We start from the raw sequence: 461,373 nt of genomic DNA on the forward strand, positions 1-461,373 counted from the left end.
AAGCTCCATTTCTTCATTGATTTTTTCTTCCGTGGCCTTGTATAAAAACAATTTACCCTTAGGCCTTGCAAGAGAGAGCAGGGTATTTAGAATATGCTTATCCAAGGTGCGGAAGGCCCTGCATGTTACAATATCGAATTTGACTTGCGGAGCTTTTTCGGCTTCGCTTTCGATAATCTCGGTGTTCTTTAATTGGAGAACAGCCTTGACGTTTTCTAAAAAAGTGCAGCGCTTTTGCATCCTTTCTATTAAATTTAAATTTACGCATTGAAGCCGAAATGTTTTAAAAAGAATTGCAAGAGGAATACCGGGGAAACCTGCCCCCGTTCCTGCATCGGCTATGTAAAATTTTTTTTGTAGAATCGGGGCTTGACTGTCGCGCATAATTTCATCATAAAAAAAACGCCAAGCCGATAGGGAATCCAAAATATGGGAGATAATCAATTCCTTGTCATCCTTGACCTTTACCAAATTAAAGGAGGCATTAAACATTTTAAGCTCCCTCATGTAAAGGCTTAAAAGTTCGTGTAATTCGTTAAGAAAGGCTTCGCCTAAGTTCGGCAGGTTTGAGTCTTTTAAGTTTAATTCTTTTAAGCCGTCTAATAAAAGTTTATCTTCCATATCTTAAAACCTCCGGCTCTACATCATCCTGTCGATTATGTTTAATTTTTTTTCGGAATAGGGATGGTAGCGGAGCTTAATGTCGATGAGGTTGGATTTTTTTAAGATGCTTTTTGCATTGCTGAAAACCTTAAAACTTTCATCGCCGTGATATTTTCCCATGCCGCTAAAGCCGACTCCTCCGAAGGGAAGGTAATCGCTTGCCAAGTGGACTATCGTATCGTTGATACAGCCGCCCCCGAAAGAAACTTCATTTAAGAATTTCTTTTCTATATTTGAGTCGGTTGTAAAAAGATAAGAGGCTAGGGGCTTTTCGCGGGATTTAATCAGTTTAATTGCTTCCTCTATTGTCTTAAAACTTATTACGGGAAGGATTGGCCCGAAAATTTCTTCCTGCATTATTTTGGAATCAAAGGTAATGTTATCCAAAACCGTGGGCTCAATAAATTTTCTGCCTTTTTCTCCTTTGCCGCCCGTGATTATTTTTTCTCCTTCAATTAAACCCATAAGGCGGTCAAAATGTTTTTCGTTTACGATGTGGGGAAGGTGCATGTCCAAATAGGTTTCCGTGGGAAAGAATTCTTTTAAGGCCGCTTTTAACTCTTCGATAAATTTTTCTTTTACCTCATCTTGGATTAAAAGATAATCGGGGGCTACGCAGGTTTGCCCGGCGTTAAGGTATTTTCCGAAGGCTATGCGGCGGGCGGCGACTTTTAAGTTTGCCGATTTTTCGACCACGCAGGGAGACTTTCCGCCGAGCTCCAAGGTTATTGGGGTTACATATTTTGAGGCCGCTTCCATGACGAGCTTTCCGACAGTTGTTCCGCCTGTAAAAAAGATGTAGTCAAAACGCTCTTCCAAGAGTTTTGAGTTTTCTTCTCGGCCTCCGGTAATTACCGATATATATTCGGGCGGAAAGTTTTCGGAGATAATCTTTTTTATTACCTCAGAGGTCGCAGGCGAATAGTTTGAAGGCTTTACAACGGCGCAGTTTCCTGCAGCAATGGAGCCTACCAATGGAGCGAGGGTTAAGTTTAAAGGATAATTCCAAGGCGACATAATGAGGACGGTTCCGAAGGGCTCATACATTATCCTGCTTGAGCTTTTAAAATGTGCAATCGATGTCGGAACCCTTTTAGGCTTAATCCATTCTTTTAAGTGCTTGATTGCAAATTTAAGTTCTCCGCGTACGATAGCAACTTCCGAAAAGAAGCCTTCCATTTCGGTTTTGTGTAAGTCGGAATAAAGAGCATTTAAAAGTTCTTTTTTGTTTTGGTTTAAGACTTCCTGTAATTTTAATAATTGAGAAATCCTAAACTCATAGCTTTTTGTTTTATTTGTTTCAAAAAAAATCCTGCAATTTTTTACGATTGTTTCTATTTCGTTATTCATGTATAAGCTCCAAAAAAACCCGTTAATGCTATTAAAAGCACTAACAGGTTTTATCTTAAAGTAGATTTTAATGTTGTAATTTTTTGTTAGAATTTAACCGATACTGCAAAACGTATATTATGAACAACGAGCTTGTTTATTGTGTTCAAAATTGATGTGCCGGAACCTTCAGCAAGGTTGGAACTGAAGGTGTTAAATAAATTGTTAATAATGTTCCAGTTTGCATCCAAAACTACATTTTCGGTTATAAGCCAGGTAAGTCCTGATGTTGCAGAAAATTTTCCGTCAGCAGTGATAAACTCGAAAGTGCTGTTCCTAACTGTCTTCGTAACTTTTCCTGAGGCATCACGGGTTTCAGTCTTTTTTGTTTTCAATGAAATGCTGGGAACCTTAAAGTCCAGTCCGAAGTTAAACTTTAACTTTTTGATGGGAGCATAGACAAAAGCAGCTTTTATGTTAGGGCTTATACTAAAGTTGGTTTTGTGTTCTCTGGGGGTTTTATAAGCCGTTGTTGTACCGGTAAGAGAATTGATAGTTTTGGTGTAATTCATATCTTTCTCAAATGAAAGATTTGTTTCTAGTCCGGCTTCAGCCTTAACTGCGAATTTACCTTCAGGTTCATAAGCTATCTGGTATTTGGGCGTAATTTTAATTTTGTCATGTAATTCACCGTAGGTATATGTTGTGGATGTTACTCCTAAGGCGTCTGTATAGTTGGTTTTTTTTGGGAATATCCTCCACTCGGTGTCTAAATCTGCCATTATAGTATGGGTAACAGCATCTTTTTTTAAAAAATCGTGTGAAAATCCGATTCCGATTAAAAGGTCAAATTTATTTTCATCTGTGAGGCTTGTAAGCTTACCTTCGGTAATTGTTCTGTTTTTCTTGATATCAGATTTAAGTCCAAGCCTAGGAGTTATCTTAAAAACCTTGTTATTGGAATTTAAGTTTATACCGGCTGCCAATTTAACGTCTAATTTAAATAAATTATCTATTTGCTTTACCTTTGTGTCCGAGTTCCATGTAACCTTGTTGTTTGGCTTAGGTTCATAAGAAATATCTGTCATTATACCGATGTTTCCAAAACCGAAAAGGAGTTTGCCGGTAGCTAGATGTTCATTGTCTGTTTGGGTTGTTGTTGTAGATGTGGTTGAATCTTTTACCTTGCTCCAGCCGGGGATCTGACCTTCAAAATAGCTTCCCAGATAAAAGGCCTTAAACTGATGGGCAAGACCTAGGTTTATTGAACCTATACCGTTTTTACCATAGCCTAAAAAGCCGAAGATATTTTTGGGCTTTACGTTTTGCCACTCATTTACATTCATAAAATCGTCAACATCAGTGCCGAAAAGCTCTTGGGTGCTGTGTGATGTCATTGATGTTTGAGCGAAAACCAAGGATGCAGCCATTAAAAGAACTGCAAAAATAAATAATTTCTTTTGTATCTTCATGATATCTCCTTTTTAAAATCTACTAGTACCGATTATCCCGTAAAATTTTGCATTTGTCAATACGGGTATACCCATTTTTAGGAGAATTTACGAGAATTTAGGGAAATTTGCTTCCAATGCCACAATGGTTTTGAAAGTTCCGACGAAAAGGTTTGTACCCGGTGAAAATCGGGAAGCCAGTCATCGGAGGCGACAAGCTCTTGGTAAAAGCCTTCATCTATTTTTAGCTTTAAAAGAAGCTCTTTTAAGTCCTCGTCTTCTTCCGGGCTTAGCATTCGGTTTTCAAAAGGCAAAGCGCTTTTTATTCCTCCGATCCTTTTAACCGGAGTGTATTGGGTCATCACCGAGATGAGGGCTCTGTCCCGTAAGTTTTTTGCAAACCATTTCAAGACTGCCCTTGAGTCCGCCATTCGGGATGGGAGGGCGAGGTGACGGACTATTACGCCCGAATATAGTTTTCCGAAGGGGCCTTTTTCTTCATCCTCCGTTTCAATTTTTAAGGGGGAGATTTCCGCCATTTTTAAGATGGCCCTTGTTGCCGTTTCGGGATAGTCGGGTGCATAAAAAATTTGAGAAGAGACTTGCGGGTTCAACGTTTTTAAATCGGGGAGCCAGCCGTCAACGCAGTCCGAAAGGAGGCTTATAGCTTCTTCGGTTTCATAGGCGGAAGAATTCCAGACTACAGGAATTTTTAAGCCCCGCATTTTTGCTTCTTTTAAGCCGATGGCTATTGCAGGGATTGCGTGGCTTCCCGTAACGATGTTTATGTTTTCGGCTCCCTCTTTTTCAAGTAGAAAACACAAGGAGACAAATTCTTCAAGGCTTACGGCCCTTCCCATGCCTTCTTGGGATATCTGATAGTTTTGGCAAAAGGAACAGCGGAGGTTGCAGCCCGTAACAAAGATTGTGCCTGAGCCTCCGGCTCCCGTGATAGGCGGCTCTTCCCCAAAGTGGAGGCCTGCCCATGCAAGGCGAAGCTCCCTTGTTTCTCGGCAAAAGCCCTTTTCGCCCTTGTTGCGGTTTACCTTACAATTTTTAGGGCAGAGAGTACATGAGTCATATTCTTTAAAATCAAAATCTTCAAACGAAAGCATTCGTTTCCCGCTCAAAGGTTTATATTTTTTTGCGTTCGACAATTACCGTCATTATCGAATTTAAAAGATCCATGTCTAAACTTTCAGCCTCGGAAGAAATAATTAAATTTATTTGCTCCCAATCTTCTTGCGGAAAGTCCATGTCCTTTTCAAAATTGCCTGCAATAAGAGAAAATATTTTATAGAACCATTCAACTGCTTCTTCTTTTTTTTGCCTTCCTTCAGAATATTCCGAAAGCCAATAATCTGCAAAATCGTTTGCCAAGGCTTTAGCCTGCTTATCGTAAAGAGACACTGCCTTACAAAAGATTTCGGTAAGGCGGCTGTCAAACTCGGCTCCGTCCTTATCTTGTTTTTCGGCAAGTCTTATTCCATCCGAATAAAATTTTTCCATTGTATCCATAATCTTTTCATTATAATCCAATTCTGCGATGTTTTTCATAAGTATTGAAATACTTATGACTCACCTAGCGGCGGCCTTTTTTGCTGAAGCCTTCTACTCTGGCAGAGGCTTCGACGGTAAAGGGCGTTCTGTCGCCGCGTTTTAGGTAATGATAGCCTAGGCCTGCAATCATCGCTGCGTTATCCGTGCAAAATTTAAGAGAAGGGAAGATGCATTTTAATTCCTTGTGCTCTGCAAGTTTTTCCCTCAACAAAGAATTGGCTGCAACGCCTCCGCCTGCGACTATAGTTTTTAAGCTCGTATCTATCGAGGCATCCAAGAGCGGCCTGAGCAAAATCTTCACTGCCCTTGTTTGAAAGGCCGCCGCTATATTCTCAGGAGTTTTTTCAAAATCTTTATTCCAAAATTGGTCTATCTGGTTTATGACGGCGGTTTTTAAACCCGAATAGGAAACATCGTACTTGTGTCCTTCTTTGTGAATTATGGGCATGGGAAAGTTTGCCGCCTTGGGATTTCCGGTTTTGGCGAGCTTGTCGATTACGGCTCCTCCCGGGTAGCCCAAATTATAAAACTTGGCAACCTTGTCAAAGGCCTCTCCCGGCGCATCGTCGATTGTGGTGCCCAGAACTTCGATGTCGTCAAAATTATTTACCTTGCAGATAATCGAGTGTCCGCCCGAAACTAAAAGCCCCAGATAAGGATAGGGTATATCGTGTTCCAGATGGCTTGCATAAAGGTGACCCAGCATGTGGTTTACGGCGATAAAGGGCTTACCTGAAGACCATGCAAGGGTCTTTGCAAAGGTGAGCCCGACTAAAAGAGAGCCCATAAGCCCGGGTCTTCCCGTGGCGGCGATTCCGTCTATTTGGTCAAGGCTCAAATCGGCTTCGGCCAGGGCCTGCTTTACAATCGGCAAAATCCACTCGGTATGTTTTCGGCTTGCTATTTCGGGAACAACTCCGTTATACATTTTGTGAAAAGGAATCTGCGTAGCTACGATATTGCTTAAAATTTTATTTCCGTCTTCGACGACTGCCGCCGCAGTTTCGTCGCAAGAACTTTCTATTCCTAATATCTTCATTGTATTATCACTCCCATAATAAAGGGTTATCTAGTTTTTTGATTTTGAAATTGTAGAAAACGTATACCCTTCCCGAGTTAAATCGGAGTACATTTCTTTTAGAAGGATTGCAAGATCTACAGTAACCACATGGCCTATCATAATTGCTTCTCCTTTTTGTGAAGCAATCTCCAAGCCGTCTATAATCCGTTTTTTCATATAGGCCTTGTCCCGCTTATTGTCAAGAAAGACTGCCCTTTCCCAAATGTTCATGTTCAGTTTTTTTGCAGTCTGAGGAACGACGCTTTTTGAACTGGTGCGTGAATCCAAAAAGTAGATGTTTTTTTCTTTGCACAATTCAAGGACTGCCTCCATAGCGTTTTCATCCGATGTGATAAGGGAGCCCTCGTGGTTATTCATTCCGGCTATGGGGCCTATTTCTTCCACATTGGAAGCTACAATAGTTTTTATCTCTTCACGGCTCATCCCGGGCTTGACGGCTCCGGGGCCGGGATCGATGTTCGGGTTTAAGGCCTGCATGGGCTGATGAAGGATGAGCTCCTTTCCGGCCGCTCTTATTCTTCTTGCTGCTTCCTTTGAGTTGGGCAGCTTAGGCAAAACTGCGATGGTGCATGGGAAGGGCAAATTCAAAAAATGCTGTAACTGCTCCAAGTTATGCCCCGCATCGTCAAACACAAAGATGAGTTTTCCCTTTGAAGGAAGCTCAGGTAAGTCCTGAATAGGATAGGCCGCGGCATCTTCTTCTTTTTCCTGCTCTTTAGGTTTTTCCGTGATTGGGGGATTTTCAGGCTTTTTAGGCCGATTTACCGGGACCGGCTTTTCGGCTTCTTTAGGCTGATTTTTTGCAGCTTCTTTCGGTTGATTTTTTGCTGTTTCTTTTTCGGCTTCCTTAGGTTTATCTTTTGCGGCAGCTTTTTCTGCTTCTTTAGGTTTATCAGGTGCGGACAGTTTTTCCGTTTCTTTAGGTTTATCGGATTTTACCCGATTGTCAGGAGTTTTGTTTTCGGGTATCGGCTTTTCGGCAATTTGAGTCTTCCCTGCTTCATCCTTATTTTTTATTGAAGGAATTACAAACAAAAATACGGCAAGCATTATCACGCAGACAGCCAAAAGCCCCGCAGTAACTGCGGTATAGTTAATTTTCGACTTTTTTCTTCTTCTTCCTGATTTTTTTGCTTGTCTAGTTGTTTTTCCGGTCTTTGTACTCTTTTTTGCCATAGGTATAGAAGATAAGCATTAAGCGGGCTTTTGTCAATCGGGCGGAATTTGGCAGAATCTCTACCTTTTATAATACTTTTTTACCATTTCAAAAAGCTGTTTTTTGTTAAAAGGTTTTTTGATTATATCGTTTAAGCCCTTAGATTCGCATAGTTTTCGTTCGTTATCTTGAGAGCCGGCTGTACATGCAATGATTGGGTTTGTGTATCCCTTTCCCCGCAAGATTTGTGTAGCCTCATATCCGTTTATACCGGGCATCTGTATGTCCATAAAAATAATATCGAAGGTTTGTCCTGATGCTGCTTCTATGGCATGTTCACCGTCATTTGCCGTTTCCACAGTGCAGTGGGCTTTTTCCAAGATAATTTTTAGCAGTTTTTGGTTTACGGGATGGTCGTCTACAACCAAAACGTTGCATCCTAAAAAGTTGTCTTCATCATCATAGTGCGAATTTCCGCCGTGCTGATTTTGTTCAGTTGCTTCAACAGGTTCCAGTTCCGAAATATCATCTTTTTCTGAAGATGCGGCAAACTTGGGGTAGAGGCCGTTTATTAAGTTAAAAATGATTCTTGATTTTACGGGTTTATAAAGATAGCCGTCAAACCATTCCAAAAGTTTCATCTTTGCATCCCGGCCGAGACTTCCTTCGGGTATCATTAAAAATAGTTTTGAATCGGAAAGATTTGGATCGTTATGAATTTCGGCTCCAAGTCTCCATCCATCCATCTTAGGCATGACCATGTCTATAAATACTACTTTAAACGGATTTTTATTTTTTGCAGCCGTTTTCATCTCTTCAATTGCATGTTCGCCGGAACTTACCAAGGATATGTCCTGAAAACCGAATTTAAAGAGCATTCTCTTTAAAATAGAACGGGTCTGCATATTATCATCGACGATTAAAAATCTTGTACTCTTGTCAAGCAAGGTGCTTTCGTGGGGGGCTTTTTTCTTTGAAGGAATCAAAGGAATCTTAAACCAAAATACCGAGCCTCCCGGAATATTATCTTTTATTCCTATTTTGCCCTTCATCATGGTTATAATGTTTTTTGAAATCGCAAGCCCAAGGCCTGTTCCTCCGTATTTTCTGTTGATTGCGGCATTTCCCTGATAAAAAGAATTGAATATCTTCGATTTTTGTTCCGCATTTACTCCTATTCCCGTATCTGCAACTTCAAAAAGAATCGAAAAATGTTTTCCCTTATCCGTGTTGTTCGGTTTTGTTTCCAAAACCAGTTTTACCGAAACCGAAACATATCCTTTTTCGGTAAACTTAACCGCATTCTTCACAAAGTTTAAAAGAACCTGCTGCAATCTGGCCGGATCTCCGTAGATGAAGTCGGGAATCTTATCGCTTATGTCTACAACAATTTCCAATCCTTTTTTGTGGGCTTCCATCGAAATTAAATCTACGGTCTGCTCAACGGAATCGGTCAGGTTAAAAGCTGTCCTTTCCATTGTCATGTTTCCGCTTTCCAGTTTTGAAAAATCCAAAACATCGTTTACAAGGGTAAGCAGAACTTCGGCACTAAAGTTTACCTGACGGGTGTATTCGCTTTGTTCTTCATCAAGATTTGTTTCGTTGATAAGCTCCATCATGCCTATTATGGTTTGAATAGGTGTTCTTATTTCATGGCTGACATTGGCCAAAAAAAGGCTTCTCATGCTGTTTGCTTTTTCTGCATCCTGCCTTGCAATTGTCAAAAACTCTTCTTTTAATTTTTGCTTTGTTATGTCATATACGGTTACAAAAAAATTACCGTCATCTTGTTTATTAAAACTGAACTTTAGGGCTGTTTTGTCCGAAAGATTTGAAGAGCTGTCGAATCTTGCTTCAAACCCGCTCGTTTTTGGATTTGTTTTTATAAATTCGGACAGCCTGATGTAGTCTTCTTCCGATAAAATCGTTTTTAAATAATCTTGCAATTTTACCTTGGTGTTTTTGACCAAGTATTCCGGTAAAAGTTTCTCTGCTTCAGGACTCCAAAAAAGAGGTACGTACTCAGGCGAAAAAATTATGTAGCCTATGTTTGATGCAATTAAATATTTTCCCAGCCGAGAATTTGAAATCCTTTTATTAAATACATGCACCCAGAACCTCCTCCATCTTGCGCAAAACCGTTTCCTTTTTTATGGGTTTTAATATGTATCTTTTTGCTCCTTTTTCGAGGGCTTTGATGACCGTATCGCGTTGAGTCACGGAAGATAGAATAACAAAGGGCGTTGTAATGCCTTTCTTCTTTGCTCCGTTTAAAACATCTATGCCGCTCATTCCCGGCATAATCATATCCAAAAAAATAACATCATAAACATCATTTTGTATCTTATTTAAAAAGTCTTCTCCGTTTTCGAAAAGATCGACTTCGGCATTTAGATCCGAAAAAATTGCAGTCATCATTTTTCTTATTACAAGATCATCATCGACGACTGCTATCGAAAGGCTTTCTGCCGTGTCTATTTTAAAACGGGTTCCAAGGTTGCTTGCATTTTCGTTATGCTCATTGTCGGTATTTAACATTGTTTGAGCTACAGCTCTCTTATCTTCCGTTTTTTTCAAAAGAGCCGAAAGAGCCTGTCCCAGACTTTCCACTACTTCAATCATTTTATAGTCGGGATTTTGCGCGAAAAAGTCTTTTACAAATTGATTGAGAGTCAGGAGTTTTAAGTTTTTAGGCGAAACAACTTTTACGGCCAAAATATTATCTATTAAATATTCCAGATTGGCAGTGTCGGCGTAGGTTAAATTTAAATCAGTCAATATGATTAAAATTTTAGCTTCGGCAAGTTTATAGGCTTCGATGAGTTCTATTATTCTAAATTGAAGAAGTTCAAGTTTATCCCTGTTTAAACCTTGTGCCAGTTCAATAAATATAACGTCTTCATTTACCCTTGTTTCCAGAATACAGGGTGTGGGATCCATTGGAAATGTCGTACCTAAAATAAGGCCTATCGAAGATAAAAGTTCATCAACTCTGACCGGTTTTGAAATTACTTTTTTCACTCCGTATGAGGCCAATAGGGCTACGTCGACCTTGGCTATTTTTCTTCCCAATACTATTGAAGGAATGGGTGAAAAAGTAGGTGTTTTTTGCTTTTCGGCAAAAAAATTAAACAATGTATCCCTGCTGAAACTGTAGTCAATTATTATGAGCATCACGGGCTGCTGCTTCATAATATTCATGGCTTCTATGACTGTTTCGGCATAAATGACAAAAATGCCGACTTCTTGTAGTTTTTTTGTAATATAATAACGCAAAGTAGGTGCTATACCTATCAATAAAACTTGTTTCATGTTATAATTATATCATATTAAAATAATCTTATCTAGTTGTTCACAACTTGGTTGTCTTATGAATTGGAGGGGTAAATGAAAAAAGCTTTTTTATTTTTGGCAAACGGATTTGAAGAAGTTGAGGCTCTCACACCGATTGATTATTTAAGAAGGGCCGGTATAGATTTAGTTACTGTCGGAGTTGAAGGAAAAACTATACTTTCAGGACGTAAGGTTCCTGTTACCTGCGATATAGTTTTGGAAGAAGCTTTGGCGATGGAAGAAGACCTTATTGCTGTAGTCCTGCCCGGCGGTCTGCCCAATGGAAGTATTTTGGCAGGAACAGAGGCTGTTAAAGAATTTGCAAAGAAGACCCTCGCAAACGGAGGAATTGTAGCGGCAATCTGTGCTTCTCCTGCTCTTGCTTTAGGTCCTTGGGGGCTTTTAGAAGGAAAAAAATATACATGCTACCCCGGAATGGGTCAAGATTTAAACACTAAACCGCAGGAAGGCGAAAGAGTTATAAGAGACGGAAACATAATAACGGCCTGTGCCGCCGGAGCTGCGGAAGAATTTTCTTTTGCAATTGTAGAAGCTATTTGCGGAAAAACCGCATTAAATAAACTAAAAACCGAGGTGGTAGCACGATAATGGGAAAACTTGCAGATTGGTTTGAAAACGAAACTTTTTGGGCTGAATACGCTCCGATTATGTTTGATACGCAAAGGTGGGCTGAAGCTCCTGCCGTTGCAGAATCCGTTTTAAGGATAATAGGTGTTCCTGTGGATAATGCAGGGATTTCGATTTTGGATGCGGGCTGCGGGCCCGGAAGGATAGCTATCGAGCTTGCGGTAAGAAAGGCTAAGGTCACAGGCATCGATTTAATTCGTCCTTTTTTAAATGCAGCCATGGATTCCGCTCAAGATGAAAATGTCGAAATAGAGCTTATTCAAGGGGATTTGCGTAAATTTGTACGCCCCGAAACCTTTGATGCCGCTGTCAGTATGTATACCAGCTTCGGATATTGCAGCACTATAGAAGAAGATATGCAAATCTTAAAAAATATAGCTCAATCCATAAAACCGAACGGCTGGTTCATCCTCGAAATGACAGGAAGAGAGATAGCTGTGCGCGATTTTACCGAAGGCGAATGGTTTGAGCGGGGCGGTTTTACGGTATTAACCGAATATTCTGTGGAAGGAGCTTGGGAAGGGCTTAGGTCACGCTGGATTCTTTATGACGAGCAGGGCAGAAAGGCCGACCACACCTATGTTCAGCGTCTTTATTCCGCCGTAGAATTAAAAAGGCTCATGTTGGCAAGCGGTTTTTCTTCGGTCGAAATATATGGAGATTTCGATTTTTCGCCCTATAATGAAAAAGCTCGGACTATGGTGCTGATTGCAAGAAAGTAGCTTTGTCAAACACTTGTACATTGCCTCAATTATTGATATACTGTATTTTGTAAATTTTCGTTGACTTAGGAGTTTCGATATGGAAAATAACAACATTGAAGGTATTGTTTTGTACGAAGATGATGATCATAAATTTATTTGGTTAGGTTCGGAAAGTAAACAAAGAAAGGGTGCCGTTCAGACTATGCAGTACCTTATAATAGACAGAGGCCGCGGAGTCCTCCTTGATCCGGGCGGAGTTCATCTTTTTTCGAGGGTTGTTACTGCCGTAAGCCGCTTTATTTCCGTAGACAAAATAGATACTATTTTCTTTTCACATCAAGACCCGGATGTTTCTTCAGGTATAGCCTTGTGGCTCGGTATTACAAAGGCCAAAATCTATATTTCGTCTCTTTGGGTTAGATTTATGCCCCACTTCGGTATAGTGGATATTTCGAGAATAGTAGCCATACCCGATAAAGGAATGAACATATCTCTTCCTTCAGGATCAAATATGAAGTGCATTCCCTCTCACTTTATGCATTCGCCGGGACAGTTCGGCCTTTATGATGAACGCTCCCGTATTCTATTTACCGGCGATATAGGGGCTGCCGTTTTTGATGAAGACAACGAGACGACCTTTGTAGAAGATTTTCAAAAGCATCTGCCTTTAATCGAAGGCTTTCACATCCGCTATATGGCTTCAAATAAAATTGTAAGCAAGTGGGTTGAAACAATCCGTCTTTTAAGGCCGGCTATGATTGCACCCCAACATGGCGCAATATACAAGGATGAGCAAGCCGATAATTTTTTAAATTGGCTTTCCGGCTTACAATGCGGTACCGATTATATCGAAAAATTATTTTAACTGAGGAGGTTCTATGGCTGACCAACAAAACATTGTCGATAATTTTGCTGATCTGGTAGACAAGATTGTTATACAATATAATAAAGGCGTTATTCTTGATTTTGTGACCTCCCATTCATTTAAAATAATAGATGAAGCTATGGATAATTTGCAGGATCGGTTTGATACTATTCTTGCAGTATTTGAAGAAATACAAAAAGAAAGCAGCTCTTCTGCGTCCAATGCCAATTATGTAGATGAAATGCTTTCTCATATCTTGGAAAAGCGAGGCGAAATTCAAGAAGAGATTCACGAACGCGTTGAAGAAATTGAAACTACCGCAGAGAATGCTCAAAATGCAGCTTCTGCCTTTGAGGTTTTAAAAGATAGAACAGCCGAAGTTGAAGATATGCTGTCGGGAATAAAAGATGTTTCCGTAAAAACGGGAATTCTAGCAATCAATGCATCGATTGAAGCAGCCCGCGCAGGAAGTGTAGGAAACGGCTTTAGAATTATTGCCAACGAGGTACGCTCTCTTGCAACTCAAACAGGAGATTTTGCAAAAAGAATCGAATCAAAACTTGAAGAGTTAAATAAATCGGTTGATGAAATAAACAACAGTATGACCGGTTTTATAGAGCTTTTTTCAAAGTTTAGAAAATCTTTTAACGGCGTATTAGCCAATTTTGATGATAATTCCGTGACTCTTAAAGAAGCCGGCTCTTCTCTGGCCGAAATAACCGCTTCAATAAAAGAACAAGATATCACGATAAGAGAGGGCTTTTTATCGTTAAAGAAAATCGATAACTTTTTACGCGATACCGGAACTATTCTTGACGCCGTTCAAACGAGCCATGAACATTTGGGTACCTTGTTGCAGCAAAGCTAAGTAAGAGTTTTTCTGCCTCTTGAAAAATTGACTTTCTTGTGCTATCATTCTTAATATGAAAAAAAGAACTTCATTTTTAATTTGGTTTTTTGTTTTAATTATCTTGGGCGGTTCGGCCTTTTTTTTCGGATGGATGCAGTTTTCCGTGCCGGCCGGCTCTTACGGAGTGATGCTTTCAAAATCGGGAGGCTATCACGATAAGCTCATCGTTCCCGGCGAATTTATGTGGAGATGGGAAAGGCTGGTTCCCACAAATTCAAAAATTCTTACCTTTAATTTAAAGCCCCAAGAAATCGAATATAAAACTGAAGGCGTACTTCCTTCCGCAGATAAATTCGGTTTAATAATGGAACAAAAAAGCGATTTCCGCTGGAAGTTTGCTTTAAAAGTTTCGGCTGCTGCAAAGCCTGAAAGTCTCATAGGTCTCGTCAAAAATGCTTCAATAAAAACTCAAAGCGATTTGGACGATTTTATAAGAACTAGAGTTGAGGAAGCCGCACAAAAATCGGCAAACGGATTTATCGAGTATTTTTTATCGAATACTGAAGAGTATGAAAAGCTGAAATTTCAATATTCTGCCTTTAACGAAAAAATTGCTTCCGATATAAAAACGGCTTTGAATAACGAAATTGAAATTGTTTCGGTTGAGCTTTCTTCCGATTTTCTTATTCCCGATTTAAAATTATATATGACAATAAGGGATGTTTATTCGGAATATGAAAAAGCAAAGAGTAAGGTTTTCACTGAACTTATGGTTGAAGAAGGTAAGACTGCCGCCGCTTCAAAATTCCGCATGAACGATATGAAAGAGTGGGGAGAGCTTTTAAAGCAATATCCCCAGCTTATCGATTTTTTGGCTGTAGCAAGAAGCGATGCGAGCGAAACCCTCAAGGCCTTGCGGGAGCTTAAAGCTAAGATTAACGGTGCTCAAGCCGGCGGCAATCAAGCCGGCGGTACTCAAGGCAGCGGGCAATAGTTTTACCGATGAAAGCCGAAGAAAAAAAAATACTATACACATTTTTCCGCACAGCCTCGGAATGTCTATCGGGTTTTAAAACCGATGAAGAGTATCCCGATTTTAGCGATGACTCTATTTCGGTAAATCCGGAGTCAAGAAATGCCGCTATTGCCGATATGGATATAGCAGACAGTGCAAAAAATCTTTTGCCCAATTTCGAGAACGGATTTGAAAGTCTTGAAAAGGTCTATGCCCGGATTGCTTCCTGCAAGGCTTGCCGTCTGTGCGAGAGGCGGCATAATATTGTCGCAGGCGAGGGGCCGCGGGAGTTTTCCAATACTGAAGGTAGGATAGATGTAATGGTCATAGGCGAGGGACCGGGAGCCGATGAGGATGCTCAAGGCCGCCCCTTTGTCGGCAAGGCCGGGCAGCTATTGGACAAGATGCTTGCCGCCATCGAATTGTTTCGAACTCATAATTGCTATATCACAAACGTGGTAAAATGCAGGCCGCCCAATAACCGAGACCCCTTACCGGATGAAACGGCTGCATGCAGAAATTATTTAAATGCTCAAATTACCTTGATAAGACCTAAGGCTATTCTTGTGGTCGGACGGGTGGCTCTTCAAAACCTCTTGGAAACTCAAGAAGGCATAGGCAAGATGCACGGCAAGTTTTTTGAATATCAAAACATTCCTCTCATGGCGACCTATCACCCAAGCGCCCTCTTGCGGGATGTCAATTTAAAACGGCCTGCATGGGAGGACTTAAAACTCTTCCGTGCCCGCCTCAACGAATTGCTTGAGAAAAACTAGGGGGGTATCTATGGCAAAATGGCTGACCCTAAGTTTTAATCTTCCTCTCTATCAAAACTTTACCTATAAAAATATAGAAGAAACAAGCGAAAGCCTTGTGGGGAAAAGGGCCTCCGTTCAGCTTGGCTCAAGAAATTTGATAGGCTTTATAATAGAAGAATCCGATACCTTTCCTAAAGATAGTCCTGTGGGAGAGGATAAGATAAAGCCGATTAAACGCGTTGTCGATAAGGAAAATATTTTCGGGCAGGCAGAGATAGAACTTGCCTCCTGGATTTCGCACTTTTATATTTGCAGCTTCGGCGAAGCTCTCTCTGCAATTCTTCCCTCAGGCAAAAGGGAAGTCTCTTTCGAAAATTTAAAATGGGGCAGCGAAGTTGAAGATAAGACCTTTACCCTCTCCGATGAGCAAAAAACCGCTGTCGAAAAAATCGTAAACTCAAACAAGAAAGAATTATTTTATTTATACGGCTTAACCGGTTCAGGGAAGACGGAAGTTTTTTTAAGGGCCGCCGAAAAGATAATCGCGGGAGGAAAGGCCGTCATCTACCTTGTTCCCGAAATAGGGCTTACCCATCAGGTTATAAGTGCGGCCGTAAAACGCTTCGGCACTCAGGCGGCTGTTTTGCACTCAGGCCTTACGGGAAGTGAAAGGCTCAACCAATGGATGAGGATAAGACGGGGGGAAGCCCTTATGATTGTCGGGGCGAGAAGCGCCGTCTTTGCTCCTGCCGAAAAAATAGGCCTTATCATAATCGATGAGGAGCATGATGCTTCTTATAAGTCGGGCTCGGTACCGCGCTATCACGCCCGCCAGACTGCCATGTACTTGGCCGGCAAACACAACTGCCCCGTGGTGATGGGCTCTGCGACTCCCTCGCTTGAAGCGTGGAACATGATTCAAAACAAAAAGATTACCCTTCTTTCCCTTTCAAAAAGACTTGCAGGCGGAAGCCTCCCTCAGATCGAAATAGAAAATATTTCCGGGCTTAAAGGGGCTTTGAGCGAAAGGCTTATAAGCGAAATACGCAAAACCAAAAATGAAGGAAAGCAAACCATCCTCTTTTTGAATAGGCGGGGCTTTTCCCATATTTTCAGGTGCCGCTCCTGCGGCTATGAGATGCTTTGCAAAAACTGTTCCGTGCCGATGACCTTTCATAAAGCCGAAAACGTAATGAAGTGCCATTATTGTGGAATGCAGGCAAGGTCTCCGTCCCTGTGCCCGGAGTGTAATTCCCTCGACATAGGCTATGCAGGGGTCGGTACGGAATTTATCGAAGAAGAAGTTTCCCGTGCCTTTCCCGACTGTACTGTTGCGAGGGTGGACACGGATACGGTTTCTAAAAAAAACAGTCTTGAAAACCGCTTAAAAGATTTTAAGGAAGGAAGAATAGACATCCTCCTCGGAACGCAGATGATAGCAAAGGGCTTGAATTTTCCGAAAGTCAGACTTGTCGGAATTATCCTTGCAGACACAGGGCTTCAAATGCCGGACTTTAGATCTGCCGAAAGAAGCTTTGCCCTCATCACTCAGGCAGCAGGAAGGGCGGGGCGTTTCAGCGAGGACGGCCTCGTTATTATTCAAACCCTAAAACCCAATCATCCTTCGATTGTTTGTGCAAAAAACCACGAGTACGAAAAGTTTTACGAGTATGAACTCGGTCAAAGAAGGCTCTTGGATTTTCCGCCCTTTAAACGCCTCATCCGCTTGGTCTTTAGAAGCAAGGACTTAAAAAAAGCCGAGCTCGCCGCAGAGGGCGCTGTAAACATTCTAAAATATATCCTCTCCTCACAAAACAAAGATGAGGCCGAAATAATGGGGCCTTCCGAATGTGTCCTATCGATGATAGCAGGAAACCACCGCCAACAGGTTCTGCTCCGCTCTTCCAATTTCCCCCTAATCCAAAATGCAGCCTCCCGCTTTGTAAAAGAATATAAGCCTATGACCGGTATCTACATCGAAGTCGACACCGATCCTTTGAATCTTATGTAAGGTTGAAGGAATGGAAAAAAAAATAAAACTATGCTATTATATGTGTATAATGGATAAGGTAACGGATAAAAATAAACTTGAATTCGCAATTTTTTGTATAGAGAATATTGCTATTAAACTAAAGAAGGACGGCAGCGAGGTATATTCAGCCCTCGCAGAAAAAAGCAGCCTGTTGTTTGATTATATCTTATCGAATTACGACATGTTTCATACTCAGGACAAGGATTATATCGTAAATGATATTCTTGAAGCTGCAAAAGAAGAAGGCATCAAAATATGATTTTATACCATGGATCAAATCTTGAAATTATTAAGCCCGATATTCTCCATTCAAGAGACCGTGTAGATTTCGGCCAAGGTTTTTATTTAACGCCTCATTACGAACAGGCTAAAAAATGGTGTCAAAAGTTTATAACCCTTAAGAAGGAAGGAGTAGTTTCACGCTATGAATTTGATACTGCTGCATATAAAGAATGTAAGGTTTTAAAATTTGATTATTATGATGAAAAATGGCTTGATTTTATTGTCAGCTGCCGTACAGGTAAAAAAGCAGCCGGTTACGACATAATTGAAGGCGGTGTCGCAAACGATAAAGTTTTTAATACCATTGAACTTTTTTTGTCCGATTTAATCGATAAAAAGGAAGTTATAAAAAGACTTAAATATGAAAAACCTAATTGGCAGATTTGCTTAAAAAAACAGCATGTTATTGATAGTTACTTAAAATTTAGCGGGAGTGAAAAACTATGACGGCAAATCCTATTTTATTACAAAAAAAATATGCACGTATTGTTGCCCTCTATGCCGAAAGGACAGGGTTGAGCCTTTCTTCATCTCTTAAAAAATTTTATCACTCTATTGTATATAAATTAATGTCGCAAGGAATTTCGGATATGCACTGCATGAGCGATGATTATCTTGTAGAAGAATTATTAAGCGAGTAAATTGTCAACTTTGTATTTTTCTGTTATACTATATTTATGAATACACGAAAAATGCCTATCGGCGTTCAAAGTTTTGAAGACTTAAGATCAAAGGATTTTGTCTACATAGATAAAACAGAATCGATTTGGAAATTGGTTCACGGAAGTAAGGTGCATTTTTTAAGCCGGCCGCGACGCTTCGGGAAAAGTCTTTTGCTTTCGACTTTAAAGGCCTACTTTCTCGGTCAAAAAGAACTCTTTAAGGGCTTGGCCATTGAAAAGCTTGAAGAGGGTGAAAAGGAAAAAAGAGAAATCTGGCAGCATTATCCCATGCTCTACATGGATTTTAATCTTTCAAAATACGAAACAAGGGAAGACTTGGAAAGCCTTTTAAATTATCATCTGTGCAACTGGGAAGAAGTTTACGGAAGTAAGGATTCGGAACAAACTTTTAGTGAACGCTTTGCAGGCCTTATCCTCCGGACCTATGAAAAAACAGGTAAGCAGGCTGTTATACTGATAGATGAATACGATAAACCTCTCCTTCAAACAATGTGGAAGGATGAAGACCTAAACGAAACCTACCGCACAATACTGAAAGGCTTCTACGGCGTTATTAAAAGTTCCGATCAATATGTCCGCTTTGCCTTTTTAACGGGAGTTACAAAGTTCAGTAAGGTAAGCATATTCAGCGATTTAAACAATTTGAGGGATTTAAGTCTCCTGTCCGATTATTCTGCAATCTGCGGCATTTCCCAAGAAGAACTTGAAGCAGGCTTCCGCCCTGAAATTGAAGCCCTCGCAGAAAAAAATAACTTGAGTTATGAGGAAACTCTCACAAAATTAAAACAAAGATATGACGGCTATAAATTTTCTGAAGACGGAAAAAATATGTATAATCCTTTTAGCTTGTTAAATGTTTTTGCCGCCGGAAAAATGCGGGACTATTGGTTTGCAACGGGGACTCCTACTTTTTTGGTGGACTACTTAAAAAAAGCTTATTATAATATTCCCGACCTTGACGGAAACGTAAAAATGAACGAGGCCGGCTTAGAAACTTATAGGGCCGAGACCTTAAATCCCTTACCTATTTTATTTCAATCGGGATATTTGACCATTAAGGACTATGATAGTGACTTTGAACTTTACCGGTTGGGCTTTCCCAATGATGAGGTGCGCTACGGCTTTTTGGATAATTTACTGCCTGCCTATACTTCAATTACTTACGATAAGACAGGCTTCTCGGTTATGGAGTTTACCAAGGCTGTAAGGGAAGGAGATGTAGACGGCTTTATGCAAAAGATGAAGGGGATAATTTCAGGTATTCCCTATGATAACTTAACCGAAAAAGATCTAGCCCTCCGTGAGCAAAACTATCAGACTGCCGTTTATCTTATCTTCGCTCTTATGAACCAATTTGTGCATACTGAAGTTCATTGTGCAACAGGCAGAGCCGATTGCATTGTCGAATTAAAGGACAAGGTTTATATCTTCGAGTTTAAGCTTGCATCAAACGGAACAGCTGAAGATGCCCTACAACAAATCAAAGAGAAAAGCTATGCCGGCAAGTATTTAGGAAGCGATAAAAAAATAATAGCTGTTGGTTCAAGTTTTGATGAAGAAAAAAGAACAATCAAGGATTGGGTAATCGATCATTTGTATAACTAGTATACATTTTCCTTAAAAAGTGTTATACTCGCTCTTTAATACAAGGAATTTTTATGAAAGAACGATTGGATAATTTAAGAAAGAGGCTTGTTGAAGTCGAAAAAGAAGTCGAAGACCCTAACCTTATCAAAGATGTTGCAAAATATAAAGAAACCATGAGGGAGCATTCCTATCTTTCAAAGTTGATGGAAGAATACGATAACTATCTTTCCATCGAGAAGCAGATAGATGATTCCAAGCTCCTCATTCAAGAAGAAAGCGATCCCGAACTCAAAGAGATGGCGAGGGAAGAACTTCACTCTCTTGAAGCCGCCTTTGAAAAAAGCGAGGCCGATTTAAAAATGCTCCTAATTCCGCCGGATCCTCTGGAAGAAAAAAATATTATCATGGAAATAAGGGGCGGTACAGGAGGCGAGGAAGCTGCCCTCTTTGCGGCCGATCTTTTTAGAATGTACACCCACTATGCCGAAATGAAAAACTGGAAGTACGAGATTTTGTCCTTAAACGAAACCGAGCTCGGCGGCTACAAGGAAATTACCTTTTCCATTTCGGGAAAGTATGTTTACGGAAGCCTCCGATACGAGTCGGGTGTTCACCGCGTTCAGCGTGTTCCCGAAACTGAAGGTTCCGGCCGCATTCACACAAGTGCCGTAACCGTTGCGGTTTTGCCCGAAGCCGAAGAAACCGAAATCGAAATCAATCAAGAAGATTTGCGTATCGATGTTATGCGTGCAGGAGGCCCGGGCGGTCAGTGTGTTAATACTACAGACTCTGCAGTCCGCATTACCCACATACCCACCGGCCTTGTAGTTATTTGTCAGGATGAAAAAAGCCAGATTAAAAATAAGGCAAAGGCCATGCGCGTTTTGCGAAGCCGTCTTTATGATTTGGAAGAAAGTAAAAAGCAGGCAGAGCGGGCTCAAAACAGAAAAAGTCAGGTCGGCTCAGGCGACCGCTCCGAGCGCATACGTACCTACAACTTTCCGCAAAACCGCGTAACCGACCACCGCATCAACCTAACCCTTTACAAATTGGATGCGGTTATGCAGGGAACCCTCGACGAGATGATTGATGCCCTTTGTATCGCCGCCCGCGAAGAAATGATGAAGGCTGCAGATTATCACTTAGAGCATAAATAAGGTTTAATGCTTTTTTTTACGATAAGGGAAGCCCGTCTTTTTGCAGCCGATTCCTTTCTTTCGTCTCACCTTTTAACAAGGAACGAATACGGAAGGAATGCTGCCCTCTTTGATGCCGATATTTTAATAGCCCATGTCCTAAAAAAAGAACGCTCTTGGATCTTGTCCCATTCCGATTTAGATTTTTCACCCTACAAAAAAGAGTTTGATGCCCTCGTAAAAAGAAGAAGTGCAGGGCTCCCCATCGCCTATCTAATCGGCAAGAAGGATTTTTTTGCAAGGAGCTTTTATGTAAATGAAGATGTGCTAATCCCCAAGCCCGATACCGAAACCTTGGTAGAACAGGCCCTAAATTTTGCTATGGAAAGGTTTAAAAAAAATGAACCGCTCTTTGTTTTGGATATTTGCACGGGCTCAGGCTGCATAGGAATTTCCCTTGCAGCGGAGCTTTATGAGGGTTTAAATAAACCGCAGAGGGTGCAAACTTATTTTGATGAAAACTTTTTTTTGGTTCTTGCGGATATTTCGGAAGGGGCTTTAGAGGTTTGTAAAAAGAATATAGATTCTCTTTTGCCTGCCGCTCTTTATAAAAAGGCTCTTGCAGTAAAAGCCGACCTCCGCCTTGACTTTCCCCGTGTTCCTGATTCAAAACGAAACTATGATTTGATAACGGCCAACCCGCCCTATGTTCCGTCAAAACTTACTGAAAGCCTTTTAGAGGACGGCCGCTCGGAACCCCGCCTTGCTCTTGACGGAGGGGATGACGGACTAGAGCTGATTCCGCCCTTGGCTCAAAACTCTTATTCGTTCTTAAACGCAAGCGGAAAACTCTTCGTTGAAGTAGGGGAGTACCACGCCTCCCAAGCCTCCGAGATTTTTAAGAGTACCGGTTTTTCTCACATTCAAATCCATAAAGATCTTGCAGGAAGCGACCGAGTCATAGAGTGCACAAAGTGAAACTAAAATTTTGTGTTTAAGTATTGGGCTATTATTTCATCGATAAATTCGGGATAGGTTTTATTTACCGATGAAATATCTCCTATATCCATTTTTCTATATTTTTCGAATTCATAAAAAGAGTGCAGAATTTTATCATTATTCTCTTCCTTTAAAGCTACCGGAATTATTTTTTCGTTTCGGCAATGATGCAGGGCATAATCCGATAATATCTTTGACAAGTCTTCGTCGGTTTTGTTTTTTATATCGGTGTAAAAGGAATAATATCTATTCAAATTTTTAGAAACAAAGTGATCCGTAAATATGTGGAAGTCCACTCCTTTTAAAAATGAAGGCGGAGCATAACTATGCTTTTTAATAAAGTTTTCAAATAATTTTGAGCTATATCCGGCTCCTTTTTGTATAAAATGACTTTTATAGTATTCTTCTTTTTTGCTTAAATCGTATAGATCCGGATATATCGCTCCATAATAAAAATAGTCTTTTTCCTCAATGTCATTTGTTTTTTCGAGATATATTTTTGAAATAAGTATGTGCGAAATCTTATCCGGCATCTTTTTGTCCTTTCTTTATGTTAACTGATTTCCGGCATAAAAGCAAGCCGAGTTTCCCCTTATAAAAGTTTAAAAAATATGATATAATGCGATAATGAGTAATTTGTAATTGTCATTACCCATTACAAATTACCGACTACATATTAGTTCCGGGGGAGGGTAGAAAATGAGCGATATTCGAAGATTGCCTATTGGTGTTCAAAGTTTTGCAGATTTGAGATCAAAAAATTTTATTTATGTAGATAAAACCGAATATGTAAGTAAATTGGTTTTAGAAAATAAGGTGTTTTTTTTAAGCCGCCCGCGCCGTTTCGGGAAAAGTCTTTTTCTTTCTACCTTAAAGGCTTACTTTTTAGGTAAAAAAGAGCTTTTTAAAGGGCTTTATATCGAAGAGACGGAACAACGGCAGGCAGAAAAAGAAGACCGCGAAGCTTGGATTAAGTATCCGGTTCTCCATCTCGATTTTACCGGAAAAAACTATGCCGATGTTAAGGCCTTGCGCGATATTCTCAATGCCCATTTACGAGAATGGGAAGAAGAATTTAAAATAGAAAAGACGGAAGACTCTCCAGACGGACGCTTTAAAAACCTGATACAAAGGATTTATGAAACAACAGGCAGACAGGTAACTGTGCTGGTTGACGAGTACGATAAGCCCCTCCTTGAAACTATGATTATAAATGAGCCCTTAAACGAAGAGTATAGGCGTATCTTAAAAGGTTTTTACGGGGTGATTAAGTCTTGTGATGAATATATCCGTTTTGCCTTTTTAACGGGAGTTACCAAATTCAGCAAGGTAAGCATCTTCAGCGATTTAAACAATTTGAGGGACATAAGTATGCTTCCCGATTACGATACTGTCTGCGGTATTACTCAAAAAGAAATGGAAGAAGTTTTTAAACCCGAAATACTTGCGCTCGGAAAAGCTCAAGATTTGACCGAAGGCGAGACTCTCGCAAAGCTAAAACAAAAATATGACGGCTATCATTTTTCCGAAAACTTTGTAAATGTTTATAATCCGTTCAGTCTTTTAAATGTCTTTGCAGGAAAGGTATTCCGCAGCTTTTGGTTTTCGACAGGTACTCCCACCTTTTTGGTTAGAACCTTACAGCACCAAAAAGAAATATGTATCCGCGATATTTTGGAAGATGCGGAAATGAGCGAAAACGCCCTACAAGATTACCGCCCCGATATGAATAATCCTATTCCCATTCTATTCCAGTCCGGCTATTTAACGATAAAAGATTATGACAAGGAATTTCAGCTTTATAAACTGGGCTTTCCCAATGACGAAGTAAAATACGGCTTTTTGGATAATCTTGTGCCTGCTTATACCTCTATTGCAAAGGATGCAAGCGGTTTGTTTATCGCAAATTTTGTAAGAGATATCGAAAAAGGCAAAACAGAATCCTTTATGAAAAGAATGTATGCGGCTTGCGCAGGCCTTCCTTACAGCCTTGCTTCAAAGGAAAATATACAGATGAGGGAAAGGGATTACCAAATAGCCTTTTACATAATTTTCAGCCTCATGGGGCAGTTTGTACAAACAGAGGTAGTAAGTTCAAAAGGAAGGGCCGATTGTGTGCTTCACACAAGGGATACAATCTATGTCTTCGAGTTTAAGCTTATGGGCTCGGGCACTCCCAAAGAAGCCATTCAACAGATAAAAGAAAAGGGCTATGCAGAACCCTACAAGACAAGCGGAAAAAAGATAGTTCTCATCGGCGCGGTCTTTGCCGACGGTATCGATGAAGAAACTGCCGGCACTTGGGAAGCGGAAGAATTATAGCCGGCCGATTGCCGATAAAGAACTCTTAAACTATTTTTACATACCTCATTTCGGGGGCTTTTAGTACCTCTTGGATTTGAGTTTTTCCGTCGGGTCTAAAGCCGTGATGTTCATAAAAATTTCTTGCAATCCGGTTTTCTTGAAATATCCAAATACACAATTCATGAATGCCTAGTCCTTTTGCTTCTTTTTCAAAATGCTTAATTAGTTTCGAGCCTACTCCCGACCTTTCAAAGGCCTTTTCTACATAAATTGCCATGAGTTCAAAACTATCGCTTTTGTCGCTGTCTCGGCACATTCCTGTACGCATCATTCCCTTTATTATTCCGTCCTTGTCATCTTCATAAAGATATTGTTTTGATGTACATGCTTGAGAGTTAAGTTCTTTCTTTAAACGGTTAATGGATTTTTCAACCGATAGTTCGCAAAAAAGAAAATTATCGTCAACGATGCCCCGATAAGTATTTCTCCAGCCGTAAACATTTATTTCTGCAACCCTTGATAAGTCCTTTAATTCTGCAAGTCTGATCATTGTTTTTTCCTTTTTATAGTTCAATCTATGATTTTATATTATCATATTTACGTTCGTTTTTCAATAAATTTTTTACATTGACATTTTGCAGGTTGTAAGGGATATTTATTTTTAAGTATTTCTTGTGTTTGACGTCAAGTTTTTATATTATCGATCTATTGACAGAAAACCTGTTTTTTTTTATAATTACGCGGTTAGCATAACAATAAATATTTTACTAGGAGGCAAATATGGCTGGTGCAAGTAAAAACTCACGAACTGCTGCTGCGACTCAAAAATTTAATTGTCCCTGCGGCGGAGAAATTGTATTAAAAACAATGGTCGATAACGGTAAGATTAAAAATATTGCAGAATGTTCAAAATGTAAAAGAGTTGAACGACGACCTAAAGACTTTCATTAATCGATCAGGTTTAAAAGTTCTTAAAATGCTGAAAAGGGAGACTTTTTATGTAAGATGAGAGGTCTCCCTTTGTTGTTTTTTTGCTGAATTTAAGGAGGATAGTGTAAAATGAACGAGGATAATGTTTTTAAATCCGGTTTAGGGGAAGAATGCGGAATTGCAGCTGTCTGGGATTCAAAATCTTTTAAGACAGAAAACCCTGAAAGACTGGATGATGCTGCCCGCTCGGTTTTTTATGCTCTTTTTTCTCTTCAGCACAGGGGCCAAGAGGCTGCGGGTATGGCTGTTTCAAACGGAAAACACATCCGCGTGTTTAAAAAACCGGGCCTCGTTTCAAATATTTTTACCGAAAACGATATATCGAACCTTCAAGGCTATGCTGCTATAGGTCACACCCGCTATTCGACTACAGGTTCTTCTTCTTTTGGAAACATTCAGCCCTTTTATATCGAAACAATGTACGGCCCGATAGCCCTCGCTCATAACGGAAACCTTGTAAACGCCCCCTATTTGCGGCAAAAACTTTTGGAGAGAGGGGTAGGGCTTTCTTCTACTTCGGATACCGAAGTTATGATTATGATGCTTGCAGCCGCCAAGGGAGATTCTTGGACAGAACGCATCGCCTCATGTATGCGGGAATGGGAAGGTGCTTTTTCTATTGCCGTTTTGACGGTTGAAGGCATTTACATCGCTAGGGACCCTTGGGGTTTTCGTCCTCTTTGTGTAGGCAGCTTTCAAGACGGAGTATCGATTGCCGCAAGTGAGTCTTGCGCTCTTTTAACATTGGGCTGCAAGGATTTTACCGAGGTAAAAGCCGGAGAAATTTTAAAGTTGGTCGATAACGGAGCAGAGCTTTGTATGCAGCTTCCCCCTAAGGAGCCGCTTTCTCCATGTATCTTTGAATACGTCTACTTTGCCCGTCCCGACTCGGTTTGGAACAAGGCTTCGGTTCACATGTCAAGGGTAAATTTCGGCAAGGAGCTTGCAAAAAACTCTCCTGTAGAGGCCGACATAGTTATAGCCATCCCCGACTCGTCGCGGTCGGCAGCCATAGGCTATTCCCAAGAATCGGGCATTCCCTATGATGAGGGCTTTTCAAAAAACCGATACATAGGACGCACCTTTATTCAGCCTACCCAAAAATTGCGCGACCAAGGCGTTGCGATGAAGTTTAATATTCTTTCCGAAGCTGTTGAAGGAAAACGCATCATAGTGGTTGACGACAGCATTGTCCGCGGAAGCACCATTGGCCCACTAATCAAGATGCTGCGGAGTGCCGGTGCCAAAGAAGTACACATCAGAATAGCTTCTCCGCCGGTGCGTTACTCCTGTTTTATGGGAGTAGACATGGGAGATCCCGAAAACCTAATCGCCCACAAAAAATCTGTTGAAGAAATACGCGAGCACATCGGAGCCGATTCCTTAGTCTACCTATCCCAAGAAAGTATGCTTAAAGCTATGAAGGATGCCGGAGCAAATACCCATTTTTGCTGTGCCTGCTTTGACGGTAAGTACCCCGTCGATGTCAGCTGCGCTGCCGACAAAAATAGTTTTGAGTAGGAGACTTTACCAAAAATATGGCGATAAATCCGTTTCTTGGAATTTTAATATTTATATACTTTATATCGGGTGCGATAGTGAGGGCTTATTTGCAAATAAAAGGAGGCCGGTTGATCTCGAAAAAATTGGACTGTTTGAAAACCTTAGGTATCGATAAAATTTTATTATTCATACCCGAATTTGTTCCTTTGTCGGTATTACAGCCTGTATATGACGAGCTTTCAATTTTTGATACCGAAAAATATGAATTGGAAGATTATATAAAACTGTTAAAAATATACCGCAGAATATATGTTATACCATGTTTTATAGGCGGTAGTATTACTTTGTTATATACTTTCATAAGAGCATTTTCATAGGAGGATTATGAATTACGAAAAAATTAATGCGAAAGCTTGTCTTATTGCCTCCGTTTTCCTTGGAATAGTTTATTTGTTGATTTTTTATTTTTTCCCTTCCGCAAAAGCAAGTATGAAATATAAGAATGTTGATTTTTCGGAATTAGTTCGTGCTTTGAAAATCCTTTATTTAGGCTTATTCGGTTTGGGCATTTCTTTTTATAAGTTTGATTTTAAATTTTTAAGAACAAAGATTGCAAATATGTCTTCTAAACTCATAAAATTTTTATTGGCAGCTTTTAAAATATTGCTTTATATAACTTCATTTCTTTTATCAAAAACATATATTTCTGTCCTTGATCCTAAACCTAAATTTATTTTTTTTGTAATTCATGTTTTGTTTTTAATTGCGGGGATTCTGATAAATATCATCACGGAAACTGTTTTTGAATTCCATTCAGCTCATTACAATTATCCGTATTTGCAATTAGTCTTGGGAAAACTCATTTTTATATTATGTGCTTTGCCTATTTATGTGGATTTTCTTGGCTGTGTTTATTTGTTGTTATCTTTAGTTTAGTGAAGTATGAATTTGGTAAAGGTGTTAAAATGAAAAAACTTGTGTTATTTTTTGGTATTATTTTTATTGTCTTTCTTGCATTGGTATTGATACCGGAATTGGTAAATAGTAAAAATAAAAATGATGAAAAATTTGTGTTATACAACACTAATATAAAAGCCATATATTTTGATTCCATAAAACTAGATTTAAAAGGTTCAACAGAAACTGTCAGACTTACTAAAACTGAATATGATAATTCTATTTATGATATCGGTTTTGAAGTTTTAACGGAAAATATTCCTGCAGATTTTAAATATGATGGAATTTTAAAATTAATGATTTTTGATGAAAAAAATAATCTAATTGATTTTAAAGAGATTACCGCATGGGAGCAAATCGTTTTTTCCGGTAAAGACCACTCTAAAATTAAAATTGCTGTTTTTTGTAGAGATGTATTTAAAATTTCAGGTGAGTATATAGATTTGGTTTTATCGGTAGAAAAAGAAGATAAGCAATTATCGGATTATCCCATTAAATGTTTTTTAGGTCCTGCCGTTACTCCATAAGGCACTTTACTCTTTTTTCAATTGCAAAATCTTCCTCTTTTTGGTATAATCTGTAATTAGTAATTATTTAGGGGGAAATATGATTTATACATCAGAAAGCCTGCTTGAAGCTGCAAAAAATGCCGTTCCTAAGGCTGACCTTGTAACTTTACGCATTCACCGCACAAGGGGAACTTCCTTTGCGGCTCAGGATGGAGCTTTTGAGTCTTCCGGCTATTCGGCCGATCAAGGCTTTATGGTTGAAGTCTTATATGATGGGCACATTGCCTATGGGGCAACCCAGAATCTGACTCCTCAGGGAGCCGGCGAAGCTGCCCGTCAAGCCTTTAATGCCGCCCAAACCGCTTCAGCCTTTAAAATTGCCAATTTTGATAAAAATGTCAGGCCCGATACGGAATTAAAATACGAAACCCTTCGTGGTAAAAAGACCCGCCCTTCCAAAACCGAAATTTTCGACTATCTTTTTGAAATATGCGATATTTTAAAAGTCTCGGATGAGGTCATAGATACCCACGCCTATGTGGAGTTGGAAGAAGAGCAGATCGAGCTTTTAAGCTCCGAGGGAGCAAATATCTTACAGGATTTTTATAGGATCGGTTCCGGCTTGGGAGCTGCTGCCCGCCGCGGAGACATAATTCAAAGGCGTTCCTATAACGGATACGGTGCCCGCACCTTTCAGGGAGGCTACGAATTTTTAAACTTTGCCAAGTCTAAGGCGGAGGCCAAAAGGGTAGGGAATGAGGTGATAGAGCTTTTGGGAGCAGAACCCTGTCCTTCAGACAGGCGCACCCTCGTCCTTATGCCCGATCAAATGCTTTTGCAGATTCACGAAAGTGTCGGCCATCCCTTGGAAATTGACCGCATCTTGGGTGATGAAAGAAACTTTGCAGGCGGCAGTTTTATAAGGCCCGAAGACATCGGCAGCTTTCAGTACGGCTCAAAGCTTATGAATATCTGCTACGATCCCACAATTCCATATCAGCTTGCAACATTTGCTGCCGACCAGACGGGGGCTCTGGCAAAGAAGACCTTTATCATCAAGGACGGAATCTTAGTCTGCGCCTTGGGAAGCATCGAAAGCGCAGGCCGCCTCTATGCAGGCAAAACCGTTCAGCCTGATAAGATGGTCGCAAACCAAAGAGCAACCGCGTGGAACCGCCCGCCTATAGACAGGATGGCAAACCTCAACCTTGAGCCGGGAACCAGCAGCTTCGATCAAATAATTTCTTCTATCGAAAAAGGAATTATTATGACCTCGAACCGCTCATGGTCTATAGACGATTACCGCAATAAATTTCAGTTCGGCTGCGAATACGGCCAATTAATCGAAAACGGAAAAATCACCAAAACCGTGCGCGACCCGAACTACCGCGGGGTATCTCAAAACTTTTGGAGAAACCTCTGTGCAGTAGGCGATAAATCCACATTCCATGTATACGGAACGCCCAACTGCGGAAAGGGAGAACCCAATCAGGTTATTCAGGTCGGACACGCAAGTCCCGTTTGCGCATTTTCTGATGTAGAAGTTTTTGGAGGCGGAAAATGAAAATGAGTTTTAAAGAATATTTTGAATCGATTGCCGATTTTATGCTTTCGGAATTGCTTGAGGGAGAAAAAATTTCGATTTCCTTTTCGGGTGAAAAGACCTACTTTATGCGCTTTAGCAAGGCTAAGGTACGCCAAAACGGAACAGTAGATCAGGGTTATTTTTATTGTACCTTTTGGAAAAAGGGCCGCACCCACAATTTCAGTTTCGGTATTCAGATGAATATGGAAAAGGATAAGAGGATGGCGGCCGATGCTCTTCAAGAAGCAAGAGATTCTATAATGCTCCTTCCCGAGGATAAGTATCAATCAATTCCTGAATCTTCCGATACTTCTTCTGCGATATATACAGGGAAGCTCTTGCCCGAAGACAAGATACCGGAGATTATCTTATCCCCTGTTAAAGACCTCGACTTTGCAGGCCTTTATTCTCAAGGGATTATTTGCGAGGGTGTTATTACCTCGGCCGGAGCGACTCACTGGTTTCAAACCGAAACCTTTGTCTTGGATTATTCGGTATGGCTCGAAAACGGGCGCGGTATAAAATCTCTTTATTCGGGAACGGAATGGAGCGATGAGCAGTACCTTTCAAAGATTGAGCAAGCCCGAAAAGGCTTGGAAATCTTGCACACTCCGCAAAAAAAATTAGCCCCAGGAAAATACAAGGCCTTTATAAGTGCCGATGCCCTTATCGACGTAACAGACTTTTTCTCGTGGAACGGTTTTAGCGAAAGGAGTATGCAGCAGGGCTCAAGCGCCTATCTTGCTTTAAAAGAAGGAAGAGAGCATTTTTCGGATAAGTTTAATTTGACTCAGGATTTTTCTCTCGGACTTGAACCTGCCTTTAACTCGAACGGAGAACTGGCTCCCGAAAAATTAAGCATCATCGAAAAAGGTAAGCTTAAAAATACCTTGGTCAGTTTAAGAACCGAAACCCAATACGGTGTAAAATCCAACGGAGCTCCCTTAAGCGAGAGTATGCGATCGATCGTTATCGGAACCGGAGATTTAAACGAAGCGGATGCCGTAAAAGAGCTGGGTACGGGAATTTATATCTCCAACTTTAACTATCTAAACTGGAGCGATACCTCTTCGGCCAGAGTTACGGGAATGACCCGCTTTGCCTGTCTTTGGGTTGAAGACGGAAAAATCGTTGCTCCCATTGCCGACATGAGATGGGATGAATCCTTGTACAATATGTTCGGAGAAAACCTCTTAGCCGTAACAAAGGAAAGCCGAATCTTTGCAAACACAAGTACTTACGGAAGCAGAAGTACCGGAGGAGCCTCCCTTCCCGGCATTCTGGTAAAGGATTTTAACTGTACTCTCTAAGGTAAAAAAAATGTTATTAAAGCAAAGGCAGCAGCAGATTCTATCTCAAAAAATGGTGATGAACCAGCAGATGCTAAATGCTGTTGCCCTGCTTAATTTGTCGAGCGAAGAACTTCAAGAAGAGGTAATAAAGGAAGTAAAACGGAATCCCGCCCTTATTTTTAAAACCTCTTCGCGAGTGAGTGCCGCATCTTCGGAAGAAGGGGATAAGCACCAAAGTTTTTTGGAGAGCATCGAAGATGATTCCCACAAGACCTTGCAGGCTCATCTCATTGAACAGGCCGGAGAATCGATAACGGATGAGTATGTCTTAGATGCGGCAATGCTTATAATTCAAAATTTGGATCATAACGGTTTTTATTGGGTTCCTCTTGAAGAGCTTTTTGCCGATCTTCTTACCGAAAAAAAAATAACGCATACAGAAATAAAAAAAGCTCTTAATATTGTCAGGCGGCTTGAACCTATAGGCTGTGCCTGTTCCGGCTTTAAAGAATCCCTTATTGTACAGGCCGGAATCCTTTGCGAGTCTCCCAAAACTCAGGAAATCCTTGACATTTATAAAAATATACATTCCCTTTGTGTAAAGATAATAAAGGAACATTACGAAGTTCTTTCCTTTATTTCCGATTTAAAACTTTTTATAAAAAAACTTGCTCAAAAAAAAATCATTATAGATTTTGAAACTGCGGAAGAACTTGCAGAATTGATAAAATCTTTAAACCCTAAGCCCGGCCTTGCTTATTCCCGCGGAACGGACGGCGAAAAATTTATTACGCCTATAGCCGAAATAAAACGGGAAGGGAACGAATTTAAGATTATAATCAATGACGAAGAAATTCCCGCCCTTGAAATTTCGCCCGAATATGAAAGGATAAAAAATTCAGGCTCAAAGGAGGAGAAAAAAGAAGCAGCAGACTTTTTAAACAAGGCTTCTCTTTTTATGGGTGTTCTTGCCTACCGCAATCAGACCATACTTAAGGTTTTAACTGCCTTGGTCAATTTTCAAGAAGCCTTTTTTTTAGGCCGCCCGTGTAAGCCTTCTTCCGGAGGAGAGAGCGAAAAGATGCAGCCCGGCTACTTAAAGCCCTTAAAACAAATCGACATTGCGGAAATTGTGGGTTTAAGTCCTTCGACGGTTTCAAGGGTTTCGAATCAAAAATATATCAGATGCGAATGGGGATTTTTTGAAATTAAAGACCTCTTTTCGCCTGAAGTAAGCGGCGGGCTTTCAAAAGACTATGTAGAAAAAGCCATAACGGATATCATCGAATCCGATACCGAAAAAAAAACCGATGCCCGCATTTCTCAAATTTTAAAAGAACGCGGAATTGATATTGCAGTAAGAACGGTCAACAAGTACCGCAAAGAAATAGGCCTTCCTTCCTCCTATTATCGCAATTGACATTTTTCTCGAATTGCCGTATAAAAAAGATATGGAAATTACGGAGATCTATACCGGCCCGCTTTTTGTAAAGACCTGGGCTCTTCCCTTAGACAAAAAAACTGTTCTCCTCGTTGATCCGGGCGGCACGGATGAGGAATTGATGGATTACCTAAAAAGTAAAAATGCCGAAAGACTCGAAATAATGCTAACCCACGGACATTTTGACCATGTGGGCGGCGTACCCGAACTTATGCAAAAATATCCGGGTTCTTCTTTATGGATCCACCCTGCGGATGCGGGTTATCTGGGGCAAAACGGAAAGGAAAAACACATTGCTTGTTTTAGCCAAATCCGCGCCGAAAGATATATAAAGGCTTTAAAATACGACTTTCCCGAGCCGACAGGCTTTTTAAAAGACGGAGACCTTGTAAACGGTTTTAAGGTTTTACACACTCCCGGGCATACCGAAGGTTCGGTTTGTTTTTGGAATGAAGAAGCAAAGGTGCTCTTTTCGGGCGATACCCTTTTTTACCGCTCCCACGGAAGAACAGACCTTTTAGGAGGGGACGATCAAAAAATAAAGGCTTCACTGAAATTCCTTTTAAAGCTCCCGGATGAAACTGCCGTCTATCCCGGGCACGGCTCCAATACCTCGATAGGGGCGGAAAGGGCCCGGATAGAAAAAATTTAGAGCCGGTTTTTAAGTGCTCAAGAATCGATTAAATGTTCCCCGGATAAACATATTTTAAATTTCTTTGAGCTATCTTACACAGGTGCCTGATTGTTTCGGGTCTTGTGGGCCTTTTATCCTTCATCTTGTAGGCAGGGTAGAAGGCCGAAATATGTAAGGGAATATCGGGTCTTATTTTTGAAAGCATTTGAGAGAGAGCTTCCATTTCATCATCGCCGCTGGTAAAGCCTTCGAGAACTAAGCAGGTAACTTCTACATGAACTTTTGAGGCCGCACTTCGGATCGTTTTTATTACGGGCTTTATTTTTCCCTTGCAGATTTCGGTGTAAAATTGAGGGGAAAAAGATTTTAAGTCGATATTCATTGCGTCAACCATAGGGAGGATTCCGTTTAAGGGTTCTTCTTCGATAAAGCCGTTTGTTACGAGGACGGTTTTTAAGTCTTTTTCTTTTGCAATCGGAAGCACATCCTTAACATACTCATACCAAACCGTAGGCTCGTTATAGGTAAAAGCTATGCCTATGGAAGGAGTTTTTAAAACGGCCCTAATCAGTTCTTCGGGGCTGACCGTATCTGTGTTTTTTTCTGTTTTTTCTTCCGGCGGAACGGAATGAACAAGGGAATGGTTTTGGCAAAATCGGCAGTCAAAATTGCAGCCGAAGGTTCCTACCGAGAAGATGTAGGAAGAAGGGTAAAAACGGTATAAAGGCTTTTTTTCGATCGGGTCGAGGGCGGCTCCCAAAACCTTGCCGTAGTTTAAAGCATAGAGTTTTCCGTCTATGTTTTTGCGGCTAAGGCATCGGGAAAGCCGGCCATCTTTTATAAGACATCTATGAGGGCATAAAAGGCAGCGTATTTTATTGTCTTCATTTTTTAAAACCGAAGATTCTTTTTTCCAAAATTCCGCTTCTTTCATAGCCCTCTTAAAAACTTACTTCTTTTTTGCAGTTGTTTTGGCGGCCGGTTTTTTGGCGGATGCCTTAGCCGGTTGTTTAGCGGCTGCTTTAGAAGCCTTTTCTGCAGGTTTGGCCGGTTTTACAGACTTAGCCGGTTTTTTAGCGGCCGGTGTCTTAGCGCTGCTTACCTTTACTGCAGCAGGTTTTGCATTGGGGAGTTCAATGCCGAGTTTTTCGCTCAATTTTTGGAGCATATCCTTTGTCATGCTTTCAAGGTTGTACTTGGGCTTCCATCCCCATTCTTTTTTGGCGCAAGAATCATCGAGTGAGTTCGGCCAAGAATTTGCTATAGCCTGACGTACGGGATCGACATCATAACTCATCTTAAATTTGGGAATATGTTTCTTGATTTCGGCAGCGATTGTCTCGGGAGCAAAGCTCATAGCCGTGATATTAAAGGCGTTTCTGTGCTTTAATTTTTTAGGATCGGCTTCAAGAAGTTTAAAGATGGCGTTTAGGGCATCGGGCATGTACATCATGTCCATGAGTGTTCCTTTTTTGATAAAGGAAGTATAGGCTCCTTTTTTTAGGGCCTCATAGTAGATATGAACTGCATAGTCGGTTGTTCCGCCGCCGGGGAGGGCCTCATAGGAAATAAGACCGGGGAAGCGGACTCCCCTTGTATCTACTCCGAATTTTTGATGGTAATAATCGCACAAGAGTTCTCCGGCAACCTTTGTAACGCCGTACATTGAGGTCGGCCTTTGGATTGTATCCTGCGGAGTTTTATCGGCAGGGGTCGAGGGGCCGAAGGCTGCGATTGAGCTAGGGACAAAAAGAGAGTATTTTTGTTCTCTTGCGAGTTCCAACATATTGTGTAAACCTGTAAGGTTAATCTGATAGGCTAATTGGGGATTTTTTTCTGCTACGGCTGAAAGAAGGGCTGCAAGGTGGATGATCGTGTTGACCTTATATTTTTTGCAAACCTCAAGAGTTTTTTTGCCGTCAAGGACATCGAGCTTTTCGAAGGGACCGCTTCCGATAACCTTGGGTACATCTTTTTTTTCGATGTCGGAAGCTATAACGTTGTCGTTTCCGTACTCATTTCTTAAAAACATAACCAATTCACTTCCGATTTGTCCGAGTGAACCGGTAACCAAAATTTTTCTTTTAGTCATACTGTCTCCTTTTTTTTGCAGTAATTAAGTTGCTGTCAAAAAATTATAAATAATTGTAGCACATTTTTATTTTCTGTGCTAGATGTTAAAATAAATTACATACTCGACGCCCTTGACTTTTATACGGTTAATTGATATAATCCACAATCCGTAATGGAATTTATCTTGAAATTTTTGAGCGGGGATTCCCGTTCTATAATATAAGGAGTCTAGTTTATGAAACGGACATATCAACCAAGTAAAACAAAACGGGTTCGACGCTTCGGATTCCGTGCACTTATGAAAACAAAGGGCGGACGTGCTATCTTAAGCCGCCGCAGAGCAAAGGGCAGACGCAAGCTTTCAGCTTCCGACGAAAAAAAACCGTTCTAATTTTCTCTCTTAAGTGAGTAATTTTACATTTTCCGGAGAAGAACGGTTAAAAGATCGATCACGTATTAAGGCTGTATTTCAAAAAGGCCTTAAACTGAGCTTAAAAGGAGTGAGTTTGTTCATTCTGCCTAATGGATTGGAGTACAATCGATTTTTATGTACTTTTCGACGAGGTTTCGGTTCCGCAGTGATGCGGAACAGGTCTCGGAGAATATCAAAAGAGGCCTACAGGCATATAAAACATAGGTTAAAACCGGGAAACGATTTTATCCTTTTAGTTTTTTCTGAAAAGGACTCTTTCTCTCTTCGTTTAGAGCAGCTTACCACCCTCTTTTTAGAAGCGAAAATGTATAATGATGAGGCTTTATGAGAAAATTTTTAGTAAGTTTTTTGTGTGCTTGTATAATCTTTTATCAAAAGGCTATTTCTCCTCATTTCCCGCCTGCATGCAGGTATCAGCCTACTTGTTCGCAGTATGCTGTTGAAAGCATAAAAAAATACGGCCCGTTTAAAGGTACCGGTATGGCTTTACTTAGGATATTGAGGTGTCATCCTTTTCATAAGGGAGGATACGACCCTGTTCCATAATGATGATTAACCTATAGGGGTTAAAATTTAGGAGTTAGAATTGAAAAAAAATACCGTATTGGCTGTTGTGCTGTCAATGATTGTTTTCGGAGGGTGGCTGTATATTCAGCAAAAATATTTCCCTGTCGAATATAATGTTCCTCAAAAGCCTGTTGCTCAGGCTCAAGAGCAAAATTCAAATTTGTCTGAAAATACCTTTCAGCCGTCTTCAAATCAAATTTCAAATTCAATGATAGAAGGTCTTACAGATTCTGCCTTTCCTTCGAGAGAGCAAACCTATGTTATTGAAACCGACATTATCCGTGCCGTTTTTACAAACAGAGGCGGGGATATTATTTCTTATAAATTAAAAGACCATGCTTCCGCGGGAAGTGATGAACGCGTTGAGATGATAGATAATGTGACCGAAAAGAACAAGGCTCTTTCTCTCTCCTTTGGCGGTCCTGAAGCTCAAGCTGTGGATCTTCTTTTTAACGTAAAAGAAGACAGCCTTTCCGACGGCAGAAAGCAGATAGGTTTTTACCGTGATGTAAAGATAAAAAATGCCGACGGTTCTGAAACCGTGTTTACTCTTGCAAAGCGCTACACCTTTATTCCCGGCGATTATATGTTTACCCTTGAGGTTACCATCGATGGAAAAGAAGGCATGAAGGGCTTGGCTTTTGGAGAAAACGCCTATACTTTACGAAGCGCTCCCCAGATAGGACCTGAGTGGGATAAGGTAAACGACAAATATGAATACAGAGCCCTTTCTTATTTTGCCAATGAAAAGAAGAAAGAAGATAGAGGAATCACCGACGGAAAAACAAAGTCCGTAACCGATTTAGCTTCATGGGTAAGCGTTTCAGGTAAGTATTTTTCTTTTATCGTTATACCCAAAGACCCCATCCAAAAGATGTTTTTTTCGGGGATGAAGGAAGAAGGAGCAAAGCTTCATAATTCGCAATTTTTTATTTCGCGTCAGCCCATCATAGGAAATGCGGCTTATGACCAATACAGGATTTATATAGGTCCGAGTTCCGAGAAGATATTGAACTCTTACAATTCTGCGGCGGCCAATAATTACGGTTATGAAAATTTAAGAATAGACGGACTTGCCGCTTCAAGTGGTTTTTTAGCTCCCTTGGAAAGAATTTTAAAATTTATCATGGAGCTTTTATATAAGCTTATTCCTAACTGGGGTGTAGCCCTTCTTTTGATGACTCTTTTAATGAGGATAGTATTCTTCCCTCTTACCAAGAAAAGTTCTGAAGCTACAAAGAGGATGCAGGAACTTCAACCTCAGATTAATGAGTTGCAGCAAAAGTATAAAAACAATCCTCAAAAGCTTAATGCCGAAATGGTTAAGTTTTATAAGGAAGCCGGTTATAATCCTGCATCGGGTTGTCTGCCTCTGCTTATTCAGCTTCCGTTTTTGTTTGCTATGTTCGGATTATTTAATAACTATTTCGAGTTCCGCGGAGCCAGTTTTATTCCCGGCTGGATTCCCGATCTATCGTTGGGTGACAGTATTTTGAAATTCGGCTTTACTATTCCATTTTTAAATTGGACCGATTTGAGGCTTCTTCCTATTATTTATACGGGATCGCAGTTGCTGCACAGTAAGTTGACTCAAACGCCGGGACAGTCTCAGCAAAATCCATCTATGAAGATTATGCTGTATTTTATGCCGGTTTTCTTTTTCTTCCTTTTTTACAATGCACCTTCGGGACTCTTATTGTTCTGGACATTTTCCAATATTTTGATGCTTTTACAGCAGCTTATAATCAATAAGTCCATGAAGAATAAAGAATAATTATTTTAGTACTAGGAGATATATATGATATATGAATTTGAAGGAAAAACTGAGCGTGAAGCTATAGATATTGCAGTAGCTAAGCTCGGACTTGAGAAAGATCAGTTTGATGTTGAAATTTTGGAAATTCAAAAAAATTCCTTGTTTAAAAAAGGTCATGCAAAGATAAGGGTTCATGTTGATGAATCCTTAAGGGCTAATATGCGCAATAATGCAGAACAATCTTCTGAAACCGTAAAACTTGAAGAAGATCAAGTTGAAAGAACATCTGAAGATATTTCGGAAGGAGCCGAAAAAACAAGAGTCTTTATTCAGACCATGGTCGAAAAAATAGGCTATGACTGCTCCGTATCGTTGATTGCCTGCGATAAAAAGCATTTTTCATATAGGATTAATTCTAAAGATGCTGCAATGCTTATAGGCAAAAGAGGTAAAAACCTTGACTCTATCCAGCTTTTGGCAAATGTGTATGCCGGAGCTATAGGACATGCCTATGCCAGAGTATCTGTCGATTGTGAAAGTTATAGGATGAGAAGAGAAGAACTCCTTATTCGAATGGCCTATGATATCGCTGACAAGGTGCGAATGACAAAGAAGTCGCAGCTTTTGGAACCTCTCAATCCTTATGAGCGCAGAATCATTCACACAACCTTGAACGCCGTGAACGATATTGAAACCAAAAGTGAGGGAAATGGTTTATATAAACAGGTTCGCGTGTTTTATAAAGGTATATAACTTGAGAATAATATGACCGAAAAAGGCGGACTTATTGTCCTTATTATTTAAGGAAAATATAAATTTTAGGAGATTTTTATGAATAAAATTATGATTATGTTTGTATTTTTTACAGTCTGCCTTTTTCCGGCTTTTTCGAATACCAATGAAGATACACGAAGTATAGAACAAAGACTTTCCGATATCCTTGACCCAAAGATTGCTTCTGAACTTCTTCAAAAAAAAGAAATACTTAAGTTAAAATACGGCGCTTCAAATATGAAACTTGAAATGCAGCCTGTTTCCGTTCTTTCTGATAAAATGTCGGAATTTCTTTCTAAGAAAAAGCCTGCTTTTTCCGGAGAATTTTTGTCTTTGTATAAAAAAAATGGGCCGAATACTCCCGATGTTTCCAAGATATTGCGTCACATATCGGGACTTGAGGGTATTGAGTACTTTTCAAACAGTTATCAGGAAATGAGGCCTCTTTATCTGACTTCTTATGCAGTAAAAGAGGTAAGAACCTCGGATGGTGTAGTTTATGAGCGTATAGATGATCCGTTGAATGCTGAGGTTGACGGCTTGCAAATTCTTGCTCGCCAAATTGATGCAACTTTTGGGGATTTTATTTATAAATACCGTTATTGTAAAAGCGGAAATAATGTTGGTATGATATGTGTAAATACTCAAAAAATATCTCATCCTGACATGAGTCTTATAGCTCTCCAGCCTGATGCAATGATTTTGTCCATGTCTGTTTACGATCTTGATGATTATATTTTGGTTCATTGCTCAAGTACCGCAAAATTTCCTACAATACCTTTTATAGGCGGCAGGATAAAAAGATCTTTTTCTTCACGATTAATGGCTGTATATAATTGGTTTATGGATGAGTATAAATGTGCCGAACAAGGCATTGAATATAATGCCAAAAAAAATATTAATTCCAATAATTAAGGAAGAATGAAAATGAAAAAACTATGGATAATGATTATCTCGGCGATGTTTATGATTTTGGTTGCAGGAACTGCTGCAGCTATTATAATAACAAATTCTAACTCAGAAAAAGGAGATAAAAAAATGAGCGAAGATGGTCTCTATGCTGTAATAGATACGGACAGAGGTGCGATTGTTTTAAAACTTTTTTACAATGAAACACCTTTGACGGTATGTAATTTTGTAGGACTTGCTGAAGGAACTCTTGATGCTGCAAAGGGTAAACCTTTTTATGACGGCTTAATCTTTCATAGAGTAATAGCCGATTTTATGATTCAGGGAGGAGATCCTACCGGAACAGGTTCAGGCGGCCCCGGCTATAGATTTCCCGATGAAATTGTAGAAAGTTTAAGACATGACGGTCCCGGTGTGTTGTCAATGGCCAATGCCGGCCCGGGTACTAACGGATCCCAGTTTTTTATTACTCATCTTGAAACTCCATGGCTTGACGGAAAGCATACCGTTTTCGGACGCGTAGTTGAAGGACAAGAAGTTGTAAATGCAATTCAGCAAGGCGATAAGATGAAAAGCGTAAAAATAATAAGGACAGGAAAAGAAGCCAATGCTTTTAAAACCGATCAAGAAGCCTTTTACAAATACCTTTCCGAAACAAAAGAAAGTGAAAAACGCAAAGCTGAAGCCCTTGAAAAAAAAATGGAAGATCTGATTAAAACGAAATATCCTCCTGCAAAAAAAGACGAAGACGGTGTTTATTCCTTTATCGTAAAAGAAGGAAAGGGTGAAAAGCCTAAGACAGGACAAACCTTGACAATGAAATATAAGGGTTCACTTTTGGCAAACGGAAAAGTTTTTGATGATTCCGATATGCATAAGCCGTTGGAATTTCCTGTAGGAACAGGCCGCGTTATTCCGGGTTTTGATTCGCAGTCGGCTAAGATGAGTTTAGGTGAAAAACGCATCATAATTATTCCGCCGTCCCTTGCCTATGGGGAAGCCGGAGCGGGCGGAGTCATTCCCCCAAATGCTTATTTGGTTTTTGAACTTGAGTTATTAAAAATAAAATAACATAAAAAAAATAAGGAGTTGTTTATGAAAGTAAATTTTGTTAGAAAACTTGCTTTATTGTTGTGTGTTGCGTTATTTGCTTTTGCTTCTTGTACAAAGGAAGACGTAACTGCGAACACTGAATCTGAAAAACTTGAGTCTATGGATTCAATGGAGAAAGAGTCTCCGAAAGAAGATATGGCTGATGTAAATGCAGATGGTGTTATCTATGTAAACCGAGCAGGCTTATATACCGAAACCGATGACGGTAAAATGAAATGGGCCGCAGAAGCTTCACTGGGTGATGTAGCTATGTACCTCGGAGAAAAAAAAGAAGCTCAAAGAACTGACGGTCAAAAACGCTCATTTTTTCATATTTCTTTAAAAGATAAAGAATACTGGGTTCAGGATTATTGTTATGAGCCCAATACAGTGCCGGCTTTTATTTCTGCTGCCGATACGGTTTTATACAAATCGGAATCTTTAACTGCTGCAACGGATGAAGTCATACCTCAATATTTTATTGTTGCCGTTTATAAAGACAGCTTAAATGCTTCCAATCAAAAATTTGTAAAAATTGCAGCTTATTGTCCTGAATTGATAACTTCTTGGATAGTAAAGGAAAAGTATGTAAAGCGCGATGCTGTAGAATTTGAAAAAACAAATACCGATGCGATGCTGCTTGCACAAGTTGCTATGGAATCTCAAAACGAAACAATTAGGGCTGAACTCTTTCAAAACGCTATTGAAATGAATTCCAGATACAGTGATGATATAGCAATTTTACAAAATCTTGCTCGAGTCATAGATGCTGAAAATGCTTTTTTGAAAAAAGTTGAAGCCGAGAAGATTGAAAAGAAACTTATTGCAAAACAAGATGTTGAACTTTTAAGTATTCCTTATTTAGAGGGTGATGTAAGGTTATTGGCAACTGTAAAAGCCGATACGGTGCTTCATGCTACAAAGAAACTTGTTTCTACAGGACCCGATGGTTCTCAAACCGAATGGTACTATGTACAAAATAAACAAAAGAAAGGTTGGGCTCAAGCTTCATATCTTGAAGAAAAATAATTTTTTTTGTTAAAATAAAACCGTCTTATCTTTAAAGATTTGACGGTTTTATTTTTGACTTTTCCTATGCGAATGTATTTTAACCTTTTGAACTTATTTGATTTTATTTTTTCTTATTCCGATTTTTTTATTTTATTGTTTGCACTAATTCTTGATTTTATTTTGGGTGATCCTCATTCTTTTCCTCACCCCGTAAAATTTATTGGGAGCTTGATAAAAAAAGAAGAAGCTCTTGCAAGATTTTTTTTTAGGTCATCGAGAGGTTTAAGATTTTCCGGTTTTTTAATTACATTATTCAATATTGTTTTCAGTTTTTGCCTTGTATTTTTCTTCTTAAAATTATTGTACCCCTATAAAATTTTATACTTTATTTTTGCAGTATGGATCAGCTACACGTGCCTTGCCGCCCGCTGTTTGCAGCAAGAATCGATGAAAGTTTTTAAAGCTCTGCAGATAAGTCTTGAAGAAGGAAGAAGGCAAATCGCAAATATTGTAGGGAGGGATACTCATTGTCTTGATAAAAAGGGAATCAGCCGAGCCTGTGTTGAAACCATAGCCGAAAATACAAGCGACGGCGTTATAGCTCCATTGTTTTTTATGATGCTTTTAGGGCCTGCGGGCGGTATTGCCTATAAAGCTGTGAATACTATGGATTCTATGCTTGGTTATAAAAATAAAAAATATTGCGACTTAGGTTTTTTCTCTGCAAAGGTTGATGATATTGTAAATTATATTCCTGCGCGTATTTCAGCCTTACTTATTCTTGCAGGTTCTTTTTTTTGTAAACTACGGAGTGCAGAGAAAGACTGTTTACAAAAGCAGGTATCAAAGCAGCGCATATCAAAACTAGCAGCAATAAAAGCGGGTTTTAATATTTGGAGGCGTGATTGCAGAAAGCATTCCAGTCCTAATTCCGCACATCCTGAAAGTGCTGCGGCCGGTCTTTTGGGGTTAAGATTGGGCGGTCCTAATTATTACGGCGGAGTTCTTGTAGAAAAACCTTTTATAGGGGATGAAATTTTTGAAATTGAAGATGAGGATATAAAAAGATGCATACAGCTGATGTATGCATCCGAAGTTTTAATGTTTGGGCTTTATGCTCTCTTATTTTTCAGGGATGTCTTTTCGGGTCTTGGCTATTTTTGAAATAAGGCCGTATTCTACCGACTCTTCGGCATTTAACCAGCAATCCCGATCCGTATCCTTTGCAACCTTTTTTTCATCCGTGCCTGTTTCTTCTGCAATTAGTTTATTGATCTTTACACGCATTTTTTCAAGTTCTTTAGCGTGTATTTCAATTTCGGTTGCGACACCCTTTATTCCGGAAAGAGGTTGATGAATCAGATAATGGCTGTTGGGCATGCCGAAGCGGCGTTCTTTACTTGCCGCAAGAAGAATAATTGAAGCCGCACTTGCAACTAATCCCATACCGATTGTGTAGACAGGAGCCTTAATAAATCTTATCATATCGAAGATTGCAAAGCCCGCATCTGCATCTCCTCCGGGGGAGTCTATGTAAATATAAATGGGCTTTGTTGCCGAAAGGGATTCCATGAGCAAAAGCTGGCGCACTATTTTTTCGGAAAGCTCTTTGTTTATTTCTCCTGCTAAAATAATTTGACGAGTATTAAGAAATTTTTGCATCAAAGCGTCAGTATCATCTGCTTTATTTTTTTTGTTTTCTGTTGTTTCATTTATAAAGTTCATGTAAACTCCTAAAATTTATCGTTGACGGAATTTAATATACAAAAAATTCTAATTATTGTATAGGGGGTAGGTTCCGAGCTCTGTTGTACAGAATATTCCAAAGTTTTAGCTTTTCTGACATCTCACAGTTTTGGTATGAATCGGTCATTCTCCATTGCCAGTTTTTTCCCATGGTTGATGGCGCGTTCATTCTTGCTTCCGAATTTAAAAATAGGATGTCCTGCATCTGTACGGCAGCAAAATCGGCGACGGAAGAAAAAGCTTTGCGGATTATTTCGGAAGCTAGTTCTTTTTTAAATTCATAAGTATTCAAAACAGAACAAATGCTTTTATCTTCTTTTTTTCCGTAAAGATAGGTGTAAATAAATTTAAGCACTTCTTCCGAAGAATTTTCAAGCCAACCCATTATGGTGTCATTGTCATGTGTTCCCGTATATACGGCACAGTTTTTTTTGTGATTATGGGGCAGGTAAGGATTTACCATATTTTCGGATTTGAATTCGTTTAAGTCAAAGGCGAATTGTAATATCTTCATTGTAGGGAAATTAAAATCATCCCTAAGATTTGCAACTTCAGGTGTTATGACTCCTAAGTCTTCAGCCAAGATAGGAAGGCCTTCCCGATATTTTTCATCCAATAAAATTAAGTCTTTTTTTATTTCTTCAAAAAAATAATGCCCGGGACCCTTAATCCATTTTCCTTCTTGGGCTGTTTTTGCACCTTGCGGTATGGCCCAAAAAGCTTCAAAGCCTCTAAAGTGATCTAATCTGATTATGTCGAAAAGTTTTAGGCTGTGCCGAATGCGGGTTTTCCACCAAAGGTATGAATCTTCTTTCATCTTATCCCAGTCATAGAGAGGATTTCCCCAAAGTTGGCCTGTAGAGCTGAAAAAGTCCGGCGGAACACCGGCTGAAACTTCAGGCTTTGCTTCTTTATCCAACAAAAATAAGTTTTGGTTTTGCCAGACGTCTGCGGAATCCAAGGCGGTAAATATCGGAATATCACCTATAAGGTCTATATTATTTTCTTTTGCATAGTTTTTTAATTTTTTCCATTGCGAGAAAAAGAAAAATTGTATGATTTTTTGGATTTCATATTCTTCACAATGAGCTTTTATAAATTCACTTACCTTTTCTTTTTTATTTATAACAAGGTCTTTTGACCAAACTTCATTCCATATACCTTGAGATAAATTTTCTTTTTTTGCCCGTTCCTCGTAGTTTTCTTTAATTGTCATAAAGGACGCAAAATCATTTAGCCAAAAAGTTTCTTCTCGATAAAAATTTTCAACTTGGGTTTTTAAAAAAGAATCCGTTTTTATTTTATTTAATACAAAGGAAGCCGCTTTTTTTAAAATTCTCATTTTGTGATAATGGATGAAGCCGAAGTCTGTTCTTTCGGGATTTGTATTTTCTTGAACATTTTTTTTGTATTCCTTAAATTCACCTTCTTCTAAAAAACCGTTTTTGTAAAGTTCTTCAAGGTTTACAAGATATGGGTTTCCTGCAAAGGCAGAAAATGAAGCATAAGGTGAATCTCCATAGCCGGTGGGACCTAGAGGAAGCATTTGCCAAGCTCCTACCTTGATGTTTTTTAACCAATCGATAAAATTAAAAGCTTCTTTACCTATTGTTCCAATACCTTCAGCATTTGGTAATGATGCCGGATGTAAAATAATTCCTGAAAGTCTTTTCATATATTTTCCTCCATCGTTTGTTTGTAATTTTCAGCTATGTAAAATATGATTCCTGATATGCCGGGAAATAGAAGTAAGAAAAAACAAGAAATAACAAACTGCAAAATACTTAGATAAAATATTTTATATGTCAAAAAGGGATGTGCTAAAAATAAATCAAAAGATTTTTTTATATTTTTTATTTTGTTTTTATTTTTTGGTTGACATGCGGTTATCGGATAATACCAAAAAAGCGATAATTCAAATATAAAAAATATAAAAATAATTATGATGGAAAAAAAATATCCGAAAAATGTTTTTATTTCTAAAAAATATCTTAGTAAAAAAATTAAAGAGAAAATAACTGACAGTTTTATTGCAGAAATTATAAGTGCATCACTAAAGTTTTTTTTAATGCCGTTTATAAATTTTTGAATCTTTGATTTTTCTTTATCCAAATAAAAGAAATAAACGGCAAAAAACAATATTTGAAAAATTATATAACAAATTATATTAAAACTAAAAGCGATGGATTTATTTTTGGGTAAAAATCTCGGCATTATAATTATCAAAAATATCATGAGGATAAAAACTAAGTTTAAAAAGAATATTTCTTTTTTCTTTTTTGACATATAGCCGTTTTCAATTCCTATATATTTTTAAGACTGCTTTCCGGTTTTAAGTTTTCTGTCTGTTTTAAATCTATCTATTGCAAGTTCTATCAGGTGCATGATAAGTTCTTTATATGGAAGCCCCGAAGCTCCGCACATTTTTGGGAACATGGAAATTGAGGTAAATCCCGGAATAGTATTTACTTCGTTTAAGTATATTTTTCCGTTCTTTTTATCGATAAAAAAATCGACACGTGAAAGACCTGTCAGATCCAAGGCTTCGTAAGCTTTTATGGCGGTTTCTCTTATTGTTTTTCTTTGGCTTTCGGTTAAATCGGCCGGGATTTTTAATTCGGCTCCGTTGGGGTCTGTGTATTTTGCATCATAGTCATAAAATTTGTGTGTAGGAATTATTTCTCCCGGAATGTAGGCTGTCGTTTTTGTGTTTCCCGTAACAGAACATTCTACTTCTCTAGCTTCGATACAGGCTTCTATTAAAATTTTATTATCCCACAAAAAAGATTCTTCTGCCTGCTCCAAAAGTTCTGTTCTGTTTTTTACCATTCCGACCCCAACCGAACTTCCTGCTCTGCATGGTTTTATAAATAGAGGATATTCCAAATCTTTTTCGGCTCTTGCCAAGAGAGTTTTTTTCTTTTCGGGATCATCCCAGTCTTGTTTTTTTATTGCTGCATAGGGAACAATGGGGAGTCCCGAATAATCCCAAATCATCTTGGTTTTTTCTTTATCCATAGATATGCTTGTGGACATTACATCGCCGCCTACATAGGGAAGGTCTGCCATTTCGAAAAGACCTTGGATTGTACCGTCTTCTCCGAATCTTCCATGTAAAACTGCAAAGACCGCATCAGTGGGTAAAAAATTGTCTCCTGCTTTTAAGCCTTTTTTTGTTCCTCCGCCCGGAATAACGGTTACTCTCTTTGTTTCATCTTTTTTTATTTTTAAAACAGCCTTTTCATTTTTTATGATGCGTTCTCTTTCTTTGTCATCATGTAAATACCATGCTCCTGTTTTTGAAATACCTATTAAGTGAAGTTTATGTTTTTTATCTATCGTTCTTATAATTGAAGAAGCCGATTTTAAAGAGACTTCATGCTCGCTGGATTTTCCGCCATAGATGATTGCTATATTCATATTTACTCTCCATAAGAGTTATTCTATCACTATTTTATAAGATTTTCAATGAGGGGAGATTAAAACGCATTAACCGTTTCAATGCCCTTATACGCAATCTCATCTTTACTATCCGATAAAAAAACTTCTAAGATGCTGATTGCCGAATTTTTAGGGGCAAATTTATTTCTTAAAGAAAAATTATCCAAGGCCCAGGCGAGAGCCATAGTTATTGTGCCGTAGTGTGTTACGATTATGATGTTTTCATCTTTTAAGACTGTTTCGTCTAAAAATTCTGCGGTTCTTTTAAAATGGTCAAAGGAGGTTTCGCCCTCAGGAGGGGCTATGGTATCGTTCTTTTCGATCCAGTTTTTTGCTTCAATAGGATATTTTTCCTGAGCTTCTTCAAAGGTTAAGCCTTTAAAAATACCGAAATTATATTCTTGAAGCCGTTTATCGGTTTGAATATTTTTAAGCCCTAAGTATTCGGCTGTTTGCAAGGCTCTTTTAAACGGACTCGAATAAACTTTAAAAGAAGAAAAATCTTTTAGTTTGGGTTTTAACTCGTCAAGCATTGGATAGGCTTCTTCTGCCAAAGGACTGTCATCCAAGCTGAATATCTTTTTTTTATTTGTTACCGTTATTCCGTGTCTTATTAAAACTATTTTCATATTTTATCCTTAGATTGTGATAAAAAAACTTGTACTTAAAATTGCAAGCTCCGTTAATTCTACAATAAAGCCGTTTACGTCTCCTGTTGTGCCGTCGATTTTTTTGTATGAAATTCTTATTACGATAAATGTTAAAATTAGTGCGATTGCAGGAAAGATTAAATATTTTATACGTTCTGTTAAAATAAATGTTCCTTGAATTTTTGAAAAGACTGATATCTCAGGAACAAAAAGAGAAAGGATGCATACAATAATCAGCCAAAAGAAAAAACTGAACTTGGAGGCTGATTTATGAAAGAGTGCTCCGAGACCCGTATCCTTTGCAGGTTTTGAGAAAACGACAACCGTCAAACCTGAAACCCGCGAAATTATTCCGGCTAATATAAGAAGCCCTGCTTCGGGCATTATGGTAGAATAATTTATGTATCTAAGAAGCAAAAAAACATTGAGGCCTATTGTTCCATAAGTTCCGACTCTTGAATCCTGCATAATTTCCAATATTTTTTCTTTTTTTCTTGCAGAAAAAAAGCCGTCTACGGTGTCTCCAACCCCGTCAAGGTGAATGCCACCTGTTAAAAACAAGTATAGGAGTAAGCTGAGAAATCCCGATATTTCAAGATATTTTTGCGGAAGAAAATAGATTGGGATAAGCACAAGGCTTGCAATCAGAGCCCCTATAAGAGGGAAAAAATAAAAAGCCCTTTTAATATTTTTTTCGTTAAAGTCTACATTTATATTTATGGGGATACGGGTAAAAAACTGCAAGGCTAAGATAAATCCTTTCATATCGATACTCTCTTTTTTATTTAAGATTTTATTTTTATAGGTAAACCGCAAACGCAGAGTACTACTTCATCTGCAATTTCTGCAACTTTTGCATTTACTATTCCCTGAATATCCGAAAAAGCTCTTGATACCGGGTGCATGGGGACAATGGATGAGCCTACCTCATTTGTTACAAGAATTAAGGAACCGTTTATTTTTTTTATTTCTAAAATAAGATTTTTGATTTGCGTTAGTGAGGCTTCTATTGTTTTTTGAATATCTTCTTCATTCGGCATTTCTTTTTCTCCGGTTAGTTGAAAAAAAACTCGAGAGATTAAATTTGTTATGCAGTCAAGTAAATAGTACTTTTCTTCTTTGACGGCCTTTTCTAAATTTAAAAAACCTTCGTATGTACGCCACTTTGGGTTGCGTCTTGCAATATGTTTTTTTACTCTTTCCCGCATTTCGTCATCATAGATTTCAGCGGTTGCAATATAGACCACATCGTCTATTCCGTCTAAAAGTTTTTCGGCATAGGCCGATTTTCCGCTTCTTGATCCGCCGGTTATAAGTGTTACCATAAGATAATTATATCAAAAAAAAGAAAAATGTTAAGAGGGCAAAAAAGGCGGCGGCAGGTTTTAAAGAGTTCTATTTTTAAAAAACACCAGCCGCATAAAAAAGCCTTTTACGGCAGGGAGGCTTTCATAGTAAACCGTTCCATCGGTTTCCTTTACTCTTTCTTCGATAGCTTTTAAGCCTATTCCTTTTTTGATTTCGATACATCCGATACCGTTGTCCTTCATGGTTACTATAAGAGATGTCTCTGTATAGGAAAAATGAATTATGATTTTTGAAGCCTTGCTGTATTTTGCAGAGTTGGATAAAAATTCCTGCACTGCCTTATATAGCGCATGGCTTTCTTTTTCGTTTAAACTCCAAATGTCTTTTGAAAAGGTAAATTGCACATTGATATTTGTCATTTTTTTAAATTCGTTTATGAGGTTATGAATTAAAATTATTGTTTCATATTTGTTGTAGTCTATCGGTTTTAATTCTCTTAAAGCAAATCTTACTTCTTCTAAATTCTTTTTGGCAAAGGAATTTAAATCTAAAATTTTTTGGGGTAAATTATCTTTATTATTCTTTGCGGCAGTATAGAGCGCGTTTAGCTGAATAATCATTGTAGAAAGTCCGTGTCCTACACTGTCATGTATTTCCCGTGATATGCGGTTTCTTTCTTTTAAGGTCACAAGATCTTCTATAGATTCATTGTATATTTCCAAATCATGAATGGAATTTAAAAGCTCTTCTTTTTGGATATCAAGCTCTTCTATTTTACTTTGGTAAGAAATAATTTTATTTTGATTGACTTTAAAATATTCTAAAACCCCTCCGCTTAAAATGAAAAAAGCCGTATAGTTTACCATCGTTCCCATATTGAAATTTCTTAATGAGAATATACAGACTGCAAGTCCGATTATGCCGAGGATATAGGTATAAGGTTTTGAATTATAATAAAAACTGTCAATCAACGGAATTAAAAACAGGAGAAACGGAATATCCGCATCGCTAATATGTAATAAAAAACAAAGAATCCAATCGGTTAAACAAAGAGTAAAAAAAAGAGAGCTTTTTTTATTTATATAAAAAATTCTGATATTAAATAAAATAATAAAACAAATATGCAATAAAAATTGAACTCCGTTAAGTTTATTTCCATTCATGCTTATTTGAATAAAGCTTGATGCTATTAAAAAATAATGGATAAAAATAAAAAACTTATTTTTCATAAATCTGATTATATTATAATAATCAAGTTTTTGCAAGATTAACATTGATCAAAAGGAGGCAGAAAATGTCTCCTTTTGATTAGTTTATCTCGCTGTTAAATTCTTTAATTTTCCAACTGCCGGCCGTAAAGATAGCGGTACTCATCGCCCAAACTATCAATATATTCGGAAAAAGTTTTTCTTTATCCAGCATTTCCATCAACCAATACAAGGGTGATAACATGGAAATATTTTTAAATACGGACGGAAGCGAAACAAAAGGCATGACAGCAATTAGTGCAAGGAAAAACATTACTATTGTAATCAGGCTTGTCATATTTGATACCAATGGCAGCTGAGATTCCTTTTTAAAAATTCTCGCGACTAAAATGGATATGGAGAGGGCAAAAAAACTTGTTGAAACCACGGCTAAGAATATCAAAGGAAGCCCTGTAATCTCCAGTTTAAATACTATTGTTGCAAAAACAAAGACTATCATGTTTATTACTACCTGAATAAATACAAAGGCCGATAAAAAACTTCCCACAATTTTAAATTCGGAATTCGGGCTTATGATCGCACGTGCAAGCATCTTTGTTTCCCTGAATTTTATTAGATCCATAGCAATTGCATTTGACCCGAAAAGTATGATGTACAATACGAGCAAGGTCATTATTTTTAAGCCTAGGCTTATGATGTTTCCATTATCCGGCGTCTTAAATACTACATTTATATTATTACTTAAAAGACTGTCTTTTTTTTCGGAAAGATCCGAGTTTTTAATAAAGTTATCTAAAAGATAAGCATTGATGCTTAAATTCAAGGCTTGAATTCTATTATCAAGAACAACGCTTTCTTCGGTTTTTAAAATTTCAAGCTCCGGCTTTTCTCCTTTTGAAATTTTTTCAGAAAAATCTTTAGGTATAATTATAAGGCCGGGTATTTTACCTATTGCAAGTTTTTCTTTAAGTTTTTCCAGCTCCTCTTCTCTGTTGTCAGGACGAACCGTAGATTCGGAACCCGAAAAAAAATTTTCCCAAAGGTCTCCGGCGTCATCTACAAAATATCCTACCTCATGCATTTGAACCGTATATTCGGTATTCTTTTCCGAATTTTCTTTCTTTTTTGGGGTAATAATAAATCCTATTACAAGAATCAGTATGATCATCGCAAAAGGGAAAAAAATCAGCATTCCCATATTTGCCGTATTTTTTAATATTCTTTTTAACTGTGCTAAAAATAAAATCAAGAATTTTTTCATGTTCTTCTCCTTAAATTTTCGTCTTTCTAAAGTTTACCATCAGCAAACCCAAAATATAAAATGCCGAACCCAAAGCCAACATTATAAGTAAACTGCTTACCATTCCTCCGAAAGAATTTTCCGTAACAAGATCTCTAAGAGGATTAGTTATAATTTGGGAAATGTTATACTTTGAAAATATTTTGGCAATTTTGTTTTTATTCGGAACCGTAAATAGAACAGTACTCAGAACTCCGAATATGAAAAATATAGTTATAACTATAGAATATACAATTTCTTTTTTATTAAAAGTTACAAGTGAACATGCAATGATTCCTGTTACTAGGGAAAAACTTATGACGTATATAAAAAGAAGAACAGGACTGCCCATAAAAGAAATCTTTAATAATCTGAAGGTTAAAATATAAATTGTGATGGCAATAAAAGCTTTTAATGCAATACTGATTATTTGAGCATTGAAGATATAGGCAGAGCTCTTAGGTATCGAACTAATACGTAAGGCGAGTCCCACAGCTTTTTTCTTATAAGCGAGAGTAATGGGCTCCATGATGAACATAAAGAATAAAAAAATGCTTATAGAGATTGCATAAGCTTCATAGCTTGACATACTGTGCAGGGAAGGGTGTATAGTAATTTTTCCCAGAGGCTTTGCACTTTCTTTTTGAATATTAAGATATTTTTCCATAAGCTCTTGAGATTGCGAAGATGCCGAAATAGCCTTAGTCATCTTATGATTTCCGTTAATGGAACTGCTTATGCTTTTAATTATATTCGATAAAGCCGTAATTGCTGCAGAAGATTTTTCTTTTCCGATAATTAAAATATCAAAGGCTTTGTTCTCTTCTACCGAATTCTGGTAGCCTTTAGGAATTTTAATTGTGTATTTTGCACTTTGTTCATCTTCAATCTTTATAAAGTTTTTTAAGATATCCGAATTTAAAATGCCGGTCAACTGTTCCGATAATCGGCTTTTATCTTCATCATCTAAAAAAACTGAAATAGCCTGTTCTTTAGTCTCGGCCTTAAAATTATCTTTTTGCAAAAAACCGTTGTAGCCGACAAAAATTATCGGCAAACAAAGGTAAACCAAAAAAAATGTAATGAAGTTATCTTTTATCGCTATAAGCGTAATCTTTAAAAATGCTTTCATCTTTTCTCCTATAAAAACTTTTAATAAATTTATTCACGCAATTTTTTTCCGGTAAGCTGTAAAAAAACTTCACCTAAATTGAGCTCGTTTATTTGTAAGGCCTTGATTACGGCTCCTGATGTTTGTAAAATCTTGATAGCCTCATCAAGATTTACCTTCTCTCTTTCATAAAGGATATTTAGCTTGTCTCCTGTCTGCTCTACATTTAAGGCTCCGTCAAGGAGGCGGATTTTTTCCATCAGCTCTTCATTTATATTGTCCGCTCTTATTTCGAGGGTTACGGTTCCGTTGGCCTTTTCCTTTACGGAATTAAGGGAGCCGTAGGCGATCTCTCGGCCCTCATCTATTACAAAGATATTTTTGCAAAGCTCTTCAACCTCTTCCATGTAATGCGAAGTGTAAAGAATTGTAGTCTTGTCTTGTGAATTTATTTTGCGCAAATACTCAAAGATATTGTTTCTGGATTGAGGGTCAATACCTACCGTGGGTTCATCCAAGATTAAAAGACGGGGTTTATGCATTATGGCTGCCGCAAGGTTTAGCCTTCTTTTCATACCGCCCGAAAATTTCTTCACCTTTTCTTTTTTCTTTTCGGTTAGGCCGACAACTTCCAAGGCTTCGTTTACAGCCTCTTTTAGTTTTTTGCCTGAAAGGCCGTAAAGGCTTGCAAAAAAATTGAGGTTGTCGATTGCCGATATATCTTCCGATAAGGCAAGCTCTTGGGGAACAAGGCCCATGAGCTTCTTTGCTTCTATCGGCTTTTTTTTGATACTGTGTCCGCCTATAAGCACCTCGCCGCTTAAAGGATCCAAGATCCCCGTTATTATATTTATCAGGGTAGATTTTCCGGCACCGTTAGGACCTATAAGCCCGAACATATCGCCTTCTTCAATATCAAAAGAAATGTTTGAAAGCACCTGCTTTTTTCCGTATTTTTTTGATACATCCTTAACTTCCAATATTTTCATAAAACACCTCCATAAGAAGTTCATTGATTGATATGCCCCAATTTTAATCGATTTTGCTTAAAATAAAAGTGCCGAAAGTCATTTTTTATAGGGAAAATAGTAATGATGCCTATCAAAAACTTTATCTTAGGCCCTTGTATAAAGGGCTTTTTTTTGCGAAAATGAGGAACAATGAATTTTTATGATGAAATAAGAAGCCGGTACGGAAACATAAAACGGGCCCGCAGATTTTACCTTTATACCGAAAAAAATATAAGACTCTTGGATATGTACTTGGATGGAGGAATGTCGATATTGGGCCGAAGAGAAAATCAAGCTCCATTGGTTTTTAAACAAAGCATAGATAAGGGCCTCAATGCTTTCTTGCCATCTTCGGGTGATTACCGCCTTAAAAAAGCTTTGAACTCCCTTTTTCCCGATCATCCTTATTCTTACCTCCTTTCGGAATGGAACTCGGCTCTTTCGCTTTTGAAAACGGAAGAAAATAAAATCGATTCCGAAGCTTTTATTATTGAAAATACTTGGAAGCCTTTTTTGCCCTCATCCGAAAACCTAAAGAGAAAAACAGCCTTTTTTGTAAATCCTCCGTTTTGCTCTTCAATAAAAATTCTTGTTTCTAAAAATCCTCTTCCTATTATGTTTTGTGAAGTTTCTGCAGCCGAAAAGGAAGTTTTAGCAAAGGCTTTTTTCGATTTGATAAGAATTATTAAATTGAGAGAGCAGGAAAAAGAACTTTCGGATGAAGAGCTGATAAATTCGGCCCGCGGAAAAAAGAAAAAAGAGCAGCTTGCAAAAAACATAAAATCTTATAGGAGGGTAGAAGCGCTTTGTTCCAATTTTTGGAATATGGAAGGCCCCTATCTTTTCTCAAAGTTGAATAAAGAAAAATATGAGGATTTTTTTAAATCTGCCTTAGATTCTCATATTCTTTTGTCTCCTTATTTTACTATTCCGTCGATATTGCCGAAAATAAGGGTATACACCGAGCTTGAAAATTTTCTAAAAGCTCAACTAAATATGCAAGGATTAAATAATGAATGATTTAGCTAAATTTTTATCGGAAGGTTATCCTATTCTATTGTTTACGAAATTATTTTTAGGAGCGGCCGCCGTTTTTTTCGGAATTATAGTATGGAGCAAAACTAAGAAGGTCTCTATGATTCTTTTTGTGCTTGGTGTGTTTTTGATGTATATTTCGATTTTAACCGACACGCTCATATATTTCGGCTTTATAAACGCCAAATTTTTTACCATCGGGCGTCTTCCCATTCTTTCTCTGATTTTTGAAAGTGCTCCGATAGCTTTTTTTATAGCAAGTTTTTGTACTTTTTTAAAGGAAAGGCTTTTTTAAAGCTAATCAACAGCATTCTTTTGCGCCGGTATCCGGGTTTTTGCAAGCCCTTACAATATAAATCGGGTTTTCACTTTTGAATAAACCTGCTTTTCCCATTGAGGCGGTTTGAATAAGATGGGCTTCAATTTCGGTATATCCATATTTCGGGAGGAGCTCTAAAAATTCGTTTAAATTTTTTATAAGAATAAAATTTGCACAGATTATTCCGCCATTTTTTAAATGGTCTTTAAGATAGTCAAAAATATTTTTTAACTCGCCTCCACTTCCGCCTATAAAGCATTTATTGAAGTGTAATTCCTTATATTCGTCCGATAAAAGAGCTTCGGGCGCTTTGCCCGTAATCAAATTTATTTTGACTCCGAATTTTTTTGCATTTTCTGTTATAAGGCAACAAGCTTCTTTGTTAAATTCAACTGTGGAAACTTCCGCTCCCTGCAAAGCCGCCTCAATCGATACAGACCCCGTGCCTCCTCCGATATCCAAGAATTTATCTCCCTTTTCTATTTGAAGATGTGCAAGAGAAAGGTTTCTGATATTGAATTTGGTCATCGGCACCTCGCCTCTGATAAATTCGGAATCTTTAATATTTTTCATTTTGAACCAATACCGTATTTAAAAAAGATTTTACTATAATCTTATCACCTATTTCATATTCTTCTATAGATTCATCAGGATATGAGAGGTTATAGCCTACAAAAAGTTTTCCGTTAAAACCTTCTTCTTTTAAGCGCGCCGAAATTGTGTCGGGATTGTTTGTTTTATCGGTAAGAATAAAAAAACTATCCTTGCTGTGCATTTCCCTAAAATCTGCATCTCTCCCATGAAAGGAGTAAAAGAGCAGGGTTTGCCACTGTCTTTGAAGTTTGCTCATAAGATACTGCATCGAAGAGATGCCTGTTATGACTTTTTCTATTTTTATGTTTTTCTTTTTGATGAATTCGGTAATGCCGAAAAAACAAGGGTCGCCTGAAGCAAGGACTAAAACTTTTTTAGTTTCTATCGGAAGGTCAAGAATCTCAGAAATGCTCTTGAGTCTTATTACATCGCTTCTTAAGCATTTTATGTCTAAGGCTATACGTTCAAAACCGGCAACTATGTCAGCTTCTTTTATTTCACGCACAGCCTCTTGGGTTAAAAGTTCTATATTTCCGGGCCCTGCCCCGGCGATAATTAGGGACATTACTTAGTTTGAAGCTACGGCTTTTAGTGCTGTGTCGAAAAGTGTTTCAAAACCGGCCTTGTTCAATCTTCCTGTATGAATAGTTCCGGGAATGAGTTTTCCGTTTTTGTCTACCAAAAAACTTGTGGGTACGCCTGTAATTTGCTCATAAATCGGAAGGAAATTATCAACGGTTACAAGTGCTTTAAAAGTGCAGCCTGCGTCTTTCCATAATTCTTTGGCAAGGGTTAAAGTTTCGGCATCGCCTTCTTGAAGGTCTGCTGTAAGAGCTATAACGTTTACCTTTTTATCGGCATAGGCTTTGTAAGCTGCTTCCAAATCCGGTAACTCTACTTTGCAGGGGCCGCAAAATGTTCCCCAAATATTTACCAATGTAACATCGTATTTTTCGAAAATATCATTGGTAACCGGGTTCCCATCCAAATCCTTTGTTGAGAAAATAAGACGATTTTGATCATCGTCTGCGGTTTTTGCTTCTGCTGAAGTTGCAGCTTCAGATGTTTTTGCTTCTTCGTTTCCCTTTGCATCGGCCTTTGTACAAGACATGAAAAATAGGCTTGCAAAGATTGCTATAAGCAAATAAAAATTCAACTTCTTCATTTGTAAACTCCTATATATAAAGTAGTTTTAAATTTGTCATTCAAAAATATACTTAGACTTTATCGAATAATCAAGGCATTTGTGAAAATTTATTATTTTATTTTGCGTTTAAGGCTGTATTTGCTGTCTTTTCCGTGAAAAGAAAACTGTGTTCTATGGCTTTTACGGGACAGGCCTTTATACATTCTCCGCATCTTATACATTCAGGGCTGTTTGGGGTTGTATATGTCGGAATGTCAAGCTTACAGGTTTTTTCGCATTTTTTGCATTTTATGCATTTATCGTTTATTTTTAGGCGGTATAGACTTATAGGATTGAAGATACCTAAAAAGGCTCCTAGAGGGCATAAATAACGGCAAAAGGGGCGGTAAAATATCATTGAAAGCATTGTAATGATTGCTAAAATCGTGAATTTCAAGCCGAATAGAGCTCCCAAGGAGGAGGTAAGGGCTTGATTTACCGATATAAGCGGAATCGCTCCAAATAGAATACCTGAGGGACAAATATACTTACAAAAATACGGATCGCTTAAGCCGAATTTGTCTTGCATGGCAAAAGGGAGTACAAAAACAAAAAAGGCAAGTATAAAATATTTTAGATACTTTAAAATTTTATTTATTTTTTGAGGTACTTTAATTTTTTTTAATGGGATTTTATCCAAGAGGTCTTGGAAAAATCCGAAAGGGCAAATATAGCCGCAAAAAAATCTTCCTGCGGCTATTGCGAATAGCGACAATAGACCTACTACATAAAAAGCAAAGCTAAATTTATTGCTTCCAATGGTCGCCTGTATTGAGCCTATAGGACATCCAAACAAAGCTCCCGGGCATGAATAACAATTTAAAACCGGCATACATACCTTTTTCATGGGGCCTTTATAAATTTGACCCTTTAAAAATCCTATGAGATTTCCGTTTACTGCCAACATGCCTAAAGCTTGAATTGCATGACGCTTTTTGTTCAGTGTTTTTTGTTTTTTTTGGTTAGCCAATTCCTATACACTCCGTACAAATGTTTATAGCCTTTTTTAAAACTACCGCTACTTCGCCGCGGTATATTCCCATGATAGTAAGGCTTAATGCCAAAATCATAATAAGTATTGCCGCTATTTTCTTTTTCATTTATTTTCCTACAGCTTTTAAAGCTTTTTCCATGGCTTCGGTAAATTCTGCAAGATCCCGGCTTCCGACTATAATATCATTAACGGATGAGGCTATGATATTACCTTTTTTGTCTACAAATATGGTTGTAGGCCAAGCAGCAAGATTATTTCGTAAAGTTTTGAATGTGTCATTGTATTGAACTACAGTGTACTTACATCCGGCTTTAGAAGTTAATTCTTTAGCTTTAGCAAGAGCGTCTTGTTCTTGAGGGCTTACATCTCCCGTAAGACCGATTATATTGCATCCTTTATCCTTAAATGCTTCATAAAGTTTAGCGATTTCGGGTAATTCTGCCCTACAAGGCGGACACCAAGTTGCCCAAATGTTTATCATCGTAACATCGTATTTTGAAAGGATGCTGCTTGTTACTTTTTTACCTTCAAGGTCAATGGTATTAAAGGTTAAGCCTTTTACGCTTTTTATCATACCGGATTCAGCAGAAATAGGATCCGTACAATGAATTGTGGGAATTATGGGTTTAACCTGCGAAATCATTTCTTTATAAATTTTAGCTGACTTTTCGCTTAAACCGTCGGCATTAAAATCGGCAATAGCTAGAATTTGAGTAAAATCTTTTGTCTCTCTGATTACTTCATTATTGGGAAGTCCCGTAAGCTCGGCGAGAGTTTTTTTGCCTATTAAGGGTGTACGCAAAACAACGAGCTTATAAATAGGTTTAAGGTTTGGGTCTACTTCCTTGGTTATTCTTTCGATTTTTTGCTCTCTGCTTAATTTTTTGTCGTTTACGATTGCATCATATTTTTCATTCAGCTCATCAGAAGTAAATTCATACAAATAAACCTTGTATATAACCTCATCCGTCTTTTTGTCTTCTTCGCCGACACTGCTGTCTGCATTAACATTGTCTCCGTAGGTGTCAAAGAATGCAGGACGGTGCAGTTTAAATCCGATATGTTTAAAATAGCGCCAACCCGCCTCTTTTTCTTTTTCTGTAGGTTCTTTAATTCCAATTTCTTTAGAACCTCCTGCATAAGCTGCCGATGCAACAAGCAAGAATACAACAGCTGCCGTAAAAATTTTGTAAAATTTCTTCATGCAAATCCTCCTCTAATTGAAATGCTTCTTTAAGTATATATGTTTAGCTGTAAATTTGCAAGTGGAATATTGGGTTTTGTAGTGGTAAATATATCATAATTTTATCTTTTAAATCCGCCTATATCTAAGCTCAAGTATTTTAGAGCTTTTGCCTTATCGTTATCTTTTATGGCATAAATTATGTTCTCATGGTGAGAGCTAAAAGTCTTTTTTGTTATTTCTTCCCATTTTCCCCTATAGTTTTGAATAAAAAATCGGGTCATTTTTTTCATTGTATGCTCCAAACTGAATAAAGCATGAGAATTATTATGTAGTTTGAATAAGCCTATATGAAATACGGAGTTATTTTGCCACTCACTTACAGCATTTGTGTTGCTCAATTTTCTAGTATGGTCCAGTAAATGGTTTAATATGGCATGATCACAGGCAGCTACATCTTTCCAGTTTTTTTCCAAAAAACCGCATTCCAGCACTAATCGATAATTTAACATTTCTATTAAATCTTCTTTTTTGAGAGTTATCAGCTCATATCCATATCTTGGGATACTCTTAAAGACATTTTCACTGCAAAGTTCTATCAAAGCATCTCTTATTGGGGCTCTGCTTATTTTTAGATATTTCTCTAGGTCAGATAGATTAATAATATCTCCCGGAGTGATTGTATTTTCCATGACTAAATCATAAATTTTTACATAAGCATTTTGCTTTAATGATGTTTTCATTGTTTTTAACTTATCGTTTATCATATTTTACCTTAAGTGAACTAATTTAGAGGTTTTAATTATTACCGCCGATTAGTATATCATATTTTGCCCAATAAAGGCAATTATCACAATAATCATTTGTAAATATATTTTTGAATATTCATAGTCAGTAGAAATAAAATTTTAACTTATTATTTTTTAAAATTTAAAAAAAATAAAAAAAATAAAATATTTTGCTTGACAGTTTTTAAATTCGTATGATATATTGGTAATATATTAGTGGTATTTTATAAACATAATTAGAGGAGGCTGTTTTATGGAAACTATGAATTTAGGGTTTATTTCATTAATCCCCACAATTGTGATGTTTGTATTTGTTTTTTGGACTAAGAGGATGATTCTGTCGTTTACGGCAGCAACTCTTGTGGGTGCGGTTCTGATTGGAGGTTTGAATTTTCCATCAGTGTGGTTGGATCAACTTCAGGCTGCATGGGCCGCCGGAACATGCGGATACCTAATTATAATGCTTTCACTATTCGGTATATTAATCAAGCTTTTGGATGTATCCGGTTATGCTCTTGAATTTGCAAATTGGTTAGGAAAATATGCAAACACCCGCAAGAAAGCTATGATTATCACTTTTATTCTTGGATGGTTGATATTTGTCGATGATTATTTAAATAATATGGCTGTATCGACCGCAATGAAAAAAATTTGTGATAAACATCGAATCCCGCGTACTTTATTCGGTTTTTTGGTAAACTGTACGGCGGCTCCGGTTTGTGTTTTGATTCCTGTTTCGACTTGGGCTGTTTTTTATGCCGGTTTATTTGAGGAGAACGGTGTGACGGTAAATGGTACCGGATTAGGTGCTTATATTTCCGGCATGCCGTTTTTATTTTATCCTGTCCTACTGTTATTAATTTGTTTTTTAATAATAATCGGTGTTTTCCCTTTAATCGGTATTACAAAGAAAGATAATGAATTAGCCATGAAAACAGGCATAGTTTGTTCAAAAGAAGAAAATCTTGAAGGTAAAGAATTATATGCAGATGATTCCACCGGTTCTGATACTATGATCAAAAATAATCCTTTAAAATTTTTCTTTACTATGGTCGTTATCGTTACCGTAACATTGATAACTCAAAATGTTATGGTTGCCTGTATGGGAGCTATTGCAACTGTTGTTGTGATAATACTTATTGAAAAAAAATTACAACTTACAGAAATTTTTACCAACGCTTTTGAAGGTATAGCGAGTATGCTGATGGTTGATGTTACGATTGCGCTTGCTTTAACTCTTGTTGAAATAAATAAAGTTACAGGTATGACCGGTTATGTTATAGATGTTCTTACACCTCTTTTAAACGGATCAATATTTGCTGCAATCGTCTTTGCATTTTGCGGGGCCTATGTATTTTTTGCCGGAGGTTTCTGGGATGGTTCCATGATTTTTGCTCCTATTGTAGTTCCTATTGCTGTAGCATTGGGTGTTAATCCTATTCTGTCTTGTATGGCATTGGTTTGTGCTGCCACCCTTGGAAGTACGACCTTTGTCGCGGGCGATGCTATTATGATTACTTCCGGTGCTATTGAAATAAAACCGTATTATCAAATGCTGGGAACTTTTCCATATGCTTTGATAAGTTATATTTTGACGACTATCTGTTTTGTGATTGCCGGATTTATTATTGGGTAGCAGGGAATATGAGTATCGCAGATAAAATTTTTTTAAGTAATGCCGTATTTACCGGAGACGGTAAGTTACCGTTTCCGGGCGGAGTTGCCATAAAAGAAAATAAAATTCTTGCTGTAGGAAATAGGACTGATATTCTTTCTTATTGCGGAGCTGACACAAAAAAATATGAGTTTGGTGATTGTCTCATAATGCCCGGTATCTGCGATGCTCATGGTCATTATTCCATGGGCGCTTTATATGACAGTAAGTATTTTATCAATGATATATTGTATTCTCATTCAGAACAAGAATGTGTGGCCATGATAAAATCTTTTGCAGATGCTCATCCTGAATATGACAGCATCATCGGCCAAGGTTGGTTTCCTGCAAATTGGAATGATGCCGAATTGCCTACAAAAATGTCATTGGACGAAATTGTTCCTGAGCGTCCTGTATATCTTGCATCCGCCGATGCTCATACAGGCTGGTTGAATAGTAAGGCTTTGGATGAATTGGGTATAGACAGAAATGATTTGGAATATGGCAAAAATATTGTACTTTTACCTAATGGAGAACCCAGCGGAATTTTGAGAGAGAGTGCATGGTTTCGTTTGGCTTCAAGTAAAACTTTTGTACCTGCGGATTCAATCAGTGAAGAAGTTAATAGAGATTTGATGCATAGACTTGCAAGAGTAGGTATCACAACTTTCTGTGATGTATCAGGAATTTTACCTGGTGTAAAATATGATACTTTGGAAGATATGGATAAAGCTGATGAATTAATTGTAAGGATAAATTTGAACCCATCCATTGGGCTTGATATGGGGCAGCAGGAAATCAATGCACTTAGAAAAAAGTATAACTCGGATAAACTTAGAGTTACCGGCTTGAAAGGAGTTATAGACGGTGTAACTTCTACATATACAGGATATTTGCTTGAGCCTTATTCTGATAGACCTGGTACTAGAGGATTTATAAACGATACGGAAACCTATTATGAACAATGTATTATTAATGCAAATAAATACGGTTTGGGTGTGAGACTTCATTGTATTGCCGACGGGTCTGTAAGATTTGCTTTGGATTGTTTTGAAAAATCCAATAGAATAAATAATAACAGTCGTATTCGTAATTCGATAGAACATATCGAGAATATACATCCTGACGATATTGCAAGGTTTCAGCAGTTAGGTGTTACGGCTTCAATGCAGCCTCGCCATCTTGCTCTTGATGCAAATGAAAAGATTGTACGTCTGGGTAAAGAAAGATGCAAATGGGAATGGCCGTGCCGATCTATTTTGGAATCCGGAGGTATAATTGCCTTGGGCACTGATTATCCTGTTGTTGATTTTAATCCTTTTGAAACTATATATTACGCAGTTACACGGCATGGATATGATAGAAAACCCACTGGTATTAATCCTTCGGAAAAATTAACAATGTCACAGACCTTAAGGGCTTATACTTTTGGAGGTGCTTATGTTTCAAATCGTGAAAATGAATTAGGTACGTTAGAAGCGGGAAAATTGGCTGACATCATAATACTTGATCAGAATCTTTTCTGTATTGATGAAGAGAAGATACCTGATACAAAGGTACTTATGAATGTATTTGACGGAAATATTATTTATGAAGAAAAAAAATTTAGTAGGAGGAGAATATGATTGCAGAATTCAGTAAACATTTGGATTTAAACTATACACTTGGTTTAATGGAAAAACTTATATCGTTTAAGAGTAATCCTGATTTAGGATATCGCACATCAGGTTCTACAGCAGAAATAGCAGCCGGGGATTTTCTTCATGAAGAAATGAAACGAATAGGTTTGAAAAATGTGCACAAAGAAGCTGTTGTTGTAGATAATTTTGAATTTAAACGTGCTGATATTTCATATAAAATGGCAAATGGAATTACACGAAAATTTTTGATGTCAAGTTTTCAAGCCAGGTGCTTAGCTGAGAACGAAAAGATTAAAATTGTTTATGTTAATAAGGGCAGGGATATCGATTATGAAAATATCGATGTTGAAGGTAAATACGTTCTAATCGATATCAATATGGTGGATGATTGGTGGGTTAACTGGCCGATCACTCAAGCTAAAGTAAATAAAGCAAAAGGCGTTATTGTAGTTCAAATAGGAGGTTATTGTTCGTGGTCGAAAGATACATTGGGTGTACAAGATATTTCTACGACCTGTGACCTTCCTGCATTTTCAATGACTGTCCGTGAAGCTGAACTTCTTAAAGAACAGTTAAAACTTCAAGGAGGAGAAATAGAGGCAATCTTGAATGCAGATGTGAATGTAGTAAACAATGGAATTACAAACTGCATAATAGGTGAAATTCCGGGAAAAATTGATGAAGTAATATATCTTATTGGCCATTATGATGCTTATTTTACCGCTTTTGCAGATAATTCCTCCGGTATCGGCTGTATAATGGGTATATGCAAAGCTCTAGTTGAAGATGGATATACACCGGATAGAACTTTACGCATTTGTCTACACGGGGCGGAAGAATGGGGAATTGAAGGAACTCGTTATGACTGGGCTCGAGGTGCAACAATGCTTGTACATAAACATCCCGAGTGGGGTGACAACGGATTTTTGCTGGTAAATTTAGATGGAAATTTAATCAATGGAACGGCCTCTGCTGTTAAGGTAAGAACATCATATGAAATGGTCGAAGGCATTGAAAAGCTGGGTAAAAACATTGAAGGTAATGTATATCCTTTCGGTACTTATAGTCCGATGTGGACATGGACTGAAAGTTATATGTATGCATGTCTTGGAATCCCGACTATAGAAAGTTTTTATGAAGGAGTTAATTTTTGGCCATCATATCATTCCAGTTCGGATCAAAAAGATGTAAATGATTATAGTGATGAAGTTTTTCTTTCTTCTCATATTTTGTATGGAACTATTTTACAGAAATTCGATAAACTGCCTGTGAGACCTTTGGATTTTACGGCTTTATTTGACAAAATGCTTGATGAAGTCGATGGAAAAATTATTGCTGATTCGAAATTATTATGTGAAAAAATTCTAAAAGCAAAAGAAACTGCCGTAGTTTTAAAGAAAAAAAATGATTCTTTCTCAAAAATAGATAGTGTAGCAAAAAAGTATAATAAAAAAGTAGGTAGAATTTTTTCTAAAATAGTTAACGAATTATTCGGAATTGATTGGTTCGAGCAATATAATTTTATTCATATACGTAATCAAAATAATATTCACTATTTGACTTCTGCCATCGAAAGCCTTAAAGTCGGTAACATAGAAAAAGCTATGGATGAAGATTTGAGAGGTGTCGATCTTTGTTGGTATGGTTATCATTTTGATAAACGTGTTTACGATATATTGGTTGACCAAGTTCTCGGAGAAGCTGCACCTTTTACATGGGCAAAAGGTAAAGTAACAACTATAGCCGATATGTGGAATATCGGAAGGGAACTTCAAAAATTACGAAATGAAGGCGCAACAAATTATACGGATGTTATTGCTAAGCTTGAAAAAGAGATTGAAACTCAAAAAAATGAATTGAAAGAAAAGTTTGCGGCTGAGATTAGTATTTTAGAAGAGCTTATCTGCATGATGAAAGATTGTATTGAAGATTAATTATTGTAAGGAGGAATTAGTCATGATAAAAAATAAAGCCGAATTTAAGAATCAGCATATTGAAGATATGCGAAATGCTTTTGAACATAGGGCAACATGGTTTTACTTGTTATATAAAGAAGCAAGAAAACGAGGGTTAACGGATGAATTTGCTAGATGCGCCATAAGAAAATGCGGTAATTTTCATGGAATGAATAAATTTACGCATTCTGATGATTTCGAGATATTTCACAAAGAATTTGTGAATGACAATGTCAAGCAAATTTTTCAAATGGAAGATAAGTGTGACGGAGAAAATTTGAGTGTAGACTTTCACTATTGTCCTTTGGTATCGGCATGGAAAAAGATAGGAGCATTTGATGAAGAGTTACCTATGTTATGCGATATTGCAATGGATGGCGATAGAGGAATATGTGAAACCTTAGGTTTTGATTTTAAACTCGGAAAAACAATTGCAAAAGGCGATTCAATATGTGAGATTAGAATAAAACAGAAAAAAGATTAAGGAGCTCCTATGAAAAAAATATTAAATAAACCTGAAGATTTTGTAGATGAGATGATTGAAGGAATTTTGCATGCTTATCCTAATAAGATAACTGCACTAAATGGGGACAAGAGGGTCATCGTAAACAAAACAAAAAAAGAAAACAAGGTCGGTATAGTTACTGCAGGCGGAAGCGGTCACTTACCTGTCTTTCTCGGTTATGTAGGAGATGGCATGCTGGATGGATGTGCTGTAGGAAATGTTTTTGCTTCTCCCTCCGCAAATAAAATGTATGAGATGATTAAAGCCTGTAACTTTGGTAAGGGAGTTTTATGCTTATACGGAAATTATGGAGGAGACAAGCTTAATTTTGAAATGGCTATGTCTATGGCCGAAATGGATGGTATAGAAGTAAAAGAAATAAGAGTAATGGATGATATTGCTTCTTCACCGCTTACGGCAAAGGATAAAAGGCGGGGTGTCGCCGGAATGGTGTTTGCTTATAAAATTGCCGGAGCCGCAGCACAAAACGGCTATGACCTTGAAAAACTTATTTCGGTTACCGAAAGAGCTCTTGATAACATGCGTACAATGGGAATAGCTTTATCTCCATGTATAGTACCTGAAGTAGGTAAGCCTACATTTTCGATCAATGAAGATGAGATGGAAATAGGAATGGGCATTCATGGGGAAGTAGGTATAGAAGTTTCAAAGATAAAAACTTCAGCCGAGGTTGCAAAAATGATTTTTGACAAAATTGCAACAGAGCTTTCTTTTTCGGGCGGTGATGAGCTTGCCGTAATGATTAACGGTCTCGGTGCTACCCCGCTTGAAGAGTTGTTTATTATCTATCGGGATTTATTTAATATTTTAGACGGATTGGGGGTAAAAGTAGTGAGCCCTCACATAGGAGAATTTGCAACTTCCATGGAGATGGCAGGGCTTTCAATTACGATTATGAAATTGGATAATGAGTTAAAGACCTTACTTTTCCATGATGCAAATACTCCCTTTTATACTAATGCCAATAAAAAGTAGGAAGCCGACATGATTACAAAAAATATAATTCTGAATGTATTATCTGAAATAGCAAAAACTATGGAAGATGAAAAAGATTACCTCATTGAGCTTGACCAGCAAAACGGTGATGGTGATTTGGGGATATCCATGAGTGCCGGATTCAACGCTGCACTTAATGCTTTTAAAGACGATTCCGGAGAAGATATCGGTCTTGGTATTCTCAAAGCTGCGATGACTTTTAACGAAAAAGCTCCTTCAAGCTTAGGTACCATATTATCATTCGGATTAATGGCTATGGGAAAAACTTTTAAAGGAAAAAAGGTGCTGACTTCGGAAGAGTTTGTCTCGGGTTTTTCTAAATTTAACGAAGAGATTATGAACAAGGGAGGGGCTAAGCCCGGAGAAAAAACTATTGTCGATACTCTTGTTCCTACCGAAAAATATATTCGTGAAAATGTAGGAAAAATTTCAAATACGGATCTTATAAAGAGCGCGGAGCAGATTGCAAAAGAAAGTTCAGATGCAACTCGTAATATGAAGTCGGTACATGGACGAGCCGCTTATTATGCAGAAAAAAGCATCGGTGTTCTTGACGGCGGTTCTTATGCCGGATATTTGATATTCAAAGCATTAAATAATTTTATGATAGATGGAGGAAAAAATGAAAGAAAAAAGAAAATTGATTTTGGATGCTTTTAGCAACAAAGAGGTTCACAGGGTTCCTGTTGGTTTTTGGTGGCATTTTGCTGATGAGTACAGGCAGTTTCGCGGTTTGTTGGATGACGGGATTATTCAAGCAACAATTGACGGTACAAAAAAAATGTATGACGATTTAAAACCTGATATGGTAAAAATAATGTCTGATGGTTTTTTCGGTCATCCGTCAATTATGGAAAATGATATTAACAATATTGCTGATGTTAAAAAGATCAAATCTATAGGAAATGCCTCTCCTTGGTATGATAAACAAATTGATATGGTTAATGAAATTTTAGATCACTTTGATGGAGAAGTTGCCGCATTTTATAATATTTTTGCTCCGTTAAACTATATCAGATTGTATACAGAGTGCTATAAAAAGCAACCTGATTTGTTTGTTAAACTTTTTTTTGAAGATGCTGATGCTGTGCTGAATGCTTCTTTAGCAATTGCAGATGATTTGATTGTTCTTGCCGATAAGCTTAAAAGCAAAACAAAACTTGACGGAATTTATTACAGTGTTCAAAGTGTTCAGTCGCAAGATGCAGATCTAAAATTCCATCAGAAATATGTTTTGCCTTCCGATAAAAAAGTTCTTGATAAAATAAACGCTCTTTGGGACAATAACATTCTTCATATCTGCGGTTATGCCGATTATACAAATAATTTATCTTTCTATAAAGATTATAAAGCTAAGGTTTATAACTGGGCTGTAAATACGGAAAAACTTTCTTTGGCAGAAGGAAAAAAATTCTTTGGAAATGCCTGTGTTTTGGGCGGCTTTGATAATAACAGAGGTACCCTTATTGATGTAGGCCCGGATATCGAGATTGAAAACTGCGTTGAGAAATTGATAAAAGAAGCCGGTACTACAGGCGTTATTATCGGCGCGGATTGCACTATTGCTCCAGAAATAGGACTAAAACGGCTCGGTGAGATCAGAAACTATGCAGAAAAGTATAGCAAAAAATAAAGTGTAGGAGTTATTTATATAAATCCTAAAGGAGGGTATAAAATGAAAAAAATGTTTTTTGGCGGCACCATTTTGACCATGGAAAAACAAGAAGCTCAAGAAGCTGTTGTCTTTGAAAATGAGAAAATTTTATTTGTAGGTACTGAAAGTGAAGCAAAAAAAAACTACAGCGATGCTGAACTAATAGATCTTAAAGGAAAAACTCTTTTACCCGGTTTTATTGATTCTCATTGCCATATGAGTTTTTCGGGAGAAATGATGACTCTCCCAACGGTTTTTGAAGCTGGCTCTGTTGAATGTGTTTTAAAAAAACTTAAAGATGAGGCCTCTAAATTACCGAAAGGCGATGTTCTATTTGTTAATGGATATGGGGGTACACCTATTAAAGAAGATCGTCTTTTAACATTGAAAGAAATGGATGGAGCTGTTCCCGAAAATCCTTTATTTCTCCGTACTGCAGGAACTCACGGTACATTGGTAAATTCCAAAGGCTTGGAACTGGTTACTAAAGAAGCCGAAAAAAATAATCTTATTATTAGTGACCAGGATAAAAAAGAAGGATTTTTGCGCAATGAGGCAAATTTGTTTGCTTTTTCAATTGCGCCTAAATGGATGTCGGCTGAACAAAAGAAAAAAGCCAGAGCTAAGATGATTCATGAATGTGTCAGTAACGGAATAACTGCTGTTCATACACTTGAAGGATGGAGCGCTGTAGATGATCCTGCTGTAGATTCTCTTTTGAAGGATAAGGATGAAATACCGTTTCATCTTAGAATTTATTACCAAACGACTAATGTTAATGAAGTAGTAAAACGGGGATTAAAGCAAATTGGAGGCTGTTTTAATTGTATTCTGGATGGTGATGTAGAACCCGGAACTGCTGCTTTTAGGGAACCTTACACCAATAATCCAAAAAATTACGGAAATCTTTATTTTACACAAGAGCGTTTGGAAAACTTTTTTAGAGAGGCTCATAAAGCCGGTCTTCAAATTTGTATGCATGCTATCGGTGATGCAGCTATTGAGCAAGCATTAAAAGCATACAAAAAAGTCTTAAATGAATTCCCCAAAGAAAATCATCGTCACAGGGTTGAGCATTTTGAAGTGTCTTCGTATGATTTGATGGATTTAGCGAAAGATCTGAATGTTGTATTGAGTATGCAGCCCGTATTTGATTATTATTGGCCGTATGAAAATTATCTGCCGCATATTGGACCTGAGAGGGCTGCAATGAAATGTGCCTTGCGTCCGATTTTAGATCGCGGCATAAAGGTAGGAGGAGGTTCGGATTCTCCTGTAACTTCAATGAACCCTATGTTAGGTATTCATGCAGCTGTTAATCACAGTGTTCCTGCATCAAGAATCACTGTAGAAGAAGCTCTACGAATGGTAACGATTGATGCTGCATATATTGGTTTTGAGGAAAATGAACGCGGCAGCATAAAGGTAGGCAAAGAAGCAAGTTTTGTAATCGTATCGGATAACCCCATGAATTATCCGACTGAAAAACTCGATAAAATAGAAATATTGGAAACTATTTATAGCGGAAAAACCGTATGGAAAAAAGCATAATAAGCTGTTATCCTAACTTTTTTTGAGGTGTGCAATATTTTTTTACAAAACCGCAAGGCCGATAGGTCATTTTTGCTTGGCGCAGCCCCTCGTTACCTAGATCTTGTTCTCGGTTTATAAATTCTACTGTTTCAGGTAGCGCTCGTGCTGTTGCTCTATTTATAAACTGGTACACACCGCGGTATGTATCTATGGCTTTTTCAAAATGGACTAAAAACATTTTACCATTTGCAATATATTCGCCTAGAGACCATGCTGCGGGTTTACCATCAACATAAACAATCCATCCTTCCAGGTTTGTAAATGTAAGCATTTCCAGCGCACCAATACATTGATCATAATCCGAACCTTGGTTTTCGCCTCTGTTTGCATGCCATTCATCTAAAACAGCACAGGCATCGACTTTATTTTGTTCATTTAAAGGACGTACTTCCCAAGCATAAGCATTTTCAAACCCATTTGCAAAATTTCTTTTTTTATGTAATGCTTTTCCTGCAAGTAAGGCAAGGCTTTCTCTTGTGTATAAATAATCTTCATTGTCTCTATCTTCGTATGGTTCATAACCTAGTTTTGTTATATAATCTGAAAACTTATCATACAAAGTCTGACTTATATTTTTCCACCTGCCATAATTTTCAAGTAAAAAGCATAGTTCTTTCTCTTGAGGGATACCTCCCATAACAAGAAAAAATTTTCCTTTTGCATCGCAGCCTGTGACCACAAAGGTTGCGGATGGTAATCGGCTTATCTCATAACCGTATTTCAGACGGTGTAAATATAGACTAATAAATGTGAATTCGGAAATGCCATCCGATAAATTATTCAAAAGAGGATATAATTCTTTGTGCATAGAATCCGAAATAGGTAAGAAATTTGGAAAATTCAATATAATACTCATTTTTTAAATGTAATGCATTTTATTGAAAAAGTCAAAGCAATATATAAATTTTTTGTTTCCGGCTGGTATTCCTACTTCCTCCTTAAAAGATAGACAAAAAAAGGACCGCCGACCAGGGCCATCAGGGTTCCGACGGGTAGTTCGACGGGAGCCGCTATTGTGCGGGCGAAGGTGTCGGTGATGAGCAAAAATATCCCTCCGTTTAATATTGAAAGAGGTAAAAGATATTTGTAGTTGGGGCCTGTGATAAGCCGCACGATGTGGGGAATTACAAGGCCTACAAAGCTTATGACCCCGACAAGGGAGGTGGAAATAGCCGCCAAAAAAGAGGCCGTGAGCGAAATTAAAATTCGGCTCCTTGTGATGTTCAAACCTAAACTGCCTGCCTTTTCGTCTCCGAATAAGAGGAGGTTGGCGGGGCGTATGGCTGCAAGGGCGGCGGCAAGGCCTATGAGGGAGTAGGGCAAGATGAGCTTCACGTCATACATACTGCGCCCGGAAAGGTTTCCGCTAAGCCAGAGCATTATGCTTTGAATCTTGTCGCTGTTTAAGATTGTGATAAGGTAGCTTACTCCCGCAAAAAAAGCGTTGACTGCAACACCTGCCAAAATAAGTCGGACGGTTTTTACTCCGCCCTTCCATGCCAAGAGGTAAACCAAGACTGCCGCACCCATTGCTCCTATAAATGCAAAGAGGGGGGCTGCCGTAACAAATTGCGGAAAAATCAAGAGGGCCAGTAAGAGGCCTAACTTTGCTCCGCTCGAAATGCCTATTATCCCGGGGTCTGCCAAAGGATTTTGAATAACCGCTTGGAGAAGAGCTCCCGAAGCTGCAAGGTTGGCTCCGACTATGAGGGCTAAAATAATTCTTGGAATTCTTATGTCCCAAATAATTATTGCAAAATCGGAAGCTTCGTTAAAGAATATGATTTTTATAATCTCATGAACGGGAATCTTTGTGCTGCCGAAATAGATTGCGGCCAAAACGGATATTGCCAGAAGAACACAAGAAATAAAGAGAAAGATGAGCATTTTTCTTCGGCGTTCTTCCAGCATTTTTTTTACCTTTTAGAATTTAGTTTTCGGTTTCTCCGTAGATTATTTCTTTTAAATTCTCGACAGCATACATTATTTTGATGTTCCGTGAGACGGTATATAAATTACTGTCCAGGTCATAGATTTTATCTTCTTTTACGGCCTTTACCTTCTGCCAAATTTCGTTTTTGGCAAATTCGGCTCTGAGGCTTTCGGCTGTGTCTTCGGCCTTTGTGTGGGTTAATCTTATGATTACGTCGGGCTGATGTTTTACGATTTCTTCTATGTTTACGGGAACATAGGTTTTGTCGAAGTTTCCGATACCGTTTGCGATGTTGTGAATCTTCAAAACTTCCATTAGACTTCCGGTGTAGCAGTTTCTTGTTCCCATCATCAGTTTTTTGGGAGAACCTAAAAGCATCAATACCTTGGGGCTTTTTTTGCCGTTAACTGAGCGGCGTACTTCAAGGGTTTTAGCTTCGATGGTTTGAATTACATGCTCGGCTTCCTTTTGTTTTGAAGTCAGCTCTCCCAACTGTCTGATTGTGTTTAAACATGCCTCATAAGAATTTAAATCGATATATTCCGTTTTTATGTTTTGGTTTTGAAAGAGCTTATCCAATGTCGGTTTTGAACCCAGGGAGGCGAGATAAATTTCGGCATTCAGCCTTTTAACTACTTCAAGATCCGGCTGCATGGGTTTTCCGATTTTTTCGGTCTTTGCATAAAGCTCGGGCATAGGATGGCGGCTTGAAGGAACGCCTACAACGTTTTTATAACCGAGGTCGTCTAAAATTTCGACTATGGACATGGTGCCTGCAATAACACGAGGTCCTGCTTCAGCTGCGGTGCGGTCAGGTAAATCCTTTTTATCTTGTTCAAAAAAATCATTGATTTTTGAACAGCTTGCGATAAATAATGTTAAAGCAAAAATTAGTGTAAATAGTTTATTTGTCTTCATAGCCGGGTATTTTAATGGTATAGCCGAAAAAAATCAAGCCCGGCAGAAAAATGGTAATACCCTTACAAAACTTGCTGATCTATGATATAATACAACAGGTGAGGAAACGGCTATGAGTACGGCAAATAGAAAATACAAAGATTCGGTCTTTGTCGATTTGTTCAGCGAAGACGAAAAAGCCAAAGAAAACTTTTTGTCGCTATATAATGCCTTGCATGGTACAAAACTACAGCTTTCTTGTCCTGTAGAAAATATAAGGCTCGATAATGTCATGTACATGAGCATCATAAACGACGTTTCATGCCTTGTAGACGGTAAAATCATAGTGTTGGCTGAGCATAAATCCACAATCAACGAAAACATGCCTTTACGTTTTTTAGAGTACATAGCAAGGCTGTATGAAAAGCTTCAAAAACCAACAGACAAATATCTAAGAAAATTGTCAAAAATACCGACACCCGAATTTTATGTCTTTTACAATGGTGTTGAAAATTATCCTGAAACTACAACATTAAAGTTGTCGGATGCCTTTATTACAAGGCCCGTCCCCCTACCCTTGGAGCTGACGGTTCAGGTTTTAAACATCAATACGGATAAAGCAAATAAAGTTCTGGCTGCATGTAAACCGCTTGAAGAATACAGCCTCTTTGTAGAAGAGGTAAGAAAGCAAACACAACTCGATTCTGAAAACGGCTTTACCAATGCGGTAAAGACATGCATAGAAAAAGGAATCTTAAAAGAATACTTAATGAGAAAATCACGGGAGGTAATCAATATGTTAATAGCAGAATACGATTATGATACGGATATCGCAGTACAGCGTGCAGAAGAACGAGAAATAGCTTTCGCCGAGGGTGAAGAAAGCGGCTCTTATCAAACCAAACTTGAAACGGCAAGATTGATGAGATATGAAAATCTTGGCATTGAGCTGATTTCTAAGATTACGGGACTATCTAAAGAGGAAATAGACTCATTATAGAAATCAACATGCCGTTAATCAAATATGATTATGAAAATGGGGGAACGCAAAGGCGACCTTCTTACTAAAGATACCTTCAAAACCTTTGCGTCCTTGGCGAGCTTAGCGGTTAAGTTAAAATTTTCTATTTCTTTTTGAGATGAAGTTCAGGCAGATTCGGCTTGGCATCTTTAACCAAGGCTGCCTTGTTTTCGTTTTGAATTTCTTGGTAGATTTCTTCACGGAAAACCTTGACTGAAGCCGGAGCATCCACTCCGATTTTTACCTGATCGCCCCGAATGTCGATTATGGTGATTTCTATATCGTCGCCGATAAGTATTTTTTGATTTGTTTTACGGGAAAGTATGAGCATCAGTTCCTCCCCGCCGCGTTCAATTCGGCAAGAATATCGTGTTTGGTATTCCATTTTCCGTCATTTAAGACAGCCTGAAAAGCCTTTTTATTCTTTTTGTTTATGATGAGAGGGCCCTGCAAGTTTGCTGTGATGGGGCCTCCCGCAGGCGGAATTGTAACAAGGGCAAAAACCAAGAGGTCTTTGGGCGATTCTGCCTTTATCGGTTTTAATAATTCGTCGTCTATGTCCAGCTCATAATCGGGTCTGAATAAGAACGGATCAATAACGATAAAGGCTAAATTTTCATCATCAAGAGACTGCACCCAAAAGAAAGGCTCTTTTCCTGAATCCAACAGGGCATATTTATGAAATTCTTCAAATCCGTAAAATCCGTCAACCAATTCAATTATCTGTTCATCTTGAATTTCAACAAGCCCCATAGCTTTTGTCTTAATTTCCATCTTAAATTCCATCCTATCGTAAGTAGTTTAAAAGAGAATCTCTGTAAAGCCTTCCCAATACGCTTAAAGAAGCTTGATGAGTGTGTTCAAACATCTTTAAGTCGGTGATAGCCTTTGTAATGTCAAGGTCAGCTTCTCTGGATTCTGCTGCAGTTACATTTAAAGTCTGCGTGTCGATTCGGGCTAATATGACCTCAGCCCTTGCATACTTGGAACCTGTTTCGGCCATTCTTGTAGTAAGATTATGTATACCCTCATCGAGACTTCCCAAAATCTTTCCACCCAAGGCTTCTTGATCGCCCGAAAGAAAGGCATCGCGCACGGCAATTGCTGCATCAAAAATAGAGCCTCCTGAAACGCGTACCGAATTTGCCAAATTATAGGGAGGTCTTTGCTCGGCCTTTATCAAGCCCAGTTCCGATAAAACCGTGCTTCCTTCGGCATCTCTTAGCCAAAGCTGGCGTGCATCGGTGGTTGTTAAGTTTAAACCGCTTGTAATTGGGTCTAGACTTGCCTTTACGGCTGCTCCCGAATCGTTTATCTTTGAGATAATTGCATGAACATTGTCTCCTGCAATTAAAGGAATTTCAACCCCGTCAACCTCGATGCTTGTGTCTTCCTTTATGACAAAGTTGCTTGCATCAGTTTCCGAAATAAGAATTTGCTGTTCGGCCCAAAATACCCTGTTTCCGGCCTGATCTGCCCTCATAAAAGAAAGTTCATCGGTTTCAACTTCTTTTGAATCGACTGTGCCGTTATATCTAACCTGAGTTATAAGGGCTGAACCTGCTCCGTCCACATCCCCCATTACGGTTTCAAAGGGCTCGGTAAAGCTCTTGGTTCCCGAAAAAACTCTGACTCCGTCGGAATTGACGGCGTTTCCGTTTTGCACGAGTTCTTTTAAAAGTTCGTCGGCTTCGGCTGCCATGTCCTTCAAGTCGTCCGGAGTATAGGTTCCGTTTGCTCCCTGTACGGAAAGCTCCCTCAAACGGTGAATAACTTGTAGGGAGTTATTCATATAGGTTTCGGCCGACATATATTGATCGCGCAAGGTTTTTGTGTTTTTTTCGAACCTTTCGAGGCGGGCGAGGAAGGACTTGTACCTTACCGAGTGGCCTGCAGAAACAGGGTCGTCTCTAAGCTGGTTTATCCTTCGTTGAGACTGAATCTGATTGTTCAGATTGTGAAGCCTCGATTCCTGATTCCTCATCGAAAAATTGCTGTCCGTATGCTGAATATTTGTACTAATTCTTTTCATCATATTTTACTCCAAAAAGGCTAAACGCCCAACCTGTTTATAACGGTATCGATCATCTCGTTGATGACCGAAACAAACCTTGCAGATGCATTATATCCGTGCTGGAATTTGATAATATCCGATAGTTCTTCGTCTATGTTTACGCCCGACACGGAATCCCTCATATCGTGTAATTCCTTTACAATAGCTATCTGTGTATTTAAGGTCATTTCTGCCTGCTCGCCTTTTAGACCGATTTCGGTTACGGTGTCGGCAAAAAAGTCGTCAAAGGTGGCTGAGCGGCCTACCATAACAGGCGTATTTCTGATTGCGGCTATTGCAAGGGCTGCCCTATTGTCTCCCGGATAGGCGACACCTTCAGGGCCCTTATAACCTGCGGCTATATTTTGTATATCGCTTTTGATTACGGGGTTCATTTCCATCCAGCCTGAAGGATGGGCTATGGGAGAAACCGCATATTGGGCTCCGGCTAATACGTCAACAGCGTTTGTTCTTCCCCAGTCGTAGGCGCCTTCCGGCCCTGCCTGAGAAAGCACGCCCGAATAGCCTGCCAAAAATCTTCCCGAATCCTCGATATGTCTGATAACAAAGTCGGGGTTTTCCTTGTCGAGGCTGGTCATTCCCTTTAAAACCAGTTTATTGTTTTGATCGAGGTAGGCCGCTACCTCGGAACCGGATCTATTGATTCTTTCTACAAGGTCCGAAACCATGTCCGTCGAATAATAGGGAACCTGCACAAGGCCGTCTCCCGAAGAAAGGGTCAAAGTTCCTTCCAATCCTATTTGTTCTCGAGGATCAAGGATGTTTGTGCCCGTAATTCTAAAAATATAGGAAGAATCCTCTTCTCCGTCTCCGTTTCTGTCAAAGTTACCGAGGGTATTGTTTATAAAGTATTGCTCTTTAAAAAAGTCGATGCCTGTTTTTCCGTTGGGGCTCATGGCATTTCTGTGGACATCGTTTACCAGATCGACAAAGTTCATTGTCATGGTATCGAGTTTTCTGATTTCGTCCCGAATATCCACATCTCTCAGCTCAATCAAGGCTGCCAGTTTTCCCGATTCAAAATGAGCCAAGTTGCCTGAATCGGACCAAACCACATCAGCATATTTATCGTTTTCAAGCGAAGCCTTAAAGTCAAAGGTTCTGTGAGTTCTTCCCTGCACTATTTCCAAACCTGCGGTATGAATTACATAGGTTTCATCTTCATCCCTCTTATCTACGGAAATGTCTATGAGTGAGGCAAGTTTTTCGGTTAAAAGGTCTCTTTTATCCATTAAATCGTTGGGATTGTCTCCCATAGCCTTAACCTTAACTATCTCTTCGTTTAGTTTGGCTATACGGCCCGTTACGTCGTTTACCTGCTTTACGGTCGCTTCTATATCGCCGTGAACCATGTTCCTTATGCCCTGCAAGCCTCGGAACTGGTGATGAATGGCATCGGTTAAGGTTTCCGTTCGGGTACGCACAACCTGACGGGCAGCATCCGACTCAGGGTAGAGCGACAACTCCTGCCATGCTTCCCAAAATTGATCCATACGGCTTCTGACCGAAATATCTTCGGGTTCGTTATGAACTTGTTCTAAAAGTGCTATGTAGGAATTTCTTGTTTCCCAATAACCTAGGTCATCGGTAGTTCCGACTATTCTTTGGTCTAAAAGCTCATCCCGTAATCTGGTAATTGAACCTATGGTAACGCCCTGTCCTATTTGTCCCGGAGTTTCGGCTCTGGTTAAATCGGGTCTGTAAATGGGCTCAAAGGCTTCAAGATTTACTCTCTGCCTCGTATATCCCTTTGTTGAAGAATTCGAAATGTTATGGCCTGCCGTTTGAATCGACTGCCGGTGAGCAAACAAACTCCTTTTTCCTAATTCTATCGCATCAAATGTCGCCATCTATACCTCCATAAAAACTTTTTGCAGCAAATATCAGACCTTTGCAGTTCTGTTCTGCAAGGAAATTTTTCATCGTATCCGCTAAAGCGGATAGCGAATCAATTTGCGAAAAAAGTTTTTTCAAGCGGTTTGTTTACAAACCGCATATAATACTTACGATGTTTTGTGTTTTGCACAAAACTCGGTAGATAAACAGTGAGGCTGAATTTCTGCCGAACTGTTTATCGTACCTCCTTTTCTATAAGACCTCATTTAAAACGAGGCTTTTAATATCCGTATTAATGCGTTTTCCGGTACATGTATAACATTTCCCATTTCTGTCCTCCGAAATAATGTCGACTACTCCTTTGACCAGAGCTTGAGCATGTGAAACATAGTTGGAAAATACATCGTTTTCTATTTTAGAATAGAAAACTTTTTCTTTTAGTTTCTCATATAGAGAATCTATCTTCTTTTTATCTGATGAAGCAAACTGCTTTGTCTGCAAATGAAAGTCAAATTCTTGAAAATTTGACTCATCTGCATTTAAAAGACCGTATAATTTTTTATCCAAATTTAAAAATTTTACCGAAGCGTCATTTAGACAGTTTAAGTTCTTTTCGCTTTCCTGCCAGTTTCTGTCCAAAACGCCTTGATACATAGCCTTTTGCAATTTATAGATATTGTCTATCAAATCGATTTGTTCATGTAAAATGCTCTTTATGTCTGCTGCAATCGAATTTTTCTCCATAACAATCTACTCCTCAATCCCAGTATCGGCATATAAAAAAAAAGCATTAGAAATCTTTTTAATTGATTTTACAAAAGAAACAAAATTTGAGTTGACGTAAGATGAAAATAAATGTATTATTTATACCATGAAAAAGATTTTATATTTTTTAACTTTATGCTTTATTCCGGTCTTGTTGGGTTCATGTACTTCTATGCCCGAAAAAACGGCAGAACCGATGACCGTAACGGAAATACAAGAAGAAAAACCCATGACCGCTCAAAAACCTAAGATGACTGAAAATGAAATGCCTGCCGAAACGGAAAAACCCAAAATGGAACAGCCCAAGTCGGCAGATGAAGAGGTTGTTGCCCAATTTGAAGGCGTGTCAATTACCAAAAAAGATAAGGAAATAGCAAAATCCGAAATCGAAGAGGTTGTAAAAAAGCTAAACGATATAACGGCAAAAAAAGATTACGGCCGCTGGAGATACTGGCTTTCAAAAGAGTATATAAAAGAGTTTTCAAAGACTGAGGTTTTGAAAAAAACCAGCGAAGGGCTTCCGGCACATCTAAAAGGAAAACAATTAAAAAGCATAGAAGATTATTTTTACTATGTGTTTGTTCCTTCAAGGCAAAACGGAAGGGTTGACGATATCGTTTATATGACTCCGACAAAGGTTAGAGTTTTAAAAATTACGGCTAAACAAAATTTGATATTTTATAATCTTGAAAAAATAGGCGACAGGTGGCTTTTAGTGCCGTAAAGACTTAAAAATATCGCTAAAAACAAAAAAAGCGGCTTTTACTACTTGACTTTACAATGAAAATGGTTGAAAATAAAGGTAATGTACCAAACTAAGGGGGTAATTTGAAATGCGACGAAAGTCTTTAGTTTTTGTAATGATGATATTATTATTGGGAACAGCCTTTGTCTTTGCAGAAGATAAAGATTCCGATTCCTTGATGACAGTTGAAGAGGCCTATCTTAATTCTATGGAAGGCTTAATTCTTAGAGAGATGGTTACCAGTGAAGGACGTGATGCTAAGTTTGTAGCCTTGCAGGTAGTTGAAGAAGCTATTGACGGCGGAAGGGTAACTCCCGAGCTTCAGGAAGCTCTTGATTCTCTTGCAACTATAGGTCTTACCACGGTTGTGCGTGAAAACGGAAGGGTTGCAAATAACTATCCCGATGTAAGAAGAGAAGCATGCCGCCTTTTGGGTAAGATTAAAAATGAGCAGGCTAAGAAATCTCTTATGACGGTTATGTATACCGATAATGAACCGGTTGTAATTATGGAAGCCGTTAAATCTTTAGGTGAATTAGGATATAACAATAATGACGAAGTTGTAGATATGATTAACTTTATCAATCGAAAATTCGATATTATTAACCCTACAAGCTCATTGGCTCTTGAAGTTCTTAATGCTTATGAAAAATTGGCTCCTACAGTAAAGAATAAAAAAGGAATGACTGAAAGTATTTTGAGAATTGCCAATAATTTTAACTACATAACTCCTGTCAGAAACAGAGCTATGGAAGTTCTAAAATCCATATTAGGCGGAAAAAAATAAAAATTACTTTTTTTTAATAAAATGAAAGAGCTTATTTTAGCTTCTGCATCACCCAGACGAAAAGAGATACTCGATTCGCTGGGTGTTTTGTTTTGTGTAAATGCCTCAAATTTTGATGAATCCTCAATAACAGAAAAAGATCCTATAAAAAAATGCATTTTAACTGCAAGAGGAAAGGCCGAAAGTCTTTTTAAAGTCTTGAAGCAAGGTAATGACTATAATCCGCAAAAGCTCATATTGGCGGCAGATACCCTTGTTTTTGCCGAAAATACAACAATCCCAAACGAAAAAATAATCTTCGGTAAACCAAAAAACAAAAAAGAAGCCGAAATGATGCTCAAAAGCCACTCCGGTTCGGTTCATTTTGTTGTGAGTGCAATCTGCCTCCTTGACTGTGAAACCGGCAGGATAAGCGAAAAACAGAATATCTCTAAGGTTTTCTTTAAACCCCTCTCCGATGAGGAAATTTCAGCCTATCTTAAAACAGAAGAATGGAATGATGCCGCCGGAGGTTATAAAATTCAAGGGAAAGCTTCCTTTTTTATCGAAAAAATTGAAGGCTCTTATACCGGGATAGTTGGTTTGCCTGTCAGGGAGCTCTATGAGCTGTTGTCCGAAAAAGTTTTTATAAACCTCTTTTAAGCTGTCTAAGCACTATACAAAATCTTAAAAAAACTATATAATAAGCTCATGCCGTTTTTACGGTAAATATCCGGAAGGATGTCCGGCGTGGACGGCCTTTGAGGCCGCTAACGGCCGGTAGTCTGTTCCGAGAAATAGAGAAGGCAGGAGCTTTTTAGCTCCAAAGGAGAAACACATGGCAGTAGTAACCATGAAGAACTTACTTGAATCAGGCGTACATTTCGGCCATCAAGTAAAACGCTGGGATCCGAGAATGAAAAAATACATTTTTTCGGAAAGAAACGGAATTCACATTATCGATTTGCAAAAAACAATCGTTGCAATCCGTGAGGCCTATGAGGCTGTCCGCAAGGCAACATCCGAAGGAAAATCGGTTTTGTTTGTAGGAACAAAAAAACAGGCCCAGCAGACAATTCAAAAAGAAGCCGAAAGATGCGGAATGTTTTATGTTAACAACCGCTGGCTCGGCGGAATGCTCACAAACTTTTCCACAATCAAAAAGAGTTTGGCTCGTCTTAAGAAAATCGAAAAAATGGAAGTTGACGGAACTTTCGATAACTTGACAAAAAAAGAAATTGCTTCTTTACAGAAAGAAAAGTCAAAACTCGAAAAAAACTTGGGCGGTATTAAAGAAATGAAGGACCTCCCCGGAATCCTCTTTATTATCGATACTCGAAAAGAAGAAATTGCTATCAGAGAAGCCCGCTCATTGGGCATTCCCATCATCGCTGTTGTAGATACCAACTGCAATCCTGAAGGCATCGATTATCCGATTCCCGGAAACGATGATGCAATCAGAGCTATTTCGCTTTTTACGGGCGTAATTGCTAATGCAGTTATCGAAGCCGACAACGAACACGGTCTTAAAATCATCGAAAACCTTCAAGAAGATGAAGAATCCGGTGATTCAGGTGTTGATCCCTATCAGGACAGAGAAGAAGAAATTACAGATTATTCCAATTACACTCCCAAAGATGAAGCTTCAGGCAGTGATGAGGATGAAGATGAAAATTCTCTCGTAAACGATGAGGATTTGTACGACGACAAATAAACAGGAGATTCGATAAACAGTTCGGCAGAAATCCTGCCTCACTGTTTATCTTCAAGTTTTGTGCTTCGCACAAAACTTTGTTATATTTTATGCAGTTTGTAAACAAACTGCTTGAAAAAACTTTTTTCGGAAATTGACATTTCCTGCAAAAAGTTTTTATAGGAGAAATTTATGGACATTAAAGCATCTGATGTAAAAGCATTACGCGATAAGACCGGTGCAGGTATGATGGAATGTAAAAAAGCCTTACAGCACTGCAACGGCGACGCAAAAGAAGCTGAAAAATATTTAAAAGAAAAAGGCTTGGCCGCTGTCGAAAAAAGAGCCGACAGGGTAACAAGTGAAGGTATTATCGTTATCAAAAACGACAATAAAAAAGCCGTTATGCTCGAAATGACCTGCGAAACCGACTTTGTTGCAAAAAATGCAGACTTTATCGCTGTCGGAGACGACATTGCAAATACTGCCTTTGATAAGGACATTGCTGAGGTTACACCCGAACTTAACGATAAGCTCTTGGATTTGGCTACCCGCGTACGCGAAAACATGAACCTTACACGCTTAATCAGCGTAAAGGCCGGAGCAGACGAATACCTTTCACGCTACATCCATTCCGATAAAAAAACAGGCGTTATTGTAGTTTTAAAATCGGATAAGCCTGAAATCTTTGAAAAGACTGCGGTACAAGATTTTGCTTATGACTGCTGTTTGCATGCAGCCGCCTTTATGCCCCTCTATGTTAAAAAAGAAGATGTAGATGCAGCTTATATCAAAGAGCAGGAAGAAATCTTTAAAGGTCAAGTTGCCGAATTGGATAAGCCCGATAACGTAAAAGAAGGCATCGTTAAGGGAAAAATTTCAAAACACTTATCCGAAATCTGCTTCCTTGAGCAGGCCTTTGTAAAGGATGATAAGCTTTCCGTTTCAAAGAAAATGGCAGAGGTCGGCAAAGAAGCCGGCGGCTCCTTGAGCTTGTCAAAGCTTATAATTTTTCAGTTAGGACTGGGTATGTAAATTAAGACCTTTTTTTAGTGCTGCGAGGAATTTTCCTTGCGGCATTAATTATTGCACAAATAAATCGGAGGCAAAATCATGATAGAAGAAGTTCAGAAAAATTGTGAAGAAAAAATGAAAAAGACGGTTTCGGCATTAAAAGAAGAATTCAATATGCTAAGAACCGGAAGAGCATCTTCTGCTCTTTTTGATAAAATAAGAGTTAACTGCTACGGAGAATCTACCCCTCTTAATCAACTTGCCAATATTTCTATCCCCGAAGCAAGGCTTGTAGTAATTCAGCCTTGGGATAAATCTTTATTGGTCGAAATTGAAAAGGCCGTTTTACAGGCAGATTTGTCGGTTAATCCTACAAATGACGGAAAGGTCATTCGCATTGCAATTCCGCCGCTGACCGAGGAAAGAAGAAAGGATCTTGCAAAAAAGGCAAAAACCATTGCCGAAAATTCGCGCGTTTCAGTCCGTAATATCAGACGTGACGGAATCGACGAGGCAAAAAAATTACAAAAGGACGGAAAAATAAGCGAAGATCAGTTAAAGACTGCTGAGGATGCTTTCCAAAAATCCACGGATGCTTACATTGCCGAAATAAACAAGGTACTTGAAGCAAAAGAAAAGGAAATAATGGAAAACTAAATGTCCGATGACTTAAAACATATCGCCATTGTCATGGACGGCAATGGCAGATGGGCAAAAAAAAGAGGTCTTCCCAGATCTATGGGGCATAAGGAAGGGCTTAATACGGTTAAAAGGATAACAAAGGCCATATCCGATTTGGGGATTTCTTATATAACGCTTTATATATTTTCTACCGAAAACTGGAAAAGAACCGAAACGGAGGTAGGCTTTTTGATGGGGCTTATTAAGCAGCATCTAAAAGCCGAGCTTAATTTTTATGCCGACAATAATTTGCGTATCGAACACATAGGCGATTTAAGCGGACTGCCCAAAGATATTCAAGATGAAATTAATTCGGTAAGAGAGAGAACTGCCGCTTATACAGGTACTGCGATTGTGCTTGGTATAAATTATGGAGCTCATGACGAAATCTTAAGGGCAATAAAGAAACTGAATTCCGATGAGCTTGCTTCTATAAATGAGGAGACCTTTTCCTCAAAACTGGATACAGGCTCCATTCCTCCTGTAGACCTGCTTATCAGAACCGGAGGAGAAAAACGTTTGAGTAATTTTTTGCTTTGGCAAAGTGCTTATGCAGAACTTTATTTTACGGATATCTTATGGCCCGATTGGACCGTAGAAGATTTATACGCAGCAATAGAAGACTATAAAAAAAGAAACAGGCGTTACGGAAATGCCTAATGTAATAAAGGGAGAAATAAAATGAAAATTCGAAAAATTATTGAGAGGCTGATAATATTTTTTGTAGGTGCACCTTTAGTTTTAGCTTCAATTTATTTTTTACCTCATTATAATTTTTTAGTTTATCATATCGAATTATTTATTGCAGCTCTGATTGCAAATTATGAGATATATAATATTTTATCCCAAAGGTCGCCTGCATATCCTAAAAATATACTTGCCTTTTTCGGCTTAATTTTATTGGGATGCTCATACTTGAGCGGATTACATATTATTCCTTTCCGCTATATTTTCTTTGTATTAGGTTGTGTTATAGTTATAACAATGTTTATGGAAATTATTTTTTCCTTTTCCGGAAATTTTACCAATAGTATGTCCCGTTTTACGACAGGAATGTTTATGCTTATTTATCCTTGGGGCTTATCGGTTTATTTATCTTCAATAACAAGACTACCGAATGCAGGGGCTTTAATTATAATGTTTTATCTTATGACCTTTGGATGCGATTCTTTGGCATGGTTTTTTGGTATGCTTTTCGGGAAAAGCAACCGCGGGTTTATTAAGGCCAGCCCCAAAAAAAGTATTGCAGGTTTTATAGGCGGCTTTATCGGTTCTACGGCTGCGGCAGCTGCTTCGTTTTATTTCTTTAACAAACAATTTAACGGAAAATTAAAAGAACTTATAATAATAGCTCTTTGTACGGCTCTTTTTGCAATCATCGGAGATATAATAGAATCGATTTTAAAGCGCTCTGCAGATTTAAAAGATTCGGGTAAAGTTATTTTAGGCAGAGGCGGTATCCTTGACAGCATCGATTCCTTACTCGTTGCTTCTCCCGTTTTCTATAGCCTTTGCGCTCTGTTGTTAGGCGGGGTTTGATGAAAAAGAAACGGGTTCTGGTACTTGGGGCCGGAGGCTCAATCGGAAAAAACAGTTTAGAAGTAATAAGAAGATTTCCTGATAGGTTTGAACTTGCCGGTTTTTCCGTTCATTCTAATTTAGACTTTGCCCAAAAAATGCAGGCCGAGTTTACGAATGCACAATTTGTTTCTACAAAAAAAACGGATTCAAAATTAAAACACGAAATAGATGTAGAAGCTGTAAGACAGCTGATCGAAAAATCAAGGGCCGATATAGTCATTAACGGTATAGCAGGTTCGGCCGGTTTAAAGGCTTCTGCAGAGGTTATAAAAAGCGGCTTGGATTTAGGCCTTGCCAATAAAGAAACCATAGTTGAGGCGGGCGAGCTCATTTTTAAAGATGCCGAAAAGTCGGGCAGTACAATAATTCCCGTCGACTCGGAACATGCTGCGATTTTTCAGCTTATAAATGCCCACAAAAAGGAGAACATCGAAAAGATTATAATCACAGCCTCAGGCGGCCCCTTTTTAAACACGCCTAAGGAAAAGCTCGGCGCAATGAAGCTTGAAGATGCCTTAAAGCATCCTACATGGAAGATGGGCGGAAAAATTACGATAGATTCAGCCTCCCTTGCAAACAAGGCCTTGGAAGTAATCGAGGCCGTAAAGCTTTTTTCTTTTCCGCCTGAAAAAATCGAAGTTACGGTTCATCCTCAAAGTATAATCCATTCGATGGTGCAGTGTAAAAACGGAGAGATTTTTGCCCAAGCCTCTCCTCCCGATATGAAAAATCCTATTTTAAATGCTTTAAGTTTTCCGAAGATGCCTGAAAGCTTTTTAAGGCCCTTGGATTTTTCTCAAATTATAAACTTGGAATTTATGCCTCCCAGAACCGATGATTTTCCTATGCTGGTTTTGGGTTTTGAAGCGGCTGGAAAAGGAGGCGCCTATCCTATAGCCTTTAATGTTGCAAATGAAGAAGCCGTTGATGCTTTTATCAAAGGAAAAATAGGCTTTACGGATTTAGCCGATATTACGCAAGAAGTTTTAAATTCGGATTGGACTATGAAACCTTCTTCTTATGAAGAAGTTTATGACTATGAAAACAGAGCAAGAGCGATAGCTTTGGCAAGGATACTTGACAGAGCAAACGGCTTGCAATAAAAGTAAAACGGAATAATTTATGGTTAAGATTTTAATAGGTTTGATTATATTGAGTATCATGGTCTTTATCCATGAGCTTGGACATTTTATTGCCGCAAAGCTGTGCGGCGTTGTGGTCGAAACTTTTTCGATAGGCTGGGGACCTGTTCTTTTTAAAAAAAAGAGGGGAGATACCGAGTATAGAATTTCTGCAATTCCCATGGGCGGCTATTGCGGCATGAAGGGCGAAAAAGCCTTTCAGCAAGCTATCGAAGAAAATCTCTCTGCAATTCCTAAAAAGAAGGGCGAGCTTTACGGGGTGCATCCTTTTAAGCGGATTATAATTGCCTTTGCCGGCCCATTTGCAAACTATATAAGTGCAGTTCTTGCTCTTGCGATTGTAAGTGCCATAGGTTCAAGCTATTATACGAGCTCTAACAAGATAGCTCCCGTTTATTATTACAACGAAGCTGATGACTCTCCCGCCCGCGAGGCCGATTTAAAAATGGGGGATGTGATTTTAAGCATTAACGGCGAGAAAACCGAAACCTTTGCCGACATTGTGCGGCTCATAGTGCCTGAAGCAAAGGAAGAGGTTACCTTAAAAATAGAAAGAGATGGCCGAATCCTTACAAAAAAACTCAAGCCCAAGCTCGACCCAAAAACCGGTGCAGGCATAATAGGCTTTTATTCTTTTATTCCTCTTGAAATAGAAGGAGTAAAACCTTCTTCTGCGGCCGAACTTGCAGGGCTTAAAAAAGGCGATCTTATTGTATCTGTAAACGGAATTGAAGTTGCCAATACTGTAGACTTAAACCGTGCCCTGGAAAGAATATCTGAAAAAACTGCCGAATTAGCTGTGTTAAGAGACGGAAATAAAATCACAAAAATCGTAAACCTTATCCGAACCGAAAGAGGTGTAGATTTGGGGCTCAATATGAAAACTATCAAGGTTGAAATCCCCGGAACAGGCTTTTTTAAAAGCATAGTGAACGGTTTTGTTTTAACCCATAAGAGTTTTATATTAACGTTTAAAAGCTTAAGTCTCTTGTTTAAAGGCGTTGACTTGAGGCAGGCGGTCTCAGGGCCGGTACGCATTACCCACATGCTTGGCGATGTCGCCGCCCAAGGTTTTAAGGCCGGTTTTTTAATCGGGCTTTCAGATATCTTAAACTTTGTAAGCATAATTTCAATTTCTCTTTTTATAATGAATTTATTGCCGATTCCTATTTTGGACGGGGGCTTAATTCTTTTTGCCTTTATCGAATTTATTTTTAGAAGGCAAATTCATCCGAAAGTCCTGTACTATGTTCAATTTATAGGAATGGCATTTATAGGTATAGTTTTTATTTTTGCCCTTTGGGGAGACATAGGATATTTTTTAGGACGATAGCCTTTAGTGCTTTACAAGATTAGGCTTTCTATATTATAATCACAGCGGTTATGAATAAAAAGATTTGTTTTACGCTTACAATTTTTGCTTTGAGTTTTCTTTTGTTTTCTTGTTATGTAAAAAATAATGAGAATCTTGTTTCGGGTATTTTTGAGGGCGAAGCACAAGGTTTGATAGGGACTATGAGCGTAAGAGTTACGATAGAAAAAAATAGAATTAAAAATATAGATGTGCTTGAGTATGCCGATACTCCCGGCTACAGCGACACAGTTTTTGAGTACCTGCCTAAGAGGGTTATTCAAAAAGATTCTACGGATGTGGATCTTGTGGCCGGGGCTACCTTCACAAGTAAGGCTTTTTTAGAGGCGGTAAATGACGCCTTAAAAAAAGCCGGTATACATGCCGAAAAAGAATAGCCCCTATTAAATAATTTCCCTACTGCACTACAATGTTTACAAGCTTATCCGGCACGGTAATTATCTTTTTAATCTCCTTGCCTTCAATGTTGCGGATTGCACCCTCATTTGCGAGCGCAAGTTTTTCTAACTCCTCTTTCGAAGTTCCGGCTTCTGCTTCAAACTTACCGCGGAGCTTGCCGTTTACCTGTACTACAACCGTACATGTTTGGTCAACGCAGAATTTTTCGACAAACATCGGCCAGTGAGAATAGGCTATCGATTCGTCATTCCCCATCTTTTGCCAAAGTTCTTCAGCTAAGTGGGGAGCGTAAGGGTTTAAAAGTTTTACAAAATTATACCAAACATAGTGGGGTATCTTTTTGTGCTTTGAAACCTCGTTTATAAAAATCATCATCTGGCTTATGGCCGTATTAAAGTTAAGAGAGGCCGTATCCTCGGTTACCTTTCTAATCGTTTTATTTAAGAGAACTGTCAAGGCCTTAGTTTCAGGAGTCGAGGTATCGTTGACGGGAGTTTTGTAGATTTCCCTGTCAGACAGGTTCCAGATTTTTTCCAAAAATCTAAACACGCCCATTATACCGCTTGTGTTCCATGGTTTTGAAACCTCCAATGGGCCTAAGAACATTTCGTAGAGGCGCAAGGTGTCTGCTCCGTATTCCTTTATGATATCGTCGGGGTTGATAACGTTCTTTAAGCTCTTGGACATCTTGGCTATTACCTGCTCAAGTTTTTCGCCTGTTTCGATATCTTCAAATTCGGTTTCGGATATTTTTTTAACCTTATCGGCCGGAACAAGGCTTTTGTTTTTTCGCATGTAGGCAAAGGAGGTTATCATTCCCTGATTTACAAGCCGTGTAAAGGGTTCCTTTGTAGACACAAGGCCTAAGTCATATAAGACCTTGTGCCAAAACCTCGCATATAATAGGTGAAGAACTGCATGCTCCGTTCCTCCTACATAGAGATCAACCGGCATCCAATAATCGCACCTTGCCTTGTCGGCAAAAGCTTCGCTGTTATTGGGATCTGTGTATCGGAGGTAGTACCAGCAAGAGCCTGCCCACTGGGGCATTGTATTGGTTTCGCGTTTTGCTGCTTTCCCGCATTTGGGGCATTTTGTGTTTACCCAAGAATCGATTGCTGCCAAGGGGCTTTCTCCCGTTCCTGTGGGAGTGTAGCTCTCTACTTGCGGCAGAGTTAGGGGAAGATCATGCCCGTCTATTGGAACTATGCCGCAGCATGGGCAGTGTACCAAGGGTATGGGCTCTCCCCAATAGCGCTGTCGGCTGAAGATCCAGTCACGGAGCTTATAGTTTACGGCCCTTTTTGCAATACCGAGAGTTTCAAGATGCTCGGTTATCTTTGTCTTGGCTTCTTCGGTTTTTAATCCGTCAAATTTTTTTGAGTTGACGGAATAGCCGTCCTCGGTTGTACAAGTCTTGGGTTCTTCAGAGAAGTCTCTTTTTCCGCCTTCCCATTCTTCTACTCCGGCTACCACCTTGATTTTAGGCAAATTGAATTGAGTTGCAAATTCAAAGTCTCTTTCATCGTGGGCAGGAACAGCCATAATTGCTCCCGTTCCGTAAGAGATTAAAATATAGTCGGAAATCCAAACCGGGATTTTTTGCTCTGTTAATGGATTGATTGCATAGGCCCCCGTAAAAACGCCGGTCTTGTTTTTTGCAAGGTCGGTTCTTTCAAGGTCGCTTTTTTTTGCAGCCTCTTCTATATAATCGGCAACGGCTTTTGATTGCTCCTTTGTTGTTATGCTTTTTACAAGCTCGTGTTCCGGGGCCAATACCATGTAGGTGGCTCCGAAGATTGTGTCGGGGCGAGTTGTATAAACCTTTATCTTTTGCCCTGTTTCTTTTCCTTCCTTATCGATTAGAGCAAAATCTACCTCGGCTCCCGTACTCTTGCCTATCCAGTTCTTTTGCATGATTTTTATGGATTCAGGCCAGTCGAGTTCATCCAAGTCCTCTAAGAGGCGTTCGGCATATTCGGTTATCTTTAAAATCCACTGCCGCAAATTTTTGCGTTGGATTTGAGTCCCGCATCTTTCGCATTTACCGTCTTTTACTTCCTCATTGGCAAGGCCTGTTAAACATGAAGGGCACCAGTTGATGGGGGCTTCTTTTTCGTAGGCTAAGCCCTTTTTAAATAATTGGAGAAAGATCCACTGGGTCCATTTATAATAGGATTCTTCGCTTGTAGAAATTTCCCTGTCCCAATCATAGCTCAAACCTATGGACTTTATCTGGTTTCTAAAGGTTTCCATATTTTTTCGGGTGGTGATAAGGGGATGGACTCCGGTCTTGATTGCATAGTTTTCTGCAGGAAGACCGAAGGAGTCAAAGCCCATCGGATGGAGTACATTGTACCCGTTCATGCGTAAAAAACGGCTGTAAATGTCCGTTGCAGTGTATCCTTCAGGGTGTCCTACATGAAGGCCGTCTCCCGAAGGATAGGGGAACATATCTAAAATATAAAGCCTCTTATCCTTAGGATAATTTTTGTCCTCAATTGTTTTAAAAGTTTTGTTTTCTTCCCAATATTTTTGCCACTTAGATTCTATTGTGCTAAAAGGATAAGCCATATTTTACTCCAACTAACCTGATAAATTTACCAAAATTGACGAAAAATATTTTATAGAAAAGAAAGGAAAAATTCAAGTGCCGTCCAAAAATGTACATCCTTGTACATTTTTGGACTTTGAGTGTTTTTGCTAAACTTTAAACTTTCCGACTTCTGTTGACAGATTTTCTATGCTGTGTTTATTTTTTTTGCTAATCTCGTTTACATCTTGGACGGCGTTGCTGATTTGCACGGCTCCCGAAGCCATCTCGTTCATACTGTCGGTGATGATTCGGGTAAGTTCGTCAAGTTTGCGCATTTCTTGTGCCACATTCTCGCCGCCTTTGAGCATTTCAGCAGAACCGTCGTTTACTTGGCTTGTTACCATATTTATGTCGCGGATTGCGCTTAAAACTTCCTTGCTTCCGTTTTCCTGTTCCCGCATAGCGTCCATCAGGTTTTGGCTCATAGTTTTTACTTGTTCCGAAAGGGCGAAGATGGCGTTGAACTTTTCTTCTGCCGTTTTTGCGGACGCTGACAAGGCTTCAATCTCACCCGACAGTACTTTTAGTGTTGAGGTGATAGTTTTGCCTTGAGTACTGGATTCTTCTGCGAGTTTCCTGATTTCATCGGCGACAACGGCAAAACCCTTGCCCGCTTCGCCTGCGTGTGCGGCTTCAATTGCGGCGTTCATTGCTAAAAGGTTTGTTTGGCTTGCAATGTGCTGAATAACATTTGAGGCTTCCAAAAGTCCGCCTGATTCTTCTGCTATGCGTTGAGTAACATTATTTGCTTCGCCAATCGTTTCTTTTCCGTCAGCAGTGGCTGAAGCAAGTTTTTTTACTACATCATTTGTTTTATCCAAAGTTTGAGTAATTGAAGCTATATTGCTTACCATTTGTTCGATAGCTGAAGAAGATTCTGCAACTGATGCGGCTTGGTTTTCGATACTTCCGTTAAGCTGCTTTATGGTGCGGATAATTTCTTCAACTGTGGATGCCGTTTCAGTTACACTTGCAGACTGGGTAAGAGCTTGTTGCTTTACACCGTCAATGTTGGCGCTTATTTGATGAACAGCACTGGCAGTTTCGGTCATATTGCTTGCAAGCTCTGTACCGATGTTGGTCATTTCGTTGCTGTTTTCTCCTATTGTTTTAATGGAAGATCCGATTTTGCTAATTGTCTGATTAAAATATTCAGACAAGTCGGTTATCTCATCATTACCGACTAAGGGAAGACGGACGGTTAAATCTCCTTCGCCTTGAGCTATGTTTTTGAGTGCGCGTACTACAAGGCTTATAGGCTTTATCATGCGGTGTGCAACAATAAAAATAATAATCAAACTTAAAGCCAAAATGCCTAAGCCTATTATAATCATTTCAAGCCTTAGTTCAGCAATTGTTCCCATGAATTCTTCTATGGGGGCATCAACGATTACTGTCCAGTCAGTATTTTTCATCTTTGCATACGAAGCTATTTTTTTTACACTCTTGTATTCAAAATATCCTACTGAAGGCTTTTTCATTTCAACCGCCATTTTTTCAAATAAACCGCAAGATTCAAGAGCCGGATCGGTTTTAGATTCTTCATAGGCATTTGATCGTGTTTCGACTAAACTGAAATCTTTATCGGCAACAGTACTTCCAGACTTATCTAAGATATAACATTCTCCTGTTTGTCCTACTACAATGTCGTCAATCTGATCGGAGAGTTGCTTTGCTAGAATATCTGCTCCCAATACTCCTATTATATTATTGCTATCATCATACACAGGTAAAGAAAATGTGATAAAAATTTTTTCATTATATGTTCCTTTGTAAGGTTCGGTAATAATTTTTTTCTTTTTTAACGCTTCTTGAAACCAATAAGTTTTTGAATAGTCTTCTTGTTTACCATTAGAGTAAAATTGAATACCCGTAATATCAACAATATATAAATCTTCTAACGCCGGGTTAAATTTTGCTTCTTTGATGAGTATATCTGTTTTGGTTTGATAAGAAACCGATTGATCCAGAATTTGAGGCATACGTGATACTCCTTCCAAGAATTGAAACATTGCCATTATTCTTCCATCAATAATTTCTGCGGTGTCTGTTGCCTTATCCTTTAGGTGTATTTCTATTTTTTCCATTACAGCTCTGCGTGCGACACGTATTGCGAAAAGCGATAGTGTAATTCCGGCTATAAAGATCAGCAGACCGAATACTATTAACAGTTTATTCTTCATCGAAAAACGTTTTTTTTGTTTTTTCATTTTTTAAACTCCTTTTATTTAATTTTTAATTGGTAAGAAAGAAACTTGGAAACTTGTGTAATTAGTAATTACCCATTATTCGGCCGGTCAATTATGGGGAAGCGGCAAGTAGATACCGTCTTCCCCGTAATGCTCCTTGTGTAATGTTGTGATAATCTTTTTTGCAAATAGGCGAGGCAGATACAAACCGCAAGAGCAAATTAACCGCAGACGTATCTTTAATATTTTGAGGATTAATTTTTTTGCACTAAGGAAGTAGGTGTCCGCATATTTCCAAAAAAATTCGGGGGGGGGGGGGTACTATACAGTATTTACTACTATCTTGTCTAGTAGTTTTTGAGAAAAAGTTTAATTTTTTTTCGGTGCAATAAATTTTTGTACCATGCGAATATTATAGGGGAAAGGGGCGGAGCTGTCAAGAGAAAAATGTTAAAGTTTGAAGTGCGAATGGGGAAGTACTAAGTCCAAGTGACGAGGTGCACTTCGACATTCGTCCTTTATTACAGTTTTTCGATCTCTTCTTTGGACAGTCCTGTCATTTGCAGAATAAAGGCTATTTCTCGTTCTTCCGCACGGTGTACTCATACATCGTTTTGCAGTTTTCCAATAAAGGATGGCGATGGTTCCATACAAAAGCGATGTTTGCGGTACGCAAAGTCGCAGTCAAGGAATGTACACGGAAGTACATTCCTTGACGGGGCATATTGGGGGCTTATTGTCGACTGATGTTCAGCCGGAACTATTATTTTGTTATCTACACGATACGATACATCGTTATAGAATGTCATATACAGAACTTGGGCAAGCCTGATGTTTTTTAACTGCTCTGTATCTTTAAGCTCCGTACCGTGTAAGGCATTATAGAGCGATAAAAAGTTTTCCTTGGCTTTTTCATCTTCACTGAACAAATCAACGAAAACCGAGTCCTTGTATTTGCGGTTTGGACTACTCATGACTACATCTCCCATAAGTCGATTATATCATAGACAGCGTATTTTTCAATTGTCAAAAGATTTTAATGGGCACTCCTACTACTTATGCGTAAGTCCTGTTCCGTTTCCTCTTCATCTTCCCAAAACCCGTTTTTTTGTGTATAATATTTTCTTATGAAAAATCAAAACCAAGGCGGACACCTAAATAAGCTCATCGTAAAGGGTGCCCGTGAACATAACTTAAAAAACATTGATGTGGAGCTTCCCCGCGATAAGCTCATCGTTATATCGGGTCTTTCAGGTTCGGGAAAAAGCTCCCTCGCCTTTGATACCATCTTTGCCGAGGGGCAGCGCCGCTATGTCGAGTCTCTTTCTGCCTATGCCAGGCAGTTTTTGGGCAGGATGGATAAGCCCGATGTGGACTACATTGAAGGTCTTTCTCCCGCTATTTCTATCGAACAAAAGACTACTCACCGTAACCCCCGCTCCACGGTCGGCACGGTAACGGAAATTTACGACTACTACCGCCTCCTTTTTGCCCGTACGGGGCACGCCCACTGTCCTTCTTGCGGAAAAGAGATTAAAGAGCAGACGGTTGACCAGATTATAGACACCATTATGGCCTGGCCTGAAGGAACCCGCGTTCAGATTCTGGCTCCCATCATAAAGGGAAAAAAGGGAGAGCACCAAAAGATTGTAAGCGATGCGATTGCCGCAGGCTTTGTGCGTGCCCGCATCGACGGACTTCTCGTAAACCTTGAAGACGGAATAAAGCTCGACAAACAAAAAAAGCACACAATCGAAATAATCGTAGACCGAATTCAACTGTCGGGCGATGTAAGGAAGAGGCTTTCCGAATCCGTGGAAACTGCCTTGGAAAGTTCGGGCGGAACCCTTCTTGCTACAAGGCAGGACACCAAGGATTCTCCTGTAACCGAGGTTTTCTTTTCGCAAAAAAATGCCTGCTCGGACTGCGGGATTTCGATGCCCGAATTACAGCCCCGCCTTTTTTCTTTTAATAACCCTATAGGGGCCTGCCCGGAATGTACCGGCCTCGGAATGACGCAGCACTTTGACCAGGACCTCATAGCCCCCGATAAGAGCCTTTCTTTTAACGAGGGCGTCTTTGTTCCGTATAACCCCGAATCGGACTGGAACAGGGTGCGCTTTGAAGCTCTCGCGGCCCAATACGGCTTTTCCCTTGATACGCCCCTAAATAAGCTCCCCAAAAAGATTCAAGCCATCCTTTGGGAGGGTTCGGGCGACACGAAGATTCAGTTTTCGTACACGGCTAAAAGCGGAACAGGCAAGTACTCTTATAACCGCCCATGGCCCGGCATAATGGCCGACATGAACCGCAAATATAACGAATCTTACTCGGCCTCTGTCAGGGAGTACTACGAAAAATTTATGTCGATAAAACCCTGCAAAACCTGCGGAGGGATGAGGCTTAAGCCCGAAGTGCTGGCCGTAAAGGTGGGGAATAAAAACATTCATGAGCTCACCTGCCTTTCGGTCGGGGATTCTATCGATTTTTTTGAAAAACTAAAACTTTCCGAAACGGAAGAACACATAGCCGCTCAAATCTTAAAAGAAATTAAGGCCCGCTTGGAGTTTATGAAAAACGTCGGACTCGATTACCTGACCCTCGAAAGAAAGGCTGCAACCCTTTCGGGAGGGGAAGCTCAGCGCATAAGGCTTGCGACCCAGATAGGTTCAAGCTTGATAGGCGTTCTTTATATTTTGGATGAGCCTTCGATAGGACTTCATCAAAGGGATAACCAGCGCCTTATCGATACCCTTTTATATTTGCGCAATTTGGGGAACACCCTCATCGTTGTAGAACATGACGAGCAGACTCTCCGCACGGCCGACTACATTGTAGACCTAGGCCCCGGGGCAGGCGTTCACGGTGGAAACATTACGGCGCAAGGCTCGCCTGAGGAAGTGGCAAGGGTAAAAGACAGTTTAACCGGCCAATATCTTGCAGGTACCCTTAAAATGGATATCCCCGAAAAAAGGCGTGAGGGGAACGGAAAGGCCTTGGAGCTTTCAGGCGTGAGCGAGCATAACCTAAAAGATGTTTCGATAAAGATTCCCCTGGGAGTCTTCACCTGCATTACCGGAGTTTCGGGTTCGGGAAAGTCCACCCTTTTGACTGATGTTTTGTATCCTGCAGTTTCAAACAAGATTATGCGTTCCTCCATTCCTGAAGGAACCTATAAAAAGATAAACGGCCTTGAACACATAGACAAGGTTATCAATATCGATCAAAGCCCCATAGGAAGAACGCCCCGCTCAAACCCGGCAACCTATGTAGGCGTTTTTACGGGGATAAGGGATCTTTTTGCAAGCCTTCCCGAATCGAAGGCGAGAGGTTATAAGCCCGGCCGTTTTTCTTTCAATGTGCGGGGCGGAAGGTGCGAGCATTGTCAGGGAGACGGAACCCTCACAATCGAGATGAACTTTTTGCCCGATGTTTATATAGCCTGCGATGTTTGCCGAGGAAAGAGGTTTAACAAGGAAACCCTCGATGTCCGCTATAAGGGCAAAAACATTGCCGACGTTTTGGATATGACCATCGAGGAAGCCTCGGAATTTTTTGCTCCCATTCCTCACATTGCCCGAAAACTTCAAACCCTCTTATCTGTAGGTTTGGGCTATATAAAGCTGGGGCAATCGGCCCTTACCCTTTCAGGCGGAGAAGCTCAGCGTGTAAAACTTGCAAACGAACTTGCCAAGCGCTCTACGGGCAAGACCCTCTATATCTTGGACGAGCCGACAACGGGCTTACACTTTGCAGATGTCAAGCAGCTCATGCAGGTTATCCACCGCCTGATCGATCAGGGAAACACCGTCGTTATGATCGAACACAATCTTGACGTTATCCTGCAAGCCGATAAGATTATCGACCTCGGCCCCGAAGGCGGAACCAACGGAGGGCAGATCATAGCCGAGGGCACCCCTGAAGAAGTTGCAAAGATAAAAAAATCCTATACGGGATATTACATAAAGGAAATGCTTGACCGAGTCAGGTAAGACGGAATAATGAAAAAAGTTTTGCAGGGGTTAATCTTTTTTGTATTTCTCTTTTCGGCAAATGTTTTAAAGGCCGAAGAAAAATCGGAAAATACAATAAAAATTACGATTAACTCTGCAGAGCTTACCGAGTATGTGAAGGTGCCGGCTGCCCCAATAACCGAGCCGATTGATAAGGGAACTGAAGCTGCCGGCGCTGAGACCAAAAAGGATAGCGATGAGGCTAAACCCGAAAAAGAAAAAAAAGATGAGCTGGTTATTTTTACCGGGCTCGTTTCAATTTCGGTCGCTGATGAGACTTCCGTTTCTACTATTACGGCAGATAAGATAATTCACAATAAAACACGGGAAACTTTGACTGCAATTGGAAATGTTGTGTATACACGAAAGATAGGATCCGATGAAGGTGAAAGTTTTAACGGCGAAGCTTTGATTTTTAATATTAAAAAACTTGAAGGCGTATTCGTTGACGGAATTATAGAACAGGCTCCTGCAAAAAAAGGGCAAGACCCTTTTAGAATTCACACAGGGCTTGCAGGAAGAAATGAAAGCGGAGCCATAGCTTTTAAGGATGCCCTGCTTACGACCAGTAAAGAAAAATATCCTCTGTGGTCTATTAGAGCAAGCCGTCTTTGGATTTTACCCGGAAACGAAATGGCTTTTTTTAACGGCTTTTTATCGGTGGGTGTTGTTCCCGTAATGTATTTTCCGTTTTTTTATTATCCTTCGGATGAGATGCTTTTTCATCCTGTCTTCGGATTTAAAAATAGGGAAGGAGCTTTTGTACAAACGACTACTTATCTTCTTGGACGTAAACCTATTCCTAAAAGCGATGAAGCCACTTCGTTTTCAAATTTTATGCAAAGCGATACGGTAAAAAAGCAAAAACTTGAAGGCTTGTTTTTTAAAAAACTGGATGAACCGGCTTCAGATACAGGCGATTCGTATTTAAAGCTTATAGCCGATGCTTATTCCGGTCTCGGATATATGACAGGTATCGACGGAAAATTTATTCCGAAAAAAGGATATGTGAAACAAATTGATTTTCACGGCCTTTTAGGATTTTCTTATACCTTATACCCGGGGAACGGCCTTTTATTTAGTCAATACGGCGATCTCGGCAAAGAAAAAGCCGTCAATAAGGCAAACTTTTTCGGCAAAATAGTTCCTTTTAGATACAGTTTTAATTTTAGCATGAGCATGACAAAAAGCCCTTTTAATGTTTCAATTTCTTTTCCTTTTATTTCGGATCCTTTTTTTAAAAAAGATTTTATGGGAAGAAGTGAGGACATGAATTGGTTTAAATACTTTTTAAATAAAGATAAAATAGCTGCCGAAGAAAGTCCTGCCGGTGAACCCTTCTATTCATGGAAAATTGACAGCTCGATAAATCCGAGTTTTCCCGTATTGCGTCCTTGGATAACTTATATGTCGCTTGAGTCTTTTTCGGGAAAAGTGAATTTTGAATCTAAAGAAAATAAAAGCCTTACGGGAAATGATTCTTTGTATGCTCCCGACAGATTATTTTATTATCCTAAAAATATTCTCCCGGAACTAAGGGCCGGACTCGGGGGAACAATTTTTTCTACATCAATGCTGACACAAAAAAAAGATAAAAAACAAAAACAAGATATTGCAGGTATTAAAAATCCTTTCGAAGAAAAACCTGACAGTACAAATACGGAAAATGATAAAAACGATAAAGCAAATAATGATGAAAAGAAAAAAGATGAAGTTCCGGTTTTTTCTAGCGAGTTATTTCCCGGCTATAAAATTGACGGAGTAAAAACCGAGCGGGCTTTAAATTTTATAGATTATGATTTGACCTATAAATTAAGCGGTTCATTTTTTCAAGATTTAATCTTTGATCATAAAGAATGGAAAAAGCCTTTTGATATCAACTGGAATAATTTCTCCTCAAATTATTATAAGTTAACAGGACAAGCAAAGATCGACAGCCGGTTTTCGTACAATAAAGGTTTTTTGAATTTATCCAATTCATTCGAATTGAATGGTAATCATCAAAAACATACATGGCATAAGGACAAAACAGAACAAGATAAATTACAGTTAAACAATTATAAATTGAATGTTTATACGCTGAATAATACGAACAGTTTAAAATTAAATCCTTTTATTTCGAACGAATTGTTTAAACCGACTTTTTTGGAATGGTCTATTTCGGAAGTTCTTCTTCAAAGTAAATTCAAAGGCACTGTTGCAAAACCTGAATGGAAAAATATAGGAGCAAAATGGGATAAAGAGTATATCAAGACTCATGCTTTTTCTGCAGGTTTGGGTATCAATATAAAAGGCTATACACAATTACTTAGTTCATCCATAAATTTAAGTCCGCTTTTACAAGCTTATTCTTTTACGGGAGGCTTCTCTTTTCCTTACGGAAAACTTAATTTGTTCACAAAATTATTTGAAAAAGAAAATGCTTTAAAAAAATGGTATTGGGATCCCTTTGATGTCAATCTAAGTTTTTCGTTTCCTTATAATATTTCATTGGGGCAATCATATGTTTATAACATCGAAGAAAAGCGGAGTGAAAAATATGCTGCATCTTTTTCATGGACTTATATGTCGGCAGTTTATGCAATGAGTTACGATACTCCATATAAATTGGAACCCTCTTCGGGATGGAAAGCCTTACCCTATAAAAAATTTATTCCCCGTTCATTCGATCTAAATTTTTCAAATTCATCCAAACCTATTGAAGTTTATGCATGGAAAAACAGAATTAAATTACAGTTTTCGTTTAACTCTTCTCTTAATTTTAATTTAATACGTGTTACGGATTCTTCTTTTTCGTTTTCTCCTAAATTGACTTTTAAAATACATGAATTTTTAGATATAAGCTTTAGTGCCTTATCCCGCAATGATGTTATTGCAAGATATTTTCAAGATGTTATCAATCTGCCTGTTGTCATGCCCGGAGAAAAAAACATATTAAAAGATTTGGCTTATTCTTTTTATTTTTGGGATGAGAGGTCAAGACTGCAGTCTGGATTTAAATTAAAATCTCTTAACTTTGATTTAACTCACTATTTAAAAGATTGGCTTATGAAGTTTTCATATTCAATAAAACCCGTTTTAAGAAAGACCGGAGGAAGAAACCGCTATGAACTTGTACCCACAGTAACATTTTTGGTTCAATGGAATCCGATAGGCGATATAAAGGTTCAAACAAAAAAAGAAGACAATGTATTTTCTGTTACAAGCGGAGAGTTAAAATAGGACTCTCAAATTGCAGCCCCGTTTTAAGCCCTTGATTTTCTTTTTTTTATGGTATATACTCGTTTTATTATGGAATTTACAAATGAGTTTATTGAAGGCCTCAGTGTAAACGAGGTAGATATTATGAAACGTATTGCAGAAGAGCTGAACATAAAGACAGCTCAAGTTTCTGCAGTTATAAGTTTGGTCAATGAGGGATGCACCATCCCCTTTATTTCCCGTTACCGAAAAGAAATGCACGGTTCTCTTGATGAAGTTCAAGTAAGGGATTCCGACCGTCTGTTTAAATCTTATACAAATCTGGAAACTCGCCGTCTTGAAATTGTCCGCGGAATTTTTGCAGCAGGAAAGTTGACCGACTCTCTTTATGAAAATATAATGAAGGCCGCCACTCTTACCGAGCTTGAAGATATTTGGCTTCCCTTCAAAAAGAAAAAGAAAACCCGCGGTATGCTTGCCGTTGAAAGAGGTTTACAAGCCTTAGCCGATTTAATGAAAGAGCTTGAAGTCGCCCCTCTTGAAGAGAAGGCTAAAGACTTTGTCGTTACAAATGCCGAAACGGAAGAACTCAATGTTCCGACTGTTGAAGATGCTCTCCAAGGTGCTGCCGATATAATTGCCGAAGAAATTTCTCAGGATACCGAAAACCGCAAAACTATTCACGATTATTTTATAAAGACAGGAAAGTTTGAAGTTAAGGGATTAGGAGATGAAGAGGCTGCAAAAACTTCAGTTTATCAGATGTACTGGGATTATTCAGAAAACTTAAACGAAATTAAACCTCACCGTGTGCTTGCGATTAACCGCGGAGAGAGGGAAGGCGTTTTGGAAGTAAAAATAGATGTAAGTATCGAAGATGCAATTTCTCTTTTACTAAACTCTTATACCATTCATAACGATTACCATAAGGAAGCCGTCGCTGACGGTCTTGTGCGGTTGCTTTCTCCTGCCGTTTTGCGCGAAATCAGAAGCGATCTTGCCGATACGGCTGACGAACACGGTATAAATATTTTCAGTGAAAACTTAAAGCATCTTTTGATGACTCAGCCCATCAAAGGTACCAGAGTTCTCGGAGTTGACCCCGGTATAAGGACAGGTACTAAGTGTGCCGCTCTCGATGAGACGGGAAAATACCTCGGCTCCTTTGTTATGCATCAGCACAAGACTGAAGAAGCAAAGTTCTTGGTTCTGGAAGCCGTAAAAAAATACAATGTTCAGCTCATCGCTGTCGGGAACGGTACGGGCTCCCACGAGGTACAGGAAATAGTTTCCGCAGTTATAAAAGAATCTTGTCCCGATGTTTTGTTTACTGTAGTTGATGAAGACGGAGCTTCCGTTTATTCTGCAGGCGATGTTGCCCGCGAAGAATTCCCCGATTTGGATTTAACGATAAGGGGCGCAATTTCTATCGGAAGAAGATTGCAGGATCCGCTTGCTGAGCTTGTAAAGATAGATCCGAAATCCATAGGAGTCGGATTGTACCAGCACGACCTAAACCAAAAAAAATTAAGCGAAGAGCTTGATGCCGTTGTGGGTTCGGTTGTAAACAATGTAGGTGTAAACATAAATACTGCAAGTGCTTCTTTGTTAAAATACGTTTCGGGCGTAAGTTCCTCTCTTGCAAAAAAGATTGTTGCCCGCCGTGAGACCGAAGGGATCTTCACCGACAGGGAACAATTAAAAAAGGTAAGCGGAATGGGGCCTAAGTCTTTTGAACAGTGCGCAGGCTTTTTAAAAATCCCGGAAAGCTCCAACCCCTTAGATAATTCTTGGGTTCACCCCGAAAACTATGAAACCGGAAAAATCATCTATGATATAATTCATAAAAATGAAGAAGTATCGGGAGAGCTCCGAAGCGAGATAAAAACTAAGTACAATATCGGAGATCAAACCATAAACGATATCATCGAAGAGTTAAAAAAGCCTAACCGCGACCCGCGTGAAGATTGCCCCAAGCCTATAATGCAGCAGGGCGTTCTTCAATTTGAAGACTTAAAAGTCGGAATGACCGTAAAGGGAAAAATCAAAAACGTAGTCGACTTCGGCGCCTTTGTAGATTTGGGGATAAAGGAAACTGCCCTCTTACATATCTCCGAGATGAGCGATTCCTATATTTCCGATCCGCTTGAGGCTGTAAAAGTAGGCGATATTGTAGAGTGTAAAATTATTTCGCTTGATGAAGACCGCCGCCGAATTTCTTTGAGCCGAAAAAGCGGAGAAGGCAGCTCCGGAGGTACCGCCCGTCTTACAGCAAAGCAAAAGAGTGAGGTTAAAAAGCTTGTGGTAAAAACAAAGGACGGCAAAACCCTTACCGTTAAAACCGCCGCCGGAAAACCGGCAGTGCAGGGAGGCAAGGAACTTTCCGAAAGAGGAGAAAGAAGTCCCGCAGCAAGGGGTGAAAGGTCTCCTGCCCATCGAGGCGACAGAAAAGTCGGCGAACCCCGCTCCCGCAAGGATGATGACGGAACCAAATACAATCCCTTTGCAATTTTATTGCAGGGTAAGAAGTAAATCATAAAAAACCGCCAAAAGCAATTTGCTTAGGCGGTTTTATTTATTTTTTATGTGCAAAATAGAAACGGGACATTTCTTTATCCGTGATTAGGATGTGGTTAAAAAGCCAATCACGTAAAAACCGCACAAAGGCATTTGGAACAAATTGTTTTCCGTTGCGATAGTCATTTACGGATTGTAAAATTTCTTTTACAAAATCTTCATGATTTTGTTTATGTTCTTTGATGTTCGGATAATTGATTTCTTCCATCATTCTTTCTTCATCTTTAAAATGAATCATTACATATTCTACAAGTTCTTTCATTACCTGTTTAAACTTTTCTTCCAAGGCTCCTTTTTCGCCCAGACAGGCATGATACAATTCGTTTATCAGCTCTACCAATCTTCTATGCTGCTTATCTACTTGTTCTATTCCCAAATCATAGCTGGCATCCCAGACAACAAAATCATCCATAAAAATCCACCTCAAAAATAATTATCGGCACATAATGCTCATAAATTAAGAATTTATTTTATCGTAAGGCTTGACCTAAGATTAAGCCACTTTTCAAAGGCCTTAACGGTTTTTATTCTGTCTTGTCTTCCCAAATCACGCTCTGCACCCAGTAAAAGACTTGCAAGAATATCGTTTCCTCTTAAATCGCCGAAACCGGGTAAATTTTCTTTTGATTGAATAAAGATACATATAGGGAAAAGAGCCGTGTCTTCGGAAAACTTTAAATCTTTTTCATTTAATATAATGTATGATCCGTCTTTTAAACCTTTAGGCAGAGGTTCATTTTCGGAGACAATAAAAAAAGCTCTCGAAAAAGCATTCTGATTTTTATTGTAATAATCGCAAAGAGGTTGAACTTGCGGGCCTTCTGCAATTAAAAATAGTTCGGTTTTTTTTAAAAAATCGGTAAGTTTAGATAAAGTTTTTATTAATTCCTCTTCTTGCAGTTTTTCGGAATAGTCTTCTTTATTTTTTAAAACGGAATTTAATACCGTAAAAAAAAGTTCTGAGTGTTTGAGATTGTATTTATACCCCTTACTTTTAGGAAGAGATAAACTTGCAATCTTATAGCCTTCGTTTAGAAGATAGCGGTCAAAGGTTCCGATATATTCTTCAGCCGGGAAGGGCGGAACTATTATAATTGCTTCATTTTCTTTATTGCAAGGTTCAGGCTTGTAGTAAGTCCCTGCTGTTTTTTTACTATCATCGGTAAAATAAATTTTTTCTGCCTCAGCAACGGAAGTAAAAACTGCATATTCTCTTTCAGGGGAAAAATAAAAAGCTGCATAAAAAGCTCCGCCCAGCAAGATAAGGAGAAAAATTCTCAACAAAATTGAGGGAATTGCATAAAAATTGTTGGGAACTTGCCTTAAAAACATTACAAATCTTGCAAATTCTGTTATAATACAGATTATGACTATCAGTACTGCGGGTATTAGAGAAAAGATTAAACCTTGGCCCATGATTGTAAAGATTAAAATTATAAAAGAGACCAAAGGCAAAAGCGGGATTGCACCGGCTGTTTTAAGAGCTTTTGAAAAAGGACGAATCAAAGGCAGAATCAGTAAAATTAAAACAAGTATTTCGCTGACAAAAAAATCAGACATAATATCCTCACAAGTACAATTTAAGGAGCTTACATGATGAACGGTTCTGCAGAAAAATTAAACCTTGACGAACTGGAATTTTCCTTTCCCGAATCCAAGATAAGGGAATTAAAAAATAACGGGCTTGACTCGGCGATAGTCGGGCAAGACCGTGCTCTAAAGGCAATCGAACTGGGACTCGGCATAGAGGGTGAAGGCTATAACATTTTTGTTATGGGTGCACCCGGAACAGGCCGAAGAACCGTCCTAGCATCTCTCTTGCGGAATTATAAACCAAATTCCGCAAAACTTCAAGATATAGCCTATGCTTATAACTTCAGCCGGCCGATTGAACCTATAGCCCTTTTTTTTCCTGCCGGAGAGGGAAGGCTGTTCCGCAATAAAATAAAAAAAGCTATAGGTAAGATTCATACACAGACTCTCGCTCTTTTAAAATCCGAAGGATTTTTGGCCGAGCAAAAAAAAATCGTTACCAAAACCGACAATGAAGAAAATCTGCTTATAACGGAGTTCGAGACCAAGATGCTGCATACGGGTTTTAAGGTATTGCAGATAAAAGATGAAAACAATCAGTCATTGGATTTAATTCCCATCATAAAGGGAAAGGAAGTTTCTTTTAGCGAACTTCAATCAAGGGCTGCCCGAAAAAAATTCAGCGAACAAGAGCTGGCTGCCTTGCGTGAAAAATACTATGCTTCTCTCGATGAAATGTCCGAGCTCTTTTCTCTTTTACGGGATAAGAGGATTGCAATGGACGAAAGCCTTCTAAAACATCAAAAAGATTCCGTTATGCCGATAATTAATGAAGCCCTCGAACCTTTAAGAAAGCTGGTCGATTCCTATACGGCAAAATCCGATAACCCCAAACAGATCGAAGACAATAAAAAGATTCTTTTATTTTTAAAAAAGGCCGAAGAAGATTTAATCAGCAGAATGAATATCTACAGTGCGGAATTTAAATCTTCCAGGATAAAGAAAAACTTTTTCGGGCGCTACCTTATCAATCTTATTTGTGAAAATAATAAAGATAAAAATTACGTAATAAATGAAAATCTTCCCAGCTTTACGAATTTATTCGGCACTATCGAGTCTCATTCCGATTCGGATGCTCCCGAAATTAACGGGCATTTGCGCATAAGGGAAGGTGCCGTCCACAGGGCCTTCGGCGGCTATCTTATAGTAAGGCTTCACGACTTGCTTGAAGAAGACGACTCTTGGTCCTATTTAAAAAGAGTTTTGCAGTCGGGCAAAATCGAAATACAGATGCCCCCGTCGGGGAACCATACTCCGAGTGTTTTTAAACCCGAAGCTCTCCCTGCAAATTTTAAGATAATCATAATAGGCGGAGAATACACCTACGATATTCTTTATCAGGAAGACCCCGACTTTTACAAGCTCTTTAAGGTCTGTGCCGAATTTGATTCGGTAATGCAAAAAAACGATAAAAACATTGCTGCCCTGATTCATTTGACCGAGTTCCTTTGTAAAGAAAAAAAAGCTCTCAGCTTCGATGATTCGGGATACAGCCGCCTGATTTCCTATGCGTCTGAACTTGCAGGTTCCCGCCATCTTCTTACGGCTCAATTCACTAAAATTTCGGACCTTATTATCGAAGCAGATTTTAATGCAAAGCAGCAACACAAGAATGCCATTTGCGCCGCCGTCTTAAACGACACAATCGAAAAGCGGCACTACCTTCATGCTCTTCCTGAAGAAAAATTTGCAGAGATGGTTCAGCTGGGCGAAATTTTAATAGATGTTTCGGGCTCCAAGCTTGCAAAAATAAACGGCCTCGCCGTAGAGGAAAGGGGATATCATTCTTTCGGTGTGCCCGTTTCGGTTACGGCCCAAGCTTCCCCGGGGACGGGAGGCATAATCAATATAGAAAGGGAAGCCGGCCTTTCGGGCGAAATCTACGATAAGGCCCACCTTATCATAACTTCTCTTTTGCGGGAAAAATTCTCAAAGGATATTCCTCTTTCAATTTCTGCAAGTATTTGTTTTGAACAGTCCTACAGCTACATCGACGGAGACTCCGCTTCTTGCGCCGAGTTTTTAGCCCTTATTTCTGCCATCGGCGGTTTTGAGATGAGGCAGGATATAGCCGTTACGGGAAGCTTAAACCAGCACGGCATGGTTCAGCCGGTAGGCGGTATCACCGAAAAGATTGAAGGCTTTTTTAATACCTGTAAAATTTTAGGCTTTACCGGCACTCAAGGTGTTATGATTCCTTTCAGCAATAAAAACAATTTGTTTTTATCCAAGGAAGTTCAAGAAGCCGTAAAGGATGGTAAGTTTAATATTTGGACAATAAAGACGATCGATGAAGGAATAAAACTTTTATCGGGCCTTCAAGAAGAGATGTACACTTGGATGATTTCTCAAAGGCTTGAAGAGTTTTACAAAAAGGTCAACGAAATTTCTTTGAGGAAAAATTAAGATGGTACAAACTTATTCCGTATATGAAATCACTTTGCAAATAAAAGAACTTTTGGAAAGAGGCTTCGGCTATGTTTCGATTGAGGGCGAAATTTCAAACTTCCGCCCCTCAGCTGCCGGCCACCTCTATTTTACTTTAAAGGATGACAAGGCTTCAATTCAGGCCGTGATGTTTAAGGGAAAGTCCCGCACTTTGAGCTTTGTTCCCAAGGACGGCATGACCGTAAAAGCGGAAGGAGCAATTTCGGTATATGAGCAGCGCGGTTCTTATCAGATTATTATCGAAGAGATGAGTCTTGCAGGCGAGGGCAATATTTTAAAAATGCTTGAAGAGCGCAAACAAAAACTTGCCGCCGAGGGGCTTTTCGATTCCGAAAGGAAAAAAGCCTTGCCGCCTTTTCCGAACCGCATTGCAGTAATTACAAGCCCCACCGGAGCTGCCGTCAGGGATATCATAAATGTGGTAAAAAGACGGAACGAAAAAATAGATATAGTTGTTCTTCCTGCAATAGTGCAGGGGGAAGAGGCCGCTCCCGCCTTAATCAGACAGCTAAAAATTGCAGATGAAAAAAAATTGGGCGATGTCATTATAATAGGGCGGGGGGGAGGCTCTTTGGAAGACCTTCTTCCCTTTTCGGATGAAGAACTTGTCAGGGCAATAGCCGCCTGCAAAACTCTCGTCATCTCTGCTGTAGGTCACGAAATCGACTGGGCTTTATCGGACTTTGCCGCCGACATGAGGGCTCCTACTCCCTCTGCTGCCGCAGAGCTGGCTGCTCCCATCTTAAACGATATAATGTATTCCATCGCCGTAAGCCGCGAGGACCTCACACAAAACATCGAAAACCGAATTGAAAGGATAAGGCTCATGCTGAATAATTTTAAGCCCGATTCCTTGGAACTGCGCTTTAGAAACATTCAGCAGCCCCTTCTTGCAAGATTCGACACCGCAAAAGAAGAAATCCTTGCAGGCATGCAGGATAGGTGCCGAGATTTTAAGCAAAGGCTTTTAATTTTAAACAAGATTTTGGAAGGAGCAAACCCTCAAGCTATTTTGGACAGGGGTTATTCCATTGTGCGCAATGCCGAAACAGGCAAAACCATCCGCTCCTTTTTGCAAGTTAAAGAAGGAGAGCGGGTTTTAATTCAGCCTTCAAAGGGAACAATTGAGGCTGAGATAAAAGGAACTACGGGTTAAAATCTAATTTATCTCTACAGCAAAGCATTTCTTATTCCGATACAATAAAAAGGGCTGTCTTACGGCTCCGATTTTAATTTATGGAGGTTCTTATGAAAAGAACTGTAGGTCTTGTAGTATTACAGATTGCACTGGCTTTCTTTTTGATTGTTGCAGGTGTTTTGGGTTTAATCCGCTCAAGTGCAGGAGAATTGGGGCAGGCAATTTCTCTTTTAGATGCAGTTTTTAAAAGCCAAACAGTAACCACGGTCATTATAATAACATTGGCAGTGGCAGAGCTTATTGCCGGGGTGTTTTTAATTGTGGAATTTTTTTCAGCCGAAATACGTCTAACCGGAATAATTCTTATAATTTTTATGATTTTATGGATTATCAATATCGTTTTAATCGATATTATCGGTCCGATAAACGGTAATATTTTTAGAAGCACCATGTCGGTGTTAAATTATCTTTCTCAGTTGTCAAGACACTTAATGATTTTGGGTGCTATCATCGCAGTAAAAGATAAGAGCCGCGTTTAAAAGAATTCCGATTGACGAATGACAAATGCCTATTGACTCCTGTCATTCGTCAGTTATCGCTTGTTATTTTACAAAGATCATGCTGAACCATGGGATGTATGTAATCAAAAGTAAAATAATAAACTGTACTGCAAGGTAGGGTAATATATTTTTTACTATTTTTATTACCGGTTTTTTAAATGTATAGCTTGCTATAAATAGATTCATTCCTATAGGCGGAGTTAAAAAACCTAGAGCCAGGTTAGTTAAAAAAATTACTCCTGTATGGACAGGATGTATACCGAAACTTTCGGCAACGGGTATAATCAGCGGAGATACTACCAAAATTGCCGAATACAAATCCATAATGCATCCCACTATCAAAAGAACAATATTTAAGAGAAGTAAAAATAAAATTTTTGAACCCACAAATGTTATAGCCAAATCGGAAAGGGTTTCAGGAATTCCTGCATATACTAAAAATAAAGCGAGTCCCTTTGCCGCTCCGATTATTACAAGAACTCCTCCTGCAATCGGTATACTTTGAAGAATAACGGCAAGAGATTTTTTTATGGTGAAATCCTTTCTGATAAATACTTCCAAGATAAATGAATATAGAACTGTAAAAGCTGCAGTTTCAAAAAGCGTAAAATAGCCCCCGAAATAAAAAACGGCTATTAAGATTGGCAAAAGCAGTTCCAAAAATCCCGATTTAAAGCTTTCAAAAAGAGCTTCTCGTGAAAATCTGATTCGTTTTGAGCTTTTGTCCTTTATAATTCCCACAGTAATCATTGATAAGGCTAAAAGGATACCCGGAAGAATTGAGCCCTTGAATAAGTCAAATATGTTTACCGTCATAAAATTAGTGGCACCGTAAACTATAACTGCCAAACTAGGAGGCAGCAATAGTCCGATAGAGCCTGATGCGGTTATAAGAGCTTCGGAGTCATCTTCGGAATATCCTGATCCTGTCAAAATTACGCTTAAGATACCTCCGAGCGCCAAGATAGTTACTCCTGAGGCTCCTGTAAAAGTTGTAAAAAATGTAGCAACCAGAACGGAAGCAATTACGACACCGCCTCTTATACATCCGACAGAGCTTTTTACAAAGTTCAAAAGCCGGTTTCCTGCACTTCCTCCGGCTAAAAGATATCCTGCCACGGTAAACATAGGAATGGCCGCTATTGAGGTATCCGTTAAAATATTATAAGTTTCCATCGGAATACTTTCTACATATCCGCCTGTAGTCATAAATGCAAAATATGCCAGACCTGAAAGTACAATGTAAAGAGGCATACCGAAAAGGCTGAAAGCCGTCAATATCAACACGATTCCCCAAATAGCTTTTTCCGAAAAAATTTGCATAAAGTTAAATATATTGGTTAAAAGCTCGGCAAAGCCGGAGTCGTTTATTTCAGGATACCATGAACTGAATATCAAATTTAAAAGGCCTAAAATGGAACCGGTACTTATTAGCATCCCAAGCAGTAAGCCTACGATACTTATAATTATGCACCTGCTTCTTTTTACTTCGAGTACGAGCATGATTAGGTACATAGGCGGAAGAGCTGAAAAGAAAATCATTATGGGAATGTGAAGGATGTGATCCTCTGAAGAAATCATATTATAATTTGGGAATACCGATAGAAATATAGCCGTAAGTATTGCAATATTTAAACAGGCCACAACCTTTTGTATGATGTCTTGAATTTTTTTATCGAATTTGGAAGTAAAAACTTCTATATTGAGCTGTTTTTTTTCCGCGGTAGTTATTATACCGGCAAGACATGCAAAGACAAAAACAAGCTGAACAATCAAGCGACCCGATTCCAGACTGCTTTTTCCTAAATTGCCGGCAACATGAAGAATAAAAGGCAGTACAATAAGTACTGCCGTCAAAGCTAAAATAAAACCATTAACTATCTTTCTCATTTTACCATAATATACTTATTTTCTATATGCTTCAAGCTGTTTTACAATTTTTTCGTATATTTCGGCATTTATGACACTTGGAATTGCTTTTTGAACTTTCTTCATATCCATATGAAATTCTTGTGCCCATTCCTTTTTTTGTTGCGAGGTAAGGCTTATTACTTTAAGTCCTTCTTGTTTCATTTTTTTTGCATAATCTTTTTCCATATCTTCAAGGGCTGCATTGAGGTTTTTTGTTGTTCTATCCATTGCTGCGAGCATTGCAGGTTTGTATTGTTCAGGTATAAGAGCCCATGATTCATCTGCAATAACAAAACCTGCCATTATGGGACAGAGTCTTGCATCAAGCATATAAGAAACATCTTTGTTGAGTCTTAGAGTATAGGTTAAAATGGAAACTGATGCAAAGCTCCTTGCTCCGCCTGTCGCTTTCATTTCTTGAGTGAATTTTGCAGGGTTTACAGGAAGGACATTAAAGCCTGAAATATTTAGAACATCAATAAAGTCCTTTGTGTCATTTGAACAGATCATTTTGATTTTCTTTAGTTCATTTAGACTTGAGTATGAATCCTTTGTATAAAAAGAAAGCCAGCCTACATTTGACCATGTTATGAGTTTACATCCATTCTTTTGAATTTCGTTTTCAAAAACATAACCGTATTTATTTAAAATTAAATCAAGCTCGTCTTGGCTTTGTATTAAGAAGGGGAGAGAAAGAGTAAAAATTTTTGCATTCGGTGCAAGTTCGTTTAGACCTACAGGAGTCAAAATAGCTCCATCGATCTGAGGCCTTTGTCCGGGCCGGGACGGCTTCATCTTTACAACTCCGGCCTTTTCTCCGCCGAGAACAGTCATATCCATAAACCGTACACTTACAAGTCCGTTTGTTATTTTATTCCACTCCTGAGCTAATTTTTTTAATTCTATATCCCATGGAGTTCTTGCAGGTGCACTGCTTGCAATTTTCAAAACGACTTTCTTTTGAGCAAAAATACCCGAAACTGCTATAAATGCAAAAAAGATAAACAATAATTTTTTCTTCATTTTTATTCTCCCAATATAAAAAGTTCTTTATTTTCTTTAAGCCAGGCTGCATATCTTTGCGAAATACCGATGACCAGCTTATTATCAGGATTTAATTCCGGATCGACGGCCAGAGCTTTTTTTATTGCCTCGTCAAAACCTTTACTATCCTGTTTAGGTACACAAAAAGAAAGAGCATAAGTTACATAAACCGAAGGATTTTTCCCGCCGGAGAGCTCGAAAGCTTTTTGATAGGCCTTATGAGCCTTTTCGATGTCTCCGCCCAAATTATCCGGAGCCGAAGCATAAAATTTGGTCAAAATTTCCCATGTGCTACCTTCGGAATACTTGGGATCAAGACTACAAACCTTTTCAAGCATTGCTCTTGCTCCTTGAACGGCCTGTAGGCTTTGAATATCCAGCGGATCAAGGGAAAATGCTGCCAAAATGCCTGATCCTGCCCAGTGCAGGGCTTCCGCATCATAAATTTGGCAGTTTTTTAAAGCCGAATTTATCTTTTCAGGGTTATCCGATTTTACGGCTTCAGTAAATCCGGGATAGGCTGTTTCCAGGGCGTAAAGAATTTTGGTATATCCTCTTTTATAAAATTTTTTTGCCCTATTAAAAGCCTTATCTTTTTTATCGTATTCATCATCCGAAAGATAATTCGCAGGTCCTTCAATAAAAGCATTTGCATACATTATATAAAGTTCCCCGGTCATAATAGCAAGCCCCCGATGGGATGGGTTAGCTATGTGCATTCCCTCATAAAGCTTTAAAATTATAGGAAAAACTTCTCCCACAAGCTCAATATCGTCTTCTTCGGTCAAAGCCGTAATAGGATTAGGAGAATCGGGATCCGGTTTTATATTTATCTTTTTTTCCGGTAGAGGAGCCATGGCATTCGCGACAGAATTATATGCCATCTTTTTTATTGAGCAAGAAGAAAAAATAAGGCCTAACAGAACTACCAAAACAAGCATGGTATTTTTAAATAAGAAAAAATTGCTATTTCTATTTTTCATTTTTCCAATCCTCTATAAATTTTTCATAGGCCGCGATAGATGCCGAAAGAGCGATTTCGTGAACCTTGCTTCTTCCGTCAATATTGTTTCCTTCCAATATATAAAGAGCATCCAAAGTGCCTTGCAGATCTTCGATGGAGCAGTCTTTAGAATTTTCCCTTCGCCGGGATAAAACTCTTATTTCATCATCGAATAATTCGTTAAATTTTATTGTTTCCCAGTCTGTAATTTCCGACATAGTTAACACTATAATAAATTTTTATAATTTTTACAAGGTGTTCAAATTTTTCGTGCTCTTGACATAGCTCTCTTTTAGTAATAAACTGTGCCCAACACGATAAATTTGAGGAGGCGGAATATGGCAAGAAAGATTAAACTTGTATTGGGCGTAATAGGCTCTGATTGTCATGCTGTCGGAAATAAAATTTTGGATTACTCATTGACCGAGGCAGGTTTTGATGTAACAAACATAGGCGTTTTAAGCCCTCAGGAAGACTTTATAAATGCAGCTCTTGAAACGAGCGCGGATGCTATTTTGGTGTCCTCGCTTTACGGTCAAGGGGAATTGGACTGCAAGGGATTGAGAGAAAAATGCGACGAAGCCGGGTTAAAAGGCATCAAGCTCTTTGTCGGAGGAAACATAGTTGTAGGTAAACAGGATTTTACCGAGGTAAAAAAGAGGTTTGAAGATATGGGCTTCGATCATGTATATCCGCCGGGAACATCGGTTGAAACCACTATCAATGATCTGCATGCAGACTTCCCCGATCATGCATAGAGCTTAAACAGAAATTGAAACTTAACTTAAAAAAATGAACTGCTATTTATTTGTTGATTTTGGAAGTACAAATACAAAAATAACTCTTGTGGATATCGAAAAAGAAGATATCGTAGGCACGGCAAAGGCTTATACCACAGTTGAAACCGACGTTATGACAGGATACAACAATGCTCTTGAGATCCTAAATCAAAAAGTCGGGAAAAATTATACCGTAGTAAAAAGCCTTGCCTGCTCATCTGCAGCAGGAGGCTTGAAGATTATAGCCATCGGCCTTGTTCCTGAGCTTACAAGCGAGGCAGCAAAGCGGGCCGCCCTCGGTGCCGGGGCTAAGGTAATTCATACTTACAGCCATAATCTCAATAAGGGTGAGGCTGAAGAAATAGTAAATTCCAACGCCGATATCATCCTTTTGGCAGGAGGCACAAACGGCGGAGATTCCAGATGTATAATCCACAATGCACAAATGCTTGCGGATTACGGCGTAAAGGTTCCGGTTGTTGTTGCAGGCAACAAGAGCGCCGAAGACGAAATCATCGAAATTTTTAAAGATAAAGTGGATTTTCATCTGGCCGAAAACGTAATGCCCAAGATAAACAAGCTGAACGTTGAAAGTGCAAGGGAAACAATCCGCAATATTTTTATGAGCAATATTGTGCACGCAAAGGGTATGACCCATGTCGAAAGCAATATCGACAATATTCTTATGCCTACTCCGGCTGCTGTTCTAAAAGCCGCTCAGACACTTTCGGAAGGAACAGATAATGAAGACGGGTTCGGAGATATAATCGTTTTGGATATTGGAGGGGCTACAACCGATGTTCACTCGGCTGCTGATGGAGATCCGACCCAAAGTTCGATTTTTCTCTATGGACTTCCTGAAGCCTTTTTAAAGCGTACGGTTGAAGGAGATTTGGGGATGAGATACTCTCTTCCTACAGTGGCTGAGGTACAAGGCCCCCATGGGCTTAGACACTATCTTCCCAAAGAGTATAAATTCAACATTGAAGACGAAGTAAAAAAAAGAAACGAGCATACCGACTTTATTTCTGAAAACGAAAAAGATTTAGCCTTTGATTGTGCCGTCGCTAAGGTTTGTGCAGATGTTTCTATGGGACGCCATGTGGGAGTCCTAACCCCTGTCTACACGGGCTGCGGTGCCAGCTTTCAACAAGAAGGAAAGGATTTAACCGATCTTAGATATATAATAGGTACAGGTGGAATATTGGTTTATAACCCTAACTATAAGGAAATTATGGAAGCCTGTAAGTTCCGCGAGGATGATCCTTTTAGCCTAAAGCCTAAAAATCCCCAGTTTCTTCTTGACAAGGAGTATATTTTGTCGGCTATGGGGCTTTTGGCTACCGAAAACCCCGATATGGCGATAAGAATAATGAAAAAACATCTGCTGTAAATTTATCTTTATTTAAGAATATTTTGCGGTTTATACTATTTTATCATCTTTTGGATTTTGTATTGACTTTTTGTGAGTTTTAGTGTATCATAAGCCCTTAAATATATGGTAGAGCCGCAGACTTGTGCGGCAGTTGCGGTGGATCCGCTTTTTAATTTTAGATATTTTGTAGTGGAGGATTGAGTATGGCTGTACCAAGAGCGAATACATCAAAGGCTAGAACAAGACGCCGACGCGGTATTAATATGCGTTTACAAGCGCCAAATCTTGTTGAGTGTTCCGGATGCGGTAATTTGATTATGCCTCATCATGTATGCCCCAAATGCGGGTTTTATAAAGGCAAGCAAGTTATTAACCCCGATAAATTAGACTAAAGGAGATAGTTTATGGATGATTTATTCAAAAAAATTCAGCAGTTAATCGCAGCAAAGTTGGAAATTGACGAAGATAAGGTTACATTAGATTCTTCATTCCGACAGGATTTAGGTGCCGACAGTCTTGACACCTATGAACTTGTTTATGCCCTTGAAGAGGATATGGGTATTAAGATCCCGGACGAAAAGGCAAATGAGTTTGAAACTGTCCGCGACGCCTATGAATTTATCAAAGCTCAGCAAAAATAAGTTTTGTTTTTAAGGAGGGGCTCTTTGTTTCCGATCAGAAGCGGTCTTGAACCTAAAAGGAAGCAGGAGCTCCTTGAGTTTCAAAAGCAGGCGGGATTGAAATTTAAAGATTTACGCTTGCTTGATCTTGCTTTCCATCACAGGTCTTTTTCTAACGAACATAATAATTTTCACGCAAATAATGAACGTCTGGAATTCTTGGGAGATTCAGTGCTTGGGCTGGTTGTTGCCTCTTATCTTTATAAGTCTTTTGAAGATAAGCCTGAAGGGGAACTTGCAAAGATAAAGGCATCTTCAGTTTCAGAGGAATCTTTGTCCAGAGTTGCCGTTAATTTACACATAAGCAGGTATCTCGTTTTGGGGAAGGGCGAAGAAATGTCCGGCGGGCGAGAAAAAAAAGCCATCCTTGCTGATGCCCTCGAGGCTGTGATAGGGGCTTTTTACATTGATTCAGGGTTTAAATCCGTACAAAAATTCGTATTGAAAGTTCTGGAATCGACAATAAATTCAGTTTTAAACAAAAAATTTATAAGCGATTATAAATCCCTCCTTCAAGAATTTGTTCAAAAGAAGTTTAAAACCGTTCCAAAGTATGAGCTGAAAAAGACAAGCGGCCCCGACCATGACCGTACCTTTTGGTTCTCGGTTTCAATAAACGGCAAGGTTTACGGCCCTCTTTCAGGTAAAACAAAAAAAGAAGCCGAACAGTCTGTAGCAAAAGTGGCATATGAAAACCTTTGTGCAGATGTTACTGTGTCAAAATAACTCTATTTAATATGAAATTTTGGCACAATAGTATTTTTTGTCATATTTTAATTTAAAGCTTTGCCTTAAAAACTTAAAAATCGCCTTATTTCTATTTTTTTAATTCTATATCCAATATGAACTTACAAAATTTTATCAAAATATGCGTCTAGCTTAGCATTAAAATTGCTTGTATATAAGTGAGCGTTTAAAAAGCAGGCTTTTTAAACGGCTTAAAAACAAATTATAAGCAGGAGGTGCTTTATGAATAGTTTAAGTCTTTTTAGTCCGTCTTTTACGGACAGCGTATTTGATGTCCTTGATAGGAGTTTGGCTCCGAATTTTGGAGTTTTTGCTCCGATTAAGAGTGCAAATTGCAGAATGCCCAGTGTCGATATCCGCGAAACCGAAAAATCCTACATTATGGAAGTAGATCTTCCGGGCTATACGGATAAAGATGTTGAGATTAGCTTAAAAGATCGGCTCATGACAATTTCGTCTTCTAAGAATGAAGAACGCGAAGATAAGGAAGCCGATTATATTCTAAAAGAGCGAAGCTCAAGACATTTTATTAGGCGTTTTACCTTGCCTGAGGATATAAACTCCGATGAGGTTTCTGCAAAATTTGAAAACGGCGTTTTGGTTGTGGATATTCCGAGAAAACCGGACACCCAGCCTAAACAAATCGAAATTAAAACGGCATAAGGAAACTTACAGCCGCTAAATGGAAAACTGCGTCTTATCGTATGGCATGCCTATGGCGTACCTGCGGCAGGACGCAGTTTTTTTGTATTCAACTCCGCAATTAAGTTTGTAATGCTTTTTATAAAAATCACCGATAATTGTATCGATGGTTTCCGTATATAGACAATATGAAAATTCAAATTTCTCGGTTTTAACCAACTCACTTTTGCGCAGAGAATTCCTTTACGGTTTAAAATTTTTTGCCGTTCAAGAAAATTTTATGAGCGAGCAGGGAGCCGTATTGCGCATGAGAATTTCTTTGGCCTGCGTAGAAGCTAGAGCGGTAGTAATTGATGCTTATATTCAAACTGATGGAAGCCTGTCGTACCTGTTTGTTTTATGCTCATCGATTCTTGCTCCTCAAATTTTTTCTGAAGCCGTAAAAAGTATCCTCCCGAATGCAGTCATAGAAGAATTTTATAAGGCTCAGGCTGAAGGTTATTTGGAGTCGGCTGTCAAGGAAGCTTTGGCAAAAAAGCCTATTCCGTTTTCTTTTTCACCTGAACTATCCTCAGAGTCTAAGAATCTTTTAATTTCTCTTTTAATTGAAAACAAGGCTGTGCTTTTAGAAAATAAAAAAGGCGGTCTTTTAGAGCGCTGTTTAAAGCAAAAGTCAAAGGGCCTTTTAAATGAAGCCTCCGAAATACGTAAGTATTCTTCAGCCGATTTGGATTTAAACGTATTGTTGTTTCAAAAAGAAGATATGATATTATCCGTTCCTGTTTTTCAGGTAAAAAAAGTAGATAAAGACGTTTTTCAAAAAAGATTTATTCAAATTCTGCCCGAATACGGCGGAAAAAAAATATATGTCGATGATGTTTTTTGCATAAAAAACGTAAACCTTTCAAAGGTGAATTTTACTAAAAGATTAAAGCATGGGGTGTATGAAATTACAAGTCCCGGTTCTCAAGAAGTTATGGAGTTTAATCTTTTAGTTCCTGCGATGTATGAGTGAATCCTATGCGCTATCCTGTTTCAAAAAAAATGAGTGAAATTGCCGATATCTTCTTTAGTGCCGGTTTTTCGGCCTACCTTGTGGGCGGAGCCGTGAGGGATTGGGTTTTAGGAAAGCCGTGCAAGGATTACGATATAGCGACCGATGCCGAACCCAAGGAGGTGCAGGCCCTTTTCCGCAAGACAATTCCGACGGGGATAGAGCACGGCACAATCACGATTCTGTATAAGGGCGAAAAAATAGAATGTACCACCTTCCGCTGCGAAGCCGATTATTCGGACGGCCGGAGGCCGGACAGTATCAGCTATGTGCGCTCCATCGAAGAGGATTTAAGTCGCAGAGATTTTACGATGAATGCGATAGCCGTTTCTTTAAAGGACGGCTCCATAGTTGATCCATTTGAGGGAGTCAAAGCGATAAAAGCAAAGACTATTAAAACCGTAGGAGCTCCCCTTGACCGCTTTGGCGAAGACGGTCTAAGGCCTATCAGGGCAATCCGTTTTGCCTCTCAGCTGGGATTTAAAATAGAAGAAGAAACCTTAAAGGCGATTCCTCTAAGTATTGAGGTTTGCAAAAAAGTTTCGATAGAAAGGTTTCGGGACGAATTCGTAAAAATGCTTTTAAGCGGGCATCCTATAATTTCTTTGAAACTCTTGGAAGATACCGGGCTTTTAAAGGCCTTTTTGCCTGAGCTTGCAGCCTGCCGCGGGGTAGAGCAAAAGGGGTTGCACGCCTTCGATGTGCTTGACCACAGTTTTTTAAGCTGCGATGCCGCTCCGCAAGATAATCTTATTGTGCGTTTGGCTGCCCTCTTCCACGATATAGGGAAGGTGAGCACGAGGGAAAAAAATGAGTACGGCGACTACATCTTTTATAAGCACGAGATAGAATCGGAAAGACTCGTCAAAAAAATCATGCAGCGTCTAAAATTTTCTAATAAGGAAATTGAAGAGGTTTGTCACCTCGTGGGGCTTCACATGTTCCATTATACCGAAGATTGGAGCGATGCTGCCGTCCGCCGATTTATCGTAAGAGCCGGGGTAGAAAATATTCCGAACCTCTTCGATTTGAGGCATGCCGACGGTTTCGGAATGACGGGAAGGGCTCCCGATTTGAGCAATTTGGTTTCTTTTAAAAAACGGCTTGAAAAGGTTATAGCCGAAGACTCTGCCCTCAGCCTAAAAGACTTGGCTGTAGGCGGCCTGGATTTAATGGAAATTGGAATTAAGGCAGGGCCTAAACTCGGCATAATTTTGCAAAAGCTCTTTGAAGCTGTACTCGAAGATCCTTCACAAAATACCAAGGATCGGCTTTTAAAAATTGCGGAGGCAATAAACGCAAATTTGAGCTAAATTATTGATACAATATAAAAAATATGATAGGCTAAGCTATGTTTGTAAAATTAGATGCGGAATTAACCCCGATTGATCCTCGGACAGAAAAAATAACGGGCCCTGTTGCAGGCTACATAAAATTTAAGGAACTTATCGAGCTGCAAAGCCTTTTAGACCTCGACCCTCTCTTTATCGAACAGTGCAGCGATTTTTCCCAGCAAAACACCCTCGGCGTTTGGGAAGACTACAGTTTCGGCGTTATAAACATAGTCGAAATGGAAAACATTTTTAAAGACCGCGACACTATAGGCCTTTATATATCAAAGAATCTTTTTTTGGCTATAGAAATTATAGACAAGGACTATTCCACTCAAAAAGCCTTTGAAACAGCCTTACAGCAAACTATAGCCCGTGAAAGAAACATTCCGCGTATTCTTAACCGCTTTTTTAAAGAGCTCATCAAGTCCCATGCAGGTGTCTATCACCGTTTTAGAAAAAAAATAGCGGAACTTGAAATGCGTGTTTGGGAAAAGATTGAAGAAGACAGCCACTTTGAATCTGAGCTTTCTAATATAAACAACGAGCTTTTGACCTTATTTAGTTATTACGATCAGCTGGAAGATTTTTGCCAAGAGTTGGCCGAAAACGAAAACGATATTTTTACCGAAGAAGAGCTGACAATTATAAATCTTCTTTCAAAAAGGGTAGAGCGTTACGGAGCAAATATCCGTATTTTGAGGGAGTATTCAAATCAGCTGCGGGAGTCCTATCAAGCCCAGCTGGACTTGCACCTAAATAAGATTATGAAAATTTTTACGGTTGTAACTACAATCTTTCTTCCCCTTACTCTTGTAGTAGGCTGGTACGGTATGAACTTTACCCACATGCCCGAACTGTCGTGGAAGTACGGCTATCTTTCCGTAATAATATTGAGTGTTGTAATTGTTGTTTTAGGATTAGCTTGGTTTAAAAAGAAAAAACTGATATAAAAATCCTTAATTGAGGGCTTAGTTTACTCTTCAATTTAAAATATCCCTAAAGCAGTCCTTATCATAAAAGTTGGCTTCATCGGGGCTGTGGTCATCATACCAAATTTGAGCGTAAAAGGGCGATTTTTTTGCCTGCTCGTCAAAATTCCATGGAGGACATGCACATTCGGGGCACCAGTGGCCGGTTTTTAAAACAAGAAAGGGGCTTGCCTTAAACTTGTGTCCGCAGGCACACTGCCACTCAAGTGGAGTGTAAAGGTCTCCTTCTTTCATCTCGGTGCTTAAACATTCGCCTCCTCTAAAGCGGGCAGCCTCCCTGACATCGATTATTCCGAGTTCGCTTTCTTTTTTTGATTCATCATAGCCGTGACTAAGCAAAAAAGATGAAGCCTTGCTTTCTTCTTTTAATTCGTCATAGTTTAGTTTTTTGCCTGTTTCGGGATTTTTGTTTTCACATAAGAGCTTGTAGTCTTCCCAGTTTTGAGGGATTTTCTCAAAGCTCTCTTTTGAGCCGAAAAAAGCCCTTATTCTTCCTTCAAAATTATGTTTAACCCAATAAAGAGGGGCGTTGCTCGTCTTTAAAAGAGGTTCTATGGCAAATTTTCTAATAAGGCGGGGAAAGTGTTTTCCCAGCTTAAAATACCAAAACTTTTTATCGAGCTTTTTAAAAAAGTCTTCAAAGCCTTCATATTGAAAGTCAAGATAATCGTTTAAAACGCGTGAATCATAGAACCAGCCGCAGTGAAAGTTTCGGGCTGCGTTCCAATGCGGCTTAAAAACATCCTTTGCAGATCGGCCCATGAGCTTAAAGCCCCTGTCGAGAGTTTCGTAACCTGTTACGCGGGCTTCTTTTCCGTTTCCTATATTGTAAACCCTTCTCCAAAAATCTTCAGGCAGGCTGCCGTCCATGTCTTTTTCGATGAGGTTTTTAAGCATGAGGCCTGAGGTGCGGGCTGTTGCCCATTCTATGGGAGTGTTCCAGCCTGTATGGAACATGAGGCCGTCATCCATGTTTTTAAGCATGATGTCGTCGTATAAAACTCCCGACTGCCTTAAAGAAACCCAATAGCTTAGGCCCGATTCTATTACCTCCCGCTCGGCCATAATCTTTGTAGCCCCGTAAAAGTCGAAGGCTGAAATCAAAAGCGGGTCTCCTGTTCTTATCCATGGGTGTTTAAAGGTGCGGTTTCCGTATTGGGCGACCGTTCCTATATGGATGAATTTTACCCTGCCGTTTTGGGGCAGTTTTTTTACGGCATTTATCAAATTTAAAGTGCCTAAAAAGTTGGATTTATAGCCTGCATCCGGATTGTGATCGATTACGGGTGGAATTATTGCAGCGCAATGGATTATATAATCGGCATTTTGAACGGCTTTTTCGCAGTCGGCAAAAATCGACAGGTCTCCGAAGATAGTTTTTAAGTTTTCACGGTATTTTTTTTGCAAGGATGCTGCCAAGCGGCGGTTTGCTTTTTTTTCGCGTAAAAGGATAGTTATATTATACTTACCCGTCTCGGCAATTTGTTTTAAAACTTCAGAGCCCATGGAGCCCGAAGCGCCGGTAATTAAAATCGTTTTTTTCATTTGTATATAGTATAAGACTTTTTATAGTTTTGCAAGCACAGGAGAAGTGAAAATAAACAAATATATAAAAATTATTTTTAGGTTGACATTATTGGAGAATGTAGATAGAATAAATACTTATTAACTAAAAGTAATTATGGAGGAGAGTATGACGATACGCTTTAAACTAACATTTTTTACATTGATGGCTGTAATTTTGGCTGTAGGTCTTTGCAGTGTTTTTAGTGTTATATCGGTGCAGGCAAAATTTGAACAAACGTTTTATCAAAATACGCAGGGCATTTTGGACTCTGCCAGTATCGACATTGAATCGAATTTTATCAAGGGTTTTTTGTATGCACAAAATTGGTCAGAAGATTCGGAACTGATTGATTGGCTTAAAAAAGGTGAAGAAGCCGGAGATCTTAAAACTAATGTTATGCGCAAATTTAAAAATCTTTCAGAAAGAAGTAATATCATATCGGTTTTTATTGCCAGCCTTGGCAGTAAGACCAATTATATGTCCGATGCAAATAGAGTTATACAGGTAGGGCGGTTGGATAAAAAGAATCCTTCAGATGAATGGTTTTTTACGACAATAAAATTGCAGGAAAAAACAACTTTTTTTATCAATGAAAACAAAGAAACAGGTTTAACGGGCTTGTGGATAAATTCGCAAGTTTTTGATCAAAATAGGCAAATTATGGGAATTGCAGGAATCGGTTTAGACTTAAATGCCTCAGTAAATCAATTAAAAAAGGTTCTGCCAAGTGTAAATTCCGTTTTGTGTCTCGTCGATGAAAATAAAAACATCGTTATTTCTTCTCAAGATGATGTTTTCGGTAAAAACCTATCGGATTATTTATCATCCGAAATGGGCGACGTAAAAGGATTTTCTCATATAAAAACATGGAGCGATAAAGAAAAAGGAAAAATGATTTATGCCGAAAAAAAGGCAGCAGGTAACTTCCCATATAAAATGGTTTTTATAGCTCCCATCAAAGATTTTTTACCTTCGACATTTGATATTGCAAAGGATTCTATTTTTGTAACTATCTTTGTTTTAATTTTGGTTGTAATCGGAGTCGTATTAGGAATAAGAAGAATATCCAAGCGTATAGTTAAAATGGGTAAAATATTTAAACACATTGCCCAAGGGGACTTTACCGTTAGAATGAATTATAAAAAAGACGAGCTGGGAAAGATAGGCGAATATTTAAATTCGACTGCGGAAGCCATGCAAAATTCTTTCGGCCAAATTAAGACCGAATCCGATAAGATGAATTCCGTAGGAGACGGCCTTTTTACCGAAATGCAAAAAACTGAAGATTCCGTAAACAAAATAGCCGACTCCATAGATGATCTTCATTCTAAAACCCAAGAACAAGTTGACAGCGTAACGGGAACTTCGGCTGCAATTGAACAAATTATTGAATCAATAACAAAACTGAATTCCGAAATTGAAGTTCAATCTAAAAGTGTAAGCGAATCTTCTGCCGCTATTGAACAGATGGTAGCCAATATTCACTCTGTTACCGAAAGCGTTAAAAAAGCCGATGATTCCATTACAAGCCTCTCGGAAGCTACGATAGATGGAAAAAATTCCTTGATTGAAGCCAATACGATTTCTCAACAGATAGCGGAACAGTCAGGAGACCTGATTGAAGCTTCAAACGTTATCGAAAACATAGCTTCCCAAACAAATCTTCTTGCAATGAATGCCGCCATTGAAGCGGCCCATGCAGGTGAGTCAGGAAAAGGCTTTGCCGTTGTTGCCGATGAAATAAGAAAATTAGCCGAAGAGTCCAGTACTCAAGGAAAGACCATCAGCGCAACTTTAAAAACAATCACCACCGAAATCGAGCTTCTTGCTAAGGCTGCAAATTTAGCTGTCGAAAAATTCACCGCTATTTCTTTTCATGCTGATGAAGTGAAAGAATCTGCATCATTGGTAAGCTCTGCTATGGTAGAACAATCTAACGCCGGCACGGATGTTTTGACATCGATGCAAAAAATAAATGAAGTTACGGTTGCCGTAAAACGCGGTTCTGATGAAATGCTTGAGGGTAGTAAAAAAGTAACATCTGAAACCGAAAATCTTGATAAGATAACTCAAAATGTTCAAAGTCAAATGGACGAAATAGCTTCAGGCTTTGTGCAGATAAGTTCTGCTGTTTACGAGGTAAGATCGTTTACCGAAAAGAACAAGGAGAGTATCGACAATCTTTTAAAAGAAGTTGATAAGTATAAGGTATAATTCGCCCCACTTGAAACAAAAGAGAAAAAAGGCTATAATCCTATCTGTAGTAATGGATGAGTTTAAGATAATTTCGTGGGAGGAGCTTGTTGAATCGGGCTCGCATGTTTTCCCCGAAGGAAAAGAAACAGCGATTAGTGTGGGCGGTTTTGACGGTCCCCACAAAGGCCATGATAAACTTTTAAGACGGGTTTTGGGCTATGCAGCCGAAAATGCTCTTATTCCGGGGCTTGTTACTTTTTTCCGTTCTCCGGCAGCAGTTAAAAATAAACCTTACTCCGGGGATGTTTCATCATTAAGGCTTAGATTAAAAAAGTTTCAAGAATTAGGTTTTCATTTCATTGTACTTATTGACTTTTCCGCAGGATTTGCTAAAATAGAGGGAACTGTGTTCTTTGATATTATTATAAAGACTATCCGTATGAAGTATTTGGCTGTAGGCAGCGACTTTTTATGCGGATATCGCCGGGGATTGGGGGCGGAAGATTTAAAAAAAATAGCCCCTCAGAAAGGCTTTTGCTTTGATTCCATTGATCCCGTAAATGTAAACGGCTCCGTTAAGGTCAGCTCAAGCGCTATCAGGACGGCTGTAGGTTTAGGGGATTTTTCCCTTGCAAAAGATCTTTTAGGTTATCCTTTTTTATTTGATTTCATAAGTTTGCCGTGGGAGGTAAAGGACAAGAATAATATTTTTGCTCCTAAAGCATACATAACGCAGATTCTTCCGCAAAGCGGAAAGTATAGGGTCTTGATAAAAAAAGTCGACGGACAAAAACAAGAAGCTCATTGTTTCATAAGTGAAGAGGGATTGCTCTTGTGTTTTACCGAAAAGACTTCAAAAGCTTTTGACTTAAAAGACCTTGATAATTTTGACACCATAGAGTTTATTTGTAAGGAGTAGGTAATGGCAGTTACTAAAGAACAAAAGGCATCGATTGTAAAGAAATTCGGTGCAAGCGAAAAAGACACAGGTGATGTAAAGGTGCAGATTGCCCTATTGACCGAAAAAATCAACCAGTTGACAAACCACTGCAAAGAGCATCCGAAAGATGCCGGCAGCCGACGCGGTTTGATCAGCATGGTAGGTCACAGGCGCAGCTTGCTTAAATACTATCGCCGAACAGACATTGAAGGTTATAGAACAATTCTTAAAGAACTTAACCTTAGAAAGTAGTTTGATAAGGTACAAGGGCAGTTTGTCTGATGACTTTTCCTTGTACATGGTAAGCTCTAAAAACTTTGTTAGATTTTTAGAGCTTACCGACGAGTTTTTCATGAGCTCATAATCTGTTGACTTATGAAAAACATCGCAAAATATCTAAGGAAACCCTCTAAAAACTTCAGTTTTTAGAGGCCGTACTTGTAATTTTAACAAAAGAGAAGAACATGAAAAAAAGAGTAACTTATAAGATCGGCGAACATGATTTAATTTTAGAAACCGGTTATTTGGCAAAACAAGCCAACGGTTCTATTTATGCGGAATATGCCGGTTCCGCAATTTTAGCTACAATCTGTGCCTCGGGACAGGCTCAGGAAGGTTTAGACTATGTCCCCCTAACGGTTGACTATAACGAAAAATATTATGCAGCCGGAAAAATCCCCGGCGGCTTTATAAAGAGGGAGGGTAGACCCAAGGACAAAGAAATCCTTGTATCCCGCCTTATAGACAGGCCCATGCGCCCCTTGTTTAAAAAAGAATTCGGAAGAGAGATTCAGCTGGTTCCGACCTGCATTTCTACCGATATGATAAATCCGCCTGACATCCTTGCAGTTATTGCAAGCTCTGCGGCTGTTCATATTTCGGACATCCCCTTTGACGGCCCTGTTGCAGCTGCACGTGTTGCCTATAAAAACGGCGAATACATTATAAACCCGACCTTTAGCCAAATTGAAACTGCCGATATGGAAATTGTAGTTGCCGGAACAAAGGAAGGCATTACCATGGTCGAAGGCGGCGCCAACGAGGTTTCAGAAGAGGTTATGCTCACAGCCTTGGAAAAGGCCCATGAAATGATCAAGGCCCTTTGCAAGATGCAGGAAGACTTGCGCGAACTTGCAGGGAAAGAAAAACTTCCACTCGTTCCCCTCGAAGCTGAGCTTGAAAACAAACAGGCCATTTATGACGAAGCCTTCCCCCGCTTAAGCAAAACCCTCTATCTTTCCACAAAGATGGAGCGTCGCGAAGAATCGGACAAGGTAAAAAAAGAATTGGCCGAAAAATATGCCGAACAGCTTGAAGACGAAATTCAGCTTAAACTTTTTAACGCCCTCTTCGAAGAGATGGAATATAATATTTTAAGAACAAACATCTTGGACAAGGGCTTGCGCGTTGACGGAAGAGGAACTAAGGACATCCGTCCCATAACCTGCGAAATCGGAGTTCTTCCCCGTCCCCACGGCTCGGCAGTCTTTACTCGAGGCGAAACCCAGTCCTTGGGTGTCGTAACAATCGGAACGGTTTTTGATGAGCAAATATACGACGATATCGAAGGCGACAGAAGAGAAAACTTTATCCTTCACTATAACTTCCCGCCCTTCTCGGTAGGAGAGGTAGGAAGGCTCGGAACAGGAAGAAGAGAAATCGGACACGGCAACCTTGCCCACCGCTCCCTATATCCGATGGTTCCCGAAAGGGAAAAATTCCCCTATACTGTACGTGTAGTTTCTGAGGTTTTGGAATCGAACGGATCTTCTTCGATGGCTACCGTATGTTCGGGAACCCTCTCCATGCTTCATGCTGGCGTTCCCATGAAAAAACCCGTTGCAGGTATTGCCATGGGCCTTATCACCGAGGGAAACGACCGCTACGCCATTCTTTCCGACATTCTCGGAGAAGAAGACCACCTAGGCGACATGGACTTTAAGGTCGCAGGTACGGCTGACGGAATTACGGGCTTCCAGATGGACATAAAGATTGCAGGTGTTTCTCCTGAAATTATGAAAAATGCCCTTGCTCAAGCCAAAGAAGGCCGAATGCACATTCTCGGAATCATGAATCAGTGTATTTCAGCTCCCAATGCAGAGCTTTCCCAATATGCTCCAAGGGTTGAGATGATGACCATCCCCGAAGACAAGATCGGCGCTTTAATCGGCCCCGGCGGAAAGAACGTAAAAGCTATTTCCGATAAGTATAACGTAACAATCAATACCGAAAATGACGGAACAGTAACCATTTACGGCAAGGACGGAACTTCGGATCTTAAGGGTGCAAAGCTCATCGTCAAGGGTATTACAAGCGATCCCGAAGTCGGAATGATCTATGATGGAACCGTAAAAAAGATTATGGACTTCGGAGCCTTCGTCGAAATCCTTCCCGGAAAAGAAGGACTTTGCCATATTTCGAAGCTTTCACGTTCCAGAGTAGAAAAGGTCTCGGATGTGCTTAAAGAAGGACAAGAAATCCCTGTCACGCTTTTGGAAATCGACAAACTCGGAAGGCTCAACCTTTCTTATGTTGATGCTCTTGAGGAGCGTTCCAAATAAGAACAAGCGGTAACTGACCCGTGAACTAAAACTTGCGGGCTTTAAGCTCGCAAGCAAAATATCTTAAAATGGGGAGAAAAGATAGGTGGAAGTTTTTACAAAATTAAAAGATGGGGCAGTTTTACCCGAATACAAAACGAGCGGATCTGCAGGAGCGGATTTGCGAGCCCTTATCGAAGAACCCATTATCTTAAAACCCATGCAAAGATGCTTAATTCCTACAGGTCTTTCGGTTGAACTGCCTAAAGGAATTGAGCTTCAAGTGAGGCCGCGTTCCGGGCTTGCTCTAAAATACGGTGTTACCGTCCTAAACACTCCCGGTACGGTAGACTCGGACTACAGGGGAGAATTAGCCGTGCTTTTAATCAATTTCGGCGCTGAAGATTTTAAGATAGAAAACGGAGACCGCATTGCACAGGCCGTTATTGCTCAAGCCATTCAAGCGGATTTTGTTCAAAAAGATGAATTATCCAATACGGAGCGCGGAGCAGGGGGGTACGGCTCTACGGGAATAGCATGATTAAAAAGAGCTTAAGCTTATGAAATGCCCATCATTTAATCATAAAACAATCTTTGTCTATGTTTTTAAAGAACTCCTTTTGTATTTTATAGTTTCTTTTTTATTTTTCTTTTTTATTTTTTTTGTAAATCAAATTCTTTTAATGGCTGAAGAAATATTATCAAAAAAAGCACCTCTAAAGGATGTTTTGCTTCTCTTGTTTTATTCTCTCCCATTCATTATAGCAACAACAGCTCCTTATGCTGCCTTGATTGGAACCTTGATGTGCTTGGGCCGGTTTTCAGCCGATTACGAATTTATTTCAATGAATGCCTTAGGGGTTTCCACTTCTTTTATTTTGATTCCTATTTTTGCTCTTGGAGTTTTGGTTTCGGTAGGTTCGTTTATAACCAACGATATTTTAATTCCCCGCGGAACCATAAGATTTAATGAGATTTTATACAATATAGCTTCTTCGACTCCGGCTCTTGAACTGGAGTCTTACACGGTAAAACGGAACGATAATTCTATAGTTGTTTCAGGTCTAATAAAAGACAACTCCATCCATGATCTATTGATAATCGATTCAAGTCAACGCGGAGCAAAAAGATTTTTGTCCGCATCCCAAACCAATGTAAAAAAATCCAACGATATATCGATTATTATGCAGCTTGAAATGCTTAATCCCCGCCTTGTAAATTTGGATTTAAATGAACCTTCCAAATTCGATGTTGTATACGGAGAAAGTATAACCTACAATGTGCTTGCAAAGGATGTTGCCCCTAAATTTATTTCAAGTTCAGGTCCGGATAAGATGACCTCGTATGATCTTATAAAGGATATAAGGCAAAAAAAAGAAGCAGGGGATACAAGTCCGCGTCTTTTAAATATATATATTATGGAACTGCATCGTAAATTTTCAGTTCCCTTCGGCGCCTTCTTTTTTGTACTCTTGGCTTTTGCGATAAGCAGATCGGGAAAAACCTATGATCAAAGCACCGGCTTTATAGTGGGCCTTTTAATTTCCGTGGCTTATTGGGCCTTTTTGATAGGCGGACAAATGCTCTGCCTTGAGTCCGGGATAGATATCAACGGAGCTCTTGTAATGTGGTTCCCAAATGTTCTATTGGTGATTTGTACGGCAGTGCTTGCAATAAGAAGGGTTTTTAAATGAAATTGATTCAAAGATATTTACTTAGACTTTTTATACCCACCTTCGTTGTTGCAATGCTTTTTTTTATATTGCTTTTACAGCTGGGAGATTTATTTGCCAACATAGTGGCCTATCTTCAAAACGGAGCAAAGTTTAAGGACATTGTAAAAGTTATGTGGCTTTATATTCCGAAATGTATTGCTTACTCCGTGCCTCTGGCTATTTTGTTTGCCGGCTCATATACTATGGGAAACTTATATGCGCGGAATGAACTAACATCTATTTTTTCTGCAGGAATATCTTTGGGCCGCTTTACTCTTCCTCTTTTGGTTTTGGGATTTTTCTTTTCTGTAGGAATGATTTTTTTTGAAGACTATATCGTTATAAAATATTTTTATGAAAAAACAAAGCTTTCAAAAAAACTTTTACAAGAAGAAGAAAGCTTAGATACTCAGGATTTGGTAATTTTATCCGAACTCGGAAAAATTGTGTACACGGCCGATTATTTTAATGCTGAAGCACAAACCCTTTCAAATGCTTATATAATAATTCGTGATGAAGATGGAAATTTGTCGTTTATCATCAAAAGCTCCTATATGGTTTGGGAGAATGACCGTTGGAGAACGGATGATGTTGAAGTTTACGGTTTCAATGAAAAAAATCTTGTAAGCCGGCTAAATTATATTCCGGATGATATAATCCTTTCGGAGCCGCCTTCAAACTTTCAAAAAAATTTGAGTTCCGTTGATGAAATGAGAATTTCTGAAGCTCAAGCATTTATTGCAAATCTTAAAAAAAACGGTCTTCCGTATTATGAAGCTCTTTCAAAATATCACAGACGTTTTTCGTTTCCGTTTACTATTTTTATAGTACTGTTTTTTTCGATTTCACTCGGCGGCAAATTTAAAAAGAATATTCTGTTGATGAGTATCTTGTTTAGTTTAGGAATAGCAACCTTGTTTTATGTTACCGAAATGGTTACCATGCTGAGTGCAAAATGGGAATACATATCTCCGCTTGCAGGAGCTTGGACACCTATTTTGATTTTTTTCGGTTTGAGCATGTATTTATTAAAAAATTCGAGGACATAAGCTCTCATCTTTATTTCTTTTATTTTGTGTGTTTCGGTTATAACCTCTTCCCCCACTTGAAGCTGAATACTTCTTTGTGATAAAATAGCACCACTATACTTTAGGAGCAAGAGTATGAGATGGAAGAATAAAAAAATCCCTGAGGGAGAGTTTATGGAGATGAGAGAAGAGATTCTCCAAACATGGCCCACGGGAAAGGATGTTGACTTAAAAGAGTCTATCGATTATCTAAAGAAAATCCCGCCTGAAAAGAATTTTGCAATCAAACTTGAACAAGCTGATAAAGAAGGCATTACTACGGCGCAGCCTCGTGCAGGTGTTCCCCTATTGGACGAACACATCAACTTATTAAAGTTTTTACAGGATGAGGGCGGTGCCGACTTTTTACCGAGTACCATTGACGCTTATACGCGCCAAAATAGATATGAAGAGGGTGAGGCCGGTATTGAGGCTTCAAAGAGGGCCGGCCGCTCTTTAATGAACGGTTTCCCTGTCGTAAACTGGGGAGTGGGACCCTGCCGCCAAGTTTTGGAAGCCGTAAACCTTCCCTTGCAGGCAAGACACGGAACCCCCGATGCCCGTCTACTTTCAGAGATTATCCACGCAGGAGGCTACACCTCCAACGAAGGCGGAGGAATAAGCTATAACGTTCCCTACGCAAAGGCCGTTTCAATCGAACACAGTATTATGTGCTGGCAATATGCCGACCGTCTTGTAGGTTTTTATGAAGAAAACGGAGTCCACCTAAACAGAGAACCCTTCGGCCCTCTTACAGGAACCCTCGTTCCTCCCTCTGTTGCCATTGCAGTAGGCGTTATTGAAGCCTTGCTTGCAGCAGAGCAGGGCGTCAAAAGCATCACTGTAGGCTACGGTATGTGCGGAAACATGACGCAGGACGTTGCTGCCGTAATTTCTTTAAGAGAAATTACCAAAGACTATATGAAAAAGTTCGGCTACAAAGACATGTGCATCACCACCGTTTTCCATCAATGGATGGGAGGCTTCCCTGCAGACGAGTCCAGGGCTTACGGTCTTATTTCTTTGGGAAGCACAACAGCTGCTCTTTCAGGAGCAACAAAGGTAATCGTCAAAACACCGCATGAAGCTTTCGGTATTCCTACCAAGGAAGCCAATGCAGGAGGCATCAAGGCAACCAAGATGGTTCTAAACCTCTTAAAGGGCCAGCGCTATCCCGATTCAAAAATTCTCGCTCAAGAAATTGAACTTATCAAGGCTGAAACAAAGTGTATTATGGACAGGGTCTATGAGATAGGAGGCGGTGACTTGGTTGAAGGCACTATCAAGGCCTTTGAAGCCGGAGTAATCGACATTCCATTTGCGCCTTCTCAGTACAATGCCGGAAAGGTAATGCCTGCCCGCGACAATGACGGATGTATCCGCTACCTCATGCCGGGAAATCTTCCCTTCACAAAGGATATTCTCGACTTTAACAGGAGTAAACTTGAAGAGAGGGCTAAGGCCGACAACAGGGCCGTTGACTTCCAGATGTCGGTTGATGATGTTTATGCCGTAAGTTCCGGTGTTCTCGTAGGAAGACCCGCTAAACACTAAAATTATATTAGGAGTTTTGATAAACAGTTCGGCACATCTGCCTCACTGTTTATCTGAAGAGTTTGCCTTTCAGGCAAACATCGCATTGTTTATATGTAGTTTTGCATAAGCAAAACTACTTTGAAAAAAGTCTTTTTCAGGATTTGATTCGCTATCCGCTTTAGCGGATACGATGAAAAATTTCCTTGCAGAACAGAGCCATAAGGCTCTGATAATCCTTCAAAAGACTTTTTATAGGAGTTTTGATAAACACTTCGACTTGAAATACAAGTCTCCATGTTATCGTGTTATAAGGAGTATTAAAGATGAAAATTGTTGATGTTGTTTGCGCAGAAGGAAAAACAGGATTCTATTTTGATGACCAAAAGGCTATCAAGATGGGCGCAGGTCATGACGGATTTTTCTATACCGGAAAACCCGTAACCGAGGGCTTTACCTCAATCAGACAGGCAGGTGAGGCTATTTCCGTTATGTTTGTTCTTGAAGACGGTCAGGTCGCATACGGTGACTGTGCTGCTGTACAGTATTCCGGAGCAGGCGGACGCGATCCCCTCTTTTTGGCAAAGGACTTTATTCCCGTAATCGAAAAGGACATAAAGCCCCTCTTTGTAGGAAAAGAGATTACCAATTTTAGAGAAATGGCAAAAACCTTTGAAGAGCATAAGGTAAACGGAAAGAGAATGCACACGGCTCTCCGCTACGGTATTTCTCAGGCTATTCTCGATGCAGTTGCAAAGGCCCGGCACATAACGATGGCTGAAGTTGTTGTAGACGAATACAAGACCGGCTGTCAAATAAAGAGAATCCCGATCTTCACTCAGTCGGGCGACGACCGCTATTTAAATGCCGATAAGATGATTATCAAGCAGGCTGAAGTTCTCCCCCACGGTCTATTTAACAATGTTGAAGAAAAAACCGGTAAAAACGGCGAAAAACTTTTGGAATATGTTAAGTGGCTCAAAACAAGAGTAGAAACCATGAGGACTTGTAAGGACTACAATCCCATCTTCCATATTGACGTATACGGCACAATCGGAGACTTTACAAATAACGATGTTCCCAAGATGACAGCCTATCTTAAAACCTTGGAAGAAGCTGCTTCTCCTTTCAAATTAAGAATCGAAGGCCCCATGGATATGGGCGACAGAGAAAAACAGATGCAGGTGCTTGCAGCTCTTACAAAGAGCCTTGACGATAACGGCGTAAATGTAGAGCTTGTTGCCGATGAATGGTGCAACACCCTCGAAGACATTCAGTACTTTGCCGATAACCGCGCAGGCCACATGATTCAGATTAAGACCCCTGATCTCGGAGGAATTAACAACACAATCGAAGCCATTCTTTACTGCAAGGAAAAGGGAGTAGGAGCCTATTGCGGAGGTACATGTAACGAAACCAACCGCTCGGCCGAAGTTATCGTAAACTGCTCTGTTGCAGCCGGTGCTGCCCAGCAGCTTGCAAAACCCGGTATGGGTGTTGACGAAGGCTACATGATCATCAATAACGAGATGAACCGAATCGTTGCCTTAGCCAATCGAAAATAAGTTGTTTTGTGTAACCAATAAAAAGTGAGATTTATTTTGCCTCACTTTTTTAAGAGTTTCGATAAACAGAGATACACAAATAGTGCTTCTCTGTTTATCTTTGAGTTTATTTTTAAATTAGGAGGACAATATGAAAAACGTTAAGAAAATCTTCTTTGTGCTGAGCTTGCTTTTGGCTGCCGGTACCATGGTTTTTGCAGGAGGAGCAAAAGAGTCAAATCTTCCCTCGATTGATTTAAATGCGGATAGGGCCGGAATTCCCATTGTAATACCTGAAAAGGTAGAAAGAATTATTTCGATGGCTCCGTCTGCTACCGAAATTCTAATCGACTTGGGCCTTACCGATAAGATTATTGCGGGAGACACCAACACGCAAAAGGACGGGCTTTTAAAACAAGATATTCCCTATTTTGATATGATGAAACCCGATGCCGAAAAACTCATCGCCTTAAAGCCGGATGTAGTTTTTATTTCGGGTATGTCAAATGCAAAGGGAAACACTCCTTTTTCGCCCTTAATTGATGCAGGTATTTGTGTTATAAGCATTCCTTCTTCTTCAAGCATAGAAGCTATCTATCTTGATATTGCATACATTGCTGCTGTTGTAAAACAAGAAGGAATGGGAGCAAAAATTATTTCAAACATGAAAAAAGAAATTGAAGCTATCCGGAAGAAGGGCGCTTCCATTGCCGAAGACAAAAAGAAAAAGGTTTACTTTGAAATCGGAGCCGCACCCTATATGTACAGTCTGGGAACCGGAACCTTCATTCATGAGATGATTGAAATTATAGGAGCAAAAAATATTCTTGCCGATCAAAAAAGCTGGATAGCCGTTTCTGATGAAATGGTCTTATCGAAAGATCCCGATATCATTTTAACCAATGTAAGCTATATACCTAACCCAATCGATGAAATAATGGCTAGGCCGGGCTGGGGGACTCTTAAGGCTGTAAAGGGTAAACAGGTTTTTGCTGTTGATAATAATTCCTCATCAAGGCCTAACCACAACATTATTAAGGCCTTAAAAGAAATGGCTAAAGCCGTCTATCCCGAAATTTACAAATAATGAAAATTCAATTCAAGCTTGCAGGTTTTATAACGGTCTGCATTCTTGTTCTCATCTTGGGGATTGGAATAGGCTCGGTCTTTGTTCCGCCCCAAGATATCATTAAAATCATCCTTTCAAAAATAGCTCAAAAAGAAATTTTAAGTATTCAAGAAACTTTTATTGCAATAGTCTGGAATGTGAGACTGCCCAGGGTTCTGGTAGGATTTTTGGCAGGCGGAGCATTGGCGGTAAGCGGTGCAGTCATGCAAAGCATTTTAAAAAACCCCTTGGCTTCTTCTTACACCATGGGCGTTTCGTCGGGGGCTGCCCTCGGAGCCGCTCTGGTAATTTTGACGGGGTTCCATCTACCTCTGATACCGGCATTTACCCTTCCCCTTGCAGGAACTATTTCGGGTCTTTTTACGGTCTACGCTTCGGTTAAATTTGCAGCCCTGGTTGATAGGAATTTTGAAAACTCGACGATTATCTTAGCCGGTATAGTTTTTTCTCTTTTTATAAACGGAATTATAACCATTATAATCGCCCTTAACAGGGACGGAATGGCCAGGCTCATATTTTGGCAGATGGGGAGCTTTGCAAGCCAAAACATAAAAAACTTTAATGTGCTTCTGCCTATCTGTGCGGGCATAACCCTGATTCTTAGCCTTTTTTCGCACGAGATGGATCTTCTTACCTTCGGAGAGGAACAGGCCGGAACCATGGGCGTCAATACAAAAAAGATTAAATGGAGTCTTTTGTTTTTGGCTTCTTCCCTTACGGGGGCCGTAATTTCCTTTGCGGGCATAATCGGTTTTATCGATTTGATAGCTCCCCACCTTGTGCGCAAATTCTTCGGATCAAGGCATAAGATGGTTATACCCATGTCCTTTTGCGTAGGAGGCACAGGTATGGTGCTCTGCGACATGATTGCAAGAACAATTTTGTCGCCCCAAGAGCTTCCGGTCGGAGCAATTACCGCCCTCGCAGGTGCCCCGTTTTTTTGCTACGTCTACTTTAAAGGCCGGAGGAGGGCTTAACTTCTATGGAGCATCCTCTGATAGAAGCAAAATCGCTTTATGCAGGATATTCAAAGACTCCCGTTTTAAAGGGTATCTCTTTTTCGGTTTTAAGGGGTGAGAGCCTTTGCATTTTAGGACCCAACGGCTGCGGAAAAACGACTCTCTTAAAAAGCCTTGCAGGTCTTATCGATTATTCGGGCGAAATTCTTTTAGACGGTAAAAATTTAAAAAATATGAAACGTATAGATATAGCAAAAAAAATAGCTGTTCTAAGTCAAGTTTCTTCGATATATTTTTCATATTCCATTTACGATACAGTTATGATGGGACGCTATGCCCGCCTTGAAAACTCGTCTTTCCGTTCTTTTTCAAAAAAGGATAGGGCCTATGTCGAAAAATGTTTAAGGGCTGTAGATGTTTGGAATTTGCGCGAAAAGAAAATAGATGAACTTTCAGGCGGTCAACTTCAGCGGGTCTATCTTGCACGAACCCTTGCCCAAGAGCCTGAGATTATTCTTTTGGATGAGCCTACAAATCATCTGGACTTAAAAAATCAAACCGAGCTGATTTATTTTTTAAAAGATATCTATAAAACGGAAAACAAGGCCGTAATCGGAGTCTTTCACGATATAAACCTAGCCCTTCAATTTGCCGATAAGCTCCTTTTTTTAAAGGACGGAAAGATAGCCTCATTCGGAAAAAAAGAAGCGGTTTTAACCGGAGAAATTTTACAAGCCGTTTACGGAATGGATGTAGCCGGCTGGATGAAAAATTCTTTTAAAAACTGGGCTTTACTAAATTTGTAATAGCTGGTATACTCATAGCCTAAAACATAAATAATTTGGAGGCAAAAATGAACCCATTGCAAAACACCGAACCTAAAGAAGTATTTAAATGGTTCTACGAGATATCTCAGGTACCGAGAGGTTCGGGAAATGAAAGAGCTATCAGCGATTTTCTTGTAAAATTTGCAAAAGATAGAAATCTTGAAGTACATCAAGATAAGGCTATGAACGTTATCATAAAGAAGAGCGGAACTGCCGGATATGAAAAATCTCCGACGGTTATTATTCAGGGACACATGGACATGGTCTGCGAAAAAGATACTTCTTCAAACCACGACTTTTTAAAAGACCCGATTAAATTCGTTGTAAAAGACGGAATGCTCTATGCCGATAAGACCACTCTCGGCGGAGACGACGGTATAGCCGTAGCCTACGCTCTTACCGTTCTAGATTCAAAGGATATTCCCCATCCGCCTCTTGAAGTATTAATTACAACTGAAGAAGAAACAGGAATGGGAGGTGCGATGGCCCTTACCGATGAGCATCTTCAAGGAACACGCCTTTTAAATATCGACTCCGAAGAAGAAGGCGTATTTTTGGTAAGCTGTGCAGGAGGAGCCAATATTCATGTCTTTTTCGATATAAAGAAGGAAGCCGCAAATGGTAAATTCTTAAAAATTACCGTTGGAGGTCTTCTCGGAGGGCACTCAGGTATCGAGATAAACAAGCAGAGGGCAAACTCAATCAAGCTCTTGGGCCGTGTTTTGTACAACATCAAACAAAACGAAAAAATCAATATTGTAGAAATTTCAGGCGGCTCAAAGCACAATGCAATTGCAAAGGATGCCTATGCAGTAATAGCAGTTGAAAATACGGATGCCGTTTTGAAGATTGTCGAAAAAACGGCTGCCGATTTTAAGAGCGAGTACAGAGCCGTGGATAAACTTTTAAGTCTTACCGCCGCCGAAGCTCAAAATCCTTCCGGCCAAATGTTTACAAAAGAACTTACCCTAAACATTATAGACTTTATGGCCGGTATCCCCAACGGTGTTCAATACATGAGTATGGAGATCCCCGGGCTTGTTCAAACAAGTTTAAATAACGGCGTTTTGGAAGCGATCGACGGAAGAATCAAATTTACGACCTCTGTACGAAGCAGTGTAAAGAGCGCCCTTGACGAAATTGTGGATGTCCTTAAAATTTTAGCTGAACGCTGCGGGGCGGAATTTAAAAAAGCTTCGGAATATCCCGCTTGGGAGTACAGCCCCGATTCGCCTGTACGCGATGCGGCAGTTAATGTTTATAAAAAACTTAACGGAAAGGAGCCCGTTATTACGGCAATACATGCAGGGCTTGAATGCGGCCTTTTAAAGAAGACCCTCCCCAATGTCGACGCTGTCAGCTTCGGCCCCAACCTTCATGATGTTCACACGCCTAACGAACACATGGAAATCGCTTCTGTGGAGCGTGTATGGAAGTTCTTGACGGCCTATCTCGCTGAATTAAAGAATTAGAAAAAGGGGCATGAAGTCATGCCCCTTATGGGAGTTGTGCTTTGAACCGCCTAAGAGCGGATACTCACATCTCCCTCTTACTTTAATTGTAACACAAGTATTGGAATTGTCAAGTGAAATAACCGTAAAAATCTAAATTTTCTTTTCGTCAAAACTCTTGTATGATATGTAAAGCAAATTAAAAAGCGTTCCCAGTAATAGGATAAAGGCCCAGGTGCGGGCATGGATAAAGGGATTTTTTATGGGTAAAAAAAGGTCTGAAAGGATGGAGTTTAAATTTGTTACCACATCCCAGGAGTTCCGGCGTAAAAAACGGCCGAGATAGATGCCGAAGGCTGAAAGATAGATAACAATTATCGAAAAAATTTGAGGGTATTTTAACTTAAAAAGATTTTTAATCTTTGTTTCGATAAAATCCAGACTTATAAATCCGTAGAAAAGTCCGGTAAAACTATATGAAAAAAGAAGAATCAGGTCATACCAGCGCATTGTTGAGGCTGCGGTCTTTAAATGGATAAAATCGGTTACTATATAAAGAGCGTTCGGAAAAAACAAAAGCCAGAAGGCGGCAAAAAATATAAAAACAGCTTTGTTTATATTTTTTGACAGGTATAAAATAGAAGAAATTAACCAAGGAACAAAGGCTAAAAATAAATTCCAGACTAAAAAAAGTAAAAAATAGTTTTCTGCGATAAAAATTCTGCAAACAGATAAAAATATACAAAAAAAAGATAAGAACATTAGGGCAAAGGTGCTTTTAATTCGGAATATATTTTTAAAGTAACGGCTCATTTATTCTCCAATAGCAGGATGAGGCGGTCTTTTTTTAATTTAAAGACCGCTCGGCTTTTTTTCTTAAAGCTTTTATTTTAAATTTTCATAGATACGCATTAAATTTGTTTTCATGCGTTCAAGATAACTCATATTGTCTTCAGGGCTTTCAATTGTGTAAATTTTTTCGACCTTGGCCTTTACTTCCGTTGCAAGAGTTTTTGAAACGAGAGGACTTGCCGTTTCTTCAGTAAATATGGCTTTTACATTGTGTTTCTTGCAATATTCTACCAATTTTACAAGTTCTTTTGCATTAGGTTCATTATCGTTAAAAATATCGGTTACCGAATTTTGTTCCAAGTTAAAGTCTCGGCAAAGATAGCCGAAGGCTGCATGTCCCGTTACAAAATGCTTATTTTTAACTTTAGAAAATTTTTCGATGTATTCTTTTAAAAGTGTATCAAGCTCGGCAATGTATTTATTTGCATTTTCGTTATAGATTTTTGCATTTTCGGGATCGGCCTTGCTTAAAGCATTTTCTATATTTTTAACCATAATTTTTGCCGAGGACAGGCTGAGCCAAGTATGAGGATCGAATTCCCCGTGATGACAGTGCTCATGACCCTTGCCGTGTTCGTGCTCTCCTGCACAGGCTTCGCAGTCGCAATCTTCTCCGTGTTCATCATGGTGATGGTGTCCGGATTTGATCGGTTCAATACCTGCGCTTGCTTCAACCATAATCAGTTTTTTATTGTTGACTGCTTTTACGGCATCTTCAAGCCAAAACTCCATACCTAAACCATTGTATACTAAGATGTCGGCCTTTGACAAAAAGGCAAGGTCTTTTGCCTTGGGTTCAAAATCGTGGGCTTCCATTCCGGGCGGTATAATTACCGAAATATTAACCTTATCTCCGGCAACAGCCTGGGTAAGTTCCTTCATCGCATCGAAGGTAACGGCAACATTTTTTTTACCGTTATCCGGCATATCTTTTGCTCCCATCGCAAAGACGTTTAAAGAGGAAAATGCGATAAAAAACAAACAAATTTTTAAAATAGACTTCATATTAACCCTCCTTAAGGTAAATTTTTAAAGTCGGAATAGAATATAATACAGTGCTTAAATTAAGTCAATAAAAATATAAATTATTTTATGGTTTTAAGCCGGGAACTAAATATTTTTCGGGTATTTTAACGGGACGGCCGGTGCTGTCGACACAGGCCCATGTTACCTTAGCTTCGGCGCAAACCTGTCCGGCTTCATTTTTTACGACTTGTAAAAAGGAACCGGAAACCTTGCCGAGTTCAACGTGAGTAACTTCGATGGCCAGTTTATCGTAAAGTTTTGCCGAATGTTTGTATTTAATATCTATGTGGGATACATAAAGCATGTATCCTTCTTCGATCATTCCAACATAATCAAACCCTATCTTTTTTAAAAACTGCATTCTGGCATGTTCCAGATAATTTAGGTAAACTGCATTGTTTACATGATTATAAGCATCAAGCTCGTAGCTTCTTACCTCAACATAAAACGTATGTGTCACAATTTTCTCCTAATTCAGTCTGCCGATTTCGTTTGCTTCGTGCATCTTTTCAAGTTCTGCCATTACCCTATCGACTACAGCCTGTTTTTTATCTATACCTGTGAGGCCTTCATGTTCTGCCTTTACTTTTTCTCTAAATTCTTCACAGCTGATTACGGGGCTTGCATCAAAGATTAGCCTATCCTTCCAAACCGTGTCTTCTGTCATGTCTCCGGAATCGGAAATGCGCAGACAGTTTCCGTTGGCAGATACCAAAAGCATTATGTCTGACATTTTTATGTAGGAATCTATCTCTTTTACACCTTTTTTTGTTTCGGGCCTTCCGGGGCGGTATCGGGTTCCTGCCGGGTAAACCATGACAACCCTGCCTTCTTCTTTTGCTTTTTCCAGAGCCCGCATGGAAGCCAAATTTATGGCCTTGCTCCGTTTTAATTCTTCATCCAATACTTTTTGATCCTTAATGGATTGTATCGAACGGCTCGGATAGATATAAATGCGGTCATAGCCTCCTGCAAAGGCTGCAACATAGGGATTGTCTTCACCCAGTTTTAAACCGGCCATTGCTATGCACTTTTCGGCAAGTTCTGTTCCTTTCGGTCCCGTTTTTTTCATTAAATGCATAAAAGCAGGGTAGTCCAAATTGCTGTAATGTTCTGCAAGAATTATTCCTTTTTTACCCTTGTTTACCTCATCCAAAAATTCTTCCAAGTGTTCCGGATGTCTGAACTCCGAATTCTCGAGGGTGAGTTCATCTACAATCCTGTCAAGAATTTTGGATAGGGCAGGATTACCTTTTTGTAATACGTTTTCAGGCGTTACCTCCTGATTATCCATCGTGTGTTTTGCAATTTCAGGTAAATAATCTTTAATATATTCCATTAAAGTTTGCTGCATCTTGAGCCTCCATAAATTTTAAAATAAACCGTCAAAATAATCTTTGTATTTTTCATATGCAAAATTATCGACTGTTAGACTTACCACCGTATATTTTGAATTTTTTCTTTTTATTATCAGCTTAATATCATATTTTAAGCTTTTTGTTTCAATATCGTAGACTTTGTTTATGATATTGAACTTTTGTTTTGCACCTCGGATGTCCGTATGACTTGCAATAATTTTGGATGCTTTTCCTGAGGACGAAAAATATTTTATCAAAAAATCTTCTTCTTTTCCTTTTGCATCGGGGATTGTTTTTAAGTTTATTGTGTTTACATTTAAAAAGGCTTCATTTCCCATTAAAAAGGTATTATCTGCTATCTGCTTCCATTGGCTGTCCAAAAAAAGTTTGACATCATCAACAATCCGTTCTTCTTTTTTTGCCTTTGAATTTAAAACGAATTCGGATTTACCGGGTTGTGCTTCTTTTATCGGTTTAAACTCAAAGAAAATTTTTTCGTCTTTTACTGTTCCCATCTCAGCCAACTGAAAGACCCTATTTTTTTGAGAATCCGAAATGTCTTTTATGTGAAAAAGCGGTATGTAGGAGTTGACTCTTACTTCACACTCTCCGCCGAATTGTTCCTCATTAACGGTTTTTGAACCGGTTTTTATTACAAGGCTTTGAGTTAATTTTTGTGCTTTCCACGAGTAGAGTTTTGGGAGCATTCCCATAAGGTAGTTTACCGCATAGGTGTAGGCCGGGTCAGTGTTGACTCCCGAAATATTGTTTTGGCCTGTGATTACGAATTCTCCATCTGAAATTTCTCCGCTAAAAAGAACCTTTGCAAAGACTTTTCCGTTTGAGGTGTATAGGAAACTGCCTATCGTATTATCGTTGTAATATAAAAAACCTGCCCAAGCGGGTTCCTTCCATGAAAGGTCTTGGTATATAACATAATCCCCTGATTCCGTTCCTTCCCATGCAGATTTTTTTTCGGCGGTGAGGTTAAAAGCTGCTGCCGTCATGAGAAAAAAAACTAAAAACTTTAAACTTAAAATCTTTTTCATATTAAAAAGCCTCTAGCTTAATTTTGCAAGTTCTTCTTTTACGGTTTTTTCCACCAAATCCATCACTTCATCCTTATTGACTAAGCTGTTTTCTGAACTGCTTCTCAGCTTAAATTCGATATTGGGAAGATTTTTTTCGCCGACTACGAGCCTTATCGGGATGCCTATGAGATCCATATCCTTAAATTTAACGCCGGTTCTTTCTTTTCGGTCGTCTAAGAGAACTTCAATTCCTCTTTTTTTGCACTCGTCATAGAGGTGGTCGGCTTCCTTTTGCATTTCGCCCTCGTATTTAATGGGAACTATTGCAACCTGAAAGGGAGCAACGCTCATGGGCCAGATTATTCCGTCCTCATCGTGGTGTTCTTCAACGATGGAGGCTGTAAGGCGGTCAAGCCCTATGCCGTAGCAGCCCATCGAGGGATGCTGCTGTTTTCCGTTTTCATCGAGGTAGGTCATATTCATCGACTTGGTATACTTATAGCCCAGCTTAAAGATATGGCCTAGCTCGTTGCCTTTTTTAGTGTAAAGAGGAGTGCCGCAGACGGAGCACTTATCTCCTTCTCTTACCGTGCGGAGGTCAAAGACATGAGCGGGGGTAAAATCTCTTGAAGGCTCCACATGGATGAGGTGTTTGTCCTTTGTTAAGGCTCCGGTTACCGCATCGTGCATTAGCATAACGCTTTCATCGGCGATTACGGGAATGTTTTTTAAGCCCACGGGGCCTGCAAAGCCTGCAACCGTTCCTGTTGCTTCTTCGACTTCGGCATCGCTTGCAAGGATTGCTTCCGAGGCTTTAAGGGAAGATTTTAATTTTGCTTCATTAACCTCCAAGTCTCCTCTTATGCAGACGGCAATTAAAAGAGCTTCTTGCTCTGCGTTTTTCGCACGTTTTTTACCGTTTTCCGCATTATCGAGAACTTCGGAATTTTCTACGCGGTAAATCAAGGTTTTTATAAAGGAAGAACTTTCCGTTTTTAAAAAGGCTGCAAGTTCTTCTATCGTTTTTACGTTGGGTGTATCGATTTCTTCTATATTATTTGCCGAAGCCGAACCTTGCTCCTTGTCGGGTGCGCAGGCGGCCTTTTCTTCGTTTGCTGCGTACCCGCAAGAAGGGCAGATAAGGAGGGTGTCGTCTCCTACGGAAGATTCTACCATAAACTCCTGCGAGCCGCTTCCTCCCATAGCGCCCGAATCGGCCTTTACGCCTATTACCGTAAGACCGCAGCGCTTAAAAATCTTTACATAGGCCTTTTCAAAGCTGAGATAAGCTTCGTCTAAGCTTTCATCATTTGTATGGAAAGAATAAGCGTCTTTCATCGTAAATTCGCGGGTTCTCATAAGCCCGTAGCGAGGCCTGATCTCATCTCGGTATTTTGTGTTTATCTGATAGGTTAAGACCGGATAGTTTTTGTAAGAGGATAATTCGTTCTTTAAAAGAGTTGTAAAGGCTTCTTCGGCCGTGGGGCTTACTACCAACTCTTGGTCTAACCGGTTTTTGATGCGCAAAAGTTCAGGCCCCATGGAATCCCATCTTCCCGATTCCTGCCAAATTTCACCCGGAACAATTACGGGAGGCTTAAATTCGAGACAGCCTATCGCATCCATTTCTTCGCGGATAATTTTTTCGACCTTTCTAAAGGCCTTTAAGCCGAGGGGAAGATAGGCAAAAAGCCCGTTGGCCAAATTTCTTATCATTCCTGCCCTCAAAAGCAGCTTATGGCTTTCAACAACAGCCTCATTCGGGATTTCTCTCAAGGTAGGCATGTACATCTGCGTCATCTTCATAATTACTTCTCCAAAAAAATTATTGTACCGCTTTTGCTTAAAAAAATCTATAGGCTAAGTTTTCAACCATCCTAAACACTTGATACAGCTGACAATTGAAGAATAATATATTCTGTGTTATAATCCAATTATAAGGAGGCGATAAAAGTGCGTAAAAATTTTGACGATTTAACAATTGCAGATGATTTTATGTTTTGTAAAATAATGCAAAATGAAGATCTGTGTAAAACTTTTCTGGAAATGACTCTTTCAGATAAAATCGGAAAAATTGCATATATGTCATCTCAAAATGCAATAATCACCGGTTTGGAAGCAAAATCCATACGTCTCGATATTCTGGTAAAAGATGAGACAGGAAAGTCTTATGATATTGAAATGCAGGCTGTAAATGAGCATAATATTCCTAAGAGAATGCGCTACTATCAGGCGGCATTAGATATTCTATTTTTGGATAAAGGAGAGCACTATAGCGATCTCAACGACAGCTATATAATCTTTCTGTGTCTTTTTGATTCAATAGGGAAAGATAAATCTGTTTATACATTTGAAAATATATGTATTGAAGACAGACAAATATTTTTGAATGATGGAACAAAAAAGATTATAATAAATGCAAATGCATTTGAAAAAGAAAAAGACAAAAACTTAAGCGGGTTTTTGGAATACGTAAAAACAGGTAAGGTAACAACAGAGTTTACAGGGAGGATAGAAAAGATGATAGAGAAAATAAAAAATACCGAACAAGCTCGAAGCGAATACCGTTTTATTTCAGCCTTGGAAATGGATGCCCTCCATGCGGGTATGGTTCAAGGTTTTGCTGATGGTGCTTATCAAACAAAAATTGAAACAGCAAAGATATTAAGACAATTGGGTGATTCTGTTCAGAAAATAATTCAAGCTACGGGCTTAAGCCGAGAAGAAATAGAGAATCTGTAAATAGGTTTGACAGCAGTACAAAAAAATGATATACTCTGTTGCCTATCGGTCCTTATTTTGTTTATCCGTTAGTTAATATAGGAATTACTAGGAGTTTTCATGTCAGTTCTTTTTTACTCAGAATCGGTTTTAAGTCTATTATTTTCAATTTTATTGATTGTAACAAACGGCTCAGGTCTTGCTGCAGCGGCCTTGCTTTTAGGTTCAGCCTTTTCGCTATGGACTGCCTTTTGTACTTATTCCTTTTTCAAAAAAAAGACTGTAAGGTCAATGCTCATAATGCGGAAGAGTATGGAATATGTGCCTTACGTTTTTATGGCCTGTTTTATTATATCGAGGGCCGTTCAATCCGGGCAAGATAGAACTATCTTTGATGCAATATTAGCTTTTCATTGGATAATACTGGTTATTTACAATAGGGTCATTTTATTTAGATTAAAAGATAAAAGATTATCCAAGTACTTTCCCGAATTGCCCGAAATCCCTAAAAAGAAGCGTTCCGTCATATCGGAAGTCTTTGACTGGGCTGACGCAATTTTACAGGCTGCCTGTATAGTACTACTTTTCAGCGTTTTCGTTTTGCAGCTCTATGTTATCCCGTCAGAATCCATGGTTCAGCAGTTTATGGTAGGAGACAGGGTTGCAGGTTTTAAGGCTGCTTCGGGGCCGACCTTTCCTCTTTCATCGTTCCGTTTTCCTCAAATTTATAATTATAAGAGGGGAGATGTAGTCATAATCAGGAATCCTCATTATGAAGATGATCCGAATAACGAGCTTAAATTTTTTACCTCTCAACTGGTTCAGTACCTGACTCTAACTATGGTAAATATTAACAAGGATGAAAGTGGAAGAATAAAGGCCGATCCCTTAGTTAAAAGAATCGTGGGTGTGGGCGGAGAAAAGTTAATGCTTGTAGACGGAGTTCTTTATATAAAAAAAGCCGGCGAAAAGGATTTTAAGGCCTTTGATGAAAGTGCCTACGCCGTTTGGGATCTATCCAAACTTCCTCAATCCAGTTTAAAATATGTAAAAGACGTAAAAATGAATACCCAAGACCTAAACAGGCTTCAATCGGTGGAAGCTTGGAGGGCAAGGGTAAATTTTGATGAGGCAGAAAAAGAAGCTCTTACCCTTGTTAAAAAGATGAAGGAAATAAAATCTAAGCCCGATAAGGTCTTTTCGGCCAAGGACTTTTTAAACAAGGCCCAATATCTTGTTACCCAAATGGCCCGCGATAACGAGGCAATAGCTTCAAAGATTTTGACGACTGACGGCGGACTTATGTGGTTTGAAAATTTTTTAACCTCATGGAAAAAATCTGCCGAAAAAAATTCCTTTAATCTGTATGAGATGAGAAATGCCCGGCTCAATGTTATTATTAAGCTTAGTTTTGGAAAGCTCCTTGTACGAAACGCAGAGCTTTATAAAGCAAATGTTAGCGAGGCAGCTTTTTCTTCTGATGCGGAGCGTCAAGCTATTATAAACGAGCTTGGCGAGTACCTCTACTATTTGGCCTTGTCATCTCAAAGAAACATGGATGAATTTCCTAAGGGGGAAGAAGAGTACATCCCCGAAAATTGCTACTTTATGATGGGGGATAACCGCTTTAATTCCACTGATATGAGGCACGAGTATCAATACCACTTGGAAGCCCTAAACAAGGATGATCCCATGTCGATGATGTTTGTAACAAATGTGGCCCCCCGCTATATTCATTCTTCGAGGATGTTGGGAACAGTAAATTTGATTCTTTTTCCCAGAGCTCGTTTCGGTTTGGTAAAATAAATTTAGTTTAAGTAAAAAGCCGCATAATTTATGCGGCTTTTTTTCAAATGTTCAGATTGCACAGTTTATTTTAGCCTTTTACTTTTAGTTCACGTGCAAGTTCTTTTTCGTCAGCCCATTCGGAACGGGCTTTGAAAACCTCGCTTCCGTCTTTGGCCCTCACTATGGAGTGAATACAGACGTTTTTAGAAAGGCTTGATCTGCATATAAGCTCTTCACCATACATGGCAGACGAAATGAAGTTGGTATCAAGGGTTTTTAATAGTTTTCCCTTGCAAAAGTCCGCATCCATGTATGAAAGAATCCACCTTATATAGTTCAAATTGTTTACATGGGAATTCATATCTATATCCAAGAGGGTGGGGCAGAAATTTTCTTCGATATCCCATTTTTCGGGTAGGGGAATCTTTGCAAATACCTTACCTTCAAGATGTTCATCATTGAAACTTAAATTTCTCATAGTTTTTTCGTCAGGCTTTACAGGCTGTCCCGTTTCAGCGTTCAATATTACCCAACATGAGCTTGCCCTAAAAATAGGCTTTTTAAGCTCTTTAAATTCTTCTTCGATGGATAAGTTCTTTTCTCTCCCTTCTTCAATACGGAATTTTTCTTCAAAGGCCTCATCAATGGAAGTTTTTTTTCCGTTTTTGGCATAAAAGAAGGCACAGTCCCTAAAGCAAAAAAAGCCCTTAGACGGCTGTGCCCAAGTCTGAACGATTAGATCATCCATCCAAAGGGGATATTCGGCAATTTCAAAATGTTGTTTTGTTATAACCCAGGTCATTCCCATTCTTTGTAAGTGAGGGATAGAAAGCCCCGTTGTACTGTAATGCCCTGCTGCCAATTCCTGAACTAAAAGAGCAAATTCCATGGGCGTAGCCCTGCATTTTCCGTCTATGTTTCCTGTTAGGATCCTATGACGGACGGTGTATTTATTGTCTATTATCATAGGCCGGATTATAGCAGTTTTTTAAAATTGTTTCTAGGGAAGAGCTTTAACCCTATATAGACATATTTTATAAAATATAATATACTCACACTCAATTATATTTTAGGAGATGCGTATTTATGAGATCTTTATCTAAATTTGCACAAGTAGTTTTTTTTGGGCTTCTTATTGTGTCGGCTGTTTTTGTTGTAAGCTGCGGCGGAAGCGGAAATGCAGTTCTTAATAAGGACAAACCATTAGTCTTTTTTAACAGACAACCTTCAGATCCGACAACGGGAAAAATCGATATGACTTCTATGAACTGGAACGACAAGACCTACTATGTAGGTTTTGATGCTGCAGGCGGCGGTGCAGTTCAAGGAAAGCTTATCACAGACTTTCTCGCTTCGGCAGAGATTTCACTTGACAGAAACGGAGACGGCATCATCGGTTATGTTCTTTGTATCGGCGATGTAGGACACAACGATTCAAAGGCCAGAACTGAAGGAATCAGAAAGGCCTTGGGAACTTGGGCAGGTTCTACCGACCCCGGTAAAACAAAGCAGGGTTCAGTAACAATCGCAGGTAAGACCTTCGATGTTATCGAGCTTGAAGGAAAGGCCATGACAGGAACAGACGGTTCTACATGGAATGCCAATGCTGCAACTGAGGCTATGGGCGGATGGGCAACAAAGTTTGCCGATCAGATCGACATGGTTGTTTCAAACAATGACGGTATGGCAATGGGCTGTTTACAGGCTTCAAACTATCCTGTCGGTGTTCCTATCTTCGGATATGATGCAAATGCAGATGCTATCGAAGCTGTAGGTAAGGGGATTCTTACAGGAACAGTTTCTCAAAACGTTGATGCTCAGGCAACTGCAACCTTACAGGTTTTGCGCAACTTGCTCGACGGTTTAAAGGGAACTGATGTATACACCAAGGGTATTACAGATGCAGATTCTTACGGCAACAAAATTTCGGCTCCCGTTCAGTACTGGGCTGATGTAAAGGCTGTTATGGCTGCAAATTCAGGCGTTACCATGGAAAACTATAAGAACTACCTCGGCGGAACACGCGATGCCGGAGTAAAGCAGACAAATGCTCCCAAAAAGAAAGTCCTTTTAACCATTTATAACTCGGGCGATAATTTCCTTTCTTCTTCATACTTGCCTGCATTAAAATACTATGCACCTCTTTTGAACATTGAATTGACAATCGTTCAGGGAGACGGACAAAACGAATCAAGCTGTTTAGATAAATTTACAAACTTGAACAACTTTGATGCTTTTGCCGTAAACATGGTAAAAACGAACTCAGGTTCAAACTACACCGATAAGTTAAAGTATTAGTCTTTAATGGTTTTTAAGGCAGGAGATTTTCCTCTTGCCTTAAAATGGAACAGAGGCTTTTAAAGGAGTGTGACCTTTGGGATGAGTGATGTAGTTCTTGAAATAAAAAACCTTTCAAAATCCTTCGGAAAAAATAAGGTTTTGGACGGTATTAACTTAACCGTAAAACCGGGCTCCGTAATGGGCCTCATGGGAGAAAACGGAGCAGGAAAGTCCACCATGATGAAGTGCCTTTTCGGTATATATACACGGGATGAGGGTACCATTTCTTTATTAAATAAATCAATCGAATTTAAAAATCCTAAAGAAGCTCTTGAAAGCGGAGTAGCTATGGTTCATCAAGAGCTTAATCTTTGTCTTGACAGAACCGTTACCGACAATTTATTTTTAGGCCGTTATCCGACCAACTTAGGTGTTGTTGACGAAATAAAAATGTTTGAATCTGCAAGTTCTCTTTTTTCTTCGCTCAATATGAATGTCAATCCCAAAACAATAATGCGCACCATGTCCGTTTCGCAGCGGCAGATGGTCGAAATAGCGAAGGCTGTTTCCTATGATGCAAAGCTCATCGTATTGGATGAGCCTACCTCTTCTTTAACCGAAAGGGAAGTAAAAAAACTTTTTTCGATAATAAGAGCCTTACAAAAAAAAGGTGTTTCATTTATTTATATTTCTCATAAGATGGATGAGGTTTTTGAGGTTTGCGATGAGATTGCCGTTTTACGGGACGGCAAGATGATTCTTTCAAAGCCCATCGCCGAAACCGATATGAACGAGATAATTTCGGCTATGGTAGGCCGCTCTCTGGATAAGCGTTTCCCCGATGTGGATAATGTCCCCGGAGAAGACTTTTTAAAAATAGAAAACTTAAAAACAAAATATGCACCCGTTTTGGAAGATATTTCCTTTACCGTAAGGAGGGGAGAAATCTTAGGACTCTACGGCCTCGTAGGTGCGGGAAGGAGCGAGCTTTTGGAAGCCCTCTTCGGTATCCGCACCATAGAGTCGGGCAGCATAAGTATTAACGATAAATATCTTAATTTTAAAAGCAGTAAAGAGGCTATGGCTTACGGCTTTGCCCTTTTAACAGAGGAGCGTAAATTAAACGGAATGTTCGGCAAGGACACAATCGAATTTAACACGGTAATTACCAATTTGAATAGCTATAAAACTATGGGTGTCTTGTCAAACCGTAAAATGCGTGAAGCCGCAAACAGGGAAATTGAGACGATGAGGACGAGGTGTCTTTCAGCCGATCAGAGTATTTCTGCCTTGAGCGGAGGTAATCAGCAAAAGGTTATCATCGGAAAATGGCTGGAGCGTTCTCCCGATGTGTTTTTGATGGATGAGCCTACCCGCGGTATAGATGTCGGGGCCAAGTACGAAATATATCAGCTCATTATCAAGATGGCCAAAGAGGGGAAAACCATAATCGTTGTTTCGAGCGAGATGCCCGAAATTTTAGGCATCACAAACCGCATTGCCGTTATGTCCAACCGCCGTCTTGCAGGTATTGTAAACACAAAAGAAACCGATCAAGAAACTCTGCTCAGACTTTCGGCTAAGTATTTGTAAGAATTATTTTTTTTAAGGAGTTAGTTTTATGGAAGATAATGAAAAAGGCAATAAAAAGATAGAAGTCATCGATTTTAGTTTTTTTAATGAAGATGCAAAACTTTCAGAGTACGGCAAAGCTCTTCATGAACTCCGTAAGGACGGGGTCGATAAGATAGCTTCTTTGAAAAATCATATCTATGCCCTTAAAAAGAACCGCTTGATAGATGATTCGGTAAAAGATTCCTATATCGAAGAATACAAAAAAGAAATTGAAGAAGCTAAAAAGATTGCTCTTGAAAACAAAGCTTCAGAGAAAAAACTTGCTGCCGAAGCTGTTGCCTATTCGAATAAGCTTTTTAACGATAATATAAAGGATTTTATAAAATCCGAAAACCAAAAGCAGGAGCAGTACAAGGCTGAATATGAAAACCAAGCCGCTTCAATTATGCAGGAAAATGAACTTGCAAAAAAAGAAGCCTATGACGGGTTTGCCGAAACAAAGGATTCGGGAGAGCTTAACCGCAAATTAAATGTTTTAAAATTTCAGCTTAAGTCTTCATTGGCTGAGGCAAAGAACAAGTATAGGGATGCCCTTGCCGCTTCTAAAGAAGCAAAAAATCAAGCCTACATCGATCATGTTCAAAAAAATATATCTTTAAGAAACGGAAGAACAAATTTTAAAGAAAACATGATTTTAAATTTTAAAGATTATGTTTATAAGTTTAAGCTCTCAAGCTTTTTGTTGAGCAACGGTCTTTATCTTGCAATTTTGGTTTTCTTTATTGTCTGTATAATTGTAGCTCCCATATCGGGAAACGGAAATCTCCTCTCTCTTCCAAACATCTTTACGATTTTGGAGCAGGCTTCAACAAGAATGTTTTACGCCCTCGGTGTTGCAGGTCTTATCCTTTTGGCGGGTACCGACTTAAGTATAGGAAGAATGGTCGCCCTCGGCTCGGTTATTACGGGCTTGATTTTACATCCGGGTCTTAACATAGTAACCTTTTTCGGCCTCGGCCCTTGGGATTTTACGGCCATGCCTATGGTTTGGCGCCTCATTCTTTCGCTCGGTCTTTCAATCTTGTTTTGCGTTTTATTTAGTGCCTTTGCAGGCGTCTTTTCGGCCCGGCTTAAGATTCATCCCTTTATTTCGACCCTTGCAACCCAGCTCATTATCTACGGTCTTTTGTTTTTCGGCACGAGCGGAACCCCTGTCGGTTCAATCGATAACGAGGTAAAGGATTTACTCGGTGGTAGGTGGATTTTGGGAATTGTAAATAACGAGATGATTACCTTGCCTAAGCTTATAATCCCTGCCTTGGTTGCGATTGTAATTGCGTGGTTTATTTGGAATAAGACCGTCTTCGGGAAAAATATGTATGCAGTAGGCGGAAATGCCGAAGCGGCTGCCGTAAGCGGAATAAGCGTTTTTAGGGTTACCATGGGTGTCTTTATTATGGCCGGTGTGTTTTACGGTGTAGGCTCCTTCCTTGAAGCCTTTAGAGCCAATGCAAGTGCCGGAACGGGACAGGGCTATGAACTTGATGCCATTGCTGCCTGCGTTGTAGGAGGTATATCATTTAACGGAGGAATAGGAAAGATAAGCGGTGCCGTAATAGGCGTTATCATCTTTACAAGTTTAACCTACTGTTTAACATTTTTAGGAATAGACACCAACTTGCAGTTTGTGTTTAAGGGCTTTATCATCATTGCAGCTGTTGCCTTAGACAGCGTAAAATACCTAAAGAAAAAATAAGTCTTAGGGGATTTAAATGATCAGCGATAAAAACAATTACGATAAAAGTGCTTACGATAAAAATGCGATTAAGGATGCCGTAAAAGAACATTACGAAAATTTGGCAAAAGAAAATCTTGCGGTAAACGGAGAAGCCGAAAAGATAACTGCCTCAATAGGCTATGCCGCTCACGACCTGGCCGGAATCCCTAAGGAGGCAGACTTAGGGCTCGGCTGCGGGAATCCTCAAGAGGCGGCCAAGCCACGCTTAAACGAAAGCGTTCTTGACCTAGGCTGCGGACGAGGGCTTGACTGCTTTATAGCCTCAAAGGCAGTGGGTAAAAACGGAAAGGTCTTCGGGCTTGACGGCTCCGAAACCATGATAAGCCGGGCCTCGGAAATCGCCGTAAAAAACGGCTTTACCAACTGCGAATTTATTTTGGGCGAGATTGAAAACATTCCTCTTCCCGATAATTCCTTAGACCTTATCATGAGTAATTGCGTAATAAACCTGTCTACGGATAAATACGGAGTTTATTCCGAGATTTACCGCTGCCTCCGCAAAGGCGGAAGAACAGCTGTTTCGGATATAACCTTAAAAAAAGCCCTGCCCCAAGAGTGGGTATCCGATCCCGATATGGTAAAAACCTGAGTGGGAGGAGCCTGGTCTGCGGAGCAGATCAAAACAGCCTTCGAAAAAATCGGCTTTAAAAATATCGACATAAGCTCAAAAGAGGTATCCGACGAGTATGCCAAAAAATGGGGCCACGGCTTGGAAATAAAAGCCTACATCCAAAGCAGCCTCATCTATGCCGAGAAGTAGGAATCTTTAAAATTTACCCGTTTATAGAAAACGCAGGAGTAAAAAATGATTGAATATAAGGGATATATCGGAAAAATAGAATACGATCCGGAAGCAAAAATACTACATGGAGATGTTATAAATACTCGTGATGTTATTACATTTCAAGGTACAAGCGTAGCGGAAATAGAAAAAGCCTTACAACATGAATTAACAATGACTAGAATATAAATTACTATGCTCTCGGCATCCATGTAAGCATTATATATAAAATGAAGGAGGAGAAAACTTTGAACTTAACAGACGATATACAATTACAAGAATTAAAAAATGCCTTTATTTCTTTTTACGGGAATTCGGAAGAAAAAATTATTTTTGCGGCTTCACCTGCTCGCATAAATATAATAGGCGAACACATAGATTATAACGGAGGTCTTGTACTTCCTGCGTCGGTGAATTTATATTTAAGGATTGCCTTGCGTAAACGGCGGGATAAAAAAATAATTTACCGCTCGGTTAAATCGGAAAAAGTTTTTGAATTTGAGCTTGACGGAAATTTAGCCTTTGATGAAGAAAAAGATTATGCAAATTATTTAAACGGAATGTTTTTGTTTTTAAAAGAAAGGGGCTTAAAGGCCGGTACCGGTTTTGAGCTTTTAATTACAAGCGATATTCCTCAAGGCAGCGGCCTATCTTCTTCTGCTGCCTTGGAACTTTGTTTCGGCAAAATTATTTCTCATGCCTTCGATTTTGAAATCGGCGGAATTGAACTTGCTAAAACCGGCAGGCGTGTCGAAAACGAATTCTTAAGTCTAAAGTCGGGGATTATGGATCAGTTTTCGATAGCAATGGGCAAAAAAAATCAGGCTCTGCTTTTAGACACTTCCTCACTGGAGTATGAGTACATCCCTCTCGAAACCGAGCCTTACCGAATTGTAATTATGAATTCAAATAAGCCCCGCAAATTGACGGAATCGAAATATAATGAAAGAAAGGAAGAATGCGAAAAAGCCCTTGCCTTTTTGCAAAAAGAAAGGGATATAGATTTTTTGTGCGATCTAAGCGTTTCCGATTTTGAAAGCTTGGAGCAAGGCTTGACTTCCAATTTGGGAGAAAAAATTGCCCGCAGGGTAAGGCATTGCGTTACCGAGATGAACAGGGTAAGGCGGAGTGCTGAAGCCTTAAAAAATAAGGACTTAAAACTTTTGGGCGAGTATCTAAACCAATCCCATCTTTCCTTAAAAGACGATTACGAGGTTACCGGAAAAGAACTGGATGCTCTTTTCTTTGCAGCCATAAAAGAAAAAAGCTGTATCGGTGCAAGGATGACAGGTGCCGGCTTTTCGGGCTGTGCCATCGCCATTGTTCACAAGGACGGCTTTGAAGACTTTGCCGAAAGGGTCGGGAAGGAGTACACGGAACAAACCGGCTTTACCGCCTCATTTTTTGCCTGCCAAACATCCGACGGAGTATCTGTTATTTCGGTGTAATTTTAACCGCAAAGCTCGGTGTCAAAATAGTAAATCAGTCCTTGGCGGCTGCCGCGGATAAAGTATTTCCACCATAAAACAAGATGAGGGCTTAAGTGTCCGCCTGTTTTTTGAGTCTTGAGCATCCGTTCTTTTAGCTTCGGTTCAAGGTCAAACGATTTTTTTATTGCTTCCCGAATAGAAAGGCCGTGTACATCAAAGGCCGTATTTAAAAAATCTTTAAAAAATGAAGGGTAGAGAATTTCATCTTCTTCTATCAAAATAGAATTTTCCAATAATTCATCGAAGCTTTTGTTTTTAATTTTGTCTGCGTACACATCTTCAGGAAATTTAAAAAAGTTCGGCGGATAATTATTTTGCTCAGCTATCGAAGGGTTTGTCTTTTCAAAAAAAAGATTTGTTTTGCTGTTTGCCTTTTCAAGGCGCAAAAAGATTTTTTGGACTGCTTCCATGCTTGCATTGACTGCTCCCTCATAGCTTTCCGCAGAGCTTAGGACATTGCCGCATTTTTCTACATTGTTTTTGGGGAAGACAGTCTCATCATTTTCAAAGAGGCGGGGTAAAACATCTTTTACGTTTTTTGTGCTTCTTGCTTCTTCAAGCCCATATATTTTTTTTATTATGCCCGGCACCGAAATCCAAGCCCTTTCAGCACTAAAAAGGGCGGCCCTTTCAGCACTAAACTGGGCGGCTCTGTTTAAAGTGAATAAATCGGCCCATCCGGAATTAAAGCCGGAAACCTCACCTATGGGAAGTTCATCTACGGGTTCGCCTAGGGCGATTTTGACGGCGGCCTTAGTTACATTAAAGCCCGAAGAGTAGGGAACCGTCCAGCCTGACATGTAGCCCCCTGAAAGGCGGGCTGCGATTTCGCCTACACAGGCAGTCCGTTTGCCGCCCTTTTTAGGATCGGCTTTTCGTAAAAAAATATCTCCCTTGGCCGCTCCGTTTGTAAGCCCCAAGGCCCTTATGCCTAGGAAAAAAACTCTTATAAGCTCATCGCATTCTTCTTTGCCCTTAATAGACGGAATCGTGTGCCCCATTTCGACAAAGTATGGCGGGAAAAAAATATGCCTGTCTGCGAGGGCGTTTAAAAAAATCTCTCCGTTTACAACGAGGGCTTCAAGCGAAAACTCTTCACCATCGATGAACTCCTCGGCGATGGCCTTTCCGCTCCGCGAAAAGTTTACGGCATCTTCTAAGGCCGGTCTTAGCTCCTCTTGGGAGTAGACCAAGCGGCAGCCGCGGGCTCCCATATTGTCGGCAGGTTTTACCGTAATAGGAAAGGGAATGGTTTTTTGTTTTAAGATTTGAAGAGCCTCATCGATTTCGTTTTTAAAAATATGGGTAAACTTAGGGGAAGGTACTCCATGCTTTTCAAAGCACTCCCTCATCAAGACCTTATCGCTTGCGCGGCGGGCTGCTTCCAAGCTGTGCCCGGGAAGAGACCGACTTTCTGCAACGGCTGCAACCGATACTGAAAAGTCCGTAGCTGCAGTAAAGACCCCGTCCAGGCCGGCTATGCCCTTATCGGCCGGGCCGCCTTCTTCTTTTAACTTTTTTGCAAGGTCTATGAGGGAAGGAATATCTTTTAAATCTATCGGAAAAAATTTGTCGGCCTCTTTTGCACAAACCGCATTCGGGTTTCCGTCGACAGCTATAACCTCACAGCCCAATTCCTTTGCAGCCCTTATTGCAGGCCCCTGCATTAACCCTGCTCCTAAAATCAAAATCCGCTTTTTATTTTCTTTCATATCCGGCTTAAACTCATCCTAATTCTAAAAATTTAAAAGCCTGTCGGAATATCGATAAAACAGGTTTCGAGGTTTGTATCAAGTTCAAGCTTTTTTGCAACCAATTGAACGCCTACGGTTTCCGTTTGGTAATGCCCGCCTGCAATAACATTTATTCTGTTTTCGAGGGCATTGTGATAGGTAATGTGTTCTATTTCGCCCGTGATATATAAGTCGAGTCCTAAGGCTATGGCATCGTCTATTTCCGAAGCGGCTCCTCCCGAAATAACTCCCACGGTTTTAATCTTTTTAGGTCCGAAGGGAAGAATGTTTGCAGGTTTTTCTCCTTGGGGAAAAAGTTTATTTACAATCTCGTCTATCTCCAAGCCTTCTTCCGCTCCCCCCTTTGCAGGAAGGCTGCCGTAAAAACCGATATTTATACCCCTGTACATTCCGAACTCTTTTAAGTTTTCAAGCTCAAGGCGGCGGGCAAGACCGATGTTGTTACCGTAAAGAGGATGAGCATCAAGGGGAAGGTGAACGGCATAAAGCACAATATCATTGTCCAAAAGAGCCTTTACTCTATGGTAATGATTTCCCATAATCCGTAGAGAGCGGCTCCATAAAAGACCGTGGTGTACGAAGAGCATGTCGGCCTTCCTCTCGGCGGCTGTCTTTATGGATTGAAGGCAGGCATCTACCGCAAAGGCCACCTTTTTTATCTCTTTTCCGCTGTTTTGCACCTGTACACCGTTTTGCGACAAATCCTGAGATGCAAAGGCATCTATGTTTAATAGCTCGGTAAAATAAAGATCAAGGTCTTTTAGCTTCATAATAATCCCCCGCAAAAACTTTAAATTTAATTTGCGACGTTTTTCATAAGTCTACCTTATGAAAAACTCGTCAGTCAACCAATAAAAACATCAGTTTTTATTGGTTGACTATTATACTTTAGATTCTTTTTGAATTCAAGGCGGAGAGATGCAAAAAAACTCCAAAATTCATAAAAAAACTTGTTATTTGACATAAACCGTTATATAATGTACATATAAGGAGAAAATATGAAAAATACAAAAAACAAATTTTTTATGAGTTGGACGGCGTTACTTGCTGTGTCGTTATTGTTAAGCGTTTTGTTTATCGGCTGTCCTAATACCGGTAAAGGCGGGGGGGGGGGACATCTCCCGGAGCCGGAAACACGGAAAATACTGTCGTTTATCTTGTAGGTAAAATGGGTACTTCTGCGTGCTACTGGAAAGATTCTACGGGGTTTGCACTGCCTTCGTCTGAAGGAAAAGGGGAGGCGCATTCCATTACCGGTAAAAATGGCGAATTATATATTGCCGGGCATGAAGATAAAGGAGGAAAACTCTGCGCCCTAGTATGGAAGGGCAATGACCCTTATTATAGCCAAGGTGAACTTACTAAGCTGACTGCTGTTTTAAATGAAGGATCTGCGCTTTACACAGCCGGACAAATGGATACAGGGTCGGATAAAGGCGCTGCCATTGCAGATATAACAAATAAAGATGCACCGATCATTGCTCTTTTAAATAAGAAAGATTCAACAAAAAATAATGTTTTAGTCTATGGGCTATGTGCTTCTGGCGACACCATTTATGCGGCAGGAACAATAGACAATCAAAACCATACTCAAACAAGCGTTTTATGGACAATAAACACGGCTCTTAATGAAGTTCCAACCGAAACAGTGTTGGATAATGGAGGAGGAGTGCCCGATGCAAAAGGGGTATGTTTTTTTGGCGGAACCATATACGTTGCAGGAAGTAATTCAGAAAATAAGGCTGTGGTATGGGAGATTAACACAGAGCCAAGTCTAATTGTTAAATCCGCTACGGTACTTGAAACCTCGTTAAGTGCAGCAAACACAATATGTACTGCCGGGGACTCGGTTTTTATAGGCGGCTTTTCTTCCGTCAACGGTAAACCATGTATTTGGAAGGGCAAAGACGGCGCATTTACAAGGATAGAATTAAGCGATAAAGACGGAGCAGTTAATGCATTCCAAGTCTACGGCTCCTCAATCTATGCTGCAGGTGATGTAGGCAATGCCGTTTATTGGAAAATGCCTTTGACTGTGACAGGTCTAACCGACGTTGAAGAGACCATTCTTCCTCATGGGAATAGTGCTGCATATGGAATTTTTGTGACAAAAGAATAGTCAAGGAGAAAGTTGATACCCCCCGCCGATTAAGCGGGGGTGTTTTTTTTAAAGGAACATTGCAGCTATGGTTCCGAATATAATTAACGGAATATTATAGTGCAAGAAGGTAGGAACACAGGTGTCCCAGATGTGGTCGTGCTGTCCGTCTACGTTAAGACCTGCTGTAGGTCCGAGGGTTGAGTCGGATGCGGGAGAACCTGCATCGCCCAAGGCTCCTGCAGTACCGAGTAAGCATACGATGGCGGCAGGGCTGAAGCCTAACTTTACGCCGAGCGGAACATAGATGGTTGCGATAATCGGAATTGTACCGAAAGATGTTCCGATACCCATTGTAATACCGAGACCGATTAAAAGCATTATAACGGCACCAAGGAGCTTGCTTCCTCCGATGAGATTAGCACTTGAAACTACCAAAGCATCAACACCCTTTGTTGCCTTGATAACTTCGGCAAAACCGGCTGCAACGAGCATAACAAAGGCGATAAAGCCCATGAGTTTTATACCTTCTGCCATTGTGCTGTCGACTTCATTAACCTTGATAACGCGGGTAAGCATTAAAATTAAGATACCTGCAAGACCTCCGAGGGGCATTGAACCGGTCAAAATCTGAATTACAAAGGCTGCAAGAATGGCCAAGAGTGTAAACCATTCACGGGATGTGAATTTTACGTCTTGTTCAAGGTTCATCTCAGGATGTAAATCCTTGTATTCGCGTTTTTTTCTGTACGAGAAGAATACTGCAATAAACAATCCTAAAAGCATTCCGAGGCCGGGAATCCACATAGCCTTCCATACATCTGTTGCTTCAAAGGGTACTCCGTTTTGTGTCATAGAATTTGCAATAATTCCATGGAAGATAAGACCGAAACCTACAGGTAAGGTAACATAGGGCCACTTAACGGAGAATGTAAGACCGCAAGCCATGGCTCTTCGGTCGAGCTTCATTGAATTCATAACGACCAATAGGGGCGGAATCAAAATCGGAATGTATGAAATGTGGATGGGAATAAGGTTTTGTGAAAAACATCCTACAAAGGCAATTATTAAAACAAACAGAATGCTTTTTGCTTTAAGGCTCTTTGAAAGTTTTACTGCAAGTAGGGTTACAATATTTGTCTGACTTACAGCCGCAGCCAATGTACCTAAAAGAATGTAAGATAGGGCAGTTTCGGCATTGCCTCCCATACCCGAAATAAGAGTGCTTATAGTCGCGGATAGACCTAAACCTCCAACCAATCCGCCGATAACGCCGGAAACCATAATCGCAATCAAAATATTGATTTTGAGAAGACATAGTACCGTCATAACAACAACAGCTACTATTACAGGATTAATCATATATACCTCCGTTTTTTTTTGCAATTTATAAAAATTGCGAACTTAACTGAAAAATGGTAGCATGAAAATTTTTATCTGTCAAGTTTTTGGTGAAAATCATTGTTTTTTATTAAAATAAATAGTTTTAAATTTTTTTCTTGACAAGGCAGAAAACCTATGCGATAATTTAGTAGTCGTTTGAGTTATAAGTGCGTTTTGTGTTTATTGCTTTAAAGTAAGTTTTATTCTAACTGGAGGACGTTGTATGGAAAAATCTAAATTTAAGCCTAATGGTTTAGCTCTGTTGCCGTTTCTCATCTTTGTTGTCGTTTATTTGGGAATAGGTGTAACACTTGTTGCTAAAGGCGATCCGATGGGATTTTATGGATTTAAGGGGCCTATTGCCGTAATTGTAGGTATTGTAGCAGCCTTTTTAATGCACAAAGGGGCTATGAATGAAAAATTTGATGCCTTGATTAAAGGATGCGGAGACGAAAACATCATTACGATGTGTATCATCTACATTTTGGCCGGGGCTTTTTCTGTTGTTTCAAAACAGATGGGCGGTGTCGACTCTACCGTAAATTTAGGCTTAACCCTAATCCCTGCCAACTTTGTTACGGCAGGTCTATTTATAATCTGCTGCTTTTTGTCTATTGCAACAGGTACAAGTGTCGGTACAATCGCTGCCGTAGGTCCTATTGCCGTAGGTTTTGCAGAGAAGGCCGGTATTTCAATGCCTCTCATGATTGCCTCTATGATAGGCGGTGCCATGTTCGGTGATAACCTATCCATTATTTCCGATACAACTATTGCCGCTACAAGAACTCAAGATGTTGATATGCGAGATAAATTCAGGGTTAATATGACTTTAGCTTTACCTGCTGCAATTTTAACCATAATTTTACTTTTGATTTTCGGCCGACCGGAAGTTCCGCCTCAAATAGAATCATTGGAATTCAATATTGTGAAAGTTTTACCTTACATATTTGTATTGGTTGCAGCCATTGCCGGTCTTAATGTTTTTATTGTTCTTCTGGGAGGAATTGTATTTTCAGGTGTTATAGGAATGGCTTATGGCGCATTTGATCCCTTGCAGTGGACTAACCATATCTACGACGGTTTTAACGGAATGTTTGAAATATTCCTACTCTCCATGTTAACGGGAGGTCTTGCCTATATGGTAACAGAGGCCGGCGGTATGGAATGGCTCTTACAAAAAATAAAGGGTATGGTAAAAGGGCAAAAATCGGCAGAGGTCGGTATCGGTGTTTTAACTCTTCTTACCGATGCTGCAACAGCAAATAATACCGTTGCAATTATTATTGACGGCTCCATAGCTAAGGAAATGTGTGAGGAATTTAAGGTTGATCCGCGTAGGTCTGCCTCTCTTCTTGATGCCTTTTCCTGTGTAATGCAGGGATTGATTCCTTACGGAGCCCAGCTTTTAATAGCCTGTTCCTTTACAAACGGTCTTGTAAATCCTGTAGGTGTTATACCGCTATTGTGGTACCAGCTCTTATTGGCTGTATTTTTAACTCTTTCTATCTTCTTCCCCTTTGCCGACGGATACATTAAAAAACATCCTTGGAATTTTGAAGAGTGGAAGGCTGTTAAAGCAAAATAAGTTTTGCACTAAAAGTCTAAAACACAATCCCAAGATTCAAATAAGTTGAATCTTGGGATTTTTATTTATTCGTGCGGAGGGGTTAATACCCCGACGCTCTGCGTCGTAACAAAGGGTATTAAAGCCGACTGCAACCACCTTATGAGAACAACATACCCCGATGCTCTGCGTCGGGGGTTGTTGATTCAAGTGTTTTCTTTTTTTCACCTTTTAGAGCGAACACTATGATGCTTACTATGATTATTGTTCCGCCTATTACCGTTCCTGCATTTAAAGTTTCACCTAAGATAAAATAGCTTAAGATACTTGCAATCAACGGGTTAACAAAAATAAAATTTGTAACATCGCTTGTTTTTTCGGCGATTTCTATTCCCTTATTAAAGAAAAAATAACCTAATGCACTGGTAAAAATTCCTAGGTATAAGAGACTCCCTATGTATCTAAAGTCGGCGGAAACAAGTTCTTTATAACCTTCGACAGAAAAAGGCGATAAGATAATAGCCGCACAAATCATGCTGTAAGTTACTATTTCTATTGAAGTATATCCCATTTTTGCAAGTTTGCGGCTTAAAACATTATATCCGCAAAAAGAAACCGCTGCCGCTACAGTCCACAAAATGCCTATGTTGATCGATAAAATTCCTTTCCATAAAATAATAATTAAAACTCCGCAAAAGGCCGCTAAAATAGAAATATAGCCTAGTTTGCTTATTTTTTCCCCGTAAAGAATTGAAGCCGTTGCAGCAGTCAGTATAGGTGTTGTTGCAATGATAATGCTTGAGGTTGCGGCCGTGATGGTTCTAAGTCCGATATTAAAAACTATAAGATACAGGGCAAAGCCGAGCGCTCCCGATAAAAAGAATAGTCCTATGTGTTTAAGCTTAAAAGGTGCTCTAAGCTTATTAAACTTTCCCATAATTAAAAGAACAAGACTTGCCAAAAAGCATCTTAAAAAACCTAATGCTTCTGGGCCGAAATGCATTAAAGCAAATCTTGAAAACGGAAAAGAAGAAGCAAAAAAAACGATGGCAGTCAAGGCAGCCAAATATGATTTTAGTTTATTGGTCATAATTTCTCCATAAGTTTTTAGTATGGACTTTTGATTTTAAGTATGATACAATTACAAGGTAATGAAGTCAAGTATGAGTGTTATAATTAAATTTTATTTATTAAACAGTTTATTTTATCTGATTTTTCTCGCAGTCATATTTATTGTTTTAAACCGCTTAATTACAGGGCCTGTCAGTTTTGGAGCTCCCTTAATTTTTATTCTTTTAATTCCTGTCATAATTGTAGTTGCTGCATTTTTTTCGGCACATAAATTTACCGGCTCTGCCTTTCATGCTATTCCGCCCATTATAATTACTGTCTTTATTCTTTTAATTCCGAGAGGCATAAGATTCATAAAAAAAAACTACATTCCGGTAGATTTTGAAGAACTTGTCTGTGTGTATGATGAATATTATAACGCAAAAGGGAAGACCATTGCCGGTATAAAAAAAGGTTTATTTAAATATTACAACCCGGACACAGGTATTCTTCATCATGAAGCGGTTTGGTCGAACGGTGTGATAGAAGGCTATTCCGTTTTTTATTATCCTGACGGAAAAAAAGAAATGGAGGGTAATTTAAAACCCTTAAAAGATATGCCTGTTTTTTTTGAACACAGGGTCTATCGCTGCGGAAAATGGCTTTTTTATAATAAGGACGGCTCATTAAGAGATACCCGAATCTACGATGAGAACGGTGTTCTTGTTTCGAGCGATGCTTGCCGTTTGTATCAAAAAAAAGAAGGTGAAAATATATATAGAATCTACGAACTAAAAAACATGCTCCCCTTTACGGGAAAAATTACGCGGGAAGCGGTTATTGATGATAAGGATGACTATCCTTATCACACAACAGCCGAAATAAAGAATGGGTATATAGAAGGTCCTTGGGAAGAGTTTTCTTCTTTTGACGGACTTGTTCTTGTAAGCCGCGGAAGTGCAAAATCAGGCTATCCTGATGGGGAATACACTTCTTATTATGAAGACGGCCGGATTGAAGAAAAGGCTTTTTTTGTTATGGGAAAATTTAACGGAGAATATAAGACGTTTTATCAAAACGGTAATCTTAAATCTTCCGGCTTTTTTAAAGATCATCGTCGTCAAGGTCTTGCTCAATGGTTTTATGAAAACGGAAACCTTGAAAAAGAGACAGAATATGATTTATCGGGAAATGTAATAAATGAAAGACATTTTGATAAAGATGGAAATCTAATATCAAATAAGGATTGATTTTTAGCTTTTTACACTTGCGTTAATATAATAAATGGCTTATAATTATTGAGATATGTATCTCAATTGGAGGAAGATATGGATAGAAAAGAATTGGAAAAATTAGGATTTGCTTCAAAGCAGATTCACGCAGGAAGCATTAAGAACAAATACGGTGCTCTCGCTACACCTATTTATCAAACTTCAACATTTTCATTTGATTCCGCAGAGCAGGGCGGAAGAAGATTTGCTCTGGAAGAAGAAGGTTATATCTACACCCGCTTGGGAAACCCTACAACTACAGTTGTTGAAGAAAAACTTGCCTGCCTCGAAAACGGAGAAGCATGTATGTCTGCAAGTTCGGGTATCGGCGCCGTTACCTCATGTATTTGGTCAATCGTAAATGCAGGAGACCACATCGTTGCAGGAAAAACTCTTTACGGCTGTACCTTTGCTTTTTTAAATCACGGTCTTTCGCGCTTCGGTGTTGAGGTAAGCTTTGTCGATACACGGGACCCCGAAAACGTTAAAAAGGCTTTAAAACCGAATACAAAAATAGTTTATTTGGAAACACCTGCTAACCCTAACATGTATCTTTGCGATATTGCAGAAATAAGTAAAATTGCTCATGCTCATAATCCCGAATGTAAGGTAATCGTAGACAATACCTATATGACACCTTATCTACAAAGACCTCTTGATTTAGGTGCAGACGTTGTTCTTCACTCTGCAACAAAATACCTAAACGGACATGGAGATGTTATTGCAGGTTTTGTTGTAGGAAAAAAAGAATTCATCGATCAGGTACGCTTTGTAGGCGTCAAGGACATGACTGGTTCTACCTTGGGACCCTTTGAAGCTTACTTAATCGGCAGAGGTATGAAGACCCTCGATATCCGAATGGAAAAGCACTGTGCCAATGCTCAAAAGGTCGCAGAGTTTTTGGAAAAACATCCTGCAGTTGAGTCAATTGCCTTCCCCGGGCTTAAGTCTTTCCCGCAATATGAGCTTGCAAAAAAACAGATGAAGCTTTGCGGAGCCATGATTGCCTTTACCGTTAAGGGCGGATTGGAAGCCGGTAAAACTCTTATAAACTCGGTTAAGTTTGCAACTATTGCAGTAAGCTTAGGTGATGCCGAAACTCTCATCCAGCATCCTGCAAGTATGACCCACTCTCCTTATACGCCTGAAGAAAGAGCTGCCTCGGATATTGCTGAAGGTTTGGTTCGCCTTTCCGTAGGTCTTGAAGATGCGGAAGATATAATTGCCGACTTAAAGCAAGCATTAGATAAGCTTGTTAAATAAGTCTTAATTAAAAAACGGACAGGTGTTTTCACCTGTCCGTATTGAAATGGAAGGGGCTTGTTTTTGAAAGCGGCCGTATTTGCCGGAACCACGGTTGATACCCGAATGGGAATAGAACTTCTAAATAGAAAAAGTATAGAGGCTATTGCCGTTCCCATGTCAAACACCTGTGAAGAACAGTCACATTTACAGTATTTTTCGCAAGAAGCTCTTGAAGATCTTTTTATTGAAAAGTCGAATGAGGTTATAAAAAAGGGAGTGGATATTATCGTTATATATTGTAATTCTTTAAGTGCTGCCGTAGACTACGAAAAAATACAAAAACTTTTAAATATTGAAATTTTCAGTCCTCTTGATACATATAAAAATTTACCTGCAGATTGTATGAACATAGCTATTTTAGCGGCAAACGGATTAGCTGCATACACAATCGATAAAATTATTCAAAAATATAACCAAGAAAAAAATACCATTCCCATAGGAAACATGAGCATAGTACAGCTCATCGAAAAAGGTCTTGCTCCCTCCGAAATAGTGAGGCTTTTAAACCTTAAAGGCTTTTTGTCTTATCTTGAAAATATCGAGATGAACGATTATAAAATAGACAGCCTGATATTGGGATGCACCCATTTTCCATACATAAAAAACGAACTTCAAAAACACACTTCAATTAAAATTATAGATCCGGCAGATAAAATGCTGGAAAACATATTACATACTACGTTAAATATCAAGGAGAAAAAAGAGTATGCAAAAGAAAACACAAACAATGACCGGTAACAATGCGGCTTCTTATGTAGCCTACGCCTTTACCGATGTAGCTGCCATTTATCCGATTACGCCCTCATCAGATATGGCCGAGCTCGTTGACTCATGGGCTGCCAACGGAAGAAAAAATATTTTCGGTCAAACCGTTCTTGTTTCGGAATTGGAATCCGAAGCAGGAGCTGCAGGATCAATGCACGGAGCCCTTTCTGCCGGAGCCTTAGCTTCAAGCTTTACAGCCAGTCAGGGGCTTTTACTTATGATACCCAATATGTACAAGATGTCCGGTGAACTTTTGCCGGGTGTTTTACATGTTTCGGCGAGAGCTCTTTCGGCTCACGCCCTTTCTATTTTCGGCGACCATCAAGACGTTATGGCTTGCCGCCAAACAGGTTTCGGTATGCTTGCCTCAGGCTCGGTTCAGGAAATCATCGACCTCGGCGGTATTGCTCACCTTGCAGCAATAAAGGGCCGAGTTCCCTTCCTCCACTTTTTTGACGGCTTTAGAACCAGCCATGAGCTTCAAAATGTCGAACTCATCGATTACGAAGAATTTGCAAAAATGCTTGACTGGAAGGCCTTAAACGATTGGCGTACCACAGCCATGAATCCCGAGCACCCCTTTACAAAGGGAACGGCTCAAAACCCCGATGTTTATTTTCAAGCCTCGGAAGCCTCCAACAAATTCTACACAGACGTTGTAGAAATAGTTGCAGACTATATGAAGCAGATTTCTGCCTTGACAGGAAGAACTTACCGCCCCTTCGACTATCACGGAGCACCCGATGCCGAACGAGTAATTATCGCCATGGGTTCTATCACCGAGACGGCCGAAGAAACGGTTGACTACCTTGTTTCTAAGGGAGAAAAGGTAGGTCTTATTAAGGTAAGACTTTACCGCCCCTTCTCGCCTAAATATCTTTTTGATGTAATGCCGAAGACGGTTAAAAAGATTGCCGTTCTTGACCGAACAAAGGAAAAAGGCGCTCTTTATGAACCCCTTCATTTGGATATACTCGGTGCTTACATTGATGTACCCAATAAGCCCTTAATCGTGGGCGGAAGGTACGGCTTGGCTTCTAAGGATACGACCCCCTCAATGGTAAAGGCCGTATTCGATAATCTTAAAGCCGATGCACCTAAAAATAACTTTACCGTAGGAATCGAAGACGATCTTACCAATTTAAGCCTTCCTGTTTTAGAGGAAATTAAAACCGAACCTGCCGGAACAATCAGATGTAAATTCTGGGGCTTCGGTTCTGACGGAACTGTCGGTGCAAATAAGAGCGCCATCAAGATTATCGGCGACAGCACGGGTATGTATGCCCAGGCCTATTTTGCCTATGACAGTAAAAAATCGGGAGGCGTAACAATTTCTCACCTCCGCTTTGGAAAGCAGCCGATAAAGTCAACATACCTTATAAGCGATGCCGACTTTATTTCTTGTTCAAAACAGTCCTATGTTCATCAATACGATTTATTGAAGGGCTTAAAAAAAGGCGGAACCTTCTTGCTTAACTGTCTCTGGTCGGATGAGGAGCTTGAAGCCAACCTCCCCGGTGAGATGAAACGCTTTATCGCAAAAAATGAAATTAAGTTTTATACCATAAACGCTACAGGTATTGCTCAGGATATCGGTCTCGGCGGAAGAATCAATATGATAATGCAGTCTGCATTCTTTAAACTTGCAGAAATTATTCCTATTGAAGAAGCCGTTGACAGTTTAAAAAAATCCATAGTAAGAGATTACGGTAAAAAGGGTGAAGACATCGTAAACATGAACTATGCGGCAGTAGAAAAGGGTGTCGCCTCTCTTCACGAGGTTGCCGTTCCTGCTGCTTGGGCAAGTGCAGAGGATTCTGCTATTTCAAATTCTCATCTTCCGCCCTATGTACGCAATGTCCTTATTCCTATCAACAGGCAGGAAGGCGATGCTCTAAGAGTGAGTACCTTTAAGGGTGTTGAAGACGGAAGAATGCCTAACTGTACAAGCCGATATGAAAAGCGAGGCGTTGCAGTTGAAGTTCCGCATTGGATAAAGGAAAACTGTATTCAGTGTAACCAGTGTTCATTCGTATGTCCTCACGCCGTAATCCGCCCCTTCCTTCTTGACGAAAAAGAAAGAGAGGCAAAACCTGAGGGCTTTGAGACAATAAAGGCCAACGGAAAGGGGCTTGAAGGTCTTGAGTACAGGATGCAGGTTTCGGTTATGGACTGCACCGGATGTTCGAACTGTGCAAATGTCTGTCCTGCAAAGAACAAGGCCCTCGTTATGAAGCCTCTGGCAGAGGAAGAAGCTCAGGCCAAAAACTGGGACTATGCAGTTGACAATGTTTCTACAAAGCACGGCCTCATGGATCAGTTCTCGGTTAAGGGAAGCCAATTCAAGCAGCCCCTCTTGGAATTCCACGGAGCTTGTGCAGGCTGCGGCGAAACAGCCTATGCAACCCTTGTTACCCGTCTTTTCGGAGACCGCATGATGATAGCAAATGCTTCAGGCTGTTCTTCAATATGGGGAGGTTCTTATCCCACTGCAGGCTTTACCTATAACGAAAAAGGTAAGGGGCCCACTTGGGCAAGCTCCCTTTTTGAAGACAATGCAAACTACGGCTACGGAATGGCCCTCGGTGCCCGCAAGCTGAGAGAACAAGCCGAAGACTATATGAAAAAATTTATCGAGCTCAATGTCGGAACCGATTTTACTCCGCTCTTTAAAGAATGGATCGAAAACAAAAAAGATGTTGAAGCCAATATTCTAACCTGCGATAAGATTAAGGCCCTCTTTGATGCTCATCAGCCGCCTAGGAATACGGCCGTAAAGAATACGGATTCAGCCGATTATCTTCCCGTTCCCGAAAGCCACACCTTCAAATATAATACGGGAAATATCGAGGCTGACAGGCTCTTGGAGTATATCTATAAGCTCAAAGACTTTATCGTCAAAAAGAGTGTATGGTCCTTCGGAGGAGACGGATGGGCCTACGATATCGGTTACGGCGGTCTTGATCACACCATGGCTTCGGGCGAAGACTTTAATATTCTCGTATTCGATACTGAAGTTTATTCCAATACGGGAGGTCAGTCCTCAAAGTCGACACCCACAGCGGCTGTTGCAAAATTTGCGGCAGGCGGAAAACGAATCCGCAAAAAGGATTTGGGTGCAATGCTTATGACCTACGGCTATGTCTATGTAGCTCAGGTTGCAATAGGTTCCAATATGAGCCAGTTTGTAAAGGCTATAAAAGAAGCCGAAAGCTATGACGGACCTTCTATCGTTATCTGTTACGCTCCCTGTATTAACCACGGACTCCGCTCCGGAATGGGAAGAAGCGTCGAACAGGAGAAAAAGGCTGTTGAGGCCGGCTATTGGCACCTATACCGCTTTGATCCCCGCTTAAAAGCCGAGGGCAAAAATCCCTTCCAGCTTGACAGCAAGGAACCGACAGGCTCATTCCAAGACTTCATCAACTCCGAAGTCCGCTACACCTCGCTTAAAAAGACCTTCCCCGATGTTGCGGAAGTCTTGTTCAAGCACGCAGAGGAAGACGCAAAGGAAAGGTATTTACGGTATAAGCGTATGGCCGAGTAATTTTTAAATATCCTGGCGATTACGTTGTCGCTCAAATAAAAATTAATCCTCAACGTGCAAAAAGCACGCCTCCGGTTAATTTTTATTGGCTCCTAGTACTCGCCTCAGCTATTTAAAAATTGAATTTTTAAATAGCTGGGCGGTTACGGCCGCTCAAATAAAAATTAGCTGATAAGCGGACATCTTTCCTACGGGAAAAATATCCGCTTTTTTTATGTTCAGAAATCGAAAAGCTGTAATCTATTCATCAAGCTCTTTTGCCCTCAAACATGCTTCAATGCAGGCCGACCACAACTTATCGGGAGAGGGCGGAAGGGCTGAAATTTCTATTTGCTTTTGGGTTTGAGGATGGCAGAATTTTAGGGAGTAGGCATGGAGTCTTATTCCGCCCGATTTTTCGGTGCGCTCAAAGCCGTATTTGATGTCACCCTTTATGGGCATTCCCAAATGGGCGAGCTGAATGCGGATTTGATGGGTGCGGCCTGTTTCGGGAAACACGCGTAAAAAATTATAGTTATCGCCTATGCCTGCAAGCTCCCAATAAAGCGAGGCTTTTTTTCCTCTTTGTTTTGATTCGGTTACAAAGCCCTTTTGTATTTTGGTGTTAAACTCAAGATAGGTTTCGCAAAATTCTTTTTTGTACAAAGACTTAGAGCTTATTTCAGAATCGGCTGCGGGGGATTTAGTTTTGGCTTCTTCTCTTTTTTTGCAAACTGCCCAGTATTCTTTTTTTACACTTTTTTCTTTAAAAAGATTATTCAATTTTGTATGCATTTGAGGAGAAAAAGAAATTAGAACCAAGCCGCTTACAGGCTTATCCAATCGGTTTACGGCCTCGGCATATTTTTTTTCGCCAAAGACTCTTTTAAAAAAAGTCTGGGAATTGTCTCCGCAGTTTTTTAAAACCACGGCAAAAAAATTATCCTCAAATAAAATTCTCACTTCATTTTGCATAAAAACCTCAAAAGCCGTATCGGCAAATGATTGTACCGTAAAGCATTCAAGCTGTGTCGGCGGATTATACAATAATTCTCGGCTCTTGACAATATCGCCAAAAAGATAAATAATATCTTCATATTAAAGGCTATTTACCTTTAAGAATTTTAAATATTTTATTAGGGGGAACCTATGTCGAATATCCATGATATGGAATTTTTACAAAAAAAAGTTCAAGAATTAAAAGAGCAGGGTTTATACAAGGAGCTTGTTACTCTTGAAGGACCGAGCGATGCGGAATGTGTTATTAACGGAAAAAAAGTTATTAACCTTTCATCCAACAACTACCTGGGCTTTGCCAATCATCCTCGCCTTAAAAAGGCCGCTATCGAAGCAATCGAAAAATACGGAGCCGGAGCCGGAGCCGTACGCCCCATCATCGGTAACATGAAGATTCATGACGACTTGGAAAAACTCTTAGCCGAATTTAAAAGAGAAGAAGCCGTTTTAGCCTTCCAATCAGGTTTTAACTGTAATGCGGGCGTTATTCAGGCCCTTACAGATAAGGGAGACTTAATTATCTCCGATCAGCTTAACCACGCTTCAATCATCGACGGTACCCGCCTTTCAAAGGCCGATAAGGCTGTTTTCCAGCACTCGGATATGGCTGACCTTGAAAGAGTTTTAAAAGAAAAAAGAAACAGCTACAACAATGTTTTGATTATAACCGACGGTGTTTTCTCTATGGACGGAGATATCGCCAAGCTCCCCGAAATTGTTGCTCTTGCAGAAAAATATAATTGTCTAACCTATGTTGACGATGCTCACTCAAGCGGTGTTTTGGGAGAAAGCGGACGCGGAACCGTAGACCACTTTAAGCTTCACGGAAGGGTTGATGTTGCAATGGGAACTCTTTCAAAGGCTATCGGTGTTGTAGGCGGTTATGTTGCCGGAAAAAAGGTAACCATCGACTGGCTTAAAAACAGAGGCCGCCCCTTCTTATTCTCGACAGGCCTTCCTCCCGCAGCAGTAGGAGCCGCCATTGAAGCCGTTAAGATGCTCATGGAATCGACCGAACATACGGACAAACTTTGGGCAAATGCCAAGCACTTTAAAGAGGGCTTAGGAAAGCTCGGCTACAATATCGGCCGCAGCGAAACCCCCATCACCCCGATTATCATCGGAGATGAGGCCAAGACCTTGGAATTCTCCAAAAAGCTTTTTGAAAACGGTATGTTCTCAGGCCCCATCGTATTCCCCACAGTTCCCAAGGGAACAGGCCGAGTCCGATGTATGGTTACTGCAGGCCACACCACAGAGCAGCTTGACAGAGCCGTAAAAATTTGTGAAAAAGTCGGCAAAGAAATGGGAATTCTTTAATCCTATTTTTTGAATGCGGAAAAGCACCGATTTGGAAACTTCAAACCGGTGCTTTATTTGAATTTTGTAAAGAAGTTTTTATGGGAGAAGTTTATGGTATCAACAAATAACAATGAAGAAAAATATAAGCGCCCTTCATGGGATGAATACTTTATGGATGTTTGCCGAGCGATTGCAAAAAGAGCTACCTGCGACCGCGGCAGGTCCGGCTGTGTTATTGCACGCGATCACCAAATTCTTGTTACCGGCTATGTAGGAGCTCCCACCGGCCTTCCTCATTGCGATGATGTGGGGCACCAATTTAAAAAACTTCAGCACGAGGACGGAAGCGTTACCCAACACTGCGTGAGAACCGTCCATGCAGAACAAAACGCCATCTGTCAGGCAGCAAAACGAGGCATCAGCATAGACGGAGCAACCCTTTACTGCAAGATGACCCCCTGCCGCACTTGCGCCATGCTCATCATTAACTGCGGAATTGTGCGTGTTGTAGCCGAAAAACGCTACCACGATTCAGCCGACACAATCGAAATGTTTAAAAAGGCCGGCATAATCCTAGAACATATTTCCGATTCCCTCGAAGAATACAAGGGGCAGTAGGGGATTACTCTTTTTACTTTTAAGCCTTTAAAGAGATAAGGCCCATTCTTTAAATTTTGAATAGCCGGGCGGGATATTAACCGCTTTTAAAGGCCTGTATTGAAGGCTTTCAAGTTTGTCGGGCAAGGACGGCGGTCTTCCTATGGCCGGTTTCATAATTTCTGGAAACTTTGCAGGGTGGGAGGTTTGAAGAATCATCCCTATCATGTTGTTTCTCCGGATCGAAGATGCCCATGTTTCTACATCTGCATATTTTGAAGGTATTCCGGGTTCTTCATCGTTTTCCGAAGTTTTTCTTCTTAATGAATTTAATGCCCCGTGGTAGATATCCTGCCAGGCTGTCCAAGCCATAGCTCCATAAGGATCTATTATATAGCCTGTCCTTTCATTACAAGACCTGACAGCCGTTACCGTTCCTGCACCGTCAAGCCAATAAGGAATTATAAGCTTTTTTAGCTCTTCAAAATCGTAGATTTGAAGCATTCGCTTAAAGTTTGTCATATTGGGAATATCCAAAGCGGGGGTATTGGTTTTAACGGCTGTCCTTTTTTCAAAATTTCCAAGGGTCAGCCAATCGGAAAGAGCATGGTTTTCGTTTTCGGCCGAAATGAAGCCCTTGATAGGTGTTCCCATTTTTTTTGCAATCAAGCCTGCCGTCAGCCCGGAAAAACTTCCTGAAGGCACTGAAGCTACAATTGAAGGATTTTCAATTTTATTATCGTAATCGCTCCGGTATAAAACGGTTAAAGCCGCATAAACAAAAAAAGCAATTTGAGGTAAAAGAGGAGCTATGTTTAAAACTCCGCCTGAGACGAGTTTTAATTTTTTAAGTAAATCTTCATCCCTTATCGCTTTATCCACAAGATTTTCACAATCTTCAAACGTTCCATCCACACAAATGGGGTAGACATTTTTCGGCATTGAAGAAAGGACGTTTTCCTGTATTTCCGTTAGTGAGCCTTGCGGATATAAAAGAATTGCATTGACTCCCTTGACTTGCGAAACTGCGGAGGCAATGGCACAAGCTCTTTCGCCTGATGCAGCTGCAATGAGGTTAATCTCTCCGTCTTCGTCCTTGTTAAAATACTCTAAAAGATAGGCTAAAAAACCGGCTCCGATGTCCTTGTAGTTGCATGTGGGGCCGTGGAAGAGCTCCAAAACATAGGTTGTAGGTGCTATAGGATTTATCGGAAGCCTGTGGGGATAAAATTGGGCTATGATTGACATTAAATCGCCTTCAGGAATCTCTTCTCCGCAAAAGTTTTTTATAATTTCAAAGCCGGTATCTCTAAAAGAAGAAGGAGGATTTCGGTAAATCATGGCAGAACTTATCTTTCCAAGCTCTGCGGGCATAAAAACTCCGCCCGTTTCGGAGTTAAAACCTCTTAGTACGGCTTCTTTAAAGGAAACCTGAATATTCTTATCGGTTATATCGTAAAATTTCATTCTTAGTTATCCACAAGTTTTACATAGATTTTGCACATTTGTTATTCTACAATATAAATCATTAGTTGTCAATTATCAACCTAATTATAGAAGAAAATTCGGCTGACTTGACATTTATTCCCTTTCATACTAATATCAAAAATGAGAGGTATGATAAACAGTTCGGCAGGAATCCGGCCTCACTGTTTATCCGGCGAGTTTTGTACCCAAGGGTACAAAACTTCGGATTATTGTATGTGTGTGCTTTCCGCACACACTTGAAAAAACTTTTTTCAGGATTTAATAATCCTTACAAAAAGTTTTTATTGGAGTAACACATGAGAGCAACAGATATTATTATGAAAAAACGCGGAATAAAGGGGCAAAATCTTGAGCCCTTAAACCGCAAAGAGATAGAATTTATTGTAAATTCTTATGTACGAGGAGAAATCCCCGAATACCAGATTTCGGCATGGCTTATGGCCGTGTATTTTAACGGAATGACATTTGAAGAAACTGCAATTCTTACCGATGTTATGCTTCATTCGGGGAAGGTAATGGAGCTTTCAGGCCTTGAAGGACCCTTTGTCGATAAACATTCTACCGGAGGGGTAGGGGATAAGCTTTCTCTTCCACTTGCACCCATTGTTGCGGCAAACGGCATTAAGGTTCCCATGATGAGCGGCCGGGCACTTGGGCATACGGGCGGAACCCTCGATAAGCTTGAAGCCGTTACAGGTTACCGTACTAATCTTACGGAAACCGAATTTAGATCCTTTATAGAGAAAACCGGCTTTGCGATGACGGGGCAGACGAAGGAAATTGTTCCTGCCGACCGCCTACTTTATGCGATGCGGGATGTTACGGCCACGGTCGAATCGGTTCCGCTTATTACTTCGAGCATCCTTTCAAAAAAAGTTGCTGAAGGCTCCGAAGCTCTCATTTTCGACGTAAAATGCGGAAAAGGCGCCTTTATGAAGACCTTGGACGATGCGGAAGCTCTTGCAGTGAGTCTTGTAGGCACGGCTAAGGCGATGGGAAAAAAGGCAAGGGCTCTTATAACCAATATGAATGAACCCCTAGGCACCATGGCCGGAAACTTTTTAGAAATAGAAGAAACCATAGATATTCTAAAAGGGCAAGGTCCCGCCGACAGCACCGAGCTCACATTACAGTTGGCAGCCCACATGCTCATCCTTGGCGGCAAGGCAAAGGCTGAAGAAGAAGGCCTTGCTCTTGCAAAAGAAGCCGTAAGTTCAGGCAAGGCCTTGGAGCTTTTTATGCAAAACATAGAACTTCAGGGCGGTAATCCTAAGACCCTCATGGCCGAATATAAAACCCGCCGAAGCAAATTCTTTGAAGAATTGAGGGCCGAGGAGGACGGCTTTATCGAAAGCATAAACGCCTTTGAGGTCGGAATGGCCGGCGTAAACCTCGGAGTCGGGAGAAACAAAACCACCGATCCCGTATGTTCCGATGCCGGAGTCGAAATTTTAAAGCACAAGGGAGACTCGGTAAAAAAAGACGATCTTATAATGAGGGTCTACGGAAAGGATTCGGCTTCCGTTTCCGCTTCGATGCCCATATTGAAAAATGCCGTGGCATATTCCGATAAAGCTCCGCAAAAGGATAATCTTATTTTTAAAATTATCAAACAAGAAGATCTTTAAATTTGAAAGCCCGCTGCGGAGAAAAAAATGAACTGGCAAAAAAAGGAAATCGGTCCCGAACTGGTAAACGAAATAAGAAGAAAATACGGCTGTGATCCCCTGACTTCGGCAATTTTGGTGCGCCGAGGAATTATAGAAGGGAAGGATATTCTATTCTATCTGGAAGAGGACATGCGCTATCTTTACAGTCCCTTCCTCTTTAAGAACATGGAAGATGCTGTAGACCGTATTTTGGATGCAAAGGAAGAAGGAGAGAAGATCTTGATTTTCGGCGACAGGGATGTTGACGGTATTACAAGCACAACCCTTCTTTATGAAGCCCTAAAAGATCTGGGTCTTGATGTGTCATGGCGCATCCCTACCGGGGATGAAAGCTACGGTCTTTCTATTGAAGCTGTAGAAAAACATGCTGCAAATGACGGAACTCTTATCATCACTGTGGACTGCGGCATTTCCAATTTTAAGGAAATAGAAAAAGCCAATAGTTTAGGCATTGATGTAATCGTGGTCGATCATCACACTCCGCAGGAGACCTTACCGGATGCAGCCGTAATAATAAACTGTAAGGTTCCCGATTCGGGCTACCCCCACGAAAACCTGTCGGGCTGTGCAACGGCGTGGAAGCTCATCACCGCCCTCCGCTTCGGAATGCAGCCCTTTTATAAACAGCAGGTTTCTCTTTTAAATGTAAGACCCGTAAATGACGCCTATTCGATTGAAGCCGTAAAACTTGTAAACATGGTTCAAATCGGAAAAATTACCGAAACCATCGTTCCCGGAATGCTTTCTTTTTCTGAAACAAGGCTCGGCTCTTTTTTAAACGGTCAGCAGATCTTTGTGTGGGATGCCCCCTTGCAAAAAAAGCAGCTTAAAAACATCTTCGGAAACGGAATCGAATTTAATTTTTTTGATTTTCAGAGCGAGGTTGCAAAACAGTTTCCGCAGATGGGAGACATGAGCCTCTTACGCTTAAAGGAATTTTCTACTATAGGAAAATACTACGAAGAAGCCCAATCGGAACTTGAAACCTTTAAAAATATCTTTATAACCTTTGTTCAGCAAAAAAACAATTTTTACGGAAAACGCGAGGCTTCCGAAATTCAGCTGGTTGCTCTTTCGACCCTTGCCGACCTCATGGAATTAACCGGGGAAAACCGCATCATAGTCAAGCAAGGCTTAAAAGAGATAAACAAAAAGCCCCGACTCGGTCTTGTAGACCTAATGGCCATGCAAAAACTATTGGGAGCACCCATAGGCACCGAAGACATAGCTTGGAACATCTCGCCCTTGGTAAATGCCTCAGGCAGGATGGGCCGGCCCGAAACGGCTATCGAGCTTTTTCTTGCTCAAGATTCGGGGGAAAGAACTGCTAAGGCCCAAGAAATATTTCAAATGAATGAAAATCGAAAAGCTCTCGGCTCTAAGGCTTGGGAAATTGCCCTGCCTCTGGCCGAAAAAAGCTTAAAGGAATATAACGAAAAATTGGTAGTTGCCGTCAGTGCGGAATTTCACCGCGGGATTACCGGAATCCTTGCGGGAAGATTGGCCGAATACTTTAAACTTCCGGCCCTTGCTATCTGTCTGATGCCTGACGGCAGTGCCGTAGCCTCCATAAGGTCAGCCAGAGGTTTCCGGCTCTTGGATTTTCTTGAGCCATACAGCGATCTTTTTTTGGATTACGGCGGACACAATTTTGCGGCAGGCTTCGGCATCGAGCAGGAAAAACTTGGACAATTTTTGGAAAGGTTAAAGGAATTTTCCGGGGCAATGGAATTTGAAAATGATTCAAATTCCGAAACGCTTACAATTGATGCAGAGCTTCCGCATGATTATTTAAAACCCGAGATCCTAAACTTGGTCGATAAATTTGAACCCTACGGCTGCAATTCTCCGGCCTTGACCTTTATGACAAAGAGGGTAAAGATTTTGAATGCAAACATTATAGGCAAGGCCGAGCCCCTTCATCTGCGCTTTAACTTGGAATGCGGAAAATATAAGTGGAATGCTTTTTATTGGAAGTCTGCCGCGAAACTTGGAACGGAATTTAAAGTCGGAGACTACGCCGATATAGTATTCAATGTATCCAAAAATTATTTTAACGGAGCCGTAACTCCTAAAATGGTAATACGGGATTTAAAAAAAATAGATTAACATAATTTTTAAGGATGATAAAATGTTAAAAAAAAAGCTGTGTGTGTTTACCTTTTTTTGTTTTCTGTTTGGTCTTTATGCATCGGGAAAAACAGAGGTTTTAGAAAACGAGCAAGGTGCAAAATCCGAAAAACCTCTCTATATTGTTTCAATGCCGGTAAGCGGAGAGCAGGGTTCTTTTTTTAACGTTAAATTTAAAGCCGCACGAAAAATAGAAAAAGCATGGATTACTATTTATAATTCCGAAGAAAAAAAAGTACAAACCATCAATGCCTTTCCTGTCGATAAATCGGAAAAAGAATGGGCTGCTATTGCCGTTGTTGCCGTTTGGTGGAAAAGCGGTAAATGGAAGATTCGCACTCATCTTATAATCGAAGGAGCTCTTTTTGAGGAAGATAGGGATTTTGAAGTTTTGGAAAAAGAATTTAAGGAATTTGTAATGAAGTTAAGCGCCAAAAATACCAAAATTTTAAAAGATAAAAGCCCGAAAAAAAGAGAGCAAAGAAACAGATTTGTAGAAGTTTTAAAGGTGCAAAACTTTGAAAGCCTTTATTTTAAAGGCCCGTTTAAGATGCCGTTTAAAATCAAAAGAATAAGCTCAACCTTTGCCGAAAAGCGTACCTCAAAATACACTGACGGAAAAACCTCTGTAAGCCGGCATTGGGGAGTCGATTATCCTGCTCCTATCGGAACGCCGATTTTTGCTCCCGGCACTGGAAAGGTTGTGCTTGCAGAAAACAGGATTGTCACCGGATGGACGCTTGTGATGGAACACGCTCCTGCCGTTTACACAATCTATTATCATCTCAACAAGATTCACGTAAAAGAAGGCGATTTTATAAGCCAAGGCGAAAAAATTGCCGACATCGGAACTACGGGCTTTTCTACAGGCCCTCATCTTCACTGGGAACTGCGGATAAACGAAATTCCTGCCGATCCCGAACTTCTCCTGACAAAAGAATTATTTTAGGGTTTTATGGTTATATAGCTACATAGTATTGACAAAAAGTTTTTAATCTCTTATACTATTTTTTGTGAGGTACTATATGAAAAATCTAAAATCTTTTATTTTATTTACCCTTTTGGGTACCGTTGCGCCCGTCCTTATAATGTCTTGCGTAAATAGAGACGAAAAGGATATTATAGCATTAAAAAAATTGTCCACAGAAAGAGCCGAAAAATCCATTAAGCAATTTGAAGACGAATATTTTATGACCGGAGATATAGAAAAAAATGGTTCGGTTATATTTGATGCCCAAATTAAAAACTTTAAAAATACGTTTAAAGAAAATTCGGATAGCAAAAAGCCTTTCAACGCTGCTTCTATTGAGAATCTTATCAAAAACAAAGTCGGCTTAAATTTTACCTTTATCAATGATCAAAAGGAGAAAGCCCTTTTTTATTCTTATGGTGTTAAAGTAGGTCCGGGCATGTCTGAATTGCCTATTTTTGTTATGAAATTCGGTAACAAAAATATTGAAGCAGCGAGTCCCTTTTTTAAGGACAGTACATTTTATATACCGTCAAACGGCATAGGTAAATTTTTAGCTCTTGTTTCTCCGAAAAATTTCCTTTCATTTTTTAATATGGATTTTTCCTATAATGAAATGAAAAACATGATGACAATGCAGCTTGACAGACATTCTAAAAAAAGATACTTAAATGCCGAAAAAGCTCTTTATAAAAAAGCCGATATAAAAAAGACCGATTCGGGATATGAAATTACTTTTAACAATGAACAGCTAAAACAAATTCCTTCTCTTATTTGGTATGCCTTAAAAAACGATAACCGCTTAAAATTAATGTTGAGCATGTATGAAGATATTCTTACAAAAGAAATAATGGATAGTTTTTCAGAAAATATTTCGCCTGAAAAAATGACTCTTCCTGAAGGCTTCCGTATTACTGAAGAAATAATTGTAAAAGACGGATTGATTTCGAAGGATATGTTTACAATTTTTGTAGAAAATAGGCCTGTAGCTAAATTAAGCTACGAAATTGAAGACTATGATTATGTTTTAAATAATTTAATTGCAAGTATAGAACTTTTTAGTGATGTAGATTCTTCTTCCCATACTATCACATTTACAAGCAGGGGGGAATCAAACGAAAATAAAGCCGATTTTATGATAAATATGTGGCTTTCTGCTAATGATTCGATGAGTGAAGATTTGATACTAGGAGCTCTAAATTATTCCATACTGATAGATAAAACAAAGCAGTCGGATAATTTTAAAGCTTCAATGAATTTTGCTTTCCCAAAAATGGTTCCCGTATATTCGGAGGAAGGTTATGATGATGATAAGATGGAAATAATGCAAATGTTTGTTTCAGGCAGCTTTAATAAGAAGAGTGCCGATACTGTGGAATTTGGTATTGATAAAATAAGCTTAAATTCTTCTAAAGAAATGGGCGGGGGAAGTCTTGACGTTGAGCTTGACTCAAAAATGCTTATCACTAATAAGATTATAAAGAAGATAGACATGCCTAAAGACAGGGTGAATGTGCTCGAAATGAGTGCTGAGGAGTGGACAAAAATCAAAGATGAGTTTATGATGAAAATTGAAGAGATGTCCAAGGGGTATGCAAAATAAAATCCCTTGAGACAAGGAGGATTTATGCAAATTCCTATAGATGAGATAAAACTAAGGCAAAGAGCTCGAAAAGAATTTATAGAAATTGAAGAACTGGCAGAGAGCTTAAACCGTGTCGGGCTTTTAAATCCGATTATTGTGGATCAAAATAAGGTTCTTATCGCCGGTCAAAGACGATTGGAAGCTGCAAAAAAACTGGGCTGGAAAACCATAGAAGCCAGAGTGCTTTCTGTAGAAGATGAAAGCCTTGCTCTCGATATCGAAATCGAAGAGAATGTTCAAAGACAGCAGTTTTCAAATGAAGAACTTTTAAATGCCTTTACTCGTCTTAACCGTTTAAAAAATCCCGGATTTTTTGTAAGGCTATGGCGTGCCATAAAAGCTTTTTTTAGAAAAATATTCGGGAAAAAAACGGAACTTCAGTGAAAGTATAGAATTTTAAAATAATGATTTATTTTTGAAAACGATAAAAAACCTCCCCGAAAAGGGAGGCTTTTTTTATTCTTCTTTTTTTGTTTCTTCATTTTGAGATTTCCCGTGACGGAGGGCATAAAGATAGCGCTTTATTTTTTGGCTTGCAGTTTTTTCGAATTCATCTACAAGTTCGATTTTATCTATCTTTGAAAACTTGTTTACCTTTGAGTTGACAAAAAATCTTATCTCGTTTAAAACCTCTTCTCGTTTATGCATTATCGCATTGGAAATTTCGGAAACTGCATCTCCTATCGCATCCTGCAAACGGACATAGGCGACAAGAGAGGTGTTTTCGCCTTCAACAACAAGGGCTTCCGACACAAGGGGGTGCTGGTTTAAGACAAATTCTATATCTTCAGGATAAATATTTTCTCCCGAAGCTCCTAAAATCATATTCTTGGATCTTCCTCTTAAACTTATCCGGCCCTTATCGTCCATAACACAGAGGTCGCCTGTTTTAAACCAGCCGTCTTCCGTAAAGGCTTCTTTTGTTAAATCCAGGGCATTGTAATAGCCTTGCATAACGTTAGGTCCTTTTACCCGGAGTTCCCCGACTCCTGTTTGCGGATTCTTATCTCCTATCATTATTTCGACTCCGGGAAGATTAACTCCTATTACCCCGGGAATAGTTTTGTAAACTGCGGAGTAGGCTACCAAGGGTGAAGTTTCGGTAAGGCCGTAACCTATTGCGTAAGGAAATTTTGCATCAACCATAAACTGCTCAACTACAGGATCGGTTTTTGAGCCTCCTATGCCGAAAAATTTAAGACGTCCGCCGAAGGTTTTCTTAAGCTTTTTTCCTGCTTTACGGCACAAAAATTTTCTTCCAATTTTTGTGCCGTAAATCTTTTTTATAAGAGGACTTGCATTGAAAGCCGGTAAAATCTTTTGCTTGTATATTTTTTCGATTACAATCGGAACGGTCAGCATAAAATGCGGCCTTACCTTTTGAAGAGCGGGCAGTAGGTTCCGAGGAACAGGCGGGCCTTCAAGATAGTAGATGCAGGCTCCGTTTAATATAAACATTAAAAAGCCTATTGTAAACTCATAAACATGAGACATCGGTAAGATTGATAAGGCTGCCTCATATTGGTTTATGCGTTGACAGTGTTGGCCTGCAATAGCCGTAAAAATAAGGTTCTTATGTGTAAGGACAACGCCCTTGGAACGGCCTGTAGTGCCCGATGTATAAATAATGGAAGCTATATCCTCCTCATTTGACTCATATTCGGGAACAGGACTATCCGTTTTTATTTCTCCCTTTTTTACGGAAAAATCTTCTATGTTGATTATAATATCGAGTTCTTCGGTGTTGCTTAATTTTGCCAAAAGTTTTTCTCCTGCAAAAATAGCTTTTGCTTCCGAATGCTTGATACAGGAAGAGGCTTCATTTTCGTTAAAATCCGGCAAGAGAGGAACGGCAACAGCACCGAGTGTAACTATGGCAAAATATGAAACAGCCCATTGAGGAGAGCTTGTGCTGAAAATTGCTACCTTATCGCGAGGCTTTATACCCAACGAATGCAATAGTGCTTTTATTGAGTTTACTTTTTCGTTTAGTTCTTTATAAGTTATGGGCGTACCGGATACATATGAAAGAGCGGGTCTGTTATGAAATTTCAAGACCGAATTTTTTAATAAGGCTGAAAATGTGTATTTCCCGATATCGTCAATTGTCTGCATAGATCCTCCGTGAGAAATTTACAAGGGCATTAGGTTTTTAAGTATGCCCCGTTTCCACTTAATAAGACAACCCAGCTTCAATAAGGTTGCATTTTTATTGATTTTTATACCATTCCGCTATTTTTTTGTTAAGTGACGGAATAGAGGCAGGATAAAGAGATGTATTACAAGCATCCTTTAAATAGGGGATTAGGATTTCTTTTTTTAACATCGGCCAGTTGCTCGGTAAAATATGAGGAGCATAAAAGCTCTGGGTTTGAGGCAGGTGTGCCAGCAAAAGAGGGTAGTATCGGGGAAAAAGTTTTTCGGTTACTTGGCGCAGGGCCGAGAAACCTCCTGCAAGGCCGAAAGCACTTATCATTAAGTCCATCTCGTTGGCTCGGTTTAAAAGCTGCTCTTGGGTTTTGACTTGGAAAAACCAAATGAAAAAGGCTTCAGCTGCTTTTGCATTTTTTGCCTTACTGCAAATTCCTCCGTATAAAATATCGTCCTTTAGAGGAGTCTTTCCGTTAAAAGCAAGCCACCTAAAATCTATGTTTTCCAACCGTTTTTGAGGTGTAGAAAAAAGCTCTTCACTGGAAGCATAATAAAAAAGACATTTGCCGTTTTTGACAAGAACATAGGGAGAATCGTACAGATATTTAAATTTAAAGTCATCTTCGGCTGCAGCTGATGTATTTACCTCAGAGCTCCAATCCCGTATATAATTTATTGCATTTTGAAGGGATTTGTCGTTCCACGAAAAAAAATCTTTTTCTTCTTCAAATGAAGCATTGAAGCCCTTTGTATTCATGTATAAAAAATCGTCTGACCAGCGGGGCGAAAAACCCATTGCGGTATAATTTCCTCTATTAGCCTTGTTGAATTTAATCGAAAAATCTCTTATCTCGTCAGGCGAAATTGAAAAATCGCTCTTTGTTTTAAATTTATTTGCAGAAGAAAAAATAATCATCGGTAAGTTAAAGCTTATCGGCAATAGATATTGATTGCCGGAAATATTTCCCAAGTTTAAGAGCTCGGGATAAAAATCATTTTTGTTTATCTTTTTTTCTCCGAACAGATTATTTATTTTTCTGAACTTTACCCTGGCGGATTTACCTTTAAGCCATGCTCCGATAACTATGTCGGGCTGAACATCAGTATTTATAAGGGCATCAACGGGATCCTTTTTATATTCTACGATAATTTTATGTTCGTTCTGCGAATTATTAAATAATTCACAATACGAAACAAACTCGGCTCTGTCCGTCCAGATAACCGCTATCTTATCTTCTTCATTTTTTACACAGGATGTAAAAATTATTGCTGCAAGTGTCAAAAATAAAATATATTTTTTCATAAATTTTCTCTTACTCTATGTTTATCGTTTTTAAAATAGCTCCCGTTTTGCGTTCATACCATGAAACGGTATCTCCGAAATTGAGGCTTATAAAATATTTTTTTAAAATTATCGCTTCTTTGGGAAAGCCGTATGAACGCGATAGCCTTCTGGCCTGTTTTGATGATGTGCTGTAGTGAACAAGAGAGCTGTTGCCCAAATTGGTTAAAATGTCGTTTCCTGTAATTTCCAAAAAGGCATCTACATCTTCTTCCTTGTATGAGAGGATGGGTTTAAAAGTACTGTCTATCAAATTCTTACGGTTTAAACCGATATGCAATAATTCGGTTTTGGGCGAAGTATTTGTTTCTATCAAAAAGCATGCAAGATTATTCGGCCGTGAAGAATTTTGCTCAAGGGCAAAGGCTAAATTTCCTTCCATCGAAATGGGGCTTGTTTCTTCGGTTACGGTGTTTATTATAAACACTGGACTTTGAGAATTGCCTATAGCACTTTTAGCGACTATCATTGTACTGTCGTCTATTTGAACTGCATTTTGAATGCCGGGCGCATTGTAAACGAATTCTTTTTTTCCGTTTTCAAAATTTACTAATGTAACTCCGTTAAATGACTCAACATATAAAAATAAATTTTTATAAACCGAAACCGATATAACCGTTTCTTTAGGTGTGATAATTTTTTTTAGTGTCTTTGTATCAAGGGAGTAGTGGGATATGGGCGTGCCTTTTTTTAGATCCGACCATAACAAAAATCCATTATTATAGAATGTAAATTTATTTGTTTTAAGTCCTTCTGCTATCGAAACGAGTTTGTCTTCAGGTCCCTTTTGTGCATAAATATTTCCGTTCTTTAATATATACAAAATAGAACCGTCGCTTGTAATATCGTCAATTTTTGCGGCGGAGTAGGTAAGAGGCTTTTCAAGATTAACGGATGAATCTTCATTTAGATCTATCTTGTAAATTGAACCGTCTTGAGTTCCGATTATCATGTGATCTTTAATATGCCGGGCTGCCGTTATTTTAGAGTTTCCCGGTACGTAAAATCCCTTTGAGGCTGCATCTCCCTGTCTTATGCACCATTCATTTTTTCTTTTTGTTCTTTCAATCCAAATAGGAATCGAATCTTGAATTTTGGAAGCAAATAGGGCATAACGTGAAGAATGTTTAGAAACTGTTTTTCCTGTGACGGCGTCTACTACATATACGTTATTGTCTTTATACCCGATAATGCGGGTAAAGTTTTTTATAAGATTGGTGTTTTCAAGTTTATTTTCTGTCCTGAATTCTTTTAGCTTCTTTTTCTTTGCGATGTCTGTATAGACAAGCCGTCCCGATTCGCCGTAGGTTACTATGCTCCTTTCGGTTGATGCTGTAGCCGCCAAAAAAACTATTCCGGGGGCTTCTTGATAAATCTTTTGTACGATTCCTTTTGAATCCAATACGGTAATGCCGTCGGTCGATCTATTGCCTACAAAAAGGTAGGTGCCGTTGGCTGACCACGAAAGGGATACTACGGAATCGGATAAGCGTTTTGAAAATAGGGTTTTCTTTTTAGCCCAATCCCAAAGAGAAACTTGATGAACACTAAAGCCGTTTGTTTCATAGACGGCAATCAGTTTTCCCTGCGGATGCACTGCTATTTTTTGAATGGGCATACTTGAAAGCTGCCAGGTGTCAGGCTCGAATTTGGGATAAGAATATCTTGTAACAAAACCGTCCTTTCCTGCCGCAAAAAATATGGGTAAGGTTCCGGAATTCATTATTTCGGTAACGCCTCCCGAAAACTTATGTACGACCTTGGCCGAGCGGAGTTTATCTTCTTCGGGGCGGTTTACTTTTGAATTTGAGTTACGGGAATAAAGAGTTTTATCGTTTGTAACAGCTTGAGCCATGGCTTGAGCAAATACAAGGGCGCTCACTTTAGTTTCTTCGGGTTTTGCTTGTCCGCTTTCCGGCTGCTTATTTGCATTATCGGGTTGAGGTTCTGTGTTTTGGGCTTCCGTTGTTTCTCCTGTTTGACCTTGGTTACCGCCTTGAGAGGGCTCCGTATTATTTTCAGGCGTTTTTCCTTGAGCCGGGGCGTTTCCGTTATCTTGCGAAGGTGCCGGAGGAGCCGGAGTTTCTGCGACTTCACTCCAAGGTAGATCCGTATTTTGAGAATTTAATGCGGCGAAAATAAAAACAAAGAATAAACAAAGATATTTTTTGTGCATAAATTATGAATCCCTGCCCTCTGTAAAAATATTTTGATAGGAAAGATAGTTTCCCAAATAGACAGCCGTAAAAACTTCAGACTTTTTTTTGTTTTTTATATCGTTGCAAATAGAATCATATAGCTTGACCGGAATTTTCATAACCGCTACTTGGTCTTCTTTTAACCCGTAAACATAAAACTCAAAATTTCCGTCCGCGGTTACCGAATGAAAAAAGATCTTTATCTTTTTGCCCTTTATTTCTTTTCCACTGTCCAGCACAAAGAATTTTAAAACTTCCATGGCATGAGGGTCAAGACCGGCTTCAACAACTGCAAGGCGTTCAGCTAGTTCGGAATAACCTATAACGGGTGTCTCATCAGCTTTTTCATATTCTATCTTTTCAGCCTTTTTTGTTTTTTCGTTTATTTCTTTTAAACCCGAACAGCTTGAAAGACAGGCAATTCTATCGGCTTCCGGTACAAAGAGTAAAATAAGCTTTTTTGAAGGCCATTCGATTCTTGTTTTTATCTCGGACCGGACTTTTCTTCCGCACTGCGGGCATTTAAAAGTCAGGAAAGAGCCGTCAGATATCTTTTTTAATGTTTCCGGTTCTTTATCCAGATTTACTTTTGCACTATGTTCAATTTCAAAACTTGCATCGCATGGACAATGTATTTTCATAATAAAACTCCAATATTCTATAAGTATATCACATTTTACCGAAAAATGTAAGACCTGATGAGATTTTGTAGTCAAGGAGGCGGAAAAATACCGCTTGCATATATCTTCGATTTATGGCATTATGTGAGATATGAAAATGTTTTATTGGGGTAAAAAAGCTTTAAGGCTTTGCTTTGTACTGTTGATTATTATGATTCCTGTTTATGCCCAAGATGTTTTTATGGCGGGAAGTTATGAGGGATTGTTTAGAATAGATAATTTTAGAGCTAAAAAAATATGGAACGATGCTGCTGTTTTTAAGATATGCAGGGCCGGAAACCAATGGCTTTTTTTGACGGACAAGGGACTTGCCGCAAGTAAAAACTTAAAAGACTTTTACTATTTGAACGATAAACTTCCAAAAAAAATAATTAAAAATATAGATGCTGATGGAAATAAAACCTTTATCGAAAAAATTCCTCAGCTTAAAGATTTGGAAGTTCATCCTTTTAATCCCAATATTTTTGTTACTGCGACTTCAGGAAGTGTTTTTCTCACACGCGATTCGGGAAAAACATGGACCGATATTGGAGCAAATCATTCAGTGAACGGTATAAAAGCCGTCAGCGTTTTGGATATGCCCAATGTAAGGGGCGAAAAAGTTTTAACGGTTTTTGTTTCTCACTCCATAGCCGGAGTAGCGTGGAAACAGCCAGATGTAAATTCTAAAATTTGGAACGACATAAGTGACGGATTAAGAAAAGGGCCTGAAGGAGTTGAAGAGGTAGCCGACATTGTTTTTGATCAAAACTCAAAAAACTCTCAAATCTACTGTGTTCAGACCTTTTCAAAAATAATGTATAAACTCGATTGGAATAAAAAAATATTTATATCCTTAAACGAAAAAGAAGTAAATGAAAAGAAACTTGTTTGTGCAGATAGTTTGAATATAATCGACAATACGATTTTTGGAGTTATTGAGGGAGGCTTGTTTGAAACCAATTTATTTATGCCTAAAACTCAAGTCTATACTTCTAAAAAAGTGTTTAAAAATTATAATAAGGTTAAACAATATCTTAAAAATTCGAGCTATCTAAGCGCCTTTGTTCCGAATAATTTGACATTGTTCAACGGTAACTTGTCCTTATCGGAACTTTGGTTATTGCAAGGTAAAAAGACGCACAAGAATCCGTATTTAAAAAAAGCTGACGGAAAAAAAGGTATTTATACCCCTACTCATCAGGTACGCGATGAAAAAAGCTTTGAAAAACATCTCAAGACAATCAAGGACAATAAGCTCAATGCTCTTGTAATAGACATGAAAGATGAGGCAGGTTTTGTCCGTTATGAAAGCAAAAATGAAGATATAAAAAAATATAAGGGAATAAAATATGCGCTCGATATTGAAAAATTTATAAAAAGAGCAAAGGCTGAAAATATTTATCTTATTGCCCGAATCGTTGCATTTAAAGATAAAAATTTATACGTATATAATAACGGACAATATGCCGTCAAGGACAAACAAAACGGAAAGCCCTGGCAAGGTTATAATTTTTATAACGGAGAAAAAGAAGTTATACAGGAGCATTGGGTGGATCCTTATAACGAAGATGTTTGGAAATACAATGTGGATATCGCCGAAGAGCTTTGCGCTCTGGGTTTTGATGAAATTCAATTTGACTATATCCGTTTTCCTACCGACGGTTTAAATTTGTCGGATACTCACTATCCTGCTCGCGAAAAAGGTATGGACAAGGTCAGTGCTCTTATGTCCTTTTTAGCCTACTCGCGCGAAAGAATCAAGGCCCCTATTTCGATAGATATTTACGGAGCAAACGGCTGGTATCGCACGGGAGCCCGCACAGGGCAGGAGGTAGAACTCCTTGCAGAATATGTAGATGTTATATGCCCGATGTTTTATCCCAGTCATTTTGCTCAAAGCTTTTTGGCTTATAAACCTGCCGAAGAAAGACCCTACAGAATTTATCATCAAGGTTCATATAGAAACAAATTGATGGCACGCAATAAGGTGGTTGTGCGCCCCTGGGCTCAAGCCTTTTTTATTCCTGTTTCATACGATAAAAAGTACTATGACGAAGATTATGTAAAGCGCCAAATTTTAGGGATTAAGGATTCCATAGATGAGGGCTATGTTTATTGGAATAATTCGGGCCGCTACTTGGATCTGCGCCCTGACGGGGAGGGCTTATAATGGCTGAAATTGCTGCTGCTTCAAAAGAGCTTCATGCCGTACACCAATGGGGAATAGAAGTAATCAGGGCCGTACAAAATTTTTCAAATCCGGTTCTTACCGAAATCCTAAAATTTTTTACGGATGCTTCAACCTACGGCTTTGTAGTTTTTATTATAGGTCTTTATCTTTGGTGCATCGATTACAAAAAAGGGCTTCACCTTGCTTACGCCGCCGCCTTTACCTCAGGACTTAACGGAGGAATTAAACGAATATTAAAAGTCCCCAGGCCATTTACCCATGCACCGGAAATCATGCTTAAAAGCATAGGCGGTTTTTCAACGCCTTCGGGACATTCTTCGATAAGCGCTTTTATATACCCCGCAGCCTTGTTTTATAAGTCTTTTCAAAAACTGCCATCGAAAGATTCCCAATCAGGCAGTACCGAAACAAAGGGCACTTCTTCATCTAGGCTAAAAATAGCAGCGGCAATTATCCTCCCTCTCTTGGTAGGTTTTTCACGGGTTTATCTCGGAGTACACTATCCGACCGATGTCCTATTGGGCTGGGCTCTTGGAGCATTTATCTTTTTGAGTTTGATGTTTTTTCTTCCCGTAGTTGAAGCAAGGCTTTCTTCCTCAAACAAGACTGATGAAGAAGATCCGCAAAATATTAAATTCAAAAAAGATGCTTCAATAAGGTTTACGCTTACGGCTATTTTTTCATTTATACTCATTTTAATTTCGAAGGAAAAGGTAAATGAGGCAGGCGTTATCCTTGGGCTTGCTTTTGGAAATATCCGAATCCTAGAAAATTCAAAATATAATTTTGATGCTTCTTCAGGCTCTGCACTTCAAAAGCTTCTAAGATTTATTATTGGGGGCGCTCTTTCATGTATTCCGATTTTAATTTTCTATCTTTTAAAAATAGATTCAAGCTATGCTCAATATAGGCTCTACCACTTTTTGGAATTCTTTGCGGTTGGAGCTGTTGCTTCGGGTTTAGCCCCGATAATCTTTTGCCGTTTAAAACTTTCGGGAGGAGAGAATGCAGACAGGTAAATATTCCCTAGACGATCCGATAGCCGCAATAGCTACGGCCTTAAGTCCTGCCGCCCTCGGAATTGTACGCACCTCAGGGAAGGGGTCGATAGACCTTGCTTCCGCAATTTTTTCCCGCCCCGAAAAACTAAAAGAGGCTAAAGGCAACACTATCCTGCACGGCTGGATCTTGGATCCCGAATCAAAAAAGGAAGTTGATGAGGTTACGGTCTGCGTTTATAGGGAGCCTAAGAGCTTTACGGGAGAAGATGCTGTCGAGTTTATCTGTCACGGCGGCACTGCCGTCGTTTTAAAAATATACCGCCTACTAATCGAGAACGGTTTTAGGGCTGCCGAGGGCGGGGAGTTTACCTTCCGTGCCTTTGCTAACGGAAAGGCCGACCTGACGAGGTCAGAGGCCGTAAACGAAATTATCAATTCAAAAACCGATATAAATATAGAACTTGCAGCAGGCCGCCTGTCGGGAAATCTTTTTTCGGGGATAGAGGAAATAAAGCAAAATCTCACAAGGGTTATCGCAGCCGCCGATGTCGAAATAGAATACCCTGAAGACGAGGAGACTACAGAAGGAGCCTTTTCGCCTGATTTGATTTTAAAGGTGATAGAGCCTCTTCAAAATTTAGCCGGCTCATGGGCAGCAGAAAAAATTTTTATTCAAGGGGCTAAGGTCGTCCTTGCAGGTAAAACCAATGCCGGAAAGTCCTCCCTATTTAATGCCCTCTTAAAAGAAGACAGGGCCATAGTTTCGGACATTCACGGCACGACAAGGGACTGGCTTGAAGCCTCCTTAAATTTTAACGGAATCCCTGTAAGCCTTTACGACACGGCAGGCATTCGCTATACAAAAGATTCCATAGAGGTTATCGGGGTAGAACGGAGCTTGGAGATGAGCCGCAACGCAGACCTCATCCTCTACCTTTGCGATCCGAAAGATATCTTATCCTCGGGTAGTTTGAACAAAGAAGATTTGGACTTTGTAAAGAATGCAAAGCCTCCCGTAATTACCCTCATCACAAAAGAAGATCTCCTCGATGCCGAGTCAAAAGAAAAGCTAAAAGAAATTTTAAGTAAAGAAAAAATTGAAGATGCTCTTATAATTTCATCAAAGGCTTCAAGCGGAATCAAAGCCCTGTCCGAAAAGGCATACTCGGTTTTGGCAAAAAACACCGACAGGTCAGGTTTTTCAAAAACAGCCTCCCTCGGAAGCGAGAGACAGAGGGATGCCGTTCAAAAGGCCTTGGATGTGCTTGAAACAGCTCATCAAAACGCTGTCTCAGGCTTCCCCCTAGACCTCATCGTAGAAGACCTTGAAGAGGCCTTAAGCTTTTTAGGAGAAATCACCGGCGAAGTCCGCTCCGATGATATCCTCGACAAAGTCTTTTCGGGCTTTTGTGTTGGAAAGTAAATTGATGTAAAGGAATGATTTTCATTTTGTTGTCAACTTTGTGTTTTTCTGTTATACTATGTTTATGAGTACCATACGACAGATGCCTATAGGCATTCAAAGTTTTGAAAAACTTATAACGAACGATTGTGTCTATGTTGATAAGACAGAGTATATATGGAATCTGGTTAAAAATCCTGCCCCATACTTTTTAAGCCGTCCGCGCCGCTTTGGGAAAAGTCTCCTTCTTTCCACATTAAAGGCTTACTTTCTCGGCCAAAAGGAACTCTTTAAGGGGTTGGCGATCGAAAAACTTGAGGAGGGTGAAAAGGACAAAAGAGAAATATGGCAGAAACATCCGGTTTTTTACTTGGATTTTAACATAGGAATTTATGATACAAAGGAAGGTTTAGAAAGTCTTTTAAATAATCATCTTTGCGGCTGGGAAGATATTTACGGAAGTAAAGATTCCGAAAAAGCTCTTAGTGAACGCTTTTTTGGAGTGATAAACCGTGCCTTCGAAAAAACCGGCAAGAAGCCCGTGATTCTAATCGACGAGTATGATAAACCTCTCCTTCAAACCATGTGGAAGGATGAAGTCTTAAACGAAACCTACCGCACAATCCTCAAAGCTTTTTTCGGTATTATCAAAAGTGCCGATCAGGTAATACGTTTTGCTTTTTTAACGGGAGTTACAAAATTCAGTAAGATAAGCATATTCAGCGATTTAAATAATTTACGGGATTTAAGCCTTCTGTCAACCTATTCCGGTATTTGCGGTATTTCACAAGAAGAGCTTGAAGCAGGCTTTAAACCTGAAATTACAGCCTTGGCAGAAAATAATGACTTGAGCTATGAGGAAACTCTTGCAAAATTAAAACAAAGATATGACGGCTACCTTTTTGCAAAAAAAGGGAAAGCAATGTATAATCCGTTCAGTCTATTAAATGTTTTTGCTTCCCTCGAGTTTTCAAGCTATTGGTTTGCTACAGGCACGCCGACCTTTTTGGTAGAGTACCTTAAAAAAGCCTATTACAATATTCCGGACATTGATGGAAATATTCAGCTTGACGAACATGGTCTCAATGACTACAGAGCTGATCCCATTTTGCCTATTCCGATCCTCTTTCAATCTGGTTATCTTACGATTAAAGATTACAATGATTTTGCCGGTCTATACCGCTTGGGTTTTCCCAATGATGAGGTGCGCTTCGGTTTTTTACATAACCTTATGCCTGCTTACACTTCAATAAGTTCCGACAAAACAGGACTTTCTATTTGGGAGTTCTATGAGCAAATAGAAGCCGGAGATGTGGACGGTTTTATGCAAAAGATGAAAGGTATAATTTCCGGTATTCCCTACGACAGCTTAACCGAAAAAGACCTTGCCCTGCGTGAACAAAACTACCAGACGGCTGTTTATCTTATATTCGCTCTTATGAATCAATTTGTGCATACTGAAGTTCATTGTGCAACAGGAAGAGCCGATTGCATTGTGGAATTCAAAGACAAGGTTTATATCTTTGAGTTTAAGCTTACATCAAACGGAACGGCAGAAAATGCAGTAAGCCAAATCAACGATAAAAACTATGCCGATAAGTATTACGGCACCGGAAAAAAAGTTACAGCCGTAGGTGCAAGTTTTGATGAAGAAAAGCGAACGATTAAAGACTGGATAATTCAACCTTCGACTTGAGCCATCTCTGCGATTTGTTCCAAATGGGATTCTACATGGCGGCCGTGTGTTAAGACTACGAGCCTGTCGCCTGCCGAAATAGAAGTGCTTCCGTCGGGGATGATTTCTTCTTCGCCGCGGGCAATGCTTACTATTAAACACTCATCGGGCCATGTAACATCCTTTATCGGCTTTCCGTCCAAAAAGGATTCGGGAGAAACGCAGACTTCAAAAACCTGCTTGCCGTGATCTTCTTTCTTCTCTTTTTTATTTGAAAAGTCTTCGCCGGTTAAAATCTGCTTTAAAAGCACCTCGTCATTTGGCGGAGACTTTATTATGTTTGCCGTAATGTAGGCCGCGGCCGAGGTCAGCACCAAGCCGCCTAGGTGGAAAAGGTCTCCGCTTGTTTCTGCAAGAAGCACTATTGCTGTAACCGGGGCCTTTATTACTGTCGTAAAAAAGGCAGCCATCGCAAAGACCATTAGGTTTACTGCATATTGGGCTTCGATTAAATTAAAATAAACCAAAATATTCGAAAAGATAATTCCTGTTAAGGCTCCGCATGAAAGGAGGGGAACAAAGATGCCGCCTATAGCTCCCGAACCTGCCGAAAGGCCTGTAAAGATTATCTTTGCCGCAAGAATCACCACGAGCATAAAAAAAGGAAGGCTGTGTTCCGCAAGGGCTTCGATAAGATGATCTCCTCCGCTTGCCGCAAGGGGCAAAAAAAGACAGACAGGTACCGAAATAAGATAGGGAATCAGGGGCGCAAATTGGGGAGAAATATTTAGCTTTTTGTAAAGTTTTTGAGAAGTATAAATCGATTTTTTAAAGAGGTGTCCTATTATCGCCGCCGCAGCCCCCATCAAAAGGAGCCAGCCGAAATATTTTATAGGGAAGAGCTGAAGGCCGTGAAAATTAAAAATGGCTCCCTGCTTAAAAAATACCGAGGCTACAAGGTCTCCTGCAAAGGCTCCAAGCATTACGCAGGTTAAAAGGAGGGGGCTTAGATATTGATGAAGATCCTCTATTGCAAAGACAATACCTGCAAAGGGAGCCCCGAAGGTAGCTGCAAGTCCTGCTGCCGCTCCGCTTGTTACCAGGCAGATCCTTTCTATATGGGAGGTCTTGCCGATTTTTTCAAAGGCGCTTCCTACATAGGCACCGATTTGAACTGATGGACCTTCCCGTCCGACTGAAAGACCTGCACTTATGTTTAAAACGCCGCCTAAAAATTTCAAAGGTAATTCGGGCCAGGGCGTCATGTCAAGCTTTTTCATAAACTTACCCTTGATTTGCGACACTCCGCTTCCCTTAATCATCGGATATTTTTTTATTATAAAGCCCATAAAAATCCCAAGAAGCGTTACCGCTAAAATCAAAACGGCAAGGTTCAATAGATTTCCGCCTGCAGCCTTGTCATAAAAATCAATCCGTAAACCTGAAAGAAAATCGATTGACTTTCTAAATGCCGTAATTGCAAGCCCTGTAAGAATACCAACAATAAAACTTTCTCCTGCAATTATAAGATGGTTTCCGTACCAATTTTCAAGAATTTTCTTCGTGCTTAAACCTTTGTCTTTCATATGCGACATTATATAAATAAGCCTTTTGTATGTCAATTAAAATTATTGGATATAAATTCTTTTACCCCGCAAAGATAACCACAGCCAAAATAACCGTCACTATGAGGTTGATAAATATGACAAATGGAAGAATTTCATTTAGTTTCTTTTTGTTTTCTTTTATGAAGAGACTTGATACGGCAATCATGGTAAGAATTATATATAAAACTATTACAAGCTTTTCGGTTTGCTTGGAACTTGGAAAAAATTGAAAAAAAAGGCCGGCAGCCAAGGAAAGGGCTGAAAGAAGATAGAGGGTAAGGCCTACATGCTTACCAATCAACGAAGCATCATATTCTTTTTTTTCTTCCTTACTCATCATATTGTAGCCTGCAATCAAAAAATTGAGTTTAAACTTATGAATTAAAATACCTAAAAGAGCAAGCACCGCTGCAATTATATAAAAGCCAATCATACCTTCCTCCCAAAGAGTTTTTACTTTTAAAGTATAACATGGTGATTAGTATTTAGCAAGTACGAGGGCGATAAGCGGATGTCCGGCAAACTATAAAATTCCCCGATTTCGTGTTATACTGTGAATAAAGGGGGTACAACAGTCTTGAAGCGATTTGAAGATTTAACACTTGCCGATGACTTTATGTTCTGCAAAGTTATTCAAAATGAAGATATATGCAAAGAACTTATCGAAATGATATTATCGGACACTATCGGTAACATTGCATATATTTCAACCCAACAGCACATACAAACCTACGAACAGGCAAAGTCGGTACGATTCGATATCCTTGTTCAAACCGAAGACGGTAAGTTTTACGACATTGAAATGCCGTTTTCCGATATCCGTCCATGTCTATCGGAAAACATCGCTTTTATTGGAAACACCGGCATCCATGCCGGAGCGCAATATTCCCAAAAGAATGCGGTTTTATCAAGCTGCTATTGATATTTCTTTTTTGGATAAGGGCTTTTCCGAAGGTGCGTATCAAACCAAGCTTGAAAACGCAACAGCATTTAAACGGCTTGGCATTGATATTGAAAAAATAGCTGAAGGAACCGGCCTTTCCGTCGAAGAAATCGAAAAGCTTTAGCCCCCTCATTCGCAGTCCCGGCACGGATGCCGGAACAGCCGTAGATACCGCGAGTTTGCCTTGAGCAAACCGTTTGCCCAAGGCAAACTCGTTGCATACAATCGGACACGATGTCCGATTGTATGCCATGTGCGGAAAAGCTTTATATCGGCATAAAAACGGGACAGGATGTCCCGTTTTTAAACCCTAAAACGTGCTGAACTTTGCTTTTTTAGCCGCCTCGTCATCGCCGGGAACCTTCATTTTATCAAGAGCTGCCGGGTCGGTGTAAGCGTCATAGTGCTCATTTTTTACCTTTATGCCGCCTGCTTCCAAAGCGGTGCAGCCTTCAAAGACATCCATAAACCTGTACTCCGAACCGTCATAATTACACAGAAGCTTTACCCCTTTTAAAGCGGAACAGCCTTTAAAACAGTAGTGCATATTCGTAACGTTTGCAGGAATGTCGGGAGCTTTAGTTAAACTTGTGCAGTCGGCAAAACAGTAGTGCATATCCGTAACGTTTGCAGGAATGTCGGGAGCTTTAGTTAAACTTGTGCTGCCGTAAAAACAGCCTCCCATATACCTAACGCTTGCAGGAATGGAGGGACTTTCAGTTAAACTTTTACAGCCTGAAAAACAGAAGTACATATTCGTAACGCTTTCAGGAATAACGGGAGCTTTAGTTAAACGTGTGCAGCCGCCAAAACACCAGCCCATATCCGTAACGCTTGCGGGGATAACGGGGCTTTCGGTTAAACTTGTGCAGTTGGCAAAACAGCCTTCCATATTCGTAACGCCCTCGGGTATGTTTGCAACGGACACAAGGTTGGTACAGCCGAAAAAGCACGCGAGCATACTGTCAAGACCTGCAACTTTGCCGGGCAGTTTAAGGGCAACTTTTTTAGCAGGGTGAGCCTGTATCTTTTTGCCCAGTTCTCCCGCTTCAGCATTGCTGCCTTCGACTTTGCCCGCAAGGCCGTCTTTAGATATGCCGGTTATTTCGATGTAGTTTACCTTATCGACAGAGGCGGTGTTTGCAAGGTAGGTTTCAAGCTCGGTATAGGCTACCTGTACATAGGCGGAGCCGCCTCCTCCTGCGGCGTTGGGGCAGGCGGTGAACAATCCTACCAGCAATAACGATGCGGCAAGTGTAAGGACTGCCGCCCGATTTCTTAAAAATGCAGTTCTTTGTTTTGTGTTTTTCATTGTTTTTCTCCTTAATAAATAATTCATAATTCTTATCTGCACACGGACGTGCGGTTTTTAAACCGATTACGGGGGTTTGTGTCTAAAAAAAGACAACAGAAGCGTTTTTCTATTGCCGTTGATATGAGAATGCTTGTTTGTGTGATTTTTCGAAAGTGTAAATTTACAGCCGGCTATCCGCGAGTTTCGCCGGCTGCGCCGTCGAAACTCGCTGCATAAAAGCGAGCTGCCCTGCAGAGAGCTTTTATGCCGGTGCTGAGTGCTGAGTGCTGAGTGCTGAGTGCTGAGTGCTGAGTGCTGAGTGCTGAGTGCTGAGTGCTGAGTGCCGAGTGCCGAGTGCCGAGTGCCGAGTGCCGAGTGCCGAGTGCCGAGTGCCGAGTGCCGAGTGCCGAGTGCCGAGAAATTGTGCGGGCGGGTGCGGCTTTGTCAAGTACCTTGACGGTTTTTTGAGAACTTTTTGTTATACTGTTTAAGCGGTTTATTTTCCCCTTCATACTATTACATTATAGTTCAAGTTTTTGAGAATAACAAGTTTGAGGGGAAAAGTTTTTGTAATTTGTTTTTTTGGGAAAGTACAAAGTGCGAGTGTCGAGTGGCGAACTTTGTACTTTGGCGTTTGCACTTTGAACTTCGGCATTCACACTTCGCACTTCGACATTTGAACTTCGAACTTTGTTACAGTTTCTCAATTTCTTCTTTGCTTAAGCCCGATATTGTGCAAATATCGCTAATCGGGTAATTCATACCCTTCATTAACTTTGCCGTTTCGATAGCTTTTTGGTATGAGCCTTGTTCGATTCCTTGCTCAATTCCTTGCTCGATACCCTGTTCAAGACCCTGTTCAAGACCTTGTTGTATGCCAATCATTAGACTTTCTTGTCTTTGTACCGCTATGTCGGTATCATAATCGTATTCTGCTATTAACATGTTGATTACCTCCTCTTTTCGAAACGATGGGCATCGCCTGCGTCGTACGGCAAAAAAGTGTCCTCGACGTATACCTGATACGCCTGCGGCCGCCACGGACAGAAGGTGGATGGCTTTACAGTTTTTCTATTTCTTCTTTAGATAAACCTGTCATAAGACAAATTTCCGAAATAGGGTACTGATGAGAAATCATTAACTTTGCCGTTTCAATAGCTTTTTGATATAAGCCTTGTTCGATTCCTTGTTCGATTCCTTGCTCAATTCCTTGCTCGATACCCTGTTCAAGACCCTGTTCAAGACCTTGTTGTATGCCAATCATTAGACTTTCTTGTCTTTGTACCGCTATGTCGGTATCATAATCGTATTCTGCTATTAACATGTTGATTACCTCCCGTGATTTTCTCATTAAGTATTCTTTTAGGATTCCTTTTTCTATGCATATCTTTACCGCATTGGTAAAGCCGTTTTCGCTGTCGAGCCGGGTTTGGGTTCGCACTTCCTCAACGAAGAGGCTGTACTCTTCCAGAGTTTTACAACGGCTTAATACTTCTGCTCCTTTGTTCTTGTTGATGTTCAGCACTTGTACAGTCAGCTCCAGCGGTATTCGTTCAGGTTTTGTAATAAAGGCATCGGATAGCTTTAAAATTGTAGTTTCAGGATAATCGTCTGTACCGTTGTAAAAGACATAGAATTCGGGAGTCGGTATTTTTGATAACTTTCTTAAATACCTGTCCGTTGGAGCTTGCAGTTTTTCATAGAGCCTTGCTATGTATTCTAAAAAGCGCAAGGGCATATTTTCGTTTATTGTGGATTGGTGCTCTGCAAGCACGATTATTTTGTTGTCCACAAGACAGGAAACATCGTTAATAATGTTCATGTACATAACGTTATCGAGCCTTATATTTTCTACAGGGCAAGACAACTGTAAATTTGTACCGTGCAGTGCATTATATAGAGATAAAAAGTTTTCCTTAGCCTTTTCATCTTCTGCGAAAAGGTCAACGAATACCGAATCTTTGTATTTTCTGTTTGCCGTACTCATACCGCTCCCTCTACTTTTATATTCCGCCGCGGATGGCGAAAGGATGTACATTTCATAATCGGACACGGATGTCCGTGGTTCCACGCTTGGAGAGTTTTGCTGCAAGCAAAACTCTAAGATAAGAAATGTACAAGGATGTACATTTCTTATCGGTATTATACCATAGATTAAATAATTTTAAAAGGTATAGATACCGCTCCCTATTTAAATACTATATTTATCTCTTTTCATAGTGATTTTTGCATTTACTTTTTTCCGGCTTTATGATAAAATTCAAGATATGTGCCTGCGGTGCATCCGCAAAAGTTTTTTAAGGAGTATGCTTTATGAGTAAAAAAGACAAGCCTAAAAAGATCCTGTATGCAGTCGATTATAAGCCGAAAAGAAAGAGTCCCTTTCTTTTGGACTTTGCCAACCATTTAAACCGGACAAAACCGGGTTCCAAAAGGTCTATTACCTACGATGATCCCGAATACTATGTCATGGAAAACATCGTTTCGGACGAAATGGCAAAGGTCGGTATGTTTTTAAAAATCAGAACGCCCCTGAGTGCCCGGGATATAGCTCCTCTATGCGGAAAAACCGTAGAGGAAACCGAAAAAATCCTTTGGGAGCTGGCCTATGTGGGCTGCTGTATTACCAACACAATCGACGGAGTAAATAAGTACTGGACCGAAATCTGGGTTCCCGGCATTATGGAAATGATCAACAACAATAAGGAACTCACCGAAAACCATCCCGAAATAACCATTGCCTTCGATGCCTACGGCAAAAAGAAGGGAGAAATAGCTCCCGGCATTCTGCCCATGGGTGTTTCCCCGATGAGGGTAATCCCTATTGAAAGTGCAATAGAATGCGACACCCATCATGCAAGCTATGAAGAAATCTCTCATTACCTTAATCAGCATACTATTTTCAGTGTTTCCGATTGCTCTTGCAGAACGGTGCGCGAAAAGATGGGAGAAGGCTGCGGCCATCTAAAAGAAGATATGTGTATTCAGATGGGACATGGAGCCGAGTATTATATTAAAACCGGAAGAGCCAGGCAGATTACTCGTGAAGAAGCCTTTGAAATTATAAAAAAGGCTGAAGAAAACGGACTCATGCACGATATTCCGAACCTGGACGGGGAGGGAAAAACTCATGCTATCTGTAATTGCTGCGGCTGCGGCTGCCTTGCAATCCGAAATGCGATTATGTACAGGAATCCCGATTTTTCTCGCTCAAATTATATTTCGGTAATTGATGAAGAAAAATGTGTAGCCTGCGGTGAATGTGTAGAGCACTGTCCGTCTAATGCCCTAAGACTAGGGCAAAAAATCTGCTCGTCAAAGCCCATCCCCGAAGAAAAGACCGTAAAAACTCCTCGAGACCACCGATGGGGGCCTGAAGACTGGAATCCTGATTACCGCACAAACAGGCAGGTTGTCGTAAAGACCGGAACAAGCCCCTGTAAGGCTAACTGTCCCGCCCATATAGGTGTTCAAGGTTATATAAAACTTGCAGCTCAAGGAAAATACAGGGAAGCCTTGGAGCTTATAAAACTCGAAAATCCCTTCCCGGCAGTATGCGGTCATGTCTGTCCCCGTTATTGCGAACAAGGCTGTTCACGGCTCGGTCTCGATGAGGCCGTTGCCGTTGACGATATCAAAAAATTTATAGCGGAGCAGGATCTTAATTCGGAGCACCGCTATGTTCCGAAAAAGAAAAGAGACTATCACGATAAAAAAATTGCCATTATAGGAGGCGGTCCTGCAGGTCTTTCATGCGCCTACTATCTTGCAATAGACAATTACGATGTAACCGTCTTTGAAAAAGAAAAATCCTTGGGCGGAATGTTAAAATTCGGCATCCCCTCATTTAGGCTCGAAAAAAAAGTTCTTGATGCCGAAATAGATGTTTTAAGAGAACTGGGCGTAAACTTTAAAACCGGAATCGAGGTAGGAAAGGATATAAGCCTTGATGAACTTAGAGCTCAAGGCTTTAAGGCCTTTTACCTTGCAATCGGAGCCCAAAAAGGAAGGATCTTGGGCATTGAAGGCGAAGATGCTGCCGGCGTAATTACCGGTGTGGACTTTTTAAGGGAAGAAAACTTAAACGAAACCAAAAGCCTTTCAGGCAAGGTAATCGTTATCGGAGGCGGAAACGTAGCCGTTGACGTTGCCCGAATGGCTGTCCGCGCAGGCGGAGAAGAAGTTTCTATGTTCTGCCTCGAAAAGAGGGAAGAAATGCCGGCCCTCCCCGAAGAAATCCATGAGGCCGAAGAAGAGGGTATAAAGATTACAAACTCATGGGGCCCCAAACGAATCCTCGTTAAGGACGGAAAGGTAAGCGGAGTGGAATTTAAAAAATGCGTTTCCGTTTTTGATAAGGACGGAAGGTTCAGCCCTGCCTATGATGAAAACGATACCATGACTGTCGAGTGCAGCTTTGTTATAACCTCGGTAGGACAGGCAATCGATTTGGGCTCTATCTTGGAAGGTTCCGCCTGCGAGATAAACAAAAACCAAACCGTAAAGGCCGACCCGGTTACCTATCAGAGCGCTCAAAAAGACATCTTTGTGGGCGGCGATGTGTTGACAGGCCCCAAATTCGCCATAGATGCCATAGCCCAGGGAAAGGAAGGTGCTGTTTCGATTCACCGCTTTGTACACCCGGGGCAAAGTTTGGTTATGGGAAGAACAAAGAGGGATTATAAACCCTTAGACCGTGAAAACTTGGAGCTTGCAGGCTTTGACCGGCTGCCCCGACAAAGAGCGGAAGAACCTTCCGGCGAAGAAGGCAAAAAGACCTTTAGGGATTTACGCAAGACCTTAACCGAAGAGCAGGTCAAGGCTGAAACTGAACGCTGTTTAAAATGCGGAGCCGTCAAGGTTGACGAGTATATGTGCATAGGCTGCGGAATGTGTACTACGCGCTGCCGCTTCGGAGCCATCAGCTTAAAGCGTGTTTATGATGCTCGCCCGAGTACCCTCGAAAAGATTAAGGGTGTCGTTATAAGAAACATGGTAAAAAGGGAAGGTAGAATTTTATTTAACAAGATTTTTAAACCTTCTCCAAAGCGCAAATAAAAACCGGATTTAAGTTTATGCACGAATTAAGTTTGGTCATGGAAGTTGTCCGCCGTGTTGATGCAATCGCTAAATCGAACAATGTCAGCGAGGTCGATACAATAGTTTTACAAATCGGCGAAATTGCAACCGTTGTTCCTCACTTTGTTCAAGCCTGCTATCCTGCCGCCGTAGACGGGACATGGATGGCAGACACAAAGCTGAAAATCGAAATGGTAAAGGCTTCTGTACGCTGCAACAGTTGCACTCAAGTTTTTGACCCGATAGAATATCACGGCGTATGCCCTTCCTGTTCTTGTAATGAGCATGAGATTCTTACAGGCCGGGAATTTATGATAAAAGAAATTGTATGTTATTAAGTTTTTATGGGAATTATGATAAACAGCTCGGAAGGAATTCTTCCTCGCTGTTTATCTTCGAGTTTTGTGCTTTGCACAAAACATCGTGTTATTGTATGTAGTTTTGCAAAATGCAAAACTACGTGAAAAAACTTTTTTCGGAAGCTGAGGCTTCCTGCAAAAAGTTTTTATGGGAGTTATGATGAACGAGTTTAAGATTATCGAAATTAAAGAAGGTGTTTACGAAACAAACAATGCCCATGCGGCAAAACTTCGCAGTAAACTAAAGGAAGAGAAAAAGTTTTTATTGAATTTGATGTCGTCTCCGGGGTCGGGAAAAACTACCTTGCTTAAAGCAAGCATCGAAGCTTTAAAAAAAGATTTTAGAATCGGTGTTATGGAAGCCGACCTTGATTCTGCCGTAGATGCCGAGACCATTTCGCAAACAGGTGCAAAGGTTATTCAGCTTCACACAGGCGGAATGTGCCACTTGGATGCCGATATGACCGAACAAGGCTTGGAAGCCCTCGGTATTTCAGACCTGGATCTTATCTTTCTTGAAAATGTCGGCAACCTGATTTGCCCCGCAGAATTCGATACGGGCGCCTTAAAAAATGTTATGATTTTAAGCGTTCCCGAGGGAGACGATAAACCCTTAAAATATCCTCCGATGTTTCAGGTTTGCGATGTTCTTTTAATCACAAAGATGGATACCGTAAGCGTCTTTAATTTTGATTTGAAAAAATGTACCGAGTACGTAAAGAAGCTCAATCCCGATATAAAAATCTTCCCCGTATCTGCCTTAAAAGGAGACGGAATGGAAGCATGGATTGACTGGCTGCGTTCTGCCGCAAAAGAATTTTAAGTATCTTTTTTGATAAGCATTTTTAATTGAAACTTTTTGAGCTTATTATACTTTATATTTATATCCGTTATAAAAGTAAAAAGTTTTTATAGGAGAAATGAAAGTGAAATGTATTAGAACCATTATGTTTATGCTGATTGCAGGTCTTGTTTTGACCTCTTGTGCGCCTAAGGCCGATGTCTTTGTTCAGCCGTCGGGAGATGTTGTGGTAACCTTGGATATCCAAACAGGAAAAACAATAGATGCCCTTCTCGAAAATGCGGCTCAGTTTACCGCAGAAGAAAAGGCTAAAAGTCCTTCAATCTTTAATACGGAAGAAATAAAAAAAGAGCTTGAAGCCAAGGGGATAAAAGTTTTAAAAATGACTACCAATTCGATAGCCGGCATAAATGCAAAAATCAAAATCATGAGCAAGGACATGGATGGTGAAACCTCCTTTGTCAAAACCGATATGAAGGCCGGTCTTTTGTCGTTGAGTATAGGCCCCGACAATATAAAAGAATTTGTAAGCCTGCTTTCAGAAGACGACAGGGAATATATCGAACTTTTAATGGCTCCGGCTATAACGGGAGAGCCTATAGAAACAGCTGAATATGAAGAACTTATTAAGGCCGCTTACGGAGATAAGCTAGCTTCCGATTTAAAAAGATCAAAGTTTCATGTTTCAATTACCTGTCCTAAAAAAATTAAAAGTATAAAGATTACTCCTTTCGGATATTCTTCTAAAGACGGTAACAAGGGGTCAGTCGATATCCCCCTTTCAGAATTACTTTGTGTAAGAGACCCCATTTTCGTTGAGGTTAAATTCTAACTTTTGGAGGAGTTTATGTATTTCGATTACTATTATTTGGTTTTGGTTGTTCCGACTTTGCTTTTATCCTTGTATGCTCAATTTAAGGTAAAGGCTGCATTTTCAAAATACTCTCAGGTTCAGACCATGAGAAAAATTTCAGGCAAAGAAGCTGCAGCCCTCTTGCTTAGATCAAATGCAATATCCGATGTGAATATCGAAAGGGTAGGCGGAAGTTTAAGCGATCACTATGACCCGGCTCACAAGGTTTTACGCTTGTCGGATCCTGTCTACGATAAGACCTCGATAGCAGCCGTAGGTGTTGCCGCCCACGAAACAGGACATGCCATTCAGGATAAAGAAAAATACGGCCCGCTGGTTTTGCGCAGCACCTTGGTACCGGTTGCAAACATAGGTTCGGCTGCCGGCCCCTATTTGGCCCTCGCCGGTATAATCTTCGGAATGAATTTGCTTCTCAACATAGGTATAATTCTTTTTGCCTGCGCCGTTTTGTTCTATCTTATAACCCTGCCGGTTGAAATCGATGCTTCAAGGCGTGCCTTAAAAGTCTTGGAACACAATGCCGTTTTAAGCCAAGAAGAACTAAAAGGTGCCAAAAAAGTTTTGTCGGCTGCTGCCTTAACCTATGTGGCCTCAGCCCTTACTGCAATGGCAAACCTCTTACGCTTAATTTTAATTTCGCGGGATAGAAGGTAAATTTAAAATATTTATACCCATAATCTCAATTTTCTCTTGTATTATCCGATAAAATAATGTATAATCGGCTTGTCGATCCGATAGGCCGGATGGATGTTATTTATAATAGTGTAGGAGAATTTATGAGTGTTACATTTTCAATTAGGAAAAAGCTTGTCTTAGTTTTCACATTCGTGATTTTAACGTTGATTTTGCTTGTCATAGGAATAGTCGGTTTACAGGTACGAGACTCTAATATGGATCAATTCTATAAGAATACTTTAAGCAATGCAAAACTTGTCGAAAACGGAATAAATTTATTTTTCGAAAGTAAGAAGAACATGCTTAAAATGCTCGCTGAGCATCCGGACGTAATAAATGCCGATGAGTCTCTGCACAGCCATATAAATTATACAAAAAAAGTTGAACTAGTTGATATAGAAAAAAGTGAGACCGAACAAAACATTGTTGATCTTTTTAAAAGAATTTATTCCGCTTTTCCGGAATATGTGGAAATTTTTATGGGTACAAAGTGGGGCGGTTTTACAACGAGCTTTGAAGGTGAGATGGATGCGGGCTTTGATCCTCGTAAAAGGGAATGGTATATTTCCGCATCAAAAGCCGGCGGTAACACTATTATAACCAATGCCTACCATTCTACTGTCGGAGATCATGTGGTGTGTCTTTCACGAGGAATATACTCGAAAAAAAACGAGCACATAGGAAACATCAGTATAGAAATTACTCTTAAAAGCCTTACCGAAATGATTTCAAAATCAACTCACGGCCGATCAGGATATTTTATGCTTGTCCAAAAAGACGGTACCATACTTGCCGATCCCCGGCATTCTGAATTTAACTTTAAAAAAATGGAAGAAACCGGAGTGGATGCTTATAAAGATTTAAACAAAATAGATTCGGGAACTCTTAACATAAAAATGGATGGCCGTGACTGGATTACAGAAACGTTCAGTATTCAAGAACCTGACTGGAAGTTAATTGCTTTTATGCAAAAGGATGAAGTTTTTGAAGAGTTTAATGAAATTTTAAAATCAATGATAATTATCGGTCTTATTTTGTGGGTGATATTTTTAATTGTCTCATCTATTTTTGGCCTGCGAATTGTAAAGCCGATAAAACAAATAATAATAACTTTAAAGAAAGTAGCCGAGGATGATTTTACGGCAAGGCTGCCTATTATCGGCAGAGACGAATTTACCCAGCTTTCTGTTCATTTTAATAATACTCTGGATAAAATCGGTTCTTCGATACGTTTGATAAATGAAAATACCGAAATAATGAACAACATCGGTATCGAGTTAGCTAATGATATGTCGGAAACTTCAAGTGCCGTTCAACAAATAAGTACCAATATAGAGTCGATCAATCAGCAAACCATAACACAAAGTGCCGGCGTAACTCAAAGTGCCGCAACTATCGAAGAAGTTCTGCATAATCTTAGTCAACTTGATTCCGGTATAGAAATGCAAGCTTCCGGTGTTGCAGAATCATCCGGGGCAGTTGAACAGATGACTGCAAATATAACTTCGGTAACAAAAATGCTCGAAAAAAATAATGAATTTATAAAAACGGTTTATGACCAAACAAGAATCGGTAAGAAGGGTGCACGTACGGCAAATGAAGTTGTAACCGAAATAGCTGCAAAATCTGCTGCTCTTCTTGAAGCAAGCGAAATAATTCAAAATATTGCAAGCCAAACAAATCTTCTTGCAATGAATGCCGCCATTGAAGCGGCCCATGCCGGTGAAAGCGGAAAAGGCTTTGCTGTCGTTGCGGATGAAATCAGAAAACTTGCCGAAGAATCAAACATGCAGGGTAAACAGATTGCAGATGTAATAAAAGAATCGATAGAAATTATAGATAATCTGACTGTTGCCGGAGCAGGAGCCGAAAAAACATTTATTGAAGTATATGAACTTGTCAATAAAATTTCTCAGCAAGAAGAATTAATACTTGAAGCTATGAAAGAGCAAGAAAAGGGTAGTCTTGAAGTATTGCGTGCAGTCAGAAACATAAGCGATGGAGCTGAAGAAATAAAGAAAGGATCTACAGAAATGCTTCAAGGAGGAAAGCTGGCTGCAGATGAAATGATCAAACTTGATGAACATACACGCTCCATAAGTAACAGCATAAATGAAATGACTTCGGGTTCATTACAAATAAATCAATCGATTCAAGAAATAAATCAACTAACATTTAAAAATAAGCAGAGTATTGAAAATCTTGCAAATGAAGTAAAAAAGTTTAAGGTTTGAAAAATTATGGGAATGAAAGGCCCTATTCTTTTTTTTGAATGAGTGAAAAATAGATGGGCCCTGCTCCTTCCGCCTTATCGGGAAGAAAACGAAATCCGTATTTTGTTTTTTCGGGGAGGACGGGCCCAAGGCTGTCAGGCTTTTCTTCAAGCCTTACTCTTTCCTTATACTTTTTTATAAGCTTTTCGATTAAAAAATCGTTTTCTTCATCGGCAAGAGCACAGGTCGAATAGATCAAATAGCCCCTAGGTTTAAGGAGCAAAAAGGCCGCAGATAAAAGAGCCCATTGTCTTTGGCTTAAATTTTTTATGCGGGCATCTGTCCATTGTTTAAGATATTTTTCGTTTTGAAGCACATGCCTTTCGGAAGAGCAGGGGGCATCGAGTAAAATTCTCTCGTAAAGCTCTTGACCGTAGCGGGGCATTCGGGAAGCATCATAGCCGGAAACCCTTATCCGTTTTCGGTCGTTTTCGCTTAAGTGCTCATCGAGAACCCTTATAAGTCTGTTCCGTCTATCGGCCGAAAGCTCGTTTGCCTGTATTTCGGCGTCTCCCCTAATCCTGCTTAAAAGAACCAGGGTCTTCCCTCCGGGGGCAGCACACATATCGAGGCAGCTTCCTTCTTCAAGAAGAGGCATTGCCTTGGCGGCTTGAATGCTTGCATAATCCAGATAGTAATTTTGTATGAGGTTTTCGCTGTAGGCTTCCGCCTTGTTTTCTTCTAACAGGGCGGCTTTGAGGGCAGGCCACCTTTCTCCAAAAACGGAAAGATAATAAGTTTCAAAACTTTCTGCCCCGCTTAGTTTTTGTTTTTTCATAACCGCTTATTTTTGTAAAGTTTTCGGATAAATAAAGCTATAAATAGCCTATAGTTCAAACTCGGAATGCTTTGCATAAAAATCTTCAGGGATAATATCCATTAAGATTATGTCGTGCATTTTTCGGTTGCGGATTAGAGCCTCTCTCCTTGCTCCTATTTTTTTAAAGCCGACTTTTTCGTAAGCCTTAATAGCTCTTTCATTATAAGAATATACATTTAAGATTATGTTATGCAGGTTGAGTTTTTGATAGGCATAGTTTATGAGTAAGCACATAGCCTCGGTACCGTAGCCCTTTGACCAGTAGGCCTTGTTACCGATAAAGATGCCGAGCTCTGCCGTTCTATCCAAATGATTGATCTTCATAAGTCCCATGTTTCCTATAAGCTCATCGCTTACTGCATCCACGATTGCGTAATTATGCTCCTTTGAAATCCTATCGATTATGAGGCGTTCTGTTTCAAGTCCTATAATTGAAGAAGCAAAGTTAAGATATTCGGCGACTTCCTGATCGTTTGCCCAAACAGCATATTTTTCCGCATCTTCAATTCGCATCGGGGCGAGATAACATTTTTTTCCGATAAGTTTTTTTATGTACATGAGACCTCCCATAAAAATTCAATAAAAGCTTTTTGAAAGGATTATAATTAAAAGATGGGGCAGGGTCAAGAACTTGTTTTAGGCCGCCTATTATGTTATACTATATTTATGAGTACTAAAAGAAAAATGCCTATCGGAGTTCAAAGTTTTGAAGTTCTACGAAAAGATTCTTTTGTTTATATAGATAAAACGGAATTTATTTGGAAATTGGTGAACGAAAGCCGTGTTCACTTTTTAAGCCGGCCGCGCCGTTTTGGGAAAAGCCTCTTGCTTTCTACCTTGAAAGCCTACTTCCTCGGGCAAAAAGAGCTGTTTAAAGGTTTGGCTATCGAAAAACTTGAGGAGTGCGAAAAAGACAAAAGAGAAATCTGGCAAAAGTATCCCGTTCTCTATTTGGATTTTAATCCCAAAAACTACGCCGACACTAGGGCCTTGAATGATATTCTTAATGCCCACTTATCTGAATGGGAGGATGAATTTAAGATAGAAAAAACGGAGGAATCTCCTGACGGACGCTTTAGAAATCTTTTAAAACAGATTTATGAAAAAACAGGCAAGCAGGCAGTTATCCTCATAGACGAATACGATAAGCCTCTTCTTCAAACTATGTGGAAAGATGAAGCCTTAAACGAAACCTACCGCACAATTCTTAAAGGTTTTTTCGGAGTAATAAAAAGTGCAGACCAATATCTCCGCTTTGCTTTTTTGACAGGAGTTACAAAATTCAGTAAGGTCAGCATATTCAGCGATTTAAATAATTTAAGGGACTTAAGCCTCTTGTCGGATTACTCTGCCATCTGCGGTATTTCCCAAGAAGAACTTGAAAAGGATTTTCAACCCGAAATTGAGGCCCTTGCCGAAAATAATGATTTGACCTATGAGGAAACCCTCGCAAAATTAAAACAAAGATATGACGGTTATAAATTTTCAGAAGACGGAAAAAATATGTACAATCCTTTTAGCTTGTTAAATGTTTTTGCCGACGGGAAAATGCGGGACTATTGGTTTTCAACAGGCACCCCGACCTTTTTGGTTGAGTATCTTAAAAAAGCCTATTATAATATTCCCGACCTCGATGGAAATGTAAAAATGAACGAGGCAGGTTTAGAAACCTATAGGGCAGATGCAATCAACCCCCTGCCTATTTTGTTCCAATCGGGCTACTTAACAATCAAAGACTATAACGACTTTTCAAGACTTTTCCGCTTAGGTTTTCCTAATGATGAGGTGCGTTACGGTTTTTTGGATAATTTACTTCCGGCCTACACCCCGATACGAACCGATAAAACAGGGCTTTCTATTTGGGAATTTTACGAGCAAATAGAGGCCGGAGATGTAGACGGCTTTATGGAAAAATTAAAGGGAATAATATCCGGTATCCCTTACGACAGCTTAACAGAAAAAGACCTGGCCTTGCGTGAGCAAAACTATCAGACCGCCGTCTATCTTGTCTTCGCCCTTATGAACCAGTTTGTGCATACTGAAGTCCGCTGTGCAACAGGGAGAGCTGACTGTGTTGTGGAATTCAGCGATAAGGTTTATATCTTTGAATTTAAACTCACCTCAAACGGAACGGCCGAAGATGCTATAAACCAAATAAAAGAAAAGGGCTACGCAGACAAGTACTCGGGGACAGGCAAGAAGGTAATAGCAATAGGTTCAAGCTTTGATGAAGATAAACGCACAATTAAAGACTGGCATGTTGAAAGGTAAAATAAACCGCAAAACCTTGAGCTTACACTCAACTTAATAAAGATAATTTGATGGGGTTTAGAATAATATTCTTAACTCATTTTCGGACATGGATGTCCGTGGTGGTATTCTCACGATGTTTTAGACCTAAGTCTAAAACTCGAAACTCAAAACGGTACAAGGATGTACCGTTTTGAGTATTTTATTTTATTCCGGAATTCTTAAAATGCTTTCCCAATATTTTTGAGCCTATAAGAACTCCTACAAAGCCCAAGGCAAAGGTTGCAATTAAGATGATGACTCCGAGGTATCCTGCACTTGCAGCAACGCTTTGTTCAACCTGAGCCTCATTCATCTGCATTCTTTCAAAGCAGAATTTTTTATAATGCTCTACAAAGAAAAGGATTGGGATAACGCCTCCTGAAGCACTTCCCAAACACATAAAGCCGCTTGCAACGGCTATCGTGTACTTGTTCTTATACTTCGAGGTATTGGCTGCAATGTCGCCCATCAAGGCTCCGATAAACATACCTATCAGCCAAGGAAGGTATCCCATTCCCAAAATCAAAACAACCATGATGAGCAAAAGCTGGCTGAGAGTAAAAACTCCGAATTTGGGAACCTTGATAGCCAAGAATAAATAAATTGTTCCGACTACAAGTCCCGAAATGGCCGGGGCAAAAGCATGTAAAAAAGGGTTTATTGCCGCAGTAACAAAACCTATGACCATAAAGACCGCAATATAAACCACTGTCATTATTCCGATAAAAACAAAATCCTTTGTTTTAAATTTGTTTGACTTTTCCATAAAGTCCTCCATCATTAATGAGGAAGCCTATAAAAACATCAGTTTTTGTAGGCTTTCCTTAGATTTTTGCAATGTTTTTCATAAGTCTTTACAAGACTTATGAAAAACTTGTCGGGCACTTCTGAAAATCCGACAAGATTTTTAGAAGTGCCCTATAAATATGTAGAAAAAATACTTTCCAATTTTTTGTCGTGTTTCTCGAGCCTTGAATCTAAGGCTATTTTTTTATCTTTTAAAAGAATCAACCTGTTGCATATCTTCGAGATAAATTCAAAATCATGGGTTATTATAAGCACTGCAGAAGTCTCTGCTATCTCTTCGATAAGTTCTCCTACCCTGATCATGTTTCCGTAGTCCAAGCCGCTTGTCGGTTCATCAAGAATTGTAAGCGGACAGCCTCTTACATAGGTGGCGGCAATTATAAGCCTTTGCTTTTGTCCCATCGAAAGAGAAAAGGGGTGCTCATCCTTGTAATCGTAAAGGTTGAGCTTCTTTAAGGCCTTCTCTATTTTTTCGTTTATGTTTTCAAGCTGCTTGTTTCCTATCAAAAGTTCCGAAAAAACATCGGCACCGAAAAGCTGATATTCAACATCTTGAAGAACAAAATTTGTACGGCTCACTCTTTCTTTTTCGTTTAGAATTTTTTCTCCGAATTTAATGCAGCCCGAACTTTGGCGGTAAATACCCGATATGATTTTTGCGAGGGTTGTTTTTCCTGCTCCGTTTTTCCCGGTAAGGGCGGCAATGTCATTTTTGTAAAGGTTTAAGTTGATCGAGTTTAAAATCTCGGTTCCGTCCTTAAACGAAAACGAAATATCCGAAAGGCTGCATATTTTTTCGCCTTTCTTATCCGAGCTGAATTTATTCGGTATAAGGTCAACGGCATCCGCTTCATTTTCATTTGTAAAAAGATGCACACTTCTTAAACCTTTTAAATTTAAGTCTTCATTTTTAAGGGCTAAAAATTCTTCACGAGTGTATTCGTCTTGTATGTTTCCTTCATTTATATAGATAACTCTGTCAAAAAGATCTTTTAGATAATGAAGACGGTGCTCCGCTATGATTATAGTAAAGCCTCTTTGTTTTAAAATTTTTAAAATATCTGCCAAAATTAGAATAGAGTTAAAATCCAGATTGGATGAGGGCTCATCAAGAACTATAATCTTAGGTCTCAAGGTTAAAATTGAGGCAATAGCTATTTTTTGTTTTTGCCCGTTTGAAAGGTTTTCAAGTTTTTCGGTTAAGAGGTTTTCGATGTGTAAAATAGAACAAACCTCGGCAATCCTTTCTATTATTTCATCGCGGGAAAGCCCGTAGTTTTCGCAAGGAAAGCTGAGCTCCGAAATTACGTCATCGGTAAAAAACTGACTCTTGGGTGATTGAAAAACCGAGCCTATATCTTTTGAAATTTCATCTATGCTGAAATTCGAAACATCTTCTTCGTTTATAAAAACGGAACCTGAAAATTCTCCCTCGTAAAACCGCGGGATAAGGCCGTTAATACATTTTGTCAGCGTAGACTTTCCGCAGCCGCTTATGCCTGTAACAAGTAAGAATTCTCCCTTTTTGATATTAAGAGAAGTCTTTTTTAAATTTGCTCTTCCGTCTTTTGAGGATTCATATATAAAGGAAACATCTTTTAATTCTACTGCCTTATTCATTTTATATTCCTTTAAAAAAGCTTTATAAATACGGAATCGAAGTCGAAGATTATTGCAGCACCGACAACAAAAAGGGAGATCAGGGTGAAGGCGTAATCTATTATTTCGAATTTTATTTTGAAAAGTTCGGCTGAAGTTTTTGGTGATTCGGCTCCCTTGACAAGGGCTGCAGCCGTCATGTCATCCGCAAGAGATACGGCCCGAAAAAGAACAGGAACGAGAGCATACTCCAGACTTCTGATAGGATGAAAAAAAATACTTTTTGCTCCTAGCTCGATACCTCTCATTTTCATGCTGTTTGTGATTATGTTCATTTCTTTTTTTATTGTAGGTAAAAAACGCACAGCAACCGTAAAACCGAGCATTATGCCCTTAGGAAGCTTCATTTTATTTAAAGAACTTACGAGGCTCTTTGTATCTACCTTGTTAAAGATTACCGTTGCCGCCATAAGGAAGGGTAAAAATTTTTGCACACCCATTGCGATGAGGGAAACGGAGTTAATCAAAAACTGTATAGGCAGATCGGGCAGGGCTCTTATCCCGAAAGGAAGAGCGAGCGCTAAAAAGAATATTAAGGTATATTTTATTGCCTTTTTGTACATTTTAAAAAGGCAGACAATGCTCAAGGATACAAAAAAAATAAAAATATTTGCAGAAAGGGAAGAAGAAACCGTAGTTATAAGTGAAAGCACAATGTTTAAAAATACTATTGTTCGGGGATCCAAGATAGTTCTTTTTTTTGAAGTGTAGGTTCTTATCTGCTCTGCAAGAACCGAAATATCGTTTGAATTTTCCGTATAAAAAGCGTAGCCTTTTAGCTCCGAGTTTAAGTATACTATATTGTTAGACATAGGCGACATGCTACCCGAAAAGAAAAATTTTGTCAATGGATGAGGTAAGATATTTTTGTATTTTGATTTACGCCAAAGCTCTGGTAGTTTTTACGGATTTGTGTTAAATTTTACCTAACTGATTGTTTTCACTTTCCATAAAAGGAGATTAAAAGAATGAAAAAAAATATTGTAAGTTTTTTGTTTATCATCATTACTGTTTTCGTTATTCATTGTGAAGAATTATCATATATAAACTATGCAAATAATTACAATATTTCAGAGTATGATATTAAAAATATTCTAGGGACTTATATGGAAAAAAATTAATATGGAGATTGTGTGATATGGCTGCTTCAATTTTAATATTATGCGCTTTTTTGAGTATTTTTTTTATTTATATCATGTTTTATATTATCTATATTTATAGGTTTTTATCAAAAAAGAATACCCGGATTAGATTATAATTCTCTTGTAGAAACTGCTTTTTTAGAAGGACATTATTACGGTAAATATTGGAATCATAAAAATAATGAGGGGAATTGGACATGGGTAATGCCTGATTCATATATTAAGAAAAAGGCATTGGAATTTAGGGATGATGATACAGAGAAAATAATAAAATACAGAAAAAAACTTGTCAAGACTATAAAAATTAGAACTGTATTATTTGTAATTATAGGTTTTATATATGCCATTGTTTTTTTTATTTCGTTATTTGTTGACTCAAAATAAAAGATTTTTATATGTTATTGGTACAAATATAAAAAAGATTAACATTATGAACTCAAAACCTTGTCTTGAGTACCGATACTTGTTTACTGTTATGTTTTGTGTAATAATAAAAGCTAGGATTATATTAAATGAAATTTAATACGAAAATTGAATATTGTTTAGTAGAATTTAAGATGTCTAATCAAACATGTTATTGTTTATGGTTTTCTGATAATCGTGATGCGTTTTTGATTGATGAAAATGACAAACTAATTATGTTTTATTGTGAAGATGACATGAGAGCGTTTTGTAAAATTCATAGTTTATATATTCAGATGGAGGCTGCTGTATTGTATGATATTGATGCATTTATGGAAAAATATGTCTGAATGACATAGATTGCAATCTTATTTTGCGTTTTTGGAATATTGCATCTGACATGGCGTATACATTGAAAGAATTGTTTATAGGTGATGATGATGGTGTGGATTGTGTAATATTGGATGTATATAATAAACTGTTTTACGGAACAAATCCGCCGGCTCTGAAAAAAGACTCTCAGGAAGTATATATTCCTAAATGGACAAAAGAAGAAAGTCTTATTATAAATAATGTAATGGATGATGCGGTTAGAATATTTTATAAATATTTAAAATAAATATTTAAAATAAATATTGGAGGTGTATGATGACACATGTATTTTTATTATCATATGAGATACCTAATGATATAAAAATATGGAGGGAAAATAAATGTCAAGCCACATAGATAATTTTTTTACAATTTTGTCGTTCTTGCCCGGACTTTATTGGGTGATATTGTATATTCTTTTATTGTTATATGTAATTGCCTCATGGTTAGGAAGATTGAACAAAAAAATAAAAAATATTGTATTTGATAGTCCGGCAGTTGATACATGGTTCCATATTTTTAGGTATACAATACTGCCTTCAATAATATTAATTATTTTTACGATAATTTTAGTTAAAAGGATATATTATGGTAATATGGACTATCATTATGGTTCTATAAAAATTTTAATAATATTTATTGTAGGAATAATTTGGTTTTTAGGAGCGTGGATCATATCAAGTATACAAAAGAAACGTGCAGAAAATGGTGATTTGGGATTTGCTTATAAAATAACAGCAATATTATCATGTATTTTATTTCCTCTAGTTGCATTAATTATTGTATTTCTTTTAGTGAGAAAATAATAACGAAATTGAGGATGTATGATATGAAAGAATTAGATTTATCTTATAAGCAATTTTGCATATTTAATAGATGAAGAAATAACAAAATTAACAGATTTTGTGTTAGATGGAAAATCTGCAACTTAAATAAAATAGCAGCTACGACACTTGTTTGCTTTTATATTTTGTGTAATAATAATTAGGGGGTTAATTATGAAAAAATTATGTATTTTATTAATTATTTTTGTTTTGATTTTTTCATGCAAAAAAAGTGATGAATTTTATGAAAGAAGCTTTTTACTTGATTGGAATTTTTTTAGACCTAAAGGGCGCAACAGTAATTTTCTCCCTTCATCATATAGTTATGTTAAGAGCGGTGTCAGCCATATTATGACTGAAACTAAATTTACTTGTATTTTTGCAGCTATTTTTATGTGAGTTGACAAAAATTAAAGATAGTATTATAAAGAGATACCTAGCAGGGGAGGTAAAAAATTTGAGATTAGATCGTAAATTTGGCATAATATTTATAATTTTATTGCTTTTTTATTGCGATGCTTTTTCAATGGGAATCCTTTGGAAGCAGAGAGTTTCTCGAAAGAAAGAGAAAGAAGTGGAACAATACATGCAAGGTGTTATTGATAATATCAAAACATTAACTGAAGAAAAATTTATTTCATTATTTTATGAAGACAAGGTTAGTGTTTATATGCAAAAGCCGTACAGTGCCTATGAGAATCCCAATATAGGATCTTATTCTTGTATTCCTGATGATATAGAAGAAGTAATTTTTAAGAGCGACCTATTTAATACGGAACCCCCGGCTACTTGTTTTAAATCATTGACTACAGTATTCTCTCTTGGAGATATTATTTACAAAAAGAAGCCTGAGATGCATAGACCTTATGGGTTTGATCACGAGGCTATAAATGCATCGCTGCCATATAACCAGCTTATTGATTATTTTCAGAGTATTTTTATAGAATGTAACGAAAAAATACTTCGTATTTCTTTTGTTGCTTCATTGTATGATGACGGAAAAGGTAATTTTTATATATAATATTATTTGCGATTTTAGTGAATTCTCCTCTATTGAAGAATATGAACGAATGAAAAAAGAAGAAAAATATTATTGATTTTTAAACCCCGCCGATAAAATCGATATATTCTTCCTCTTTACCTTTTTTCATCTTCAGAGCTTGACTATTTTTTTTATTTTCGATATAATTAACCCTAAATTTTATTATATCGCACGCTTAAGGAAGGTGCAGAAGGAGAATCGTTGGCTGAAGTAAAAGGTTTGCGGATAAATGATCAAATCCGCGTGAGAGAGGTTAGGTTAATTGGGGCTAATGGCGAACAAGCAGGTATTGTTCCCACTATTGAGGCTGTAAAAATGGCCGCAGAAGCCGGACTTGACCTTGTTGAAGTTGCGCCTACCGCGAAGCCTCCGGTTTGTAAAATAATAGATTACGGTAAATATCGATTTCAAATGGAGAAAAAGCTCCGTGACTCCAAGAAAAATCAAAAGCAGCAAATGATGAGAGAAATCAGAATGCAGCCTAAGATACACGACCATGATCTTGAGTTTAAATCCGCACATATCAAAAAATTCCTTGACGGCGGCGATAAAGTAAAGGTAACCGTGCGTTTTTGGGGACGCGAACTTGCTCATACAGAGCTCGGTTATGAAGTTTTAAACAAGGTTTTGGAAAAACTGGGGGGTGAAGAAGCCTGTACCCTCGAGAAAAAACCTGCTATGGAAGGACGTACAATGTCTATGACATTGAGTCCCAAACAAAAGAAATAAGCTTATGATAATTTTTGGAGGTACTTATGCCTAAGATGAAGAGCAAAAGAGCTGCTAAAAAGAGATTTTCTCTTACTGCAAACGGTAAGGTAAAATACAAGCAGATGAACAAGGGTCATATTATGACTAAAAAATCTCAAAAACGGGTACGCCGTCTTAAAAAATCGGCTATTCTTTCAGAGGCTGACAGCGTAAAAATGCGAAAGCTGTTATTGCCCTACGGTTAATTTATTTGAAATAGAAGTCAGGAGTTTATAATGTCAAGATCAACAAGCAGTGATAGAAGAATTACAAGAAGAAAAGCTATATTGAAGCAAGCCAAGGGCTTTAGAGGCCGCCGTGGTACCAACTTTAAGGCAGCCCGCGATGCAGTTCGAAAGGCCTTGCTTCACAGCTATGTAGGACGAAAAGATAAAAAGAGCGATATGAGGCAGATATGGATTACCCGTATCAATGCAGCCGTTAGAGCTGAGGGTATTTCCTATTCGCGCTTTATTGCCGGAATGAACAAAGCCGGTATCCAATTAAACAGAAAAGCACTTTCCAACATGGCTATCGAAGATCCCGCAGCTTTTAAGGCTGTAGTAGAAGCTTCAAAAAAAGCTTTAGGAGCCTAATATGCTCAATCTCGATCAGGTAAGGCTTCTTGAAAGCAAGGTAGAAAGGGCTGTACAAATAATAAAAAGCCTTCATACCGAAAAAGATTCTCTAAAAAAAGAAATTGAAGAGCGCGACAGGCGGATTTCCGAATTGGAGAAGCTTATAATAACTTTTAAAGATGACCAATCCAAGATCGAGGAAGGAATAATCAACGCACTTAATCAATTAAGTGCGTTTGAGGATGCCTCTTATACAAAAAAACACGAGGTGAGGCCGCAAACTGCAGAAAGCGAAGCCTCTGCACCTGTGCCCTCACAAAAAACTGCTGAACCTCTTCCTAAAAAAGAGCAGGCAGAACAAGAACCGTCCCTTACGGAAGAAATGCCTTCCGATAATCTTCAAAAAGACCTTGATGATGTGTTGGGACCATCCTCTGCTGTAAATAAGCAGATGGATATATTTTAGGTAAAAATGAGCAAAGGGCAATTAAATATAGATCTATTGGGAACTTCCTTTGCCATTCAAGCCGACGAAACCGATGAATATCTAAACCGAATTTACAATCACTATTTAAATGTTTTAGACCAAGTGAAGCAAAGCTCCAAGGTTACAGACCCTTTAAAGCTTTCCATCCTTGCAGGTATTTTGATTGCCGATGAGCTGTACAAAGAAGAATTTTCGGAACAAAATTCCGATGATCTAATCAAAAAAGCCTTCGATATGGAAAAATCGGCTATGAGGATGATTGAAAAAATAAACGAGGTGATATGAAAATTTGGGTAGATGCCGATTCATGCCCGGTAAGAATACGTCAAATTACGGTTAAGGCTGCAGATCGGCTGAGTCTCCGGGTAATTTTTGCGGCAAACAGGGAAATACCTCTCCCCAAATCGGAAAATGTAGAAATGGCCGTTACGGAAAATACCGAACAAGCAGCTGACGTGTACATTACCGAAAATGCACAAAAGGGAGATTTGGCAATAACGCGGGATATCCCCTTGGCCAAAACATTGGTCGATAAGGGACTTTATGTGATAAATGACAGAGGTACGATTTTTACCAAAGACAACATAAATACCTATTTATCTGCAAGGAATTTTATGTATGAGCTTCAGGCCAACGGCCTCGCTCCCGAAAAAACGAATTCTTTCGGTAAAAAGGAAATTCAAAAATTTTCCAATCTTTTAGACAGTATTTTGAGCAAAGCCTTAAAGGCAAGGTCCTTAGGCATGGAAATTTGAGTCCTTATTGTACTTTTAAGGAGAAAATGATATTATAGAACGATGAAAAATAAATTTATTTTGGTTTTCGCTCTTTGTTTAATTTTTATAGGATGCAAAAAAGATCCTGACCTTTACTTATACGATGATATGGACAACTTAAAAGACGAGCAGAAAACCCTGATTGAAGTTTTAAAAAAAACGGAAAGCAAAGAAATGAGCTTTGCCGTTAAAGATAGAATAGCAAAAAATCTCAAAGTCAAAAAGAAGAACAAGCTGCTCATTGTCTTTTTGAGTTCCCTTGTAGAAAAAGACCCTGACGATATTTACAACGGCTATTGGCTTTTAATGTTGGCAAACGAATACATGGAACAAAAAATGAATGAGCCGGCAGCTTATTTTTTTGAAAGAGTTATAAAACTCGATAAGGATATGGAAATTTCGGGAAAATCCATTCAATATTTAAGTTTAAAGAATTTGATAAATATAACGAGTGATCCCAAGCGCCTTGTAGAGTATTACTCTCTTTTACTTTCAAACTTTTATGACAGCATTGACCCTGCTTATTCCTATTTTATGCTTGCACAAAATTACGAAAAACTGGGTGAATGGCATTTGGCAATTCAAAGCTATTCCAAATTTATAGGCCTCGGCCGTTTCGATTTGGTAATTCCCGGCATTCCCGACAATTACGGTTATGCCCGAAAAATCGTAGACTACAACTCGTCCACAAAAAGCTGGACAATGGAAAGTCTCGATGAACTTTTAACTACTATAAAATCGGCAATTCAGAGGAAGGATTTTGATACCTTGGAACGTTACCGCTCAAAAGTAAACTTTTTTTCGATGGCATGGAAGCAGGAACTTTCCGATATTTACGGGTCTCCCGATTTTTCTTTAAGAAATTTTATGCGCGGGAGCTATATAAAAATAGAACCCGAAATTGATCCGTCCTCTACACCTTATGAAGCTTATCTTAAAACCTCCGGGTGGAATCAATACTCAAGGATATGGTATCTGTATTTTAGAAAGGTAAACTTTCCTGCAGATCCCGAAATTCACGGAAGGTGGGAATGGGCCGGTATTTACTATGGAGAAAAAATTTAGTGAAGATACGTCTAATTTTGATTGTCTTTGTCTTTTTTATGTTTGACGGTGTTCATTCTGCATCATTAGATTTTACAAAGGATGACCCTTTTAAAGCATGGCAGTTTAATAAGGCATCATTGTCTTATAATCGTCAAAAATCGCTTCATGGTACGGTTATTGTACCTAATAAATATCCTCTTATCGAAAAGTTTAGAAACAGATATCTTAACCAAGACGGTTTAAGGTACTTGGAAGCGATTATGAAAAGATCTATTCCTTACAGGAATTTTATTATTGAAGAATTACGCAGAGAAAATATGCCCCCGGAACTTTTGTTCTTACCGGTAATCGAATCGGGATTTTCTCCTAAGGCTGTTTCAAGATCTGGAGCTGTCGGTATTTGGCAGTTTATGCGGAACAGCATCGGAGGCTATGATATTCACATTGATGAGTGGGTTGATGAAAGGCGGGATCCTTGGAAGACCAGCGTAGCGGCGGTAAAAAAACTAAAATGGAATTACAGCTACTATAATGATTGGTATCTTGCTCTTGCCGCTTATAACTGCGGAGTAGGGGCCTTGGACAAAGCTATAAAAAAAGCCGGAAGCCGCAATTACTGGTATTTGGCGGAGAAAAAATTCTTAAAGCCTGAAACTTCTCTCTATGTTGCCAAATTTTTGGCTATTGCAGAAATTTTGATGCAAAGCGAAAAATATGGTATCGATTGGGGCGATGCTCTCGATTATGAAGCTACAGATATTATTCCTATAAGGCGTTCCATAGATGTAGTTTTACTTGCAGAAAAAGTTAAGGCTGATACGGATCTTTTTTCTGCCCTTAATCCGTCCTTAAAATTTAATATTACGCCTCCCAATATAAAATACAACTTGCGTATTCCCATGGAGCATAAGGCTGCCGTTCAAGATTTGCTCGAAAAAAATACACTGCTCATAAAATATTACAGCTACAAGGTTAAATCGGGAGATACCCTTTATGCTCTGTCAAAACATTATGGCGTAAGCATCAAGTCGATTATGAACTACAATTATAATGTTAAACCTACAGCTCTTAAAATAGGTCAGGTTCTTAAAATACCTGCTTTAAAAACCGTAACTTCCTACCGCCGCAGAAGGGATGAGCAAAATGTTGACTTTAATGATCTTTATACGGTAAAAAAAGGAGACACCTTGTGGTCGATAGCCTTAAGATATAATGTTCAAGTTGAAACGCTTGCCGAAAAAAATGGAATTGAAGTAAATTCGGTACTTTCCTTAGGCCAAAAACTAAAGGTGCCGATAATAAACTGATAAGGAAAGGAGATTAAAGCCGATGGACAAACTTTTAAATAAAAATAAAGCTCGTAAACGGAATAGAGGTTTAATCTTAAACTGCTTTTTTTTGTTTTTTTTCCTTTTTTGTTTTGCCCTAAATGCCTATGAGCCGGTACTTAAGTCTTCTTCTGTTCAAAATTGGGAGAATGGCACTATAGAATCCTTAATAAAACTGGACATGAATAAGAGCGGGTTTTATCTTCCAAGCGACAGGGATGCGGCCTTTAACACAATAGAAAAATACAGACCTTCGCTTTTAAAGGATATCTATCTTTCGGTTATAGTCGATTCTTCTCACCGTTTGGGAAACTATCTTGCAGAAGAAAAAGTAAATTTAAATACCATAAACAAGATAATTGAAAAAGGTAATTATAAAAATCCGCATTTTTCAAATGATCTTTCCAATGCGCTGATAAAAACAAGTACCGAGATGCATGAAATAGCAAAACTATTTATAAAGCATAAATCGCCTTATGTTCCTTCGATCCCTCCGAATACTACAGTCAGCAAGGCTTATACCGGTATTTTGATAGATGCAAGAGGTTTGCTGCCCGTACACGGCGAATATACAAAAGAAAAACTTCAACCCTGTATTTTTCCGAAAATTTGGGATAAGGATATGTCCATGATATATGAAAAAAATATGGTAGATCCTGCAATAGCAAAAAAACTGGGTATAGTTTTATATTCTTCGACTCTTAACGAACAGATGTACCGTGAACAGATAGGAACCGAACCCTTACGCATTATCGCCAGAGGCGTTTTCGGACAAAATAGAACGGATCCGGTTATTTCGATAGAGGATAGCAGCCGCATCTTATCGAGACCTGAAAACTTAAAACTTTTACAGGAAGGCAGAGTTGTCATAGTTTGTGATGAAGACATGCTCCATGTTACAGAGCCTTTTACACCGCCTGATGAAAACTATTACTTTGCCTATCATGATATTGAGCTCTTGCTTGAAAAACAAAAAGAAAAGGGTATTGAGCTTTCCAATCCTAAAAATATCATAAAAATAACCATGTACGATATTCGGTTTGTCGCAGATATGCCCGATGTTCTCCCTGAGGAGATGGGAAAGATAGACATAATTGCCGAAGCTCTTTTAAAACTGGGGCCTTATACGAAATTTTTAATTGAGGGTCATACGGCAGATCTTAATAAGCCTGAGGACGAAAAAATTCTTTCGGTTCAAAGGGCGGAAAGAATCGCAGATGAAATTTCTAAGAGGGGTATTGACCGCTCAAGGATTATGACAGCCGGTTATGGAAGTACAAGGCCGTTGGCTCCCAGCAATAATGAAAAGAATATGGCAAAAAACCGCCGTGTAGAGATTACTGTAATAAGGGAATAATTTTTCACTTTTTAACACGTCCTAAACTTTGATACTTTTTCCAATATCCGTTGTTTAGGATGTGTTAACATACGCTTTAAATAAAATTGGAGAATAAAAATGATAAAAAAAATTGGGGCAAAGACCTGCATTTTTAATTTTGTTGGTTTTATAGTTTTTACGGCTGTATCTTTCTTGCTTGTTTCTTGTGCCGGTCTTCCTACTGATGAAACCGTTCCTGCCAATCTTACACCGATTGAGTTAAATCAAAGAGCTCAGGAAGAAATTGATAAGGGCTATTTAAAAAATGCTCTTGAGTATTATAAAATAGTGATAAAACGCTATGGAAACGATGCCTCGATCAGAACCGCTGCGGAATATGAAATTGCCCACATCTATGTAAGCCAAAAAAATTGGCTTGACGCTGACGATATGCTCAAAGCCATTATAGACAGATACGAGATGGCCGGCGGGGCAGGGCTTGCTCCCAAATATTTGGTTCTTGCAAAGAAAGATTATCAAAAAACTCAAGATTACATTAAAAAACACAATTTGCGGAATAAGACAAAATTATAGTCTTTTTTCTATCCATGCGAATATATCGGCCTTAACTTCTTCTTTATTGGTTTCGTTTAATATTTCATGACGGGCGTCTTTATAAAGTTTTAGTTCAAGGTCGTTTATTCCGTTTGTTTTATATATATCATATAGTTTTTTTACGCTCTTACCAAGGTTTGAAACAGGGTCTTTATCGCCTGAGGTAATAAGTATCGGCAGTTCATTGGGGATTTTTGCCATTTCTGAGGGCTTATGTGTTTGCTTTAGGCCTTTGATCAGGTCTTGGTAAAAACCTACCGTACAAATAAATCCGCAATACTCGTCAGCAATGTATTTTTGAACTTCTTCTTCATCCCGTGAAAGCCAGTCGAAATTTGTTTTAGGCTTATCTACGGTTTTATTGTAAGAGCCAAAGCTGAGTTTATCCATAAACTTTGAAGGCTTTTTTCGCCCGGAAAATAATTTGTTTAAACCTGCGGCGGCTCCCGCAATGTTCATCATCGAATTCGGACCTGCACTTCCTACCAGTATGGCGGCTTTTACGGTTTGACCGTAGTTTTCTATATAATTTTGTGTTATAAAAGAGCCGAATGAGTGTCCGAGTATTATAATGGGAATATCCTGATAGATTTTATTAACTTCATCGTTTATCTCTTTTTGATCTTCGACAACCCGCTTAAAGCCGTCCTTATCGGCGAGATAACCTTTAAGCATTATGTTTCCGCAAGTCTTGCCGTGACCTCGATGATCTGCTGCAAATACCGTAAATCCGCGCGTACATGCATCTTCGGCAAAGTCTTCATATCTAAGAGCGTGTTCTGCCATACCATGGACTATATGAATTACGGCCTTGGGCTTTTTTTTGGGCAACCACTGATGTACTGCAATAGCTGCTCCGTCACTCATTGTTTGATAAATTGTCTGCATAATTAATCCTCTTTTAGAACATTATAATGCATAAAAATAAAATTTTCAACCAAAATATTTTTTTGCTGTTGATTTTTTTTATTCTATATGTTATCCTTTTTTTGTTATTTGGAGGGGTTTTCTATGAAATCGTTAAAGAATATTATGCAAAAACTTAAAAATCCTGATACGTATACAAAAAGCAATTTTTTTTATTTTTTGGCTTCATTTTTGATTATAGGCGGAATTTTATTTGCTACAAGGCAGAAGATAATAAATTATCCTCATTATTCTGCTGAAGATTTTCAGACGATGATAACCGTTATAGAAAAACCTGTAATTATTGAAGGCGAAGGATCGGAAGGCTTTTTTACTTCCGGGAGAAAAGTTACTTTGAGCCCTTATAAAATCGGAAAATATGAAGTTTCTTATTCTTTTTGGCGGGAAGTCTATGACTGGATTATAAATGAAAGTGAGAATAAATATTATTTTCAATCGCTTGGACAACCGGGAATTTATATGAGTCATTTGGCTGATCCCGAAAAAATGTATGAAATTGAAGAACTAAAGAAAAAGGCCGAAGAACTGGGTAAACCGTACAATACGGTAAAAGCCGGTCTTTACCCTGTAACAAAAATGTCGTGGAGTGATGCAATAATTTGGTGCAATGCTTTAAGCGAAAAAGAAGGGCTTGACCCTGTTTATTATTATGACGGAAAAGTTTTGCGTAATGCTTTGGATATTACAAAGAGCGAAAACCCCGATGTCAGGATAAAAAATAACGGCTATCGTCTTCCGACTGAAGCCGAATGGGAATTTGCTGCTAGAGGCGGCGATACGAAGGCTTCCGACTGGAACTTTGGATTTGCAGGAACGGATGACACCGAAAAGGCCGGAGAATATACCTGGTACAAATATAACAGCTCTTTTTTTAATGTAGGCTCATCAGGAGAAATCATCGATCTCCATCCCATCGGTCAAAAAAAGCCGAACAGACTGGGGCTTTATGATATGTCGGGAAATGCTTGGGAATGGTGTTTTGACAGATACAATAGAAGAAGTCCCGGAGATTTTATCGATCCCATAAATAACCAGGGAGCCAGACCCCGAATTATAAAAAGCGGCTCCGTAAAACAAAGTCTTGACTTTGCCCGCGTAAAATCTTGGGGCTATGCGGTTCCTGTAAATCCCGGATATATTTTGGGCTTTAGACTTGCTCAAACAATTGCTGAAGAAGGCAAATAATATCCTTATCAATGATGGTTGACATGACTTTAATATATGAATAAAATATTTAAGTTATAATTATAACTTGGAGAAAGAGTATGAGCTTAGACAAATCAAAATGTGAAAAGTATGTTCAAATTTTAAAAGAGGAATTGGTTCCGGCCCTTGGATGTACCGAGCCCATAGCCATTGCCTATGCGGCTGCAAATTTGCGAAAAATAATGGGAGGAATCCCTGATGAAATTCTGATTGAAAGCAGCGGAAATATTATTAAAAATGCAAAGTCGGTTATTGTGCCTAATACCGGCGGAATGAAGGGAATGGAAGCCTCTACCTTGATAGGTCTTATAGGCGGTAATGTAGATAAGGGCTTGGAAGTTTTAGCCGACGTTACCGAAGAACATGTAAAACTTGCACATGAGTATTTGGCTAAGTCCTGCACTAAACTTAAGCTCATGGATACTCCTGCAAGTCTTCACATAAGAATTACGGGTAAACTTAACGGCGATACGGGAGTTGCAGAGCTCATCCATCAGCATACAAATATTGTACTTCTTAAAAAGAATGATGAAATTATTTTTGAAAAACCTTTTAGTCTTAATTCGGCCTCGGGTGCTTTGACCGATAGAAGCTGCTTAAACGTAAAAGATATTTTGGAATTTGCAGATACGGTTCCCATTGACGAGGTTTCTCCCATCATAACCAGACAGATAGAATATAATATGCGTGTTTCCGAAGACGGCTTAAAAAATTCTTACGGTGTTGAAACCGGAAAAAATATTTTAAAATACAACCAAAAGAAAGGTGAATATTTTTCGGTTAAGGTTCAGGCGGAAGGTGAAGTTGCTGCTGCCTCCGATGCCCGAATGTGCGGATGTTCTTATCCGGTTATTACCAATTCGGGAAGCGGAAATCAGGGGCTTGCCGTTTCTGTTCCGGTAATCGTGTACGCCCGCGAAGAAAAAATAAGCGAAGAAAAACTTCTCCGCTGTTTGATTGTAAGCAACCTTTTAGCCATTCATCAAAAAACAGGCATCGGAAGGCTTTCTGCTTATTGCGGAGCCGTAACTGCCGGTGCTGCCTGCGCCGCCGCAATTACCTATATGAAGGGCGGCTCTTATGAACAGGTATGCGGAACAATTGCCAACACCTTGGGAACTGTTTCAGGAATTCTTTGCGACGGAGCCAAGCAGTCGTGTGCATCCAAAATTGCTTCTGCCTTGGACTCAGCCCTCTTTTCTCATGAGCTTGCAATGGAAGGAAATTTCTTTGCAGGAGGCGACGGCGTAGTTAAGAATGACATCGAAAAAACCATAGCAGGTATCGGTGTTGTTGCTGCCGAGGGTATGCGCAAAACTGACGAAGTTGTTTTACAGGTCATGCTGAAAGACTAATTTTCGTTTAAAACATGAAAAACTCTTTTGTGGGTGTTTCCTCGGTTGTCTGTAGCAGTCAGTATGTGGCTTCCTCTTGTTGTCTGTATTTTCATCTGATGGTAAGTTTTTGTAAGTCCTAAAAACTCTCCGTCCAAGTCCCAGTAAATTACGGCTTCGGGATTTTTATGAACTGCCTCTGCCGTTAAAGCGCCCATGGAGCCGTCGAGTTCCGTGGGAATATAGACAGAGGTTCCGTTCTCGGGAAATAGAATTTCAAATTCACTTAGTAAAGAGGCCGTACTTCCCGGAATCCAGCGGGGGAGAGGCTTATATTCAGGATGCCCTTGTTTATAAAAATATTCTGCGGCAGCCGGAAGAATGAATCGTTTTTCTATTTTGGGTAATTCGTTTATGTCGTTAGCTTTTACCTGAAATTTACCGTCGGGAGTTAAAGAAACCTTTTTGCAATAGGGGCATACTTTTTGGCTGTGGCTTCCGATTGGTTTTAAAATATTTTTTGTGTTATTACAAAATTCTCCTGCGGGATATCCCGAATCAGCGCAAGTTTTTATAAATTCAAAATCCTTTAATTCTTGTTCAGGCCAATCGGTTTTTGGAAGTATTTTAAAAATCTCAAATAGAATGGGGGCAGCCAGTTTTGTGCTTGTAATTTCGGGTCTTCCTTCGCCCGATGCATTCCCGCACCAAACTCCCACGGAGTATTTAGGAGTAATGCCTATAGTCCATGCGTCTTTGTTTCCGTAACTTGTTCCGGTTTTCCATGCAATTTTTTGGTCTTTGGCGTATAACTGCCAGATGGCTTCTTCTTCGGGGCGGTTCCCTTCGGTAAGTACATCCATCGTTATCCTGCAAGCGCCTGAAGAAAAAGGAAATTTTCCTCCGAGTTTGTTTTGCGCTTTCAGCATCAGTTTTCTGTAATTATAGGTAATTTCGTAGAGGTTTATTTCGCCGCCGCCCAAAATGAGGGGGAGACCGTACTCGCCTGCAGAGCGGTTAAAGGTGGTAAAGCCCGAGCGTTTTAAAATATCCAAAAAGGCCGGTACGGTAAATTCGCGTAAAGAGCGTATGAACGGAATATTTAAAGAGTAGGAAAGGGCTTTACGCGCAGGGATTGCTCCCGAATATGTGTAGCTGCTGTTTTGAGGCGTGTAGCCTGCAATCTTTGTCGGAATATCGATGAGAAGCTGGTCAGGTAAAATCATGCCTGCATCCAACATGGCTGTAAACAAAAAGGGTTTTAGTAAACTCCCCGAACTCCGCCTCGCCTGAATCATATCGACATGTTCGTGTTTTGCATTCGGGCTGTTAAGTCCCGTGTTTCCGATATAGGCCAATGGATTTCCGGTCTCGGTATCCAAGATTAAAACCGCTATATTGTGGACACTGCTTTGCGAGTTGATTTTAAAATGATGCTCGGCAATTTCAAAAACTATTTCCTGTAAGGCGTGATCCAGAGTGCTTATGTTTTTTGGTTTGGAAGTTTTTGTTTTTAAAAACTCAAGGTAGTGATGAGCTTTTTGCGGAAGAGCTTTTGGTTTATCCGGAACGGGTTCTTCAAGAGAAAGTTCATATGTTTCCTTATCGATTTTTTTTTGCAAAAAAAGATTGTATAAAAGATTATCTCTTTTTTGTTTTAAGATTTTACTTTCTTTTCCCGGGCGTACGAGGGATGGCTGATTCGGAAGAACCGCAAGGCAGGCCGCTTCTGCCCATGTTAAATCTTCAGGTGCTCTTCCGAAGTACCGCCACGAGGCGGCTTCAAGCCCTACAACGTTTCCGCCGTAGGGCGCATGGGAAGAGTAAAGATTAAGAATGTCTTCTTTTGAATAGGCGAGTTCCAAAAAAAGAGAAAAAAAACTTTCTTTTAGTTTTTGCCCAAAACTTCGTATCTGATTTTTTTCTGAAAGGCGCGAAGTCTGCATCGTAATTGTAGAAGCGCCCGAAACTATTTTTTCTTTTAAAAGGTTTTCGGCGGCTGCCCTAAAAACTGAAAGAGGGTCTATCCCGAAATGAAAGTAAAAGTTTTTGTCCTCATAGGTGAGCAGGGCTTCTTTGTATTTTAAAGGCAGACTTACATTTTGAGGAAACCGCCATTGGCCGTCCTTTGCCGCTGATGCTCCCAATAGTTTCCCGCCGGAGCTGTAAAGAGTGAAAGAATAATCAACTTTAAAATCCGGGGTAAAAAAAAGTATTGACAGTAAAACTATGACGGCAGAAATGAAGGCCGGTATCAAGGCTTGTAATATTTTCTTTGTCGGCAGTTTTTCAGGAAAATGCATTCTTTTGTTCTCCGAACGGCATTATAACATAAGTAAAAAAAAGATAATAGTATTTAAGCGGGTTTTTTAATTTAACCGCGGAGGACGCAAAGGTTTTTAATAAAGTCTTTGTAAGAACATCTTTAAATTATCCTTGGCGAAGTTGAGCGAAGCTCAACGCTTTGCGTTTCTTGCGGTTTATTTAAACAGTATAAACTGACCGTCATTATGCTGCAATTTTTTCTGTTTCCTTTTTTAACATAGCGATAGTATACAGAGGTATGAGAGAATTTGCAAGGGTTGGCTTTGATTTGGATAATAAGGATAAGTTGTTTGGTTATGATTATATCCCTATAGACGGAAACCCATCATCTCTCTATAATGTACGCTGAAGTATACTAATCATAATAGTGTACGAACATACTTACAAGAATTTAGGAGTAATAAATTGAAACAATCCGATTTTGCAAAACCGCCCGTGGCGGAAATAAAAGCGACGAATTTTGAGAAGTTTGGAAAAACGAGAACCGATAATTATTATTGGCTTAAGGACAAGACCGATAAAAAAGTTATAGATTATCTAAATGCAGAAAATGCTTATACGGATAAGATAATGGCTTCTTCAAAAGATTTACAAAAATCTATTTACGATGAAATTGTAGGCCGCATAAAGGAAGATGATGAAACCTATCCTGTTTTTGAAAACGGTTATTATTACTACAACCGTGTCGAAAAGGGAAAGCAGTATAGAACCTATTGCAGAAAAAAGGCCTCTCTTGATGCAGTCGAAGAAATAATCTTCGATATAAACAAGATGGCGGAAGGCAAACAAGCCTTTATTTTTGAAGGCTACATAGTAAGCCCCGACAATAAAAAGGCCTGCTATTTTTATAACGAAACGGGCTCTTTTGCAGAGTTCACTTTAAAAGTGCGCGATTTGGAAACCGGAAAAGATTTAAGTTTCAGCTACGACGGAGCCGTCTCCGCTGCTTGGGCATCAGACAGCGAAACTCTTTTTTACAGTGCAATCGACAGCACCTTGCGCTCCTGCAAGATTTTACGTCAAGGTCTTAACGAAGAAAAAGGAACTCTTGTTTACGAAGAAAAGGATGCAAAGTTTTCCTGCTATGTGCATGAGACAAAGACAAGAGAATTTATTTTTATCTCAAGTTCAAGTTCTACCACTTCAGAAGAGCGTTTTATTTCTGCCGATAAGCCTCATTCTGAATTTACAATCTTTCTTCCGCGAGGTAAGGATATTGAGTATTTTGTTTATCCTCACAAGGAAAAGTTTTTTATCCGCTGGAAGGACAAGCAAAACTTAAACGGCAAGATCTACTCCGCTCCTCTTTCTTCATATTCCGATAAATCTACATGGAAGGAAGAAAGAGCCCATGACGAAAAGGTGCGCATTGAAGATGTTTCTGTTTTTGAATCCTTCCTTGTATTGGAACTCCGCAAGAACGGTCTTATCGAGATTGAAATTAAATCTCTTAAAACCGGAGAGGTAAAAAACATTTCCTTCCCTGAGCCCGTTTATACAGCCTATTTGGGTGCAAACCCCGAATATACTTCATGTAAGGTGCGCTATAACTACACATCCTTAAACCGCCCCAACAGTTTGTACGATTACGATATAGATGTGGGAAAATCGGTCTTGTTAAAACAGCAGGAAGTTCCCTCAGGCTTTAACCCTGATGACTACACTGTAGAGAGACTTTGGGCAACGGCAAAAGACGGAGTAAAGGTTCCTATGGCTGCCGTTTATAAAAAAGGCTTGGCAAAGGATGGCGCAGCTCCGGCTCTTCTATATTCTTACGGAAGCTACGGCTACAGCTCTGATGTGTATTTTAGTCCGAGCGTTTACAGCCTTGTCGAAAGGGGTTTTGTGTACATAGTTGCTCAAATCAGGGGCGGAAGCGACATGGGGGAGCAATGGTATGAGGACGGTAAGCTCTTAAAAAAGAAGAACACCTTTACCGACTTTATCGCCTGTGCCGAGCATCTGATTTCTCAAAAATATACTTCTTCGGAAAAAATTGCAATAATGGGCGGAAGTGCGGGCGGCCTTCTTATGGGAGCCGTCACAAACATGAGACCCGACTTATTCCATTCGGTTGTGGCTGCCGTTCCCTTTATAGATGTAGTTACCACCATGCTCGACGATTCCTTACCCCTTACTACAGGCGAATACGAAGAGTGGGGCAACCCGAACGAGGAGGAGTACTATAACTACATGCTTTCATATTCACCCTATGACAATATCGAAGCAAAAGATTATCCGCACATTCTTGTAACAGGCGGTTTAAACGATTCGCAAGTTCTTTTCCACGAGCCTGCAAAATATACGGCAAAGCTGCGCGCAAAGAAAACCGGGGATAATATTTTAATCCTCCACATGAATATGGATTCAGGCCACGGAGGCGCTACCGGCCGCTATGACAGAATTAAGGACACAGCCTTTGAATATGCTTTTATTCTTAACATGGTAGGGATAGATAAATAGCTTTTGTTTCTTTAATCACCGCAATTCCGGTCAAGGTTTTGCGGTGAACTTTTAACGGTTTCTTTATACCTTAAGCACTTATTTTTCTGCAGCGTAGATTGTCGAGTATTCCGTTAAATCGCTTGGGGTAAAATTATAATCAGAATAGCAGCCTATCTTTTTAAAGCCTGCTTTTTTTAAACTTTCTTTTAAAAATTCCTGTTTTAGGGGGAGCAAAAAGGTATGATCCGATAGACTTTCGTTATTTTTTTTATCCGTAAAGTTTATGATAAATTTAAGCCTTTCTTGTTCTGCAAAATCATAGGAACGTTTAAAAATAAAATCCCCATTTTCGATTGTTTTAAAATTTACCTTTTGTTCTGAAATGATTTTATCGTAATTTAATATCTGGAAGATAAAAACTCCGTCTCCTAAAAGGCTTTTATAAATATAAGAAAAAAATAAAAAAACTTCATTCTTATTTTTTAGGTGAGGAAGAGTGTTGCCGAAACAGAATACGGCGTTGAGTTGCCCGAATTTTACAATGTTGAGCATATCCTCAACTTTAAATCTTATATTTGAAGCGGAAGGTCTTATTTTATTTTGTGCAATCGAAATCATTTTTATGTTTAGGTCTATTCCGGTTGGTGTAAAACCTTCATTTAAAAGAGTAAAACAAAGCTCTCCCGTTGCACATCCTGCATCGATAATTTTTCCTTTTTTACAAAAAGTTTTAATAAAGTCAACTTTTTCTTTTTCGAGAGGAAAAATTGTTTCGTAATTTTCTGCAATTAGATCGTAAAGTTTCATAAGGCATCCTCTTCTTATTAAAAATTATAACAGATATTTTAATAGTGCCGAAGTTCGAACTTTGCACTTCGACATTCGCTCCTTCACTCGGTAAACTCGAATAGAACTCCGTATGTTTTTTGGGGGTCGGTATAAACCGATGAGCCCGTATCTTTACCGATTAAATCTTTTTCCGATAAAAAGGATCGCGCCTTCTCTAAGGATTTAACCTTTACTTCAAAACTTATAAACTTGTCGTAATCGTCTTTAATGATTTCGATATTCGGGGAGGCTTCTATTTCCCAAAAACCTTCTTTAGTTTCTTTGTGCGGAACAAGAAGCTTCCTCCACAAATCAAGGGCTTTTGTATAATCGCTGTATGCTATTTTTACTTTTTCTATGTATCGAATCCCCAAGTTTCCGCCGGGTTCTTTGTCCGGTCTGCTGACAGGAATTTGATACTCGCAAAAAAAGACAGTTCCTCCTGTAGATAAGTCATTACAGACTAAATTTTGCCAATAATGACCTGAATAAATATTTGCTTCCTGAAATCCTTTTTCTCTCAGTCTGTCCTTTATATCAGAAACCTTCATTGCGGGTTCAAATGCCATTCCAAGTATTCCATCAATGTTTGCAATGTTTTCCGCCTTTTTAAAGTCAACGGCTTCCAATACGCAGTTTCCGAATTCTATACCTCCGCTGGTAAACTCACCCATGTTGCGGTACGGCCATGAAACGGGTAAATCAAATGTGTGTTCCAGCATGCCGTATAATTCTTTAGGCTCCTTACAGGTCAGCATAAAGTGATCAATTTTTTTCACAAAAATTTCTTCATTTTCTTTTGGAGTACAAGCCGCTAATAATAAGCTTAAACATAAAATCATTAGTTTGGTTTTCATCATTTTCTCCGTGTTTATAAAGATTTTAAGTAATTATTTAATTCTTCATTTTTTGCCAAAAGAGCATAGTCTTTTATTGTCATGCCGTCCTGCTCTCCGCCTGTAATTTTTTCATCTATGTAGACACCTTTTGAGATTACATAGTCAAGCATTTTTTTGTCGCCGCCTAAACCGACGGCGTGAATTATCGAAAAATTATAATCTGCTTTAATTAAAACATCTGCTCCTTTTTCGATTAAAAACCAAAACAAGTCCTTATAGCCGAATTCGGCTGCTTCCATAACAGCCGTAAATCCGTCCTTGTCTTGAGTATTAATATCAAAGCCGTTTTGTAAATAAGCTTTTATAAGTTCAGCATTGTTCTTTTTTGCAGCTTTTATAAATTCGTCAATGTGCATATTACTCAAAAGCCTTGATCCTTGTGCCGGGGAGGATTGCTCTATATGCGTAATCGTACATTGCTTCGACAAAGATTGCCGGTATATAGTATTCTCCTCCATATGTTACGGTTCCCGTAAACTCAAAGTCCTTTGTGCCGTAGCCCTCCAAGGCAAAGTGTGTGTAAATATGGGTATCTTTTAAATCTTGGAAGTCGTATAATTGTCTTGTGTTACGTTTGTCTTCCGAATCCGTATCGTCATCGCCTCCCAGCCTTGTGTTTGTAATCTCCCAGCCTGTCGGGATGGGGATTGAAAGGGTAAGGTTTTCAAGAGCTCCTTGAGTCTTATTGTGAATTCTTACGCTCATCTTAAATCTCTGTCCTTTTTTAAGAGCTTCAGGAGAAACTTCCTGCCCGTCTTCATTTCTATAGACAAGGTTAAGTCTTAGGTTTTCTTCAATGCGTGTTTCAGTTCCCGGATTGAGTTTGCCTGCCGTGTTGATTGCGGCAAAGATAGGGGCATTTCCCGTATTTTTAATTTCGATCTTTTTTGCCGTTTCGGTATTTACAGGAATCTTATGGAGCTTTGAAGTATTGTTCAATTTGTTTTTGATGACATTTGCTTCGGTTACAATTTCGTAGCTTACACTCTTATTCTTATCAAAGGCATAGTGAGGAGCGAGGGCTAAAAGAATCCAAGCCGTTTCCTGTGTTGAAAGCCAATCATCGCTTGAAGAAATTTTTGCAAGTTTCGAAATAAGGTTTGTCGTCTTTGCGGTTTCGCCGACTGTGGTGTAGGCATTTAAGATTAGGGCGAGGTCTCTGATGTTCGACGAAAAGTTTCCGCCCGTGCTTCTATAAACTGTAGTCGGCTCGTAGAGTTTTTCGAGCATGGTCTTGGCCGTATTGCTGTGGCCTGCAAGGCTGTAAGCATTTGCAAGGAAGGCCCTTGATACCGAGTTAAGGTTTTGCTCCATATTTTTTAAGCGGTTCATAGCTCCTATTTCGGCTTTGCCTGCGAGGGCGAGGGTGTAGAGGCGGTAGGCTTGTGTTTCCATGCTGTCTACATAGGTTCCGGCCCAATTTTTTGCAGTCTCTATCTGATGAGAAAGCCAGCTTTGATAAATGCTGTCATTTACCTCATAGCCCGCTTTTTTGGCTTCTACCATAAAGTGGCCTGCGTAGTTTGTAGCCCAAGGACTTTCATATCCTCCGTCAGGCCAATAGCTGAATCCGCCTGACCTAAGCTGATAGTTTATGTAGCGGTTTAGTACGGAGCTTACATTGCTCTTAGCCTTGTCTATCTCTGTTTGATCCAATTCCGTCACCGTGTTTAGGTATAACTGCGGGAAGGCCTTGGAAGTGATCTGTTCTATACAGCCGTAAGGATAGCCTAAAAGATAGGCCAATCGGTTTTCAAGGCCGAGGGCCGGCATTTGAGACATTTCGACACTTAAACTCTTTGTTCCGTTTTCGCCCTTTAGCTGGACGGTTTTTGCAAAGGTTTTTCCGGCTTCGATATTTATAAGCTCAACTGTGGAGTAGGGCGTTCCTCTGGAAAGTACATCGATTTCGGTTACGGCTTTTGCCGTTTTTGAAATACCTGAGGCCGAGGCTTCCGCCGTGAATTTTGCGATGCCTCCCTTATCCGTTTTTACCGTAAAGAAAACGGAAGAGTCGGAATTTGCAGGGATTCTTAATTCTTTTGTTTCATTTGAGCTTACGGCTCCCTCGCTCTTTAGGATTACCTTAGCTTTTTTTTCTGAAGATGTTCCGTTAAATACGGTTACGGGAACTTCGATTGTTTCTCCTATGCCCATGGTTCGGGGAAGGGTCGGCATTACGATAAGATCGCTTTTTATCTTTACGGTTTCTTCTTTTATACCGTAGGCTCCGTCCTTGCCTGCAACTGCCATAATGCGCAAGGCTCCGATGTATTGAGGAAGATCGAATTCGATTGTTTTCTTTTCCTTTGCCTTTATTTCAAAGGGCCCGAAGAAGTATACTATCGGTTTAAAGCGTTCAGCATTCTTTGAGGTCTTATTGTCTATAAAGCCTCCGCCTCCTACCGAAAGAATCGACTCTATCATTCCGCTGTGAGCTCCGATTACGTATTTGTAAATATCCCAAGAGGCAATTTGAGAAGATTCTTTTTTGTAAAAGCTGTCCCATGGGTTTCCCGTGTGAAAAGCTGTAAGGCCTAATAAACCTTCATCTACAACAGCAACTGTAAAGGTCATTGGTCTTCCTTTTTCTTCGCTTACCGTAAACGAAACCTTGCTGTTAGGTTCGTAGCTCGGTTCAGCCTTTATCACGGGGTTGATTCTCGATAATTTATTTTCAACCATTATGGGCGTTATACCGTACATTCTTATGGGGAGACTGTTTTTTGTTTGACTGTGTTCCTGTATTAAACTTACATGAGCATAGATGTTCGGTGCCATTGAAGGATCTATTTTTATCTTGTACGAGAAGATATTTCCCTTGGATTTTATCCATTCTTGTTTTAAGACCTTGCCGTTTTTTTCTAAGGTTACCAGAGCTTTTGCTCCCTTATATCCGGGGAATGTAATTTCGGCAGTGTCGTCGGCATAGTATTTGTTTTTATCCGGAGTGAGCATCAAAATTGAATCGCTTGACTCTTCCGATGTTCTTCTGCTTGCCCAGCCTTCCCAGTCAAAGTATACAACCTGAGCAGAGCTGTGTCCTCCGTCCGGATCCGAAACCACAATCAAATACCGGCCCCAATCGCCATCGTTGACCTTCATATTCAATTCGGCCTTTCCGCCTTTTGACGAAACATTCCAGTTCTTTATGTGACGGGTGTATCTTGAATTTGTATAGTTTACACTTTCTTCATCCCGTTCCCACCACCAATACCATTCGAGTTTATAAAGGTTAACGGCCAGGGATACGCTTTCTTTTACGGGATTTCCATCGGGATTTAAAACCACAAAGTGCAAGGTTTGATCTTTATTGGTATGAAGCATATCTCGATACTCATCATCGCTTTTGGGAATCTGCATTCCGACATATCGCGAATAGGGAGAGTAGTCGAAGACCTTGTTTTCCATTGAGAAGGCGCCGGACGGTTCGTATATTCTTGTTTCAAAAACCGCCTTTAGTTTTCCGGGAGATTTAGCCTCGGATGAAAGGTAAAGATTGATATCGGCCTTTCCTGATGAATCTAAGGTTCCCTCCCAAATTTTATTTAAGTCTTGTTGTACTCGGAGCTCGGGATTTATAAAGTTATAGTTTTTATAATTTTCAAAAGGATTGCGGTTTAATACATATCGGGCTGAAATTTCGGCCTTCAGACCTGCAGCCTTTGCTCCATGGAGCCATTCGCCTGCAAGTACTGCAGCATTATAACCTTGCGAAAAATATTTTTCTTTAGGATCAAGATTTACAAAAAGACGGTTTGGTACTATGCTCTCTATCTTTATGCTCTTAGACCATGTCTTTCCGCCTGCCGTAACCCTTGCATACCATGTACCGGTTTTGTCTTGAGGATTTGTTTTTGTGTCTATTCTGTAAAAACCGTCTACCGAGGAGGTAAATACCTTGGTATCTGCTTTTTTGCCTAATGGATCTTCAAGACTGAATTTGATGGGATAGTCTTTAGGAAGGTTCTTTTCCAAATCCTGTAAGATAAAAACCAAGTGGATATCGTCTCCGGGTCTCCAAACTCCGCGTTCTCCGTAAATATAACCTTTAACTCCTTTTTTTGAAGATTCTCCTTCTACCTGAAAATGACTTGTAGAAAGTACATCGGAATTAAGAGGAAGCCAGTTTACGTCTCCGTTTTTTTCGGCTTTGATAAGGTAGGCTTGGTTTTCGTTTTTGAGCATCAAAAGTCCGTCGCCGTCGGTTTTTCCTGATTCCAATTCTTTTTGAGCAAAATTGAATAAGCTTATGTTTACGCCGCTCATAGGTTCTGCCGTTAATAGATCGGCGGCAGTTATATATAGTTTTCCCTCTCTGTCTTTTTTTGCCGATAAACCTATGTTTGAAACCAAAACTCTCTTCGTTGCCATACAATGTCTACTGTACGAAGGAAGATAGAAAGCCGGGTGATTAGGATTTTCTCTGTGCTGCCAAAAGTTGTATCGTTCTTCGTCTTCTATGTCCGAAGTGTTCCAATAATCGGTTTCAATGTTTTTAAAGTTTTCTATTTCGCTTATATCCTTGGGGAAGGGCAGATGAGAAAACTCGTCACTCTTTGAGGGGGATTCGTACATGCTGTGTTTTTTTGTAAAACTTGCACGGAGTTCAAACATTCCTCCGGGGAATTTTTTTACCAGCTTACTTATATCCAGTGAATGCCTGATATATAGGTTTTTCATTGAGCTCGTCCATTCAAAATCAAAGCTCTGTCTCCAAACGGGTTCTCCTACTCGATGCATTTCGCGGTCGCCGTCTATGGAATTTACCTGAAGGAATTGTGTCATGTTTTTATCGTAAATTTGAAAGGCTTCAAGCATGATTCCTCTGATGTTTTTTGTAGAAATCAATATAGAAACATTGTCTTTTGATGGAAGAATATTTCCTGACTTTGTAAAAAGGATGCTGGGCTTTTCCCAAGCGACCGTAATGGAAAAATTTGCTTCCGTCTCAAGTTTTTTCCCTCTTGAATTCTTTATACCGGATAGGATGGAAAGGCGGGTATTATCCGGAAAAACTCCGTTTTGTGAAAATATTTTAAGTTTGTATCCGTCAATTGTGTATCTAAAAGGAGTTTCGGGATTAGAAGCAAGTTTTATAAAACCTCTTAAATCTTGTGAAGAATCCAAAGCATCCGAAAAATTTACCTGTATTTCGCTTCCGCTCTCTTGTGAAAATGAAGTTACTTGAAAAGCCGATAGGGCTGCGACCGTAAAGCTTGCAGCATTGGAGCCTTCGCCTCCTATAGTTTTTAAGTCCCATGAAAGTTCTAAATTTTGGATTTGTTTTTTTCTCTGTATCTCTTTTATGCTTAGCTTATATTGATTGGATACATCTCCTTGACTTACCTTTACGGCAGGGTTTGTTTTTGTGTTTTCCATGCTTAAAACGGCAGTAATCATTTTTTCGATTGCATCGATGTTTTCGGGAATATCGGTTTCGGCTATTCCTTCAAATCTGAAAATATCTTCCCTTTTTTCATCGGGTATGAGTTCCCCCGATGTAAGTTTAAATTCGGGAGGAGCTATTATGAATGAGAGGCTGATTCCTTTTTTCTTTCCCGTATTTTCGAGGAGGAGTCCTACATCCAAATTTAAGTTAAGGTCAGATTTAAAATTATAGGCCGATGACGGAATAAAGGTAATTTGATTTGTACCTATTATTTTCCATTCACCTGAAGCCTTAGGCGTTAAAACACAAGCTTTTTCAAGGTTTTCCGGATGTTTTATCTCTTCCTTGAATGTGATATTGATAGGCTCAAGCCGTTTTAAAGCTCCATAGCTTACACTTTCAATATCATCCATTGCATTTTGCAAGGCTTCTTCACTTTTTTTACAACCGGTAATAAAAACCGATACCGACAAAAAAATAACAGCAGCTTTAAAAAGCCGTTTTGATAAGAGGTTTAAACTTTTCATAGATATATAATAGCACAGACTATGAGAATTTGCAATTGAGGAAAGAGGGAAAATGTACAAGGACGAAGTAAGAACTACGAATGATAAGTGTTAAAGTGTGAATGACGAAGTACAAAAAGTAAGAAAAGAAACGCCGGGCGATGAATATTATAGATAGTTATATTTAACACTCGGCAGCGTTATTCATACTGTTTCCAGCCTCAAAATAAGACACTTTTAAGTATGAAGTTCTAAGCTGAAAATCGGACACGGATGCCGGTGGTTCCGGCTTCGAGAGTTTTAGACGAAAGTCTAAAACTCTAAGATGAAAAATGTGCATGGATGTTCGATTCAATAACCGGCACGGATGCCGGTGGTTCCATGCTTCGAGAGTTTTGCTGTCAAGCAAAACTCTAAGCTTAAAATCGGACACGGATGTCCGATTTTAAGCGGCCCCCCTTTTTCTTTTCTTTAAAGAATGATATAATCTTTTCCGTTATTCTTTTGGTGTAACTTGAATTTAATTTTAAGGATGGGAACAATTTATGAGCAAAAAGACCAACGATATTATTGTTATAGGTTTTGCTTTATTCGCCATGTTTTTAGGAGCCGGAAACCTGATATTTCCTCCTACTTTGGGACATTTGTCGGGAAAGGACTGGATTTTTTCCCTTTTAGGCTTTTTGGTAACCGGTGTAGGTATGCCGGTTTTGGGTATAATATCTATGGGGAAATGTGACGGTCATCTTTCCAACTTTACCAAAAACATAAATCAACTATTCGGAACCTTCTTTATCATCTTTGTTATGCTTATAATAGGTCCTCTTTTTGCTATTCCGAGAACTGCTGCTACCACCTATGAGATAGCGATTAGGCCGAACTTCGGAATAAGCTCTGTTTTATCGTCCTTCATATTCTTTGCGATTACCCTTTTCTTTGTTTTAACACCCAATAATGTTATAGACAGGGTGGGAAAGTTTTTGACTCCTGCATTGATAATTGTGCTGGGGCTTTTGGTTATAAAGGGCATTGTTACTCCTATCGGCAGACCCTCAGAGCCTTCTGTTGACAAGATATTTTTGAGAGGGTTTAAAGAAGGTTACCAAACTATGGATGCCTTAGGCTCCATGATATTGGCCACCATAGTTATTTCAAGTATCAATGCAAAAGGCTACACTGATAAAAAATCGCTTTTAAAGATGACCATATGGACGGGACTCATTGCCTGTATAGGTTTAGGTCTCGTTTACGGCGGCCTTGTTTATGTAGGGGCTACAGGAAGTGCAGTTTTACCGGATAATCTTTCACGAACTGAAATTGTAGTTCAGTCCAGTCAACTGTTATGGGGAAGGGGAGGTCAAATAGTTTTAGGTTTAGCCATAGGTTTGGCATGTTTGACTACCTCAATAGGTTTGACAGCTACTGCCGGAGAATATTTTTCTGAAAGATTTAAGGATGATATAAGCTATCGTGCAACAGTCATTATTATCTGTGTTGTAAGCTTTTTCCTTTCAAACTTCGGTGTAGATAATATCATCTCGATTGCAGGTCCGATTCTTGAAGTTATCTATCCTGTGGCAATTGTTTTAATAGTTTTAAATTTATTTTCAGAATTTATACCGAACAAATATTTCTTTCATGGTGCAGTAATCGGTACTCTTTCAATAAGTATTCTCCAAGGCTGGGTCGCAGCTCAAGAGCTTATCAATAATTTGCTTATTAAACTTGAAGCCTTCCCTGCAATGGATCAAGTGGGGTTGAGTTTTAATACCACAATTAATGTATTAAAAAGTCTCCCCTTTGAAGGTATAGGATTTCCTTGGGTGCTTCCGGCTCTAGGAGTTTCTCTTTTATTCGGTTTCGGTTATATAATTATGCAAAAAACCGAAAAGGCTCCCTCAATGAAGGGAGACTCTCAAAAAAAGGATGAGTAATGGCAGAAATAGAAAAAGTTAATCTATTGGATTTGGATGAAGAAGATTACGATACGGTTCTGGCCCAAGATATCTATTTTAGCGGCAAGATAGAATGCAAAAAGCCGTTTATGATTAAAGGGAATGTTGAAGGCTTTTTGGTCTCTACAAGCGATGTAACCATTGATGAAAATTCTACCGTAAAAGCCAATATCAGGGCTGACCGTGTTGTAATAAAAGGCTCTGTCGAAGGCAATGTTTTAGCCGACACTATGGTGCATGTTTTTTCTTGCGGAAAACTTATAGGCGATGTTACGGCTCCTGAAGTTGTCCTCGAAAGCGGCTGCGTATTTAACGGTATTTGTACCATGACAAAGGATAGTCAAATTGGAAGGTAAAAAGAAAAAAATTGGTTCCGTATCTAAATTTACTCTGATTTTTTTTATATTTTCTGCATCTTATCTTTTTGCTCAAAATAAACCGGATGCCCTTGTCTTATATAAAAACGGCCGTTATGCTGAAGCTGTTGCCGTATGCGAAGCCGAAATCAAACAGACTCCTAATAATTTGGACAGCTATGTTGTAATGACTTGGGCTCTTTTGGCTGACGGTAAATATCAAAAAACCTATGATATGAGCGCGGCAGGGCGTAAAATTGCACAAAGCGATCCGCGGCTCATCGCGACTCAGGCAGAAGCATGTTATCATTTGGGTAAAAATTCCGAAGCTCTTAAACTTTTTCAAGATTATATTTCTTATGCTCCGAACGGGGTGCGTATTTCTTCCTCTTATTATTTTATGGGCGAAATATATTTAAGAATGGCAAAGTACAGACATGCAGATATTTCTTTTTCGGTAGCCGTCACCCTTGATTCCTTTAACAGCCTTTGGTGGGTTCGTTTGGGTTATGCAAGAGAGCAGATAAAAGAATACCGCTATTCTCTTGAAGCCTACAACAAGGCTCTGAGTTTAAACAAAAATCTCATTGACGCACAAAAAGGGCGTGAAAGGGTATTGCAGCGTTTTTAATCTATGGGTAATTTTTTTTCGGTTAGAATAGAAACGCTGGGCTGCCGCTTAAATCAAGTGGAATCGGAAGCTCTTGCTTTCCGCTTTGCTGAATGCGGGTTTGATGTTTTTTCAAAAGAAACGGAGCTTTCGGTTTTGCCTGTAAAACTTTGTATAGTAAATACCTGCACAGTTACTGGAAAGGCTGAGCAAAAAGCGCGTAGACTTATCCGCCTTTTATTAAAGGAACACGGCGAGGCTGTAATCCTTGTTACAGGCTGCTATGCTGAGCTTGAAGCCGATGCTGTCGAAAAAATAGATGAAAGGGTTATAGCTTTTTCGGGCAAAAAAAAAGATGAACTCGACGGTTTAGCTCAATTTTTAAAAGAGATCTGTCTTAAAAATAAAAATATAAAAGACGAAGTTTTTAATCTTAAAGAAAATCTTCTTATATTTAGAAACAAAATATATTCAAAAGAAACCAAATCGGATAAACCTTTTTTGGTAAAGGAAACTGAAAGAAGAAAGGCAATGTTTAAGCTGAGCTCTCCCGTTTTCTTTTTTCATTCGAGGGCCAGTTTAAAGGTTCAAGACGGGTGTAATAATGCTTGTGCTTATTGCAGAATAAGGCTTGCCCGCGGGCTTTCCGTTTCTCTTCCTGCCGAAGAAGCAGTCCGGCGGATAATCCAAATAGAAAAAAACGGAGCTTCAGAGGTTGTTTTGTCGGGTGTAAACCTATCCCAATATAAGGATAAAACCTATGGGGGCTTTGCAAGCCTTTTGGCAATGCTTTTAGAAAATACAAAGCAGATAAGAATTCGCATCTCCAGTATGTATCCCGAATGCATCGATGAAAATGTTCTTAAAATCATAGAAAACGCAAGAATCTGTCCGCATTTTCATCTTTCAGTGCAGTCGGGAAGCGATAAAATTTTAAAAGCCATGAATAGGCCCTATAGGGAGGCCGACATAAGAAGGGCTGTAGATAATTTACGCAAAGCAAAGGATAATCCTTTTATAGGATGCGATATTATTACGGGTTTTCCTTCCGAGACGGAAGAAGATTTTTTACAAACCTTTAAGATGTGCGAGGAGTTGAAGATTCCGGGAATTCATGTTTTTCCGTTTTCGGCCCGTCCCGGAACAACGGCGTATTCGATGAAGCCTAAGGTTCCTGAAAGAGAGGCCGGGAGAAGGGCTTCGCTGCTTTCGGCCTTGAGCGAAAAAAACTATCAAGAATATTTGGCTTCTTGCAGCGGGAAAGTTTTTTTCGGAGTTATGGAAAAACCTCAAAAAAATGATAATTTGAGGATTGTAACCGAAAATTATTTAACTCTTCCTTTAAAAATGAACAAAAAAACCGAAAACTATAAGAGCGGAGAAGGCCTTTTTGTTATAGTAAAAGATGGAATTGCATATCTTGCGGATTAATGTATTTTATGATAAAATTAAACATGCTAAGTATTCTATAGTAGGTAAGCGGAGCGGAGGTAAAAGTGAAGAAAATAATTGCGTTTTTGTTTTTTTGTATTATGGTTGGTTTGTCTTGTTTTGCGCAGATTTCCATGCCGGAGCCTATCACTCCGTTGGTTGTTTCTCCTCGGATAAGCGGCTTGGGTGCTCCTTTTACAACTTATCAGGCCGGAACAGATACCTTGTTTACAAATCCTGCCATATTTCCGTTTTTAACCAAACGCTGGTCTGCCGGGAAAATCTCTTTAAGCTCAAATGAGGACAGTTTCGGCGGATTAATTTCTATCATCGGATCCAAAAAAATAGCAGCCTTCGCTGATTATCTTTATACGAACAATGGTAAATATGTTGACTTTTCTGTCACAGGTCCTTTAGCTGTCAGCTTAGCCGATAGAAATTTTGCGGTAGGTTTATTTAATAGATCTGTTATTCATGCTGATGTAGAAAATAATATAATGCGTAAACTTTTAATAGGAGAAGAGCTTTTGGTAACCGGAGGCTACGGCATCTGCGTTTATGACGATGATGTAAACAAGGTTGCTCTTGGTTTTCAGATGAAGGGCTTTTTCCAAACTTTTTCTTATGCTTTGAATAAAAGCAAGGCCGATATGACTTTAGCAGTAAATTCAGGGTTCAAGGATTTAAATATAGTCTTGGCCAGCGGGCTTGGCTTGGATGCCGGCTTTTTATATAAGTATGATAACTACTTTTTTTTAGGACTTACATGCAGGGATGCTTACACTCCCGTTTTTTTAACCCCGTATAATAATTTTTCAGATTATAAAAAAGCAAGGACGGCAGGTAAAACGAAATATAAAACTCTTTTACCGAATTTGAGCATAGGTATAGGCTCAATGCCTGTCTTTGATGATATGTGGACTACCGTTTCTTCATGGTCGTTTTACCTTGATTATCAAAATATTCTCGAGCCGATTTTTAACAGAAAAAGAAACCCTGTGCTGAATCTAGCTGTGGGAACCGAAATGGTCTTTCATAAGGTTTTGAGCTTTAGGCTGGGAATGAATGAGTGTTACCCTCATTTCGGATGTAAACTTGATTTTACCTATTTTCAACTGGATTTTGCTGCCTTTTTGAAAGAACTGGGTAATAAACCTTGGGAAAAACCTAAATTAGGGTTGGATTTTTCTCTGTCATTTGAGTATTGATTTTAAATTAATTTATTTTTAAGGATTCTTATGTCTTGTGAAGTAGAGGCCGAAAGCCGTACCGAAGTTTTTGTATGCCGGCGTACCAAAATCTTGTCACGCCTTGCCCTTTTTTCGGCAACCCTTTTGTGGGGAAGTACCTTTGTTGCAGTCAGCAGTACCAATGATTTTTTTAAGCCGAATTTTTTATTGGCTTGCCGTTTTTTGCCTGCCTGTCTCATCCTTTGTGCTGTCTTTTTTAGACGGCTTAAAAAAATTGACAGGCGTTATTTAAAAGCCGGATTTGTTTTAGGCTTAATTATGTTTGTAGGCTATTCCTTGCAGGCGGTTGCCATTACTACCGCGGGAGGGCTTCCCGGCAGAAGTTCTTTTTTGGTGGCTACCTATTGTGTTCTTGTTCCTTTTGTAAATGCCGTGGTTTTAAAAAGGAAGCCTGACAAGTTCAATGTTTTTGCTGCCTTTCTCTGTTTTGCAGGAATTCTTGCAATTTCGATGCCGGATTTGATTTTGGAAAGTTCAAACGGGGTAAATTGGGGTGATGTTCTTTCTATTATAAGCAGCTTTATATTTGCGGTGTATATAGTTCTTCTTCCTAAATTTATGGAAAAACTAGATGCGGCTCTTATAACTATTGTTCAATTTGCCTTTGCAGGAAGTTACGCCCTTATCTTTTCTCTTTTGTTTGAAGATAATTCGGGCACAATTTGGAACTATCAATCTGTTTTCACTTTGGTTTATCTGACTGTTCTTTGTACGGCTCTCTGTGTATTGCTTCAAGCTGTAGGACAAAGGAATACACCCCCGGCTACAGCTGCCCTTATTTTTTCTCTTGAATCGGTGTTCAGCATCTTTCTTTCGATAATGCTTACCGACGAAAAATTTACATTTGCCTTAGCCCTGGGGTGTTCCTGCATCTTTGTTGCAATTATAATCTCCGAAACAAAACTTTCATTTTTGAGAAAAAATCGAGGGAAGTAAACAGCAAAACTATGTATGTTTTTAGTTCTTATAAATTAGCAGTATGCCGGCTTTGCCGTTTGCGGATCTATTATGTTTATTTCCAAGCCTAAGAAGTTTAAGAGTTTTAGTATTGTCGAAAATGTAGGATTGCCTTTCTTTGATAAGGAACGGTACAAATGCTCTCGGTTTAAATCGGTATATTTTGCAACATTTGTAAATCCCTGGGCTCGTGTTACATCTCCGAGTGCCTCTGTAAAGTGTTCGGGGGAGTTGTCTTCGATAGAGGTTTTAAGAGCTTCATTTAGGTATTCTATCATTGCTTCCTTTGTATTTAAATAATCAGCCGGATCAAAGTCGGTAATTTTCATTTTGTATCTCCTTGTTCTAATAGCTTTATCATTTGTTGAGCTTTCTTAATGTCTTTTAATTGGCTCGATTTATCTCCTGCGATCAATAACAAAATAATTTCGTTATTCTTGTCTGTGCAGTATATTCTATAACCCGGACCAAAGTGTATACGCAGCTCGTAGATATCTTTATCAATTATGCGATGATCTCCTTTATTTCCTCTTTTTAGGCGCATTATCCTGTCGGTAATTTTGGCTTTTCCTTTTTCGTCTTTTAGTTTTGAAAGCATGTGTCAAATACTTCAGTTTTTTTTATCGTTCGCATATCTATATTGTAGTTTAAAAACAACAGACTGTCAAGTCTAGGCATTGTGCTTCATTACCTTACGTTATACTTACAAGGTTCAATATATTTTTCCATCATCGATTTATCGACTCCTCTTTTTTTGATCATTTCGCTGTAGAATTCTCCGCTTTTTTTGATAGTCCTTTCTTGAGTTTCGTAATTGCAGTGCACGAGGCCGAAACGGGCGGATTCTCCTTCTTTCCACTCGAAGTTATCGATAAAGCACCAATGATAATAGGCTTCAAAGGGGAGGGGAGATTCGCTTATAAGTTTTAGGTGATCATAGATATAGCGGCATCTAAACTCATCCTTATTGTCACAGGTTCCGTTTTCGCTTATAACTATCGGAAGGGGGATGCAGTTATAACAGGCTTGAGCGCACTCGATTAGGCCCAAGGGATAAATATCCCAGCCTAGGTCGTTTTTAGGAGTGTTTTCAAAGGCCTTGTAAGAAAAGCCTCTTACAGCCTGCCTCGAATAATAGTTGATGGCTATAAAGTCAACATAATTTTTCTTTTTTATATTTAGGATATTTTTAAATGGAAATGAAAACTCGCCCTTAAAACATGCTTCCATAATTCCGTCTTGGAAAAGTTTGCTTATTCTTTTTGCCGATTTTTGGTCGGTTTTTTTATTTTTATCCTTGGGATGGAAGGCCTGCATGTGGTGGGCAAAGCTTACCCTTGTGTCCGTAAGGCCTTTTTCTTTGCGTATTTCATGGATTAAATCGTAGGCCTTGCAGTGTGCGGCTATGAGGATGTTCATAACCTTTATAGTTTTTGTAATCGATTTTTTTTCGGGCGGCCAAAGGCCTAAAAAGAAAGACTGCACGGCATAGACATTGGGTTCGTTTATTGTAACATAGCCGCTGCAAAGGCTGCCGAGTTCTCTTATGCAAATTTCTACATATTTTAAGAATACTTTAACATTTTCTTTCTTTGTAAAGCCTCCCGAATTTTCAAACCACATAGGATGGCTGAAGTGGTATAGGCTTATGAGAGGCTTGATACCTGCTTTTTGTAAAAGGTTTAATTCTGCCTTATAGTGCTCAAGAGCTTCCATATTGAATTTACCCTTTTCAGGTTCAATGCGGGCCCATTCAAGAGACATGCGGTAAGTTTGAATACCCATCTTTTTTAAAAGCTTGGTATCCTCTTCAAACTTTTCGTAGTGCATATTTGCACGGGCAACATCTGAGCCGTCATTGGTCATCTTGCGGTCACAAAAATCGTTCCAGTTGGAATTTACCCTTCCTCCCTCAATCTGTGTAGAAGCCGTAGCAACCCCAAGTAAAAAATTTTCTTTTAACTTAAACATCTTTCCTCCATAAAAACTTTTTGTAAGGATTATCAAATCCTGAAAAAAGTTTTTTCACGCGGTTTGTTTACAAAGCGCATACAATAACCGATGTTTTGTGCGAAGCACAAAACTCGAAGATAAACATGAAGGCTTGTATTTCAAGCCGAAATGTTTATCGATTTTCCTCCATAAAAACTTTTTGTAAGGATTATAAATCTAGAACTTCTTTACGATAAAAATCCACAATTGATCTTCCGTATATCCTTTCATCGGTCTTTGTCAAAGAGCCTATTGTTTCAGGCATTGCCTTTTCTGAGGGCCTGTGCATCATAACAAGGCCTCCTTCTTTTAATATTTTTGATTCTTCTATTTTTTCGAGAAGTTCTATGTGAAATTTATAGGGGAAGGGAGGGTCGAGGTAAATAATGTCAAAGGATTCCTTTGAGCGTTTTATAAATGTTTCTGCGGGCATCCTCTTGCATTCCAGTTTTTTATCGGCTATTGAAACATTTTTTAATAAGACGGGAAATTTATCTGCATCCTTTTCGACAAGGCAGACAGGGTAGGCTCCGCGCGAGTAGGCTTCCAAGCCGCAGATTCCTGAGCCTGTAAAAAGATCCAAAAAAGAAAGACCTGAAAGGTCTCCAAGTATCGAAAAAATGGATTCTCTCATCCTGTCCATCGCAGGGCGGATTATTCCCTTAGGGCATTCGACTTGCCTGTTCTTTAAACTGCCTCCGGTTATTCTCATAAAGATGATTATAACATAGAATTATCTGAAATTCAACAACTCTGAAAGTTCATTTTGGGAAACGATGTTATAGGTTTCATTTTGAAAATTCGTATCTGAAATATCTATATTTATTTTACCGAGAAAATCCTGGTGTTTTTTGTAAATACCTTCAAGCCTGATTTTTTCGGTAGTGAAAGCGGATTCGCTTCCGATTTTTTCTGTAAGTATTATTTTTAATATGGTCATATATTTTTTGATACAAAAATAAAGGCAGCTCATTGTATCAATGTAGTCGGGCAAGTGTGATTGCGGTTCTATTTGGCTAAAAAGTTTTTGAAGGGCTGCATCAAAAAATAAAATATCCCTTATCGTCTTTTCTGCAAAAATACTGTCCGAAAGGTCTAAGCTAAGCCCTTCCTTTATTACATCCAACATTCTGGTTATCTGAAACAAGTTATCTTGAAAAACAATCTTATGAAGCATCTTTTTTCCCCTCTTAAACTATTAAAAAAACTACAACTCTATTTTATTTTCGGAATATAAGGAAAGGTCTTTAATTTAATTGGAGGCTTTTCCCCTTCCCCTTGCTTTTTTAGCTGTTCTTTGATAGACTTAAGCTCATGGCAAAGACAGTAGACGATAAAAAGATTATTTACACGATGGATAGGGTTTCAAGAACCCATGGAACAAAACAGGTTTTAAAGGACATAAGCCTTTCTTACTTTTACGGTGCAAAAATAGGCGTTATAGGTTCTAACGGCTCGGGTAAGTCAAGCCTCTTGCGCATTATGGCAGGCATTGACGGGGATTATACGGGCGAGGTTTCTTCGGCACCCGGCTACACGATAGGCTATCTTGAACAGGAACCTCAGCTTCAAAGCGGCAAGACGGTTCGAGAGGTCGTTTCCGAGGGTGTTCAGGAATTGGTAGACCTCCTTGCGGAGTTCGACAAGATAAACGAGGCCTTCGGAGACCCTGATGCGGATATGGATAAGCTCATGGAAAAGCAGGCCAAGGTGCAGGAAAAACTCGATGCGACTGACGCTTGGAATTTGGACAGCCGCCTCGACCTTGCAATGGAAGCCCTGCGCTGTCCGCCCGCCGATCAGGTAATCGATGTTCTTTCCGGTGGAGAAAAAAGACGCGTTGCCCTTTGCAGGCTCCTTCTTCAAAAGCCCGATATTCTTTTATTGGACGAACCGACCAACCACCTGGATGCCGAAACTGTCGCATGGCTTGAACGCCATCTTCATCAATATGCAGGAACAATTATCTGTGTAACCCACGACCGCTACTTTTTGGATAATGTTGCAGGCTGGATCTTGGAGCTTGACCGCGGAGAGGGTATCCCGTGGAAGGGAAACTATTCGAGCTGGCTCGACCAAAAGCAAAAAAGACTTGCCCTTGAAGAAAAGGGAGAAACCGAACGCCAAAAGGCTTTAAAACGGGAGCTCGAATGGATAGGCATGAGCCCCAAGGGAAGACATGCCAAGAGCAAGGCCCGTATCAACGAGTACGAAAAACTTTTAGCCCAAGGCTCAAAGGAAAAAATAAAGGATTCTCAAATTACCATTCCGCCGGGGCCGAGACTGGGGAATTTGGTTATAGATGTTAAAAACGCTGCAAAGCATTACGGCGACAGAATCCTCTTCGATAAGCTTAATTTTTCCGTTCCTGCGGGAGCCATAGTCGGCATCATAGGCCCGAACGGTGCAGGTAAGACAACCCTCTTTAAGATGATAGTCGGGGCTGCCGGTTTTGAAACCCCTGAAGGCGCCGATCAAAAAAGGCAGATCGTAAAGCCCGATGAGGGCGAAATCAAGATAGGGGAGTCCGTAAAACTTTGCTATGTAGACCAGACAAGGGAAAAGCTTGATCCCAATAAAACCGTTTGGGAGCAGCTTTCAGACGGGCTCGATATTATAAAGCTTGGAGCTGCCGACGGTTCTTCAGGTGTACGCGAGGTAAACTCAAGGGCATACTGCTCTTGGTTTAACTTTTCGGGGCAGGATCAATCCCGCAAGGTAGGCGTACTTTCAGGCGGAGAAAGGAACAGGCTTAATTTGGCTATGATGCTAAAAGAGGGCGGAAACGTTTTAATGCTCGACGAGCCTACAAACGATTTGGACGTTACCACCCTGCGCGCCTTGGAAGAAGCCTTAGAAAGTTTTGCTGGCTCAGTCCTTGTTATAAGCCACGACCGCTGGTTCTTGGACAGGGTTTGCTCCCATATTCTAGCCTTCGAGGCTGACGGCGAAGTCGTATGGTTTGACGGCAACTGGACGGAATACGCCGAATGGAGAAGAGAAAAGTACGGCAAGGATGCCGATACCCCGCACAGGGGCGTTTACCGAAAGCTAGAAAGGTAAATTATGAAAAGCCCTAAGATGATTATCTTCGATTACGGGAATACTCTTATTTATGAAAAAGAGCTTGATTTAGAAAGGGCTTATAAAGCCCTCTATGCTCAAATTCATAAAAACCCCGATAAAATAAGCTTTGCTTCTTTTTACGAAAAAGGTATGGCTATTTTTGAAAAGATAAAATCGAGGGCTTTGCAAAACGATTTGGAAATGCACACTCATAGTTTTTATAATTGCCTTTTTCAAAGTCTTAATATAGAATTTAAACTTTCTTACACGGAACTGGAGCTTCTTTTTTGGGAGGCTCTGGCGCCGTGTTGGGCTATGCCCGATATTGAAAAACTCTTGCTCTTTTTGGAAAGCAAAAATATAAGAACCGGCGTAATAAGCAATATTGCTTTTTCAGGGGAAGCCCTTACTGCCAGAATCAATAAATATCTTCCCCAAAACAAATTCGAATTTATAATAGCTTCAAGCGAGTACGGCTTTAGAAAGCCCGATTCCGTTCTTTTTGAAGCTGCCTTAAAAAAAGCAAATCTTTCTGCAGATGAGGTTTGGTATTGCGGGGATAATCCGAGGGCCGATATCATAGGCCCGGCCGCTCTAGGTATAAAGCCTGTTTTGTTTACAAGCAGCTTGGCCTGTCCCTACGACAACGAAAGTCACATTTCTCCCGATTTTGAATTTACCAAAATTAAGGATTGGAATGAGCTTATAGAACTGTTGACAAATTTATAGGAAGACAAAAATTTTTTACCCTATTGACAAATTCACAATATAGTTCAAAATAGAATGATGAATAAAAGAATAACCTGGATAAATACTATTATCTTTTTAACTCTTCTGTTGGCGGCTATTTTTTTTATGCCGCAAAGGGCTCCTGCAACATCCAATACTGATTCATCTACGGGAAATATTGATACAAATTTAAAATATCTTGAATCCGTATATAAACTTCTTCAAGAAAATTATGTGGATGAGATAGATCCCGCCGTTTTATACAAGGGAGCTATGGAAGGGATGTTGAATTCCCTTGAAGATCCGTATACCTCATATATTTTTAAAGATACTACAGTAGGGCATGATTTGGAAGATACTACCAGCGGTGTCTTTTGCGGTATAGGCGTGCATATTACAAAATCAAACATATCCACTCCTGAAAGGCCTGCCTATGTAGAAATAGCAAGTCCGATTGAAGGCACCCCCGGCTGGAGAGCAGGTTTACAGCCCGGAGATTATATTATCGAAATAGACGGAGTGAAAACCGAAGATATAACTCAAGAAGATGTTTTAAACATGCTCCGAGGAAAAGAAGGTACCGAGGTTACGATAAAAATTCTTAGGGGAAAAAATCTTAAATTTGATCTTACTATTAAACGGGCTTTAATAGAAGTTCCGACCATAAAATATACAAAAATCGGAAAAGATATTGCTTATATCCGCTTGATAGAGTTTAATCCAAATTCGGCAAAGCGTATCACCGAGGCTATAGAAAAACTGCAAAAAGAAGGCTGCACAAAGCTTATTTTTGATTTAAAAAACAATCCGGGCGGTTTGATTACAAGCTCTATTGATGTTGCAAGTATTTTTTTGGATTCGGGGATTGTGGTTTCAACAAAGGGACGAGCCCGCGGCACCAGTGAAACCCATAAGGTTCGCCGATTTGTAAAAAAAGTTCCTAAAGAAATGCCCATAGTCGTTCTTATAAATGAAGGCTCCGCCAGTGCTTCCGAGATTATTGCAGGTGCATTAAAGGATCATAAGAGGGCTTATCTTGTAGGTACCCGTTCATACGGTAAGGGCCTTGTGCAGAGTATAGTTCAGCTTACCGAAAAAGAACTTGTGAAGTTAACAATAGCCCGCTACTATTCTCCAAGCGGAGCGAATATCGATAAGCAAGGAATCCTTCCAGACTTGGAAGTGGTAAGACCCAATTTTACACCGGATGAAGAAAAGAGCGTGCTTGAGCTTTTAAAAACTTCTAAAATTGCAGATTTTACGAGGAGTAAGAGTTCTTTAACAAAAGCCGAAATGCTGGATTTTTCCAAAAAACTCGGAAAAGAATATAATGTAAGGCCTGAGTTGATTTTGCGTCTTGTAAAGGTTGAATACTACCGCTCTCATGAAACTCCAGTGATAGATGAAGATGACGAGCAGCTTCAAGCGGCAATCGAGCTTTTAAAGACAAAGGATGTAAATGCCCTTTGTAAAACGGTAAAGACTCTTTTTGAAATGCAGGAAGAAGAAAAAGCAAAAGCTGAAGATAAAAAATAATGAAGCAGCTGATTGTTTCCGCAGAGCCGGGCCGGGATATAATCCGTCTTGACAAAAAAGATTATAACTATCTTGTTTCCGTGCGGAGAATTAAAGAGGGGCAGGTTTTAACCGTTTCTTTAAATGGAATTGAACCTGCCTCTGCTGAAGTTTTAAAGATTAATACCGAAAAAAAATATATAGAGCTTAAAATTTTAAAAGAAGAAGCGGGGTTAGGTTCAAGTCTTTATAAGCCTCGTGCGGAAATTATTTTGATGCAATGGCTTATAAAAGGCAATCACATGGATATCGCTGTGAGGCAGGCTGCAGAAACGGGAGTTTTTTTGATAGTTCCGGTTTTAGGGGAATTTTCCGTTATAAAAAAAGAAAATATAAATCAAACTGAAAGGCGGGAACGTATTATAAGAGAAGCAAGACAGCAGTCAGGTTCTCTTGTAAATACCAAGATTCTTCCTGCCCAAGAACTGAAGACGGCCTTGGATGAGGTTTTGGATTATACGGCAAAAAAAGAAACCGCTTTTATAATGCTGAGTGAAAAAAAGGCTAACTTCTTGAGCCTTTTTGACTGCTTATCGGAGAAGACCGAGGCGATAGTACTTGCTATAGGCTGTGAAGGCGGTATAAGTCCTAAAGAAATTGAATTTTTAAAAGAACATAAATTTGAAGAAGTGCATTTTAATACAAATGTGCTCCGTGCCGAAACGGCTGCAATTTATTCGATTGCGGCGGCTCAAGTTGTAATGGAGGAAAAAGGTGGCTGTAAAAAGAATTAAATTTTTAAATGTTCCGCTTGATGTTTTACATGAAGAAGATATTGAAGAAACCGTGATGTCTCTTTTAAATAAAAAAGGGCCGCAACAGGTTATATTTATGACCATTTGGGATGTGCTTCGAGCCCGCTGTAACGGGGAGTTTAGAAACATGGTTGAAGAAGCGGCTCTTTGTTTGCCGGTTTCAAAAAGCTTGATACGCGGAGCCCGTTTTTTAAAAAAAGATGTGCCTGTAAGACGGCAGCAGTTTTCGGTAGTTATCGATTTTTTAAACGTAATAGATTCTCACTATAAAAGCCTCTATCTTTTCGGCGGACGGCAGGAAAGCCTTCTCATTGCCGAAAAAAATGTCAGAAGCACCTTTCCCGGGCTGAAACTTGTCGGCCGCTTTGCAGGTTACTATCACAAATCTATGGAGCCTCATATTATTTCTGCTATTTCAAAGGCAGAACCTTCGATTGTTATCGTCAGCAAAGGAATCCCGGGCGGACGAAAATGGATTTACCGCAACAAAGAGCATTTTAATTCAGGTATTTTTATCCGCTATGCAAACTTGATCGATATTTTTTCTAAATTTAAAAAACGTCCTTCCGAAAAGCTTTTTAATTCGGGATGGGATTTTATAGTTCCCGTTATCAAAAATCCTTTTAGAATATTTACCTTTTTCGGTTATCTTTGGTATAATATTCTGTTATTGTTTTATAGGCTGTTCAGAAAAGATAAATAGGTAAAATTTATGGAAAACTTTTTGATGAGTGTATCGATGTTTTTTTATAGAGTTCAGGACAAGGTCAGTATGACTATGTCGCTTTTTGTTATGGCTGCATGTATCGTCGGCATTGTTCTCGTGCTTTTTATTGCAAGTACAAAATTAAAAAGAATCAGTGCAGTGCTTGCAATAGTATTGTCTACCGTCGTATCCTGTATTTTAATGATTCCGCTGATGACAGCTTTTAATTCTTTTGTAAATAAAAAAGTAGTAAATGAGGTAACTGACAGTCAGCTTGCCGAAATTGAGGCGCGCAAAGCTCAGATAAAACTTCTTGCTGCAAATCAAGAACTAAAAGAAAAAGAAAAAGAAATTCTTGACAATAAAATAAATATGCAAAAACAATCCATCGAAATAAGCGGTTTAGAAGACAGCTTGAGGGTTTTACAAAATACACAATTGAACATGCAGAGCTTTAAGGAAATATTGGAGCTGGGATTACTGGAAGCAAATTTAAAACAGACCAATTTGTATCGAAACCGGTTAAGCGGTATTTCAACGGGAATGGGATTAAAAGCAGATCAATACTATGATGAAGGGCTCGTCGTTTTAACTCACGATATAGATGCAAAATTCGGTGTCGATTTAAAAAAAATTAAAATTACCGTATCAAAAGATTTTCCGAATATTCTTTGGATAAAAGACATTCAGCCTAAGTTTTTGGGTGCAAGTAAAAATAAGCACATAAAAGAAGTTTCTGAAATAAGACGGGTCGATATAAAAAATAATATTAAAACCTATAGCATTTTAAACGGTCAATCCGAGGTAAAAAAGGCAAATCAATATGCAGATCTATGTGAACAAGAATACCAAACCCGTTTAAGTCAGGGCCTTGAAACGAATTTTATGAATGCTGCCGTTTTAAAACTGGCCGAAAATTTTATAAAACTTATTTTAAGCCCTCTAAAAAAAGAAATCAGATTTGATTCCGGCTTGGACGGAACTACTATGTCGTTGGAAGACTATATCGAAGGCGAATTAAAAGAAATCAAGGCAAAACGCTTGGAACTTGAAAACAGCAATAAAAATCTTGATGATGAAACTCAAATAAAAGAAAAAGAACTTGAAAAGTTAAAATTGAAGATTGGAGACTAAAGCCTGGAAGTCGGCATATTTAAACGTGAAAAAAATTAAAATTTATTAAACAAGTTGATGTTTTCGTAAATTTATACTTGACAAATTATATTTTGTATGTTACCTATACTATACACTACTTGAGAGATAAATATATGAGGACTATTTTATGGATAAAAAAAATATAAAACCTATTTTTGAGATCGCAAGTTTATATGCTGTAGTTGTGTTTTTTGTATATTTTGTAGGTAAATATTCTTCTTATATTGCTTATTATGGTTTTGCGGATCCCTCAAACCGTAGTGAAACATATAAATCTTATGCATACCTTATTATGAGTATATCTTTATGTTTTATGTTGCTTTTTATTTTATATCTTTACAAGTTAAAATTAAACGATATTATAAAATTTTCTAAATTCAATTTAGGTTTTGTTATAAAATTGCTTTTTATTCAGCTGGCAATGCCTTTTATATTGAATATTAATTCTTCAAAAGATATAAGTTTAATTTTTGGCTGTATTAAATTTTGGTTTGAGGCTTTACAAGGTAAAAAAATTATAATATCTCAAACACTGTTTAAACCGCAAATTGACCTAAATTGGTTTATGATTGCATATACTATTATTGTTGGGCCGATAATCGAAGAAATATTTTATAAACATGTTATCTATCATAAACTAAAAACTATTATATCCGTTAGAATTGCTATTATTATAACCGGAGTTTTGTTTTTTTACGGACATATACCTTATTATGAGTTAAAAATAAGTATGTTAAGTTTGCTTTCACTCGGCCTTTTAACTACTTATTGCTATGAAAAAACAAATACGGTTTGGTCATCAATAATTATTCATTCTGCATATAATGCTTATGTTACGTTTATACCTACAACTAAAATAAATTTACGTATATTAATTTATTTAATTTTTTTTATCGCAACTCTTGTAATGTTGACAATCGAACTTATCAAATACCTAAAAAATAAAAAAACTTTTAATCTTGTACAATCAGATTCTCCATCTCAAGATTGAAAAATAATGCAACCGGCATGTTTAAATGTGAAAAAACTTAAAATTTGTTAAATAAGAAATAAGTTGATGTTTTCGTACATTTATGCTTGACAAATTATATTTTGTATGTTATCTATACTATACACTACTTGAGAGATAAATATATGAGGACTATTTTATGGATAAAAAGAATATAAAACCTATTTTTGAGATCGCAATTTTATATGCTGTATTTCTTTTTTTTGTATATTTTGTAAGTAAATATGCTCCTTATATTGCTTATTATGGTTTTGCGGATCCCTCAAACCGTAGCGAAACATATAAATCTTATGCATACCTTATTATGAGCATATCTTTATGTCTTATTTTACTTCTTATTTTGTGTCTTTGTAAATTAAAACTAAAAAATGTTATAAAATTTTCTAAATTTAATATGAGGCTTATAATAAAATTATTGATTTTTCAATATGCATTTATGTTTATAACAGCTTTTATTTCATGGAATAATCTTGTATCTATTTTTAATGCCGTTAAATTTTGGTTTGAAGCATTGCAGGGTAAAAGAATTGTGATGTATCAAACACTGTTTAAATCACAAATTAATATTGATCTTGGAGTTTTTTTTATTTTATACACAATAATAGTAGGTCCTATAGTTGAAGAGTTATTTTTTCGAGAAATTATTTATAATAAATTAAAAAAAATATTATCGATTAAATTTTCTGTCGGCATAACGGCTGTCCTATATGCGTTTATTCATATTAAAGATTTTACAATTAATATTGATATTGTTTATCTTATGTTTCTCGGTATTTTACTTACATATTGTTATGAGAAAACCGAAAGTGTTTGGGCATCTATAAGTTTACATGCTATATATAATGGATTTAATACTATTATTAAATGTTTAAAACAGGATTCTGCAATATTGTTGTATCTTGTCATTTTTACTATAGCCATTATAATCATGATAATTGAGCTTATTAAACACGTAAAAATGCGAAAAACTTTTAATCTTGTACAATCAGATTCTCTATCGGAGAGTGAAAAATAATGTAATCGGTATATTTAAATGTGAAAAACATTAAAATTTGTTAAATAAAATTAATATTTTCGTAAATTTATGTTTGACAAATGAAATTTTGTATGGTAGACTTAAGTTAGGCATCGAGGGAAAATATAAACTTAAGGAAATTATTTTGTAGCGATATTATTTTTCCTTCGATGTTCTTATTATAGGGTATAAATGTATGAATAAAAAAGTAATAAAAGAACTGTGCTTTCTTTTTATATTGTATATTCTTGTTTTTTATATAAATTCGTATATTCATAAGTTTTTATTAAATAATTTTTATAATTGCTATTATGCTTTATTCGGTAAATATAATGGAATTGTTGATCTTTTAATATCTTTACTATTTATAATTGTTTTGTATTTATTGTATCTAAAAGAAATAAAAATAATATTTACTTATAAAAAAATAAATTTCTTTTTTATTGTAAAAAGTTTGATTTATATATTATCAATTGGAATGATATATTATATAATATACTTTATATTTGATGATTCTTTTCTTTTTAATTTTTTTAAATATTTTAATGATATTTTAAGTGGCAAAAAAAATATTACTATATATGATATTCTGATTTTAGAAAAATCGCTAAGACCTCGTTTTGAACCTTTTATGATGATAGAGGTTGTAATTTTTGGCCCTATTTTTGAAGAAATACTATATAGAGGGCTTATGTATAATAAATTAAAAGAAATAAGTAATGCCTTTATTGCTGTACTTATTTCTTCAATACTTTTTGCTTTTTTACACATACCAAAGTACGGTTTTGGAATAAATACATTCTTTTTGTTTTTAGTAGGAATTTTATTGGCTTATTGTTATGAAAAAACTAATAATATTTATGTTCCTATTTTTGTTCATTCAATTAGTAATTTTTTTATTTTTTTATTTAATTATGTATATTTTTATTTTTTAATAATTATTTATTTTATAATTTTTATTGCCGGTATAATAATAGCTATACAAGAAATAAAAAAATACCTAAAAATGCGAAAGACTTTTTATCGTGTACAATCAGGTTCTCCATATAAAGATTGAAAAATAATTCAGCCGGCATGTTTAAATGTGAAAAACTTAAAGAATTTGAAATTTGCGTAAATTTTGGGATCTGAAGATAGAAGATATTATCTTTTAAAATTAAAGTATTGTTGATATTTTTGTAGTCAAGGGTTGACAAAGATAAATATTTATGATATTTATCATAATAGTATCTTGAGCAAACTAATACTTTTGGAGGAATAATAATGAGAAGAAATAGAGGAAATAAAGATGCTAATGGTGATATTGGTTTTTCACTAGGAAATCCTATACAGGGACTTAGTGATGTAATATTCGGAGCCTGCGGTTGTAATTGTGGTTGCGATTGTGGTAGAGATGGTAGAGATAATTGGGTCCCAATTTTCTGCTGTATTGGAGGCGGTTCCGGTCATCTTATCGATGAATCGTAGATAATTTTATAAACTAAAACTTGCTCAAGATAGTTTTTATCTTAAATTAACCGGAGTATTTTATATGAATAGCAATATTAAAAAAGCTTTTTTAAATTTTTGGTGGCTTTCAAGTATCCTCTTATTCTTAATACTTTGGAAGTCGGTACAAATATTAAATCCTGATATGTCTATACTGAATTTAAAAAAAAGATATTTATATGGAATAATAGTTATTGTAGACTTGTATTGGGTTATTTGTTGTTTTAAAATAAACCGTATTAACGTTAAAGAATATTTTAAATTTAAAAATCCTAATTTTCTTTTAATTTTAAAATATACTTTGATTGTTTTAGCAATAAGTGAAATTTATTATCAGTTTAATACACTTATTCCTGATATAAAATATTCTTTTAATTTTTTTAAAGAAAATATGGGAAGAATAACATATTATGATGTTTTTAGAAATCCGAATTTGTGGAACTATGTTCTTATTTGTGGAATGATATTTGCACCTGTGGCGGAAGAATTGTTTTTCAGATATTATATGTATAATAATTTAAAGTATAAATATTCGAGTGTCTTTATAGCTAATATTATTTCAAGTGTAATATTCGGTCTTTTTCATATTAGTATGTATGGATATGATCTTAATGCTGTTATGATGATAAGTATGGGCGGTATGGCTCTTGCATACTGTTATGAAAAAACAAGAACCATTTGGACACCGATGATTATGCATTCCCTTCATAACGGTCTTGTATCTTTTGGACAATGTTTAACTACCCCTTTTTTTACTATATTAACACTTACTTATATAATTTTAGGCGGAAGTTTTGGAATAATTGAACTTATTAAATACCTAAAAAGGAGAAAAACTTTTAATGAAATACAAACTGATACCTTACCTAATGCACAAAAATGATGAGATTACCGTCATTCAAAATGAAAAAACTACCTGCATTATAAACGATACAAATCTAATAGATTTTTTTACAAGTAATGATGACGATTACAATCTTAGCTTTACACTTGAAGACCTTAAAGAACGATACGGCGATAATGCGGATGCCTGTTTAGATTTTTTATTAAAAAATTTATTGGCAATTAAAGACGAATTTACGGCTAAGCCGATAAATCGGCTTTATTTTTTTACTAATTCAAAAGAAATTGCTTCTTCATTAAAATTCAATTTATCGGGATTAAATATTCCCTATGATGTTATCACCTTCGATATAAATACACTAAATACCGAATTATTTTTAAATCTTGATAAGGAAGCTGTACATTATATTGTTTTAAATCCCTTTAATTATAAACTATATACAAAACTTGCAAACTGCTTAAAAGAAAATAATGTTATCCATAAATTTGTTTTTTATTATAATTATAGTTTTTATTTTACAAATTATTATAAAGCCGATTGGTATAACCCATGTCCCTTATGTTATTTTAGTCATTTGGAAGGTTCTTTACGCGCACAATCAAAACTTACAGGCAATGTTTCATTTCAAACAATTATCGATCTTATATACACAAAAAATGCATATTTTAATACCGAAAGCATTATAGATAATTTTAAAATTATCAGGCTGATAAATGAGATTATAGACGACATAACCGATTTAAATGATTATACCGTAAAGCTTATAAAACAATTAAACATGAAAACGGGCAAAACCGATTATGATATTGCAATCCCTTGGGAGGTTTGTCCCTGTCATGAATAATAATTTTATATTGAATTCCATATTAAAATTTTATCAATTAAGTAATCCTTTAAAACCCTTATCAGCTGACACAGAAATTGATGTAAATTTATTAAAAAACAATACCGAAAATTACTCTAAAATTAATTTAAAAGAATATTCTATTGAAAATTTACCTAAAATATTTGTTGAATTGGACTCCCTTATAAATAATATACAAAATAAAGATTGTTCATACTTTCCTGTCTTTTCCTTTTATAATGCCGATTTTGTAGAAAGCGGGAACTATGCTTACGATGTAAGTTTTAAAAAGTTTATAAAATATTCCGAAATAAAAAATCTTAATACCGAATACCAAATGTCCGTTTCATTTTTTGCTTCTTTGTATAACTCCTTATATAAATACGGGACATCATCTTTTATAAAATCTATCCTTTCAATAGGTGAAGCTGTAGGAAAAATAAAATCCTTTTGCAATAACTATGATTTTATATTCACGGAGAATATAGAGAATTTTAATAAAACTTCTTTTGATCTTAATATTGATTCATTAAAACAGCTTTATATCACTACAATCAATATAAAGGGTATGCCCTATGTTTGATTATTATCAAAAATCTTTTTTTATGAATAAAACGGTTTTTAATAATGATCCTATAATTGGTTTAGGCGTTTTTAAAGTTGAAAAAACAAAAAATAAAAAGAAAATTTTTCCGTATTCTAACACCTCATCGGGAAAAAATAAAATCGAAATTTTCGGAAAACTGCATAACGAATTTTTAGAACGCTTTAAAATGGTAAATAATTACCGCAGCAATAAAAAAACTGAAATTATTTTAATTAACGGATTAAAGAAAACTCTTGTAAAACGCAATGTGCTTACTTACGGTTATGATTCAAAATACGGTCATAAGGACACCACGGGAACGGCATCGGGTTTGAATTCCAATATCTTAATAGAAAAAGCAATTTGCGAACTCTTAGAAAAAAATGAACTCATGCTTATGTGGTATAAAAAATTATGCAGTCTTGTAAAAATTACTCCTGCCGTAAAATCCGTTTTATTGCAATACGGAATCAATGAAAAAAATATAAAAATATTTTATACCCAAAACATAAGCAATATTCATACTATAATTGTTTTTATTTTAGATGATGATTTGCAGATAATAGGTTCGGGTATTTCAGGCGATAAAGATGTTATGCGCTCCCTTGTTTCTGCCGTTGAAGAGGCTTTAATGCAAAAATGGATGGACGAGCTATCACCTAAACCTATGTATCTTAAAAACAATAAAAAATTTGATAAGTATTTTTTTGCCCTTTGTAATGTAAAACAAATAAGCATTGAGAATTTAAAACCTGTACAAAAAATAGTAATAAATGCACCCTTTGACGATATTGAAATAGGTTTATTAAATATTGCAGGCTGTAGAAGAGAAATTACCATAAAAGCTATATCAAAAACTATGTTTAATTGTATTCCTACAATTTCAAATATAAGGAAAAATAAAACAAGGATTATTTCCGTTCTTTACGGTATTGAAAAAGAGTTAAAAAATGCCGTAGAATGTGCTGTAATATAGGGAGTTCAATATGTACGGCTTTTCATTTAATATAGGTGCAACAGCATTTAAAAATGATTTAAAAACTATAGCTTGTAATAAAAATCTTTATTATGCAGCTGCCGTAGGCGGTGCCGTAAGAAATACTAAATATGAAGCTGCTCTTTGTGCAATCGGCGAAGCCTATGAAAGAAACGGGTTAATAGAATATAATAATATTTCAAATAAGAATATTTACTCTTTTTCTTTGCTTGATAATACTATTCATATTTTTTCACTTGATGAGCTAAAACAAAAGAATGTTTTTTTTGATTCTTGCGGATGTGCAGCCCATGTAAGTTCGTATAACTGTATTGAAAATGCTTTTTTTGAGTTTTTGGAAAGGCAAAGTTTTATTTTTTGGTATCTTTCAAAGGGCAAAAGTTATAAGATAGATAAAAATATTTTGCACAAATATAACAGCTATAATATTTATTTTAATAATTTTGAATGTTATGAAATAAGTTTACTTGAATCCTGTTATGTTGTCTTTTTTATCGGAGAATTAAAAGGCAAAATAGCGGTTTCTTTAGGTTCAGGTAAAAATATAAATACGGCGATTATTTCAGCCTTAAATGAATTACATCAAATGTACTTAAGTCTCCTCAACGGTATAAAAATAGATGATAGTAAACCCAAGGATTATTCCGAAACATATTTATCAATAGCACCTGAAAGAATAAAAAAAACTTTTGAGTTTATAAATGAAAATGCCGTAAATTATATTGACCGCACTGAGAAACAATATATTTCTATAAATAATGAGGTAAAACTATTAAATCAAAAATACAAAATGAATCCTCTTGTCTCTTTTTTGCCTCTTAATGAAACAAAAATAAACAATATTAAGGTGTGTAAAATTTTTGATTTAAATTGGTTTCCATCTCTTTTACCTAAGACTTTTGATAAAAAAACTTATGATTTTATAGAATCGGTTACAGGTAAAACTTTGGATAAACGATGCACCTATATTCCTTTTCCATAAATTCATAAGGAGTGTTCATATGTTAAATAAAAAAAATTTAAACCGTTGGGCTGCCTCATTTATAAAGCCGTTTTTTTCGGCCTTGTTTTTTCTCCTTTGTTTTTCTCTTATCGGTAATTATGCATCCACCTTTGAACCTCTATTTACAGGGAAGATAATCGATGCTTTAACCTTAAAAGATAGGACGGCTTTTTTTTCCTTTTTAAAGATCATTATTCTTTTTCAAATTGCAGGGCTTGTTTTTTCGCTTTTAAGTTCTTGGTTTCAGTTTTTGCTTCAGCGTAAAATGACCGTTTATACCGAAAGCCGTCTTTATTTAAACCTCTTACATTTACCGCCTAAGGGAAGTTCCGAGCAGGATTCGGGTAAACTTTTAAATCTTTTTTTATCCGATTTAGGCATAATGACGGGTATCTATACTTCTCAAATTCCTTCTATAATTACCTCCATTATTATGATGGGTATAATAGGTTTTAGGCTATTTAAAATAGATGTATTTATTTTTTGTCTTACGCTCATAGTTTCGGTTATTCCCGTTTTTTTGGCAAAATATTTTGGAACAAAGCAGGCTGCCGTCAATGAGGTTCAGCGTAAAAGGCAGGATGAATATACTGCCTATATTAGCGAAACGATACGGGGTTTACAGGAGATAAAAAACAATTCTTCGCAAAAGTTTTTTATTTATAAGTTTAAAAATATTTTAAAATATATTTTTATACATGTTAAGGAATCTACGATTATCGGAATGCAGTCCTCTTCCTCTTCTTTTTTTACTAATTTTACCATAAACATTTCTTTGTTTGCCATTATCGGTTTAACCGTCCTTGAAGGAAAAAACACCGTCGGCACTATTACCGCAGCCCTCATGTATTCTCAAAAATTTAGAAGCCTTGTTTCTTCATGTGCCGAAACTTATAAGGGAATTATAGTTTCCTTTGTTTCGGTAGAGCGCTTAAAAAGTATTTTTGATGAAAGGCAAAATTCTTTTTCACTTGTAAAGGAAGAAAAAAATACTTCAAACATAAAAAAAATCAAAATAGAAAATTTAAGGTTTGCTTATAAAAAAAATAATTTTCTTTTTAAAAATCTAAATACCGAGTTTAAATTCCCAGGTCTTTATCTTATTAAGGGAGAGAACGGTTCAGGCAAAACTAGTCTTTTTAATATTATTTCGGGAAATATTAGTCTTAAAACTGAATCGGTATTAGAAGGTAAGATTATTTTTTGTAATCTTGCTTCAAGGCTTTCGTATATAAGTCAAAATCCTTTTATTTTTTCCGGTACTATAAAAGAAAATCTATTATTCGGTAAAAAAGCCGATACGCTTACAATAAACGATGTGTTGACAAAAACAAAATTAAATAAGGTTATCGATTCTTTGGATAAGGGGCTTGATACACAATTGGGCGGAAAAGAACATATCCTTTCGCAGGGGCAAATTCAGCGTCTTGCCCTAAGCCGCTGTCTCTTACAAACCGGCGAGGTTATCTTATTCGATGAGGTTGAAAATGCCCTCGATTCTGAAACAAACCTCGCATTACACTCTCTTTTATCCCGCCTTAAAACGCAAAAACTTATTTTAATGATAACACACCGCTCTTCCTATGACAGCATAGCTGATGGGGTGTTTAAAATAGCAAAAAGAGGTGTATTATGAAAAAAGAAAAAATATTGACGGCTGAACGCATTGCAGAAATAACGTCATATGAAAACGGTTATCCTGTTGCAGTAAAAGGATAAAATTCCGGTATACTTTACAATTTTCCCTCTTTTCCTTAAAATAAGGTAAACCTTCTACAAAATAAAACTTTTTGGAAGGTTTATCTTAATATAATTTTAGGAAGATCTTATGAGCAATCTTATTCACGGCTTTGAAATTATAAGCAAAAATCCCTTACCCGAATTTAATGCTGTAGGCATTTATGCAAGGCATAAAAAGACAGGACTGGAACTTTATCATGTTTTAAACGATGACGATGAAAATCTTTTTTCATATAATTTTATGACGAGCTCTCCCAATTCGACGGGAGTCGCCCACATTATCGAGCACACGGTTTTATGCGGTTCTAAAAACTATCCGCTTAAAGACCCCTTTATGGTTTTGGCAAAGCAGAGCGTAAATACCTTTTTAAATGCAATGACCTATCCCGATAAGACTGTCTATCCTGCAAGCTCCGTGGTTGAAGCCGATTATTTTAACCTTATGTCGGTTTACGGGGATGCCGTCTTTTTTCCCAATCTTGATGAATGGGCCTTTAAGCAGGAAGGCCACCGCTTCGAGCTTGACGAAAACGGAAAGATGAGCGCGCAGGGAGTTGTCTTAAACGAGATGAGGGCAAATTATTCCGACTTTGACGGGGTGATGTATGATTGGGCTGCTTCTTCCATTTGTCAGGGCAGTATCTATGCTAAAGATTCTGGCGGCTCTCCATTGGAGATTCCCGATTTAACCTATGAAGAATACAAGGCCTTTCACAAAAAATACTATCATCCCGTAAACTGCCGAATTTTTTTGATGGGAAATATTCCGACCGAAAAGCAGATGAAATTTTTAGAAGAAAAATTCCTTTCCAAATTTGAAGCTGCCGAAAAGCCTCCATTTGTTCCGCCGATTGAAGCCTATACTGAACCACGCTTCTTTTCGGTACCGGCTCCTGCCGGCGGCTCGGCTTCCGCCGAGGAAGAAGCATCACTCAAGGATGCGGTCATGCTTAACTGGCTTCTTCCCGAAACTTCCGATACCGAAAAACTTATGCAGGCCTATCTTATAGGAGAGGTTTTAATAGGGCACAGCGGGGCATACTTAAATAAGGTTCTCCTTGAGTCCGGAATAGGGGAAGACCTTTACCCGTATAACGGAATCGGAAAGAGTCTTAGGAACATAACCCTCACAATCGGAATGAAGGGGATTGAAAAGGGAAAGCATGAAGATTTTAAAAAGCTTGTCTTTGAAGCTCTTGAAGAGCTTGTAAAAAAAGGTATCGATCCTAAAGAAATTGAAACGGCTGTCCACGCAATAGATTTTAGCAACAGGGAAATCAGGAGAAATTACGGCCCCTTCGGTATCAACCTTATGGAGAGGGCTATGGCAGGCTGGGCCTACGGGGTAAGTCCCGAAAAAACTCTCCAATACACGCCTGTATTCGAGAAGGTAAAAAAAGATCTTGCCTCCGATAAGCGGTATATCGAAAAGCTGATTGAAAAGTATTTGATAAAGAATAAGCATCATGCCCTTGTAAGAGTTTACCCTGATGCCGATTTTTGTAAACGCTTGGACGAAAGTCTCGAAAAAAGAGCCGAAAATTTTAATGCAGGTTTGACGGATGAGGATCGAAGGGCAATGCTTAAAGAACAGGAGAAGATGAATGAGTTTAAGCAAAAAAGCGACTCTCCCGAAATGCTCGCCCTCATTCCTCACTTGTCAAAAAAAGATCTGCCTCCTCTTCCGCCTCCAAGTCCTGAAGAACTTGCCCTTATCGGAAAGGTTCCACTTGTTATGCACGAACAGCCTACAAACGGAATAGGTTATTTTCAATTAGCTTTTCCTGTAGACGCCTTAAGTGAAGAAGATTATAAATACCTGCCCCTTCTTTCAAGCTGCATCACCGGGATGGGAACTGACAGCCTTTCATGGAGCGAGGTTTCTTCTACGCTCGCAAATTTAATGGGAGGCTTTTCGGCAAGTGCTGCCGTTTTTACCGCAAACAAAAATCTTTCTCTTCTTAAAAATACCGATAAGTTAAGGATCTCCGATATAGCCGGAAGGGATTGGCTTTTTCTTTCGGGGAAGATTCTCGGCGAATTGATTCCAGAAGCTGTCTCCTTTGTTTTGAGCTTTTTAAACGAAATTTCTTTTGACGATACAAAACGATTAAATGATTTGGTTACCCAGCGCAAAAACGATTTTGAAAGTCTCCTTGCCCTTGACGGAAACAGCCTCGCTCTTCTTAGGGCTAATGCTCCTCTATCCGAAAAAAATGCACGGAGGGAGATGCTTTCAGGATTAACCCAACTTAACTTTTTAAGAAGTCTATATTCAAAAGTAAGGGAAGATAATTCCGAACTGAATAAACTGTCAAAAAAACTGGCTTCAATATATAAATCGATTATGAGCTCGGGTTTGATTATCGAGCTTACGGGTACAAAAGAAAATCTTGCCTCTTTAAAAACCGCCCTTGAAAAAAACTTAAAAGATTTTAAGGCTCCGGATGAGGCAGATAAGATTGTCTTTGAAAATCCTTTTAAATTTAAGCAGGCGGAACAAAACAGGCTTGAGCTTATTCCGGCTTCCCTCCAAGTAGGTTTTGCAGTTTCGGTTTTTAAATCGGCTCAGTTCGGCTCAAAGGAGCAAGCCTCAGAGTCTATCTTGTGTAAGTGGCTTTCAAGCGGCCCGATGTGGGAAAAGATAAGAAGCATAGGAGGGGCCTACGGAGCCTTTACCGTTCCTATGTCCTTGGAAGAACTTTTAGCCTTTGTCTCCTATAGGGATCCGAATCCGATAAACTCTCTTTTGGAATTCTTAAACTCGATAGACCAAACATTGAGCGAAGATTTTTCGGAAGAGACAATCGAAAAGCTTATTACGGGAAGATACAGCAGGGAGATAGTTCCGCTTACGCCTGCGGCAAAGGGGGCGGCAGCCTTTAGGAACCTTCTTTCAGGGATTTCTTATTCCGAAAAAAAAGAAATGGTTGAAAGGATGCTTGAGACTACGGCTGATGACTTGAGGTCTTGTGCAAAAAAACTATCGGCTCAAAAGGATTCTCTTTCTTCGGTAGTGCTGGCTTCGGATACAGCCCTTTCTCAAAAAGATGCTGTCAAAGAATTTTATCCTGCTCCCATTCTTTCAGAGAAGGTTTAAGAAGTATGGAATGGCTTTAAGGAATTTTATAGAATAGATGGGTATTTTAAAAGCAGCTTCAAATAAAAAAAATCTCAAACCCTGCGTGATAGGGATTGATCCGGGCTTGGCAAATACGGGTTATGGAATTATAAGCTTTTCGAATAACCGCTTTGAATGTATAGAATACGGCGCAATATGTACAGACTCTCATCTTCCGCAAGGGGAGAGGCTCTTAAAAATCTTCGATAAGGTTTCCGAGCTCATTGCAAAATACAGGCCTAAGGAGGCCGGTATTGAAACCCTCTATTTTGCCAAAAATGCTACGAGCGCTATGTCCGTTTCGGAGGCCCGAGGTGTGGTTCTTTTGGCCTTGGCCCAAGGGGGAGTGAGGGTAGGGGAGTATGCTCCGAATTCCATAAAGAAGGCTGTAACGGGAATCGCTCAAGCCGAAAAAAAGCAGGTACAGGAAGCGGTAAAATTAATTTTAGGTTTAAAGGAAATTCCTAAGCCCGACCATGCAGCCGATGCTTTGGCCGCAGCCATTACAAAAATAAATTTGGGAGATGTAGGGGAGGTGCAAGCCTATGTTTAACAGTATTTCGGGACTTTTAAGCGGTAAGACTACCGATTCGGTCTATGTTGAAAATTCGGGCATTGAATGGGAAATCTTTGTTTCGGCCCTGGCCCTCGATGCTTTCAGCCCTGTGGGAAGGGAAGTGAAGGTCTATACATGGCTTTATCACAGGGAAGATCAGATGAGGCTTTTCGGTTTTCCCAACCAAGCCGAGCGCTCTCTATTTTTGGATCTTACAAAGGTTGAGGGGGTAGGGCCGCGTCAAGCCTTAAAGATAATGTCGGGCTTAAATGCTTCTTCTCTTGAAAAAGCCTTGGAAGAGGGAGACCTTGACACCCTTCAAAAGGCCCCCGGAGTAGGTAAAAAGACGGCTCAAAAAATGATTCTTGCCTTAAAAGGAAAACTCACCAATTTAAACGAGACTTCCTCAAAGGGGCAGGCTTTAGTTTCTTCCGAATACGAAGACATTGTAAGGGCCTTAACCGATATGGGCTTTGAAAGAAAATCCGTCATCACCCAAGTCGAAAAAATAGCCGAAGAAATGAAGGCCGCAGGTTCCGATCCTCTTAAAAACGAAGAAGAACTTTTTAGACGTTCAATCGTCGCTTTAAGCTGAACCTGCGCCGCATCAATTTTTAATCCTTAAACTCAGGTTTAATTTTTAAACCTTGTTTAATCCTTAAACCCGGTTTAATCTTTAAACCTGATGCTTACCGAGCCTATTCCGCCTTTGACGGTGATTGTGTTTTCGGCACCTGTTTCTTTTTGTCTATCGGCTAAAAAGGTCTTTGATTTTTTACCGTTTATGCGTACTTCGCCTAAGCCTGCACTTACATCAAAGTCATAATCTTTTGCAGAGCCGTCTATTTTAAGGTCTGCTTCGCCTATGCCGCCTTTGATAGACGTTTTACCTAATGCCTTACCTGAAAAACTAAAAGAACCCACACCCGATCTTACATCCATATTTTTTACGATTGAGTCTTTAAAGTTGACTTCTCCAACCCCGGCTCTGATGGCAGCTTCTTTTTCTATCTTTGCGTCATAAATATTTACTTCTCCGACTCCGGCTGAAAGAGTAAATTTTTCTATATTTATATTATGAATATCCAGTTCGCCGACTCCGCTTTTTATTTCAAAATTATTAAATACCATGTTTCGCGGCAGACCGATATATATTTTTGCAGAATGTTTTTTAAAATTAAAACCTATGGTTTTAAAGAATTTTGAAGGTGTGTTGTCTTCAAAGCTGATTGTGTCTCCTTTTTTTTCTACATCAAAATATTTGGGATTAATTCGGTAAATCTTATAATAAGCTTCATCTTCTTTATCGATTATTTCGATCCTGACTTCTGCAACTTCCGATTTAAGATAAAAATTCTTAATCCCGTTTAGGCTGATGGTTTCAGCCTTTTCGTACTCATCTCCAAAATACTCGTTCATATCATCCCCCAAAGATTCAATATTTTCTGCGGCATCTTCTATATCATCTGCCATATCTTCTATGTTTCCTGCTGCCGACATTATTTTATTATAAGCTCTGTCAATAAAATTCCTTTCACGGATTCTATGCTTAGATTTATAAAAAAGTCTTCCGCCTAAAATATAACCTATGCCGACAAGCATAAGTCCCAAAAAAATAATTAAAACCGTCTTTCCTATTTTATTCATATAAATTCTCTCCTTAAACTATGCTTGATGTTTTGTGCTTTGCACAAAACTCGAAGATAAACAATGAGGCTGAATTTCTGCCGAATTGTTTATCAGTTACCTTAATAATTTAATAATAGCGAGTATTATCAAAGCTGGAATACCCACAACAATTGCACCTACAAATAAAACCGGTATCAGCCAAAAAACCAGTTTAAAGGCAAGAGCTAAAATTCCCCCGACAATCCCAAAGACCGCAGCAAGAATTCCAAAAATAAAAACCATAATTAAAAAACCAATTAACATTTTCCCTCCATAAAAACTTTTTGCAGCAAATATCAATTTGCGAAAAAAGTTTTTTCAAGTAGTTTTGTATTTGCAAAACTACATACAAATAATACGATGTTTTGTGCTTTGCACAAAACTCGAAGATAAACAGTGAGGCGGAATTTCTGCCGAATTGTTTATCGGTACTCCATTAAAAATTTAGATTTTTTTTACCAGCTGCGATATCTTTTTTATAATCGCAGTGACAAAGAAATACAAAAGCCTCGTAAGACCTATGGCTACCAAAATGAGTCCTATCAAAAGAACGCCCGTACCGAAGTCTACAAAAAGCATACCGAAACCGAATACTGCTAAAATGCCTCCTCCAAAAATTAGAGCAACACATGCAACACAAAGCCCTACGCATAATAGGACTATTACTATTGTGAGTGCTACAGCCACCGGAATAGCAATCGGAGCTGCAAAGATTCCGAGGATTGTAAACCAGATGGCTCTTAAACCTCCTCTTGCCGATTTTCTTGCTCCTTCGGCTTCTTTTACGGCATAGTCCGAAAGAATTTTTGAAGCAATGTGGGCCGGACTTCTAAGCTCATTTATTACGTTTTGCTCATTTTCAACTCCTGCCTCATCAAAATATTCTTCATAGAATTTGACGGCTTCTTTCCTGTCTTTGTAGGGCAGGTGCCGGAGCCTGTCTTCAAGTTCTTCTATAAATTCCCTTCTTTTCATTTTATTCTCCTTCCTTGGTAATTATTTTAATTTTTCCGAAGCTTGTGTTGATTTTTATATTTGTGTTTGCATTTTTACTTCCGAGATTTATCCTGTCGCCTCCTCTTTCTATATTTTTCCCGTTCAGTTTTATGCTGCCTTGGTTTGAAGAAATACTTATATCGTAATTTTCTATTTCTTTCGGTAAATTAAGATCTACCGGCCCTATGCCGGAATTGATTTTAGCATAACTGTGTAAATTTCCTTGGAATATTATGCTTCCTGCTCCGGTGTTTAATATAGCTTCATTAAAATCGCATTTTTGGAATTTATTCGTTCCCGCTCCTGTATTGAATTTTCCTCTATCCGATTTTAATTCATTTCCGGTTATATTTCCGGCTCCCGAATTTGCCTTGATGTAAGAGCTTTCGGTTTTTGTAAAATCGATTGTTCCGGCTCCTGTCGAAGCAGAGATATTGTCAGACTTTATGTTTTCGAATTTAATGGAACCTGCCGAAGAAGAAAGCTTCATGCTTTCAATATCCAAATCGCTCATCTTTATAGAGCCGGCGGAAGTATTAAAATCTATATTTTTATGTAGACCGCTTTTTACCGAAAAATTTCCGCAAGTCGTATAACCTTCAATAACTTCTATATTTACATCTTCTATTTTTAAAGAACCCATCTGCGAATTAAATTCGAGCTTTACAAGATTTGTATTTTCGGGAATGTTTATGGAGATTTCTCTTTTGCCTGTATTAAAAGAGGTGTTTATATTACAGTTTTCCAAAAATGCGGTAAAACCTTTTTTGCTGAAAAAGAAAACCGGTTTTTCCTTTATTATAAGCTTACCGTTTTCAATCTTCGCCGAAAAATCATCATCTGCGATGTTTTGAGTAATATACTCAATTTTTTCTTTTTGTGAAGCATTTATCGAAACGCTCGCAGCCGTTATGTTTAAAACAATTTCCGAGATGTTTTCATCCGGAGAAAATTGTTTTGAAATTTCGGTGTTTTCTCCTTTATATGAAGCCTTATGAAAATCTATTATTTCTTCGGCCAGTTTTTTCGGAGAGCCGAGTTCTTCAATTGCAGCCTCTTCGTTTTCGGCATCCTCAAAATATTCTTCATAAAACTCGATCGTATTTTTTCTGTCCTCAGGTTTTAAAACCGAAAGATAAGAATTGAGTTCCGTTAAAAATTGATCCTTTGTCATTCTTTTTACCTCCTAAAGGGCTGTGCCCTTAAAAATTTTATCTATTAAATCCTTATAGGATTTCCATTCTTCAATATAAAGCTCATGCTGCCTTAAACCAGCAGGAGTTATTTTGTAGTATTTGCGGTTTCTTCCGTCAATCGGCTGGTCATAGGTCTCCAGATATCCGCTTGTTTGCAGCCTTTTTAAGACCGGGTATAAGGTGGATTCCGATATGGGAAGAAGGCTTTTAACGTCCTGCGTCAGCTTGTAACCGTAAGAATCCGAATCTTTTAAAAGAGCCAAAACGCAGGCTTCAAGCAAACCGGTGTTTATCGAAAAAATCATCCCGTTAACCTCCTTAGTATATTTGGTATGATATAATATGCTTTACTATATCATTTATATTTATATATTATATAAAATATAATATTATGTCAAGTATAAATATAAATTTTTATAAAAAAATTTGACAAATTTACAAGGATATGTTATTATTCTCCGGTTATTTTATTGATATGGGAGTGTCTATGATAAATCCTTTAATATTTTCTGTTTTAATCTTGACGGTTTTGTGTTTGTTCAAGGTTAATGTTATGATTTCTATCATTATTTCAGGTCTGCTCGGCGGCTTGGTAGGAGGCTTAAGTCTTACAGCAGCTATGGAGGCAATGCTTGACGGTATGGGCGATAATGTAGAAACAGCCCTCTCTTACGTTTTGCTGGGTGTGCTGGCGGCTTCAATAAGCGAAACTTCTATTGTAGAATTTATTACGGTAAAAATTTCTAGACATTTGAATAACAGAAAATACTTACTATTGTTTTTGTTTTTAATATTCGGAACGTTGAGTCAGACTATATTGCCTGTTCACATTGCTTGGATCCCTATCGTTATTCCTCCTATTTTGGTTATAATGAACAGTATGAAGCTCGACAGACGTGCCGTTGCTTGTAATTTAACATTTTCAATGAAGTGGTCTTATTTTGTATTTCCCGTGGGATTTGGGTTTATTTTTCACTCGATTGTTTCAAAAGCAATGACGGAAAACGGATTGCCTTTTAAGGCCGGTGATGTTTGGAAGGCGATGATTATTCCTGCTATTGCGCTAGTTATAGGCTGGCTGATTTCCATTTTTATATCTTATAGAAAACCGAGAGATTATGAACAAAGAAATTTTGAATTTAATATGGATTATGAAATACAATTTAAGCGGAAAGAATGGTTTGCTATTTTTGCAATAGTTGTCGGCTGTGTAGTACAAATACTAACCCAGTCAATGCCGTTAGGCTGTATTGCAGGTATAATTATTTTGCTTATAAGCGGAAATATTGATTTGCAAAATGCGGATGCAAAGATAGCTCACGGTATAAGATTAATGGGAAGCCTTGCTTTTATTATGCTGGTTGCAGGAGGTTTTGCAAAGATTATAATAGAAACCGGCAGCCTTGATACCCTTGTTGCTTCCAGTATCGCATTGGTAGGAAACAATAAATTCCTCGGTGCTTTGGTTATGCTTTTAATAGGCTTAGCCATCACAATGGGAATAGGTACATCATTCGGAACCATTCCGATTATTGCCACATTATATGTACCCTTCGGCTTAAAACTCGGCTTCAGTCCTCTTGCAATTGCCTGTCTTGTAGGAACGGCCGGTGCATTGGGAGATGCCGGTGCTCCTGCTTCGGACATAACAATGGGGCCGACGAGCGGTTTAAATGCCGATAAACAGCATAATCATATTTGGGATACCTGTGTGCCGACATTCTTGCACTTTAATATCCCGCTTTTAATTGCAGGCTTAATTGCTGCCATGATTCTATAAAATTACCGATAAATATATAACGTTTTCTTTTGGAGGTTTATTTGTAATGAAGAAAAGAGTATTTATTTTTGTTTTCTTTTTGATTTTTGCTCTTGTCTGTTTTTCTCAAGACCTTGTTATAGGTTTATGGAAAAGTGTAGACGAAAAAACGAATGAGGTTACCGGCGTCTGGAATATTTATGAAAAAGACGGGAAACTTTTTGGTGAGATGCTTGTTACGGTAGGACATGATCCTGAAGAGCTTGCATCTTCTTGTAAGGAATCCTATAAGGGATTTCCGAAAGCCGGAAAGGTAAATGAGATGCCGCTTGTCGGAACTCCCTTTATTTACGGTCTTGTAAAAAAAGAAGCCGGTTCATGGCATAAGGGCTATATCATCGATCCGGGTGACGGCAAGTATTACTATTGTAAAATAAAATTTCACAAGGCTGACGGAAAAAAATACAAGACCGACACCCTTGAAATGCGCGGCGAAATAGGTCTTGGTATAGGCCGTAGCCAGTATTGGCTTAGAACGGACAAGGCCGAAACCGATGAATTGATCAAAAATAATGTTATTAAAAAATAATATCAGCGTAATTCCGTATCGGGAATAAGGCTTTTTGCGGCAGCTGTAAGGCCTTGAGCGGTAGAAAGCGGATAAGGCTCTACCGAATTCCATTCAGGGGTCAAGCAGACTCCCGGTACAAATTGGGCAAGCCTCCATCTTGCATTTTTAGGCAGGAGGGAGGCTATTTTTTTTATTTCGGCTTCAGATACCAGAGGAGGGGCTAAAACCGTTCTGTATTCTGTTTCAATTTTACCGCTGTTTGATTTTAAAATATCTATGGTTTTTAAAAGGGAAGCCTTTGCTTTTTCGGCAGCTGAAGCGGTTTTTGAAGCTAAAAGCTCTCCGTATCTTTCAGGAGAGGTTTTTACATCGAGGGCTATCATGTCGGGTTTAAGATTTTGGGAGCTTAAAATTTCTTCCAGCCGTTCGGGAAAAAGACCGTTTGTATCTATTTTAACCGCAAGCTCCAAATATTTAGCCCTTTCGATTAGTTCAAACAAGGCCGGAGACATAAGAGGTTCTCCTCCCGATATTACAAGGCCTGAGATAAGATTTTTTCTTTTTTCCAAAAAGTCATAAATTTCGGAAAGCTCATAATAATCATTTTGGCTTTCAGGATTTCCGTTAAAAGAAGAAGGAGAGGCTAGGGCCAGTTCGGCATTGTGGCAGTAAGGACATCGCATGTTACAGCCGGGCAAAAAAACCGCCGCAGAAACGCGGCGGGGAAAATTAACTAAGGTGGTTTTTTGTAAACCTGCAAGCATTAGGCTATTTGTTCTTTTTTTTCTGAAAGATTTTCCGAATTTGAAAAGTTTAAGGAACCGCTGATGGACGGGCAGCAGCCTTCCGATTGAGTCTTTTCGATTCTGTCGTTTTCGGCCGAGAACATAATTCTATGATTATATTCTTCTCGTTTTCCCTTGTTCCAGTTGCGGACAGAGCGGTAGTAGCCTACGATTCTGGCATAAACCTCTGTTCCCGTACCGTGAACATTTTCAAGTTCCTTTTTTACTTCTTCAATTTCTGCATTGACTTTTTCAATGTCTCTCATTGTTTCCTCCCACTTTTTTATAGAACGTATTTAGCGTTCTATATCTTATATCGGCTATTCTAACACTATATATAGTGTTTGTCAAGCAAAAAATTGTAAAAATTAGAGAATTTTTACAATTTTCTTTATCTTGATGTATGTAAAAATGAAAACCGTTAAAAATAAACCGCAGAGCGCGCCAAGCGCTCAAGCTACGCTTGAGCTTCGCAAAGGAATCATTATGGAAAATCTTACAAAGACTTCCTTAAAATTCAGTAAATATAGCTTTTAAAGATTAAAATTTTATCTGTGTGTATTGACAAGAATTGGGATTTGTGTATACTATCTAGCTAGATAACTCGTTATATCCTTTGCGGATAACTCAAACACCGAAAATAAACCGCAGAGCACGCCAAGCGCTCAAGCTGCGCTTGAGCTTCGCAAAGGTTAATTTAATATGTAAATGATATGACGATTGTTTACTTAAAAAATGACTTTTGTCACTGGTAAAGTGACCTGAAAATATGTAAACTTACAAAAATGTAAGGCGGAAAATTAAAATGTAAGCTCCCGTAAATGCTCGTTTTAATTTTTTTTGATATAATATGCACAACTTGTAATAGGAGGTTTGTATGAATATTGTACAAGTTAAAAACTTAAAAAAGACTTATCCGTTGGGGAAGGTCTTGGTTGAAGCTGTAAAAGGCGTAGATTTTGCTATTGAGCAAGGAGAATTCGTTTCGATTTCGGGGCCTTCAGGTTCGGGGAAATCTACTATCCTCAATATGATAGGATTGATCGACACACCCTCAGGCGGGGAACTTATCATAAATAATGAGAGTATTTATAAGGAATCGGATTTTGCTTCTCTTTTAAAAAAACAAAATAAAAAAGTTAAGGTTCCTAACAAATTGGATAAAAAGATGACGGTGCTCCGGCACGAATATTTGGGTTTTATCTTTCAATCATTTAACCTTGTACCTGTTTTAAACGTATACGAAAATATAGAGTTCCCGCTTTTGTTTGGAAGAGCAAAAGAAAGTAAAGCAAAACAAAAAGAATGGATTAACTATTTAATAGACAAAGTTGGTTTAAGCGAATGGAAGCACCATAAATCGAACGAGCTTTCAGGAGGTCAAAGACAGAGGGTTGCAATTGCAAGAGCCTTGGCTACAAAACCTCAAATAGTTTTGGCTGATGAACCTACTGCAAACCTTGACTCAAAAACGGGTATCCAAATATTGGAACTTATGAAAGAGGTAAACAGGGAACTTAAAACAACCTTTATCTTTTCGACTCATGATTCAAAGATTGTAGATATGACGGACCACCGCATTAAGATTTTGGACGGTCAAATTCTCGAAGATACAAAAACTAATGTTTAGAAAATTAGGTTGATGCTGTGAGGTTAATATTATGAAAAATAAAATTTTGATACTAACTATTTTTTTGTCGCTTTTGCTGGGTTCATGTACGGCAAAAGAGAATAACAAGAATCTTTCTGAGGAAGCTGATTATAAAGGGAAAGAAGTTATCTTTGTTTACGATGCAGATGATAAGCTCTTATTTACGCTTAGTGAAGAAAGAGAGCGGACTATTTTGGCTGAAATAATAGGGGAAGGTGCAGGAAACGCAGGTGCTGAAAATCCTTTTGGTATTTTTAAAGATAAGCCAAAAGATGCTGAAGTTTTGTACCGATATGTGTTGAAAAATAGAGATGAGTTGAGGGTAAATATGTATATATTCTCAAACTATAAGCTTGCATACATGGATGATATTCCTGTAGTAAAGTCTTTAATTTGGGAGCTTTCTGATAAAGATTATGAGATTCTAACGCACCCTGAAAAATTAATGGGAGAAAAGTAAATGAATAAGACGATTTTTAAAATGGCGGTAAAAAATCTTTTTGCAAATAAGGCAAAGATGATTATTACCTTATCGCTTATAGGAATAGGAACCTTTTTGGTTATCTTAGGTTTCGGTATCCTAAATTTTTCATTACAGCAAACTCAGGATGTATGTATAAGCGATTTTTCAGGCGATGTTTTAATTACCGGTAAACCTGAAAAAGACAGTATAATGGTTCAGCTTTTGGGAGTTTTTCAGACGGTAAGTGTCAGCATGGATAGACCTAAGATGCCTTATCTGGTTCCTTTTGAAAAGGTTAAGTCCAAGGTTGAAAGCCTTCCCGAAGTAAAAGGCCTTACCAATTCGGTTTTTGCAAGCGGAATGCTTAAGCCTGTTGATCTTCCCGATTCATGGGAGCCTGAGGACAAGAATAGAAGCTCTTTTCCGTATGTACAGATTCTGGGCATTGAGCCTGAAAGCTATAAAAATCTTTTCGATACGATTAAAATTTATGAAGGCGAATTCCCCAAATCTTCAAACGGAAAATTTGCCATGCTTCCCCGCGATAGAAAAAAGAGATTTGAAGATTACTATGGCAGAACTTTAAAGCTCGGAGACGAAATATTGATTTCTGCCTTTGCAGGAAAGGCAAGACAGCAAAAAGTTATTATAACAGGCTTTTTCGATTATACTCATCCCGATACGGCGATAGACGGAATAGCTTACTTTGATGTAGACACAACCCGCATTCTTGCAGATATGACACTGGGAGCGAGGACTGCAGCGGCAATTCCCGATTCTGTCGATCTAAGCCTTTCAGAAAAATCGGAAGATGAACTTTTTTCGGATGATTTCGATTCGGATATTATAGACACTGCTGCGAGCTCAAACACAAAGATTGATTATGAAAATCTTTTGGGAAGTACCGAGTTGCGCGATCAACTCAACCTTGCGGACAACGAGGCGTGGCATCATATCGTAATAAAGCTTAATGATTCTTCAAAAACTCAAAGTGTAATTAAAACATTAAACGACTGGTTTAAGGAAGAAGGAATAAATGCTCAGGCCTTGGACTGGACTCTCGGAATGGCTATGTATTATGGAGCTATAGAAGGCACAAGAACTCTTTTTATTACGATGCTTGCTATTCTTTCCGTGGTAGTTTTAATCGTTATAATGAATACGCTTGTTGTTGCCGTTATGCAAAGAAGTTCCGAAATAGGAACAATGAGGGCTATAGGTGCTAAAAAAGGCTTTGTAAGAAAGATATTTTTTGCGGAATCGTTTTTTATGTCCTGTGTAGGAGTTTTTATAGGCTTGGTGCTTGCTCTTATCGGGGCAGCCGTAGTTAATGCTTTTAATATCAGAGTTGGAGATATACTTGCAGCCATGTTCGGCGGAAAGCAAATAAGAGTAAGTATTTCTGCCGTTTCTGCTCTTTGGACAATGGCTGCAATGCTTTTAGCAGGCCTTGCCGCAAACTGGTATCCTGTAAGGTTTGCCTTAAAGATAAGCCCTCTTGAAGCAATCAACCGTTAAATTAAGGAAGAATAGATTATGAATATATTAAAAATAGCGTTTAGGAATTTAAACAGACAAAAAAGGCGAAGTATTCTTTTGGTTTTTGCAATAGCCTTTGCTTTCTTTGTCGTTATCTTTATGGACGGCATGACTTCCGGAGCCTTAAACAGCATGGCAGGAGAAATTTCAAAAATTGTAGGCGGTCATGTCTATATAATCGGTTCAAAAAAGGCAGCTGATAAAAATGCCGATGATCCGGCTCAGATTTATATGGATGCAAAAGATATAGAGTTTGTAGAAAAAACCGTGAAAGATTTGGGCATCGATACCATTTACACCATAAAAAGAAGCCGTGCATTTGGTAAGCTCATCTTTGAAGGAAAAGAAGTTAGCTCTCAAATTGACGGCTGCAAATTTGATGAAGAAAAAATTCTACATGACAGTATTCTTTTTAAAGAAGGAAGCTGGGAAGCCATGAAAAAAGAAAATGCAATTCTTCTTTCCGAATCGGTAGCGGAAACCTTAAATGTAGATTTACACGACATCGTTTTACTTGAAACCAAGACCTCGAAAGGTCAGCTTACCGTTATTGAACTTCAAGTAGAAGGAATTGCAGTAAACCGCTCTCCGTTCGGCGGAATTACAAATTACATCAATTTTGATTATTTGCAAAAAGTTACGGAACTTGAAAAAGACAGTATAGAAGTATATTCTCTTTTCTTAAAAAATTCCGACATGCAGGAAGCTTATGCTCAGATGCTCGAAAAAAAATTCGGAGAAGCAGGCCCGGCTACAAGCAGAGCTCTTGCACGACAAATTAGTCCTTCACAGCCTGCAAACAATGTACTTAAACAGCTTGAAGAAGGAAAGTGGGAAGGAACAAAATTCGGTGTAGCTTCTTTTTATGATTTTGCACCGCAAATGGTTACCCTGATGAATACCTTAAACGGTATAAGTTTCGGCGTTTTGGTTGTGCTCTTGGTTATTACGATGATCGGTATTTCAAACACCTTTAAAATTATCGTACATGAAAGAAGGGGTGAAGTCGGAACCATGCGCTCTTGCGGTATTATGAGAAGACACGTAAGACATCTTTTCCTTGCAGAAGCTTCATTTTTGTCCTTGTTTGGAGCCGTATGCGGTTTTGTCCTTGCGGTTATCGTAATGCAGGTTATATCCTTTATTCCTATTGCCTCGGATTCTCCCTTTTCGGTCTTCACCAAAAACGGATACTTTACATGGAACTTATCGGCGCTTTTAGTTTTATTAAAGTTTGCGATAATGTTGGGCTTAACCCTGCTCACGGTAAGGGGCTCAGCTTCAAGAGCCGCTAATATGATTCCTGCCGAAGCGCTTAGGTCAGGAAAATAATTTAAGGAGATTCGATAAATAGTTCGGCAGGGATTCTGCCTCACTATTTATCTTCCGAGTTTTGTGCAAAGCACAAAACATCGTATTATTGTATGCGGTTTGTAAACAGACCGCGTGAAAAAACTTTTTTCGGAAGCTGATTCGCTATCCGCTTTAGCGGATACGATGAAAAATTTCCTTGCAGAACAGAGCCGTAAGGATCTGATATTTGCTGCAAAAAGTTTTTATGGGAGATTCGATAAATAGTTCGGCAGGGATTCTGCCTCACTATTTATCTTCCGAGTTTTGTGCAAGAGCACAAAACATCGTGTTATTGTATGTAGTTTTGCAAGATGCAAAACTACTTGAAAAAACTTTTTTCAGGATTTGATAATCCTTACAAAAAGTTTTTATAGGAGAGGTTATGAACAAGAAATTTTTGATTGTGCTCATTGCTTTTTTTGTAAGCATGGCGGCATTTGCTGAGGTTCCTTCGACGGAGGAAATGTATAAGATTATGGACAAGGTTTTCGACAGGGGGAATTTTGAAAAAGATTTTACCAGCACTCTCACGCTGATTGTCGAAAAACCTAATCAACCTAAGGAGGTTGTTCAGTTTAAACTTTTCAGGCGTGATAAGAAAGACCAAACAACTCTTATTCAACTTGCACCTGAAGCAGATAAGGGAAACGGTTATCTGCAAGAAAAAGATAACCTTTGGTTTTATGACCCGATTGCTCACCAGTTTACTCATTCTTCGCTTAAAAAGAATTTGGCAAACAGCGATACAAAATTATCGGATGTAAATAAAAAATCCGAGTTTAGGCAGGCTTGGGAAATTCTTAAAATTGAAGAAGCAAAGGTCGGTAAGTATGAAGTTTATGCGGTAACGGCTAAGGCCTTGCAAAAAGATGCAACATATGCTCAAGAAAAATTCTTTGTGCGAAAAGATGAGCATCTTGTCTTAAAAATAGAAAGTTACGGTGCAAGCGGAAAGCATATGAGAACTACGCTTATGCCAAAATACGCAAAGGTTGAAGGTCTGCCTCTTCCCGTACATCAAATATATATCAATGAACTTATAAAGGGAGAAAAAACAACGCAGATATTTCAAGATTTTAGTACTGCAAGAATTGATGATGTAGTTTTTACAAAGGCTTATTTGGAGAAGATAAACTAATATGAAAAAAATTATAATTTTTATTTTTGCCTTTCTTCCATTTTTTGTATTTGCACAAGAAAACTCTTCCAATTTGGAAGATGAACTTTTTGGAGGGGAGGAAGATACGATTATTTCTGCTGAGGAAGCCCGTTCAGACAGTAAGAGCAATTTAAAGTTTAAGGCCGATCTTGAAAAAGCGAGCCTTACTCTTGAAGCAAAAAAATTGAGAATAGGCGGAAGTTTGGGTTCTTCGATGGGCATAAATTATGCTTGGGAAGATCCTTATTCAAAGAAAGACGATTACATGAAATCTTTTAAAGACGGAAAAGGTACTTTTAATACAAACTTAAACGGAAGTCTCTTTTTTGATGCCCGCCCTTTCGAAGACTTAAAACTTTATGGAAAGTTCATTTTCGGCTTTCCCTTTGAGAAGAGCTTATCGGGACAAGGGGCTGCAATTATTCCATCTGTTCCCGGTATACCTCCTACATTTGCCGGTTTAAAATTACCGGTTTTTGTTGAAAGTTCAGGTGTGCCGAATATCAAAATACAAGAGCTTTACACGGATTTTTCCGCCAAGGATATTGCCTTTTTCCGTTTTGGAAAACATGCGGTAAAATGGGGTACAGGTTATTTTTACAGCCCTGCTGACGTTATAAATATTTCAAGAATAGATCCTGAAGATCCTACAGCGGATAGGGAAGGGGGGCTTTCTTTAAGAACCCACATAATAATTCCCAAAACCCAGCACAATATCTGGCTCTACCTATTGCCTCCCGGGCAAGGAGACGGCTTTGATCCCAAATACACGGCAGGGGCAGCAAAGGGCGAGTTTGTTATCGGAAACTGGGAATTGGGTGTAGGCGGCTGGTACAAATACAAAAAAGCTCCCCGTCTTGTTACAACCCTTTCAGGCAGTATAGCAGGCAAGGTCGCCGTCTTCGGTGAGGGAGTTTTTGCATGGGGAAGCGACTATACATATTATGAGACAGATATGACTCCTGCTTCTGAAAAAAGTAAGCCCTTTTTTCAGGCTACCCTCGGCGGTTCTTACTCAAATGATGACACACACACAAGCATAGCCTTGCAATATTTTTACAACGGCTTCGGCTATTCAAATACGGATGCAGCTGTAAATATTTTGGATCAAGCAAAAAATCCTGCTTTGCTGTTTAATGCTGCATTTAGGGAAAAGGTACAAAATGTTTTAGCTATGGGGAATATCGGTCAACACTACATCGCATTTAATATAAGCCAAAATAAGCTCGGTACCGATAAGTTGAGCCTAAACCTTTTTCAGCAATTTGCAATATCGGAACTTGAAGGCTTTTCAAAACTCACTCTTAACTGGAAGATATATAAATTTGCAAGCATGAGTACAGGCCCTTCTTTTAGCTATCCCTTGAGTTCTAAGTCAAAGACAAAGGGTGGAATAGGGTATACCTTATCATTCCGCCTAGGCGGCGGCACCTTCTAATCCGGCAATATGCGGCCGATGACTTTGTCGCTTCATAAAAATTAATCCTCGACGTATCAAAGATACGCCTCCGGTTAATTTTTATTCGCTTCGCGTCCTCGACTCGCCTCTTGCCGGATTGGATTGATCTCCCGCCACGGACGGCGGGTGGTTCCGTGCTTTGAGAGTTTGCGCTTGCCGCAAACTCTGAGATTAAAAATGTACATGGACGCACATTTCATAACCGGCACGGATGTCCGTGGTTCCAAGCTCGGAGAGTTTTAGACGCAAGTCTAAAACTCTAAGCTTAAAATCGGACAAGGATGTCCGATTTTAAGCGGCCCCCTTGTCTTTCTCCTACAAAAGTGCTATAAAATTACAAGGACTTTAAAATCATGGATGGGTTAAAAAAGGCGCCTCACATAACTTTATACATTCTTTTCTTTTTTTTGTTTTATCTTTCGAGCGTTAAGCATATAGAAGTTTTAATACTCTGGGTTCTTATAGTTATTTCCATGATCTTGATTTTTTCGCCTGAAAGAATTAAAAACTTAAAATCGGTTTTGGGTGTGCTGCCCTTTGTGATAATGGTGCTCCTTCCCTTTTTTATCCGCGGTTTTTACAATGTGCCGATAGAGCAAAGATATTTTTCTGCAAAGCTCATCCTCCGCCTCATGTGTGCAATGATGACGATTTCCTTTATTTCTTCAAAATACTCTTACCTTTATTTGGTCGAAGGCGTGATGAAGCTCGGTCTTCCCAATTTCTTAAATCAAATAATTTCCCTTACCTTTAGATATTTTTTTATGGTAAGGACCGATATAGATAAGACCGCAAAGGCGATGAATGCCCGCTGTTTTGACAATGCCCGTACCTTTTCAAAGGTTTCAACCTACGGAGAAATGATAGGCGGCTTTTTTTTGAAGGCGGCGGATCACGGCGACAAGGTTTATAATGCCATGAGGGCTCGGGGCTTTACCTCCGAAACCCAATTTAAGCCCGAAAAAATATCCTCGCCCCTCTATATAGGCCTTCTTGTCTTCTTTGTTTCGCTCTTCGCGAGTCTTATAATAATGGAAAGATTTATGGAGATCCCATGGCTGTTTTAATCGAAAATTTATCCTACACCTATCCCGACGGAAGGAATGCAATACACAATATAAATGCTCATTTTGAAAAAGGAAAAAAGACTGCCGTGGTCGGTCTAAACGGTTCCGGTAAGTCAACCCTTCTTTATCATCTTAATGGAACGATTTCGCCTCAAACGGGAAGGGTGAGCATCTTGGGAGAGGATGTTTCCAAAAAGAGTTTAAATTCGATAAGAAAAAAATCGGGCTTCTTGTTCGATTATCCCGATCATCAGCTTTTTTTGACAAGCGTCTATGAGGACATCGGTTTTGGTCTAAAGAACCTAGGCATGGATAGGGAAGAAATAGAAGCAGCCGTAAACCGTATCTTAAAAAAGCTTAATATCGAGCACTTAAAAGATTATTCGCCCTATCAGCTCAGCTTGGGGCAAAAGAAGATTTGTGCCATAGCAGGCGTCCTTGTTATGGAGCCTGAAATCATCGTATGCGATGAGCCCTTTTCGGGGCTTGACAGCAAGGTAAAATCTGCCTTTAAAGCTATCTTGGATGATTTCTCCAAGGAAGGAAAGACGATTATTTTTTCGACCCATGATCAGGATTTTTGTTATGAGTGGGCCGATAATGTTTATGTGATGAACGAGGGAGAGCTGGTTGCAGGAGGAGACGCCGTGAGCGTTTTTAATAATGCAGAGGTGCTGCAAAGGACCGGTATAGTTATGCCTAAACTTGCAAGGCTTTTCGGCCATAAAAATCCGGCCCCGCGTTCTGTTGAAGATGCCTTACATCTATTGTTATAGGGGTATAGGAGGTTTGATAAACAGCTCGGTACAAATCGTGCCTCACTGTTTATCTGCCGAGTTTTAGGAGGATGTTATGCATATATCCGATGGAGGATTATCGACGGCGGTTTGTGCCGTGGGTTATGCGGCGAGTGCAGTAGGAATTGCCTTTGCCGTCAAGGGAACAAAAGAAGAGGATATCCCGAAAATAAGTCTTATGGCGGGAACTTTTTTTGCTATTTCGTTAATTATGATTCCGATACCGCCGAGCTCGGTTCATCCGCTCATGTGCGGACTGATAGGAATTATTGTCGGGCGTAAGGCGCCCCTTGCGTTTTTTCCTGCCCTGCTGCTGCAAGCTCTCTTGTTCCAGCACGGCGGGATTACAACTCTCGGAGCCAACACCCTGATGCTTTCCGTTTCTTCAATATTGTCGGCAATTATTTTTTATAATTGGAAGAGCGATAATGTGCTTTTAAAGGGAATGGTTATAGGTGCTCTTTCCGTAATCTTTGTTGTTTTGGTTTTGTCGGTTCTTCTTATGACGGGAGGAAGTTTTGCAAAGGAGACCTTTATAGCCCTCTTTGTTTCTCACTCCGTCGTCATGGCGGTCGAGGCTGTAATTACCGGCTTTGCCGTCAAGCTCATGATGAAGGCGAGACCCGACTGGTTTAAAAGGAATTTATAAAAAAATTCCTTAATTAATTTGATTTTTTAATAGAAGGTAAATTATGAAAAAATATGCTTTTACGTTATTGTTTTTATTTCTTGTAAGCCTTGCAGCTTTTTCTCATGCAATGTTTTTGGAGCTAGTCGAGCCGGGAGTTTTTCAGGTACAGTATGACGGCGGAGGCTTTACCCCCGGCACCAAGGTTATCCTTTATTCAGACGGAGGCTTTGATGTAATTCAAGAAGGTGAAGTAGACGATAAGGGTTTTTACCGCTTTGATCCCTCTCTTAAAGTAATGTCGGCAGAAGCTTCTGACGGGGCAGGCCATGTTGCCTATTGGGAGGCAAGCGAAGAAGAAATGTCAGAAGAAGGAACTTCAAAAGAAGTCGAATCTTCCGAAGCTTCTGCAGCAAAACCGAAACGAATCAAAACCAAAAGACCGAGTAAGCTCCCAATAATTTTGACCGTTTTAAATACCTGTGCAATTGTTTTTCTGTTCTTTGAATTTAGAACCTTTAAAAAGAAGGTATTAAAATAAGTATCTAAAATATCGCCGCTCATTTAAACTTGAGTTTTGCTTGTATTATGAGCGGCAAATTTTTCTACCATAGTATTTTTACGATTTATATGTTACACTATAAGTATTATAATAGGTAAGGAGGTCTTATAATGTCATATGAAATTTTAGAGAAACGCATAAAAGCTTTACCTCAGTATTATTATCAAGAACTTGTGAATTATCTTGACTATCTTACTGAAAAAGTAGCTAAAAATAAAGCCTTATCGGAAGAAGATACCTTGAATAAGATGAGTGATGCAAGTATTCAAACAGCATGGGAGTATCTTAAAGATGACACGTGGTGATATTTATATGATGGATTTTGGTATGCCGTTTGGGAGTGAACCGGGCTTTACACGACCTGTAATTATTATCCAGTCAGATAAAGAAAATTTAAATTGTTTAAATACTAAACTTGTTATTCCTCTTACATCAAATACTTTATTATCCGATTATCTTGGTAATGTATTTATTTCTAAAAATGAATCAAAACTTCCAAAAGATTCTGTAGCATTAATTCACCAAATAATGGTAATTGATAAAAAACGATTATTACATCGTGTAGGTAAACTAAATCAATTAGTATTAGGTAAAATAGAAGCTGCAATAGACTATGTAACTAAAGAATAAATACAATATTTATATCGAGTTATGTCATATTAAAAAAGGCTAGGAGACATAAAAAGCCTCCTGCAAAAAGGAAGACCGGATAAAAAATTCCTGTTGCGGCTATGCTGCTTCCGATAAGCATGCCTATCGGCGAAGATATTTGAATCAGCACGGTATTAAAGGCAAAAAATCTTCCTGAAAATTCGGGATCTACTTTTTTTTGGTAAAGGCTTGTTACATGGACATTAAAGAGTCCCATACTAAAACCCGCCGATAGGGCCGATAAGCTTACAATACTGCCAAGTAAAATTACATTAAATAAAAAGTTGTTTTCTCTTAAAAAATAAAAATAAAAACCTAAGATCAAAAAAGAAAGAGACTGCAAAATCAAAGTAAATAATTTTACATTTTTACCTGAAACTTTTTGGGAAGCAAGACTGCCTAGTATATTCCCTATTCCTATGCCGAAAAAACAAATTGAAGAAAAAAGGGTTAAAAAAGATTTTTCGTCTTTTAAAAAATTATTTATAAAAGCAAAACCTGTCTGCCAATTAAGAGTAAAAACCGTCTTAAACTGATAGGTAAGTATATTCGAAAAAATAGGTGTACAAAAAAAGTTTAAACATGAAGCCAGCAAGGCTAGACTTAAAAGTTCTTTTTCGCCTAAAACATAGCGGTACCCGTCGAAGATTTTTTTTAACTTTGAATCGGTTTTCTTTTGTTCATCTTTCTTTTTAAAATCATAGCGGATAAAAATCTCGGATAGGGCCGATATAAAAAAACTTAGAGCATTGATCAAAATACAGAGCTCGCAGCCTAGAAGCATCACAAGCCCTGCCGCAAAGATAACGGCAAGCATCGAAATTAAGCTTCTGCTCATTTCCAAAACCGAATTAGCCTTTTTTAAATTTTCTTTATTTATTAGTTCGGGTAAAATTGCCCTGCTTGCCGGTTTAAAGATTGCTAGACAAAAGCCTTGCGAAACACTTATAAGGCAAAATAAAAATACCTTTAAGTTAAAATCTAAATTTACCGCAATTAAAAATAGAATAAAAAGATTTAAAACAAATTGAGCCAAGTCGCTTAAGTATAAGAGCTTTTTTTTGTTAAAGCTGTCTACAATTGAACCCGAAAAGAGCGAAAAAACAATTCTTGAAAATTTGGCTGCAGAATAAACAAGGGCGAAATTTACAGGATTATCGGTTTGAAGAGCAACCCAGATAGAAAGGGCTACGCTTCCTATCTCATCTCCTATCAGCGAAGTGATTGTACCGAAATAAATTAAAAATAAATTACGGTCTTCCGTTCTTTTTTGGATTTGCATAAAAGCATTTTAACCTTTGATACCGGATTTGTCAATCCAGTTTTCGAGTTTAAGAGCTTTTATTCTTTTAAATTCTTTTGTGGGCACCTCTAAAAACCCCCTTTAAAAAAGATTAAAAAGATGATAAAATGAGGTATGAAACAAAAAGGATTATTTGATGAAGAAGATCGTTTAAGAGTATTAAGTAACTTAGGTGATAGTCTTGAAAAATTAAACGAAAAAATAAATTGGGAAATATTCAAACCACTATTAAAAAAAGCATTAACCAAAGAGCCAAAAGGTTTAGGCGGAAGACCTGCATACGATTATGTAATGATGTTTAAAATAATAATCTTACAAAAATTATACAACATAAGTGATGATCAAACGGAATATCAAATAAACGATCGACTATCCTTTATGAGATTTTTAGGATTGGAATTAAAAGATAAAGTACCCGATTCAAAAACAATATGGCTTTTTAAAGAAAAACTCATTGAAGCGAGAGTATCAAAAAAGTTATTTGAAAAGTTTGGAAAAGAATTAGCTAGGAATAACTTAATAGGAAAAGAGGGAACGATAATAGATGCGACAATAGTAGAAGCTCCGATACAGCATAACAGCAAAGATGAAAATGAACAAATCAAAAATGGAAAAGTCCCTGAACAATGGCAAGAAGCAAAAAATAAGGCAAAATTATCGCAAAAAGACTGTGATGCGAGGTGGACAAAGAAGCACAAACGTAGCTATTACGGTTATAAAGATCATATAAAAGTAGATAAAAAAAGTAAGCTTATATTGAAAGTGACGGTAACAGCAGCCAATGTTCATGATAGTAGAGAGTTAAAAAATTTGGTTGAAAGGGAAGATGAAAGATTATACGCAGATAGTGCTTATATAGGAGAAGAAATAGAGAGAGTTTTAAAAGCGAAAGGAATAGAAGGACAAATTTGTGAAAGAGGAGCAAGAGGGAAACCTCTTACTAAAAAACAAAAAATCAGTAACAGAAAAAAATCAAAAATACGGGCGAGAGTAGAACATGTATTTGGCTTTATGACAAACTCAATGAAAGGTATCTATGTAAGAACGATAGGATTAGCTCGTGCAACATTTTCGATAATAATGATGAACTTAACATACAACTTATGCCGATATTGCTATCTAAAGAAATAAAATGAGGGAGCATATAGGTAATAAAATGAAAAGTAAGGGAACTTAAGATAAAGAATCCAAGTTTTACACTAGACAATTTATAAAAAAGCTACTAAAATAATAAATAGGTACACTAAAAAATAGGTTTTTAGAGGTGCCCTTGTATTATTCGTTACCAATATCCCCTTATTGTATAAAACTATTGATGCGATCAATAAGTCGTTAGGGTCGATAAGGGTTCCGTTTTTTTCCAGCTTTGAACGGATATCTGCATAGGTGTATGCCGTTTGATCCGAAAAAGGCTCTACTTTAAATTCTTTAAAAAATACTTCAAGTCGTTTTAGATTATCTTTCTTTTTGCTGCTTTTATATGCGCCCAATAAAAGTTCTGCCTTTACAATCGAAGGAAGCCTTATCTTAGAAGGAGGAATAGATAAAATTTTATTTTTGACAGATTGATATTTTCCGTTTAAAAAATAAATACAGATATTTGTGTCCAAATAATACATTAGGGCTCCCTGGGACTGTCATCTTTCCAATTCGGCTGTTCCGGTCTTTTAAAGGTTTTATCGTCTATAGAGCCGAAAAGATTTATAAATTCTTTAGAGTAGGAAGATTCAATTTGAGGAAGAATTTTTTCCAACACCCAGCCTGAAATAGATTTGTTCGCATTTTTCGCAGCTTTTTCAATTTTTTCAAAATGACTTTCTTTTACATATAAGGATATTTGCGGCATCTGTCTTACCTCCATAAAAACTTTTTATAGCAAATATCAGAGCCTTACGGCTCTGTTCTGCAAGGAAATTCTTCATCGTATCCGCTAAAGCGGATAGCGAATCAATTTGCGAAAAAAGTTTTTTCAAGTGTGTTGTAAAACACACACATATAATAATGAGATGTTTTGTACTGATAGGTACAAAACTCGGCAGATAAACAGTGAGGCCGGATTTCTGCCAAACTGTTTATCGTACCTCCCCTATTGGAAGGATAAAGCTTTTTTATTTACTTGTCAAGTATACTTACAATTATACTTGCGGTAGAAAGATCAGCGGCTTAAAATTCCCAGATAGCTGCTTCTCGGTATTTTAAAGCCGCCGAAGCGTTTTATGTTTTCGGAAGGGATTTGGGCATCTATTAAAATGCCCTTCTTGTTTTCAAAGAAGTCTTGGGCAAAGAGGGAGAAGGCTGTTTTGGAAGCTCCGCTTACCTTGCTGAACATGGATTCGCCTATAAAGACCTCATTTATATAAAGGCCGTAAAAGCCTCCCGCCAATTCGCCTCCTTTCCATGCTTCTACAGAGTGGGCAAAGCCCAGCTTATGAAGAAGCCTATAAGCTTGAAGCATGTCATCCGTGATCCAAGTTCCTTTTTGTCCCTCTCTTTTTATTAGGGCGCAGTTTTCTATAACTTCATCAAAGGCCGTATTTTGCGTTATCCTAAAATCGGCTTTTTTTATTTCTCTTTTTAATCGGGACGGAATATGAAAAGAATCTTTGTTTATAACAAAGCGCAAGGAAGGGGAAAACCAAATTATAGGGTCTTCTTCCGAAAACCAAGGAAAAAAAGAATGTCTATAGGCCGAAAGAATCATGCCGGGTGAAAGGTTCCCTCCCGATATTACCTCATCGTCTTGAGATTTTTGAATATAATCTTCTTCACCGAAGGCCTTGTTAAAATCAAAAAAATCATCGCTTTCAAGCCAAGGAAAATCTTTTTGACTTCTTTTTAAGAGTATATTTTTTTCACCGGAACTTAAAAGCGATAATGAAGAAAAACCCGTCAACATTGTTTTTAAGTATTAAGCCCTTTATTTTACGCTCAAAACCAAATAGGGTTTTTTAGTCTTATCCCCGATACGGCATTTTACGGAGCTTCCTTTTTTTGTTTCTCCGAAAAGAATCATATCGGTTAAGGGCGTTACAAATTCGTCTTCGACAAGGCGGGCCGCATTGCGGGCTCCGAATTCTTCCGAATAGCCTTTTTCGGCTAAAAGAGGAATGACATCTTCTTCAAGCTCAAGAGAAATTTCTTTTTCGGCGAGCTGGGAGCGTATTTTTTCTACTTCCTTTTTGATGATGAGGCTCATAACCTGCATCGTAAGGGGGCCGAATTTTATGATTGCATCAAGCCTGTTTCTGAATTCGGGAGTAAAGGTCTTTTCGACAGCCTCATCTACGGCCGATTCCGAAATGCGCTCTCCTCCGAAGCCGATCAAGGGTTTTCCTATATTTGAAGAGCCTGCATTGCTTGTCATAATAAGAATTATATTGTTAAAGGCCGCCTTTCTTCCCTGATTATCCGTGAGGGTTGCATAGTCCATAATCTGTAAGAGAATGTTATAGATGTCGTGGTGAGCCTTTTCTATCTCGTCCAATAAAAGAACCGCATTAGGGCTTTTTTGTACGGCAGAGGTTAAAAGGCCTCCTTCTTCAAAGCCTACGTAGCCGGGGGGTGAACCTATGAGGCGGCTTACAGTGTGCTTTTCCTGATACTCGCTCATGTCGAAGCGGAGAAGGGGAATACCAAGCTCCTCGGCAAGGGTTTTAGCGAGCTCCGTCTTACCGACCCCCGTGGGGCCTACAAACAAAAAGTTTGCAACAGGCTTATCCTTGGAACGGAAGCCTGCACGGGATCGCTTTACTGCCTTGGTAACGCCTTCAATAGCCGGGCTTTGGCCGAAGATTTTCTTTGAAAGAATTTCTTCAAAGTGCCTGAGCTTTTCCGTCTCGTTTACCGAAACCTTCTGCTCCGGTATCCTTGCAGTCTTTGCAACAATCTTGTCTATGTCGGTAAGGCTTACTTCCGGAACACTTGCTTCGGCGTTTTCTTCAGTATTTGAGCTTCTTTCTTTGTCTGCTTTGATTTTAATAAGAGCTCCGGCCTCGTCTATAAGGTCTATAGCCTTATCGGGCAAAAACCTGTCCCTGATGTGAATGGCCGAAAGATGAACTGCCGATTCCAAAACCTCATCGCTGTAATGCACCTTATGAAAATTCTCGTAACTTTCTCTAAGGCCTTTTAGTATTTTAAGAGTTTCTTCTTCGCTTGGCTCTTCAATGTCTATTTTTTGAAAACGTCTTGCGAGGGCTGCGTCCTTTGTAAAATGCTTATTGTATTCCTCAAAGGTTGTAGCTCCTATGCATCGCACCTTTCCGTTTGTTAAAATCGGTTTTAAAAGATCGGGAGCATCAATACCTCCGCCTCCCGAATTGGCATCTACTATCGTGTGGATTTCGTCTATAAAAAGAATTGCGTTTTTTTCTTTTGAAACTTCGGAAACTATCTTCTTTAATCTTTCTTCAAAGTCTCCTCTAAATTTTGCTCCGGCCATTAGATCCGAAAGGCTTAAGCTGTAGATATTTGCATCTTTTAAAAAACTGGGAACCTGATTTGCGGTTATTTTTTGCGCCAAGCCTTCAGTTATCGCAGTTTTTCCGACGCCGGCACCGCCTACATGGAGGGGATTGTTTTTTTGCTTGCGGCATAAAATTTGAACAGTTCTTTCTATTTCTTCTTCTCTTCCGATGATGGGAGAAAGTTCTCCCTTTAAAGCTTTTTGAGTTAAATTTACCGTAAATTTTTCAAGACAGGTTTTTTGCGGTTTATTTTTTTCGTTTTGTTTTGTGTTTGAAGTGTCTGAAGTTCGGCATTGATTTTCTGCCTCATCTTCAAAGATAAATAATTCGGCCTGTTTTTCTTTTTCGATATTTTCGTAGGCGCTTTTGTGTCTTCCGTCATCATAAAAGTCGGGGCTGCTTACCAACTGCAAAAGTCTCAAACGGTTTATTCCGCTTTGTTTCATAAAAAATGAACAATGGTTTCTTTCTTCATCCATGAGGCTGACTATTATGTCGTTAATGCCGATAACCGATTTTTCGGCAGAATTGCAGTTTAAAATAGCCCTTTCAAAAACATTTTGCAGGCCGACAGATTGAAGCGGTTCTTCTTGTCCGTCTTGAGCTCTTAAAGGAATTTTATTTTCGAGATAGGTATTTAAATTGTCATGAATGTAGCCAAGATCAGAACCCGACAGGGTAAAAAGCTCCAAAGCCTTGGGATTGAACATAATAGCCCAAAGGAGGTGTTCCGGAGTAACAAATTCATGGTTTCGTTTTTTTGCGTCCTCTACAGCATCTTGAAAAATGCGCCTGACAGTTATGGTTACCGTAAAATTCATACCTTTTCAACCTTGCATTGCAGCGGAAAATTATTATTCTTTGCTGCGGTTAATACTTGAAAGCATTTTGTTGCGGCTATGTCATAAACATAAATTCCGACAGATGCTTGTCCCGTTTTATGAACCTTAAACATCAAAGATTCCGCCTCTTCGGGTGATTTATTGAATATAGAAATAAGGATGGCAACAACAAAATCCATCGGAGTAAAATCATCGTTAAGGAGAATAACTCTATAATTTTCAGGTTCTATAAATTTTTCAGAAATAATAGTCCCTCTTTGGGGCTGTTTTTTTACTTCCATACATATAAGTTACTGTAAAAAATCATATTTTACAAGCAATTTTTTATTTTTTTGATAATATTCTCCTAAAAATAATGAATTTGATAAAAACACCTGTATATTTGCAAAAACTATCGACAAAAACTAAAAAAAATATTGATATTTTACCATAATGTGTTATACTATAAGGCAATGACTTGTGAGAATTCCGAAATAAAAAAAATGAAGCCTCTCAGCATCCGTAAAAAAAATGCGGTAATGGAGAGGGTTTTTGAACTTATATATTCTAGATCATCATTTTTGCTTTTAGGGCATGTGCATGCTGACGAAGATTGTATATCCTCAGTTGTAGCATTCGGCTTATTGTTGCGCAAATTCGGAAAAAACGTGAATATTTTTTTGGAAGACAATGTGCCTGATAACCTTGCTTTTTTTGCCGACATTTGCAGCTATAACTCCATTTGTTTGTCCGTAAAAGACTTAGATATTCCCTCAGATCCTGATGTCATAGTCATCTTGGATACTCCCAAACCGGATATGATAGCTTTAAACGATGAAATTAAAGTTTTCATAAACGATAAAAAAATCCCGAAAGTAGAGATAGACCATCATTTTGCTGCCGATGCAGATTATTCCGGCGATGAAGATTACAGGCTTACAATGAGAGCTTCAAGTACATGCGAAATAATAGGTCAAATGTGTTTAAAGTTTGAAAAACGCCCCGAAATTCTAAAAGAATACGGTATACAAGACCTTTACTCCCGAAACATAGTTCTTGCCATGCTTACAGGCATGATAGGCGATGCTAAAATGGGAAATTATCTTTTTACGCGCAGAGACAGGGCCTTTTATGATTATTTTTTAAGAAAATTTAATACCATACTCAGCGGGGAATTTAATAAGGGGTCGGGAAATATAAGCTCCGTTAAAGAAATATTGGATTTGATCGAAACTCTCTCAGACGAAGATGAAAGGCTTTATAATGAGGTTATGAAAAATGTTTTTTATGACGGACGTATAGGAACAATAATCCTAGATGAAAAGCAGTCCGAAGTTTTAAGCTCCGGAATCGATTATAATCAGTTTTTGGGAGTTATAAAGCGTGCCACCGATAATATAGCCGAAAATGCTCATGGAGTCGGTATATCGGCATACTTTGATCCGGTGGAGATATCGGATAAGATTCAACTCAGGATAAGAGCTTCAGGCGATGTACAAGGGATTGATGTAAGGCCTATTTTAAGCGAATTCAGTATTGCAGACGGCGGAGGTCATCCGGGTGCCATAGGTTTTCGCTTTAACCGCAGCGAGATAAAGGATTTACCGGCCTACGTCTATAGAATTTCCGAAAGGGTTAAGACTTTGATTCCGCAATGACAGCTCAAAAAATCAACTATGACAGGCTGATGCAGGAAACTATAAAAGATTTGGACTCAAACGATAAAGCTCTTTTGCTCCATTCTTGCTGTGCGCCTTGCAGTTCTTCGGTTATCTTAAAACTTGCTCCTTTTTTTAAACTTACCGTTTTTTATTATAATCCCAATATAGACACCTTTGAAGAATACGAAAAAAGAGCTGAAGAGCAAAAACACATTATTTCTATCTACAATGAAGAAAGTCTCTCGTCTCACAGGATAGAAATAATCAAAGAGACCTATGCCCCTGAAGAATTCCATAAAATTGCTCAAGGTTTGGAAGATTGTCCTGAAGGAGGGGAGAGGTGTATGCGCTGCTACCTTTTACGGCTGAAAAAAACTGCCGAAAGAGCCAAAAAAGACGGTTTCGATTTTTTTACCTCAACTCTTTCCGTGAGTCCCTTAAAAAATGCGGAAAAACTTAATAGTATCGGACTTTCTCTCGAAAGCGGAAACTGCAGATGGCTCGCTTGCGATTTTAAAAAACGCAGCGGTTACCTTGATTCCATAAATTTAAGCAAAAAATACGGACTTTACAGGCAGGATTACTGCGGATGTGTCCATTCCAAACGATAAAAAATTAGTTATTTTTATCCTTATAATTCAAGTTTTAGAATTGACTATATCCTAAATTCCTGCTATAATATAGTCCAAAGTAATCAATCTATTGACTATAAATATTAGGAGGTCAAAAGTGAAACTTGAATTAGGTATTATACCCATTAACGACATGAAATTTGGAAACAAAACAGCTGTTAATGGAACATGCCTTGAAGTAAACAAAGCTGAACTTGAGGCTCTTATCAAGGAAGATCCGCTTGTAATCGGTGTCGAATTGCACATTGCAAAGCCCGGCGATAACACTCGAATTATCCCTGTAAAAGATGTTCTTGAACCCAGATGTAAGGTAGAAGGCAGCGGAGTTTGCTTCCCCGGTTTTTTTACCGGTGAAGAGGCTGTTGTTGGAGCAGGTAAAACCCATGTATTGAAGGGTGCTGCTGTAGTTACAACCGGAACCGTTGTAGGTTTCCAGGAAGGTATCATTGACATGAGCGGCCCGGGTGCCGAATATACCCCCTTCTCAAAGACCGTTAACCTCGTTGTTGATTGCAAGATCCAGGACGATGTTACCCGCGCTATCAAAGAAAAGGCCTTACGCCTTATGGGCTTAAAAACAGCCCGATATCTCGGAGAAGCTGCTAAAAACGTAAAACCCGCTTCTGTAGAAACCTACGAAACACTTCCCTTCGTAGAGCAGGCTAAACAATATCCCAATCTTCCTAAGGTAGGATATGTTTACATGCTCCAGAGCCAGGGACTTTTACACGACACCTACTACTACGGTATCGACGTAAAGCAGATTCTTCCCACAATCATGTACCCCACAGAAGTTATGGACGGTGCAATCGTAAGCGGTAACTGCGTTTCTGCATGCGATAAGAACCCGACCTATGTTCACCAGAACAGCCCCATTATCCATGAACTCTACAAGAGACATGGAAAAGACATCAACTTCATGGGTGTAATCGTTACAAACGAAAACGTAACTCTTGCAGACAAGGAAAGATCTTCTAACCTTTCCGCAAAATTGGCCGAAATGCTCGGCTGCGATGCAGTTATCGTTTCTGAAGAAGGTTTCGGAAACCCCGATGCCGACTTGATCATGAACTGCCGCAAGATCGAAGAAAAGGGTATCAAAACCGTTCTCGTAACCGACGAATATGCCGGTCAAGACGGTGCAAGTCAGTCTCTTGCTGACTCAAACCCCTTAGGAAATGCTGTAGTTTCTAACGGAAACGCAAACGCTGTTGTAAAACTTCCCCCGATGAAGACCATCATCGGAGATGTAAAACAAGCAAACGTTATTGCCGGTGCTTGGGAAGGAAGTTTACATGCCGACGGAACAATCGAAGCTGAAATTCAGGTTATTACCGGTGCTACAAACGAGCTCGGATTCTGGAATCTTAGCGCAAGAGGAATATAAGGAGTTAAGCTATGAGTAAAGTAATTGTTCATTATATCAATCAGTTCTTTGCCGGAAAAGGCGGAGAAGACATGGCTGACTACAAACCGGAGGTTATTGACGGAACAGCAGGTCCCGGTGCCGGAATTCAGGGTGCCTTGGGAGATGCAGGAAAGATCGTCAAGACCATTATCTGCGGTGATAACTATTTTAACGAACACGAAGAAGAATGCTTGGCCTTTGTTAAGAAGGTTCTTACAGATGCAAAAGCAGACCTTCTTATTGCCGGTCCCGGATTTAACGCCGGACGATACGGTATGGCTTGCGGTAACGCAGCAAAGGTTGCCTTTGAGCTCGGCATCCCCGCTATTTCTGGTCTCTATGAAGAAAACCCCGGTTATGATGTATTTAAAGCCTTTATGTACACAATCAAGACAGGCAACTCTGCTGTAAGCATGAGAGAAGCCGTTCCTGCTATCGGAGCTTTGGCTAAAAAGATTTTAACAGGCGAGTGCATCTGCTGCCCCGAAAAAGAAGGTCTCTTACCCAGAGGCGTACGCCAAAACTACTTTGCAGAAGAAAGAGGTGCAAAGAGAGCTGTTGATATGCTCATCAAGAAGATTAAGGGTGAAGAGTTCGTAACGGAATATCCGATGCCCGTATTCGACAGAGTACCTCCTCAGCCTGCTGTTAAAGATATTTCCAAGGCAAAGGTTGCATTGGTAACCTCAGGCGGTGTTGTACCCAAGGGTAACCCCGACCACATCGAAGCTTCAAACGCTTCACACTACGGCGAATATTCAATCGCAGGTATGGCCGCTCTTTCATCAGCCGACAGCGAAACAGCTCACGGCGGATACGACCCGACCTATTGTAATGCAAACCCCAACCGAGTTCTTCCGGTAGACGTTTTGCGCGATATGGAAAAAGAAGGAAAGATCGGAAAGCTTCATGACAAGTACTATACAACGGTAGGAAACGGTACCGCTGTAAAGCGCTCAAAGAAATTTGCCGAAGAATTTGTTCAAAAGCTTGTGAACGACGGAGTGCAGGCTGTAATTCTTACCTCCACGTGAGGCACATGTACTCGTTGCGGTGCAACGATGGTTAAAGAAATCGAGAGACATCTCCCGGTAGTACATATTGCAACTGTTGTTCCTATCTCAAAGACTGTTGGTGCAAACAGAATTGTGCCGGCCGTAGCTATTCCTCACCCGCTCGGTGATCCTAAAATGAACGATGCAGATGAGAAAAAACTCCGCCGCGCCCTTGTTGAAAAAGCATTAAAAGCTCTTGAAACACCCGTTTCCGAGCAAACCGTTTTTTAATTTAGCTTTTTAAACTAAAAGCCCCCTTGCCTTTAGAGCCAGGGGGCTTTTTTTATGATTTTAATTGAAAATTAGTTTTTATATAGTATTTTTTTTTAGAATATGTTACACTTAATGCGGAGGGATTTTATGTCTTATGCTTCCTTAGAAAAGAAAATGAATAATCTGACTATCGAACAACAACAATCTGTCTTTGATTATATTAATTTCTTGTTATATAAAAATAATGCGAATAAAAAGAAAACTGTCTATAGAACCCCCGGTGGTTTGAAAGGCTCTTTTTATATGTCGGATGATTTTGATAAAACGCCTGAATGTTTTGAAGGATATATTTAATGTATTTGCTCGATACACATACCCTGTTATGGTTCTTAAATGATTCTCCTAAATTGTCAAAGAGAGCTCTTGAGATAATAACCACAGAGGGTAAAATTTTTTTTAGTATTGTTTCACTATGGGAAATAGCAATTAAGAAGACTATAGGGAAACTTGATTTGGATTCTTCCATTTCGGAGATTGAAGCTTTATGTTATGAAAAAGATATTTCACTTATACAAATTAAAGCAAAACATCTGGATAAAATAATAGAGCTTCCAAATATACATAGTGATCCTTTTGATCGTCTAATTATTGCACAGTCTATAATTGAAAATCTTATTCTTATTACAAAAGATATAAATATTCCTCATTATCCTGTTAAAACTGTGTGGTAGTCATGCAGTCTATTAATTTAATATCTTTCCCTGAACCGATTTTAAGAAGGCGGGTGAAAAAATCGTCTTCATCTTCGGTGTGGGCAATTTCAAAAATTATCTTTTCTTGAGAACTTCCTAAAAGCTTGTTTCTTTCGCTGCGGTAGCGCTTAACGGTTTCTACATCCATTCCGGCTTCTATTTCGTCTATGAGTATGATATCGGCTTCCTTTGCACGGGCAAAAAGTTTTAGGGCGAGGAGTTTTTTTCTCATGCCGCCTGAAATATTTTTTGCATTGTCTTCGAGGATAAAATTTAAAAGATCTTCATCGGTTTTTGTTTTTGAAAAATCCCATGTCTTTAAAAAGCTTGTGATATCTTTCGCTGTAAGGCCCGTTTTCATGACTTCAAAATAATTTTCGGTTGTTTCATTTAAAATGAACTCATCCTGACTTATATAAAGAATTTTGTTCTTTTTAAATTGAGATGAGTATTCCTTTATATTTTTCCCGTTGATGAGGATCGAACCGCTTGAAGCTTCAAGAAGACCTGCCAAGAGTTTTAAAAGAGAGGACTTTCCGCTTCCGTTTTTGCCGCAGATTCTCACTCTGTCTCCCGGATAAAAAGTCATATTGAAATTATTTAATAAAGGTTCAGGCATTTGTGCGGTTTTTGGTTTTTCATCATTATCCTGATTATAGCAAAAGGAAAAATTTTCGAATGCAAGGGATTGCAATGTTTCCCATTTTAAAAATTTTTCTTCCGAATCTTTTTTGCCGAGTTTTAGTATTTCTTCTATGTGCTCAAATGCAGGGAGATTTGCATAAAAGGACGATATCAGTTGCTCGGTCTGGGTGCTGAAAGAAAATATCATGTTCGAGATAAAAAACAAAAACAATAAGTCTCCTGTTGAAGTATTTTTACTTAAAACTATAACCAAGGATAGGGCGAGGAGGGTAAAAACCATGTTGATGTTTGTCAAAAGATTTTTTAAAAAGACTTGGATAAAATCATTCTTACGGGCAATCTTGATAAAATTTTTAAGCAGTTTTTCATGTTTTTCTTCAATGTAGCCTTCCAAATCGTTTGTTTTAAAGAGTTCTATCGAATCAATAAAGTAGTTTGTAAGGGCGTTAGTTTTTTTTAGTTCTGTATTTACATTTTGCGAATTCTTTTTTATGGTTTTTCTTGCCGCTAAAGAAATTAAAAAGCCTGCTCCCGACATAAGAAGGAGTAAAGCTCCCAAGACAGGATTTAAGGCTGAAATAAAAATTAAAAATAGGGAAAGCATTAAAAGATTTGAGAAGATGCGGATTCCGAAAAGGGTGAGGCTTGAGAAAACACTCATGGTATCATTAAATAAAATATTTTTAATCTTTTCTCTTCCTGTATTGCTTATTTTTTGAAAAGGAGCATTTGCTATGCTCTTAAAAATCTTATTCCGTACCCGTAATAAGATTATTCCGCCTGCCTTGTCCAATAATTGATACCAAAAAACATTTAAAAAGTTTCCTGCCAATAAACAGCATGTATATAAAAAAATATATAGGGCAAAGGCTCCGCCCCCTATTCCTTCTCTCGTTTTATCGATGAAAAATTTAAAAAGGAGGGGGAGGGTTATTTCAATGCAGGCAAGAAGAATGGTAAAAAAATAGATAAGGGAAACTAAGGCCTTGTTTTCTTTCCAAATTTCTTTGCAGTATTTAAAAAATAGTTTCATGTATTTCTCCCTTTATACGCTCTTTGTACGGCCGATATCAAAAAGCATTATACCCGTAAAGACGTTTTAATGGAAGACAGTTAAAAATTACATATACTTTGTTGGTTTATTGACAGCTTCCGCTCTTGTAGACAAATTTTTACTTTTAGTGTATCATCTTAAAATACTTTTTTTTGAGGAAAAAGATGGATTATATTGAAAGTCTTTTTAATAAGAATTTTTTGGAATATGCAAGTTATGTTATCCGCGACAGGGCCATCCCCGACCTTGAGGACGGCCTAAAGCCCGTTCAAAGGCGAATTTTACATTCTCTTTTTGAGATGGATGACGGGAAGTTTCACAAGGTGGCAAACGTTATCGGGCATTGTATGAAGTACCACCCTCACGGTGATGCTTCCATAGGAAACGCCCTCGTGGTTCTAGCCTCAAAAGAACTTTTTATAGATACTCAAGGGAACTTCGGAAATATTTTTACAGGCGATGAGGCATCCGCTCCACGATACATAGAGTGCCGCGTAAACGAATTTGCAAAGACCATCTTTTATAATCCCCATATAACCGATTATACCGTTTCCTATGACGGAAGAAACAAGGAGCCCTTAGCCTTTAGGGCCAAGCTCCCCGTAGTGCTTGCGATTGGAGCCGAGGGTATTGCCGTAGGTATGTCCACAAAGATTTTGCCCCATAATATTCTCGAAATAATAGAAGCAGAAAAAGCTTTTTTAAGCGGAAAATCCTTTGCTCTTTTCCCGGACTTTCCCACGGGAGGCTTGATCGACGTTTCGGAATACGAGGACGGCTTGGGCAAGGTCTTGGTTAGGGCCAAGCTCGACACCTCCGACGAGAAGAGAATAGTAATAAGGGAACTCCCCTTCGGCAGCACTACCGAAAGCATGATTAACTCCATAGAGACCGCTTCAAAGGCTGGAAAGGTTAAGATTTCCGAAATAAGCGACTACACAGGCGAAAAGGTCGAGATTGAGTTAAAGCTCCCCAGAGGGGTTTACTCGGCCGATGTAGTGGACACCCTTTATGCCTTTACCGAATGCGAGCAGTCGATTCCCTGTAACCTCTTGGTCATAAAGGACAATCTTCCCGTTCAAATTACCGTAACCGATATAATAAAATATCACGCCAAACAGCTGGTGCAGATTTTAAAGGATGAGCTTGAATACGAAAAAGCCATGCTGACCGACCGCCTCCATCTGCGCACCCTTGAGCGCATTTTTATAGAAGAACGCATATACAAAAAGATTGAAACGATGAAGACGGCCGAAGGAGTTATCAATGCGGTTATCAAGGGCTTTGTTCCATTTAAAAAGGAATTAATCCGCGAGGTAACCGAAGATGATGTCGATAAATTGCTTAAAATCCCCATCCGCCGCATCTCTCTTTACGATATAAATAAAAACCGTGAAGAGGTTAGGGAGATAAATAACCGCTTAAAGGAAATTGCCAAACTATTGAAGAACTTAAAAGGCTATGCAATTTCGGTTTTGGACGGAATTGCGGCCAAACTTACGGCAGAGGAATTTAAACGTAAGACCGAGATTACAGGCTTTACAAAGATTGACGTAAAAGAAGCCGTAACAAGGGACACCGCTCTCCGCTATGATGAAGAAACAGGCTATCTCGGCACCTCCGTTACTACAGGAAAAGAGATTTTGCGTGTCAGCCCTTATGACCGCATCTTTATTTTGAGGAAGAGCGGGGTTTATACCGTCATGGATGTGCCTGACCGCGTCTTTGTCGATACGGGAATGTGGTACTGCGGTTTTGCCGAAAAAGAAGAACTTTCGAAGGTTCTTTTTACGGTAATTTACCGCGATTCCAAGACAAAGTACGCCTATATAAAGAGGGCGAGGGTAGAAGGCTACATCCTAAACAGAGACTATCTTTTTGCTCCCGATAATACCGAGGTGCTTTTTGCAAGTACAAAGCCTAAATTTTCTTTTAAGCTTAATTATGCTCCTAAACCAAGAGTCAAAAAAATAGAAGAAGAATTTAAGGCCGATTCCTTTGCCGAGAAGGGCTTAAAAGCTCAGGGCGTGCGCCTTTCGGTACGAGAGGCTCTTTCTGCCGAAGAATTGACAGAAAAAAAATCCCTGATTAAAAAGGCTCAAGAAAAAAAAACTGAAACATCCGTGAAAAAGGCCGAAACAAAAAAGGCTGTTAAGAAAGACGCTTCCATAAAGGAGAAAAAAGAAGCCGTAAAAAAGCCTAAGGCTGGAACAGCATCCAAGACCGGCAAAAAAGAGAAGTCCGGCGAGGCTAAAAAAACTTCAAAAACAGGGAAGAAAAAGGTCTAAGATAAATAGGTTTTAATCGAGGAGTAGGATTTTTTTGATTTCTTCTAAAAGTTTAAGCTGTTGTTCGGCTCTGGCTATACCTTCTATTGCAGGGTCGTAACGCTTATCTAGACTTAGAATTTCCTGCCAAATTTCTATGGCACGCTGATAGTTTTTGCTGTTGTATTCTTTTAGCCCCTGAATATATAGTTTTTCTATCGTATTTTGTTTTTGATCTCTTTTATCCTGACCCAAAAGAAATTTTACACCTATACTTATACGGCTGATATTTGTAACCTGACTTGACAAGTCCAGAGTATAGTTCGCTGAAATTTGTATGTTTGAGAGATTTACTTCTCCTCCCAGGGTAAAACGGGGATTACCACCCTTGATTCCGAAACCGGTTAAAAGATTAAAATATTTGGTAATCGAAAACATCATCCCCATATTTCCGTATGGAAGCCCGGAACGCTTTATATTTGCGACATTTATTCCTTGATTTACATCCACTTCAAATAGAAAAAAGGATACGGGTCTGTATGCAAAGCCCAAGGAGATATAAGAAGGAGGTAGTTCTCCTTTTATAGGAGTCCCGAAATTCTTTAAACTTAAGCCGAAGTAAAAATTGGGCTCATTGCTGTAAAAGATTTTTGATACGTTTGCCCTTATCATTATTCCGAAGTCGCCTAGGACTGCATATCCGTTTTGACGTGAAGCATTTTGATTTTGTTTTTCGGGATATTCCAAATCTGCCGCTTCTCCCTGTCCTGAAAATGGAGGCATGGATCTTATTCCCGTTTTTATACTTCCTCCAATGCTTAAACCTTTAAAATCATAACCTGCAAGAAAATTATAAGCTATATTTGCAGTCAAAAACGTTTCGCTGTAATAGCCGGATGCCTTTTTTTGTCCGAGATGTCCGTACTCGGTAAAGGGAATGTAGAAACATCTTAAGGATGTTCCCCATCCGAGGTGGTTCTTTCTTTGCGTATAACCTATGGTTTCCAGCTTGGAATCGGCTATCCAGCTGTTATGAAGGACGTTTATTTCTGTTTCTTTTAAAAGTGCACTTGCAGCAGGATTGGCATCAAAAAAGCTTATATCGTTTGAAAGTGCAGTAAAACTTCCGTTTAATCCTTCAAAGCGGCCTCCCGACGGAATCAAAAGAGACCTAAAAGCTGTTTCTCCTTCAAACTTTTGGGTAAAAATATCAAAAGCTGACGATACGCCTCCGTAAGAATTTGAAATATCTGCACAAAAAAGGCTTATTTTTGAAGAAATGAGAAAAATAACTATGCAAACGGCTTGAATAATTCGCTTCATATTTATACTATTATATATGAATTTCGGTTTTTTTTTAAGCAGTTTTTAGAGTTTTTTGTTAAAAAAAACTCTAAAAGGCCGAAAATTGATATAGGGTTTTTTAAATTGAATAAAAAACGGTTTAGTTTGATCATTTTAATCTGTTTTCTCTCTATTACAGCCTTTGCAAAAGGTTCGGCTGAAGTTGATTATGCAGCTGCCATAAAACTTTTGGAATCTTCCGAAAATACTGCGGCTTTGGAAGATATAGTCCAAGTTATGGAAAAAAAGCCTGAATCTATGGAAAGCGGGATAAGTCTTGCCCGAAAAACAATGAAAAATCAGGCTGAATTTCAAGAAACTTTTCATCAACTTATAGAACTTTTAAAAACGGACCCCAACAACAATTTAAAACGAATCGCCATAATCGACAAAATGGAAGCCATTGAAGCCGATATAGATCCTCTGCTAAAAGAATTTTTGGAAAAGGTAAAGGTTTCTTCATTTTATGCAATTTACCGTATAAAATTTAACGACATTATGAATGAAGGTATTGCCTTAATAAAAGAACAAAAATATAATGATGCCGCCGGAACTTTTATAAAAGGCTTTTCGATGTATGACGGTGATACCGTAAATGAAAATGAAGGAAGCCGCATAAATAATATTTTAAAAAACGATCTTGATGCGGTTAAAGCCGAAGCCAAAAGGTACGAATCCTCTTATGCCGCATTTATGGCGGACGTAAAAAAATATAGAAGTAAACTCGGTTCATCTTCAGTAACTACTCTTGAAAAAGAATTGAGCAATTTAAAAGACTCTTCCTCACAGCTTCGAAGTATTACAGGCTCTACGGCCCGGCTCGGTTCCGTTCTGAAACGGATTTATTTAAGCGAGATAAAAAAAGAGGCCGAGGCTCAAGAAACTATTTTACCCTTTGCTTACCGCTTAACGATGGGAAGAGACTCTGCAAAAGAGTATGAAGGTATTGAAGGCGCCATGGAAGCCGGAGTGCATGAGCCTTTATATTCCTTAGCCGACAGTCATTGGCAGGAAATCAAAAGGTTGTGGTTTGAAGCTTGCGATACATTCAATTTTGAGAAAGATATACCGATCGAAAAAAATATTTCTTTAATCGATTTTCATTTAAATAGCTTGATAGAAATTTATTCTCTAATCAATACCCGTTCCAATTCAAGGTTTTTTAAAACTGCGGATACACAAGACAAAAAGAGAGCTTCTTTAAGCGAGCTTAATAAAATAATATCGTCTACAAAAAAACATTACAGCAGTTTTTTAAGCCTTAGAAAAACCATAGAACCGGTTACGCCTATCTATGCGGGCAGTGCTGATGAATTGCGCAATAGCGAAAATCCCCGGATAAAGAAATTAAAGGCCGAAATTAAAGAGCTGGATTCTCTGGTTGACTCCGTTAAAAAATTATCCGAGTCTACAGTTCCGCATGGTGCAAACGATCTTGCCAAAGAACAAGAAAGTTTACAGTCGAAGCAGAATTTATTTTTAAATAATTTAAATCAAAGCCGTGTTATTTGTTATGAAGGTCTTGCAATCATAAACAATACGTCGGGTAAAAAAGCCCTTGCTGAAGCTGTGCAAAGACATGACACTTTTCGAAATACTAAGCAAGGTTCGGATAAGATGTCTCCTGACGCAGCAAGGCAAGAGTTATTGGTTTTACGGCAGATTATAAATTTGGATCTTCGTATTTTAAAAAATTTTGTTAAAGAACTTGATGTTTTAATAGATGCATCGGCTAGAACCTTTGCAGAAAATAAAAAAGGGATTGAAAAGACAATTAATTCTTTTGAAAATCTTTCTAAGATTATCGATTCAGATTTGGCCCAAACGGAATCGACCATGTTGAAAATACAGTTGGCAAAAAATGAGGCCGATTTGAGATTTGAAGAAGCAAAAAAGAATTTAAAGGCCGGTAATTTTTCTGCTGCAAGACGAAGTATCGAGTTATCCAGAACGAGAACAAATGATGCTCTCTATCTTGAAGAAAATCCTGAATATAGGCAGATGACTGATGAAAGACTCGATAAGTTAGGCAAAGAAATAAATGATGCCGAAAACGCTGTAGTTGTTCGGGATGTTCGTGAATATTTGGAAAAAGCAAAAAAGGATTATTTTAATACCGATTTTAGAAGAGCTGAAGAAACATTGATTGCTGCCCGCAACCGATGGGCTGTAACTCATGTTGATCCTAACGAAGAAGTTGAAAACTGGCTGGGCATTGTAAATACTGCCGGCACGTTAAAAACCGGAAGAACTATCCCGGTATCGGCTCCTCTTTATCCTCAAATGATTCAGCTTTTAAATAATGCAAATCAACTTTATTTGGATGCTGCACAAAAAATTAAATCAGGACAGCGTTCTTCGGCATTGAATAATTTAAAACAAGCTAAAGAAAATACTCGTCAAGTATTGTTGATATTCCCATATAACGAAATTGCAGGTCAGCTTAATTTAAAAATAGATAAATTGGTGGATCCTGCAAACTTTACAGGTCAATTTAGGCGGAAGGTGCAAACTATCAGAGCTGAGTACAAACGTAATTCTCAAAAGTCTTATAGCGACTTATTGGATTTGTACAGTATAGATAAAAACTTTCCGGGGCTTATAGAATTAAAAGACGAGATTGAAATTTATCTGGGGCTTAAATTGCCGCCTCCTAACTATAAAGCAATTGCTGAGGCTGCTGATCTTACAAAATCCGCGCAGGCTATATACAGGGCAGGCGATAAAATTGCATTCCCGATAGCTGTTCAGCAGTTGGATACGGCTATTAAATTGGATCCGCAAAATATTACTGCAATACGGCTTAAGGATTCAATCCAAATGAGCATGGGCGGCGCCGCTGCTGTTGTTCTATCGGCTGCCGATGAAACAAAATATCAGCAGGCTGTTTCGGAATTGCAAAAAGGAAATAAAGTTATAGCTGCCGCATTGGTGGAACAGCTTATGCAAAGCCCGAATGCAAGAAATTCTGCAAAGGTTAGAGAATTAAAAAAGAGGATAGATGCATTATTATGATTAACGGAAATAAAAGCATGAAAAGATTTTTAAATGTATTGTTGATATTTTTCTTTTTTATATGCTCTTTATCGGCAAAGGAATTTTATTGGGAAAATCCTTCAGTCATAAGCGGCCGAAACGGACATTTTTTAAAATCCGCTTCAAATAAAGATATTTCTGCATCTGTTTGGGAAGAAGTTGTAAAATCGTCAGACAGTGAAGGTTTAATTTATATTTCTGCCGGTGTATATGTAAATAAAAAATGGACAATAAACGAAAGAATAATTCCGCCGATTCCGTATACTGCGGACATTCCGTCAATTGCTTCGATTGCTGTAGGAAATGACGATACTATTTTAATAGCATTGGTAAAAAACCGTAATACCATTACCATTTTAAAAAGTACCGATTACGGTAAAACTTATGCGGTTAAAAATATTACCACACAAATATACGATTTGCTTTCTCCGCAATTATCTGTTGCTTCAAACGGTAAGTTCCTCATGTTTGTGTCTCACGGTGCAAATGAAAAATTTTCAATATTTTCATCTTCATCTTCAGACGGATTAACTTGGGCTCCTTTTTCGGAATTTAATTTTGCAAAAAAAATAGATAGAGTTTTTCTTCCGGCTCATAGTGCCGCAGCGAGAAATGATGTATTGGTTTTTCAAGCCTTGGACAAAAATGAAAATAGACAAGCCTATCATCTTTTTTCATCTTTTTCTTCCGACGGCGGAAGCTCATGGTCTGAGCCCGTAAGGTTAACCGATGATTTTAGTTTTAATGATCAAAGGCCTCATGTATCGTATATTCCCTCGGAAAGATCCGTTTTTCTTGTGTGGGAAAAAACTCCTTACCGCAGTGAAAAAAATTCTACGGCCTTTGCTGTTTTAAATAATAAGGGAAAACTCGCCTCAAGTATTGATGTTCTTCCTTCTCAAAACGGAATCGTATTCAGTCCTAAAATAATATCTTATAATAAGCAGCCTCTTATTTCTTGGTCTGAAGATTATAACGGCAAGGCTTCGATTTTTATTGCATCCAAAAAAGACGGTGATTGGATGATAGATACCGTTACGTCCATAAACGGTTCATTGCTTTTTGTAAACCCTTTTTTTGTTGACGGCAATCTTCACATTTTATGGCAGGAAGGAATTCGTTCTGCTAAAATAATGCATATTGAACCCGACCACGAAGTTGCAAAAGCTCAGTTACAGCCGTTCGATTTTGATTCAAAAACTGCCGGCGGCAAACAAAAAATTACAATGAAAATCAAATTTCCTAATGATTCATCGGGTATAGCCGGATATTCGTATGAATGGTCTAAAGATTCGCCGCCGGAATCTGTTCGGCCTGTAATTCAAAAATTAGCGAACGAATCTGTTTTGATATATGAACCTGATGAAGACGGTTTGTGGTATTTGGGAGTAAGGGTTTGTGACTATGCGGGAAACTGGTCGGATATGACTACGGTTTCTTATGAAAGAGATATAATTCCTCCCTTGGCTCCTAAATTTGAGCTTTTGGCTTTAGATAAAAACGGTTTTTTAAAATCGAATACTTTTAGTATCAAGTGGAATCCTCCGGAGTATGATATATCGGGAAAACCTGAAACGGCTATAGACGGATATATATGGAATCTTTCTTATATAGGCTCAGCAGATAAATTTATTTCATATCTAAAAAAGGCGTCGCCTTCTTTTATTGATGATGATGCCGTACAAAAAATTCTATCCAATAATTTAAAGATTGATTTAAATACTTCAAAAATTACATCTTCTTCAAACAAAAGAGAATTTTCAAATTACGAAAACGGTCTTTATGCTTTGACTGTTTCTGCGGTAGATGCCTTCGGTAATATCGGTCTTCCTGCGGTAAAGTATTTTGCTTTAAATAAATATATTCCCTATACGTATGTTTCCGATATAAATACGGTTCAAGGTTTGGACGGTGTTATTTCGATGACCGTTGTAGGTAAGGGATTTGCCGAAGGCGGTGAGATTACTTCATTATATGTTGACTCTGACGGGAATCCTCCTTATGATTTAACTATCGAAAAAGAAAATTTTTCTATTGTAAACGATAAACTTATATCGAATGTAAAAATAGATTATGTTGAACCCGGTCAATATTATGTAGGCTTGATGCATTCCGGCCGCGGAACTTATTTTGCAGACAAGGTTATATCTTTTGACAATATAGGAAATATTAAGCTGGGCGACTACGGAGAGACGTACACATATAATTGGCTTTTGTCGTCCGTTGATCACGATTTTTCGGATTATTTTTTAATTATCTTTTTAGCCTTATTTATTTTATTGATTATGATTTTGTCGATATCGGGAGTTATTCATTCTATAAAAGAGGCTGTAAAAATAAAAAATGAGGTAACGGTTTTATTGAGCGGAGGTGTTATGACATTGAGAAAAGAAAAAAGGGTATCTGCATTAAAAGTTAAAGGCGTTGGATTAAGATTAAAGTTTATTTTATTTACAACAACTTTGATACTGTCGGTTATTTTAACCTTGGCTCTTACTTTGGGATTTAGGTTTTCTGAAACTCAGGAAAGACTGTTGGCCGAAGGCTTGGCATCCAATACTCAGGTTTTGCTTGAAAGTTTAAATTCGGGTGCAAAGGCTTATCTCCCTTCAAAAAACGTATTGGAATTAGGTTTTTTGCCTTCACAGATTGGTGCTCTTAAAGAAGCTACGTTTGCGACTATAACCGGAGTTCATATCGACAACAAAAAAGTAGGTTATAATTTTGTTTGGGCATCCAATGATGATGACATTACATCTAAAATAGATACACCCGAATTTGTTGTCGGACAATCAGAATTGTCTTTGGCTCAGATGGAAGATGTTTATAAAAAGCTGGATAAAATTGATCAAGAAGCAAGGGCCAGTGTTGGAGAGCTTTCAGATGAAATTCAGTCTTTGACAAATACGGCTATAGGAATAGCTTTGAATACTGATAGAAAATCGGTAGAACGCCGAAATGAAATTCAAGCTGCCATCAATCAAATGGAAACAAAACTTAATTTGGAATTGAACAATTTGAGTGTAAAGGGTTCAGGCTCTTATCCCGAATTTAATTCAAAAAAACTTTCAAGGGATGTTACCAGCTATCTTTTTTATAAGCCGATTCTTTACAGACAGACAGGTGATAGAACTAATTTTATTCACGGAATGGTTTATATTCAGGTTTCGACAAAAGGTTTAATCGAACAAATTGATGAAGCAACCTTTGCTCTATATAAAATTATTTTCTTCATTTCTCTTGGTTCTCTTATAGCCGGTATTCTCGGAGCCTATATTTTGTCTTCAATTATTACCGCTCCTATTAAAAAGCTTGTTGAACACGTTTCAATGATTGCTGCAACCGATGACAAAGAATTGCTTGCGGGTAAAGATGTTAAACTTAAAACTAAAGATGAGATAGGTGTTTTAGGTACTACCATAAATGCGATGACAAACGGTCTTGTAGAAGCTGCTGCTGCCTCAAAAGATTTGACAATGGGTAAAGAAATTCAAAAAATGTTTTTGCCTCTTGACGTAGATGAAGCAGGAAGAAAACTTACATGCGGTAAAACCATAGATGATAATGTAGAATTCTTCGGCTACTATGAAGGTGCCCGCGGTGTATCGGGAGACTATTTTGATTATATAAAATTGGATGATAGATATTATGCAATTATAAAATGCGACGTTGCAGGTAAAGGAGTTCCGGCTGCTCTTATCATGGTTGAGGTCGCAACTCTTTTCTTGGATTATTTTAGAGAGTGGAAATATAAAACTCACGGTTTAAAAATAGATCTCGTTGTATCCCGCATAAACGATTTAATAGAGTCCCGCGGATTTAAGGGACGTTTTGCGGCCTTTACTCTTTGTATTATGGATTCTATAACGGGTGATGTACATTTTTGTAATGCCGGAGATAACGTTATAAATATTTATGATGCCGCTTCAAAAAAAATGAAAGAAGTAATCTTGACCGAAGTTTCGGCTGCAGGTGTTTTCCCGACGTTTATGATAGATATGAAAGGCGGGTTTAAAGTTGAAACCGTAAAACTTAATCCCGGAGACGTTTTGTTCCTATACACTGACGGTATTGAAGAAGCAAAACGTTTGTTTAGAGATTCCAACTTGCAGCCCGTTTTATGCGAAGAACCCGGCCTTGAAAAAGATGCCGAACATGAAACTCACAGTGTCGGTCAAGATGGAGAAGAATTGGGTAAACCCCGCGTATGCGAAATTATCGAAAATATTTTTGCCCGAAGATCTTTTAGCTTAAAAAAATGGCATAATCCTATTGAAGATGAACCGTTTGACTTTGATTTTACAAATCTTGAAGGAACAATTGAAGATGCCGTTTTAGGACTTGTTTCTGTAGAAAAAATATTCCGCATGTATCAAGATCCTAAAGCTACTGAACGCGATATTGTTCAAGTGGATAAAAAAATAGACCTATTCTTAAACAAACATTTTAGACAATATCAAACATATTGCGGAAACCGCATTCCGAATGCAAACTATAATGAATATCTTTACTATACAAACGTTAAAGAAGATCCTCAATATGACGATTTAACTATTTTGGGTATTAAGAAAAAATAAGATTATGCTTAAAGTACAAAATTTAACCAAATACTACGGAAGCAACAAAAATAAAATCATAGGTTGTAAGGATATTTCGTTTGAGCTGAGAACGGGAGAAATAACTTCTCTTTTAGGTTTAAACGGAGCCGGTAAGAGCAGTATCATAAACTGTATTTCAGGTTACTACACTCCCGATGAAGGAGATGCTTTTATAGATTCATATTCCATTTTAACCGAAAACATTGAAGCTAAAAAACGTTTAGGTATCCTATACGAACAAAATCCTCTTTATGCAGGTTTGAGTGTTTATGAGTTTTTATGTTTTGCAGGACAAATGCACGGAATAAAAAAAGAGCAATTAGATAATGATGTAAACGAAGTAATGAATTTTTGTGAAATTTATGAGATTAAAGACCGCTTAATCCGAGGTTTGTCAAAAGGTTTTAAACAGCGTGTAGGACTTGCTCAAGCTGTTTTGCATAATCCTCCGTTAATTATTTTGGACGAGCCTGCTTCAGGTTTTGACTCCGTTCAAGTAAAAGATTTTGAAAAAAAGATTTTACATATTGCAAAAGAAAAAACTATTTTGATATGTACTCATGATTTAAGACAGGCCGCAGAGATTTGTTCCAATCATATCTTGCTCAATAAGGGAGAGATAATAGCTTTGGGAAATCTTTTAGAAATAAAAGCTCAATTGGAAGAAGCTGGATGTGAGTTTGATGATAATGTTAATTACACCGTGTTAGAAAAAGCTTTTGAATTTTTTGCAGGGATAAATAAAAATGAATTTAGAAAAACCGAATAAGAATATTATTTTTTGTATTGCAAAAAAAGAATTTAAGATGATGTATAAAAGTTCTACCTTTTATGCTTCTTCTCTTTTTTTTATATTGGGTGCAGCTTTTGGCTTTATCGGAACCGATTCATGGTTTAATGCAGGATTGTCGGACCTAAAAACTTTTTTCCTGAATATGCCGTTTTTATTTTGTATTATAATTCCAATGCTTACTATGAGCCTATGGAGTGATGAAAAAAAACAATTTACCGATAAGTTTTTATTTTCATTGCCTGTTCCAATTCGTTATATAGTTTTAGGAAAATATGTGAGTCTTATTTTTATTTGGCTGATAATGATAGGCTTTAGCATAATAATTCCTTTATCCGTATTCCCGTTAATTTACTTGGATGTTGGAGCTTTTATAGTTTCATATTTTTCTATTTTTTTGTTTGGTGCAGGCATAATTTCATTCTCGTCAGCTTTGGCAGCATTATCGCCGAGAACCGAAATTAATTTTTTGTTTTCATTTTTAACGGTGTTGTTTTTTACTTTTATTTATCCGATAACAAAAAATTTAAATTTTTCTTTATTTTTGCATAAAATTATCTCTTATCTTTCTTTTAGCTCACACTTTGATTCTGCTGCAAGAGGTCTTTTTGATTCCGCAGATATATTTTTTTATTTTCTTTTGATTGCTTTGGGAATTGAATTGAGTGTTTTTATTTTGACAAAACAAAGGGATGCAAAATGAAAAAAGAATATAGATTTCAATTTTTACTTTTTATTTTGATGGCTGTTTTAATTTCGATTATTTCAACAAAGATATATTTTAGACTTGATATGAGTAAAGGGAAAACTTATACTTTATCGAATTATACAAAAAATCTTTTAAAAAATCTTGACAGCTCTGCCAAAGTAACGTGGTTTAAAAGCTCAAATGTGGATTTGTTTTTCCCGTCATTAAAATATTTAAACGACATGCTTTTGGAATACGCCCTTTATTCAAATGAAAAATTTTCCGTTTCCGTAAAAAATACTTCGAGCCTTTCAAATGAAGCTGTAAAACAAATAGGAATAATACCTCGTGAAGTCGAAGCTCAAGATAATGCCGTGAAGATAGTGCATAAATTATATTCAGGGCTTATGATTGAATATATGGGACAGACCAGGGTAATACCTTTTATAGATGATATCGACACTTTGGAGTATGACCTTGCAAGATTTATCTTGAGCATGAGAGATGATGCAATAGGAAATACTCAATCAGGAACAATCGCTCTTATCGCAGATCCTGCCTTGTTAGAAAACGATTATTCCTATGTAATTCCTTGGCTTGAATATGCAGGTTTTAATGTACTGCCTTTAGAACTTCCCGTATTAAATATACCGGCCGAATTACCTCTTTTGGTTATAGGTTCCGATTATATAGATTATTCTTCTGCTGCTGCGATTGATATGTTTTTACAAAAAGAGGGAAGGGCTGTTTTTTTTGTTTCGGGAAACAAAGTTGATGTAAAAGGTTCATGGAAAGCAAAACCCAAGGTTAAAGATTTTTTATTGGATGTGCTTTCTCATCACGGGTTTTATGTAAATGCAAATATGGCTCTTGATTTAATAAATAATTTTCGTATTACGATGTCGTCGATTGATAATAGAGGAACTCAATTAATTAATTATCCTTATTGGATTCAACTTCCTTTAAACGGTATCGACAAAGATCATCCGATATTTGCGGCTTACCGCCCGTTGGTTTCTTTTTGGCCGTCTTCAATCGATACGGATTTAAATAAAAATTCTTCGATAACTCCTTTTGCATTTACAGGAAAAAATTCTCTTACGGTTTTTGAGTCTTATAGTACTGATCCGCTTGAAAATCATTTTAAAAAATTTCAGGATGCATCTTTTAAGCCTTCAGTAATTGTTGCAGGACAGACAAAGCCGTCCCGTGTTTTGGTTATAAGCGATGAATATATGATAAGTAAAGCAATCGATTATACTGCATCTCTTTACAATATGGACTTTATGGTAAATTGCGTAGAATATATCTGTTTAAAAGATAATCTTCTTTTATTAAAAAATAAAAAACATTCGCCTCCTTCTTTTAAACAATTTGAAGATAGGGATGAAATGTTCAATCTTGTGTTTAAGGCAAGATTGATTTCTCTTATTTTTCTTCCTATTTTTATTTTTGCTTTAGGCGTTTATATATTCATAAAGCAGGGGAGGGTAAAATGAATTTTTTTTTAAAGTTGAAAAAATATACAAAAGGATTAATTTTTATAAATGTTTTTTTGCTTTTGCTTTTGATTTTTATAAGCATTCCAAAACAAGAAAAAGATGTCTTTAATGCTCCTCTTGTTTTAAAAAACAATATTGAAAATATAGATGAAATTATTTTTACCATTCCAGACAATTCTCTTCCTCCCGTTTTTAACGAATTGATTCTTTTTAAAAAGAAGGATAAGTTTTTTTTAAAGACAATGGCCGGCGAGTATCAGGTTAAAACTCCTCTTGTGGATAGACTTTTTTCGATTTTAAGCACAAAACAAAATTTTAGATTTGTAGATGACAATGTAAAACAATATATCAACTTCGGTTTGGATGATGACCATTCTGCCCGGCTTAAACTTTTGCGTTCCGACAAAACCATAATCGGTGAATTTATATTTGGAAAAAAAGACACGTTGGGCATCAATCGTTATGTCCGCATAGATGCCCGCACAAAAGTTTTTATTATGCCTGATGTTCTATCGTCGTTTTTAACCGTAAACAATAATTTTTGGCTTGATTTGCAAATTTATAAATACAAACTTCAAAATAATTCGATTCGCCGCATCGAAAAAAACAATAAGTTTTCGATCCGCTCAAATAAAACTGAAAAAGAATTTAACGAACTTGAAACTTTTTTAAGGCAGTTTTCATGTATCGATATTTTCCCTGCTTTTCCGGTAATTACTTCTGAAAGCGAAGAGTTTAGTTTAATTTTAGAAAACGGCGAAAGAATAAAAATCGAGCTTACACCGATGGAAGGCGGCGATTTTATCCTGCTTGACTCTTCTTCAAAAAAGCCCTATGTGATAAGCGGATATACAAAACGCCGCATCGATTCCATCATAAATTCTATTTTTTAATTGATGTTTCGCTTAACAGTTTTTTGATATTGTTTATACAAAGCTCTAAATAGTTTTCAGGTACCGGTGCTTTTTTCCATGGATGAGTAAGTCCGCTTGAGCTGTTTATCCGTATAAGGGATAAGGTGCATCCTGCATTTTGAAGAATACTTATTACGGTTTTTGCATCTCCGCCTTGAGAGCCGACTCCCGGAATCAGCATCGGAACTTCCCCGGCTTTTGCATAAATTTCGGCTATGACCTTTAATTCTTCCATTCCTGTTGCCCCGACAACGGCTCCCGTTCCGGGAAATTCTTTTGCATATGAGGCTATCTTTTCGGCAACTTCGATATAAAGCTCATGAGCGTTTTTTCCGTCTGAAACGGTTTTAAGATTTTGAAAATCTTTTGCTCCCGGATTGCTCGTACGGTTTAAAATGTACGCTCCCTTATCGAGGTATTTTTCCGAAATAAAGGGAAGAATAGAATCGCTTCCCATATAAGGACTTACGGTTACGGCATCGGCCTTCCAGCAGTCAAATGCTTCAACGGCATAATTTAAACTTGAACGGGCAATGTCTCCTCGTTTTGAATCAAGGATTACGGGAATACCCGGAAAATGTTTTTCGATTAAGGATAAAATTTCTGCAAGGCTTTCAGAGCCTAAAAAATCCTTTTTTCTGGGCTTATCCAGCGCCGAATAATATCCGATATTCGGTTTAAAGGCTGAAGGAACCAAATCCTTTTCCTGCATTTTTTCGAAAAGCTCTTTAAAAAAACTTATAAGATCGTCTTTTAGATTCCCGGTTTTCTGTGGTATTGCTTCGATAATCGGGTCCAATCCCATACATGCGCAGTTATTAGTTCTTTCCGCCGAAGTTTTTAATAATTCAATGTAGTTCATATATGAGCTAAGTTTAACTTAAAACGGAAAATGTGTCAATTATGCCCTAAATTTATAAAAAAAATCAACAAATTCTCTAAAAAATGCATTTTTTGGTTGAAGATATGCAACTTCTGATTTATAATGTACATATGAGGAAAAATAAACTTTTTTTTATAGCCATAGTTGCATCTTTGGGCATTGCAGTTTCAGCTCAATCTTTGTCTTCTAAGTTGGAAACGGCTTTAAAATCAAAGAATGTGAAAGCTGTGCGTGAACTTTTAGTTTCAGCTCCCTCCGGTGAAAAAACAAAATTTGAAAAAAAAGTTCTTGAGACTGCAAAACAGTCTGTTCGTTCGGGTGATTTGGATTATGCTAAAAATCTTGCCGAGGTTATTCTAATATCAAATCAGGATCATGTTGAGGCACAAGATTTATACTCTTCGATTGTGGAGATGCAGAAGAATAAAAGAAAAATTGATGAGCAAAAAAAACAGATTCAGGCCGAGGCGGAAGCCAAAGCTAAGGCTGAAGCTGAAGAAAAGGCTCGAATAACTGCAGAAGAGCAAAGAGAGAAGGACAAAGAAGCTTTGTATAAATCCGTGCATGAAGTTGACTTAAAAAATTTTTACCTTGAAGCAAGTTTAGGTACTTCATTCAGTATTTTCGGCAGTAGTTTTGCAAATAAAGCTTTTGGGCGTAAAAAGACTAATTCCGATATGGGAGTATTGGTCGGATTCAATGCAGGCTTTGTACATCCTTATATATTGTTAAAATTAGGATTAAATGTAAATTGGCTTACTGTAGCGATGTCCGGAAAAGACCTTTCTGTTTTTGTTGCATCCAGATTTGCAATAGGAACCGCTGCTGCAGGCGGTGTCCCTATTTTTTTGTCAACAGGTCATACTTACATAAACTATTACGGCAAGGGCGGCGGTGAGCAGCAGTCTATGTTGTATACAAGAATCAGTAGTCCTTTTGTAGGAATCAGTGTTGAAGATTGGCACCCAATCGAAAAACTGGGTTTGACATTTAAATTTAACTGGATTCCAATATCAGTTACAAGCCCTTTTATGAGTTTTGGTATGCACACAAATATCGGAATAACTTATGAATTTTGGAAGAACCGAATTATGTCTTTAAGAGCGGGCGGTGATATGGATATATATGCCTTTACTGCAAAAAAATATGCCGATTGGAATATTATTCCGAATATATATGTAAATACTATATTCCATGTTCCCAAGTGATCGATCTTGAGGGTATCATTGAAATGAAGGTATCATTGAAATGAATTGTAAACAAAAAAACGATTTAAAAATTTTTTCTTATACACGTGTGTGTTGTGTTGTTTTTTCTTTGATTATTACGGTTCAAGCCTTTACCCAAAATGAACTTATGGAAAAAATGATTGACTCTATCAATCGGAGTCTTTTATTAAAAGAGTATGATAAGGCTTTTACCAATAGCCTTTTTGTACTGCGTAATTATAAAGATCAGGAATTGCCTATTGATATTGAAGACACCTGCAAAAGGGCTGTAAGTTCATGGCTATCTTACCTTGAGACAGAAAAAAAATGGGAAGAAATTATTGATATTGAACAAAAATTAATTGATGCTCCTGAGTCCATCAAAGTTCTTTATAAGAGCCCTATTGATAAGGCTATAGTTAAACTTAAAAAAATGCCTGCCGCTTCTTCTAATAGGATTCAACCTAATTCCGTGGAAGTTAAACCTCCTAAAAACGAAAACAAACCGAATAAAAATTCTGTAGAAACAATTCAAAAGTCTTCAGCCGGAACTGTTTTGACTGCAGCCGATAAAATACAAATCCTTGAAGAGCAAAGAAAAGTTTTTAAAGAATTTTTATATAAAATGAAAATGATGGAAAAAGAGCAAGAAAAAATTCGTTATAGTGAAAGAGAGTTGTACGAAAAAAAACGGTTGGAAATTGAACTTGCCAGAAACGAGGCAGACAAAGAACTTCGTGAATATGTAAGAGAAATTATTGAGGAAAACAGGAAAAATACAAACAAAATTATCATAATGGTTTTAATTGCAGCATCAATTTTTTGTGTATGTTTGACTGTAATTATTATAACGGTTGTATTGGTTAATAAAAAATAAGGAGTTTGATATGAAAAAATTATGTATTTTAACTTCAATTTTGGTATTGTTGTGTGTATCATGCGGAATAAAAACGAATTTGGATATTCAAGAAGCTATATTTCCGCCTGAACATTCTATTATTGTATATCAAAATGCTACTTCGCAAGGATTTAAAAACGGCTCGACTTTATCTTTGGTTGGTATAGGTGATGCAGGACATAGTTCATGGGAAGAGCTTCATATTGAAAATTTGACCGAGCATGAAATAGAGTTTGACGGTCTTCCTAAAATTTCAAATACAGATATATTTGAAATCAGAGATCCGCTTTTTAAATTTAAGCTTGGGCCTTATGAAAGAACCGGTTTTGAGGTACGGTATAAACTTGCTGATGTCGGATCTGTTGAAACTGATCTTGCAATCAATTATAAAGTTAATAAACGGAAAAGAAACTTTTCCATTAAGCTTAGCGGAAATTTCATCGGCCTTCAAATAGTCGAAGTCATCGCAGCAAATCCTCCTCTCATACCGTCAGAAATTGAACGTAATCTTCCTAACGGAGGAGCCGGAGTTGACTTTGGATATAAAGAAGGTGATCAAGTTACAAGAAAATTCCGAATAAAAAATAACAGTAATGAACGTATTGTTATCCAAAATATTTCTCTTGATGCTGCCGCAGATTCTGCCGGTTTTAACTTTGATGGACATACCGAACTGCCCGCCGGAACTATTTCGGCTAATTCTTCAAGAGATTTTGAATTGACGTTTCCTGAGTCTTCCATGCTCACATACAAAAAAGGAAATATTATAATACGGCATGACAGAAGTCCTCATCCTTATAAAGTTGCAGTCTGCGGCGGCGGTCCAATCATGCCGATAGAAATAGTGCATAGAAGGAGCGGTGAAGATGTTTCCTGTGTAGTACCGTATAAATTAGATAAAAATTGTTATGACTTCGGCTATAAACCCGCTGTGTCCGAATTTCAATCTATCGGAATTAAAAATATGAGTAAGGCAATATTGCGTTTTGAAAATATTGATGTAAATCTAGTTTCGGGGGCGTTTACATTGCAAAAAAAATATCAGCCCAACGAACTTGTTTACCCGGGAGATCAAGCCAAGCTTGAAATTAGGTTTACTCCTCAACCAAATACGTGGTCCGAAGATGATATTATCATTAAAGATAACAATACTGGAAGAAAATATGTTTTATCCCTTACAGGTTCGGGATTTAAACAACCTAAGGATATCCCAGGGCTTTCCCTATGGCTAAGAGCTGACAGGATAGGTAAGGAACACTTAACTGATAGCAAAGCTGAGATATTTCCCGATATTTCGGGACATGATTTTGATGCTATAAAGTATAAGGGAAAGGGGCCGACTTATAAAGAAAATGGAATAGGCTTGTGGCCGGACTCCGAGAAACTTCCTGTGTTAAATTTTTCAGATAATGAAGCAATGGCTGTTTTAACATCTGAAGATAAATGGATTACCGAAAACGCTGAAGGTACAACGAGTTTTGTTATTTTTAGGCCGAAATTAAATGAAAAAAGATATCATACGCAAGTTGCTATTGTAGGTTCAAATGGAACAAAACCCATTTTTCCATATATAGGTACAACTCAGTTCGTTTTTGATCCGGTAGATGGATTAACAAAAAACGGTTTGGGCGATCCAAGAAGAAGTGTAAGGTTTTATATCGAAAACGGTTATTTATCCGGAGGCAGGAGTCCTGCTTCATCTATGATATACAATATTGACAATGATCCAAATCCTTTATATGCTGCAGCAATAAGATTTGATAATTCAAAAAATGATCCGGATCCTAATTTTCATTTTTTTGTAAACGGAGATAAGGATAATACAGGTGAGACTCCGATTGCCTATGTACATTCTTCAGATCAAGGTGCGACTTCAGGCAATATTCGTGCGTATGGATATCCTGTAGGTCATCGCGGGGAAATTAGAGATTATGCTTTGGATCCTCATCCTGCGGGCGCTTGTCCAATGGATTATGCTTTGCATTTTTTAAATACCAATCATCCTTTTTTCAAATCAAGGACTTCAAGCGGTTCTTCATTAAATGGAAGCATTAAAAATCTCTATATAGGTAAACATGCAGACGAATCATCTCCTTTCTACGGCGATATTGCAGAGGTTATAATATTTAACAGAGCCTTAACAGATGATGAGATTAAGGAGGTATATAACTACATAAAGGTGAGGTACAATACTCAAAGATTACCCGAAGCTTTTTACAAATTATATAAGATTCATCCTGCGGTTATACCTTGGATACAAAAAACATACTAGATGCCATAATTGCATATTTTTGAGTAATGTGATATAATCTTTCGATTATGTTAATTACTTTTAAAGAATTGGGACTTGATGATATAGTCCTACAGGCAGTTGAAGCCAAGGGGTTTGAAGAGCCGACTCCTATTCAGGTTTTGGCAATCCCGAGGCTTCTTTCGGGAGAAGCAAATGTTATAGCTAAGGCTCGTACCGGAACCGGAAAGACGGCAGCTTTCGGCCTGCCTCTTGTGCAGGAACTGCGCGCAAATACGGGGAAGGTGCGAGCCCTCATCTTGGTTCCTACCAGAGAGCTGGCCGTTCAAGTAGCAGGTGAACTTGAATCTTTTAGAATTGAAGAGTTTCCCCGTATTACAACCGTATACGGAGGAGCGGCTATAGGCCCTCAGCTCCGCAGTTTAAAAACGGGTGTCGAAATCGTTGTGGGAACTCCCGGCCGTGTAATGGATCATCTTGAACGCGGCTCGTTAAAAATTGAAGACATCGAATACTTTATTTTGGATGAAGCCGATGAGATGCTCAACATGGGCTTCATCGAAGACATAGAAAATATCTTTTCAAAGGCAAACCCTGAAGCCCGTGTTTTAATGTTCTCGGCAACGATGCCCAAGCAGATACTGGCTATAGCTTCCGACTTTATGGGCGATTATGAAATTGTTGAAGAAGAAGCCCAAGAAGAAACAGCCTCTTTAACCGAACAATTTTTTTGGGTTGTTAGGGAAGGGGATAAGACCGAGGCTTTGGTGCGCTTAATCGATACAAGTCCCGGCTTTTACGGCCTCGTATTTTGCCAAACCAAAATCGATGCCGATGATGTTGCAAAAGAACTTGATGAAAGGCATTACGAAGCGGCAGCTCTTCACGGAGACATTCCTCAAAGTCAGAGAGAAAAAATATTGGAGCGCTTTAGATCCAAAAAAACGCGCATCCTTGTTGCAACCGACGTTGCCGCCCGCGGGATAGATATTGAAGGCATTTCTCATGTCGTCAATTATGCAATTCCTTATGACGGGCCGACCTATACCCACCGCATAGGCAGGACGGGCAGGGCCGGAGCCGCGGGGATTGCCGTCAGTTTTGTGCGCCCTAATGAAATAAAACGAATCGATTATTTACGCAAACATGCCCGAGGAGAATTAAAAGAAGGAAAAATTCCTTCAATCGAACAAGTTATCGAAACCAAAAGAACCCGCATTTTAAAAGAAACTGCAGCCCAAATCGAAAAAAGAATAAATGAAGAAAAACCCGAACAAGGCTTTTCGGCTTTTGCAAATAAGCTTACGGAATACGGAGATGCTCAAACCGTGCTTTCCTTTATTCTTCAAATGCAGTACGGTTCATTCTTATCCCCTTCACATTATAAAACGATTAAACCTGTACGCTCCGAAGGACGTATACGAAAATCGGGTGATGAAGATTCTTTACGCCTTTATATAGGAGTAGGAAGAAAAGACGGTATCACAAAACGTAAGCTCGCCGAAATGTTAAGCCGTCTCCTTTCAATACCTGAAAGACTTGTAGACGATATAGAAGTCATGGATAAATTCTCTCTTGCAACAATGCCGAAAAATGCAGCAAATGATGCATTACGCCTTTGTAAAAAGAAAAGAGGTCTTCCTCATATGCACATTGATGTAAAAAGCGAAACATCCCCTCGTTCAGCTTCTTTGGGAAAGGGCAAAAGAGGACAAAAACGCAATTTTAACGGTGAAGAAAAAAAATCTAAACGTAATGTAAATTCTGCATCAAAGTATAAGCGTAAATAATTTTTATTATTAACATAAATTATTTATAAATTATGTTTTTTTTGCTTGACAATTCCGATTTTGATGATATATAATTTAATTCCAAGGAGGGAAATTTATGAGTGTTGTACATGGAGTTGTACGCGATAAAAATAAAAAACCTGTGCCTTATGCAAAGGCTGCGCTTTTAACCGAAAGGTTTGAAGTTATTGTCAGCTGTGAAGCTGATGAGAACGGATGTTTTTCGATGGAAGTTGAATCAAAAAAATATCCTTATTTTATAGCTTCAAAGGGGTTTCATGAACAATTTCTTGAATTCTGGGGCCATAATATAGATTTGAGGAATGACCTTGAAATAAATCCAAAACTGGGAAAAATAGAAATCTTTAGTTTAATTTTTTTCCCATCGTTGGATACGGATAATTCTATGATGATTTATTTTAGGCCGATGAGTTTGAGGCTTTTATTGGGCGGCGAAAAAGCAATAGCGCCTGAACTTAATACAGACGATATAACCGTTTCGATAAACAGAGATTTTTATCAAATTGTTAATATGAGGGTTATAAGCGAAACTCATGATAAAGATGTTGAGCCCATAAAGGCTTATGCCTTAAAGATAATGATGGACGGTATCGAATTTGACGGAAAAAATAAACTTGAAATAAGTATCATAAAAGATGATGATTACGGTGAAGCCGTGTTGTTTTTTTAAATACGGATTTTAAGTTGAGATAAATGTATGATAGATTCACATGTTCATCTTAGAGACGGTCTTTTATCCGATAAAGAAACTATAGCTCACGCTTTGAGTCTAGCTTGTCCTTCAGGCTTTACGGCTTTCTTTGATATGCCGAATACCAATCCGCCTCTTACAAATGCAGACGCCGTTTTGGAGCGTTTTGCTCTTGCAGAAAAATCCGTAAAGTCGGCAGGTGTTTCCGGCTTTTACGGTGTTTACGGCGGCCTTACTTCCGATAATTTGCAGATAGAAAAAATGGCCTTGTTCTATAAAGAGCATTTTCCAAAAATCCTCGGTTTTAAAATGTTTGCAGGGCATTCTACAGGCAATATGGGAATTGTCGAAAAAGAAGAACAAAGAAAAGTTTATTCCGCTCTTGCACGGCTTGGATATGAGGGCTTAATAGCTGTTCATTGCGAAAAAGAAAGTCTTATGGATAATTCCGTCTTTGATATTGAAAATCCTATAACTCACAGCATTGCCCGTCCGCCTATTGCCGAAATAGAATCTATAAAGGATCAAATTGAACTTATTAAAGCCGCGGGTTTTAGAGGACATCTTCATATTTGTCACATAAGTACAAAAGAAGGAATAAGGCTCGTTGCCGAGGCGAAAAGACAAGGCCTTAATATTTCTTGCGGAGCGGCGGCTCATCACGCTCTTTTAAATATCGATTCTTATAAAAAGTCGGGCCTTTTTGTAAAGATGAATCCTCCCTTGCGTGAAAAAAAAGACCAAGAAGCCGTTTTTAATTCTCTCATTTCGGGCGAAGTTGACTGGATTGAAAGCGATCATGCTCCTCATACCCTTGAAGATAAGAAAAAAGGCGCCTCCGGCATTCCGGGGTTTGCAGGTTCCCTCATTCTTTTAAAAAAACTGCGCAAAGCCGGCTGCTCCGAATCTCGCTTAGAAGAACTTTGCGGCAAGGCCGTCAACCGAATTTTCAAACTTAATTTGCCCTATAAAGTACCCTCAAACACCGAAATTGACGCCTCCCTCCCAATCCTAAGAAACGGCTATCCCTTTGATGCATTTGAATTTATGTAGCTAAGTTGTAAAAAAGATTACTTGACAAATATAAAAAAAATGTATATTATAATTATAGTTACTCTTTATGAGTACTGTTTTAACAAACCTGTATAGTACGGCTTCCCACTTATTCGGGATAAGCCGGAGTTACAGGTTTTTTTATATTGGGAGGAGATTTGATGAAAAGAACTGCTATTTTAGTGGATGGGGGATTTTACCGTAAACAAGCCTTATATCATTTTGGTAAAAAACGGCCGGATGAGCGTGTTACCGAATTAATAAAATATTGTAAACTGCACCTAAAAGAACGCTCCAAGTTTGAAATTATAGATAAAAATGGAAAGAAAAAACGCCGATATCAGTGGAACGAATTATACCGAATATTTTATTATGACTGTCCTCCAATATCAAAAGCCTTATATCATCCTCTAACTAAAAAGAATATAGATTTTTCAAAAACCGATACCAATAAATGGATGGTGGAATTTATTGAACAGTTAATTCATCAAAGAAAGGTTGCTTTAAGGATGGGGACATTGGCTGATAGCACTGCTTACTATGGTTTAAAGAATAATACGGTTAAAAAGCTGTTTTCAGAACGTTTATCAATTTCAGATATAACTGAGAATGATTTTGATTTGTTTTTACGGCAAAAAGGGGTAGACATGAAAATCGGTATAGATATTGCTACTCTTGCATATAAAAAGTTGACTGATCAGATTATTCTTATTACTGGAGACAGTGATTTTGTGCCGGCTGCTAAATTAGCACGCCGAGAAGGCATTGATTTTATAGTTGACCCGATGGGACATAAAATTTTGCCTGATTTAATGGAACATATTGACGGATTACAATCCTATTATAAACATGTTGCACTTAAAAATTCTGCACTGCAATGTTAAAAAGGTAATTCTCCCTCCCAATCCTACGGAACGGCTATCCCTTTGATGCTTTTAAATTTATGTAATTTTTTCTTCATTTTGCTTGGTATTTTGAATTTTTTGATGTATAATGAAAGAAACAAAGTTCGAAGTTCAAAGTAAGGAGTGCGAAGTACAAAGTTCGAAGTTCGTACTTCCTGCCGTTCGGCATTTGTCATTTGGCATTCGAACTTTCCATCGTTCGGCCTTTATTTTGAGGAGGTTTTTTATGAAAAAGATATTATTTTTTATTTTGGTACTTGTTTTGACGGTATCATCGTGTAATTTGTTTGTAAATGAAGAATACGGCGAGCTTATTTTAAGCTTTGACGGAACTCTTCCTGACGGAGCAAGGGCCTTGGATTCCAATGGGCTTCCTGTTCTTTCATCGACAGATATGAAAATCAAGATAGTCAGGGAAAACGGCTATACGATAATACGGGAGCTGGCTGCCGAAGAATCCAAATCCTTAATTGAGCTTGTTCCCATAGGCGAAAAGATCGAGATAACGGTTACGGCCTCTAATGCTTCTTCCCAATGGTCAGGTAAAAAGACCCACACCGTAACCTCAGGCCGAAATCAGGTAATAGTCCTCTTAAGCAAAAAAGCTTCAGGTTTAAATAAGCTGTTGTTTACGCAAACGAAAGTAACCGCGGCGGGGGGGGCAACTTCTTACGACTTAACCCTCTACATGGACGGAAAACCGATTACTGTGCCCCAATCAACCGATGAAGGGCATATCTTTGCCCGAGACAGCTTGGGAAGACTGTATGTACGATATAGTACGGATGCCTCCCCTCCTGCGCAAAAACTTATCCGCTATACAAGCGAGGGTGACGGACCTGAGAATATAAGTCTTCCGCCAGCTCCGCCTATTACCCCTTCAGCATTTATGAATGATTTTACAACAGGCATAACTTATGTTGTTGATCAAAACGGTAGTGTTTATAAAATAGAAGAAAACGCGGTCAACGTTCCCCATCTAACAAGCCTCACGTTTTTTAAAGGTCAGGCAGCAATCGATAATAATCGGGTTGCATGGTTTGGGCATGATAACCCTACTGAACCTAAAATCTATGTCAAAAATATTGATGGCACAGGTGGTGAAGATGTTGAGATTAAAGATGATATTAAAATTAATGACTGCAAAAATTCCGAGGTAACCGATATTTTTATCCGCAATGGTTATGCCTATGTGCTTTTTAAGACCGGGCATTGGTACAATAACTCTATTATTTATGCTTTCGGCGGCGTTGTGCGCTATAATATAAACAATTTGGATGAGGACCCCGTAAAAATAGGGTTTACCGACCCCAAAATTAATACCGGCAATCATACACTTTATAAGCCGTACGATTATTCCAATAATTTTTACGGGGCGGTAAAGGTAATCGGCTTTGACGAGGACAATATCTACATAGCCGACGACGGCTTTGATGCCGTTTATGACGGTGTCCACCAGCCGACAATTACGGCAAACCGTAACCGCATAGCCGTGCTTAATATGGAAACAAACGCGCTCAGCTTTACCGATGCAGCACCTGCAAAATGGTTTAATGAGTGGTAGTGAAGTGCGAAGTTCGACCTTCGTCGTTCGGCATTCGAACTTCCCATCATTCGTACTTTCGGTACAGGGCAACCGCACCAGATTGCTGAAGCGGTTGGCTTCCTTATTGAGCGAAATTTTAAACAAAATTTCGCTCTTTTGTTCAAAAAAACAGGGTAACCGCATCATAGGGGGAACAAAATAGCAAAAAAATAGGCTGTGAATACCCCTCTTGCAGCCGCATAGCGGCGAAAGGCGGGTTGAACAGCCTATGTTTTTTGCGAAGATGAAACTCTGGTGCGGTTACCCTGACTTTCGGTACCTTGACTATGTATGCAATCACATATATACTATAAATTAAAAGAGAGCTGGAGATGATTTTTGAATGGGATGAGGTTAAAAATGAAACTAACATAAAAAAACATGACGGTATTTCATTCAGAATAGCAGCTCGTATTTTTCTCGATAATAAGCGTATAGAAAAATACGACGAGCAACATTCAACTATTGAAGAACAGCGTTGGAATGCGATCGGTCTTGTTGAAGATGTGCTTTTTGTTGTGTTTACGGAAAGAAAGAACAATATAATTAGGCTTATATCTGCACGAAAAGCAAATCAGGAGGAAATAAATGAATACTATAGTAACTATGACATTAGATGATTTAAAGAAAACTCCGCTCACAGAAGAAGAAAAACAAACTATCCGAAAAGCAAAGTCTATCCCTGCTGATGATTGCCCCGAACAATCTAAAGAAGATCTTGCCAAATTCAAACCATGGTATGAAGTACATAAAAAAGATGAAAATAGTATTAAAATAGATGCTGATGTATTGGAATGGTTTAAAGCTCAAGGTAAAGGCTATAAAACAAAAATTAATGCTGTTTTACGTTCTTATGCGTTTGGCTGATGAAGCTGCAAAGTACAAAGTGCGAAGTGCGGCATTCGTCATTTCAGCGTTCGACATTCGACCTTTCCATCGTTCGTCCTTAGTAATAGGTGACCTATTACAGCTAAAATATGGCACATATTTCAGTACTATACTAGGCGGCCTCGTGGGATATTACAAAATTGGTTTATTGCGGGTTAATTTTATAAAGCTTCAATTTCTTCTTTGCAAAGCCTTGTCATTTGCATAATAAAATCAAGTTCGCAATTTGCTTGTTTCATCAGCTTTGCTGTTTCATGTTCTTCGGCACGCTGTACGGTTATATCGGTTTCATAATCATATTCGGCCAATAACATGTTTATTACCTCCTCTTTTTGAAACGAGGGCATCTCCTGCGTCGCACGGCAAAAAAGTGCCCTCGACATATACCCGATACGCCTGAGGCCGCCACGGATGGCGGTGGTTTCAACTTTACGATGTTTTGAGCAAAGCTCAAAACTCGAAGATGAAAAATGTACAAGGATGTACATTTTTCATCGGCCTTGAATCTGCTCCGCCTATTTTCAAAAAGGCTTATTCTTATAATGATTTCACTTCTTGAATGCTTAAACCCGTTCCTTCAGCTATTTTAGCAATGTCAAAGCCAAGACGCTTAAATGCTGCAGCAGTTTCAAGGGCTTTTTGGTGTGAGCCTTGTTCAATACCTTGCTCAATACCTCGTTCAATACCTTGCTCAATACCCTCGGCAAAGGCTATTTCACGTTCTTCAGCACGCTGTACGGCTATATCTGTTTCATAATCATATTCGGCGAGTAACATGTTGATTACCTCCTTAGTCTTGCGTTTTAGATAGTCTCTCAAAATATTGTTTTGTATACATTCCTCAATGGCTTTTTGAAAGCCGTTTTGAGAATCAGTTTTTTTCCATCTCCTTACCGTTTCTACAAATACGGTGTATTCCTGCATCGTTTTGCAGTTTTCCAGTATAGGATGCCTATTGTTCCGGTTTATGTTTATTACCTTAACGGTTAATTCAAGGTTGGGTTTTTCTGTGCTTTCTATAAAGGCTTCCGAGAGTTTTAGTGTTTTATCGGAAGGAAAAGGTTCTTCCCCATTGTAGAAAACATAGAATTCCGGGGTTGGAATATTAAGAAGTTTACGGCTATATTTTTCTTTTGATTCAAAGAAGGTTTCGTAAAGGCGGCTGATGTATTCAAGGCAGCGTAAAGGCATGTTGGGATTGATAGTTGATTGATGCTCCGCTAGAACTATAATTTTGTTTTCTACAAGGTAGGACACATCATTATAAAAAGTCATGTACAAGACTTGATCCAAGCGGATGTTCTTCAAAGCATCCGCAGCTGTAAGAGAAGTACCATGCAGAGCATTATAAAGCGATAAAAAGTTTTCTTTTGCCTTTTCATCTTCGCTGAATAAATCGACGAAGACCGAGTCTTTGTATTTTCTGTTTGAAGTACTCATAGCTATGTCTCCTTGCCGTTCGTATTATAACATAGATTAGCAAGTTTTTAAAGAGTTATAGATAGATATTTTAAGGGAGAAGTGCGAAGTTCAAAGTGCGAAGGACAAATGGCGAAGTGCGAAGTACAAAGTGCGACATTTGACATTCGTACTTTCCATCGTTCATCCTTTCAAAATATACGGGCATCTCCTGCGTCGCACGGCAAAAAACAGTCCTCGACGTATATCCGATACTCCTGTTGCCGCCACAGATGGCGGTGGATAGCTTTACAGTTTTTCTATATCTTCTTGAGATAAACCTGTCATAAGACAAATTTCCGAAATAGGGTACTGATGAGAAATCATCAACTTTGCCGTTTCAAGTTTTGTTTGATACGAGCCTTGTTCAATACCTTGTTCAATACCTTGCTCAATTCCTTGCTGTATGCCAATCATTAGGCTTTCTTGTCTTTGTACCGCAATGTCGGTTTCATAATCATATTCGGCCAATAACATGTTGATTACCTCCCGTGATTTTCTCGTTAAATATTCTTGTAAGATTCCTTTTTCTATACAGATTTTTACCGCATTGGTAAAGCCGTTTTCTATGTCAAGCAGGGTTTGTTTTCTCACTTCTTCAACAAAAAGGCTGTATTCTTCAAGCGGTTTGCACTCCGCGAGAACCTTATTTGCCTTATCCGTATTGATGTTCAGGACCTTTACTGTAAGCTCCAAAGGTAGTTGTTCAGGTTGTGTAATAAATGCATCCGACAGTTTTAGAGTTGTAGTTTCAGGGTAATCTTCTTTACCGTTGTAAAAAACGTAGAATTCCGGTGTTGGTATTTTTGAAAGTTTTCTTAAATACCTGTCGGTAGGAGCTTGTAGTTTCTCATAAAGTCTTGCGATATATTCTAAAAAGCGCAAAGGCATATTTTCGTTTATTGTAGATTGGTGCTCTGCAAGTACGATTATTTTGTTGTCCACAAGACAAGAAACATCGTTGACTATGTTCATGTACATGACATTATCCAGCCTTATGTTTTCTACAGGGCACGACAGTTGCAGATTTGTACCATGCAGAGCATTATAAAGCGATAAAAAGTTTTCTTTTGCCTTTTCATCTTCGCTGAATAAATCGACGAAGACCGAGTCTTTATATTTTCTGTTTGAAGTACTCATAGCTATGTCTCCTTGCCGTTCGTATTATAACATAGATTAGCAAGTTTTTAAAGAGTTATAGACAGATATTTTAAGGGAGAAGTGCGAAGTTCAAAGTGCGAAGGACAAATGGCGAAGTGGGAAGTACGGCATTCGTACTTTCAGACATTCGATATTTCCATCATTCGAACTTTCCAATTTTTTTAAAAAAATTTTACTATTTATTCAAAGTAAAACCCTATAATTATGTGAAGGCAGGAAGGAAGATACTGCCTGACACCTAAAATAGGAGTTCTTATGAATGAAGAGAAAATTTTAAACCCCAAGACCGATTGGGTATTCAAGCTGATGTTTTCCAAAGGCGAGGAAGGAAACAAGGCTCTCATAAGCTTTCTTAATGCTTTTTTGGAAGATTCCTACGGTAAAATCACAAAGGCCGACATCCTTAACACCGAGCTCATCAGGGATAGGCCGGCCGGAGAAACCTACCGCCTTGATTTTTTGATTAAGACCGATACAGGTCTTCTTGTAGACCTTGAAATGCAGCAGTTTTGGAAAGCCAATTACCCAAGGCGAAATCAAATGTACCTGATGCGCATGGCCTCACGATTTTTAAAGACCGAGCCTAAAGAAGATGATTTTTTGTACGCAATAAGCCTTTCGGTGTTCGGCTGTGACGTTCCTAAAAATGCAGAACTTGTAAGAGTATCTGAGAGCTCTGTAATTCAATATCTTTATGTTGAATTAAACGAGCTAATAGTTTATACTATGAAAAAGAGCTTGGAAGATTATAGCCTAAAAGACTTTTGGATAAGGTTTTTAGCCAACTATGAAGAAGACAAAAGAAGCGGAATGTTGGAAGAATTGTGTAAATTGGAGGAGGGAATAAGGATGGCAGAAGCAACACTCTTTAGGGTAACGGATGAAGAGAGGCGGATGGCAATAGAGCTCTCTAACGAAAAATACGAGATGTATGTCGAATGTGAAAGGAATGAAGCTAGAAGGCTGGGTTTAGAGGAAGGACGAGCTGAAGGAATAAATATAGGCTTAGCCGAAGGTCGTGCAGAAGGCCGAGCTGAAGGCTCATACCAAAATAAACTTGAAACAGCAAAAAACTTAGTTGAAATGGGATTTGCACTAGAAATTATTTCAAAAGCCACCGGCCTAAGCAAAGAAGAAGTGGAAAAACTTTAGAAAAGTTACTCGCAATAAATCAAGCTTTCCGGATGATGATTCGATATATAAAGTGATGTATCTTGCGATACGCAATGCGAGTAAAAGGTGGACGAGACTTATAAGGAATTGGCCTCTTGCCGTTAATCAATTTGCTATACTATTTGACAAAAGGGTTCCTTTTTGTTAATATGAAATAACCATTTACACAGTTTTTTGGACAAGGCCGTAAAAGGTGGACTATGCCTTTGACCCACCTGACGACTTCGTACTTCCTACCGTTCGGCATTCGAACTTTTCCTAGTTCGCCCTTTTTAGTACATCAAATACCTTTTCCTCTTCTTTAAAAACTTTTTTTCGCCGTTTTCGATAAATTTAAAGTAAGCATTTAGGGAAAGGCTCATTGTGCTTAGCTTATCCGTTCCGGTTAATAGATTTAGGCCGCAGCGTTTGGCAGGGTAGTTATTTATCTTAAACTTATCGGGATACATATCTCTTATCTTGTACATTACGGCAGTTGCGCTTTTGACAGGGGAAAATTTGGCTTTAGCCTTTACAATTATTTGCACCCCTTCGCAGAGTTCATCTTTATAAAGCGAAAGAGAGGGAGTAAAATAAGCCGGCTTAAAAAAGACTCCGGCAAGGTTGAGAGCGTTTAAAGTTTCGGCTAAGGCTTCGGCATCTATGTACGGGGCCCCAATGTATTTAAAGGGCATGGTTGTTCCTCGGCCTACCGAAATATTTACTCCTTCAAAGATGCAAAAGCCGGAATAGACCAATGCCGTATCGGGTGTCGGAATATTGGGCGAGGGCGGAATCCACATCAAGTTAAGGTCTTCAAAATAGTCTTCTCTCTTCCAGCTCTGCATCGGGATTATTTTTAAATCGCATCCTATCTTAAATTCCTCATTGAACATTAAGGCTAATTCCCCCACAGTCATTCCGTGACGCTGCACAATAGGAAAATAGCCGGTAAAAGATTTATACTCTTCTTCCAAGATATTCCCTTCGACGTTTATTCCGTTTATGGGGTTGGGCCTGTCAAAAACTATGAATGTTTTTCCGTCCCGGGCACAGGCCTCCATGGCATAAGCCATTGTGTAAATATATGTGTAAAATCTTGCTCCTACATCCTGAATGTCAAAGCACAAAACATCTATTTCCTTTAGCATTTCCTTTGTGGGCCGCTTTGTTTTTCCGTAAAGGCTGTAAACGGTGAGCCCCGTTTTTTTGTCTACCGTGTTCGCAATACCGGTTCCCTCCCTTGCGTTTCCCCTTATTCCGTGTTCGGGAGAAAAGAGGGCTTTAAGATTGGTTTTTTCATATAGAATTTCGATGCTCGATCTTCCCAAAGAATCCATACCCGTCTGATTGGTAATCAAGCCGATTTTTTTCCCATTAAAGAGATTTAAGAATTCGTCTACTCTTTCGATGCCTATCTTAAACTCCGGTTTACTCATCCTTTCTTTTGCAAAGGTAATAACGGCAAAACTTAAAAAACAAAATAAAAAAATCTTTTTTTTCATTTTGCCGTCCTTTCAAAATGTTTTTTTGCCAAGTTTTTATTTTTGTTTCTTGCTCGAATTTCTGAAAGCATGGATCTTCCTTTTTCGCTTTTTAAAAAAATTCTCAAGTTTTTGGATTGTTTTGACTGTTTAACTATTCCGTCCATTATTGCCGTTAAGTCTTTATAAAACCCATCATTATCATAAATCTCGGGCATGGTAGTTAAAAGTTCTTTTCTGCCTACGGCAAGTTCGATAAGCATTTGATCCAACAAGTCGTTATCGTAATTTTTAAATGCGGAATAAATGAAAGTCGTAATGGCTCCGTAATTTTTTGCAAGATAAAAATCTCCTTCATATTTTCCCCGTAAATGTTTACCGAAAAGGGCAGGAGTGTTTTTTGCACTCGTAAAAATTATAATTATTAAATCTTCTTTTGGATCGATTACGGTCAATGTTCCTGTCCAGCCTGTGTGTCCTATTGTGTTTGCACTTGCAAGCTTCGAAAAGGCCCGCGCATAGCTGTTATTAAGGCCTTGTCTCCTCCAGCCCAAGCCGGCCTGCGAAAAAAAGTTTCCCTGGCTTGTAAACAAATTTAAAACGCTTGAATCAAATAGTTTTATGTTTCCGTATCCTCCTCCGTTTAGCATTACCTGAGCAAGGACAGCTATGCTTTTGGCATTTGCAAAAAGCCCTGCATGTCCGCTTACCTCATTCATGGCGTTGTAAGCTTCAGGATCGTGCACCGTTCCGTGGACGGGCAGGTATTTTATATCTTTAAATTTTTCATCCTTCGATCTTTTTACCGCATGTATTTCGGTTGCTGCAATATTTTTTTTTGTGAAGCCTTTTTTTAAAGGTTCATAACAGACCGAATTTAAATTCAATGGTTTATAAAGATTTTCTTCTGCGTATTTATCCAACGGCATACCGGTTATTTTTTCGATAATCAAGCCTAAAAGTATATAATCTATGTCGGAATATAAGACCTCGGTGCGCGGAGGATAGATTAAAGAGGTATTGCAAATAAGTTCCAACACAATTTCCTTGTTTTCCCTCTTATCGTTTTTCTTCTTTTTTCTTATTTTTTTGTTTACATAATATTGTGCCCCGGCCGGAAAACCTGCCTGATGTTTTAATAGATCCGATACGGTAATTTCACTTTTGCCTTTAAAAAGAGCCTTTTTTTTGTCTTTAAATTCCGGGAAAAAATCGGTTACCTTATCATAAATAGAAATTTTTTCTTCAGAGAGAAGTTTTTGCAACGCAAAATTGACCGTGTACATTTTAGTATTGCTTGCCAAATCAAAAAGGGTCTCATTTGTTACGGGCTGTTTTTTTATGAGAGGTTCGCCGAACTCGTCTACAGTGCTTATATAACCGTAGGCAGAGTTTTTTATAATTTTTCCGTCCTTTACCACTACAATTTGTGCAGATGGAAAACCGTTTTCTATTTCTGCCTTCATGATATCGTCTATTATTTGAAAAGCTCGATAATTTACGTTATTTAATTTTTCTTTTTTTTCGATGATTGAAGGGTAGGGGATTTTTACCGACAAGATATATTCTTTATCAAAGTTTTTTTCGGCTTCAATATTTGTGATAAGTAAATTATTTGTGCCGTTTATTACCTCTTTACCGATATAAATTTGTGTGTATTTATTTTTACATATTTTTTTTGTATCTATTTTTTTCCCGTTTAAATAAAGAAGAAAGCTTTTTACATTTTCCGTATAAAAATAAACCGTTCCTTGATCTGCATAAGCTTTAAACGGAATAAAACTGTTTGTCAAAATGGAAGAATCATATTTTTCCTCATCTAAAGGAAAGCTGATATCTACCTGAAATCCGCACATATCGTTTTCAGATTCCGATTCACAAAATATTGCGGGCTCGCTTAAAGCTGTTCTTATTTTTGATTCTTGAACCGAACGGCATGATAAAATTAAACCGGCAACAAAAAAAACGCACAAATACTTTTTCATTTGACTATTGTATCATAAAATTAAAAAATAGAAAAGAAGAAAAAAATGCTTCTTGAATATGAAAGAATTATCGTATATAATTACCTTGGAGGTGACAATATGTCTAAATTTAAAATGCAAAAGGCGAGTGCCGAACTTTTGGATAAATTACTAAAACCTGTTGCATCGATTACCGGCGCCAAAAATGAAGGGTTTTTAGTAACTGCAGGATCAGGAATTGAACCCGGAAATTGGAATACGATGACTGCCGGCTGGGGTTCCATAGGTTTCCTCTGGAACAAGCTTACAGCCTCCGTTTATATACGCCCCACAAGATATACTTCGGAATTTACCGAAAGAGAAGATTATATGACTCTTTCTTTTTTTGACGAAAACGATTCATGGGCTCGAAAGGCCTTGGCTTTTTGCGGTTCCGTTTCAGGCCGCGATGCAGATAAGGCAAAAGAAACAGGGTTAAAACCCGTAATGCTTGAAGAAGGCGTTGTAGCTTTTGAGCAGGCAAAAACCGTTCTTGTATGCCGTAAGCTGTATCGAAGCGAATTCGATATGGACTTGTTTGTTGACCCTCAGATTATTATAGATTCATATCCGAAAAAAGATTTTCATTATGTTTATATTTGCGAGATATTATCGGTATATACAAAGTAAATTTGCTTAAACAATAAAGGGAGCTAGCGGCCTATGATGGATATGTTGGCTCCAAACCACTTTTTACTTGTTTTTTCTAAAAAATCGGTTTTAGCCATATTTTTTAAAGTGGATTCGACGGCTTTCATAAGGGCCGAATCCTCTTTTCTAAAGGCTATAACATATTCTTCATATGATATCGCTTCATCAAGAACCCTGTAAGAGCCGGTTTTAGCCCGTATTAGGCTATTTATCGACAATAAATCATAAACCAAGCAGTTTACTTCATCCTTGTCAAGAGCATTTAAGGCTTCTTGTGCTCTATGAAATACGGTCGTGTCTTTAAATACTCCATAAGTGAATTCCGCTTTTTTAAGACTTGAATGTATAGATGATACAGCCATAACTCCTATCTTTTTTTCTCTTATATCTTGGATAGAATAATAAGGCGCCTTATCTTTTACAACCAAAATTACAGCACTTTTTATATAGGGCTCAGTAAGTAAATACTTTTTAGCATTTTCCTCGCTATAGGCAAAGGCTCCCCATATACAGTCAATATCTCCGTTATTAAGCAATTTTTCTCTTTCATCCCATTTTATAACTTTAAAAATAGGTTTTATTTTCATTTTTGTGCATAATTCTTCTGCAATTTCGATGTCATACCCTTCCAGTTTAGTCGTAAAAAGGTTCAGAAAAGAAAACGGCGGGTAGTCATCCCTTATGCCTATTACAAATTCTTTTTTAACCAAAACTTTTGCCAGCGAAATATCATGTTGTTTTTTTTCTGTCTTTACGGCTTTGGGTTTGCATCCCGATAAACTTGAGACTATAAATAAAAATAGAATCATGAGTTTAAAAATATTCTTTTCGCTTTTTTTCATAAAAACTTCTCCCGCTTTATTTTCCGAAAATTACCATATCGGCTTCAAACCATTTTCTCGAAATTTCTTCAAGTTTTCCCTCTTTTTCTAAATCGAATAAGACTCTTTCCACTTCGTTTTTTAATGCAGTGCTCCCTTTTTTAAAGGCATACACATAAAAGTTCAAGGCTAATGCATCTTCGACAAGGCTGTACATATCCGGTTCTTTGGCTAAATATATTGCCATAGTTGAAACATCCCCCACGCAGGCATCTATGCCGAGACTTTTTAAATCGAGTAAAGCCTGAGGCGTATTATTATACGAATCTTTTACGGAATGGAACTTATTCATCAAATCGGGATTATTTTTGATGAGATCAACACCTAAACTTGTCTTTTGTCCGCCTATTTTTTTACCTTTCAGGTCTTCTATACTTTTAATATTATGTGATTTTAAAGTCAAAAATACTACTGCATTATGCAGATAGGGTTTTGTCAACTCATAAGTTTTATTTCTTTCATCGGAGTATGAAAAGCCCGATGCAATACAGTCGATAGAACCATTATCTATGCTTTCTATGATTTCTGCCGGTTTCATCGGCAAAAATTCTACATCGACATCCATTTCATCTGCAATTGCCTTAAAAACATCGATATCGAATCCTATAACTTCATTTTTTTGATTGTAAAAGCACATAGGAGGATTATATGCATTTACTCCGACAATGAGTTTGGATTTTACAAGAACCTGTGCAAGCGAAATATCATCCGACAATATTTCATAACTTTCATTTTTTTTGCAAGAAAAAATTAAAAAAATAGAAAAAATTGTCAAAAAAAAGACGGCTCTTGAGTTTAGTTTACTACGCATGAGCTTAATATATCACAGTATCTGCAAATTGTAAAGAACAGAAACGATACTTGTTTTTTCAAACTTTCCATTTGTTGAAACTTTTAAAAAAAAATGATAGACTAGGTGACAGGAGAAAATTTGTGAACGATAAGATTGCCATTATCGGAGCCGGTTCTTGGGGAACGGCTGTTGCCTGTTCTTTAGGGAAAAACGGGCACAGGGTTGTGCTTTGGAGCCATACCGCTTCGGTTGCCGATTCGATAAACACTGACCATATAAATGTAAAATATTTACCCAATCATAAATTGCCGGATACCGTTTCCGCTTCTACCGATATGGAAGAGGTTTGTAAGGATGCCGCATTTATATTTTTGGCAAGCCCCTCGCTTTATTTAACCTCTGCGGTTGAAGAACTGCTTAAATTTGCTCCCTTTGGCCGTGATGACGGCTCGATGCCCTATCCCACGATAGCGGTATTGACAAAAGGCTTTATTCCCGATGAAAACGGCGAGCCTCGTTTTATAATCGATGTTTTGGAGGATATGCTTCCCGATTTTTATAAAAATCATCTGGTTTATGTGGCGGGCCCCAGCCATGGGGAAGAAGTAGCCGAAGGTAAGCTGACCGGCCTTATAGCGGCTTCTCAAAATCCCATGTGTTCTATCCGCTGCCGGGAAGTTTTAAAATCGCGGAATATGCTCGTCTATTCCAGTTTGGATATAATCGGGGTACAGGTTTGTGCTGCCGCTAAAAACGTTATAGCCGTCGCATTCGGGGTTTTAGACGCTTTAACCGTAACTTCCGATATTTTCGGCGACAATACCGAATCCCTCCTCTTGGCAGCCGGTTTAAACGAGATTCAGATAATTGGCCGTGCTATGGGTGCTACCCATCCCGAAACCTTTACATCTATTTCCGGAGTGGGGGACTTGGACGTAACCTGCCGAAGTAAATACGGCAGAAACCGCCGTTTCGGCGACGAAATCATAACAAAAAAGATACTCCTTCCTTTTGAGAATTTGGATGATCTTATTAAAAATATCGATAAAATAGGCTATTTACCGGAAGGAGTAGTAGCCTGTAAATACTTGAACATTCTTGCAGAAAAACGTAATTTAAAGCTGCCCATATGTTCGGGTCTTTATAAAATATTAAACAAAGAATTAAAACCTCTTGACCTAATAGAAAACTTATTGAAGGGAGACACAAAGTAATGCTCGAAAATATTACCGAAAAATTCGGCGGGATAATGCGCTCTTTGAGCGGTAAATCCAAGATTACCGAAAAAAATATCGAGGACACAATTGAAGAAATAAAGACGGCTCTTTTGGATGCCGACGTAAACTTGCGTGTTGTACGCCGTTTTATAAATGCTACAGCCGAAGAAGCCAAGGGCGAAAGGGTTTTAAAATCCGTAGATCCCGGTCAGCAGTTTACAAAAATCGTATATGACAAGATGACCTCATTTTTGGGAGACGAAAAAAAATCCCTCGACCTCAGGGGCCCTGACACCCAATCGGTCATCCTCTTTTTGGGACTTCAAGGTTCGGGAAAGACGACAAGTGCCGCAAAATTAGCCTTAAAGCTTAAAAACGAGGGCCGTAAACCTCTTTTGGTTGCCTGCGACCTTGTACGCCCGGCTGCCGTGGAACAGCTTTCCGTTTTAGGCGAAAGTATAAATATCCCGGTTTACAAAGAAGAAACAAAGGATGCTCTAAAAGTCGCTAAAAATGCTCTCGGCTTTGCCAAAAAGAACTTTTACGATACGGTTATAGTCGATACGGCAGGCCGCCTCCAAATCGATGAAGACATGATGAAGGAAATCGTCAATATCAAGTCGGCCGTAAAACCTTTGGAAACAATTCTTGTGGCCGACTCAATGACGGGCCAAAGCGCCGTTGATGTTGCAAAGGAATTCGACGGACAGGTTGGGCTTTCCGGCCTAATCCTTACCAAATTCGACTCCGACACAAGAGGCGGTGCAGCTCTTTCTTTAAAAACCATCACAGGTAAGCCTATTTTTTACATAGGTACTGGCGAAAAAGTTGAAGACCTCGAACCCTTTTATCCCGACCGCATCGCAAGCCGAATCTTAGGCATGGGCGACATCGTTTCGCTTGTCGAAAAAGCTCAAGCTGTTTACGATGAAGAAGAGGCCGAAAAGCTTCAAAAAAAGATGCAAAGCGAAACATTCAGTCTTGCCGATATGCTCATGCAGTTGGAACAGGCCGAAAAGATGGGGCCATTGGAGTCCATGCTCGATATGATTCCGGGGCTTTCAGGCCGGATAGACAAGGATAAGCTAGATCTTTCTCTTTTAAAACGCCAAAAGGCTATAATTCAATCTATGACCTTAAAAGAAAGGGATAATTTTAGAATTATAGGGCCTCCCCGCCGTAAACGCATTGCAAAAGGTTCCGGAACATCGGTAGGTGATGTAAATAAACTTTTAAAACAATTTGAAAAAACGCGTCAAATGATGAGGAAGGTATCAAAAAACAAGGGCTTACAGGCAAAGATGATGTCGGGAGGCCTTTTCGGATAGGTTTACCCATTAAAATTAAAAGGCCTTGATGCTTTAAGCTCAAGGCCTTTTAAAAAGATTTAAAATAAAGTTTTTTCGAATTTTAGGGGCGCATCTTTTTTTCGGATTTGGTTTGGCATGCAATGCATTTTAAAGCGTAGGGCAGGGCTTTAAGCCTGTCATCCGGTATCTGCTCCTTACAGGTAATACATTTTCCATACTTGCCTTCCCGTATCCTTTCCAATGCCGAATCAATCTTTTGAAGCTTTTTAATATTGCTTTCTCCGATAAAATCAAGCATATCCCTGTCGGTACTATACGAGGCCAAATCTGCAAAGTCTTTGGGGATGCTGTTTGCCAAAGTTTCTGCGTATTCTTCATCATTTTTTTGTAATGATGTAAGTATCTCCTCCCGCTCCTTAAGCAAATATTCTTTCATTTCCTCAATAAACTTCTTTTTCATACACTTCTCCTAGTTGACAATTTTTTTAATAGACTTTAGAATTATACGACTGAATTTAAAAAAAATCAAATGATTTTTCAAAATTTATTCATTTTTTTGGAGGTCTTGTGGCTAAGGAAGAAGCAATTGAAGTTGAAGGTATTGTTAAAGAATCCCTTCCCAACACTATGTTTAGAGTTGAGTTAAAAAACGGACATGTTATTTTGGCTCATTTATCAGGAAAGATGCGAAAGCATTACATTAAAATTGTACCGGGAGATACGGTTAAAGTTGCCCTATCCCCCTATGACTTGACCAGAGGCAGAATTATCTTCAGAGAAAGATAAATGCCAAGGTCTAACTGAATATCGCGGCATAGCCTTTTCGTATTCGGATGATGCCTTCCGAAACAAGGTAAAAGGCTAAAAGCAATCCGAACATTCCTAAAAAGACAGCTCTCGTAAAAAACAAAATTCCGACGATTGTTAGTACTATCCCGCGTATAATGATTTTAAAAGCCTCTTTGAGGGGAATTTTTTCTTTTTTCTTGGCATTATTTTCTTTTGTCTTTCTCCAGCTTTTCCACCATTCAGAGGTAAATATATCTTCACCGAAGGGATTGTCATTTCGGCCGTAATCGCTGCTAAAAGCTGCAAACGGATCCGAAATACTCAGATCATAATTTTTACGCTTTTGAGGATCAGATAATACGGAATAAGCCTCGCTTATCCTTTTAAATTTTTCTTCAGCTATTTTGTTGTCAGGATTTTTGTCGGGATGATATTTCATAGCCAAGCTGCGATATGCATGTTTAATTTGGTCGTCGTCAGCTGTTCTTGAAACATTCAATATGCTGTAATAATTTTCCACTAACCTATCACCGTTCCTTTAAATTCTTTACCGTTTAGAATATTTTCCAAATTCTCAATGTCTTTTCCGGCAGCACAAATTACTCTTATACCTGCTTTTTGAGCTCTCTGGCTTGCTACAGGGTCAAAAGGCGTATTTTTGCCCGGAACCCATTCTGTTCCGACTATTTTGATAAAATCTTCCCAAGAGATGTTATCTATGGGTTTTGCATCAGGATTTTTTTTGGGGTCATCCGTGTAAACTTTGGCGATATTTGACAGGTTTACAACTAATTCACCTGAAAATCTTTCTGCAAGCAAAACTGCATCATTATCTGTAGAAAAACCGGGCTTCCATCCCGCTGCAACCAAAATTTGTCCTGCAAACATATCGACTGCAGTAGGGTCATAAACTACAGGATTTGGGCAAAGATCCGCAAAAATAGCCTTTACCAGCTGTGCATTGAGCCTTGTAGCCATTATTCCTATCCAATCCGCTTCATCATTGCATATTGAGCCCTTTCTTAGATCACATACTGTTCTATATGCATTTTGATAATCCCGGGCAGGAGCTCCGCCTCCGATTACCATTATAAGTTTGCGTGTTGAGTCTTGCGAAAGCCAATTCCTGACGGTTTTCGAAAATTTATCCAAGAAATCAAAATCCGGCTTATCCGGGGCTACTATAGAGCCTCCTACCGACAAAACTGTTACCATAATTTCCCTCCTCAAGGATAATTATCTTAATACTAACAACTATACATAAAAAAAAGTTTCTTAAAAATTTCGGTTAAATGCATTGTATCGAATTCTGAGGCTCCGGCGGAGGATAAAAGTTCGGTAAAAAAAGTTTCGTTTTCTTTTTTTCCTCCCTTTTTAAATAAACCCAGTCCGGTAAGGTATTTGCATATTTGTTCTGCATTATCCTGAATCATCTTCATCGAGGCTTTTTTTAGGTGAATGTTTTTTTCTTCGGGTTTATTGCCTTTTTCGGCTATATAGAGCGAATAGCAAAGGACTAAAACCGCATGAGAAAGGTTATAAGAGCCGTAGTCTTCTTCTGCAGGAATATTAACCGAAAATGAGCATATATTAAGCTCTTCATCCGTAAGTCCTGTTCTTTCATTCCCGAAAACCAAACCAAGCCTTCCTCCGTAAAAATTTTTTAAATTAAGGCAAAGTTCTTCAGGGCTCATTCCTAAATTTTTGCGTTTATGCCCGGTTCTTCTGCTTGTTCCTGCTAATGCAGAGCAATCTGCTCCGGCTTCTTTTAAGCCTTCAACCGAAGGAGGGTAAAATCGTGCATTTTTCCAAATATGGGAAGCATGGAGAGCCAGTTTTAAGACCTCGGTTTCGTCATAATCTTCTTTTTTTCCTGTAATTCTTAGGTCATTAAGGCCGGTATTTGCCATTACCCGGCATACAGCTCCTATATTTGCAGCGGTTTCAGGCCGGCAAAGAATAATTGTTTTTTCAAAGTTCATGTCTGTATATTGCCGTCATTGCGCCGTTATGTCAAGCGAAAGTAAAAAAAAAATCGTTAAATTCGGCAGAATAAGCTACAACAAGACAAATATTAGCCGATATTGTAACTGTAAACGGATGTCTTTGTTTTTATATGGTATTCTTTGAATTTATTAAATGTACAAGTTACAGAAAAATGGATATTTTTCTTGTTTTATGTTTGACTTTTTTTAAAATAAAGGGTATAATACAAGCTAGAGATACTGGATTATTTCTTTATTTTGAAAATAAATCGGGAGAATTATGAGTAATAACAGTGTTATAGCCGGCTTCGATGATGAAAAAGATGATAGTTTGAAGATCAGGCTTCAAAGAGTAGATGGACTTGATAAATGCGTGGTAGTTTTTTTAAACGGCTACATCGATACCTACAATTCTGCGTTTTTTCAAAAACGCATTGCTAAGATTATAGACGGCGGTTTTATACAGATTGTGTTTAACTGCGCCGCATTAAATTATGTTTCGTCAACAGGTATAGGTTCATTTACGGCCTTTTTGAAAACCGTAAAGCCCAGAGGCGGGGATATAGTTTTATTGGATATTCAGCCCAAGGTATACGAAATATTCCAACTTTTAGGCTTTTCACAATTTTTTAATATCAAAGATGCTTTATCGGATGCTGTAGCGTTTTTCCAAAGCTCAAGTACGACTGCAAATGCACAAGTATTTCCTAAAATATTTGCATGTCCCATATGTTCTAAAAAACTTAAAGCTACCAAGGCCGGCCGATTTAGATGTTCCGAGTGTAAGACCATATTGGCCATCGACAACAATGCTCAAGTATTTTTGGGCTAATCTCATCTTAAAATAATTGCAGCTTATATTTACCGATTTATTATATTAAAGCTGTAAGCTGCAATTATCTATCAATCTTATCTTATAAACTAAACGAATTAACTGAAAGAGGGGAACCTATCCATATACCTTCTGCACCAAGATATTCTTTCTTTTTACCCTTAATCAAAAATTGAACCGAACTGACAGTCGAAAATTCGCATGCCGTAAAGACTATTTGTGCAAGCTGGGCTTGATAGGCTTCGATACCGTATCGGTTAAATTGAAAATCTTCACTTATGTTTATTTCGGCTACTCCGTTTTTTACTTCGATCGATAAAAGTTTTGTATCGGGAGGAATAAACGAACGGAATCCTTGTTTGGCTTCCGCTGTTGTAGGCCCCTGTAAAAGACTGTTTATTGCATCGGTAAGAGGGGAGTCTGTTTTTACAAGTTCTCTCATGACGGCTTTTCGTACCAGCTTCCCGTCGGATTCTATTTTTACCAAATAAATTTTTGAGCTGCGTTTTTCGGCTTTCTTTTGCTCATGTTTAGGTTCTTCCTTTTCTCTGATTTTTTCATCAGGCGCAGAATGTTTAACATTGTCTTTTTTTGTCTTTTTTTCTTTTTGAGGCTGAGAAGGCGTCTTTTTTTCTTCTTTTTTTTGTTCAATTTCATTTTTAGGCTTATTTTCATCGGATGTTTTTTGCGGTACCGGTTTATCGTCTGCCGTTTGAGTTTTTTCTTCGCTTTCCCTGCCGGTGTTTTCCGCTGCTCTGATTTTTTCTATTTCATTTTGAATGCCTTCAAGGTCTACTTCATGTTCTTTTTCGTCTTTTACTTCTTTTTTTTGGAATATACTGATTGCGTCCGTGTTTTTGAAAACTCGGGCGATATTATCTTTGTTGATAAAAAAGAGGAGAGCTATCAATAAAATAAACGCCAGCCAAAAAAAACAGCCTAAAGATGTATTTTTCTTTTTCATAATATCTGACATAATAATATATTTTGAAAAAAAATACTATACTTTTTATAAAAAAGTATATACATAATGTTAAAAAAATTGTATAATGGTAGAATATGATAATAGCAATTGATGGACCTGCAGGCTCAGGCAAAAGCACTCTGGCAAAGATGCTTGCTGAACGTTTGAGCATCACATTTATGAATACGGGCAGTTTTTACAGGGCTTTGGCTCTGGCTGTACTGCGCTCATTTGGAGGACGAAATGACGGAAGCGGCGGACAGACTCCCGATCTTTCAGATGAAAAAAAATGGACATCATTTGCGGAAAAAACGGAACTTTTTTATAAAAACGGCTCAATGTTTTTAGGTGAAGAAAATGTCGAGGCCTATCTTAGAAGTGATGCCGTAGAATCCATTGTTGCCCCTCTTTCGGCTATAGTTCCCATAAGGCGGATATTAAATAAAAAAATTCGTGAAGAAGCCTCCAAAACAGGAGCTGTTTGTGAAGGACGGGATATGACCACAGTGGTTTTCCCGAATGCCGATATAAAATTTTACCTTGATGCTTCTGCAGAGGCAAGGGCCAAAAGGCGTTTTGATCAGGGAACAAGTAATCTTTCATTGGAAGAAATAAAAAAGACGATTCTTGAAAGAGATGAAGTCGATAAAAACAAAAAAGAAGGAAGTTTAAAAATAGCTCCCGATGCGATATATCTTGATACATCGGGGTTAAATATAAATGAAGTTTATGCAAAAATGCTGGCGAAGGTGTCGGCAATAATGCCGGCGTCAAAGTCGGAAAATATAAATAATAAAGGGTTATCTATGGAAAAGATGGAAGTGGTAAAGGATGTTGAAAAAGACTCCAATGGAAACATCCAAGCACAATTACAAGAGGAGTACTTAAACAATTTTGAGGCTCCAGAGGCGGGGACAATTAAAGAAGGTTATGTTGTTGCTGTAAACAACGGAACCGTTTTTGTCGATGTAGGCGGTAAATCCGAAGGTCATATTTCTTTGGATGAGTTTGATGAAGAACCTAAAATTAACGATAAGGTAAATGTTCTTATCGAAAAAACGGAAGGTTCTAACGGACATTTATCCGTATCAAAACTTAAGGCCGATAGGCTTATTCTTCAAAGAGAGTTTAAACTGGCTTATGCCGATAAAACTCCCATTGAAGGTACTATTTTAAAGCAGGTGCGAGCCGGTTATGAAGTAAAACTCGGCGGCGGTCTGACTGCTTTTTTACCTCTCAGCCAAGCCGATGTCTCACGCGTTGAAAAGCCTGAAACCTTGGTAGGCTTAAAGTCGAAATTTTACATTGAAAAACTGAGCTTTAATTCGCGCTCAGGAGAAAATATTGTTGTAAATCGGCGCAAGTACATGGAAGAGCGTACCGAAAAAGAACGAGACGCTTTTTTTGAAAACACGAAGATAGGCGACACGGTAAAGGGTTCGGTTAAGAGTTTTACAAGTTTCGGCGCCTTTATCGATTTAGGCGGTTTTGACGGTCTTTTGCATATCAATGATATGAGCTGGGGCCACGTAACCCGTCCTAAGGACTTTGTAAAAAAAGGTGAAGAGATTGAACTTAAAGTAATCCGCCTTGACCCCGAGAACAAGAGAATAAATCTTTCGTTAAAGCATTTTACTCAAGATCCGTGGCTTCAGTTTGAAGATAAATTTCATGTTGATGATATTGTTACCGGAACGGTTACGAAGACAACCGACTTCGGTGCTTTTATTGAGTTGGATGAAGGAATCGAAGGTTTGGCCCATATCAGCGAGTTCAGCTGGGTTAAAAAGATTAACAAACCTGAAGACATCTTAAAGCCCGGAGATAAGGTAACATGTATGATTCTCGGCTATGATATTCAGGCCGGAAGAGTTTCTTTAGGGCTAAAGCAGGTTACCGATAATCCTTGGGATACGATTGAAGAGCGCTATCCTGTAGGAACCCGTTTGACAAGAAAGGTTGTAAAAATTACAAATGCAGGCGCCTTTATTTCACTTGAAGAAGGTATTGACGGATTTTTACATGCAGACGATATTTCTTGGATTAAGCGCGTAAAACATCCCGGCAGTGAGCTTGAAGTAGATAAAGAAATTGAAGTTATCGTTATCGAGTGCGATGCCGAATCAAGAAGAATACGCTTGGGTATCAAACAGCTCACCGATGATCCGTGGGAAAAATTTGCCGCAGCTTATAAGATCGGTTCGACTGTCGAAGGTGAAGTTTCATCAATTACCGATTTCGGTGTATTTGTAAAGGTTCCCGGAGATATTGAAGGTCTTATTCACAAACAGAATTTGGTTGAATCCAGAGATGAAACTCCGGAAGAAGCTCTTGCAAAATATGCCGTAGGAGACAAGATCAAGGCTGTAGTAATCGAAATAAATCCGAGAAACAAGAAAACCGCTTTCTCTATTAAAGATTTTAAGCGAAAACAACAGCAGGAAGAAATTTCTCAATATATGTCAACCGAACAAGAAGATGACGATTCATCTTATACTCTTGGAGATCTTTTAAAGAATAAACCGGAGTAAATTCCGTTTGTTGTATGAACAATTTAGAGAGCATTAAAAGAGATAAGCTTAATACTCTTATAAACACAAGCTTGCTGATAAACTCAAATTATTCCGATTTGAGTATTCTTCTAGAAAAGATAGTGGAATCGGCAATGGATGTTGTGGAAGGGGATGCTGCATCTCTTTTGATGCTTGAACCTGACGGTGAAAAACTTAGGTTTGAAATTGCTATCGGGCCTAAAGGAATTGAAGCAAAAAAAATCCTTCTCGATTTAGACGGCATTGCAGGCTGGGTTATAAAATACAACCGCAGTGCCATCATAAACGACGTATTAAATGATCCCCGATTTGATCCTACAGTGCAAAAAGTAACCGGGTATAAAAACCGCAATATGATTGCTGTTCCCATGTGCATCAAAGAAGAATGTATTGGGGTTATCGAAGTTTTAAACAAGAGGGAAGGAAAAGATTTTGATGCGGATGATTTAAACGTATTGGAACTTTTTGCTACTCAAACGGCTATAGCTTATCAAAATGCTAAGCATTACAAAAAATCCCGTGAAGAAATTATTTGTCTTCAAGATCAGCTTGAACAGGACAGAGGCTATCATACTTTTATTGCTAAAAGTAAGGTGATGATAGAAAAGCTTGAGCTTTGCCGAAACATAGCGGCTTCCGATGCTTCAGTTCTCATCTTGGGAGAGAGCGGGGTAGGAAAGGAGCTTATTGCCGAGCAGCTTCATTTGAATTCGCCGCGTGCGGATAACCCGTTTATTAGGGTTAATTGTGCTGCCTTGCCCGAAGGTTTGCTTGAAAGTGAGCTTTTCGGCCACGTGCGGGGTGCGTTTACGGATGCAATTTCGGACAGAAAGGGCCGATTCGAACTTGCCGATACAGGTACTATTTTTTTGGATGAAATAGGCGATATTCCTTTAACCTTGCAGACAAAACTTTTACGGGTTTTGCAGGAAATGACATTCGAAATGGTTGGTTCAAATAAAACTATCACGGTTGATACCCGCATAATTGCTGCTACAAATAAAAATATAGAAGAACTTGTAAAGCAGGGAAAATTCAGATCGGATCTTTATTACCGTTTGAACGTTTTACCCATATATATTCCGCCTCTTAGAAATCGAAAAGAAGATATATCGGAACTGGCTCATTTCTTTTTAAAGAAATTCAGCAAAGAGGTAAAAAAGCCCTTTTTGGGTTTTTCGCCTGATGCGGAAATGCTTATAAAGGCTTATTCTTGGCCGGGAAATATTCGGGAACTTGAAAATGCCATTGAGCGGGCCTGTGTACTGGGTAAGCCGCCCTATATTCAGGAAAAGGATTTACTTTTAAAACTTGAATCGGGAACCATTGGCGCTGATGCAAATTATTCGGATATGGATTTAAAATCGGCTGTAAATGATTTTAAAAAATCTTTTATTGTCGGAGTTCTAAATGAACAAAAATGGAATCAAACAGCTGCAGCCGAAAAGCTCGGAATACAGCGTACATATTTATCGAGATTGATAAAAGAGCTTGAAATTAAGGAGATGTAAAATGGCTTTAGAAGAAAGTAAAGATTTGGCGCAAAAAATCAACGATTTTTTACTCCAAAATAGAAAGATAGTACTTGGAGCCCTTGCCTGTATTTTAATTGCCGTTGCAGGTACGGTTATTTGGTTTATAACGGCAGAAAATTCAAGAAAGTCTTCCGTAACGAGTGTCGAAAAAATTATTTATGAACTCGAAGAATTTAAGCGTGAAGACAGGGCTAAAAACCCACCTGCCGATGAGGCTTCTCAAGAAACCGAAAAAAATGTTTCTGAGGCTGTCAAAGAGGCCGAAAATAAAGCTATTGAAGAGCTTAAACCTCTCGGAGAAAAATATGCTTCTTCATATGCAGGATTTAGGGCAAATACTGCAATAGCCGAAATTTATTTTCAGCGAAAAATGTATGAAGATGCCTTAAAGTTTTATGAGCTCGCTGCAAATGCCGTAAAGAATTCTTATGTTGAAGGTGTTGCTTGTTTTAATGCTGCAGCCTGCGCCGACGAAATGGGTGTAAACGAGAAAGCCCTTGCTTATTATGAACGAGCTTCAAAGGTTGAAAATTTCCCTCTTGTACCCAGGGCTATATTTAATACCGGCCGCTTATATGAAACCTTGTCAAAAAAGGATGAAGCTATAGTTTCTTACAATAGGCTTTTGGAAAAATATCCGCAAGACGAATGGGCGCTTCTTGCAAAGTCCCGTATAATCGTTCTTACAGGAAGTGATGCAAATTAGGATTGATTAGGGATAAATTGGAGAAATACCGGTTTATCCCTTTTTTGATTTTGAAGATATGATTGAAAAAAAATCGCCCTTATTTTTTTTTATAATTACTCTTATTTTTTCTTCATGCGGTATAGATAATATTGTTTATCTTGAGCCTCCCAAGCTGATTCATAGCCCTAGCGGACACAGTGATGAAAGTCAGATGTATTTTGAATTTGAAACCAGCGATAAAGAAAATTTAGATAATGCTTTAGGTTTTTTTAAGGGCTTCGAGGTTTACTACCGCATTTACGAGTCAGAGAGCGAATGTAAAAATTTAATAGAGAATATGATAAATTATAATACATCAAATCCGTCAAACTCCGTAAATTATCTTTTATCTTCTTACAATTTTAAACTTTTAACCCATCAGGGGCATTCATATAACGATAGACCTCTTGTTCCGGCCTTGCCTGCCGCTCCGCCTAATCATCAACTTGTAGAATTCCGGCTTGAACCTGCCGTTTCATATTCCGATGATTTTCGCATAGACGGAACAGTAAAGGGTAAGGTGCTGCGCCAGACGGGCGAGAAATTTACATCTGCAAAACAAGGAGACTATGATGTCCAATCTTCAAGTAATCCTTCCCCCGATTCGTTTTATGTTGCTGTCTTTGCGGCAGCCTACGGCTTTGACAATAGCTTTAAAACTACATACAGCGCTATTCTTTCACTTGGGTACGTTAAAATAAAGAAAAATCCTTAAAATTTCTCCAATTACTTGCAATTCTCTATGCGATATGATAAAATAAAACGCACGAGGCATTTTATGAAAATATTGAAGCTGTTGGTTTTTTGTTTTGTCTGTTTATTTGTATGCTGTTCATGCGGCGGCAGTTTGTCCGGAAATAATGCCGTTAAATACGATGTAGATAATGTTTTAAGTAAAAATGAACCTGTAACAATAAATATCTGGCATTATTACAGCGCAGCACAAAAAGAAAAATTTGATAGACTTGTGGATAGCTTTAATGCTTCGGAAGGTGCAAAATACGGAGTTTATGTCAGGGGTATCCGAAGAGCCGGAAACGCAAGCGAGATATCTTCATTTTTGGAAGATGCCTTAGCTCAAAAACTTGGTGCTGATGAAATTCCCGATATTTTTTCTGCTTATCCGGATACGGCATATAAATTTAATGAACAAGACCTTCTTTTAGACTTATCCGATTTTTTTACTCAAAAAGAAAAAGACGAATATGTAACAAATTTTTTGTACTCTTCCGGCTTCGGCATAAAAAACGAAATAAAACTGTTTCCTGTTGCAAAAGCTACCGAAGTTTTTGTTTTAAATAAAACCGCCTGGATTCCTTTTGCAGAGTCTATGGGCGTTTCATACAGTGATCTGCTTACATGGGAAGGCGTAGCAAAGGTTGCAGAATTATATTATAAATGGACCGATAGTTTAACTGTAGAACCTGATGACGGTAAACCTTTTTTTGGGCGTGATGCCTTGAGTAACTACATTTTAACCGGTACCTATGAGATGGGTAATAATATCTTCAATGTTTTAGAAAACGGAGATGTTGAATTTTTGCTCGATAAAAAAGTTTTGCGCACTTGTTGGGATAATTATTATGTTCCGTTTGTAAAGGGTTTTTTTACGGCAAAAGGAAGGTTTAGAAGCGATGATTTAAAAACAGGCGATATCATAGCCTGTGTGACTTCAACATCATCCGCAATATACTTGCCGTCAAAGGTAATCGATTCTTCGGGCAATTTCAATCCTATTGAGCTTGAAGTTTTGCCTATTCCTCATTTTAAAAATGCAAAGCACAAAACCATAGTTCAGCAGGGAGCCGGCTTGGCTGTTCTTAAAAGCAACATAAAACGTGAAACGGCTTCCGTATTGTTTTTAAAGTGGTTTACGGATATGCAAAAATATCCGGAGTTTGCCGTTTCTACAGGGTACTTGCCCGTAAAGAAAAAAGAACTCGAAAAAGAAGCTTTTATTGCTGCTTTTTGCAGTGATGATGCGTGTATTTTACCCGTAATACAAGATGCTCTTAAAATAAGCATTGAAACAATGAAAACCTCAGAGCTTTATTTTCAGCCCGGTTTTAAGAATTCGAATCAGGCCAGAAATATTCTTTCGGACTTATTGCAGGAAAAAGCAAAGAAAGACAGGGAAAAACTGCTTGCTAAAATTAAGGCAGGAAAAAACTATAACGAAGCCGTAAAAGATTTTCTTGGCGATGATGATTTTGAAGCTTGGTTTGAACAGCTTGGGAAAAAGCTGTTTGATTTAAAATAATTGGAGCGATGATGAAAAAAAGTAAAGGTAAGCGAAAATATTCTACTTCAATCTTGTCTCGGCTTTTGGTTCCTATGCTTTTTGTATTTGTTCTTCAGGCTGCAGTTATGATGGCTATGTTCTTAAACTCCGACATTCTCAAAAAATCGGGTGAAAATGCCTACGGGGTTTTAAGCGAAAAAGTTTTAAACCGTAAGCTTATTATTGAAAATGAGATGACCAATCGATGGACAAAGGTTTCTGATTTACATGATAGGGTTATCGATGTAGTTAAAAAAGAGTTGTCGGTAAACGGTATCAAAATTTATGATCTTGCGGCTAAGCCTGAAGTGCAAAACCGTATTCTTGATGAGGTTTTGCCTTATCTTTTATATGTCATAAGAAGAAATTATGTTACCGGTGTTTTTGTAGTTCTTGATGCGCCAAGTCCCTTAATAAAAAATACGGAATTTTCTTATCCCGGTTTATATATCAGAACTGATGCCCCTTCGTCTTATTCTTCAACCAATGAGGACATCGTAATATCCAGAGGGCCTTCGGATGTTATCCAAAAACATAAGATTGCATTGGGAATAGATTGGCTGCCGTTTTTTACGATTGCTCCTAAAAGCAGCGATACCTCATATAGATATTTTAATGCTCCCATTGCAGCTGCCTTAAAATATCCAAAAGAACCGTCTAAAAATTCGGCCTTTTGGAATACTCTTTTTAAATTGGATTCTTTAAGTGATGAAGTGATTACATATTCTATTCCCCTGATGGATGATAAGGGGAATATTTATGGAGTTATCGGCATAGACCTTACAGCCGGATATATTCAATCCTTTTTAAATTTTGATGAGCTGGATAATACCAAAAAGGGAATGTACTGTATGGCTGTTCGTGATTTAAACGGCAAAAACCGAAGCTTTGACCCGATAGTTTTTAACAGTATTGCAACCAATTTAAACGTCGATCATATTCCTTCTTTTGAAGCGGAGAAAACGGAATATGCCAATGTTTATACTGTCGATAAAAGCTCTATATTTGCCGAAAGGTATTGTTTAGCTGTGGAACCTTTTCATTTATACCAACGGAATGGGATGTATGAAAATCAAGAATGGGTTTTAATAGGACTGGCTCCCGAATCACGCATTCTTTCATTTTCGCAGACTCTTAAAAAAATATTTTGGCAGTCTGTTCTTGTTTCGGGCTTTTTATTTTTGGCAGGTTCTTATTTGTCGAGTAAGCATATTTCGAGTATGTTCACAAAGGTAGTTCATAAACTGCAAAACAGTGATCCCCGAAAGAGGGTAACTATCGAAAAAATGAATATAAGCGAAATAGATACTCTTATTACTGCAATAGAAAAATTAAGCGCCAGTGTTTTTAATGCGGCTTCGCGTGTGTCTACCATCATCGAAAGACTTCAGGTTCCCATAGGCGTATTTGAACACAACATTTTGATGGGAACGGTTTTTTGTAATTCGATTTGGTTTAAATTGTTCAATATTGAAAACTACACCGGGGATTCCGTTTTAAAGACGGATGAATTTTATAAACTTTTGAATCATTATGAATATTATATAAATACAAAAGACGATGAAAAGACAATCTATGCTATACCTACAGGTACTCACGGAATGGTTCGTTGGATCCGGTTTATGCAGATGAAGGAAAATGACAGGACTTTGGGCATGGCTGTAGATATTACAAAAGAAGTTCAAGACCGTAAAAAACTTGAGCTTCAAATGAATTATGATGAACTTACAGGCCTTTATAATCGATCGGCGTTTGACAGAAAAATTACCGAGGTATTTAAACAAAAGCATTTAGGCATCTGCGCCCTAGTCATGTGGGATCTTGATAATTTAAAGTATCTAAACGATTCTTTTGGCCATGCTTACGGGGATACGCATCTGATGTCGTTCGGAAAAAAGCTTGCAATGCTTCAACAGGATCGTTGTCTTGTTTGCAGGCGCTCAGGAGACGAGTTTTATACTTTCTTTTATACCTTTTCTACATCCGATGAAATTAAACTTATTTTGACGGCTTTTTGGAAAGATATACAGGAGACATCCATAAAACTGCCCAACGGAGAAAATTCAAAACTCCGTGTTTCTGCCGGCTTGGCTTGGTATCCTTATGATGCGGATAATCAAGCAGATTTAGTAAGATACGCCGATTTTGCAATGTATGATGTAAAGCACTCTTTCAAAGGTTCTTTACATGAATTTAATTTGGATGTTTATAAGAAAAACTATATAATGATTTACGGTACCGAGGCTCTCAATCAAATGCTTGAAAGAAACCTTATTGAGTATGCAATGCAGCCGATTGTTATTGCCGGTACAGGAGATATTTACGGCTATGAGATGCTTATGCGTTCTTCCCATCCGGATTTTAAAAATCCTGAAGATATTTTAAGATTGGCAAAGGCCCAATCTAAACTCCATAAGCTTGAAGAGCTTACCTTTTTTGGCGCCATGGAAACTTTTGTGCAAAAGATTGAAAAAGGCGAAATATCCAAACATGCAAAAATATTTTTAAATACGATTAGTTCTCAAGTTTTATCGGATGCTAAATTTTTTGACTTTGAAGAAAGGTTTAAACCCTATCTTTCAAATATTGTGATGGAAATTACCGAATCCGAGCCTCTTAATACTAATTTTTATGATATAAAAAATGAAAGAATTCGCAATTGGAATGCAATGATTGCAATAGATGATTTTGGAAGCGGTTACAGTAACGAATCTTCTCTTTTGTTTTTATCGCCCAATCTGGTAAAAATAGATATGTCCATAGTAAGGGATGTTCATAAGAGTCTTGATAAGCAAAACGTATTGGAAAACCTTGTTTCATACGCAAAAAAACGCGATATAATAATATTGGCTGAAGGTGTTGAAACTATAGATGAAATAGATGTATTACTGCGTTTCGGCGTGGACTTATTTCAAGGCTACTTTTTTGCAAAGCCTTCTTTCGATATTGTTCCTATATCCGAGGAAAAAATTCGGGAGTTAAATAGAATTTATTCCCTCTATTAGTTTATATTCAATGTTGCTTTGGCGGAGCCCAGTTGACCGCAGGCTCCTCCTATTTTTTGCCCTCGTTTTTGCCGGGTGCTTATATTGAACCCTGCTTTTTTTAGAAGATTTTCAAAATTGTGCACTTCGGTCTCTGACGGTCTTTTAAAATTTAGACCTTCTACGGGATTCCAAGGGATTAAATTTATAAAACACTCAAGTCCTTTCGCAAATTCGATCACCTGTCCGGCTGCTTTTTTATCCGTATTCAAACCATTCATCAAAGCCAGTTCCAGTGTCACCCTCTTGTTTGATTTTGAGTTAAAGTACTTTATTGCCTTTTTTAGTTCTCTCAGGGGATTAGTTTTGTTTACCGGCATAAGTTCAGTCCGCAAGTTTTCGTCAGCCGTCGTTAAAGAAACTGCAAGACGTACTTCAGGACCATTATCGGCCATTTCATATATCCCTTTGCATAAACCTGATGTCGAAATAGTTATGCGCCGCTTTGAAAGATTTCTTCCTTTGGGGTGAGAGAGAATGTTTATCGCCTTATTTATTTCGGGAAGATTAAGCATCGGCTCTCCCATTCCCATAAAGACTATATTATCCAGAGTTCCGGCTTCTTTTTCCAAGTGCAAAAACTGTTCAACTATCTCTGAGGCCGATAAATTTCTTAAAAAACCGATCTGGCCCGTTTTACAAAAAGCGCATTTCATAGGGCAGCCTGCCTGACATGAAACACAGGCTGTTTTTCTTTTTGCCTTGTCTGTGAGTAATACGGTTTCTATAACGGAGCCGTCATAGAGCTCGACGGCCAATTTTATTGTCCCGTCCGGGTCTTTTAAGGCTTCTTTTATTCGGGTTGAAAATAGAGAAAATTCCTCGGCAAATTTTGAGCGCATATCTAAGGAAAGGTTTGTCATATCATCAAACGTTTTAGCTCCGGCAGAAATCCAATGGAAAATCTGCTCGGCTCTAAATTTTTCTTTTAGATCGCAAAATTCGCGGAGCTCATCGGGAAGCATTCCCGAAAGAGCTCGTTCATTTTTTTTAATGGTCATTTTTTGTTAATTCGAATAAAAGATCCGAAATTGTTTGGTTTTTTATTCCCAGTTTTTGAAACTCAGCCAAGGTGTCTATTGCTTTTTGTTTTTCTTTTTTTTCGATGTAACATTGGGCCAGTTCAAGATATACTCTGTAGTTTGTATCCTCGGTGTCTTTAAGATGGGTTAGGGTAGTAATAGCCTGATCATATTTTTGCTGCAATTTGCATAATATAGCGAGACCGAGCATTGCATATGAATCGAAGTCGATGTCAAGCGCTTTTTGATAGCAATCTTTTGCATTTTCAAAATCGTTCATGCTGCGGTAGGCATCTCCGATACGTGTAAGGATTACTTTATTGTCGGGATCAAGTTCGAGTATTTTTTTCCAATATATTATCGAATTATATTGCTGATTTAATCCTCTGTAGCAGTCTGCCAGACCGAAAAGACCGTAAAAGTTATCGGGAGAGCGCTCAAGGGCTCTTTCAAAATAATAGACTCCCCGGTCAAATAGTTTCATTTTTCGGTAGCAGTTTCCAATGGATGTTAAAATTCTTATGTCTACAAATTCTCCGCTTGATTCCATTACCTTTTCCCAGTATATAAGGGCTTCCCGATATTTTTTAAAGTCGTAGTTTAGATGTCCCAAACCTATCAGGGCATAAGCATTTTTGGGAGATTTCTCTAAAACCTTTAGATACAGGTTTTCGGCCTTTTCGAATTCCTTGGTTTTTCGATAGGCATCTGCCACTCGGGTAAGAACGGTTATGTTTTTATCGTCAAATTTAAGATACTCTTCCCAGATGGCTATTGCTTTGGAAAACTGGTTCATTGATTTATAACAGTCTGCAAGGCCGAAAAGAGCATAGTTATTGCTGGGATGATGGTCAAGGCATTGTTTATAGAATTGTACAGCCTCATTGAATTTATTGTTTTTACGCTCTGCATCTCCTAATCCGACCAATGCATAGTTATTTGTAGGGTCAAGCTCCAATATCTTTTTAAAAACATTTATAGCTTCACTAATACTGTTACACTTTAAAAGGGAATACGCCTGTTTTGAAAGTTCGGATATTTCCGCTTGATTTGAATTCTCGGTGGGGAAATTTTCTTCGCTAAGGGCCGGGGTATTTGCAAATATCGGCTCAAAATCGGTTTCATTTATCCCGGTTAATTTTTCTTCACATTTGATGTCTGACATTAATCCTCCGTAAATTATGTGCACTTACATCTAAGATTCATTATTCGCTGCAATTTCAAATAAGCATACGTATAATCTCCGCCAACTGATCCAGCAAAATATCTTCTTTATAGGTATTATGTGCCAGATGGTAAAATTTTAATGCTTTTAGTTTTTGATTTTGTTTTGCGTAATAGTCGCCTATCCTTGCAAGACCATCTGAATAGCCCGTAGTAATAAAAATCCTTTCCGCAGCAGCTATATCATTCTGATTATAAAGTTCATTTCCTCTTAAGTTGAGTTTTGCCTTTTGCTCTGCAGTAAGGTTTTTTACAGGCAATTCGGCAGTTTTTATAAAGCCTTCATTTATTTCTTGCAATATCCTTATCCTTTATAAATACACTTATATAAATATATAAAAACTTGTATTAGAATATTTGACCGTAACGCTGTCACAAGCATTGATATATAAATTTTAAAACATAAGTCAGGGTAAAATGTTACATTAAAGCCGTTGTTTCAATATTCCAAAGTAAAAAATTACACAACTTAACCGTATTTGTACAATCACTCTTTAGGCATTATACTCCAGCTTTCAATTTAATTCAATAACCAATAGAAGAAAAATATAACCAAAGAGTAGAATTCTCATCTGCTCCTTGGCTATGAGGGAAATTTGTTTTTAAATTTTATTCGTCGAAGTCGTCGTAATCTAAGCCGTCATCATCGTCATATTCAAAGTCGTCATCATCAAAATCATCGTCGAAATCGTCGTCATCAAAGTCATCATCGAAATCGTCGTCAAAATCATCATCGTCAAATTCGTCATCATCGAAGTCGTCGAAATCGTCGTCGTCAAAATCATCATCGAAATCGTCGTCATCAAAGTCATCATTGTAGGAATCACTAAAAATTAGTACCTTATCGAATTTTTCCAATTCAAGATTTTCAAGCATAAACAACCCCTTGTGCTACTATTAGTTTATATCTATATAATTATAATAGATGAGAGCCAGTATTTTTGTCAACTAGATAATATCAAATTCTTGTCTTTTTTTATATAAATTATTCCGGCATTTTGTAAATCAGTAGACCTGAGCGTCCTGTTTCAAAAAATCTTTGCTCTTCCCAGCCGGAGATTATTGTTCCGTTTTGTATCACAAAATAAGTATAGATAAAGCCTTGAGGCAGCTGAGGAAGAGCTGTCTCTTTCCATTGATTTGTTTGTGAATCAAGATAGAAAAGTTTCCCTGTTCCAAAAAGGAGAGCCTTAGTTACCGGTTTTTGTGTGCCGAAATCGCATGCTGAAGCCGTAATTTCAAAGTCTCCGGTGTATTCCGTGTTTGAATTTTGATAAAAAATAACTTTTTTTGTCTTTGCTTCTTTTGAAAACAGTTCCAGTTTTACGTTTTTTTCTGCCTCTTTTAAAATTTTGCCTATTTTTTCATCGCCGGATATGGTTTTGGCCGGAGTTGAGGCTTTTATAAATTCTTCCTGATTTATTCTTGAATAGTTTCCTTTTAATAATTCTTCAAAAGAAGAAAACGAAAAATAATCAAAATTAACCTGTTCATTTTGTTCCGTTTTAAAAGCGGCAAACCATTTTTCGTCGAATTCCAATGCCGATAATTGAGCAATGTTTTCAAGGTTAAAGTTTTCGGGATTGATGAGACTCAAAAGTTCTCCATTTACGCTGTTATAACGCAGCATAGCTGAAGGGCTTTCAGACGGAAGTACGGGCGAAAAGACGGTATTTGTGTAAAGTCTTAAAAGACTTCCAAGGCCGGTTTTATAAAAGCCCTCAGCAGTCTTTGGGTAAAATTCGGCCTTTATTTCTAATTTGGGCTCTTCTTCGATTTTAAAGGTATGTAAAATCCCTGCTTTATTTACAAGAAAGAGCGGGGGATCGTACATAAGCCCTAACCCTGAAATTCTTAAAGCTTCAGTCCAAGGTTTGAAAGCTGTTTCAGGTATCGATTGGGGAGAGTCTGTTTTCTTTATACACGGTGTTTCCGAAGCCGTATCCGAGGCAAAATAATACCAGGCTATTCCGGTAGGTTTAGATTCCGTTTCGGTTTTTTCCGCTGAATCGGCCTTTTCAGGTTCGGCCTCTTTGTTTGCACAAGCGGCAACTAAGAGGGCCGAAGCCAGAAGCACAGGAAGGAACCGTGCCTTAAACAACTTATGCAAGGGCTATTACTTCAATTTCGACAAGGGCGTCTTTAGGAAGGCGGGCGACTTGCACGGCTGATCTTGCAGGATGGTTTGATGAACCGAAGATTTCTGCATATACCTCATTCATTGCAGCAAAGTTATTCATATCGCTTAAAAAAACGGTGGTTTTGATTACCTTATCAATGCTTGTTCCTGCCTGTTCCAAAATGGCCTTTACGTTAAGTAAGGATTGACGTGTTTGGGCCTTAATACCGTCAGGGAAGTTTCCTGCAGCGGGATCCAAGGGAAGTTGTCCTGATGTAAATACAAGGCCGTTTGCTTTAATTCCCTGAGAATAGGGGCCGATAGCTGAAGGTGCTTTGTTTGTTGCGATGATTTCTTTCATATAATACTCCTTAAAACAAATTTTATGAAGCCATTTTACCCTTTTAAGGCCTCATAGTCAAGCACGGGATTATGTCCGCTTTATGCGTTTAAAAAGTTCTGTGCGGTCGATTATAAAGTAGAGAGGGCGGCCGTGGGGGCAAAGGGGTTCGGGGAGGGTGAAGGTTTTTACTGCGATGTTGTATGCAGAGACGGGATCAATTATGTCGCCGTCTTTACAGGCTGCGCGGCAGGCTGAGCTTGCAAGGATGTGGTGCATTAGCCCTGACGGATCCTTTCCTGCTCCTGCAAGGTCTTCTTTTAAGTCTTTTTCGGTGCCGTGCCATCTTATGGGAACGGCCCGTATAATCCAAAGGCCTTTTTTTTCTTCATTTATCTTAAAGCCTGCTTTTTGAAGTTCAGGGAGGTTTAATCTTATTATTTCATCGTCTTTGTCCGATTCCGTTTCGATGCGGTACGGAATTAAAAGCTCCTGCGAGGGGCCTAGACTTGCGTTTAAGTCTTCAAAAAGGATTCGCTCGTGGGCGGCGTGCCGGTCTATTATATAGAGGGCATTGTTTTTTTCGACAGCTATAAAGGTTCCGCAAAATTGACCTAAAAATTTAAAATCCGGTTTTGGGAGATCTTGAGGCGCCGCCTGCACTCCATGAGCTGCAGCCGAGGTTTCAATCTGCCTTATCGGAGAGGCGGGCCAATAGGCAGATGTACGTCCCGGCCAATAGGTTTCTTTCAAGCCGGAGCTATAGTTTTGGTTTAACTCGGCGGCTTCAAATTCTTTTTTTTCAAAACCTAAATCGGGTGTGTATTCAGGTTCATAGCTTTCCTTTAAAAGATCCGATACCGTTTTTTGCCTGTAAAAAGAACTGATGGTTGAGCTTAAACTGTGATGAATTTCTTTATAGTCTTCGAATTTGGCTTCCCTTTTTGCAGGATGGATATTGAAGTCGACTCTTTCGGGTTCTACATTTAAAAAGACAAAGGCCGCCGGGAAACCTCCGTTGGGAAAATAACCTTCCGAGGCGTAGCAAGCGGCTTGTACAAGACCGTACTCGTTTATCCGCCTTCCGTTTACAAAGATGTAGATATTCCGCTTGTCGGAGCGGACTACTGCGGGGCTTCCTAAAACGGCGGTAAAGGAAAATCCGTCGCCTTCTTGGTTTATTTCGTAAAAAAGCTCCTCAGGTTCTTTAAAGCTCATGGCGGCAAGACACCGTTCTTTTATAGAAGAATGAGAAGGAAGGATGAGCTTATTTATTCCGTCAGCTATATAGCGCATTTCAATATTGTAGTGGGGGAGGGCCTTTTCGACAAAGGTTTGCCGGCATTGGGACGCCTCGTATTGGGGGCGTTTTAAAAATTTTTTGCGTGCAGGGAAGTTTTCAAAAAGGTTTTTAACTTCGACTGTTGTGCCCTTGTTTAAGCGTGCCGGAGAAATCTTTCCTAAGGAAAGTTTCCAAGCGGCAGGGCCTTCTCTGGTTGAGGTAATTTCGAGGGCACTTACCGCCTGCACCGAAGAAAGGGCTTCACCCCTAAAGCCTAGGCTGCGTAAGTGGAGAAGGTCTTCAGCTTGGTCAATCTTGCTTGTAGAATGGGTTTGAGTGCAAAGTTCCAAGTCTTCCCTTGTCATACCGCAGCCGTCATCGCTTACCCTGATTGTACTTATTCCGCCTTCTTCAATTTCTACTATAATTTGAGAGGCTCCCGCATCTATCGAGTTATCCAATAGTTCCCGCACAACAGAGGCCGGCCTTTCGATAACTTCTCCGGCTGCTATTTTGCTTGCGGTTTCTTTTGATAAGAGCTTAACGGGCTTGTATTCTCTCATGTTTTTTTCCTTAAAATATCGGCTGCAGCATCGGCTTAATCTTCACCGGCTCCTGCGAACAGATCAAGTTCAGGTTCTTCTTCGGGCAGGATGGGCTGATTTACTAATATTTGAATTTTTCCTTCCATTTTGTCGATATCCTTTTCAAGCCCCTTGGCAAGTTTTATGCCTTCTTCAAAAAGGGATAGAGCTTTTTCCAAAGGAATATCGGCAGAGCGTATATCGTCACTTATTTTTTCAAGCCTTTCAAGTCTTTCTTCAAATTTTTTCATAGACAGATACTACCTTTTTTTTTGATGAGGGTCAAGCCTGTTTTGCAAATTCTGATACTGCCGATATAGAAACAATAGCGTTGACATAATTTATAAGTTTTGATAAGATAATTATATACTAAAATTGTGATTTATCGATACAGGATTGAGAGGAAAATAAATTGAATAAATAGACAAAAACAGCCGCCGTTTACAGATTTTAACTTTCTTAATTAAGATAATTTCTCAAAAAACTAAGTTTTTAAGATTGCTGTATGGTGTGCGTTTTAAGTTGTAAACTTTTTTGTCTAGGAGTTCAATTATGTTAAAGAATTTTATTAAGTGCATCTGCACTGTTTTTAAATACGGAGCCTTTCCGGCTGTAGTTTTATTTTTTCTTTCGGTTTTTACGGGCCTTACCCTTCCTTTTACGGTTTTATATACTCAAAAGCTAATAGATTCTATAATCTTATTTTTAGAAAATTCTATTGTTCTATCTTCCGTTTTATGGAATGCCGCTCTTTTAGCCCTCATAATTCTTTTTATGAATCATGTGAATTTTATAAGCAATATAGCCTTTATCTATCTTGAAAAAAAATTGACTTATAATTTATCGGAAGCTGTTTTGACCAAGATGCTGAAGATAGACTTTGCATGTTTTGAGGATCCTGCCTTGCACGATGCCCTAAAGGAAATAAGGAACCGGCCTGCAAAAAAGGTTATAAATCTTTTTAAGGAATGCAGGGCATTCCTTTGCGACAGTATAAAACTTTTCGGAATGATTTTTATCTTTGCAAAGGTTTCTCGTTGGCTTAGTTTGGGCTTTTTTGTCTTTTTGGTTTTGGATTTTATAAACGAATATATTGCAACAAAAAAAATCCAAGCCATCTATGCTTCTCAAGTTTTTGATGAAAGAGAGCTTGAAGATTTAAGCTCTCTCCTTTCAAACAAGGAGGCCCTGCCCGAATTAAAAATATTTTCTGCAGTTCCGTTTATCGTAAAGAAGTTTAAGGATAAGTATAAGGTTTTGTTAAAAGAAAGAATATCGATTACCTTAAAATCTTATCGCTACATGGGTATTGCTTCCGTAATAATGATAGCATGGTTTTCTTTTTTAATTTTTGTTTTGATTAGGCTGGTTATAAGAGGCGGGGTATCGGCCGGAATGTTTACGGGGTTTATTACTTCGCTAACGGAAATTTATTATTTACTCGCACTTATGTCTCAAAGTTTTTGGGGCTTAATCGACGATAATAAGAGCATAGACTTTTTATACACCTTTATGAATCTTCCCCATGATATTCATTATAAAGAGATATGCGGTAAGGAAAAAACTTTAGAGAAAGAAATTTTAAAGCAAAAGAATTTTGATAAAAAAAATGCAATTATTTTTGAAAATGTTTCTTTTTCTTATCCTAATTCGGAAAAGGAAGTTTTAAAAAATATTTCGTTTAGGATTGAGCCGGGGTCTCATATCGCCTTGGTGGGAAGAAACGGCAGCGGAAAAACAAGTTTGATTAAACTGATAACCGGGCTTTATAAACCCTCAAGCGGAAGTATCTTTATAGGTACAAAAAACATAAAGTCCCTTTCCCGTGCAGAACTTCATCGGAATTTTAGTGTTGTGTTTCAAGACTATGCAAGTTATCAGATGAGCTTGCGCGAAAATGCCGCTCTGGGGTGTATCGAATTTTTAAACGATGATGAACACTTAAAAAAATCCCTTGCCCTTGTTTCCGATGATCCTGTCTTTGATGATTTGGATAAACATCTCGGAAAACTGGAAGAATCCGGAGTTGAGCTTTCGGGAGGACAAAGACAAAAACTTGCAATTGCAAGAGCTTGTGCCGCGAAAAGCGATTTTATAATCTTTGATGAGCCTACGGCTTCGTTGGATCCTTCTGCCGAAAGGGAGATGTATCAAAATTTGCAAAAAATTATAGACTCTTCCAATCAGGGGCGGGGTTGTATTTTTATTTCGCACCGTCTTGCAAGTGCAAAAATGGCAGATCTTATTTTTGTGCTCGACGAAGGAAAAATAATCGAAAAAGGCTCCCATGATGAACTTATTCAACAGGGCGGACTTTATTCTAAGATGTACAAGGAGCAGGCTTCTTGGTATCAGGAGGTTTGATAAACAGTTCGGCAGAAATTCCGCCTCACTGTTTATCTGTCGAGTTTTGTACTTTCAGTACAAAACATCGCATTATTTTATGTGTGCTTTAGGCACACACTTGAAAAAAAATTTCAGGATTTAATAATCCTTGCAAAAAGTTTTTATGAGAGGAAATTTATGAAAAATAATTATCTATACCGTTCTTTTAAATTTACATTCGGGGTTAGTCCTCTTTCTCATATTTTAGTTTTAATTGAAGAGATTTGGCAGGCCTTGTTTCATTCTATAGCTGCTTTTCTTTTAAGCGGTTTTATCGATACAGTCATAGCTTATTCTCAAAAACAAGTTGAGGTCAAAGTTCTTTATTTTTATGCTCTGAGTTTTGCTTCTCTTTACATCTTACAGGAATTATGGGCTCTTGTGTATAACGGTGCAATGAATATCGGAATATATGAAAAGCCGAATAATTATGCCAATCTTTTGATTGCCGAAAAGGCTTCACGATTGCGCCTAATCGAATTTGAAGATGCGAATATTTTAAACATGTATAAGTATGCCAAGGATAATATCGAAAACGAATATGTTCCTTATCTTGTAATGCGTATGATTTATATTTTGTGCCGATTTATCGAAATAGCTTCATTGACTTTTGTAATCACCAAATTCGATTGGCAGCTTTTCTTTGTTGCTGCCGTTTCGGTTATTCCGTATTTTATTACCCGCCTTATTCGGGGAAAAGAAATGTATAAATATAAATCGATCCAAATTCCTGAAGAAAGAAAATTGGATTATCTTTGGTCTCTTTTTACCGATAAGAGTGCAGGGAAGGAGTTGCGCATTTCAAAATCCGATGAGTATATAAAAGAAAAATGGCTTCAAAAGAATAAGGAAGTTTTTGATCCCTTTTGGAAGTTAAAGAAAAAAGATGCTTTTTCGGTTTTGTTTTGCGACATGCTTTCTTCTATAGGATACGGGATTGCAGTTTTTGCCTGCCTCTATCTTGCCTTAAATAGAATTATCAGTATCGGAATGCTCGGAGCTGCAATAGGATCTTTTACAATGATTCAGTTTTGTATGCGGAATCTTTTGGAAGCCTTAGGCTCGATTTCAATGTATGCCGCTCACACAAAACACTTTTTCGATTTTTTGGATTTACCCGAAGAAGCTAATATGGAAAAGTCTGACGATGAATTTAAAAAATCAGCCGCCGAATCCAAGGATTCGGCTTACAGTTTAAAAAATTGTATCGAATTAAAAAACTGCATTGAATTGAAAAATGTTTCTTTTTCATATCCGAACAACGATAAAACAGCCCTTGATTATATAAGTCTTTCTATTAAAAAAGGTGAAACGCTGGCTCTTATAGGCGAAAACGGTTCGGGAAAAACCACTCTTTCTAAAATTATTTTAGGGCTGTATGATGCCGGTGCAGGGGAAGTGCTGTGGGACGGCGTCAATATAAATTCGATCGATAAGAGCTCTCTTTATAAAAATATTTCTCTCACCCTTCAAAGACCCGTTCAATATAATTTTAGTTTAAGAGAAAATGTCGCAATTTCCAATTTGACAAGGATAAACGAAGATGTAAAAATTATAGGGGCTTTAAAAGAAAACGATGCCGATTATCTTTTAGAAAAAATGGGAGGCCTTGACGGAAGACTTGGGCGTATTTTTAATGGTACTGAACTTTCGGGCGGAGAATGGCAGCGTCTTGCCCTAAGCCGCTGCCGTTTTAAAGAGGCTGATTTTTTAATCCTGGATGAGCCGACTTCGGCTCTTGATCCTATCGAAGAAAGCCTTGTGTTAAAACGATTTATAAGCCTTATAAAAAACAAAACTGCCGTAATCATTTCGCATAGGGCGGGATTGTGCAGGCTTGTAGACAGGGTAGCTCTTATGAAGGAGGGGAGGCTCCTAGCCCTCGGTACTCACGATGAGCTTTTTTCTTCTTGTGATGAATATAGAAGGCTTTATTCCGCTCAAGCCGATTTGTACAGGGATTAGTTCCAAATTTTTAATTTTTTTTGCTTATACCTTGATTAAAATATAAAAATAATGTATCCTTTTCACAACATTTTATGAGAGGAAGCTTAAATTGGTACCCTTGATTATATTAAAGGAAGGCGATAAGGCCTCCGTGCTTAAATTTGACGGAACGGGGGCGGAATTTTCCCGTCTTCGCAGTCTTGGAATAGATATAAATACGGAAATAACCGTTGTTACTTCTCAGGCCGATAAAAAGGGGCCTATTTTACTTTTGGTAAACGGTTCAAAATATGCGGTAGACTATAATCTTGCCTCTAAAATTTTGGTGCGGTTATAGATTGGAGGTGTAAATGACTCTTGATGAATTGGAACAGGGGAAAAAAGGAATTATAGAAGACCTTGAAATAAGCGGTATGACCTTGCAAAGGCTTATAAGTCTGGGTTTTACTCCGGGGGCCGAAGTTTCTGTTGTAAGAAAGGCCCCGCTTTTAGATCCTTTTGACATTTCCATATGCGGCTCTCTTGTAGCAGTCCGCAAGGATGAGGCTAAAAAAATAATTGTAAAAGAAGTTTAGAATATGAAAAAAGAAAAAATAAATATTGCTTTTGCCGGTCAGCCTAACTCCGGCAAGTCAACACTATTTAACATGATGACGGGAGCTCATCAGCATGTTGCAAACTACCCCGGTATCACGGTAGAGAAAAAAACGGGAGAATATTTTGCTCTTGACCAATCGGTTTTTATTACCGACTTGCCGGGCACTTACAGTCTTACTTCCTATTCACCGGAAGAAAGGGTAACCCGCAATTTTATTCTGCGTGAAAAACCTGAGCTTTTGGTAAACATTGCCGATGCCTCAAATTTGGAAAGACATCTTTATCTTACATTTCAGCTTTTGGAGATGAACTGTCCTCTTGTCATGTATTTGAACAAGATGGATTCTGCAAAAAATTCAGGTCTTCAAATTGATGTAGACAAGGTTTCCTCCCTCTTAGGCATTCCTATAATCGCCGGTTCAGCCAAGAAAAAAGAAAAGGTAAACGAGTTAAAAGAGCTTATTTCAAAGACAGCCGAAAGCTCCGAACCTCAAAATCCTTTTATGCTTAGCTACGGTAAGGATATGGAATCCTACTTGGAACAAATAGTCGAAAAGTTAAAGGCTTCTGCAAAAGAAGAATTTTTTCCTATTCCTCTAAGATGGCTTGCAATCAAGCTTTGCGAAAAGGATGCTGCCGTTATCGAAGAAGAGGGTAAAAATTTTACAAATTTTGAATCCGTTTTAAATTTTATAAAGGAAATCGAAGCGGAACACAAGGAAAAACATAAACACAGCTTTGAAATCGAAATAGCCCTTGCAAGATCTGCTGCTGCAAAAAAAATTGTTGAAGCTGCTGTTTTAAAAAAAGAGCTTGAACAAAAAGCCGTCGAGACCTTAAACATTAAAAGAAAGGTTTCCGAGGCTGTTGCCGCCCTTATTCTTTGTTTTGTAACTTATGAGATTTTGGATTCGCTTTTTTTGCTTTTGCCGATTCCCATCTTTGCAAACAACATTCTCCGCTTTGTTCTTAGTCTGGCCGGAGCTCTTGCCTTTACGGGAGGAGCAGCTTTTATCTATAGTAAGGGCGGGGCAGGCAGTATAAACTCGACCGATAGGATCGATAAGGTGCTTTGTCACAAGGTTTACGGCCTTTTGATCTTGGTCGAGCTAGTTTTGGTCTTTTATTGGATAACCGTAGTTTTGGGTTATAAGATGACCGATAAGGTTTTCCCGATATTTAAATTTGTGCGCACGGTAGTTTCGCAGCTTATTTATCCTGAAGGGCTTATAAACGAAGGTCCTTTGAGAGGCCTATTTTTAAGCGGAATAATTGACGGTGCAATAATGATTCTAAACTATGTGCCCATCTTTTTCTGCTTGTTTGCCTTAATAGCCTTTTTGGAAGATGTCGGATACATGGCCCGTCTTGCCTTTATCATGGACAGGGTTTTACGCAAATTCGGTTTACACGGACAGTCAACCCTTCCTATGATTTTGTCTGGCGTTATAATGGGCGGCTGTGTTGTTCCCGGTGTTATGTCCACAAGAACAATCCGTGACGATAAATCTCGCTTGGTAACTATCCTAATCTTGCCTCTGCTTAACTGTATGGCAAAGATTCCCTTTTATGTTTTAATTACGGGAATATTTTTTACAAGCTATCAATGGATAGTGCTGGGCGGAATTTCATTCTTTACTTTGATTGTGGCCTTGATTGTTGCAAAATATTTCAGTCTCTATGTTGTTCACGGCAAGCCCGAACCCTTTGTATTGGAGCTTCCGGCCTATAATATGCCGACATTAAGAGGCGTTTTAATCCGTACTTTCGAACGCTTATGGAGTTTTATAAAAAAAGTTGCGACTACGGTAGTAGCAGTTTCGGTTATTATCTGGGCGGGTGTAAACTTTCCCTCTTTGAACACGGAAAAAACCGCTCAATACGAAGCAAAAAAAGAAGCCTATATTCAGGACTTTGCAGGAAAACTAAATAATTCCTATTCCCAATATTTTGCTTCCGAAAAAGGTTTTATAGAATATCAGCGCCTAAACGAAAAGCTTTATTTATATGATGCCTTAAATTGGTTCGGCGGAGCTAAGGGAACGGAAAGAAATGTAAACAGGCTTTTTTTACAAAATCCCGAATTTACAAAAATAGCCTTAAAGGGAAAAATCGAACTTGGCAGCAATGTAGGTGCTTTTAAAAACTACCTTGATATGTATTCTGCCGCAAAAAAAGATTTTGATAAGGCTTACGAGGGTGCTCAAGAATTTCAAAAGCCTATTTTAAAGGCTTCCTTTTATGCTTATTGGCAAAAGCTCAATCCTTTCTTCTTTGCCCTTGTCAGAACAGGAAAAATAAAAATTTCAGGCACAACCGTAATCGATTCTGAGGCCGCTGCCGCAGCAAAGGCTATACGCCCTGCAAGTGCCGACCTAAAACTGATTGCAGTACAGCTGCGCAAAGAAACCTTGGAAAATTCTATTTTGGGATACATAGGAAAGGCTATGGAGCCCGTTACAAAATATGCAGGTTTTGACTGGAAGGTAAACATTGCTATTTTAGGTTCCTTTGCTGCAAAAGAAGCCCTTGTTTCTACCTTGGGCACTATTTACAGTGTCGAGTCTTCAAGCGAGGATTCGGGGAAGGTTTTGGAAGCCCGCATTCAGGATAAGGAAACCGGTTTGACCCCCTTAGACGGGCTTACAATTATGATTTTGATAGCTCTATTCCCGCCCTGTATTGCTACCGTTATGGCAACAAAGACCGAGACACAGAGCATAGGATGGACCTTGTTCAGTGTTCTCTATCCTGTAGTCTTGAGCTCTCTGGTTGCCGTCCTTGTATTCCAGCTGGGAAGATTATTCGGTTTTTGATTTTTTAAATTATAAATTTTAGAGGAGTTATATAAATGAAAAAAATAAGCATTGTATTTATTTTAATGATGTGTTCTATCATACTTTTTGCACATTCGCCCCTTTTGACTGTTGAGGATAACGGGGACGGAACTATCTATGTGCAAGGCGGATTTTCAAACGGAGCAACAGCTGCAGGCGTTAAACTTTATCTTACCGATAAGGCTACGGGGCAAAAAATCTGGGAAGGAGAATTCCCCGATGTAGGCGAACTCAATCTGCCTATTCCTAATGTTCCGTATACCGTAACTTTTGATGCAGGCCCCGGTCACGTAATTACAAAAGACGGCCCCGAACCTGAAGGCGGCTTCGGTAGTCAGGCTGCTCCTTCTGAAGCGGCAGGAGAAAATGAGTCATCGGGTGATACTTCTCCGGTGCAAAAGCCTCTTGTTACTTCAGGCTCCGCAGGCTGGGTTCCTATGGATACCGTTTCGGCAATGCCTGCTGTCGGCCCTTCATTTACGGCCATTTTAGCCCTTGTGCTTTCCGTAATAAATTTGATACTCATTATCTTCCTCTTTAAAAAACAAAAAAGGTAGGTTTTAAAAGTGAAAAAAATAATCCTTTTCCCGTTGCTTTTGTGTTGCACGGCTCTGAGTCTTTTTGCTCATTTTCAGATTGTTTACACTCCGTCTTCAATAATCGAATCTTCAAAAAATACAGTAGATTTTATAATTTCTTTTACCCATCCCTTTGAGTCGGGCCTTACTATGGATATAGGTAAAAATGAGGCAGGCGAAATAAAGGGTTTAAAAGAATTTTATTCTATTCATAAAGAAAAAAAATCGGATTTAATACCTTTTTTAAAAGAGAGCGAATTTGCGTCTTTAGAAAATAAGGCCTTTGCCTATACCTTCGAATTTAATAAGGATGCGGGTTTTAAAGGCGGCGGAGACTGGGTTTTGGTCGCCGTTCCTCATCCTTATTTTGAAGCTGCCGATGACGGATATATTCAGCAGATAACCAAGGTCTTTATCAACAAGGCTGGGCTTTCAACCGATTGGCAGTCAAGAGCTGCTGAAGGTTATCCCGAAATTATGCCTCTGGTAAAACCCTACGATGTTTGGGAAGGAGGAGTGATACGGGCCCTTGTTTTGGATTCCGATGGAAATCCCGTGCCCTACGCTCAGGTTGAATTTGAAAATGTGAACTACGATGTGGATATGTCGAACAAGAAATTTACAGGCGAGCCCAAACTTCAAAAAGCAGGAGCAGGGCTGATAATGGCCGATAATACGGGCGTTTTCGAATTTATCCCTCCTTGTCCGGGGTATTGGGGCTTTGCCGCCCTCGGTGCAGGTAAGGAAAAAGAATTCGGAGGTAAGGAGCTTTCTCAGGATGCCGTTATCTGGTTTGAAGTTATGAAGATTGAAGCTGCCGCAGAAAATTCCGTAGCCGATATGACCGGCGAATCTTCATCTGCAGATGAAGGTAAGAGCGGGAAAGCAAGACCCAAAGACGGATTTTCGCCTGCAGCCTTGGTTATTGTAATTTTATTGTTCGTGGTTATGTTCGCCTGGCCTCCGATTTTTAAAAAGATTTCGGATAAGGCTGAAAATAAATAGTAAAAACAAGCCCGAGGGCTTGTTTTTATTCTGAAAATAAGGTAGATTGTCAGAAGAAATTTACATTTAAATAGGAGTTTTTCTATGAAAAAATTTACAGGAATAGTTCTTTTATTCTTTGTAGCTATGGCTTCATTTGCACACTTTCAAATGATTTACACCCCGACTTCAATTGTTGAGGGCAGCTCTGTCGATTTTAAGATTGTTTTTACCCATCCTGCCGACGCGGGTCACACAATGGATATCGGTAAAAACGAAGCCGGTGAAATAAAAGGTTTTGAAAAATTCTTTTCGGTTCACAAGGAAAAGGTACAGGATTTGCTTCCCTCTTTAAAGAAAACAAAATTTGCTGCTTTAGAAAGTGAGGCTTCTGCCTATGATCTTACCTTGAGCAAGGATAACGGTTTTAGAGGAGGCGGAGACTGGGCTCTTATCGCTGTTCCCCATCCTTATTATGAAGGTGCTGAAGGTAAGTATATACAGCAGATAACCAAGGTATTTATTAATAAGGGTGATCTTGCAACAGACTGGAGCTCAAGATGTGCCCAAGGTTATCCCGAAATCATGCCCTTGGTAAAGCCCTATGATGTTTGGGTCGGCGGACTTTTCAGAGGTGTTGTTGTAGATTCAAAAGGCAAGCCCGTTCCCAATGCTGAAATTGAAGTTGAATATATCAACTTTGATGTGGACATGAAGGCAAGCAAATTTATCGGTTCGCCGAGAACTGAGGCTGCTGCAACAGTTATTCTTGCAGATAAAAACGGTGTATTCTCCTTTGTTCCTCACAAGGCCGGTTACTGGGGTTTTGCTGCTTTAGAAGCAGGAAGAACCAAGAAATTTGCCGGTAAAGAACTTTCTCAAGACGCAGTACTCTGGATTGAGGCAATGCCGGTAAAATAAGGGTTTCCTTATGACATTAGGAATGGTCTTGACTATTTCCATAGTTGCAGGTGTTATTGTCTTACTCATCCGTAAATATTACAGGATATTTAAGGGTAAGGCTTCAGCCTGCAGCTGTGGAGAAAAAAACATCAATCCTAAGAGCGGCTGCAGTTGCGGATGCTGCGGCTGTTCTGCGGGAAAAAAAGAAAGCTAGTTTCTTTTTACTTTAAGCAAAGCTGTAATTTTTTTGTTTAAATAAAAAGTTAGCTATAGATAACTTATATTAACTTAAAGGAGTTTTTATTATGGTTAATAAAAGAATTGGTGCAAAAATTGCACTTATCTTGATTACACTTGCAGTTCTTTTTACTGCATGTAAGTCGATGCCTGCTGCAAAAATGAACGATAAACTTGCAGCCGGTATGGAGTTGGCTGCTTGGAAAGGTGAATGGGTTTCGGCAGATATTATAAAAGATAACCCTGCTTTAAAAGCAGCGTATAAGAAAACTGCTGCCGATATGCCCTTCTACACAGCTGAAGGTCTTGAAGCTGCTGCGTTGGATATGTACAGAACACCTGTGGTAAAAGCAAAGTTTGACGGTTCAAACACTGTTCTTTTTACCTATATGGATAAAGAAGGTAAAGAAATGCAGATTTCCGTCAAATACAAGTACATAGGACAAAAAGCCGATATGGAATATCCCGATTCTATGTGGGAAACATTTGAAGTTGCCGAAGAAACACCTGAAAATGCAAAATTTAAATATTTTATAGCACTTCCTCCTCATGGACATGGTGACGGCCCCCAGCACTGGCATGCACGTTTTGGCAGCCGCAGTATTGGCAGCCTTATTTCCGGTGCCGGAAAATGGCCTACATACTATTCTTCATCCATACCAAAATCTGACCTTGTTAAAATGTTTGAATCCTCAATCTCGAATATGCCGAAGTGGCTTCCTGTTTCCCCTTTTGAATCCTATGCCAAGCATGGTAAATGGATTAATAGTATTTCTATGGCAGAGAGCACCGCGAAAGAAGTTGAGGCTGTTTATGCAAAAGTTCTTAAAGAATATGCAGGAAAAAATCCTAAGGGCGGAGACTTTACAAAACAGGATGTAATTAATCAGTTTAAAAAGGTATACGGCCCCGGTAAAGATTTTACACACATGGATTTTATTGTAAAAAACGGAAAAAATGAGCTTGTTATATCTAAAGACGGAAAAGAAATTTTCAGATCTTCTTATGTAAGAGTTGCTGCTTCTAAAGCTAAACCTTATCTTACAATGAAGGCAGAAAAAAATAATGCCGGAAAATATTCTTTAATTTCTTTTGTTGTTGTACATGGAGATCCTGCTCACTTCCATTTGTTCTATGGAGCTAATGAGGAGGAGATTGCAAATCAAGTTGGTACACCCACATGCTATAAGGCTGAAAGAAGCAATGCTGAAATCGCCGCAGGTATGGAAAACTCAATCAAACGTCAACTTGATTCTCTTATTAAGACTAAAAAATAAATTTTGTTGGGAACCCTTTGCGGTTCCCAATTTTATTTAGCCTATCAATATTTGATAAGGTTTTATTCCGACATAGGGAGGTTTATTTATGTCTAAGAAAAATTTTAGTGTAAAACTTGTAGTAGTTTTGATGCTTTTTGCAGCTTTGTTTACGGCATGTAAGTCTATGCCCGATACAATCGGAGGCATGAAAATTGAGGCCGGTAAAGAACTTGCTGCTTGGAAAGGCGAATGGGTTTCAGTGGATGCCGTAAAAAATGATCCTTCTTTGAAAGCATTATACAAAGAAGCCGCGGCAAAGAATTCGAATTATACCGCTGAGGGTATCAAAGACGCTGTTGAAGCGAGAAGAAAAACTCCCTTTTTAAGGGTAAAATTCGATGGAACAAATAGGGTTGTATTTACAGTTCTTGATACAAACGGAAAAGAAAAAGAGATCGCTGCCGAATACAAATACATAGGCAAGGTTCCTATGCCAGGTTATGAAGGTTCCTTTTGGGAAACCTTTGAAGCCGTAAAAAATGTACGCGGTCTTACTATGGCAAAATACATGATCTGTACTGAACCTCACAGTCATGATGGCGGAATGGTTCACTGGCATGCAAGATTTGGAGGAACGGATATTGATACCCTCGTAAAAAAAGCCGATTCTTCTTATTGGCCGACATATGTTGACGGTTCAACGACCAATGAAACACTTTTGGAAAATTTTAAAAAATCGGCAGAAAACATCGCCGCTAAACTTCCTGCCCCCTTTGCCGTTTATGCCAAAGAAGGAAAGTGGATGAACAGCTCTTTAATTTACGATAATACAAGTGCAGAAGTTGACGCAGCTTATGATAAAATCATCAAAGAATTTGCCGGTAAAAATCCAAAAGGCGGCGATTTCACAAAGGCCGAAATTATTGCCGAAATGAAAAAAGCATACGGAACGACAGAACTTTATACTCACATAGAATTTATTACCGAGAATGGAAAGAACGAATTTGTGGTTTATAAAGACGGTAAAGAAATTCATCGAGCCGCTTATAAGAGAACTGCCGAAAATGCTTCCAAGCCCGGATTGCTTGCCGTTAAAACAGACAAAAAAGATGCCGGAATGTTTAAGACAATTTCTTTTACAAACCCCGGAGGAAGTCCCTTGCACTTCCATTTTTGGTACGGTATGACCGATGCGGATTTTGCAAAGATTAAAGGAAAACCGACTTGTATACCTGCAAATTCATCAAACGAAATGATTGCAAAGCGAGTTGAAGGTTCTTGCCGTAAAATTTTAAGCGGGATTGTGCAAAAATAAATGAATATTCCTCTAAGGTCTGATTGACTTTAGAGGAGCTTATTTGATATTATAATAAAAGGTTTTATCTTAGTTAGGAGAAGAAAGATGAAAAAAAGAACAGCTATTTTTATTTGCTTTTTGGTGTTGGGAGCAGCTTTTTTGTTTGCTCATGCCCCTATCTTTAATTGCTATGATAATGGTGACGGTACCTTCTTATGTGAAGGCGGTTTTTCCGACGGCTCATCTGCTGCAGGTGTAGAAATCCGCATCGAAAATCCCAAGGAAAAAGATGCAAAGAAGAAGGTCTTATTTACCGGTAAGCTTGATAAAAACGGTGAGCTTACAATTAAATATGCCGACATCAAAGTGAAAGATTTTTTAATTATCTTTGATGCAGGTCCCGGGCATATAGTAAAAGTAAAATCAACCGATATCGAAAAATAAGATTGTTTCGATTTTTTTGAAGGAGACTTGTTTTTACATGTCTCCTTTTTTTTCGTTTAAAAGAACATCGGCTGAATGCCAGCTTAAAGTTGCACATTTTATGCGGGCAGGCATTTCGGCAAAGTATTCCAAGATTTGGGCATCTTCCAGTTCTTCCTTTTCTTCTTCAGAAACTTCTTTCCCATTCATCATCTTAAAAAATATTTCTACCTTGCGTTTGCCTTCTTCGGCTTTTTTTCCTTTTATAAGTTCGATGAGCATATTTGTAGAAGCCGTCGAAATAGCACAGCCCCTTCCTAAAAAAGAAGCCTCTTCGATGATTCCGTCTTTTTCCCTGATGAGGAGGGTAAGGTCATCGCCGCATGAAGGGTTATGACCTCTTTCTATCTTTACGCCTTCGCCCGAAAGTTCTCGGCAGTTTTCTTTTTTTCTGGAATATTCCAAAATCATTTCCTGATAAATCGTATCTATGTCCATTTATGTTTCCTTATCGATATTCTTTTTAAATTTTTTTAATTTTTTAAAAAAACGCTTTTTACTTTTTTTAAGGCCGTAATCATAACGTCTATGTCTTCCTTGGTGTTAAAAATAGAAAAACTTGCACGGCAGCAGGAGTTTATGTTCAAGTGAGCCATCAGGGGCTGAGTACAGTGATGACCGCTCCTTACCATAACTCCGTACTCGTTTAAAATATAGGATGTGTCATGTGAGTGCACGTCTTTTACGTTAAAAGCTATTATGCCTGCCCGCTCCGGAGCATCGGTTCCGTAGGTTTCAACAAAGTCAAGTTTTTTTAATTCCGAAAGAGCATAATCGTCCAATTCTTTTACGGTTTTTTCTATATTGGAATAGCCGATTTTTTCGATATATTCTATTGCGTGTTTAAGAGAAACTATGGCAGAAGTGTCGTGGGTGCCGCCCTCGTATTTATAAGGGGCTTCCTTAAACTCGCTTGAATCTTCCGTGACAAAATTGATCATATCTCCCCCGTATAAAAAGGGAGGCATCTTGTCCAAGAGCTCTTTTTTCCCGTAAAGCACTCCGGCTCCGAAGTCGGAAAAAATCTTATGGCCCGAAAAAACCAAAAAATCGCAGTCGAGGGCCGATACATTCTGCCTGTAGTGAGCTATCGACTGGGCTGCATCCACCACAACTACGGCTCCGTTTTCATGGGAGAGTTTTATAACATCTTCTACAGGGTTTATAATTCCGGTTGCATTTACCACGCTTGAAAGGGAAACAACCTTCGTTTTAGACGAAAGTTTTGCCTTAAAGTCGTTCATGTCCAAGGTGCCGTTTTTGTTGAGGTAGATAAATTTTAAGGCTGCTCCTGTTTGTTTTGCAACAAACTGCCAAGGCACAAGGTTTGCATGATGGTTTGATACAGCAAGCAGAATTTCATCCCCGGCTTTAAGCTGCGATAAGCCGTAACAATAAGCGATTATGTTTAAAGCCTCGGTAGAATTTTTTGTAAATACAATGCTTTCTATTTTATCGGCCCCGATAAACTCAGCCGTTTTTTTTCTTGTTTCTTCAACCAAAATAGAAGAAGCTATTGCAAGGGAATGAGAGCCCCGCCCCGCATTTCCGTTTGAGTGTAAAAAATATTCTTTAACGCCTTCGATAACTTGTACAGGCCTTTGTGCCGTTGCCGCCGAATCCAAATAATGAATGTTGGGATTTTGCATAAGCAAGGGAAAATCGCTTTTATACATCTTCTATGCTCCTTCGTTTAAATTTGCGTAAACATAAAGATGCTTTATTTTACAAAAAAATCGGCCTTTTGTCCAGCAATGGGGAAAAGCCTATAAGCCGCAAGACCGTTTATCTGCTTTCCGCAACCCCGACCTCTTGCAGAAATGCTTGTAGACAAATGTTTGTAAAAAAGCTCTTGACATATAATCAAAAAATGATTATAATTTATATGTGTATAGGATAATCCAAAAAAAGCGGATAACAAAAGCTGTAGCAAAAATGCCGCAAAAAGAACAAGAACTATATGCCCAGCTAATACTGGATTTAAAAGAATCAGGCCCCGTGCAAACATGCTGGCCTAATTTCAGTTCTTTAGGCAAAAATAAATATCATTGCCACCTATCCTATCATTGGATTGCCTGTTGGAAAGAAACAATCAAAGGTATTGAAATGGAGGTATACTATGCAGGTTCACGTGAAAACGCCCCTTATTAAAATTGAAGGCGACATTCCGCCCGATTTATTGGCATTCGTAAAAACACAATACAAACATGTTACCGTCGAATATGATGACGATGACGAATACGAAGAGGTAACGGAAACCGAATGGTTTAAGAACATTCAAAAAAATATGACACCTCAAAAAACATTAAAACTTTTAAGAAACCGTGACAATCTTACACAGGCAGGGCTTGCAGAAAAACTTTGTATCAATGTACAAAATGTTTCCGGAATGGAGCGGGGAGTCCGCCCTATAAGTATAGCTATGGCAAAAAAACTGGGCGCCGTATTTAACACAAGCTACAAAAAATTTTTATAGTTTATTATGATACAATTTTGCCTTATTTTTTTTATCTTGACCTTTTTTATATTTTAGACTATATTGGTACGCGGAGACGGTTGGCACGACAGCGCTAGCATCTGCGCTGTAGGCGGGCGGTACATCAGCAGTCCTGCCAGCTGGAGCGACGGACTCTGTTTCCGTTTGGCTTGCCGCCCCTAGGTAAAATATCAAAGTGAGAAGTTTAAAGTACGAAGAACGAAGTTTGACATTCGACATTCGCACTTTCCTTCATTCGTACTTTGGCATTCCTAAAGGACATACATTTTTAACCGCCTTTGAGCACACTTTCTACATATTGCGGATTAGCCGAAACAATTTTAAGGAGAGATAATGCCGCCCCGTCAGGTTTACGCCGTCCTTGTTCCCAGTTTCGTAGGGTTCCTATACTGATATTAAGCATAGCGGCAAATTCTTCTTGTGTTTTATTTGTCTTATCACGTATTTTAGCAATATCTAAAGGCTCTATTTCAAAAACCCTTGAAGGGATGATTTCTCCTTTTTCAATTAAAACAGCTTCTTTTACGCTTTGGAGTAATTCAGTAAACATCTCATCACTCATTTTTTTTCTTTTAAACATAAAAACTCCTTATAAATCTTTAATAAAACTTGCCAGCATATTTATTTGTTTTTTTGTAATATTCTCCGCATCGCTTTTTGAATAAGCAAATAGCAAATATATCTTTGTTTCAGTTTTTATAAAATAGATAATCCTAACACCGCCACTTTTTCCCGTATTCTTTTTACCTCATCTTATTTTTCGTATTCCTGCGCCTCCTTTAATCAACTTACCTTTTAATGGATTGCATACTAGATATTCTTTAAATTGTTTATATGTATCTTCATCCAGTAATTTATTTATTTGTTTTGTAAAAACAGGCGTTTCTATAATCTTCATATCTTATTATACGCCATTGGCGTAAGTCTGTCAATGCCGATTAAACACTTACTAAAATTAAGAAAGTCAAAACAAGTTGAATTTACAAAATTTTGTCATATTAAAAATTCGGATTTATTTTAAAGGAAGGATTGGGCGCTGACGGGATCGAACCGCCGACATTCTGGGTGTAAACCAGACGCTCGTACCAGCTGAGCTAAGCGCCCAATGACATGAATAATATTACAAATTACAAAAAATGTCAATACCTGTTTTATAAAAAAATGAAGTTTTTTTTGTAAAAGAGGTATCGGGTTTTGGACAAGGCCGGTTGCAGATTATTTATTTAATTTTACAAGTCCCGGAACAGGGCGGGGCTCGATAAATTTTATAAACTTAAAGGGATGAATATCGATCGCATTTGAATACCAGCCGCCTATGGAGTAAATGTCGATGATGTTTACGCTCAGTCTATAGGATATCGGAATAATCACGCTCTCGCCTAACAAAAGCTCCTCTGCCTTGCTCAGCATTTCATACCGCTTTTTAAAGTCCTTTTCTGAATGAGATTTAAGGATTATCTTTTCAAATTCCGCATTTTTCCAGCCTGAATCGTTTAGGTTCGAAGCAGGGCGGAACATTTCCAAAAAGGCCAGAGGGTCTGCAAAGTCTCCTATCCATGTGATTATCCCTAAATCGTAATCATTTGACTTTAGACTGTTATAGTAGCCGGCAAGAGGAATGGGCTTTATGTCGGCTTTTATGCCGATTCTTGACCATGCAGCCTTTAAAATTTCGGCTAATTCTTGATTATACGTATCTTCGGGTATTTTGATTACAAGTTTTTTTTGACTTTCTTTTAAATTAAGCTTTTTTACGATTTCTTGGGCTTTTTGAAGATTATACTCATTTATGCCCTGAACCTTGGGATAACCCGCAAGCGGGAAAATGAGAGTTTCCGCCTTTATGGGATAGCCTTTGCGTAATTCTTCATAGGGAATGGCTAAAAGGAGGGCCTTTCTGAATTCGGAATTTTGCATATTGGGAGACGAGGCCTTAAAGAAAAAATAGTCAGTTGCAAAGAGAGGGTCTATGTTGACACAGCGCTGATCTCCTATTTTTGAAATTACATCGCTTCTTGAAAGCCAATCCATCTCGCCCTTGTTAAATTTTTCGACAGCATCTTCCTTACTTAAATCGAGGAAGAGGTTTATCTGAGGAATCCGGACATTTTCCTTATCCCAATAGTTTTCATTTTTTACCAAAATCAGCTCTTTTTGGGAAAATTTCTTTATTTTATAGGCTCCGCTTGAAACAGGCTTAAAACTGTCTCTTAATTTTTCTATTTTTTCTACCTTGGAAAATTTTAATGCGTCATTTAACTGAGAGTGTTCAACGGCCGAAAAGGCATGATGGCAGAGAATATTGGGGAGGTGTTCAATTTCGGTATTTGTGTATACCAAAAGAACTTGCCCGCTTTCGGCTTTTATTCCGACTTGATTTTTATTTTTTAGCTTCCCGTTTCGGTAGTCTGCGGCTCCGTCTATGCAGTCTAAAAGAGAAGCATAGGGGTGGTTCCCGGCCGGATTTAAAAGATTAAGCCATGAGTCGACAAAGGTTTGAGCTGTTATCGGCTTGCCGTTTTCGAATTTGGCTTCTTTTCTAATCGTAAAGCGCCATGTCCGGCCGCCTGAAACACTGTGTTTTTCGGCGAGAGCAGGCACGGGCTGCAATGTGTAAGGGTCATATACAAAAAGGCCTTCACAAAGGGCCGTTAAAATTTGAGCTTCACCTGCATCAAAGGCCGTATGGGGGTGCAGCATCGGAATCCCTGAGCTTATGGAAACATTCAGCTCTTTTTGCTCATATTGATTTTCTTGCGAAAAAAGGCAAAAGGGTATCAAAAACAAAAATAATGCTAATAGTTTATCTTTCATATCGATTGATATTATATTGTTTTTTTAATTATTATTCAATCCGATGAGATTTTAGATAACTCCAAGTTTTTTCATATGGTTTACTTCATCGCTCAAGACTTGATATTCTGCTCGGTATTGGTTTGCCTTAATTACCGAATTTGTGATGGTGGTAATTTCGATCTTGATACCTCTTATCTTGCTTCTAAGTTCAGGTTTTATGTTTTTATAGAATTCGTCAAGTCCGTTCAGTTGTTTTAAAATTTCGTTGCAATCGCTTATGTATTTTGTAAGGCTTTTAAACAACATTTCATCAGTCATTGTTTTTATTTTTTGATTTACCATAGAGCTCGGTACCATTATATTTTGGAATAAGGCTATCTTTTGAATGACTTCTTTTTCAAAAACCGAGTAGGTGATTGTTTGTTTTTTTGTGTTTTGATTAATATTATCCGTGATTACTATAGTTATCAGTCTTTCAGGCGGATCGAGTTTTAAGGCCTGCCTAAGAAGCTGCCCCAGTTTTCTAAATACGGTATTTTCGGACTTATATACAAGCTCTTGGTTGGATTTTATTTTTTCTAGGGCCGCTTTTAAGTGAGGAGCCGAATTTGAAAGAACTTTTAATCCCGATATTAAAATGGGTCTGTTATTAACTTCCTGCTGTGAAAAAGCTTTTTCTTTTTCTTTAACTTCAAGGCGGGATAAAATTTCTTGCTGCAAGATGCCTGAATCTTCACCGTAATCTTCTCTTATTATTTCGACTATCAGGTCAGTGTAAAAAGGTTTTTTCTTTAACTTAATTGAAAATATTTTTTTGATCTCTCTTAAAACATTTGCAGGATTTGCACAATCTGCCTTGCTTATCTTTACTGAAGGCATAATCTCTCTGCGGACTAAAAGCTTATATTCTTCACGGTGAAAAACAGTCAGGTTTTTAAGCTGGGTATTTATATAAACAGCGCTTTTTCCGAGATGGGCTACCGAATCCCGTAACAGGCCGCTTGACAGCTGATCCGGTCCCTTACAAAGGTTATTGATGATATCGGCTATGGCTCTGGTATTGGTATGGCTTGAGGTATTTGTAAAATCCGACCAAATAAAGGTATTGTTCAAATCGAGCAGTATCGAAATTCTTTTTGGGTTTAAAAAATCGGTGTTAAATTGGTAATAATTGTTTACGAATTCCAACATGGTTTCATAGTGAGCCAAACGGGTTCCTATAACGCTTGCTTTTTCGGAATCGGCAAAGTTTTCTTTGCTGGGGATTTCGACTTCGGTCATTTTACTGTCGTATTTATATGGATCATCGTGAATGACCCGTTTTTTTAAAAGAGTGCTTCGGACTGCATGCAGCGCACTGCTTTGAATATTGTAGTTTTCCTGTACCTTGGGAAGAATTTGGGTGTTAAATTCGTTTCTTTTTGTTTCAAGAACTACCGAAAGCTCCTCAACAAAGTTTTTTCTATTTTCCATATCATGCTTATCGGCATTTTTTTTGTTTTTTTAAGTATTATAGTAACTAAAGATTTTTTTAGTTGTGGGGGTTTGACAATTTTTCTCTTTTGTCGTATTCTGTTGTATATGTTTGTTTCAGTTGTTATAGATCCGGGGGGGAGGGAATCGGCTTCTCATCTCGCAGAAGTTCTAACGGCCAACGGCTTTGAACGGGTTCAGCATGCTTGCTGGGAATCGGTAACAATTAATGACGACGGACTTGTTACATTAAAACAGGATATCGACCGTGTTACCGACTATTACGATACAGTGCGCCTCTACCAATATCCTATTCAGGATGTACTGGCGATAACCACGCTTTATAAAAAAAAGTGGAGGAGGGTGCTTGTGCGCCCGCCTGCAAAATAATTGGAGATTTAAAACCATATGGAAGACTATAGATCAAATGTGGAAGATTTAAAAAACGATATATCTAATATTTGGGGGCGTCTTTGACCCCGAAGCCGTCAAAGTAAAAATAGCCGAAAAAGAGGCTATAACCTTAGCTCCGGATTTTTGGAATGACAGCAAAAAAGCCGAAAAAATTATGGGCGAAATAAAATCTCTCAAAAATAGAATTTATCCTTGGCAGGAGCTTATGGATGAACTTTCTGATCTGGAAGTTTTGATGGAGCTTTCTGAAGAATCCGAAGATGATGAACTAAAAAATGAAATAAGCTCAAATTATAACTCGATTTATGAAAAATATAAAAAATTAAGCATATTGAGCCTCCTTTCAGGCGAGGTCGATAAAAATGATGCCTATCTTACGGTTCATGCAGGTGCCGGAGGAACGGAGGCTTGTGATTGGGCCGGTATGCTTGTGCGTATGTACTTGAGATGGTGCGAATCCAGGGGCTTTAAAACGGAAACCATAGATCTTGTCGAAGCTGAAGGCGGTATAAAGTCTGCTACCTTTCAGGTTTCGGGAGATTTTGCTTTTGGTCTTTTAAAAAGTGAGACCGGAGTTCACCGTTTGGTGCGCATAAGTCCCTTTGATTCAAACGGAAGAAGACATACCTCTTTTACTTCGGTGTTTGCTTTTCCTGTGCTTGACGACACTATAGAAGTCGATATCCGCCCTGAAGATTTGCGTATCGATACCTACCGTGCAGGAGGTGCCGGAGGACAGCATGTCAATAAAACCGATTCGGCAGTACGCATTACGCACCTTCCGACCGGAATAGTTGTTGCCTGTCAAACACAGAGAAGCCAGATCAGCAATAAGGCAACCGCTATGAATGTTCTAAAATCGAGGCTTTATAATTATTATGAAGAACAAAAAGAAAAAGAGAACATGAAATTTGCTGCCGAAAAAAAAGGCATTTCATGGGGCAATCAGATCCGCTCCTATGTTTTTCAGCCCTACACAATGGTAAAGGATCATAGAACAAAGTATGAAACAGGAAATATTCAGGCTGTAATGGACGGCGATATAGATGAGTTTATAAACAGCTTTTTAAATACAAAAATAGAAGACATGAGTATTGATGAGGATGATGCTCTATGATATGCATCGTATGCAAGTCGGAGTTTTTAGCGGCTGCCATAAGAACCGTATGTATTTCTCACGTAAAAGAGACAATTAAAATTTTGCCTCAATCTTTTCTTTCGGATACATTGGTCAATGAAGATGTAAGGCTTGTTTTTTTTGATTCAAGTCTTTTTATTGATTCTGCTTCTTTTAGGCAAAAAAGTCCCGACACGCAATTTGTTGTAATTTCTTCGGTTGGGGATGAAGCTCTTGTTGAAAAAGCTCTTATTTGCGGAGCCTCCGATTTTATATTATGTCCCTTTACCGAAAAAGGAGTTATAAGCTGCTTATGATTTTCTCTTTTCGATTAAAAAAAATATCCGCTTTATTTACACTTTTTTTTACCGGCTTTCTTTTGTTTTCACAAAAGGCCGAAACCCCGAATTCGGATTGGACTATTGCCGTTTCAGAATTTAAAACGGAAGGACTTCCATCATCTTATCAAAGCTATAAAACGATAGTTCCCGAAATGTTTTTAATATACATGGATACGGGTGCTAAAAGAATAGTTCCTTTTGAAGAAAAAAAAATACGGGCCGTGATGGAAGCTTCAAATAAAAAATTGAGGCTTATAAAAGAACGTGCAAAACTTGTAAGCGATAAGGATAATATTTTTTTATCTGTTGAAGACAAAAAAACTAAAGATGAAAAAGAAAGGAAACTTAAAGAAGAAATTTTAAAAAAAGAAAAAGAGATTTCTGACGCCGATATAGATATAAAAATTGAAGATTCCCGATTTTTTGCTTCGGGCTCTCCTAAAAATATCAGCTTGTGGAAATACGGTGAGACCTTATACAATAGGAACGAAAATTCCGATTTGGGAGAAAGTTTAAAAAAAGAAAATATATCGGCTCTTATTTACGGTTCGGTAAAAGATATTTCGGGTTACATGGTAATAACCGCTTATTTGGATACGGGGCTTCCCGGGATGAAGATTCACGAATTTTCCGGAGCAGGAAGATATGATGATGTTGAACAGGTTGTAAAAAATATTTCGCGCCAAATATATACGATTATTCAAAACACAAAAGAGGTAAAAATATTTTTTGATGTGAATCCTAAAAATGCAAAGGTTTATATCGACAGTAAATTGATAAGAGATTTTTCAAAACCTATAACGCTGCGCGAAGGTTCTTATCAAATAGGCGCATCTGCCGAGGGATATGTTGAAGAAACTAGCAAGATAGAATTAAAAGGAAAAAGCTCCTATACTCTAAAGATAAGTTTAAAAGAAACGGAATCTTTAAAAATCGGTTTTAATTTAAAAAGTGCAACTCCGGATTTGTTTTTTAAATCAAGATATTCCATCAAAGTACCTGGTATCATAACTTTGCCTAAGGCAAAATCTATTTTGGAGTTTGAAGAAAAAGGTATTCATACTTTCGGTATTTTTGAACCTTCAAAAGAAATTCTTTCATCACAAAATGTTCAAAATATGATTATAAAATTAAACAAAAAAAATGTAAAAGATTCTATTGAACTTCAAAGAAAAATTTTATATTGGTCATTGGGTGCTCTATATATAAGCTTACCCATAACAATGATTTTAAAAGCACAACTTGATGATCACATCTATGCTTTCCGAAACAGAAAACTTCCTTATACACAAGCCGAAGTTGACCGCATAAACAGATTTGGAATAACTCAAAATGTCTTTCAAGGTATAACTATAGCTCTTGGGGTTAATTATTTTATACAGTTAATAATTTATCTTGTAAAGGCCGACAGAGCATTGCCTCGAAAGATAAAGCCCAATTATGCTGAGCCGGTGTATCCTGAACTTAAGACAGGTGAAGACACAACCATTAAAAATGAGGAGAAAAAAAATGAAGAATAAAAGTTTTGCTGCAGGATTAAAACGGCTGTTCGGTTTGTATAAAGGACCTGACGAATCTTTTTTTGAAGATTTAACCGATACCTTGATCGAAGGAGACATAGGGGCAAAAACCGCCCTCGAAGTTGAGGACGCTTTAAGGGATTTATGTAAAAAAGAAAAACTGGTTTCTGAAGAAGATGTTTTGGATGCTCTTTATAAAATTTTATTGCCTTATGTAAAGGTTACTTCATTGACTCCCAAAAAAGACAAGGTTTCTATCTATCTTGTTTTGGGTGTAAACGGAGTGGGAAAGACGACATCTATAGGAAAGATGGCTCATTACTATAAGGAAAAATCGGGTGTTCCTATTATTTTGGCTGCAGGAGATACCTTTAGAGCTGCGGCAATTGAACAGCTGAAATTTCATGGAGAAAAAAACGATGTGAGAGTTGTTGCTCATCAGCATGGAGGCGATCCCGGTGCCGTTATTTTTGATGCAGGAGATGCCATGGCTGCTGCAGGAGGCGGACTTGTTCTTGCAGATACGGCAGGGCGCCTTCACAATAAAGAGAATTTGGTTAGAGAGCTTCAAAAAATAGACCGAATTGCAAAAACAAAGGCTTCTGAAGGGTGCTATAAAAAAATATTGGTGCTCGATTCCACTACGGGACAAAACGGATTGAGACAGGCAGAAGTTTTCCATGAGGCTATAGGAGTAGATGCAGTCTTTTTAACGAAATATGATTCTACTGCAAAGGGTGGGGTCGCTGTTACGGCAGGCAAGGAACTCAACCTTCCTATGGTCTTTGTCGGAACAGGCGAAAAATATGAAGATATAGCGCCTTTTTCTGCAGAAAACTATGTGAGAGAGTTTATCGGGAAAATGTAAATGGATATAAAAAAAATAATGCTTCTTTTTATTTTTTTATGTTCTCTTTTTATTTTTGCCGATGGAACCAATTTTGATATTGAAAAAACGGTTCCGCAAAATGAAATAAAAGACGACGAAAAATCGGATGAAGCCGATAACGGTTTTTATTCTATTCAAAGTTCGGGGCTTACCGCAGGCTTTGGAGACAAATGGTTTTTCGAAAAATTGGATGAGGCAGGAAGACCGCTTATGTCCGTTTTATATGAAAAGGATAAACTGATAGAAAAAAAAACGTATACCTACAAGGACGGTTTCCCCAATGCTTGTGAAGTTTCCTTATCCGATAAACTTATAAAAATAAAATATAATAAAAAAAGAATGGAAACTGAAAAAATTATTTATGATGCCGAAGGTAAAAATGAACTTGAAAAAAACATATACACTTATAATGAAAATGATTTGTTAATCGAAACGTTTTTAAAAAAAGACGGCATCGAATATGTTTCAAAATTCGAGTATGATTCTAAAAATAAAAAACAATCTCAAACCGATTTTATAAACGGCAATAAAGTTTCTTATACGGAGTATACAGCCGATAAAAAAACGGTGCATCTTTTTGAATACGGAAAAGAAGTCGGTGTTGTGGAGGAAGAAACTTAAAATGAAAAAGAACAACCTTCGATGGATTTTTTTTGTTTTGCACAGATTTAATTCTGCAGATACAAAGGGCCGGTCATATATCTCAACTCTTTTTTCTGTTTTGGGTATAGCTTTCGGTGTAATGGTTTTGACGGTTATTTTATCCATAATGAACGGCCTTCAAATGGGATACATCGACACAATTCTCCAAGTTAGTTCAGGCCACATAAGATTGTATGGCGAAAAAGAAAAATTACTGCAGGCCGAAAATTTGAACCTTCATGAAGGCTTTTTTATTTTTCAAGAGTTGCAGACTTTAATGCAGGGAAGCTACGGCAGACAACACGGTGTTTTGGTGCGCTCTGTTGAACCCGGCATACTTGAAAAAGATAGAGGGCTTGCCGAGGCTTTAAAAATATCTTCGGGAAGTTTTGATATATTAAAAGAAGATGCGGTAATTTTAGGATATGAACTGGCCCGTCAGCTCGGCGTGCAGACAGGCGATACAGTAAATATTCTTGCAGTGTCAGGCTCATCCGGAACAAGCCTTTTCCCTGCAAATCAAGATTTGATTGTTACAGGTATTTTTAAGACAGGATATTACGAGGTCGATTCTTCTTTTGCTTTTATGTCGCTGGAAAACGGCGAAAAAATTTTCGGCAATGAATCAAAGCTCTATGCTTCCGTTAAATTAAAAAATCAAAATAATGATGCCGCCTATATATCGTCAGTTGCAGCTTCTTTTCCCGATTTAAAATCGGAATCATGGCGTACCTATAATCATGCTTTTTTCGGTGCTCTCAGAATCGAAAAAAATATGATGATGTTTTTGGTTATCCTGATTTTTTTGGTTGTATCGGTTAATATTTACAACGGAATGAGGCGCTCGATTTATGAAAGGCGCGAAGAGATTTCGGTGTTAGCTTCTCTCGGAGCTTATTCAAAACATATTCAAACTCTTTTTATCGCTAACGGGTTTACGATAGGTTTGCTGGGTGCAGGCACGGGGCTTTTATTGGGCTTATTGCTTTCCGTTCAAATAAATTCAATTTTTTCCTTGATAGAAAAAATAATAAATTCCGTTTTAAATTTTGTTGCCATACTCTTTCAAAATTCTTCGGATGCGGATTTTGCCGTTTTTAGTCCTGTTTATTTTTACATGGATACAGTTCCCGTCAGAATATTTTTTAATGAAATTTTATTTATTTTTTTGTTCGGTATTTTTTCGTCCTCAGCTGCAGCGATGGCTGCCGCAAGACGTATTTTAAGATTAAAACCGGCGGAGGTATTACGCTATGAGTAAGGATATAGTTTCAATTTCTAATTTGACTAAAATATTTTCTTCTGCAAACGAAAAACTTGTGATATTCGATAAGTTGAATTTTTGTATTGAAGAAGGAAAAAAAATTTCCATCACGGGAGAATCCGGTTCAGGCAAAAGTACCTTTTTAAATATTTTGGGCGGTCTTGAATCAGCCGACAGCGGTGAAATAATTGCAGGCTCCTACAAAGTTCATTCGCTAGATGAAAAATCTCTTACCGAGTACCGAAGCTCTTTTTTGGGTTTGGTGTTTCAGTTTCATTATCTGTTAAAAGATTTTACGGCCCTTGAAAACATAATGCTTCCGGCTCTGATTGCAGGTAAAACCAAAAAAGAAATTAAAGACAAGGCTCTGTCTCTTTTGGAGGATGTAAAACTAAGTGAGCGTAAAAACCATTTTCCTTCCCAACTTTCAGGCGGAGAAAGACAGCGGGTTGCGGTTGCCCGTTCTTTGATAAATAGTCCGTCCTTGATTCTTGCGGATGAACCCACAGGAAATCTTGATCCCGCCAATGCCGAGACTGTTCAAAATCTTTTGTTTTCCGTAGTCGATAAACACAAGAAAACCTTGGTGCTTGTTACCCACGATAAAAATATAGCATCAATGACGGATATTTCATATAAACTTTATAAAGGAAATTTGGAAACCGTATGAAAAATTTTGTCTTTATAAAGATGGCATTTAGATTTTTAGGTATAGGCTCAGGGAAGACGGTATCCAATGCACGCAAAAGTTTATTCGGCGCGGTATTGGGAATAGGGATAAGTATAATTCCTCTCATTGTGGTTTTAGTTGTTTCGGACGGTATGATTCAGGGAATAACTTCGCGTACAATTGAACTTGGTACAGGGCATCTTCAAGTTATAGACATGAGGCCCAAAGCAGAGTTTAAAAATGCCGAAATCGAAAAAAATTACCGCTCATTAATTCTTGATTTAGCTGATGAGGACCTTATTGAAAACGCATGGATTGAAAGACAGGGGAACGGTTTGGTTATAGGAAAGAACGGAAGAAGCGGAGGGAATATACGTGCAGTGGAACCTGAGTTCTTTACTCAAAATGTAAGAGCCCATAATTTGATAAAAATAATAGACGGCTCTTTAATGTTTGAAAACAATAAATCTGCCGTGTTAGGTGCAAAAATAGCAGAAAAGCTAGGTTTAAAAGTAGGGGATACATGCAGAATCATTACCTTAAACAAGGGTGAAAGAGGTAAAACGGTTCCAAAACTTAATTCGTTTAAAGTATCGGGCATTATTTCTTCAGGTTATCAGGAGTTGGATGCCCTATGGGTATTTATTCCTTTGGAAGAAGGATTAAAGGCTATGGCCATAAACTCTTCTTTAACCTCAATAGTTTTGTCTACCAAAGATCCCTTTGACGAAGAAAAAATGGAAGAGCTTCAGTTAAAATTGAGCTCAATATTACCCGATAATTTTTCGATATATGCGTGGTCAGATTTAAACCGATCTTCTTTTACCTCATTTAAAACTACAAAAAATCTTTTGCTGTTTATAATGTTTTTAATAGTTTTGGTCGCATCCGCCAATGTTTCATCTGCTGTAGTCATGCTTGTTATGGAAAGACGGCGGGAAATTGCCATACTTAAAGCTGCCGGAGCCCATCCTTCTTCAATAAGCCTGGCCTTTGTGCTTGCAGGTCTTTTAACGGGTTTTTGCGGAATTCTTTTGGGGATGCCTCTCGGAATTTTAACAGCTCTGCACATAAACGGAATTTTCACCTATGCAGAGAAAGTTTTAAATTATCTTCAAAATTTCCTGTATGTGTTATTTTATGGCGGAGGAAAACCTCTTGAAATTCATCTTTTAGACCCGGCCTATTATTTGGAGCATATTCCGGTAAAATTAAATTTTTTTGATCTTTACATAATAGCCTTTTTTATGTTAATATTATCAGTAGTAGTGTGTTTGATCCCTGCAATCAGAGCGGGGAGGGAAAAGCCGATAGAAATTATGAGGAAGTTATGATTTGCGACATGTGTAAATTAAACGAAGCTACAGTTTCTGTGGAGCAAGTTTCGGATGGTGTTACCAAAAATATTTATCTTTGCCGAAGTTGTTCGCAAAGGCTCGGATTTGGTATGTTTTCGGAAAATATCGATATTTCCATTACAAAACTCTTCGGTTCAGGAGATATCGACGGTACCGGCAGCAAAAAACCTGCCCAATGTCCGCTGTGCGGCCGAAGTTTTTCGGGTATTGAGGCAAAGCAAAAGATAGGGTGTTCAGAATGCTTTTCGTTCTTTAAGTCCGAGATTATGAACATATTAAAGCAAAAAAATAAAAATTTAAATTATCCAAAGTCTGAAGAAAACAATCATCCGCATGAATCTTTTATTGAATCTCATACCTCTGACGAACTGCGCGAAAAATTAAAACGGGCTGTCGAAATCGAGGATTATGAAACGGCAGCCGCCTTGCGTGATGAACTCAAAGCTTTGGAGAAAAAACATGATATCAAAGCTTGACGGCTGGTATACGGGAGACGGGCCCGATTCGGATATTGCCCTATATAGCCGCTGCGACATAGCCCGTAATATTTCGGGCTTTTTGTTTCCAAATACTATTAGTTTATCGGATTCTGCAGATATAATTTCTCTTGTTTTTTCTTTTTTTGATTCTTTGGAAGATTCTAATTATTTTAAAAAATTAAAACTAAAAGCAATAGATCCTCTTTCGGTTAAATTGCTTGAAGAAAGAGGCGTTATTTTGCCTGATATGCCTGAAAAAATCGAAAAAGCCGTTTTGGTTCATGAAAACGGATCTCTTTATGTAGGTTTGAATCTTGAAGATCATATAAATATATCTTCGTTTACTGCAGGAATGGATCCGAAAGACGTGTATGCCAGAGCTTCATCTATGGAAATAAAAATGAGAAAAAAAATTTTATTTTCAGCGGATAAGGAAGCCGGCTTTTTGACTTCCGATATTATGGGAATAGGTACGGGCTTAAAATTTTCCGTTCTATGCTCCCTGCCGGGCGTTCTTTATTCGAATTCTTTAAGTACAGTTTTAGAGTCAACGAAAGAAAATAATCTTAATGTTGCAGGCTATTATTCTCCGAATTCCAAAAATTCTATAGGTGCACTTTTTTTGATTTCAACTTCAGTGGCTGCAGGAGATGATGAAGAAATTCAAACTTCCAATTTTATTTCGGGTGTCAACAATATCATAGAAATTGAAAGAAATATGAGAAAAACTTTTTTTAATGAAAACCCTTTAAAGGTTGAAGATATGCTTAGAAGATCTTTTGCAATATCTCAAAGTGCAAAGCTCATGGATTTTAAAGAAGCCGCAGATGTTGTTTTTAAAATAAAATTCGGTTTAAATTTGGGCTTAGTAAAGGGCATAACTAATGAAGAGTGCAACTCTATGATTTTTAAAGCTCAGATGGGGCATCTTGCCTTTTTATTGCTTAACAGTAATATGTTATTAGCCGATAAAAATCTAAATGATTTATCGATAGAAGAATATAGGGCTCATATCGTTCAAGAACTTTGTTCAAAAGTCCGAATTATAATGTGAGGTGTTATATGTGTCAAGGTCTTTCACAAGATGCCCATAAACTGCTTACTCTCTTCGGTCAGCAGGAGGCAAGACGGGTTAATGCGGATCTCTTCCAGCCGGAGCATATTTTATCTGCTCTTATCCGGAACAAGGTCGGCAGGGGGTATCTTATCCTTCAAAGGTTAAATATAGATATTTTAAATTTACAGCTATTTATAGAACAAAATATTCCCATTCGCACAGGCGATAGAATTATAGGCGAAATTCCTCCGTCGCGGAGAATTAAAACCCTTGTCGATATTGCAACGATAGAAGCCAGAACCATGAGGCATAATGTTGTCGGAACGGAACATATTCTTATAGCCCTTGTAAGGGAAGAAAATTCGATAATATCCGATTTTTTTATGCGCTATAATGTCTTGACCGAGGACATAAGACTCGTTGCCTTAAAATTGGCAGATCAAACAGAGACCATCAAAATCGGAAAAACTTCCGAGCCTTTAAAATCAAAAAATTCGGCTCTTGCAGAATTCGGCCGCAATCTGACTGAAACCGTCAAATCCGGTTGCCTTGATCCAATAATCGGCAGAGAAAAAGAAATCAGAAGACTAATTCAAATTCTTTCCCGCCGCACAAAAAATAATCCGGTTCTTGTCGGAGAACCGGGTATAGGAAAAACTTCAATTGTTGAAGGCCTTGCCTTTGCAATAATTAATGAAGATGTTCCTCACGATTTGTTGAATAAAAGCATCATTTCTTTGGATTTGGGATCGGTTATTGCCGGAACAAAATACCGCGGTCAATTTGAAGAACGGTTAAAACAGATTATACACGAAATAAAAGAAAACAAAAATATTATTTTGTTTATAGATGAAATTCATACTCTGATAGGTACAGGCGGTTCGCAGGGAGCTATGGATGCCGCCAATATTTTAAAACCGGCCCTTGCCAGAGGCGAAATACAATGTATAGGCGCTACAACAATTGATGAATATAGAAGGTATTTTAAAAATGATTTAGCCTTTGAACGCCGTTTTCAATTAATCCCCGTAAAGGAGCCCAATGCCGATGAAACCTTCGATATAATATGCGGAATAAAGCATAAGTATGAAGAACATCACAATGTAATTTATGAACCTGAAACTATCACCAAAATAATCGAGTATACAAAACGGTATATTCCTGAAAGGTTTTTTCCCGATAAAGCGATAGATGTTTTGGATGAAGCCGGTGCGATGAAAAAAAACATTCTCGATAAAAAACCGAGCGAACTTTTAGAAATAGAAGAAAAGATAAAGCTGTTGATGCTCGAAAAATCTGCTATGGTTGAGATGCAAAATTATGAAAAAGCTGCCTTAATCAGGGATGAAGTTTTAGACTTAAAAAACGATATCTATGAAATTAAAAATAAATGGATAACTTCTTATCAACATCCCATATCATATGTTGAAGAAAAAGATATAGCAGAAGTTGTCGCAATGATGACGGATATTCCCGTAAATAAATTGAATCAATATGAGGCTGAAAGAATGCTGCATCTTGAAGATGAACTGAAAAAATCGGTTGTAGGTCAGGATGAACCTGTTTCAATTCTTTCAAATGCGATAAGAAGATCGCGTGCAGGTATTTCGTCTCCCGATAGGCCCATCGGTTCTTTTTTATTTTTAGGGCCAACAGGTGTGGGAAAAACTCTTCTTGCGAAAACTCTGGCCGAATTTTTATTCGGTACAAAAGATGCTTTGATCCGTGTGGATATGAGCGACTATATGGAAAAACATAATGCGGCAAAACTGATTGGAGCTCCTCCCGGATATATCGGTTTTGATTCGGGAGGATTTTTAACCGAAAAAATCAGACGTAATCCTTATTCCGTTTTACTTTTAGACGAAGTGGAAAAAGCTCATCCCGATGTTTTTAATATTCTTTTGCAAATTTTAGAAGAAGGAGAACTTCGCGACAGCAGCGGACATCTTGTAAATTTTAAAAATACGGTTATTATCATGACAAGCAATGCCGGTTCAAAGTCCATTATAAAAGAACAACAGCTCGGCTTTAATCCAAGCGGAGAAGGTGTAATGGCCTATTCCGAAATACGAGCCGATGCTCTTAACGAAATAAAGAAATTCTTATCGCCCGAATTTATAAATCGAATCGATGAAATGTTGGTCTTTAAACCTTTGGATAAGGATGATATTAAAAAGATATTAAAACTTGAGCTTAAAAAATTTGAAACAAGGATAGCGAAACAAGACCTATATATTGAACTTTCAACCGAAGCCGAAGATTATTTTGTAAGCAAGGGGTATGATCCTGCCTATGGTGCAAGACCAATGAGAAGGCTTCTTCAAAATAAAATAGAAGATGCACTATCGCTTAAAATTATAACGGGAGAATTTTCAAAAGGAAAAACCGCCGTTATAGATTTTTCGGCAGAAGAAGACGGCATAATAATAAGCATAAAAGAAAATACCGATTATGAAAATGCTTACAGCGCATCGGTTAAATTTGAAACCGAATCCAACTGATGCGCTTCCGGCTTTTATATTGAAGTGTTATCAGGTATCACGGAATTTTTAACTATAACATATATTCCGTCTACTACGTGATAAAAACCGTAATCGCCGTCGGGAGGAGTTTGATCCATTCCTATGGATACGTTATTGCCTATGCGGACATTTTTATCGATTATTGCAGAACGTATACGGCAATGATTTCCTATGCCCAAATTAGGGCATCCTTCTTTTAAGCGGGTTTCTTTTTCTTCATGTGTTTCATAATAATCCGCACCCATGCAGATAGAGTCTTCTACAAAACTGCCTGATTCTATAATTGATCTGACTCCTATAACGGAGTGATTTATTGTTGAATTTGTGATAACGCAGCCGTCACTGCACATGGATCTGCTTAAATGTGCATAGTTTACCTTTGAAGGCGGTAAGTTTCGGTTATGGGTATATATGGGGCTGTCGGCATCATAAAAGTCGAATTGCGGTTTTATTTCCGTCAAGTCAAGCGTCGCATCATAAAAAGACTTTATTGTCCCTATGTCCGACCAATAACCATTATGCGGAAATGCCGAAACTTTATAATTTTTTATTGCTTCGGGGATAACTTCTTTTCCGAAATCGGTATGGTCACTGTCTAAACATTCTTCCATAATTTTGGCACTAAAAATATAGATGCCCATAGAGGCCAGATATTGCTTATTCAGAGCATCGGGTTTGATAAGAGAGTTTTCGGGGATTTTCCAATCATCTATATTTTTATCGGGGCCCGGTTTTTCCATAAATTCGGTGATTACCGATTCCGAATCAATCTTCATAATGCCGAAACCTGAGGCATCTTCCCTTGTGACAGGAGTGCAGGCCACAGTAATATCGGATTTTGATTCCTTGTGAAATTCCAAAAATTTTTTTAAATCCATGCGGTATAGCTGATCGCCTGCAAGGATTAAATAATGGGAAGGATTTTGATGTCTAAAATGATGAAGATTTTTTCGTATAGAGTCGGCTGTTCCTTCATACCATCCCGTATTGTCGAAAGTTTGTTCAGCCGCAAGAATTTCTACAAACCCGTTTGAAAAGCTGTCAAAAGTATAAGCTTTTGCAATATGAATATGCAAAGACGCCGAATTAAACTGTGTTACGATATAAATATTTCTAAACCCGGAATTTATACAGTTTGAAAGAGGTATATCGATAATTCGATGTTTACCTCCGAAGGGTACGGCCGGTTTAGACCGATGCATGGTAAGCGGATAAAGACGTGTTCCTTTTCCGCCTCCCAAGATTATGGAAAGAACTTTTGCCATAGGCATCCTCCTGCCTATATTATATAATGCTTTTTTAAATTTTACCAGATTGATTTATTAATTCTTGATAAATTTTTTCAATCTTTCTTGCAAAATTGGAGGATGAAAAATCATCAGCAATCCTAAAAGCTTCTTTTGCATATTTTTTTATTTCTTCCCTATTGTTTAATGCAAATTTGATATTATCTAAAAGTTCATGATCTTCTTTAAACAATAGACCTGTCTTTTTATGTAAAACGATTCCTTTAACATTTGTGTCGTCATATACTAAAACAGGAACTCCGGCTGCCATTGCTTCAAGAATTGTTAAGCCTTGAGTTTCCGTTTTTGATGGGCTTATGAACATATCAGCCATTTTATAATATACCGGAACCTTGTCGTTTGGAACCCTGTTTGTAAATATTATGTTATCTTCCAAATTCAAATTTTTTACTCTGTGTTCAAGTTCTAACCTGTCAGGGCCGTCGCCTACAATAATTAATTGAATATTTTTATCGCTGTTTATTATTTTTGACATCATATCGATTAAAATTTCAATATTTTTTTCTTTTGATATTCTTCCTAAAAATACAAGTTTAAATGAATCTTTTTTTATTTTAAAAGATTTGAATAAATTATCTATTTCTGCATCGAGTGCATTTTTTTTAAATTTTTCAAGATTTATTCCCGTCGGAACTACATAAATTTTATTTTTTACTCCGTAGCTTGTAAGCAAATCTTTCGTTTTTTCCGTGGGTGCTATGACTCCGGAAAAAGGTGCTACATAGCGTTTGGACAGTTTTCGCACTATTTTTTTTAAAGATTTTTCTCCGACATTGGAAATATAGTGAGTATATTCTTCATGGACTGTATGATATGTGTGCACTGAAGGAATTTTCAAATCTTTTGCAATGAAAATTCCGAATCTGCCCATAGTAAATTCCGTTTGAGTGTGCACAATATCAAAATTTAAATCCCTTACTTTATTATATGCCTTTGTATGTTTTAAAAATAATCCTATTCTGAATTCAGACCATTTAAAAAAAGGAATTGAAGAAATGCGGATAATATGTTTTTGATCTTCATCTTGAAAACCGGGAAATGTGGTTGTTATTATATATACTTCGTGATTAAGTTTTTCCAATTCTTTTTGTAAGTTCATTATGGAGGTTACGACTCCGTTTATTTGAGGATAATAGCAATCGGAAAAAATTCCTATTTTCATTTTGTACAGCTCCAATTAAAATTTATAATGAGTTATTTTATCATAAATGAGCTTTTTTGCCAACAGTGTTTGAACATACTTGACATAGGCCGGGATAGTCAATAAACTGATATTCAGGATGAGACTATTTTTTAGACGGATAATTATTTTTCTTGTTTTTTTTATTGGTGGTTCGGCCATAATATCTGAAGAAAAGGAAAGCTTTTTTAATTTTTCTGCTTCTTCCGGTCTCATTGTCGGATCAGGTTTTGAATATGTTTTAGAGTACGATGTCACTAAAAGCCGTTTGATGTGGCCTCTTTTACCTGCCGGAAGTTTTACGGCTTTTTCCGAATTTAAACTTAAAAAAGGCTTTCATTTCAGCTTTTTTTCTTCTTTTACGTTTCCTTCTTATTCGGGGCACATGTTTGATTATGACTATCTCAATTCGTATTCGCCTTCTATGCTGACTAAATTTTCGGAGCATAAGGCCTATATAAAAACCGGTTTGGATTTAAGTTTGACATTGGGGTGGAGAAACCCTCTTATTCAATATCGAATACCGCCGGATAAGACGATAAAAATTTCTTGTGAACCTTCTTTAGGAATCAGATATATTCTCAATTCATGGGATGCAGTAGACGGTTACACCAAGTATCCCCCTCTTACAAATCCTCCAAGTCCTGTTTTGCCCGAGACTCCTATTGTACCTATGAACGGTGTGGGAATAAGTTATAAACAGATCTTTATCTTACCGAGTATCGGGATTGGATTTAACTTTGAATTGCCTAAAGATTGGAAGATATATTTATCTACACAAATTGGACCTAATGCTATAGGATTTTCAGAAGACCTGCATTATCTGAGAGAAAACGGAGGCTTAAAATTTGTGGATGTTTTTAAAAAGCGAAATATCTCTTTTTATTTGTATCTGTCGGCAGAAAAAAAACTTTCAAAATATTTTTCATTTTTTTCTTCTGTTGATTACACTTCGATTACGGCTTATAACGGAAAATCTTTTGTTTATTCTCTTAAATCGGGATTATTGAATAAAGTTTCGCCTACAGGAGCTGCGGGAGCTGCCTTATACTATGCCCGTATCAATTTGGGAATTACCCTTCATATATTAAAATAGATTTTATCCTTAAAATAAATTTTAAATAAAAAACCCGAACTTCTTTTATAAGAAGCCCGGGCAAATTTATTTTAGGAGGTTCTATGTATTACCAATTTTCTTGGCGTAGTACATAATCGTTAAAAGAGTTAAGCTCAAGTACCCGTTTTACTTTTTCAAGTTCATGAGGTCTTATACCGTATAAAACAACTCTTGTAGTAGCTTCGGCTTTTTCATAGGCCGGTTCAAAACCGATTTTTCGCAATTTGATTACAAGGCGCATTGCATTTTCTTCTCGTTTAAATGAGCCCAACTGAATTCTCCATAAAACACCCGATGTTTCTGAAGCCTTTGCAGGTATATAAACGAGGTTTTGATTTCTTGTGTCGGGTTCCATGTAGGTTTGAGTCTGCATAGAAGTTCTTTCGGGAGTTGTTTCCCGATTGGCCGGCTTTTCTTGGGTTTCGGTATTGGTAAAGGATCCCATATTATTAGGGTCTACCTTTCTTAGCCTTACCCTTACAACTCCATGAGCCAACATATCCAAGGCTTCTGCTGCCGCCTTGGAAACATCTATTTCACGGTTACCTACAAAGGGGCCTCTATCGTTTATTCTCACAATAACTTTTCTTCCGTTTTCCAAATTGGTAACTTCAACGAGAGTTCCGAAGGGGAGAGTTTTGTGCGCTGCCGTGTATGAGGCCATGTCGAATATTTCTCCGTTTGCAGTCGGCTTTCCGTTAAAGGCATCTCCATAAAAGGAAGCATAAGTTTCTTCGCTTATAATTTCTCCCTGTGCAATCAAAAAATGCGTAAAAAATAGGGATAAGATTAATATAAGGATAGTTTTTTTCATTTAATTCCTCCCGAATTAAAATCTTATATATTCAGTATCGGAATAAAAAGAAAGAAGATTAGAAAAAAAAGCCTTAAACCGTTTTGGCCTAAGGCTTTTGTGCTGAAGACGGGAATTGAACCCGTACGGCATTACTGCCAAGGGATTTTAAGTCCCTAGTGTCTACCTATTCCACCACTTCAGCAGATGTGGTATACTATCATAAATTTTAAAGGAGGTCAAGATGTTTTCTGACTCTCATGCACATTTTTTTATGATTTTTCAAAAGAATGAAGGTGATGCTTCATTTTTACATACAATGACTGAACGCAAATTCAGATTTGCCATGGATATAGGCACAGAACCCGGAGATTTACAACCAAGACAAAGGTTTATTTCTGAAGTTTTCGAAAGAAAAATGCCCGGGCACATGCCGGGGCATTTGCCTTCATTTTTACACTTTGCGGCAGGTCTTTGGCCCCATGCTTCAAGCATTGTCGAACCCGAAAAAGCTCTTAAGGCTTTAAAAGCCGATATCGATACTCTCTTTTTGCAGAAGGCCGAATCGGAAAAGGTTCATCCGGGCTTCCCCTTTTATTGCGCCCTCGGCGAATGCGGGCTTGACCGTTTTTGGAACGGACCTGCTGCTGAAAAAAGAGGCGGGGATTTAAATCCCGATGAAAGAGGAACTGCCGACATAGAAGGAGAGGAATTTTTATTTAGAGAACAGTTAAAAATTGCCAAAGAAAAAAATCTTTCGGTAATAGTCCATTCAAGGGAGGCTTATGAAGATACTATAAAATGTATTGATGAGATAGGCCATCACAAGGGGATAATTCACTGTTATTCCTACGGTCTTAAAGAGGCTTATTCTTTTTTGGAAAGGGGCTGGTATATTTCTTTTCCCGGAAACATAACCTATGCAAAGAAGCAGGCCGATAAAGACAGGATTGCCGAGCTTGTGAAGGCTATTCCTTCCGATAAGCTCTTACTTGAAACCGATGCCCCATATCTTGCTCCCGTTCCTTTTAGGGGAAAGATAAATACGCCGCTTTTGATAGAATACACCTATGCAGCCGTTTCAGAAATTTTAGGTAAATCGATGGAAGTCTTGGCCGAACAGGTTTATCAAAACTGCTGTTCCTGTTTTTTGGTAAAGTAAGATATTTAAAGAATTCTTTTTTTAGCTGCTATTTTGTGAATATAAAAAAGGCTGCCTTCCCGTGACGGGAAGACAGCCTTTATCTTTAATAAGCTTTTTTAATGTTTAATCAAAACAAATTCGACTCGGCGGTTTTTCCACCAGTTGTCTTTATCGCTTAAAGAAGCTACGGGCTTTGAGCTTCCCATTCCGACGGAAGAAAGGCGGGAACTTCGCACTCCTTCTTTTACGAGGAATTGACGTACAGCGTCTGCTCTCAGTTTTGATAAGGGGAGAAGGGCCGTCGTTTCTTCTTTTTCGGTACCGGTTGTAGTGTTTGCGTGTCCTTCAACCTGAACCTGATATTCGGGGAATTTGTTTAGGATGACGGCAATACGCTTTAGGATATTCCTATTTTTATCGACAATTGTCTGATTGAGACCGTTAAAGTCGGCTGCATTTGCTCTAAAAATAATCGACGGTACGGCTATTTTAAGCTTATCCCCGTCCCTTATAACAAGGATGTCTACAGGAATATAGCCCCTGTAAACCGAGGTTAATCCCACCTTGTCGGTTACGGTAAAGGTAAAAGGATAGTCGGTTGCAGACTGAACCCTTTCGCCTGAAAGAGATCGGCCGTCCCAAATAATCTCATTTGTTATTTTTTCTTTTCCGCCTATTTTCCAAAAGAGCTTGCCTCCGTTTTCTTCGGGCTCGGCAATTTCAAACTTCCAGTTTTCGATACCGGCTTTTGATTCTGCTTTTAGATTTATGTATAGATCGTCATCGGTGCCGTCATTATCGGGACTAAAGTACTTGGGTCTTGTACTGACACCTATTTTAGGTTCTTTGGTTGAAAGGATGAAGGCATCGGTAAAGGCCGTTACAATATCGCCTTTTTTGTACTCTATGTACATGGTTGCCATGTACCTGCCGTCAGGAGCCTTAGAGTTTCCGCTATTGCCGTCCCATACAAGTTTTTTAGGCAGCTTTTCTTCTTTTTTGGAGCTCCATTCGGCAAAAACCTTTCCGCTTTCCACATCCGAAACCTGTATATTCCAGTTGTCGATTTCGGCATCAATATTGGTAAGAACCGAAATGTTTTGAACATCCTTTATTCCGTTGCCTGTGGGTGAAAATACCTTGTGTTCGGCGGTTATATAGCCCTTGGCTTGACGGCGGTCTACAATGATGCCTTCAAGTTTTTGGACGGTTTTGTTTCCGGCCTCATCTTCGGCTTCGGCTATGTAGGTGTATTTTTCGTCAGGCACCTTATTGCCGGTATCGTCATCTGCTTCCCAGATAAACTTATCCGCCTTATCCTTCCACCTTAGGGTTTTTACCGTTTTGTTTTTTGAATCGACAAATCGGCCTGTCCATTCTTTTTCGGAAGAAGAAATTTGACCTATGGGAAGGTTGGGCTTATTGTTTCCTTCTACAGGAGAAAAGGCCAGATAGGGAGCCGAAATCTGAATTTCCGGATAAACCGTGTCTATCATTATCGATGAAATAACGGATTTTGCCTTGTTTTTATTTGCAAGTTCAACTTCAAATTCGGCAGAGTAAAGTCCGTCGGGTACTATCGGTTTCTCATCAGCTTGACCGTTCCAAGTTATTTTCTTTGGAGGGGTATTGCCCTTGTAGGTCTTGATAAGCTTGCCCTTTGAATCTTTAATGTTTACCGCGTATGAGTCTACCTTAGTTTTTGATTTTACGACAGGATAGAATTCTATGCTGTCCTTTACCCCGTCATTGTTGGGAGAAAAGGCCGTATAATTTGATTGAAGAATGATATCGGCTTTTTCGGTATTAAGTTCTACAAGCACGGCATTTGAAAGAGCTTCGTTTTGAGCCTCGTCAACTCCCCTTAATACATAGATGTACTTACCGTCTTCGGCAAAGCTGCCGTCGGTTTTTCTTCCGTTCCACTCAAATTGAGGCGGGAGTTTATCGCCGAAGCTGTTTGTAAAAATCGGTGTGCCGGCAGGTTTGCCTGCAAGGATATCGGCAGTATTGCCTGCAAGGCTGTCTTCGCTTGAGGCCCTATATATTTCTGCAATCCATGTTCCCGGTTTTTCTTCCTTGTGAGTAAAAATGAGAGTATCGAGCTCTCCGTCCCCGTCGGGAGAAAAGAGCTTTTGAGATGCAGAGGCTTCGGCCTTGGGCGGTGTAATGTCCAAGGTGAATGATGGTGTTTGAGTTGAAGGAGCATGTCCGTTTATATACCTTGCTGAAATAAAGGCCTTGTACGAGCCTTCCGGCAAGAGCTTTCCTTCCTCGTCCTTTCCGTCAAAGGTTTTAGGCTCGATTTTTGACGGGCTGCCTGCATATGTTTTTACGGCTGCTCCAGCCTGATTTTTTACTTCAATCTTCCATTCTTCAAGACCCTTGGTAATCGGAATAGAAGGAATGAAGTTTATCTTGTTATTCGATTTGCTTGCAGGAGAAAAAGCATTTTTATCGATATTTATGTTAATCGAGGGTTTGTAGGTGTCTACAATTATATTTGAAAGATTAGAGACCGTTTTGTTTTTTGCCCTGTCCATGGATTCTATTTTGTAGCTGTAAACTCCGTCCGGTACAAAAATTCCTGCATCGTCTTTTCCGTCCCAGCTTAAGGGAGAAAGAGCCTTATCCTTAACTTGAATTGTTCTTATAACCTTGCCTTGAGCATTGCTGATACTTGCCGTCCAAAGGTCTTCATTTGAACCTGTGTTGTCGAAAACAAAGACATCCTTGTTTCCGTCACCGTCAGGACTGAAGATGAGGGCTTCCTGAGTTTGCGGTTTATTAAATGTGAGAGAAGGAGGCGTCTTATCTATATGCACCGTGTAAATTTGAGACTCTGATTTATTTTTGTTGTCATCCTGCGCTCTTATTATAAAACTGTACTTGCCGTCAGGGGCTGTTTCGCCCGAATCTGTGCGTCCGTCCCAGCGGAGGGCGCCGGGTACTTCAACGCCTTCTTTGGATTTTCCTAAGAGTTTAAAAAACGAGGCCGCATCCTTCATTTCGCGTAAGGGGATTTTATTGGAAATTGTGCGGACAGTGTTTCCTTTTTCATCCTTTATTTCGCAGCTCCAAGCCGTTACATACCGCTTGTCCGTAATTTTTAAGGGGATTTCCATGGCATCGTTTTCTCCGTCATTATTGGGAGAAAAATATAGGATGCCGCTTTCGGGCATTTCGGCTTGAATTTTAGGTCCTTCGTTGTCCTTTAGGCCGAAGTGAACGTTGACCCCTCCGCCGAATGCCCAAATTCCGTTATGGAAGGGCTTTGCAGCAAATTCGGGGCGGATTTCGTTTTCTTCCCAGCCGTTTTTCTTTAAAAAGGAATCCTTTGTTCCTTGAGATTTGATTTTTATATTTACCCCGATGTTAAAGGAGGGGATGAAGCTTTGTTTTTTGCGGATTGCTTCAAGCGTGTTGATGACAAAGCCTGTTTTAAAGGATATCATGTCGGCCATGAGCATGTGAAGCCCGGTATTGATGACAAGATTTTGGAAAAACGGAGCTGAAAGGTCTGCATGCATTCCGAGTTGGAAGCCGTCAATATCTACCAAGGTTGCAGCGAAGCCTGCCCGAGGAGTGATTATTGCAGGGCTTCCGCTTGAAGCTCCTCCCTTTATTCCGGTTGCCTTGGGATTGTAAGTTTTGCCCAAACCGGTTATTGAAACTCCCAGCTTGGAGTTTTTTAAAAATCCGAGATCGCCGAACATATAAAGGGCTCCTATATCGAGACCAAGCCCCCAGTCCTTTCCGAAGTCGGCATAAGAGCCTACGCCTACTAAAAGTTTTTCGGTTAAATCCTTTGAATATGAAAAGCGCAAGCCTCCCATTGTTCCAAGTTTTAAGGAATTAAATTCGGCATTTAAAAAATGAAGGCTTCCTGCGAGGTTTCCCCATCTAAAGGGGTAGAGGAGGGCAGCATTGGCTGCGTGGCCGAAGCCTTTTTCTTTGCCGAGCCCTGCAATCAAAAAGTATGAAGCGTCCAGAATCGGCCTTTGTTCGGCCCCGCCTAGGGCCGGGTTGACAGCCAAACTGCCTGGCACCGTATCTCCGAAGGGGCCTCCCGTAACCGAGTTCTGTCCTCCGGCAACCGCCGGGGATTGCAGTGTAAGTTTTTCTTCCCCCCCGGGAAGAGGATCATAGGCAAAAACCGCCGTTCCGATCAAAAAAAAACATAAAACAAAAAAAACTTTCGCTTTTAAACCGAATTTAAAAAAAAACATATTAGAGCTCCTTTAAAAGCAAATATAACTGTTTAGTAAAACATATATTATAGTAAAACTGTTACGAAAATCAATTCCTTAATCTATAAATAAATTCTAGAAAATTGAAATTAAGCTTATGGTGTACTCAAGTTTATAATATTTACCTAATATCTCAAAAAAGTGAAAAAAATAATTTTTTAAGAATTTAAGTCTTGACAAATTAATATATGTATGATAAAGTTTACAAATCAGCCGTTTTTGTGTACATATCATTTTTCCCCTGCAACATAACGGTTAATACTTTTATTTTTAGGAAAATTGTTTTGATGAAAGACAAAAAATATAGACCTCTATTCTGTTTGTTTCTCTTAACTTTGGTACTTGCAAGCGGCTGTTCAAGTGTGTGGAGCAAAAAGTACAAAGACGATGCGGGCGTAATGTACGGAATGATATATGATGAGAATGAAGAAGGTGTACCCTTAGTAAGTGTAAAAGTGAACGGGCGGTTAAAGGCTGTTTCAGACGGGCAGGGGCGGTTTATCTTGAAATTTTTATATGCAGACATACAGGATAAAAAAGAACAAAAAATAGAATTTGAAAAAGAAGGTTATGAGAAATTGGAGGAAGTATTTTATTATGAACCGATGAGCCTATTGCATATAAAGATGGAAAGCGGAGAAGAGATAATAAAAAAAGCTGAAACAGCCTTAGATGAAAAAGATTATTTGAGAGCAGAAGAATTGCTTGAAAGATCTATAAATATAGAAGATCTTCGGGATGGAAGCCTTTTTTTAAAAGCAGTGATTAGATATAAAGAAGGTAAGAAAAAAGAAGCAGGCGAGTTATTGGAAAAAATAAAAGAAAAAGATGATAAAAGCGTAAAAGAATTTTTAAGAAAATTAAAGTCAGAAGGATAAGTTTAATACATGGAAAAAGAAAACTGTAAAAGCTTATCAAAAACGATTATAAAATTTTCTGTTATATCTGCTATAATTATAGTGTTTTTTTGTTTTAATCTTTATGTAGTTTTTCAAATAAAGAAAGAACAAGAAGAAAAATTAAAACATATCATTACATTGCTTGAACATACGGAAAAAAATATAATCGATCAGATAGAACATAATCGGGACGAACTAAATACAAAAATCGATATAAACACTGAAAGCATATTAAAAGAAATAAAAGAAGTTAAAAAACTATTAACAGTTCAAGATAGTGAAATACAAGTAAAACTAAAAAATATATTATTACGTCAAAAAAGAATAAATGAAAGTGACAGAAAAAACGAAATGAGATTGATATATGCAGACGGTGTATTGGAAAAAAAAGAAGCGGAAGCGTATAATTTATTAAAAGAAAGAAAATATGCAGCAGCATATAAGATATACAACGAAATAAAAGAAAGCGATCCTGAAAGATTGAGTGCAAGATATTACGGTGTTTATTCATTATTTTATTCTAATGAAATGAATAAAGAGAATTATGACTATATATTAAAAGAAATAAGTTTTTTGAGAGAAAAAGGAATGGAAGAAGATGCATTTAAAATAATTGAAAATTTTATAAAAAGAGAAAAGGCGATAAACAATGAACAAATGTAAGAGTTTAATATTAGCTATAATAATAATTTTTATAAGATTGGAAGCTGAACAAGTATATATAGCGCCTTTATTGAGCGTTGAAGAGGGAGAAGAAAGTTATGAAACAGATGATAAATTCCGTGATGATATACATGAAAGCATAGAAGAACAAAAAGAATTTTTAGGTGTAGAAATAATAAAAACTTCAAAAAAAGTAAAACAGATAAGATCTTCCTATGATGCGTTAAAGTTATGTAAAGAAGAAAAATAACATATTTGATATACGGCTGGATAAAGAAAACCGAATACACATACGAAGGTGAATTAAAATTTTGACGGCGAGGGAAGGAAAAATATATTTACCGTGTATGAAAAAGACGGGATACAGAATTATGAAAGATTTATAAAAAACATAAGTAAAAAAGTTTTGGACAGTTTACATGAAATTTTTTATATTCCGCAGCAGGAGGAAGTAGAAAAATACAGCAAAATAAATGTAGAGGCATATATCGGGTATTGGACATTTATGAATAAGGCATGGGTAAAGTACATGAGCGGGACTATCGGGATAGGAGGCAGTTTTGAAATAATACCTGATGACAGCGTGTTTTTTATAAAAACATATCCGGTTTATTTTTCCGTAGGGCTATCATTGGATTATAGATTAGGAGTAAACCGTAAAGAAGCGTTAAAAAGTTATTTAAATAATCTTAATGCCATAGGGTATACCAACATATATATGAACTTTTATGATATTCATAGAATTTACGGCAAGGCCGGGGTTCTATACGGGCTGGATATAGTGTCATATCAAGACAAATATTCGGACGGTAAAGTTAATACATCGGGAGCCGTTGGGATAATTACGGGAATTGGTTATAAGTACTCGGTAAATGATAAGATAAAAATAATGTTTGCAAACGAATTTGAGTTTGTATTCTATAAAAAAGTCATGAGTAAGTATATAGGCAAGATAGGTGTTGAAGTGGAAGTTTTTAAAAAGGAGTATAAAAGAAGATGAGAGGTAAAATATTAAAATCTCTTATAATAATTATTGTAATTTTTAATGGTGCATGCGGTACAGGCGTATATGAGATAGTATCGCGGGATCAAAGAGACCCTGATAATTTTTATGTAAATGTAGATTCTTTTAGTGAAGAGAATGTAATAAGATGCGTTTGGGAAGAAGATGAAAGGTGTGATAAATATGTCTTGATGAGAAGTGAAGATAAAAGCGTATTAAAGTTTAAAGAAGTATACAATGGAGAAGATAAAGAATATGAAGATAGGGTACTAAAGGAAGATACAAGATATATCTATAGGCTTGATAAGATTAGAGGAAAAAAAAGATTTTCAGGGAAAGTGCATTACATGGGTATATACAGTAAACAGGTAAAAGATGTATATGAACCCAACGACAGAAAAGAAAAGGCCGTATTATTGCAAAACGATAAACAAGGAAATGTATACTATTATAGATCGCATGAAGGAACCGTTTTAGAGGATGAGGATTGGTACAAGGTAAGAATCCCTGCAAAAAGACAGGCCAAGATAGCAATAGTATACGATGCAGCTAATTTACCTTTATAATAACAAAACCGTATAACGGCAGCAGTGAAAAGCCTGCAACTAATGCGGTTATCATAATAAAAATGATACGGATGGAGAAAAAGAATTAAGCTTTAAAATATCGCTGGATAGAAATATAGTGGTAAGCGGTAGTGCAGGTGGAGAATGCTATCCGTATACGTTAAGGCTTTTATCAATAGAATAGGAAAGAAATAATGAAAAAGAAGGCAGTTTTATTTATATTATTTTTCTCGGTATGTATGCTATATGGGCAAGAAGGAGTTAAAGATACAAAAAGTGAAAAATATGAATTAAAGTATATTGAAGTAAAAAGATTTATAGATGCATTGCCTGAAGAACTGAAAAAAAATAAGATAAATATATTGCCGGATATAAACGGATTTGTAATAAAAGGAAACAAAGAAGATCAAAAAATAGTAAATGAATATATCAAAATATTGGATACGGAAAGAAAAGAAAAAGAAGTATTATTAAAGTATATATCTTCGGAAGAATTATTAAAGCATCTTCCGCCTGCGGTAAGTAAAGAAAGTATAGTCTTGACCGGAAATCCTAATCTTATATTTTTTAGAGGAAACGATATAAAAAAGGAAAAGTTTTTAAAGGAATTGGAACTTATAGATAGGCCTAAAGCACAGATAAGATATCAGCTTTTGGTAGTACAATACGAAAAAAGTGAAAACATAAATTGGGCAAAAAGTCTTGAAGTCAAAAAAGCTAAGGGAAAGCCTATTAACGAGTTTTCAGGCGTAATGAGTAATATATTTAATATAAACTTTGATATAGTCAGTAAATTCGGCTATCAATTTATAGCAAAACTTAATTTTGAACTGGCTGAAAACAAGGCAAGGGTTTTAGCGGATACGACATTAAACGGAATAACGGGAGAAGAAGTAAGATTCCAAAATACCAATACATTCAGATATATAGATAAAACCCTTGATTCAAACGGTAAGCCCCTGTACGGTTCGATGAGAGAGATAACGTCGGGTTTATTACTTAACATAAAAGGTAATGTATCCGGAGACGAAATGATAACCATGGAAGTAAATGCACAAGTGTCAAAACAGGGTTCAGGAGGAGTGACAAGCGGAGTTTTACCTCCCACATCGGAAAAAATAGTAAAAACAAAAGTGCGTACTCCTTCCGGTAAACCGATTATCATAGGCGGCTTATTACAGGTTGAACAAAACTCAAGCGAAAAAAAGATTCCCGGTTTAGGAGACATACCGATAGCAGGCTTAGCTTTTAAAGATATAAACGGCTCTGAAACTGTAACTGAAATGGTCATCTACATAGTGCCGTATTTACACCGAGAAAAAGGGCAGAAAGAAAGACGCGGAGAAAGGCTTATAAGGCTCTATAAAAAATACATAGAAGGAGAAGATAAAGAATGAAAAAAATAAAGAAGGTGATAATCTTAATTATAATATTTGTGATAACAGGCTGCGTTAATCCTTATAACCGGATAAGGGATGGAGAAAGCGGAGCTTTTGAAGAAGGCAGTGAGCTTGAAGGAAATGAAGAAGAACAGGGAGGGACAAATCCGTTTGAAGATAAACTGTTTATAAAAGAAGGAGAAAAAATAATATTAAAAACAAACAACTTAAAATACTGGGGAGTACGCGGTTATACGCTATGGAAATTTTTGGGAGAGGAAATAGATAAAAAAGAGCCGAGCATAAAGGTTATAAAACAAGAAGGGGCAAGTGAAGCCGGATACGGATTAGTGTGTTATAGTACAAAAACTGAAGCGGGACAGAAAAAGTATAGTATGCTTGTAATATTGATACATACTGACGGAAAATATTCTGTAGGATATGTAGTAGACGGGTTATACAAACACATAGAGTGGAAAAAACAAAGTGAAAAATTAAATAAAGGGTATGGAGTAGAAAACATAATAAGCGTAAAGAAAGAAGGAAAAAAAATAGAAATATATTTTAACGATGAAAAGTATTCAGGAAATCCGTCATATACGATAAACGATTCAAGCGAATATTTACTGGGGGAAGGGGAAGCCGGGTTAATAGGAGTAGTATCAGCGAAGGATAAATTTCCTGATGAGTTTGTCTGGATAGAATACAAGGTAAAGTAAAGGATTTTAAATAAAGTCTTATAAAAAGAGTGGAGATAAAAGTAAATGAAAAAGATAATAAAAGCAATAAAAGAAAAAGGCATTTCGATAGTATTATTTATAGTATACATGAGTGTAGGAGTATTGCCTGTAAACCTGTATGCGGCAGGAGCAGGAGAAGGACAGATAAAAATAAAGAACAGTATTTTATTGGCAAGCAAGGTAATAGGAAAAGAAGGGGGCATAATTGAAGGGGAAGGAGTAAGATTTGAAGTACCAATAGGAGCCTTGGAAAAGGAAGTTGAAATAAAGATAAGCAGGTTAATAAGAGTAGAAGAAGGGGAAGTAAAAAACGTAACGGCAGGACTGGGCGGGTACAGGTTTGAGCCTGAGGGGCAAAAATTTAAAAAAGAATGTTTGATAAAAATGGCATATGATGAGCGTATAGAAGAAGAATATGCACAAGAGATATATACGTATTATTATAATAAAAGAAAGAAAGCATGGGAAGCGTTAAAAAGGAAGGGCGTAGATGTAGAAAAAAAGATAATAGAGTCTTACACAAATCATTTTACGGATATGATAAATGGGACGTTAAGCTTACCTGAATCGCCCGGTCCTGTAAACATAAACTTAAACAGCATAAAAGAACTAAAAGCCGCGGATGCAGCAGGGGGGATAGAAAGAATAGAAGGATTAAAGGGGGTAAGTGAAGGAAGTGCCTCATTTAACATGAAACTGCAATTACCCGGCGGAGTAAGAGGGTTTACGCCTGAACTCGCGGTAAGCTATTCAAGCGCAAGCGGGTACGGGTTATTGGGCAAAGGCTTTAGTTTAAGCGGAATAGAAAGCATAAGTATAGATACAAGATTGGGCTTACCTGAATATAACGGCAAAGACACGTATTTGATAAACGGAATAAAGGTAAGATATGAAGGAGGGAAGTGGAAGGAAGACAGGAAACAAAGCTATGCGGCAATAAGGAATGATTGGGCAGAAGGAAAGGGAAGCGGAAACTATTTTGAAATAAAAGAAAAAGACGGGAGTGTAAAGATATACGGAGCTAAGAATTGGAGCGGAGTGAGCGAAGAGAAAAAATACATATATTACTTGGATGAAAAAAGAGACAGCTTTGGGAATGTAATAGAGTATGTGTATGAGAAACAGAAAGATGAAGAAGGAGAAGAAGTATTATTAAAAGAGATAGTGTATGGAAAAGAAAGAGAGAGGCGGATAAAGATAGAGTATGAGGGAAGAGAAGATGAGAGAGTAGAGGGAAGGGGAAAGTATTTAAAGAAAGAAAGTAAGAGGATAAGCGAGATAAGAAGTGAAGTTAGAGGGGAAGAAGTAAAAAGATATGAGTTTAAATATAAAGCGAATACCTTTTTAGAAAGCTTATTAGAGAGCATAGAAGTAAAGGGTCAAGGCAAAGAAGAAGGGGTGTACGCATACGGGTTTGAATACGAAGAAGCGGAAAAAGAAAGAGATGGAAGCATAAAGGCGTTTGGAGAAAGTGAAAGATGGTATAAAGAGACAAATATATTTGAACAAAGCAAAGGTGCCATAAGTGTATCTGAAGGCCATAATAGCGGCTCAAATTTTTCATGGTCAACAGGACTGGGGGTCGGACCTGCCGGAGGAGGATATGATATAAGAGGAACTTACGGACAGGGTTCATCGGATAGTGAAGGAGTTCGCAGTGCACAACAATGTATGGTAGACATCAATGGAGACGGGAAAGTTGATGTAGTAAGAATGGTGAAAAACGGAATTTCGGTTATGCTTAATAATGGACAAGGATTTGATGATGCAAAAATATGGAAAATAGATATTGATGGAATAGAAAAAGAAAATACATGGAATATGAGCTTAAGCCACAATGCATATATTGGAGCAGGAAGCCCTAAAGGAGGTGCTGCCGGTGTAACATATAGTAATACAGAGCAAATGAATGGTGTAAATCTTGAAACAAGTTTTATCGACATAGATGGAGATAGATTTTTAGATATAGCATTAATAGGAAAAAAATACTATTTAAAAAATACGGGCAGCGGATTTGAAGTGAAACCGTTTGCTAATATAAAGAATTTAAGAACTTCATCATTGAGTTATAATGATGAAGATGTGAAAAAATATAATGCTATTTATCATCAACAAAATCCGTTTAGACAATGGAGAAGCAAATATGGAGGAGAAGTAAGAATAGACGGATTAGCTGTATTAGAAGAATCAAATAAAAATAAGAATGGAGTTGAATTAAAAATATATAGTGGAAATACACTATTGATAGAGGATAGAATATATGATGAAAAAAGAAATGGAAAGCAAAATACAAAAGTGAGGATAAATGATGGAGATAGTTTATTTTTTGTTCCATATGGCAATTGTAATATGGGAGGCCAACTAATAAATTGGAATATAAAATTAAAATATGAAAAAATAAAGCCTTTTAATGATATGAACAAAAAAATAAGCTGGAGAATTGAAAATGGAGAAGTTTTTTTTGCAAATGAATTAAAAATTATTAGAACTAAAGATGGAAGTAATATAAAAAAAGACTATGAAAATATTTTAAATGAAGGAGTTAATGGGACTACTGACGATGTAAGAAAAAAAACAGCCGCAGAATATATGATTGCAAAAAGAAATTTTTTGCCGATAATAATAGATAAAGAAAAAATAAAAATATTGTTAGAAGCTGACGGGTATGAGAGTGAAGAAAATCAAAATGAAATAAAAAAAACGATTGGGCAAATGTATAAATATGATATTAGCAAAGAACAATATATATTGCTTGATGAAGATTTGAGAAAAAGTAAAGTAGTTGTCTCGACAAATGAATTTGATGAAAACGAAAAAAAATTAAAAAATATTTTGAAATCTATTGACATTAATAAAATTAAGAAACTTTTGGTTTACGAAAATAAGTATATAATAAAAGAAGCCAAGAAAAGAATATTTATGAATGACGGTTTTTTCACAGGGGAAGAGTGGATTGGAAGCCGTGATAATAAAAATAGAGAAATAGGAATTGAGCGAATTGGGTATATAGGTTGTGAGAATAACATCTACTTGGATAAATTGAATAATAAAAATCTTATATTGAAAGGAAATGATGTATATTTAGGAAAAGAAAAAATAGGTCAAGCAGAAATAAAAAAAGGATATAGGACTATAACAGTACTGTTTAAAATAAAAGATAGCGGTAGCTATGCAGAGTATGAGTGTTGTAATTATCAACCAAAAGGTTTTAAACTGGGGAAAAATGAAATAGAAAAAATATTTGAATATAAACAAAAAGAAAAAGAATATAATACAAATAACAGTAGGTGGCATTCGATAAATGAAAAATTATATTCTAGATTAGTAAATACAGCGGTACGAGAAATAGGCGAAGATGGACAAAACTTCCTTAGTAGTATATACATTGTAGGTTTTAATAGTTATAATCTTAAATCTCAGTTGAATGATGAAGAAATTGCAAAGTTAAATAGAATATTAAAACTTTTTGGTGAAGTTGAATATGCAGAAAGTCTTGGATATGAATATGATGAAATTAACAAAACCTATAATCTTAAAGATAGTGAATATTTAAATCTAGTGGAAGCTGTCTTATTAGAACAATTGAATGAAGCTCAACGAAGAGATGAAATATTAAAATATGAGAATCTTGAAAAAAAAGTGGAAAATGAGATGCTCGGTCGGTATGAAAAAATAAAGAGAAAAATAAGGTATAATCATAATGATGAATATATGGTAATGAATGATGGTATAAATGATTATATAAAGATACCTATATTTGAAAAAAATAAATTTGAATACATAAAAATCGATATAGAAAATTGGGACAGCGGAAGAGACTATGTAGGGAAGGATGTGCGTGATGATATTATATCTTATACAACCGAATCAGAGGTGGAATTAGCGGTTACTGTGGAAGAAGATGGACTGTTAAAAGAAAAAAAGCAAAAAGAAATAGTAAAGTCCATAAACAAAGTTTACACTGAGGAAATTCTGGCAGGCGGGTATAACCAATGGTTCTATGGAGTTTGGATGTATAATCAAACAGAACCGAAATATGAATTTGCCGAGAAAAAATTAAAACCCGATTTTAATAAAACCGATATAGACGAATTTAAAAAGAATATACAAAGAAAAAATTCGAATAAAGAAGAAGCAATGAAAAATGTTGATGACAAATATGCTTTATTCTACTATCCTTTGATGTTAAACCAGCAGATTCTTAATAGTGAAGGCGAATATGAAAATATAACGAGAGAAAATGAAATAGATGTACAGATAGATGATTCATGTTATGTAGGAAGAATAACTGAAGATATATTGGTAGGTAAAAATGAAGTAAAAACATATGCACCTTTTATCAATAAAGATATGATATTTATTAATAGAGCCGGAGGTGTACATTATTATAAAATAATTGATAAACTAAAACAAGTCTCTAATGAATGTATCTTAATAAAATCATCCGGAAGCATAAATAAAGAGCATTCTTTTGCCAACTCATTTAATTTTGAAAAAATAGAAGATAAGCTTGGTATTAACATTGTAGAAAAATTTAAAAAAGATCTGTTTAGTTTGGCAAAAAAAATGTTTGAGAAAATATTACGAAAACTTTTAAGTAATTTTAGTTTTAGCTTTTCAAACGGAAAAACAAGTACAGGAATATTACTTACCGATTTTGATGGAAACGGCACTGCCGATTTTATAAAATCGAGTCATGACGGGCAGCGAGGTGTTTTTGTAAATTTAAATTTTGCAGAAAATTTTAGTGAAGCATATAAAGTAGAAAATTTAAACGCTATTACAGAGAGTGAAGATGAAAGTAAAACTTATGGAAGCGGAATAAGCCGCAGCGGTTCAGTAAAAAAAATATATGATTCAAACGGAAAAGTATTGACTTCAATACCTTTATCCGGAAGCGTTGGAGGCGGATTTAGTTTTAGTCATGGAGGAAGTTGTGATAAATTATCGTTTATCGATATAAATGGAGACGGATTGCCTGATAGTATTGGAGAAAATAATACATACTTGAATGTAGGAGATAGAGTTATTGAATATAACGGTCTTAATACGAATTTAGAGAAACGAGATTCATATACTCTTTCAGGTTCATTTAATATCGGTGCAGGATCCGAGCTTTCAGGCGAAGGAAAAACAGCTATTGCTTCTTTAAATGCTTCAGCATCCATAAGTTATTCGGGCTCGTATAACCTTGTAACACAAAGGCTTGTTAATTTGCGAAGCGGATATGTAGATGCAATAAGTGCAGGAAAAGATGAGGCTTATCTTCACCTTAATACCGGCGGAAAATTTGTAGATAAGAGAATTAAGATAAAGCTTCCTAAATGGAATTATACTACGCAAGAAGGCGCCAATATATTTTATCTGATTGATGGAAACGTTTTCATTTCGTTTCTTAATAATTTTAAATTTTTGCGAAAAATAAACTTACAACATGTTGAATCTGCATTTACAAGCAGTGGTTTATCACTGAACCCTTTAAGTTTTAAACTTTTGCAAAATATAAATTCCATAGGACTTTCATCATCCGTAACCTTGTCCGGAAGTATAGGAGGAGGAGCGACTACAAATATTCCGATTCCGATCGTTAAAGTACAGTTTAATATTCCGGCTGTTTTAGGTAAAGGTTTTATGGCTTCCGGCTTAATTTCCGGTGTAAATGTTTCAATGCTTGACATAGACGGTGACGGTTTAGCTGACCGAGTATTGAGAATACCCGGAAGTAACGGAGCCGTATACGTCCAGCGCAACCTTTTAGGCAAGGTAGGCTTACTAAAAAAGATAAAGTTACCCCAAGGCGGAAGCTACGAATTAAAATATGAGAGGGTAGGAAACACGGTAGAGCTGCCCCAAAGTAAATACGTATTAAGTGAAGTAACTGCAAAATCGGGATTAAAAAGTAAAACGGGTAACAGCCAAGAGTATACAACCTACTACACCTACGAAGACGGCTATTATAACAGAATAGAAAAAGAATTCTACGGTTTTAAAACGGTAAAAAGTAAAAACGCAATAGGGACAGTAACTGAAACAGAGTATTATATAGACTTTTACTACCGTAAAGGCATGGTAAAACGCGAAATAATAAAAAACGGAAACAGAGTATACTCAATAAAAGAATACGAGATAGACACAGCACCCCATGCAAGAATAAAAAAAGAAACTAACACAATACGAGAAAACTACAACGAAATAAAAACCGAAAGCGAATACGAGTACGACAAATACGGAAACGTAACAAAACTTTACGATAAGGGAGAGGTAACAAACACAAATGATGATATCATAGCGGAAATAACATATTGGAAGGGGGCGAGTGAAGAGAAATACTTTAAAGCACACCCTGAGAAAATACAAGTCTTACACGGAAAGACGGGAACTCTTTTACGTAAACGGGAGGGTGCATACGACAGCAGAACAGGCGCCTTAACGGAATTAAAACAATACACGTCGCATGGAGCATATCTTGTAAACCGCATAGAATGGACAGAGGACGGAAACGTAAAAACAGTAACAAGCCCGACAGGTAAAAGAGCCGAATACAAATACCTTGACTGCATATATCCTATCGAAATAAAAGAGATAAGCTCTAAAGGAGATAAATCTTACACAAGTAAAATAGAATGGGATCGTATTTTAGGAGTAAAACTAAAAGAAACGGATGCGGCAAACAATACAATGAGCTATAAGTACGACAACTTTGGGCGAGTAACCGAGGTGAGAAGCCCCTACGACTTTGAAAGAGACAAAGACACCGAAAAATCATCGGACCAGGAAAACTCCTTATGCAAAATACACATACATTACTCCAAAAGATTCCTTTGGTACACCGTAACCGAAAACAAAATAAGCACCGAAGCCGAAGACAGCGGTGTAATGAAGACGATTGTAATTCACGACGGTCTGGGACGCATAAGCTACACAGCCAAAGAAGGAGAAGTGTACATTGACGGAACGAATGATCAAACCCAAACGGGCTGGAACATCTCAAGTGTAATCAACTACGACAAGGCAGGACGAAAGACGGAAGAAGGAATGCCATTCTTTTACGGAGGAAACTTAGAAAGCGATTTAAAAAACGCCTTATCGTATCAGGCAATAGAACAGTTTTATGAATTAAATAATTTCACAACGATAAGAAACGGAACAAAATACGAATATGACGACATAGACCGAAACATATTAACGGTTTTACCTGACGGGAACACACAAAAAACCGAATACTCGATAGATTCTTCGCTTCAAATAACAAGGGCAACAGACCCGAAAGAAAACATAAGCATAAGCAAAAAAGACGCAAGAGGAAACATAAGGGAAGTAGAGAGGCAAGATAAAAACAACACTCTTCTTACCAAAGCCCGATACGAATACTCTGTCCTCGGAGAAATGCTGCGAGCATACGACGCAAAGGAAAACCTTTTATCGGTAAGCTATGACTTGCTTGGAAGAAGAACCGCATTAGAAAGCAAGGATACAGGCAAAAAAGAATGGATATACGATGAGAAAGGAAGGCTGCAAGCAGAAACGGATTCGGTATTAAAAAACAAAGCTGCCGAAATAAGATACGAGTATGACGGCTTTGACCGCATAATAAAGATCGACTATCCTTTTAGCCCGGACATAGAATACGAATACGGAGAGCCCGGACAAAATGGTGCAGGTCAAGTAACTTACAAAAAAGATGAAACGGGAGAAACGCACTATACTTACGGAAACTTAAACGAAGTAATAAAAGAGAGTAGAACAATCAACCGCTATGGAGCGGGAACTAATCCTGAAACAGCCTCTTTTGAATACCGCTCGGATTACCTTGGGCGAATGCAGAGTATGAAATACCCTGACGGGGAAACTATAACCTACACCTACGATAAAGGCGGACAGCTAAAGGGCGTAAGCGGAGAAAAAACTACAAACAAGGGTAGCATAAAATACTCCTACGTCGATAAAATAATTTATGACGAACACGCACAACGAATGTATATAAAATACGGCAACGGCGTAGAAACACGGTACAAATATGATGAAAAACGAAGATGGCTTGACTCGATAGAAACCAAAAACGTACAAACCCAAGACGTCTTCCAAAAAATAAAGTACTCCTTTGACCCTGTAGGAAATGTATTAGGCTATGCAAACGACGCAACTACCTACGAAACACAACAAACATATTCTTACGACAACTTGTACCAACTGATAAGCGTAGAAGGAACAAGCAACCAATACAAGGGTAAAAAGAGCTTCGGTATGACACCGGTAAGTATTGCAAAATATAAACAAACATTCAGCTTTGACGCTATAGGCAATATGAAAGAAAAATTAAGCACCACCAACATACCCGGCTCTCAAGGGAACTCGTATCCAAAAGCAGAACTTGACTATGACCTGAATTACGAATACGACCCGGCTTATGCACATCGTTTAATCCATGCAGGCACCCGCTATTACCGCTACGACGCCAACGGCAACATCACTGCCGAAAAAGACGGCCCCTTTACCGATGAAGAAGAATTTGCATTTACATACTCATATTTTGAAAATGAAGATGTCTACGGTGCCGATTACGGCTTCGGCCTTGATGCTCCGAAAGAAACCGAGCAGGCAAACCTGCAAGACCTCTTTGCTTATAGGCGGAACTACACATGGAATGAACGGAACCTCTTAACAAAATCAAGCGACCGCAACTTTACCGTACACTACCGTTATGGCGAAGACGGACAGCGGGCCCTTAAATACACCGACGAGGGAAGAAGTGAAACCTTATACTTCAATAACTTCTTTACGATACATATTCCAACCCAAGATCAGAACAACCCGCAAGGCTTGCGGGTGCATAAACATATCTTTGTTGGTAACTCACGCCTTGTAACCGCAATGACACATACCGATAACAGTGGAGACAACGAAGAGCAAAAAGCAAAACGATACTACTATCATAGCGACCACTTAGGCAGCGCACAGTTCGTAACCGACTGGCGCGGTAGACAGTACGAGCATATAGAATACACACCCTACGGCGAATTGTGGATAGAAGAGGTAGCTGCAGGCCTCGACAAACTGCCGTTCAGGTTTACGGGGAAAGAGCTGGATGAGGAGACAGGACTGTACTATTACGGAGCGCGGTACTTAGATCCGAAGTATTCGAGGTGGTTAAGCGGGGATCCGGCGTTAAATGATTATATACCAAAAGCACCGATAAATGACGAGGCAAAAAAGCATAACGAGAATTTACCCGGAATGGGCGGGGTGTTTAATACCGTCAATCTTCACGTTTATCATTATGCGGGGAATAATCCGATTAAGTATACCGATCCGGATGGAAAGCAAATAGTTATTCCATTACCTATCCCTATACCAATTCCTTTGACTATTCCTAAGCCATTTATTGGCCCTGTCGATATTTTTACTCCTATTTTTATAAACCCTGATAATGGTATATATAAATTGAATATTGATAATAATCTAGATTGGCATTATGCTCCTAAAGGTCCTGACAAGTCTGATCCAAATTCAAATCCATTAGGACCTGATTGGGAGAAAAAGCCTGGAACCGAGAAAGATAAAACCGGAAAACATATATATTTTAGAAATAAAAAAACAGGAGAAGAAGTTAGATGGGATTGGGGCAAAGGTGATGGTGAAGGCCATTGGCACAGAATCAACCTTGATAAGTCAACCCAAAAAAAGTTTCCTTATCTTGATCCTAATGGTAAACCTGTAAAAAAAGATAGTCCTGACGGACATATAAAACCTAATCCGAGAACTGTACCAGATACATTCTTATATAATATACCGATGGCTAAGAAGTTTAATGACCTTTTAAGAAATATATGTTAAGATTATGTATAATGTCTGTAAATATAGTCATTTTATTGATGAGGTATCTTCTAAAAATCTAACGAGATTTTAGAGGCGTTTTTATATATTATTATTTTGGAGGATAGATATGGAATTACCGTTACATGATACAGAGTTGTTATATTTTATAAGTAACCCGTATGGTGAGTTTTTGCAGTTTGTAATTGCTCGAAATGATGGGAAACATAAGATTTTAGCACGGATTTTAGCTGTAGGCATCAAAGATATTAAGACAATGGGAGCCGAAGATTTAGCTGTGCTTCATGTAAGCTATGGAGATGTTGATTATGCCTATATTGAAGAAGAAAATGATCTTTCAATATTAACAATAGGTGGTATTGATAATTATTTTACATTTGACCAAATCAATTGGGAATTTACAATCACGGCCGAAAAGATTTTTTATGAAGAAAAAATAATTCAAGATACTAACTACAGTAAAGGAGAGTATTTAAGTGATTATTATTTGGAAGGTTTCTTTATTGGCGGCAAACATATTCCAAAACCTGGAGAGTGGAAAGAAATGAAAATTCTTGAGAATGTAGATGATTGATGATTTTATTGCTAAAAGTAGATACTCAATTTTAGTTAAGAAATTCAGTTTACCCTATGTTTTATATTGTAAATTTGGTTTATGAAAAATGAAGAGTAACTATTTATTAAAACAATTAAACCATCTCACCTCTCGGACAGCGATTGAAAGGGAGCAAAAGCAATTTATAAAAATTGCTTTTGCTGTACATCTTTCCGCAGTAATTTCTGCGGAAAGATACCGAAGCGATAGCGGAGCCCTGAAAAGCGCGGTGCTGACACTTGTGTACTTTTACATAATTATGATAGTACACAAGTGTCAGCAGTCCGCCAAAAGAAAGTTATTATTAAATAAAAACAACTTATCGGATGTTTTTCCGCTTACGGTAGGAAGCGGAAAAACAATGACTTTTGAAAATAGGCGAGGTAAGTACAAGGAGTTAGGCAAAAAAGTACCGCAGGCGTATCGGGTATACGTCGAGGACACTTTTTTGCCGTGCGACGCAGTAATTGCCCGCATATTTTCAAAAGAGGAAGATGTATACGGAATAGATTACGGCTTCGGGCTTGACGCACCAAAAGAAACCGAGCAAACAAACCCGCAAGACCTATTTGCCTACAGGCGTAACTACACTTGGAACGAGCGCAACCTCTTAACCAAATCGAGCGACAGAAACTACACAGTCCACTACCGCTACGGCGAAGACGGACAGAGAGCTCTTAAATACACAGACGAGGGAAGAAGCGAAACGCTTTACTTTAATAACTTCTTTACGATACACATACCAACACAAGACCAAAACAACCCTCAAGGACTACGTGTACACAAACACATTTTTGTAGGTAATAGCCGCCTTGTAACCGCCATGACGCACACAGATAACCAAGGCGACAACGATGAACAAAAAGCAAAGCGTTACTATTACCATTCAGACCATTTGGGAAGTGCACAGTTCGTAACCGACTGGAAAGGCAGACAATATGAGCATATAGAGTACACACCGTATGGCGAACTTTGGATAGAGGAAGTTGCTGCTGGATTGGACAAGTTACCTTTCCGCTTCACGGGTAAGGAACTTGACGAGGAAACCGGACTGTATTACTATGGAGCTAGGTACTTGGATCCAAAATATAGTAGGTGGTTAAGTGGGGATCCGGCACTAAACGACTACATACCAAAGGCTCCTATTGATGATGAAGCTAAGAAACATAACGAGAATTTGCCGGGAATGGGTGGGGTGTTTAATACCGTAAATCTTCACGTTTATCATTACGCTGGGAATAATCCGATTAAGTATACCGATCCGGATGGGAGATTTCTTCGTGCTGCTGCTCAATTATTGTTTGATGCTTTTTTTGGAAAAGGAAAGACACAGGATTATTCAAAAAGCATGAATTTTCTTATAAGCTTTTTAAATTCTCCTAAGATGAATTCAGAAATTAATAAGTTATTGGATGATTTTAAAACTTTAGGAGTAGAACAGAAAACTTATTATGACGATATCCATTTTTATGAAGGATTTCAAGATTGTGATTTAAGATTGGCTGTGGGTAAAGCTAAGTACGAAGTTACTATACGGTCAGATAAGGTGGAAAAAAAGACTTTTTTTAGAATGAAAGAAGTTACGGTATATACAATCTTAGTTAAAATAATGGATAAGTATAATTTTGATGAAAAACGTTCAGATGGTTCTATTACTAGTATGTTAAACAACTGGGGATATGATAGAGAAAAAGAAGGTTCTATAACTCCATTTTATTGGACATTTTCATATGTGATACAAAAAGTAGAATAAGGAGATCGTAATGAAAAGAAAAATTTTATTAATATTTTTTTGGGGGCTGCTAACTTCATGTTCGGGATTATTGGACTGGTCATATGTATTGGTTAATGGGTATGAGGTGTGGCATATTAATGGCGATGATATACATATAGGTTTTACAGAAGATGGTTTAACCTTGAAAACATATTTAGACGATAAATTGATAGGTGTTCCGCCTTATGTTACAGCTGTATGGCATGATGACAGATATATTATTGCGCGTCATATTTTCCCTGATGATATAGCTGATTATAAGGAGGGAAAGACTGTAGCGGAAGATTATTATTTAGTTGACTCTAAGGAAAGGAAAAGTTATGGGCCTTATAAAGATCTCAATAAACTTTTCATCGAAACAAATATACCTGTTGTAAAAAATGTAACATGGGTGTTGAGTTCGGAAATGTATAAATTTCAAAAGAAATATTAATAATTAGGTTATTAAAATAATATAACAATGAAAACAAAATTTTACATTTATCCACAACCTAACTCTCTCTTTTATCGGACAGCGATTGAAAGGGAGCAAAAGCAATTTATCAAAATTGGTTTTGCTGTACATCTTTCCGCAGTAATTTCTGCGGAAAGATACCGAAGCGGCAGCGGAGCCCTGAAAAGCGCGATGCCGGTATTTGTGTACCTTTGCATAGTATTGATAGTACACAAATACCGGCAGTCCGCCGCTCAAAGCTGCTTACGCGAAAGCTTATTACTAAACATCCCAACTGACAGGACTTTTGGAAATAGGCGGAGCAGATACAAGGAGTTAGGCAAAAAAGTACCGCAGGCGTATCGGGTATACGTCGAGGACACTTTTTTGCCGTGCGACGCAGGAGATGCCCGCATATTTTCAAAAGAAGGCAACATGACCAATAAGCTAAGCACCACAAACATACCCGGTGCACAAGGGAACTCTTATCCCAAGGCTGAACTTGACTACTCGCTTCAATACGAGTATGACCCTGCCTATGCACACAGGTTAATAAGAGCAGGCAACCGTTACTACCGCTATGACGCAAACGGCAACATAACGGCAGAAAAAGACGGACCTTTTACAGATGAAGAAGAGTTTGTATTTACATACTCATACTTTGAAGAACAAGATGTTTATGGTGCCGACTACGGCTTCGGGCTTGACGCTCCTAAAGAAACGGAACAGTCAAACCCGCAAGACCTATTTGCCTACAGGCGTAACTACACTTGGAACGAGCGAAACCTCTTAACCAAATCAAGCGACAGAAACTACACAGTACACTACCGCTACGGCGAAGACGGACAGAGAGCTCTTAAATACACAGACGAGGGGCGAAGCGAAACCTTATACTTTAATAATTTCTTTACGATACATATCCCGACACAAGACCAAAACAACCCGCAAGGCTTAAGAGTACACAAACACATCTTTGTAGGGAATTCAAGATTAGTAACCGCCATGACCCATACGGATAATCAAGGCGATAACGACGAACAAAAAGCAAAGCGTTACTACTACCACAGCGATCATTTGGGAAGTGCACAGTTCGTAACAGACTGGAAAGGCAGACAGTACGAGCATATAGAATACACACCGTATGGAGAACTTTGGGTTGAGGAGACTGCACCGGGATTAGACAAATTACCGTTTAGGTTTACAGGGAAAGAGCTTGATGAGGAAACGGGACTGTATTACTATGGAGCTAGGTATCTTGATCCGAAATATTCAAGGTGGTTGTCAGGAGACCCGGCGTTAGGAGAGTATATACCTCCTCCTGGGACAGAACCTAGTAAGCTTGCCGGTATGGGTGGAGTATATAATACGATAAATTTACATCTCTATCATTATGGCGGAAATAACCCTGTCAAATATATAGATCCGGATGGGAGAAGTGATGAATATACGATTGATGGAGATTATGTTGGTCACATAAATGATAATATTGATGGTATTCATGTAGTTGAATTTACATATGTAGGCTCAGCAACATCGAGGAAAGACTCTCGTGGGTATCTAAAAAATCAAGATGGATCAATTATGAGTTCCTCTGATTTCAATAAATTTACAGCTGCAGTGTATGGTGAAACAAGTGGGAACAAGGATGAATCCTATGCTATAGCAGATACGATAATGAATGAATCAAAATATAGTGGTCGAACCCCTATAGATATCATTGAAAATACTGGTATTTACGGTTATAACGATTCAACTAAAAGTTATACAGAGGAAAATGTTAAAACAGGAACAGATGATCGTTTGACATATTCAAGAGCTGCGGTTATTGATGCTTTGCTTGGAGATAGTGATAGTTCTAATGGTCATTATTTTTGGGAAGGGACAAAATTATTAAAAGATGGAAATTATTTTTATGACAGAATGAAAGGTCCTAATGCGATATTTAAATCTGATATTAGCATTGGAGGCACAACATTTATTAAATACAATCCGGCAAATCCTGTGTACGGAAGGAGAGTTTGGCCATGAAAAAATATTTTGTTATTATATTGATCTTTCATTTTTTTGTAAAACTATCATCTCAAGAACTTCTTCCTAATACAAAATATTATTCTGATGATGGAAGTTCATATTTTAAATTTACAGAGCAGGGTGGTGTAAGTAAAGGATTTATATGGAATAAGAAAACTCAAAATGAGTTTATGATTTTTTCACTTCAATTGCGTTATAAACTTAGAAAAGATGCTATTAGATGGTTTAAGAATAAGATTTTCGAAATTAAAATTCATACAGGTAATCCGGGCGTTTATTCTATTTTTGTGTCAGTGAATGACGGAATAATATCTAATCAGGTTAATTTTGTGATAGCAGTAGATATTACAGGAAGCTATGCACTTGTAGGAGAAGAGGCTGTTTATGTGTTGGATATATTCAAAGGAAAAAAGATATTTTATATAAATCGTAATTATGATAATACTGCAATTAAGTATTTACTTTTTGATTTGAAAGAAACTAAGTTTCTTGATAATGGAGATCTTGTAATTGCTTATTATAACTTGTCTATGGAAAAAGTATATGAATTAATAAATAAGAATGATTTTATGAGGCTTTGAATGAAATATAATTCAAAAATTGAATATTGTTTAGTAGAATTTAAGATGTCTAATCAAACATATTATTGTTTATGGTTTTCTGATAATCGTGATGCATTTTTGATTGATGAAAATGAAAAAGTAATTATGTTTTATTGTGAAGATGAAATGAGAGCGTTTTGTAAAATTCATAATTTAGATATTCAGGTGGATGCCGCTGTATTGTATGATATTGATGCATTTATAGAAAAAATATGTCTGAATGACATAGATTGCAATCTTATTTTGCGTTTTTGGAATATTGCATCTGACATGGCCTATACATTGAAAGAATCGTTTATAGGTGATGATGATGGTGTGGATTGTGTAATATTAGACGTATATAATAAATTGTTTTACGGAACAAATCCGCCGGCTCTGAAAAAAGACTCTCCGGAAATATATATTCCTAAATGGACAAAAGAAGAAAAACTTATTCTAAGTAATGTAATGGATGATGCGATTAGAATATTTTATAAATATTTAAAATGATATTGGAGGTGTATGATGACACATGTATTTTTATTTTCCTATGAGATACCGATCAATGAAGAAGATAGCGAGGTAAAAATAATAGGTGTATATTCAGCATTAGAAAATGCAGAAAAAGCATTATTGGAATATCAAAAATGTGATAAGTTTAAAGATTATTCGGAAAGATTTTATATTGGCAAGTGGAAATTGAATAAGGACTTTTGGTCAGATGGATATGTAACTGTAACTTTATAGGCTATTATTAAAAACTTACATTTTTAATTATGCCTTAAACAATACCGGAGATGAATTGTAGATGAAAGAAATTAACGAAGTGTTTATATTAACTCATATGCATGAATTTGAAGATACGAGAGCAGATATAAAATTAATAGGAATATATTCATCTAAAGCTGCTGCAAGGATAACCATTACAAAATATAAAAACTTGCAAGGCTTTAGAGATTCCCCTGATAATTTTGTTATTTCAAAATACATTTTGAATGAAAGCTATCCTATAGAAGAATGCATTAGATTTTCTTTATGATATAAAAAGGCCGGAGGTAAAATTAAGAACTAATTGATAAACAGTTCACATAAAAGAAAAAACTATGAACACAAAGCTTTACTTTTATTCACAACCCAACTATCTCACTCGGACGGCGATTGAAAGAGAGCAAAAGCAATTTATAAAAATTGCTTTTGCTGTACATCTTTCCGCAGTAATCTCTGCGGAAAGATACCGAAGCGACAGCGGAGCCTTGAAAAGCGCGGTGTCATCAACATCCGTACTTCCTTGTACGGATGTTGATAGCAAGTTTTGCATAAGCAAAACTTGCAAGCTTGAACCATCGCCGTCCATGGCGGAGCTGATATTTGTTTACTTTTACATTATAATGATAAACAAAATTGAGCAGTCCGCCGCTCAAAGGTGCTTACACCCCTTTGAGCTTCGAGTTTTGCCATTCGGCAAAACATCGGGGATTAAACTTTTAAATTTACTAAGTAACCCCACTGACAGGACTTTTGAAAATAGACGGAGCAGATACAAGGAGCCTAGTAAAAATAAAGCGGAGGCGTATCTGGTATACGTCGAGCATTTATTTTTGCGTAGTGACGCAGGAGATGCCCGCATATTTTCAAAAGAGTCTACATAGTGCCATATTTACACCGAGAAAAAAGCGTTCGAGAAAGAAAAAGAGAAAGACTATTAAGGTTATATAAAAAATATATCGAAGGAGATAAAAAATGAAGAAACTAAGAGAACTATTTATGATAATTTTAGTGTTTATATTGACAGGCTGTGTTAATCCGCATAAACCTCTGTATGAAGGAGAAAGCGGAGCTTTTGAAGAAGGCAGCGAGCTTGAAGGAAATGAAGAAGAACAGGGAGGGATAAATCCGTTTGAAGATAAACTATTTATAAAGGAAGGAGAAAAAATAATATTAAAAACAAACAACTTAAAATACTGGGGAGTACGCGGTTATACGCTATGGAAATTTTTGGGAGAGGAAATAGATAAAAAAGAGCCGAGCATAAAGGTTATAAAAAAAGAAGGGGCGAGTGAAGCAGGATACGGATTAGTGTGTTATAGGGCACCTCTAAAAACCCCCTTTAAAAAAGATTAAAAAGATGATAAAATGAGATATGAAACAAAAAGGATTATTTGATGAAGAAGATCGTTTAAGAGTATTAAGCAAGTTAGGAGATAGTCTTGAAAAATTAAATGAAAAAATAAATTGGGAAATATTCAGACCGCTATTGAAAAAAGCATTAACCAAAGAGCCAAAAGGTTTAGGCGGAAGACCTGCATACGATTATGTAATGATGTTTAAAATAATAATCTTACAAAAATTATACAACATAAGTGATGATCAAACGGAATATCAAATAAACGATCGGCTATCCTTTATGAGATTTTTAGGATTGGAATTAAAAGATAAAGTACCCGATGCAAAAACAATATGGCTTTTTAAAGAAAAACTCTCGAGAGTATCAAAAAGTTATTTGAAAAGTTTGGAAAAGAATTAGCTAGAAATAACTTAATAGGAAAAGAGGGAACGATAATAGATGCGACAATAGTAGAAGCTCCGATACAGCATAACAGCAAAGATGAAAATGAACAAATAAAAAATGGAAAAGTCCCTGAACAATGGCAAGAAGCAAAAAATAAGGCAAAATTATCACAAAAAGACTGTGATGCGAGGTGGACAAAGAAGCATAAACGTAATTATTACGGTTATAAAGATCATATAAAAATAGATAAAAAAAGTAAGCTTATATTGAAAGCGACGGTAACAGCAGCCAATGTTCATGATAGTAGAGAGTTAAAAAATTTGGTTGAAAGGGAAGATGAAAGATTATACGCAGATAGTGCCTATATAGGAGAAAAAATATACAGGATTTTAAAAGCGAAAGGAATAGAAGGACAAATTTGTGAAAGAGGAGCAAGAGGAAAACCTCTTACTAAAAAACAAAAAATCGGTAACAGAAAAAAATCAAAAATACGGGCGAGAGTAGAACATGTATTTGGCTTTATGACAAACTCAATGAAAGGTATCTATGTAAGAACGATAGGATTAGCTCGTGCAACATTTTCGATAATAATGATGAACTTAACATACAACTTATGTCGATATTGCTATCTAAAGAAATAAAATGAGGGAGCATATAGGTAATAAAATGAAAAGTAAGGGAACTAAGATAAAGAATCCAAGTTTTACACTAGACAATTTATAAAAAAGCTACTAAAATAATAAATAGGTACACTAAAAAATAGGTTTTTAGAGGTGCCCTTTAGTAAATCATACAGAGAAATAAAACAAATTTACAAAGACATTCAAAAATTTTTAAAAAATGAAGATATTGATGGATTAGTAAATTATCTCAAAGATAAAAATCTGTTACCTCTGGAGGTGTAAAAAATGGAAGAAGTAAAAATTATAGAAGGAATCTTAATTATGATGTTTATATTTCCGGCATTAGCCATAATAGTGAAGATGTTTCTTGCCGTTTTTATTCATATTTCTTTTCACCGTACAGGACTTGCTTTTTCATTTTATGAGGAGGCTACAAAAGAAAATGTATTTTTTTCCAGAAATGCGATATATAATGATGGCATTCTATCCTCTTCATGGGATAGAACTAGATTTATCATAAGATGGTGCTTAAAACTGGAATATGCAAAAGAGGATTCAATACAAATAAAATCGATAAAACGAAAATTTTTTATTTTGAATATGATGCAGTTGCTCTGTTTTCCATTATCTTTATTATGGATTTTGTTATGCTTAATTACAATAGTTTTAACTTTTTTTCTTGTTTAAAGGGATATATAAACATTGTGAAATTTATAGTTATAGTTTAAAAAATATATATGAAGTATAATAAACTATGAAAACAAAACTTAGAATTTGTTCACAAACCAACTATCTCATTCGGACAGCGATTGAAAGGGAGCAAAAGCAATTTATCAAAATTGCTTTTGCTGTACATCTTTCCGCAGTAATTTCTGCGGAAAGATACCGAAGCGAAAGCGGAGCCCTGAAAAGCGCGGTGCTGACACTTGTGTACTTTTACATAATTATGATAGTACACAAGTGTCAGCAGTCTGCCGCTCAAAGGAGCTTACGCCCCTTTGAGCTTCGAGTTTTTTGCCATTCGGCAAAACATCGGGGATTAAACTTTTAAATTTACTAAACCTCCCCACTGACAGGACTTTTGGAAATAGGCCGATGAAAAAGGTACATCCTTGTATCTTTTTCATCTCAGAGTTTTGCATACGCAAAACTCTCAAAGCTAAAACCACCGCCATCTGTGGCGGGGAAAGAGTATATGTCGAGCTCATTTTGCGTAGCGACGCAGGAGATGCCCGCCGTTTCAAAAGAGCTTGACGAAGAAACAAGACTGTATTATTATGCCCGAGATTGTTTAATGGAGAATAATTATGAAAACTGTATATCGTAAATCACTTATACTTAGATGTTTATTTTTTTTAACACTTATTTTTTTTCTTTATGCTGCAATTATTACGATTTTGACTCAAGAAGATATAAGCATATCCATATGGATAGTTATGATGACGATTATATCTATTAATGCATGGGCTTTGATAGATTATGTATTTTCGAAGATAGAATTTCAAGAAGATGTGTTTACATATAAAAAAGTATTTATTAGAGTTGTTATTAGAAAAGATGAAGTAGATTTTGCACGAAGTCTTTGTGATGCAGATATAATAAAAAATAAATATATTATTTATAAAAAAAATGGAGATAAAATAAAATTGAAAGGCGGTCTCGATGGATTTTCGATGAAAACGAAAATGGATTTACTCGCAGATCTTCTAGTTTTTTTTAGGAAAAAGATATAGCAACGGATGAATACGTGAAAGGCGGCTGTAGTAAATCCGTTAATTTTTATATACAGCGGTAAAAGGTATTGGTTGAATGATAATATGGAAGTATACTTTATACTGTATTATTGGATATATCCGTTTTAAATAAATGTTACATATAGAGGAAAATTTGAATGAATAGACATATCGCCCGAGTTTGTTTTTATATTGCTTTAATAGCATGTTTGATTTTAATCGTATTATGTATAATTGAATATAGAGGCTCGGCTATTTTATATTATTTATTGGGTACTATTATGGGAGGCTGTATGTTTCCTAGTTTCTATTTGGATTTTCAAGATGACCGTGATAATGATAAGATATTACCTTCTACTATTAAAGGATTAGTTGCAGCTATTCTCATTTTTTTGATTTGTTTTTTTATGTTAATTAAAACATTGTTTGATTAATCATGTTAGAATTCAGAGGCGGTGCAAACGGGATAATTCTGTGCGAGAATTAATTAGATCAACTTGAGGTAAGTATGAAAAAATTGATAAAAACAAATTCAAAGCAAATATTGTACTCAATACTTGTTTATTTGAATCAAAATTTTGCTTTTTTAAGTATTTCAATAAAGCACTTATAAAAATACTCCAAAGAGCTTAAACTAAAACATTCTTTAGGGCTATGATAGTGCCATGCGTTGGAACCTATCGAAACTATATCCATATTATCAATTTTGCTGTCAAAAAAGCTGCATTCAAGACCTGCATGTATAGCTAAAAAATGAACATTCTTTCCGCCTCTTTCTTCATACACCTCTTTGATCAGTTGTCCGAGTTTTGAATTACTTTTATATTCCCAGCCGGGATAAGAGCCCCACACGGTATAAGGCATATTATAAGAGTTTGCAATTTTTTTTAGTTTTTTTATTATATATTGTTTTTGAGATTCATAGCCTGCTCTGACATCGGTAATAACTATAATCTGGGAATCTTTGATATATATTTCTCCTAAATTGCAAGAACAATCAACAAAATTTTCAAAACCGTTACTCATTATTTGAATTTCCGAAGGTGATGTCAGAATGTAATCTTTTAAATCGGAAAAAATTTCACGTTTTATACATGAGCTGTCTTTATTTGAGTTTTCAACCATAGTAATCTTTATGCTGTCTTTAATGGCGGGAAATTCTTTTTGCAGGATGGAGTTAAATTTGCAAACTTCATCTTCCAAGTTTTTTAAGTCTTTTTTTGCAACCATCAAAGATACATTGCTTGTTCTTGGAATTGCAAGTCTGAAATTTCCGCCTTTTATATCTTGTAAATAAAAATCTATATTTTCAAGCTCATCTAAAAATCGGAATAGCAATATATTGCTGTTTCCTTTTCCCCTGTGTATATCTTCTCCCGAATGTCCGCCCTCCAACCCTGATAGTTTTATATCACAGCATTTATACTTTTCATCTACTTTAATTTTTTCTATTTTTTTATTAGCTGTAAATGTAATTCCTCCGGCGGCTGAAATTACTATTTCGTTATCGCAGCAATGATCTAAATTTATCAAAAATCGGCTTTTTAATTTACTCATATCGAAGTTTCCTACTCCGGAAAAATCCTCTTCTTCAGCACTTGTAAATACTGCTTCAATTTCCGGATGTGAAATGGTGTTATCGGCAAGCACCGAAAGTATGATACTTACTCCAAGTCCGTCATCGGCTCCCAGCGTTGTCGTTTCCCTCGTAGAAACAATATCTCCGTCTATGTAGTATTTAATCGGATCTTTAAAAAAATCGTGATTTATTCCTTCGGCTTTTCCGCATACCATATCGGTATGAGCTTGGAGTGCTATTGGTTTGCAATTTTCATATCCCTTTGTTGCCGGTTTTTTCATAAAAACGTTTTTAAAGTTATCTTTTTCAACATAGATATTTCTTTGTTTTGCCCAATCATACAAATAATCCCTTATCCTTTCTTCATGAAAACTCGGTCTTGGAATTTTGCATATTGCTTCGAATTCTTTTAACACATCTTGCATGTTTTACCTCCATAAAAACTTTTTACAGCAAATATAAATTTGCGAAAAAAGTTTTTTCAAGTGTGTGCCGGAAAGCACACACATATAATGATTTGAAGTTTTCTACCCATAGGTGCAAAACTCAGCAGATAAACAGTTAGGCTGAATTTCTGCCGAACTGTTTATCATACCTCCTATACCCTTTAGTGTTTTATTGTGTATCTTGTATTTCCTTTTTGTCGGGAACAGATACACCCATAAGTTCTAATGTTTCTACCAGAAAATTCATAAATTCTTTTGAATGTTTTTGTATATCTATATTTCTATCTATAATTACTTTGTACAGATAGTATGCATGTACCTTTGTAACAGTATGTATGAGAAAGTCCGTATTTTTTTGAGACAGTATACCTTGATTCACTATGGCTTTTGTTATTTCAATATCCCGTTGAATTATATTGCCTTCTTTAAGCATATTGTCTATATCGTCATGATATTTTTCACCCAATTCTTCGGGAAAAATTTCGTAATAATCGGCTATTATTTTGGGGAGTTTTTCCGAATAGATTCCATAGAACATATTAAAATAAATATCGGGATTTTTAAATGAAAAACCGTTAAAAACTTCGTATACTCTAATATATTTTAAGACAGGATTACTTATAGGTTTGGTTTTTACTTTAAGTTCTGCTATATAATCTTTTAAATAGCCTAGAGAAGCGTATAAAAGGAGGATATCCAGATTTTCAAAGTAATTATAAAGGGTTGCCGTATTATAACCTATTTTTTCTGCAATTTTTCTTATGCTGACTTTTTCTATCCCTAATTCGTTTATTAAGGTTTTTGTTACAGCGATGTATTCAGTCATAAGTTGTTTTTTCCTTTCTTTCATATCTAACATTTCCTTTTAAAATTTAAAATAATTTGCTTGACAAATTTTATAACCGCGGTTATAATTATAACATAATCGCGATTATAAATCAAGTTAAGGAGTTGTTTATGAGTTTAAAAATTAAACGGTTTAAGCTAAAAGCACCCGATGCGATTGTTCTCATTCTGGTTTTGCTCATCCTTGCATCGATTTTTACGTATGTTCTTCCTACAGGAGAATATACCCGTGTGTTGGATTCGGCTAAGGGGGTAAATGTAGTTGACCCTTACAGCTATCATCCTATTGAAAGGAATCCTGTTTCATTTTGGGGTATTTTACAGGCAGTCCCCAGAGGGCTAAATGAGTCAGCCGAAATAATTAACTTTTTGTTGATAATTGGAGGTATTTTCGGCATTTTAAAAGGAACAGGAGCTCTTGATTCTGTGTTGAAGATGGCTATGGTAAAACTTAAAGGCAGGGAAAGGCTTATTATTCCGGTTATTCTTATATTTTGGGGATTGGGCGGAGCTATAATAGGAAATTTTGAAGAGTGTTTGGCTTTTTTACCTTTGCATATAACGCTTTGCCTTGCCCTAGGATTTGATTCAATTACAGGTGTTGCACTGGGTATGTGCGGTGTAGGGGTTGGGTACATAGGAGCTATTTTAAATCCTTTTACTATCATTACTGCACAAAAAATAGCGGATGTTCCTATATTGAGCGGTATCGAACTTAGGATAGTTTCTTTTATTGTTCTTATGGCGATAACGATAGTATACATATACATTTATGCAGGAAAAATTCAAAAAAATCCTAAATTAAGTCCTATGTATGAGCAAGATTTGAAAAGTCCTTATAGGGAAAATGATTTATTGTCTAAGGATATTACCTTTACCGTAAAGCAAAAATCGGCTTTGGCAATCTTTGTTCTAGGGATAGTTGTTCTTGTTTATGGGGTTGTGGTTCATCATTTCTATTTGACCGAAATTGCTGCCGTTTTTGTGGGAACGGGAATTTTATGCGGTTTGGCCGGCGGACTCAGTTTAAATGAAACAGTGCGGCATTTCGTAAAAGGTGCGGAAAATCTTGTTTATGCTGCCATTTGTGTAGGCTTTGCAAGAGCTATAACCGTTATAATGATGGACGGCAAAATTTTAGATGTTATAGTTTACGGCTTTTCAAATATGGTTCAGGGGCTGCCGTTGCAAATCAGTGCCGTCGGAATGTTTGTATTACAGTCTTTTATAAATATTTTTATTCCTTCAGGAACAGGTCAGGCGGTTATCAGTATGCCTATAATGACTCCCTTGGCGGATGTCATAGGTCTGACGCGGCAGACTGCTGTATTGGCATTTCAGTTTGGCGACGGTATTACGAATTTGTTCACACCTACAGCAGGCGATCTTATGGCTGCAATTGCAATAGGAGGTATATCGTACGGCAAATGGTTTAAATGGTTTTGGAAGCTTATGGGGCTTTGGTATATCGCTTGTTCCGTAATTCTAATAATAGCTACAATTATCGGGTACGGTCCCGTATAAAAAATTGCTAATTATTGTATGCCGTATAAATTGGTTGTAACCGTTAAGCGGCATATTTGTTCAAACATCAACGGCATCGATAAACTTTTTTAAGGTTAACGATGCCATATTTTTTTGTATTAAGAGGAATCCAAAATTAAAATATCAGGTTTTATAGATGCTGCGGCCTCTGCCTTTATATTCGGGCTTATGCCGCTTTTTACAAAGATTTTATTCGATTTAGGTTTAAACCCCATAGGTTCCAGTTTTTACAGGATGTCCTTAGCCTTGATTTTTATCTTTATTTATTCAAAATTTTTAAAAATTGATATGAAATTAAATAAAAAAGAATTTCGGCTTGTCTTATTAGCTGCTCTGTTTTTTACCCTCAACAGTATAAGTTTGTTTGCCTCATATAAATATATAAATTCGGGAAGTGCTACATCCATCCATTTTTTATATCCGGTTATAATTTTTACGGCTTCGGCTTTTATGCTAAAACAAAGGCCTTCAATATATGAGATACTTTGTATTGCGGCCGCAGTCATGGGGCTATTTTTTATAGCCGATTTTAAAGAGGTTTCAAGTGCTCCGGGAATAATATATGCATTTATGTCGGCTATTGTGTACAGCGTGTATTCATTTATTTTGGAAAGAACAAAAAAAATTCATCCTATTAAGCTTTTATTTTATGTTAATTTTTTCGGCAGCTTAATGATTTTTGCCTTTTCTCTATCCCAGCCTGAAAGGATTCCTTTTGATTTTACGCTTCCGCAGTTTGGTCTGCTTATTTTCTACTCCTGTATTTTAACGGTAGGTGCGACCTTTTTATATCAAAAAGCGGTTGCCAAGATTGGGGCGAAATATACTTCAATTTTGAGCACATTAGAACCTGTTACAAGCCTTGCGGTAGGGCTTTTATTTTTAAAGGAAAACATGACTCTCCTCCAATTTTTTGCTGCCGTTTTGATTGTGCTTGCGGCCCTTGTGCTCATTAAGTTAAAACGGAATTAATTATTACCAGCTAAATCTCCCCTTAATCCAGATAGAGCTTATCTTGTTTAATTGTGCAAAGTCTCCCTTGCCGTCGTAACCTTTTGTGTAAATATCTCCTCCCAAAATTACATGAATGTTGTCGGTAAGAGAGTAATCAACGGCGTAAGTGCTGAATGTGCTTCCGTAATTAATATCGATTGCTCCGCTTGCAGAAAGTTTAAGAGTTTCCCTCAAAAAAGTTTTGCTTATGTTTAAACTTACAAAACCCTTGTGCATCGGCCTCTCTATATCGTCTTTGTGGTTTAAAATAAGGTCTTCAAAATATTGGGCGCTTATAAACCACGAGCTTTTATTCCAATCAAGACCTGCCAGCATTAAAAGCTGGTGTTTAGGTTTAGATTCTTCAAAGATTAAGTTTATATTATCGGGTGTTTGTTGAAATATTTCTACCGGAGAAGGTTCTTTTTTTAATGTTTTTTTCGCTTCAAAATATCGCTCTCCTATCCATGCGCCTTCCAATCTTATGGTTACATCTCCTGCCGGTATTGCGGCATCGAGGCCTGCCATTCCTATGCGGTAATATTCTTGATTTAGTTTTGTATAAATTAGTGTCGGAATATAAGGATTTGTTATAGGATTATGATCTAAGCAAGGTTTTTTAAGTTTTTTTTCAATGTATCCGGTTTTTGTAAATTTAGGATTCTTATCCCGGCCGTAAAAGCCTGAAAGCGAAAAATCTATGCCGGGTAAAAAGAAGGAGAGGCGGGCCGCCGCTTCCGTGTCCGTAAACATCTTGGGTTTTTCATCGGTTTTTGTATATTTTATAGGAAGAGAAAAGGCTCCTTTAGTATATACATCGGGAAGTTCAATATAAAAAAGAGCATCTTTCGCTCCTTCTTCAAAACTAAACGGAGGCAATTTGTTCGGGGTAAAAAAAGGAATTGCTATAACTTCAAAGGTAAAAATGTCGTGAAAAAATCTTAGGCGAATGCTGTCCGATGCGAGTTTTGTATCATCGGAAGAAAGGGCTAAAAAGGCGGAAGCATCCTTTGCACTCAGCACATCTGTTAGGGTAAAGCCGTCTGCCTGTCCCCAGCTTATAATCTGCCTTCCGAAACTTAAATCCCAAATTTCGCCGGAATAGCGGAAATAGGCTTCATTGAGTTTAAAGCCCGTGCGTGAAGGATTGCGGTAATTGTATTCCGCCGAAGCTGAAAGAAAGGCATAGGCTGAACCTGCAACTACTTCTCCTTTTATTTGTGCGATAGAACGGGAAAGGCTGTACTCGGCTCCCTTGTTCCTTCCGCTATTCCATCTAAGCCCATGGGCTGTTTCCAGTTTTCCTCCGAAGTTAAATTCTATTCCGTTTGATTCTTCAATTATTTCTTCTTGAGGCTCTTCGGGTTCATTTTCTTGTAGTTCTTCTTGGGCATAACACAAAAATCCTGTCAAAAAGAAAAGTACAACCGTTAAAATAAAACTATTCTTTTTTATTCTTCTCATATTTCTTTCCTTAATATTTTCTTAATTTTTGATTTTTCCTGCCTCAAGAGAGTTTACCCTAAAATAAGAGTCGGGTATCTCTTTATTGAATTCATGCTTTAAAATTTCAATTACCGTTTTACGCTTTTTTTGAAGGTTATTCATTTCCATTTTATTGCCTGTCCAAAAGCCGTCTTTTTTTTCGATGCCGCTGACGGTAAGCTCCTTCAAAATCGCTCCTTGTTCATCATAGAATTCCGCTTTGATGTTTAAAAGAGATTCTTTATCGATCCATGAAATAAATTTTGAGTACATGGATTTTTTTACCGGAACCGATTCTATTTTCCAGCAGTCTTTGGAATCGATTTTTTCTTCGCCTAAAAGAGTGTGTTTATAATCGTCTACCTTGCGGCTGCCCATGTCTTCATATGTAAATTCCGTTCCCATAAAATCATCTTGGCTTGATGAGCCGCTTATGCGCTTAGCTTTTTTTAATGCCGGAATATAAAGCCATCTGTCATCGTTTTTTAAGGCATCATCATAAGAGTATGCAAGATAACCTGTGCCTTTTACATCCGGCGGAAGTAAAAATACCATGACGGTCTTTTCTTCCTTTCCGTAATCTTTCGAATAGGCGGTCACTTCCCGGACTCTCTTTTTCCCGTTTGAGTTTATAAGAGTCATCCTCATTTTAAAAGAATCCGTAACGGCCTTTTCTCTGTTGCTTGCTTTTTGCATAATGTCTCTTCCCGTCAATTCTTGTGCAAAGCCTGCACCCAATGCAATTACTGCAGCCAATAAAATCATAACAATCTTTTTCATCTTTTTCCTCCATAAAAACTTTTTGCAGGAAGCCTGAGCTTCCGAAAAAAGTTTTTTCAAGTAGTTTTGCATTTTGCAAAACTACATATAATAAAACGATGTTTGCCTTAAAAGGCAAACTCGAAGATAAACATGCAGGCTTGTATTTCAAGCCGAAATGTTTATCGATTCTCCATAAAAACTTTTCTATGCTTCCTTTCGGATAGAAGTATCATCTCGTTCTTTTCCGAAAGGTTTTGAAATATAAATCAATATCGGTGTCATCAAATAATCTGCGATGAGAGCCGAAAATAAGCCTACTGCTGCTAGGATTCCTAAGCGAAGGAAGGCATCTATCTGACTTGCCATATACATTAAAAATGTTGCCGATAAAATTATGGTTGTCATTGCGAGTGTTTTTCCGATTGAATAAAACGAGCCGACAATAGCTTTTTCGTATCTTCCTTCTTTTTCAAATAAATATTTTGTGTGGTTTGTAAAATGGATGGTATCATCTACTGCTATACCTAAAATCATGGGCATAAGTGCCATTGTTATCATATCCAGAGGAATGCTAAAGTAGCCCATAATTGCCCCGGTTGTAATAATAGGCATTATGTTGGGGATAAGACCAATGAGCCCCATTTTAAGACTTCCGAATACAATCATCATTAAAATACCGATTGCTCCAAGAGAGGTAAAAAACGAGGATATTTCTCCATATACTATTTTATTATTTATTTCTGCGGCGTGGGCTGCTGCTCCCGTTAAAAAGGTTTCGGCATCAGGGAAAAGTTCTGCACATTTTTTATAGACGCTTTCCAAATTGGCGGCAAGTTCGTTTCCGTCAAAAGCCGAAACATCGACAGACATGCGTAGAGTCCTGAATTCGTCATCCGCCCAGCGGGATGTTTCGCCTCCCGATATTTCGTATAAAAATAAGAGCTGGGCCAAAAGCTCTTCATCTTCAGGTATCTTATAAAAGGCCGGATCGTCTGCATGCATTGTCTGATTCATGTCTTTTACAATATCCAAAATAGAAAATATTTTCGGAACGCCGTTATTTAATTTTGTTAATTTAAAACCGCCTATGTGCCGGCTTAATTCTTCCAGTTTTTTTAAGTTTTCCGGCTTTTTTACTGCATCTTCTTCTTTAAAAGTCAGCATTACGTTGTAATTAAAATAAGCTCCAAGTTGAGAATGTGTAATTTCGTAAATACGTTTTACATAGGGAATGCGGGTTCCCATAAAGTTAAAACTGTCCATGTTTACATATATCATAAAGAGGGCAGGAAGACACATAGCCGTTATAATTACAAAAATAATTAAAATGGGTTTTCGTCTTTTTAAAACTGAAATTCCTAAGTTTTCAAAAAGAGTATCAAGTTTTTTATAGCGGGCTGCACTCTTATTTTGTTCAGGTGTACAATCTTTTCCGAAACTCATTAAGATTGGAATTAAGATGCTGACATAAACATAAACGGCAAAGACCATAGCTGCACTTGCAAGTCCCATCCAGTGCATGGGATCCAGGTCAACTGTTAAAAAGGATAAAACCGAAACAACTGTCGTAACAACCGTAAAAAAGAGCGGCCAGCCCGTGTTTTCGATGGACTCGATAACTGCTTCTTTTCGTTTTCCTATCGTGTAAAAACTGTTTCTAAAAGAATTTACAAGATGGATTGAATATCCGACTGAAAGAGCCATTGCAAGGATGATTGGAACGGAAAGCATTTCGGAACTTCCTTCAATGTTTAGATGTCCCATAAGCCCCAAAACCGAAACTATTGCACCTGCTGTAGCTATGATAGGCACAATTGTTCCTCTAAGGGAGCGGGCAAAAATAACGAGAAGAATTATCATGCACATAAAACTAAGGCTTACGCATTTCTTTATGTCCGCATTCATAACAATTTTTTCTTCCGTTTCGGTGTAGGGAAGACCTGCCGGTTTTATTGTGTAGGCTGAGCTTTTATATTTGGGATTATTAACAATATCGATAGCCGTTTCTCCCATGATATACATAAGTTCCTTATCCGAATTTTTCATCCATTCTTCTTTGCTTGGAGTTGCTTTAAGAGAAAGAACCAGCCATGTTTCTTTTGCATCACTTGAAACAAGTTTATTTACGATTGATTTTCTCGATAAAATAAAATCCTTTGCTTTTTTTAGTTCGGAAGGGTTTTCAGGTATTCCGTCTTTAAAAGGATTTTTTATCTCGATTCCTTCTTCCGTTCCTACACTTATATCTATATCGGTGATGGAAGTAACCGAATCCGCATATGGAATCTTCTCTAAAAGTTCATTTCCTATCTCTTTAATCATGTTTAAGACTTCAGGTTTAAAAACATCATCGGATTCGATAAGCAAAACTATACTGTCATTACTTCCAAAAAGCTCTTTAAACCTGTCTTCGTGTTCTTTCATATGATCGTTCAAGTTTACAAAGGCTTCCTCGGTCATTGATGAGGCTCTAAACTTTTTTAAGCCCATTGCAGCAAATACGGTTATGGCTGCTAATAAGATGAGTAAGAGAAAACGGTATTTTAATTGAAATTCGCCGATCTTTTTAAAAAATATATGCAAACTTTCCAGTTTCATTTTATAATCCCCTTCTAATACTAATAATTAGTAAACGCCGTTTACTAATTATTAGTATAGCTATACACTAAAAATTTGTCAAGAGGAAAATTAATTTTTTTTGTTTATTCGTGCGGAGGGTTTAATACCCCGACACTCTGCGTCGGGGATGTTGATTTACATTTCAGGCTGCATAATTTTATTCCAGCAAAAATACATTACATCGGTTAAGATGTCCATAAAGTCTTGGGTTTTTTTATAAGAGTATTCATGCGTGATGATTTCAAAAAGAGGCGTTAAGGCGGTGCTGTAAATTAAGTGAAGCTGGTCGTCGTTTAGGGGGCGGATGTTTATACCTCTTTTTTTTAAGTCGTTGATGAATTTTTTGCATGCTGCAACATCCGCCATGACAAATTCGTGACGGATATTTTCGTACTTTGTTCCGGCCGAGCGGTTAAACAAAAGCCGGAAGTCATCGAATCGGCTGTACACCAGAGTGCATAAATTCTGCAAAGACATGCGTATGGCTTCTTTTGCTGAGAAAAGGCCTTTGGTTTCGTATAAATGTATTGCGATTTCAGAAAAATCGGTACCAATGCTTAATGTTTGCGTGATAAGCGGCTGTACGAGAGCCTCAAAGATTGCCGCCTTTGACGGGAAGTGTTTGTACAAAGCTCCGGCTGTTATACCCGTCATTGCCGCAATGGAGCGCATGGAGGCCTTTTCAAAGCCCTTTTGCAAAAACTCCGTTTTTGCATTTTTGAGGATTTCCGTATAGGTATCATTCTTTTTCTTTGATTCTTCCATTACTTACATTATAGACGGCCGTTTTAAAATTGTCAAAGGGGCATCTTAAAATATAGTATAAATTGTAAAAGGCGCTGCCGTAATTACCGTAACTACAGAAGACGGGGGCAAAACCGTAAACTGTACCGAAACCAAACTTAAACACGGAATACAAACGATCTTACACGCAACAGGCGATAAGATTATCTTAAAAGGGGCTATTGTTGGACTGTACTGCAAATACAATCAGCTTACAAAAGAAGTTTTTACAAAGATCTTTCAGTACGTACCGAACCGTCCGGCCGGCAACGAAGGATACTGCTATCTTTATACTGAAAACACGAACTTGATCGAGGAGAACTATACAGACTTTACCGAGGACGAGCTTAATGTAATAAAACCCAAAAACCGGACGCCGTATAAGATTAATTCATACGGTAACCGGGAAGAACTGTAAATAATAGACCTGTTCTGAAACGGAAGTTTCCGAACAGATTTAATTTTAAGGGATAAATTCAATGGGTAGGAGGCAATCAAATTGCCGCTTACCCATCTGCGGGAAATGTGTTAAATATCGGATATACCCCCTTTTTTTAATAAAATTAAAAAACGCATTTACACAGTTTTTTGGACAGTGCCAAAATTTTTTTACAGTTTTTCAATCTCTGCTTCGGAAAGTCCCGTTATCTCCTTAATTAAAACTGTATCAAAATTTTTTAACTTCATATTTTTGGCCGTTTCCCTTTTAACTCTATACTCGGCTTTGTCATTGATATCCATCTCAAAAGTAGATAATAATCTGTATTCCTGCCTTGCCTGTTCGTTTTGTTTTACTGTTTGTATCATAGTTTCTATCTCCCTTGTAAATTCATTATTTGCTTTCCCTGTTTTAAGGTATGTTAAAAAATCCTTTAATTCTTTGTCGTCAGTATTTTCAAAGGCCTCTGCATTTATTATAACTTTCTTTGTGCCGTCTTGTAAAGGGGTATTTTTGTCCTCTATACAAAGATTTTCAAAGGTATAAACGGGTCTGTTTTTGCCTATAATATCAAATAAACAGATAAAAATTATAAAGCTGTCATTTAGATTATTATAGGAATTCCCCTTATTCAAAAAAGAAATATCTAGGGCAGCTTGGTAAAATCTCATTCTTTTGGGTATATTTCTCTCGTTGCTTACCTGCATTTCTACATCATAAAATTTATCGTTTTCTGCCTGCACCAAAACATCAAATCTTACGGATTTTGCCTGTTCATAAGTTTTAATATTATGCTGTACCGAGACATATGTAATTTTACCTATTGTATCAAATAATATCATTTCAATAAGTCTTTTACATAATCTCGGATTTTGCATAGTTTTACAAAACATAAAATCGTCTGTAAATGTTAAATCTTCAAACCTTTTCACTTTTTTTTCTCCTCTTAATTTTATATTGTATTATAAGCTTAAACTTTACCGCCTTTTACCTGTGGGTCTTATAGTAGAATTTTGGGACTTATCTACACTTGTCCTTGTGTATATTCCTAACACTTCTATACCCCCTAGTATAACACATTTCTGTATAAAATAACATTTCTTATCCATAAATAGGTAACCTGGTAATCTTAATATTAAATATTGACATAAGAGTGCTTATATTATACAATTATTTTCAATCTATTTAGAACCCTCAGTATTATAAGGAGATATAAATGCAAAACAAAACTGCACCGAGGTGGGATTTAAAAAATATTTATCCCGGTTTTAAATCAAAAGAGTATGCGGAATCAAAAAAGAAAATTCCTGCATTGACTTCCAAGTTTGAAAAGCACTTAAAAGCTTTTTCTGACAAGGACTTAAAAAAATGGCTTATAAAGGCTTTGGATATTTTAAACGAGTTTAATGCCGAATCCGAAACGCTTTATGCCTATGCTTCGGCCGTATATACAACCGATACCGAAAACAAGGAAGCCCTTTCGGAAATGAATTCCATATCCGAAATATTTGTTCCTTTTACGCCCCTTGGTGTGCGCTTTTCGAATATCTTGGCTTCCGTTTCCAAAGAAGTAAAGGCCTTGATCAAAAGCGACAAGGATTTAAAATATGCCGCCTTTTATTTGGAAGATACCTTGTTTTGGCAAAAGAAACAAATGAGCGAAGAAGAAGAAGCCTTGGCTGCCGACCTTGCCCGCTCCGGCTCTTCGGCTTGGAGCAAATTACAGAGCATGCTGACTTCGACGGCTTCCTGTGTTTGGGATGAAAAAACTAAAGAAGAAAAGACCTTGGTTCAGCTTAGAGCGATGGCCTATGACAAGGATGAGGCTGTCCGCGAAAAGGCCTTTAAAAAAGAGCTTGAACTTTGCAAGTCGATAGAAAAGCCCGTTGCCGCAGCCTTGAACGGCGTAAAGGGGACGTCCATCACCTTAAATAAAAGGCGCAACTGGAAGGGAGGCACAATCGAAAAATCCGTAAGGCAGGCAAATATAACTCAAAAAACGCTCGACTCCTTAATTTCCGCCATCGAAGATTCTCTTCCCTCATGGAGGAAATATTTAAAGGCTAAGGCCATGCTCCTCGGCAAAAAGGACTTACCCTTTTATGACCTCTTTGCTCCCGTTTCAAAATCATTCCCCACATATACATGGGAAGAAGCAAAGGCCTTGGTAATCGAAAACTTTTCTTCATTTTCAAAGAACATGGGAGATTTTGCAAAGAAGGCCTTCGCTTCAAATTGGATAGACGGAGAGGTACGTAACGGCAAGGTCGGCGGAGCTTATTGTACCCACTTCCCCGTAACAAAAGAACCGAGAGTTCTTTGCAACTTTGACGGCTCTTTTTCTTCGGTCAGCACCCTTGCACACGAGCTGGGACACGCCTTCCACTTTAATGTCGTAAAGGATATGCCCGTTATAAATCAAAGCTATCCTATGACCCTTGCCGAGACCGCTTCTATCTTTGCCGAAACCATCTTGTTTGAAAGCGAAATCAAAAAGATGAATGAAGAGCAAAAGACTGCCCTCTTGGAGATTCACCTTCAAGACGGATGTCAGGTCTTGGTCGATATCCTTTCGCGTTTTTATTTTGAACGCTCCTTTATGGAAGAAAGGGAAAAGCATGAACTCACGGCTGAGGACTGCTGCCGCCTTATGCTTGAAGCTCAAAAGAAAAGCTACGGAAACGGGCTTGATTCTAAATTGCTTCATCCTTATATGTGGCTGGTTAAGGGCCATTATTATTCTGCGGGCTTGGGCTTTTATAACTTCCCCTATGCCTTCGGCCAGCTTTTTGCCCTCGGTCTTTATAACCGCTACAAGAAAGAAGGACCGAAGTTTACTTCCGTCTATGAGGATATTTTAAGCAAAACCGGAATGATGGATGCCGTAAAGGTAACCAAGAGTGCGGGCTTTAATATCGAAACGCCCGACTTCTGGAAAGAAGGAATAAAGATTTTTACCGACCAGATAAGCGAATTCGAAAAGCTCGTAAAAAAAGCAAAGAAAAAATAAGCTTATCTTTTTGATAAAATTATTTATAAATTGCCGATTAAAAACCCCGATTCTGTTTTGAATAAACAGGTCGGGGCTTTTTGATTTTAAATATGTCTTTTTATTTTGAGTTTAAATTAAAATAAATTTTGAACGAGTTTTCCGCCGTCCGTTTCAGGGTCTTTGGTGCTAAGGTAGTCCGAAATGTCTACATCCTTTTTATAATACTCAAGCATATCCTTGTTTTTTTCAAAGAAGCGGTCTACGGCTATTTTAAAGAATTCCATACAGACTCTGGCATCGTCTTCGGCGCGGTGAGCATTTACGGCTTGAACGCCGAACTGCACTGCAAGGTTTTGCAGGGCATAACTTTGTAAACCCGGCAGGGTTTCCCGTGCAAAGGTGAGGGTGTCAAAGACCTTGTTTGTAAGCTTTGTTTTTCCGCACCTTTCAAGCTCGCAGTTTATAAAGTTTATGTCGAAGTTCGCATTATGGGCAACGAGAACAGTGTTGCGGATAAAGTCTAAAAAATCCGGCAGAACTTCCGGGAATTTGGGCTGACCTGCGAGCATCTCGTCGGTTATCTGATTTACCTTTCCCGCTTCGGGAGGCATGGGTTTTTCGGGATCTATCAAAACATTGTAGCGGGCAATAACTCCCCTGACATCGAATTTTACGCAACCGATTTCGACCACTCTTTCAGCCTTGGCCTCCGTTCCCGTTGTTTCGGTATCGAAGGCCGTAAAAACCGCCTTATCGTAGACGGCGCTAATCCAATCGTAAGAGCTCATTATGCGTTTAATACCCCGTTAAATTCTTTTTCGAATTCGGCAATCTTTTTATCCGATTGTTTTTTGGCTTCTTCAACAGATGAAACAACCTTCTCGGAATGAATTATGTAGATCTTTATCTTGGGTTCGGTTCCGCTCGGCCTTATGCAGATTATGGAGCCGTCTTCCAAATAGTATTGAAGAACATTGCTCTTAGGCAAAGAAACCTTAGTTTTTTTTGCCGGCTCTAATGGAGAGTACTCCGTGCTTTCCTGAATATCCCTGATGGTTTTTACCTTCACTCCGGCAATTTCGCTCAAGTTTCTTTCTCTTACCCTGACCATCATATCCTGCATAATCTTTAAGCCTTCCGCTCCGGGGTATACCATGTTGATGGTCTTTTCTCCGTAAAAGGCAAATTCCGAAAAGATTTCGTTTAATCGGTCTAAGAGACTTTTACCCTTGCTCCTCCAATAGAGGGTCATCTCTGCACAAATTGCAGATGCGGCAATTCCGTCTTTATCCCGTATTTCGGTTCCGAAATTGTAGCCGAAGCTTTCTTCGTATCCGTAAAGATAGGTGTGGGAACCGGTGCTTACCATGCGTTCGGCGACACCGCAGATCCACTTAAAACCTGTGAGACATTCTTCGCTCTTAACATTATACTTGGCGGCGATTAAATCGCTTAAGGGGGAGGTTACTATGGAGCGTACTATCGCTGCGTTTTGGGGGAGCTTATTTTTTTCTTTTAATGTGAGACAGATATAATCTGCAAAGAGGGCTCCCATCTGGTTGCCGCTTATAAGCTGCATTTCGCCCGCGGCGTTTTTGACTGCACAGGCAAAGCGGTCGGCATCGGGATCGGTGGCCATCAAAATATCGGCTCCTTCCTTTATAGCCAAGTCCATAGCCATCTTTAAGGCTTTCGGATCTTCGGGGTTGGGATAGCTTACCGTCGGGAAATTCCCGTCAGGTTCGCGCTGTTCGGGAACGCTTATAACATTGAAGCCCATTTCGCCCAGAACCTTTTCGACATGTACGGCTCCTGTTCCGTGAAGGGGAGTGTAAACTATCTTCACCTTGGAAGCCATATCCTTAATTATTTCTTGGCGGCTGATTTTATTTTTAAGCATGGCCCAATATTTTTCGTCGATTTCTTTATCGATGATTACGAGCTTGCCCTTTTTAAGAGCTTCATCTTCGCTCATCATTTTAATGGAAGAAACTTCGCCCACCTTTTTGATGATGCCTGAATCATGGGGCGGGGTAATCTGGGCTCCGTCCGACCAGTAAGCCTTGTAGCCGTTATATTCCGGAGGATTGTGTGAGGCGGTTACTACAATTCCCGTATCGCAGCCGAGTTCCCTTATGGCATAAGAAAGTTCAGGCGTAGGTCTTAAACTTGAAAAAAGATAACAGCGGATATTGTTTGCCGCAAAGATGAGGGCAGCCGTTTTTGCAAAGACATCCGAAAAGCGCCTTGAATCGTATGCAATTACGGCACTCAAAGAGCCGGCCTTGGCCTTGTCAGCCTTTGCTTCTATTAAGTAATCGGCAAGGCCCTGAGTTGCATTTTTTATTACGAAAGGATTCATGCGGTTTGTGCCTCCCCCGATAATGCCTCTTAAACCTGCCGTTCCGAATTCCAAGTCCCTGTAAAAGCGGTCATACAATTCCTTTTCATCGTTTTTTTCGATTAAAGATTTAACCTCATCGGCAAATTTTACTTCCTTTTCTTCGGAAATATATTTTTTCGCTCTATTTAATACTTCATTTTTATCCATAAAAAGTCCTCCGCAATTTGTAAAATCAATAGGATTATATCACAGTTAAGCGGATTCCTTCAAGGGCAGTACTAAAACCGTTTACAAAAAATCGGGAAGATATTTTATCCACTGTCTCAATGCTGCCGCCTCTTCGATATGGGCCAAGGAAATGGTTTCGCTTGATTCGATGTCGGCTATTGTGCGGGATATTTTTAAGAGGGCGTGGCTTCCTCGGCCTGAAAGTTTTTTTGCTTCTACGATTGCAGAAAAAAAGCGTTCCGCTTCGCTGCTCATTTTGCAAACTTCTGCCGTTTCTTGGGGTGAAAGTTTTGCATTTTCATAAACTGTGTTTTGCACTTTTTTCTCCTTATTTACGAATGTTAATCTTTCCCATTGAATGAGCTTTGCGTTCTTTATTTTTTGCCTCATCGTTTTGGTTGAGTATTTTGCCTCTGCCAAAATATTTTCAGGTTTGGGCGGGAGGACGGGAACCCTTATGTCGATTCTGTCCAAGAGGGGAGCGGTGAGTTTTTTCCAATATTTTTCGATTTCGTAGGGAAGGCAGGTACAGATTTTTCCCATTGCTCCGAAGTTGCCGCAGGGGCAGGGATTGACGGCAAGGAGAAGCTGAAAGCGGGCAGGGAAGGTGCTTGATCTTCCTGCACGGCTCAAGGTTACGCTTCCCGTTTCCAATGGAGAGCGGAGGCTTTGCAAAACGCTTGCCTTAAACTGAGCCGCCTCATCCAAAAAAAGAACTCCGCCGTGGGCGAGGGATACCTCTCCAGGCATACATTTTCCGGCGCCTCCGATGATGCCTTCCATGCTTGCATTTTGGGAGGGCATTCTAAAGGGCGGTCTTTTTAAAAGACGGGAGTTCGGCGCCGATTGGGGCAAAAGCCCTGCGATGCTGTAAATGCGGGTTGTTTCCATTGCCGTTTTTTCGTCCATGTCGGGGAGAAGGAGGTGAAAGCGGCTTAGAGATAGAGTCTTCCCGCAGCCGGGAGGCCCGTAGGCTATGAGGTTGTGCCCTCCTGCCGCCGCTATTTCGAGTGCACGGATTAGACCGTCCTGACCGCGGATATCTTCAAAGCCCCTGACCAAGCCGAGTCCTTTTTTTTCGTCTTTTTGAAAATCGAAATTGTATGAATCGTTATCTTCATCGCTCCATACAAAAAGAGGGACAGCCCCTGTATCGGGGCTGTTTTTCTTTTTGAAGCAGTTAGGCTTTGCTGCAAGATTTCCGTTTTCTATTTGGTAAAAAAATTCCAGGGCTTCGATTAGGTCTGACACTCCGAATACGCTGATGCCTTCTTCGATGAGGGCCTCGGCTTCGTTTTCTTTCGGAACTATAAAGTATTTGATGCCCTGCGAGCGGGCTGCCGAGATAGCTCCTATGAGTCCGCGCACAGGCCTTACCCTGCCTGAAAGTTCCAGTTCCCCCATTATCATCACGGATTTTTCGGCCCGGCCTTCATCTTTCGGAATGATGGTTTGAGCTTCTTCTTTAGAGATGTCCGAATTTTTGGCTGCCTCTTTTGCAGTTAAGACGGCTATTGCAATAGGAAGATCGAAGCCGCTCCCTTCTTTTTTTTGATCGGCAGGGCTTAAATTTATCAAGATCCTGTTTAAAGGGAATTCAAGCCCCGAATTTCTGATGGCCGCCCTCATCCTATCCCTTGCTTCCTTTACGGCAGAACCGGGGAGCCCCACTATGTCGATAACCGGCAAGCCCCGCCTTAAATCTGCCTCAACCTTAATCAATTCTCCTTCATATCCGAATGACGAAAAACTTAAAATTTCCATTGTTTCCTCCGTAAAAACTCGTCAGGCATATCGAAAAAACGACAAATTTTTTCGATATGCCTTTCTACTATTATTTTATGGAAAAAACGCAACGGATAGTAAGATTTTGAAAAAAAATTATAGATAATCGAAAAGCTTCATTGCCCCTTGTTCCTTTTTTGTTTTAGTACTATAATGCTTACAATTATCATATAAAACAGGAGTTTTTTTATGCGAAGGGAACATGACTTACTCGGAGAGTTGGATATTCCGGAAGATGCTTATTACGGCATTCAGACTTTCCGAAGTGTTGAGAATTTTAAAATTACAGGTTTAAAAATCTGCGATTTTCCCGATTTTATTAAAGGGCTTGCTTATACAAAGCAGGCAGCAGCCGAAGCCAACCATGAACTCGGCTATTTGAGCGATGAAGTTTACAAGGCTATGATTCAGGCTTGTAAAGAAGTTGCCGAAGGTAAATTCGACAAGGAATTTGTGGTCGATATGATTCAAGGCGGAGCGGGAACTTCTACCAATATGAATGCAAACGAAGTTATCGCCAACCGTGCAAACGAAATTTTAGGAAAGGCTAAGGGTTCTTATTCTCCATGCCATCCCAATAATCATGTAAACTTTGCCCAATCAACAAACGATGCCTATCCTACAGCTGCCAAGCTCGGCATCTCTCTAAATACACCGGCTCTTATCGATGAGCTTAAAGCCCTCATTTCTTCTTTTAGAAAAAAGGCCGAAGAACTCGGCGATAACATAAAGATGGGAAGAACTCAGCTTCAAGATGCCGTACCCATGACCCTCGGACAAGAATTTGAATCCTATGCCGCCTCTTTGGAAAGCGAGATTTCTCAGATTCAATTTGCAAGGGAAAATCTTCACACCATAAACATGGGAGCTACTGCTATCGGAACAGGTATCAACTCGGATCCTAACTATACGCCGAAAGTAACCGCTCACTTGGCAAAGATTTCGGGGCTTGACTTAAAGGCTGCAAAGAATATGATTGCTGCCACAAACGACACCTCCGACTTTGTAACTTATTCTTCACAATTAAAACGCCTTTCTGCAAAGCTTTCAAAGATATGCAGCGACTTACGCCTTCTTTCTTCAGGCCCCAGAACAGGGCTTTACGATATAAGCCTTCCTCCGATGCAGCCCGGTTCTTCTATCATGCCCGGAAAGGTAAACCCCGTTATCCCCGAAGTTGTAAATCAGGTTTGCTACAGGGTTATCGGAAACGACACAGCCGTTATTCTGGCTGCAGAATCGGCACAGCTCGAGCTCAACGTTTTTGAGCCGGTTATGATTTATTCTATCTTCGAGTCTATTAAGCTTCTTATAAACGCTATGAAAACCTTGAGAGAAAGATGCGTTACAGGCATTGTAGGAAACTATGAGCATTGTAAGGAGAGCGTTCACCGAAGCATTGGCTTGGTTACGGCCTTAAACCCCGTCATCGGCTATGAAGCTTCCTCCGATATTGCAAAGACAGCCTTGCGCGACAACCGCAGCGTTTACGAGCTTGTTTTGGAAAGAGGACTCCTTTCAAAAGAAAAATTGGACGAGGTTTTAAAACCCGAAAACATGACAAAGCCCAGAAAGCTTTAGTCTATAATCGTTATTTCGACGCGTCTATTTTGGGCGCGTCCTTCTTCGGTGCTGTTCGTGGCAAGAGGCCTTGTTCCGCCGGCACCTTGATAAATAAACTTTTCAGCCGATATTCCCTTTTCTGTAAGTTTTTCGATTATGGTTTTAGCCCTTTCTTGGGATAGAATTTTTTCTTCTTCAGGTCTGCCGACATCGGCTGTGTGTCCTTCCACAAAAAAGAAGCTGCCGTCAGACTCTTTTAGAATTTTTGCAATCTCGTCAAGCTTCGCTTCTTCTCCTTTTAAAAGAACCGCTCTATCAGGTTCAAATTGAAGATTTTTAAGCCTCAACATTGTGCCCCGTTTTGTTTTGCTTACCTCAAAATCCTTATTGGGTTTGATTTCAGCTTTGCCTCCGTTAGAGCTGCGGTCTTGTTTATGAGCCTCTTGAGCAGGTGTGTTTGTTACAAGCGCTATGCCCGTGTAAGAATAAAAATGAAGCAAAAAACCGCGGTGTTTTATTTTTTTTCCGCCGGAATAAAAAAACTCTTCATCTATTTTTTCGCGTATAAAAATAGGCCTCTTTGTATCGTCAAGATAGATGTCAGCCTTTCTTCCGCCTTCCGATCTTATAAGTTCTTCATCGCCGAGTATATCGGTGCCCTTATATAGGAGGCCGAAGGCTGCTTCTACATGATGAACGCTTTTACCGTTAAAAATAGTTTTTCCCTTATATTTAAACCCTGCGTTTACGGGGATGCGCACCGCGGCTTTTTCAGGTTTGGGTTTTACGCTAACAGTGCATTTTCCTTCCCATGTTTTTCCGATATCCTCCGGAGTAAAGGCTTTTTCTGGCAAAATAGGAAAATTTCTTAAAAGGGGATAGCCCTCATCTTCCGTAAAAATTTGGGGCTGGTAAGGATTTTCTATATCTTCCTCATCTTGTTCCGGAATAAATTTAAAAGAAATAGGTAAGATTGAATCTATAGGTAAAGCCGCCTTATGTCCGTCTTTTCGGGTTTTTTGAAGCACAAAGGCTTCTCCTTCGTAAAGATAAGCGTCTCCGGTATCGAGTTTTGTTTCGCTCATGTAAAGGCGCGTTTCTCTGGAAGTAAGCCCTGCATATTTTCCGTCAACATAAACGGAGTAATCGGCTCTTTCAGTAATTACTATTTTTCCTCCGGATAAATTTTCTTGACCCAAAAGAAGGCTTAAACAAGAAATCAAAATTATACAAATTAAGAAGAATTTTTTTGTGAAGTGGTGTCTCATAATTATACGCCAATTTTCGGCCGGTTGAATATTTATCATACCGAAATTATACCACAAAAAATTTTGTTTTTCAATGTAAGGAAAATGCCGAGAGTAAGGTACAAACCCATTGTTGACATCGTGCTTTATTTTATACCGATTTAACGATAGTAAGAATTGGAAACGAATAAAAGAATTCGGTGATTTAAGGATTGATATTATATCCAAATTGATTTATATTACATACTATAAATCGGAAGTCAAGCGGCTTAAGCATAATTTCTTGGGAGCTTATGTATGGAAAAAGGAATTTTTATAGGACTGGGAGAGTGCAGGGTAGAGCTTTTGGCTAATCGTGCAAATAGGCACGGTCTCATTGCCGGGGCTACGGGAACGGGGAAGACTATTACCTTAAAAGTTATTGCTGAGGCCTTCAGCGATATGGGAGTTCCCGTTTTTTTACCCGATGTAAAGGGAGACTTGTGCAGCTTTGCCGAAAAGGGCGAAGCTAACGAAAAAATAAACGAAAGGTTAAGTCTTTTAGGGCTTTCGGAATTCGAGTTTAAATCCTATCCTATACGCCTTTGGAGTATCTTAAAAGAAACCGGTCATCCCATACGTACGACCATATCTGAGATGGGGCCTCTTCTTTTGTCAAAGCTTTTAAACTTAAACGAGGTTCAAGTAGGTGTTCTAAACATTGCCTTTAGAATAGCAGACGAAGAAGGCCTTCTCCTTTTGGACATAAAAGACTTAAAGTCGATCTTGGTTTATATAGGCGAAAACAGCCAAGACTTAAAGCTTAAATACGGCAATATTTCTGCTTCATCCATAGGAGCAATCCAAAGGGCCCTTCTCATTTTGGAAGGGGAGGGAGCCGGCAATTTTTTTGCAGAACCTGCTTTGGAAATCGCCGATTTTTTTAAGCTTACCTCAGAAGGCAGGGGCTATATAAATGTTTTAAATGCTGCAAGTCTCTATCAAAGACCCAATCTTTATTCGACCTTTTTGCTTTGGTTTTTGTCCGAGCTTTACGAAAACCTCCCCGAAGCGGGAGATACCGAAAAACCTAAAATCGTTTTCTTTTTTGATGAGGCCCACCTTCTTTTTAATAATCTGTCTTCGGCCCTCATCGAAAAGATAGAAACCATGATAAGGCTCATCCGCTCAAAGGGCGTTGCAGTTTTTTTTGTTACGCAAAATCCTGCCGATTTACCCGAAACCATTTTAAGCCAGCTGGGAAATAAATTTCAACATGCTCTTAGGGCCTTTACGCCAAAAGACCAAAAGGCTATAAAACTTTCTGCCGAAACATTTAGGCCTAATCCCAAATTCGATACAGCTAAGGTACTGACAGAGCTTAAAACGGGCGAAGCCCTTGTTTCTCTTCTGCAGGAGGACGGAAGCCCATCTGTAACCCAAAGGGTTTTAATTGCTCCTCCAAGAAGTAAGATAGGCACTGTGGGAGAAGTAAAACTTAAAGCTATTGTCGAAGCCTCTCCTCTTTTATATAAATACAAGAATATAATCGACAGAGAATCGGCCTACGAAATTCTCATGGAGCAATTTGAAGAAAAAAAATTGGTTGCCGAAAGAGAGCTTGAAGAAAAGCGTCTTTCCAAGGAAGCCGCTGCAAAGGCAAAAGAAGAGGCTGCCTTAATCAGAGCCGAGAACGCTCGAATACGCGCGGAAAATGCAAGACGCCGTTTGGAAGAAGCACAAAACCGAAAACAAAAAACTGAGGCCGGGCGTTTGGGCCGGGTTCTGGTGGACAGTATGACCCGCACTGTAGGCCGCGAAATTACGCGAGGAATTTTCGGTTCGATAAAAAAAATGTTTAAGTAGGTCAAGGCTTAAAAGGTGCTTAAAAATTATAAAAGAAACCCCTTTTATTTTATTTGTCTTATAATTTTTCTTGTTTTGGTTAAAGGTTTTGTTCTTGATATAAAGCGTGTTTCAGGACCTTCTATGGAACCTGCTTTAAAAGACGGGGATTATGTGCTTATCTTTAAGGCTGCCTACGGTATAAAGCATCCTTTAAAGAATAAGTACCTTCTACGATGGGCTTTGCCTAAGGTTGAGGATGTAATTGTTTACCGAAAATACGGCGGATTTACGGTAAAAAGGTGTCTAGGAATTTCGCATGAACCTATAGAATTTTCTAAAAAATTAGGGTACAATTATGCTTATTCGATGAAGGTTTCCGGAAAAGATATTCCCTTGACAGGGGTACAATTCCGTAATTTAGGCGGTATGACTTTTAAAGAAAGGTATTTAATTCCGGAAGGTTCGGTTTTAGCCTTAGGGGACAACCTTAAAGAGTCCCGCGATTCCAGAGATTACGGATTTGTTCTTGTTGACGGTATTTACGGTAAGGTTTTTATATGGAAGTAGATAGTTTTATTTCAAGAGGCCGGTTTTTATTTTTTATAGCCGTTATAATAATTTTCACTGGTTTGCTCATATTTCAGTTTGCAAAATATATGATAATGAAAGAACCTGCCGTTATTACTCCTAAAATTTCGACCGAACGCGGTACAATATACGACAGGAATAAAAAGATTCTTGCAGTTCAAACAACTGTCTACAATCTCTATGCCGATAAAAGCCTTATGAAAAACCCGGCCGAGGCTGCAAAAGTTTTATCGCCCATTTTGATGCAAAGCGAATCCGAACTATTGGAAAAAATACAGGATTCCAAATCCAACTTTCTATATTTAAAAAAAAGAATGAGCGAGAGCGAAAGAGATTTGGTAAAGACCGTTATAGATGAAAATAAATTGAGCGGCCTAAGATTTGAATCGGTTTTTAACCGAACCTATCCCGAAAATACCTTAGCTTCGACTGTTGTAGGTTTTTTGGGTGATGACGGGAGGGGAAAAACCGGAGTCGAATATTCCCTTCAAAATATTCTTTCTCCTCCGCCTGAAACAAAGGGGTATACGGGAAAAGGATATGACGTTTATTTGAGCATAGACGGAAACATTCAGTACATGCTCGAAAAAATCATCTCCAAGACAATGGAAGAAACAAAGGCCGAATCTGCAATTTTCCTTGCAGTTGATGCAAAGACCGGTGAAATACTTGCCTATGTAAATTCTCCTTCTGCTTCCCTTGCAAATTTTATCGAAAGCACCCCCGAAGAACGTCTCGACCGCCCTGCAAACTATGTTTATGAGCCGGGCTCGGTTTTTAAGATATTTTCGATGGCTGCCTTTTTGGAATTAGGCTCTACCAAGGATGGGCAAGTATATGATTGTAATGCCCTTTTCGAATTTAACAGATCCAATGTAAAACCCATAACTTGTTTAAGACCTCACGGCAGGGTAAGCCCCAGAGATGTGATAAGGCTTTCATGCAATGATGCAACGGCTCAGATTGCCGATATTACCGAGAAAAATGCCTTTTACGAAAAGATTAAACTTTTCGGCTTCGGCTCTAAAACTAATATTGAACTTCCGGGCGAAACTGCAGGCCTTATTTCTCCGCCTCAAAATTGGTCTGTCCGCACAAAGCATACAATTGCTATTGGGCAGGAAGTAGGCGTTTCGGCTCTGCAATTGGTTGAAGCTGCAACAGCCTTTACAAATAAAGGTTCCACCCTCAGGCTTTCTCTTATTTCTAAGATTGCCGACAAGGAAGGAAACATTGTTTATCTGCATAGACCTTCAATCTTAAATAAGGTTATATCCGAAAAAAATGCAGCATTGCTTTTAAGTTATATGATTACAGGGTCGATTGAAGGTATAGCTTGGCGGGCTTCAATAAACGGTGTTCCGATTGCGGTAAAAACAGGAACTGCCCAGATGGCAAACAAAAAAGGCGGCGGTTACAGCAAAACCGATTTTATTTCAAGCTGTATAGGAATTTTCCCGGCTGATGATCCTAAAATTATTTTATATACGGCTGTCATAAAACCTGTGGGGCAGATATACGGTTCGATAATTGCGGCTCCTTTAATTTCAGAGGCTTCCAACGAAATTATAGATTATCTGGGACTTGCCCGTGAAAATGCTCCGACCATTGAGCATACAGGCCGTATTCCCATAAGCGAAAATAAACCTGTTGTCTTAAAGGACAAGATGCCCGACTTAAAGGGGGTGCCTAAAAAACTCCTGCTTGAACTTCTTTTGCAAAAAGATTTTTCGGTAAAAATTACGGGCGACGGTTATGTAGTTTCTCAATATCCCCCGCCGGGAACACCTATCAAAAAAGGAATGAAAATTGAGCTCAATCTCGAATAATGAAAACTTGTTTTACAATGCGGGGCTTTTTTCGCGGCGGTTTCCGGAATTATCCAAAAGCCTCGGCTTTGACTCCGAAAATGGAATAAAAAATTTTGAAGCCCGCATTCCTGAAACTTATTTTCTTGAAGAAGCTAAATTACATCATGAGGATAAAAAAAATTTTACTGCACGCATAAACGGAAAATACCTTCACTCAAAATATAATCCCGTAAAAGAAGCCGAACAAAATTTCTCCCTCGATTTTTTTAAAGATAAAAAGACTAAAAGCTCCTGTATTTTTTACGGACTTGGTTTGGGGTATCTTCAAGAACTTTATGCAAAAAAAAATCCTAAATCGTCGCTGATTATAGTCGAGCCGGATCTTTTTATTTTTTTACTTTTTTTAAAAAGCCGTCCTTTGGACGAGTTTTTTATGCATGAAAATTTGACCATTCTTTTGGGGCTTTACCCGAAAGATGTCTTGGATTTTTTTGAAGCCGGCTCATTTTCTGATGTTCCTATTTTTAAATCTCCGTCTTTAATCGAAATAAATTCTTCGTGGTTTTTTGAACTTGAAACCTTAAAAAAAAGACGGGATGAAAAGAAAAATTTAAATAAAAATACATTTAAAAAATTCGGAAAACTTTGGCTTAAAAATTTTTTAAAGAATGCAGCTCAAATCGAAAAACTTCCGGGTATCTTGCAAATCGAAAATTTTTTTAAACATTATCCTTGTTTGATACTTGCTGCAGGCCCCGGACTGGATGATGTTTGTGATCTTATAAAAGAATATCAGGATAGATTTCTGGTCATAGCTTCAGACACTGCCGTAAGAGCCTGTCACCGAAAAGGAATAAAACCCGACTTTATTCTTTTAATGGATGCTCAATATTGGAATTACCTTCATCTTGCTGACCTTGATATTTCGGATTCTATCCTTGTTACCGAGTCTTCCGTATATCCTGCAGTCTTCCGTTTAAAGGCGAGGGCTAAGTTCTTATGTACATCGATGTTTCCTCTTGCTCAATATATCGAAAAAGCTATAGGAGAAAAAGGAAAACTTGTTACAGGAGGATCTGTTGCTACGGCCTGCTGGGATTTTGCAAGAATTTTGGGATGTTCGGAACTTATTTTTTGCGGTTTGGATCTTGCCTTTCCTAATTTTCAAACTCATTTTAAGGGAAGCCGTTTTGAGGAAGATGTAAACTCCGTTTCATCCCGTTTTCAGCCTTCAGAAACAGCATCCCATAAAACTCTTTATTATGCTGCACCCGGTTTAAAAGAAGGTTATTTAGGAAAAGTGTTAAGCGATAATCGGATGCAGATGTATGCTTGGTGGTTTGAAAGCAAGATTGCGGAATTTCCCGAAAGCAAAACATATAATTTTTTGTCTAGGGGTTTAAAAATTCCAAATATGGAATTTTTGGATAAGGAAGGTTTTTTAATAAAGGCCGAAAAATCTTCTCTTTTTAAAAAACAAAAAGCAGATATGCTGTCTGCTCTTTGCTCCTTTAAAGGGCAGGACAGTGTTGAGAAAAAAAAGATTAGTCTTGCCGCGGCATTAAAAGAATTAAGCTCCGATTTGGCAAAAACCAAGGAGGCGGCAAAGGAAGGCATGGATATTTGCCGAAACATCTTAGACTCCATAAAAGCCGAAAAAACGCCTCAAGATGCCTTTATAAAACAAAGTATAGACCGCCTAAACCGAATTGACGAAAAAATAAAAACCGGCAAGACCAATGCCGTAATAGGTTTTGACCTTTTGCTCGCTGAAGATTCAAATAAAAATTTTAACGAAAAATCTTTTGTATCCGTCTATGAAGAAAGTTTTTTAATCTATAAAAAAATATATGATATTATCGGGAGCCTGAATATTACTATAGAATAAATAAAAGATAGACAATACCGTTATTACAGGAGTGTATTATGGTCACAATCAAAGCTGCCGTGATAATCGCTTTTTTTTGTTCTGTTTTGCATTCCATTTTCTTTTTAAATGCAAGGTATAAAATTCTAAAAATTATACCTGCTGCCAAAGCATAAAGCATATTAAAAAAACCGAGGTAGCGGTGAGCCAGAGCAAATAGCAATACCGAAAGGATTTCGGGAGCTGAAAGATAAGGCCCAAATTTATTGGTATTTCCTAAGAGCGTTTTTATTCTGTACGGTAAGTATATGCGGTATAAAACTTCTTCATAGGCTGCCAAAAAAACAATCTTTGCCGCAAAGATTAAAACCTTAAAAAAGCCTTGCGGCTTAGGAGGCATGGAAAATTCCTTGTTGTTCAAAATGGGGGGGAGAACAAAAACGATAAAAATGAAGGTAAATTCAGCTAAAATTCTTATAGTCTTCTTATCAAAACGCATAATTTATGCTATTATAGCATAAAGAGATAATTATGTACATAATTATAGTTTTTGCGGTTTTGTTTCTTTTACTTACAGCTTTCTCTTTTACCGGTCCCGGAAGACGTTGTTTGGACTGGCTTCGTTTTTTTACCGAAGGAAAAGATAAAGGCTTTTTATTTTCGAACCTTGTTTTGCTTTGGCGCACTGCAAATTATGTAGGCCTTGAGGATAAATCCCGCCTTTTTTGGTCTGTCGGCGCCTTGGATGAATGCATACGTTTTATTTCCCGACAGGTTGAAAATAAACTTGATTCCGATATAAGCCAAAAAATGCAAATTTTACTTAATAAACTCTATGATTACCGTACGAAGGTGGAATTGGAAGAGGTTCAAAAAAAGCGGAGACTTGAATCGACTTATGAAATTTATATCGGTCAAATTTGTATTATTTTTGTACCGCGGGAAACCACCGTGTACGGCAAACTTATGGCTAATACAAAAACCGCATTGGTGTTTGCTCTTTTTGATGCATCCGCCGAAAGAGCCGAAAAGGTAAATTGGCAAAATAAGGATGTAAAGGTCTATTTTTGGAAACAAAATGATGCCGGATATGTGTTTTATTCCCAATCTGTAAAATCCAAAAAGATTGATGACAGACTGGAAATATATGTTAAACATTCAAAAAAAATGGTACGTACTCAAAAACGAAAATCCGTAAGGGCTTCGTGCAATCTTGAAGGCCTAATGTTTCCTCTTCGAGTCGGGGATCCTTATAATTCCCATTATGAAACTCAAGGCGGTGTAAAATCCAATGTAAAGGATATATCCGAAGACGGCGCCATGTTTTTTGTGAGAGGAAAGGCCGCAAAAGGCATTCGAATGAAGCTGCAATTTAAACTTAAAAATACCGAGATTGTAATGTGCGGCAAAATAGTCCGCTTTATTTATGACCAGCCCTCAAACAAGTCCAGAGTGCATTTTCAGTGCGAATTTTTAGATCAAAAGATGAAAAATGTCATCCTGTCATATATATACAATATAGCTGCCGACGATAATACGGAATTTATGCAGATACCGGAAAATATGAGTTTTTCCGAAAACGATATACAAGAACAAGAAGATTCCGTATTCTATGATTTTGAAGAAGGTAAAGATTCCGTATGAAAAAGTTAGTTTTTGTTTTGGTTTGTATTTTTTGTTTTTTTTCGATTTTTGCCGTAGAGCAGGAAGAGCTTGTAAATTTGCGTAAAGAATTTATTACGGCAGGAATTGATTCAAAAGTTACTATTTTGCGTTCAATTTCGAAGTCCGATGACAGGACCTTAATTCCGGTTTATAAAGATGCCGTCGATTACATTAAAAATTCTTACGGCATATTGCAAAGCGATTCCCGATTGCTGGACATAGGAATAATTGCAGTTACAAAACTCGGAGAACTGAATGAAACAAAATCTTCGGCAAGTATAAGATATTTATTTTCCACCGTCGAAAATGAGGACTTTCAGATTGCCTGCTTAAAGAGTTTAAGCAAATTGGTTCAAAAAGATTCGGCTTTTACCGATTATTTAAACTCTCTTTACGAAGCAGGTTTGTCCGATTTAATTTCGGGAAAAGCATTTAATCTAAAACTCCTTACAGTTTATGCCGAAGCCCTAGGGAATTTTGCCGATCCTTCTTCCTTTAATGTCTTGTTTAAGACATTATTCTATTCTGTTAGTGATAATTTAAAAAATGCTGTAAGAACGGCATTAAATAATATTTCTTTTAATTATTTTGACGAAATTTTACTAAAAACGGGTGAAAAAAACATACAATATATATGGACACTGTATTTATTGGCAAAAGAAAATAAGCGTATTGAAGGGGCCGAACTCGGCAGAATAAGCGAGCTCGTTATAGATTACGGGCTTAAAAATCTGAAAGGGCCGGACCTTGAAAGTGCGGAAAATTTGATTGCAGAGACATTGCCGGTTTTATCCGCTTTAAAGTGGAGCAAGGCTTCTCCTCAGGTAAACAAATTTTTTTACTATGCCCAAGGTATCCGTAAAACGAACCCCAAGGCTGACAGGATGCTTATTTCGATCATCGACTGCATGGGAAACCTAGGTACGGCCGAATGCTCGCAAAATTTGTCGATATTTTTAGGTGTGTTAAATTCGGAAACCGAAAAAACAAAGCTATACAGCGAGCCTTTGGTGCTCAGTATAATTATGGCTTTGAGAAAGCTTGGGGATAAAACCGCATTTGACTATCTATTGTATGTTGAATATTTAAATTACTCCGAAACGGTTAAACAAGCTTCTCGAAATGCCATAGAGGAGTTAAAGTGGTAAATGAGAGAAAATTAAAAAGTCTTTACAATTTTTTTATTGTAAAACCGATTATTGTATCTGCTTGGTGCGCAGTCTTAGCCTTTTATTTGTTATGTTTTATAGAAAGCCGTTTTACCGAATTATCGATATTTTTTAGTTTATTTTTTTTTATCATGTTTTTTGTTCTTTTTTTCTTAAAAAAGAAAATTCATTTTATATTTGCAGGTCTCTTTATAGGAAGTTTTGCAGTTTTACGGCTTATTTTTATTTATGCCGAACCCGTCAGCCTTGCAGAATCGGCTAAGGTAGAAAAAATTTCTGCTGAACTTACAGGAGAAGCCTCTCCTGCCGGCGAAAAATACTATGCTGCAAATGCAAAAATTCTTTCAGTTTTTTATAAAAACGGAGCCGAATTTTCTGCAAAGGGGAATATAAAGATATTTTTCCCTGCCGAAATGGTATTACAAAATAATGCTTATTCCGTTTCAGTGTATAAATCGTCTGGAACAAATGCTTTAAGTAATTTTTCAAAAGGTGTAATCTTCGAAGCTTCGGGCCGTTTTGGAAGAAAAAAAAGCGGTATGGAACCTGCGGCTTTTTTTGCGGATAAATCTCTACCCGAATTTTTAGGCTGGAGATCTCCTCTTTTAAAATTCAGAGCTTTTTTGCGCTTTTATCTTATGCGCCTTCTTTCCGGCTGGGGGAGTGCAGGTGCCTTACTTTTAGCTCTTCTTTCTGCAAACAGGGATTTTTTAATTCTTCCTGTTTCTTCGGCTTTTAGAAATGCAGGGCTTTCCCACGTTTTAGCCCTCTCCGGTATGCATGTTTCCTTGGTAAGCTTAACCGCCGTTCAAATGGGCTCCATATTCGGAAAAAAAAGCGTTGCAGTAAAATTTTCTTTAATTTCGATTATTATCTTTGTTTGGTTTGCCGGTGCTGCTCCTTCGCTCAACCGAGCCCTCGGCATGATGCTTTTAATTATAATCGGAAAATCACTGGGATTACGTCCGCCTATGACTTCGGTTTTAAGTGCCATGCTTTTGGTCCATATTGCCGTAAAACCTGATGAGGCTTTGAGTCTGGGCTTTATGCTTTCTTACGGAGCTTTGGCCGGGATTTTAACTTTTGGAAATGCCTTATTTGAAATTTTAAACGGAAAAATTCCTCCTAAAATTTTGGGCGCCGTTTCGGCTTCTGTAGGGGCGCAAGCATTTACTGCCCCTATCGTAATTTCAAAGATAGGAGGAATAGCTCCAATCGGGATAATTGCTTCGGTAATAATCAGCCCCCTTATTTCCGTTTTTTTGATAATGGGTATTGCGGCAATTTTTATTTCCCTTTTGTTCCCGTTTACAGGGTTTATTTTTTCGTTTTTATTGAATATTGTTTATGATTTTATATTTATACTTATTCAAATTTTTGCTCAAGTTCCGCTCATGGCTGCAAAGAGTTTTGGTGAAAGTCTTAGTTTTTCTCTGCTGCCTTTTGCTGCCGGTTTGGTATGTGTTTGGTATTCCGAAAAAATATTAAAAAAACGGGAGCTTAGTTTAAAATGAAAATTTTAATGCAATACGCTTTTTCTGAACTCACCGTAAAAAATTCCAAATTCTTGGCTGAAATTTTTCCTATAAGTTCGGCTGCTGAGGCGAGAGATATTTTAAAACGGCAAAAGGAAAAATACGAAGATGCCCGTCATGTTGTACATGCCTTTATTACAGGGGAAAGCGGAGAGATTTTAGGCTGCTCCGATGATGGGGAGCCTTCAGGTACGGCAGGCCGTCCTGCCCTTGCTGTTCTTAAAGGTTCGGGCATTACAAATATAATGCTTACAATTACGAGGTGGTTCGGCGGGACGCTTTTGGGAACTGGAGGCTTGGTAAAAGCTTATTCCGATTCTGCAAAACTGGTTTTAGCCGAAGCCGTAAGTGAAGAATTTATAAAAAAAGAACTTTTCAGATTTGAATGTTCCTATGCCGAATGGGAAAATTTAAAAAGAAATCTTGACGAATTTTCGGTTGAAGCCGTAAAAATAGATTATGAAGAAAAGGTAAAATTCTGCGGTAAAATTCCCGGCAAAAATAAACAGCCCTTTGAGCTTTTTATTGAAAATGCTTCAAAGGGCAGTGTAAAATTAATTTCCCCAAACTATGCCGATACCAACATGTGAAAATGAAGATGCAATATCCATCGAATTTTCCAACGGCAATGTTTGAGCTATAATCGAGGGCGAATTAGCCTCTGCTTCGGCGAGGGTTTGTATAGGTTGCGGCAGAACTTCATTTGCTTTAATGTTTTGTGCAGGAGTTACCATGCCCGTATCGCTTATTATAACGGAGTCGCCGATACTTACTTTTGTTTCAAGTCCTGAGCTGTTAACATAGGACCAAGTTCCGCTTG

Annotated in this window: 418 protein-coding genes, 2 tRNA genes and 4 pseudogenes (2 of these 424 running past the window's edge); 276 read left to right on the top strand and 148 right to left on the bottom strand. The window is 38.4% G+C overall.

Translation table 11 applies throughout. From position 1 onward, the window contains the following. The 9 genes from rsmG to E4O01_RS01655 all read right to left on the bottom strand — a co-directional run. Positions 1-621, bottom strand: the 5' portion of a protein-coding gene (gene rsmG / locus E4O01_RS01615; protein WP_253693631.1) for a 16S rRNA (guanine(527)-N(7))-methyltransferase RsmG. Its footprint begins 93 nt before the window's first position; 621 of the gene's 714 nt are visible here — the first part of the coding sequence; the start codon lies at positions 619-621; the stop codon falls past the left edge of the window. Between the two features lie 18 nt (positions 622-639). After that, entirely contained in the window at positions 640-2,013 is a 1,374-nt protein-coding gene (locus E4O01_RS01620) for an aldehyde dehydrogenase (RefSeq protein WP_253693634.1), read from the bottom strand. An 86-nt stretch (positions 2,014-2,099) separates the two neighbouring features. Next, positions 2,100-3,464, bottom strand: a complete 1,365-nt coding sequence (locus E4O01_RS01625; protein WP_253693637.1) for a TDE2508 family outer membrane beta-barrel protein — start codon at positions 3,462-3,464, stop codon at positions 2,100-2,102. A gap of 77 nt (positions 3,465-3,541) precedes the next feature. Further along, the gene (locus E4O01_RS01630; protein ID WP_253693640.1) at positions 3,542-4,558 is read right to left on the bottom strand and encodes a radical SAM protein; all 1,017 of its coding nucleotides are present in this window, start codon (positions 4,556-4,558) and stop codon (positions 3,542-3,544) included. Positions 4,559-4,577: 19 nt separating this feature from the next. After that, positions 4,578-5,000 carry a hypothetical protein gene (locus tag E4O01_RS01635; RefSeq protein ID WP_253693643.1) on the bottom strand — a complete coding sequence of 141 codons (423 nt, stop codon included), beginning with the start codon at positions 4,998-5,000 and terminating at the stop codon, positions 4,578-4,580. Positions 5,001-5,025: 25 nt separating this feature from the next. Then, positions 5,026-6,042: a tRNA (adenosine(37)-N6)-threonylcarbamoyltransferase complex transferase subunit TsaD gene (gene tsaD / locus E4O01_RS01640; RefSeq protein WP_253693644.1), complete on the bottom strand. Its 1,017-nt coding sequence runs from the start codon at positions 6,040-6,042 to the stop codon at positions 5,026-5,028. Between the two features lie 30 nt (positions 6,043-6,072). After that, entirely contained in the window at positions 6,073-7,260 is a 1,188-nt protein-coding gene (locus E4O01_RS01645) for a divergent polysaccharide deacetylase family protein (protein ID WP_253693646.1), read from the bottom strand. Between the two features lie 60 nt (positions 7,261-7,320). Continuing rightward, the gene (locus tag E4O01_RS01650; protein WP_253693648.1) at positions 7,321-9,351 is read right to left on the bottom strand and encodes a response regulator; all 2,031 of its coding nucleotides are present in this window, start codon (positions 9,349-9,351) and stop codon (positions 7,321-7,323) included. After that, entirely contained in the window at positions 9,338-10,552 is a 1,215-nt protein-coding gene (locus E4O01_RS01655) for a response regulator (protein WP_253693651.1), read from the bottom strand. The genes E4O01_RS01650 and E4O01_RS01655 overlap by 14 nt, the downstream gene beginning before the upstream one ends. Before the next feature lie 75 nt (positions 10,553-10,627). Between E4O01_RS01655 and E4O01_RS01660 the strand changes: the two genes are divergently transcribed. The 13 genes from E4O01_RS01660 (at position 10,628) to prmC (ending at position 22,111) form a co-directional block, all read left to right on the top strand. Beyond that, positions 10,628-11,182 (top strand): DJ-1 family glyoxalase III, encoded by a 555-nt coding sequence (locus E4O01_RS01660; protein ID WP_253693654.1) that lies wholly within the window; start codon positions 10,628-10,630, stop codon positions 11,180-11,182. Next, complete coding sequence (locus E4O01_RS01665; RefSeq protein WP_253693656.1) at positions 11,182-11,943, top strand: class I SAM-dependent methyltransferase; 762 nt, start codon at positions 11,182-11,184, stop codon at positions 11,941-11,943. Before E4O01_RS01660 ends, E4O01_RS01665 begins: the two co-directional genes overlap by 1 nt. A gap of 79 nt (positions 11,944-12,022) precedes the next feature. After that, on the top strand, positions 12,023-12,790 hold the full coding sequence (locus E4O01_RS01670; RefSeq protein ID WP_253693658.1) for an oxygen-binding di-iron domain-containing protein: 768 nt from the start codon (positions 12,023-12,025) through the stop codon (positions 12,788-12,790). Between the two features lie 13 nt (positions 12,791-12,803). Further along, positions 12,804-13,658 (top strand): methyl-accepting chemotaxis protein, encoded by an 855-nt coding sequence (locus E4O01_RS01675; RefSeq protein WP_253693661.1) that lies wholly within the window; start codon positions 12,804-12,806, stop codon positions 13,656-13,658. Between the two features lie 55 nt (positions 13,659-13,713). Continuing rightward, positions 13,714-14,634: an SPFH domain-containing protein gene (locus E4O01_RS01680; protein ID WP_253693664.1), complete on the top strand. Its 921-nt coding sequence runs from the start codon at positions 13,714-13,716 to the stop codon at positions 14,632-14,634. An 8-nt stretch (positions 14,635-14,642) separates the two neighbouring features. Further along, positions 14,643-15,431 (top strand): uracil-DNA glycosylase, encoded by a 789-nt coding sequence (locus E4O01_RS01685; protein WP_253693667.1) that lies wholly within the window; start codon positions 14,643-14,645, stop codon positions 15,429-15,431. A 10-nt stretch (positions 15,432-15,441) separates the two neighbouring features. Next, positions 15,442-17,424, top strand: coding sequence for a replication restart helicase PriA (gene priA / locus E4O01_RS01690; protein ID WP_253693671.1), 1,983 nt, complete (start codon positions 15,442-15,444; stop codon positions 17,422-17,424). A gap of 49 nt (positions 17,425-17,473) precedes the next feature. After that, positions 17,474-17,704 carry a DUF3791 domain-containing protein gene (locus tag E4O01_RS01695; protein WP_371819627.1) on the top strand — a complete coding sequence of 77 codons (231 nt, stop codon included), beginning with the start codon at positions 17,474-17,476 and terminating at the stop codon, positions 17,702-17,704. Then, positions 17,701-18,174 (top strand): DUF3990 domain-containing protein, encoded by a 474-nt coding sequence (locus E4O01_RS01700; protein WP_253693676.1) that lies wholly within the window; start codon positions 17,701-17,703, stop codon positions 18,172-18,174. The genes E4O01_RS01695 and E4O01_RS01700 overlap by 4 nt, the downstream gene beginning before the upstream one ends. Next, positions 18,171-18,368 (top strand): DUF3791 domain-containing protein, encoded by a 198-nt coding sequence (locus E4O01_RS01705; protein WP_253693679.1) that lies wholly within the window; start codon positions 18,171-18,173, stop codon positions 18,366-18,368. The genes E4O01_RS01700 and E4O01_RS01705 overlap by 4 nt, the downstream gene beginning before the upstream one ends. A 36-nt stretch (positions 18,369-18,404) precedes the next feature. Beyond that, positions 18,405-20,015 (top strand): ATP-binding protein, encoded by a 1,611-nt coding sequence (locus E4O01_RS01710; RefSeq protein WP_253693681.1) that lies wholly within the window; start codon positions 18,405-18,407, stop codon positions 20,013-20,015. 53 nt (positions 20,016-20,068) lie between these two features. Continuing rightward, positions 20,069-21,154: a peptide chain release factor 1 gene (gene prfA / locus E4O01_RS01715; RefSeq protein WP_253693684.1), complete on the top strand. Its 1,086-nt coding sequence runs from the start codon at positions 20,069-20,071 to the stop codon at positions 21,152-21,154. A gap of 6 nt (positions 21,155-21,160) precedes the next feature. Then, a complete protein-coding gene (prmC, locus tag E4O01_RS01720) occupies positions 21,161-22,111 on the top strand; it encodes a peptide chain release factor N(5)-glutamine methyltransferase (protein WP_253693686.1) in 951 nt (316 codons plus the stop codon). A 2-nt stretch (positions 22,112-22,113) separates the two neighbouring features. On the opposite strand, the gene E4O01_RS01725 is transcribed toward prmC, so the two are convergent. Beyond that, positions 22,114-22,665 (bottom strand): hypothetical protein, encoded by a 552-nt coding sequence (locus tag E4O01_RS01725; RefSeq protein WP_253693688.1) that lies wholly within the window; start codon positions 22,663-22,665, stop codon positions 22,114-22,116. 166 nt (positions 22,666-22,831) lie between these two features. Here E4O01_RS01725 and E4O01_RS01730 point away from each other — a divergent pair, with 166 nt between their 5' ends. Beyond that, the gene (locus tag E4O01_RS01730; protein WP_253693691.1) at positions 22,832-24,454 is read left to right on the top strand and encodes an ATP-binding protein; all 1,623 of its coding nucleotides are present in this window, start codon (positions 22,832-22,834) and stop codon (positions 24,452-24,454) included. 25 nt (positions 24,455-24,479) lie between these two features. Here E4O01_RS01730 and E4O01_RS01735 read toward each other — a convergent pair whose 3' ends face one another. Beyond that, positions 24,480-24,986 carry a GNAT family N-acetyltransferase gene (locus E4O01_RS01735; protein WP_253693694.1) on the bottom strand — a complete coding sequence of 169 codons (507 nt, stop codon included), beginning with the start codon at positions 24,984-24,986 and terminating at the stop codon, positions 24,480-24,482. Between the two features lie 230 nt (positions 24,987-25,216). Between E4O01_RS01735 and E4O01_RS01740 the strand changes: the two genes are divergently transcribed. The 9 genes from E4O01_RS01740 (at position 25,217) to E4O01_RS01780 (ending at position 33,365) form a co-directional block, all read left to right on the top strand. Further along, on the top strand, positions 25,217-25,387 hold the full coding sequence (locus tag E4O01_RS01740) for a hypothetical protein (RefSeq protein ID WP_144242265.1): 171 nt from the start codon (positions 25,217-25,219) through the stop codon (positions 25,385-25,387). Positions 25,388-25,495: 108 nt separating this feature from the next. Beyond that, positions 25,496-26,947, top strand: a complete 1,452-nt coding sequence (gene purF, locus E4O01_RS01745; protein WP_253693697.1) for an amidophosphoribosyltransferase — start codon at positions 25,496-25,498, stop codon at positions 26,945-26,947. Positions 26,948-27,057: 110 nt separating this feature from the next. Continuing rightward, positions 27,058-27,306 carry a hypothetical protein gene (locus E4O01_RS01750; protein ID WP_253693700.1) on the top strand — a complete coding sequence of 83 codons (249 nt, stop codon included), beginning with the start codon at positions 27,058-27,060 and terminating at the stop codon, positions 27,304-27,306. Between the two features lie 7 nt (positions 27,307-27,313). Further along, complete coding sequence (locus E4O01_RS01755; RefSeq protein ID WP_253693703.1) at positions 27,314-27,865, top strand: hypothetical protein; 552 nt, start codon at positions 27,314-27,316, stop codon at positions 27,863-27,865. A gap of 29 nt (positions 27,866-27,894) precedes the next feature. Beyond that, positions 27,895-28,413, top strand: a complete 519-nt coding sequence (locus E4O01_RS01760) for a hypothetical protein (RefSeq protein ID WP_253693706.1) — start codon at positions 27,895-27,897, stop codon at positions 28,411-28,413. A 79-nt stretch (positions 28,414-28,492) separates the two neighbouring features. Then, positions 28,493-29,959, top strand: coding sequence for a TldD/PmbA family protein (locus tag E4O01_RS01765; RefSeq protein ID WP_253693709.1), 1,467 nt, complete (start codon positions 28,493-28,495; stop codon positions 29,957-29,959). Next, a complete protein-coding gene (locus E4O01_RS01770) occupies positions 29,956-31,290 on the top strand; it encodes a TldD/PmbA family protein (protein WP_253693712.1) in 1,335 nt (444 codons plus the stop codon). Before E4O01_RS01765 ends, E4O01_RS01770 begins: the two co-directional genes overlap by 4 nt. Before the next feature lie 10 nt (positions 31,291-31,300). Then, a complete protein-coding gene (gene rpoN, locus E4O01_RS01775; protein ID WP_253693714.1) occupies positions 31,301-32,692 on the top strand; it encodes an RNA polymerase factor sigma-54 in 1,392 nt (463 codons plus the stop codon). A gap of 31 nt (positions 32,693-32,723) precedes the next feature. Continuing rightward, entirely contained in the window at positions 32,724-33,365 is a 642-nt protein-coding gene (locus E4O01_RS01780; protein ID WP_253693716.1) for an MBL fold metallo-hydrolase, read from the top strand. 28 nt (positions 33,366-33,393) lie between these two features. On the opposite strand, the gene amrS is transcribed toward E4O01_RS01780, so the two are convergent. Continuing rightward, complete coding sequence (gene amrS, locus E4O01_RS01785; RefSeq protein WP_253693718.1) at positions 33,394-34,281, bottom strand: AmmeMemoRadiSam system radical SAM enzyme; 888 nt, start codon at positions 34,279-34,281, stop codon at positions 33,394-33,396. A gap of 15 nt (positions 34,282-34,296) precedes the next feature. Further along, positions 34,297-35,439, bottom strand: coding sequence for an L-threonine 3-dehydrogenase (locus E4O01_RS01790; protein ID WP_253693721.1), 1,143 nt, complete (start codon positions 35,437-35,439; stop codon positions 34,297-34,299). 216 nt (positions 35,440-35,655) lie between these two features. Here E4O01_RS01790 and rpmH point away from each other — a divergent pair, with 216 nt between their 5' ends. The 9 genes from rpmH to cbiB all read left to right on the top strand — a co-directional run bounded on the left by rpmH (position 35,656) and on the right by cbiB (position 43,126). Continuing rightward, positions 35,656-35,811, top strand: coding sequence for a 50S ribosomal protein L34 (rpmH, locus tag E4O01_RS01795; RefSeq protein WP_044979600.1), 156 nt, complete (start codon positions 35,656-35,658; stop codon positions 35,809-35,811). 13 nt (positions 35,812-35,824) lie between these two features. Next, positions 35,825-36,181: a ribonuclease P protein component gene (gene rnpA / locus E4O01_RS01800; protein ID WP_253693724.1), complete on the top strand. Its 357-nt coding sequence runs from the start codon at positions 35,825-35,827 to the stop codon at positions 36,179-36,181. Next, the gene (yidD, locus tag E4O01_RS01805) at positions 36,178-36,399 is read left to right on the top strand and encodes a membrane protein insertion efficiency factor YidD (RefSeq protein ID WP_253693726.1); all 222 of its coding nucleotides are present in this window, start codon (positions 36,178-36,180) and stop codon (positions 36,397-36,399) included. Before rnpA ends, yidD begins: the two co-directional genes overlap by 4 nt. A gap of 40 nt (positions 36,400-36,439) precedes the next feature. Beyond that, positions 36,440-38,194, top strand: a complete 1,755-nt coding sequence (yidC, locus tag E4O01_RS01810; RefSeq protein WP_253693728.1) for a membrane protein insertase YidC — start codon at positions 36,440-36,442, stop codon at positions 38,192-38,194. A gap of 24 nt (positions 38,195-38,218) precedes the next feature. Further along, positions 38,219-38,929 carry an RNA-binding cell elongation regulator Jag/EloR gene (jag, locus tag E4O01_RS01815; protein WP_253693730.1) on the top strand — a complete coding sequence of 237 codons (711 nt, stop codon included), beginning with the start codon at positions 38,219-38,221 and terminating at the stop codon, positions 38,927-38,929. 78 nt (positions 38,930-39,007) lie between these two features. Continuing rightward, the gene (locus tag E4O01_RS01820; protein WP_253693734.1) at positions 39,008-39,865 is read left to right on the top strand and encodes a DUF6675 family protein; all 858 of its coding nucleotides are present in this window, start codon (positions 39,008-39,010) and stop codon (positions 39,863-39,865) included. 12 nt (positions 39,866-39,877) lie between these two features. Further along, entirely contained in the window at positions 39,878-40,930 is a 1,053-nt protein-coding gene (locus tag E4O01_RS01825) for a peptidylprolyl isomerase (protein WP_253693736.1), read from the top strand. Between the two features lie 24 nt (positions 40,931-40,954). Continuing rightward, positions 40,955-41,980, top strand: a complete 1,026-nt coding sequence (locus E4O01_RS01830; protein WP_253693739.1) for an SH3 domain-containing protein — start codon at positions 40,955-40,957, stop codon at positions 41,978-41,980. 87 nt (positions 41,981-42,067) lie between these two features. Continuing rightward, complete coding sequence (gene cbiB / locus E4O01_RS01835) at positions 42,068-43,126, top strand: adenosylcobinamide-phosphate synthase CbiB (RefSeq protein WP_253693742.1); 1,059 nt, start codon at positions 42,068-42,070, stop codon at positions 43,124-43,126. Here cbiB and E4O01_RS01840 read toward each other — a convergent pair. The 10 genes from E4O01_RS01840 to E4O01_RS01885 form a co-directional block, all read right to left on the bottom strand. Beyond that, positions 43,085-43,687: an ATP-dependent Clp protease proteolytic subunit gene (locus tag E4O01_RS01840; protein WP_253693745.1), complete on the bottom strand. Its 603-nt coding sequence runs from the start codon at positions 43,685-43,687 to the stop codon at positions 43,085-43,087. The genes cbiB and E4O01_RS01840 overlap by 42 nt on opposite strands. A 52-nt stretch (positions 43,688-43,739) precedes the next feature. Beyond that, a complete protein-coding gene (malQ, locus tag E4O01_RS01845) occupies positions 43,740-45,383 on the bottom strand; it encodes a 4-alpha-glucanotransferase (protein WP_253693747.1) in 1,644 nt (547 codons plus the stop codon). A 638-nt stretch (positions 45,384-46,021) separates the two neighbouring features. Beyond that, entirely contained in the window at positions 46,022-47,128 is a 1,107-nt protein-coding gene (locus E4O01_RS01850) for a D-alanine--D-alanine ligase family protein (protein ID WP_253693750.1), read from the bottom strand. Between the two features lie 59 nt (positions 47,129-47,187). After that, the gene (locus tag E4O01_RS01855; protein ID WP_253693752.1) at positions 47,188-47,778 is read right to left on the bottom strand and encodes a histidine phosphatase family protein; all 591 of its coding nucleotides are present in this window, start codon (positions 47,776-47,778) and stop codon (positions 47,188-47,190) included. A gap of 9 nt (positions 47,779-47,787) precedes the next feature. After that, positions 47,788-48,564, bottom strand: coding sequence for an adenosylcobinamide-GDP ribazoletransferase (cobS, locus tag E4O01_RS01860; protein ID WP_253693754.1), 777 nt, complete (start codon positions 48,562-48,564; stop codon positions 47,788-47,790). A 20-nt stretch (positions 48,565-48,584) separates the two neighbouring features. Next, positions 48,585-49,124: a bifunctional adenosylcobinamide kinase/adenosylcobinamide-phosphate guanylyltransferase gene (gene cobU, locus E4O01_RS01865; protein ID WP_253693757.1), complete on the bottom strand. Its 540-nt coding sequence runs from the start codon at positions 49,122-49,124 to the stop codon at positions 48,585-48,587. Between the two features lie 60 nt (positions 49,125-49,184). After that, positions 49,185-50,336 (bottom strand): sensor histidine kinase, encoded by a 1,152-nt coding sequence (locus E4O01_RS01870; RefSeq protein WP_253693760.1) that lies wholly within the window; start codon positions 50,334-50,336, stop codon positions 49,185-49,187. Positions 50,337-50,415: 79 nt separating this feature from the next. Continuing rightward, positions 50,416-51,576: an ABC transporter permease gene (locus E4O01_RS01875; RefSeq protein ID WP_253693763.1), complete on the bottom strand. Its 1,161-nt coding sequence runs from the start codon at positions 51,574-51,576 to the stop codon at positions 50,416-50,418. A 10-nt stretch (positions 51,577-51,586) separates the two neighbouring features. Next, positions 51,587-52,726 carry an ABC transporter permease gene (locus tag E4O01_RS01880; RefSeq protein WP_253693766.1) on the bottom strand — a complete coding sequence of 380 codons (1,140 nt, stop codon included), beginning with the start codon at positions 52,724-52,726 and terminating at the stop codon, positions 51,587-51,589. 29 nt (positions 52,727-52,755) lie between these two features. Beyond that, positions 52,756-53,694 carry an ABC transporter ATP-binding protein gene (locus E4O01_RS01885; RefSeq protein WP_253693769.1) on the bottom strand — a complete coding sequence of 313 codons (939 nt, stop codon included), beginning with the start codon at positions 53,692-53,694 and terminating at the stop codon, positions 52,756-52,758. Positions 53,695-53,865: 171 nt separating this feature from the next. Here E4O01_RS01885 and E4O01_RS01890 point away from each other — a divergent pair, with 171 nt between their 5' ends. After that, positions 53,866-54,735: a hypothetical protein gene (locus E4O01_RS01890; RefSeq protein ID WP_253693771.1), complete on the top strand. Its 870-nt coding sequence runs from the start codon at positions 53,866-53,868 to the stop codon at positions 54,733-54,735. Next, on the top strand, positions 54,728-55,045 hold the full coding sequence (locus tag E4O01_RS01895; RefSeq protein WP_253693774.1) for a hypothetical protein: 318 nt from the start codon (positions 54,728-54,730) through the stop codon (positions 55,043-55,045). The genes E4O01_RS01890 and E4O01_RS01895 overlap by 8 nt, the downstream gene beginning before the upstream one ends. 6 nt (positions 55,046-55,051) lie before the next feature. Here E4O01_RS01895 and cbiT read toward each other — a convergent pair whose 3' ends face one another. The 7 genes from cbiT to E4O01_RS01930 form a co-directional block, all read right to left on the bottom strand. Further along, complete coding sequence (gene cbiT / locus E4O01_RS01900) at positions 55,052-55,642, bottom strand: precorrin-6Y C5,15-methyltransferase (decarboxylating) subunit CbiT (RefSeq protein ID WP_253693777.1); 591 nt, start codon at positions 55,640-55,642, stop codon at positions 55,052-55,054. After that, positions 55,629-56,228 (bottom strand): precorrin-6y C5,15-methyltransferase (decarboxylating) subunit CbiE, encoded by a 600-nt coding sequence (gene cbiE, locus E4O01_RS01905; RefSeq protein WP_253693780.1) that lies wholly within the window; start codon positions 56,226-56,228, stop codon positions 55,629-55,631. The genes cbiT and cbiE overlap by 14 nt, the downstream gene beginning before the upstream one ends. A 3-nt stretch (positions 56,229-56,231) precedes the next feature. Beyond that, positions 56,232-56,828, bottom strand: a complete 597-nt coding sequence (locus tag E4O01_RS01910) for a TlpA disulfide reductase family protein (RefSeq protein WP_253693782.1) — start codon at positions 56,826-56,828, stop codon at positions 56,232-56,234. A gap of 97 nt (positions 56,829-56,925) precedes the next feature. Then, positions 56,926-57,819 carry a 4Fe-4S binding protein gene (locus E4O01_RS01915; protein WP_253693785.1) on the bottom strand — a complete coding sequence of 298 codons (894 nt, stop codon included), beginning with the start codon at positions 57,817-57,819 and terminating at the stop codon, positions 56,926-56,928. Continuing rightward, complete coding sequence (locus E4O01_RS01920; protein ID WP_253693789.1) at positions 57,812-57,949, bottom strand: CD1871A family CXXC motif-containing protein; 138 nt, start codon at positions 57,947-57,949, stop codon at positions 57,812-57,814. The genes E4O01_RS01915 and E4O01_RS01920 overlap by 8 nt, the downstream gene beginning before the upstream one ends. Further along, complete coding sequence (locus E4O01_RS01925) at positions 57,950-59,047, bottom strand: TlpA disulfide reductase family protein (RefSeq protein ID WP_253693792.1); 1,098 nt, start codon at positions 59,045-59,047, stop codon at positions 57,950-57,952. A 101-nt stretch (positions 59,048-59,148) separates the two neighbouring features. After that, positions 59,149-59,793, bottom strand: a complete 645-nt coding sequence (locus E4O01_RS01930; protein WP_253693794.1) for a GntR family transcriptional regulator — start codon at positions 59,791-59,793, stop codon at positions 59,149-59,151. Between the two features lie 274 nt (positions 59,794-60,067). Between E4O01_RS01930 and E4O01_RS01935 the strand changes: the two genes are divergently transcribed. The 8 genes from E4O01_RS01935 to E4O01_RS01970 are packed head-to-tail and all read left to right on the top strand — an operon-like array spanning position 60,068 to position 69,790. Further along, on the top strand, positions 60,068-61,450 hold the full coding sequence (locus E4O01_RS01935; protein ID WP_253693797.1) for a Na+/H+ antiporter NhaC family protein: 1,383 nt from the start codon (positions 60,068-60,070) through the stop codon (positions 61,448-61,450). 8 nt (positions 61,451-61,458) lie between these two features. After that, a complete protein-coding gene (locus E4O01_RS01940; RefSeq protein ID WP_253693799.1) occupies positions 61,459-63,093 on the top strand; it encodes an amidohydrolase in 1,635 nt (544 codons plus the stop codon). Further along, the gene (locus E4O01_RS01945; RefSeq protein ID WP_253693802.1) at positions 63,090-65,042 is read left to right on the top strand and encodes a M28 family peptidase; all 1,953 of its coding nucleotides are present in this window, start codon (positions 63,090-63,092) and stop codon (positions 65,040-65,042) included. Before E4O01_RS01940 ends, E4O01_RS01945 begins: the two co-directional genes overlap by 4 nt. Positions 65,043-65,064: 22 nt before the next feature. Next, positions 65,065-65,547, top strand: a complete 483-nt coding sequence (locus tag E4O01_RS01950; RefSeq protein ID WP_253693805.1) for an L-2-amino-thiazoline-4-carboxylic acid hydrolase — start codon at positions 65,065-65,067, stop codon at positions 65,545-65,547. Between the two features lie 9 nt (positions 65,548-65,556). Then, positions 65,557-66,564 (top strand): dihydroxyacetone kinase subunit DhaK, encoded by a 1,008-nt coding sequence (locus tag E4O01_RS01955; protein WP_253693807.1) that lies wholly within the window; start codon positions 65,557-65,559, stop codon positions 66,562-66,564. A 9-nt stretch (positions 66,565-66,573) separates the two neighbouring features. Further along, positions 66,574-67,245, top strand: a complete 672-nt coding sequence (locus tag E4O01_RS01960; protein WP_253693809.1) for a dihydroxyacetone kinase subunit L — start codon at positions 66,574-66,576, stop codon at positions 67,243-67,245. Further along, on the top strand, positions 67,208-68,218 hold the full coding sequence (locus E4O01_RS01965) for a uroporphyrinogen decarboxylase family protein (RefSeq protein ID WP_253693812.1): 1,011 nt from the start codon (positions 67,208-67,210) through the stop codon (positions 68,216-68,218). The genes E4O01_RS01960 and E4O01_RS01965 overlap by 38 nt, the downstream gene beginning before the upstream one ends. A 42-nt stretch (positions 68,219-68,260) precedes the next feature. After that, complete coding sequence (locus E4O01_RS01970; protein WP_253693815.1) at positions 68,261-69,790, top strand: amidohydrolase; 1,530 nt, start codon at positions 68,261-68,263, stop codon at positions 69,788-69,790. A 7-nt stretch (positions 69,791-69,797) separates the two neighbouring features. Here the strand turns inward: E4O01_RS01970 and E4O01_RS01975 are convergent, their stop codons facing one another. From E4O01_RS01975 to E4O01_RS01985, 3 genes are all read right to left on the bottom strand, one after another. Beyond that, a complete protein-coding gene (locus E4O01_RS01975) occupies positions 69,798-70,676 on the bottom strand; it encodes a DUF2156 domain-containing protein (RefSeq protein ID WP_253693817.1) in 879 nt (292 codons plus the stop codon). Between the two features lie 83 nt (positions 70,677-70,759). Next, positions 70,760-71,743, bottom strand: coding sequence for a FecCD family ABC transporter permease (locus E4O01_RS01980; protein WP_253693819.1), 984 nt, complete (start codon positions 71,741-71,743; stop codon positions 70,760-70,762). Positions 71,744-71,762: 19 nt separating this feature from the next. Further along, positions 71,763-72,683: an ABC transporter substrate-binding protein gene (locus E4O01_RS01985; protein ID WP_253693822.1), complete on the bottom strand. Its 921-nt coding sequence runs from the start codon at positions 72,681-72,683 to the stop codon at positions 71,763-71,765. A 112-nt stretch (positions 72,684-72,795) separates the two neighbouring features. Here E4O01_RS01985 and E4O01_RS01990 point away from each other — a divergent pair, with 112 nt between their 5' ends. Next, a complete protein-coding gene (locus tag E4O01_RS01990) occupies positions 72,796-73,662 on the top strand; it encodes an Rpn family recombination-promoting nuclease/putative transposase (RefSeq protein WP_253693825.1) in 867 nt (288 codons plus the stop codon). Between the two features lie 124 nt (positions 73,663-73,786). Here the strand turns inward: E4O01_RS01990 and csrA are convergent, their stop codons facing one another. The 5 genes from csrA to E4O01_RS02015 form a co-directional block, all read right to left on the bottom strand. Then, positions 73,787-74,014 carry a carbon storage regulator CsrA gene (csrA, locus tag E4O01_RS01995; protein ID WP_253693828.1) on the bottom strand — a complete coding sequence of 76 codons (228 nt, stop codon included), beginning with the start codon at positions 74,012-74,014 and terminating at the stop codon, positions 73,787-73,789. Further along, the gene (locus tag E4O01_RS02000; protein WP_253693830.1) at positions 74,014-74,457 is read right to left on the bottom strand and encodes a flagellar assembly protein FliW; all 444 of its coding nucleotides are present in this window, start codon (positions 74,455-74,457) and stop codon (positions 74,014-74,016) included. Before E4O01_RS02000 ends, csrA begins: the two co-directional genes overlap by 1 nt. A gap of 13 nt (positions 74,458-74,470) precedes the next feature. Beyond that, on the bottom strand, positions 74,471-75,718 hold the full coding sequence (locus E4O01_RS02005) for a flagellar hook-associated protein 3 (protein ID WP_253693833.1): 1,248 nt from the start codon (positions 75,716-75,718) through the stop codon (positions 74,471-74,473). Between the two features lie 17 nt (positions 75,719-75,735). Further along, positions 75,736-77,607, bottom strand: a complete 1,872-nt coding sequence (gene flgK / locus E4O01_RS02010; RefSeq protein ID WP_253693836.1) for a flagellar hook-associated protein FlgK — start codon at positions 77,605-77,607, stop codon at positions 75,736-75,738. Between the two features lie 238 nt (positions 77,608-77,845). Then, positions 77,846-78,337, bottom strand: a complete 492-nt coding sequence (locus tag E4O01_RS02015; protein ID WP_253693839.1) for a hypothetical protein — start codon at positions 78,335-78,337, stop codon at positions 77,846-77,848. 127 nt (positions 78,338-78,464) lie between these two features. Here E4O01_RS02015 and E4O01_RS02020 point away from each other — a divergent pair, with 127 nt between their 5' ends. The 11 genes from E4O01_RS02020 (at position 78,465) to E4O01_RS02070 (ending at position 87,729) form a co-directional block, all read left to right on the top strand. Then, complete coding sequence (locus E4O01_RS02020) at positions 78,465-79,082, top strand: hypothetical protein (RefSeq protein ID WP_253693841.1); 618 nt, start codon at positions 78,465-78,467, stop codon at positions 79,080-79,082. A gap of 109 nt (positions 79,083-79,191) precedes the next feature. Next, positions 79,192-79,890: a HEAT repeat domain-containing protein gene (locus tag E4O01_RS02025; RefSeq protein WP_253693843.1), complete on the top strand. Its 699-nt coding sequence runs from the start codon at positions 79,192-79,194 to the stop codon at positions 79,888-79,890. Positions 79,891-79,911: 21 nt separating this feature from the next. Further along, positions 79,912-80,532 (top strand): Maf family protein, encoded by a 621-nt coding sequence (locus E4O01_RS02030; RefSeq protein ID WP_253693846.1) that lies wholly within the window; start codon positions 79,912-79,914, stop codon positions 80,530-80,532. Between the two features lie 175 nt (positions 80,533-80,707). Beyond that, entirely contained in the window at positions 80,708-81,583 is an 876-nt protein-coding gene (rpsB, locus tag E4O01_RS02035) for a 30S ribosomal protein S2 (RefSeq protein WP_253687017.1), read from the top strand. 171 nt (positions 81,584-81,754) lie between these two features. Further along, the gene (gene tsf / locus E4O01_RS02040) at positions 81,755-82,597 is read left to right on the top strand and encodes a translation elongation factor Ts (protein WP_253693849.1); all 843 of its coding nucleotides are present in this window, start codon (positions 81,755-81,757) and stop codon (positions 82,595-82,597) included. A 78-nt stretch (positions 82,598-82,675) separates the two neighbouring features. Further along, on the top strand, positions 82,676-83,233 hold the full coding sequence (frr, locus tag E4O01_RS02045) for a ribosome recycling factor (RefSeq protein WP_253693852.1): 558 nt from the start codon (positions 82,676-82,678) through the stop codon (positions 83,231-83,233). Next, positions 83,234-83,917 carry a di-trans,poly-cis-decaprenylcistransferase gene (locus E4O01_RS02050; protein WP_253693854.1) on the top strand — a complete coding sequence of 228 codons (684 nt, stop codon included), beginning with the start codon at positions 83,234-83,236 and terminating at the stop codon, positions 83,915-83,917. Positions 83,918-83,938: 21 nt separating this feature from the next. Further along, the gene (locus tag E4O01_RS02055; protein ID WP_253693857.1) at positions 83,939-84,796 is read left to right on the top strand and encodes a phosphatidate cytidylyltransferase; all 858 of its coding nucleotides are present in this window, start codon (positions 83,939-83,941) and stop codon (positions 84,794-84,796) included. After that, positions 84,796-85,941, top strand: coding sequence for a 1-deoxy-D-xylulose-5-phosphate reductoisomerase (gene dxr / locus E4O01_RS02060; RefSeq protein ID WP_253693860.1), 1,146 nt, complete (start codon positions 84,796-84,798; stop codon positions 85,939-85,941). Before E4O01_RS02055 ends, dxr begins: the two co-directional genes overlap by 1 nt. Before the next feature lie 19 nt (positions 85,942-85,960). After that, the gene (gene rseP, locus E4O01_RS02065) at positions 85,961-87,313 is read left to right on the top strand and encodes an RIP metalloprotease RseP (protein WP_253693863.1); all 1,353 of its coding nucleotides are present in this window, start codon (positions 85,961-85,963) and stop codon (positions 87,311-87,313) included. Positions 87,314-87,363: 50 nt separating this feature from the next. Next, the gene (locus tag E4O01_RS02070; protein ID WP_253693866.1) at positions 87,364-87,729 is read left to right on the top strand and encodes an FMN-binding protein; all 366 of its coding nucleotides are present in this window, start codon (positions 87,364-87,366) and stop codon (positions 87,727-87,729) included. Positions 87,730-87,748: 19 nt separating this feature from the next. On the opposite strand, the gene leuS is transcribed toward E4O01_RS02070, so the two are convergent. The 3 genes and pseudogenes from leuS to E4O01_RS02085 all read right to left on the bottom strand — a co-directional run. Then, positions 87,749-90,325 carry a leucine--tRNA ligase gene (gene leuS, locus E4O01_RS02075; protein ID WP_253693869.1) on the bottom strand — a complete coding sequence of 859 codons (2,577 nt, stop codon included), beginning with the start codon at positions 90,323-90,325 and terminating at the stop codon, positions 87,749-87,751. A gap of 129 nt (positions 90,326-90,454) precedes the next feature. After that, positions 90,455-92,557, bottom strand: coding sequence for a methyl-accepting chemotaxis protein (locus tag E4O01_RS02080; RefSeq protein ID WP_253693873.1), 2,103 nt, complete (start codon positions 92,555-92,557; stop codon positions 90,455-90,457). 707 nt (positions 92,558-93,264) lie between these two features. Continuing rightward, a pseudogene (locus tag E4O01_RS02085) lies at positions 93,265-93,510 on the bottom strand (hypothetical protein); the annotation flags it as partial. A gap of 153 nt (positions 93,511-93,663) precedes the next feature. On the opposite strand from E4O01_RS02085, the gene uvrA reads away from it, so the two are divergent. The 3 genes from uvrA to E4O01_RS02100 are packed head-to-tail and all read left to right on the top strand — an operon-like array spanning position 93,664 to position 102,282. Next, positions 93,664-96,528 carry an excinuclease ABC subunit UvrA gene (uvrA, locus tag E4O01_RS02090; RefSeq protein WP_253693876.1) on the top strand — a complete coding sequence of 955 codons (2,865 nt, stop codon included), beginning with the start codon at positions 93,664-93,666 and terminating at the stop codon, positions 96,526-96,528. A gap of 9 nt (positions 96,529-96,537) precedes the next feature. Then, positions 96,538-99,771, top strand: coding sequence for an LPS-assembly protein LptD (locus tag E4O01_RS02095; RefSeq protein ID WP_253693878.1), 3,234 nt, complete (start codon positions 96,538-96,540; stop codon positions 99,769-99,771). Between the two features lie 48 nt (positions 99,772-99,819). Further along, positions 99,820-102,282 carry a helix-hairpin-helix domain-containing protein gene (locus E4O01_RS02100; protein WP_253693881.1) on the top strand — a complete coding sequence of 821 codons (2,463 nt, stop codon included), beginning with the start codon at positions 99,820-99,822 and terminating at the stop codon, positions 102,280-102,282. A 43-nt stretch (positions 102,283-102,325) separates the two neighbouring features. Here E4O01_RS02100 and E4O01_RS02105 read toward each other — a convergent pair whose 3' ends face one another. Then, positions 102,326-102,739, bottom strand: a complete 414-nt coding sequence (locus E4O01_RS02105) for a bacteriohemerythrin (protein WP_253693884.1) — start codon at positions 102,737-102,739, stop codon at positions 102,326-102,328. Positions 102,740-102,792: 53 nt separating this feature from the next. Beyond that, positions 102,793-103,887 carry a hypothetical protein gene (locus E4O01_RS02110; RefSeq protein WP_253693887.1) on the bottom strand — a complete coding sequence of 365 codons (1,095 nt, stop codon included), beginning with the start codon at positions 103,885-103,887 and terminating at the stop codon, positions 102,793-102,795. A gap of 33 nt (positions 103,888-103,920) precedes the next feature. Between E4O01_RS02110 and E4O01_RS02115 the strand changes: the two genes are divergently transcribed. The 3 genes from E4O01_RS02115 to E4O01_RS02125 all read left to right on the top strand — a co-directional run bounded on the left by E4O01_RS02115 (position 103,921) and on the right by E4O01_RS02125 (position 108,045). Next, positions 103,921-106,326 (top strand): Lon protease family protein, encoded by a 2,406-nt coding sequence (locus E4O01_RS02115; RefSeq protein WP_253693890.1) that lies wholly within the window; start codon positions 103,921-103,923, stop codon positions 106,324-106,326. Position 106,327: 1 nt separating this feature from the next. Further along, the gene (xseA, locus tag E4O01_RS02120) at positions 106,328-107,524 is read left to right on the top strand and encodes an exodeoxyribonuclease VII large subunit (RefSeq protein WP_253693892.1); all 1,197 of its coding nucleotides are present in this window, start codon (positions 106,328-106,330) and stop codon (positions 107,522-107,524) included. A 92-nt stretch (positions 107,525-107,616) separates the two neighbouring features. Beyond that, positions 107,617-108,045, top strand: coding sequence for a hypothetical protein (locus E4O01_RS02125; RefSeq protein ID WP_253693895.1), 429 nt, complete (start codon positions 107,617-107,619; stop codon positions 108,043-108,045). Positions 108,046-108,108: 63 nt separating this feature from the next. Here E4O01_RS02125 and E4O01_RS02130 read toward each other — a convergent pair whose 3' ends face one another. Genes E4O01_RS02130 through E4O01_RS02145 form a run of 4 tightly spaced genes read right to left on the bottom strand, consistent with a single transcriptional unit; the run spans position 108,109 to position 112,242 of the window. Further along, positions 108,109-109,956, bottom strand: coding sequence for a TRAP transporter large permease subunit (locus E4O01_RS02130; protein ID WP_253693898.1), 1,848 nt, complete (start codon positions 109,954-109,956; stop codon positions 108,109-108,111). 15 nt (positions 109,957-109,971) lie between these two features. Further along, positions 109,972-111,000: a TRAP transporter substrate-binding protein DctP gene (gene dctP, locus E4O01_RS02135; protein ID WP_253693900.1), complete on the bottom strand. Its 1,029-nt coding sequence runs from the start codon at positions 110,998-111,000 to the stop codon at positions 109,972-109,974. Between the two features lie 2 nt (positions 111,001-111,002). After that, the gene (locus E4O01_RS02140; protein WP_253693902.1) at positions 111,003-112,004 is read right to left on the bottom strand and encodes a TRAP transporter TatT component family protein; all 1,002 of its coding nucleotides are present in this window, start codon (positions 112,002-112,004) and stop codon (positions 111,003-111,005) included. Next, entirely contained in the window at positions 111,994-112,242 is a 249-nt protein-coding gene (locus tag E4O01_RS02145; RefSeq protein WP_253693905.1) for a hypothetical protein, read from the bottom strand. The genes E4O01_RS02140 and E4O01_RS02145 overlap by 11 nt, the downstream gene beginning before the upstream one ends. A gap of 120 nt (positions 112,243-112,362) precedes the next feature. On the opposite strand from E4O01_RS02145, the gene glmS reads away from it, so the two are divergent. The 9 genes from glmS to E4O01_RS02190 all read left to right on the top strand — a co-directional run bounded on the left by glmS (position 112,363) and on the right by E4O01_RS02190 (position 119,585). Then, the gene (gene glmS, locus E4O01_RS02150) at positions 112,363-112,782 is read left to right on the top strand and encodes a methylaspartate mutase subunit S (RefSeq protein WP_253693907.1); all 420 of its coding nucleotides are present in this window, start codon (positions 112,363-112,365) and stop codon (positions 112,780-112,782) included. A gap of 34 nt (positions 112,783-112,816) precedes the next feature. After that, entirely contained in the window at positions 112,817-114,196 is a 1,380-nt protein-coding gene (gene glmL / locus E4O01_RS02155) for a methylaspartate mutase accessory protein GlmL (protein ID WP_253693911.1), read from the top strand. A gap of 185 nt (positions 114,197-114,381) precedes the next feature. Next, entirely contained in the window at positions 114,382-114,570 is a 189-nt protein-coding gene (gene rpmF, locus E4O01_RS02160) for a 50S ribosomal protein L32 (protein WP_253693913.1), read from the top strand. A gap of 12 nt (positions 114,571-114,582) precedes the next feature. Next, complete coding sequence (gene acpP, locus E4O01_RS02165) at positions 114,583-114,819, top strand: acyl carrier protein (RefSeq protein WP_253693915.1); 237 nt, start codon at positions 114,583-114,585, stop codon at positions 114,817-114,819. A 24-nt stretch (positions 114,820-114,843) separates the two neighbouring features. After that, positions 114,844-115,584: a ribonuclease III gene (rnc, locus tag E4O01_RS02170; protein WP_253693918.1), complete on the top strand. Its 741-nt coding sequence runs from the start codon at positions 114,844-114,846 to the stop codon at positions 115,582-115,584. 243 nt (positions 115,585-115,827) lie between these two features. Further along, positions 115,828-116,268 (top strand): Hsp20/alpha crystallin family protein, encoded by a 441-nt coding sequence (locus E4O01_RS02175; protein WP_253693921.1) that lies wholly within the window; start codon positions 115,828-115,830, stop codon positions 116,266-116,268. 145 nt (positions 116,269-116,413) lie between these two features. Next, positions 116,414-117,262, top strand: coding sequence for a hypothetical protein (locus tag E4O01_RS02180; protein ID WP_253693923.1), 849 nt, complete (start codon positions 116,414-116,416; stop codon positions 117,260-117,262). 5 nt (positions 117,263-117,267) lie between these two features. Next, positions 117,268-118,614: a CCA tRNA nucleotidyltransferase gene (locus E4O01_RS02185; RefSeq protein ID WP_253693926.1), complete on the top strand. Its 1,347-nt coding sequence runs from the start codon at positions 117,268-117,270 to the stop codon at positions 118,612-118,614. A gap of 38 nt (positions 118,615-118,652) precedes the next feature. Continuing rightward, positions 118,653-119,585, top strand: a complete 933-nt coding sequence (locus E4O01_RS02190; protein WP_253693928.1) for a magnesium transporter CorA family protein — start codon at positions 118,653-118,655, stop codon at positions 119,583-119,585. A 30-nt stretch (positions 119,586-119,615) separates the two neighbouring features. Here the strand turns inward: E4O01_RS02190 and E4O01_RS02195 are convergent, their stop codons facing one another. Then, a complete protein-coding gene (locus E4O01_RS02195) occupies positions 119,616-121,169 on the bottom strand; it encodes an NAD-dependent epimerase/dehydratase family protein (RefSeq protein ID WP_253693931.1) in 1,554 nt (517 codons plus the stop codon). 148 nt (positions 121,170-121,317) lie between these two features. On the opposite strand from E4O01_RS02195, the gene E4O01_RS02200 reads away from it, so the two are divergent. From E4O01_RS02200 to E4O01_RS02260, 13 genes are all read left to right on the top strand, one after another. Further along, entirely contained in the window at positions 121,318-123,405 is a 2,088-nt protein-coding gene (locus tag E4O01_RS02200) for a methyl-accepting chemotaxis protein (protein ID WP_253693934.1), read from the top strand. Positions 123,406-123,457: 52 nt separating this feature from the next. Beyond that, complete coding sequence (locus E4O01_RS02205; RefSeq protein ID WP_371819628.1) at positions 123,458-124,306, top strand: FAD synthetase family protein; 849 nt, start codon at positions 123,458-123,460, stop codon at positions 124,304-124,306. A 3-nt stretch (positions 124,307-124,309) separates the two neighbouring features. Further along, entirely contained in the window at positions 124,310-124,579 is a 270-nt protein-coding gene (rpsO, locus tag E4O01_RS02210; protein WP_002670516.1) for a 30S ribosomal protein S15, read from the top strand. Between the two features lie 212 nt (positions 124,580-124,791). Further along, positions 124,792-126,888, top strand: a complete 2,097-nt coding sequence (gene pnp, locus E4O01_RS02215) for a polyribonucleotide nucleotidyltransferase (protein ID WP_253693939.1) — start codon at positions 124,792-124,794, stop codon at positions 126,886-126,888. An 85-nt stretch (positions 126,889-126,973) separates the two neighbouring features. Then, positions 126,974-127,408, top strand: a complete 435-nt coding sequence (gene dut, locus E4O01_RS02220) for a dUTP diphosphatase (RefSeq protein ID WP_253693941.1) — start codon at positions 126,974-126,976, stop codon at positions 127,406-127,408. A gap of 19 nt (positions 127,409-127,427) precedes the next feature. Next, positions 127,428-128,561 (top strand): LptF/LptG family permease, encoded by a 1,134-nt coding sequence (locus E4O01_RS02225; protein WP_253693945.1) that lies wholly within the window; start codon positions 127,428-127,430, stop codon positions 128,559-128,561. After that, on the top strand, positions 128,558-129,631 hold the full coding sequence (locus E4O01_RS02230) for an LptF/LptG family permease (protein WP_253693947.1): 1,074 nt from the start codon (positions 128,558-128,560) through the stop codon (positions 129,629-129,631). Before E4O01_RS02225 ends, E4O01_RS02230 begins: the two co-directional genes overlap by 4 nt. A 114-nt stretch (positions 129,632-129,745) precedes the next feature. Next, a complete protein-coding gene (locus tag E4O01_RS02235) occupies positions 129,746-131,203 on the top strand; it encodes a methylaspartate mutase subunit E (RefSeq protein WP_253693950.1) in 1,458 nt (485 codons plus the stop codon). Positions 131,204-131,508: 305 nt separating this feature from the next. Then, on the top strand, positions 131,509-132,747 hold the full coding sequence (locus tag E4O01_RS02240; RefSeq protein WP_253693952.1) for a methylaspartate ammonia-lyase: 1,239 nt from the start codon (positions 131,509-131,511) through the stop codon (positions 132,745-132,747). Between the two features lie 130 nt (positions 132,748-132,877). After that, on the top strand, positions 132,878-133,813 hold the full coding sequence (locus E4O01_RS02245) for an ABC transporter substrate-binding protein (RefSeq protein ID WP_253693955.1): 936 nt from the start codon (positions 132,878-132,880) through the stop codon (positions 133,811-133,813). Beyond that, positions 133,813-134,832, top strand: coding sequence for a FecCD family ABC transporter permease (locus E4O01_RS02250; RefSeq protein WP_253693958.1), 1,020 nt, complete (start codon positions 133,813-133,815; stop codon positions 134,830-134,832). The genes E4O01_RS02245 and E4O01_RS02250 overlap by 1 nt, the downstream gene beginning before the upstream one ends. A gap of 5 nt (positions 134,833-134,837) precedes the next feature. Next, positions 134,838-135,620, top strand: coding sequence for an ABC transporter ATP-binding protein (locus tag E4O01_RS02255; RefSeq protein ID WP_253693961.1), 783 nt, complete (start codon positions 134,838-134,840; stop codon positions 135,618-135,620). A 47-nt stretch (positions 135,621-135,667) separates the two neighbouring features. Beyond that, positions 135,668-137,113, top strand: a complete 1,446-nt coding sequence (locus E4O01_RS02260; RefSeq protein WP_253693963.1) for an aminoacyl-histidine dipeptidase — start codon at positions 135,668-135,670, stop codon at positions 137,111-137,113. A 132-nt stretch (positions 137,114-137,245) separates the two neighbouring features. Here the strand turns inward: E4O01_RS02260 and E4O01_RS02265 are convergent, their stop codons facing one another. The 6 genes from E4O01_RS02265 to E4O01_RS02290 form a co-directional block, all read right to left on the bottom strand. Then, entirely contained in the window at positions 137,246-137,905 is a 660-nt protein-coding gene (locus tag E4O01_RS02265) for a DUF1361 domain-containing protein (protein WP_253693966.1), read from the bottom strand. Positions 137,906-137,977: 72 nt separating this feature from the next. Next, the gene (locus E4O01_RS02270; RefSeq protein ID WP_253693969.1) at positions 137,978-138,949 is read right to left on the bottom strand and encodes a metal ABC transporter substrate-binding protein; all 972 of its coding nucleotides are present in this window, start codon (positions 138,947-138,949) and stop codon (positions 137,978-137,980) included. An 85-nt stretch (positions 138,950-139,034) separates the two neighbouring features. Further along, entirely contained in the window at positions 139,035-139,430 is a 396-nt protein-coding gene (locus E4O01_RS02275; RefSeq protein WP_253693971.1) for an acyl-CoA thioesterase, read from the bottom strand. A gap of 9 nt (positions 139,431-139,439) precedes the next feature. Continuing rightward, complete coding sequence (locus E4O01_RS02280) at positions 139,440-140,324, bottom strand: 1-acyl-sn-glycerol-3-phosphate acyltransferase (RefSeq protein WP_253693974.1); 885 nt, start codon at positions 140,322-140,324, stop codon at positions 139,440-139,442. Positions 140,325-140,342: 18 nt separating this feature from the next. Next, complete coding sequence (locus tag E4O01_RS02285) at positions 140,343-141,377, bottom strand: DUF7954 domain-containing protein (RefSeq protein ID WP_253693976.1); 1,035 nt, start codon at positions 141,375-141,377, stop codon at positions 140,343-140,345. Between the two features lie 12 nt (positions 141,378-141,389). Then, a complete protein-coding gene (locus tag E4O01_RS02290) occupies positions 141,390-143,165 on the bottom strand; it encodes a proline--tRNA ligase (RefSeq protein WP_253693979.1) in 1,776 nt (591 codons plus the stop codon). A 147-nt stretch (positions 143,166-143,312) separates the two neighbouring features. Between E4O01_RS02290 and E4O01_RS02295 the strand changes: the two genes are divergently transcribed. Both E4O01_RS02295 and E4O01_RS02300 read left to right on the top strand, forming a co-directional pair. Further along, positions 143,313-144,101 carry an Rpn family recombination-promoting nuclease/putative transposase gene (locus tag E4O01_RS02295; RefSeq protein ID WP_253693981.1) on the top strand — a complete coding sequence of 263 codons (789 nt, stop codon included), beginning with the start codon at positions 143,313-143,315 and terminating at the stop codon, positions 144,099-144,101. 99 nt (positions 144,102-144,200) lie between these two features. Then, positions 144,201-145,886, top strand: coding sequence for a S26 family signal peptidase (locus E4O01_RS02300; RefSeq protein ID WP_253693984.1), 1,686 nt, complete (start codon positions 144,201-144,203; stop codon positions 145,884-145,886). 70 nt (positions 145,887-145,956) lie between these two features. Here E4O01_RS02300 and E4O01_RS02305 read toward each other — a convergent pair whose 3' ends face one another. After that, positions 145,957-146,835 carry an acyl-[acyl-carrier-protein] thioesterase gene (locus tag E4O01_RS02305; RefSeq protein WP_253693987.1) on the bottom strand — a complete coding sequence of 293 codons (879 nt, stop codon included), beginning with the start codon at positions 146,833-146,835 and terminating at the stop codon, positions 145,957-145,959. Between the two features lie 119 nt (positions 146,836-146,954). Between E4O01_RS02305 and E4O01_RS02310 the strand changes: the two genes are divergently transcribed. The 7 genes from E4O01_RS02310 to E4O01_RS02340 all read left to right on the top strand — a co-directional run bounded on the left by E4O01_RS02310 (position 146,955) and on the right by E4O01_RS02340 (position 153,750). After that, complete coding sequence (locus E4O01_RS02310; RefSeq protein WP_253693989.1) at positions 146,955-148,166, top strand: substrate-binding domain-containing protein; 1,212 nt, start codon at positions 146,955-146,957, stop codon at positions 148,164-148,166. Positions 148,167-148,247: 81 nt separating this feature from the next. Then, positions 148,248-149,741: a sugar ABC transporter ATP-binding protein gene (locus tag E4O01_RS02315; RefSeq protein WP_253693992.1), complete on the top strand. Its 1,494-nt coding sequence runs from the start codon at positions 148,248-148,250 to the stop codon at positions 149,739-149,741. 28 nt (positions 149,742-149,769) lie between these two features. Then, positions 149,770-151,479, top strand: a complete 1,710-nt coding sequence (locus E4O01_RS02320) for an ABC transporter permease subunit (protein ID WP_253719314.1) — start codon at positions 149,770-149,772, stop codon at positions 151,477-151,479. A 16-nt stretch (positions 151,480-151,495) separates the two neighbouring features. Further along, the gene (locus E4O01_RS02325) at positions 151,496-152,110 is read left to right on the top strand and encodes a methyltransferase domain-containing protein (RefSeq protein ID WP_253693998.1); all 615 of its coding nucleotides are present in this window, start codon (positions 151,496-151,498) and stop codon (positions 152,108-152,110) included. Further along, positions 152,111-152,281, top strand: a complete 171-nt coding sequence (locus E4O01_RS02330; RefSeq protein ID WP_253694000.1) for a methyltransferase — start codon at positions 152,111-152,113, stop codon at positions 152,279-152,281. It begins immediately after the preceding gene. Positions 152,282-152,326: 45 nt separating this feature from the next. After that, positions 152,327-152,491, top strand: coding sequence for a hypothetical protein (locus tag E4O01_RS02335; protein WP_253678438.1), 165 nt, complete (start codon positions 152,327-152,329; stop codon positions 152,489-152,491). A gap of 59 nt (positions 152,492-152,550) precedes the next feature. Continuing rightward, positions 152,551-153,750, top strand: coding sequence for a galactokinase (locus tag E4O01_RS02340; RefSeq protein ID WP_253694003.1), 1,200 nt, complete (start codon positions 152,551-152,553; stop codon positions 153,748-153,750). A gap of 2 nt (positions 153,751-153,752) precedes the next feature. On the opposite strand, the gene E4O01_RS02345 is transcribed toward E4O01_RS02340, so the two are convergent. After that, positions 153,753-155,504, bottom strand: coding sequence for an ATP-binding protein (locus E4O01_RS02345; protein WP_253694006.1), 1,752 nt, complete (start codon positions 155,502-155,504; stop codon positions 153,753-153,755). A gap of 32 nt (positions 155,505-155,536) precedes the next feature. After that, the gene (locus tag E4O01_RS02350) at positions 155,537-156,316 is read right to left on the bottom strand and encodes a Nif3-like dinuclear metal center hexameric protein (protein ID WP_253694009.1); all 780 of its coding nucleotides are present in this window, start codon (positions 156,314-156,316) and stop codon (positions 155,537-155,539) included. 228 nt (positions 156,317-156,544) lie between these two features. Between E4O01_RS02350 and E4O01_RS02355 the strand changes: the two genes are divergently transcribed. Together E4O01_RS02355 and E4O01_RS02360 are read left to right on the top strand one after the other, a co-directional pair. After that, positions 156,545-156,709 carry a hypothetical protein gene (locus E4O01_RS02355; RefSeq protein ID WP_253694011.1) on the top strand — a complete coding sequence of 55 codons (165 nt, stop codon included), beginning with the start codon at positions 156,545-156,547 and terminating at the stop codon, positions 156,707-156,709. 5 nt (positions 156,710-156,714) lie between these two features. Beyond that, the gene (locus E4O01_RS02360) at positions 156,715-157,665 is read left to right on the top strand and encodes a hypothetical protein (RefSeq protein WP_253694014.1); all 951 of its coding nucleotides are present in this window, start codon (positions 156,715-156,717) and stop codon (positions 157,663-157,665) included. A gap of 48 nt (positions 157,666-157,713) precedes the next feature. Here the strand turns inward: E4O01_RS02360 and E4O01_RS02365 are convergent, their stop codons facing one another. Further along, positions 157,714-159,006, bottom strand: a complete 1,293-nt coding sequence (locus E4O01_RS02365) for a Na+/H+ antiporter family protein (RefSeq protein ID WP_253694017.1) — start codon at positions 159,004-159,006, stop codon at positions 157,714-157,716. A gap of 244 nt (positions 159,007-159,250) precedes the next feature. On the opposite strand from E4O01_RS02365, the gene E4O01_RS02370 reads away from it, so the two are divergent. Then, entirely contained in the window at positions 159,251-160,612 is a 1,362-nt protein-coding gene (locus E4O01_RS02370; protein WP_253694020.1) for a Na+/H+ antiporter NhaC family protein, read from the top strand. A gap of 139 nt (positions 160,613-160,751) precedes the next feature. On the opposite strand, the gene E4O01_RS02375 is transcribed toward E4O01_RS02370, so the two are convergent. Beyond that, positions 160,752-161,681: a DMT family transporter gene (locus tag E4O01_RS02375; protein ID WP_253694022.1), complete on the bottom strand. Its 930-nt coding sequence runs from the start codon at positions 161,679-161,681 to the stop codon at positions 160,752-160,754. Positions 161,682-161,754: 73 nt separating this feature from the next. Here E4O01_RS02375 and E4O01_RS02380 point away from each other — a divergent pair, with 73 nt between their 5' ends. From E4O01_RS02380 to nifJ, 4 genes are all read left to right on the top strand, one after another. Continuing rightward, positions 161,755-162,891 (top strand): hypothetical protein, encoded by a 1,137-nt coding sequence (locus E4O01_RS02380; protein WP_253694025.1) that lies wholly within the window; start codon positions 161,755-161,757, stop codon positions 162,889-162,891. A gap of 78 nt (positions 162,892-162,969) precedes the next feature. Beyond that, positions 162,970-164,175: a methionine gamma-lyase gene (gene megL / locus E4O01_RS02385; protein WP_253694028.1), complete on the top strand. Its 1,206-nt coding sequence runs from the start codon at positions 162,970-162,972 to the stop codon at positions 164,173-164,175. 63 nt (positions 164,176-164,238) lie between these two features. Next, positions 164,239-164,955, top strand: a complete 717-nt coding sequence (locus E4O01_RS02390) for an aspartate/glutamate racemase family protein (protein WP_253694031.1) — start codon at positions 164,239-164,241, stop codon at positions 164,953-164,955. Next, on the top strand, positions 164,924-168,529 hold the full coding sequence (nifJ, locus tag E4O01_RS02395) for a pyruvate:ferredoxin (flavodoxin) oxidoreductase (protein ID WP_253694034.1): 3,606 nt from the start codon (positions 164,924-164,926) through the stop codon (positions 168,527-168,529). Before E4O01_RS02390 ends, nifJ begins: the two co-directional genes overlap by 32 nt. A gap of 240 nt (positions 168,530-168,769) precedes the next feature. Here nifJ and E4O01_RS02400 read toward each other — a convergent pair whose 3' ends face one another. Then, a complete protein-coding gene (locus E4O01_RS02400) occupies positions 168,770-169,483 on the bottom strand; it encodes an RluA family pseudouridine synthase (protein WP_253694036.1) in 714 nt (237 codons plus the stop codon). A gap of 174 nt (positions 169,484-169,657) precedes the next feature. Here E4O01_RS02400 and E4O01_RS02405 point away from each other — a divergent pair, with 174 nt between their 5' ends. Both E4O01_RS02405 and E4O01_RS02410 read left to right on the top strand, forming a co-directional pair. After that, a complete protein-coding gene (locus tag E4O01_RS02405; protein WP_253694039.1) occupies positions 169,658-170,845 on the top strand; it encodes a glycine C-acetyltransferase in 1,188 nt (395 codons plus the stop codon). A gap of 93 nt (positions 170,846-170,938) precedes the next feature. Beyond that, a complete protein-coding gene (locus E4O01_RS02410; RefSeq protein WP_253694042.1) occupies positions 170,939-171,445 on the top strand; it encodes a deoxycytidylate deaminase in 507 nt (168 codons plus the stop codon). 27 nt (positions 171,446-171,472) lie between these two features. Here E4O01_RS02410 and E4O01_RS02415 read toward each other — a convergent pair whose 3' ends face one another. Further along, entirely contained in the window at positions 171,473-172,891 is a 1,419-nt protein-coding gene (locus tag E4O01_RS02415; RefSeq protein WP_253694044.1) for a PALP domain-containing protein, read from the bottom strand. Positions 172,892-173,208: 317 nt separating this feature from the next. On the opposite strand from E4O01_RS02415, the gene E4O01_RS02420 reads away from it, so the two are divergent. The 5 genes from E4O01_RS02420 (at position 173,209) to E4O01_RS02440 (ending at position 179,711) form a co-directional block, all read left to right on the top strand. After that, complete coding sequence (locus E4O01_RS02420; protein ID WP_253694047.1) at positions 173,209-174,540, top strand: thymidine phosphorylase; 1,332 nt, start codon at positions 173,209-173,211, stop codon at positions 174,538-174,540. A 27-nt stretch (positions 174,541-174,567) separates the two neighbouring features. Continuing rightward, entirely contained in the window at positions 174,568-176,691 is a 2,124-nt protein-coding gene (recJ, locus tag E4O01_RS02425; RefSeq protein ID WP_253694050.1) for a single-stranded-DNA-specific exonuclease RecJ, read from the top strand. A 22-nt stretch (positions 176,692-176,713) separates the two neighbouring features. Continuing rightward, the gene (locus E4O01_RS02430) at positions 176,714-177,661 is read left to right on the top strand and encodes a M23 family metallopeptidase (protein WP_253694053.1); all 948 of its coding nucleotides are present in this window, start codon (positions 176,714-176,716) and stop codon (positions 177,659-177,661) included. A gap of 76 nt (positions 177,662-177,737) precedes the next feature. After that, entirely contained in the window at positions 177,738-179,285 is a 1,548-nt protein-coding gene (locus E4O01_RS02435; protein WP_253694056.1) for a hypothetical protein, read from the top strand. Between the two features lie 24 nt (positions 179,286-179,309). After that, the gene (locus E4O01_RS02440) at positions 179,310-179,711 is read left to right on the top strand and encodes a ParB N-terminal domain-containing protein (protein WP_253694059.1); all 402 of its coding nucleotides are present in this window, start codon (positions 179,310-179,312) and stop codon (positions 179,709-179,711) included. Between the two features lie 72 nt (positions 179,712-179,783). Here the strand turns inward: E4O01_RS02440 and E4O01_RS02445 are convergent, their stop codons facing one another. From E4O01_RS02445 to E4O01_RS02460, 4 genes are all read right to left on the bottom strand, one after another. Then, positions 179,784-181,442 carry an AMP-binding protein gene (locus E4O01_RS02445; protein ID WP_253694062.1) on the bottom strand — a complete coding sequence of 553 codons (1,659 nt, stop codon included), beginning with the start codon at positions 181,440-181,442 and terminating at the stop codon, positions 179,784-179,786. A 94-nt stretch (positions 181,443-181,536) separates the two neighbouring features. Then, on the bottom strand, positions 181,537-182,781 hold the full coding sequence (locus E4O01_RS02450; RefSeq protein ID WP_253694064.1) for a type 2 periplasmic-binding domain-containing protein: 1,245 nt from the start codon (positions 182,779-182,781) through the stop codon (positions 181,537-181,539). 10 nt (positions 182,782-182,791) lie between these two features. Next, positions 182,792-184,996: a WD40 repeat domain-containing protein gene (locus E4O01_RS02455; RefSeq protein WP_253694067.1), complete on the bottom strand. Its 2,205-nt coding sequence runs from the start codon at positions 184,994-184,996 to the stop codon at positions 182,792-182,794. A gap of 3 nt (positions 184,997-184,999) precedes the next feature. Then, complete coding sequence (locus E4O01_RS02460) at positions 185,000-185,659, bottom strand: CpXC domain-containing protein (protein WP_253694069.1); 660 nt, start codon at positions 185,657-185,659, stop codon at positions 185,000-185,002. Between the two features lie 136 nt (positions 185,660-185,795). Between E4O01_RS02460 and E4O01_RS02465 the strand changes: the two genes are divergently transcribed. The 4 genes from E4O01_RS02465 to E4O01_RS02480 all read left to right on the top strand — a co-directional run bounded on the left by E4O01_RS02465 (position 185,796) and on the right by E4O01_RS02480 (position 191,970). Next, complete coding sequence (locus tag E4O01_RS02465; RefSeq protein ID WP_253695154.1) at positions 185,796-187,850, top strand: putative glycoside hydrolase; 2,055 nt, start codon at positions 185,796-185,798, stop codon at positions 187,848-187,850. Further along, positions 187,850-188,890 carry a phosphatase PAP2 family protein gene (locus E4O01_RS02470; protein ID WP_253694071.1) on the top strand — a complete coding sequence of 347 codons (1,041 nt, stop codon included), beginning with the start codon at positions 187,850-187,852 and terminating at the stop codon, positions 188,888-188,890. The genes E4O01_RS02465 and E4O01_RS02470 overlap by 1 nt, the downstream gene beginning before the upstream one ends. Beyond that, positions 188,877-190,295, top strand: coding sequence for a tRNA uridine-5-carboxymethylaminomethyl(34) synthesis GTPase MnmE (mnmE, locus tag E4O01_RS02475; RefSeq protein ID WP_253694073.1), 1,419 nt, complete (start codon positions 188,877-188,879; stop codon positions 190,293-190,295). The genes E4O01_RS02470 and mnmE overlap by 14 nt, the downstream gene beginning before the upstream one ends. Before the next feature lie 64 nt (positions 190,296-190,359). Continuing rightward, entirely contained in the window at positions 190,360-191,970 is a 1,611-nt protein-coding gene (locus E4O01_RS02480; protein WP_253694075.1) for an ATP-binding protein, read from the top strand. Here E4O01_RS02480 and E4O01_RS02485 read toward each other — a convergent pair. After that, positions 191,955-193,571, bottom strand: a complete 1,617-nt coding sequence (locus E4O01_RS02485) for a ClC family H(+)/Cl(-) exchange transporter (protein WP_371819606.1) — start codon at positions 193,569-193,571, stop codon at positions 191,955-191,957. The two genes, E4O01_RS02480 and E4O01_RS02485, sit on opposite strands and share 16 nt — an antisense overlap. A 25-nt stretch (positions 193,572-193,596) precedes the next feature. Then, positions 193,597-193,989: a DUF3784 domain-containing protein gene (locus tag E4O01_RS02490; protein WP_253694079.1), complete on the bottom strand. Its 393-nt coding sequence runs from the start codon at positions 193,987-193,989 to the stop codon at positions 193,597-193,599. Between the two features lie 183 nt (positions 193,990-194,172). Here E4O01_RS02490 and E4O01_RS02495 point away from each other — a divergent pair. Then, positions 194,173-194,506, top strand: a pseudogene (locus tag E4O01_RS02495) (PD-(D/E)XK nuclease family transposase); the annotation flags it as partial. 303 nt (positions 194,507-194,809) lie between these two features. On the opposite strand, the gene E4O01_RS02500 reads toward E4O01_RS02495, so the two are convergent. The 3 genes and pseudogenes from E4O01_RS02500 to E4O01_RS02510 all read right to left on the bottom strand — a co-directional run bounded on the left by E4O01_RS02500 (position 194,810) and on the right by E4O01_RS02510 (position 197,780). After that, complete coding sequence (locus tag E4O01_RS02500) at positions 194,810-195,811, bottom strand: leucine-rich repeat domain-containing protein (RefSeq protein WP_253694080.1); 1,002 nt, start codon at positions 195,809-195,811, stop codon at positions 194,810-194,812. A 675-nt stretch (positions 195,812-196,486) separates the two neighbouring features. Further along, positions 196,487-196,750, bottom strand: a pseudogene (locus E4O01_RS02505) (hypothetical protein); the annotation flags it as partial. A gap of 103 nt (positions 196,751-196,853) precedes the next feature. Next, positions 196,854-197,780: an RpnC/YadD family protein gene (locus E4O01_RS02510; RefSeq protein ID WP_253694082.1), complete on the bottom strand. Its 927-nt coding sequence runs from the start codon at positions 197,778-197,780 to the stop codon at positions 196,854-196,856. Between the two features lie 326 nt (positions 197,781-198,106). Between E4O01_RS02510 and E4O01_RS02515 the strand changes: the two genes are divergently transcribed. The 6 genes from E4O01_RS02515 (at position 198,107) to E4O01_RS02540 (ending at position 205,816) form a co-directional block, all read left to right on the top strand. Further along, the gene (locus tag E4O01_RS02515; protein ID WP_253694084.1) at positions 198,107-200,851 is read left to right on the top strand and encodes an FAD-dependent oxidoreductase; all 2,745 of its coding nucleotides are present in this window, start codon (positions 198,107-198,109) and stop codon (positions 200,849-200,851) included. A gap of 17 nt (positions 200,852-200,868) precedes the next feature. Then, the gene (locus E4O01_RS02520) at positions 200,869-201,210 is read left to right on the top strand and encodes a hydrogenase maturation nickel metallochaperone HypA/HybF (protein ID WP_253694086.1); all 342 of its coding nucleotides are present in this window, start codon (positions 200,869-200,871) and stop codon (positions 201,208-201,210) included. Between the two features lie 181 nt (positions 201,211-201,391). Beyond that, a complete protein-coding gene (gene hypB, locus E4O01_RS02525; protein WP_253695156.1) occupies positions 201,392-202,054 on the top strand; it encodes a hydrogenase nickel incorporation protein HypB in 663 nt (220 codons plus the stop codon). A gap of 103 nt (positions 202,055-202,157) precedes the next feature. Then, positions 202,158-202,865, top strand: a complete 708-nt coding sequence (locus tag E4O01_RS02530) for a hypothetical protein (protein ID WP_371819607.1) — start codon at positions 202,158-202,160, stop codon at positions 202,863-202,865. A 15-nt stretch (positions 202,866-202,880) separates the two neighbouring features. Then, on the top strand, positions 202,881-203,561 hold the full coding sequence (locus tag E4O01_RS02535) for a zinc metallopeptidase (RefSeq protein ID WP_253694090.1): 681 nt from the start codon (positions 202,881-202,883) through the stop codon (positions 203,559-203,561). Positions 203,562-203,683: 122 nt separating this feature from the next. Further along, positions 203,684-205,816, top strand: coding sequence for a methyl-accepting chemotaxis protein (locus E4O01_RS02540; protein ID WP_253694092.1), 2,133 nt, complete (start codon positions 203,684-203,686; stop codon positions 205,814-205,816). Between the two features lie 22 nt (positions 205,817-205,838). Here E4O01_RS02540 and E4O01_RS02545 read toward each other — a convergent pair whose 3' ends face one another. Further along, on the bottom strand, positions 205,839-206,633 hold the full coding sequence (locus E4O01_RS02545) for a class I SAM-dependent methyltransferase (RefSeq protein WP_253694094.1): 795 nt from the start codon (positions 206,631-206,633) through the stop codon (positions 205,839-205,841). A gap of 48 nt (positions 206,634-206,681) precedes the next feature. After that, complete coding sequence (locus E4O01_RS02550) at positions 206,682-207,233, bottom strand: GNAT family N-acetyltransferase (protein WP_253694096.1); 552 nt, start codon at positions 207,231-207,233, stop codon at positions 206,682-206,684. 108 nt (positions 207,234-207,341) lie between these two features. Between E4O01_RS02550 and E4O01_RS02555 the strand changes: the two genes are divergently transcribed. Continuing rightward, positions 207,342-208,946 (top strand): ATP-binding protein, encoded by a 1,605-nt coding sequence (locus E4O01_RS02555; protein WP_253695158.1) that lies wholly within the window; start codon positions 207,342-207,344, stop codon positions 208,944-208,946. Positions 208,947-209,127: 181 nt separating this feature from the next. Here E4O01_RS02555 and E4O01_RS02560 read toward each other — a convergent pair whose 3' ends face one another. The 3 genes from E4O01_RS02560 to E4O01_RS02570 all read right to left on the bottom strand — a co-directional run bounded on the left by E4O01_RS02560 (position 209,128) and on the right by E4O01_RS02570 (position 212,245). Next, entirely contained in the window at positions 209,128-209,733 is a 606-nt protein-coding gene (locus tag E4O01_RS02560; RefSeq protein ID WP_253694097.1) for an MptD family putative ECF transporter S component, read from the bottom strand. 152 nt (positions 209,734-209,885) lie between these two features. After that, positions 209,886-211,394 (bottom strand): ABC transporter ATP-binding protein, encoded by a 1,509-nt coding sequence (locus tag E4O01_RS02565; RefSeq protein WP_253694098.1) that lies wholly within the window; start codon positions 211,392-211,394, stop codon positions 209,886-209,888. Between the two features lie 11 nt (positions 211,395-211,405). Continuing rightward, a complete protein-coding gene (locus E4O01_RS02570) occupies positions 211,406-212,245 on the bottom strand; it encodes an energy-coupling factor transporter transmembrane component T (RefSeq protein WP_253694099.1) in 840 nt (279 codons plus the stop codon). Between the two features lie 156 nt (positions 212,246-212,401). On the opposite strand from E4O01_RS02570, the gene E4O01_RS02575 reads away from it, so the two are divergent. The 16 genes from E4O01_RS02575 (at position 212,402) to E4O01_RS02650 (ending at position 222,093) form a co-directional block, all read left to right on the top strand. Next, positions 212,402-212,554: a hypothetical protein gene (locus E4O01_RS02575; RefSeq protein WP_253687220.1), complete on the top strand. Its 153-nt coding sequence runs from the start codon at positions 212,402-212,404 to the stop codon at positions 212,552-212,554. Positions 212,555-213,087: 533 nt separating this feature from the next. Further along, positions 213,088-213,327 carry a hypothetical protein gene (locus tag E4O01_RS02580; protein WP_253730168.1) on the top strand — a complete coding sequence of 80 codons (240 nt, stop codon included), beginning with the start codon at positions 213,088-213,090 and terminating at the stop codon, positions 213,325-213,327. 62 nt (positions 213,328-213,389) lie between these two features. Beyond that, positions 213,390-213,596 (top strand): hypothetical protein, encoded by a 207-nt coding sequence (locus E4O01_RS02585; RefSeq protein WP_253694100.1) that lies wholly within the window; start codon positions 213,390-213,392, stop codon positions 213,594-213,596. Between the two features lie 208 nt (positions 213,597-213,804). After that, positions 213,805-214,155 (top strand): hypothetical protein, encoded by a 351-nt coding sequence (locus E4O01_RS02590; protein ID WP_253694101.1) that lies wholly within the window; start codon positions 213,805-213,807, stop codon positions 214,153-214,155. Between the two features lie 192 nt (positions 214,156-214,347). Then, positions 214,348-214,572 carry a hypothetical protein gene (locus tag E4O01_RS02595; protein WP_253687227.1) on the top strand — a complete coding sequence of 75 codons (225 nt, stop codon included), beginning with the start codon at positions 214,348-214,350 and terminating at the stop codon, positions 214,570-214,572. A 58-nt stretch (positions 214,573-214,630) separates the two neighbouring features. Further along, positions 214,631-215,194: a hypothetical protein gene (locus E4O01_RS02600; protein WP_253694102.1), complete on the top strand. Its 564-nt coding sequence runs from the start codon at positions 214,631-214,633 to the stop codon at positions 215,192-215,194. 222 nt (positions 215,195-215,416) lie between these two features. After that, positions 215,417-215,944, top strand: a complete 528-nt coding sequence (gene infC, locus E4O01_RS02605) for a translation initiation factor IF-3 (RefSeq protein WP_253687231.1) — start codon at positions 215,417-215,419, stop codon at positions 215,942-215,944. Positions 215,945-215,970: 26 nt separating this feature from the next. Beyond that, positions 215,971-216,171, top strand: a complete 201-nt coding sequence (rpmI, locus tag E4O01_RS02610) for a 50S ribosomal protein L35 (protein WP_253694103.1) — start codon at positions 215,971-215,973, stop codon at positions 216,169-216,171. Between the two features lie 30 nt (positions 216,172-216,201). Then, positions 216,202-216,561, top strand: a complete 360-nt coding sequence (gene rplT, locus E4O01_RS02615) for a 50S ribosomal protein L20 (RefSeq protein ID WP_253694104.1) — start codon at positions 216,202-216,204, stop codon at positions 216,559-216,561. Between the two features lies 1 nt (position 216,562). After that, positions 216,563-217,009, top strand: a complete 447-nt coding sequence (locus E4O01_RS02620) for a cell division protein ZapB (protein WP_253694105.1) — start codon at positions 216,563-216,565, stop codon at positions 217,007-217,009. A gap of 6 nt (positions 217,010-217,015) precedes the next feature. Beyond that, entirely contained in the window at positions 217,016-217,315 is a 300-nt protein-coding gene (gene zapA / locus E4O01_RS02625) for a cell division protein ZapA (protein ID WP_253694107.1), read from the top strand. Beyond that, positions 217,312-217,785 carry a YaiI/YqxD family protein gene (locus E4O01_RS02630; RefSeq protein WP_253694109.1) on the top strand — a complete coding sequence of 158 codons (474 nt, stop codon included), beginning with the start codon at positions 217,312-217,314 and terminating at the stop codon, positions 217,783-217,785. Before zapA ends, E4O01_RS02630 begins: the two co-directional genes overlap by 4 nt. 42 nt (positions 217,786-217,827) lie before the next feature. Further along, positions 217,828-218,871: a tetratricopeptide repeat protein gene (locus E4O01_RS02635; RefSeq protein WP_253694111.1), complete on the top strand. Its 1,044-nt coding sequence runs from the start codon at positions 217,828-217,830 to the stop codon at positions 218,869-218,871. After that, complete coding sequence (locus E4O01_RS02640) at positions 218,838-220,160, top strand: LysM peptidoglycan-binding domain-containing protein (RefSeq protein ID WP_371819608.1); 1,323 nt, start codon at positions 218,838-218,840, stop codon at positions 220,158-220,160. The genes E4O01_RS02635 and E4O01_RS02640 overlap by 34 nt, the downstream gene beginning before the upstream one ends. Positions 220,161-220,182: 22 nt before the next feature. Next, positions 220,183-221,538, top strand: coding sequence for an OmpA family protein (locus E4O01_RS02645; protein ID WP_253694115.1), 1,356 nt, complete (start codon positions 220,183-220,185; stop codon positions 221,536-221,538). 99 nt (positions 221,539-221,637) lie between these two features. Next, positions 221,638-222,093, top strand: coding sequence for an outer membrane protein assembly factor BamD (locus tag E4O01_RS02650; RefSeq protein WP_253694117.1), 456 nt, complete (start codon positions 221,638-221,640; stop codon positions 222,091-222,093). Here E4O01_RS02650 and E4O01_RS02655 read toward each other — a convergent pair. Beyond that, positions 222,088-223,002 (bottom strand): alpha/beta hydrolase, encoded by a 915-nt coding sequence (locus tag E4O01_RS02655; protein ID WP_253694119.1) that lies wholly within the window; start codon positions 223,000-223,002, stop codon positions 222,088-222,090. The genes E4O01_RS02650 and E4O01_RS02655 overlap by 6 nt on opposite strands. Positions 223,003-223,125: 123 nt before the next feature. On the opposite strand from E4O01_RS02655, the gene E4O01_RS02660 reads away from it, so the two are divergent. After that, the gene (locus E4O01_RS02660; RefSeq protein ID WP_253694121.1) at positions 223,126-224,226 is read left to right on the top strand and encodes a formylglycine-generating enzyme family protein; all 1,101 of its coding nucleotides are present in this window, start codon (positions 223,126-223,128) and stop codon (positions 224,224-224,226) included. Positions 224,227-224,306: 80 nt separating this feature from the next. Further along, complete coding sequence (locus tag E4O01_RS02665; protein ID WP_253694123.1) at positions 224,307-225,602, top strand: L-cysteine desulfidase family protein; 1,296 nt, start codon at positions 224,307-224,309, stop codon at positions 225,600-225,602. Here E4O01_RS02665 and pbpC read toward each other — a convergent pair. Continuing rightward, positions 225,599-227,884, bottom strand: coding sequence for a penicillin-binding protein 1C (gene pbpC, locus E4O01_RS02670; protein ID WP_253694125.1), 2,286 nt, complete (start codon positions 227,882-227,884; stop codon positions 225,599-225,601). The genes E4O01_RS02665 and pbpC overlap by 4 nt on opposite strands. A 427-nt stretch (positions 227,885-228,311) precedes the next feature. On the opposite strand from pbpC, the gene E4O01_RS02675 reads away from it, so the two are divergent. Next, positions 228,312-230,369, top strand: coding sequence for a S9 family peptidase (locus E4O01_RS02675; protein ID WP_253694127.1), 2,058 nt, complete (start codon positions 228,312-228,314; stop codon positions 230,367-230,369). A 78-nt stretch (positions 230,370-230,447) separates the two neighbouring features. Here the strand turns inward: E4O01_RS02675 and E4O01_RS02680 are convergent, their stop codons facing one another. The 4 genes from E4O01_RS02680 to E4O01_RS02695 all read right to left on the bottom strand — a co-directional run bounded on the left by E4O01_RS02680 (position 230,448) and on the right by E4O01_RS02695 (position 237,997). Then, on the bottom strand, positions 230,448-231,158 hold the full coding sequence (locus E4O01_RS02680) for a class I SAM-dependent methyltransferase (RefSeq protein ID WP_253694129.1): 711 nt from the start codon (positions 231,156-231,158) through the stop codon (positions 230,448-230,450). Between the two features lie 83 nt (positions 231,159-231,241). Further along, a complete protein-coding gene (locus E4O01_RS02685; RefSeq protein ID WP_253694131.1) occupies positions 231,242-232,036 on the bottom strand; it encodes a hypothetical protein in 795 nt (264 codons plus the stop codon). Between the two features lie 14 nt (positions 232,037-232,050). Beyond that, the gene (locus E4O01_RS02690) at positions 232,051-232,434 is read right to left on the bottom strand and encodes an ankyrin repeat domain-containing protein (RefSeq protein ID WP_253695160.1); all 384 of its coding nucleotides are present in this window, start codon (positions 232,432-232,434) and stop codon (positions 232,051-232,053) included. A gap of 1 nt (position 232,435) precedes the next feature. After that, positions 232,436-237,997 carry an alpha-2-macroglobulin family protein gene (locus E4O01_RS02695; RefSeq protein WP_253694133.1) on the bottom strand — a complete coding sequence of 1,854 codons (5,562 nt, stop codon included), beginning with the start codon at positions 237,995-237,997 and terminating at the stop codon, positions 232,436-232,438. Positions 237,998-238,521: 524 nt separating this feature from the next. On the opposite strand from E4O01_RS02695, the gene brnQ reads away from it, so the two are divergent. From brnQ to E4O01_RS02725, 6 genes are all read left to right on the top strand, one after another. Continuing rightward, positions 238,522-239,910 (top strand): branched-chain amino acid transport system II carrier protein, encoded by a 1,389-nt coding sequence (gene brnQ, locus E4O01_RS02700; RefSeq protein ID WP_253694135.1) that lies wholly within the window; start codon positions 238,522-238,524, stop codon positions 239,908-239,910. Then, complete coding sequence (locus E4O01_RS02705) at positions 239,910-240,287, top strand: bactofilin family protein (RefSeq protein WP_253694137.1); 378 nt, start codon at positions 239,910-239,912, stop codon at positions 240,285-240,287. The genes brnQ and E4O01_RS02705 overlap by 1 nt, the downstream gene beginning before the upstream one ends. Further along, entirely contained in the window at positions 240,277-240,918 is a 642-nt protein-coding gene (locus E4O01_RS02710; RefSeq protein WP_253694139.1) for a tetratricopeptide repeat protein, read from the top strand. The genes E4O01_RS02705 and E4O01_RS02710 overlap by 11 nt, the downstream gene beginning before the upstream one ends. Positions 240,919-240,921: 3 nt before the next feature. Beyond that, positions 240,922-242,328 carry a tRNA (N(6)-L-threonylcarbamoyladenosine(37)-C(2))-methylthiotransferase MtaB gene (mtaB, locus tag E4O01_RS02715; RefSeq protein WP_253694141.1) on the top strand — a complete coding sequence of 469 codons (1,407 nt, stop codon included), beginning with the start codon at positions 240,922-240,924 and terminating at the stop codon, positions 242,326-242,328. A 65-nt stretch (positions 242,329-242,393) separates the two neighbouring features. Continuing rightward, positions 242,394-243,536, top strand: coding sequence for a hypothetical protein (locus E4O01_RS02720; RefSeq protein WP_253694143.1), 1,143 nt, complete (start codon positions 242,394-242,396; stop codon positions 243,534-243,536). 30 nt (positions 243,537-243,566) lie between these two features. Then, a complete protein-coding gene (locus tag E4O01_RS02725; protein WP_253694145.1) occupies positions 243,567-244,514 on the top strand; it encodes a DMT family transporter in 948 nt (315 codons plus the stop codon). Positions 244,515-244,549: 35 nt separating this feature from the next. Here the strand turns inward: E4O01_RS02725 and E4O01_RS02730 are convergent, their stop codons facing one another. From E4O01_RS02730 to E4O01_RS02750, 5 genes are all read right to left on the bottom strand, one after another. Beyond that, entirely contained in the window at positions 244,550-244,864 is a 315-nt protein-coding gene (locus E4O01_RS02730; RefSeq protein ID WP_253694147.1) for an addiction module antidote protein, read from the bottom strand. Beyond that, on the bottom strand, positions 244,861-245,133 hold the full coding sequence (locus tag E4O01_RS02735) for a type II toxin-antitoxin system RelE/ParE family toxin (RefSeq protein WP_253694149.1): 273 nt from the start codon (positions 245,131-245,133) through the stop codon (positions 244,861-244,863). Before E4O01_RS02735 ends, E4O01_RS02730 begins: the two co-directional genes overlap by 4 nt. 89 nt (positions 245,134-245,222) lie before the next feature. Continuing rightward, complete coding sequence (locus E4O01_RS02740; RefSeq protein ID WP_253694150.1) at positions 245,223-246,506, bottom strand: glycoside hydrolase family 1 protein; 1,284 nt, start codon at positions 246,504-246,506, stop codon at positions 245,223-245,225. A 190-nt stretch (positions 246,507-246,696) separates the two neighbouring features. Then, the gene (gene rsmD / locus E4O01_RS02745) at positions 246,697-247,239 is read right to left on the bottom strand and encodes a 16S rRNA (guanine(966)-N(2))-methyltransferase RsmD (RefSeq protein WP_253694152.1); all 543 of its coding nucleotides are present in this window, start codon (positions 247,237-247,239) and stop codon (positions 246,697-246,699) included. 21 nt (positions 247,240-247,260) lie between these two features. Next, entirely contained in the window at positions 247,261-247,704 is a 444-nt protein-coding gene (locus E4O01_RS02750; protein ID WP_253694154.1) for a hypothetical protein, read from the bottom strand. A 137-nt stretch (positions 247,705-247,841) separates the two neighbouring features. Here E4O01_RS02750 and ettA point away from each other — a divergent pair, with 137 nt between their 5' ends. From ettA to ruvA, 19 genes are all read left to right on the top strand, one after another. Continuing rightward, complete coding sequence (gene ettA, locus E4O01_RS02755) at positions 247,842-249,590, top strand: energy-dependent translational throttle protein EttA (protein ID WP_253694155.1); 1,749 nt, start codon at positions 247,842-247,844, stop codon at positions 249,588-249,590. A 3-nt stretch (positions 249,591-249,593) separates the two neighbouring features. After that, a complete protein-coding gene (locus tag E4O01_RS02760) occupies positions 249,594-250,322 on the top strand; it encodes an HAD family hydrolase (RefSeq protein WP_253694157.1) in 729 nt (242 codons plus the stop codon). Between the two features lie 57 nt (positions 250,323-250,379). Continuing rightward, positions 250,380-251,858, top strand: coding sequence for a S41 family peptidase (locus E4O01_RS02765; protein WP_253719315.1), 1,479 nt, complete (start codon positions 250,380-250,382; stop codon positions 251,856-251,858). Further along, on the top strand, positions 251,858-252,631 hold the full coding sequence (locus E4O01_RS02770; protein WP_253694161.1) for an RsmE family RNA methyltransferase: 774 nt from the start codon (positions 251,858-251,860) through the stop codon (positions 252,629-252,631). The genes E4O01_RS02765 and E4O01_RS02770 overlap by 1 nt, the downstream gene beginning before the upstream one ends. Continuing rightward, positions 252,612-253,355: a WecB/TagA/CpsF family glycosyltransferase gene (locus tag E4O01_RS02775; protein WP_253694163.1), complete on the top strand. Its 744-nt coding sequence runs from the start codon at positions 252,612-252,614 to the stop codon at positions 253,353-253,355. Before E4O01_RS02770 ends, E4O01_RS02775 begins: the two co-directional genes overlap by 20 nt. A gap of 9 nt (positions 253,356-253,364) precedes the next feature. Beyond that, the gene (locus E4O01_RS02780; RefSeq protein ID WP_253719316.1) at positions 253,365-254,492 is read left to right on the top strand and encodes a hypothetical protein; all 1,128 of its coding nucleotides are present in this window, start codon (positions 253,365-253,367) and stop codon (positions 254,490-254,492) included. A gap of 148 nt (positions 254,493-254,640) precedes the next feature. Then, a complete protein-coding gene (locus E4O01_RS02785; protein ID WP_253694167.1) occupies positions 254,641-255,504 on the top strand; it encodes a CPBP family intramembrane glutamic endopeptidase in 864 nt (287 codons plus the stop codon). A 157-nt stretch (positions 255,505-255,661) separates the two neighbouring features. Then, entirely contained in the window at positions 255,662-256,537 is an 876-nt protein-coding gene (locus E4O01_RS02790) for a CPBP family intramembrane glutamic endopeptidase (RefSeq protein WP_253694168.1), read from the top strand. A 196-nt stretch (positions 256,538-256,733) separates the two neighbouring features. Beyond that, positions 256,734-257,594, top strand: coding sequence for a CPBP family intramembrane glutamic endopeptidase (locus E4O01_RS02795; RefSeq protein ID WP_253694170.1), 861 nt, complete (start codon positions 256,734-256,736; stop codon positions 257,592-257,594). 206 nt (positions 257,595-257,800) lie between these two features. Beyond that, positions 257,801-258,004 carry a hypothetical protein gene (locus E4O01_RS02800; protein WP_253694172.1) on the top strand — a complete coding sequence of 68 codons (204 nt, stop codon included), beginning with the start codon at positions 257,801-257,803 and terminating at the stop codon, positions 258,002-258,004. Positions 258,005-258,068: 64 nt separating this feature from the next. Then, on the top strand, positions 258,069-258,908 hold the full coding sequence (locus E4O01_RS02805) for a CPBP family intramembrane glutamic endopeptidase (RefSeq protein WP_253694174.1): 840 nt from the start codon (positions 258,069-258,071) through the stop codon (positions 258,906-258,908). Further along, positions 258,868-259,713: an McbB family protein gene (locus E4O01_RS02810; RefSeq protein ID WP_253694176.1), complete on the top strand. Its 846-nt coding sequence runs from the start codon at positions 258,868-258,870 to the stop codon at positions 259,711-259,713. The genes E4O01_RS02805 and E4O01_RS02810 overlap by 41 nt, the downstream gene beginning before the upstream one ends. Next, a complete protein-coding gene (locus E4O01_RS02815) occupies positions 259,706-260,296 on the top strand; it encodes a hypothetical protein (protein WP_253694178.1) in 591 nt (196 codons plus the stop codon). The genes E4O01_RS02810 and E4O01_RS02815 overlap by 8 nt, the downstream gene beginning before the upstream one ends. Continuing rightward, positions 260,289-261,275, top strand: coding sequence for a hypothetical protein (locus tag E4O01_RS02820; RefSeq protein ID WP_253694180.1), 987 nt, complete (start codon positions 260,289-260,291; stop codon positions 261,273-261,275). Before E4O01_RS02815 ends, E4O01_RS02820 begins: the two co-directional genes overlap by 8 nt. A gap of 10 nt (positions 261,276-261,285) precedes the next feature. Beyond that, positions 261,286-262,278, top strand: a complete 993-nt coding sequence (locus E4O01_RS02825; RefSeq protein WP_253694182.1) for a YcaO-like family protein — start codon at positions 261,286-261,288, stop codon at positions 262,276-262,278. A 19-nt stretch (positions 262,279-262,297) separates the two neighbouring features. After that, on the top strand, positions 262,298-263,935 hold the full coding sequence (locus tag E4O01_RS02830; RefSeq protein WP_253694184.1) for an ABC transporter transmembrane domain-containing protein: 1,638 nt from the start codon (positions 262,298-262,300) through the stop codon (positions 263,933-263,935). 192 nt (positions 263,936-264,127) lie between these two features. Then, positions 264,128-267,139 (top strand): insulinase family protein, encoded by a 3,012-nt coding sequence (locus E4O01_RS02835; protein WP_253694186.1) that lies wholly within the window; start codon positions 264,128-264,130, stop codon positions 267,137-267,139. A gap of 37 nt (positions 267,140-267,176) precedes the next feature. Then, positions 267,177-267,713: a crossover junction endodeoxyribonuclease RuvC gene (gene ruvC, locus E4O01_RS02840; RefSeq protein ID WP_253694188.1), complete on the top strand. Its 537-nt coding sequence runs from the start codon at positions 267,177-267,179 to the stop codon at positions 267,711-267,713. Then, positions 267,706-268,311, top strand: a complete 606-nt coding sequence (gene ruvA, locus E4O01_RS02845) for a Holliday junction branch migration protein RuvA (protein WP_253694190.1) — start codon at positions 267,706-267,708, stop codon at positions 268,309-268,311. Before ruvC ends, ruvA begins: the two co-directional genes overlap by 8 nt. 74 nt (positions 268,312-268,385) lie before the next feature. Here the strand turns inward: ruvA and E4O01_RS02850 are convergent, their stop codons facing one another. The 5 genes from E4O01_RS02850 to E4O01_RS02870 form a co-directional block, all read right to left on the bottom strand. Beyond that, positions 268,386-269,363 (bottom strand): DUF4097 family beta strand repeat-containing protein, encoded by a 978-nt coding sequence (locus tag E4O01_RS02850; protein WP_253694192.1) that lies wholly within the window; start codon positions 269,361-269,363, stop codon positions 268,386-268,388. Positions 269,364-269,459: 96 nt separating this feature from the next. Continuing rightward, entirely contained in the window at positions 269,460-269,648 is a 189-nt protein-coding gene (locus E4O01_RS02855) for a hypothetical protein (protein WP_253694194.1), read from the bottom strand. 180 nt (positions 269,649-269,828) lie between these two features. Beyond that, the gene (locus E4O01_RS02860; RefSeq protein WP_253694196.1) at positions 269,829-270,359 is read right to left on the bottom strand and encodes a DUF1700 domain-containing protein; all 531 of its coding nucleotides are present in this window, start codon (positions 270,357-270,359) and stop codon (positions 269,829-269,831) included. A 1-nt stretch (position 270,360) separates the two neighbouring features. Then, positions 270,361-271,554, bottom strand: a complete 1,194-nt coding sequence (locus E4O01_RS02865) for a DUF4097 family beta strand repeat-containing protein (protein WP_253694197.1) — start codon at positions 271,552-271,554, stop codon at positions 270,361-270,363. A 12-nt stretch (positions 271,555-271,566) separates the two neighbouring features. Next, positions 271,567-271,881, bottom strand: coding sequence for a PadR family transcriptional regulator (locus E4O01_RS02870; RefSeq protein ID WP_253676630.1), 315 nt, complete (start codon positions 271,879-271,881; stop codon positions 271,567-271,569). A gap of 182 nt (positions 271,882-272,063) precedes the next feature. On the opposite strand from E4O01_RS02870, the gene E4O01_RS02875 reads away from it, so the two are divergent. Together E4O01_RS02875 and E4O01_RS02880 are read left to right on the top strand one after the other, a co-directional pair. After that, positions 272,064-273,356 carry a Na+/H+ antiporter family protein gene (locus tag E4O01_RS02875; protein ID WP_253694199.1) on the top strand — a complete coding sequence of 431 codons (1,293 nt, stop codon included), beginning with the start codon at positions 272,064-272,066 and terminating at the stop codon, positions 273,354-273,356. A 46-nt stretch (positions 273,357-273,402) separates the two neighbouring features. Beyond that, positions 273,403-273,924: a DUF2147 domain-containing protein gene (locus E4O01_RS02880; protein ID WP_253694201.1), complete on the top strand. Its 522-nt coding sequence runs from the start codon at positions 273,403-273,405 to the stop codon at positions 273,922-273,924. Positions 273,925-273,926: 2 nt separating this feature from the next. On the opposite strand, the gene E4O01_RS02885 is transcribed toward E4O01_RS02880, so the two are convergent. Together E4O01_RS02885 and nrdD are read right to left on the bottom strand one after the other, a co-directional pair. Further along, positions 273,927-274,670, bottom strand: a complete 744-nt coding sequence (locus tag E4O01_RS02885; RefSeq protein WP_253694203.1) for an anaerobic ribonucleoside-triphosphate reductase activating protein — start codon at positions 274,668-274,670, stop codon at positions 273,927-273,929. Then, positions 274,670-274,957: an anaerobic ribonucleoside-triphosphate reductase gene (gene nrdD, locus E4O01_RS02890; RefSeq protein ID WP_253694205.1), complete on the bottom strand. Its 288-nt coding sequence runs from the start codon at positions 274,955-274,957 to the stop codon at positions 274,670-274,672. Before nrdD ends, E4O01_RS02885 begins: the two co-directional genes overlap by 1 nt. A 611-nt stretch (positions 274,958-275,568) precedes the next feature. Between nrdD and E4O01_RS02895 the strand changes: the two genes are divergently transcribed. From E4O01_RS02895 to E4O01_RS02950, 12 genes are all read left to right on the top strand, one after another. Beyond that, the gene (locus tag E4O01_RS02895) at positions 275,569-276,321 is read left to right on the top strand and encodes an ABC transporter ATP-binding protein (RefSeq protein WP_253694207.1); all 753 of its coding nucleotides are present in this window, start codon (positions 275,569-275,571) and stop codon (positions 276,319-276,321) included. Positions 276,322-276,352: 31 nt separating this feature from the next. Continuing rightward, positions 276,353-276,802, top strand: coding sequence for a hypothetical protein (locus E4O01_RS02900; protein ID WP_253694209.1), 450 nt, complete (start codon positions 276,353-276,355; stop codon positions 276,800-276,802). After that, positions 276,803-278,323 (top strand): ABC transporter permease, encoded by a 1,521-nt coding sequence (locus tag E4O01_RS02905; protein WP_253694211.1) that lies wholly within the window; start codon positions 276,803-276,805, stop codon positions 278,321-278,323. 18 nt (positions 278,324-278,341) lie between these two features. Beyond that, a complete protein-coding gene (locus tag E4O01_RS02910) occupies positions 278,342-279,676 on the top strand; it encodes an ABC transporter permease (RefSeq protein WP_253694212.1) in 1,335 nt (444 codons plus the stop codon). 403 nt (positions 279,677-280,079) lie between these two features. Continuing rightward, complete coding sequence (locus E4O01_RS02915; RefSeq protein WP_253694214.1) at positions 280,080-280,835, top strand: outer membrane lipoprotein-sorting protein; 756 nt, start codon at positions 280,080-280,082, stop codon at positions 280,833-280,835. Position 280,836: 1 nt separating this feature from the next. After that, on the top strand, positions 280,837-282,294 hold the full coding sequence (locus tag E4O01_RS02920) for a hypothetical protein (protein WP_253694216.1): 1,458 nt from the start codon (positions 280,837-280,839) through the stop codon (positions 282,292-282,294). 374 nt (positions 282,295-282,668) lie between these two features. Further along, on the top strand, positions 282,669-283,382 hold the full coding sequence (locus E4O01_RS02925) for an energy-coupling factor transporter transmembrane component T family protein (RefSeq protein WP_253694218.1): 714 nt from the start codon (positions 282,669-282,671) through the stop codon (positions 283,380-283,382). After that, positions 283,370-284,158, top strand: a complete 789-nt coding sequence (locus E4O01_RS02930) for an energy-coupling factor ABC transporter ATP-binding protein (RefSeq protein WP_253694220.1) — start codon at positions 283,370-283,372, stop codon at positions 284,156-284,158. Before E4O01_RS02925 ends, E4O01_RS02930 begins: the two co-directional genes overlap by 13 nt. A gap of 76 nt (positions 284,159-284,234) precedes the next feature. Next, positions 284,235-284,828, top strand: coding sequence for a CbiM family transporter (locus E4O01_RS02935; protein WP_253678500.1), 594 nt, complete (start codon positions 284,235-284,237; stop codon positions 284,826-284,828). Between the two features lie 43 nt (positions 284,829-284,871). Continuing rightward, entirely contained in the window at positions 284,872-285,348 is a 477-nt protein-coding gene (locus tag E4O01_RS02940) for a hypothetical protein (RefSeq protein WP_253694221.1), read from the top strand. Positions 285,349-285,479: 131 nt separating this feature from the next. Further along, positions 285,480-285,674, top strand: a complete 195-nt coding sequence (locus E4O01_RS02945) for a hypothetical protein (protein ID WP_253694223.1) — start codon at positions 285,480-285,482, stop codon at positions 285,672-285,674. Next, positions 285,661-285,999 (top strand): type II toxin-antitoxin system PemK/MazF family toxin, encoded by a 339-nt coding sequence (locus E4O01_RS02950; RefSeq protein ID WP_253694225.1) that lies wholly within the window; start codon positions 285,661-285,663, stop codon positions 285,997-285,999. The genes E4O01_RS02945 and E4O01_RS02950 overlap by 14 nt, the downstream gene beginning before the upstream one ends. Before the next feature lie 19 nt (positions 286,000-286,018). Here E4O01_RS02950 and E4O01_RS02955 read toward each other — a convergent pair whose 3' ends face one another. Next, on the bottom strand, positions 286,019-287,302 hold the full coding sequence (locus E4O01_RS02955) for an MFS transporter (RefSeq protein WP_253694227.1): 1,284 nt from the start codon (positions 287,300-287,302) through the stop codon (positions 286,019-286,021). 135 nt (positions 287,303-287,437) lie between these two features. Here E4O01_RS02955 and E4O01_RS02960 point away from each other — a divergent pair, with 135 nt between their 5' ends. Further along, complete coding sequence (locus E4O01_RS02960; RefSeq protein ID WP_253694229.1) at positions 287,438-288,454, top strand: IS5 family transposase; 1,017 nt, start codon at positions 287,438-287,440, stop codon at positions 288,452-288,454. 77 nt (positions 288,455-288,531) lie between these two features. Here E4O01_RS02960 and E4O01_RS02965 read toward each other — a convergent pair whose 3' ends face one another. The 5 genes from E4O01_RS02965 to E4O01_RS02985 all read right to left on the bottom strand — a co-directional run bounded on the left by E4O01_RS02965 (position 288,532) and on the right by E4O01_RS02985 (position 292,912). Next, entirely contained in the window at positions 288,532-288,942 is a 411-nt protein-coding gene (locus tag E4O01_RS02965) for a type II toxin-antitoxin system VapC family toxin (RefSeq protein WP_253694230.1), read from the bottom strand. After that, positions 288,942-289,169 (bottom strand): hypothetical protein, encoded by a 228-nt coding sequence (locus E4O01_RS02970; RefSeq protein ID WP_253694232.1) that lies wholly within the window; start codon positions 289,167-289,169, stop codon positions 288,942-288,944. Before E4O01_RS02970 ends, E4O01_RS02965 begins: the two co-directional genes overlap by 1 nt. Positions 289,170-289,478: 309 nt before the next feature. Further along, complete coding sequence (gene aat, locus E4O01_RS02975) at positions 289,479-290,219, bottom strand: leucyl/phenylalanyl-tRNA--protein transferase (RefSeq protein WP_253694234.1); 741 nt, start codon at positions 290,217-290,219, stop codon at positions 289,479-289,481. A 21-nt stretch (positions 290,220-290,240) separates the two neighbouring features. Further along, a complete protein-coding gene (gene clpA / locus E4O01_RS02980) occupies positions 290,241-292,610 on the bottom strand; it encodes an ATP-dependent Clp protease ATP-binding subunit ClpA (protein ID WP_253694236.1) in 2,370 nt (789 codons plus the stop codon). Then, entirely contained in the window at positions 292,607-292,912 is a 306-nt protein-coding gene (locus E4O01_RS02985) for an ATP-dependent Clp protease adaptor ClpS (RefSeq protein WP_253694238.1), read from the bottom strand. Before E4O01_RS02985 ends, clpA begins: the two co-directional genes overlap by 4 nt. A 171-nt stretch (positions 292,913-293,083) precedes the next feature. Here E4O01_RS02985 and E4O01_RS02990 point away from each other — a divergent pair, with 171 nt between their 5' ends. The 6 genes from E4O01_RS02990 (at position 293,084) to E4O01_RS03015 (ending at position 298,310) form a co-directional block, all read left to right on the top strand. Beyond that, positions 293,084-294,268 carry a DHH family phosphoesterase gene (locus E4O01_RS02990; RefSeq protein ID WP_253694240.1) on the top strand — a complete coding sequence of 395 codons (1,185 nt, stop codon included), beginning with the start codon at positions 293,084-293,086 and terminating at the stop codon, positions 294,266-294,268. Continuing rightward, the gene (locus E4O01_RS02995) at positions 294,265-294,882 is read left to right on the top strand and encodes an epoxyqueuosine reductase QueH (protein WP_253694242.1); all 618 of its coding nucleotides are present in this window, start codon (positions 294,265-294,267) and stop codon (positions 294,880-294,882) included. The genes E4O01_RS02990 and E4O01_RS02995 overlap by 4 nt, the downstream gene beginning before the upstream one ends. Positions 294,883-295,000: 118 nt before the next feature. Further along, positions 295,001-296,290: a glycine/sarcosine/betaine reductase component B subunit gene (locus E4O01_RS03000; protein ID WP_253694244.1), complete on the top strand. Its 1,290-nt coding sequence runs from the start codon at positions 295,001-295,003 to the stop codon at positions 296,288-296,290. Between the two features lie 11 nt (positions 296,291-296,301). Continuing rightward, the gene (grdB, locus tag E4O01_RS03005) at positions 296,302-297,597 is read left to right on the top strand and encodes a glycine reductase complex selenoprotein B (RefSeq protein ID WP_253687289.1); all 1,296 of its coding nucleotides are present in this window, start codon (positions 296,302-296,304) and stop codon (positions 297,595-297,597) included. A 129-nt stretch (positions 297,598-297,726) separates the two neighbouring features. Further along, complete coding sequence (locus tag E4O01_RS03010) at positions 297,727-297,933, top strand: DUF2281 domain-containing protein (protein ID WP_253694246.1); 207 nt, start codon at positions 297,727-297,729, stop codon at positions 297,931-297,933. After that, complete coding sequence (locus E4O01_RS03015) at positions 297,933-298,310, top strand: type II toxin-antitoxin system VapC family toxin (protein ID WP_253694248.1); 378 nt, start codon at positions 297,933-297,935, stop codon at positions 298,308-298,310. Before E4O01_RS03010 ends, E4O01_RS03015 begins: the two co-directional genes overlap by 1 nt. On the opposite strand, the gene E4O01_RS03020 is transcribed toward E4O01_RS03015, so the two are convergent. Next, complete coding sequence (locus E4O01_RS03020; RefSeq protein WP_253694249.1) at positions 298,294-300,009, bottom strand: ATP-binding cassette domain-containing protein; 1,716 nt, start codon at positions 300,007-300,009, stop codon at positions 298,294-298,296. The genes E4O01_RS03015 and E4O01_RS03020 overlap by 17 nt on opposite strands. A 185-nt stretch (positions 300,010-300,194) precedes the next feature. Here E4O01_RS03020 and E4O01_RS03025 point away from each other — a divergent pair, with 185 nt between their 5' ends. Further along, positions 300,195-302,318, top strand: coding sequence for a DNA topoisomerase IV subunit A (locus tag E4O01_RS03025; RefSeq protein WP_253694251.1), 2,124 nt, complete (start codon positions 300,195-300,197; stop codon positions 302,316-302,318). A gap of 12 nt (positions 302,319-302,330) precedes the next feature. Here E4O01_RS03025 and E4O01_RS03030 read toward each other — a convergent pair whose 3' ends face one another. After that, the gene (locus E4O01_RS03030; protein ID WP_253694253.1) at positions 302,331-303,620 is read right to left on the bottom strand and encodes a UPF0164 family protein; all 1,290 of its coding nucleotides are present in this window, start codon (positions 303,618-303,620) and stop codon (positions 302,331-302,333) included. A gap of 105 nt (positions 303,621-303,725) precedes the next feature. On the opposite strand from E4O01_RS03030, the gene E4O01_RS03035 reads away from it, so the two are divergent. The 6 genes from E4O01_RS03035 to E4O01_RS03060 are packed head-to-tail and all read left to right on the top strand — an operon-like array spanning position 303,726 to position 315,148. After that, positions 303,726-306,656 (top strand): hypothetical protein, encoded by a 2,931-nt coding sequence (locus tag E4O01_RS03035; RefSeq protein ID WP_253694255.1) that lies wholly within the window; start codon positions 303,726-303,728, stop codon positions 306,654-306,656. Next, positions 306,653-311,254 (top strand): SpoIIE family protein phosphatase, encoded by a 4,602-nt coding sequence (locus E4O01_RS03040; protein WP_253694257.1) that lies wholly within the window; start codon positions 306,653-306,655, stop codon positions 311,252-311,254. The genes E4O01_RS03035 and E4O01_RS03040 overlap by 4 nt, the downstream gene beginning before the upstream one ends. A 4-nt stretch (positions 311,255-311,258) precedes the next feature. After that, a complete protein-coding gene (locus tag E4O01_RS03045; protein ID WP_253694259.1) occupies positions 311,259-312,044 on the top strand; it encodes an ABC transporter ATP-binding protein in 786 nt (261 codons plus the stop codon). Further along, positions 312,022-312,768, top strand: coding sequence for an ABC transporter permease (locus E4O01_RS03050; RefSeq protein ID WP_253694261.1), 747 nt, complete (start codon positions 312,022-312,024; stop codon positions 312,766-312,768). The genes E4O01_RS03045 and E4O01_RS03050 overlap by 23 nt, the downstream gene beginning before the upstream one ends. After that, positions 312,765-314,252 carry a GldG family protein gene (locus E4O01_RS03055; RefSeq protein WP_253694263.1) on the top strand — a complete coding sequence of 496 codons (1,488 nt, stop codon included), beginning with the start codon at positions 312,765-312,767 and terminating at the stop codon, positions 314,250-314,252. Before E4O01_RS03050 ends, E4O01_RS03055 begins: the two co-directional genes overlap by 4 nt. Beyond that, the gene (locus E4O01_RS03060; protein WP_253694265.1) at positions 314,249-315,148 is read left to right on the top strand and encodes a DUF4340 domain-containing protein; all 900 of its coding nucleotides are present in this window, start codon (positions 314,249-314,251) and stop codon (positions 315,146-315,148) included. Before E4O01_RS03055 ends, E4O01_RS03060 begins: the two co-directional genes overlap by 4 nt. On the opposite strand, the gene pyrF is transcribed toward E4O01_RS03060, so the two are convergent. Beyond that, the gene (gene pyrF / locus E4O01_RS03065; RefSeq protein WP_253694267.1) at positions 315,138-316,031 is read right to left on the bottom strand and encodes an orotidine-5'-phosphate decarboxylase; all 894 of its coding nucleotides are present in this window, start codon (positions 316,029-316,031) and stop codon (positions 315,138-315,140) included. The genes E4O01_RS03060 and pyrF overlap by 11 nt on opposite strands. Positions 316,032-316,135: 104 nt before the next feature. On the opposite strand from pyrF, the gene E4O01_RS03070 reads away from it, so the two are divergent. The 10 genes from E4O01_RS03070 (at position 316,136) to E4O01_RS03115 (ending at position 327,321) form a co-directional block, all read left to right on the top strand. Next, on the top strand, positions 316,136-317,260 hold the full coding sequence (locus E4O01_RS03070; protein WP_253694270.1) for a hypothetical protein: 1,125 nt from the start codon (positions 316,136-316,138) through the stop codon (positions 317,258-317,260). A gap of 40 nt (positions 317,261-317,300) precedes the next feature. Continuing rightward, positions 317,301-318,137: a hypothetical protein gene (locus E4O01_RS03075; RefSeq protein WP_253694272.1), complete on the top strand. Its 837-nt coding sequence runs from the start codon at positions 317,301-317,303 to the stop codon at positions 318,135-318,137. Positions 318,138-318,147: 10 nt separating this feature from the next. Beyond that, entirely contained in the window at positions 318,148-320,430 is a 2,283-nt protein-coding gene (locus E4O01_RS03080; protein WP_253694274.1) for a LamG domain-containing protein, read from the top strand. Between the two features lie 47 nt (positions 320,431-320,477). Further along, a complete protein-coding gene (locus E4O01_RS03085; RefSeq protein ID WP_253694276.1) occupies positions 320,478-322,199 on the top strand; it encodes a DEAD/DEAH box helicase in 1,722 nt (573 codons plus the stop codon). Positions 322,200-322,296: 97 nt separating this feature from the next. Continuing rightward, a complete protein-coding gene (locus tag E4O01_RS03090; RefSeq protein ID WP_253694277.1) occupies positions 322,297-322,890 on the top strand; it encodes a carboxypeptidase regulatory-like domain-containing protein in 594 nt (197 codons plus the stop codon). A 27-nt stretch (positions 322,891-322,917) separates the two neighbouring features. Next, entirely contained in the window at positions 322,918-323,964 is a 1,047-nt protein-coding gene (locus E4O01_RS03095; RefSeq protein WP_253694279.1) for a dihydroorotase, read from the top strand. Between the two features lie 161 nt (positions 323,965-324,125). Next, a complete protein-coding gene (locus tag E4O01_RS03100; RefSeq protein WP_253694280.1) occupies positions 324,126-324,848 on the top strand; it encodes an NYN domain-containing protein in 723 nt (240 codons plus the stop codon). Between the two features lie 247 nt (positions 324,849-325,095). Continuing rightward, positions 325,096-326,433: a hypothetical protein gene (locus E4O01_RS03105; protein ID WP_253694282.1), complete on the top strand. Its 1,338-nt coding sequence runs from the start codon at positions 325,096-325,098 to the stop codon at positions 326,431-326,433. Between the two features lie 353 nt (positions 326,434-326,786). Beyond that, the gene (locus E4O01_RS03110; RefSeq protein WP_253687318.1) at positions 326,787-327,074 is read left to right on the top strand and encodes a BrnT family toxin; all 288 of its coding nucleotides are present in this window, start codon (positions 326,787-326,789) and stop codon (positions 327,072-327,074) included. After that, positions 327,043-327,321, top strand: a complete 279-nt coding sequence (locus tag E4O01_RS03115) for a BrnA antitoxin family protein (RefSeq protein ID WP_253694284.1) — start codon at positions 327,043-327,045, stop codon at positions 327,319-327,321. Before E4O01_RS03110 ends, E4O01_RS03115 begins: the two co-directional genes overlap by 32 nt. 182 nt (positions 327,322-327,503) lie before the next feature. Here the strand turns inward: E4O01_RS03115 and E4O01_RS03120 are convergent, their stop codons facing one another. From E4O01_RS03120 to E4O01_RS03130, 3 genes are all read right to left on the bottom strand, one after another. Then, entirely contained in the window at positions 327,504-327,656 is a 153-nt protein-coding gene (locus E4O01_RS03120; RefSeq protein WP_253694286.1) for a hypothetical protein, read from the bottom strand. 223 nt (positions 327,657-327,879) lie between these two features. Continuing rightward, positions 327,880-328,782, bottom strand: coding sequence for an Rpn family recombination-promoting nuclease/putative transposase (locus E4O01_RS03125; protein ID WP_253694288.1), 903 nt, complete (start codon positions 328,780-328,782; stop codon positions 327,880-327,882). A gap of 267 nt (positions 328,783-329,049) precedes the next feature. Next, positions 329,050-329,940, bottom strand: coding sequence for an Rpn family recombination-promoting nuclease/putative transposase (locus E4O01_RS03130; protein ID WP_253694290.1), 891 nt, complete (start codon positions 329,938-329,940; stop codon positions 329,050-329,052). A 276-nt stretch (positions 329,941-330,216) separates the two neighbouring features. On the opposite strand from E4O01_RS03130, the gene E4O01_RS03135 reads away from it, so the two are divergent. Beyond that, on the top strand, positions 330,217-331,113 hold the full coding sequence (locus E4O01_RS03135; RefSeq protein WP_253694292.1) for a PD-(D/E)XK nuclease family transposase: 897 nt from the start codon (positions 330,217-330,219) through the stop codon (positions 331,111-331,113). A gap of 293 nt (positions 331,114-331,406) precedes the next feature. Here the strand turns inward: E4O01_RS03135 and E4O01_RS03140 are convergent, their stop codons facing one another. Both E4O01_RS03140 and pbp4b read right to left on the bottom strand, forming a co-directional pair. Further along, entirely contained in the window at positions 331,407-332,618 is a 1,212-nt protein-coding gene (locus tag E4O01_RS03140; RefSeq protein WP_253719320.1) for a DUF1343 domain-containing protein, read from the bottom strand. Then, positions 332,615-334,582, bottom strand: coding sequence for a penicillin binding protein PBP4B (gene pbp4b / locus E4O01_RS03145; RefSeq protein ID WP_253694297.1), 1,968 nt, complete (start codon positions 334,580-334,582; stop codon positions 332,615-332,617). Before pbp4b ends, E4O01_RS03140 begins: the two co-directional genes overlap by 4 nt. A 99-nt stretch (positions 334,583-334,681) precedes the next feature. Here pbp4b and E4O01_RS03150 point away from each other — a divergent pair, with 99 nt between their 5' ends. Beyond that, on the top strand, positions 334,682-335,230 hold the full coding sequence (locus E4O01_RS03150; RefSeq protein WP_253694299.1) for a hypothetical protein: 549 nt from the start codon (positions 334,682-334,684) through the stop codon (positions 335,228-335,230). 23 nt (positions 335,231-335,253) lie between these two features. Here E4O01_RS03150 and E4O01_RS03155 read toward each other — a convergent pair whose 3' ends face one another. Together E4O01_RS03155 and E4O01_RS03160 are read right to left on the bottom strand one after the other, a co-directional pair. After that, positions 335,254-336,093 carry a substrate-binding periplasmic protein gene (locus E4O01_RS03155; protein WP_253694301.1) on the bottom strand — a complete coding sequence of 280 codons (840 nt, stop codon included), beginning with the start codon at positions 336,091-336,093 and terminating at the stop codon, positions 335,254-335,256. A 16-nt stretch (positions 336,094-336,109) separates the two neighbouring features. Beyond that, complete coding sequence (locus E4O01_RS03160; RefSeq protein WP_253694303.1) at positions 336,110-336,943, bottom strand: ABC transporter substrate-binding protein; 834 nt, start codon at positions 336,941-336,943, stop codon at positions 336,110-336,112. A 122-nt stretch (positions 336,944-337,065) separates the two neighbouring features. Between E4O01_RS03160 and E4O01_RS03165 the strand changes: the two genes are divergently transcribed. After that, entirely contained in the window at positions 337,066-338,139 is a 1,074-nt protein-coding gene (locus E4O01_RS03165) for an NAD(P)H-dependent glycerol-3-phosphate dehydrogenase (RefSeq protein ID WP_253694305.1), read from the top strand. Continuing rightward, complete coding sequence (ffh, locus tag E4O01_RS03170) at positions 338,139-339,470, top strand: signal recognition particle protein (RefSeq protein WP_253694307.1); 1,332 nt, start codon at positions 338,139-338,141, stop codon at positions 339,468-339,470. Before E4O01_RS03165 ends, ffh begins: the two co-directional genes overlap by 1 nt. Before the next feature lie 82 nt (positions 339,471-339,552). On the opposite strand, the gene E4O01_RS03175 is transcribed toward ffh, so the two are convergent. Next, entirely contained in the window at positions 339,553-339,912 is a 360-nt protein-coding gene (locus E4O01_RS03175; protein ID WP_253694309.1) for a TraR/DksA family transcriptional regulator, read from the bottom strand. 107 nt (positions 339,913-340,019) lie between these two features. On the opposite strand from E4O01_RS03175, the gene infA reads away from it, so the two are divergent. After that, a complete protein-coding gene (gene infA, locus E4O01_RS03180) occupies positions 340,020-340,238 on the top strand; it encodes a translation initiation factor IF-1 (RefSeq protein WP_002668257.1) in 219 nt (72 codons plus the stop codon). A gap of 10 nt (positions 340,239-340,248) precedes the next feature. On the opposite strand, the gene E4O01_RS14690 is transcribed toward infA, so the two are convergent. Genes E4O01_RS14690 through E4O01_RS03195 form a run of 3 tightly spaced genes read right to left on the bottom strand, consistent with a single transcriptional unit; the run spans position 340,249 to position 342,223 of the window. Then, a complete protein-coding gene (locus E4O01_RS14690; protein ID WP_305879942.1) occupies positions 340,249-340,761 on the bottom strand; it encodes a DnaJ domain-containing protein in 513 nt (170 codons plus the stop codon). Further along, a complete protein-coding gene (gene pyrH, locus E4O01_RS03190) occupies positions 340,761-341,456 on the bottom strand; it encodes a UMP kinase (RefSeq protein WP_253694311.1) in 696 nt (231 codons plus the stop codon). The genes E4O01_RS14690 and pyrH overlap by 1 nt, the downstream gene beginning before the upstream one ends. 32 nt (positions 341,457-341,488) lie before the next feature. Beyond that, a complete protein-coding gene (locus tag E4O01_RS03195) occupies positions 341,489-342,223 on the bottom strand; it encodes an RNA methyltransferase (protein WP_253694313.1) in 735 nt (244 codons plus the stop codon). Between the two features lie 283 nt (positions 342,224-342,506). Between E4O01_RS03195 and E4O01_RS03200 the strand changes: the two genes are divergently transcribed. Beyond that, complete coding sequence (locus E4O01_RS03200; RefSeq protein WP_253678547.1) at positions 342,507-343,058, top strand: STAS domain-containing protein; 552 nt, start codon at positions 342,507-342,509, stop codon at positions 343,056-343,058. Between the two features lie 82 nt (positions 343,059-343,140). Here E4O01_RS03200 and E4O01_RS03205 read toward each other — a convergent pair whose 3' ends face one another. After that, positions 343,141-344,022: a GerMN domain-containing protein gene (locus tag E4O01_RS03205; RefSeq protein ID WP_253694314.1), complete on the bottom strand. Its 882-nt coding sequence runs from the start codon at positions 344,020-344,022 to the stop codon at positions 343,141-343,143. 95 nt (positions 344,023-344,117) lie between these two features. On the opposite strand from E4O01_RS03205, the gene rpsA reads away from it, so the two are divergent. The 6 genes from rpsA to E4O01_RS03235 all read left to right on the top strand — a co-directional run bounded on the left by rpsA (position 344,118) and on the right by E4O01_RS03235 (position 354,122). Continuing rightward, complete coding sequence (gene rpsA, locus E4O01_RS03210) at positions 344,118-346,553, top strand: 30S ribosomal protein S1 (protein WP_253694316.1); 2,436 nt, start codon at positions 344,118-344,120, stop codon at positions 346,551-346,553. Between the two features lie 14 nt (positions 346,554-346,567). Continuing rightward, positions 346,568-348,085, top strand: a complete 1,518-nt coding sequence (locus E4O01_RS03215) for a sigma-54 interaction domain-containing protein (protein WP_253694318.1) — start codon at positions 346,568-346,570, stop codon at positions 348,083-348,085. A 1-nt stretch (position 348,086) separates the two neighbouring features. Beyond that, complete coding sequence (locus E4O01_RS03220; protein ID WP_253694320.1) at positions 348,087-348,815, top strand: tetratricopeptide repeat protein; 729 nt, start codon at positions 348,087-348,089, stop codon at positions 348,813-348,815. Positions 348,816-348,873: 58 nt separating this feature from the next. Then, positions 348,874-349,551 carry a hypothetical protein gene (locus tag E4O01_RS03225; RefSeq protein ID WP_253694322.1) on the top strand — a complete coding sequence of 226 codons (678 nt, stop codon included), beginning with the start codon at positions 348,874-348,876 and terminating at the stop codon, positions 349,549-349,551. Between the two features lie 63 nt (positions 349,552-349,614). Next, positions 349,615-351,096, top strand: a complete 1,482-nt coding sequence (locus E4O01_RS03230; RefSeq protein ID WP_253694324.1) for an extracellular solute-binding protein — start codon at positions 349,615-349,617, stop codon at positions 351,094-351,096. A gap of 11 nt (positions 351,097-351,107) precedes the next feature. Beyond that, entirely contained in the window at positions 351,108-354,122 is a 3,015-nt protein-coding gene (locus E4O01_RS03235; protein WP_253694326.1) for an EAL domain-containing protein, read from the top strand. Here E4O01_RS03235 and rlmN read toward each other — a convergent pair. The 8 genes from rlmN to xseB form a co-directional block, all read right to left on the bottom strand. Further along, the gene (rlmN, locus tag E4O01_RS03240) at positions 354,119-355,162 is read right to left on the bottom strand and encodes a dual-specificity RNA methyltransferase RlmN (RefSeq protein ID WP_253694328.1); all 1,044 of its coding nucleotides are present in this window, start codon (positions 355,160-355,162) and stop codon (positions 354,119-354,121) included. The two genes, E4O01_RS03235 and rlmN, sit on opposite strands and share 4 nt — an antisense overlap. Continuing rightward, positions 355,152-356,348 carry a tetratricopeptide repeat protein gene (locus E4O01_RS03245; protein WP_253694330.1) on the bottom strand — a complete coding sequence of 399 codons (1,197 nt, stop codon included), beginning with the start codon at positions 356,346-356,348 and terminating at the stop codon, positions 355,152-355,154. Before E4O01_RS03245 ends, rlmN begins: the two co-directional genes overlap by 11 nt. Before the next feature lie 55 nt (positions 356,349-356,403). Further along, complete coding sequence (locus tag E4O01_RS03250) at positions 356,404-356,706, bottom strand: hypothetical protein (protein WP_253694332.1); 303 nt, start codon at positions 356,704-356,706, stop codon at positions 356,404-356,406. A gap of 310 nt (positions 356,707-357,016) precedes the next feature. Next, complete coding sequence (locus E4O01_RS03255; RefSeq protein ID WP_253694334.1) at positions 357,017-357,283, bottom strand: hypothetical protein; 267 nt, start codon at positions 357,281-357,283, stop codon at positions 357,017-357,019. 109 nt (positions 357,284-357,392) lie between these two features. Continuing rightward, positions 357,393-358,484, bottom strand: coding sequence for a DUF8086 family protein (locus tag E4O01_RS03260; RefSeq protein ID WP_253694336.1), 1,092 nt, complete (start codon positions 358,482-358,484; stop codon positions 357,393-357,395). Between the two features lie 25 nt (positions 358,485-358,509). After that, on the bottom strand, positions 358,510-358,887 hold the full coding sequence (locus tag E4O01_RS03265; RefSeq protein WP_253694338.1) for a RidA family protein: 378 nt from the start codon (positions 358,885-358,887) through the stop codon (positions 358,510-358,512). A gap of 69 nt (positions 358,888-358,956) precedes the next feature. Continuing rightward, positions 358,957-360,711 carry a DNA mismatch repair endonuclease MutL gene (gene mutL, locus E4O01_RS03270; RefSeq protein WP_253694340.1) on the bottom strand — a complete coding sequence of 585 codons (1,755 nt, stop codon included), beginning with the start codon at positions 360,709-360,711 and terminating at the stop codon, positions 358,957-358,959. 35 nt (positions 360,712-360,746) lie between these two features. After that, the gene (gene xseB, locus E4O01_RS03275; RefSeq protein WP_253694341.1) at positions 360,747-360,983 is read right to left on the bottom strand and encodes an exodeoxyribonuclease VII small subunit; all 237 of its coding nucleotides are present in this window, start codon (positions 360,981-360,983) and stop codon (positions 360,747-360,749) included. A 301-nt stretch (positions 360,984-361,284) separates the two neighbouring features. On the opposite strand from xseB, the gene E4O01_RS03280 reads away from it, so the two are divergent. The 12 genes from E4O01_RS03280 (at position 361,285) to E4O01_RS03335 (ending at position 374,200) form a co-directional block, all read left to right on the top strand. Next, positions 361,285-363,096, top strand: coding sequence for an ABC transporter ATP-binding protein (locus tag E4O01_RS03280; protein WP_253694343.1), 1,812 nt, complete (start codon positions 361,285-361,287; stop codon positions 363,094-363,096). Positions 363,097-363,255: 159 nt separating this feature from the next. Beyond that, positions 363,256-365,082 (top strand): ABC transporter ATP-binding protein, encoded by a 1,827-nt coding sequence (locus E4O01_RS03285; RefSeq protein ID WP_253694345.1) that lies wholly within the window; start codon positions 363,256-363,258, stop codon positions 365,080-365,082. Between the two features lie 55 nt (positions 365,083-365,137). Then, positions 365,138-365,401: a FeoA family protein gene (locus E4O01_RS03290; protein WP_371819629.1), complete on the top strand. Its 264-nt coding sequence runs from the start codon at positions 365,138-365,140 to the stop codon at positions 365,399-365,401. Positions 365,402-365,414: 13 nt separating this feature from the next. Continuing rightward, positions 365,415-365,639: a FeoA family protein gene (locus E4O01_RS03295; RefSeq protein ID WP_253678566.1), complete on the top strand. Its 225-nt coding sequence runs from the start codon at positions 365,415-365,417 to the stop codon at positions 365,637-365,639. Positions 365,640-365,642: 3 nt separating this feature from the next. Beyond that, the gene (gene feoB, locus E4O01_RS03300; RefSeq protein WP_253694347.1) at positions 365,643-368,477 is read left to right on the top strand and encodes a ferrous iron transport protein B; all 2,835 of its coding nucleotides are present in this window, start codon (positions 365,643-365,645) and stop codon (positions 368,475-368,477) included. A gap of 35 nt (positions 368,478-368,512) precedes the next feature. Beyond that, positions 368,513-369,055 carry a hypothetical protein gene (locus E4O01_RS03305; RefSeq protein ID WP_253694349.1) on the top strand — a complete coding sequence of 181 codons (543 nt, stop codon included), beginning with the start codon at positions 368,513-368,515 and terminating at the stop codon, positions 369,053-369,055. Between the two features lie 9 nt (positions 369,056-369,064). Next, positions 369,065-370,081: a DUF4198 domain-containing protein gene (locus E4O01_RS03310; protein WP_253694351.1), complete on the top strand. Its 1,017-nt coding sequence runs from the start codon at positions 369,065-369,067 to the stop codon at positions 370,079-370,081. Positions 370,082-370,165: 84 nt separating this feature from the next. Then, positions 370,166-370,981, top strand: a complete 816-nt coding sequence (locus E4O01_RS03315; RefSeq protein ID WP_253694353.1) for a DUF4198 domain-containing protein — start codon at positions 370,166-370,168, stop codon at positions 370,979-370,981. Positions 370,982-370,991: 10 nt separating this feature from the next. After that, a complete protein-coding gene (locus E4O01_RS03320; RefSeq protein ID WP_253694355.1) occupies positions 370,992-371,177 on the top strand; it encodes a hypothetical protein in 186 nt (61 codons plus the stop codon). 91 nt (positions 371,178-371,268) lie between these two features. Further along, the gene (locus E4O01_RS03325; RefSeq protein WP_253694357.1) at positions 371,269-372,477 is read left to right on the top strand and encodes a ZinT/AdcA family metal-binding protein; all 1,209 of its coding nucleotides are present in this window, start codon (positions 371,269-371,271) and stop codon (positions 372,475-372,477) included. Positions 372,478-372,565: 88 nt separating this feature from the next. After that, the gene (locus E4O01_RS03330; protein ID WP_253694359.1) at positions 372,566-373,774 is read left to right on the top strand and encodes a ZinT/AdcA family metal-binding protein; all 1,209 of its coding nucleotides are present in this window, start codon (positions 372,566-372,568) and stop codon (positions 373,772-373,774) included. A gap of 87 nt (positions 373,775-373,861) precedes the next feature. Further along, positions 373,862-374,200, top strand: a complete 339-nt coding sequence (locus E4O01_RS03335; protein ID WP_253694361.1) for a hypothetical protein — start codon at positions 373,862-373,864, stop codon at positions 374,198-374,200. 33 nt (positions 374,201-374,233) lie between these two features. Here the strand turns inward: E4O01_RS03335 and sufU are convergent, their stop codons facing one another. Continuing rightward, positions 374,234-374,677, bottom strand: a complete 444-nt coding sequence (gene sufU / locus E4O01_RS03340; RefSeq protein ID WP_253694363.1) for a Fe-S cluster assembly sulfur transfer protein SufU — start codon at positions 374,675-374,677, stop codon at positions 374,234-374,236. 35 nt (positions 374,678-374,712) lie between these two features. Further along, entirely contained in the window at positions 374,713-375,915 is a 1,203-nt protein-coding gene (locus tag E4O01_RS03345) for a SufS family cysteine desulfurase (protein WP_253719322.1), read from the bottom strand. Between the two features lie 259 nt (positions 375,916-376,174). Between E4O01_RS03345 and E4O01_RS03350 the strand changes: the two genes are divergently transcribed. Together E4O01_RS03350 and E4O01_RS03355 are read left to right on the top strand one after the other, a co-directional pair. Continuing rightward, positions 376,175-376,390 carry a hypothetical protein gene (locus tag E4O01_RS03350; protein ID WP_253694365.1) on the top strand — a complete coding sequence of 72 codons (216 nt, stop codon included), beginning with the start codon at positions 376,175-376,177 and terminating at the stop codon, positions 376,388-376,390. After that, a complete protein-coding gene (locus tag E4O01_RS03355; RefSeq protein ID WP_253694367.1) occupies positions 376,359-376,715 on the top strand; it encodes a helix-turn-helix domain-containing protein in 357 nt (118 codons plus the stop codon). Before E4O01_RS03350 ends, E4O01_RS03355 begins: the two co-directional genes overlap by 32 nt. A gap of 289 nt (positions 376,716-377,004) precedes the next feature. Here E4O01_RS03355 and nadS read toward each other — a convergent pair whose 3' ends face one another. The 6 genes and pseudogenes from nadS to E4O01_RS03385 all read right to left on the bottom strand — a co-directional run bounded on the left by nadS (position 377,005) and on the right by E4O01_RS03385 (position 381,005). Further along, positions 377,005-377,316, bottom strand: a complete 312-nt coding sequence (gene nadS, locus E4O01_RS03360; protein WP_253694369.1) for a NadS family protein — start codon at positions 377,314-377,316, stop codon at positions 377,005-377,007. Between the two features lie 9 nt (positions 377,317-377,325). After that, a pseudogene (locus tag E4O01_RS03365) lies at positions 377,326-377,469 on the bottom strand (type II toxin-antitoxin system RelE/ParE family toxin); the annotation flags it as partial. Between the two features lie 15 nt (positions 377,470-377,484). After that, entirely contained in the window at positions 377,485-377,634 is a 150-nt protein-coding gene (locus tag E4O01_RS03370; protein ID WP_253694371.1) for a hypothetical protein, read from the bottom strand. Between the two features lie 132 nt (positions 377,635-377,766). Continuing rightward, a tRNA-Val gene (locus tag E4O01_RS03375) sits at positions 377,767-377,840 on the bottom strand. 111 nt (positions 377,841-377,951) lie between these two features. Beyond that, entirely contained in the window at positions 377,952-379,436 is a 1,485-nt protein-coding gene (locus E4O01_RS03380; protein ID WP_371819632.1) for a peptide ABC transporter substrate-binding protein, read from the bottom strand. Between the two features lie 165 nt (positions 379,437-379,601). Next, positions 379,602-381,005: a TP0584 family protein gene (locus tag E4O01_RS03385; protein WP_253719323.1), complete on the bottom strand. Its 1,404-nt coding sequence runs from the start codon at positions 381,003-381,005 to the stop codon at positions 379,602-379,604. Positions 381,006-381,113: 108 nt separating this feature from the next. On the opposite strand from E4O01_RS03385, the gene E4O01_RS03390 reads away from it, so the two are divergent. The 12 genes from E4O01_RS03390 (at position 381,114) to E4O01_RS03445 (ending at position 393,260) form a co-directional block, all read left to right on the top strand. Continuing rightward, positions 381,114-381,395, top strand: coding sequence for a CRISPR-associated endonuclease Cas2 (locus E4O01_RS03390; RefSeq protein WP_253694378.1), 282 nt, complete (start codon positions 381,114-381,116; stop codon positions 381,393-381,395). 18 nt (positions 381,396-381,413) lie between these two features. Beyond that, a protein-coding gene (gene prfB, locus E4O01_RS03395) for a peptide chain release factor 2 (protein WP_253694414.1) occupies positions 381,414-382,536 on the top strand; the annotation gives its coding sequence in 2 pieces (ribosomal slippage) (positions 381,414-381,479 and positions 381,481-382,536; 1,122 coding nt in all). Beyond that, positions 382,533-382,853, top strand: coding sequence for a response regulator (locus E4O01_RS03400; RefSeq protein WP_253694415.1), 321 nt, complete (start codon positions 382,533-382,535; stop codon positions 382,851-382,853). Before prfB ends, E4O01_RS03400 begins: the two co-directional genes overlap by 4 nt. Then, complete coding sequence (locus E4O01_RS03405; RefSeq protein WP_253719324.1) at positions 382,850-384,397, top strand: PEGA domain-containing protein; 1,548 nt, start codon at positions 382,850-382,852, stop codon at positions 384,395-384,397. Before E4O01_RS03400 ends, E4O01_RS03405 begins: the two co-directional genes overlap by 4 nt. Then, on the top strand, positions 384,387-385,265 hold the full coding sequence (gene ftsY / locus E4O01_RS03410) for a signal recognition particle-docking protein FtsY (protein WP_253719325.1): 879 nt from the start codon (positions 384,387-384,389) through the stop codon (positions 385,263-385,265). Before E4O01_RS03405 ends, ftsY begins: the two co-directional genes overlap by 11 nt. Next, on the top strand, positions 385,266-385,907 hold the full coding sequence (locus tag E4O01_RS03415) for a hypothetical protein (protein ID WP_253719326.1): 642 nt from the start codon (positions 385,266-385,268) through the stop codon (positions 385,905-385,907). Between the two features lies 1 nt (position 385,908). Further along, the gene (locus E4O01_RS03420) at positions 385,909-387,189 is read left to right on the top strand and encodes an ABC transporter permease (RefSeq protein ID WP_253719327.1); all 1,281 of its coding nucleotides are present in this window, start codon (positions 385,909-385,911) and stop codon (positions 387,187-387,189) included. After that, complete coding sequence (locus E4O01_RS03425; RefSeq protein ID WP_253719328.1) at positions 387,182-387,862, top strand: ABC transporter ATP-binding protein; 681 nt, start codon at positions 387,182-387,184, stop codon at positions 387,860-387,862. Before E4O01_RS03420 ends, E4O01_RS03425 begins: the two co-directional genes overlap by 8 nt. Next, on the top strand, positions 387,859-389,196 hold the full coding sequence (locus tag E4O01_RS03430) for an ABC transporter permease (RefSeq protein WP_253694389.1): 1,338 nt from the start codon (positions 387,859-387,861) through the stop codon (positions 389,194-389,196). The genes E4O01_RS03425 and E4O01_RS03430 overlap by 4 nt, the downstream gene beginning before the upstream one ends. Then, positions 389,193-389,696: a UvrB/UvrC motif-containing protein gene (locus tag E4O01_RS03435; RefSeq protein ID WP_253694391.1), complete on the top strand. Its 504-nt coding sequence runs from the start codon at positions 389,193-389,195 to the stop codon at positions 389,694-389,696. The genes E4O01_RS03430 and E4O01_RS03435 overlap by 4 nt, the downstream gene beginning before the upstream one ends. Further along, positions 389,680-390,753, top strand: a complete 1,074-nt coding sequence (locus tag E4O01_RS03440; RefSeq protein WP_253694428.1) for an ATP--guanido phosphotransferase — start codon at positions 389,680-389,682, stop codon at positions 390,751-390,753. The genes E4O01_RS03435 and E4O01_RS03440 overlap by 17 nt, the downstream gene beginning before the upstream one ends. A gap of 8 nt (positions 390,754-390,761) precedes the next feature. Continuing rightward, positions 390,762-393,260 carry an ATP-dependent Clp protease ATP-binding subunit gene (locus E4O01_RS03445; RefSeq protein ID WP_253694430.1) on the top strand — a complete coding sequence of 833 codons (2,499 nt, stop codon included), beginning with the start codon at positions 390,762-390,764 and terminating at the stop codon, positions 393,258-393,260. 14 nt (positions 393,261-393,274) lie between these two features. Here the strand turns inward: E4O01_RS03445 and E4O01_RS03450 are convergent, their stop codons facing one another. Both E4O01_RS03450 and E4O01_RS03455 read right to left on the bottom strand, forming a co-directional pair. Then, on the bottom strand, positions 393,275-394,546 hold the full coding sequence (locus E4O01_RS03450) for a glucose-1-phosphate adenylyltransferase (protein WP_253694432.1): 1,272 nt from the start codon (positions 394,544-394,546) through the stop codon (positions 393,275-393,277). Between the two features lie 34 nt (positions 394,547-394,580). Beyond that, positions 394,581-395,750: a glycosyltransferase family 4 protein gene (locus E4O01_RS03455; RefSeq protein WP_253719329.1), complete on the bottom strand. Its 1,170-nt coding sequence runs from the start codon at positions 395,748-395,750 to the stop codon at positions 394,581-394,583. Positions 395,751-395,868: 118 nt separating this feature from the next. Here E4O01_RS03455 and E4O01_RS03460 point away from each other — a divergent pair, with 118 nt between their 5' ends. After that, positions 395,869-396,864, top strand: a complete 996-nt coding sequence (locus E4O01_RS03460; RefSeq protein ID WP_253694435.1) for an omptin family outer membrane protease — start codon at positions 395,869-395,871, stop codon at positions 396,862-396,864. Between the two features lie 88 nt (positions 396,865-396,952). On the opposite strand, the gene E4O01_RS03465 is transcribed toward E4O01_RS03460, so the two are convergent. Both E4O01_RS03465 and E4O01_RS03470 read right to left on the bottom strand, forming a co-directional pair. Continuing rightward, positions 396,953-397,699: a septal ring lytic transglycosylase RlpA family protein gene (locus E4O01_RS03465; protein ID WP_253694437.1), complete on the bottom strand. Its 747-nt coding sequence runs from the start codon at positions 397,697-397,699 to the stop codon at positions 396,953-396,955. A gap of 100 nt (positions 397,700-397,799) precedes the next feature. Next, positions 397,800-397,883: transfer RNA gene (locus tag E4O01_RS03470), tRNA-Leu, on the bottom strand. Between the two features lie 39 nt (positions 397,884-397,922). Between E4O01_RS03470 and E4O01_RS03475 the strand changes: the two genes are divergently transcribed. Then, positions 397,923-398,840: a TatD family hydrolase gene (locus E4O01_RS03475; protein WP_253694439.1), complete on the top strand. Its 918-nt coding sequence runs from the start codon at positions 397,923-397,925 to the stop codon at positions 398,838-398,840. Positions 398,841-398,938: 98 nt separating this feature from the next. Here E4O01_RS03475 and E4O01_RS03480 read toward each other — a convergent pair whose 3' ends face one another. After that, positions 398,939-403,051 (bottom strand): FlgD immunoglobulin-like domain containing protein, encoded by a 4,113-nt coding sequence (locus tag E4O01_RS03480; RefSeq protein WP_253694440.1) that lies wholly within the window; start codon positions 403,049-403,051, stop codon positions 398,939-398,941. Between the two features lie 308 nt (positions 403,052-403,359). Here E4O01_RS03480 and E4O01_RS03485 point away from each other — a divergent pair, with 308 nt between their 5' ends. From E4O01_RS03485 to E4O01_RS03600, 25 genes are all read left to right on the top strand, one after another. Further along, positions 403,360-403,950 carry a tetratricopeptide repeat protein gene (locus E4O01_RS03485; RefSeq protein ID WP_253694442.1) on the top strand — a complete coding sequence of 197 codons (591 nt, stop codon included), beginning with the start codon at positions 403,360-403,362 and terminating at the stop codon, positions 403,948-403,950. A 9-nt stretch (positions 403,951-403,959) separates the two neighbouring features. Continuing rightward, complete coding sequence (locus E4O01_RS03490) at positions 403,960-404,634, top strand: hypothetical protein (RefSeq protein ID WP_253692063.1); 675 nt, start codon at positions 403,960-403,962, stop codon at positions 404,632-404,634. Continuing rightward, entirely contained in the window at positions 404,621-404,884 is a 264-nt protein-coding gene (locus E4O01_RS03495; RefSeq protein WP_253730169.1) for a hypothetical protein, read from the top strand. Before E4O01_RS03490 ends, E4O01_RS03495 begins: the two co-directional genes overlap by 14 nt. Positions 404,885-404,977: 93 nt before the next feature. After that, positions 404,978-405,634, top strand: coding sequence for a hypothetical protein (locus E4O01_RS03500; RefSeq protein WP_253730170.1), 657 nt, complete (start codon positions 404,978-404,980; stop codon positions 405,632-405,634). After that, the gene (locus E4O01_RS03505; RefSeq protein WP_253692060.1) at positions 405,631-406,203 is read left to right on the top strand and encodes a hypothetical protein; all 573 of its coding nucleotides are present in this window, start codon (positions 405,631-405,633) and stop codon (positions 406,201-406,203) included. The genes E4O01_RS03500 and E4O01_RS03505 overlap by 4 nt, the downstream gene beginning before the upstream one ends. A gap of 194 nt (positions 406,204-406,397) precedes the next feature. Next, on the top strand, positions 406,398-407,600 hold the full coding sequence (locus E4O01_RS03510) for a type II secretion system protein GspD (protein ID WP_253694448.1): 1,203 nt from the start codon (positions 406,398-406,400) through the stop codon (positions 407,598-407,600). After that, a complete protein-coding gene (locus E4O01_RS03515) occupies positions 407,597-408,301 on the top strand; it encodes a hypothetical protein (RefSeq protein WP_253694450.1) in 705 nt (234 codons plus the stop codon). Before E4O01_RS03510 ends, E4O01_RS03515 begins: the two co-directional genes overlap by 4 nt. 45 nt (positions 408,302-408,346) lie before the next feature. After that, positions 408,347-418,156, top strand: a complete 9,810-nt coding sequence (locus E4O01_RS03520) for a toxin TcdB middle/N-terminal domain-containing protein (RefSeq protein ID WP_253730171.1) — start codon at positions 408,347-408,349, stop codon at positions 418,154-418,156. A 109-nt stretch (positions 418,157-418,265) separates the two neighbouring features. Continuing rightward, a complete protein-coding gene (locus E4O01_RS03525) occupies positions 418,266-418,730 on the top strand; it encodes a hypothetical protein (protein ID WP_253694452.1) in 465 nt (154 codons plus the stop codon). An 88-nt stretch (positions 418,731-418,818) separates the two neighbouring features. After that, complete coding sequence (locus tag E4O01_RS03530; RefSeq protein WP_253694453.1) at positions 418,819-420,504, top strand: RHS repeat domain-containing protein; 1,686 nt, start codon at positions 418,819-418,821, stop codon at positions 420,502-420,504. A gap of 10 nt (positions 420,505-420,514) precedes the next feature. Then, complete coding sequence (locus tag E4O01_RS03535) at positions 420,515-420,958, top strand: DUF3997 domain-containing protein (protein WP_253694455.1); 444 nt, start codon at positions 420,515-420,517, stop codon at positions 420,956-420,958. Between the two features lie 27 nt (positions 420,959-420,985). After that, the gene (locus E4O01_RS03540; protein ID WP_253694457.1) at positions 420,986-422,986 is read left to right on the top strand and encodes an RHS repeat-associated core domain-containing protein; all 2,001 of its coding nucleotides are present in this window, start codon (positions 420,986-420,988) and stop codon (positions 422,984-422,986) included. Next, entirely contained in the window at positions 422,983-423,570 is a 588-nt protein-coding gene (locus E4O01_RS03545; protein WP_253694459.1) for a hypothetical protein, read from the top strand. The genes E4O01_RS03540 and E4O01_RS03545 overlap by 4 nt, the downstream gene beginning before the upstream one ends. Continuing rightward, positions 423,571-424,080 (top strand): hypothetical protein, encoded by a 510-nt coding sequence (locus E4O01_RS03550; RefSeq protein WP_253694461.1) that lies wholly within the window; start codon positions 423,571-423,573, stop codon positions 424,078-424,080. 12 nt (positions 424,081-424,092) lie between these two features. Continuing rightward, positions 424,093-424,317, top strand: coding sequence for a DUF7336 domain-containing protein (locus E4O01_RS03555; RefSeq protein WP_253694463.1), 225 nt, complete (start codon positions 424,093-424,095; stop codon positions 424,315-424,317). 61 nt (positions 424,318-424,378) lie between these two features. Beyond that, positions 424,379-424,609 carry a DUF7336 domain-containing protein gene (locus E4O01_RS03560; protein WP_253694465.1) on the top strand — a complete coding sequence of 77 codons (231 nt, stop codon included), beginning with the start codon at positions 424,379-424,381 and terminating at the stop codon, positions 424,607-424,609. Positions 424,610-424,673: 64 nt separating this feature from the next. Further along, positions 424,674-425,219 (top strand): hypothetical protein, encoded by a 546-nt coding sequence (locus E4O01_RS03565; protein WP_253694467.1) that lies wholly within the window; start codon positions 424,674-424,676, stop codon positions 425,217-425,219. 91 nt (positions 425,220-425,310) lie between these two features. After that, positions 425,311-425,691 (top strand): hypothetical protein, encoded by a 381-nt coding sequence (locus E4O01_RS03570; protein WP_253694469.1) that lies wholly within the window; start codon positions 425,311-425,313, stop codon positions 425,689-425,691. Positions 425,692-425,710: 19 nt separating this feature from the next. Further along, on the top strand, positions 425,711-426,094 hold the full coding sequence (locus E4O01_RS03575; RefSeq protein WP_253730172.1) for a transposase: 384 nt from the start codon (positions 425,711-425,713) through the stop codon (positions 426,092-426,094). A gap of 14 nt (positions 426,095-426,108) precedes the next feature. Continuing rightward, on the top strand, positions 426,109-426,720 hold the full coding sequence (locus E4O01_RS03580) for an IS5 family transposase (protein WP_253730227.1): 612 nt from the start codon (positions 426,109-426,111) through the stop codon (positions 426,718-426,720). A 267-nt stretch (positions 426,721-426,987) separates the two neighbouring features. Next, entirely contained in the window at positions 426,988-427,389 is a 402-nt protein-coding gene (locus E4O01_RS03585; RefSeq protein WP_253694472.1) for a hypothetical protein, read from the top strand. Between the two features lie 67 nt (positions 427,390-427,456). Beyond that, positions 427,457-427,753, top strand: coding sequence for a hypothetical protein (locus E4O01_RS03590; protein ID WP_253694474.1), 297 nt, complete (start codon positions 427,457-427,459; stop codon positions 427,751-427,753). 144 nt (positions 427,754-427,897) lie between these two features. Beyond that, positions 427,898-428,029 carry a hypothetical protein gene (locus tag E4O01_RS14655; RefSeq protein WP_256484104.1) on the top strand — a complete coding sequence of 44 codons (132 nt, stop codon included), beginning with the start codon at positions 427,898-427,900 and terminating at the stop codon, positions 428,027-428,029. Continuing rightward, positions 428,010-428,435 (top strand): hypothetical protein, encoded by a 426-nt coding sequence (locus E4O01_RS03595; protein ID WP_253678698.1) that lies wholly within the window; start codon positions 428,010-428,012, stop codon positions 428,433-428,435. Before E4O01_RS14655 ends, E4O01_RS03595 begins: the two co-directional genes overlap by 20 nt. Before the next feature lie 158 nt (positions 428,436-428,593). Continuing rightward, positions 428,594-428,869 (top strand): hypothetical protein, encoded by a 276-nt coding sequence (locus E4O01_RS03600; RefSeq protein WP_253694476.1) that lies wholly within the window; start codon positions 428,594-428,596, stop codon positions 428,867-428,869. Positions 428,870-429,005: 136 nt separating this feature from the next. On the opposite strand, the gene pepD is transcribed toward E4O01_RS03600, so the two are convergent. Next, complete coding sequence (gene pepD / locus E4O01_RS03605) at positions 429,006-430,439, bottom strand: beta-Ala-His dipeptidase (RefSeq protein WP_253694478.1); 1,434 nt, start codon at positions 430,437-430,439, stop codon at positions 429,006-429,008. 190 nt (positions 430,440-430,629) lie between these two features. Continuing rightward, on the bottom strand, positions 430,630-431,310 hold the full coding sequence (locus tag E4O01_RS03610) for a TetR/AcrR family transcriptional regulator (protein WP_253694480.1): 681 nt from the start codon (positions 431,308-431,310) through the stop codon (positions 430,630-430,632). Between the two features lie 107 nt (positions 431,311-431,417). Here E4O01_RS03610 and E4O01_RS03615 point away from each other — a divergent pair, with 107 nt between their 5' ends. Continuing rightward, positions 431,418-432,830 carry a YfcC family protein gene (locus tag E4O01_RS03615; protein ID WP_253694482.1) on the top strand — a complete coding sequence of 471 codons (1,413 nt, stop codon included), beginning with the start codon at positions 431,418-431,420 and terminating at the stop codon, positions 432,828-432,830. Between the two features lie 153 nt (positions 432,831-432,983). Next, positions 432,984-433,823 (top strand): DMT family transporter, encoded by an 840-nt coding sequence (locus E4O01_RS03620; RefSeq protein WP_256484158.1) that lies wholly within the window; start codon positions 432,984-432,986, stop codon positions 433,821-433,823. A gap of 3 nt (positions 433,824-433,826) precedes the next feature. Here E4O01_RS03620 and E4O01_RS03625 read toward each other — a convergent pair whose 3' ends face one another. From E4O01_RS03625 to E4O01_RS03645, 5 genes are all read right to left on the bottom strand, one after another. Then, on the bottom strand, positions 433,827-435,308 hold the full coding sequence (locus E4O01_RS03625) for a capsule assembly Wzi family protein (protein WP_253694486.1): 1,482 nt from the start codon (positions 435,306-435,308) through the stop codon (positions 433,827-433,829). A gap of 21 nt (positions 435,309-435,329) precedes the next feature. Further along, entirely contained in the window at positions 435,330-436,109 is a 780-nt protein-coding gene (locus E4O01_RS03630; protein WP_253694488.1) for an outer membrane lipoprotein-sorting protein, read from the bottom strand. 186 nt (positions 436,110-436,295) lie between these two features. Continuing rightward, entirely contained in the window at positions 436,296-438,689 is a 2,394-nt protein-coding gene (locus E4O01_RS03635) for an efflux RND transporter permease subunit (RefSeq protein WP_253694490.1), read from the bottom strand. A 156-nt stretch (positions 438,690-438,845) separates the two neighbouring features. Then, complete coding sequence (locus E4O01_RS03640) at positions 438,846-439,475, bottom strand: TetR/AcrR family transcriptional regulator (RefSeq protein WP_253694492.1); 630 nt, start codon at positions 439,473-439,475, stop codon at positions 438,846-438,848. A 627-nt stretch (positions 439,476-440,102) separates the two neighbouring features. Beyond that, positions 440,103-440,825, bottom strand: coding sequence for an Rpn family recombination-promoting nuclease/putative transposase (locus E4O01_RS03645; RefSeq protein WP_253695167.1), 723 nt, complete (start codon positions 440,823-440,825; stop codon positions 440,103-440,105). Between the two features lie 323 nt (positions 440,826-441,148). Between E4O01_RS03645 and E4O01_RS03650 the strand changes: the two genes are divergently transcribed. Continuing rightward, positions 441,149-442,942 (top strand): M3 family oligoendopeptidase, encoded by a 1,794-nt coding sequence (locus E4O01_RS03650; RefSeq protein ID WP_253694494.1) that lies wholly within the window; start codon positions 441,149-441,151, stop codon positions 442,940-442,942. A gap of 116 nt (positions 442,943-443,058) precedes the next feature. On the opposite strand, the gene E4O01_RS03655 is transcribed toward E4O01_RS03650, so the two are convergent. The 3 genes from E4O01_RS03655 to E4O01_RS03665 all read right to left on the bottom strand — a co-directional run bounded on the left by E4O01_RS03655 (position 443,059) and on the right by E4O01_RS03665 (position 447,260). After that, a complete protein-coding gene (locus E4O01_RS03655; protein WP_253694496.1) occupies positions 443,059-443,712 on the bottom strand; it encodes a 3'-5' exonuclease in 654 nt (217 codons plus the stop codon). Further along, positions 443,712-445,475: a phospho-sugar mutase gene (locus E4O01_RS03660; protein WP_253694498.1), complete on the bottom strand. Its 1,764-nt coding sequence runs from the start codon at positions 445,473-445,475 to the stop codon at positions 443,712-443,714. Before E4O01_RS03660 ends, E4O01_RS03655 begins: the two co-directional genes overlap by 1 nt. An 81-nt stretch (positions 445,476-445,556) precedes the next feature. Beyond that, positions 445,557-447,260 (bottom strand): YifB family Mg chelatase-like AAA ATPase, encoded by a 1,704-nt coding sequence (locus tag E4O01_RS03665; protein ID WP_253694500.1) that lies wholly within the window; start codon positions 447,258-447,260, stop codon positions 445,557-445,559. 210 nt (positions 447,261-447,470) lie between these two features. On the opposite strand from E4O01_RS03665, the gene E4O01_RS03670 reads away from it, so the two are divergent. Then, positions 447,471-448,862 (top strand): aspartate ammonia-lyase, encoded by a 1,392-nt coding sequence (locus E4O01_RS03670; RefSeq protein ID WP_253694502.1) that lies wholly within the window; start codon positions 447,471-447,473, stop codon positions 448,860-448,862. Here the strand turns inward: E4O01_RS03670 and E4O01_RS03675 are convergent. Further along, positions 448,859-450,151, bottom strand: coding sequence for an OmpA family protein (locus E4O01_RS03675; protein WP_253694503.1), 1,293 nt, complete (start codon positions 450,149-450,151; stop codon positions 448,859-448,861). The genes E4O01_RS03670 and E4O01_RS03675 overlap by 4 nt on opposite strands. 237 nt (positions 450,152-450,388) lie before the next feature. On the opposite strand from E4O01_RS03675, the gene E4O01_RS03680 reads away from it, so the two are divergent. The 4 genes from E4O01_RS03680 to E4O01_RS03695 are packed head-to-tail and all read left to right on the top strand — an operon-like array spanning position 450,389 to position 456,205. Beyond that, the gene (locus E4O01_RS03680; protein WP_253694504.1) at positions 450,389-451,936 is read left to right on the top strand and encodes a helicase HerA-like domain-containing protein; all 1,548 of its coding nucleotides are present in this window, start codon (positions 450,389-450,391) and stop codon (positions 451,934-451,936) included. 15 nt (positions 451,937-451,951) lie between these two features. Next, positions 451,952-452,485 carry a signal peptidase I gene (gene lepB / locus E4O01_RS03685; protein ID WP_253694505.1) on the top strand — a complete coding sequence of 178 codons (534 nt, stop codon included), beginning with the start codon at positions 451,952-451,954 and terminating at the stop codon, positions 452,483-452,485. Beyond that, positions 452,476-454,335, top strand: a complete 1,860-nt coding sequence (locus tag E4O01_RS03690) for a penicillin-binding protein (RefSeq protein ID WP_253694506.1) — start codon at positions 452,476-452,478, stop codon at positions 454,333-454,335. The genes lepB and E4O01_RS03690 overlap by 10 nt, the downstream gene beginning before the upstream one ends. Beyond that, on the top strand, positions 454,316-456,205 hold the full coding sequence (locus E4O01_RS03695) for a motility associated factor glycosyltransferase family protein (protein ID WP_253694507.1): 1,890 nt from the start codon (positions 454,316-454,318) through the stop codon (positions 456,203-456,205). The genes E4O01_RS03690 and E4O01_RS03695 overlap by 20 nt, the downstream gene beginning before the upstream one ends. Here E4O01_RS03695 and E4O01_RS03700 read toward each other — a convergent pair. Continuing rightward, positions 456,195-456,683 carry a CPBP family intramembrane glutamic endopeptidase gene (locus tag E4O01_RS03700; RefSeq protein WP_253694508.1) on the bottom strand — a complete coding sequence of 163 codons (489 nt, stop codon included), beginning with the start codon at positions 456,681-456,683 and terminating at the stop codon, positions 456,195-456,197. The two genes, E4O01_RS03695 and E4O01_RS03700, sit on opposite strands and share 11 nt — an antisense overlap. A gap of 32 nt (positions 456,684-456,715) precedes the next feature. Between E4O01_RS03700 and E4O01_RS03705 the strand changes: the two genes are divergently transcribed. The 4 genes from E4O01_RS03705 to E4O01_RS03720 are packed head-to-tail and all read left to right on the top strand — an operon-like array spanning position 456,716 to position 461,143. Further along, positions 456,716-457,828, top strand: coding sequence for a PilZ domain-containing protein (locus E4O01_RS03705; protein WP_253694509.1), 1,113 nt, complete (start codon positions 456,716-456,718; stop codon positions 457,826-457,828). After that, entirely contained in the window at positions 457,825-458,997 is a 1,173-nt protein-coding gene (locus E4O01_RS03710; RefSeq protein ID WP_253694510.1) for a hypothetical protein, read from the top strand. The genes E4O01_RS03705 and E4O01_RS03710 overlap by 4 nt, the downstream gene beginning before the upstream one ends. Next, complete coding sequence (locus tag E4O01_RS03715) at positions 458,991-460,532, top strand: ComEC/Rec2 family competence protein (protein WP_253694511.1); 1,542 nt, start codon at positions 458,991-458,993, stop codon at positions 460,530-460,532. The genes E4O01_RS03710 and E4O01_RS03715 overlap by 7 nt, the downstream gene beginning before the upstream one ends. Further along, complete coding sequence (locus E4O01_RS03720; RefSeq protein ID WP_253694512.1) at positions 460,529-461,143, top strand: YigZ family protein; 615 nt, start codon at positions 460,529-460,531, stop codon at positions 461,141-461,143. Before E4O01_RS03715 ends, E4O01_RS03720 begins: the two co-directional genes overlap by 4 nt. Here the strand turns inward: E4O01_RS03720 and E4O01_RS03725 are convergent. Continuing rightward, on the bottom strand, positions 461,108-461,373 hold the final stretch of the coding sequence (locus E4O01_RS03725) for a FecR family protein (protein ID WP_253694513.1). It continues 430 nt past the right edge of the window; only the last 266 of its 696 coding nucleotides appear in the window; its start codon lies off the right edge, out of view; its stop codon occupies positions 461,108-461,110. The genes E4O01_RS03720 and E4O01_RS03725 overlap by 36 nt on opposite strands.

This window comes from Treponema sp. OMZ 790 (assembly GCF_024181285.1).
In the GTDB taxonomy this organism is placed as follows: Bacteria; Spirochaetota; Spirochaetia; order Treponematales; family Treponemataceae; genus Treponema_B.

Coding starts and splice junctions, on each gene's coding strand:
- purF (WP_253693697.1), top strand. CDS start 25,496: ATGAACGAGGATAATGTTTTTAAATCCGGTTTAGGGGAAGAATGCGGA.
- E4O01_RS01850 (WP_253693750.1), bottom strand. CDS start 47,128: ATGAATATAGCAATCATCTATGGCGGAAAATCCAGCGAGCATGAAGTC.
- E4O01_RS01740 (WP_144242265.1), top strand. CDS start 25,217: ATGGCTGGTGCAAGTAAAAACTCACGAACTGCTGCTGCGACTCAAAAA.
- E4O01_RS01920 (WP_253693789.1), bottom strand. CDS start 57,949: ATGAAAAAGAAAATAGCGGCAATACTTATTATGATTTTGGCATTAAGC.
- glmS (WP_253693907.1), top strand. CDS start 112,363: ATGGCAAGAAAGATTAAACTTGTATTGGGCGTAATAGGCTCTGATTGT.
- E4O01_RS02760 (WP_253694157.1), top strand. CDS start 249,594: ATGAAAAGCCCTAAGATGATTATCTTCGATTACGGGAATACTCTTATT.
- tsf (WP_253693849.1), top strand. CDS start 81,755: ATGGACATTAAAGCATCTGATGTAAAAGCATTACGCGATAAGACCGGT.
- E4O01_RS01760 (WP_253693706.1), top strand. CDS start 27,895: ATGAAAAAACTTGTGTTATTTTTTGGTATTATTTTTATTGTCTTTCTT.
- E4O01_RS02765 (WP_253719315.1), top strand. CDS start 250,380: ATGAATAAAAGAATAACCTGGATAAATACTATTATCTTTTTAACTCTT.
- E4O01_RS02850 (WP_253694192.1), bottom strand. CDS start 269,363: ATGAATAAAATAGGAAAGACGGTTTTAATTATTTTTTTGGGACTTATG.
- nrdD (WP_253694205.1), bottom strand. CDS start 274,957: ATGAGAGACATTGAAAAAGTCAATGCAGAAATTGAAGAAGTAAAAAAG.
- E4O01_RS01770 (WP_253693712.1), top strand. CDS start 29,956: ATGAAAATGAGTTTTAAAGAATATTTTGAATCGATTGCCGATTTTATG.
- E4O01_RS03440 (WP_253694428.1), top strand. CDS start 389,680: ATGATATCAAAGCTTGACGGCTGGTATACGGGAGACGGGCCCGATTCG.
- mtaB (WP_253694141.1), top strand. CDS start 240,922: ATGGGTAATTTTTTTTCGGTTAGAATAGAAACGCTGGGCTGCCGCTTA.
- E4O01_RS03630 (WP_253694488.1), bottom strand. CDS start 436,109: ATGAAAAAGATTGTTATGATTTTATTGGCTGCAGTAATTGCATTGGGT.
- E4O01_RS02190 (WP_253693928.1), top strand. CDS start 118,653: ATGTTTGTAAAATTAGATGCGGAATTAACCCCGATTGATCCTCGGACA.
- E4O01_RS03205 (WP_253694314.1), bottom strand. CDS start 344,022: ATGAAAAAGAAAAATACATCTTTAGGCTGTTTTTTTTGGCTGGCGTTT.
- E4O01_RS03055 (WP_253694263.1), top strand. CDS start 312,765: ATGAAAAAAGAATATAGATTTCAATTTTTACTTTTTATTTTGATGGCT.
- E4O01_RS02740 (WP_253694150.1), bottom strand. CDS start 246,506: ATGTTTAAGTTAAAAGAAAATTTTTTACTTGGGGTTGCTACGGCTTCT.
- E4O01_RS03390 (WP_253694378.1), top strand. CDS start 381,114: ATGTTTGTTTCAGTTGTTATAGATCCGGGGGGGAGGGAATCGGCTTCT.
- E4O01_RS02830 (WP_253694184.1), top strand. CDS start 262,298: ATGTTAAATAAAAAAAATTTAAACCGTTGGGCTGCCTCATTTATAAAG.
- E4O01_RS01930 (WP_253693794.1), bottom strand. CDS start 59,793: ATGATAAACGATAAGTTAAAAACAATGAAAACATCATTAAAGCAAAAT.
- E4O01_RS01670 (WP_253693658.1), top strand. CDS start 12,023: ATGGAAAATAACAACATTGAAGGTATTGTTTTGTACGAAGATGATGAT.
- E4O01_RS03680 (WP_253694504.1), top strand. CDS start 450,389: ATGGAAAAAGGAATTTTTATAGGACTGGGAGAGTGCAGGGTAGAGCTT.
- E4O01_RS02575 (WP_253687220.1), top strand. CDS start 212,402: ATGAAAAAAAATATTGTAAGTTTTTTGTTTATCATCATTACTGTTTTC.
- E4O01_RS02705 (WP_253694137.1), top strand. CDS start 239,910: ATGGCAGAAATAGAAAAAGTTAATCTATTGGATTTGGATGAAGAAGAT.
- E4O01_RS02970 (WP_253694232.1), bottom strand. CDS start 289,169: ATGCCGCAAATATCCTTATATGTAAAAGAAAGTCATTTTGAAAAAATT.
- E4O01_RS03090 (WP_253694277.1), top strand. CDS start 322,297: ATGAGTGTTGTACATGGAGTTGTACGCGATAAAAATAAAAAACCTGTG.
- E4O01_RS01635 (WP_253693643.1), bottom strand. CDS start 5,000: ATGAAAAACATCGCAGAATTGGATTATAATGAAAAGATTATGGATACA.
- E4O01_RS01620 (WP_253693634.1), bottom strand. CDS start 2,013: ATGAATAACGAAATAGAAACAATCGTAAAAAATTGCAGGATTTTTTTT.
- rpsO (WP_002670516.1), top strand. CDS start 124,310: ATGGCAGTTACTAAAGAACAAAAGGCATCGATTGTAAAGAAATTCGGT.
- E4O01_RS02415 (WP_253694044.1), bottom strand. CDS start 172,891: ATGAAATTTTACGATATAACCGATAAGAATATTCAGGTTTCCTTTAAA.
- E4O01_RS03625 (WP_253694486.1), bottom strand. CDS start 435,308: ATGAGAAGAATAAAAAAGAATAGTTTTATTTTAACGGTTGTACTTTTC.
- E4O01_RS02550 (WP_253694096.1), bottom strand. CDS start 207,233: ATGTACATAAAAAAACTTATCGGAAAAAAATGTTATCTCGCCCCGATG.
- E4O01_RS03465 (WP_253694437.1), bottom strand. CDS start 397,699: ATGAAAAAAACTATCCTTATATTAATCTTATCCCTATTTTTTACGCAT.
- E4O01_RS02950 (WP_253694225.1), top strand. CDS start 285,661: ATGACACGTGGTGATATTTATATGATGGATTTTGGTATGCCGTTTGGG.
- E4O01_RS02240 (WP_253693952.1), top strand. CDS start 131,509: ATGAAAATTGTTGATGTTGTTTGCGCAGAAGGAAAAACAGGATTCTAT.
- rpmH (WP_044979600.1), top strand. CDS start 35,656: ATGAAACGGACATATCAACCAAGTAAAACAAAACGGGTTCGACGCTTC.
- E4O01_RS02310 (WP_253693989.1), top strand. CDS start 146,955: ATGAGATCTTTATCTAAATTTGCACAAGTAGTTTTTTTTGGGCTTCTT.
- tsaD (WP_253693644.1), bottom strand. CDS start 6,042: ATGAAGATATTAGGAATAGAAAGTTCTTGCGACGAAACTGCGGCGGCA.
- E4O01_RS02520 (WP_253694086.1), top strand. CDS start 200,869: ATGCACGAATTAAGTTTGGTCATGGAAGTTGTCCGCCGTGTTGATGCA.
- E4O01_RS03175 (WP_253694309.1), bottom strand. CDS start 339,912: ATGAAAAAGAAGTTTATTGAGGAAATGAAAGAATATTTGCTTAAGGAG.
- E4O01_RS02400 (WP_253694036.1), bottom strand. CDS start 169,483: ATGCAAAATGAAGTGAGAATTTTATTTGAGGATAATTTTTTTGCCGTG.
- E4O01_RS03545 (WP_253694459.1), top strand. CDS start 422,983: ATGAAAAAATATTTTGTTATTATATTGATCTTTCATTTTTTTGTAAAA.
- priA (WP_253693671.1), top strand. CDS start 15,442: ATGGCAAAATGGCTGACCCTAAGTTTTAATCTTCCTCTCTATCAAAAC.
- E4O01_RS01960 (WP_253693809.1), top strand. CDS start 66,574: ATGATTACAAAAAATATAATTCTGAATGTATTATCTGAAATAGCAAAA.
- E4O01_RS02515 (WP_253694084.1), top strand. CDS start 198,107: ATGAGTAAAAAAGACAAGCCTAAAAAGATCCTGTATGCAGTCGATTAT.
- E4O01_RS02995 (WP_253694242.1), top strand. CDS start 294,265: ATGACAGCTCAAAAAATCAACTATGACAGGCTGATGCAGGAAACTATA.
- E4O01_RS02280 (WP_253693974.1), bottom strand. CDS start 140,324: ATGCAGCAAACTTTAATGGAATATATTAAAGATTATTTACCTGAAATT.
- rplT (WP_253694104.1), top strand. CDS start 216,202: ATGTCAAGATCAACAAGCAGTGATAGAAGAATTACAAGAAGAAAAGCT.
- E4O01_RS03705 (WP_253694509.1), top strand. CDS start 456,716: ATGTACATAATTATAGTTTTTGCGGTTTTGTTTCTTTTACTTACAGCT.
- uvrA (WP_253693876.1), top strand. CDS start 93,664: ATGAAAAATCAAAACCAAGGCGGACACCTAAATAAGCTCATCGTAAAG.
- prfA (WP_253693684.1), top strand. CDS start 20,069: ATGAAAGAACGATTGGATAATTTAAGAAAGAGGCTTGTTGAAGTCGAA.
- E4O01_RS03615 (WP_253694482.1), top strand. CDS start 431,418: ATGAGTTTAAAAATTAAACGGTTTAAGCTAAAAGCACCCGATGCGATT.
- E4O01_RS03320 (WP_253694355.1), top strand. CDS start 370,992: ATGACATTAGGAATGGTCTTGACTATTTCCATAGTTGCAGGTGTTATT.
- E4O01_RS02895 (WP_253694207.1), top strand. CDS start 275,569: ATGAATATTGTACAAGTTAAAAACTTAAAAAAGACTTATCCGTTGGGG.
- E4O01_RS03150 (WP_253694299.1), top strand. CDS start 334,682: ATGTCTAAATTTAAAATGCAAAAGGCGAGTGCCGAACTTTTGGATAAA.
- csrA (WP_253693828.1), bottom strand. CDS start 74,014: ATGCTCATACTTTCCCGTAAAACAAATCAAAAAATACTTATCGGCGAC.
- E4O01_RS03140 (WP_253719320.1), bottom strand. CDS start 332,618: ATGAAAAAAAAGATTTTTTTATTTTGTTTTTTAAGTTTTGCCGTTATT.
- E4O01_RS03610 (WP_253694480.1), bottom strand. CDS start 431,310: ATGAAAGAAAGGAAAAAACAACTTATGACTGAATACATCGCTGTAACA.
- pyrH (WP_253694311.1), bottom strand. CDS start 341,456: ATGGTAACAGTTTTGTCGGTAGGAGGCTCTATAGTAGCCCCGGATAAG.
- E4O01_RS02180 (WP_253693923.1), top strand. CDS start 116,414: ATGGTTTCCGTATATAGACAATATGAAAATTCAAATTTCTCGGTTTTA.
- E4O01_RS01665 (WP_253693656.1), top strand. CDS start 11,182: ATGGGAAAACTTGCAGATTGGTTTGAAAACGAAACTTTTTGGGCTGAA.
- E4O01_RS01890 (WP_253693771.1), top strand. CDS start 53,866: ATGAATTTTTATGATGAAATAAGAAGCCGGTACGGAAACATAAAACGG.
- E4O01_RS02510 (WP_253694082.1), bottom strand. CDS start 197,780: ATGAGTACGGCAAACAGAAAATACAAAGATTCGGTATTCGTTGACCTT.
- E4O01_RS02265 (WP_253693966.1), bottom strand. CDS start 137,905: ATGAGCCGTTACTTTAAAAATATATTCCGAATTAAAAGCACCTTTGCC.
- E4O01_RS03080 (WP_253694274.1), top strand. CDS start 318,148: ATGAAAAAATTATGTATTTTAACTTCAATTTTGGTATTGTTGTGTGTA.
- ruvA (WP_253694190.1), top strand. CDS start 267,706: ATGTTTAACAGTATTTCGGGACTTTTAAGCGGTAAGACTACCGATTCG.
- E4O01_RS03650 (WP_253694494.1), top strand. CDS start 441,149: ATGCAAAACAAAACTGCACCGAGGTGGGATTTAAAAAATATTTATCCC.
- E4O01_RS03110 (WP_253687318.1), top strand. CDS start 326,787: ATGATTTTTGAATGGGATGAGGTTAAAAATGAAACTAACATAAAAAAA.
- E4O01_RS03130 (WP_253694290.1), bottom strand. CDS start 329,940: ATGAGTACTTCAAACAGAAAATATAAAGACTCGGTCTTCGTCGATTTA.
- E4O01_RS03430 (WP_253694389.1), top strand. CDS start 387,859: ATGAAAAATTTTGTCTTTATAAAGATGGCATTTAGATTTTTAGGTATA.
- E4O01_RS02235 (WP_253693950.1), top strand. CDS start 129,746: ATGAGATGGAAGAATAAAAAAATCCCTGAGGGAGAGTTTATGGAGATG.
- nifJ (WP_253694034.1), top strand. CDS start 164,924: ATGCAAAAGAAAACACAAACAATGACCGGTAACAATGCGGCTTCTTAT.
- E4O01_RS02465 (WP_253695154.1), top strand. CDS start 185,796: ATGTTTTATTGGGGTAAAAAAGCTTTAAGGCTTTGCTTTGTACTGTTG.
- rsmD (WP_253694152.1), bottom strand. CDS start 247,239: ATGAGAATAACCGGAGGCAGTTTAAAGAACAGGCAAGTCGAATGCCCT.
- ruvC (WP_253694188.1), top strand. CDS start 267,177: ATGGGTATTTTAAAAGCAGCTTCAAATAAAAAAAATCTCAAACCCTGC.
- E4O01_RS02315 (WP_253693992.1), top strand. CDS start 148,248: ATGAGTGATGTAGTTCTTGAAATAAAAAACCTTTCAAAATCCTTCGGA.
- dctP (WP_253693900.1), bottom strand. CDS start 111,000: ATGAAGAAAAAATTATTGTTTATCTTTTTTGCATTTATAGCAGTTTCG.
- brnQ (WP_253694135.1), top strand. CDS start 238,522: ATGAGCAAAAAGACCAACGATATTATTGTTATAGGTTTTGCTTTATTC.
- E4O01_RS02595 (WP_253687227.1), top strand. CDS start 214,348: ATGAAAAAATTATGTATTTTATTAATTATTTTTGTTTTGATTTTTTCA.
- dxr (WP_253693860.1), top strand. CDS start 84,796: ATGAAAAAGAAACGGGTTCTGGTACTTGGGGCCGGAGGCTCAATCGGA.
- hypB (WP_253695156.1), top strand. CDS start 201,392: ATGAACGAGTTTAAGATTATCGAAATTAAAGAAGGTGTTTACGAAACA.
- E4O01_RS02445 (WP_253694062.1), bottom strand. CDS start 181,442: ATGCAGACAATTGACGATATCGGGAAATACACATTTTCAGCCTTATTA.
- E4O01_RS02635 (WP_253694111.1), top strand. CDS start 217,828: ATGAAAAATAAATTTATTTTGGTTTTCGCTCTTTGTTTAATTTTTATA.
- E4O01_RS01855 (WP_253693752.1), bottom strand. CDS start 47,778: ATGAAAATAGTTTTAATAAGACACGGAATAACGGTAACAAATAAAAAA.
- E4O01_RS03670 (WP_253694502.1), top strand. CDS start 447,471: ATGCGAAGGGAACATGACTTACTCGGAGAGTTGGATATTCCGGAAGAT.
- E4O01_RS01935 (WP_253693797.1), top strand. CDS start 60,068: ATGGAAACTATGAATTTAGGGTTTATTTCATTAATCCCCACAATTGTG.
- E4O01_RS03405 (WP_253719324.1), top strand. CDS start 382,850: ATGATTTTCTCTTTTCGATTAAAAAAAATATCCGCTTTATTTACACTT.
- acpP (WP_253693915.1), top strand. CDS start 114,583: ATGGATGATTTATTCAAAAAAATTCAGCAGTTAATCGCAGCAAAGTTG.
- E4O01_RS02790 (WP_253694168.1), top strand. CDS start 255,662: ATGGATAAAAAGAATATAAAACCTATTTTTGAGATCGCAATTTTATAT.
- E4O01_RS02690 (WP_253695160.1), bottom strand. CDS start 232,434: ATGCACATTGACGAATTTATAAAAGCTGCAAAAAAGAACAATGCTGAA.
- E4O01_RS02360 (WP_253694014.1), top strand. CDS start 156,715: ATGGGTACTTCTGCGTGCTACTGGAAAGATTCTACGGGGTTTGCACTG.
- E4O01_RS02375 (WP_253694022.1), bottom strand. CDS start 161,681: ATGACCAATAAACTAAAATCATATTTGGCTGCCTTGACTGCCATCGTT.
- E4O01_RS02985 (WP_253694238.1), bottom strand. CDS start 292,912: ATGGAAGTAAAAAAACAGCCCCAAAGAGGGACTATTATTTCTGAAAAA.
- E4O01_RS02955 (WP_253694227.1), bottom strand. CDS start 287,302: ATGCAAATCCAAAAAAGAACGGAAGACCGTAATTTATTTTTAATTTAT.
- E4O01_RS03025 (WP_253694251.1), top strand. CDS start 300,195: ATGGATTATATTGAAAGTCTTTTTAATAAGAATTTTTTGGAATATGCA.
- E4O01_RS03565 (WP_253694467.1), top strand. CDS start 424,674: ATGAACACAAAGCTTTACTTTTATTCACAACCCAACTATCTCACTCGG.
- E4O01_RS02920 (WP_253694216.1), top strand. CDS start 280,837: ATGAAAAAAATTATAATTTTTATTTTTGCCTTTCTTCCATTTTTTGTA.
- E4O01_RS03220 (WP_253694320.1), top strand. CDS start 348,087: ATGGCTTTAGAAGAAAGTAAAGATTTGGCGCAAAAAATCAACGATTTT.
- E4O01_RS02665 (WP_253694123.1), top strand. CDS start 224,307: ATGAGCTTAGACAAATCAAAATGTGAAAAGTATGTTCAAATTTTAAAA.
- E4O01_RS01755 (WP_253693703.1), top strand. CDS start 27,314: ATGAATTACGAAAAAATTAATGCGAAAGCTTGTCTTATTGCCTCCGTT.
- E4O01_RS01825 (WP_253693736.1), top strand. CDS start 39,878: ATGAAAAAACTATGGATAATGATTATCTCGGCGATGTTTATGATTTTG.
- E4O01_RS02680 (WP_253694129.1), bottom strand. CDS start 231,158: ATGAAACTTTACGATCTAATTGCAGAAAATTACGAAACAATTTTTCCT.
- E4O01_RS02030 (WP_253693846.1), top strand. CDS start 79,912: ATGAAAGAGCTTATTTTAGCTTCTGCATCACCCAGACGAAAAGAGATA.
- E4O01_RS03295 (WP_253678566.1), top strand. CDS start 365,415: ATGACTCTTGATGAATTGGAACAGGGGAAAAAAGGAATTATAGAAGAC.
- E4O01_RS02910 (WP_253694212.1), top strand. CDS start 278,342: ATGAATATATTAAAAATAGCGTTTAGGAATTTAAACAGACAAAAAAGG.
- xseA (WP_253693892.1), top strand. CDS start 106,328: ATGGTACAAACTTATTCCGTATATGAAATCACTTTGCAAATAAAAGAA.
- E4O01_RS03690 (WP_253694506.1), top strand. CDS start 452,476: ATGGAAGTAGATAGTTTTATTTCAAGAGGCCGGTTTTTATTTTTTATA.
- cbiE (WP_253693780.1), bottom strand. CDS start 56,228: ATGTCCCTAATTATCGCCGGGGCAGGGCCCGGAAATATAGAACTTTTA.
- E4O01_RS02250 (WP_253693958.1), top strand. CDS start 133,813: ATGAAAATTCAATTCAAGCTTGCAGGTTTTATAACGGTCTGCATTCTT.
- E4O01_RS14655 (WP_256484104.1), top strand. CDS start 427,898: ATGTCGAGCTCATTTTGCGTAGCGACGCAGGAGATGCCCGCCGTTTCA.
- E4O01_RS02965 (WP_253694230.1), bottom strand. CDS start 288,942: ATGTATTATTTGGACACAAATATCTGTATTTATTTTTTAAACGGAAAA.
- E4O01_RS02320 (WP_253719314.1), top strand. CDS start 149,770: ATGGAAGATAATGAAAAAGGCAATAAAAAGATAGAAGTCATCGATTTT.
- E4O01_RS02325 (WP_253693998.1), top strand. CDS start 151,496: ATGATCAGCGATAAAAACAATTACGATAAAAGTGCTTACGATAAAAAT.
- E4O01_RS01790 (WP_253693721.1), bottom strand. CDS start 35,439: ATGACTAAAAGAAAAATTTTGGTTACCGGTTCACTCGGACAAATCGGA.
- E4O01_RS02735 (WP_253694149.1), bottom strand. CDS start 245,133: ATGCTTTCAAAACTAAAAGACGAAAAAGGAAAAGCCAAAATTACCGAC.
- E4O01_RS03325 (WP_253694357.1), top strand. CDS start 371,269: ATGGTTAATAAAAGAATTGGTGCAAAAATTGCACTTATCTTGATTACA.
- pbpC (WP_253694125.1), bottom strand. CDS start 227,884: ATGCATTTTCCTGAAAAACTGCCGACAAAGAAAATATTACAAGCCTTG.
- flgK (WP_253693836.1), bottom strand. CDS start 77,607: ATGGCGACATTTGATGCGATAGAATTAGGAAAAAGGAGTTTGTTTGCT.
- E4O01_RS03445 (WP_253694430.1), top strand. CDS start 390,762: ATGTGTCAAGGTCTTTCACAAGATGCCCATAAACTGCTTACTCTCTTC.
- pepD (WP_253694478.1), bottom strand. CDS start 430,439: ATGCAAGATGTGTTAAAAGAATTCGAAGCAATATGCAAAATTCCAAGA.
- E4O01_RS03040 (WP_253694257.1), top strand. CDS start 306,653: ATGATTAACGGAAATAAAAGCATGAAAAGATTTTTAAATGTATTGTTG.
- E4O01_RS02115 (WP_253693890.1), top strand. CDS start 103,921: ATGATGAACGGTTCTGCAGAAAAATTAAACCTTGACGAACTGGAATTT.
- E4O01_RS01940 (WP_253693799.1), top strand. CDS start 61,459: ATGAGTATCGCAGATAAAATTTTTTTAAGTAATGCCGTATTTACCGGA.
- E4O01_RS03435 (WP_253694391.1), top strand. CDS start 389,193: ATGATTTGCGACATGTGTAAATTAAACGAAGCTACAGTTTCTGTGGAG.
- E4O01_RS02650 (WP_253694117.1), top strand. CDS start 221,638: ATGATAAAAAAAATTGGGGCAAAGACCTGCATTTTTAATTTTGTTGGT.
- E4O01_RS02870 (WP_253676630.1), bottom strand. CDS start 271,881: ATGATTTTTTCGATAAACACCGGTTTGCTTGAAGCCTGCGTTTTGGCT.
- E4O01_RS01875 (WP_253693763.1), bottom strand. CDS start 51,576: ATGAAAAAATTCTTGATTTTATTTTTAGCACAGTTAAAAAGAATATTA.
- E4O01_RS02655 (WP_253694119.1), bottom strand. CDS start 223,002: ATGCAGACAATTTATCAAACAATGAGTGACGGAGCAGCTATTGCAGTA.
- mnmE (WP_253694073.1), top strand. CDS start 188,877: ATGCAGACAGGTAAATATTCCCTAGACGATCCGATAGCCGCAATAGCT.
- rlmN (WP_253694328.1), bottom strand. CDS start 355,162: ATGACCATTAAAAAAAATGAACGAGCTCTTTCGGGAATGCTTCCCGAT.
- E4O01_RS01830 (WP_253693739.1), top strand. CDS start 40,955: ATGAAAGTAAATTTTGTTAGAAAACTTGCTTTATTGTTGTGTGTTGCG.
- E4O01_RS02535 (WP_253694090.1), top strand. CDS start 202,881: ATGTATTTCGATTACTATTATTTGGTTTTGGTTGTTCCGACTTTGCTT.
- E4O01_RS02110 (WP_253693887.1), bottom strand. CDS start 103,887: ATGTCTGATTTTTTTGTCAGCGAAATACTTGTTTTAATTTTACTGATT.
- rseP (WP_253693863.1), top strand. CDS start 85,961: ATGGTTAAGATTTTAATAGGTTTGATTATATTGAGTATCATGGTCTTT.
- E4O01_RS02685 (WP_253694131.1), bottom strand. CDS start 232,036: ATGAAAACCAAACTAATGATTTTATGTTTAAGCTTATTATTAGCGGCT.
- E4O01_RS02020 (WP_253693841.1), top strand. CDS start 78,465: ATGAAAAAGATTTTATATTTTTTAACTTTATGCTTTATTCCGGTCTTG.
- E4O01_RS02140 (WP_253693902.1), bottom strand. CDS start 112,004: ATGAAAAATAGAAATAGCAATTTTTTCTTATTTAAAAATACCATGCTT.
- leuS (WP_253693869.1), bottom strand. CDS start 90,325: ATGGCTTATCCTTTTAGCACAATAGAATCTAAGTGGCAAAAATATTGG.
- E4O01_RS02990 (WP_253694240.1), top strand. CDS start 293,084: ATGACTTGTGAGAATTCCGAAATAAAAAAAATGAAGCCTCTCAGCATC.
- E4O01_RS01705 (WP_253693679.1), top strand. CDS start 18,171: ATGACGGCAAATCCTATTTTATTACAAAAAAAATATGCACGTATTGTT.
- E4O01_RS03225 (WP_253694322.1), top strand. CDS start 348,874: ATGATTGAAAAAAAATCGCCCTTATTTTTTTTTATAATTACTCTTATT.
- E4O01_RS03355 (WP_253694367.1), top strand. CDS start 376,359: ATGCAGGTTCACGTGAAAACGCCCCTTATTAAAATTGAAGGCGACATT.
- E4O01_RS01735 (WP_253693694.1), bottom strand. CDS start 24,986: ATGATCAGACTTGCAGAATTAAAGGACTTATCAAGGGTTGCAGAAATA.
- E4O01_RS03475 (WP_253694439.1), top strand. CDS start 397,923: ATGTTTTCTGACTCTCATGCACATTTTTTTATGATTTTTCAAAAGAAT.
- frr (WP_253693852.1), top strand. CDS start 82,676: ATGATAGAAGAAGTTCAGAAAAATTGTGAAGAAAAAATGAAAAAGACG.
- E4O01_RS02185 (WP_253693926.1), top strand. CDS start 117,268: ATGCGCTATCCTGTTTCAAAAAAAATGAGTGAAATTGCCGATATCTTC.
- glmL (WP_253693911.1), top strand. CDS start 112,817: ATGAACTGCTATTTATTTGTTGATTTTGGAAGTACAAATACAAAAATA.
- E4O01_RS03015 (WP_253694248.1), top strand. CDS start 297,933: ATGTATTTGCTCGATACACATACCCTGTTATGGTTCTTAAATGATTCT.
- E4O01_RS02095 (WP_253693878.1), top strand. CDS start 96,538: ATGAAAAAAGTTTTGCAGGGGTTAATCTTTTTTGTATTTCTCTTTTCG.
- E4O01_RS02435 (WP_253694056.1), top strand. CDS start 177,738: ATGAAAAATCTAAAATCTTTTATTTTATTTACCCTTTTGGGTACCGTT.
- E4O01_RS03050 (WP_253694261.1), top strand. CDS start 312,022: ATGAATTTAGAAAAACCGAATAAGAATATTATTTTTTGTATTGCAAAA.
- E4O01_RS02750 (WP_253694154.1), bottom strand. CDS start 247,704: ATGCTTCATAAGATTGTTTTTCAAGATAACTTGTTTCAGATAACCAGA.
- E4O01_RS03350 (WP_253694365.1), top strand. CDS start 376,175: ATGCCGCAAAAAGAACAAGAACTATATGCCCAGCTAATACTGGATTTA.
- E4O01_RS02640 (WP_371819608.1), top strand. CDS start 218,838: ATGGGCCGGTATTTACTATGGAGAAAAAATTTAGTGAAGATACGTCTA.
- E4O01_RS01895 (WP_253693774.1), top strand. CDS start 54,728: ATGAATGATTTAGCTAAATTTTTATCGGAAGGTTATCCTATTCTATTG.
- E4O01_RS02930 (WP_253694220.1), top strand. CDS start 283,370: ATGGCTGTTTTAATCGAAAATTTATCCTACACCTATCCCGACGGAAGG.
- E4O01_RS01695 (WP_371819627.1), top strand. CDS start 17,474: ATGGATAAGGTAACGGATAAAAATAAACTTGAATTCGCAATTTTTTGT.
- E4O01_RS02195 (WP_253693931.1), bottom strand. CDS start 121,169: ATGAAAAAAACGATTTTAATTACCGGCGCTTCGGGCTCCATGGGCTCT.
- E4O01_RS03230 (WP_253694324.1), top strand. CDS start 349,615: ATGAAAATATTGAAGCTGTTGGTTTTTTGTTTTGTCTGTTTATTTGTA.
- E4O01_RS03675 (WP_253694503.1), bottom strand. CDS start 450,151: ATGATAAATATTCAACCGGCCGAAAATTGGCGTATAATTATGAGACAC.
- E4O01_RS03235 (WP_253694326.1), top strand. CDS start 351,108: ATGAAAAAAAGTAAAGGTAAGCGAAAATATTCTACTTCAATCTTGTCT.
- sufU (WP_253694363.1), bottom strand. CDS start 374,677: ATGGACATAGATACGATTTATCAGGAAATGATTTTGGAATATTCCAGA.
- E4O01_RS03285 (WP_253694345.1), top strand. CDS start 363,256: ATGAAAAATAATTATCTATACCGTTCTTTTAAATTTACATTCGGGGTT.
- E4O01_RS01980 (WP_253693819.1), bottom strand. CDS start 71,743: ATGCTGGAAGAACGCCGAAGAAAAATGCTCATCTTTCTCTTTATTTCT.
- E4O01_RS03335 (WP_253694361.1), top strand. CDS start 373,862: ATGAAAAAAAGAACAGCTATTTTTATTTGCTTTTTGGTGTTGGGAGCA.
- nadS (WP_253694369.1), bottom strand. CDS start 377,316: ATGTTTAAAAGAAAAAAAATGAGTGATGAGATGTTTACTGAATTACTC.
- E4O01_RS03665 (WP_253694500.1), bottom strand. CDS start 447,260: ATGGAAATTTTAAGTTTTTCGTCATTCGGATATGAAGGAGAATTGATT.
- E4O01_RS02130 (WP_253693898.1), bottom strand. CDS start 109,956: ATGAGAAAGATAGTTAATGGTTTTATTTTAGCTTTGACGGCAGTACTT.
- E4O01_RS03215 (WP_253694318.1), top strand. CDS start 346,568: ATGAACAATTTAGAGAGCATTAAAAGAGATAAGCTTAATACTCTTATA.
- E4O01_RS02455 (WP_253694067.1), bottom strand. CDS start 184,996: ATGCACAAAAAATATCTTTGTTTATTCTTTGTTTTTATTTTCGCCGCA.
- E4O01_RS02255 (WP_253693961.1), top strand. CDS start 134,838: ATGGAGCATCCTCTGATAGAAGCAAAATCGCTTTATGCAGGATATTCA.
- jag (WP_253693730.1), top strand. CDS start 38,219: ATGATATATGAATTTGAAGGAAAAACTGAGCGTGAAGCTATAGATATT.
- E4O01_RS03155 (WP_253694301.1), bottom strand. CDS start 336,093: ATGAAAAAAAGCGAAAAGAATATTTTTAAACTCATGATTCTATTTTTA.
- E4O01_RS02860 (WP_253694196.1), bottom strand. CDS start 270,359: ATGAAAAGAAGGGAATTTATAGAAGAACTTGAAGACAGGCTCCGGCAC.
- E4O01_RS03100 (WP_253694280.1), top strand. CDS start 324,126: ATGAAAAGAACTGCTATTTTAGTGGATGGGGGATTTTACCGTAAACAA.
- E4O01_RS02795 (WP_253694170.1), top strand. CDS start 256,734: ATGAATAAAAAAGTAATAAAAGAACTGTGCTTTCTTTTTATATTGTAT.
- E4O01_RS02005 (WP_253693833.1), bottom strand. CDS start 75,718: ATGATGAAAAGAATTAGTACAAATATTCAGCATACGGACAGCAATTTT.
- E4O01_RS03535 (WP_253694455.1), top strand. CDS start 420,515: ATGAAAAGAAAAATTTTATTAATATTTTTTTGGGGGCTGCTAACTTCA.
- E4O01_RS01675 (WP_253693661.1), top strand. CDS start 12,804: ATGGCTGACCAACAAAACATTGTCGATAATTTTGCTGATCTGGTAGAC.
- E4O01_RS02780 (WP_253719316.1), top strand. CDS start 253,365: ATGGAAAACTTTTTGATGAGTGTATCGATGTTTTTTTATAGAGTTCAG.
- E4O01_RS02805 (WP_253694174.1), top strand. CDS start 258,069: ATGAATAGCAATATTAAAAAAGCTTTTTTAAATTTTTGGTGGCTTTCA.
- E4O01_RS03510 (WP_253694448.1), top strand. CDS start 406,398: ATGAAAAAGAAGGCAGTTTTATTTATATTATTTTTCTCGGTATGTATG.
- ffh (WP_253694307.1), top strand. CDS start 338,139: ATGCTCGAAAATATTACCGAAAAATTCGGCGGGATAATGCGCTCTTTG.
- E4O01_RS03380 (WP_371819632.1), bottom strand. CDS start 379,436: ATGCTGCACCCCCATACGGCCTTTGATGCAGGTGAAGCTCAAATTTTA.
- E4O01_RS02940 (WP_253694221.1), top strand. CDS start 284,872: ATGAAAAAATATGCTTTTACGTTATTGTTTTTATTTCTTGTAAGCCTT.
- E4O01_RS02260 (WP_253693963.1), top strand. CDS start 135,668: ATGAACCCATTGCAAAACACCGAACCTAAAGAAGTATTTAAATGGTTC.
- E4O01_RS03505 (WP_253692060.1), top strand. CDS start 405,631: ATGAGAGGTAAAATATTAAAATCTCTTATAATAATTATTGTAATTTTT.
- E4O01_RS02815 (WP_253694178.1), top strand. CDS start 259,706: ATGAATAATAATTTTATATTGAATTCCATATTAAAATTTTATCAATTA.
- E4O01_RS03415 (WP_253719326.1), top strand. CDS start 385,266: ATGGATATAAAAAAAATAATGCTTCTTTTTATTTTTTTATGTTCTCTT.
- E4O01_RS02440 (WP_253694059.1), top strand. CDS start 179,310: ATGCAAATTCCTATAGATGAGATAAAACTAAGGCAAAGAGCTCGAAAA.
- E4O01_RS01710 (WP_253693681.1), top strand. CDS start 18,405: ATGAATACACGAAAAATGCCTATCGGCGTTCAAAGTTTTGAAGACTTA.
- E4O01_RS01990 (WP_253693825.1), top strand. CDS start 72,796: ATGAGTACGGCAAATAGAAAATACAAAGATTCGGTCTTTGTCGATTTG.
- E4O01_RS01765 (WP_253693709.1), top strand. CDS start 28,493: ATGATTTATACATCAGAAAGCCTGCTTGAAGCTGCAAAAAATGCCGTT.
- prmC (WP_253693686.1), top strand. CDS start 21,161: ATGCTTTTTTTTACGATAAGGGAAGCCCGTCTTTTTGCAGCCGATTCC.
- E4O01_RS01870 (WP_253693760.1), bottom strand. CDS start 50,336: ATGAAAAATAAGTTTTTTATTTTTATCCATTATTTTTTAATAGCATCA.
- E4O01_RS03195 (WP_253694313.1), bottom strand. CDS start 342,223: ATGAACTTTGAAAAAACAATTATTCTTTGCCGGCCTGAAACCGCTGCA.
- E4O01_RS02880 (WP_253694201.1), top strand. CDS start 273,403: ATGAAGAAAAGAGTATTTATTTTTGTTTTCTTTTTGATTTTTGCTCTT.
- E4O01_RS02560 (WP_253694097.1), bottom strand. CDS start 209,733: ATGGAAAAGTCAAACAAATTTAAAACAAAGGATTTTGTTTTTATCGGA.
- ettA (WP_253694155.1), top strand. CDS start 247,842: ATGGCAAAGACAGTAGACGATAAAAAGATTATTTACACGATGGATAGG.
- E4O01_RS02450 (WP_253694064.1), bottom strand. CDS start 182,781: ATGAAAAAATATATTTTATTTTTGACACTTGCAGCAATAATTTTTACA.
- E4O01_RS02545 (WP_253694094.1), bottom strand. CDS start 206,633: ATGAAAAAACAAAAACTAAGCGGGGCAGAAAGTTTTGAAACTTATTAT.
- E4O01_RS02025 (WP_253693843.1), top strand. CDS start 79,192: ATGCGACGAAAGTCTTTAGTTTTTGTAATGATGATATTATTATTGGGA.
- E4O01_RS02305 (WP_253693987.1), bottom strand. CDS start 146,835: ATGATAATAGACAATAAATACACCGTCCGTCATAGGATCCTAACAGGA.
- rpmI (WP_253694103.1), top strand. CDS start 215,971: ATGCCTAAGATGAAGAGCAAAAGAGCTGCTAAAAAGAGATTTTCTCTT.
- E4O01_RS02935 (WP_253678500.1), top strand. CDS start 284,235: ATGCATATATCCGATGGAGGATTATCGACGGCGGTTTGTGCCGTGGGT.
- E4O01_RS02810 (WP_253694176.1), top strand. CDS start 258,868: ATGAAATACAAACTGATACCTTACCTAATGCACAAAAATGATGAGATT.
- yidD (WP_253693726.1), top strand. CDS start 36,178: ATGAGAAAATTTTTAGTAAGTTTTTTGTGTGCTTGTATAATCTTTTAT.
- E4O01_RS02420 (WP_253694047.1), top strand. CDS start 173,209: ATGAGAGCAACAGATATTATTATGAAAAAACGCGGAATAAAGGGGCAA.
- pnp (WP_253693939.1), top strand. CDS start 124,792: ATGAAAAAAAGAGTAACTTATAAGATCGGCGAACATGATTTAATTTTA.
- E4O01_RS02205 (WP_371819628.1), top strand. CDS start 123,458: ATGGATGAGTTTAAGATAATTTCGTGGGAGGAGCTTGTTGAATCGGGC.
- E4O01_RS02785 (WP_253694167.1), top strand. CDS start 254,641: ATGGATAAAAAAAATATAAAACCTATTTTTGAGATCGCAAGTTTATAT.
- E4O01_RS03305 (WP_253694349.1), top strand. CDS start 368,513: ATGAAAAAAATAAGCATTGTATTTATTTTAATGATGTGTTCTATCATA.
- E4O01_RS02730 (WP_253694147.1), bottom strand. CDS start 244,864: ATGAAAATTACCGACTTTGATCCGGCTGATTATTTAAATACAAAGGAA.
- E4O01_RS03635 (WP_253694490.1), bottom strand. CDS start 438,689: ATGAAACTGGAAAGTTTGCATATATTTTTTAAAAAGATCGGCGAATTT.
- E4O01_RS03245 (WP_253694330.1), bottom strand. CDS start 356,348: ATGTCAGACATCAAATGTGAAGAAAAATTAACCGGGATAAATGAAACC.
- feoB (WP_253694347.1), top strand. CDS start 365,643: ATGAAAAAAGAAAAAATAAATATTGCTTTTGCCGGTCAGCCTAACTCC.
- E4O01_RS02225 (WP_253693945.1), top strand. CDS start 127,428: ATGAAATGCCCATCATTTAATCATAAAACAATCTTTGTCTATGTTTTT.
- E4O01_RS02050 (WP_253693854.1), top strand. CDS start 83,234: ATGTCCGATGACTTAAAACATATCGCCATTGTCATGGACGGCAATGGC.
- E4O01_RS02460 (WP_253694069.1), bottom strand. CDS start 185,659: ATGAAAATACATTGTCCATGCGATGCAAGTTTTGAAATTGAACATAGT.
- E4O01_RS02855 (WP_253694194.1), bottom strand. CDS start 269,648: ATGTTAATTGGTTTTTTAATTATGGTTTTTATTTTTGGAATTCTTGCT.
- E4O01_RS03070 (WP_253694270.1), top strand. CDS start 316,136: ATGCAACTTCTGATTTATAATGTACATATGAGGAAAAATAAACTTTTT.
- E4O01_RS01985 (WP_253693822.1), bottom strand. CDS start 72,683: ATGAAGACAAATAAACTATTTACACTAATTTTTGCTTTAACATTATTT.
- E4O01_RS02900 (WP_253694209.1), top strand. CDS start 276,353: ATGAAAAATAAAATTTTGATACTAACTATTTTTTTGTCGCTTTTGCTG.
- E4O01_RS03280 (WP_253694343.1), top strand. CDS start 361,285: ATGTTAAAGAATTTTATTAAGTGCATCTGCACTGTTTTTAAATACGGA.
- E4O01_RS01680 (WP_253693664.1), top strand. CDS start 13,714: ATGAAAAAAAGAACTTCATTTTTAATTTGGTTTTTTGTTTTAATTATC.
- E4O01_RS02695 (WP_253694133.1), bottom strand. CDS start 237,997: ATGAAAAGTTTAAACCTCTTATCAAAACGGCTTTTTAAAGCTGCTGTT.
- E4O01_RS03590 (WP_253694474.1), top strand. CDS start 427,457: ATGAAAACAAAACTTAGAATTTGTTCACAAACCAACTATCTCATTCGG.
- E4O01_RS03115 (WP_253694284.1), top strand. CDS start 327,043: ATGAATACTATAGTAACTATGACATTAGATGATTTAAAGAAAACTCCG.
- E4O01_RS02580 (WP_253730168.1), top strand. CDS start 213,088: ATGAAATTTAATACGAAAATTGAATATTGTTTAGTAGAATTTAAGATG.
- E4O01_RS01685 (WP_253693667.1), top strand. CDS start 14,643: ATGAAAGCCGAAGAAAAAAAAATACTATACACATTTTTCCGCACAGCC.
- E4O01_RS01945 (WP_253693802.1), top strand. CDS start 63,090: ATGATTGCAGAATTCAGTAAACATTTGGATTTAAACTATACACTTGGT.
- E4O01_RS02290 (WP_253693979.1), bottom strand. CDS start 143,165: ATGAAGATGACGCAGATGTACATGCCTACCTTGAGAGAAATCCCGAAT.
- E4O01_RS02080 (WP_253693873.1), bottom strand. CDS start 92,557: ATGAAAAAACAAAAAAAACGTTTTTCGATGAAGAATAAACTGTTAATA.
- E4O01_RS02945 (WP_253694223.1), top strand. CDS start 285,480: ATGTCATATGAAATTTTAGAGAAACGCATAAAAGCTTTACCTCAGTAT.
- E4O01_RS03030 (WP_253694253.1), bottom strand. CDS start 303,620: ATGAAGCGAATTATTCAAGCCGTTTGCATAGTTATTTTTCTCATTTCT.
- E4O01_RS02410 (WP_253694042.1), top strand. CDS start 170,939: ATGGTATCAACAAATAACAATGAAGAAAAATATAAGCGCCCTTCATGG.
- E4O01_RS03315 (WP_253694353.1), top strand. CDS start 370,166: ATGAAAAAATTTACAGGAATAGTTCTTTTATTCTTTGTAGCTATGGCT.
- E4O01_RS03075 (WP_253694272.1), top strand. CDS start 317,301: ATGAATTGTAAACAAAAAAACGATTTAAAAATTTTTTCTTATACACGT.
- E4O01_RS03550 (WP_253694461.1), top strand. CDS start 423,571: ATGAAATATAATTCAAAAATTGAATATTGTTTAGTAGAATTTAAGATG.
- E4O01_RS02905 (WP_253694211.1), top strand. CDS start 276,803: ATGAATAAGACGATTTTTAAAATGGCGGTAAAAAATCTTTTTGCAAAT.
- E4O01_RS03105 (WP_253694282.1), top strand. CDS start 325,096: ATGAAAAAGATATTATTTTTTATTTTGGTACTTGTTTTGACGGTATCA.
- E4O01_RS02820 (WP_253694180.1), top strand. CDS start 260,289: ATGTTTGATTATTATCAAAAATCTTTTTTTATGAATAAAACGGTTTTT.
- E4O01_RS02960 (WP_253694229.1), top strand. CDS start 287,438: ATGAAACAAAAAGGATTATTTGATGAAGAAGATCGTTTAAGAGTATTA.
- E4O01_RS03660 (WP_253694498.1), bottom strand. CDS start 445,475: ATGGATAAAAATGAAGTATTAAATAGAGCGAAAAAATATATTTCCGAA.
- E4O01_RS02105 (WP_253693884.1), bottom strand. CDS start 102,739: ATGGATGATTTTGTTGTCTGGGATGCCAGCTATGATTTGGGAATAGAA.
- rpoN (WP_253693714.1), top strand. CDS start 31,301: ATGTTATTAAAGCAAAGGCAGCAGCAGATTCTATCTCAAAAAATGGTG.
- E4O01_RS02300 (WP_253693984.1), top strand. CDS start 144,201: ATGTCAGTTCTTTTTTACTCAGAATCGGTTTTAAGTCTATTATTTTCA.
- E4O01_RS01970 (WP_253693815.1), top strand. CDS start 68,261: ATGAAAAAAATGTTTTTTGGCGGCACCATTTTGACCATGGAAAAACAA.
- E4O01_RS01645 (WP_253693646.1), bottom strand. CDS start 7,260: ATGGCAAAAAAGAGTACAAAGACCGGAAAAACAACTAGACAAGCAAAA.
- E4O01_RS02055 (WP_253693857.1), top strand. CDS start 83,939: ATGAAAATTCGAAAAATTATTGAGAGGCTGATAATATTTTTTGTAGGT.
- E4O01_RS02885 (WP_253694203.1), bottom strand. CDS start 274,670: ATGCTTGCAGGTTTACAAAAAACCACCTTAGTTAATTTTCCCCGCCGC.
- E4O01_RS02380 (WP_253694025.1), top strand. CDS start 161,755: ATGAGTGTTATAATTAAATTTTATTTATTAAACAGTTTATTTTATCTG.
- E4O01_RS03120 (WP_253694286.1), bottom strand. CDS start 327,656: ATGTTATTGGCCGAATATGATTATGAAACCGATATAACCGTACAGCGT.
- E4O01_RS01700 (WP_253693676.1), top strand. CDS start 17,701: ATGATTTTATACCATGGATCAAATCTTGAAATTATTAAGCCCGATATT.
- E4O01_RS01885 (WP_253693769.1), bottom strand. CDS start 53,694: ATGAAAATATTGGAAGTTAAGGATGTATCAAAAAAATACGGAAAAAAG.
- E4O01_RS02405 (WP_253694039.1), top strand. CDS start 169,658: ATGTCGAATATCCATGATATGGAATTTTTACAAAAAAAAGTTCAAGAA.
- cbiT (WP_253693777.1), bottom strand. CDS start 55,642: ATGAAAAATATTAAAGATTCCGAATTTATCAGAGGCGAGGTGCCGATG.
- E4O01_RS01730 (WP_253693691.1), top strand. CDS start 22,832: ATGAGCGATATTCGAAGATTGCCTATTGGTGTTCAAAGTTTTGCAGAT.
- E4O01_RS02070 (WP_253693866.1), top strand. CDS start 87,364: ATGAATAAAAAGATTTGTTTTACGCTTACAATTTTTGCTTTGAGTTTT.
- E4O01_RS03135 (WP_253694292.1), top strand. CDS start 330,217: ATGAATGAAGAGAAAATTTTAAACCCCAAGACCGATTGGGTATTCAAG.
- E4O01_RS02825 (WP_253694182.1), top strand. CDS start 261,286: ATGTACGGCTTTTCATTTAATATAGGTGCAACAGCATTTAAAAATGAT.
- cobS (WP_253693754.1), bottom strand. CDS start 48,564: ATGAAAGGATTTATCTTAGCCTTGCAGTTTTTTACCCGTATCCCCATA.
- E4O01_RS02285 (WP_253693976.1), bottom strand. CDS start 141,377: ATGAAAAAGATTTTAAGTTTAAAGTTTTTAGTTTTTTTTCTCATGACG.
- malQ (WP_253693747.1), bottom strand. CDS start 45,383: ATGAAAAGACTTTCAGGAATTATTTTACATCCGGCATCATTACCAAAT.
- E4O01_RS03520 (WP_253730171.1), top strand. CDS start 408,347: ATGAAAAAGATAATAAAAGCAATAAAAGAAAAAGGCATTTCGATAGTA.
- E4O01_RS02270 (WP_253693969.1), bottom strand. CDS start 138,949: ATGAAGTCTATTTTAAAAATTTGTTTGTTTTTTATCGCATTTTCCTCT.
- E4O01_RS03265 (WP_253694338.1), bottom strand. CDS start 358,887: ATGAAAGAAATCATCGCAACAAACAAAGCACCTTCAGCTATCGGCCCC.
- E4O01_RS03020 (WP_253694249.1), bottom strand. CDS start 300,009: ATGAAACTATTTTTTAAATACTGCAAAGAAATTTGGAAAGAAAACAAG.
- E4O01_RS01625 (WP_253693637.1), bottom strand. CDS start 3,464: ATGAAGATACAAAAGAAATTATTTATTTTTGCAGTTCTTTTAATGGCT.
- E4O01_RS03540 (WP_253694457.1), top strand. CDS start 420,986: ATGAAAACAAAATTTTACATTTATCCACAACCTAACTCTCTCTTTTAT.
- E4O01_RS03455 (WP_253719329.1), bottom strand. CDS start 395,750: ATGAAAATAGGAATTTTTTCCGATTGCTATTATCCTCAAATAAACGGA.
- E4O01_RS03600 (WP_253694476.1), top strand. CDS start 428,594: ATGAATAGACATATCGCCCGAGTTTGTTTTTATATTGCTTTAATAGCA.
- E4O01_RS02370 (WP_253694020.1), top strand. CDS start 159,251: ATGGAAAAATCTAAATTTAAGCCTAATGGTTTAGCTCTGTTGCCGTTT.
- megL (WP_253694028.1), top strand. CDS start 162,970: ATGGATAGAAAAGAATTGGAAAAATTAGGATTTGCTTCAAAGCAGATT.
- E4O01_RS03575 (WP_253730172.1), top strand. CDS start 425,711: ATGAAACAAAAAGGATTATTTGATGAAGAAGATCGTTTAAGAGTATTA.
- E4O01_RS03385 (WP_253719323.1), bottom strand. CDS start 381,005: ATGGAAAATAGAAAAAACTTTGTTGAGGAGCTTTCGGTAGTTCTTGAA.
- E4O01_RS01925 (WP_253693792.1), bottom strand. CDS start 59,047: ATGAAGAAATTTTACAAAATTTTTACGGCAGCTGTTGTATTCTTGCTT.
- xseB (WP_253694341.1), bottom strand. CDS start 360,983: ATGAAAAAATTTGAAGAAAGACTTGAAAGGCTTGAAAAAATAAGTGAC.
- amrS (WP_253693718.1), bottom strand. CDS start 34,281: ATGAAAGAAGCGGAATTTTGGAAAAAAGAATCTTCGGTTTTAAAAAAT.
- E4O01_RS02770 (WP_253694161.1), top strand. CDS start 251,858: ATGAAGCAGCTGATTGTTTCCGCAGAGCCGGGCCGGGATATAATCCGT.
- E4O01_RS01910 (WP_253693782.1), bottom strand. CDS start 56,828: ATGAAGAAGTTGAATTTTTATTTGCTTATAGCAATCTTTGCAAGCCTA.
- E4O01_RS03720 (WP_253694512.1), top strand. CDS start 460,529: ATGAAAATTTTAATGCAATACGCTTTTTCTGAACTCACCGTAAAAAAT.
- E4O01_RS02800 (WP_253694172.1), top strand. CDS start 257,801: ATGAGAAGAAATAGAGGAAATAAAGATGCTAATGGTGATATTGGTTTT.
- E4O01_RS02490 (WP_253694079.1), bottom strand. CDS start 193,989: ATGATTGGCTTTTATATAATTGCAGCGGTGCTTGCTCTTTTAGGTATT.
- E4O01_RS03330 (WP_253694359.1), top strand. CDS start 372,566: ATGTCTAAGAAAAATTTTAGTGTAAAACTTGTAGTAGTTTTGATGCTT.
- E4O01_RS03700 (WP_253694508.1), bottom strand. CDS start 456,683: ATGCGTTTTGATAAGAAGACTATAAGAATTTTAGCTGAATTTACCTTC.
- E4O01_RS02335 (WP_253678438.1), top strand. CDS start 152,327: ATGATTGAATATAAGGGATATATCGGAAAAATAGAATACGATCCGGAA.
- E4O01_RS03560 (WP_253694465.1), top strand. CDS start 424,379: ATGAAAGAAATTAACGAAGTGTTTATATTAACTCATATGCATGAATTT.
- E4O01_RS02630 (WP_253694109.1), top strand. CDS start 217,312: ATGAAAATTTGGGTAGATGCCGATTCATGCCCGGTAAGAATACGTCAA.
- E4O01_RS02500 (WP_253694080.1), bottom strand. CDS start 195,811: ATGAAAAACACAAAACAAAGAACTGCATTTTTAAGAAATCGGGCGGCA.
- E4O01_RS03585 (WP_253694472.1), top strand. CDS start 426,988: ATGGAAGAAGTAAAAATTATAGAAGGAATCTTAATTATGATGTTTATA.
- E4O01_RS03160 (WP_253694303.1), bottom strand. CDS start 336,943: ATGCGTAGTAAACTAAACTCAAGAGCCGTCTTTTTTTTGACAATTTTT.
- E4O01_RS02345 (WP_253694006.1), bottom strand. CDS start 155,504: ATGAAAGAAAATAAAAAGCGGATTTTGATTTTAGGAGCAGGGTTAATG.
- E4O01_RS02230 (WP_253693947.1), top strand. CDS start 128,558: ATGAAATTGATTCAAAGATATTTACTTAGACTTTTTATACCCACCTTC.
- E4O01_RS03045 (WP_253694259.1), top strand. CDS start 311,259: ATGCTTAAAGTACAAAATTTAACCAAATACTACGGAAGCAACAAAAAT.
- E4O01_RS02570 (WP_253694099.1), bottom strand. CDS start 212,245: ATGTCTAACAATATAGTATACTTAAACTCGGAGCTAAAAGGCTACGCT.
- E4O01_RS03400 (WP_253694415.1), top strand. CDS start 382,533: ATGATATGCATCGTATGCAAGTCGGAGTTTTTAGCGGCTGCCATAAGA.
- E4O01_RS03200 (WP_253678547.1), top strand. CDS start 342,507: ATGAGTAATAACAGTGTTATAGCCGGCTTCGATGATGAAAAAGATGAT.
- E4O01_RS01660 (WP_253693654.1), top strand. CDS start 10,628: ATGAAAAAAGCTTTTTTATTTTTGGCAAACGGATTTGAAGAAGTTGAG.
- E4O01_RS01950 (WP_253693805.1), top strand. CDS start 65,065: ATGATAAAAAATAAAGCCGAATTTAAGAATCAGCATATTGAAGATATG.
- E4O01_RS01630 (WP_253693640.1), bottom strand. CDS start 4,558: ATGCTTTCGTTTGAAGATTTTGATTTTAAAGAATATGACTCATGTACT.
- zapA (WP_253694107.1), top strand. CDS start 217,016: ATGAGCAAAGGGCAATTAAATATAGATCTATTGGGAACTTCCTTTGCC.
- clpA (WP_253694236.1), bottom strand. CDS start 292,610: ATGAATTTTACGGTAACCATAACTGTCAGGCGCATTTTTCAAGATGCT.
- E4O01_RS01655 (WP_253693651.1), bottom strand. CDS start 10,552: ATGAAACAAGTTTTATTGATAGGTATAGCACCTACTTTGCGTTATTAT.
- E4O01_RS03710 (WP_253694510.1), top strand. CDS start 457,825: ATGAAAAAGTTAGTTTTTGTTTTGGTTTGTATTTTTTGTTTTTTTTCG.
- E4O01_RS02000 (WP_253693830.1), bottom strand. CDS start 74,457: ATGGAAATTAAGACAAAAGCTATGGGGCTTGTTGAAATTCAAGATGAA.
- E4O01_RS02835 (WP_253694186.1), top strand. CDS start 264,128: ATGAGCAATCTTATTCACGGCTTTGAAATTATAAGCAAAAATCCCTTA.
- E4O01_RS03645 (WP_253695167.1), bottom strand. CDS start 440,825: ATGTTTTGTAAAACTATGCAAAATCCGAGATTATGTAAAAGACTTATT.
- E4O01_RS03460 (WP_253694435.1), top strand. CDS start 395,869: ATGAGACTATTTTTTAGACGGATAATTATTTTTCTTGTTTTTTTTATT.
- E4O01_RS03485 (WP_253694442.1), top strand. CDS start 403,360: ATGAAAGACAAAAAATATAGACCTCTATTCTGTTTGTTTCTCTTAACT.
- E4O01_RS02365 (WP_253694017.1), bottom strand. CDS start 159,006: ATGATTAATCCTGTAATAGTAGCTGTTGTTGTTATGACGGTACTATGT.
- E4O01_RS03530 (WP_253694453.1), top strand. CDS start 418,819: ATGAAGAGTAACTATTTATTAAAACAATTAAACCATCTCACCTCTCGG.
- E4O01_RS02200 (WP_253693934.1), top strand. CDS start 121,318: ATGACGATACGCTTTAAACTAACATTTTTTACATTGATGGCTGTAATT.
- E4O01_RS02660 (WP_253694121.1), top strand. CDS start 223,126: ATGAAATCGTTAAAGAATATTATGCAAAAACTTAAAAATCCTGATACG.
- aat (WP_253694234.1), bottom strand. CDS start 290,219: ATGTTGACGGGTTTTTCTTCATTATCGCTTTTAAGTTCCGGTGAAAAA.
- cobU (WP_253693757.1), bottom strand. CDS start 49,124: ATGGTAACACTTATAACCGGCGGATCAAGAAGCGGAAAATCGGCCTAT.
- rpmF (WP_253693913.1), top strand. CDS start 114,382: ATGGCTGTACCAAGAGCGAATACATCAAAGGCTAGAACAAGACGCCGA.
- E4O01_RS02555 (WP_253695158.1), top strand. CDS start 207,342: ATGAGTACTAAAAGAAAAATGCCTATCGGAGTTCAAAGTTTTGAAGTT.
- E4O01_RS02430 (WP_253694053.1), top strand. CDS start 176,714: ATGTTAAAAAAAAAGCTGTGTGTGTTTACCTTTTTTTGTTTTCTGTTT.
- E4O01_RS02480 (WP_253694075.1), top strand. CDS start 190,360: ATGAGTACCATACGACAGATGCCTATAGGCATTCAAAGTTTTGAAAAA.
- E4O01_RS02100 (WP_253693881.1), top strand. CDS start 99,820: ATGGTATATACTCGTTTTATTATGGAATTTACAAATGAGTTTATTGAA.
- E4O01_RS03345 (WP_253719322.1), bottom strand. CDS start 375,915: ATGTATAAAAGCGATTTTCCCTTGCTTATGCAAAATCCCAACATTCAT.
- E4O01_RS03655 (WP_253694496.1), bottom strand. CDS start 443,712: ATGAGCTCTTACGATTGGATTAGCGCCGTCTACGATAAGGCGGTTTTT.
- E4O01_RS03515 (WP_253694450.1), top strand. CDS start 407,597: ATGAAAAAAATAAAGAAGGTGATAATCTTAATTATAATATTTGTGATA.
- E4O01_RS02540 (WP_253694092.1), top strand. CDS start 203,684: ATGAGTGTTACATTTTCAATTAGGAAAAAGCTTGTCTTAGTTTTCACA.
- E4O01_RS01725 (WP_253693688.1), bottom strand. CDS start 22,665: ATGCCGGATAAGATTTCGCACATACTTATTTCAAAAATATATCTCGAA.
- E4O01_RS02865 (WP_253694197.1), bottom strand. CDS start 271,554: ATGACAAAGGATCAATTTTTAACGGAACTCAATTCTTATCTTTCGGTT.
- E4O01_RS01965 (WP_253693812.1), top strand. CDS start 67,208: ATGAAAGAAAAAAGAAAATTGATTTTGGATGCTTTTAGCAACAAAGAG.
- E4O01_RS02915 (WP_253694214.1), top strand. CDS start 280,080: ATGAACAAGAAATTTTTGATTGTGCTCATTGCTTTTTTTGTAAGCATG.
- pyrF (WP_253694267.1), bottom strand. CDS start 316,031: ATGAACTACATTGAATTATTAAAAACTTCGGCGGAAAGAACTAATAAC.
- recJ (WP_253694050.1), top strand. CDS start 174,568: ATGAACTGGCAAAAAAAGGAAATCGGTCCCGAACTGGTAAACGAAATA.
- E4O01_RS03490 (WP_253692063.1), top strand. CDS start 403,960: ATGGAAAAAGAAAACTGTAAAAGCTTATCAAAAACGATTATAAAATTT.
- E4O01_RS03095 (WP_253694279.1), top strand. CDS start 322,918: ATGATAGATTCACATGTTCATCTTAGAGACGGTCTTTTATCCGATAAA.
- rpsB (WP_253687017.1), top strand. CDS start 80,708: ATGGCAGTAGTAACCATGAAGAACTTACTTGAATCAGGCGTACATTTC.
- E4O01_RS03450 (WP_253694432.1), bottom strand. CDS start 394,546: ATGGCAAAAGTTCTTTCCATAATCTTGGGAGGCGGAAAAGGAACACGT.
- E4O01_RS02245 (WP_253693955.1), top strand. CDS start 132,878: ATGAAAAACGTTAAGAAAATCTTCTTTGTGCTGAGCTTGCTTTTGGCT.
- E4O01_RS01840 (WP_253693745.1), bottom strand. CDS start 43,687: ATGAACTTTATAAATGAAACAACAGAAAACAAAAAAAATAAAGCAGAT.
- E4O01_RS03255 (WP_253694334.1), bottom strand. CDS start 357,283: ATGCTTGAAAATCTTGAATTGGAAAAATTCGATAAGGTACTAATTTTT.
- E4O01_RS01780 (WP_253693716.1), top strand. CDS start 32,724: ATGGAAATTACGGAGATCTATACCGGCCCGCTTTTTGTAAAGACCTGG.
- E4O01_RS03640 (WP_253694492.1), bottom strand. CDS start 439,475: ATGGAAGAATCAAAGAAAAAGAATGATACCTATACGGAAATCCTCAAA.
- E4O01_RS02125 (WP_253693895.1), top strand. CDS start 107,617: ATGAAAAGAACTGTAGGTCTTGTAGTATTACAGATTGCACTGGCTTTC.
- E4O01_RS03555 (WP_253694463.1), top strand. CDS start 424,093: ATGATGACACATGTATTTTTATTTTCCTATGAGATACCGATCAATGAA.
- E4O01_RS02725 (WP_253694145.1), top strand. CDS start 243,567: ATGTCTTGTGAAGTAGAGGCCGAAAGCCGTACCGAAGTTTTTGTATGC.
- E4O01_RS03595 (WP_253678698.1), top strand. CDS start 428,010: ATGAAAACTGTATATCGTAAATCACTTATACTTAGATGTTTATTTTTT.
- pbp4b (WP_253694297.1), bottom strand. CDS start 334,582: ATGAAAAAGTATTTGTGCGTTTTTTTTGTTGCCGGTTTAATTTTATCA.
- mutL (WP_253694340.1), bottom strand. CDS start 360,711: ATGAGAGAATACAAGCCCGTTAAGCTCTTATCAAAAGAAACCGCAAGC.
- E4O01_RS02145 (WP_253693905.1), bottom strand. CDS start 112,242: ATGTCGGAAATTACAGACTGGGAAACAATAAAATTTAACGAATTATTC.
- E4O01_RS03420 (WP_253719327.1), top strand. CDS start 385,909: ATGAAAAAGAACAACCTTCGATGGATTTTTTTTGTTTTGCACAGATTT.
- E4O01_RS02620 (WP_253694105.1), top strand. CDS start 216,563: ATGCTCAATCTCGATCAGGTAAGGCTTCTTGAAAGCAAGGTAGAAAGG.
- E4O01_RS03060 (WP_253694265.1), top strand. CDS start 314,249: ATGAATTTTTTTTTAAAGTTGAAAAAATATACAAAAGGATTAATTTTT.
- E4O01_RS03570 (WP_253694469.1), top strand. CDS start 425,311: ATGAAGAAACTAAGAGAACTATTTATGATAATTTTAGTGTTTATATTG.
- E4O01_RS02645 (WP_253694115.1), top strand. CDS start 220,183: ATGGACAAACTTTTAAATAAAAATAAAGCTCGTAAACGGAATAGAGGT.
- E4O01_RS02470 (WP_253694071.1), top strand. CDS start 187,850: ATGGCTGAAATTGCTGCTGCTTCAAAAGAGCTTCATGCCGTACACCAA.
- E4O01_RS02175 (WP_253693921.1), top strand. CDS start 115,828: ATGAATAGTTTAAGTCTTTTTAGTCCGTCTTTTACGGACAGCGTATTT.
- E4O01_RS03085 (WP_253694276.1), top strand. CDS start 320,478: ATGTTAATTACTTTTAAAGAATTGGGACTTGATGATATAGTCCTACAG.
- E4O01_RS02015 (WP_253693839.1), bottom strand. CDS start 78,337: ATGGAGAAAAATTCGATTGCAGCAGACATAAAGAGCATTTTACATGAA.
- E4O01_RS03125 (WP_253694288.1), bottom strand. CDS start 328,782: ATGAGTACTTCAAACAGAAAATACAAAGACTCGGTCTTCGTCGATTTA.
- ftsY (WP_253719325.1), top strand. CDS start 384,387: ATGAAGAATAAAAGTTTTGCTGCAGGATTAAAACGGCTGTTCGGTTTG.
- E4O01_RS02355 (WP_253694011.1), top strand. CDS start 156,545: ATGAAAAATACAAAAAACAAATTTTTTATGAGTTGGACGGCGTTACTT.
- E4O01_RS03010 (WP_253694246.1), top strand. CDS start 297,727: ATGTCTTATGCTTCCTTAGAAAAGAAAATGAATAATCTGACTATCGAA.
- E4O01_RS03480 (WP_253694440.1), bottom strand. CDS start 403,051: ATGTTTTTTTTTAAATTCGGTTTAAAAGCGAAAGTTTTTTTTGTTTTA.
- E4O01_RS03370 (WP_253694371.1), bottom strand. CDS start 377,634: ATGAAGATTATAGAAACGCCTGTTTTTACAAAACAAATAAATAAATTA.
- E4O01_RS03495 (WP_253730169.1), top strand. CDS start 404,621: ATGAACAAATGTAAGAGTTTAATATTAGCTATAATAATAATTTTTATA.
- E4O01_RS02925 (WP_253694218.1), top strand. CDS start 282,669: ATGGATGGGTTAAAAAAGGCGCCTCACATAACTTTATACATTCTTTTC.
- E4O01_RS03425 (WP_253719328.1), top strand. CDS start 387,182: ATGAGTAAGGATATAGTTTCAATTTCTAATTTGACTAAAATATTTTCT.
- E4O01_RS03525 (WP_253694452.1), top strand. CDS start 418,266: ATGGAATTACCGTTACATGATACAGAGTTGTTATATTTTATAAGTAAC.
- E4O01_RS02350 (WP_253694009.1), bottom strand. CDS start 156,316: ATGAAGCTAAAAGACCTTGATCTTTATTTTACCGAGCTATTAAACATA.
- rpsA (WP_253694316.1), top strand. CDS start 344,118: ATGATAATAGCAATTGATGGACCTGCAGGCTCAGGCAAAAGCACTCTG.
- E4O01_RS02565 (WP_253694098.1), bottom strand. CDS start 211,394: ATGAATAAGGCAGTAGAATTAAAAGATGTTTCCTTTATATATGAATCC.
- E4O01_RS01955 (WP_253693807.1), top strand. CDS start 65,557: ATGAAAAAAATATTAAATAAACCTGAAGATTTTGTAGATGAGATGATT.
- E4O01_RS01820 (WP_253693734.1), top strand. CDS start 39,008: ATGAATAAAATTATGATTATGTTTGTATTTTTTACAGTCTGCCTTTTT.
- E4O01_RS02875 (WP_253694199.1), top strand. CDS start 272,064: ATGATAAATCCTTTAATATTTTCTGTTTTAATCTTGACGGTTTTGTGT.
- E4O01_RS01880 (WP_253693766.1), bottom strand. CDS start 52,726: ATGAAAGCATTTTTAAAGATTACGCTTATAGCGATAAAAGATAACTTC.